The sequence below is a fragment of the Thermococcus sp. 4557 genome (genome assembly GCF_000221185.1).
In the GTDB taxonomy this organism is placed as follows: Archaea; Methanobacteriota_B; Thermococci; order Thermococcales; family Thermococcaceae; genus Thermococcus.
Genome location: NC_015865.1, coordinates 778,166 through 1,226,693 on the forward strand (window position 1 = coordinate 778,166; position 448,528 = coordinate 1,226,693).

At 56.1% G+C, this 448,528-nt stretch carries 475 protein-coding genes, 14 tRNA genes, 1 rRNA gene, 1 other RNA gene and 1 pseudogene (2 of these 492 cut by a window edge); 221 read left to right on the plus strand and 271 right to left on the minus strand.

Going from position 1 to position 448,528, the window contains the following annotated elements:
• From GQS_RS04025 to GQS_RS04050, 6 genes are all read left to right on the plus strand, one after another.
• A protein-coding gene (locus GQS_RS04025; RefSeq protein ID WP_014012390.1) for a lysine exporter LysO family protein crosses the window boundary here: on the plus strand, nt 1-66 show its end. The gene continues 528 nt to the left of window position 1, outside the view; 66 of the gene's 594 nt are visible here — the last part of the coding sequence; the start codon falls outside the window, past its left edge; it ends in the stop codon at nt 64-66.
• Between the two features lie 123 nt (nt 67-189).
• Nucleotides 190-474 carry a 50S ribosomal protein L44e gene (locus GQS_RS04030; RefSeq protein WP_014012391.1) on the plus strand — a complete coding sequence of 95 codons (285 nt, stop codon included), beginning with the start codon at nt 190-192 and terminating at the stop codon, nt 472-474.
• A gap of 3 nt (nt 475-477) precedes the next feature.
• Complete coding sequence (locus GQS_RS04035) at nt 478-675, plus strand: 30S ribosomal protein S27e (protein WP_012571194.1); 198 nt, start codon at nt 478-480, stop codon at nt 673-675.
• A gap of 101 nt (nt 676-776) precedes the next feature.
• Nucleotides 777-1,604 carry a translation initiation factor IF-2 subunit alpha gene (locus tag GQS_RS04040; protein WP_014012392.1) on the plus strand — a complete coding sequence of 276 codons (828 nt, stop codon included), beginning with the start codon at nt 777-779 and terminating at the stop codon, nt 1,602-1,604.
• Nucleotides 1,604-1,783, plus strand: coding sequence for an RNA-protein complex protein Nop10 (locus GQS_RS04045; protein ID WP_014012393.1), 180 nt, complete (start codon nt 1,604-1,606; stop codon nt 1,781-1,783). The genes GQS_RS04040 and GQS_RS04045 overlap by 1 nt, the downstream gene beginning before the upstream one ends.
• A 1-nt stretch (nt 1,784) precedes the next feature.
• Nucleotides 1,785-2,585, plus strand: coding sequence for a proteasome assembly chaperone family protein (locus GQS_RS04050; protein WP_014012394.1), 801 nt, complete (start codon nt 1,785-1,787; stop codon nt 2,583-2,585).
• Nucleotides 2,586-2,594: 9 nt separating this feature from the next.
• Here the strand turns inward: GQS_RS04050 and GQS_RS04055 are convergent, their stop codons facing one another.
• The 12 genes from GQS_RS04055 to GQS_RS04105 all read right to left on the minus strand — a co-directional run bounded on the left by GQS_RS04055 (nt 2,595) and on the right by GQS_RS04105 (nt 11,810).
• Nucleotides 2,595-3,242: a permease gene (locus tag GQS_RS04055; RefSeq protein WP_014012395.1), complete on the minus strand. Its 648-nt coding sequence runs from the start codon at nt 3,240-3,242 to the stop codon at nt 2,595-2,597.
• Complete coding sequence (locus GQS_RS04060; protein ID WP_014012396.1) at nt 3,239-3,721, minus strand: permease; 483 nt, start codon at nt 3,719-3,721, stop codon at nt 3,239-3,241. The genes GQS_RS04055 and GQS_RS04060 overlap by 4 nt, the downstream gene beginning before the upstream one ends.
• A gap of 64 nt (nt 3,722-3,785) precedes the next feature.
• Nucleotides 3,786-5,153 (minus strand): phosphoglucosamine mutase, encoded by a 1,368-nt coding sequence (gene glmM, locus GQS_RS04065; RefSeq protein ID WP_014012397.1) that lies wholly within the window; start codon nt 5,151-5,153, stop codon nt 3,786-3,788.
• Nucleotides 5,154-5,163: 10 nt separating this feature from the next.
• Nucleotides 5,164-5,592 (minus strand): hypothetical protein, encoded by a 429-nt coding sequence (locus GQS_RS04070; protein ID WP_014012398.1) that lies wholly within the window; start codon nt 5,590-5,592, stop codon nt 5,164-5,166.
• Nucleotides 5,592-6,995 carry a mannose-1-phosphate guanylyltransferase/mannose-6-phosphate isomerase gene (locus GQS_RS04075; protein WP_014012399.1) on the minus strand — a complete coding sequence of 468 codons (1,404 nt, stop codon included), beginning with the start codon at nt 6,993-6,995 and terminating at the stop codon, nt 5,592-5,594. Before GQS_RS04075 ends, GQS_RS04070 begins: the two co-directional genes overlap by 1 nt.
• 69 nt (nt 6,996-7,064) lie before the next feature.
• Nucleotides 7,065-8,426 (minus strand): ADP-specific glucokinase, encoded by a 1,362-nt coding sequence (locus tag GQS_RS04080; RefSeq protein ID WP_014012400.1) that lies wholly within the window; start codon nt 8,424-8,426, stop codon nt 7,065-7,067.
• 71 nt (nt 8,427-8,497) lie between these two features.
• Nucleotides 8,498-9,067 carry a glucose-6-phosphate isomerase gene (pgiA, locus tag GQS_RS04085; RefSeq protein WP_014012401.1) on the minus strand — a complete coding sequence of 190 codons (570 nt, stop codon included), beginning with the start codon at nt 9,065-9,067 and terminating at the stop codon, nt 8,498-8,500.
• A 66-nt stretch (nt 9,068-9,133) separates the two neighbouring features.
• Complete coding sequence (locus tag GQS_RS04090; protein WP_014012402.1) at nt 9,134-9,742, minus strand: site-2 protease family protein; 609 nt, start codon at nt 9,740-9,742, stop codon at nt 9,134-9,136.
• A 20-nt stretch (nt 9,743-9,762) separates the two neighbouring features.
• Entirely contained in the window at nt 9,763-9,942 is a 180-nt protein-coding gene (locus GQS_RS04095; RefSeq protein ID WP_014012403.1) for a KH domain-containing protein, read from the minus strand.
• 49 nt (nt 9,943-9,991) lie between these two features.
• Nucleotides 9,992-10,168, minus strand: coding sequence for a Lar family restriction alleviation protein (locus GQS_RS11000; RefSeq protein ID WP_014012404.1), 177 nt, complete (start codon nt 10,166-10,168; stop codon nt 9,992-9,994).
• Nucleotides 10,168-10,869, minus strand: coding sequence for a TraB domain-containing protein (locus tag GQS_RS04100; protein ID WP_014012405.1), 702 nt, complete (start codon nt 10,867-10,869; stop codon nt 10,168-10,170). The genes GQS_RS11000 and GQS_RS04100 overlap by 1 nt, the downstream gene beginning before the upstream one ends.
• Nucleotides 10,866-11,810, minus strand: coding sequence for a ribonuclease Z (locus GQS_RS04105; protein WP_014012406.1), 945 nt, complete (start codon nt 11,808-11,810; stop codon nt 10,866-10,868). Before GQS_RS04105 ends, GQS_RS04100 begins: the two co-directional genes overlap by 4 nt.
• Before the next feature lie 201 nt (nt 11,811-12,011).
• Between GQS_RS04105 and GQS_RS04110 the strand changes: the two genes are divergently transcribed.
• Together GQS_RS04110 and GQS_RS04115 are read left to right on the plus strand one after the other, a co-directional pair.
• Nucleotides 12,012-15,011 (plus strand): PKD domain-containing protein, encoded by a 3,000-nt coding sequence (locus GQS_RS04110; protein WP_048056522.1) that lies wholly within the window; start codon nt 12,012-12,014, stop codon nt 15,009-15,011.
• Nucleotides 15,012-15,080: 69 nt separating this feature from the next.
• Nucleotides 15,081-16,040 (plus strand): lipopolysaccharide assembly protein LapB, encoded by a 960-nt coding sequence (locus tag GQS_RS04115; RefSeq protein WP_014012408.1) that lies wholly within the window; start codon nt 15,081-15,083, stop codon nt 16,038-16,040.
• A 103-nt stretch (nt 16,041-16,143) separates the two neighbouring features.
• Here GQS_RS04115 and GQS_RS04120 read toward each other — a convergent pair whose 3' ends face one another.
• The 6 genes from GQS_RS04120 to GQS_RS04145 all read right to left on the minus strand — a co-directional run bounded on the left by GQS_RS04120 (nt 16,144) and on the right by GQS_RS04145 (nt 20,727).
• Complete coding sequence (locus GQS_RS04120) at nt 16,144-16,683, minus strand: TATA-box-binding protein (RefSeq protein ID WP_014012409.1); 540 nt, start codon at nt 16,681-16,683, stop codon at nt 16,144-16,146.
• A gap of 115 nt (nt 16,684-16,798) precedes the next feature.
• Nucleotides 16,799-17,539, minus strand: a complete 741-nt coding sequence (locus GQS_RS04125; protein ID WP_014012410.1) for an ABC transporter permease — start codon at nt 17,537-17,539, stop codon at nt 16,799-16,801.
• A complete protein-coding gene (locus GQS_RS04130; RefSeq protein WP_014012411.1) occupies nt 17,532-18,458 on the minus strand; it encodes a daunorubicin resistance protein DrrA family ABC transporter ATP-binding protein in 927 nt (308 codons plus the stop codon). The genes GQS_RS04125 and GQS_RS04130 overlap by 8 nt, the downstream gene beginning before the upstream one ends.
• 27 nt (nt 18,459-18,485) lie before the next feature.
• Nucleotides 18,486-19,502, minus strand: coding sequence for an arsenic resistance protein (locus tag GQS_RS04135; RefSeq protein ID WP_014012412.1), 1,017 nt, complete (start codon nt 19,500-19,502; stop codon nt 18,486-18,488).
• Nucleotides 19,503-19,533: 31 nt separating this feature from the next.
• Nucleotides 19,534-19,848, minus strand: coding sequence for a hypothetical protein (locus tag GQS_RS04140; RefSeq protein ID WP_014012413.1), 315 nt, complete (start codon nt 19,846-19,848; stop codon nt 19,534-19,536).
• A gap of 39 nt (nt 19,849-19,887) precedes the next feature.
• Nucleotides 19,888-20,727, minus strand: a complete 840-nt coding sequence (locus GQS_RS04145; RefSeq protein WP_014012414.1) for a sulfite exporter TauE/SafE family protein — start codon at nt 20,725-20,727, stop codon at nt 19,888-19,890.
• Between the two features lie 126 nt (nt 20,728-20,853).
• Between GQS_RS04145 and GQS_RS04150 the strand changes: the two genes are divergently transcribed.
• Nucleotides 20,854-21,192 (plus strand): helix-turn-helix domain-containing protein, encoded by a 339-nt coding sequence (locus GQS_RS04150; protein WP_238515816.1) that lies wholly within the window; start codon nt 20,854-20,856, stop codon nt 21,190-21,192.
• 450 nt (nt 21,193-21,642) lie between these two features.
• Here the strand turns inward: GQS_RS04150 and GQS_RS04155 are convergent, their stop codons facing one another.
• Nucleotides 21,643-22,104 carry a flavodoxin gene (locus tag GQS_RS04155; RefSeq protein ID WP_014012416.1) on the minus strand — a complete coding sequence of 154 codons (462 nt, stop codon included), beginning with the start codon at nt 22,102-22,104 and terminating at the stop codon, nt 21,643-21,645.
• Between the two features lie 116 nt (nt 22,105-22,220).
• Nucleotides 22,221-22,421: a 4-oxalocrotonate tautomerase DmpI gene (gene dmpI, locus GQS_RS04160; RefSeq protein ID WP_238515818.1), complete on the minus strand. Its 201-nt coding sequence runs from the start codon at nt 22,419-22,421 to the stop codon at nt 22,221-22,223.
• 177 nt (nt 22,422-22,598) lie between these two features.
• Between dmpI and GQS_RS04165 the strand changes: the two genes are divergently transcribed.
• Complete coding sequence (locus GQS_RS04165) at nt 22,599-22,994, plus strand: NifB/NifX family molybdenum-iron cluster-binding protein (RefSeq protein WP_014012418.1); 396 nt, start codon at nt 22,599-22,601, stop codon at nt 22,992-22,994.
• A 69-nt stretch (nt 22,995-23,063) separates the two neighbouring features.
• Nucleotides 23,064-24,068: a tellurite-resistance/dicarboxylate transporter gene (gene tdt / locus GQS_RS04170; protein ID WP_014012419.1), complete on the plus strand. Its 1,005-nt coding sequence runs from the start codon at nt 23,064-23,066 to the stop codon at nt 24,066-24,068.
• A 10-nt stretch (nt 24,069-24,078) separates the two neighbouring features.
• On the opposite strand, the gene GQS_RS04175 is transcribed toward tdt, so the two are convergent.
• Together GQS_RS04175 and GQS_RS04180 are read right to left on the minus strand one after the other, a co-directional pair.
• On the minus strand, nt 24,079-25,032 hold the full coding sequence (locus GQS_RS04175) for a SufD family Fe-S cluster assembly protein (RefSeq protein WP_014012420.1): 954 nt from the start codon (nt 25,030-25,032) through the stop codon (nt 24,079-24,081).
• Entirely contained in the window at nt 25,016-25,741 is a 726-nt protein-coding gene (locus GQS_RS04180) for an ATP-binding cassette domain-containing protein (protein ID WP_014012421.1), read from the minus strand. Before GQS_RS04180 ends, GQS_RS04175 begins: the two co-directional genes overlap by 17 nt.
• A 134-nt stretch (nt 25,742-25,875) precedes the next feature.
• On the opposite strand from GQS_RS04180, the gene GQS_RS04185 reads away from it, so the two are divergent.
• Nucleotides 25,876-26,292, plus strand: a complete 417-nt coding sequence (locus tag GQS_RS04185; RefSeq protein WP_014012422.1) for a ferredoxin family protein — start codon at nt 25,876-25,878, stop codon at nt 26,290-26,292.
• 118 nt (nt 26,293-26,410) lie between these two features.
• Here GQS_RS04185 and GQS_RS04190 read toward each other — a convergent pair whose 3' ends face one another.
• Nucleotides 26,411-27,148 (minus strand): sulfite exporter TauE/SafE family protein, encoded by a 738-nt coding sequence (locus tag GQS_RS04190; protein ID WP_014012423.1) that lies wholly within the window; start codon nt 27,146-27,148, stop codon nt 26,411-26,413.
• A gap of 89 nt (nt 27,149-27,237) precedes the next feature.
• Here GQS_RS04190 and GQS_RS04195 point away from each other — a divergent pair, with 89 nt between their 5' ends.
• Nucleotides 27,238-28,176, plus strand: coding sequence for a hypothetical protein (locus GQS_RS04195; RefSeq protein WP_014012424.1), 939 nt, complete (start codon nt 27,238-27,240; stop codon nt 28,174-28,176).
• A 10-nt stretch (nt 28,177-28,186) separates the two neighbouring features.
• On the opposite strand, the gene GQS_RS04200 is transcribed toward GQS_RS04195, so the two are convergent.
• Nucleotides 28,187-29,332, minus strand: coding sequence for a tungsten cofactor oxidoreductase radical SAM maturase (locus GQS_RS04200; protein WP_014012425.1), 1,146 nt, complete (start codon nt 29,330-29,332; stop codon nt 28,187-28,189).
• Nucleotides 29,333-29,444: 112 nt separating this feature from the next.
• Entirely contained in the window at nt 29,445-31,265 is a 1,821-nt protein-coding gene (aor, locus tag GQS_RS04205; protein ID WP_014012426.1) for an aldehyde ferredoxin oxidoreductase, read from the minus strand.
• A gap of 301 nt (nt 31,266-31,566) precedes the next feature.
• Here aor and hypA point away from each other — a divergent pair, with 301 nt between their 5' ends.
• The 12 genes from hypA to GQS_RS04265 all read left to right on the plus strand — a co-directional run bounded on the left by hypA (nt 31,567) and on the right by GQS_RS04265 (nt 40,725).
• Nucleotides 31,567-31,986 (plus strand): hydrogenase nickel incorporation protein HypA, encoded by a 420-nt coding sequence (hypA, locus tag GQS_RS04210; protein ID WP_014012427.1) that lies wholly within the window; start codon nt 31,567-31,569, stop codon nt 31,984-31,986.
• Nucleotides 31,983-32,714: an Mrp/NBP35 family ATP-binding protein gene (locus GQS_RS04215; RefSeq protein WP_014012428.1), complete on the plus strand. Its 732-nt coding sequence runs from the start codon at nt 31,983-31,985 to the stop codon at nt 32,712-32,714. The genes hypA and GQS_RS04215 overlap by 4 nt, the downstream gene beginning before the upstream one ends.
• 48 nt (nt 32,715-32,762) lie before the next feature.
• Nucleotides 32,763-33,236 (plus strand): hydrogenase 3 maturation endopeptidase HyCI, encoded by a 474-nt coding sequence (locus GQS_RS04220; RefSeq protein WP_014012429.1) that lies wholly within the window; start codon nt 32,763-32,765, stop codon nt 33,234-33,236.
• Nucleotides 33,237-33,470 carry a hypothetical protein gene (locus GQS_RS04225; protein ID WP_014012430.1) on the plus strand — a complete coding sequence of 78 codons (234 nt, stop codon included), beginning with the start codon at nt 33,237-33,239 and terminating at the stop codon, nt 33,468-33,470.
• A gap of 142 nt (nt 33,471-33,612) precedes the next feature.
• On the plus strand, nt 33,613-33,837 hold the full coding sequence (locus GQS_RS04230) for a HypC/HybG/HupF family hydrogenase formation chaperone (protein WP_014012431.1): 225 nt from the start codon (nt 33,613-33,615) through the stop codon (nt 33,835-33,837).
• Complete coding sequence (gene hypD, locus GQS_RS04235; protein ID WP_014012432.1) at nt 33,834-34,952, plus strand: hydrogenase formation protein HypD; 1,119 nt, start codon at nt 33,834-33,836, stop codon at nt 34,950-34,952. The genes GQS_RS04230 and hypD overlap by 4 nt, the downstream gene beginning before the upstream one ends.
• A 92-nt stretch (nt 34,953-35,044) precedes the next feature.
• Nucleotides 35,045-37,363, plus strand: a complete 2,319-nt coding sequence (gene hypF / locus GQS_RS04240; protein WP_014012433.1) for a carbamoyltransferase HypF — start codon at nt 35,045-35,047, stop codon at nt 37,361-37,363.
• A gap of 47 nt (nt 37,364-37,410) precedes the next feature.
• Nucleotides 37,411-37,737, plus strand: coding sequence for a nucleotidyltransferase domain-containing protein (locus GQS_RS04245; RefSeq protein WP_014012434.1), 327 nt, complete (start codon nt 37,411-37,413; stop codon nt 37,735-37,737).
• On the plus strand, nt 37,734-38,126 hold the full coding sequence (locus GQS_RS04250; protein ID WP_014012435.1) for a HEPN domain-containing protein: 393 nt from the start codon (nt 37,734-37,736) through the stop codon (nt 38,124-38,126). Before GQS_RS04245 ends, GQS_RS04250 begins: the two co-directional genes overlap by 4 nt.
• Before the next feature lie 2 nt (nt 38,127-38,128).
• Nucleotides 38,129-39,145 (plus strand): hydrogenase expression/formation protein HypE, encoded by a 1,017-nt coding sequence (gene hypE, locus GQS_RS04255; RefSeq protein ID WP_014012436.1) that lies wholly within the window; start codon nt 38,129-38,131, stop codon nt 39,143-39,145.
• A 90-nt stretch (nt 39,146-39,235) separates the two neighbouring features.
• On the plus strand, nt 39,236-39,529 hold the full coding sequence (locus tag GQS_RS04260) for a hypothetical protein (protein ID WP_014012437.1): 294 nt from the start codon (nt 39,236-39,238) through the stop codon (nt 39,527-39,529).
• Nucleotides 39,526-40,725, plus strand: a complete 1,200-nt coding sequence (locus GQS_RS04265) for a cysteine desulfurase (protein WP_014012438.1) — start codon at nt 39,526-39,528, stop codon at nt 40,723-40,725. Before GQS_RS04260 ends, GQS_RS04265 begins: the two co-directional genes overlap by 4 nt.
• Here GQS_RS04265 and GQS_RS04270 read toward each other — a convergent pair.
• The 4 genes from GQS_RS04270 to GQS_RS04285 are packed head-to-tail and all read right to left on the minus strand — an operon-like array spanning nt 40,722 to nt 45,248.
• Nucleotides 40,722-41,621 carry a hypothetical protein gene (locus GQS_RS04270; protein ID WP_014012439.1) on the minus strand — a complete coding sequence of 300 codons (900 nt, stop codon included), beginning with the start codon at nt 41,619-41,621 and terminating at the stop codon, nt 40,722-40,724. The two genes, GQS_RS04265 and GQS_RS04270, sit on opposite strands and share 4 nt — an antisense overlap.
• Before the next feature lie 57 nt (nt 41,622-41,678).
• Complete coding sequence (locus GQS_RS04275; RefSeq protein WP_014012440.1) at nt 41,679-42,815, minus strand: ATP-NAD kinase family protein; 1,137 nt, start codon at nt 42,813-42,815, stop codon at nt 41,679-41,681.
• Between the two features lie 4 nt (nt 42,816-42,819).
• Nucleotides 42,820-44,265, minus strand: a complete 1,446-nt coding sequence (locus GQS_RS04280) for a potassium channel family protein (RefSeq protein WP_014012441.1) — start codon at nt 44,263-44,265, stop codon at nt 42,820-42,822.
• A 32-nt stretch (nt 44,266-44,297) separates the two neighbouring features.
• Nucleotides 44,298-45,248 carry a radical SAM protein gene (locus GQS_RS04285; RefSeq protein ID WP_014012442.1) on the minus strand — a complete coding sequence of 317 codons (951 nt, stop codon included), beginning with the start codon at nt 45,246-45,248 and terminating at the stop codon, nt 44,298-44,300.
• 116 nt (nt 45,249-45,364) lie between these two features.
• Between GQS_RS04285 and GQS_RS04290 the strand changes: the two genes are divergently transcribed.
• Both GQS_RS04290 and GQS_RS04295 read left to right on the plus strand, forming a co-directional pair.
• On the plus strand, nt 45,365-46,105 hold the full coding sequence (locus GQS_RS04290) for a Rossmann-like domain-containing protein (RefSeq protein WP_014012443.1): 741 nt from the start codon (nt 45,365-45,367) through the stop codon (nt 46,103-46,105).
• Nucleotides 46,106-46,228: 123 nt separating this feature from the next.
• Nucleotides 46,229-47,473 (plus strand): MFS transporter, encoded by a 1,245-nt coding sequence (locus tag GQS_RS04295; protein ID WP_014012444.1) that lies wholly within the window; start codon nt 46,229-46,231, stop codon nt 47,471-47,473.
• A gap of 11 nt (nt 47,474-47,484) precedes the next feature.
• Here GQS_RS04295 and cdr read toward each other — a convergent pair whose 3' ends face one another.
• The 4 genes from cdr to GQS_RS04315 form a co-directional block, all read right to left on the minus strand.
• Nucleotides 47,485-48,810, minus strand: coding sequence for a CoA-disulfide reductase (gene cdr, locus GQS_RS04300; RefSeq protein WP_014012445.1), 1,326 nt, complete (start codon nt 48,808-48,810; stop codon nt 47,485-47,487).
• A 60-nt stretch (nt 48,811-48,870) separates the two neighbouring features.
• Entirely contained in the window at nt 48,871-50,037 is a 1,167-nt protein-coding gene (locus tag GQS_RS04305; protein ID WP_014012446.1) for a 60S ribosomal export protein NMD3, read from the minus strand.
• 45 nt (nt 50,038-50,082) lie between these two features.
• Nucleotides 50,083-50,382 (minus strand): DUF424 domain-containing protein, encoded by a 300-nt coding sequence (locus GQS_RS04310; RefSeq protein WP_014012447.1) that lies wholly within the window; start codon nt 50,380-50,382, stop codon nt 50,083-50,085.
• Between the two features lie 86 nt (nt 50,383-50,468).
• Entirely contained in the window at nt 50,469-55,850 is a 5,382-nt protein-coding gene (locus tag GQS_RS04315) for a S8 family serine peptidase (RefSeq protein ID WP_014012448.1), read from the minus strand.
• 541 nt (nt 55,851-56,391) lie between these two features.
• Here GQS_RS04315 and GQS_RS04320 point away from each other — a divergent pair.
• From GQS_RS04320 to GQS_RS04365, 10 genes are all read left to right on the plus strand, one after another.
• A complete protein-coding gene (locus GQS_RS04320; protein WP_014012449.1) occupies nt 56,392-57,057 on the plus strand; it encodes a hypothetical protein in 666 nt (221 codons plus the stop codon).
• A complete protein-coding gene (locus GQS_RS04325) occupies nt 57,054-58,058 on the plus strand; it encodes a hypothetical protein (RefSeq protein WP_014012450.1) in 1,005 nt (334 codons plus the stop codon). Before GQS_RS04320 ends, GQS_RS04325 begins: the two co-directional genes overlap by 4 nt.
• Nucleotides 58,055-59,176, plus strand: a complete 1,122-nt coding sequence (locus GQS_RS04330; RefSeq protein WP_014012451.1) for a hypothetical protein — start codon at nt 58,055-58,057, stop codon at nt 59,174-59,176. Before GQS_RS04325 ends, GQS_RS04330 begins: the two co-directional genes overlap by 4 nt.
• The gene (locus GQS_RS04335; protein ID WP_014012452.1) at nt 59,158-60,567 is read left to right on the plus strand and encodes a glycosyltransferase family 39 protein; all 1,410 of its coding nucleotides are present in this window, start codon (nt 59,158-59,160) and stop codon (nt 60,565-60,567) included. Before GQS_RS04330 ends, GQS_RS04335 begins: the two co-directional genes overlap by 19 nt.
• A 134-nt stretch (nt 60,568-60,701) precedes the next feature.
• Nucleotides 60,702-63,053 (plus strand): phosphoenolpyruvate synthase, encoded by a 2,352-nt coding sequence (ppsA, locus tag GQS_RS04340; RefSeq protein WP_014012453.1) that lies wholly within the window; start codon nt 60,702-60,704, stop codon nt 63,051-63,053.
• A gap of 144 nt (nt 63,054-63,197) precedes the next feature.
• Nucleotides 63,198-64,601 carry an MATE family efflux transporter gene (locus GQS_RS04345; RefSeq protein ID WP_048056524.1) on the plus strand — a complete coding sequence of 468 codons (1,404 nt, stop codon included), beginning with the start codon at nt 63,198-63,200 and terminating at the stop codon, nt 64,599-64,601.
• Nucleotides 64,602-64,634: 33 nt separating this feature from the next.
• The gene (locus GQS_RS04350) at nt 64,635-65,480 is read left to right on the plus strand and encodes a DUF2334 domain-containing protein (protein ID WP_148236363.1); all 846 of its coding nucleotides are present in this window, start codon (nt 64,635-64,637) and stop codon (nt 65,478-65,480) included.
• Between the two features lie 39 nt (nt 65,481-65,519).
• Nucleotides 65,520-66,953, plus strand: coding sequence for an MATE family efflux transporter (locus tag GQS_RS04355; protein ID WP_014012456.1), 1,434 nt, complete (start codon nt 65,520-65,522; stop codon nt 66,951-66,953).
• 69 nt (nt 66,954-67,022) lie between these two features.
• Complete coding sequence (gene upp, locus GQS_RS04360; protein ID WP_014012457.1) at nt 67,023-67,691, plus strand: uracil phosphoribosyltransferase; 669 nt, start codon at nt 67,023-67,025, stop codon at nt 67,689-67,691.
• A 97-nt stretch (nt 67,692-67,788) separates the two neighbouring features.
• Nucleotides 67,789-67,876, plus strand: a tRNA-Leu gene (locus tag GQS_RS04365).
• Between the two features lie 172 nt (nt 67,877-68,048).
• On the opposite strand, the gene rpiA is transcribed toward GQS_RS04365, so the two are convergent.
• From rpiA to psmB, 5 genes are read right to left on the minus strand one after another with little or no spacing between them, the layout of a single operon-like run.
• A complete protein-coding gene (gene rpiA / locus GQS_RS04370) occupies nt 68,049-68,732 on the minus strand; it encodes a ribose-5-phosphate isomerase RpiA (protein ID WP_014012458.1) in 684 nt (227 codons plus the stop codon).
• A gap of 4 nt (nt 68,733-68,736) precedes the next feature.
• Complete coding sequence (locus GQS_RS04375; RefSeq protein WP_238515820.1) at nt 68,737-69,114, minus strand: hypothetical protein; 378 nt, start codon at nt 69,112-69,114, stop codon at nt 68,737-68,739.
• Nucleotides 69,115-69,150: 36 nt separating this feature from the next.
• Nucleotides 69,151-70,482, minus strand: a complete 1,332-nt coding sequence (locus GQS_RS04380) for a pyridoxal-phosphate dependent enzyme (protein WP_014012460.1) — start codon at nt 70,480-70,482, stop codon at nt 69,151-69,153.
• 25 nt (nt 70,483-70,507) lie between these two features.
• Nucleotides 70,508-72,454: a beta-CASP ribonuclease aCPSF1 gene (locus tag GQS_RS04385; RefSeq protein ID WP_048056525.1), complete on the minus strand. Its 1,947-nt coding sequence runs from the start codon at nt 72,452-72,454 to the stop codon at nt 70,508-70,510.
• A gap of 10 nt (nt 72,455-72,464) precedes the next feature.
• Nucleotides 72,465-73,076, minus strand: a complete 612-nt coding sequence (psmB, locus tag GQS_RS04390; protein ID WP_014012462.1) for an archaeal proteasome endopeptidase complex subunit beta — start codon at nt 73,074-73,076, stop codon at nt 72,465-72,467.
• Nucleotides 73,077-73,194: 118 nt separating this feature from the next.
• Between psmB and GQS_RS04395 the strand changes: the two genes are divergently transcribed.
• Together GQS_RS04395 and GQS_RS04400 are read left to right on the plus strand one after the other, a co-directional pair.
• Entirely contained in the window at nt 73,195-74,358 is a 1,164-nt protein-coding gene (locus tag GQS_RS04395; RefSeq protein ID WP_014012463.1) for a hypothetical protein, read from the plus strand.
• Between the two features lie 4 nt (nt 74,359-74,362).
• Entirely contained in the window at nt 74,363-74,725 is a 363-nt protein-coding gene (locus tag GQS_RS04400) for a potassium channel family protein (RefSeq protein ID WP_014012464.1), read from the plus strand.
• Between the two features lie 63 nt (nt 74,726-74,788).
• On the opposite strand, the gene gdhA is transcribed toward GQS_RS04400, so the two are convergent.
• Nucleotides 74,789-76,048 carry a glutamate dehydrogenase gene (gdhA, locus tag GQS_RS04405; RefSeq protein ID WP_014012465.1) on the minus strand — a complete coding sequence of 420 codons (1,260 nt, stop codon included), beginning with the start codon at nt 76,046-76,048 and terminating at the stop codon, nt 74,789-74,791.
• Between the two features lie 625 nt (nt 76,049-76,673).
• Between gdhA and GQS_RS04410 the strand changes: the two genes are divergently transcribed.
• Nucleotides 76,674-78,233 carry a sodium-dependent transporter gene (locus tag GQS_RS04410; protein ID WP_083818277.1) on the plus strand — a complete coding sequence of 520 codons (1,560 nt, stop codon included), beginning with the start codon at nt 76,674-76,676 and terminating at the stop codon, nt 78,231-78,233.
• Between the two features lie 151 nt (nt 78,234-78,384).
• Nucleotides 78,385-79,119 (plus strand): hypothetical protein, encoded by a 735-nt coding sequence (locus GQS_RS04415; protein WP_014012468.1) that lies wholly within the window; start codon nt 78,385-78,387, stop codon nt 79,117-79,119.
• Nucleotides 79,120-79,132: 13 nt separating this feature from the next.
• Here GQS_RS04415 and GQS_RS04420 read toward each other — a convergent pair whose 3' ends face one another.
• Together GQS_RS04420 and GQS_RS04425 are read right to left on the minus strand one after the other, a co-directional pair.
• Nucleotides 79,133-79,450 (minus strand): P-II family nitrogen regulator, encoded by a 318-nt coding sequence (locus GQS_RS04420; RefSeq protein WP_014012469.1) that lies wholly within the window; start codon nt 79,448-79,450, stop codon nt 79,133-79,135.
• A gap of 65 nt (nt 79,451-79,515) precedes the next feature.
• Nucleotides 79,516-81,507, minus strand: coding sequence for a 1,4-alpha-glucan branching protein (locus GQS_RS04425; protein ID WP_014012470.1), 1,992 nt, complete (start codon nt 81,505-81,507; stop codon nt 79,516-79,518).
• A 129-nt stretch (nt 81,508-81,636) separates the two neighbouring features.
• On the opposite strand from GQS_RS04425, the gene rqcH reads away from it, so the two are divergent.
• Nucleotides 81,637-83,589, plus strand: a complete 1,953-nt coding sequence (rqcH, locus tag GQS_RS04430; RefSeq protein ID WP_014012471.1) for a ribosome rescue protein RqcH — start codon at nt 81,637-81,639, stop codon at nt 83,587-83,589.
• Here rqcH and GQS_RS04435 read toward each other — a convergent pair.
• Nucleotides 83,586-83,996, minus strand: coding sequence for a hypothetical protein (locus GQS_RS04435; RefSeq protein WP_014012472.1), 411 nt, complete (start codon nt 83,994-83,996; stop codon nt 83,586-83,588). The two genes, rqcH and GQS_RS04435, sit on opposite strands and share 4 nt — an antisense overlap.
• Before the next feature lie 22 nt (nt 83,997-84,018).
• Nucleotides 84,019-84,435 (minus strand): nickel-responsive transcriptional regulator NikR, encoded by a 417-nt coding sequence (gene nikR, locus GQS_RS04440; protein WP_014012473.1) that lies wholly within the window; start codon nt 84,433-84,435, stop codon nt 84,019-84,021.
• An 81-nt stretch (nt 84,436-84,516) separates the two neighbouring features.
• Here nikR and GQS_RS04445 point away from each other — a divergent pair, with 81 nt between their 5' ends.
• Nucleotides 84,517-84,963, plus strand: a complete 447-nt coding sequence (locus GQS_RS04445; protein WP_014012474.1) for a hypothetical protein — start codon at nt 84,517-84,519, stop codon at nt 84,961-84,963.
• Here the strand turns inward: GQS_RS04445 and GQS_RS04450 are convergent.
• Nucleotides 84,960-85,961, minus strand: a complete 1,002-nt coding sequence (locus tag GQS_RS04450) for a TIGR00341 family protein (protein ID WP_014012475.1) — start codon at nt 85,959-85,961, stop codon at nt 84,960-84,962. The genes GQS_RS04445 and GQS_RS04450 overlap by 4 nt on opposite strands.
• Nucleotides 85,962-86,077: 116 nt before the next feature.
• Between GQS_RS04450 and GQS_RS04455 the strand changes: the two genes are divergently transcribed.
• Complete coding sequence (locus GQS_RS04455; protein ID WP_014012476.1) at nt 86,078-87,427, plus strand: hypothetical protein; 1,350 nt, start codon at nt 86,078-86,080, stop codon at nt 87,425-87,427.
• Between the two features lie 152 nt (nt 87,428-87,579).
• Here GQS_RS04455 and GQS_RS04460 read toward each other — a convergent pair whose 3' ends face one another.
• Both GQS_RS04460 and GQS_RS04465 read right to left on the minus strand, forming a co-directional pair.
• Complete coding sequence (locus GQS_RS04460) at nt 87,580-88,263, minus strand: Ribonuclease P protein component 3 (protein ID WP_014012477.1); 684 nt, start codon at nt 88,261-88,263, stop codon at nt 87,580-87,582.
• Nucleotides 88,260-88,715, minus strand: coding sequence for an RNA-binding protein (locus GQS_RS04465; RefSeq protein ID WP_014012478.1), 456 nt, complete (start codon nt 88,713-88,715; stop codon nt 88,260-88,262). The genes GQS_RS04460 and GQS_RS04465 overlap by 4 nt, the downstream gene beginning before the upstream one ends.
• A gap of 104 nt (nt 88,716-88,819) precedes the next feature.
• On the opposite strand from GQS_RS04465, the gene GQS_RS04470 reads away from it, so the two are divergent.
• A complete protein-coding gene (locus GQS_RS04470; protein ID WP_014012479.1) occupies nt 88,820-89,050 on the plus strand; it encodes an AbrB/MazE/SpoVT family DNA-binding domain-containing protein in 231 nt (76 codons plus the stop codon).
• Nucleotide 89,051: 1 nt separating this feature from the next.
• Nucleotides 89,052-89,420, plus strand: coding sequence for a PIN domain-containing protein (locus GQS_RS04475; RefSeq protein WP_014012480.1), 369 nt, complete (start codon nt 89,052-89,054; stop codon nt 89,418-89,420).
• Between the two features lie 6 nt (nt 89,421-89,426).
• Here GQS_RS04475 and GQS_RS04480 read toward each other — a convergent pair whose 3' ends face one another.
• The 3 genes from GQS_RS04480 to GQS_RS04490 all read right to left on the minus strand — a co-directional run bounded on the left by GQS_RS04480 (nt 89,427) and on the right by GQS_RS04490 (nt 91,705).
• Complete coding sequence (locus GQS_RS04480; protein WP_014012481.1) at nt 89,427-90,287, minus strand: hypothetical protein; 861 nt, start codon at nt 90,285-90,287, stop codon at nt 89,427-89,429.
• A gap of 6 nt (nt 90,288-90,293) precedes the next feature.
• The gene (locus GQS_RS04485; protein WP_014012482.1) at nt 90,294-90,860 is read right to left on the minus strand and encodes a hypothetical protein; all 567 of its coding nucleotides are present in this window, start codon (nt 90,858-90,860) and stop codon (nt 90,294-90,296) included.
• A gap of 260 nt (nt 90,861-91,120) precedes the next feature.
• Nucleotides 91,121-91,705, minus strand: coding sequence for a 50S ribosomal protein L15e (locus tag GQS_RS04490; RefSeq protein WP_014012483.1), 585 nt, complete (start codon nt 91,703-91,705; stop codon nt 91,121-91,123).
• Between the two features lie 127 nt (nt 91,706-91,832).
• On the opposite strand from GQS_RS04490, the gene GQS_RS04495 reads away from it, so the two are divergent.
• On the plus strand, nt 91,833-92,903 hold the full coding sequence (locus tag GQS_RS04495) for a Xaa-Pro peptidase family protein (protein ID WP_014012484.1): 1,071 nt from the start codon (nt 91,833-91,835) through the stop codon (nt 92,901-92,903).
• A gap of 13 nt (nt 92,904-92,916) precedes the next feature.
• Here GQS_RS04495 and GQS_RS04500 read toward each other — a convergent pair whose 3' ends face one another.
• Nucleotides 92,917-93,933 (minus strand): DUF835 domain-containing protein, encoded by a 1,017-nt coding sequence (locus tag GQS_RS04500; protein ID WP_014012485.1) that lies wholly within the window; start codon nt 93,931-93,933, stop codon nt 92,917-92,919.
• Between the two features lie 232 nt (nt 93,934-94,165).
• Between GQS_RS04500 and leuS the strand changes: the two genes are divergently transcribed.
• Entirely contained in the window at nt 94,166-97,066 is a 2,901-nt protein-coding gene (gene leuS, locus GQS_RS04505; RefSeq protein ID WP_014012486.1) for a leucine--tRNA ligase, read from the plus strand.
• Between the two features lie 247 nt (nt 97,067-97,313).
• On the opposite strand, the gene GQS_RS04510 is transcribed toward leuS, so the two are convergent.
• The 4 genes from GQS_RS04510 to fni all read right to left on the minus strand — a co-directional run bounded on the left by GQS_RS04510 (nt 97,314) and on the right by fni (nt 102,637).
• The gene (locus tag GQS_RS04510) at nt 97,314-98,876 is read right to left on the minus strand and encodes an MFS transporter (protein ID WP_014012488.1); all 1,563 of its coding nucleotides are present in this window, start codon (nt 98,874-98,876) and stop codon (nt 97,314-97,316) included.
• A gap of 91 nt (nt 98,877-98,967) precedes the next feature.
• Nucleotides 98,968-99,999: a polyprenyl synthetase family protein gene (locus GQS_RS04515; protein ID WP_014012489.1), complete on the minus strand. Its 1,032-nt coding sequence runs from the start codon at nt 99,997-99,999 to the stop codon at nt 98,968-98,970.
• Nucleotides 100,000-100,066: 67 nt separating this feature from the next.
• Entirely contained in the window at nt 100,067-101,401 is a 1,335-nt protein-coding gene (locus tag GQS_RS04520) for an RNase J family beta-CASP ribonuclease (RefSeq protein WP_014012490.1), read from the minus strand.
• A 117-nt stretch (nt 101,402-101,518) separates the two neighbouring features.
• Nucleotides 101,519-102,637, minus strand: a complete 1,119-nt coding sequence (gene fni / locus GQS_RS04525) for a type 2 isopentenyl-diphosphate Delta-isomerase (RefSeq protein ID WP_014012491.1) — start codon at nt 102,635-102,637, stop codon at nt 101,519-101,521.
• 141 nt (nt 102,638-102,778) lie between these two features.
• Here fni and GQS_RS04530 point away from each other — a divergent pair, with 141 nt between their 5' ends.
• Genes GQS_RS04530 through GQS_RS04545 form a run of 4 tightly spaced genes read left to right on the plus strand, consistent with a single transcriptional unit; the run spans nt 102,779 to nt 106,909 of the window.
• Complete coding sequence (locus GQS_RS04530) at nt 102,779-104,713, plus strand: aldehyde ferredoxin oxidoreductase family protein (protein WP_014012492.1); 1,935 nt, start codon at nt 102,779-102,781, stop codon at nt 104,711-104,713.
• Nucleotides 104,714-105,271 (plus strand): 4Fe-4S dicluster domain-containing protein, encoded by a 558-nt coding sequence (locus GQS_RS04535; RefSeq protein ID WP_014012493.1) that lies wholly within the window; start codon nt 104,714-104,716, stop codon nt 105,269-105,271.
• Complete coding sequence (locus GQS_RS04540) at nt 105,271-105,720, plus strand: 4Fe-4S dicluster domain-containing protein (RefSeq protein WP_014012494.1); 450 nt, start codon at nt 105,271-105,273, stop codon at nt 105,718-105,720. The genes GQS_RS04535 and GQS_RS04540 overlap by 1 nt, the downstream gene beginning before the upstream one ends.
• 4 nt (nt 105,721-105,724) lie before the next feature.
• On the plus strand, nt 105,725-106,909 hold the full coding sequence (locus tag GQS_RS04545; protein ID WP_014012495.1) for an NAD(P)/FAD-dependent oxidoreductase: 1,185 nt from the start codon (nt 105,725-105,727) through the stop codon (nt 106,907-106,909).
• Here the strand turns inward: GQS_RS04545 and GQS_RS04550 are convergent, their stop codons facing one another.
• The 6 genes from GQS_RS04550 to GQS_RS04575 are packed head-to-tail and all read right to left on the minus strand — an operon-like array spanning nt 106,910 to nt 111,843.
• Nucleotides 106,910-107,644, minus strand: coding sequence for a hypothetical protein (locus GQS_RS04550; RefSeq protein WP_014012496.1), 735 nt, complete (start codon nt 107,642-107,644; stop codon nt 106,910-106,912). It abuts the gene before it with no gap.
• A gap of 57 nt (nt 107,645-107,701) precedes the next feature.
• Nucleotides 107,702-108,493, minus strand: coding sequence for an isopentenyl phosphate kinase (locus GQS_RS04555; protein ID WP_014012497.1), 792 nt, complete (start codon nt 108,491-108,493; stop codon nt 107,702-107,704).
• Entirely contained in the window at nt 108,490-109,494 is a 1,005-nt protein-coding gene (locus tag GQS_RS04560; protein ID WP_014012498.1) for a mevalonate kinase, read from the minus strand. The genes GQS_RS04555 and GQS_RS04560 overlap by 4 nt, the downstream gene beginning before the upstream one ends.
• A 22-nt stretch (nt 109,495-109,516) precedes the next feature.
• A complete protein-coding gene (locus GQS_RS04565) occupies nt 109,517-109,825 on the minus strand; it encodes a nucleotidyltransferase family protein (protein WP_014012499.1) in 309 nt (102 codons plus the stop codon).
• Nucleotides 109,826-109,862: 37 nt separating this feature from the next.
• Nucleotides 109,863-110,744, minus strand: a complete 882-nt coding sequence (locus tag GQS_RS04570) for an MEMO1 family protein (RefSeq protein WP_014012500.1) — start codon at nt 110,742-110,744, stop codon at nt 109,863-109,865.
• 34 nt (nt 110,745-110,778) lie between these two features.
• Nucleotides 110,779-111,843, minus strand: coding sequence for a pyridoxal-phosphate dependent enzyme (locus tag GQS_RS04575; protein ID WP_014012501.1), 1,065 nt, complete (start codon nt 111,841-111,843; stop codon nt 110,779-110,781).
• 69 nt (nt 111,844-111,912) lie between these two features.
• On the opposite strand from GQS_RS04575, the gene udp reads away from it, so the two are divergent.
• Nucleotides 111,913-112,749 carry a uridine phosphorylase gene (gene udp / locus GQS_RS04580; RefSeq protein ID WP_014012502.1) on the plus strand — a complete coding sequence of 279 codons (837 nt, stop codon included), beginning with the start codon at nt 111,913-111,915 and terminating at the stop codon, nt 112,747-112,749.
• 529 nt (nt 112,750-113,278) lie between these two features.
• Here the strand turns inward: udp and GQS_RS04585 are convergent.
• Nucleotides 113,279-113,356, minus strand: a tRNA-Arg gene (locus tag GQS_RS04585).
• Nucleotides 113,357-113,462: 106 nt separating this feature from the next.
• Here GQS_RS04585 and GQS_RS04590 point away from each other — a divergent pair.
• Nucleotides 113,463-113,540: transfer RNA gene (locus tag GQS_RS04590), tRNA-Gly, on the plus strand.
• A gap of 593 nt (nt 113,541-114,133) precedes the next feature.
• Here the strand turns inward: GQS_RS04590 and GQS_RS04595 are convergent.
• From GQS_RS04595 to GQS_RS04615, 5 genes are all read right to left on the minus strand, one after another.
• Nucleotides 114,134-115,471, minus strand: a complete 1,338-nt coding sequence (locus tag GQS_RS04595; protein ID WP_014012503.1) for an NAD(P)/FAD-dependent oxidoreductase — start codon at nt 115,469-115,471, stop codon at nt 114,134-114,136.
• A 123-nt stretch (nt 115,472-115,594) separates the two neighbouring features.
• A complete protein-coding gene (gene mtnP, locus GQS_RS04600) occupies nt 115,595-116,398 on the minus strand; it encodes an S-methyl-5'-thioadenosine phosphorylase (RefSeq protein ID WP_014012504.1) in 804 nt (267 codons plus the stop codon).
• A gap of 40 nt (nt 116,399-116,438) precedes the next feature.
• The gene (locus GQS_RS04605; RefSeq protein ID WP_014012505.1) at nt 116,439-117,740 is read right to left on the minus strand and encodes a hypothetical protein; all 1,302 of its coding nucleotides are present in this window, start codon (nt 117,738-117,740) and stop codon (nt 116,439-116,441) included.
• Nucleotides 117,741-117,830: 90 nt separating this feature from the next.
• Nucleotides 117,831-118,040 carry a hypothetical protein gene (locus GQS_RS04610; RefSeq protein WP_014012506.1) on the minus strand — a complete coding sequence of 70 codons (210 nt, stop codon included), beginning with the start codon at nt 118,038-118,040 and terminating at the stop codon, nt 117,831-117,833.
• A gap of 74 nt (nt 118,041-118,114) precedes the next feature.
• A complete protein-coding gene (locus GQS_RS04615) occupies nt 118,115-118,978 on the minus strand; it encodes a damage-control phosphatase (RefSeq protein ID WP_014012507.1) in 864 nt (287 codons plus the stop codon).
• Nucleotides 118,979-119,426: 448 nt separating this feature from the next.
• Here GQS_RS04615 and GQS_RS04620 point away from each other — a divergent pair, with 448 nt between their 5' ends.
• Genes GQS_RS04620 through GQS_RS04640 form a run of 5 tightly spaced genes read left to right on the plus strand, consistent with a single transcriptional unit; the run spans nt 119,427 to nt 122,617 of the window.
• Nucleotides 119,427-120,773 (plus strand): signal recognition particle protein Srp54, encoded by a 1,347-nt coding sequence (locus GQS_RS04620; protein ID WP_014012509.1) that lies wholly within the window; start codon nt 119,427-119,429, stop codon nt 120,771-120,773.
• Nucleotides 120,770-121,009 (plus strand): Lrp/AsnC family transcriptional regulator, encoded by a 240-nt coding sequence (locus GQS_RS04625; protein ID WP_014012510.1) that lies wholly within the window; start codon nt 120,770-120,772, stop codon nt 121,007-121,009. Before GQS_RS04620 ends, GQS_RS04625 begins: the two co-directional genes overlap by 4 nt.
• Nucleotides 121,010-121,013: 4 nt before the next feature.
• A complete protein-coding gene (locus tag GQS_RS04630; RefSeq protein ID WP_014012511.1) occupies nt 121,014-121,514 on the plus strand; it encodes a YkgJ family cysteine cluster protein in 501 nt (166 codons plus the stop codon).
• Nucleotides 121,515-121,568: 54 nt separating this feature from the next.
• A complete protein-coding gene (locus tag GQS_RS04635) occupies nt 121,569-122,285 on the plus strand; it encodes a phosphoribosyltransferase family protein (RefSeq protein WP_014012512.1) in 717 nt (238 codons plus the stop codon).
• 5 nt (nt 122,286-122,290) lie between these two features.
• A complete protein-coding gene (locus GQS_RS04640) occupies nt 122,291-122,617 on the plus strand; it encodes a hypothetical protein (RefSeq protein WP_014012513.1) in 327 nt (108 codons plus the stop codon).
• On the opposite strand, the gene GQS_RS04645 is transcribed toward GQS_RS04640, so the two are convergent.
• On the minus strand, nt 122,603-123,052 hold the full coding sequence (locus tag GQS_RS04645; RefSeq protein WP_014012514.1) for an Lrp/AsnC family transcriptional regulator: 450 nt from the start codon (nt 123,050-123,052) through the stop codon (nt 122,603-122,605). The two genes, GQS_RS04640 and GQS_RS04645, sit on opposite strands and share 15 nt — an antisense overlap.
• A 70-nt stretch (nt 123,053-123,122) precedes the next feature.
• On the opposite strand from GQS_RS04645, the gene GQS_RS04650 reads away from it, so the two are divergent.
• Nucleotides 123,123-123,200 (plus strand) — tRNA-Arg (locus GQS_RS04650).
• Between the two features lie 161 nt (nt 123,201-123,361).
• On the opposite strand, the gene GQS_RS04655 is transcribed toward GQS_RS04650, so the two are convergent.
• Complete coding sequence (locus GQS_RS04655; protein WP_014012515.1) at nt 123,362-123,661, minus strand: FUN14 domain-containing protein; 300 nt, start codon at nt 123,659-123,661, stop codon at nt 123,362-123,364.
• Between the two features lie 107 nt (nt 123,662-123,768).
• Here GQS_RS04655 and GQS_RS04660 point away from each other — a divergent pair, with 107 nt between their 5' ends.
• Nucleotides 123,769-124,098: a PadR family transcriptional regulator gene (locus GQS_RS04660; RefSeq protein ID WP_014012516.1), complete on the plus strand. Its 330-nt coding sequence runs from the start codon at nt 123,769-123,771 to the stop codon at nt 124,096-124,098.
• Between the two features lie 105 nt (nt 124,099-124,203).
• Here GQS_RS04660 and GQS_RS04665 read toward each other — a convergent pair whose 3' ends face one another.
• From GQS_RS04665 to GQS_RS04930, 56 genes are all read right to left on the minus strand, one after another.
• Complete coding sequence (locus GQS_RS04665; protein ID WP_014012517.1) at nt 124,204-124,362, minus strand: 50S ribosomal protein L40e; 159 nt, start codon at nt 124,360-124,362, stop codon at nt 124,204-124,206.
• A gap of 58 nt (nt 124,363-124,420) precedes the next feature.
• Nucleotides 124,421-124,508, minus strand: a tRNA-Leu gene (locus tag GQS_RS04670).
• A 40-nt stretch (nt 124,509-124,548) separates the two neighbouring features.
• Nucleotides 124,549-125,154 carry a 30S ribosomal protein S2 gene (gene rpsB / locus GQS_RS04675; RefSeq protein ID WP_014012518.1) on the minus strand — a complete coding sequence of 202 codons (606 nt, stop codon included), beginning with the start codon at nt 125,152-125,154 and terminating at the stop codon, nt 124,549-124,551.
• Nucleotides 125,155-125,167: 13 nt separating this feature from the next.
• Nucleotides 125,168-126,193, minus strand: coding sequence for a hypothetical protein (locus GQS_RS04680; RefSeq protein ID WP_014012519.1), 1,026 nt, complete (start codon nt 126,191-126,193; stop codon nt 125,168-125,170).
• 6 nt (nt 126,194-126,199) lie between these two features.
• Entirely contained in the window at nt 126,200-126,373 is a 174-nt protein-coding gene (locus GQS_RS04685) for a DNA-directed RNA polymerase subunit K (protein ID WP_014012520.1), read from the minus strand.
• 52 nt (nt 126,374-126,425) lie between these two features.
• A tRNA-Pro gene (locus GQS_RS04690) sits at nt 126,426-126,503 on the minus strand.
• A gap of 16 nt (nt 126,504-126,519) precedes the next feature.
• Nucleotides 126,520-126,717, minus strand: coding sequence for a DNA-directed RNA polymerase subunit N (locus GQS_RS04695; RefSeq protein ID WP_014012521.1), 198 nt, complete (start codon nt 126,715-126,717; stop codon nt 126,520-126,522).
• A gap of 38 nt (nt 126,718-126,755) precedes the next feature.
• Nucleotides 126,756-127,163 (minus strand): 30S ribosomal protein S9, encoded by a 408-nt coding sequence (locus GQS_RS04700; RefSeq protein WP_014012522.1) that lies wholly within the window; start codon nt 127,161-127,163, stop codon nt 126,756-126,758.
• An 11-nt stretch (nt 127,164-127,174) separates the two neighbouring features.
• Complete coding sequence (gene rplM, locus GQS_RS04705) at nt 127,175-127,603, minus strand: 50S ribosomal protein L13 (RefSeq protein WP_014012523.1); 429 nt, start codon at nt 127,601-127,603, stop codon at nt 127,175-127,177.
• A gap of 6 nt (nt 127,604-127,609) precedes the next feature.
• The gene (locus tag GQS_RS04710; protein WP_014012524.1) at nt 127,610-127,975 is read right to left on the minus strand and encodes a 50S ribosomal protein L18e; all 366 of its coding nucleotides are present in this window, start codon (nt 127,973-127,975) and stop codon (nt 127,610-127,612) included.
• 68 nt (nt 127,976-128,043) lie between these two features.
• A tRNA-Leu gene (locus tag GQS_RS04715) sits at nt 128,044-128,131 on the minus strand.
• A 1-nt stretch (nt 128,132) separates the two neighbouring features.
• Nucleotides 128,133-128,915: a DNA-directed RNA polymerase subunit D gene (locus GQS_RS04720; protein WP_014012525.1), complete on the minus strand. Its 783-nt coding sequence runs from the start codon at nt 128,913-128,915 to the stop codon at nt 128,133-128,135.
• A 30-nt stretch (nt 128,916-128,945) separates the two neighbouring features.
• On the minus strand, nt 128,946-129,368 hold the full coding sequence (locus GQS_RS04725; RefSeq protein WP_014012526.1) for a 30S ribosomal protein S11: 423 nt from the start codon (nt 129,366-129,368) through the stop codon (nt 128,946-128,948).
• Nucleotides 129,365-129,907, minus strand: a complete 543-nt coding sequence (locus tag GQS_RS04730; protein WP_014012527.1) for a 30S ribosomal protein S4 — start codon at nt 129,905-129,907, stop codon at nt 129,365-129,367. The genes GQS_RS04725 and GQS_RS04730 overlap by 4 nt, the downstream gene beginning before the upstream one ends.
• Before the next feature lie 10 nt (nt 129,908-129,917).
• Entirely contained in the window at nt 129,918-130,367 is a 450-nt protein-coding gene (locus GQS_RS04735; protein WP_014012528.1) for a 30S ribosomal protein S13, read from the minus strand.
• Nucleotides 130,368-130,406: 39 nt separating this feature from the next.
• A tRNA-Ser gene (locus GQS_RS04740) sits at nt 130,407-130,493 on the minus strand.
• Nucleotides 130,479-131,066 (minus strand): class I SAM-dependent methyltransferase, encoded by a 588-nt coding sequence (locus GQS_RS10820; RefSeq protein ID WP_014012529.1) that lies wholly within the window; start codon nt 131,064-131,066, stop codon nt 130,479-130,481. The genes GQS_RS04740 and GQS_RS10820 overlap by 15 nt, the downstream gene beginning before the upstream one ends.
• 22 nt (nt 131,067-131,088) lie before the next feature.
• A complete protein-coding gene (locus tag GQS_RS04745; protein WP_238515823.1) occupies nt 131,089-131,715 on the minus strand; it encodes a hypothetical protein in 627 nt (208 codons plus the stop codon).
• A gap of 74 nt (nt 131,716-131,789) precedes the next feature.
• On the minus strand, nt 131,790-132,794 hold the full coding sequence (locus tag GQS_RS04750) for an RNA-guided pseudouridylation complex pseudouridine synthase subunit Cbf5 (protein WP_014012531.1): 1,005 nt from the start codon (nt 132,792-132,794) through the stop codon (nt 131,790-131,792).
• A gap of 5 nt (nt 132,795-132,799) precedes the next feature.
• Entirely contained in the window at nt 132,800-132,979 is a 180-nt protein-coding gene (locus GQS_RS04755) for a hypothetical protein (protein ID WP_048056526.1), read from the minus strand.
• A gap of 75 nt (nt 132,980-133,054) precedes the next feature.
• On the minus strand, nt 133,055-133,306 hold the full coding sequence (locus GQS_RS04760) for a 50S ribosomal protein L14e (protein WP_014012532.1): 252 nt from the start codon (nt 133,304-133,306) through the stop codon (nt 133,055-133,057).
• Nucleotides 133,307-133,319: 13 nt separating this feature from the next.
• Complete coding sequence (gene cmk, locus GQS_RS04765; RefSeq protein WP_014012533.1) at nt 133,320-133,901, minus strand: (d)CMP kinase; 582 nt, start codon at nt 133,899-133,901, stop codon at nt 133,320-133,322.
• Nucleotides 133,902-133,920: 19 nt separating this feature from the next.
• Nucleotides 133,921-134,193, minus strand: a complete 273-nt coding sequence (locus tag GQS_RS04770) for a 50S ribosomal protein L34e (protein ID WP_014012534.1) — start codon at nt 134,191-134,193, stop codon at nt 133,921-133,923.
• Nucleotides 134,194-134,235: 42 nt separating this feature from the next.
• On the minus strand, nt 134,236-134,763 hold the full coding sequence (locus tag GQS_RS04775) for a DUF106 domain-containing protein (RefSeq protein WP_014012535.1): 528 nt from the start codon (nt 134,761-134,763) through the stop codon (nt 134,236-134,238).
• Nucleotides 134,756-135,346 (minus strand): adenylate kinase, encoded by a 591-nt coding sequence (locus GQS_RS04780; protein ID WP_014012536.1) that lies wholly within the window; start codon nt 135,344-135,346, stop codon nt 134,756-134,758. Before GQS_RS04780 ends, GQS_RS04775 begins: the two co-directional genes overlap by 8 nt.
• Before the next feature lie 76 nt (nt 135,347-135,422).
• A complete protein-coding gene (gene secY, locus GQS_RS04785) occupies nt 135,423-136,868 on the minus strand; it encodes a preprotein translocase subunit SecY (RefSeq protein ID WP_014012537.1) in 1,446 nt (481 codons plus the stop codon).
• 35 nt (nt 136,869-136,903) lie between these two features.
• On the minus strand, nt 136,904-137,350 hold the full coding sequence (locus GQS_RS04790) for an uL15 family ribosomal protein (RefSeq protein WP_014012538.1): 447 nt from the start codon (nt 137,348-137,350) through the stop codon (nt 136,904-136,906).
• An 11-nt stretch (nt 137,351-137,361) separates the two neighbouring features.
• A complete protein-coding gene (locus GQS_RS04795) occupies nt 137,362-137,829 on the minus strand; it encodes a 50S ribosomal protein L30 (RefSeq protein WP_014012539.1) in 468 nt (155 codons plus the stop codon).
• 11 nt (nt 137,830-137,840) lie between these two features.
• The gene (gene rpsE, locus GQS_RS04800; protein ID WP_014012540.1) at nt 137,841-138,548 is read right to left on the minus strand and encodes a 30S ribosomal protein S5; all 708 of its coding nucleotides are present in this window, start codon (nt 138,546-138,548) and stop codon (nt 137,841-137,843) included.
• The gene (locus GQS_RS04805; RefSeq protein ID WP_014012541.1) at nt 138,545-139,150 is read right to left on the minus strand and encodes a 50S ribosomal protein L18; all 606 of its coding nucleotides are present in this window, start codon (nt 139,148-139,150) and stop codon (nt 138,545-138,547) included. The genes rpsE and GQS_RS04805 overlap by 4 nt, the downstream gene beginning before the upstream one ends.
• A gap of 10 nt (nt 139,151-139,160) precedes the next feature.
• Complete coding sequence (locus GQS_RS04810) at nt 139,161-139,607, minus strand: 50S ribosomal protein L19e (protein ID WP_014012542.1); 447 nt, start codon at nt 139,605-139,607, stop codon at nt 139,161-139,163.
• Between the two features lie 10 nt (nt 139,608-139,617).
• On the minus strand, nt 139,618-139,998 hold the full coding sequence (locus tag GQS_RS04815) for a 50S ribosomal protein L32e (protein WP_014012543.1): 381 nt from the start codon (nt 139,996-139,998) through the stop codon (nt 139,618-139,620).
• A 10-nt stretch (nt 139,999-140,008) separates the two neighbouring features.
• The gene (locus GQS_RS04820; protein WP_014012544.1) at nt 140,009-140,563 is read right to left on the minus strand and encodes a 50S ribosomal protein L6; all 555 of its coding nucleotides are present in this window, start codon (nt 140,561-140,563) and stop codon (nt 140,009-140,011) included.
• A 10-nt stretch (nt 140,564-140,573) separates the two neighbouring features.
• A complete protein-coding gene (locus tag GQS_RS04825) occupies nt 140,574-140,966 on the minus strand; it encodes a 30S ribosomal protein S8 (RefSeq protein WP_014012545.1) in 393 nt (130 codons plus the stop codon).
• 11 nt (nt 140,967-140,977) lie between these two features.
• Nucleotides 140,978-141,148 carry a 30S ribosomal protein S14 gene (locus GQS_RS04830; RefSeq protein ID WP_014012546.1) on the minus strand — a complete coding sequence of 57 codons (171 nt, stop codon included), beginning with the start codon at nt 141,146-141,148 and terminating at the stop codon, nt 140,978-140,980.
• Nucleotide 141,149: 1 nt separating this feature from the next.
• Nucleotides 141,150-141,701 carry a 50S ribosomal protein L5 gene (locus tag GQS_RS04835; protein ID WP_014012547.1) on the minus strand — a complete coding sequence of 184 codons (552 nt, stop codon included), beginning with the start codon at nt 141,699-141,701 and terminating at the stop codon, nt 141,150-141,152.
• 11 nt (nt 141,702-141,712) lie between these two features.
• On the minus strand, nt 141,713-142,444 hold the full coding sequence (locus tag GQS_RS04840) for a 30S ribosomal protein S4e (protein ID WP_014012548.1): 732 nt from the start codon (nt 142,442-142,444) through the stop codon (nt 141,713-141,715).
• Entirely contained in the window at nt 142,444-142,809 is a 366-nt protein-coding gene (gene rplX, locus GQS_RS04845; protein WP_014012549.1) for a 50S ribosomal protein L24, read from the minus strand. The genes GQS_RS04840 and rplX overlap by 1 nt, the downstream gene beginning before the upstream one ends.
• Nucleotides 142,810-142,819: 10 nt before the next feature.
• The gene (locus tag GQS_RS04850) at nt 142,820-143,245 is read right to left on the minus strand and encodes a 50S ribosomal protein L14 (RefSeq protein WP_014012550.1); all 426 of its coding nucleotides are present in this window, start codon (nt 143,243-143,245) and stop codon (nt 142,820-142,822) included.
• A 5-nt stretch (nt 143,246-143,250) separates the two neighbouring features.
• Nucleotides 143,251-143,586: a 30S ribosomal protein S17 gene (locus GQS_RS04855; protein WP_014012551.1), complete on the minus strand. Its 336-nt coding sequence runs from the start codon at nt 143,584-143,586 to the stop codon at nt 143,251-143,253.
• Nucleotides 143,583-143,960: a ribonuclease P protein component 1 gene (locus GQS_RS04860; protein ID WP_014012552.1), complete on the minus strand. Its 378-nt coding sequence runs from the start codon at nt 143,958-143,960 to the stop codon at nt 143,583-143,585. The genes GQS_RS04855 and GQS_RS04860 overlap by 4 nt, the downstream gene beginning before the upstream one ends.
• A complete protein-coding gene (gene yciH, locus GQS_RS04865; protein ID WP_206204241.1) occupies nt 143,846-144,112 on the minus strand; it encodes a stress response translation initiation inhibitor YciH in 267 nt (88 codons plus the stop codon). The genes GQS_RS04860 and yciH overlap by 115 nt, the downstream gene beginning before the upstream one ends.
• 36 nt (nt 144,113-144,148) lie before the next feature.
• Nucleotides 144,149-144,349: a 50S ribosomal protein L29 gene (rpmC, locus tag GQS_RS04870; RefSeq protein WP_014012554.1), complete on the minus strand. Its 201-nt coding sequence runs from the start codon at nt 144,347-144,349 to the stop codon at nt 144,149-144,151.
• Complete coding sequence (locus GQS_RS04875) at nt 144,336-144,968, minus strand: 30S ribosomal protein S3 (RefSeq protein ID WP_014012555.1); 633 nt, start codon at nt 144,966-144,968, stop codon at nt 144,336-144,338. Before GQS_RS04875 ends, rpmC begins: the two co-directional genes overlap by 14 nt.
• A gap of 5 nt (nt 144,969-144,973) precedes the next feature.
• Nucleotides 144,974-145,444 (minus strand): 50S ribosomal protein L22, encoded by a 471-nt coding sequence (rplV, locus tag GQS_RS04880; RefSeq protein WP_014012556.1) that lies wholly within the window; start codon nt 145,442-145,444, stop codon nt 144,974-144,976.
• Between the two features lie 10 nt (nt 145,445-145,454).
• On the minus strand, nt 145,455-145,856 hold the full coding sequence (locus GQS_RS04885; protein WP_014012557.1) for a 30S ribosomal protein S19: 402 nt from the start codon (nt 145,854-145,856) through the stop codon (nt 145,455-145,457).
• Nucleotides 145,857-145,861: 5 nt separating this feature from the next.
• The gene (locus GQS_RS04890; RefSeq protein WP_014012558.1) at nt 145,862-146,581 is read right to left on the minus strand and encodes a 50S ribosomal protein L2; all 720 of its coding nucleotides are present in this window, start codon (nt 146,579-146,581) and stop codon (nt 145,862-145,864) included.
• A gap of 13 nt (nt 146,582-146,594) precedes the next feature.
• The gene (locus GQS_RS04895; RefSeq protein ID WP_014012559.1) at nt 146,595-146,855 is read right to left on the minus strand and encodes a 50S ribosomal protein L23; all 261 of its coding nucleotides are present in this window, start codon (nt 146,853-146,855) and stop codon (nt 146,595-146,597) included.
• Between the two features lie 6 nt (nt 146,856-146,861).
• Entirely contained in the window at nt 146,862-147,629 is a 768-nt protein-coding gene (gene rpl4p, locus GQS_RS04900) for a 50S ribosomal protein L4 (protein ID WP_014012560.1), read from the minus strand.
• Between the two features lie 10 nt (nt 147,630-147,639).
• The gene (locus tag GQS_RS04905) at nt 147,640-148,683 is read right to left on the minus strand and encodes a 50S ribosomal protein L3 (protein WP_014012561.1); all 1,044 of its coding nucleotides are present in this window, start codon (nt 148,681-148,683) and stop codon (nt 147,640-147,642) included.
• A 1-nt stretch (nt 148,684) separates the two neighbouring features.
• Nucleotides 148,685-149,455 carry a putative RNA uridine N3 methyltransferase gene (locus GQS_RS04910; protein ID WP_014012562.1) on the minus strand — a complete coding sequence of 257 codons (771 nt, stop codon included), beginning with the start codon at nt 149,453-149,455 and terminating at the stop codon, nt 148,685-148,687.
• A gap of 486 nt (nt 149,456-149,941) precedes the next feature.
• Complete coding sequence (locus GQS_RS11115; protein WP_014012563.1) at nt 149,942-150,067, minus strand: hypothetical protein; 126 nt, start codon at nt 150,065-150,067, stop codon at nt 149,942-149,944.
• A gap of 6 nt (nt 150,068-150,073) precedes the next feature.
• Complete coding sequence (locus tag GQS_RS04915) at nt 150,074-151,216, minus strand: RNA ligase (protein ID WP_014012564.1); 1,143 nt, start codon at nt 151,214-151,216, stop codon at nt 150,074-150,076.
• Between the two features lie 60 nt (nt 151,217-151,276).
• Nucleotides 151,277-151,729, minus strand: coding sequence for a hypothetical protein (locus tag GQS_RS04920; RefSeq protein WP_014012565.1), 453 nt, complete (start codon nt 151,727-151,729; stop codon nt 151,277-151,279).
• 121 nt (nt 151,730-151,850) lie between these two features.
• Nucleotides 151,851-152,399, minus strand: coding sequence for a 50S ribosomal protein L16 (locus GQS_RS04925; RefSeq protein WP_014012566.1), 549 nt, complete (start codon nt 152,397-152,399; stop codon nt 151,851-151,853).
• Nucleotides 152,400-152,488: 89 nt separating this feature from the next.
• Nucleotides 152,489-153,655, minus strand: coding sequence for an MFS transporter (locus tag GQS_RS04930; RefSeq protein WP_014012567.1), 1,167 nt, complete (start codon nt 153,653-153,655; stop codon nt 152,489-152,491).
• Between the two features lie 164 nt (nt 153,656-153,819).
• On the opposite strand from GQS_RS04930, the gene GQS_RS04935 reads away from it, so the two are divergent.
• Complete coding sequence (locus tag GQS_RS04935; RefSeq protein ID WP_014012568.1) at nt 153,820-154,974, plus strand: alanine--glyoxylate aminotransferase family protein; 1,155 nt, start codon at nt 153,820-153,822, stop codon at nt 154,972-154,974.
• Nucleotides 154,975-155,003: 29 nt separating this feature from the next.
• Entirely contained in the window at nt 155,004-155,777 is a 774-nt protein-coding gene (locus GQS_RS04940) for a hypothetical protein (RefSeq protein WP_014012569.1), read from the plus strand.
• On the opposite strand, the gene GQS_RS04945 is transcribed toward GQS_RS04940, so the two are convergent.
• On the minus strand, nt 155,778-156,359 hold the full coding sequence (locus GQS_RS04945; RefSeq protein WP_014012570.1) for a Flp pilus assembly complex ATPase component TadA: 582 nt from the start codon (nt 156,357-156,359) through the stop codon (nt 155,778-155,780).
• 199 nt (nt 156,360-156,558) lie between these two features.
• Between GQS_RS04945 and GQS_RS04950 the strand changes: the two genes are divergently transcribed.
• The 4 genes from GQS_RS04950 to GQS_RS04965 all read left to right on the plus strand — a co-directional run bounded on the left by GQS_RS04950 (nt 156,559) and on the right by GQS_RS04965 (nt 159,235).
• Nucleotides 156,559-157,461 (plus strand): asparagine synthetase A, encoded by a 903-nt coding sequence (locus tag GQS_RS04950; RefSeq protein ID WP_014012571.1) that lies wholly within the window; start codon nt 156,559-156,561, stop codon nt 157,459-157,461.
• 69 nt (nt 157,462-157,530) lie between these two features.
• Nucleotides 157,531-158,706, plus strand: coding sequence for an aminotransferase class V-fold PLP-dependent enzyme (locus tag GQS_RS04955; protein ID WP_014012572.1), 1,176 nt, complete (start codon nt 157,531-157,533; stop codon nt 158,704-158,706).
• Nucleotides 158,707-158,752: 46 nt separating this feature from the next.
• A complete protein-coding gene (locus GQS_RS04960; protein ID WP_014012573.1) occupies nt 158,753-158,959 on the plus strand; it encodes a DUF5646 family protein in 207 nt (68 codons plus the stop codon).
• 3 nt (nt 158,960-158,962) lie between these two features.
• On the plus strand, nt 158,963-159,235 hold the full coding sequence (locus GQS_RS04965) for a type II toxin-antitoxin system RelE/ParE family toxin (protein ID WP_014012574.1): 273 nt from the start codon (nt 158,963-158,965) through the stop codon (nt 159,233-159,235).
• A gap of 3 nt (nt 159,236-159,238) precedes the next feature.
• Here the strand turns inward: GQS_RS04965 and GQS_RS10945 are convergent, their stop codons facing one another.
• The 4 genes from GQS_RS10945 to nuoE all read right to left on the minus strand — a co-directional run bounded on the left by GQS_RS10945 (nt 159,239) and on the right by nuoE (nt 164,582).
• The gene (locus GQS_RS10945) at nt 159,239-159,397 is read right to left on the minus strand and encodes a hypothetical protein (RefSeq protein WP_158306489.1); all 159 of its coding nucleotides are present in this window, start codon (nt 159,395-159,397) and stop codon (nt 159,239-159,241) included.
• Nucleotides 159,398-159,468: 71 nt separating this feature from the next.
• Entirely contained in the window at nt 159,469-162,321 is a 2,853-nt protein-coding gene (locus tag GQS_RS04975; RefSeq protein WP_014012576.1) for an NAD(P)-binding protein, read from the minus strand.
• Between the two features lies 1 nt (nt 162,322).
• Nucleotides 162,323-164,125, minus strand: coding sequence for an NADH-quinone oxidoreductase subunit NuoF (gene nuoF / locus GQS_RS04980; protein WP_014012577.1), 1,803 nt, complete (start codon nt 164,123-164,125; stop codon nt 162,323-162,325).
• Entirely contained in the window at nt 164,118-164,582 is a 465-nt protein-coding gene (gene nuoE / locus GQS_RS04985) for an NADH-quinone oxidoreductase subunit NuoE (protein WP_014012578.1), read from the minus strand. The genes nuoF and nuoE overlap by 8 nt, the downstream gene beginning before the upstream one ends.
• A gap of 166 nt (nt 164,583-164,748) precedes the next feature.
• On the opposite strand from nuoE, the gene shyB reads away from it, so the two are divergent.
• From shyB to GQS_RS05025, 8 genes are all read left to right on the plus strand, one after another.
• Nucleotides 164,749-165,753, plus strand: a complete 1,005-nt coding sequence (gene shyB, locus GQS_RS04990; protein ID WP_014012579.1) for an NAD(P)-dependent hydrogenase/sulfhydrogenase 2 subunit beta — start codon at nt 164,749-164,751, stop codon at nt 165,751-165,753.
• Complete coding sequence (shyC, locus tag GQS_RS04995) at nt 165,750-166,625, plus strand: NAD(P)-dependent hydrogenase/sulfhydrogenase 2 subunit gamma (RefSeq protein WP_014012580.1); 876 nt, start codon at nt 165,750-165,752, stop codon at nt 166,623-166,625. Before shyB ends, shyC begins: the two co-directional genes overlap by 4 nt.
• Nucleotides 166,622-167,362, plus strand: a complete 741-nt coding sequence (shyD, locus tag GQS_RS05000; protein WP_014012581.1) for an NAD(P)-dependent hydrogenase/sulfhydrogenase 2 subunit delta — start codon at nt 166,622-166,624, stop codon at nt 167,360-167,362. The genes shyC and shyD overlap by 4 nt, the downstream gene beginning before the upstream one ends.
• Complete coding sequence (gene shyA, locus GQS_RS05005; RefSeq protein WP_014012582.1) at nt 167,359-168,606, plus strand: NAD(P)-dependent hydrogenase/sulfhydrogenase 2 subunit alpha; 1,248 nt, start codon at nt 167,359-167,361, stop codon at nt 168,604-168,606. Before shyD ends, shyA begins: the two co-directional genes overlap by 4 nt.
• Nucleotides 168,607-168,717: 111 nt before the next feature.
• Nucleotides 168,718-169,407, plus strand: a complete 690-nt coding sequence (locus tag GQS_RS05010; RefSeq protein WP_014012583.1) for a DUF257 family protein — start codon at nt 168,718-168,720, stop codon at nt 169,405-169,407.
• Nucleotides 169,382-170,047, plus strand: coding sequence for a DUF257 family protein (locus tag GQS_RS10760; protein WP_014012584.1), 666 nt, complete (start codon nt 169,382-169,384; stop codon nt 170,045-170,047). Before GQS_RS05010 ends, GQS_RS10760 begins: the two co-directional genes overlap by 26 nt.
• Before the next feature lie 4 nt (nt 170,048-170,051).
• On the plus strand, nt 170,052-170,369 hold the full coding sequence (gene pbp11, locus GQS_RS05020) for a tRNA-binding protein Pbp11 (RefSeq protein WP_014012585.1): 318 nt from the start codon (nt 170,052-170,054) through the stop codon (nt 170,367-170,369).
• Nucleotides 170,370-170,378: 9 nt separating this feature from the next.
• On the plus strand, nt 170,379-171,227 hold the full coding sequence (locus tag GQS_RS05025; protein ID WP_014012586.1) for a TatD family hydrolase: 849 nt from the start codon (nt 170,379-170,381) through the stop codon (nt 171,225-171,227).
• Here GQS_RS05025 and rtcA read toward each other — a convergent pair.
• Nucleotides 171,224-172,252 carry an RNA 3'-terminal phosphate cyclase gene (rtcA, locus tag GQS_RS05030; protein WP_014012587.1) on the minus strand — a complete coding sequence of 343 codons (1,029 nt, stop codon included), beginning with the start codon at nt 172,250-172,252 and terminating at the stop codon, nt 171,224-171,226. The genes GQS_RS05025 and rtcA overlap by 4 nt on opposite strands.
• Nucleotides 172,253-172,343: 91 nt before the next feature.
• Between rtcA and GQS_RS05035 the strand changes: the two genes are divergently transcribed.
• Nucleotides 172,344-172,934: a hypothetical protein gene (locus GQS_RS05035; RefSeq protein ID WP_014012588.1), complete on the plus strand. Its 591-nt coding sequence runs from the start codon at nt 172,344-172,346 to the stop codon at nt 172,932-172,934.
• Here GQS_RS05035 and GQS_RS05040 read toward each other — a convergent pair.
• Together GQS_RS05040 and GQS_RS05045 are read right to left on the minus strand one after the other, a co-directional pair.
• On the minus strand, nt 172,915-173,760 hold the full coding sequence (locus tag GQS_RS05040; RefSeq protein WP_014012589.1) for a hypothetical protein: 846 nt from the start codon (nt 173,758-173,760) through the stop codon (nt 172,915-172,917). The two genes, GQS_RS05035 and GQS_RS05040, sit on opposite strands and share 20 nt — an antisense overlap.
• Before the next feature lie 104 nt (nt 173,761-173,864).
• Nucleotides 173,865-174,377 (minus strand): metallophosphoesterase, encoded by a 513-nt coding sequence (locus tag GQS_RS05045; RefSeq protein ID WP_014012590.1) that lies wholly within the window; start codon nt 174,375-174,377, stop codon nt 173,865-173,867.
• A gap of 106 nt (nt 174,378-174,483) precedes the next feature.
• Between GQS_RS05045 and GQS_RS05050 the strand changes: the two genes are divergently transcribed.
• The 9 genes from GQS_RS05050 (at nt 174,484) to GQS_RS05090 (ending at nt 185,166) form a co-directional block, all read left to right on the plus strand.
• A complete protein-coding gene (locus GQS_RS05050) occupies nt 174,484-174,978 on the plus strand; it encodes a hypothetical protein (protein WP_014012591.1) in 495 nt (164 codons plus the stop codon).
• Nucleotides 174,978-178,928, plus strand: a complete 3,951-nt coding sequence (locus GQS_RS10825; protein ID WP_014012592.1) for an LAGLIDADG family homing endonuclease — start codon at nt 174,978-174,980, stop codon at nt 178,926-178,928. Before GQS_RS05050 ends, GQS_RS10825 begins: the two co-directional genes overlap by 1 nt.
• A 62-nt stretch (nt 178,929-178,990) precedes the next feature.
• Nucleotides 178,991-179,422: a translation initiation factor IF-2 subunit beta gene (locus GQS_RS05060; RefSeq protein ID WP_014012593.1), complete on the plus strand. Its 432-nt coding sequence runs from the start codon at nt 178,991-178,993 to the stop codon at nt 179,420-179,422.
• 128 nt (nt 179,423-179,550) lie between these two features.
• Nucleotides 179,551-181,119, plus strand: a complete 1,569-nt coding sequence (locus tag GQS_RS05065) for a carboxyl transferase domain-containing protein (protein ID WP_014012594.1) — start codon at nt 179,551-179,553, stop codon at nt 181,117-181,119.
• Nucleotides 181,120-181,137: 18 nt separating this feature from the next.
• Nucleotides 181,138-181,509 carry an OadG family protein gene (locus tag GQS_RS05070; protein ID WP_014012595.1) on the plus strand — a complete coding sequence of 124 codons (372 nt, stop codon included), beginning with the start codon at nt 181,138-181,140 and terminating at the stop codon, nt 181,507-181,509.
• Nucleotides 181,510-181,511: 2 nt separating this feature from the next.
• Entirely contained in the window at nt 181,512-181,979 is a 468-nt protein-coding gene (locus GQS_RS05075) for an acetyl-CoA carboxylase biotin carboxyl carrier protein subunit (RefSeq protein WP_014012596.1), read from the plus strand.
• Nucleotides 181,980-181,984: 5 nt separating this feature from the next.
• Complete coding sequence (locus GQS_RS05080) at nt 181,985-183,193, plus strand: sodium ion-translocating decarboxylase subunit beta (protein ID WP_014012597.1); 1,209 nt, start codon at nt 181,985-181,987, stop codon at nt 183,191-183,193.
• 82 nt (nt 183,194-183,275) lie between these two features.
• A complete protein-coding gene (locus GQS_RS05085) occupies nt 183,276-184,121 on the plus strand; it encodes a CBS domain-containing protein (protein WP_014012598.1) in 846 nt (281 codons plus the stop codon).
• Nucleotides 184,122-184,164: 43 nt separating this feature from the next.
• The gene (locus tag GQS_RS05090) at nt 184,165-185,166 is read left to right on the plus strand and encodes a homoserine dehydrogenase (protein ID WP_014012599.1); all 1,002 of its coding nucleotides are present in this window, start codon (nt 184,165-184,167) and stop codon (nt 185,164-185,166) included.
• Here the strand turns inward: GQS_RS05090 and GQS_RS05095 are convergent.
• Complete coding sequence (locus tag GQS_RS05095) at nt 185,163-185,537, minus strand: hypothetical protein (RefSeq protein WP_148236366.1); 375 nt, start codon at nt 185,535-185,537, stop codon at nt 185,163-185,165. The two genes, GQS_RS05090 and GQS_RS05095, sit on opposite strands and share 4 nt — an antisense overlap.
• Before the next feature lie 60 nt (nt 185,538-185,597).
• On the opposite strand from GQS_RS05095, the gene GQS_RS05100 reads away from it, so the two are divergent.
• Nucleotides 185,598-186,122 (plus strand): ASCH domain-containing protein, encoded by a 525-nt coding sequence (locus GQS_RS05100; RefSeq protein WP_014012601.1) that lies wholly within the window; start codon nt 185,598-185,600, stop codon nt 186,120-186,122.
• On the opposite strand, the gene GQS_RS05105 is transcribed toward GQS_RS05100, so the two are convergent.
• The 9 genes from GQS_RS05105 to GQS_RS05145 form a co-directional block, all read right to left on the minus strand.
• A complete protein-coding gene (locus tag GQS_RS05105) occupies nt 186,119-186,793 on the minus strand; it encodes a ZPR1 zinc finger domain-containing protein (protein ID WP_014012602.1) in 675 nt (224 codons plus the stop codon). The two genes, GQS_RS05100 and GQS_RS05105, sit on opposite strands and share 4 nt — an antisense overlap.
• Nucleotides 186,794-186,872: 79 nt before the next feature.
• On the minus strand, nt 186,873-187,277 hold the full coding sequence (locus GQS_RS05110) for a cell division protein SepF (protein ID WP_014012603.1): 405 nt from the start codon (nt 187,275-187,277) through the stop codon (nt 186,873-186,875).
• Nucleotides 187,278-187,328: 51 nt separating this feature from the next.
• The gene (locus tag GQS_RS05115) at nt 187,329-187,616 is read right to left on the minus strand and encodes a hypothetical protein (RefSeq protein ID WP_014012604.1); all 288 of its coding nucleotides are present in this window, start codon (nt 187,614-187,616) and stop codon (nt 187,329-187,331) included.
• A gap of 23 nt (nt 187,617-187,639) precedes the next feature.
• Complete coding sequence (gene rrp42 / locus GQS_RS05120) at nt 187,640-188,449, minus strand: exosome complex protein Rrp42 (RefSeq protein WP_014012605.1); 810 nt, start codon at nt 188,447-188,449, stop codon at nt 187,640-187,642.
• 1 nt (nt 188,450) lies between these two features.
• The gene (rrp41, locus tag GQS_RS05125; RefSeq protein WP_014012606.1) at nt 188,451-189,200 is read right to left on the minus strand and encodes an exosome complex exonuclease Rrp41; all 750 of its coding nucleotides are present in this window, start codon (nt 189,198-189,200) and stop codon (nt 188,451-188,453) included.
• Nucleotides 189,197-189,967, minus strand: a complete 771-nt coding sequence (gene rrp4, locus GQS_RS05130) for an exosome complex RNA-binding protein Rrp4 (protein ID WP_014012607.1) — start codon at nt 189,965-189,967, stop codon at nt 189,197-189,199. The genes rrp41 and rrp4 overlap by 4 nt, the downstream gene beginning before the upstream one ends.
• Nucleotides 189,964-190,674, minus strand: coding sequence for a ribosome assembly factor SBDS (locus tag GQS_RS05135; protein ID WP_014012608.1), 711 nt, complete (start codon nt 190,672-190,674; stop codon nt 189,964-189,966). Before GQS_RS05135 ends, rrp4 begins: the two co-directional genes overlap by 4 nt.
• 11 nt (nt 190,675-190,685) lie before the next feature.
• On the minus strand, nt 190,686-191,468 hold the full coding sequence (gene psmA, locus GQS_RS05140) for an archaeal proteasome endopeptidase complex subunit alpha (protein WP_014012609.1): 783 nt from the start codon (nt 191,466-191,468) through the stop codon (nt 190,686-190,688).
• A 77-nt stretch (nt 191,469-191,545) separates the two neighbouring features.
• On the minus strand, nt 191,546-191,776 hold the full coding sequence (locus GQS_RS05145; RefSeq protein WP_238515825.1) for a hypothetical protein: 231 nt from the start codon (nt 191,774-191,776) through the stop codon (nt 191,546-191,548).
• Nucleotides 191,777-191,822: 46 nt separating this feature from the next.
• Here GQS_RS05145 and GQS_RS05150 point away from each other — a divergent pair, with 46 nt between their 5' ends.
• Complete coding sequence (locus tag GQS_RS05150) at nt 191,823-192,272, plus strand: HIT family protein (protein WP_014012611.1); 450 nt, start codon at nt 191,823-191,825, stop codon at nt 192,270-192,272.
• Here GQS_RS05150 and GQS_RS05155 read toward each other — a convergent pair.
• Both GQS_RS05155 and GQS_RS05160 read right to left on the minus strand, forming a co-directional pair.
• Nucleotides 192,262-192,579: a nucleotide pyrophosphohydrolase gene (locus GQS_RS05155; RefSeq protein ID WP_014012612.1), complete on the minus strand. Its 318-nt coding sequence runs from the start codon at nt 192,577-192,579 to the stop codon at nt 192,262-192,264. The genes GQS_RS05150 and GQS_RS05155 overlap by 11 nt on opposite strands.
• Nucleotides 192,580-192,588: 9 nt before the next feature.
• Nucleotides 192,589-192,876: a hypothetical protein gene (locus tag GQS_RS05160; RefSeq protein ID WP_014012613.1), complete on the minus strand. Its 288-nt coding sequence runs from the start codon at nt 192,874-192,876 to the stop codon at nt 192,589-192,591.
• An 81-nt stretch (nt 192,877-192,957) separates the two neighbouring features.
• Here GQS_RS05160 and GQS_RS05165 point away from each other — a divergent pair, with 81 nt between their 5' ends.
• The 3 genes from GQS_RS05165 to iorA all read left to right on the plus strand — a co-directional run bounded on the left by GQS_RS05165 (nt 192,958) and on the right by iorA (nt 195,482).
• Entirely contained in the window at nt 192,958-193,215 is a 258-nt protein-coding gene (locus GQS_RS05165; RefSeq protein WP_238515827.1) for a hypothetical protein, read from the plus strand.
• Between the two features lie 5 nt (nt 193,216-193,220).
• Complete coding sequence (locus GQS_RS05170; protein WP_014012615.1) at nt 193,221-193,499, plus strand: hypothetical protein; 279 nt, start codon at nt 193,221-193,223, stop codon at nt 193,497-193,499.
• An 84-nt stretch (nt 193,500-193,583) separates the two neighbouring features.
• The gene (iorA, locus tag GQS_RS05175) at nt 193,584-195,482 is read left to right on the plus strand and encodes an indolepyruvate ferredoxin oxidoreductase subunit alpha (protein WP_014012616.1); all 1,899 of its coding nucleotides are present in this window, start codon (nt 193,584-193,586) and stop codon (nt 195,480-195,482) included.
• On the opposite strand, the gene GQS_RS05180 is transcribed toward iorA, so the two are convergent.
• Complete coding sequence (locus GQS_RS05180; RefSeq protein WP_148236367.1) at nt 195,479-195,841, minus strand: hypothetical protein; 363 nt, start codon at nt 195,839-195,841, stop codon at nt 195,479-195,481. The genes iorA and GQS_RS05180 overlap by 4 nt on opposite strands.
• Before the next feature lie 39 nt (nt 195,842-195,880).
• The gene (locus GQS_RS05185; protein ID WP_014012618.1) at nt 195,881-196,564 is read right to left on the minus strand and encodes a DUF4152 family protein; all 684 of its coding nucleotides are present in this window, start codon (nt 196,562-196,564) and stop codon (nt 195,881-195,883) included.
• 54 nt (nt 196,565-196,618) lie between these two features.
• On the opposite strand from GQS_RS05185, the gene GQS_RS05190 reads away from it, so the two are divergent.
• Nucleotides 196,619-197,110 (plus strand): hypothetical protein, encoded by a 492-nt coding sequence (locus GQS_RS05190; protein WP_193386149.1) that lies wholly within the window; start codon nt 196,619-196,621, stop codon nt 197,108-197,110.
• On the opposite strand, the gene GQS_RS05195 is transcribed toward GQS_RS05190, so the two are convergent.
• Entirely contained in the window at nt 197,073-197,396 is a 324-nt protein-coding gene (locus GQS_RS05195) for a hypothetical protein (protein ID WP_014012620.1), read from the minus strand. The genes GQS_RS05190 and GQS_RS05195 overlap by 38 nt on opposite strands.
• Before the next feature lie 55 nt (nt 197,397-197,451).
• Between GQS_RS05195 and GQS_RS05200 the strand changes: the two genes are divergently transcribed.
• Complete coding sequence (locus GQS_RS05200) at nt 197,452-198,498, plus strand: AI-2E family transporter (RefSeq protein ID WP_014012621.1); 1,047 nt, start codon at nt 197,452-197,454, stop codon at nt 198,496-198,498.
• Here GQS_RS05200 and GQS_RS05205 read toward each other — a convergent pair.
• Nucleotides 198,425-198,970 (minus strand): nicotinamidase, encoded by a 546-nt coding sequence (locus tag GQS_RS05205; protein WP_014012622.1) that lies wholly within the window; start codon nt 198,968-198,970, stop codon nt 198,425-198,427. The genes GQS_RS05200 and GQS_RS05205 overlap by 74 nt on opposite strands.
• Nucleotides 198,971-199,037: 67 nt before the next feature.
• Nucleotides 199,038-199,436: a DUF2240 family protein gene (locus tag GQS_RS05210; RefSeq protein ID WP_014012623.1), complete on the minus strand. Its 399-nt coding sequence runs from the start codon at nt 199,434-199,436 to the stop codon at nt 199,038-199,040.
• Between the two features lie 98 nt (nt 199,437-199,534).
• Here GQS_RS05210 and GQS_RS05215 point away from each other — a divergent pair, with 98 nt between their 5' ends.
• Nucleotides 199,535-199,951: a PaaI family thioesterase gene (locus tag GQS_RS05215; RefSeq protein WP_014012624.1), complete on the plus strand. Its 417-nt coding sequence runs from the start codon at nt 199,535-199,537 to the stop codon at nt 199,949-199,951.
• Between the two features lie 17 nt (nt 199,952-199,968).
• On the opposite strand, the gene GQS_RS11135 is transcribed toward GQS_RS05215, so the two are convergent.
• A complete protein-coding gene (locus GQS_RS11135) occupies nt 199,969-200,148 on the minus strand; it encodes a C2H2-type zinc finger protein (RefSeq protein WP_014012625.1) in 180 nt (59 codons plus the stop codon).
• A gap of 137 nt (nt 200,149-200,285) precedes the next feature.
• Here GQS_RS11135 and GQS_RS05225 point away from each other — a divergent pair, with 137 nt between their 5' ends.
• Together GQS_RS05225 and GQS_RS05230 are read left to right on the plus strand one after the other, a co-directional pair.
• On the plus strand, nt 200,286-200,576 hold the full coding sequence (locus tag GQS_RS05225) for a PadR family transcriptional regulator (protein WP_014012626.1): 291 nt from the start codon (nt 200,286-200,288) through the stop codon (nt 200,574-200,576).
• Between the two features lie 3 nt (nt 200,577-200,579).
• Complete coding sequence (locus tag GQS_RS05230; protein ID WP_014012627.1) at nt 200,580-201,761, plus strand: MFS transporter; 1,182 nt, start codon at nt 200,580-200,582, stop codon at nt 201,759-201,761.
• A gap of 64 nt (nt 201,762-201,825) precedes the next feature.
• Here GQS_RS05230 and GQS_RS05235 read toward each other — a convergent pair whose 3' ends face one another.
• From GQS_RS05235 to GQS_RS05255, 5 genes are all read right to left on the minus strand, one after another.
• Nucleotides 201,826-202,041, minus strand: coding sequence for a hypothetical protein (locus GQS_RS05235; protein ID WP_014012628.1), 216 nt, complete (start codon nt 202,039-202,041; stop codon nt 201,826-201,828).
• Nucleotides 202,042-202,080: 39 nt separating this feature from the next.
• A complete protein-coding gene (locus GQS_RS05240; RefSeq protein ID WP_014012629.1) occupies nt 202,081-202,335 on the minus strand; it encodes a hypothetical protein in 255 nt (84 codons plus the stop codon).
• An 82-nt stretch (nt 202,336-202,417) separates the two neighbouring features.
• Entirely contained in the window at nt 202,418-204,643 is a 2,226-nt protein-coding gene (locus GQS_RS05245; RefSeq protein ID WP_014012630.1) for a DHH family phosphoesterase, read from the minus strand.
• Nucleotides 204,644-204,677: 34 nt separating this feature from the next.
• Nucleotides 204,678-205,856, minus strand: a complete 1,179-nt coding sequence (locus GQS_RS05250; protein ID WP_014012631.1) for an MFS transporter — start codon at nt 205,854-205,856, stop codon at nt 204,678-204,680.
• 154 nt (nt 205,857-206,010) lie between these two features.
• Nucleotides 206,011-207,480 carry an S-layer protein gene (locus GQS_RS05255; protein WP_014012632.1) on the minus strand — a complete coding sequence of 490 codons (1,470 nt, stop codon included), beginning with the start codon at nt 207,478-207,480 and terminating at the stop codon, nt 206,011-206,013.
• A 142-nt stretch (nt 207,481-207,622) separates the two neighbouring features.
• Here GQS_RS05255 and GQS_RS05260 point away from each other — a divergent pair, with 142 nt between their 5' ends.
• The 3 genes from GQS_RS05260 to GQS_RS05270 are packed head-to-tail and all read left to right on the plus strand — an operon-like array spanning nt 207,623 to nt 209,857.
• Nucleotides 207,623-208,084 (plus strand): DUF2391 family protein, encoded by a 462-nt coding sequence (locus tag GQS_RS05260; RefSeq protein WP_014012633.1) that lies wholly within the window; start codon nt 207,623-207,625, stop codon nt 208,082-208,084.
• On the plus strand, nt 208,085-209,116 hold the full coding sequence (locus GQS_RS05265) for a DUF3226 domain-containing protein (protein WP_014012634.1): 1,032 nt from the start codon (nt 208,085-208,087) through the stop codon (nt 209,114-209,116). It begins immediately after the preceding gene.
• 39 nt (nt 209,117-209,155) lie between these two features.
• Nucleotides 209,156-209,857: an HAD family hydrolase gene (locus tag GQS_RS05270; protein WP_014012635.1), complete on the plus strand. Its 702-nt coding sequence runs from the start codon at nt 209,156-209,158 to the stop codon at nt 209,855-209,857.
• Here GQS_RS05270 and GQS_RS05275 read toward each other — a convergent pair.
• The 4 genes from GQS_RS05275 to GQS_RS05290 form a co-directional block, all read right to left on the minus strand.
• A complete protein-coding gene (locus GQS_RS05275; RefSeq protein WP_014012636.1) occupies nt 209,854-210,246 on the minus strand; it encodes a type II toxin-antitoxin system VapC family toxin in 393 nt (130 codons plus the stop codon). The genes GQS_RS05270 and GQS_RS05275 overlap by 4 nt on opposite strands.
• The gene (locus GQS_RS05280) at nt 210,233-210,457 is read right to left on the minus strand and encodes a hypothetical protein (RefSeq protein ID WP_014012637.1); all 225 of its coding nucleotides are present in this window, start codon (nt 210,455-210,457) and stop codon (nt 210,233-210,235) included. Before GQS_RS05280 ends, GQS_RS05275 begins: the two co-directional genes overlap by 14 nt.
• Nucleotides 210,458-210,514: 57 nt before the next feature.
• Nucleotides 210,515-212,842: a DNA polymerase gene (locus GQS_RS05285; RefSeq protein ID WP_014012638.1), complete on the minus strand. Its 2,328-nt coding sequence runs from the start codon at nt 212,840-212,842 to the stop codon at nt 210,515-210,517.
• An 82-nt stretch (nt 212,843-212,924) separates the two neighbouring features.
• Nucleotides 212,925-213,479 (minus strand): hypothetical protein, encoded by a 555-nt coding sequence (locus tag GQS_RS05290; protein ID WP_014012639.1) that lies wholly within the window; start codon nt 213,477-213,479, stop codon nt 212,925-212,927.
• Nucleotides 213,480-213,582: 103 nt separating this feature from the next.
• Here GQS_RS05290 and GQS_RS05295 point away from each other — a divergent pair, with 103 nt between their 5' ends.
• Nucleotides 213,583-214,938 (plus strand): RsmB/NOP family class I SAM-dependent RNA methyltransferase, encoded by a 1,356-nt coding sequence (locus tag GQS_RS05295; RefSeq protein ID WP_014012640.1) that lies wholly within the window; start codon nt 213,583-213,585, stop codon nt 214,936-214,938.
• On the opposite strand, the gene GQS_RS05300 is transcribed toward GQS_RS05295, so the two are convergent.
• On the minus strand, nt 214,935-215,552 hold the full coding sequence (locus GQS_RS05300) for a TIGR00296 family protein (RefSeq protein WP_014012641.1): 618 nt from the start codon (nt 215,550-215,552) through the stop codon (nt 214,935-214,937). The two genes, GQS_RS05295 and GQS_RS05300, sit on opposite strands and share 4 nt — an antisense overlap.
• A 94-nt stretch (nt 215,553-215,646) precedes the next feature.
• Here GQS_RS05300 and GQS_RS05305 point away from each other — a divergent pair, with 94 nt between their 5' ends.
• From GQS_RS05305 to GQS_RS05320, 4 genes are read left to right on the plus strand one after another with little or no spacing between them, the layout of a single operon-like run.
• Complete coding sequence (locus GQS_RS05305) at nt 215,647-215,949, plus strand: MTH1187 family thiamine-binding protein (protein ID WP_014012642.1); 303 nt, start codon at nt 215,647-215,649, stop codon at nt 215,947-215,949.
• Nucleotides 215,942-217,075 (plus strand): DUF373 family protein, encoded by a 1,134-nt coding sequence (locus GQS_RS05310; protein WP_014012643.1) that lies wholly within the window; start codon nt 215,942-215,944, stop codon nt 217,073-217,075. Before GQS_RS05305 ends, GQS_RS05310 begins: the two co-directional genes overlap by 8 nt.
• A complete protein-coding gene (locus GQS_RS05315; RefSeq protein WP_014012644.1) occupies nt 217,053-218,114 on the plus strand; it encodes a hypothetical protein in 1,062 nt (353 codons plus the stop codon). The genes GQS_RS05310 and GQS_RS05315 overlap by 23 nt, the downstream gene beginning before the upstream one ends.
• Before the next feature lie 41 nt (nt 218,115-218,155).
• Nucleotides 218,156-219,001, plus strand: coding sequence for a deoxyribonuclease IV (locus tag GQS_RS05320; RefSeq protein WP_014012645.1), 846 nt, complete (start codon nt 218,156-218,158; stop codon nt 218,999-219,001).
• On the opposite strand, the gene GQS_RS05325 is transcribed toward GQS_RS05320, so the two are convergent.
• Nucleotides 218,998-220,041, minus strand: coding sequence for a P1 family peptidase (locus tag GQS_RS05325; RefSeq protein WP_014012646.1), 1,044 nt, complete (start codon nt 220,039-220,041; stop codon nt 218,998-219,000). The two genes, GQS_RS05320 and GQS_RS05325, sit on opposite strands and share 4 nt — an antisense overlap.
• A gap of 84 nt (nt 220,042-220,125) precedes the next feature.
• On the opposite strand from GQS_RS05325, the gene GQS_RS05330 reads away from it, so the two are divergent.
• From GQS_RS05330 to GQS_RS05355, 6 genes are all read left to right on the plus strand, one after another.
• The gene (locus GQS_RS05330; RefSeq protein WP_014012647.1) at nt 220,126-221,751 is read left to right on the plus strand and encodes an iron ABC transporter permease; all 1,626 of its coding nucleotides are present in this window, start codon (nt 220,126-220,128) and stop codon (nt 221,749-221,751) included.
• The gene (locus GQS_RS05335) at nt 221,745-222,749 is read left to right on the plus strand and encodes an ABC transporter ATP-binding protein (RefSeq protein ID WP_014012648.1); all 1,005 of its coding nucleotides are present in this window, start codon (nt 221,745-221,747) and stop codon (nt 222,747-222,749) included. Before GQS_RS05330 ends, GQS_RS05335 begins: the two co-directional genes overlap by 7 nt.
• A 222-nt stretch (nt 222,750-222,971) precedes the next feature.
• Complete coding sequence (locus tag GQS_RS05340; protein ID WP_148236368.1) at nt 222,972-224,192, plus strand: hypothetical protein; 1,221 nt, start codon at nt 222,972-222,974, stop codon at nt 224,190-224,192.
• Nucleotides 224,189-225,148: a hypothetical protein gene (locus GQS_RS05345; protein WP_014012650.1), complete on the plus strand. Its 960-nt coding sequence runs from the start codon at nt 224,189-224,191 to the stop codon at nt 225,146-225,148. Before GQS_RS05340 ends, GQS_RS05345 begins: the two co-directional genes overlap by 4 nt.
• A gap of 269 nt (nt 225,149-225,417) precedes the next feature.
• Nucleotides 225,418-226,113, plus strand: a complete 696-nt coding sequence (locus GQS_RS05350; RefSeq protein ID WP_014012651.1) for a hypothetical protein — start codon at nt 225,418-225,420, stop codon at nt 226,111-226,113.
• A 122-nt stretch (nt 226,114-226,235) separates the two neighbouring features.
• Nucleotides 226,236-227,573 carry an NCS2 family permease gene (locus tag GQS_RS05355; protein ID WP_014012652.1) on the plus strand — a complete coding sequence of 446 codons (1,338 nt, stop codon included), beginning with the start codon at nt 226,236-226,238 and terminating at the stop codon, nt 227,571-227,573.
• Nucleotides 227,574-227,620: 47 nt separating this feature from the next.
• On the opposite strand, the gene GQS_RS05360 is transcribed toward GQS_RS05355, so the two are convergent.
• From GQS_RS05360 to rrf, 4 genes are all read right to left on the minus strand, one after another.
• Nucleotides 227,621-228,058, minus strand: coding sequence for a metal-dependent transcriptional regulator (locus GQS_RS05360; RefSeq protein WP_014012653.1), 438 nt, complete (start codon nt 228,056-228,058; stop codon nt 227,621-227,623).
• A 361-nt stretch (nt 228,059-228,419) separates the two neighbouring features.
• A tRNA-Lys gene (locus tag GQS_RS05365) sits at nt 228,420-228,497 on the minus strand.
• 528 nt (nt 228,498-229,025) lie between these two features.
• A tRNA-Asp gene (locus GQS_RS05370) sits at nt 229,026-229,103 on the minus strand.
• Nucleotides 229,104-229,111: 8 nt separating this feature from the next.
• Nucleotides 229,112-229,233 (minus strand): 5S ribosomal RNA (rrf, locus tag GQS_RS05375).
• Between the two features lie 98 nt (nt 229,234-229,331).
• Here rrf and scpB point away from each other — a divergent pair.
• From scpB to GQS_RS05395, 4 genes are all read left to right on the plus strand, one after another.
• On the plus strand, nt 229,332-229,988 hold the full coding sequence (scpB, locus tag GQS_RS05380) for an SMC-Scp complex subunit ScpB (protein WP_014012654.1): 657 nt from the start codon (nt 229,332-229,334) through the stop codon (nt 229,986-229,988).
• Nucleotides 229,989-230,124: 136 nt separating this feature from the next.
• Complete coding sequence (locus GQS_RS05385; protein WP_014012655.1) at nt 230,125-231,198, plus strand: OB-fold nucleic acid binding domain-containing protein; 1,074 nt, start codon at nt 230,125-230,127, stop codon at nt 231,196-231,198.
• Nucleotide 231,199: 1 nt separating this feature from the next.
• Nucleotides 231,200-231,577 (plus strand): replication factor A complex, RPA14 subunit, encoded by a 378-nt coding sequence (locus GQS_RS05390; protein WP_014012656.1) that lies wholly within the window; start codon nt 231,200-231,202, stop codon nt 231,575-231,577.
• The gene (locus GQS_RS05395) at nt 231,574-232,383 is read left to right on the plus strand and encodes an OB-fold nucleic acid binding domain-containing protein (protein WP_014012657.1); all 810 of its coding nucleotides are present in this window, start codon (nt 231,574-231,576) and stop codon (nt 232,381-232,383) included. The genes GQS_RS05390 and GQS_RS05395 overlap by 4 nt, the downstream gene beginning before the upstream one ends.
• A 47-nt stretch (nt 232,384-232,430) precedes the next feature.
• Here GQS_RS05395 and GQS_RS05400 read toward each other — a convergent pair whose 3' ends face one another.
• Genes GQS_RS05400 through GQS_RS05410 form a run of 3 tightly spaced genes read right to left on the minus strand, consistent with a single transcriptional unit; the run spans nt 232,431 to nt 234,785 of the window.
• Nucleotides 232,431-232,811, minus strand: a complete 381-nt coding sequence (locus GQS_RS05400; protein ID WP_014012658.1) for a hypothetical protein — start codon at nt 232,809-232,811, stop codon at nt 232,431-232,433.
• 31 nt (nt 232,812-232,842) lie between these two features.
• Complete coding sequence (locus GQS_RS05405; protein ID WP_014012659.1) at nt 232,843-233,673, minus strand: geranylgeranylglycerol-phosphate geranylgeranyltransferase; 831 nt, start codon at nt 233,671-233,673, stop codon at nt 232,843-232,845.
• Nucleotides 233,674-233,717: 44 nt separating this feature from the next.
• A complete protein-coding gene (locus GQS_RS05410; protein WP_048056529.1) occupies nt 233,718-234,785 on the minus strand; it encodes a Clp1/GlmU family protein in 1,068 nt (355 codons plus the stop codon).
• Between the two features lie 254 nt (nt 234,786-235,039).
• Between GQS_RS05410 and GQS_RS05415 the strand changes: the two genes are divergently transcribed.
• Nucleotides 235,040-235,504 (plus strand): Lrp/AsnC family transcriptional regulator, encoded by a 465-nt coding sequence (locus GQS_RS05415; RefSeq protein ID WP_014012661.1) that lies wholly within the window; start codon nt 235,040-235,042, stop codon nt 235,502-235,504.
• Here GQS_RS05415 and engB read toward each other — a convergent pair.
• Nucleotides 235,451-236,080 (minus strand): GTP-binding protein EngB, encoded by a 630-nt coding sequence (engB, locus tag GQS_RS05420; RefSeq protein WP_014012662.1) that lies wholly within the window; start codon nt 236,078-236,080, stop codon nt 235,451-235,453. The two genes, GQS_RS05415 and engB, sit on opposite strands and share 54 nt — an antisense overlap.
• A gap of 93 nt (nt 236,081-236,173) precedes the next feature.
• Here engB and GQS_RS05425 point away from each other — a divergent pair, with 93 nt between their 5' ends.
• Nucleotides 236,174-236,830 carry a hypothetical protein gene (locus tag GQS_RS05425; protein ID WP_014012663.1) on the plus strand — a complete coding sequence of 219 codons (657 nt, stop codon included), beginning with the start codon at nt 236,174-236,176 and terminating at the stop codon, nt 236,828-236,830.
• Here the strand turns inward: GQS_RS05425 and GQS_RS05430 are convergent.
• Nucleotides 236,827-236,997: a preprotein translocase subunit Sec61beta gene (locus GQS_RS05430; RefSeq protein WP_014012664.1), complete on the minus strand. Its 171-nt coding sequence runs from the start codon at nt 236,995-236,997 to the stop codon at nt 236,827-236,829. The two genes, GQS_RS05425 and GQS_RS05430, sit on opposite strands and share 4 nt — an antisense overlap.
• A gap of 275 nt (nt 236,998-237,272) precedes the next feature.
• Here GQS_RS05430 and GQS_RS05435 point away from each other — a divergent pair, with 275 nt between their 5' ends.
• From GQS_RS05435 to GQS_RS05480, 10 genes are all read left to right on the plus strand, one after another.
• Nucleotides 237,273-237,587 carry a hypothetical protein gene (locus GQS_RS05435; RefSeq protein WP_014012665.1) on the plus strand — a complete coding sequence of 105 codons (315 nt, stop codon included), beginning with the start codon at nt 237,273-237,275 and terminating at the stop codon, nt 237,585-237,587.
• A 108-nt stretch (nt 237,588-237,695) separates the two neighbouring features.
• Nucleotides 237,696-238,073 carry a 30S ribosomal protein S6e gene (locus GQS_RS05440; RefSeq protein ID WP_014012666.1) on the plus strand — a complete coding sequence of 126 codons (378 nt, stop codon included), beginning with the start codon at nt 237,696-237,698 and terminating at the stop codon, nt 238,071-238,073.
• Nucleotides 238,074-238,180: 107 nt separating this feature from the next.
• Complete coding sequence (gene eif2g / locus GQS_RS05445) at nt 238,181-239,413, plus strand: translation initiation factor IF-2 subunit gamma (protein WP_014012667.1); 1,233 nt, start codon at nt 238,181-238,183, stop codon at nt 239,411-239,413.
• A gap of 35 nt (nt 239,414-239,448) precedes the next feature.
• Nucleotides 239,449-239,865: a PIN domain-containing protein gene (locus GQS_RS05450; RefSeq protein ID WP_014012668.1), complete on the plus strand. Its 417-nt coding sequence runs from the start codon at nt 239,449-239,451 to the stop codon at nt 239,863-239,865.
• A gap of 43 nt (nt 239,866-239,908) precedes the next feature.
• Nucleotides 239,909-240,679, plus strand: coding sequence for a metal-dependent phosphohydrolase (locus GQS_RS05455; RefSeq protein WP_014012669.1), 771 nt, complete (start codon nt 239,909-239,911; stop codon nt 240,677-240,679).
• 21 nt (nt 240,680-240,700) lie between these two features.
• Entirely contained in the window at nt 240,701-241,348 is a 648-nt protein-coding gene (locus GQS_RS05460) for a DUF434 domain-containing protein (RefSeq protein ID WP_014012670.1), read from the plus strand.
• Nucleotides 241,349-241,496: 148 nt separating this feature from the next.
• On the plus strand, nt 241,497-242,618 hold the full coding sequence (locus GQS_RS05465) for a hypothetical protein (RefSeq protein WP_014012671.1): 1,122 nt from the start codon (nt 241,497-241,499) through the stop codon (nt 242,616-242,618).
• Between the two features lie 62 nt (nt 242,619-242,680).
• Entirely contained in the window at nt 242,681-243,787 is a 1,107-nt protein-coding gene (locus tag GQS_RS05470) for a hypothetical protein (protein ID WP_014012672.1), read from the plus strand.
• A 61-nt stretch (nt 243,788-243,848) separates the two neighbouring features.
• Nucleotides 243,849-244,490: a DUF432 domain-containing protein gene (locus GQS_RS05475; RefSeq protein ID WP_014012673.1), complete on the plus strand. Its 642-nt coding sequence runs from the start codon at nt 243,849-243,851 to the stop codon at nt 244,488-244,490.
• Nucleotides 244,490-245,593 carry a mechanosensitive ion channel family protein gene (locus tag GQS_RS05480; RefSeq protein WP_014012674.1) on the plus strand — a complete coding sequence of 368 codons (1,104 nt, stop codon included), beginning with the start codon at nt 244,490-244,492 and terminating at the stop codon, nt 245,591-245,593. Before GQS_RS05475 ends, GQS_RS05480 begins: the two co-directional genes overlap by 1 nt.
• Here GQS_RS05480 and GQS_RS05485 read toward each other — a convergent pair.
• The 4 genes from GQS_RS05485 to dph2 form a co-directional block, all read right to left on the minus strand.
• Nucleotides 245,590-246,918 (minus strand): RsmB/NOP family class I SAM-dependent RNA methyltransferase, encoded by a 1,329-nt coding sequence (locus tag GQS_RS05485; RefSeq protein WP_048056634.1) that lies wholly within the window; start codon nt 246,916-246,918, stop codon nt 245,590-245,592. The two genes, GQS_RS05480 and GQS_RS05485, sit on opposite strands and share 4 nt — an antisense overlap.
• A 66-nt stretch (nt 246,919-246,984) precedes the next feature.
• Nucleotides 246,985-247,935, minus strand: coding sequence for a hypothetical protein (locus GQS_RS05490; protein ID WP_014012676.1), 951 nt, complete (start codon nt 247,933-247,935; stop codon nt 246,985-246,987).
• A gap of 60 nt (nt 247,936-247,995) precedes the next feature.
• Nucleotides 247,996-248,607, minus strand: a complete 612-nt coding sequence (locus GQS_RS05495; protein ID WP_014012677.1) for an METTL5 family protein — start codon at nt 248,605-248,607, stop codon at nt 247,996-247,998.
• A 2-nt stretch (nt 248,608-248,609) separates the two neighbouring features.
• Nucleotides 248,610-249,638, minus strand: coding sequence for a diphthamide biosynthesis enzyme Dph2 (gene dph2 / locus GQS_RS05500; protein ID WP_014012678.1), 1,029 nt, complete (start codon nt 249,636-249,638; stop codon nt 248,610-248,612).
• A gap of 170 nt (nt 249,639-249,808) precedes the next feature.
• On the opposite strand from dph2, the gene GQS_RS05505 reads away from it, so the two are divergent.
• The 7 genes from GQS_RS05505 (at nt 249,809) to GQS_RS05535 (ending at nt 253,890) form a co-directional block, all read left to right on the plus strand.
• Nucleotides 249,809-250,390 carry a YiiX/YebB-like N1pC/P60 family cysteine hydrolase gene (locus GQS_RS05505; protein WP_014012679.1) on the plus strand — a complete coding sequence of 194 codons (582 nt, stop codon included), beginning with the start codon at nt 249,809-249,811 and terminating at the stop codon, nt 250,388-250,390.
• A 167-nt stretch (nt 250,391-250,557) separates the two neighbouring features.
• Nucleotides 250,558-251,172 (plus strand): YiiX/YebB-like N1pC/P60 family cysteine hydrolase, encoded by a 615-nt coding sequence (locus GQS_RS05510; RefSeq protein WP_014012680.1) that lies wholly within the window; start codon nt 250,558-250,560, stop codon nt 251,170-251,172.
• A gap of 99 nt (nt 251,173-251,271) precedes the next feature.
• Complete coding sequence (locus tag GQS_RS05515; protein ID WP_014012681.1) at nt 251,272-251,610, plus strand: heavy metal-binding domain-containing protein; 339 nt, start codon at nt 251,272-251,274, stop codon at nt 251,608-251,610.
• Nucleotides 251,611-251,612: 2 nt separating this feature from the next.
• The gene (locus GQS_RS05520) at nt 251,613-252,317 is read left to right on the plus strand and encodes a YhfC family glutamic-type intramembrane protease (RefSeq protein ID WP_014012682.1); all 705 of its coding nucleotides are present in this window, start codon (nt 251,613-251,615) and stop codon (nt 252,315-252,317) included.
• Nucleotides 252,318-252,322: 5 nt separating this feature from the next.
• The gene (locus tag GQS_RS05525; RefSeq protein ID WP_014012683.1) at nt 252,323-252,685 is read left to right on the plus strand and encodes a PadR family transcriptional regulator; all 363 of its coding nucleotides are present in this window, start codon (nt 252,323-252,325) and stop codon (nt 252,683-252,685) included.
• Nucleotides 252,678-253,172 (plus strand): DUF1648 domain-containing protein, encoded by a 495-nt coding sequence (locus tag GQS_RS05530; protein WP_158306490.1) that lies wholly within the window; start codon nt 252,678-252,680, stop codon nt 253,170-253,172. The genes GQS_RS05525 and GQS_RS05530 overlap by 8 nt, the downstream gene beginning before the upstream one ends.
• Nucleotides 253,150-253,890, plus strand: a complete 741-nt coding sequence (locus tag GQS_RS05535) for a hypothetical protein (protein WP_014012685.1) — start codon at nt 253,150-253,152, stop codon at nt 253,888-253,890. Before GQS_RS05530 ends, GQS_RS05535 begins: the two co-directional genes overlap by 23 nt.
• On the opposite strand, the gene GQS_RS05540 is transcribed toward GQS_RS05535, so the two are convergent.
• Nucleotides 253,887-254,279, minus strand: coding sequence for a sigma factor-like helix-turn-helix DNA-binding protein (locus GQS_RS05540; RefSeq protein WP_014012686.1), 393 nt, complete (start codon nt 254,277-254,279; stop codon nt 253,887-253,889). The two genes, GQS_RS05535 and GQS_RS05540, sit on opposite strands and share 4 nt — an antisense overlap.
• On the minus strand, nt 254,263-254,973 hold the full coding sequence (locus tag GQS_RS05545) for a hypothetical protein (RefSeq protein WP_148236369.1): 711 nt from the start codon (nt 254,971-254,973) through the stop codon (nt 254,263-254,265). The genes GQS_RS05540 and GQS_RS05545 overlap by 17 nt, the downstream gene beginning before the upstream one ends.
• 85 nt (nt 254,974-255,058) lie before the next feature.
• Here GQS_RS05545 and GQS_RS05550 point away from each other — a divergent pair, with 85 nt between their 5' ends.
• Entirely contained in the window at nt 255,059-255,853 is a 795-nt protein-coding gene (locus tag GQS_RS05550) for a methyltransferase domain-containing protein (RefSeq protein WP_014012688.1), read from the plus strand.
• Here GQS_RS05550 and GQS_RS05555 read toward each other — a convergent pair.
• Nucleotides 255,837-256,226, minus strand: coding sequence for a hypothetical protein (locus GQS_RS05555; RefSeq protein WP_048056531.1), 390 nt, complete (start codon nt 256,224-256,226; stop codon nt 255,837-255,839). The genes GQS_RS05550 and GQS_RS05555 overlap by 17 nt on opposite strands.
• Before the next feature lie 230 nt (nt 256,227-256,456).
• Complete coding sequence (locus tag GQS_RS05560) at nt 256,457-257,251, minus strand: nitrilase (RefSeq protein ID WP_014012690.1); 795 nt, start codon at nt 257,249-257,251, stop codon at nt 256,457-256,459.
• A gap of 504 nt (nt 257,252-257,755) precedes the next feature.
• Between GQS_RS05560 and GQS_RS05570 the strand changes: the two genes are divergently transcribed.
• Together GQS_RS05570 and GQS_RS05575 are read left to right on the plus strand one after the other, a co-directional pair.
• Entirely contained in the window at nt 257,756-258,406 is a 651-nt protein-coding gene (locus tag GQS_RS05570) for a metallophosphoesterase (RefSeq protein WP_014012692.1), read from the plus strand.
• A gap of 84 nt (nt 258,407-258,490) precedes the next feature.
• The gene (locus GQS_RS05575; RefSeq protein ID WP_014012693.1) at nt 258,491-258,835 is read left to right on the plus strand and encodes a transcriptional regulator; all 345 of its coding nucleotides are present in this window, start codon (nt 258,491-258,493) and stop codon (nt 258,833-258,835) included.
• Here the strand turns inward: GQS_RS05575 and GQS_RS05580 are convergent.
• The 4 genes from GQS_RS05580 to GQS_RS05595 all read right to left on the minus strand — a co-directional run bounded on the left by GQS_RS05580 (nt 258,832) and on the right by GQS_RS05595 (nt 262,873).
• Complete coding sequence (locus tag GQS_RS05580) at nt 258,832-260,520, minus strand: DUF4910 domain-containing protein (RefSeq protein WP_014012694.1); 1,689 nt, start codon at nt 260,518-260,520, stop codon at nt 258,832-258,834. The genes GQS_RS05575 and GQS_RS05580 overlap by 4 nt on opposite strands.
• Nucleotides 260,517-260,933 carry a hypothetical protein gene (locus GQS_RS05585; protein WP_014012695.1) on the minus strand — a complete coding sequence of 139 codons (417 nt, stop codon included), beginning with the start codon at nt 260,931-260,933 and terminating at the stop codon, nt 260,517-260,519. The genes GQS_RS05580 and GQS_RS05585 overlap by 4 nt, the downstream gene beginning before the upstream one ends.
• 10 nt (nt 260,934-260,943) lie before the next feature.
• Nucleotides 260,944-261,657, minus strand: a complete 714-nt coding sequence (locus GQS_RS05590) for an ATPase domain-containing protein (protein ID WP_014012696.1) — start codon at nt 261,655-261,657, stop codon at nt 260,944-260,946.
• Nucleotides 261,658-261,814: 157 nt separating this feature from the next.
• Complete coding sequence (locus GQS_RS05595; protein ID WP_014012697.1) at nt 261,815-262,873, minus strand: glycosyltransferase family 2 protein; 1,059 nt, start codon at nt 262,871-262,873, stop codon at nt 261,815-261,817.
• A 75-nt stretch (nt 262,874-262,948) separates the two neighbouring features.
• Here GQS_RS05595 and GQS_RS05600 point away from each other — a divergent pair.
• Nucleotides 262,949-263,026: transfer RNA gene (locus tag GQS_RS05600), tRNA-Pro, on the plus strand.
• A gap of 324 nt (nt 263,027-263,350) precedes the next feature.
• Here GQS_RS05600 and GQS_RS05605 read toward each other — a convergent pair.
• The gene (locus GQS_RS05605) at nt 263,351-263,608 is read right to left on the minus strand and encodes a hypothetical protein (protein WP_014012698.1); all 258 of its coding nucleotides are present in this window, start codon (nt 263,606-263,608) and stop codon (nt 263,351-263,353) included.
• A 107-nt stretch (nt 263,609-263,715) separates the two neighbouring features.
• Here GQS_RS05605 and GQS_RS05610 point away from each other — a divergent pair.
• The 16 genes from GQS_RS05610 to GQS_RS05685 all read left to right on the plus strand — a co-directional run bounded on the left by GQS_RS05610 (nt 263,716) and on the right by GQS_RS05685 (nt 273,343).
• Nucleotides 263,716-263,791: transfer RNA gene (locus GQS_RS05610), tRNA-Gln, on the plus strand.
• Nucleotides 263,792-264,196: 405 nt separating this feature from the next.
• On the plus strand, nt 264,197-264,412 hold the full coding sequence (locus GQS_RS05615; RefSeq protein ID WP_014012699.1) for a hypothetical protein: 216 nt from the start codon (nt 264,197-264,199) through the stop codon (nt 264,410-264,412).
• Between the two features lie 4 nt (nt 264,413-264,416).
• Complete coding sequence (locus tag GQS_RS05620) at nt 264,417-264,851, plus strand: hypothetical protein (protein WP_014012700.1); 435 nt, start codon at nt 264,417-264,419, stop codon at nt 264,849-264,851.
• Nucleotides 264,852-265,043: 192 nt separating this feature from the next.
• Nucleotides 265,044-265,676, plus strand: a complete 633-nt coding sequence (locus tag GQS_RS05625) for a DUF1102 domain-containing protein (RefSeq protein ID WP_014012701.1) — start codon at nt 265,044-265,046, stop codon at nt 265,674-265,676.
• A gap of 5 nt (nt 265,677-265,681) precedes the next feature.
• On the plus strand, nt 265,682-266,218 hold the full coding sequence (locus GQS_RS05630) for a DUF1102 domain-containing protein (protein ID WP_014012702.1): 537 nt from the start codon (nt 265,682-265,684) through the stop codon (nt 266,216-266,218).
• A gap of 68 nt (nt 266,219-266,286) precedes the next feature.
• Nucleotides 266,287-266,796, plus strand: a complete 510-nt coding sequence (locus tag GQS_RS05635; protein WP_014012703.1) for a DUF1102 domain-containing protein — start codon at nt 266,287-266,289, stop codon at nt 266,794-266,796.
• Nucleotides 266,793-267,857, plus strand: a complete 1,065-nt coding sequence (locus GQS_RS05640; RefSeq protein ID WP_014012704.1) for a signal peptidase I — start codon at nt 266,793-266,795, stop codon at nt 267,855-267,857. Before GQS_RS05635 ends, GQS_RS05640 begins: the two co-directional genes overlap by 4 nt.
• A complete protein-coding gene (locus GQS_RS05645; protein WP_014012705.1) occupies nt 267,854-269,230 on the plus strand; it encodes a DUF11 domain-containing protein in 1,377 nt (458 codons plus the stop codon). Before GQS_RS05640 ends, GQS_RS05645 begins: the two co-directional genes overlap by 4 nt.
• A 95-nt stretch (nt 269,231-269,325) precedes the next feature.
• On the plus strand, nt 269,326-270,249 hold the full coding sequence (locus GQS_RS05650; protein WP_238515853.1) for a DUF5305 family protein: 924 nt from the start codon (nt 269,326-269,328) through the stop codon (nt 270,247-270,249).
• 109 nt (nt 270,250-270,358) lie between these two features.
• A complete protein-coding gene (locus GQS_RS05655) occupies nt 270,359-270,895 on the plus strand; it encodes an inorganic diphosphatase (protein ID WP_014012707.1) in 537 nt (178 codons plus the stop codon).
• Nucleotides 270,896-270,932: 37 nt separating this feature from the next.
• Nucleotides 270,933-271,493, plus strand: a complete 561-nt coding sequence (locus GQS_RS05660; protein WP_014012708.1) for a DNA-directed RNA polymerase — start codon at nt 270,933-270,935, stop codon at nt 271,491-271,493.
• A complete protein-coding gene (gene spt4, locus GQS_RS05665; RefSeq protein ID WP_014012709.1) occupies nt 271,493-271,681 on the plus strand; it encodes a transcription elongation factor subunit Spt4 in 189 nt (62 codons plus the stop codon). The genes GQS_RS05660 and spt4 overlap by 1 nt, the downstream gene beginning before the upstream one ends.
• On the plus strand, nt 271,681-272,211 hold the full coding sequence (locus GQS_RS05670; RefSeq protein WP_014012710.1) for a GTP-dependent dephospho-CoA kinase: 531 nt from the start codon (nt 271,681-271,683) through the stop codon (nt 272,209-272,211). Before spt4 ends, GQS_RS05670 begins: the two co-directional genes overlap by 1 nt.
• Nucleotides 272,201-272,497, plus strand: coding sequence for a 30S ribosomal protein S24e (locus GQS_RS05675; RefSeq protein WP_014012711.1), 297 nt, complete (start codon nt 272,201-272,203; stop codon nt 272,495-272,497). The genes GQS_RS05670 and GQS_RS05675 overlap by 11 nt, the downstream gene beginning before the upstream one ends.
• Before the next feature lie 10 nt (nt 272,498-272,507).
• A complete protein-coding gene (locus GQS_RS05680; RefSeq protein WP_014012712.1) occupies nt 272,508-272,681 on the plus strand; it encodes a 30S ribosomal protein S27ae in 174 nt (57 codons plus the stop codon).
• Nucleotides 272,682-272,752: 71 nt separating this feature from the next.
• Complete coding sequence (locus GQS_RS05685) at nt 272,753-273,343, plus strand: HemK2/MTQ2 family protein methyltransferase (RefSeq protein ID WP_014012713.1); 591 nt, start codon at nt 272,753-272,755, stop codon at nt 273,341-273,343.
• Here the strand turns inward: GQS_RS05685 and GQS_RS11005 are convergent.
• The gene (locus GQS_RS11005; protein WP_014012714.1) at nt 273,321-273,458 is read right to left on the minus strand and encodes a hypothetical protein; all 138 of its coding nucleotides are present in this window, start codon (nt 273,456-273,458) and stop codon (nt 273,321-273,323) included. The two genes, GQS_RS05685 and GQS_RS11005, sit on opposite strands and share 23 nt — an antisense overlap.
• Nucleotides 273,459-273,601: 143 nt before the next feature.
• On the opposite strand from GQS_RS11005, the gene twy1 reads away from it, so the two are divergent.
• The 11 genes from twy1 (at nt 273,602) to GQS_RS05740 (ending at nt 287,162) form a co-directional block, all read left to right on the plus strand.
• The gene (gene twy1 / locus GQS_RS05690; RefSeq protein ID WP_014012715.1) at nt 273,602-274,603 is read left to right on the plus strand and encodes a 4-demethylwyosine synthase TYW1; all 1,002 of its coding nucleotides are present in this window, start codon (nt 273,602-273,604) and stop codon (nt 274,601-274,603) included.
• A gap of 84 nt (nt 274,604-274,687) precedes the next feature.
• Nucleotides 274,688-276,913, plus strand: a complete 2,226-nt coding sequence (locus tag GQS_RS05695; RefSeq protein ID WP_014012716.1) for a prenyltransferase/squalene oxidase repeat-containing protein — start codon at nt 274,688-274,690, stop codon at nt 276,911-276,913.
• A 7-nt stretch (nt 276,914-276,920) separates the two neighbouring features.
• Complete coding sequence (locus GQS_RS05700) at nt 276,921-278,075, plus strand: cell division protein FtsZ (RefSeq protein WP_014012717.1); 1,155 nt, start codon at nt 276,921-276,923, stop codon at nt 278,073-278,075.
• The gene (locus tag GQS_RS05705; protein WP_014012718.1) at nt 278,068-278,697 is read left to right on the plus strand and encodes a hypothetical protein; all 630 of its coding nucleotides are present in this window, start codon (nt 278,068-278,070) and stop codon (nt 278,695-278,697) included. Before GQS_RS05700 ends, GQS_RS05705 begins: the two co-directional genes overlap by 8 nt.
• Before the next feature lie 40 nt (nt 278,698-278,737).
• The gene (locus tag GQS_RS05710) at nt 278,738-279,289 is read left to right on the plus strand and encodes a class III signal peptide-containing protein (RefSeq protein ID WP_014012719.1); all 552 of its coding nucleotides are present in this window, start codon (nt 278,738-278,740) and stop codon (nt 279,287-279,289) included.
• A 2-nt stretch (nt 279,290-279,291) separates the two neighbouring features.
• A complete protein-coding gene (locus GQS_RS05715; RefSeq protein WP_014012720.1) occupies nt 279,292-279,735 on the plus strand; it encodes a hypothetical protein in 444 nt (147 codons plus the stop codon).
• Nucleotides 279,710-280,192, plus strand: a complete 483-nt coding sequence (locus GQS_RS05720; RefSeq protein ID WP_014012721.1) for a hypothetical protein — start codon at nt 279,710-279,712, stop codon at nt 280,190-280,192. Before GQS_RS05715 ends, GQS_RS05720 begins: the two co-directional genes overlap by 26 nt.
• Nucleotides 280,189-281,676 carry a hypothetical protein gene (locus GQS_RS05725; RefSeq protein ID WP_238515709.1) on the plus strand — a complete coding sequence of 496 codons (1,488 nt, stop codon included), beginning with the start codon at nt 280,189-280,191 and terminating at the stop codon, nt 281,674-281,676. The genes GQS_RS05720 and GQS_RS05725 overlap by 4 nt, the downstream gene beginning before the upstream one ends.
• The gene (locus tag GQS_RS05730; RefSeq protein WP_014012723.1) at nt 281,673-283,817 is read left to right on the plus strand and encodes a hypothetical protein; all 2,145 of its coding nucleotides are present in this window, start codon (nt 281,673-281,675) and stop codon (nt 283,815-283,817) included. Before GQS_RS05725 ends, GQS_RS05730 begins: the two co-directional genes overlap by 4 nt.
• Nucleotides 283,814-286,402 (plus strand): DUF2341 domain-containing protein, encoded by a 2,589-nt coding sequence (locus tag GQS_RS05735; protein WP_014012724.1) that lies wholly within the window; start codon nt 283,814-283,816, stop codon nt 286,400-286,402. The genes GQS_RS05730 and GQS_RS05735 overlap by 4 nt, the downstream gene beginning before the upstream one ends.
• A gap of 4 nt (nt 286,403-286,406) precedes the next feature.
• Nucleotides 286,407-287,162, plus strand: a complete 756-nt coding sequence (locus tag GQS_RS05740) for a DUF2101 family protein (protein ID WP_048056533.1) — start codon at nt 286,407-286,409, stop codon at nt 287,160-287,162.
• Here GQS_RS05740 and GQS_RS05745 read toward each other — a convergent pair.
• The 12 genes from GQS_RS05745 to purD all read right to left on the minus strand — a co-directional run bounded on the left by GQS_RS05745 (nt 287,117) and on the right by purD (nt 297,868).
• Nucleotides 287,117-287,392 carry a hypothetical protein gene (locus GQS_RS05745; protein WP_048056534.1) on the minus strand — a complete coding sequence of 92 codons (276 nt, stop codon included), beginning with the start codon at nt 287,390-287,392 and terminating at the stop codon, nt 287,117-287,119. The genes GQS_RS05740 and GQS_RS05745 overlap by 46 nt on opposite strands.
• A gap of 157 nt (nt 287,393-287,549) precedes the next feature.
• Nucleotides 287,550-288,119, minus strand: coding sequence for a GMP synthase subunit A (locus GQS_RS05750; RefSeq protein ID WP_014012727.1), 570 nt, complete (start codon nt 288,117-288,119; stop codon nt 287,550-287,552).
• The gene (locus GQS_RS05755) at nt 288,116-288,562 is read right to left on the minus strand and encodes a type II toxin-antitoxin system VapC family toxin (protein WP_014012728.1); all 447 of its coding nucleotides are present in this window, start codon (nt 288,560-288,562) and stop codon (nt 288,116-288,118) included. Before GQS_RS05755 ends, GQS_RS05750 begins: the two co-directional genes overlap by 4 nt.
• Nucleotides 288,559-288,768 carry an antitoxin family protein gene (locus tag GQS_RS05760; protein WP_014012729.1) on the minus strand — a complete coding sequence of 70 codons (210 nt, stop codon included), beginning with the start codon at nt 288,766-288,768 and terminating at the stop codon, nt 288,559-288,561. The genes GQS_RS05755 and GQS_RS05760 overlap by 4 nt, the downstream gene beginning before the upstream one ends.
• A 41-nt stretch (nt 288,769-288,809) precedes the next feature.
• On the minus strand, nt 288,810-289,733 hold the full coding sequence (gene guaA, locus GQS_RS05765) for a glutamine-hydrolyzing GMP synthase (RefSeq protein ID WP_014012730.1): 924 nt from the start codon (nt 289,731-289,733) through the stop codon (nt 288,810-288,812).
• Nucleotides 289,734-289,802: 69 nt separating this feature from the next.
• The gene (locus GQS_RS05770) at nt 289,803-290,798 is read right to left on the minus strand and encodes a formate--phosphoribosylaminoimidazolecarboxamide ligase (RefSeq protein WP_014012731.1); all 996 of its coding nucleotides are present in this window, start codon (nt 290,796-290,798) and stop codon (nt 289,803-289,805) included.
• Nucleotides 290,795-292,936: a phosphoribosylformylglycinamidine synthase subunit PurL gene (gene purL, locus GQS_RS05775; RefSeq protein WP_014012732.1), complete on the minus strand. Its 2,142-nt coding sequence runs from the start codon at nt 292,934-292,936 to the stop codon at nt 290,795-290,797. The genes GQS_RS05770 and purL overlap by 4 nt, the downstream gene beginning before the upstream one ends.
• 113 nt (nt 292,937-293,049) lie before the next feature.
• The gene (locus tag GQS_RS05780; RefSeq protein ID WP_014012733.1) at nt 293,050-294,258 is read right to left on the minus strand and encodes a hypothetical protein; all 1,209 of its coding nucleotides are present in this window, start codon (nt 294,256-294,258) and stop codon (nt 293,050-293,052) included.
• A gap of 214 nt (nt 294,259-294,472) precedes the next feature.
• On the minus strand, nt 294,473-295,144 hold the full coding sequence (purQ, locus tag GQS_RS05785; protein WP_014012734.1) for a phosphoribosylformylglycinamidine synthase I: 672 nt from the start codon (nt 295,142-295,144) through the stop codon (nt 294,473-294,475).
• A gap of 1 nt (nt 295,145) precedes the next feature.
• Nucleotides 295,146-295,388 (minus strand): phosphoribosylformylglycinamidine synthase subunit PurS, encoded by a 243-nt coding sequence (gene purS, locus GQS_RS05790; RefSeq protein WP_014012735.1) that lies wholly within the window; start codon nt 295,386-295,388, stop codon nt 295,146-295,148.
• A 10-nt stretch (nt 295,389-295,398) separates the two neighbouring features.
• A complete protein-coding gene (locus tag GQS_RS05795) occupies nt 295,399-296,541 on the minus strand; it encodes a formate--phosphoribosylaminoimidazolecarboxamide ligase family protein (RefSeq protein ID WP_014012736.1) in 1,143 nt (380 codons plus the stop codon).
• A 10-nt stretch (nt 296,542-296,551) separates the two neighbouring features.
• Entirely contained in the window at nt 296,552-297,868 is a 1,317-nt protein-coding gene (gene purD, locus GQS_RS05800; protein WP_014012737.1) for a phosphoribosylamine--glycine ligase, read from the minus strand.
• A 105-nt stretch (nt 297,869-297,973) separates the two neighbouring features.
• Here purD and purE point away from each other — a divergent pair, with 105 nt between their 5' ends.
• Complete coding sequence (gene purE, locus GQS_RS05805) at nt 297,974-298,405, plus strand: 5-(carboxyamino)imidazole ribonucleotide mutase (protein ID WP_014012738.1); 432 nt, start codon at nt 297,974-297,976, stop codon at nt 298,403-298,405.
• Between the two features lie 130 nt (nt 298,406-298,535).
• Here the strand turns inward: purE and purT are convergent, their stop codons facing one another.
• Entirely contained in the window at nt 298,536-299,825 is a 1,290-nt protein-coding gene (gene purT, locus GQS_RS05810) for a phosphoribosylglycinamide formyltransferase 2 (protein WP_014012739.1), read from the minus strand.
• A 117-nt stretch (nt 299,826-299,942) separates the two neighbouring features.
• Between purT and purM the strand changes: the two genes are divergently transcribed.
• Together purM and GQS_RS11010 are read left to right on the plus strand one after the other, a co-directional pair.
• Nucleotides 299,943-300,944: a phosphoribosylformylglycinamidine cyclo-ligase gene (gene purM / locus GQS_RS05815; protein ID WP_014012740.1), complete on the plus strand. Its 1,002-nt coding sequence runs from the start codon at nt 299,943-299,945 to the stop codon at nt 300,942-300,944.
• A gap of 30 nt (nt 300,945-300,974) precedes the next feature.
• Nucleotides 300,975-301,145, plus strand: a complete 171-nt coding sequence (locus GQS_RS11010; protein ID WP_014012741.1) for a hypothetical protein — start codon at nt 300,975-300,977, stop codon at nt 301,143-301,145.
• On the opposite strand, the gene purC is transcribed toward GQS_RS11010, so the two are convergent.
• A complete protein-coding gene (gene purC, locus GQS_RS05820; protein ID WP_014012742.1) occupies nt 301,129-301,824 on the minus strand; it encodes a phosphoribosylaminoimidazolesuccinocarboxamide synthase in 696 nt (231 codons plus the stop codon). The genes GQS_RS11010 and purC overlap by 17 nt on opposite strands.
• Nucleotides 301,825-301,985: 161 nt before the next feature.
• On the opposite strand from purC, the gene purF reads away from it, so the two are divergent.
• Nucleotides 301,986-303,320: an amidophosphoribosyltransferase gene (purF, locus tag GQS_RS05825; protein ID WP_014012743.1), complete on the plus strand. Its 1,335-nt coding sequence runs from the start codon at nt 301,986-301,988 to the stop codon at nt 303,318-303,320.
• Here purF and GQS_RS05830 read toward each other — a convergent pair.
• The 10 genes from GQS_RS05830 to guaB all read right to left on the minus strand — a co-directional run bounded on the left by GQS_RS05830 (nt 303,317) and on the right by guaB (nt 313,863).
• Nucleotides 303,317-303,631 (minus strand): type II toxin-antitoxin system PemK/MazF family toxin, encoded by a 315-nt coding sequence (locus GQS_RS05830; RefSeq protein WP_014012744.1) that lies wholly within the window; start codon nt 303,629-303,631, stop codon nt 303,317-303,319. The two genes, purF and GQS_RS05830, sit on opposite strands and share 4 nt — an antisense overlap.
• An 18-nt stretch (nt 303,632-303,649) precedes the next feature.
• Complete coding sequence (locus GQS_RS05835; RefSeq protein ID WP_048056536.1) at nt 303,650-303,838, minus strand: antitoxin family protein; 189 nt, start codon at nt 303,836-303,838, stop codon at nt 303,650-303,652.
• Between the two features lie 31 nt (nt 303,839-303,869).
• Complete coding sequence (gene fdhF, locus GQS_RS05840; protein WP_048056537.1) at nt 303,870-305,885, minus strand: formate dehydrogenase subunit alpha; 2,016 nt, start codon at nt 305,883-305,885, stop codon at nt 303,870-303,872.
• A 56-nt stretch (nt 305,886-305,941) separates the two neighbouring features.
• A complete protein-coding gene (pdxT, locus tag GQS_RS05845; protein ID WP_014012747.1) occupies nt 305,942-306,535 on the minus strand; it encodes a pyridoxal 5'-phosphate synthase glutaminase subunit PdxT in 594 nt (197 codons plus the stop codon).
• Nucleotides 306,536-306,565: 30 nt separating this feature from the next.
• Nucleotides 306,566-307,573 (minus strand): pyridoxal 5'-phosphate synthase lyase subunit PdxS, encoded by a 1,008-nt coding sequence (gene pdxS, locus GQS_RS05850; RefSeq protein WP_014012748.1) that lies wholly within the window; start codon nt 307,571-307,573, stop codon nt 306,566-306,568.
• 132 nt (nt 307,574-307,705) lie between these two features.
• Nucleotides 307,706-308,539, minus strand: coding sequence for a carboxylating nicotinate-nucleotide diphosphorylase (nadC, locus tag GQS_RS05855; protein WP_014012749.1), 834 nt, complete (start codon nt 308,537-308,539; stop codon nt 307,706-307,708).
• Between the two features lie 49 nt (nt 308,540-308,588).
• On the minus strand, nt 308,589-309,497 hold the full coding sequence (nadA, locus tag GQS_RS05860) for a quinolinate synthase NadA (protein ID WP_014012750.1): 909 nt from the start codon (nt 309,495-309,497) through the stop codon (nt 308,589-308,591).
• Between the two features lie 62 nt (nt 309,498-309,559).
• Entirely contained in the window at nt 309,560-310,960 is a 1,401-nt protein-coding gene (locus GQS_RS05865) for an L-aspartate oxidase (protein WP_014012751.1), read from the minus strand.
• 54 nt (nt 310,961-311,014) lie between these two features.
• Entirely contained in the window at nt 311,015-312,349 is a 1,335-nt protein-coding gene (locus GQS_RS05870; RefSeq protein ID WP_148236371.1) for a hypothetical protein, read from the minus strand.
• A 53-nt stretch (nt 312,350-312,402) separates the two neighbouring features.
• Entirely contained in the window at nt 312,403-313,863 is a 1,461-nt protein-coding gene (guaB, locus tag GQS_RS05875) for an IMP dehydrogenase (protein ID WP_014012753.1), read from the minus strand.
• 272 nt (nt 313,864-314,135) lie between these two features.
• On the opposite strand from guaB, the gene GQS_RS05880 reads away from it, so the two are divergent.
• From GQS_RS05880 to GQS_RS05890, 3 genes are all read left to right on the plus strand, one after another.
• Nucleotides 314,136-314,465, plus strand: a complete 330-nt coding sequence (locus GQS_RS05880) for a hypothetical protein (protein WP_014012754.1) — start codon at nt 314,136-314,138, stop codon at nt 314,463-314,465.
• A 131-nt stretch (nt 314,466-314,596) separates the two neighbouring features.
• Entirely contained in the window at nt 314,597-316,729 is a 2,133-nt protein-coding gene (locus GQS_RS05885) for an IGHMBP2 family helicase (protein ID WP_014012755.1), read from the plus strand.
• Between the two features lie 63 nt (nt 316,730-316,792).
• The gene (locus GQS_RS05890; protein WP_014012756.1) at nt 316,793-317,401 is read left to right on the plus strand and encodes a hypothetical protein; all 609 of its coding nucleotides are present in this window, start codon (nt 316,793-316,795) and stop codon (nt 317,399-317,401) included.
• Here the strand turns inward: GQS_RS05890 and GQS_RS05895 are convergent.
• The 9 genes from GQS_RS05895 to GQS_RS11055 all read right to left on the minus strand — a co-directional run bounded on the left by GQS_RS05895 (nt 317,398) and on the right by GQS_RS11055 (nt 333,895).
• A complete protein-coding gene (locus tag GQS_RS05895; protein WP_014012757.1) occupies nt 317,398-318,465 on the minus strand; it encodes a DUF1464 family protein in 1,068 nt (355 codons plus the stop codon). The genes GQS_RS05890 and GQS_RS05895 overlap by 4 nt on opposite strands.
• 134 nt (nt 318,466-318,599) lie before the next feature.
• A complete protein-coding gene (thsB, locus tag GQS_RS05900) occupies nt 318,600-320,237 on the minus strand; it encodes a thermosome subunit beta (RefSeq protein ID WP_014012758.1) in 1,638 nt (545 codons plus the stop codon).
• Nucleotides 320,238-320,474: 237 nt separating this feature from the next.
• The gene (locus tag GQS_RS05905; RefSeq protein WP_014012759.1) at nt 320,475-322,388 is read right to left on the minus strand and encodes a VWA domain-containing protein; all 1,914 of its coding nucleotides are present in this window, start codon (nt 322,386-322,388) and stop codon (nt 320,475-320,477) included.
• Nucleotides 322,364-326,122 (minus strand): cobaltochelatase subunit CobN, encoded by a 3,759-nt coding sequence (locus tag GQS_RS05910; RefSeq protein ID WP_014012760.1) that lies wholly within the window; start codon nt 326,120-326,122, stop codon nt 322,364-322,366. The genes GQS_RS05905 and GQS_RS05910 overlap by 25 nt, the downstream gene beginning before the upstream one ends.
• Entirely contained in the window at nt 326,119-326,892 is a 774-nt protein-coding gene (locus tag GQS_RS05915; protein ID WP_014012761.1) for an ABC transporter ATP-binding protein, read from the minus strand. The genes GQS_RS05910 and GQS_RS05915 overlap by 4 nt, the downstream gene beginning before the upstream one ends.
• Nucleotides 326,885-327,931: an iron ABC transporter permease gene (locus GQS_RS05920; RefSeq protein ID WP_014012762.1), complete on the minus strand. Its 1,047-nt coding sequence runs from the start codon at nt 327,929-327,931 to the stop codon at nt 326,885-326,887. Before GQS_RS05920 ends, GQS_RS05915 begins: the two co-directional genes overlap by 8 nt.
• Nucleotides 327,932-327,933: 2 nt before the next feature.
• Nucleotides 327,934-329,061, minus strand: a complete 1,128-nt coding sequence (locus GQS_RS05925; RefSeq protein ID WP_014012763.1) for an ABC transporter substrate-binding protein — start codon at nt 329,059-329,061, stop codon at nt 327,934-327,936.
• Between the two features lie 130 nt (nt 329,062-329,191).
• Nucleotides 329,192-329,902, minus strand: coding sequence for an anaerobic ribonucleoside-triphosphate reductase activating protein (locus GQS_RS05930; protein WP_014012764.1), 711 nt, complete (start codon nt 329,900-329,902; stop codon nt 329,192-329,194).
• A 21-nt stretch (nt 329,903-329,923) separates the two neighbouring features.
• The gene (locus tag GQS_RS11055) at nt 329,924-333,895 is read right to left on the minus strand and encodes an anaerobic ribonucleoside triphosphate reductase (protein ID WP_014012765.1); all 3,972 of its coding nucleotides are present in this window, start codon (nt 333,893-333,895) and stop codon (nt 329,924-329,926) included.
• A gap of 302 nt (nt 333,896-334,197) precedes the next feature.
• Between GQS_RS11055 and GQS_RS05940 the strand changes: the two genes are divergently transcribed.
• On the plus strand, nt 334,198-335,223 hold the full coding sequence (locus tag GQS_RS05940; RefSeq protein WP_014012766.1) for a tetratricopeptide repeat protein: 1,026 nt from the start codon (nt 334,198-334,200) through the stop codon (nt 335,221-335,223).
• Between the two features lie 56 nt (nt 335,224-335,279).
• Complete coding sequence (locus GQS_RS05945) at nt 335,280-336,509, plus strand: lipopolysaccharide biosynthesis protein (protein ID WP_238515711.1); 1,230 nt, start codon at nt 335,280-335,282, stop codon at nt 336,507-336,509.
• A gap of 35 nt (nt 336,510-336,544) precedes the next feature.
• Here GQS_RS05945 and GQS_RS05950 read toward each other — a convergent pair whose 3' ends face one another.
• The 4 genes from GQS_RS05950 to GQS_RS05965 all read right to left on the minus strand — a co-directional run bounded on the left by GQS_RS05950 (nt 336,545) and on the right by GQS_RS05965 (nt 337,986).
• Nucleotides 336,545-336,820, minus strand: a complete 276-nt coding sequence (locus GQS_RS05950; RefSeq protein ID WP_014012768.1) for an elongation factor 1-beta — start codon at nt 336,818-336,820, stop codon at nt 336,545-336,547.
• Between the two features lie 18 nt (nt 336,821-336,838).
• Nucleotides 336,839-337,018, minus strand: coding sequence for a zinc finger domain-containing protein (locus GQS_RS05955; RefSeq protein ID WP_012572828.1), 180 nt, complete (start codon nt 337,016-337,018; stop codon nt 336,839-336,841).
• A 799-nt stretch (nt 337,019-337,817) separates the two neighbouring features.
• Nucleotides 337,818-337,895 (minus strand) — tRNA-Ile (locus tag GQS_RS05960).
• Nucleotides 337,896-337,908: 13 nt separating this feature from the next.
• Nucleotides 337,909-337,986: transfer RNA gene (locus GQS_RS05965), tRNA-Glu, on the minus strand.
• A 343-nt stretch (nt 337,987-338,329) separates the two neighbouring features.
• On the opposite strand from GQS_RS05965, the gene GQS_RS10950 reads away from it, so the two are divergent.
• The 8 genes from GQS_RS10950 to GQS_RS05995 are packed head-to-tail and all read left to right on the plus strand — an operon-like array spanning nt 338,330 to nt 345,897.
• Complete coding sequence (locus GQS_RS10950; RefSeq protein WP_158306491.1) at nt 338,330-338,491, plus strand: hypothetical protein; 162 nt, start codon at nt 338,330-338,332, stop codon at nt 338,489-338,491.
• 4 nt (nt 338,492-338,495) lie between these two features.
• Nucleotides 338,496-338,954: a glycosyltransferase gene (locus GQS_RS11060; protein ID WP_238515713.1), complete on the plus strand. Its 459-nt coding sequence runs from the start codon at nt 338,496-338,498 to the stop codon at nt 338,952-338,954.
• Nucleotides 338,924-339,424, plus strand: a complete 501-nt coding sequence (locus GQS_RS11065; RefSeq protein WP_238515715.1) for a hypothetical protein — start codon at nt 338,924-338,926, stop codon at nt 339,422-339,424. The genes GQS_RS11060 and GQS_RS11065 overlap by 31 nt, the downstream gene beginning before the upstream one ends.
• 21 nt (nt 339,425-339,445) lie before the next feature.
• Nucleotides 339,446-340,702, plus strand: coding sequence for a nucleotide sugar dehydrogenase (locus GQS_RS05975; RefSeq protein WP_014012770.1), 1,257 nt, complete (start codon nt 339,446-339,448; stop codon nt 340,700-340,702).
• Nucleotides 340,683-341,720, plus strand: coding sequence for a DUF354 domain-containing protein (locus tag GQS_RS05980; RefSeq protein ID WP_014012771.1), 1,038 nt, complete (start codon nt 340,683-340,685; stop codon nt 341,718-341,720). Before GQS_RS05975 ends, GQS_RS05980 begins: the two co-directional genes overlap by 20 nt.
• A gap of 5 nt (nt 341,721-341,725) precedes the next feature.
• Nucleotides 341,726-342,892, plus strand: coding sequence for a glycosyltransferase (locus tag GQS_RS05985; RefSeq protein ID WP_014012772.1), 1,167 nt, complete (start codon nt 341,726-341,728; stop codon nt 342,890-342,892).
• Nucleotides 342,893-342,898: 6 nt separating this feature from the next.
• Complete coding sequence (locus tag GQS_RS05990) at nt 342,899-344,458, plus strand: hypothetical protein (RefSeq protein WP_014012773.1); 1,560 nt, start codon at nt 342,899-342,901, stop codon at nt 344,456-344,458.
• Between the two features lie 11 nt (nt 344,459-344,469).
• Complete coding sequence (locus tag GQS_RS05995) at nt 344,470-345,897, plus strand: alkaline phosphatase family protein (RefSeq protein ID WP_014012774.1); 1,428 nt, start codon at nt 344,470-344,472, stop codon at nt 345,895-345,897.
• A gap of 152 nt (nt 345,898-346,049) precedes the next feature.
• Here the strand turns inward: GQS_RS05995 and GQS_RS06000 are convergent.
• The 5 genes and pseudogenes from GQS_RS06000 to GQS_RS06025 all read right to left on the minus strand — a co-directional run.
• Nucleotides 346,050-346,285: pseudogene (locus tag GQS_RS06000) on the minus strand (oligosaccharide flippase family protein); the annotation flags it as partial.
• 49 nt (nt 346,286-346,334) lie between these two features.
• On the minus strand, nt 346,335-347,744 hold the full coding sequence (locus GQS_RS06005) for an ATP-binding protein (RefSeq protein ID WP_048056640.1): 1,410 nt from the start codon (nt 347,742-347,744) through the stop codon (nt 346,335-346,337).
• A 93-nt stretch (nt 347,745-347,837) separates the two neighbouring features.
• Nucleotides 347,838-348,773, minus strand: coding sequence for a helix-turn-helix domain-containing protein (locus GQS_RS06010; protein WP_048056538.1), 936 nt, complete (start codon nt 348,771-348,773; stop codon nt 347,838-347,840).
• Between the two features lie 310 nt (nt 348,774-349,083).
• Nucleotides 349,084-351,450, minus strand: coding sequence for an STT3 domain-containing protein (locus tag GQS_RS06020; RefSeq protein WP_014012779.1), 2,367 nt, complete (start codon nt 351,448-351,450; stop codon nt 349,084-349,086).
• 576 nt (nt 351,451-352,026) lie between these two features.
• The gene (locus tag GQS_RS06025) at nt 352,027-353,022 is read right to left on the minus strand and encodes a sugar phosphate nucleotidyltransferase (RefSeq protein ID WP_014012780.1); all 996 of its coding nucleotides are present in this window, start codon (nt 353,020-353,022) and stop codon (nt 352,027-352,029) included.
• 91 nt (nt 353,023-353,113) lie between these two features.
• Between GQS_RS06025 and GQS_RS06030 the strand changes: the two genes are divergently transcribed.
• Nucleotides 353,114-354,067, plus strand: coding sequence for an NAD-dependent epimerase/dehydratase family protein (locus tag GQS_RS06030; RefSeq protein ID WP_014012781.1), 954 nt, complete (start codon nt 353,114-353,116; stop codon nt 354,065-354,067).
• Nucleotides 354,068-354,082: 15 nt separating this feature from the next.
• Here GQS_RS06030 and GQS_RS06035 read toward each other — a convergent pair whose 3' ends face one another.
• Together GQS_RS06035 and GQS_RS06040 are read right to left on the minus strand one after the other, a co-directional pair.
• Nucleotides 354,083-354,322: a hypothetical protein gene (locus GQS_RS06035; protein ID WP_014012782.1), complete on the minus strand. Its 240-nt coding sequence runs from the start codon at nt 354,320-354,322 to the stop codon at nt 354,083-354,085.
• A complete protein-coding gene (locus tag GQS_RS06040) occupies nt 354,313-355,032 on the minus strand; it encodes a hypothetical protein (RefSeq protein ID WP_014012783.1) in 720 nt (239 codons plus the stop codon). The genes GQS_RS06035 and GQS_RS06040 overlap by 10 nt, the downstream gene beginning before the upstream one ends.
• 57 nt (nt 355,033-355,089) lie before the next feature.
• Between GQS_RS06040 and GQS_RS06045 the strand changes: the two genes are divergently transcribed.
• From GQS_RS06045 to GQS_RS06070, 6 genes are read left to right on the plus strand one after another with little or no spacing between them, the layout of a single operon-like run.
• Complete coding sequence (locus GQS_RS06045) at nt 355,090-356,829, plus strand: Ig-like domain-containing protein (protein ID WP_048056642.1); 1,740 nt, start codon at nt 355,090-355,092, stop codon at nt 356,827-356,829.
• Nucleotides 356,826-357,824, plus strand: a complete 999-nt coding sequence (locus GQS_RS06050; protein ID WP_014012785.1) for a DUF4350 domain-containing protein — start codon at nt 356,826-356,828, stop codon at nt 357,822-357,824. The genes GQS_RS06045 and GQS_RS06050 overlap by 4 nt, the downstream gene beginning before the upstream one ends.
• Nucleotide 357,825: 1 nt before the next feature.
• Nucleotides 357,826-358,746 carry a MoxR family ATPase gene (locus GQS_RS06055; RefSeq protein WP_014012786.1) on the plus strand — a complete coding sequence of 307 codons (921 nt, stop codon included), beginning with the start codon at nt 357,826-357,828 and terminating at the stop codon, nt 358,744-358,746.
• Complete coding sequence (locus GQS_RS06060) at nt 358,743-360,026, plus strand: DUF58 domain-containing protein (protein ID WP_014012787.1); 1,284 nt, start codon at nt 358,743-358,745, stop codon at nt 360,024-360,026. Before GQS_RS06055 ends, GQS_RS06060 begins: the two co-directional genes overlap by 4 nt.
• Nucleotides 360,023-360,577, plus strand: a complete 555-nt coding sequence (locus GQS_RS06065) for a hypothetical protein (protein WP_014012788.1) — start codon at nt 360,023-360,025, stop codon at nt 360,575-360,577. Before GQS_RS06060 ends, GQS_RS06065 begins: the two co-directional genes overlap by 4 nt.
• The gene (locus GQS_RS06070) at nt 360,564-361,373 is read left to right on the plus strand and encodes an archaeosortase/exosortase family protein (protein ID WP_014012789.1); all 810 of its coding nucleotides are present in this window, start codon (nt 360,564-360,566) and stop codon (nt 361,371-361,373) included. Before GQS_RS06065 ends, GQS_RS06070 begins: the two co-directional genes overlap by 14 nt.
• Nucleotides 361,374-361,387: 14 nt before the next feature.
• Here GQS_RS06070 and GQS_RS06075 read toward each other — a convergent pair whose 3' ends face one another.
• Complete coding sequence (locus tag GQS_RS06075) at nt 361,388-362,293, minus strand: hypothetical protein (RefSeq protein ID WP_048056539.1); 906 nt, start codon at nt 362,291-362,293, stop codon at nt 361,388-361,390.
• Nucleotides 362,294-362,512: 219 nt separating this feature from the next.
• Between GQS_RS06075 and GQS_RS06080 the strand changes: the two genes are divergently transcribed.
• Entirely contained in the window at nt 362,513-363,502 is a 990-nt protein-coding gene (locus tag GQS_RS06080) for a DUF1616 domain-containing protein (RefSeq protein ID WP_014012791.1), read from the plus strand.
• A 10-nt stretch (nt 363,503-363,512) separates the two neighbouring features.
• Here GQS_RS06080 and GQS_RS06085 read toward each other — a convergent pair whose 3' ends face one another.
• From GQS_RS06085 to GQS_RS06110, 6 genes are all read right to left on the minus strand, one after another.
• Nucleotides 363,513-365,768, minus strand: a complete 2,256-nt coding sequence (locus GQS_RS06085; protein WP_148236372.1) for a hypothetical protein — start codon at nt 365,766-365,768, stop codon at nt 363,513-363,515.
• Nucleotides 365,769-365,780: 12 nt separating this feature from the next.
• Nucleotides 365,781-366,512, minus strand: coding sequence for a hypothetical protein (locus tag GQS_RS06090; protein WP_048056541.1), 732 nt, complete (start codon nt 366,510-366,512; stop codon nt 365,781-365,783).
• A gap of 113 nt (nt 366,513-366,625) precedes the next feature.
• The gene (locus tag GQS_RS06095; protein WP_048056542.1) at nt 366,626-369,163 is read right to left on the minus strand and encodes a hypothetical protein; all 2,538 of its coding nucleotides are present in this window, start codon (nt 369,161-369,163) and stop codon (nt 366,626-366,628) included.
• 322 nt (nt 369,164-369,485) lie between these two features.
• Complete coding sequence (locus tag GQS_RS06100) at nt 369,486-370,559, minus strand: glycosyltransferase family 4 protein (RefSeq protein ID WP_014012795.1); 1,074 nt, start codon at nt 370,557-370,559, stop codon at nt 369,486-369,488.
• Nucleotides 370,559-371,677, minus strand: coding sequence for a glycosyltransferase family 2 protein (locus GQS_RS06105; protein ID WP_014012796.1), 1,119 nt, complete (start codon nt 371,675-371,677; stop codon nt 370,559-370,561). The genes GQS_RS06100 and GQS_RS06105 overlap by 1 nt, the downstream gene beginning before the upstream one ends.
• Nucleotides 371,667-372,791, minus strand: a complete 1,125-nt coding sequence (locus tag GQS_RS06110; RefSeq protein WP_014012797.1) for a glycosyltransferase family 4 protein — start codon at nt 372,789-372,791, stop codon at nt 371,667-371,669. The genes GQS_RS06105 and GQS_RS06110 overlap by 11 nt, the downstream gene beginning before the upstream one ends.
• A 103-nt stretch (nt 372,792-372,894) precedes the next feature.
• Here GQS_RS06110 and GQS_RS06115 point away from each other — a divergent pair, with 103 nt between their 5' ends.
• From GQS_RS06115 to cca, 8 genes are all read left to right on the plus strand, one after another.
• Nucleotides 372,895-375,261 carry an oligosaccharyl transferase, STT3 subunit gene (locus GQS_RS06115; RefSeq protein ID WP_238515717.1) on the plus strand — a complete coding sequence of 789 codons (2,367 nt, stop codon included), beginning with the start codon at nt 372,895-372,897 and terminating at the stop codon, nt 375,259-375,261.
• A gap of 31 nt (nt 375,262-375,292) precedes the next feature.
• The gene (locus tag GQS_RS06120; RefSeq protein WP_014012799.1) at nt 375,293-376,120 is read left to right on the plus strand and encodes an HAD-IIA family hydrolase; all 828 of its coding nucleotides are present in this window, start codon (nt 375,293-375,295) and stop codon (nt 376,118-376,120) included.
• A complete protein-coding gene (locus GQS_RS06125; RefSeq protein ID WP_014012800.1) occupies nt 376,117-376,551 on the plus strand; it encodes a ferritin family protein in 435 nt (144 codons plus the stop codon). The genes GQS_RS06120 and GQS_RS06125 overlap by 4 nt, the downstream gene beginning before the upstream one ends.
• A gap of 189 nt (nt 376,552-376,740) precedes the next feature.
• Nucleotides 376,741-379,473 carry an adenosylcobalamin-dependent ribonucleoside-diphosphate reductase gene (locus GQS_RS06130; protein ID WP_014012801.1) on the plus strand — a complete coding sequence of 911 codons (2,733 nt, stop codon included), beginning with the start codon at nt 376,741-376,743 and terminating at the stop codon, nt 379,471-379,473.
• A gap of 136 nt (nt 379,474-379,609) precedes the next feature.
• Entirely contained in the window at nt 379,610-380,071 is a 462-nt protein-coding gene (locus GQS_RS06135; RefSeq protein ID WP_014012802.1) for a phosphoribosyltransferase, read from the plus strand.
• Nucleotides 380,072-380,380: 309 nt separating this feature from the next.
• Nucleotides 380,381-380,704, plus strand: coding sequence for a hypothetical protein (locus tag GQS_RS06140; RefSeq protein ID WP_014012803.1), 324 nt, complete (start codon nt 380,381-380,383; stop codon nt 380,702-380,704).
• Nucleotides 380,705-380,734: 30 nt separating this feature from the next.
• Complete coding sequence (thpR, locus tag GQS_RS06145; protein ID WP_014012804.1) at nt 380,735-381,289, plus strand: RNA 2',3'-cyclic phosphodiesterase; 555 nt, start codon at nt 380,735-380,737, stop codon at nt 381,287-381,289.
• A 9-nt stretch (nt 381,290-381,298) separates the two neighbouring features.
• Nucleotides 381,299-382,669 (plus strand): CCA tRNA nucleotidyltransferase, encoded by a 1,371-nt coding sequence (cca, locus tag GQS_RS06150; protein ID WP_014012805.1) that lies wholly within the window; start codon nt 381,299-381,301, stop codon nt 382,667-382,669.
• Between the two features lie 255 nt (nt 382,670-382,924).
• Here cca and GQS_RS06155 read toward each other — a convergent pair whose 3' ends face one another.
• Nucleotides 382,925-384,652 (minus strand): hypothetical protein, encoded by a 1,728-nt coding sequence (locus GQS_RS06155; RefSeq protein WP_014012806.1) that lies wholly within the window; start codon nt 384,650-384,652, stop codon nt 382,925-382,927.
• 125 nt (nt 384,653-384,777) lie between these two features.
• Here GQS_RS06155 and GQS_RS06160 point away from each other — a divergent pair, with 125 nt between their 5' ends.
• On the plus strand, nt 384,778-385,086 hold the full coding sequence (locus GQS_RS06160; RefSeq protein ID WP_014012807.1) for a hypothetical protein: 309 nt from the start codon (nt 384,778-384,780) through the stop codon (nt 385,084-385,086).
• Nucleotides 385,087-385,116: 30 nt separating this feature from the next.
• Nucleotides 385,117-385,953, plus strand: coding sequence for a DMT family transporter (locus GQS_RS06165; RefSeq protein ID WP_014012808.1), 837 nt, complete (start codon nt 385,117-385,119; stop codon nt 385,951-385,953).
• On the opposite strand, the gene GQS_RS06170 is transcribed toward GQS_RS06165, so the two are convergent.
• Together GQS_RS06170 and GQS_RS06175 are read right to left on the minus strand one after the other, a co-directional pair.
• A complete protein-coding gene (locus GQS_RS06170; RefSeq protein ID WP_014012809.1) occupies nt 385,950-387,368 on the minus strand; it encodes a hypothetical protein in 1,419 nt (472 codons plus the stop codon). The genes GQS_RS06165 and GQS_RS06170 overlap by 4 nt on opposite strands.
• A 122-nt stretch (nt 387,369-387,490) precedes the next feature.
• Complete coding sequence (locus tag GQS_RS06175) at nt 387,491-388,570, minus strand: hypothetical protein (protein WP_014012810.1); 1,080 nt, start codon at nt 388,568-388,570, stop codon at nt 387,491-387,493.
• A 507-nt stretch (nt 388,571-389,077) separates the two neighbouring features.
• Here GQS_RS06175 and ileS point away from each other — a divergent pair.
• Nucleotides 389,078-392,281 carry an isoleucine--tRNA ligase gene (ileS, locus tag GQS_RS06180; RefSeq protein ID WP_014012811.1) on the plus strand — a complete coding sequence of 1,068 codons (3,204 nt, stop codon included), beginning with the start codon at nt 389,078-389,080 and terminating at the stop codon, nt 392,279-392,281.
• 48 nt (nt 392,282-392,329) lie between these two features.
• On the opposite strand, the gene GQS_RS06185 is transcribed toward ileS, so the two are convergent.
• From GQS_RS06185 to GQS_RS06205, 5 genes are all read right to left on the minus strand, one after another.
• Nucleotides 392,330-393,343, minus strand: a complete 1,014-nt coding sequence (locus GQS_RS06185; RefSeq protein ID WP_014012812.1) for a hypothetical protein — start codon at nt 393,341-393,343, stop codon at nt 392,330-392,332.
• Nucleotide 393,344: 1 nt separating this feature from the next.
• Nucleotides 393,345-393,848, minus strand: a complete 504-nt coding sequence (locus GQS_RS06190; protein ID WP_014012813.1) for a hypothetical protein — start codon at nt 393,846-393,848, stop codon at nt 393,345-393,347.
• A 230-nt stretch (nt 393,849-394,078) separates the two neighbouring features.
• Nucleotides 394,079-394,240, minus strand: a complete 162-nt coding sequence (locus GQS_RS06195; protein ID WP_014012814.1) for an antitoxin VapB family protein — start codon at nt 394,238-394,240, stop codon at nt 394,079-394,081.
• A gap of 38 nt (nt 394,241-394,278) precedes the next feature.
• Nucleotides 394,279-395,058, minus strand: a complete 780-nt coding sequence (locus GQS_RS06200) for a hypothetical protein (protein WP_014012815.1) — start codon at nt 395,056-395,058, stop codon at nt 394,279-394,281.
• A gap of 116 nt (nt 395,059-395,174) precedes the next feature.
• Nucleotides 395,175-396,260 carry a radical SAM protein gene (locus tag GQS_RS06205; protein WP_014012816.1) on the minus strand — a complete coding sequence of 362 codons (1,086 nt, stop codon included), beginning with the start codon at nt 396,258-396,260 and terminating at the stop codon, nt 395,175-395,177.
• A gap of 72 nt (nt 396,261-396,332) precedes the next feature.
• Between GQS_RS06205 and GQS_RS06210 the strand changes: the two genes are divergently transcribed.
• The gene (locus GQS_RS06210; protein WP_014012817.1) at nt 396,333-396,695 is read left to right on the plus strand and encodes a ribonuclease P protein component 2; all 363 of its coding nucleotides are present in this window, start codon (nt 396,333-396,335) and stop codon (nt 396,693-396,695) included.
• A gap of 55 nt (nt 396,696-396,750) precedes the next feature.
• On the opposite strand, the gene GQS_RS06215 is transcribed toward GQS_RS06210, so the two are convergent.
• The 3 genes from GQS_RS06215 to trmBL1 all read right to left on the minus strand — a co-directional run bounded on the left by GQS_RS06215 (nt 396,751) and on the right by trmBL1 (nt 402,157).
• Complete coding sequence (locus GQS_RS06215; RefSeq protein ID WP_148236373.1) at nt 396,751-399,615, minus strand: ABC transporter substrate-binding protein; 2,865 nt, start codon at nt 399,613-399,615, stop codon at nt 396,751-396,753.
• Nucleotides 399,616-399,724: 109 nt separating this feature from the next.
• Entirely contained in the window at nt 399,725-401,077 is a 1,353-nt protein-coding gene (locus tag GQS_RS06220; protein WP_014012819.1) for a glycogen synthase, read from the minus strand.
• Between the two features lie 57 nt (nt 401,078-401,134).
• On the minus strand, nt 401,135-402,157 hold the full coding sequence (gene trmBL1 / locus GQS_RS06225) for an HTH-type sugar sensing transcriptional regulator TrmBL1 (RefSeq protein ID WP_014012820.1): 1,023 nt from the start codon (nt 402,155-402,157) through the stop codon (nt 401,135-401,137).
• A 73-nt stretch (nt 402,158-402,230) separates the two neighbouring features.
• On the opposite strand from trmBL1, the gene GQS_RS06230 reads away from it, so the two are divergent.
• The 8 genes from GQS_RS06230 (at nt 402,231) to glmM (GQS_RS06265) (ending at nt 414,908) form a co-directional block, all read left to right on the plus strand.
• Nucleotides 402,231-404,135, plus strand: coding sequence for an alpha amylase N-terminal ig-like domain-containing protein (locus tag GQS_RS06230; protein WP_048056644.1), 1,905 nt, complete (start codon nt 402,231-402,233; stop codon nt 404,133-404,135).
• Nucleotides 404,136-404,318: 183 nt separating this feature from the next.
• Nucleotides 404,319-405,662 carry an extracellular solute-binding protein gene (locus tag GQS_RS06235; RefSeq protein ID WP_014012822.1) on the plus strand — a complete coding sequence of 448 codons (1,344 nt, stop codon included), beginning with the start codon at nt 404,319-404,321 and terminating at the stop codon, nt 405,660-405,662.
• A 39-nt stretch (nt 405,663-405,701) separates the two neighbouring features.
• On the plus strand, nt 405,702-406,601 hold the full coding sequence (locus GQS_RS06240; protein ID WP_014012823.1) for a carbohydrate ABC transporter permease: 900 nt from the start codon (nt 405,702-405,704) through the stop codon (nt 406,599-406,601).
• A complete protein-coding gene (locus GQS_RS06245) occupies nt 406,598-407,848 on the plus strand; it encodes an ABC transporter permease subunit (protein ID WP_014012824.1) in 1,251 nt (416 codons plus the stop codon). Before GQS_RS06240 ends, GQS_RS06245 begins: the two co-directional genes overlap by 4 nt.
• 9 nt (nt 407,849-407,857) lie before the next feature.
• A complete protein-coding gene (locus GQS_RS06250; RefSeq protein ID WP_014012825.1) occupies nt 407,858-411,928 on the plus strand; it encodes a glucodextranase DOMON-like domain-containing protein in 4,071 nt (1,356 codons plus the stop codon).
• Between the two features lie 30 nt (nt 411,929-411,958).
• Nucleotides 411,959-413,077: an ABC transporter ATP-binding protein gene (locus GQS_RS06255; RefSeq protein WP_014012826.1), complete on the plus strand. Its 1,119-nt coding sequence runs from the start codon at nt 411,959-411,961 to the stop codon at nt 413,075-413,077.
• A gap of 32 nt (nt 413,078-413,109) precedes the next feature.
• Nucleotides 413,110-413,514: a UPF0146 family protein gene (locus tag GQS_RS06260; RefSeq protein WP_014012827.1), complete on the plus strand. Its 405-nt coding sequence runs from the start codon at nt 413,110-413,112 to the stop codon at nt 413,512-413,514.
• Nucleotides 413,515-413,543: 29 nt separating this feature from the next.
• Nucleotides 413,544-414,908, plus strand: a complete 1,365-nt coding sequence (gene glmM / locus GQS_RS06265) for a phosphoglucosamine mutase (RefSeq protein WP_014012828.1) — start codon at nt 413,544-413,546, stop codon at nt 414,906-414,908.
• Between the two features lie 16 nt (nt 414,909-414,924).
• On the opposite strand, the gene GQS_RS06270 is transcribed toward glmM (GQS_RS06265), so the two are convergent.
• Together GQS_RS06270 and GQS_RS06275 are read right to left on the minus strand one after the other, a co-directional pair.
• On the minus strand, nt 414,925-415,146 hold the full coding sequence (locus GQS_RS06270; protein ID WP_014012829.1) for a hypothetical protein: 222 nt from the start codon (nt 415,144-415,146) through the stop codon (nt 414,925-414,927).
• Nucleotides 415,147-415,156: 10 nt separating this feature from the next.
• A complete protein-coding gene (locus GQS_RS06275) occupies nt 415,157-415,972 on the minus strand; it encodes an MBL fold metallo-hydrolase (RefSeq protein ID WP_014012830.1) in 816 nt (271 codons plus the stop codon).
• Nucleotides 415,973-416,269: 297 nt separating this feature from the next.
• Here GQS_RS06275 and GQS_RS06280 point away from each other — a divergent pair, with 297 nt between their 5' ends.
• From GQS_RS06280 to GQS_RS06300, 5 genes are all read left to right on the plus strand, one after another.
• Nucleotides 416,270-418,144, plus strand: a complete 1,875-nt coding sequence (locus GQS_RS06280; protein ID WP_014012831.1) for an OPT family oligopeptide transporter — start codon at nt 416,270-416,272, stop codon at nt 418,142-418,144.
• 54 nt (nt 418,145-418,198) lie between these two features.
• Entirely contained in the window at nt 418,199-418,534 is a 336-nt protein-coding gene (locus GQS_RS06285; RefSeq protein WP_014012832.1) for a PqqD family protein, read from the plus strand.
• Nucleotides 418,535-418,547: 13 nt separating this feature from the next.
• On the plus strand, nt 418,548-419,816 hold the full coding sequence (locus tag GQS_RS06290) for a M20 family metallo-hydrolase (protein ID WP_014012833.1): 1,269 nt from the start codon (nt 418,548-418,550) through the stop codon (nt 419,814-419,816).
• Between the two features lie 87 nt (nt 419,817-419,903).
• Complete coding sequence (locus tag GQS_RS06295) at nt 419,904-421,181, plus strand: serpin family protein (RefSeq protein ID WP_014012834.1); 1,278 nt, start codon at nt 419,904-419,906, stop codon at nt 421,179-421,181.
• A gap of 30 nt (nt 421,182-421,211) precedes the next feature.
• Nucleotides 421,212-421,955, plus strand: coding sequence for an RlmF-related methyltransferase (locus tag GQS_RS06300; RefSeq protein ID WP_014012835.1), 744 nt, complete (start codon nt 421,212-421,214; stop codon nt 421,953-421,955).
• Between the two features lie 3 nt (nt 421,956-421,958).
• On the opposite strand, the gene GQS_RS06305 is transcribed toward GQS_RS06300, so the two are convergent.
• From GQS_RS06305 to GQS_RS06335, 7 genes are read right to left on the minus strand one after another with little or no spacing between them, the layout of a single operon-like run.
• Nucleotides 421,959-422,192 (minus strand): lipoyl domain-containing protein, encoded by a 234-nt coding sequence (locus tag GQS_RS06305; RefSeq protein ID WP_014012836.1) that lies wholly within the window; start codon nt 422,190-422,192, stop codon nt 421,959-421,961.
• An 8-nt stretch (nt 422,193-422,200) separates the two neighbouring features.
• Nucleotides 422,201-423,205, minus strand: a complete 1,005-nt coding sequence (locus GQS_RS06310) for an alpha-ketoacid dehydrogenase subunit beta (RefSeq protein ID WP_014012837.1) — start codon at nt 423,203-423,205, stop codon at nt 422,201-422,203.
• A 1-nt stretch (nt 423,206) separates the two neighbouring features.
• Nucleotides 423,207-424,211 carry a thiamine pyrophosphate-dependent dehydrogenase E1 component subunit alpha gene (locus GQS_RS06315; protein ID WP_014012838.1) on the minus strand — a complete coding sequence of 335 codons (1,005 nt, stop codon included), beginning with the start codon at nt 424,209-424,211 and terminating at the stop codon, nt 423,207-423,209.
• A gap of 53 nt (nt 424,212-424,264) precedes the next feature.
• On the minus strand, nt 424,265-424,708 hold the full coding sequence (locus GQS_RS06320; RefSeq protein ID WP_048056544.1) for an OsmC family protein: 444 nt from the start codon (nt 424,706-424,708) through the stop codon (nt 424,265-424,267).
• Nucleotides 424,708-425,010 (minus strand): DUF6506 family protein, encoded by a 303-nt coding sequence (locus GQS_RS06325; protein ID WP_014012840.1) that lies wholly within the window; start codon nt 425,008-425,010, stop codon nt 424,708-424,710. Before GQS_RS06325 ends, GQS_RS06320 begins: the two co-directional genes overlap by 1 nt.
• Nucleotides 425,011-425,035: 25 nt before the next feature.
• Nucleotides 425,036-426,019, minus strand: a complete 984-nt coding sequence (locus tag GQS_RS06330; RefSeq protein WP_014012841.1) for an alpha-ketoacid dehydrogenase subunit beta — start codon at nt 426,017-426,019, stop codon at nt 425,036-425,038.
• Nucleotides 426,007-427,011, minus strand: coding sequence for a thiamine pyrophosphate-dependent dehydrogenase E1 component subunit alpha (locus tag GQS_RS06335; protein ID WP_014012842.1), 1,005 nt, complete (start codon nt 427,009-427,011; stop codon nt 426,007-426,009). The genes GQS_RS06330 and GQS_RS06335 overlap by 13 nt, the downstream gene beginning before the upstream one ends.
• Before the next feature lie 161 nt (nt 427,012-427,172).
• Between GQS_RS06335 and GQS_RS06340 the strand changes: the two genes are divergently transcribed.
• Genes GQS_RS06340 through GQS_RS06350 form a run of 3 tightly spaced genes read left to right on the plus strand, consistent with a single transcriptional unit; the run spans nt 427,173 to nt 429,233 of the window.
• The gene (locus tag GQS_RS06340) at nt 427,173-427,418 is read left to right on the plus strand and encodes a biotin/lipoyl-containing protein (RefSeq protein WP_014012843.1); all 246 of its coding nucleotides are present in this window, start codon (nt 427,173-427,175) and stop codon (nt 427,416-427,418) included.
• Nucleotides 427,419-427,422: 4 nt separating this feature from the next.
• The gene (locus GQS_RS06345; protein WP_014012844.1) at nt 427,423-428,241 is read left to right on the plus strand and encodes a dihydrolipoamide acetyltransferase family protein; all 819 of its coding nucleotides are present in this window, start codon (nt 427,423-427,425) and stop codon (nt 428,239-428,241) included.
• Between the two features lie 11 nt (nt 428,242-428,252).
• Nucleotides 428,253-429,233 carry an NAD(+)/NADH kinase gene (locus GQS_RS06350; RefSeq protein WP_014012845.1) on the plus strand — a complete coding sequence of 327 codons (981 nt, stop codon included), beginning with the start codon at nt 428,253-428,255 and terminating at the stop codon, nt 429,231-429,233.
• On the opposite strand, the gene GQS_RS06355 is transcribed toward GQS_RS06350, so the two are convergent.
• Complete coding sequence (locus tag GQS_RS06355) at nt 429,230-430,033, minus strand: biotin/lipoate A/B protein ligase family protein (RefSeq protein WP_014012846.1); 804 nt, start codon at nt 430,031-430,033, stop codon at nt 429,230-429,232. The two genes, GQS_RS06350 and GQS_RS06355, sit on opposite strands and share 4 nt — an antisense overlap.
• A 143-nt stretch (nt 430,034-430,176) precedes the next feature.
• A complete protein-coding gene (locus tag GQS_RS06360) occupies nt 430,177-431,367 on the minus strand; it encodes a class I SAM-dependent rRNA methyltransferase (RefSeq protein WP_014012847.1) in 1,191 nt (396 codons plus the stop codon).
• 70 nt (nt 431,368-431,437) lie between these two features.
• Between GQS_RS06360 and GQS_RS06365 the strand changes: the two genes are divergently transcribed.
• Nucleotides 431,438-431,746 (plus strand): DUF5748 family protein, encoded by a 309-nt coding sequence (locus GQS_RS06365; RefSeq protein WP_014012848.1) that lies wholly within the window; start codon nt 431,438-431,440, stop codon nt 431,744-431,746.
• 15 nt (nt 431,747-431,761) lie between these two features.
• On the opposite strand, the gene GQS_RS06370 is transcribed toward GQS_RS06365, so the two are convergent.
• The 3 genes from GQS_RS06370 to GQS_RS06380 form a co-directional block, all read right to left on the minus strand.
• Entirely contained in the window at nt 431,762-432,892 is a 1,131-nt protein-coding gene (locus GQS_RS06370; protein ID WP_014012849.1) for a tripartite tricarboxylate transporter permease, read from the minus strand.
• Nucleotides 432,874-434,040 (minus strand): hypothetical protein, encoded by a 1,167-nt coding sequence (locus GQS_RS06375; RefSeq protein WP_014012850.1) that lies wholly within the window; start codon nt 434,038-434,040, stop codon nt 432,874-432,876. Before GQS_RS06375 ends, GQS_RS06370 begins: the two co-directional genes overlap by 19 nt.
• A gap of 66 nt (nt 434,041-434,106) precedes the next feature.
• On the minus strand, nt 434,107-434,856 hold the full coding sequence (locus GQS_RS06380; RefSeq protein WP_014012851.1) for an ATPase domain-containing protein: 750 nt from the start codon (nt 434,854-434,856) through the stop codon (nt 434,107-434,109).
• A 240-nt stretch (nt 434,857-435,096) separates the two neighbouring features.
• Here GQS_RS06380 and priL point away from each other — a divergent pair, with 240 nt between their 5' ends.
• The 3 genes from priL to GQS_RS06395 are packed head-to-tail and all read left to right on the plus strand — an operon-like array spanning nt 435,097 to nt 438,195.
• Nucleotides 435,097-436,317, plus strand: a complete 1,221-nt coding sequence (priL, locus tag GQS_RS06385; RefSeq protein ID WP_014012852.1) for a DNA primase large subunit PriL — start codon at nt 435,097-435,099, stop codon at nt 436,315-436,317.
• Nucleotides 436,310-437,350: a DNA primase catalytic subunit PriS gene (priS, locus tag GQS_RS06390; RefSeq protein ID WP_014012853.1), complete on the plus strand. Its 1,041-nt coding sequence runs from the start codon at nt 436,310-436,312 to the stop codon at nt 437,348-437,350. Before priL ends, priS begins: the two co-directional genes overlap by 8 nt.
• A complete protein-coding gene (locus GQS_RS06395; RefSeq protein WP_014012854.1) occupies nt 437,347-438,195 on the plus strand; it encodes a DMT family transporter in 849 nt (282 codons plus the stop codon). Before priS ends, GQS_RS06395 begins: the two co-directional genes overlap by 4 nt.
• Here the strand turns inward: GQS_RS06395 and rnpB are convergent.
• From rnpB to GQS_RS06410, 4 genes are all read right to left on the minus strand, one after another.
• Nucleotides 438,181-438,502: RNase P RNA component (gene rnpB / locus GQS_RS10790), an RNA gene on the minus strand. The genes GQS_RS06395 and rnpB overlap by 15 nt on opposite strands.
• Nucleotides 438,503-438,578: 76 nt before the next feature.
• Nucleotides 438,579-440,207, minus strand: a complete 1,629-nt coding sequence (locus GQS_RS06400) for a hypothetical protein (RefSeq protein WP_048056545.1) — start codon at nt 440,205-440,207, stop codon at nt 438,579-438,581.
• Between the two features lie 41 nt (nt 440,208-440,248).
• Nucleotides 440,249-440,524, minus strand: a complete 276-nt coding sequence (locus GQS_RS06405) for a hypothetical protein (RefSeq protein WP_014012855.1) — start codon at nt 440,522-440,524, stop codon at nt 440,249-440,251.
• A 6-nt stretch (nt 440,525-440,530) separates the two neighbouring features.
• Nucleotides 440,531-440,938, minus strand: a complete 408-nt coding sequence (locus tag GQS_RS06410) for a DUF61 family protein (RefSeq protein ID WP_048056647.1) — start codon at nt 440,936-440,938, stop codon at nt 440,531-440,533.
• Nucleotides 440,939-441,158: 220 nt separating this feature from the next.
• Here GQS_RS06410 and glnA point away from each other — a divergent pair, with 220 nt between their 5' ends.
• A complete protein-coding gene (gene glnA / locus GQS_RS06415; RefSeq protein WP_014012857.1) occupies nt 441,159-442,484 on the plus strand; it encodes a type I glutamate--ammonia ligase in 1,326 nt (441 codons plus the stop codon).
• Here the strand turns inward: glnA and GQS_RS06420 are convergent.
• The 7 genes in view from GQS_RS06420 to GQS_RS06450 are tightly spaced (at most 26 nt apart) and all read right to left on the minus strand, a layout consistent with a single transcriptional unit that may run on beyond the window.
• Nucleotides 442,481-443,338: an EamA family transporter gene (locus GQS_RS06420; protein WP_014012858.1), complete on the minus strand. Its 858-nt coding sequence runs from the start codon at nt 443,336-443,338 to the stop codon at nt 442,481-442,483. The two genes, glnA and GQS_RS06420, sit on opposite strands and share 4 nt — an antisense overlap.
• A 9-nt stretch (nt 443,339-443,347) precedes the next feature.
• Nucleotides 443,348-444,109, minus strand: coding sequence for an NAD+ synthase (locus tag GQS_RS06425; protein WP_014012859.1), 762 nt, complete (start codon nt 444,107-444,109; stop codon nt 443,348-443,350).
• Entirely contained in the window at nt 444,106-444,588 is a 483-nt protein-coding gene (locus GQS_RS06430) for a hypothetical protein (RefSeq protein WP_238515720.1), read from the minus strand. The genes GQS_RS06425 and GQS_RS06430 overlap by 4 nt, the downstream gene beginning before the upstream one ends.
• Nucleotides 444,589-444,614: 26 nt before the next feature.
• Nucleotides 444,615-445,622, minus strand: a complete 1,008-nt coding sequence (locus GQS_RS06435) for an ABC transporter ATP-binding protein (RefSeq protein ID WP_014012861.1) — start codon at nt 445,620-445,622, stop codon at nt 444,615-444,617.
• Between the two features lie 10 nt (nt 445,623-445,632).
• A complete protein-coding gene (locus GQS_RS06440) occupies nt 445,633-446,592 on the minus strand; it encodes an ABC transporter ATP-binding protein (protein ID WP_014012862.1) in 960 nt (319 codons plus the stop codon).
• Nucleotides 446,593-446,602: 10 nt separating this feature from the next.
• Nucleotides 446,603-448,072, minus strand: a complete 1,470-nt coding sequence (locus GQS_RS06445) for an ABC transporter permease (protein ID WP_014012863.1) — start codon at nt 448,070-448,072, stop codon at nt 446,603-446,605.
• Nucleotides 448,073-448,083: 11 nt separating this feature from the next.
• Nucleotides 448,084-448,528, minus strand: partial view of an ABC transporter permease gene (locus GQS_RS06450; protein WP_014012864.1) — the end only. It continues 611 nt past the right edge of the window; only the last 445 of its 1,056 coding nucleotides appear in the window; its start codon lies off the right edge, out of view; its stop codon occupies nt 448,084-448,086.

Consider the following 448,528-nt stretch of genomic DNA (forward strand, 5'->3'; position numbering starts at 1 on the left):
TTCGTCCTCACCGCACTGGTGCCCTTCGTCGTTCCCTTTATACTCCAGCTGTTAGCCGGCGGGTGAGAAAAACTTTTTTAAAGCCTCGCGGCTACCGGGGTTTGCAGGCACTATCATGCCTCACGGCTCGGGGGTGTCCGAGGCTGGGGCGAGTAGGAACCCACCGGGCCTCTGCGTGGAGGTGAGAGAATGAAGTATCCGAAGCAGATAAGGACTTACTGCCCCTACTGTAAGAAGCACACCATCCACAAGGTCGAGAAGGTCAAGAAGAGACCGAGGAGCGAGCTGAGCCAGGGTCAGAGGCGCTTCCGCAGGATCATGAAGGGTTACCGCGGTTTCCCGAGGCCGAACCCGGCCGGAAGGGAGAAGCCGGTCAAGAAGCTTGACCTCAGGTTCAGGTGCACCGTCTGCGGCAAGGCCCACACGAGGGGACAGGGCTTCCGCGTTAAGAAGTTTGAGCTGGTGGAGGTGTGATCCATGGCGCTCCCGAAGAACCTCATCCCGATGCCGAGGAGCAGGTTCCTCCGCGTCAAGTGCATTGACTGCGGCAACGAGCAGATAGTCTTCAGCAACCCGGCGACCACCGTCCGCTGCCTCGTCTGCGGCGCGACCCTCGTCGAGCCGACCGGCGGAAAGGGCGTCATAAAGGCCAAGATACTCGAGGTTCTCGAGTGAACCTTTCCCTTTCCTTTGCCTCCGTGCCCGGAGGCTTCTGCTAAACTTTAAATACCTCTTTTCGTAACTTACCCAGGCAGAGAAAATTAGAGGTGGTTGTAATGCCGAGGAAAGCCAAAGAGTACCCCGAAGAGGGAGAGTTCGTGGTTGCTACCGTCAAGAGCATTCACCCTTACGGTGCATTTCTCAAGCTCGACGAGTACCCCGGAAAGGAGGGATTCATGCACATAAGCGAGGTCGCCTCCACCTGGGTCAAGAACATCAGGGACCACGTTAAAGAGGGACAGAAGATAGTCGCCAAGGTTATACGCGTTGACCCGAGCAAGGGGCACATCGACCTGAGCCTCAAGAGGGTGAACCAGCAGCAGAGGAAGGCCAAGCTCCAGGAGTACAAGCGCGCCCAGAAGGCCGAGAACCTCCTCAAGATGGCGGCCGAGAAGATAGGGAAGGACTTCGAAACCGCTTGGAAAGAGGTCTGGGTTCCCCTCGAGGAGGAGTACGGAGAGGTCTACGCCGCCTTTGAGGACGCCGCCCAGAACGGCATGGACGTCCTCAAGGACCTCATCAGCGACGAGTGGGCGGAGGCCCTGAAGCCGATAATCGAGGCCTACGTCGAGATTCCGACCGTCACGATCGACGCGGAGTTTGAGATAACGGTTCCGAAGCCCGACGGCATCGAGATAATCAGGGAGGCCCTCATAAGGGCCCGCGACAGGGCCAACGAGGAGAAGGAAATAGACGTCAAGTTCTCCTACCAGGGAGCGCCGAGGTACAGGATAGACATCACCGCCCCGGACTACTACAAGGCGGAGGAGGTCCTTGAGAACATAGCCGAGGAGATACTCCGCGTTATAAAGGAAGCGGGCGGCGAAGCGACGCTCATAAGGAAGGAGAAGCGCATTAAGAAGGTCAAAAAGAGGGGTTCATGATGCACTTCCGGATCAGGAAGTGCCCCAGCTGCGGGCGCTACACGCTGAAGGAGATATGTCCCGTATGCGGTGAGAAGACCAAGGTAGCCCACCCGCCGCGCTTCTCGCCGGAGGACCCCTACGGCGAGTACAGGAGGAGGCTGAAGCGCGAGCAGCTGGGCATTGCCGGGAGGGATTGAGATGAAGGAGTCAGTCATCCACGTCTACGAGAGGCCGGAACTCAGGGACCCCGTCTTTATCGAGGGACTGCCTGGCATAGGCCTGGTTGGAAAGCTCGCCGCGGAGCACCTCATTCAGGAGCTCAACGCGGTCAAGTTCGCCGACCTCTACTCGCCGCACTTCATGCACCAGGTCCTCATCAAGAAGAACTCCGTCGTCGAGCTGATGAAGAACGAGTTCTACTACTGGAAGAACCCCGACGAAAACGGCAGGGACATCATAATCATCACCGGCGACCAGCAGGTTCCACCCACAGACAGCCCCGGCCACTTCGAGGTCGTCGGGAAGATGCTGGACTTCGTCAACGAGTTTGGCGTCCGTGAGATAATCACGATGGGCGGCTACCAGGTGCCGGAGCTTCAGGGGGAGCCGAGGGTTTTGGCCGCGGTGACCCACGAAGAGCTCGTTGAGCACTACCAGAAAAAGCTGGAAGGCTGCGGCATCGAGGTTATCTGGCGCGAGGACGAAGGGGGAGCGATAGTCGGCGCCGCCGGCCTCCTGCTCGGCATGGGCAAGCTCCGCTCGATGTACGGGATAAGCCTGCTCGGCGAGAGCCTTGGCTACATCGTTGATGCGAAGGCTGCAAAGTCCGTCCTTCTCGCTGTGACCAAAATCCTCGGCCTCGAACTCGACATGACCGCCCTCGAAGAGCGCGCCAAGGAGACCGAGGAGATACTCAGGAAGGTTCAGGAGATGCAGAGGGCCATGCTGGAGCAGCAGATGCCTCCCACCCCGGAGGAGGAAGACAGGGGCTACCTCTGATCTTCCGCTTTATCTCTTCGATTCTTTTTGACCGCTTGAAACTTCAGGCTTCCCAGGATTGGGAATCCCCGGTACATCCCGCAGTTCTCTGCCAACAATCCGCTCTATGAGTAAGCCCATAGCGAGCACAAAGACCACAGTGAGGGTGAGTCTCGCCAGCATGAAACCCGCGCCAAGGAACTGGAGTTCTACCAGCTCCTGGGGAATCTTTATGCACGCCCAGGCAGAGAGGAAGGCAATAACACTCGCAACACGGGCACCTTTTTTGAGCAGGGACGCCGCTATGGGGAAGGCCACGTAGAGCGGACCCGTTGGAAAGGCCCCGATGAATATCGCGAGCAGCATGCTTTTTACCCCAGAGTTCCCCCCAAGGTATCTCACGATTAGCTCATCGGGAACGAAGACCGAGAACAGGCCCATCAGCACCATAACGGCCGGCATTATGAGAAGCATCTCCACGAGGAAGTTCTCGGAGGCCGAGAAGACCGGGTCTTTCTTTTCCGGAAACATCAAGAGGAGCACCGCTGTTATCAGGGCCACAACTCCAAGGAACAAAAGGTCGCGCAGGAATGCTTTCCTCTGGTTCTTCATCGCCCCCTGGCTCATTCCCTGACGTCCAGGAGGCCTGACGTCCGGGCGGCGCGGGGTTTCCCTCAAAGTATCACCCCCATGATGAGGCCGATAATGATCGCGACGATGAAGCTGAGGGCGTTCCTGAGCAGGGCCAGCTTGTTCCCCAGAATTCTCATCTCAAGGGGCAACGTCACGAAGCCGATCATCGTCAGCGTCGTTATGAAGACGGCAACCGAGGTCACGGAGGCACCCTTTTCAAGCAGCGAGGCCGCGAGGGGGAAGGCTATCAGGGAGGGGATGTGCAGTATCGCGCCGAGGAATGCAACGGTTAGAATACCAACCAGCCCCGCCTCCTCCCCCACGATCTCAGAGATTGTTTTCTCCGGCACAAAACCGGACATCAGCCCTATGATCAGGATTATGGCGAGCATCGTTGGAAGAATTCTGACGAACGACTTCGCGGCAACCACTAGGGCCCGTCGCGCCCTGGCCTCGTCCTTCCAGAAACCGATGAGGAGACAGACGAGGGCTAGAACGTTTATAAACAGGGCAGTCGTGTTCATGGCTTTTCCACCATGAGAAGCATGAAAAAAGGTTTATAAAAAACTAACTGGCGGCATCAGGTAATCAGCCCAGTGCCGCTTCCAAAAGGTTCAATCCCAGCTCAAGGTACTCCTCGGCCTTCTCCTCGCTCTTGGCCTCGCTGAAGACCCTGATTATCGGCTCCGTCCCGCTGGCCCTGACGAGAACCCAGCCGTCCTCGAAGAGGATTTTAGTCCCGTCGGTGGTGTCAACAGTGCAGCCCCTCTTCTCAGCGAGCTCGGCGACCTTGGCAACTATGGCCTTTCTGTCCCCTTCAACGTGTTTCTTCGTCTTGAACTGGTAGTACTTCGGCAGCTCATCTATCAGCTCGCTGAACTTCTTGCCGGATTTCGCGAAGATCTCGACTATCTTTGCCGCCGTCATCGCCCCGTCCCTGCCGAGGACGAAGTCCGGGAAGATAACGCCGCCGTTCTCCTCGCCGCCGATGGTTCCGTTGTGCTCGAGGAGAGCCCTCGCAACGATGAGGTCGCCGACCTTCGTTCTCATGACTTCCGCGTTGTTCCTCCTCGCTATATCGTCGAGAAGGTTTGAAGTGGCTATCGTCGTGACGAGAAGCCCTCCGCCGTTCTCCCTCAGAACTGCATCGGCAACCAGAGCGAAGGTCTTGTCGCCCTGTATGAACCTGCCGTTCTCGTCTATGAAAACCGCCCTGTCGGCGTCGCCGTCCTGGGCAACCCCAAAGTCGGCACCGAGGGCCTTCACGATCTCCATGAAGCCCTTCAGGTTCTCCTCGTTCGGCTCCGGGTTTCTGGCCGGGAAGTGGCCGTCCGGATGGGCGTTGACGCTGACGACCTTGCAGCCGAGCTCGCGGAGGAGGTAGGGGAGCGTTAGACTGCCTGCACCGTTGGATGTGTCCACGACCACGAAGGGTCTCCGCTTTTTGATCGCCTCAACGTCAACCCTGCTCTTTATCGCCTCGATGTAGGGCCTGATGACGTCCTCCTTCCTGACGTCGCCTATCTCGTCCCATCTGGCCCTGTCGAAGTCCTCTTTGAAGAAAACCTCCTCCACGACGGCTTCGCGCTCCTTCTTCAGCCCCATGCCGTTTGGTTCGAGCAGCTTTATGCCGTTGTATTCGGGCGGGTTGTGGCTGGCAGTTATTACGGCCCCGCCGTCCGCTTTAAAGTGATCCGTTGCCCACTGGATCGCAGGGGTGGGCGCGATGCCAACGTCGATGACGTCGCAGCCGGTGCTGAGAAGGCCGCTTATAAGCGCGCCCTTGAGCATCTCCCCGCTGACGCGGGTGTCCATGCCGACCACTACCAGGGGTTTCTCCCTCCCCTCGCGCTTGAGCATCGTTCCGAAGGCCATGCCCATCTTGAGGGCAAACTCTGGGGTTATCATTTCGTTGGCTATCCCCCTGACGCCGAAGGTACCGAACAGCCTTCCCATTGCAATCACCTCACATTAGAGCACTGGCAAAGTTGATTATCATCATCACGAAGATGTAGAGTCCGTAGACGAACGCCCCAGCCTGAATCAGCGAGACGATTATCTTCAGCGGCTTCCACTTGCCGGAGAGCAGGGGCACGGGAATGCCGATCAGTATCGCGGCGAACAGGTATATAACCGCGTTCTTTATGGCGGAGTAGTCCACCGGTATGTCTATCTGCGGGTAGGTTATGGTGACCTCCTGTCCCTGAACGGTGAAGGTTATATCCGCGTTCTGAAGCCCCACGACGATTATGTAGGACATTATGAGCACGAAGAGCAGCGTGGGCAGAAGGCTGAGCGAAAGGGAAGATATGGAGCCGCTGAACCGCTCCCACTCATCCCCGCAGTTCTTGACCTTCTCCTTCTTTTCATTCTTTTCAGATTCTTCAGCCATCATCACTCCCTCCCGAAATCGTCCTCAAAACGAACTATATCGTCCTCACCCAGGTACTCCCCGATCTGGGTCTCAATGACCTCAAGAACGACCTTTCCGGGGTTCTCAAGCCTGTGAACGACACCCGCAGGTATGAACGTGCTCTCACCCGGCCGGAGGAGGATTTCCTTCTCCCCGACGCGAACCTTTGCCGTGCCCCTGACCACCACCCAGTGCTCAGAGCGGTGGTAGTGCATCTGAAGGGAGAGCTTCTTACCCGGCAGAACGGTGAGGCGCTTTATCTTGTAGCGCTCGTTCTCCTCGAGGACGGTGTAGCTTCCCCAGGGGCGGTATGCCGTCCTGTGGACAAAGACCCTCTGGTCGCCGCGCTCCTTGAGCAGTTTGTAAACCTCCTTGACGCGCTGGCTCTCCCCGCGGTGCGCGATGAGAAGGGCGTCGTCAGTGTCTATTATTATGAGGTCCTCAACACCGACCGTCGCGGTCAGGCGCTCCGTCATCACGAGGTTGTTCCGGGAGTTCAGGGGAATGTACTCCGACTTCCTGCCGCCAATCTTTACGGCGTTTCCGCTCTCGTCCTTCCCCATAACCTCGTAGATGGCGTCGAAGCTGCCCAGGTCGTTCCAGTAGACGTTGAGTGGCACCACCGCGGCCTTGTCCGTCTTCTCCATGATTCCGTAGTCTATGCTGATGTCAGGGGCGGCGCGGTAGGCTTCATCCACACTCCCAGCGTTCTCAAAGGCCTCGTACACGTCGGGGGCGTGTTGGCGGATCTCCCCGATGAAAACCTCGGTATCAAACATGAACATGCCGCTGTTCCAGTAGTAGCCGTTCTCAACGTAGCGCTTTGCAGTTTCGAAGTCCGGCTTCTCCTTGAACTCATCGACGCGGTAACCGATGAGCTCGTCGCCTTCTCTCAGAGCCTCGCCCGGCTTTATGTAACCGTAGCCGGTGTGGGGGCGGGTCGGCTTTACCCCGAAGGTAACCAGATAGTTCTTGGCGAGCCTCTCCGCGTTCCTGAAAGCCCTCTCGTAGGCTTCATCTGCCTCTATCAGGTGGTCGCTTGGGAGAACGGCGACGATTGAATCCCCAAAGGTTTCCTCAACCTGCTTTATGCCCCAGTAAATGGCAGGCAGGGTGTTCTTCCCCTCCGGTTCGAGCAGGATATTCTCCTTCGGAAGCTCCAGGCCGAGCTCCCTGATGTCGTCGAGAACCCTGAACTTGTACGCATTATTGGTCACGACGAATATTTCATCCGGCCTTGAGAACCCGAGATTGAGTACCCGTTCCACGGTTCTCTGGAAGAGGGAACGATCGTCCAGGAACCGAACGAACTGCTTCGGCATCAGCTCCCTGCTCAGCGGCCAGAGGCGCGTTCCCTTGCCCCCCGCAAGAATAAGCGTTTTCATGGTAACCACCCCTGATTTCTGCACAATACTTGGGCCCATTTGTTTTTAACTTTGGCGTAAAAATGAAACTTAGCGGAGGGCGAACTCACCAACGAAGGCCGAACTCGATATGGTGTCGCCGATTCCGACGGTGCTCTTGGGCTTGGCCACTATCTTCGTCGGGGCGAAGGAAAGCTGGTAACCGTCGATCTCAGCGATGCCGTTCTTCATGCCGTACTCCTCGGTAAGTCTCTCCTCCACCGCCCCAGCATTCTCGTTCACCGGGACGTCCATGGCCTTGACCACGTCGTCTATGGAACGAACGTCGCCGAGCTTCGCCTTGGCGGCGGCAGCCAGTGCCGCGAAGAGCAGCGCGTCGCGGACGAAGTCCCCCCTGTAGTCCGTCAGGGCGAGGTAGTAGCCGTAGGTGTGGAAGTGTATCCTCTTAACGCCTGTCCTCCCGGCGAGCTTGAGCATGGCCTCGGTGACCGCGATTGGGTCCACCGGGTCGTCAGCTAGGAGCTTCTCAGCCAGACCTTTCTCACCCATGACCTCCATTATCGAGGCGAGCTCGACCTCGTTGAGGCCGACGCTGTGGAAATGGCCCAGGACGTCAACCAGGGCCCTTCTCACGGTCTCATCCGCGGTGAAGGCAAACTCAAGGTGAACCGGAACGTCCCTCGCGTTCAGGATTTCGAGGTGGCGCACCATCTCTTCGAAAGGCTCGCGGTAGTTCCCTCCTGTTAGGGTCTGGAGACCGCTGATGATTCCCAGCTCTGCTTTTTTCGCTATCTCCTCAAAGTGTTCGGTGAATTCGGGCCTTATGTAGACGTTCGGGTTGTAGTCATCGGCGGCGCCAATGAAGCGGTTCTCGCGGGGCGCCTCGAAGCCGAGAACCCTGAACCCGCGCGGGAACTCGTAGATGTAGTGGATGCAGTTCTCCTCGTCGCCGCCGAAGTCCCTCGGGTGGACGAGGTTAAGCCTCCCGTTCTCGGCCTTGGGAACGTAGATCGGACCGTCCTTGAAGAGCTCGGCCTGGAGCCTCGAAATCTGGGGAACGTGGGCTATTACCGGGACGCCGTAAACGCCGCCGAGGAGGTTGGCCATTATCCCCACCTGGCCGCCCATCCTCAGCTCGTCCCAGCCCCACTGCTTCATGTAGAACCTGACGGTGCAGCTCTCGACGAAGAGTTCTGCCGCCTTTCCGCGCCTGATGCTCCAGAGAATCCCGCCGAGGAGCTGGGGGACGTTCTCTATCCTCCCCGGAAGCTCATCGGAGTACCTCAGAACCCCGTCCTTTCCGACCAGCTCTATCCGCCGCTCCAGGTCTCTGGAGTCAAGGTACCTTATGGCGTCGATGTTCGTGTTGTAGGCGAGAAGAACTCCTCCAACCTTTTCGATGTTCCCGCGAACTTTATCGAAGGCCGATGAGTAGAGAGCGTCCCAGGACATTGTATCACCGGGAGTGATGTAACTGCTGAAAGTTAATAAGGGTTGCGGTGAGAAAAAGGGAAATCAAAGGTTCACTCCTTCCATCTCGGGTTGTCCACAACCTTGACTTCGCCGTTCTCCTCGATGACCAGCTTGGAGAAGCCCTTCTCGGCTATGCTGCCATAGTCATGGCCGGCGTCGGCTGGATAGACCGCTAGGAATATGAAGGGCTCGTCGCCTGTGTTAACGGTCCTGTGGGCCCAGTAGGGCGGGACGTAGACAACCGTTCCGGGCCCCATTGGTATCCACTCAGCCCTTCCTTCCGGCGTCTGGAGGAGCATTCCGCCCTTCCCCTTGATACCGTAGTATATCTCCGCCCTGTCGGCCTTCGAGTGGTAGTGTCCCTTCGTGAAGAAGAACTCCTTCCCGACCTTACCCGGGTAGAGAACGGTGGTTGCGAAGTTGAGGTCGCCGTCCTTCTCCTCCTGTTCAATCGCGTAAACCTCGTAAACAACCGGGTTCTCCCTGAGAAGCTCTTCGTAGGCTGTTTCGTCGACGAAGTACCCCTTCAGGTCGCTGAGCCTCCTGACGAGCTTCTTGGCCCCGGGAATGACGCCGGTTTCGAGGTCAATATCAACACCCAGCGGATTCTTGTACTCCATTGGAACCACCGTGATAGAAGTGAGGGTGGGCCTATTTAACCTTTCCCTTCTGTATCACCGAAAGTGTTACAGCAGTCTGAAGAGGAGGTAGGCGACGCCGATGGAGACCGCCCAGTAGCCGGCGTTCCAGCGGACGACCTTGGAGCCGTCCAGGGGCGGGAAGGGGAGCAGGTTGAAGAACGCCAGCCACAGGTTGACCGTTGCAGTGGTCTTGATGACCCACCAGAGGGGCGTGAACGGAGCCACTGTCCTCATGGCCACCAGTGCGGCAGCGCCGACGGCTATGTTGGTAAGCGGGCCCGCGAGGGCTATCCTCCCGAAGGCCTCTCTGGAATCCACAGCGTAGGGAGCGTAGACCTGAACGGCACCGAGGGCGGCGAATATCCACGTCGTTCCTGTGAGAAGGCGCATCGCTATGCCCATGAGAAGCGCCAGGAGTATTCCTGTGTCCCAGCGTTTGTAGTACGCCCTGTAGCCGTAGTGCCGCGCCACCTGCCTGTGGGCGAGCTCGTGGAAGATGAAGGCCGTCAGAACGGCGATGGTGGAGTAGGGAATCGCATAGGGGTCAAAGTTGGAAAACAGCAGAGCGAGGACTAGAAAAGAAATCAGTAAATCCTCGATCTCCCTCCTTCCCATGCCGTCCCTGTGAATTCCCTTCCACGGTTCGTAACCCATCGGGACCCCCGCGGGGAGGCTCACCTGCCCTTCACTTCAATCTTCTTGCCGATTACAAGCTCTGCGGCTTTAACTGCGGCACCGCCGCTTCCCACCGCTATCCTCACCTGATCCTCCGGAACGTAAACGACTATCTTGTCCTCAATCTCCTCAATTTCAAGAATCTTGACGTTGAGCATCTTCTCGAGTCTGTCCTTCATGGCGAATCCCCAAGAATCCTGTGGCGGTTCTAAATATAAAAGTAACGAATCAGTCGAAGTCCCAGATGGTTCTTCCTTTGTGGAACATCATGACGTAGCCGCAGTTCTTGCAGATGACTATCTTAACCTTGTGCGCCGTAAAGCCCCATTTGCTGTCTATCTTCCCCTCTTCAACCTTAAAATCCGTTCCGCCGCAGAGCGGGCAGACCAGATGCTTTCTCTCCATCACATCACCCCCGCTGTCCAATAGGGTGAGAGGAACCTCCGCTCCTTTGCCCTGTCGAGGAGGTGCTCTATCCCAGGCTTGTGACCGAGACCAACAACGGCTATGACCTTCGGCCTCTTAACCCCCCGGAGCTTCAGGTTCTCGACTATGGAGACGAGGTTCCTCGCCATGACCTCGTTCCTCTCCTCGACCAGAACGCGGTAGAGGTAGGGGTAGCGGCGCTTGAACTCCACCATCATGACCCTGTACTCGGCCATTGGGTCGGAGGGCTCGCCGAGCCTGACGGGCAGGAATATCCCCAGAGCTTCCAGGGCCATCAGGAGCTTCTCCCTCCCAGGGGCGGCGGCTATCTTGGAGAGTATGACGTTGATGTCCTCGTCTATAAGGTAGAGGGGGATGCCAAGGGTTTGAGCGGCGCTTATGGCCGCCTTCATCTCCTCACCGGGCTTCATCCCAAACTCCTCTCCCAGTTTCTCCTCGACCTTGGCTAAAGCGTAGTTTATCAATCCCTTCCTGCCGAAGCGGAGGGCATCCTCGAGGGTCATCTCCCTGTTCTCGTTCATGGCAAGGAAGCGCGCCCTGTCGAGCTCTATCGCAACGGCGTTGGGCCTCTCATCGAGTATCGTTCTGATGACCTCCTCCCTGCTCTTCGGCGAAACGTGCATCGTGCCTATGAGCTTAACGTAGCGAAGATAGCTCATCCTCTCTCCTCCAGAAGGTTTCTCACGCTGAATTCGCCCGATTTAAACGTCAAAATGTCGAAATCCCTTGGAACCACGAAATCTACTCCAAAATCGCGGCATATCCTCGAGGCTTCGCTCAGGTATTCATCGTAGGTGTAGCGAAAGGCCCTGTGGAAGAGTGCCAAAAGCTTAACCTTGGCCTTTTTAGCAACCTCGCAGGCCTCTTCCACCGTTGAGTGATAGCTGTCGCCCCTATCCTCAGAATTCAGGTAGGTCGCCTCGTGGATGAGGAGGTCGGCATTTTCGGCGAAGAGCCTCACCCTTTCGGCGGGCTCTGTGTCGCCGGTGTAGACGACCTTGAGACCTTTTCTCCTCGGCCCGGTGACGTCCTCGAGGCGGATTATCCGCCCGTTCCACTCGATTTTACCTTCCCGCTCAAGCTTTCCGAGTATCGGCCCCTCGCTCAGCCCGTACTCGGCGAGCTTCTCGGGAAGAAACTTTCCGCGCCTGTCCTTCTCCCGGAAGACGTATCCCAGGGCGGGAACGCCGTGCTCGACCTTGAAGCTCCAGATTTCATAGTCCCCGAACTTCAGCCTCGTCTCACCGAGCTCGTGAACGTGTATATCGAAGCCCGGCCTGAAGAAGCCGCTCTGGAGAAAGTGCTGGACGAACTCGAAGGTGTACTTGGGACCGTAGATGTGGAGGGGCTTTTCCCTGTCCCAGAGGTTCATCGTCTGTATCAGGGCGGCCAGGCCGAGGTAGTGGTCGCCGTGGAAGTGGGTGATGAAAATCTTCTCCACCTTCATCGGGCTGAGCTTTGCAGTGTTCATCTGCCTCATCGTGCCCTCCCCGACGTCGAAGAGTATAATCTCACCCTTGTATCGGAGCGCTACCGCCGGGACGTTTCTCTCCTTAGTGGGCATTATGCCGCCGGTGCCAAGGAAAATCACTTCAAGCATGTTATCACCTCCGAGGAGAAGTTTAAAAAGCTCCCGGGGCCTTCACCGTCGGGAACTTTCTGAAAATTTTTCTAGTTATCCTCCATAAATGTAAGACATGTTTATGAAAATCGTTTTATATTTTGAAGTGTAATAAGTATTGGGTTTACGTAGGTTACCATTCTGGGAACCTTCGTGGGCTCAGCTTGAGGGGGCATTTGTATGAAACGAAAGACCGCTTTGGTTGTTATCCTGCTTCTGGCCTTTTCGGTATTCATCATGCCGGGTCACAGGGTCACCGCGGAGGAATCCGACCTCGTTGACGGTTATGGGGGTATGGTCATAGCCGATGAAGAAATCATCATCGGCGACCGCGGGGACTACTTCTGGGCCTATGAGAACGAGAGTGGGAACGTCATCGGGAAATTCCACACCGGATACGAAAAGTGGGATGAGATGGCTGCCTGTGACGTTAACGGAGATGGGAAGGCCGAGATAATCCAGGGCGACAGGAGCACGGACAAGATATACATCTACACGATGGAAGGAACCGAGCTGGGCAAGCACGACGTCAACTTCGAGGCCGGAGACGACATAGCCTGTGGAGACCTCACCGGCAACGGGAAGGCGGAGATAGTCCACGCCGACAGGAACAACTGGATAAGCGTATTTGACGAGGATTTCAACCGCCTGAACCGCTTCAAGGTTGACGACTTCGCGGATGGCGATTCAATAGCCGTGGGTGACCTCGACGGAGACGGAAAGGCCGAGATAGTCCATGCCGACGTGAGTGCAAACATCATAACCCTCTACGATACGAACGGCAACGTTATGGGGAGTCTCCCAACGGAGGACTACTTCGAGCTGACATCGAGGGACGAGATAGCGATTGGAGATGTCAACCTCGACGGACTGAACGAGCTGGTAATTGCCACTCAGGACTCGGACGACTACCAGGAGAGGGGCATACACGTCTTTGGCTTCTCAAAGAAGGGCGCCCAGCTGGAGGGGAGAGAGCTAGCGACCTTCGTGATGCCCTTCCAAAAGGGGGACAGGATGGCAGTTGGAGACGTCAACGCAGACGGCCTCGACGAGATAGTCTGGGCCTCCCAGGACGGCTACGTGAAGGTCTACAACCTCGGAGGCGACCTGCTGAACGGGCCGAAGGGCCTGAAGACGGAGTTCAGTTATGGGGCGGGCCTCGCAGTTGGCGACGTGAACGGCGACTCAATAGTCGTTGGACCGCCAAGGAAGGGAAGGATGCACGTTGAGAACCTCGTTATAGCCGTGATAAACGCTCCGCCGGTTGACTACGACGTCATCAACAAGACGGGGGTATTCTACTCGGAGTTCACGACCGAAAAAACCCAGGCAACAAAGTTCTCGGTGAAGTCCACCCACGACGTCAAGATGAGCCTCGGAATGAAGGCGGTCATGGGCAACAAGAAGGTCGCCTACGCTGAGGTCAACCTGAAAATGAACATGGGGTTCCAGCTCCAGAGGGAGAGGGGACGGAGCTACGAGGAGAGCATAACCTACGGACTCACCTCCGACATGGGTGACGGGGCGCTCTACGTAACCACGGACTACGACGTCTACGAGTTTCCCATAATAAGCCCACCGGAGCTGGCGGTGGTGAACGGCGAGCAGCAGTACATACTCGTGACGGTTCCCAAGGGGCCGCCCCACGTCCACTTCCAGAACTACAAGTCGGAGCTCCACGAGATTGGGGACATAAACACCTACCCCGAGAACCTGAACGAGCTGAAGAACTACGAGCCCGGAAACCTTCTCGACACCTTCACCATAGAGGTCGGCCAGGTGGGGAGCTCCTACGAGAGGGCAGTCAAGGAGTTGAGATGGACGAAGAGCAAGAACACCTTCAACGTCGGCGTTTCCCTCGGCATCGGAGGGGGCTACACCTCACCCACGTCAAGCCTCGACCTGAAGATGGAGGGCAGCTACGGATACGAGAAGGTAACGACCCACGAGGTGACCGTTTCCAACGAGACCAGCGTCAAGGTTGTCTACAAGGGAGGCATAAGCGACCCGAGCATGTGGTACAACGCAACCGGTGTTATCTACCTCGACAGCGAGGACGGACACCTGGTTCTCGACTTCCTCGTGCCGAGCAAGGGGGAGCACTACGAGGCGAGGAGCGGAAGCCCGATACTGATAAACTTCGGCTTCTTCACGATAGACTACTATGCCCTGCTGCTCATGAACAAACCTCCGGAGTGCTCGATTTCAGCCTCTCCAAGCTCCGGGAAGCTTCCGCTCGAAGTTGACTTCGCCCTGAACTTAAACGACCCTGAGAACGGCTCCATGAGGTGGGAGATTGACTTCGGAGACGGCTCTAGGGCCGAGGGCAACGGCACGGAAGTTGGACACGTTTACCGCGAGGAAGGGAAATACAAGGTCATCCTGATGGTCTACGACCCCTGGAACGCCAACGCCACCTGTACGGCAGGGATAAACGTCAAACCCAACGAGAAGCCAACGGCGCTCTTCAGCTACTCGCCCGCCGAGATCAAGGCCGGAGACGAGGTGCTCTTTACCGACAGCTCCACGGACCCGGACGGAAGCGTTGCCAGGTGGAGCTGGAACTTCGGCGACGGAAGCACTTCAACCGAGCGGAACCCGAGGCACACGTACACGAACCCCGGCTCATACACGGTTATGCTGACCGTTGAAGACGAGAACGGACTGAAGGGAACTTACTACAAGGAGATAAGGGTAGAACCACAGAACTATCCTCCGACGGCTGACTTTACGTTCCTGCCAAAGGAGCCGAAGGCCGGGGAGGAGATAAGCTTCGCGGACAAGTCCTACGACAGGGACGGAGACATAGTTGGCTGGAGCTGGGATTTTGGGGACGGGAGCACATCCAGCGAGGCTGAACCGATCCATGTGTATTCAAGCGCCGGCAACTACACGGTGACCCTGAAGGTGAGGGACGACGGTGGAGGAGAGGACGTCAGGAGAATCACCATCACGGTTGGAGCCGCGGAGAGCCCCTCGCCAACCGAGACGACATCAACCGAAGCCCCAACTACCACTACACCATCCGAAACGACGTCAAGCACGCCGAGTGGGACAACCAGCTCCCCAGAGAAGAGTCCCTCCAGCACCCAGCCATCCCCGACTGAGTCAGGGAGCACGTGCGGACCGGGAATAGTCGTCATTCTGGCCGCACTCCTGGCCCTTTGGAGGAGACGCTGACTCCTCCATTTAATTTTAACCAAAGCGTTAAATACTTCCGGACGGCTAATTATTCTGAGGTGTTCTGAGATGGATGAGATTCTGAAGGCAATCGAGGAAAAGGACTGCAAAAAGGTCGCAGACCTTCTGTACCACAGGGTTGACGAGCTGGGCGACGAGGAGCTTAAGGAGGTCCTCGAAAAGGCCGAAAAGCTCGCCCTGGAGTGTAGAGACTTCGAACTTTACAAGCTCACCGTTTACTACTTCAGCGAGCTCCTGGGGATTGACAAGCTGAGCGAGTTTGAGAAGCTGGTCGAAGAGGAGGACACGTTTGAGGTAAAGTTCGAGCTGGCCGACCTTTACTACCTCATCGGAGAGCTGGAGAAGAGCCTCGAGCTCTATCGGGCCCTCCTCGAGGAAGAGACCGAGAAGGGCAACAAGGGGAACATAGCGAAAATCTACTACGCCATGGCGCTCATCCACGAGGAACTTCAGGAGTACGAGAAGGCCATCGAACTCATGGAGAAAGCCGAGGAGATACACCGCGAACTCGGAAACGAGGACGAGGTTCTGAGGGTAGCCATCCACAAGGCCTACGTGCTCTTTGAGTCAGGGGAGACCTACGAGGCAAAGGCCATGCTCGCTGGCCTTCTCCCGAAGGTTCTGAACAAGAAAGACCTCCTCGTGGAGATACACCTGAGCTTCGAGGAGATATTCGAGGAGGACGAGAACTACGAGGCGGCTTTGCAGGAGTGTCTCTACGCCCTCATCCACGCCCGGGGCTCGGACTACGAGGACATAGCCTTCGGCTCGCTGATGGACGTCCTCTGGCAGCTGATGCTCGAAGACGATTTCGAGACGGTTTACCTCCACATGGACATGTTCGCCAGGGCGCTCCCGGAGTTGGCGGACTTCTTCGAGGCCGTAAAAGCGATAGCCCTCTACAAGGACGGCAAAATCGAGGGAGAGGAGGCGAGCAAGGCCCTGGAAAAGGTCAAGGACCCGCGTCTGCTCGACCTCCTAGAGCTGCTCGGTGAGGCAGAGCTCTAAAAAAGCGTCGCCGGGAAGTATTTCCCTCACGTTTTATTTCATTTTGAAAAACATGAACACAAAAACACAAAAAGAGAGAAAGCCACGACCCCGTTTCCACCCGCTATATCAGGCCGTATTTTTCAAAATCCCTGGTGAGCTCCTCCACGGCCCTCTTGATGTCCTCCTCCGTCCTGGCCCCTGAGACAACCACTCTCCCGCTGTTGAAGATGAGAACTGTCATCCTGGAGTTTTTGACCCTGTAGACCACACCTGGAAAGATTTCAGGCTCGTACTCCACGTTGGGAAGGGTTAGTGCAACGATGTCAAGGTCGAGCGTCCCAAGGCCCAGGTCGCCCGCGGCCACGATGTTCTGAACCTGTATCTCAGGCTCCCCCCTGAACTTCATGCCCATAGCTTCAAGCGTTCGTTTGAGCTTCTCAGTGGCTTTCCTAATCGTTTCAACGCTCTTTGCCCCCGTGCAGACGAGCTTTCCGGAGTAAAATATCAAAAACGTCACCCCAAAGGACTCCATCTTGTAAACAGCTCCCGGGAATACAGAAGGGTTATAATGCACGGAGTCCAGTTTACTTGCCACCTTCTCAACGTCTATTCCACCGTGTAAGTCGATGGAAGCTACCACGTTCTCAACCTTTAGGGACATTTTACCCACCGCGTTAAAGTTCGCGACGGAACCTTAACTTTAACGGAAGCTCACATGACATTTCATTGCTCTATCAGATTGAAAGAATTGAAATATGGGAGAAAACTTTCCTATATCATGTGAACCTCCTCTCCAGAACTTTTCTGTGGATTGCACTGCCCGTGAAGAAGAACACAGAGCCAAACAGGGCCAGCATTAAAAGGTCAAGCCACACAGGTAGATATCCATTGCCAAGTGAATGCCTCAGGGCATCGACGTAGTATGTCAGCGGTGAGACGAGGGAAATCCACCTGCCGTAGGCGGGCAGGTTTTCGATGGGGACGAAGATGCCGCTGATGAAGAGGAGCGAGAATTTAACGAGCGACGACAGCATCATGACGTCGGCGGGAACGTCCGTGGGAGGATAAGAGGACATGAGCACCGTCATTGCAGAGAAGCAGCCAACAGCCAGGATGGTGGCGAGGACGAAGAGCCAGATAGAGGGGTGGATTGAGAGGTAGAGCATTGCGGGAACCGCTATCGCGAACGTTATCGCAAGCCCGAAGTAGAGGGAAGCCTGGAAGTCGCCGAGGAGAACCGTCGTCAGCGAAACAGGGGCTGTTATGAGCCTCTCGAAGGTTCTTCCCCTGCACTCCCACGGGATTATCGTGGGGCCAACGGCGGTGGATGTGAAGAAGGCGGTCATGGCCGTTAGGCCAACGAGGAGATGACCACCCGAGAGGTTACGCCCTATCATGAAGGCTAGGAACAGGAAGAAGGGGAAGATAAGGCCCATTATCACCACCGGCCCCTTGAGGTAGAAGATGCGCATGTCCTTCTTCGCTATGGCGAAGGAACGTTTGAGTGCCTCAATCATTTCCCTCACCAACCAGCTTGATGAAGACGTCCTCCAGTGAGGGCGACAGCGTTTTGAGGCTCACTATCTTCAACCCCTTTTTTTCGGCATAGTGGACGAGCTCCTTAACCGTTGCGTCGGGGTCGTTCGTGAAAACCCTCGCCTTGTCCCCCATCAGCTCGACCTTCGTCGCGGAGGCTATCTCCGAGGGGTCGAGTTTCATCGGCTCAAAGCTGACCTCAACCGAGATACTGCCTTTGACCAGCTGCTTCAGCTTCTCGGGCGTGTCAATCGCTATTAGCTTTCCTTTCCTAATGATTCCAATCCTCTCGCACAGCTCGTTTGCGTCAACCATGTTGTGGGTCGTCATGAATATCGTCTTCCCCCTCCGCTTCTCCTCGCGGATGACGTCCTTTATCAGGCGTGCGCTCAGGACGTCGAGCCCGCTCGTCGGTTCGTCGAGGATTAGAAGCTCTGGGTCGCTTATCATCGCCATCGCGAGGATGAGGCGCTGTCTCATGCCCTTAGAGAAGGCCCTCACCTTCACGTTCCTCTTCTCGTATAGGTCGAAGAGCTTGAGGAGCTCAACCGAGCGCCCCTCTATCTCCCCCCTTCCCATCCCGTAGAGCTCGCCCATGAGCCTGAGGTTCTGCATCGCCGTCAGGTCAACGTAGGGGTTGGCCATCTCGGGGACGATGCCCGTTCTCTCCCTCGCCTTTATCTTTTCCCTCTCGTCGAGCATGTCGTAGCCGAGAACCCTTATCTCTCCTGAATTCGGCCTCAGAACGCCTGTAATCGTTCTGACGGTGGTTGTTTTTCCCGCCCCATTCGGGCCGAGGAACCCAAAAATCTCACCCCTCTTAACCTCAAAGCTCACGTTATCAACGGCGAGAAAGGAACCGTAGTACTTGGTGAGCCCGACGACTTCTATGGCCTTCATGTCTTCAGCACCTGAATGAACTAAGGTTCATAGGTTAAAACTCTTTATGGCTTCAGACACGCTCTTTGCCCTCAGGCTGGCGAAGAGTCTTACGAAGAGTATCATGAGTATCATGTCGCTGAAGGGGCCTCCCAAGGCCGTTCCAACGGCCGCAAGAGAACCAAACGTCCCTATGGCCATCGCAGTCGCGAGGGTCATGTTGGAGCCGGTCGAATACACGAGAGATATGATGTGCTCCAGGGGAAAGCCAAGCGCTTTTCCTGTGAAGTAAGCCACGGCCGCACGCGCTAGGAAGTAGGCGTTCATCATGAGCGCTCCAACGACTATAATCTCTGGCTTCTCGGCTATCATCTTCCCGTTTATGCCGAAGACCACGGTTATCATCCAGTACATGCCGAGGAGCGAGAGACCCACGAGGGGCTCCTTGAGCTTCATGAGGGCATCTTTTCCCTTCCACCTCAGAACCGCGTACTTCGTCAGCTGGCCCGCCACGAGGGGCACTATGATGTAGAGGACGAGCGACTTGAGGAGCAGCCACGTGGGGACTTTTATGAGCGTGTGGAGGAGCAGCTTGGCGTAAACCGGCATGACGAAGAGCGAGAGGACGAACGTCCACACGACGCCGACGAGCGTCAGCTGGAACTTCCCTCCCGCGAGGTTCGTGAATGCCGGCGCCGAGCTTGGGAGCGGAGCGAGGCTTATCAGCACGACCCCAGCGAGCAGCCTCGGGTCAGTGTTCGGCATTACCGCAAGCCAGAACTTGATGAGAAGCCACGTCAAGGCTGGGAAGAGGAGGACGTAGAAGGCACTCAATGCCACGAGATACTTCGTCTTTATCTCGGTTCTCGTCGTGAACGCCTTTCTTATGTCCATGAACACCATCGGCTGGAAGAGCATCATAAAGAGGGCAATCGGCAGCGTCCATTTAAGGGACAGGAAGGCATCCCTGTGGTGAACACCGGCGTAGCTCGATAGGATGATGAGAGTGAAGACGATGTATGTTATCTTCTCCTTCAGGAACTTTACAATTTTCATCTCAACCATCTCCTAATTCGCCGTTTGGAAAAATAAAAGCTCAGGCGAGCCATAGGAGGCCCACCACCCTTCCGTCCTTCACGAGCTGGACTTTCGTCCCCCACTTCCCGTGCCAGTAGGCGCCGACTTCGAGTTCTCTCGGCTCAACGTTCTCCCAGAGCTCTCCGACTATCTCCCCGTCAACGAGCAGGGGGATGTGGAAGGTTCCGCAGCGGCAGTGCCACGCGGGCCCCTTCGTGGCCTTCTCGAGCAGTGCCTTCGCCTTTGCCTTAATTTCCTCGTAGCTCGGCTCATTTTCCATCACGTAGCCAAACCTTCCAACCTTCCACTTCCATCCGGGAACACCGAACGGCATCTCAACCACCTCCTACTTTTTGCTCAAACAACGAAAGGGTCACGGGGCGGGGGAGGGCCTTCTCGCCATGCGCCTTCCCATCCCGTACAGAAAGGCCAGGAAGGCACCCACCACGGCCCCCACGCTGAGCATGTGGAGCGTCTCGGGCACGTTCGCCGTGAGTATCTTCATCACGATCTCAATGAGGGCCAGCGAGAGTATTGCCAGCATCGTGTAGCGGACGTAGAGTGGCTTTATCCTGTGCATCAGGAGCGAGCCCGTTATCCCGCCGAGAAAGCCAGCAGTTCCCACCGCCACCAGGGTTTCCATCGCTATGGGTATCCTCGGGAGTATGATAGTGTACGTCAGCAGGGTAACGCCCGAAACTCCGAGTGCAGTGGCTGCCGTGTTCGCCGAGACCTTCTTCGGGTTTCTGAAGAGGTACGAGAAAGCTATGAGTGCTATTGGCGCCGCGTCCATGCCTATGAGGCCCGCGGTGAAGCCCTCGACGGCCCCGAGCGCGTAGATTTTCCAGCCGTCGCCGCCTTCCGCCATCCCGCTGGAGAGCATGCGGTAGAGGGCGAAGAGCAGGAACAGAGCAAAGGCCACCAGCACGAGAACCCTCGGAATGTGAACGTTCACGTACGCCCCCAAAGGAACGAAGAGCGCCGCGGGGACGAAGACCCTCGCAACCTTCCTCCATTCTATGAGGCCCTTCTTCCAGTTCATGGCGGTTGCCACGGTCAGCTCCGCCGTGTTCTGCGTCAGCCCGAGCAGCATGGCCGCGTGAACGCCCAGTCCCATGGCTATGTAGTTGGGTATGAGCACCCCCGCCGCTCCCATTCCAGCTATCGCGAACACGCTCGCGAGGATGTAGGTGAGTATCACCATCCCAAACATCCTCCATCACCTCCGTCTTCTCTGTTTTGTAATATCACAAAAGTCTTTATAAAGCTTTCTATAACATTCGAGCTAAACTCGCTCGAAAGCGGTAATTTTATAAAGATGGGGGAGTAATAATCAACGGTGGTGAAGGTGCCGAAGTGGATGATGGGTGACATGGCAGTTTTGAAGAACCTCATGATGATGCTCAAATCCCTGATGGCCGAACCGAGGCGGAGCATCATAAGAATCCTGAGCGATGGCATAAAGGGGACGAACGAGATATACCAGGCCCTTCAGGAGAGGGGCCTCAACATGCCCCGCTCAACGCTCTACTACCACCTCTCTGCCCTTGAGGACATGGGAATAATCGAGATGGCGGGTTACAGAGAGGTTGGAGGTGGAGCGCCCGAGAAGCTCTGGAAGCTCAGGGTCAGGAAGATAGGAATAGACCTCGTCACGGGGGAGATATTCAGGGAATGATGCTAAAAAGAAAAACCTCATAGCACGCCCACTCTAAACATCGCTGCCTTGAGAGAGTTATCGTAGTTATTGCCCGCTACGTTTCAGCTTCTAGTTGCGTTTGTTGCAACTGGTGTGGTTGGCTTCTTGTTCCTGTTCACATCAAACCACCTCAAGCGAGAGGTCATCAGCTCCAGGCTGAACGGAAACATCCTAAAAAACAAAACCACAAAATTTACGATTGCAATTTTCATGGGGGATTATCAAGGCTCCCAATTTCCTCATAGCGTCTTACCAGTCTATTCTTGCATTAAAAACATAAAGGGATCCTAAAAGCTTCAAATCAGTTTGAAGCTATATCTATGTCTTCCCAAGCGTGGGTTGGCCATTCCAAACCACTTGTTGGGGGTACTAGCTCCAAGATCTTAACGGTTTCCCTACAACTCTATTCATCTAACTCTTGGACACAGCTCAAGAACCACTTAGGGTCTTCAGCCCCTCAACAAATTCCTTTATCCCTTCCTTCAGCCTTTTTTTCATCAGGACCTTCCTGAGGACGGGCCTCTTGCCAAGGATTTCCTCCATCTGCTCAAGACACTTTCCGGGCCTCCCAGCGCACGTGCAGAAAAAGGCTGCGTTTCTAATCTTCTCTCTGTTCTGGAGTAGATAAGTCCTTATGGCAGGAGTCACGCGACCGTTCCAGACGGGGGTTCCAATGACCACGAGGTCGTAGCTGGAAGGATCTTTCTCAAACTCTATCTCTGTGGTTTTACCTCTCGTCGCGTCATAGCCGGCTATGAGGAAGCCAAGAATCCCCTTACGGGGCTTTTTGTCTATGACTTCGTCAATATCCGCGTTGAAGGCTCTGGCAACTTCTTGAGCAACCCTCTTAGTCGTCTCGCTCCGCGAGTAGAAGACAACGAGCGTTTTCATAGGCACTACCCACATTAAATTGCTATGATGGTTAATAGCATTTTTGGACTTCATCATGTCGTGAAGTACAAAAATCGGGGAGAAGTCTTCACCTCCAAGTGCTATAAAGTCTCAGATTAACCCTTTCTCCTTGCTATTATATCCGCTAGAAGCTCCCCATCAACGCCCACGTTCTCGGGCTCGTTCTCATGAATTACCACGCTCACGTGGTGCACCTTGTAGATCTCCCTGACTACGTTGGTTATTCTCCTCACGAGCTCCCTCTTAGTTTCAACATCGACTTTGGGCCCTTCAATTATTATCGTCGGCATTGCCATCACAAATCTGTTTTTGTTTCATGTGTTAAAATCCTTGTGGGTATGTGAGCCATTTTCACGGAGTTAATTGCTAATCCCTGCTACCATGCGAATTCTCCCCCACTCTCGGTAACGTCTTTTGTGCTTATGCACAAAGTTTATATGAGAAGAAATTTTCAATTAAACGGGTGATGTGGTATGAGAATAGCTGTTCCAGCGATGGATGACAGGGGCCTGGAAAGCGAAGTTAGCGGGCATTTTGGAAGGGCGAAGTACTTCGTCTTCGTGGAGGTGGAGGATGGCAAAATAAAGGATTCCAAGGTCGTTGAGGTTCCCTTCGAGGAGCACGGGCCCGGCGACCTTCCGAGGTTCGTCAAGGAGCACGGCGGAGATGTTGTCCTTGCCTACGGAATGGGCCCCAAAGCGGTCTCCTTCTTCAACGAGCTTGGTATAGAGGTAGTTACTGGTGCCTACGGAAGAATCAGGGACGTCGTCGAGGCGTTCATTCACCAGGTCCTTGAGGTTGACCCCTACTGGAAGGAGAAGATAGAGCGCGAAAAGGAAAGGGAAGGATGGGAGAAGCACGGGCATTGAGAGGGTTTTCAACGATGGGTTCAGGAAACGTTTAAATTTTTCATATGATTTTTATTTCAGGTGAAGCAGATGAAGGTAAGCGTAAAGGACTTCGCACCGAGCTGGTTCGCGAGCGTCATGGGAACTGGGGCCTTAGCCCTGGCCAGCAAAGCGTACTCATCGAGGATTTCGGCCCTGGGTGGATTGGCAGAGTTCCTAGTCTACTTCAACACGCTCCTCTTCTTCGTCCTCCTAATCCCCTGGCTCCTCAGGTGGGTGAAGCACACGGAAAACGCACTAAAAGATCTCAAGCATCCTGTTGTGTGTCACTTCTACGGAACGATAGCCGTGGCCATGCTCGTCCTCTCAGCGGATTATCTCTTTATACTCAAGAAAACCGCCATCGCAAAGGCGTTCTGGATTCCGGGAGCGGTTCTAACGATATTCTTCGCCCTCCTCATTCCCTACCTGATGTTCGTGGAGAGGGAGATAGACCTCAAGTCCGTTACCCCAGCGTGGTTCATTCCTCCCGTAGGACTGATTGTGATTCCAATGAGCGGTGCGGCTTTGATATCGAGCTTCTCGGGAACTGCCAGGGAGGTTGCCTACGCGGTTAACTACTTCGCATGGGGAGCGGGCTTCTTCCTCTACCTCGGCCTGTTCGCGATAGTGTTTTTCCGATTCATAAGGCACGAGCCGATGCCCTGCGGTATGGCCCCAGCGGTGTGGATAAACCTCGGTCCCATTGGAGCGGGAACCTCAACGCTCTACGCGCTCGTTAAGGCCAGCGACTTCCTGACGGTCAAAGAACCGTTCTTCGCCTTCGGTTTAATCCTCTGGGGCTTCGGCGTCTGGTGGCTGGCGATGGCCATCATAATGACCCTATACTACATTAGGAGGCTCACCCTGCCCTACAGCCTCGCCTGGTGGGCCTTCATCTTCCCCCTCGGGGCCTACGTGGGGGCAACGCACAACGTTGGCACGGCCTTTGGGATAGGGGTAATAGACGGCTTCGGCTTCGCCCTCTACTGGCTCCTCCTCACCATATGGCTGGTAACGGGTTTGAAAACAGCGAAGCACGTGCTCCTCGAATGATTTTTCTTTATCACCATTCCCCCAGGAGGCCCTTTATTATGAGCTCCGCCGCTTCTTCCTCTGTTAGACCCTTGGCCATGAGCTGAATGAGCTGGGCCTCGTTTATCCTGCCTATCGAGGCCTCGTGCGTGAGCTCGGCCTTATCGTTCTTCACCCTCAGCAGGGGAACGGTCTGGACGTCGGCGTCGCCCTTAACGATTTCGTGACACTCAACGTGCCCCTTCGCGTAGTCCCCAAAACCGTAGGCCTCGTTTATGACGTTGACCTTCGCCCTGTCAAAGGCTATGGCCGTGCTCCTCAGGTTTGCCCTTGAGCGGGCCCCTTCCAGGTAGGCGACTTCCTTTATTTCAACCGAGTCGTCCTTAACCGCCTTCACCTTAGACTCAAGCTCAAGGACGGCCCTCTCACCGAGCCTCGCGACCATCTCAAGCTTCAGCTCCTTCGCTCTATGTTTTGTCAGGGTGAACTTCCCCGTGTAGCGGGCGCCTCTGCCAACGCTCACTTCGGTCCTGCCAACCATCCTCACGCCCTCGCCGTGGACGTGCTCGTCGTCGTAGAGCACGTTCGAACCTTCCCCGATTTTTATTCTCGTTATTGCCTCGTGGGTGAAGTCCTTGGCGTAGGGAAAGATGCAGTGGGACGTGAACCTGACCTTCGAGTTTTTGCCAACGTTTATGTCAAAGATGACCCTCTGGTAGCCCTCGCTCTTCAGGTAGCCCGTGCAGAGGTGTATGGGGAAGGGAAGCTCAACGTTGTCCGTGATTTTAACTTCAGCCCTAACCCCGTTCTCAATCTCCTCGCCCCTTATCTCAACCCCGGGAACGTTGTTGAGGCCGATGACCCTGTCCCCGCTGATGATTATCGCCGCTATCCTGTCCCCGAAAAGAGATGTATCGAGACCTTCCCGCTGGTAGGCCTCAACCAGCGCCTCGTATTCCCTAGTGAGGTCAATTTTTATCGTCATTCTCCACCATCCCCGTTAGAAGGCACCTCCCGCAGGTTCTCCGGTAGTAGTCAACAACCTCCCGCGAGAAGCCCTTCTTCAGAAGTCTGCCCGCGCAGATGAAGTATGAGAAGTCGGTCCTGGCCGCTATCTCCTCGTGGTGGGTGATGAGTATCACGGTGGTACCGCACCTCTGGAAGTAGTCGAGAACCCGCTCTATCAGCTCTCCGGCCGTTATGTCGAGGCCCGAGTCGGGCTCGTCGAGGATGACGTACCTCGGTTTCAGGAGGAGAAGTGATGCGAGCTCCACCCTCTTCCTTTCACCGCCGCTCAAACTCCTGTCCACAAAACGGCGGACGTAGAGCTCGTAGGGCAGGCCAACGAGCTCAAGGGCTTCCCTTATCTCGTCCTCCTCGAGTTTAAGCTTCCCGCCGAGGGTGAGGTAGTTCCTCACGGTTATGCCCTCGTACCGAGCCGGCTCCTGCCAGGCCATGCTTATCCCCAGCTTTGCCCTCCCCGTAACGCTCAGCCGGGTTATATCCTCGCCATCTAGGAGAATCTGGCCGGACGTTGGCTTTAGCTCCCCCATCAAAATACGAGCTATCGTCGATTTTCCAGCGCCGTTGGGGCCAAGTATCGCGTAGCTCATTCCATCCCTGAAGGTCATGTTTATTGAGCGGAGGATTCTTCTGCCGTTTTGCGAGTGCTCAACGTTCCTCAGGCAGAGCATTCTTACCAATAACATTTCATATGAAAATAATTTAAATCTTTCTGGGCAACTTCGTCCAGAACTTTTAGTTGAAAATAATAACATATGAAAATTATTTTAAACTAATCTGAGCAACTCCCTATGGAGGTGATAAAATGTCCGGAGGAGAAGCTCCCGTCATAGGGAAAGATGCCCTTGGAAGGCCAGTCAAAGACCTGAGCGTCATCCCCTGGTGGGGCGTTGACAGGAAGGATATAGAGTGGTACCCGAGGATAAACTACGACAAATGTGCGGGATGCGGTCTTTGCTTTGTAACGTGCGGAAGAAGGGTGTTCGAATGGGACACAGACAATGCAAAACCCATCGTTGCGAGGCCCTACAACTGTATGGTGGGATGCAACACCTGCGCCATGCTCTGTCCCTGTGATGCCATAGAATTCCCCGACAAGAGCTATCTAAGGAAATGGGTGGCAAAAGCGAGGGTGGTGAAAAAAGCCTTTGAAATCGTTGATTCCATAATGCCCAAGAACCATCTGAGCGAAGAGGAGCTCAAGAGCACCCCGGAAGGGTGAGGGGACGCTGTATTCCGGGTCAATGAGGAATGAAGGGAGAAGCCGTTTCACGGCCCCCCACCAGATCACCGGCTCTCTAAGACAGGAAAATAACGAAAAACTTGTCTCAAGAGCGTTTTCAACCCATAGCCACGAGGAGCGTCTTTAGGGCTATAAGGTACATTATAACCCCTATCATCCTTTTTACCTGCGAGGAGCTCATCTTAAAGTGCATCAGGTGCGTTCCAAGCCAGCCTCCCGCTATGGCGGGAATCGAAACCCACAGAAGCAGTTCCCAGTCTAACGTTCCCATGCCCCAGTAGGTCAGGAAACCGCTGAGGGAGGAAAAGAAGACAATTAAAGCCGTTGTCGAGGCAACTTTCTTTGGCTCGTAGCCAAGAAGTATCAACGCGGGACTGATTATTCCGCCTCCCCCAACGCCGAGGAGTCCACCCAGAAAACCCGCTATTCCACCGATGAGCGAGCCCTCAATGATGTGGTTTCCCCCTTCCCTCCGTTTCCTGGGCCGGAAAAAGAGCATCATCGTGCCAGAGTAGAGGAGGAAGAGTACGAAAACGGCGAGAACGATGCGATGGGGTATGAACTTCCCGGAGTAAGCCCCAAGGGGAGAGGCAACCGTCGCAGTAACGAGAATCGGGAGACCGAAGCGAACGTCAAGTTTGCCGTGTTTCAGGTTTTTAGCAGTCGCGGAGAGCATTGAGAGTGTGTTTATGAAAAGACCCGTCGGCTTGGCGCTCATCAATGGGACACCGAGCCAGCCCATCACCGGGACGATGGCCACCGCTGAGCCGACGCCGCCTATTGAGAAGACGATACTGAGGATGAACGCGATCAGCGCAAGTTCGGGATAGTTCATTTTAGGTCACCCGAAAAGCGTGGGCAGTTTCATTTAAAAGGTCTTCCCTCATGAAATAACGTTAGACCGGGATAAGAGGTAGTCCACGTATGAACCCCAAAACCAAGGTGGCTTTAATCCTCTCGCTGGTCTCGCCCATCTTCGCCGAAGTGCTGAGCGGTTCAACTCCACCGGTTGAGGTCCTCACGAATCCCTTCTCCTTTCCGCTCCTGTGGGCCTACTACGGTGCGGGCGTTCTCCTCGTTCGCGAGGCCTGGGTTCGGTGGGGGAGGAACTACATTAGGCTCATGCTACTGGGCTTCGTCTACGGCATCGTTGAGGAAGGGCTCGTTATAAAGTCCTGGTTCAACCCGGAGTGGCCCGACCTTGGAATCCTGGGTGTTTATGGAAGAGCCTGGGGAGTCAACACCGTCTGGGCGGTGTGGCTGACGATATTCCACTCCCTGATGAGCATAACCATTCCGATAATGGTTGTGGATGCCCTCTATCCAGAGTTCCAAAACGAGAGGTTGCTTGGAAAGAGGGGAATCCTGCTTACATCCGCGTCATTTCTGCTGTCGGGCACGGCCTTTTTCGTCTCTCTCGGCTCCTACCACCCGCCGGCGCTCCAGTACCTCCTCACGGTAATCCTCACGATTTCCCTGCTCCTGCTGGCGAGGAGAATAAAACGGGGAACCCTATTTAAGGGTGTGTTCCTCAGGGGGCATCCGTTCCTCTACGGCCTCTCGGCCTCTTTTATCCTGTTTTTGATATTCACCGCCCTCCCCCGCTCCCCTGTGCCCCCGGCCATAACGTCCCTCCTGGGACTCTTCGTGACGCTACACTTCTACTCCATGCCAGCCCATCTGGACGAGAGGGGAAAGTATGCCCTCGCCATTGGCTTCCTGGCCTTCTGGTTCGTGCCCTACGGCATAATCCTTGAGCTCAACGGCGTGAGGGGTGAGGCTCTCCTCGGCGTGGCCACCTTCACGGTCCTCGCCTGGAAGCTTAGGGGAGTGTCTGCCACAGGGTATTTCCAGGGAACGTGAACCTCAACGCTCAGAAGAACTTCCCGAACATGTACTGGGGGATAGGGCACTGAACGATCCGTCTGGCCCAAAGACAGTCGGCACAGCTCGGCTCGTTGCCCCAGCAGTCGATGTCGCTCGTTTTCACGAAGTCACAGGAGTCCTGAAGGGGACAGTCAGTACACGAGGGGTACATGTAGTTCTTCATTGTAAAGCGGAACCATGTGTATCTTTCGCTGGTCCATATCTCGGCGAGGCTCTTCTCACGGACGTTTCCAAACGAGTACGCGTTCACCTTCTTCTTTCTGCCGAAGATGTACTCGTAGTATGTGTGAAGGAAGCGGTAGCAGGGGGCAACCTCTCCGTCCCACCGGATAACGGCCACGTTGTTCTCGTCGAAATCACACTGCCTCTCGGTCTTCAGCTCGAAGTATGGTATCTTCACATAGAGGCCCTCGTGGGCGACCTTGTAGAGTTCGTCCACTATGGGTTCCACATCAACGCTCCCGTCATATATGATGTCATCGACCTGCTCCTCGGTCATTGGAAGGAGGTTCGAAACAAGCAGGGCATCGACGCCAAGTTCTTTAAGGTACCTCGCAAGATCCGGCAGTTCCCTGTAGTTCTCCTTCGTCAGGACGACCTCGACGCCTATGCTGGGCCTGTGGGTTCCAGCCTCCTCCCGGTATTTCACGAGCTTTTTTATCTTGTCCGCGGTAACCGCAGCCGCGATATGCCCCAGGGTTATTGCGTTCTGAACCGTTGGGACGGTGTCCATGGAGAAGTATATCAGCTCAACGCCGAGTTCGGCGAATTCCCGAAGCATGCTGTCTGTAAGGAGTGTTCCGTTGCTGCTCATGCCGAGGGCAAAGCCGCGCCTCTTGACCTCACGCACCATGTCCATGAAACGCGGATGAACCGAGGGCTCACCTATTCCGCCAAAATATATCAGCTTAAGGTCTGGGAACTCCTCGGCATCATCGAGAATCTTGAGAAAAAGCTCCCAATCCATGTCACCCTCGCTGTCCTCCCAGTACTGCTTAAAGCACATCTCGCACTTCAAGTTGCATCGGCTTGTGGTCTCTATGTAGAGATACTTCATATCGAGCTTCGGCCTGACTATGACCTTTCCGTCCCACAGGGTGAAAGTGTACTCCTTATCGAGTTTTATTCCCATCTCAACCGCCTCCGGCGAGGCTGCCGGACATCACGTTACCATATTAAAGCATCATCTCAGTAGAAGGCGCTAAAAACCTTACTGGATAAAAGTGTGTAAAAGATAAAAGAATTCAAAGGAATTCCTCGATGCCAAGCTCCTTCGCTTTCTCCGGTGGAACCTTTCCGTCCGGGGTCCAGCCGCGGAGAGCGTAGTAGCGCGGCAGCATCTCCTTGAGCCTGACGACGTGGCCCTTGTTCGGGCCCTCAGGCATGGGCTCCTCAAGGAAGCGCTTCGGCAGGCTGTCGTCCCTCTCCGGATCGAGACCGGCTTTGAGGTTGAATATCCTCTCGGCGTTCCAGATGCGCTCGCCTATCTTGAGGTACTCCTCCGTCGAGAAGTCCCAGCCAAGGGCCGCGTTGAGGAGGTCTCTGAAGTCATCCGCACCGAGGCCAAAGGTCGTGAAGAGACACAGGCCGGCGGCATCGATGACCGCGCTGAGGTTCTGGAAGACTATCAGCATGTTGACCTTATCGTCACCTATATCGTGCGGATCCATCTTGTACGGGTAGCCGAGTATCTCGGGGCTTATCATGTAGTTCTTTATGTGACAGCCGCCGCGGTTGTTGGTGGCATAGCCGAGACCGTGCCCCTCTGCACCTCTCGGGTCATAAGCAGGGAGCTCGAGCTTCTTAACGCCCATGAAGTAATCAACACCGCCAAACCTCTCGGCCAGGCGGTAACCGCCCTCCGCCAGAGTGTCTCCAAAGCCCTTTCTATAGGCGATCTTCTCGATGTAGTAGTGAAGAACCTCCGTGTTGCCCCATCTGAAGGGCGGCGCGTCCTCCCCAACGTCCTCGGGCTTGAGGAGACCCTTCTCCCAGAGCTCCATGGCCGTGGCAAGCGTTCCACCCGTCGAGATCGTGTCGAGACCGTACTCATCGCAGAAGTGGTTGGCCTCGATTATGCTGGCCAGGTCATTTATGCCCAGGTTAGCTCCCAGGGCCCAGATGCTCTCGTACTCCGGCCCCTCGGTAACACCAACGCTCGGGAGCTTGTTGACCCTGCCACATCCAATGGGACAGGCATAGCACGGCTGGTTTCTGATCAGATACTTGGCGGTCATGCCCTCGCCACTCTGCTCTTCCGCGTACTCAAAGATACCGGTCTGGAAGTTGCGGACGGGGTAAAGGCCGTTGGAGTTTATGATGTTAACGAGAACCGCGGTTCCGTACTTTGGAAGACCTCCGCCGGCAACGGGGTCGTTCCTCAGCTTGTTAACCTTCTCCTTAACGACCAGCATGAACTTCTGCTTGTCCGCAATGGGAACCCTCTTGCTTCCCTCCACCGCTATGGCCTTGAGGTTCTTGCTTCCCATAACGGCTCCAACACCTGCCCTTCCCGCGGCACGGTGACCGTCATTGACAATGGCCGCGAACTTGACGAGATTCTCTCCCGCGGGCCCTATGCTGGTGATGCGGAGCCTCTTACTTCCGATTTCCTTTCTAAGCGCTTCCTCCGTCTCGCTGACAATCTTGCCCCAGAGATGGCTCGCATCACGGATCTCAACGTTCTCATCTTTGATATAGATGTAGACGGGCTTCTCAGCCTTGCCCTCAATGACTATGGCATCCCAGCCGGCGAACTTCAGCTCGGCGCCGAAGTAGCCACCCGAGTTTGACATCGTTATGAACCCGGTCTGGGGGCTCTTGGTAACAACGTTGTACCTTCCACCCGTTGGGGCACTGGTTCCGCTCAGCGGTCCGGGTGTAATTATCAGCTTGTTCTCGGGGCTCAGGGGGTCCACCTTCGGATCCATCTCTTTCAGAAGGAGGTATATTGCCAGCCCTCTGCTGCCAAGCCACTTCTTGGCTAATTCCTCGTCGTACTCTTCAACCTTAACCTCCCCCGTGGAGAGGTTTACACGTAGAAACTTACCCCAGTTGCCATACATGGACATCGCCAAAGAATAAATGGACATTAATGCATATAAATCTTGGCGAAAATAAAGGATGTTGCGAAAACAAATGTGTTAAACAGGTATGTTGACATCGACGTGGACTAAGGGGTAAAGGACTTCTATAAGCCCACAACTCTTCCCTGCGTTTAAATTCCCGCAGGATTCACAGAATGCGGCGGAGATATCGAGACCACGGCACAGCTTCCAGGAGGAGCCGGATCAACCTCGATGTTCACCTATGGTTTATAACGCAGCCACTTATAAATGACGGGGAGAACATTCTAGCGGTGGTATCATGCACGAGTGGGCCCTGGCTGATGGGATAGTTAGAACAGCCTTAGATTACGCAGAGAAGGAAGGTGCATCAAAGCTCCTCGCCGTTCAGGTCGTTCTCGGCGAACTCCAGGATGTCAACGCCGAGATAGTCGAGTTCGCGATGAAGGAGCTCCTCAAAGGAACCATTGGAGAGGGCGCGGAGATAGAGTTCATCGAAGAAGAGGCTGTTTTTAAGTGCCGCGACTGCGGCCACGAGTGGAAGCTTAAAGATGTTAAAGGAAACTTCGACGAGCGCATAAAGGAGGACATACACTTCATCCCCGAGGTTGTTCACGCGTTTCTAGCCTGTCCGAAGTGCGGCAGCAGGGACTTCGAAGTCGTTCAGGGCAGGGGAGTTTACATAAGCGGCATAAAGATCGAGAAGGAGGGGGAGGCATGATAAGCATAGACCCGCGCGTCAAGGGCATAGAAGGCAGGCTTGAGAAGGTGAAGCGCATAATCCCCGTCGTCAGCGGAAAGGGCGGGGTTGGAAAGTCACTCGTCTCCACCACGCTGGCCCTGGCTTTGGCGGAGAAGGGCTACAAAGTTGGCCTCCTTGACCTCGACTTCCACGGTGCGAGCGACCACGTCATCCTTGGCTTCGAGCCAAAGGAGTTCCCGGAGGAGGAGTACGGCGTAATCCCGCCGACGGTTCACGGGATAAAGTTCATGAGCATCGTCTACTACTCCGAGGACAAGCCGACGCCCATGAGGGGTATGGAGGTCAGCGACGCCCTCATAGAACTCCTCACAATAACCCGCTGGGACGAGCTGGACTACCTCATCATAGACATGCCGCCCGGCCTTGGAGACCAGTTCCTCGACGTCATGCGCTTCCTCAAGAAAGGTGAATTCATCGTGGTGGCAACACCGTCAAAGCTGGCCATTAACGTCGTCAGAAAGCTCATCGAGGTTCTGAGGGAGAGGGAATACAAAATCCTCGGAATCGTCGAGAACCTTAAGCTGGACGAGGAGAAGGACATCAAGCGTCTCGCGGAAGAGTTCGGCACCACCTATCTGACCGGTATCCCCCTCTACCGGGACCTGGAAGCAAAGATTGGAAACCCCAAAGAACTTCTAAAGACGGATTTCGCGGAGAAGATAAGGGAAGTCGCGGAGAAGATTTAGCGAAGGGTTTTTCTTTTCTTCATCCTAAAACCCGTTAAAGGTGAAACTATGGAGCTCCTCGAACTCCTCAAGAAGGCCAAACGGGTCGTCGTCTGCGGAATAGGGAACGAGGTTAGGGGGGACGATGCATTCGGCGTCCTCGTTGCCGAGAGGCTGAAGGAAATGGTGAACAACCCAAACGTTCTCATCCTCAACTGCGGAGAGGTTCCGGAGAGCTACACTGGAAAGATAACAAAATTCGAGCCCGATCTGGTGGTCTTCGTTGATGCGGTTGACTTCGGCGGGGAGCACGGAGAGATAGTTCTGGCCAATCCGGAGGGAACCCTCGGTGAGGCAGTCTCGACCCACAGCCTGCCGCTCAAGGTTCTGGTGGGCTACCTGAAGACGCGCCTCAACGCGGAGTTCGTCCTCCTCGGCTGCCAGCCGGCCGTTCTGGGCCTCTTCCAGGAGCCAAGCGAGATTATAACCGAACGGGCGAAAACACTCGCGGAATCGCTGGCCGGGGCCCTTGGAGGTGGTTGAGTGGACTGGAGGGCTCTGTACCTCATCGCGGGAGCGCTGTTTATCCTCGCATTCCTCCTCGACATCAGAGCCGAAGAGAATCGAAGCGAGACCCTGAAGGACCTGTTTCTCGGGCTGGCGTTTCTAGCGTGGTACGCTGAGATGACCCTTCCGGCGCTGGTATTCATCGCTGCCTCCATCATAGTGTACTATCCGGAGATGCGGAAGTGGTGGATCAGACGGAGGTATGGCTAACCTCCCACCGGTGACATCCCACTGAGAAGCTTCCCCTTTGAAAACTTTTCTCGGTGCAGCACGCTTTAGATCCGCGGTTGAAAACCAGAGGTTTAAAAAATCCCTAAAAAGGCCTGTGAGAACTAATCACAGGTGAGAGAAAATGTGCCTAGCGATTCCGGGAAGGATAATCGAAATCACAGGAAAAACCGCGGTTGTAGACTTTGGAGGCGTGAGAAGGGAAGTTCGCCTCGATCTGCTCCCAGAGGTCGGAGTCGGGGACTACGTCATAGTCCACACGGGCTTCGCAATAGAGAGGCTCGACGAGGAGAGAGCGCTGGAGATACTCGAGGCGTGGGCAGAGGTCGAGCGGGCGCTGGAGGGATGAACGTGACCGACGTCCTGAACGCCTTCAAGGACAGAGAACTGGCCCAGAAGGTCGTGAGGAAGATACGCGAGGAGGCGAGGGGCCTCGATGAGCTCCGCTTCATGCACGTCTGCGGAACGCACGAGGATACCGTAACCCGCTCCGGAATACGCTCTCTTTTGCCCGAGAACGTCAAGATAGTCAGCGGTCCGGGCTGTCCGGTCTGTATAACCCCCGTTGAGGACATCGTCAAGATGCGCGAGATTATGAGGGAGGCCTACGCTGAGGGAGACAGGATAATCCTGACCACCTTCGGCGACATGTACAAAATCCCCACTCCCCTCGGGAGCTTCGCGGATTTGAGGGGCGAGGGCTACGACGTGAGGGTGGTTTACTCCATATTTGACACCTACAAGATAGCCAAGGAGAACCCGGAGAGAACCGTCGTTCACTTCAGTCCCGGCTTCGAGACCACCACCGCCCCCGCGGCCGGAATGCTCAACGCCGTCGTTGAAGAGGGCCTTGAAAACTTCAAGATATACTCAGTCCATCGCCTGACGCCTCCGGCCGTTGAGGCCCTCGTGAAGGCCGGAACGCGCTTCCACGGGCTCATAGACCCAGGTCACGTCTCAACTATAATAGGCGTCAAAGGATGGGAGTACATAACGACCGACTACGGCATACCGCAGGTCATAGCGGGCTTCGAGCCGGTGGACATGCTGATGGCAATTCTGCTCCTCGTACGGATGGTCAAGAACGGCGAGGTGGAGATACTCAACGAGTACACCCGCGCCGTCAGGTACGAGGGCAACGTCGTTGCCCAGAAGCTCATCGAGAAGTTCTTCGACGTCACCGACGCCAAGTGGCGCGCCCTCGGAACCATACCCGAAAGCGGGCTTGAGCTGAAGAAGGAGTGGAGGGAGCTAGAGATAAGGACGTACTATGATCCAGAGGTTCCCGAACTCCCGGACCTCGAGAAGGGCTGCATCTGCGGCGCAATCCTTCGCGGTCTGGCGCTGCCCCCGCAGTGCCCGCACTTCGGCAAGACCTGCACGCCGCGGAGTCCAATAGGGCCGTGCATGGTCTCCTACGAAGGAACCTGCAGCATCTTTTACAAATACGGAGCTTTGTTCTAACACCAAAGGTTGAAAACTCCTCTCCGGTTTTTAACTTTTGGTTTTAGAAACCTATAAAGGCTCAGATTACGAAGAAGAAACCGGTGAGAGGAATGAAGGCCTACCGACTTCACGTTCAAGGCATCGTTCAGGCCGTTGGATTTCGGCCCTTCGTCTACAGAATCGCCCACGAAAACAACCTGCGGGGCTACGTCAAGAACCTCGGCGATGCGGGAGTTGAGATAGTAGTCGAGGGCAGAGAGGAGGATATAGCGGCTTTTCTGCGAGACCTCAGGGAGAAGCTTCCCCCGCTCGCGCGGATAGAGATGATAAGGAAGAAGGAGCTCCCTCCCCAGGGCTTCGACCGCTTCTACATCGAAAAGAGCTCCCAGGGCGGGGAAGGCGGGGACTCGATAATCCCGCCGGACATAGCCATATGCGAGGACTGCCTGAGGGAGCTCTTTGATCCGACGGACAAGCGCTACATGTACCCCTTCATCGTCTGCACCAACTGCGGGCCCAGGTTTACAATCATCGAGGACTTGCCCTACGACCGCAAGAACACGACGATGCGCGAGTTTCCGATGTGCGACTACTGCGAGAGCGAGTACAGGGACCCACTAAACAGGCGCTACCATGCTGAACCCGTCTGCTGTCCGGTCTGCGGGCCGAGCTACCGGCTTTACACGAACGATGGAGAGGAAATCACGGGCGACCCGCTGAAGAGGACGGCCGAACTCATAGACAAGGGCTACATCGTCGCAATCAAGGGAATAGGGGGAATACACCTCGCCTGCGACGCAACCAACGAAGAGGCAGTCGCGGAGCTGAGGCGGAGAACCCACAGGCCCCAGAAGCCCTTCGCGATAATGGCTAAGGACGTCGAGACTGTCGAGGAGTTCGCCTTTTTAAGCAGAGAAGAACTCGAGGAGCTGACTTCTTACAGGAGGCCGATAATAACCCTCCGCAAGAAGGAGCCGTTCCCCCTCCCGGAGAACCTCGCACCGGGACTGCACACCATAGGCGTCATGCTGCCCTACGCGGGTACCCACTACATACTCTTCCACTGGAGCAGGAGCAGGGTTTACGTCATGACATCCGCGAACTACCCTGGAATGCCCATGGTCAAGGACAACGACCGGGCCTTCGAGGAGTTAAAGGATGTCGCCGACTACTTCCTCCTCCACAACAGGAAGATACTCAACAGGGCCGACGACAGTGTCATCAGGTTCGTCAACGGGAGAAGGGCGGTGATAAGGCGCTCCCGCGGCTTCGTTCCCCTGCCAATAGAGATACCCTTCAACTACCGCGGTTTAGCAGTCGGGGCGGAGCTTCTCAACGCCTTTGGAGTAGCTAAAAACGGGAAAGTCTACCCGAGCCAGTACATAGGGAACACCTCGAAGGTCGAAGTCCTCGAGTTCATGGAGGGGGCAATAAAGCACTTCCAGAGGATTCTCCGCGTTAGGGACTTCGACTTAATAATCGCAGACCTCCACCCGAGCTACAACACGACGAAGCTGGCAATGGAGCTCGCGAACGAGATGAACGTTGAGCTCCTCCAGGTGCAGCACCACTACGCCCACATAGCGAGCGTCATGGCCGAGCGGAAGCTGGACGAGATGATAGGCATAGCCGTTGACGGAGTCGGCTACGGGACGGACGGCCACACCTGGGGCGGAGAGGTGATATACCTGAGCTATGAGGACGTGGAGAGACTGGCCCACATAGACTACTACCCGCTCCCGGGCGGAGATTTGGCCAGCTATTACCCACTGAGGGCCCTGATGGGCATCCTGAGCAAGGTCTACGGCGTCGAGGAGCTCGAGGGAATAATAGAGAGGTGCTGTCCGAAGGCCATCGAGAGCCTCCGCTACGGGAGGGTGGAGTTCAACGTCGTACTGACCCAGCTGGCGAAGGAGGTCAACACGAGCTACGCCTCATCAACGGGAAGGGTTCTCGATGCCTTCTCGGTCCTTCTCAACGTGGCATACAGGAGGCACTATGAGGGCGAACCGGCCATGAAGCTGGAGAGCTTCGCGATGCGCGGGAAGAACGACCTTAAGTTCGAGGTTCCAGTTGACGGAGAGCTGATAAGGGTCGAGGAGCTCTTCGCACAGGCACTCGACGTCATCGACACCGCCAGTCCGGCGGACATAGCCTACTCGGCCCACCTCGCCCTCGGAAGGGCCTTCGCTGAAACGGCCGTGGAGAGGGCGAAGGAGTTCGGGGTTAAGAACGTTGGGATAAGCGGCGGCGTCGCCTTCAACGAGCTCATAGTCAAGACCGCCAGGAAGATCGTCGAGGCCGCGGGACTGAGATTCCACACGACCCACGAGGTCCCGCGCGGGGACAACGGAATAAACGTCGGTCAGGCCTTCCTCGGCGGGCTGTACCTCGAGGGGTACCTAACAAGGGAGGACCTGATGCTGTGAGGAAAGAATTTAACCAAAAAACACAACTATGTAAACGGGTGTAGTGAATGCCGGTGCTCCAGAGGGAGGAACTCGAAAAAATCCTCAACGAGGTAAAGTCTAGGCTCCAGGAGATTCTGGGCGATGACTTGGCCGAGGTCATCCTCTTCGGCTCCTACGCGAGGGGGGAGGCGAGGGAAGACAGCGATGTGGATGTGCTGGTCGTGGTTAGGAGAAGGCTGACAATCGATGAACACGACAGGCTTAACGAGGTCACGGAGAAGTACATCATGGAGAGGGGACTCGTTATTTCGCTCATCGTTTATCCAGTCAGTCCGGGAATGGAGCACGACCCGCTGATTCAGAACGTCCACGTGGAGGGTATTAAGGTATGAACAAATACGAAGAGATGCTAAAAAAAGCTCGGGAGAGCATTGAAGCGGCTAAAACCCTGCTGGAACGGGGTTTCTATGGGTTTGCCCTCTCAAGAGCATACTACACAATGTTCTACTGTGCGGAGGCCATTCTGCTGACAAAAGACATCAGTGTTTCAAAGCATTCCGCCCTCATAGCCCTCTTCGGAAGGGAGTTCGTCAAGACGGGAAAAGTTCCTCACAGGTTTTTCACCCATCTGCGGACGGCATTTAACCTTAGGCAGACGGCCGATTACTCCTTCGTGGTTGATATAACCGAGGAAGAGGCGCGCGAGAACATAAGGCGCGCCGAAGAATTCCTCGAATTTACGAGGCACTACCTCTCATCCAAGGGATTTTTGGAGGAATGAGTATGATTGAGAAGATAAAGCTCGAACACGGGGCAGGCGGAGAGATAATGGAGGAGCTCCTAAGGGACGTCGTACTGAAGAGCCTGAGCCTGAAATCTGCCGGTGGAATCGGACTGGATGCCCTCGACGACGGGGCGGCGATACCATTCGGCGATAAGCACCTCGTCTTCACGATAGACGGCCACACGGTCAAGCCACTCTTCTTCCCGGGTGGAGACATAGGACGCTTGGCGGTAAGCGGGACTGTCAACGACCTGGCGGTGATGGGGGCCAAGCCCTTAGCTTTGGCCAACTCCATGATAATTGGAGAAGGCTTCGACGGTGAGGACCTGAAGAGAATCCTCCGCTCGATGGACGAGACTGCCAAAGAGGTGCCGGTTCCCATCGTCACCGGCGACACCAAGGTTGTTGAGGACGGTATAGGCATCTTCGTCATAACCGCTGGAATAGGAATCGCGGAGAGGCCTGTAAGCGACGCCGGAGCGAAGGTAGGCGACGTTGTTCTGGTCAGCGGAACGATAGGCGACCACGGGATAGCGCTGATGAGCCACCGCGAGGGAATAGCCTTCGAGACCGAGCTGAAGAGCGACGTTGCCCCGATATGGGAGGTCGTCGAGGCGGTGGCTAAAGCGATAGGCTGGGAGAACATACATGCCATGAAGGACCCAACCAGGGGCGGCCTAAGCAACGCCCTTAACGAGATGGCGAGGAAGGCCAACGTTGGAATACTCATATGGGAGGCCGACGTGCCCGTGAGGCCGGAGGTCAGGGCGGCGAGCGACATGCTGGGCATAAGCCCCTTCGACGTCGCCAACGAGGGCAAGGTTATTATGGTCGTTCCAAGGGAGCACGCGGAGGAGGCGCTGGAAGCCATGAGGAGCACTGAGAAGGGAAAGAACGCGGCGATAATCGGCGACGTCATAGAGGACTACAGGGGCAAGGTTCTCGTGGAGACGGGCATAGGCGGAAAGCGCTTCCTTGAGCCTCCAGCCGGAGACCCGGTTCCGAGGGTCTGCTGAGCCCCTTTTCACGATTCCCACTTTTGTCCTTAACCTTCGGTTTGGGAAAGCCGTATAAGGCTCTTTTTCCAATTTTGACCGGTGGGGGAGATGATAATCGCAAAGCCCTGCGTAACGATGAAGGGGATTGTCATAAGCGGCTACTCGTGGGACAGGAAGGTGAAAGTTGACCTCACGAGAACCGCCCAGTGCCTGAAGGAGAAGGGTTACACCGTGAAGAAGCTCCTGCCGGGGATGATGCTCATTCTCGAGATGGAGGGCTACGAAACGAGCGTCTATCCGAGCGGCAAGATAATAATCAAGCTCCTTGAGGACTCAAAGAAGGGTGAGGAGCTCGCTCGAATAATCTACGACTGCGCTGGAGTTCTGGAGGTGGTTTCATGAGGATTCCGGAGGACGTTAGAAAGGACATTCCGCTGACCGAGGAGGTCATATACTTCGACAACACGGCCACTTCGCTCACGCCAAGGCCGGTTATAGAGGCGATGGACGAGTACTACCTCAAGTACCGCGCCAACGTTCACAGGGGAATACACAGGCTCTCTCAAATGGCCACTCACAAGTACGAGGAGAGCAGGAAAGTAGTTGCCGACTTCCTCAACGCGGAGTTCGAGGAGATAGTCTTCACCAAGAACACGAGCGAGAGCCTCAATTTAGTTGCTCTCGGCCTCGAACATCTCTTCAAACCCGGCGACAAGATAGTGACGACTCCCTACGAGCACCACTCGGATTTGCTCCCATGGCAGAGGCTGGCCAAAAAGCTCGGCCTCAAGTTAGAGTTCATAGAGGGCGACGACGAGGGCAACCTCGACCTGAGCGACGCTGAGAAGAAGATTAAAGACGCGAAGCTCGTCGCTGTTCAGCACGTCTCCAACGCCCTCGGCGTTATCCACGAGGTCGAGGAGCTTGGCAAGATGGCGAAGGAAGCAGGGGCGATATTCGTCGTTGATGCCGCCCAGAGCGCCGGCCACATGGAAGTGGACGTGAAGAAACTCCACGCGGACTTCCTGGGACTTTCCGGCCACAAGGGGCCGATGGGGCCGACTGGAATAGGCGTCCTCTACATCAACGAGGAGTTTTTTGAAACCTTTGAGCCTCCGCTGATAGGCGGGGGGACGATAGAGGACGTCAGTCTGGATGGTTACAAGCTGACCGAGCCGCCCGAGCGCTTTGAGGCTGGAACGCCGAACATAGGCGGTGCCATAGGCCTCGCCGCTGGAATAAAGTACATCGAGAAAATCGGGATAGACAGAATCGAGAGACAGGAGCACAAGCTGGTCAAGAGAATAACGGAGGGACTCGACGAGCTCGAAGTGCCCTGGTACGGGCCGAGGAACCTGAAGAAGCACGCCGGTGTCGTCAGCTTCAACGTTCCACCGCTCCACCCCCACGACGTCGCGGCGATACTTGACGAGCACGGCATCATGGTGAGGAGCGGTCACCACTGTGCTTTACCGGTGATGAAGAAGCTCGGGATAAACGGCACGGTTAGAGCCTCGTTCCACGTCTACAACAGCGTGAAAGAGGTCGAGACTTTCCTCGGGGTCATGGAGGAGCTGGTAAAAAGTTTGAGGGGCTAGAGGGGCATCTCGCCCCATTCCACGTCTATAGTCTCCGGCGTGCGGTAGATGAAGGCCGCCTGCCCCTTGTGGACGTGCTTCCTCATCGGACCCGGTGGAACGCCGTTCGTTTCATAGATAACGCTCTGAGTATCCGGGTCGTGGTAGAGGAGCAAACTCGGGCCCACGAGGTTCATTATCGACTCCACAGCGTACTGCGTAGCCAGAACCGTGACCCTGCTCCGTAGGGGCCTCGTTATGAGGGGAATCGCGGCGCTCCCCGCGGTGGTGTAGGCCAGGACCGCGGCATCGCTGACCCCTATCATCGTATTCCTCCTCTTTCTAACGACGGCCGCCACGATGAGAAAGGTCATCCCCGCGAGGGTTATGCTGTAGGTCTCCCCGAGGTTTACCAGGACGTTCCCCCCAAACCCGGGGGCTTTGCCAGAGTAGAACGCCTCATCGAGGGGTGTGTAGCTCTCCCCGATGACCTCGGCGTACTTGGTCCTTGACTTCGCCGCCTCCGGGACGCTCTTCACCTTGCCTGCGAGGAAGTCCGCGTAGAGCCTCTCGGTCAGCGTCCTGTCGAGGCCGTAGACGGTCTGCACTATGGTGGCCGCTGTGTAGCCATCGAGGAGCCCCGCCGAGGCAAGGGCTATCGGGTCAAGGCCCGTGCCCTTTCCATCCTCCACCTTGATGACCGTGTCAAAGCCCTCCTCCGGGAAAGTCCCGGCGGTGTCGAAGATCACCGTTTCGTAGCCCATCTCCCGATATTTCCCTGCAAAATACTCGAGGGCCTTTCCGGGCCATTCGTCCATGCCGAAGACCTTCAGAGTTCTGCCGTGATAGACGGGGTCGTAGAAGACGTCCTCACCTTCTCTCTCAAAAAGTCTGACCGCTATGCGGCTGTACTTCATGCATCTCACCGGTTAAGGATAGGAAAAGGTTCTATAAACGGCTTCTGGTTCGTCCACCTAAACGACCTTCACCATCCTCTCCATCCAGGGGCTCAGCCTCACCCGTATGTAGCCCCTCAGCCTTTCATCGACCTCGCTGTCCCCGGTGTAGACCCTGACAACGCCGCCGGCTATCTTTGAGGGAGTCGCGACCACGAGGATGTTCTCCTTCGGAACCCCCCTCAGGACCTCCGCCGAGAACTGCTGGTTTCCCCTGCCAAAGAGGAAGTTGAGGCCCCCGATGACCGTAACGACGATTTTGGGGTTCCTGTCAACAAACCTGAGGAGGTCTTTCTCTGTTGCGTCCTTCACTAGGAGTCTGGCCCCCCCATCTTTAACCTCGACCACGTCAACGCCGAGGAGAGTCCCATCTATTCCAAGCAAGTCCTTTATTCTCTTTATCGTCGAGCCGGAGCCGAGGAAGTAAACGCCGTCGTTCTCAAGTATCTCCTCTGCAACGGTTTCAGCTATCGCCTCAAGCTCCGCCTCTTCATCGAGGGGGATTCCCTCCTTACTCCCCTGGACGAGGGTCTCAACGACCGGAACGAGGGCCTTTCCGTAGGTTCTGGCCTTAACCTCGTCGTGCCTGTAGGCTTCCTCGTCTATGTCCCTGACTTCCCTCTCCTCAAGCCCCGCCCTTCCCCTGAGGAACTCTACGAGGAGCTTCGCCGCGTCCTCGGGTGATGTTGCAAAAACCCCGGAGTACATCTTGACGCCGGTGGGGATACCGAGGATTGGGAGCCTCTCATCAACGGCCTCAACAACGTCCCTGGCGGTTCCATCGCCGCCGGCAAAGAGGAGTAGCTCGACCTTTCCGATCATTCTCCTCGCGAGCTCCTTCGTGTCCTCGGGGGTGGTGTCGGGAAGCTCAATCCCCTCAACTTCCCGAAAGCCTATCTCCCTGTGCCTGATAACCTCGTAGGGAAAATTGAACTCCCTGAGGACGTTCTCCCCGAGCGGCCCCGGGCCGGTGAGGAACTTTACTTTCTCCACCTCTTCGTATTGGCTCAGCTCGCTGAGGAAGAGCCTCACGAGGTCTTGAGCTATCGGCCTCGCCCCCCGCTTCACGGCCTCCTCAACGACACCATCGGTCCCCTTTAGGGCCACCTTACCTCCCATTCCAGCTATGGGGTTGATTATCAGTCCAACGCGCATGCTATCACCTCATGTATTTCCTCGCGAACACCGTCAGGAAGACCGCCCACATGAACATGCCAAACAGGGCCTCGACCGAGGCTATGATCCTCCCCACTCCAATGGGATGATAATCCCCGTATCCCAAGGTCGTTGCGGTAACAACGCTGAAGTACTCGTAGTCGAGAAAGCCCATAGCTCCGGAGATGCCCTCGACGCTCCGCGTCAGAAAGAACAGGATTGGGAAGAAAACGTTGACCGCGCCGAGCCATATGAGTATGGGCCTCTTCCAGTCGGTGCCGTACTTGCAGGTCAAATCCGCGAAGAGCCACTCGAAGAGTGCTTCCATCCTCATGAAGAGCCTCTTAATCCCCTTCCTCCTGCCGCTCAGCCGGGAGTTCCTCTTGGCCACCATCTCCAGGTAGTAGTAGCGGTCGGCCCTCTCGAAGTCCCCGTTCCGCTCCCAGCTTATCCTGGCGAGGCGGTAGAGCACCTCTGCCGCGCGGTGGCTCTTGAACTTGCAGTCCTCGACCTCAACGAAGCCCTCGACGTTGAGTTCCACCGGGATATTGGGCAGAACCGTGGAGTTCCAGGCAAAGTCGCCGTGGAAAGACACCTTCCGGAATATCAGGTTGCCCATGACCCTCATGTGCACGAACTCGGGATTCCTGAGCCAGCTTCCCAGAATTTCGGCGTGACCGAAGACGTTGAGGTTCTCGAGCACGAGGTTGCCGTGGAACCGCCTTATGCTGAGCCTGACCTCCCTCTTGAAGCGCGCCGACTGGTCGAAGCCTATGTCCCGGAGGACGAGGGCGGTGACCTTAACGGCCCTCTCGTGCGATTCGGATGGCTTTATTCCATGCTCCTCGAGGATTTTTCGCAGGAGGGGGTAGCGGACGTTTATTCCGATCCTCCTAACATCACTCAGGTCGCTCAGCTCTATCCTCCCGGTGGCAGTTCTGCGCTCCCCGTACTCCTTCTCGCCCTCCTCCCCCCTGCCGGTGTACTCGGTTGAGTTTATCATGACGTAGCGAACGCTCGAATTCCTGATGTAGACCGAATTGGAGAACCCCACGCGGAGCAGGTTCAGGCCGAAAACGTGAGAGCCGTGAACGGTGAACGTTCCCAGCTCACTCTCAAAGACGACCAGCCTGCCCACCGTGGAGTTGTAGAATGTTACACCCGGCACGTTAACCCCATCGAAGAGTATTGTCCTGACCTGGGAGTTTTTAAAGACTATCGGCTTCTCGGCTTTGAAATCGCTTATTTTGACGTCGTAGAGGTAAACACCCTCAAAATAGGTCTGGCCCGCCCTAAGCCTCTTGAGAAAAGCCTCCTCCTTCAACCTCTTTATCTCATCCCCCAAAAGCTTCTCGCCCTCGTCGTAGGGGATATGGAGGGGGCAGTAGGCGGAGCCCTCGACGGGCTTCAGCCTGCACTTCCTTCCGTTTTCATAGACGTACTCGCACATGCTCTCCCCACTCGGAGTCTTCCGCAGGATAATTAAGGTTTTCTCCTGCTCGGAAGGGCGCGCATGTAGAAGCGCCTTCCCCCGTACTCGAGTTCGATTAGCTTTCCGTCCCGGATAAGCCCTTCCACCACGTCCCAGTCGGCCCCTGCTTTTCTCAGGAGCTCCCTCACGGCTTCTTCCCTCATCGGGTGCACGGCGGTTATGCTCAGCAGGTCTTCCTCGACGTTCCCGGTTGAGGCGAAGGCGTTCCCCTCGTAGCCTATGAGGTATTCGACCCGGTCCCCGCCGAGCCTCTCCGAGAACAGCTGGTAGGCGAGGTGTATCGTCTCCTCGCTCGCAGGTTCGACCCACGGTTCGGCGGGAGGCCTCGTGGGGATTCCTATGTACGCCTTGTCCGGCCCGAGCTCCGCCAGAAAGTCAGCAATTTTTTCAAGTTCTCCACCGTAGTCAACGTTTATCAGCATGGTCTCGGTAACGAGCTTCCCTCCGAAGCCGTCCGCGAAGGTCAGCATGCCGTCGAGGATTTTCTCAAGCGAGAGGCTCCTGTGAGGTCTGTCCACCCTGCGCCAGAAAGAGTCGCTCACAGCATCGAGCTTTAGGGAGACGAAGTCGAACTCAAAAAGCTCCTCCCTGACGTCCTCGCGCCATATCAGCGAGGAGTTCGTGAGTATCGCAAGGGGCAACCCGAGGGTTTTCAGCATCTCCACCTCCCTGGACAGGTTAACGTCGAGCGTCGGCTCCCCGTCGGGAACGAAGGTGATGTAGTCTATCCTTTCCCCGGCCGCTTCTGCCTCCTCGACCTTCCGCGAAACCTCCTCGAAGATCAGTTCCGGCTCGTAGAAAGCCCTCCTCTCAACCTCCATCCTCAGGGTTCTGCCTATCTGGCAGTAGACGCATGCATAGCTACAGACCTTGTCGGGTATGTTGTTTATCCCAAGGCTCTTACCGAGTCTCCTCGATGGAACCGGACCGAAGGCTATCATGTCACCACCGGGATTAGGTTGCCCTAAAAGCGTATAAGTTTTGCCCAAACGGAAGGTTCAAAATGGGAAGGAAGAATGATAACAGGATAATCACCGCTGGGGAGTGAGGTGTTCGCATGCTGCTGACCGAATTCAAGAAAAAGGCCCTGAAGCTCATCGATGAGGAGCTCAAAGTTCTGGACTTCTCCTTTGGCCTGCCCTACACCTACGTGCTGATTGAGGGGAAGAGGAGAAAAGCCCTCGGCGTTGCCATGACCCTCCCCGAGGAGATAGGGAGATTTGACAACTCCATCGAGGAACCCGTCCTGGAGGCGTTCATTGAAAGGGCCGACAGCCTCAACATCATCGAGAGGTCCCTGGGCATGGCGACGATAAACGCGGTTTCTCAGTACTACATCGACTTGAGTGATGCAAAGTGGGTTGACGCCGTGGAACTGCTCGACGGTGACATCGAGAAGGTAGCCGTCATTGGGAACATGCCGCCGATAGTCAGGGCCCTGCGGGAGAGGGGCTTCAAGCTCTACGTCTTCGAGAGAAACCCGAAGCTCTGGGACAGGGAAACGCTGAGCGATTCCCTGGAGTACTGGCTCCTGCCGGAGGTGGACGCCGTGATGGCGAGCGCCTCCTGCATGATCAACGGAACCCTCGACATGCTCCTCGACAGGGCAAAGAACGCCAGGATTTTCCTCCTGACCGGCCCCACGGGACAGGTCCTCCCGGAGTTCCTCAGGGGCACCGGGGTAACCCACGTGGCCTCGATGAAGGTCGTGAAGGTTGAAAGGGCGATACTCCAGCTGAAGCTCGGCTGCTTCAGGGGCTTCTCCGACGAGAGCAGGAAATACGTCCTCGAAATATGAGGGTTTCTTCTTCCTTCTTTATTCCGGCCCCACTGAATGAACCATTCTGGACATTACAGTATCCTCCGCGTCACGAATCTTTTTAAACTAAACCGGCCTCCCGGAGGCCTCAAGGTGAGAAAAATGAGTCAGAGAGTTGCCATCGCGGTGAGGAACGCATCGGTCGCAAACCGCTACCGCTACATCCCCAAGATGCCCAGGTGGTTCTACTCCTTCGTGCCGTTCAAGGTGGCCACCGGCGGAAGCTCCGCCCTGGTGAGCCTCTACCTCCTGGAACTCGGGGGGAACGCCTCAACCGTTGGATTGACCTTCGCCCTCGCGAGCTTAGCCTCGATGCTCGGCGCGCTGTTCTGGGGCAGGGTGAGCGACAGGACACTGCGGAGGAAGCCGTTCATACTTCTCGGCTTTGCCAGCGTTCCGCTCTTCCTCACGGCGATGGCCTTCGTGAAGACCCCGGCTCAGCTCATCGCGGTAAACACGGTGTATGCATTTTTCCTCGCCTCAACCCTATCGGTTCCCATAGCCCTCGTGCTGAGGAGCGTGAGGAAGCACAGCTGGGACCACGCTATCGGCAAGTTCAACGAGATAAGCGGCTGGGGGTGGGTCCTCGGACTGGTTCTCGGTTTCGGCCTGTCGAGGTTCCTGACCATGCCCCAGCTGTTCATAGCATTTGCCATCCTGGGCCTGCCCTCTGTCTTCATGGGGGAGCGGATGATACGGGAGGCTCCGATATACATCAACAGGCGGGCCATCAAAGCCTTCGGCAACTACGTCGTCGAAAAGGCCCGCTACTTCCCCAGCTTCATACTGCACACCAACTTCAGCCTCCCGGAGGGCCTCGGGAGGTTCTACATAGCCTTCCTGCTCTTCTGGATAGCGGCGGGCCTCTACTTCCCCCAGATGCCGGTGCTCCTCACGAGTGAGGGCTACACGAGGGAGGTCGTGTACCTGGCACTCATAGCCAACTCCGCGGTCTCGGCGATGAACTACACCCGCGTCGGGGCCGCGATGGGGGGAGGGAAGGAAGGGGTCCTGAGAAAGGGGCTGCTCCTCCGCGCCGGGGCCTTTGCTGTGATGGTGCTCGGAATCCTGCTCTCCCCGGTGCTGCTTCCACTGGCCGTTGCCTCCTACATCCTGGCGGGCTACTCCTGGGCCTTCATCGGAATCTCCTCGACTGCCATAGTGAGCGAGAGGGCGGGAGAAAAGGAGAAGGGCAGCGCGATGGGGACTTACAACGTCGTGGGCTCGGCGGGGTACATCGCGGGCAGCGCCATAAGCGGGGCACTCATATCATCGGCGGGATTTGGTGCGGCGTTTGGCCTCGGGCTTGCCCTGGTTGGGGGGAGCATCGCCCTGCTGAAAAAGTGAGAAGAGAGGGTTCAGAACTTGAGAACCCTGGCAAGGACTATGAGGGGGTCCCAGACCGGGGCGAAGGGCGGTGCGTAGGCCAGATCCGTGAAGAAGGCATCCTTCGTGGTGAAGCCCGCGGTGAGCATCGTTGCGGCCGTGTCTATCCTGGGCAGTATCTCGGCGCCGACGACCTGAACGCCGAGGAGTTTATTGGTCTCGTTGTCAACGACCCCCTTGAGCCATATCGGCTTTGAACCCGGATAATAATGCGGCCTCGTGCCGGCTTTTATGAATGCCGTCCTGACGTCGTAGCCCTCCCTGATGGCCTCCGCCTCGGTTAAACCGGTTTTTCCTATTTCCAGGTCAAGGAACTTGGTTACACTCGTTCCGAGAACGCCCGGGAAGATCACGTCCCTTCCGGCGATGTTGCTTCCGGCAACGTATCCCATCTTGTTTCCGGGCGGGGCAAGCGGTATCCAGACGCGCCTGCCTGTTATCAGGTGCCTCGTCTCGGCGACGTCACCGGCGGCGTAGACGTTCTCGACGCTGGTTTCCATCCTCTCGTTGGTCCAGATGGCCCCGGTCTCTCCAATCCTGACCCCCAGCTCCCTCGCGAGCTCGGTGTTGGGCTTTATGCCCGTCGCCACGATCACCATATCTGCGGGGTACTCACCGGCGTCCGTGATAACCCTCTCGACTTTTCCATCGCCCTCAAAGCGCATCGTCAGTTCCTGAAGGCGGAGGTTGAGGTGGGCTTTGAGCTTCTCCTCAACGATGTCGGTGATCTCCTTGTCGAAGGTTTTCCTGAGGATGCGCTCGCTTCTGCCGATGAGGGTGACGTTCTTGCCCTGGGCAACGAAGGCCTCGGCCATCTCGAGGGCTATGTAGCCCGTTCCAATGACGGCGACGTTCCTGACATCGTGCTTTTCCATGTACTCCCTTATCGCGACTGCGTCGGGCGGAAGGTCTGCGGTGAAAACCCCCTCAAGGCCGCAGCCATCTATGGCCGGAACCTGGGGGGAGGCACCGTTGGCGAAGACGAGGTAGTCCCACTCGTAGGTGTGCTCCCCATCGGGTTCCCTGACCCTGACCGCCCCCTGGTCAACCTCAATGACCTCAGCCCTCATGTGGAGGTCTATGCCCCTCTTCTTGATGAAGACCTCGGGCGGGTAGTGCATGAGCTTCTCCTCCGGCGAGATGCCCTCAACGACGTAGGGCACGCCGCAGGGAGCGTGGCTGACCCACTCCGTTGCCTCGAAGACCTTGACGTCCCACTCGGGTTTGAGCTTCTTAACGCGCGAAGCCGCGCTCATTCCAGCCGCTCCACCGCCTATGATAACCACCGTCTTCTCCATGAGCATCACCAGAAAGGGGTTCAAAACCTAAGGTTAAAAAGATTGGTGGGAGGAAATCGGTCATTCCTTCCGGTCCAGGAAGTATTTTCTGCCCTTAACCTCCACCATGCGATAGACTTCGCCTTCTCTGAGCTCCATGCGCGGCTTCTCCAGCTCATAGGTTTCATACGTCTCCATGTCCATTAGCTGGACCTCGGTCGGAGTTATACTGGTCACCATGGCTTCCTTTCTTTCGCCCTCCACCGCATCTATGCCCTCCCGCTTCACGGTCTTCCAGTCGCGGCGCTCCGTCTCACGGGTGACCAGGTTGGTGAGCGTCATACCCTTTCCGTCCACGCCCTCCACGGTGTAAACGTTGCCGCGCCTGTCCATCACCAGGTCACCCCTCTGAAACTTCGGAATCCTGATGCTCACGCTCGCGCGGTGAACCTCCTTACTGGTCTGTCTGTCAACGCCGACCAGCTCGTAGGCCTCGCTTATCGTGCCCCCGAAGCGCTCCTTTATCGCCTGGGCGAGCTTTCTGGCACTTGAAGTAGAGCCCATGTAGAAGTCCATGCCCTCCTCCTTCTCTATGGTGTCCTGGATGAAGCCCATCCTGTCCCTGCGCATTATCTCGTCCACCTTCTCCTCGACGAGCTTTCCTATGGCCTTTCTTTCCTCCTCAGTCAGCGGCCTGCCCTCGGCACGGACCTGGAGTATGGCCTCGAAGTAGCCGCCGAGGAACTTGGAACAGCGCGGACAGACGGTCTGGCGGACATAGACGGTAACGTGTTTGGTCTCGTCGTGGAGCTCGCGCTGGAGCTCGTGAATCCTGGCTTTTACACGGACCGCATAGGCCACTATCGCCGGAAAGTGTTCAAGGTGAAAATCAGCGGGTTCAAAGGCCACCGCGGCCCGTCCAACAGGAAGCTCGTCAATTTCGTCAAGTTCCTCCGGGGAGACCATCTCGTACTCCACGATTTTCTCGCTGAAGGAATCCTCGAGGGCCTCCATGAGGGCGTTTTCGGCCACTTCGAATATAAGCTCCTCAAGGTCATAGCTCGCCGGATCAACCCAGACGCCCCTCTTTCTGTAGCTCCCGCAGTTCTGGCAGAGCTCCGTGTTGACCTCATTCTCAATCAGCAAAACCGGGTTCTCCTTTCTGAAGCAGACCTGGCAGAGCCCGTCTATCAGCGGCCCCCCTTCGCTCTCGCTTATCCCGCACCTGTAGCAGAATCTCTCGCTCATCTCTCTCACCGGTGAGTGGTGCGGGGAGAGGTTTAAAAAGGTAGCTCAGAGGAAGAGCCGGGCCATCTGAGCGTGTGGAACGCCCTGGATTCTGAGAACCCTGTCCTCATCAACGTAGCCGAGCTCTATTGCCTTGGAGACGCAGCGTTCACCGGTGAGGTTGGCGATTGTGGCTTCTTGAAGCAGGGAGCCAAGGGCATCTTCCTCAACAAGTTCTCCCCGATAAAACCGCTCCTTGACCTCGAGCTTGAGGTCGCCCTCCCTGAAGGTCTTCCCGAGGAGCTCCTCATCACATGCCGCGAGGAGAACCTCCCCCTGAACCCGGTATATTTTAACGTATATCATGAGCGCCACCGGAGTGAGAAACGCGGGCGGGTTTAAAAGAGTTGGTGCAACTGACAAAAATCGAGAAAGGAAGAAGATTGAGGGCATCAGCCCTCGGAGTTTTCAATATCCTCCACGGCCTGTTCAAGGATCTTGTATGCCTTGAGGATGTTGACGTAGGCCTTGCGCATGTACGGCAGCGCCGCTATCGCCAGGCTGTCCCTGCCAGGAGTGATGTACTTCTCTGCCTCCTCGTAGTACTGGTCCGCGAGCTCCTTGTAGTGCATGGCCTCCTGGAGGGTCTCGTTGTCAACACCGAGCTCGACGGCCTTCTGGTAGAGCGGGTCGAACTTCTGGTCGTACCTCCAGTAAAGCATGTACCAGACGTAGTTCATGGTGGAGAGCCTAGTGTAGTCGGACTGTGTTCTGTAGTCAACCCTGATCGTTCCCGGGGAGTTAAGGCGCATCGTCACGTAGAGCAGCAGACCATCGGAGACTTTTCTCGCGCTCACATTCAGGATGTCGGCGTCCTCGCTGTTGACGTGGTAGTAGGTCGTATCTGTAGGCAGCTTGAGGAGCACAGTAACCTTGGTGCCGTGTTCTCCGTTCACGGTGATGTAGTATATCCTGCCGGCGTCGATGACCTTGGTGATGGAGGCTTCTCCGATGCTCTCGCCTATCGAGTAGACCCAAGGCACATTGTTCTCATCAACGGCCCTGGCGTACACGGTCATCTCGTTGTTGTCCGGGTTGACGTCCTGTGGAGCGGAGAGCACGATGTTGTATGAGTGCATGGTGATGTCAGCCACAGGTACGCTAAACGTCACCGCGTAAACGTCTCCCGGCTGCACAAGTGGGATCGTTACCTGGACGTCGGTCGGCAGGCCGTCTCTGAAGAGCGTTACCTGAACGTTTGTGGCGTTGTAGGGTCCATCGTTGGTGACGTAGGTTGTGATCTCGTAGTTACCGTTGATGTCCGGAACGCTACTGGTCTCGATGCCGGTGAGTCTGACATCGTACGGCACCGGGGTTATGGTGACCGGAATCTGGAACAGTATTGGGTTCTTGCTGGTTCCCATTAATATTATTCCGTTCAGAGGTGTGCTGGCGCTGAGGTGCTCATCCGTGAGGTTGTACATCATGTCGACAGTGTATCCAGTGTCGGTCTTGGTGACGTTCTTGACGATGAGCTCGTTGCCCTCTATTGTGGTTATCATGAGGTCGTAAGTGGCGTTTCCTGGAGAGGGGTTGCTGTAGGAGTAAACCTTAATCACATACTGGCCTGGGTACGGGAAGCTCAGTGAGACGTGCTCGTCAGCGGTTGCGGTCAGCGAGCTTCCAACCTCGATCAGGGTGCCGCTGGCGTTGTAATAGACGTACAGGTCAAGGTCAACTCCCGCGAGGTCGTCCCAGATGCTGGTGAGCTGTACATCGAGGACCGGCGAAGTGGTGACGTTCACCGTGTAGTAGTCAGAGTCTCCAGTCGGCGGGGCCACTATGTTCTGGTAGACTGATGGTGTGCTGAAGCCGGTAGCCATCACAGAGAGGTCTCCGGCCCACTCCGGCAGCTCCACGTTAAAGGTCTTCTCACCAACCCTCGAGTCGAGAACCTCAACCCAGTTCTCCGGATAAAGCCTTGCCATGCCCACACGGCCGTAGAACGTCCTGTAGCTAGCGTTGCCGTCGAAGAGAACGTTGTGGAGCCAGAGTGCGTGGAGTCCCTCTGAGGCCTTACCAGCTATAAGCTCCTCGTTGGTGCCGCTGGAGGTCTGGTAGATGAATAGTCCCGCTCCCACGTATCCGTCATCGCTCCTACCGACTTCCTTCAAGGAGTACGGTCCCATGACATCCGGGTATTTCATGCTCCACACATCAACGCTCGGACCGAGGAGGTGCAGGTTGATATCGGTTATCGTGCCGTCCCATGCGACGTCGGCGAGCACATAGCTGCCCTCCTTGACCTCCGGCACGTTGAAGTAGAACAACCTCCAGTCACCGCTCTCGTACCTCCAGCCCCAGTCAAAGTATCCGTAGACGTTGCCGTTATCGTAGAGGCCGTTTGATTCGTTGTTGCCTCCGAATTCGAACTCGGAGGTGGGTGACGCCACAACAACGCTGACCGGTATGGTCGTCTCCTTACCATCGTGCTTGAGATATATGGCACCCTCGTAGATGCCGTACGGGGTGTCCTGTGGGACTGTTATCATGGCAGTGAACGTACCGGTTCCATCCGGCTTTATAGTGATGCTGTCCCTGTCAATGGTGACCCAGTCCCAAGGAACCCTCTTGTAGAACTCCAGCTTAACCTTGGCCGGGTACATGCTGGTCTTGCCGTAGAGGAGCATTATGTCCCTTATCTGGATGAACATCATGTCGTGGTACTTCTGGAGCGGGTTGCCGAGCATTGCAGAGGCCACGTCACCCTCCTTCGAAGCCTGCTGGAGCAGGTTGAGGGTGGCGTTGCCGTCCACAAAGGTCAGATCCCAGATCCTGAACCACGGATAGGCATCCGCGACGTAGTCGCTGTTGTTGTCGAAGTTATCATAGGAAGTGTACAGGGTCACCTTCATGAGATCGGTGTCGTTCGGAATGAACTGGTCTATTCTGTAGTAGCCCCAGGAGTTTCCGACAACGTCGAACTCAACCTCACCTATCTTCTGGAAGACCTCCGCGGAAACGTTGACCTCCTTTGAGCTGTTGGGGTTCATGTTCTTGACGGTAAACGTCTGGGAGTCGCTCTGTCCTGGATACAGAACGTTGGCAAACCCATCATAGTCCGTCTTTCCTGCGGCCCACTCGGACGGTGAAACCACTATACCGTCCATGTTCTTTGCGGCCTCAACGGCGCTGTAAGCGTCGAGGAATCCAGCACCCTGGGTGAAGACGTCGTGGTTGACGTTCTTGGCGGTGCTCATGAGTATCTCCTTGACCTCCTTAGCAGTTGGCCAGGTGCCGTGGGTCTCGTAGTAGGCCTGGTACACGAGTGCAGCTATTCCCGATGCCATCGGGGTGGCGAGACTGGTTCCACTCCAGAGGTCACTGGCCCAGAATCCATCTCCAACCGAGTTAAGGGCCAAGCTGCCCAGTGCGAACTCACCTACGGCAAGGACATCAGGGTCTGGCTGTCCCAGGGCGTTCGGTCCCTTGTTGGAGAAGTCCGCTGCGTCACCGTAGTTCGCGCCGAACTGCTGCCACGGGCCATCGTCATATCCAAAGAAGCCCCTGTATCCCCATTCAACAGACGCACCCACCGTTATCACGAACGGGGAAGCGCCCTCACTCGTGACGGTTCCATAGCCGGGTCCACCGTTACCCGCCGCGAAGAAGAAGGTCGTCGTTGGGGCGTAGATGTTCGTTATGTAATAAAGGAACCTGTCCTCCCAGGTGTATCCTTTGCTTATGGTCGCAGACGCGCCGTAGCTGTTGCTGACTATCTGGGCCTCGTCGCCGGTTCCGGGTTTTCCATCGTATCCCTCAACGGCGAAGTACACGTAGTCAATCCAGCTTCCACCCTGGTACATCGATCCCTCAGCAATTATCTTGGAGTCTATGGCGTTACCAAAGGTCCGCCCGTAGAAAGTTCTACCCCTAGCCCCAACGGCAGCGGCACAGAGGGTTCCGTGGTCACCTCCGCCGGTGTATACGTTGCCGATCATGAACGCGACGAGCTCACCGTTGGCGGGTATAGTGAGGGGCATGCCCCATCTCTCAGCAACCACGTCAGAGTACGGTATCGGAGTCTTTCCATCGGCTATGTAGTAGATCATGCCTCCTGAAAGGTCTGCGTAGCTGTCCTGACCGAACTCTCCATTCATGGAATCCCAGAAGTCGAGCTGTATCACAGGGTTATCCTTGGTGTGGCCGACGTCCTTGTTGAAGTCAGTGACAGTAGCCGGAGCTATGTCCGCATAAACCGTGTCGTAGGTCTGGTTAGAGTTCGGGTCGGTGACAAGTATGTATCCTCCAAACCAGTCGGTCCAGAGCGCTATGTCCGGGTGGAGGCCGAGCTTCATTATTCCGCTGGTGGTGGGAACGCTGAGGTCGTCGTTTAGAGGTAGTTTAATGTCAGCATAAAATCCTCCGAGGAGAGTATCATACGCATAGGCGGTGTATCCGACAAGGAGCGGTGTGGCACTATCGTCGGGGAAGATGTAGTCGGCGAACATGTCGGTTGGGCTCTGGTAAATTCCCCAGTAAACCTCACCGCCGTGATACGGGCCGCCGGCGTAGTCGTAGAGAATCGTGGGGACGGGGAAGTCCTGAATGGCGTCGGCAACGTGCAGGTAGTTCATGGTGAAGTTGTACTTGATGGTTGTGTTGTCGAAACCGCCGTCATAGAGGTAGTCCTCGCTTATGAGCCAGAGCTTCCCACCGCCGTTGAGATAGGCGGTGAGGTTGCCAACGTCGGAGTCAGTAAGGGTGCTGTACCAAGCGGCACCCGTGAACCATATGACAAGGCTGTAGTTGCTGAGGACCGTCAAGTTGGGACCGTTGGCGGTCTCGTTTGGAACCTCGTAGTAGGTGTAGTTGACTCCTATCGCATTCAGCGCGGTCTCGTAGAAGACTTCAAGGGAGTCTCCACCGTCATCGTCAACGAGGAGGACGTTGCTAACGTTTCCAACCCACTGGAGGGTGTTGTACACAACCTGGGTCCTCTCACTGTCGTCCGGTATGTTTGCGAGACTCATCGAGGTAAACACCGTGGTGAAGTTGCCCTTATAGCCTATGCCAAAGTATCCCGGAATGATGTAAGGTGTAACATTGACTATGGTCGGGGAGTACCAGGAGTACAGGTACCCCGTGTAGGTGTACGCATCAGGGAAGGTCGCTCCAAGGATCAGGTAGTACAGCAGCGAGTTGTCATCAAAGGCTATTGGCCAGCCGTAGTACGGGGAGGACGGGTTCGTGTCCACGGCGTAGGCATCCTGGAGGTCCGGGTTACCAAAGTCAACGCCGCTGTCGATGACAGCAACCTTTACACCCTCTCCGGTGACGTTGAGGTTGAGCCACGTGTTGTATGAGCCGTGGTGGTAGACGGCAAAGATGTCCTCCGGCTCGGGCTCAGCGGCCGCCGGATTAACCTCGGGAACCGCTATGGTTGCCATGCCGTTAACCGCGGGGCTGTTCCTCTGAAGTTCCTTCAGCTTTCCTTCAACGAGTCCGTGGAAAGTCGCAACTTTCTTCCCATCCAGCATCTCGCTTCCCGGCTTCCAGTTCCTGACCCTGTCCGCGAACTTTGAGTGCGGGATGGGCACTGACTTGGCAGATACCTCGTCGTTTTTCTCCATATCAATCGGATCGAATGGCGAGCTCCGGGTTATCCCATCAACCTCGGGAATCGAGGCTATTTTCATGAGCGCGTTAATGCTGTCCTCCTTGACCGGGATTAGAGCAAGATAGACGAAGTTGCCCATGAACTCGGTCTTGCCAACGACGTCAACGCCCCTGAGAGAAGCCCCAATGTCCTTAGTGGCAGAAATGTGAATCATGACCCACTTCTGACCGTGGATCTCAACGATACCCTGAGAGTCTTTCCCTTTTAGGATATCTAGCAATTTTGGTTCAATCTTTTCAATAGGGGACACCTGGGACTCACTGCTAACTTCTGTCGTTGTCCCAACTTTCTGGACAGTTGCAGTTATGCCAGCAACAGAGGTATTTCCAGCTGCCACCCCATGGAAAGCCACTGGCACTACTGAAAGCAGCATCACTACCGCGATCAAAAGGCTTAAAGCCTTTTTATTCATCCTGACACCTCCTACTCGTAATGTTCATCTATACTGTAAAGGTCGCATGGATATAAAGATTTCGTTCTTCAGAGTGACCTCACAGCCCTAGTCACCCATGTAACACCGCTGGTGGCTATTTGTGAACATCAAAGACCGTGTCATACCTCGCCAATCGCCGCGAGAGAACACTATACCCTGTGATTTGAAGAATACCGCACCAATGAGGGATGCGAAATCCACCAAAACATATAAAACCGAGCAGAGCAGCACATGAATTTAGCGGGTAGCGTGGTGAGAACGTATGAACAGAGAGAAGGTTTTGGCCGCTGTTGTGGTCGTGGCGATCCTCGGGTTGGCTTTTAATTACTACACGCAGCACTATCAGGGCGGCGAAATATACGAGGCCGCCAACCATGCCTTCGGGCTCCTGACAAAGGGGTTCAACGTAACTATAACCGTGGAGACCGTTGATGGGGAGACCGTTACCGGGACACTTCTGAGCGTTCAGGGATCGACGATAAACATCATATCCGACGGAAAAGTGCTGAGCGTGGGAGGCCCGAGTGCCACGAAGGAAGACCTCAGGGCCAGGCTCATAAAGGTTGACTATCGCGGAAAGGTCTACGTCTACGAGCTTCCCCCTCGGCTGGGAGAAATGAGTGGAATAATCGATAACATAACCGTTGACGCCTACTCCGAGAGGTTCAGCGGCATAATCTACATCGAGGGAGAGATAAGCCCGATACAGCTCGGGATGCTCAAGTACCGGGCCGACTACCTCTCATACGGCTCCGTCACGATAAACCAAGTGAGCGGCAACGGGGCGGTTATAAGCACCAACATGGTGCCGATAGAGTTCCTTAAGGAATATCTCGGCGACTACAGGGTGTACCTCTACGGAACACTCAGCGTGAACTCGGAGGAGAGAAACCTGCCCCTGAAGATCCTTGAGGTGAGGACTGGATGAAGGGACTGCCCTTCCTCATTCCCCTGCTGTTCATCGGATTCATATCCCTCGGCCTGGCAGAGCCGAAGACGATGGCGATGGGCGTGGCGTTTGCAGTTTCAATAATCCTGGGAATCTACAAGGGGGCCGAAATAGAATGGGACGATCGGGGGCTGAATATCGATGAGAGGTACATAGTATGGGCGTTCTGGATCGCAATAGCGATAATAGGACTGCAGATTCTGATGCTTCGCAGCGTCCCGCTGCTCAACCCTTCCGTGAGGACCAGCCTCAACCCCAGGCTCACCGCGCTGACTTATTTCCTCGGCGTGCCCTCCAGCGTATACCTGTTCCTGAGGGGAAGGAGGTACGCCCTGGCGTATCCCGTTGCGGTTGCGCTCTACGCCTACAGAACCCCCGTCCTCGTCAGCGTTATAGCCCTCGGCGCCGCGTACTACGAGGGGACGAGGAAAGAAGGAAAGGTCAAACCATACCACATTGCCGCGGCCGTAGCGGCCCTCGTCATCCTTGGACTCGGGATAACTTTCCTCAGGGGCGAGACACTGGAGAGCCTGTGGATCAGGGTTCAGAGTTCCACCTCAGTCCTGGATATAATAGTGTGGAGGGCAGGGTGGAAGGGCCTCTACCACGGCTACCTTCAGTGGTCAGGAATAAAATCGTACCTCACAGGCGGATATTCGCCCAGGGGACTTGTGGCTAAGTTCCTTTACGTACACACGGGCGTCACCATAACCCCCACCCTTCTCGGCGGAATGTACCTGGACTTTGGAGTGTTCGCGGTCATCGAGGGATTTCTGCTCGGCGTTTACTACGGGATGATCGGGAGGGCGGTTCATCCTGTTACGATGACCCTCTACTACTCAACCCTGGCCTACGGTATCGTCGGCGTCGAGACCGGAATACTCGACCTCCCTGTGTACCTTCTCTTCGGCCTCGGGGCGTACATAATCATCACAGGGTGGAGAAGCGCCAAGGGGAAGCCCGGTGGGATTGGGTCATGAGGCTCAGCACAGTCTTCTGGGCGTCGGCAATCCTTTACCTCATCACTGCCCTGATTTCAAAAACCGTGTACTCAGACCTCCTGCCCGGGCCGGAGGCGGCGCCCCTGGCATACGCGCTGGCGTTTCTCGGGGTCATCGCGGTTTCGTATCGCCTGAGCGGAAAGCTGGATGATAGTTACAAGACCAAGCTCTACCTGGCGGTGCTGGTTGTCGTTCTGTCCCTCCTCGGGTGGTGGGGCCTTATCCTTGCGCTGGCCATAATCGGAGCCACGGAGGCTATTATACACTACGAAGCGCGCAGCGTTGAGAGCAACCCCGAGAACGCCCGCAGGGAGCTCCGGATCATCCTGACCCTCGTCGTGCTCGTGCTCTTCGCAATACCCGTGGCCGCGGGGGCCGTGCCCCTTCTCAGGCCTGAGGCAAGGTACTCCACTTTCAGGCTGTTCTACCTGGCGGCTGGTTACTTCACGGTTGTTGTGCTGTCTCTAAAGCCCGACTTCAGGATTTTCCTCCTTGGGGAGGCGATAGCCGCGGTCTCGACCTTCCGGACGATAGGGCTGGCGGTGGCATTGGCATACTTCCTTAGGATGATACAGCAGAGAAGTCCAAAGGCCGACATCCTGGGAGGGAGGCGCTACTTCATAATCGGGGCCGTGCTTCTGACCCTCCTCGCGGTGTTTGGGATAAGGTACTACACCACCGTTCAGACGTATCCTACGTGGAGCCTGGGGTTCTTCGAGACCCTCCTCTACAGACCCGGCGTGACGTACACAGTTTATGAAAGGCTCTTTCACCTCGGGATGCCCTGGGGGGAGAGGGGGATACTGTTCTCAACCGATCCCAAGGGCTACGTCGGCTCCCTCTTCGGGCGGGACGTCGGGTACACGTACACCATTTTCGGCCAGCCCGCCTACGATTTCGGGCTCCTCGGACTGGTTGAGGGGGCCTTCCTGGGGATGGCACTCGCGGACGCTGAGAGGAGAAGACCCACCGCGGTCCTCTCGGTGACCCTCATGACCCTGATGGTTCCCATAGGCGTGGACGCGTTCTTCCTTTCGGCCATGGCTTTCCTGGCGTACCTGTCTGTGGAGGTGGACGTATGGAAAAGAAGTCACTGATATTCCTGATTCCATTACTTTTGGCCCTGTGCGTCAGCCTGCTGACGATGCCCCCGTCAAACACTATAACATACGACGGCGCGCTCTACATAGACATAGCGAGGAACCTCGCGGAGGACATCACGGACTTCACTTATCAGGGAATCTACATGATGTACCGGCCGCCGCTCTATCCCTACACCCTCTCGATTCCATACCGCTCCATCCATGAGCCGTACTCACAGCTCACCGTCGCCCGGACAGTCTCGATGCTGTTCTTCGCATTAACCGCGGTGCTGACCTACCTGCTCACGGTGGAGATGTTCGGGGACCCACTCAAAGGCGTCGCCGCGAGTCTGTTCTACATCTTCAACCCCCTGGCGTTCACCATGGCGACCAGGGAGCTCGTGCACAGCGAGTTTACATTCTTCTACACCCTGGCGGTCTATCTGTTCTACACGGGCAGAAAGCGGGGCGCCCCATACAGGATATACCTATCCTTCGTATCCGCGGGCCTCGCCATCCTGACCCGCTACACCGGACTCTCCATACTCGGGGTATTCATAGCGTATCTGTGGCTCACCGACCACTGGGAATGGGTTAAGAAGAGGGAGTACTGGGTTGGCTTCGTCATCCTCGGCCTCACCCTCGCCCCCTGGCTTTACATGGGGCACCTGCACTATGGAGGCCCCTTCAGGCCGTTCAGCGTGGCATCGAGGGTGGTGACGCTTGACAGACCCGTTTCGGTGTCGGACTACCTGCACCTGCTCCGCGAGGACGTTGGCCTTCTGCTTCCGGCACTCGCAGCCCTGGGCTTCATCCGACTCAAAAAGGATGACAAGGGCTGGCTGCTCGTAAGCTGGCTCTTCGTGGGGCTCATGGGGATACTGACGGTAACCCACAAGGAGACGCGCTTCATAACGTTCCTCTCACCGGCGATTGGAATACTCGCAGCGGAGGGGGTGTGGCTGACAGGGGACATCATCAAGGCAGTCTCCGGGAGGACAGGAAGGAGAATCGGGACAGGCCGCACGGCTCTTGTCGTTCTCATCCTGGCGCTGATACTAACGGTGCCAATAGCCGCCCGGGCGACAGGACTGAAGGAGACGTGGAACAGATTTGGAAGATACGAATCCGAGGTCGTAGGCTACGCCGCGACAACATACGGTGGCGAAAAGATCCTAGTCTCACCGGGTATGTACACGGTGGCGGGCTTCTACTACCCCCACGCCGCCGTGGATATGCTGCTCGACAGGAAGACCGTCCTCGACAAAATCTCGCAGGGGTACTACGACACCATCATACTGAAGGAGCCGACGGACCACCTAAACATCGAGGAGAGCGGGAACTATGACCTCGCCGTGGAGTTCTACGATGGAAAGTTCAAGATATACATCAAAAAGGAGAATTAGGGTACCTTAAAGCGCCGATGGACACATTAGCTTTCCCTTTCATTCCTGTACGCTGGGGAACACCTCTGGATAGTTAATTTTAAATATGAGCCTTCGATATATCACCCGCAGTAAACAATTGTGGAGGGATTCGCATGAGCGAATACAAGTTTATAAAGTGGTTTGAGGACCTCAGGAAGACCGACGTTCCCCTCGTCGGTGGAAAGGGTGCCAACCTCGGAGAAATGACCAACGCGGGAATACCCGTCCCGCCCGGATTCTGTGTTACCGCCGAGGCCTACAAGTACTTCGTCGAGAACGTTAAGCTTGAGGACGGTACCGTTCTCCAGGACTGGATTATGGGCGTCATCGCCGAGACCAACGTTGATGACAGCAAGCAGCTCCAGGAGAACACCGCCAAGATCAGGCAGAAGATTATCGAGCTCCCGATGCTCCCCGAGATAGCCAAGGAGATTGAGGACGCTTACAAGAAGCTCAGCGCCAGGTACAACAAGGACGCCGTTTACGTCGCCGTTAGGAGCTCCGCTACCGCCGAGGACCTTCCCGAGGCCAGCTTCGCCGGCCAGCAGGAGACCTACCTCGACGTCTACGGCGTTGACGACGTCATAGACAAGGTCAAGAAGTGCTGGGCCAGCCTCTGGACCGCGAGAGCTACCTTCTACAGGGCCAAGCAGGGCTTCGACCACAGCAAGGTTTACCTCAGCGCCGTCGTCCAGAAGATGGTCAACAGCGAGACCAGCGGTGTCATGTTCACCGCCAACCCGGTCACCAACGACAGGAGCGAGATAATGATCAACGCCGCCTGGGGCCTCGGTGAGGCCGTCGTCAGCGGCAGCGTTTCCCCGGACGAGTACATCGTCGAGAAGGGCACCTGGAAGATAAAGGAGAAGTACATCGCCAAGAAGGAGGTCATGGTCGTCCGCAACCCGGAGACCGGCAAGGGCACCGTTTACGTCAAGGTCGCCGACCACCTCGGCCCAGAGTGGGTTGAGAAGCAGGTTCTCACCGAGGAGCAGATCATCGAGGTCGCCAAGATCGGTGCCAAGATTGAGGAGCACTACGGCTGGCCGCAGGACATTGAGTGGGCCTACGACAAGGACGACGGCAAGCTCTACATCGTCCAGTCCAGGCCGATCACCACCCTTAAGGATGAGGTTAAGGCGGAGGAGACTGAGATGACCGAGGAGATGAACGTCCTTCTCAAGGGTCTTGGAGCTTCACCCGGCGTTGGTGCCGGTAAGGTTGTCGTCATCTTCGACGCCAGCGAGATAGACAAGGTCAAGGAGGGCGACGTCCTCGTCACCACCATGACCAACCCGGACATGGTTCCGGCCATGAAGAGGGCCAGCGCCATCGTCACCGACGAGGGCGGAAGGACCTGCCACGCCGCCATCGTCAGCCGTGAGCTCGGCATCCCGGCCGTCGTCGGTACCAAGGAGGCCACCAAGAAGCTCAAGGACGGCATGCTCGTCACCGTCGACGGTACCAGGGGTGTCGTCTACGAGGGCATAGTCAAGAGCCTCGTCAAGAAGGAAGAGGAAGAGAAGGCCGCCGGCCAGGTCGTCGTTGCCGGTGCCCCGCTCGTCACCGCCACCGAAGTCAAGGTCAACGTGTCCATGCCGGAGGTCGCCGAGCGCGCCGCCGCCACCGGCGCCGACGGTGTCGGTCTCCTCAGGGCCGAGCACATGATCCTCGGCATCGGTGCCCACCCGATCAAGTTCATCAGGGAGGGCAAGGAGGAGGAGCTTGTCGAGAAGCTCGTCGAGGGCATCAGGACCGTCGTCGAGGCCTTCTACCCGAGGCGCGTCTGGTACAGGACCCTCGACGCCCCGACCAACGAGTTCCGCGAGCTTCCGGGTGGAGAGGAGGAGCCGGACGAGAGGAACCCGATGCTCGGCTGGAGAGGAATCAGGCGCGGTCTCGACCAGCCGGAGCTCCTCAGGGCCGAGTTCAAGGCCATCAAGAGGCTCGTCGACGAGGGCTACGACAACATCGGTGTTATGCTCCCGCTCGTCAGCCACCCCGAGCAGATCAGGAAGGCCAAGGAGATCGCCATGGAGGTCGGCCTCATTCCGCACAAGGACGTCGAGTGGGGTGTCATGATCGAGACTCCCGCTTCAGCTCTCATCATCGAGGACCTCATCAAGGAGGGCATTGACTTCATCAGCTTCGGTACCAACGACCTCACCCAGTACACCCTCGCCATCGACAGGGACAACGAGCGTGTCTTCAAGCTCTACGACGAGAAGCACCCGGCAGTGCTCAAGCTCATCGAGAACGTCATCAAGACCTGCAAGAAGTACGGCGTTGAGACCAGCATCTGCGGCCAGGCCGGCAGCGACCCGAGGATGGTCAAGCTCCTCGTCAGGCTCGGCATTGACAGCGTCAGCGCCAACCCGGACGCCGTCGAGCTCGTCAGGAAGACCGTCGCCAGGGAAGAGGCCAGGCTCAGGCTTGAGGCCGCCAGGAAGGCCCTCCGCGAGTGAAGCCTTCCATCTCTCTTTTCTATCTATCTGGTATCTGTTCTTGATAGACGTTCCTAGACCAACATCACCGTTCATTAGCCCTTCAATGGATGGCTCTTTTATCCACAGTAAACTTTTTATACCAACGTTTCGATAGCCATCTCAATGACGCGCGAAATGGAGGCAATGAGGGAGCGGATCATCAGCGGGCCGATAGTTAAAACACTCATTCTGTTAGCCTACCCTTTAATCATAAACCAGCTCGTGCAGGTTCTCTACAACCTCACCGACACGTTCTGGCTCGGAAAGCTAGGAAGGGAGGAGTTAGCGGCACCTGGGACTGCGTGGCCCCTCGTCTGGTTCTTCATGTCCCTTGGGATGGGGTTCGCGACGGCAGGCTTCGCCTTCGTCAGCCAGTACGTCGGGGCGAGGGAGTATAAAAAAGCCAATCGTGCGGCTGGGGCGCTCTACTCCCTAATGATGCTCTTTGCAATTGTGGTTGGAGTGTTCGGCGTCATTTCGGCCCCATACCTCCTCCGTTTTATGAACGTGAGCGATAGTGTCTACCCCTACGCCCTGTCATACACGCGCATAATCTTCGCGGGGATACCCTTTTCATTCACGCTCTTCGCCTTCAACTTCCTCCTGAGGGCTATAGGCGACACCAGAACGCCGGTCAAAATAAACATAGCCACCGTACTCCTCAATCTGGTCCTGGACCCGTTCTTCATCTTTGGCTGGGGCCCCTTCCCGGAGCTGGGAGTCGTCGGTGCGGCGGTAGCCACGATGCTCTCCAACAGCCTCGGATCCGTTGTCGGTGGATACCTCCTCTTCAAGGGGAAGGTCGGGATACACCTCACGGCTCACAACCTCAAACCAGACTGGCCATTCTACACGCGCATCTTCCGCGTTGGCATACCCTCAAGCGTTGGTTCCTCGACAACGGCCCTTGGCTTCGTCATACTAACAAGGATAATCTTCACCCTCGGCGGTCAGTTCGGTGAGGCGGATGTAGCTTTTGCCACATACTCCATAACCAACAGGCTAACCAACTTCATGTTCGCCTTTTCCGATGGAATAAGCATGGCGATGGGGACGATGATCGGCCAGACGGTCGGTGCGAAGCTCTACGAGAGGGCCAAGACCATAGCCGAGAAAACGATGGTGATAAACTTCACGATCCTCAGTGCGGGAACGCTCCTGTTCGCGCTTTTCCGCGTCGAGATATTCAGGTTCTTCATCAACGACCCGGCGATAATAGCCGAGAGCGCCAAGGTGGTGAAGTACTTCTCCGCCTCACTCCCGTTTTTCGGAATATTTTCCGCTGTAGAGAACGTCTTCAGGAGTGCGGGACACACAAAGAAGAGCATGGTAATTGACATGTTCCGCCTCTGGGTGCTCAGGCTTCCGCTGAGCTACGGCCTCGGAATCCTTATGAAGGACACCGCAGGAATGTGGCTGGGGATGGGTCTGAGCAACGTTCTCGGTGCGGTTGTTGCGCTCGCCTGGTTCCTGACAGGAAGCTGGATGAGCCGCATCATAGAGGAGGACCACTCCCCAGGACAGTAAACTTTTTATCATTTGGATGCAGAGTATCACCCGGTGAACCCCTTGGGGACCAGGCACCTCGCACTCATGCTCATCATCCTGGCCGTTCTGGCGGTCGTGGCAGGGAGCGTCACCCACAACGCCCCGTACACTCCACCCCCGGACGGGGGATTTTCTCGCCACACAGACCAAAACGAGGGCGTCCTGGGAATCACGGTCAGAAAAGAGGAACGAAAAACCAACAACGAGCCGCCATTAATCCTCGTCCACGACGTCACCCCGTACTACTTCGAGGACATCAGGCAGATTATAGCGGTTCTCGATGAGTACAACTGCTCAAACTCCACTATCCTCTTTGTCATTCCCGTCTTCGACACAACCCACTACGGGGACGAGTGGAGCCTCCGGAATCACCCGGATTTTGTGAACTATCTCCATGAACTCCAGCGGAGGGGCTACCGGGTGGAGCTCCACGGCTACGGGCACACCTACCACGAGTTCAACTGCTCCTACGAGACGGCGAACGAGAAGCTCGACAACGCCACCGCCCTGATGAGCTCCCTCGGGTTCAGCAACCTCACCCTTTTCCTCCCGCCCGCTTGGGCGCTCAACAACGAATCCCTCCGGGCCATTCTGGAGCACAACCTCACCGTTGTCATGCCCAACTGGCTCATACTCCCCAACGGAACCCGGCAGAGGATATGGAACCGTGAGTACACGTGGTACATAGGCGAGAGCCAGGTGGACGACAGACTGTCCGTCGCCCTCCATGACTACAGGAAAACCTCCGAGGAGGGGATTCCCTTCTACCTCTCGGTTCATCCCGGGGTGGTCAACTACGGGGGCGGACTTGACTTCCTGAGGGCGTTTTTGAGGACAACCTGCGACCAAAAATCATAAACCTTTTATAGCAGCGTTTCGATTGCGGTCTGAGTGAAGATGAAGGGCGAGAAAATCCAGAGAATGAGGGACCAGATACTGAACGGCCCGATAGAGAGAACCCTCCTCATCCTCGCGGGCCCGCTCATAGTAAACAACCTGGTTCAGGTGGTGTACAACATAACGGACACCTTCTGGCTGGGCAAGCTCGGGAGGGAGGCGCTCTCAGCCCCGGGAACGGTCTGGCCGATAATAGGAACGCTGATGGCCCTCGGGATGGGCTTCACAACGGCGGGCTTCGCCTTCGTGGGACAGTACATAGGTGCCGAGGAGTACGAGAAGGCAAACCGCTCCGCGGGGGCGCTCTACTCACTCATGACGCTCTTCTCGGTCGCCACAGCCATAGTGGCCCTTCTGATTCTCCCCTATGCCCTCCGCTTTATGCGCGTGAGCGAGAACGTCTACCCCTACTCCCTGACCTACGCCACCATAGTTTTCCTTGGACTGCCGTTCTCCTTCGCGTTCATGGCCTTTGGTGCCCTCATGAGGGCCGCGGGCGACACAAAGACGCCCGTCAAGATAACGCTCCTCACAGTGCTGATAAACATAATCCTGGACCCCCTCTTCATCTTCGGCTGGCTGGGCTTTCCTGAGCTCGGCGTGGCCGGGGCGGCGCTGGCGACGGTTATAGCCAACGTCGTCGGAGCGGCCATTGGACTCTACCTCCTCTTCACGGACCGCGTTGGGATAAGCCTGAGCATTGAGAGCCTCAAGCCCGACTTCGAATTTTACGGAAAGCTCTTCAGGGTCGGCCTCCCATCGAGTATAGGCCAGTCCGCAAACAGCTTTGGATTCGTGATACTCACAAGGATTATCTTCGGCTTCGGCGACGTTACCTACGCCGCCTACACCATAACCACCCGCCTCGTGAACTTCCTGACCGGCATATCGAGGGGTATAAGCATGGCGATGGGAACCATGATAGCCCAGAACGTCGGGGCGGAGAACTACGGGAGGGCAAAGAAGATAGCGGAGAGGACGATGGCCATAAACTTCGCGATAGCCAGTCTTGCCGTGGCCGTCATTGGACTCTTCCGCGTCGAGATATTCCGCTTCTTCCTGAACGATCCTGAGGTCATCAGGGAGAGCGCGGTGGTTCTCAAGTACTTCCTGATCTCCGTGCCCTTCTTCAACGGCATCTTCATAGTCGTGAACAGAACCTTCAGCTCCGCAGGTCATACCAAGAAGAGTATGGCCCTGGGAATATTCCGCCTCTGGGGCCTGAGGATTCCGCTCAGCTACGCCTTCGGCTACGTAGGGGCCATCACAGTCCTGGGAATCACGATACCCCTCGCGGAGCTCTTCGACTTCACGAGTAAGGGTGTGTTCTTCGGCATGGGGATGAGCAACTTCATAGCGGCGATAGTGGCCCTTGCCTGGTTCCTGCGCGGCACCTGGATGAAGCGCATTATCGGGGAAGAGTCAAAAAAGTGATACACTGACGGCGGAAATTGGCAGGCGGAAGTCTAATAAACCCCTCGCCGAAGGGGTTTCGGTGAGAGCATGAAGAGGGACGAACGCTGGGAAGGTGTTTACTCCTTTGAGGACAGCCCCTTCATCATGGAAATACTGACGGAGCTCAGGGACGAGAGAACAGGGCCGATAGCCTTCAGAAAGGGCCTCGTTAAGCTCGGCCGCTACATGGCCTACGAGCTGACGAAGACCATGGAGGTCGAGAAGGTCCCCATAAAGACCCCGCTCGAAGAAACCGAGGGGACGCTCATAAAGGACAGGCGCAACGTTATCATAATCACGGTTCTCCGCGCGGCGATACCACTCATGGAAGGTCTCATTAAGGTTCTCGACCACTCCAGGGTCGGCATCGTATCCGCCTCCCGCGGCAAGGCCCCCAAGTTCGAGATAGAGATGAAGTACGTTAAGGTGCCCCAGGTAAAGCCCGAGGACACGGTTATCATAGCGGACCCCATGATAGCGACCGGCTCAACCCTCATCAAGGTTCTCGACGAGGTCAGGAAGTACGGGGATGCCAAGCGCTACGTCATAGTTGGGGTCCTGGCAGCGCCGGAGGGAATAAGCAGGATAAAGGAAGCCCACCCGGACGTTGAGATATTCGTGGCCGCGATAGACAGGGAGCTGAACGAGAAGGGCTATATCCTCCCAGGCCTCGGCGATGCCGGCGACAGGGCCTTTGGTGCGCCGATAAAACTCTAACGCCCTTTACATATTCTTTTTCACTCAAAGCCCTAACGGGACAGAGTTTAGTTAAGTTTATAAATCAGAGGTTGGTTATTTTCCTTGGCCCTCGTGAGCGGGGGTTGCCGAGCCTGGTCAAAGGCGGTGGACTCAAGATCCACTCCCGCAGGGGTTCAGGGGTTCAAATCCCCTCCCCCGCACCATTGAAACTTTGCCTTCGCAAAGCTTCAGCGTTGACGGAAAGAGTGCGTGCAATTCTAAAAACGCGTGTCTTCTAAGTGGGTTACGCTCCAATTGTCAATCTAATAGCGTTTCAGTGCTGACGATGGTATGCCCGAACAAGAGCCAAAATGAGACCTGCAAAAAAGAAAAACCTCAGCGCTCGAGCCTCTTGACGCCTTCCCTCGTGCCGACGAGGACTATGTCGGCTATGTCCGCGAAGATGCCGTTCTCAACGACGCCCGGAATGTTGTTGAGCTCTATCTCAAGGTCGAGCGGGTCGTCTATGCGGTGGAACCTGGCGTCGAGTATGAAGTTGCCGTTGTCAGTAACAACCGGCCCATCCTTCCTGCTCGCCATCCTCAGCTCTGCCGTCGCGTTGAAGACCTCTATCTCCTCGGCTATGGCGCGCCATGCGGCCGGAATGACCTCGATGGGAACCGGCATCCTCTGGCCGAGCCTCTCGACGAGCTTGCTCTCGTCAACGAGGACGAGGAAAGTTCCTGCCCGGTACTCGATTATCTTCTCCATGGTGAGCGCCGCACCGCGGCCCTTGATGAGGTTGAGGTTGGGATCAACCTCGTCAGCGCCATCGACGGCTATGTCTATCGCATCGACCTCGTCCAGGCCGACAACGGGTACGCCGTTCTCGAGGGCGAGGAGCCTCGCCTGATACGAAGTCGGGACGCCGTAGACGTCCTCAAGCTCCTCCTCCATGATGAGCTTGCCGAGGTACTCGATGAAGTAGGCCGTGGTCGAGCCGGTGCCGAGGCCAACTATCATGTCGTCCTCAATGAACTTCAGGGCCTCTTTGGCGACGGACCTTTTGAGTTCCTCCATAGGATCACCCCACGGAAGTCAGGTTGCAGGTCACGGTGGCGTTTCCGTTCACCACCATCTTGTACAGCAGGCTCTGATTGGAGTAGCACTGCGGGGTAAAGCTGGTCATGAGTGAATAGCTGAGCATCGTGAAGTAGAGCCAGAACAGCGCCCAGCCCCAGAAGGCCTTCTTGAGCACTGCCCGCTCCTCTGGTATCTCGGGCGGCAGTCCCTTGATGACCGCGAGCACGAACCTGTCGATGATGAAGTACAGGGCCAGGCCTATGAGCCACCCATACTGTATCTTAGCCGCAGCCACTCCGCTGATTATCCCTGTTATGACCCCCCATAGATAAACCGTGAGTGAAAATTTATGCTCGATAGCCAGTTCCACATTCTTCACCTACGACTAGCTTTTAAAAGGGGCTTTAAAACCTTTCTACCCTATGGTCTCAAGGAACCTCCTGCCCCTCTCCGTCAGCCCGTAATAGACCCGTCTCCCCTTTCTGTGGGTCTCCTCGATAAGCCCCATGCTCTCGAGCTCGCGAAGGTGCTGGTAAACGGCCTGGTACTTGAGCGGCTTCTCCAGTGCCTCCCATATCTCATAGCCGTACATGCTCCTCCCGCTCAGCAGCTTCAGTATCTCGAGCTTGGTTCCGCCGACGGTGAACTTCTCCCTGCTCTCGGAGTAGTGTCCCTTGAGGCCCGAACTTGTAACTATAAGGGCTATCCTGTCGTCGCGTTCGAAATAATTCTCCTCCGCCAGTTTGAGGAGTGCAGGGACGATAACCGAAGAGGCGTACTCCGCGAATATCCCCTCCCCGGCAAGGAGCCGCTGCCCCAGGTCAAGCTCGTCCTCGCCGACGAGAACAGCGGTTCCCCCGCTGGCGTGTATAGCCTCCAGGGCGAGCTCTTTCATGACTGGGCTCTTCACGTACAGGGCCAGCGCCTTGGTCGGCTCGGCCCGCGGCTCAACTCCAAGCACCTCGCTCGCTATGGGGGAGCACTTCTCGGCCTGAACGGCGATCAGTTTCGGCATCTCATCAACCACACCCACCTCGATGAGCTCCTTGAAACCCTTGTAGATGCTGTAGAGGTTGCTGCCGCTTCCAGTCGGGACTATCACGTGCGTCGGGTTCAAATCCTCCCAGAGCTCGAAGGCCAGCGTTTTCTGCCCCTCCAGACCGATGAGATTGCTCTCGGGGGTGACGTTGTAGAGCCCCCTGCCCTCAGCCAGCCCCTCCGCGTAGTTTATGCCCTCGTCCACGCTCTCCCCGTACCGTATGAGCTTTGCCCCGAGGGCCACTATCTGATTGAGCTTGCCCTGCTCCACGAGCTTCGGCACGACGGTGTAGGCTGGTCTGCCGGCTCTGGCGGCGTAAGCGGCAAGGGAAGCTGCCGCGTTCCCATTGCTCGCCACCACAAAGCCGTTTTCTGCGTGGGGAAGGCCATAGGAAACGGCAACGGTCGTGAGACGGTCCCTGAAGGAGCCGGTGGGGTTCCTGGTCTCGTCCTTGATGAAGACGTTGAGCCCAAGCTCGCGGCCGAGTTTGGCCCTTATGAGGGGCGTACCCCCCTCCCGAAGGCTCACGACCTCAGGGACGTCCGGCAGAAGCTCCCGGTATCTCCAGACACCGGGTTCACGGTTCCGCCACCTGGACGGGTCGACTTTCTCGTAATCGTAGGGTATCTCCAGACGCTCCCCGCAGGAGCACCCAGGGGGAATAAGGGAAGAATAGAGACGCCCGCAGCTGGGACAGCGGACCTTCATTTTCACCACTTCTCGATCCCGGCCGTCACTTGAGCCTTATGGCGTCGAGGTTGTTCGGAGCGCGAGTTGAGAGGCCGAACTTCTTGTGTATGCTCGTGCTGAGGTCGAGGCACTTGTGGGCCTCGCCGTGGACGGTTATGACGCGCTCCGGCCTGGGCCTCAGGCGGGCTATGTAGCTTATGAGCTCCCTCCTGTCGGCGTGACCGGAGAAGCCGTCTATGGTGTGAACCTCCATGTTGACGTTGACTACCTCCGTCTTTCCGCCCTCTCCGACGAGCGGTATCTCGCGTAAACCTCTCTGCACCTGCCTTCCGAGGGTTCCCTCCGCCTGGTAGCTCACGAAGACCATGCTGTTCTTCGGGTCTGAGGCGAGCTGCTTGAAGTACTCAACGCTCGGTCCGCCGACGAGCATGCCCGAGGTGGCTATGATTATGGCCGGCTCGCCGGAGTCTATGATGTCCTGCCTCTCGCGTGAGTTAGCGACGGGCTTGAATATCGGGTTGAGGAACGGGTTGTAGCCCTCGTGGAATATCTGCTCGCGCAGGTGCCTGCTGAGGTACTCCGGATAGGCCGTGTGGATCGCGGTAGCCTCCCATATCATTCCGTCGAGGTAAATCGGAACCTCGAGTCCGCCTATCCTTGCATACTCCTCGAGCACCATCATTATCTCCTGTGCCCTACCGACGGCCATGGCCGGGATGAGCACCTTTCCACCGCGCCTGATGGTCTGGTGGATGACCTCTATGAGCCTCTTCTCCGCCTCCTCCCTGGGCATCTGGTAGTCGTTGCTTCCACCGTAGGTGGACTCCATCACGAGGGTCTCGAGGCGCGGGAACCTGCTGACGGCCGGCTCGAAGAGCCTGGTCGGGATGAACTTGAAGTCGCCGGTTATGGCTATGTTGTGGAGCCCGTTGCCTATGTGGAGGTGCACTATGGACGATCCAAGGATGTGGCCGGCGTTGTGAAGGGTGAGCCTCATGTCAGGGGCTATGTCGCGGACCTCGCCGTAGTCGAGGGTTATGGTGTGCTTTATGACCTCTTTGATGTCCCTCGGCCTGTAGAGCGGCTCGACGCCGTTCATCTTCTGAATCTCGATGAAGTCCTGCTGGAGAAGAACCATCAGGTCCCTCGTCGGGGGAGTCGTGTATATCGGCCCGTCGAAGAGCTTGTAGCGGAAGAGGTACGGCAGCATTCCACTGTGGTCGAGGTGGGCGTGGGTTATGATGATGGCATCCAGGAGACCCGCGTCGAGGACGTAGCGGAACTCCGGGGCCTCGAAGTGCGGGAAGGCCTTCTTGGGATCGCGGAGGGCGGCTATGTTGACACCAAAGTCGACCAGAACGTAGCTCTCGTTGGTCTGGACAAGGAGGGCGCTCCTTCCGACCTCACGGAAGCCCCCCAGGCCGGTTATGCGTATCCAATCGCTCTTGACCTCAGGCTTGCGGTAGATGTTCCTGCCCGCCTGGCGGAGGAACTTCCTCCTGTCCTTGGCCTCGGCCTGGAGTATCTGCCTTATCGAGTAGATGGTCTGGCTCTGGAGCGGAGGGGTTCTGACGACCCTCGGCGCCCAGTGAACCTTCTGGGTTATGAGCCTCAGGGTTTCGCCGTTCTTGCCGATGACGAGGCCCGGCTTCTTGGCCTCTATGAGGACCTCACCGACGGACGGGTCGAAGCTTATGTTGGTTATCTCCGCCTCCGCCGGAACCAGGGCCTTTATCATGTCCTCCGCCTTTTCTGGCGGGAGGAGGACATCCGGGTCGGGGCGGACGCTTATGCGCTTTTTAAGAACCTTGGCGAGGTTCTTTATCAGCTCCCCGTCCCGCATTATGGCCTCAGGGTTCCTAACGTATATGACCAGCTCGGGACCCTCGAACTCAACGTCGGTTATCCTCGCCTCGGGCGGAACCATCTGGCTTATTACAGCTTTTATATCGCGTAGTATATCTTCGACGAAGGTCTCTCTTCTTATCACCGGTATCACCTCATTCCAGAAGACCCTTTATTTCCTCCTCGCTCCATTCCTTGTATCCTTCATCCGTGACGGTAACGAGGGTAACGCCACCGCCCGTAAAAACGTCCCTTCTGGTGGCGGCTTTTATTGCCCTGAGCGCGAGCTTAACGCCCTCTTCCAGTGTCATATTCTCCTTAAACTCCGCCTCAAGTATCGAGAAGGCGAACTCCATACCCGAACCGGCGGCCGTGAACCTGTCCTCGGTAACGCCACCGGCCATGTCCACGGAATAAAGCCCGGGCTCTCCGGTGTGGCCCGCTATGAGAAACCACCCAAAGTACGGCATGAACCTGCTCCCGTGAAGCACGTTAGAAGTCAGGGTCGCGAGGGCCTTAACGCTCATCTCCTTACCCACCTTGGCCCGGTAGAGTTTGGCCTCGGCCCTCAGAAGCCTGACGAGGCTGAGAATGTCGCCGACGCTGCCGGCACCGGCCAGGGCCAGGTGGTCGTCTATCCAGAAGACCTTGGTAACGTTCTCTGAGAGCACCATGTTGCCCAGAGATGCCCTTCTGTCCGCTGCCAGGACTACGCCGTCCTTACATACAATGCCGACCGTAGTCGTTCCCTTTAGCTTTTCAGTCAATTACAACACCCCTGCTGGTATGTTTTTAGAACAGAAGAACCTCTACAACGCCACTTTAGGGGAATAGTATTTAAAGGTTTCGTCCAAAATGGCCTTTTAGATGCAGCGGGGTGGTGAAATGAAAGAGATAATACTCCTCACCGGGCCGCCCCTCAACGGGCGTGACGAGTACATAACCGAGGCGCTGAAGCTCGCCGAAGGGGAGAGCTACGCCTACTACCACGTCTTCGACTACATCAGGGAGGTCGGAAAGGAGCTGGGCGTTAAGATAACCAGGAAAAACGTTCTCGACTTCGCCATAAGCCACCAGGATTTGATGAACGAGATACGGGACGAGGCTTTCAATAGAATAAGAAAGGAGATAGACGAAAGCGGGGAAAAATTCCATCTCGTTTCAACGCCGAGCCTCTTCCGCTGGGGAAGCGGAAGCGTCATCGGATTCACCACAAGCAATCTAAAGCTTCTGAGGCCGAACCGCGTGATAATAGTCCTCGACGACGTCCTATCAGTCAGAAGGCGCATCATCAACGACCCGGAGTGGTTCGAGCGCTTCGGCGAGAATCCTGAGAACATAAAGCTCACCACCCTAGTCATGTGGCGCGAGGATGCCATAAACCACGTCAAGACCCTGATACACGAGCTGAAGAAGGAAGGCATCGAGGTTCGCTACATCCTCCAGTTCGGCATAAGGCACCCCTACGAGGTCTTCCTCGACCTGATATTCCACGAGGCCGAGAAGCCGCTCGTCTACCTCAGCTATCCAATGACCGGCCACGAGGAGGAGTACTACCACCGCGTTAGGGACTTCTACGACAAACTGAGCGGGCACTTCACGGTTCTCGACCCAGGGGCTCTGGACGACTGGTGGGTCGTTGCCGAGTACGACGCCCAGGTCAACAGGGACCCCTCGATAACGCACATCAAAATCAAACATCTCCTGGACGGCGAACAGGTGGAGGAGCTTGACAGGGAGGACATAGAGCAGGCCACTGACATACTGAGGCGCCAGCTCGTCGAGAGGGACTTCAACCTCGTCGACGTTAGCAAGGCCATAGCGGTTTACCACTACGCGGAAGGCGTTTCTGCCGGCGTTATCAGTGAGATGGCCGAGGCGTACAGGACGTTGGCGGCGATATACCTTTACTACCCGTTCAAGAGGCGCCCGAGCCCGTTCATGGAGTTCTACGGCATGCAGAACCCGTCGAGGAGGACGATGTTCAAGGATGAGGACGAGATGATAAGGGCGATGGTCGAGGAGAAGGAATACTGGGCCAAGGTGTGAAGGGATGGAGAAGAAGACAGAGGAAGGGCTCGAAATCGAGCTCATAGGCTTTCGCACCTTTTTTCATGAATTTTTGAGGGTCCTCTACTACGTGAAGAGCATCCTCCTCGGCCTCTTTGCCCTGATAGTGGTTTTCGGAGTGGTTCTATCATTCCAGGAGTCCATAAGCATCGGCAACGGAATCTACTTCGCCTTCGTTTCGGCCTTCACCGTCGGCTACGGTGACATAACCCCCACAACACCCGTATCCAAGTTCCTCTGCGCCCTCGTGCTCCCCCTGCTCGGCATGACATTCAGCGGAATAATGGTCGCGGCCGCGATGCAGGCGATATCGAGGCTCTACCAGGCAAAGGGCAGAAAGTCCTAGAATCTGAATCTTTTCACATTAATTCTCGGACGAACAGAAACGAATAGAAAAGGGGAGAAGAAATCACTTCTTCACCCATCCGCGCCACTTCATGGCGTCGTAGACCCTCTGGACGGCGACGACGTAGGCGGCATCCCTCATCGGGATGTTCTTGTCCTTGTGGGTGTTGTAGACGTCCCAGAAGGCCTTGGTCATCTTCTTGTCGAGCTTGGCCCTGGTGGTCTCGGTGTCCCAGTAGTCGCCGGTTATGTTCTGGACCCACTCGAAGTAGCTGACGGTAACACCGCCGGCGTTACAGAGGAAGTCCGGTATGATGAGGACGCCCTTCTCGTGGAGAATCTCGTCGGCCTCCGGGGTGGTCGGACCGTTGGCGAGCTCGGCGACGATCTTGGCCTTGATCTTGTCGGCGTTGTCCTTGGTGATGACACCCTCGATGGCGCTCGGGGCGAGGACGTCGACCTCGAGCTCGAGGAGCTCCTCGTTGGTGATGTTGGTGGCTCCCGGGAAGTCCTTAACTGAGCCGTTCTCCCTCTTCCACTTGAGGACCTCGTCGGCGTTGAGGCCGTCCGGGTTGTAGATGCCGCCCTTGCTGTCGCTGACGGCGACGACCTTCATGCCGTGCTCCTCGCTCATGATCTTGGCCATGTAGTAGCCGGCGTTACCGTAACCCTGGATGGCGATGGTCTTGCCCTTGAGGTCCATGCCGAGGGCCTTCGCGGCCTCACGGACGGTGTAGCTGGCACCGCGGGCGGTGGCGTCCATCCTGGCGACGATACCGCCAACTCCGGGCGGCTTGCCGGTGATGATACCGAAGCTCGGGACCTTCCTCCTGCTGATGGCCTCGTACTCGTCCATCATCCAGGCCATGATCTGCGGGTTGGTGTAAACGTCAGGGGCCGGAATGTCGGTGTACGGGCTGATGACGTCGTAGATGGCCCTTATATAGTTCCTCGCGAGCCTCTCCTTCTCCCTCTCGCTGAGCTCCTTCGGGTTAACGATAATACCACCCTTACCTCCACCGTAGGGGAGGTCAACGACGGCGACCTTCCAGGTCATCCAGGTGGCGAGGGCCTTGACGGTGCTGAGGGTCTCGGCCGGGTGCCACCTGATACCACCCTTGGTCGGACCGCGGGCCCAGTTGTGCTGAACACGGAAACCGGTGAAAACCTTAACAGAACCGTCGTCCATCTCGAGCGGAACGCTGACCTCAACGATCCTCATGGGCTTCTTGAGCCACTCGAGGGCCTCTTCGCTTATGTCCATGAACTGGGCAGCCCTCTCGAGCTGCTTAACGGCCATCTCAAACGGGTCAATCTCGACCATCTATACCACCTCAGGTTTCGGTAATTTGCGAGGTACTCTTAGGCATTTGCATATATAAACCTTTCGATAAAGGAGGCAGGAGAACGGTTAATTTTAAACAAAAAGTTATGTACGGAAATTTTCGACGAAAAGAAAAATCCTCCCGAAATCTTAGGGCGAAAAGAGGGATGTACATCCAAGATTTTTTATACATCAAGGGACACAAAATTGCATCGATGAACCCAAGACAGACCCTATCATGTCCCGGAGCGATCCGGATGCGGCGCCCTCAGCGAGAAGTCGGTCATCACCCATCAGCTCACTCTTGTTCCAATCATCGGGCACCATCCATGGAATGGCATCGCGGGGTTAAATACTTGATGGAAATGCGCCGACAATGATTCGTCATTCTGTGGTACCCGGGCACTATAATTGCCATAATGCCAAAGCTCAAATTAATGTTTTTTCAACACATTAAAGAAATGACGAGAAAGGAAATGCCACAGTTTAACGCTTGAGTAAATCGTCTTTTGTCGAAAAAAACTATTAGAAAGCTTTTTATAGAATGCCTTGTCTTATACATAATGCCCCAAAGCCATACACAGGGGTTTCATGATCCGAACATTTAAGAACGGGGGTGAATATTGTGGAACAACAGAGGGATCAATGGGCAACTAAGATTGGTTTGATTTTAGCAATGGCTGGAAACGCCGTCGGTCTGGGTAACTTCGTGAGGTTCCCAACGCAGGTTGCCCAGAACGGTGGCGGAGCCTTTATGGTGCCGTACTTTATAGCTCTGTTCTTCCTAGGAATACCAGTGATGTGGATTGAGTGGGTCGCCGGTCGCTACGGTGGAAAGTATGGTCACGGTACCCTCGGTCCGACGTACTACCTCATGGCCAGGGAGCGCGTCAAGCCGAGAGGCGCACTGTGGTGGGGAGTTATCAGCGGTATGCTGGCCTTTTCACTGACTGTTCTCCTGAACAGCTACTACCTCCACCTCATCGGCTGGTCCGCGGCTTACTCCTACTTCAGCGCCACGGGCGCCTACTTCGGCCAGAACACCGGAGAGTTCTTCGGCAACTACCTCGGCAACCACGCCCAGGTTATGCTGTTCTGGGGCATAACCGTTATCCTCCTCGCCATAGCCGTTGGACAGGGCGTCAGCAAGGGTATCGAGCGCTGGGTTAAGGTCATGATGCCGCTCCTCTACGTCTTCGCCATCATAATGGTCGGCTACGTGTTCGTCCTCGGCTCACCAATAGACCCCAACTGGAGCACCATCGACGGATTCAGGTTCATTTGGAGCCCCAACTGGGCGTACCTCAAGGACCACTTCGCGACGGTCATGCTCGCCGCAACCGGACAGATATTCTTCACCCTCTCGCTCGGTATGGGTATCATCCAGAACTACGCCAGCTACCTCGGCCCGGATGACGACGTTGCCCTCAGCGGTCTCGCAACGGTCTCCCTGAACGAGTTCGCGGAGGTCGTCCTTGGTGGTTCACTCGCCGTCCCGCTGGCGACCGCCTACGCCCCCAAGATCGTGCCGCCCGAGATCCTCGAGCAGGGCAAGAACGAGGCCCTCGCTTGGATAGGCCAGAAGTTCGGCCTTGGATTCTCCTACACCAGCCTGCCCAACGTCTTCGTCAGCATGGGTGACATAGGAAAGCTCTTCGGAGCAATGTGGTTCCTCCTCCTCTGGTTCGCGGGCTTCACCTCAGCCATAGCCATGTACAACTACCTCACCGCCCTCCTCGAGGAGGACCTCAACATCAAGAGGAAGGTCGGAACCTGGGTAGTGCTCGTGCTCTACTTCATCGCGGGCCTTCCAGTTGTGTACATCAGCGGCTACCTCGACCAGGTTGACGCATGGGTCAGCTTCCAGCTCACGCTGCTGGCGCTCTTCGACATCATAGTGGCAGTGTACCTCTTCAAGCCCGACAACTTCTGGAAGGAGCTGCACCAGGGAGCATACATGAACGTCCCCGGATGGTACAAGCCGATACTGCTCTACATAGCCCCAATACTCCTGCTGATACCGCTGATAGGATCCGCCCAGAGCCTCGTTGGAGCAACCCTTGAGTGGCCGGCCAGACTGGCAATAATCTTCATGTGGATCATCGGTGCAGTGGAGAGCTACTACTCCATCAAGCGCAAGTACGGCGAGGAGCTCGAGAAGAACGAGGTCATCATAAGGGTCTGAGGTGATCGCAATGGAAAGCTGGATAATCTACATGCTGATAGCGTGGCTGGCAATATTCGCCATGATGGGCTGGAGCATCAACAAGCTGCTCAAGGCGGAAAGAGGGGAAGTGTCTTAAACCCTTTTTCTTTCTCATTTTGGGGGGGTATAGGTGAAAAGCGAAAAAATACTTCTTGAAACTGCCGAAGTTCTCGAATCAACCCTTGAAAAGATCGAGAGGCTCGGCATCCTAAGTGAAAAGGAGAAGACGAAAGTCAAGAAATCCCTGGAGGAAGCCGCGAGGAACTTCCGTGAGGTCGCCTCCAAGGTCGAGAAGGACAACGAGGAGCTGGCAGAGTTCTTCTTCAAAAAAGCCAAGGAGCTCAAATTGATGAGCACCGACAAGGGCATAGAAAAGGAGGGCAAAAAGAACTACCTGAAAGCTGTGAACAAGGTCCTCCTGTATTCCAGGTCGGCCGAGTACGACTTCATCCCTAAGAAGCTCGTCGAGCTTAAGAGGGTATACCGGAAATACATCTTCGGAATGACGTCGTTCTTCATCCTGACCGGTGCGTTCCTCAACCAGTTCTTCGCCATAACGGCGCTCATCCTGGCCATCCCGATAATCCTGTCGATGCTGTCCCTTCAGAGGAGGGGCTACACCGGACTCCTGCTGGCCTATGCCTCGGCCCCGATTCCCCTGGTCGTGGGTTTCAACGCGATAGTCTATTCCCTAGGTGCCCTACGCGACCCCAACCAGGTGAGCACCATAGCGGAGCACCTGGGGAAGAGCGTGTCCTTCGCGCAGGGATACCTGGTGTTCCTCACCATCCTGGCCGCGGTAGAAGTGTACCTGATAGCCAGCTCCCTCATCGAGCTCTACAGGAACAGGTACGCGTTCCTGTGAAAAAAGAAAGCCCTCAGTAGAGGGCTTCGTTTCCCCTCTCCCCCGTTCTTATCCTAATCGCATCTTCCACGGGGCTTATGAATATCTTCCCATCCCCTGGTGTTCCGCTCCTCGCGTTCCTGATGATGACGTCAACCACCTTCTCAAGGTCTTTGTCCTTCACGACGACCTCGATCTTCATCTTCGGGAGAAGGTCGTAGGGCGGAACGCCCCCCTGAACGCCCCTCCCCTGTACCGGATAGACCGTCAGGGGCACGATGCCTATCTGCTTGAGGGCGTTCTTCACCCGGTCGAAATCGTTTCCCCTAATAATCGCCTCAACTTTCTTCATGGCAACCACATAGATAGTTTGTCAAAACTTCAGAAAAGGCTTTCGAAACAAAAACAAAGGAAAATTCAGAAAACCTGGGCCAGGAACTTTCTCAGCCTCTTGGGCGAAATGCGCGTTCTTCTGGCCAGCTCCTCAACGTCCGCCATCTTGAGGTCCTCGATGCTATGAACCCCGGCTCGCTGGAGCTTTGCCAGCGTTTTCGGCCCGATGCCCTTTATCCTCAGGAGGTCGCTCTCGACCCTGCCAGGTTTTCCCTTCTTCCGCGTCCGGGGCTTTCTGGATTCCTCCGGGCTGGGCATCTTCACCTTTCGGGGGGACTTAACGACAATCTCCTTGACGACCTCGGTGGCGTACGCCCTCTCCGGAAGCTCCTCCCTCGGCCGTTCAACTGGCTCTTCACTCCTTTCGGGTGGAACCTCGGGCGGTTCGACGTACTCCTGGACCTCTGGGGGACTTTCGCTCACGTAGCTAGCGACAACCACTGGTTTGAATGGATTGTCCCTTTCCTCGAGCTCCTCAAGGAGCTTAACGTCGAAGTCTCCGGTTTTGACGTACCTCACCAGCTCGTTGGCCAGCCTGTGGAAGTCCCTGCTGTGCACCAGAATCCTCCTCTTTCCGTAATCCCTCGCCTGGCCGGTCGTTATGAGGAACTGCCAGTCGCTGGCCTCGAGTATCAGCAACTCCCTCGCAAGCTGTTCGAGGATTCTATCGGCGGTTCTGTCCCTTCCGTAGTACGCACTCGCCAGCGCCACCATCCGGTCCTCGGCTCTGTAGACGTGCCCCCACGTCCATTCGGTCTCCTCGTTCCACCACGTCGAGTGATCCGCGTTGGCCCCCCACGAGCCCTCGGGGAGCTCAATCTCATACCTCTCGCCGGTGTAGTTGTCAAGATAGGAGGAGAGCGTTGTGGTGACGATTCCCCTTTCCGCCATCAGCTCAAGAACCCTTCCGAGCCACTTGACGCCCTCGAACCACCAGTGGCCGAAGAGCTCCGTGTCGTAGGGCGAGACGATTATTCCCTTCTCCCCGAACCTCTCCTCGAACTCACCCAGCAGCCTCTCCGCCAACGAGACGAAGTGCCTGGCGTGCTCCTCAACCCGCTCCATGGCCTTCCCTGGGTCGTAGAACTCCTTCTCGCCGAGGTCAACGTTTTTCCCCGTTACGCGCCAGTACTGGCCGCCGCTCTTTTCGGCCTTCCTGTGGAACTCCCTGTACCAGAAGTCGCCGGGATAGCCGTAGTGCGCGCTCCAGACCTGGTGGCCCGTTTCCCTGTTGCGGGCAAAGACTGCCACCCGAGAACCCTTGATCCAGTAGGGCCTCAGCGTGCTCTTCTCTCCCTTGTAGAGCGGAATCTCGCCGTAGCCCTTCGTCACCGGACCCTCGTCGATCAGGTTGCTCTCCACGAAGAAGTACTCGATGCCGAACTCCTCCAGGAATTTCTCCATGCCCTTCCTCTCAACCTTCCTCCCGTCCGGCAGTTCCCACTCCCCCGCCGGCCGGTAGGCGCATTCGGGCAGCCATATCCCCCTCGGCCGCCTGCCGAAGTGCTTCTCGTAAGTGGCGACTCCATTGGCGAGCTGAGCCCTTATCGCCTCGTCCCTGCCGAGGAGTGGCAGGTAGCCGTGCGTTGCAGCCGAGGTTATCACCTCGATGTATCCCGCATCCTGGAACTCGCGGAACTTTCCTACGATGTCGCCGTTTATGGCCCTCCAGTAGTCGTAGACCTTCCTGAAGTGGTTCAGGGAGGCCCTAACTGCCCTCTCGTCGTACTTGTCCGATTTCAGGTCTTCCTCGGTGGTTTCAATCTTCCGTGTCAGGTACCTCTCGAACTCGACCTTGATGTAGTCGTCGGCCAGCTGCTCGGCCAAGACGGGGGTTATGTTAATCACGAGCTGGAACCTCACCCCCGAGGAGCGGAGGCGCTCGAACTCCATGAGGAGGGGCAGGTACGTTTCACTCATGGCCTCGTAGAGCCATTCCTCCCCGAAGGGCCATTTTCCGTGCTTTCGAACGTATGGAATGTGGGTGTGGAGGACGAATGTAAAGTAACCTTTCACTCTATATCACCGGGAGTGTTATCGCACTCGGAGTATTTAACATTATCCGGAACAGAGTTGGCCCCGTGAACACTTGCGAACACCGGTTAGGTTTAAAGGGGAGAGGAACAATCCGTGAGGGGTGAGAGAATGAAGGAAGAGATGAGCAGCGTGGATATCCGCTACATCGTGAGGGAACTGCAGTCCCTGGTTGGCTCTCGCGTTGATAAGATTTACCACGACGGCGATGAGATTAGGATAAAGCTCAGGACGAAGGAGGGGAGGCAGGATTTAATCCTTCAGGCCGGGAAGCGCTTCCATGTGACGACGTACGTGAAGGAGGCGCCGAAGCAGCCGTCGAGCTTCACCATGCTCCTCAGGAAGCACCTCAGCGGCGGGTTCATAGACGCGATAGAGCAGCACGGCTTCGACAGGATAGTGAAGATTCGCGTTGGGGACTACACCCTCGTCGGCGAGCTATTCAGGAGGGGAAACGTGATACTCGTGGACGGGGAGAACAGAATCGTTGCGGCGTTGCGCTACGAGGAGTACAAGGACAGGAGGATAATGCCGAAGGCGGAATACCAGTATCCCCCCGCCAGGGAGAACCCGCTCGAGGTAACGCGGGATAGGTTCATCGAGCTGATGCGGGAGAATGAAGAGCTCGAGCTCGTGCGCGCTCTGGCAAGGAAGCTCAACATGGGCGGAATGTACGCGGAGGAGATTTCCATCAGGGCCGGCTTCGACAAGACGACACCGGTTAAGGAGCTGAGCGATGAAGACCTGCTGAGGGTCTATGAGGCGATGATGGACACGTTCAATGATGAAGCGAGGCCCAACATAGTCCTCAAGGACGGAAACATGCACGACGTCGTTCCGATAGAGCTGAGAATCTACGAGGGGTTCGAGAAGCGCTATTTTACCACATTCAGCGAGGCCCTCGACGAGTACTTTGGAAAGATAACCATGGAGAAGGCGAGGGTCGAGCAGACGAAGAGGCTCGAGGCCAAGAAGAGGCAGCTCCTCATGACACTCAGGAAGCAGGAGGAGATGCTCAAGGGCTTTGAGGAGGGGGCAAAGGCCAACCAAGAAATAGGGGACCTGATCTACGCGAACTACGCCCTCATAGAGAGGCTTTTAGAGGAGTTCAGGAAAGCCACGGAGACACTCGGCTGGGACGAGTTCAAGAAGCGTATAGAGGAGGGCAAGAGGGCCGGCAACAGGGTCGCGCTCATGGTGAAGGGAACCGACCCGAAGGAAAAGGCCGTGACGATAGAGCTTGAGGGGAAGAAGGTCCGGCTGTACCTCAACAGGAGCATAGGCGAGAACGCCGAGCTCTACTACGAGAAGGCCAAGAAGTTCAGGCACAAGCACGAGGGGGCGCTTAAGGCCTACGAGGATACGAAGAGGAAGCTGGACGAGATAGAGAGGCTCATCGAGGAGGAGCTCAAGAAGGAGCTCAGCGTTAAGAGGATAGAGAGGAGAAAGAAGAAGTGGTTCGAGAAGTTCCGCTGGTTCGTCTCGAGCGAGGGCTTCCTTGTTCTGGCGGGCAAAGACGCCGGTACCAACGAGATTCTCATAAAGAGGCACATGGACGATAACGACCTCTACTGTCACGCGGACGTTTACGGCGCCCCGCACGTCGTCATCAAGGACGGCCAGAAGGCTGGAGAAAAGACCATCTTCGAGGCCTGCCAGTTCGCGGTTTCGATGAGCAAGGCATGGAGCAGGGGCGTTTACAGCGAGGACGCCTACTGGGCGCATCCGAACCAGGTCACCAAGCAGACGCCCAGCGGCGAGTATCTGGGCAAGGGGGCCTTCATGGTCTACGGCAAGAGGAACTGGCTCCACGGACTTCCGCTCAAGCTCGCCGTCGGCGTAATCAACTACGAGGGCGAAGACTTCGTCGTCTGCGCCCCGGTCGATGCAATAAAGGCCCACACGAACAGATACATCGTAATCCGCCCCGGTTCACTCAAGAAGAGCGAGCTGGTAAAGAGGATAAAGCGCATCCTCGAAAAGTGGGGCTACAAGGTAAGGGAAGAGGACATCATGTCAGCCCTGCCGCCCGGGAATGGCGAGATAGCCGAGGTCGTTGGCTAGAGCTTTTCGCCGCCCGCGACCACGAAGCCTATTACAAAGCTGAGCAGGGCTATAACGTAGCCCTCCGCCAGGATTCCAAAGTAACCGGAGCCGTAGACGTACCATGAGACCACGGTGAAGACGAACATCCCGACGGTGCCGATTCCGGGCCCGAGCCTGCCGCCCAGGACCCCGAAGAGCACCGCCACGAGGATCATGAATATCCCAGCAAAGAACGCTATGAAGGTGAACATGCCCGCGGTGCTGTTGGGGTTGAGCCACCAGAAGGCCCCCTCGAACCCGCTCGGGATGGTCAGGACTTCGCGGAGGATGCCGATGAAGGTTATCTCTCCGCCGTCAAAGCGGAACCACGGCAGGGCGAAGGAGAGCACGACCAGCAGGGATGAGAGGAAGGAAAAGAGCCTCACCTTCGCCACCCCTCAAATTTTATCAAACCAGTTCCCTCCCGGTGGTCGTCATCACGAGCTTCCCGTGCTTTACCCCCTTCAGGCTTATCAGCCTCTCGGCTATCTCCTTTATCCTCGTGGCCTTGCCCTTGACCACGACGACCTCGAGGCAGTTGTGTTCGTCCATGTGGACGTGGAGGCTTGAGATTATCTCGTCAACGTAGTCGTGCTGGAGATCGAGGAGTTCCTTCACGACGTCGGCCTCGTCGTGGTTGTAAACTATCGTGATTGTACCGGCAACGTCCCGGTCTCCCTCCTCCCACTCGTGTCGGACTATAAAGTCCCGCATCATGTCCCTTATTGCCTCGCTCCTGTTGACGTAGCCCTTCTCCTCAATTATACGGTCGAATCTTTCGAGCAGCTCATCCGGAACCGATACACCGAAGCGAGTGATCTTCATAACACCACCGTAATCTCTTTGGACGTCATCGTTAAAAACGTGACGCGAAAGCCTTTTATTCCCCCGGGGAAAGATAGGCCCATGCCAATCGAGGAGCTGTACGCCATAGCGACCAGGGAGCTCGCCAAGGACCTTGTGTTCGAGATAGACGAGGAGCCGGTGACCCTCTCCATAAGGGGGGTTCTGCTGGCGAGAACCGACTCCAAGAGCTACAACTTCTCCTTCTTCGAGCTGAGCGAGGACGAATTCGTTCTCGCGGTTCAGATGAAGGGCTTCGTCGTCTACCTCGGCATCGAATCGGACGAGGAGCTGGAGGAAGAGGTCTACCCCGAACTCGTCAGAGCACTCTTGGAGCACCTCACGCCCCAGATAGCCCTCCTCATCACGAAGGCTGAGAAGGAGTACCCCGGAAGGGCCGACCTGCTCCTCGACGACGAGATGGGTCCTGACATGAAGGAGTTCTTCTACGGTCTCCTGGTCAAGCACAGGAAGGGCAGACCCGTCTACGAGCAGACGGAAGTGGCCTAGCTGAGGAGCTCCACAAGTACCAGAGTGACGAGCATAATTGCCAGCACCAGCATCGTTCTCTTCGTGTAGAGCTTTGCGGCCCTTCTCTCGTAGTAACTCCTGGGGGAGACGTTCAGGACGTAGAGTCCAAGTAGAGAACCGCTGAGAAGGCCGAGGACGTTCTCAACGGTGAGGACGAGCGAGCCCCTAAAAATTCCCCACCAGCCCATAGCGAGGGATATCCCTATGACCGTTGTCGGCGGGACGAGGGCGGCGGCGATCGAGACGCCGGCCAGAATCTCCGGGATTCTGCTAACTATGGCAACTATTCCGGCGTAGCCGAGGATTATAGCCAGGAGTATGTAAACCAGCCCGGAATCGCCGCGGACGAGTATCTCGTGGGTTGGTTCGAGGGGCATTGAGCCCGCAAACCTCAGGGCCAGGGACACGAGGAGGGCCGACAGGAATATGACGCCGAGGAGCTTTAGGATTGAGGAAACGGCATCGAGGGCATCCCTTCCCTTGCCCATGACGATGTTGAGGGAGAAGCCGTAGAGCGGACCGAGGATCGGCGAGAGGAGCATGGCGGATATTATCATGACTATGCTGTCGTTGATGAGGCCGAAGAGGGCTATAATCGAGGCAACGGCGCCGAGGGTGAGCTGAATCGGGTCGACCTGAGCCTGGTTGTTGGCGTTCTCGATGAGCCCCTCTATGGCCGCCAGGGTCCAGCGGCGCTTGAACTTCTTAAGGGACTTTACCGAGTTTGCGTACTTCACGGACTTCCCGCTGACGGGGGCCCAGGTTATCGAGGAGTGACCCTTCCGCAGGTCAACGGCTTTCATCAGCTCGTCGACGACGTCGTTAATTACAAAATCCGGCACGAGGACGGTGAATTTGAGCGCCCTGTGCTCGTTGCTCTGCACTTCCTCGGCGTAGAACTGGAGGCTCCACTTGGTCAGAACATCCCTGACCTTCTCACCCTCGCCCTCGTCGCAGTAGATTTCCAGCCGGAGCATGGCCCATCGGAGGGACTACGGGCCCAGCACTAATAACCCTTGTGGAAACACTTCGGAATAATTTGAAGCGATTGTAAACCTTATAACCCTCTACGACGTAGAGGTTATGGAGGAACATGGCGGGCAAACTGGCTGTCTCCATCGCCATCTCGGCGTTGCTCTCTTTCCTCGCGTGGATACTTCTCCAGCTCAACCACTTCCTCGGAGTCCTCCTCTTTATCTCCGCGGTTATCATACCCCCGGCGGTTTTCAGGGACTACTACAGCAAAAGGCCCCTCCTGCTGGCACCGTTTTTGGTCATCTCACTCGTCTCAATGGTACTCCTGACGCCCCCTCCTGTGATGGGGCCAAACCTTGAGTTCGGCCTTCACCAAGCAACCGGTTGCTGGGAAGGGGAGGGCGATACCTGGCCAATTGATGGGACGGCCGACGTTATGTATTCATGCAACCAAGTACTCGGTAACTCCACGGTACGGGTTACTGGGAGCGCATGGAAATCGAGGAGGATTGAACTTCCCATTGTCGGCCACTTCGTGGCCATCTACGAGCCTCGCGGAAAGGTGAACAAGGCCTACGACGATGCTACAAAACGCATCGAATCGAAGGGATACACCAAGCTCGTGGAGAATTATGGAACCTACTCCGGCATTATAGACGATTTCCTGTTCATCAAAGGCAACGGGTGCATTTATCTCGCAAAGATGAGGGTTCCGGGCGGAGGTCTAACTGTGGTCTCGGCCAGGGGGCACTGTCCGGGCGTCAAGGCTTTCGCACTCCGGTGGAGAGACCCGGGCATCTGGAACGCCAGCGAACCGCCGATTTTTAGAGAATACCGCTTCAACTGGAGCTCAAGCGGGAGCGTCAGAGTTGGCAGGCTCAACCTATCTGACTGGCCCGGCGAGTGGGTTAAGAACACCTACGAAGCCATGGAAATCGAGCTCAAAGAAACTGGATACGTCAAGCGGATGGAGGGAAAAAGCGGGGACTGCAGGTGGTCGCTGTGGACGCGGGGCGGGGAATCAATCTACGTTTCCCTTCGGGAAAAAGAAATCATTGTGCTGAGAGGGAAAATGGAAGACGTTGAAAGAACCGCGAAGGGCCTTTCATGCGGGCTGAAGAACGGCCGGGAAGTTAGGGGGCCGACTCCTGAAGAAGTGCTCAACGCCGTAATTGGGGAGCTCAACGGGAGCTTTGTCCTGAAACCCGTCGGAGAACCCGCGCTCTGGGCCCTCGCTAGAAAAGAGTTTTTGACATCTGTGGGTGAGAAGAACGTCAGTGTGGCCCTTCTCGTGTACGGGATTCGCGGACAGTGCGACTACGCCCGCTACCTGCTCGACACTTCCGACGGAAGAACGACCTCCGTCTGCCTTGAACGCGGAGAGTACTTCGTCGCCGTTGCCGTTAAAGGGGACGTTGAGGGAGTGAATGCCGTCCTGTCGTCAATGAAACGACTAAAGAAAACTTAAGACAGTCCGAGTTCCCTACTCAGGAAGAGAAAGTAATCCTGTCCAATCTCAGCGGCCTCCGTTTGTTTGACTTGCAGGGCTACGAGAGCTACCTCAATGGAAGCTCGAAGACTACGAACCGGAGCACTTTCCGGCGCTTGGGGGTTAACCCCTCAAACTTTTTTCAAAAGCCTCCGGGGATAGAAGTTCAGGCTCGCTCTCGCCCTTGGGGCGTCCATGCCTATGTTTCTCCCGAGACTCATCAGATCCCCGGGCCCGCGAACCTCCCACCTCGTCTCCGCGGAGCTCGTGATGAACCTCGGCACGCCGTATTTGTCCACCAGCTGCCAGGTCTTCGTCATGAAGCGAAGTATCTGAACCCTCTCGTAGGGGCCCGCGGAGAGCAGGGGCGCCAGGGAGAATCCTATGGCAACTCCCCTCCTGGCGGCCATTCCCGCGAGGGTGTGGTCGAATCCCGGATCCTTCCTCCCGAGCCAGGGGCTTATGAGGGCATCAACACCGTTCTCAATGGCGAGACGGTTCACCCTCATATCGCCGCCCTGAACGTAGAGGAGGGCACGGAGGTTCCTCTTCTTCACCTCCTTTATCAGACCCGGCCTGTTTGTAACGAGCAGGAGGGCGACCTTTTCGTACCGCTCGCGGAGGAACCTGAGCTCATCCTTGAGCTCGCCCCAGTCGGGGGGACCATCGAGAACGAGCTTCTTCGTGAAGACGACCTCATCAAACCACTCACTGGCCAGCTCGTAGGCCTCCTCGCTTCTGACGTCCATCTCAACAAAATAGTCGCGGGAGAAGGATACCTCCTCCCCGTCCCCAAGGGGCGTCCCGACGCTCATTCCTCCAGCCACTCCCTCACGGCTTTCACAACGGCTTCCTTCTTCATCGGGAAGGCCTTGACCTTTATCCTGACCTGCACCACGTCCGGCCCCTCGTCTATCTCCGGCTCGCCGAGGTAGGCCTTCTGCTTGTTGAAGCGGATGTAGAAGGTTCCCTCCTCGTCGACCTTCTCATCAAGGTGGTCCAGGAGGTAGCGCCTGTCCTCCTCGCTCAGGAGCTCCTTGAAGTAGTCAATGAACTTCCTGACGGCCTTGCTCCGCTTTATCTCCACGTTGACGACCTTGATGGGGTTGCCGAAGAAGCCCGTGGTCTCGTCTATGTCGAAGATGACATCCTCATCGTCTATCTCCTCGGGGATGAACGTCCCTATCGCCTCGAGAACCTTGTCCTCGTCCTCGGTGGCGTGGATGAACGTGGTAATCCTGATGTGATGCGCCCTTATCTTTGCCATCGCTCTCACCGGGGTTGATTCGACGCCGTGCTTTAAAAGGTAACCCACAAAACTGTTAGGCAACAATTATAAACTTGTCCCACTAAAATGATATTGGTGGGAAAATGCTGGCGAAAGTGGATTCGAAGGGAAGGTTGTACCTCCCCAAGGAGCTGAGAAAGGACCTCCCACGAGAGGTTTACCTCGTGAGGGTCGAGGACGGTATCCTCATAATCCCCAAGCCGGAGGATCCCCTAAAGGAGCTCGAAGAACTGGGGAAGAAGCTCCCCGCCTTAACGCTCGAAGAGCTAAAGAGGGAGATAATAAAGGAAGCCGAAAAGCTCGCAGGTGAGTGAGATGGTCTACGCCGATACCGATTTCTTCCTCGCCCTCCTGAAGCCCAACGACTGGCTTAAGGACAACGCCAAGAGAATCTACGAGAGGTATAAGGGAGACATAACTACATCAGAAACAACCTTCATAGAGCTCCTTCTCCTCGCCAAGAGGTTCAATCTTGACCCGGTAAGGATCACCGCCGCGGTGATGGCCATAACAGGAATAGAAGACGACCTCTACCTGAGGGCGGCGTACTACATGAAGGAGCACAACCTCAACCCCTTCGATGCCTTTCAGGCCGCCCACTGTGGGGGAACGATAATCAGCTCGGACAAGGCCTTCGACAGGGTGGGGATCAAGAGGATAAAGCTCGAAAGTCCAGAAAAATAGAGAGAATTAGCCCTCGGGGGCACACGCTTCTCCAATCTGGACGTAAAAATACTCTGGACCGGGAAGGGAAATGGTCCTGCTGCCGACCTTAAACGTGAACTTCGGCTTCAGGTAAAACCCATCAACATCCCCACTGACGCCCATGTAGACCGCCACGACCGCCGAGGAACCCGGTGAGATGACGCCCGTCCTGACCTGACTCCAGGGGACTTCATCTGGCACGTCCGTAATGCTGTCAGTATAGAAAACCCAAAAACCAATGGGCGACACTCCAGGAATCCTATAAGAGACGTTAAGAAGCTCAATCGGTACGTCTAAGCCGTTCCTTACCATGACAGTATATACCACCGTGCTCGGCTCGCCCTCGTGGAAGTAAACCGTGCCCCTACTCCTGTCGCCGAAGGTTATTTCCGTGATGTTCACTGCAGGAGCGGTTTCAACGGTGAATTTGCTCAGTTTTAGTTTACCAGTAAATGTCTCCCCCCGACGCGTAAATAGCGTGAGCCTTATTTCTCCCCCCTCCCTGGAGGGGCCGCCGACCTTCAGAGGGATTCTCAATGGAAAACGTCCCCTAACTACATCGACAAGGGAATCAGGAGAGCTGGTATCATACTCCACCCGTCCCCTTTCAAGAGAGAGGTGCTCAAGATAGGAAGCCTCAACGGTCACGTTCCCCGAAGCGTTTCCGCAGATGTACACCGGCAACTCAAACGTGGAGCCTGAAACGGTGTAAACGTAGCCCCTGTATTCTTCTGGCCTGAGGTTCAGCGGCCTGGAAGGTGAACTTGTATTGAGCGACGCTTTTCCCACACCCACTAAGAGGACAAGGAAAAGGAGAAGGATAAAAGCCACATACGGTTTCTTCAAGGTTAATCACCCCTCAAGAGGTGTTGTTGTAGGCCTGCATTCCAGGGATAGCTGATACTTAGTGTACGCTACCGCCGTGTTGCCGGTCCACACATAGTAGGTACCGCCCTTAGGATTCCAGTATACCTCGTACTCCTTCTGGATAACCTTCTTGACGGGAATTGATTTCCTAACGTAAAAATACAGAGTCTTCCCCTGCTCCACGTTGGCGGTACAGGTGGTATGTCTGCACACTTCACTTCCAATGGACTCGCCTATCTCAGCCTCGAGTACAACGGCATCAACTTTTAATGAGCCAGAGACTGAGACACTTATACACCTGGTAGCCGTGTGAGATATGGAACACGAAGACAGCCCCGGATCATCACATCGCATTACTGCGTCCAGTTCATAAGGAGTCACCTGCAGGTAGTAGAATGTTATTGAGTCTATTTTCCAGACCCTTTCCCCAGTGGGGACAGATTGGGGAAGAGGCCCCCCATATTCCCACGAGGAGATAGCGCTAACGCTTCCTACTGTCACTCCAACCATCAGCAGTCCAAGCAGGACTGCCATCAACGGCTTCCACTTCAAGCAGTTCACCTCCACAGGTTGCTTTCGCTATGTGAAGTGCAACTAACCCTTATAAATTTTTCCTAGCACTATAAGTAAATATTATTATTTTTTCTTTCCAAGTATAATTTTTTCCAGAGCCGGGTCATACTCATAGAATGGTTGAAAAGAAGCCCGAGTAAAAGAGTTGCATGACGATGCAACGGGTTAGAATGAGAACCCGGGAGAGGCTTCAACCGGACTTTAAACTACCGAGGTAGAATTAAAAGAACAGAAGGGCATCACTTGCCCTTGCCCTTGTTGGCCCTTATGCTGGGCCTGACCTTCTCGGCGCCCTTGCCCTTGTTCCTCAGGCCGCGGCTCTTCCTGCCGGCGCTGGTGAGTCCGCGGAAGACCCTACCCTTGTGGGCCTTTCCGGCTATCCAGTTGATCTTGGGGTCAGCCTTGATGACCGGGTGGTGCGGGTCGACCATTATGACCTCAAACCACCTGTACATTCCGTCCTCGCCGACCCAGTAGCTGTTGAGGACCTCGAGGTTCGGGAACTTGCGAGCGGCCTTCTCCTCGGCTATCCACTGGAGGCTCTTCTTCGGGCTGTACTTGACCATACCCATCTTGCTCGGCTTCCTTCCGCCCTTCCACCTGGGCCTCTTCCTTCCGCCCTTCCTGACGCGAACGCGGACGATAACGTAGCCCTGCTTGGCCTGGTAGCCGAGGCTCCTGGCCCTGTCGAGCCTGGTCGGCCTCTCGGCGCGGACGACGACCGGCTCACGGCGCCACTTTATCATCCTGACCTTGAGAAGGTCGCCAACGTAGCTCTTCTTCGGGCTCTTCCAGGCTTCCCTAATGTACTTGTACATGCTCATCTCGTTCACCTCTTCCATGTTTGTGGTTCTCCCTTACGGGAACATCCCGCGGGTTTGCCCCGCCTAGTCGGTCGAGGTTCGAGGTTGAGTTTTTAAGGGTTGCGGAATAATGGATAGAGGTGATGAAATGCGGCTCAGCAACCTGGTTTCCCTCATGAAAGAAAGGAACTTCGACGGTGCCCTGATCAGTCCCGGGACCAATCTCTACTATCTCACGGGCCTCCACATCCACGAGGCTGGTGAGAGGCTCACCGTTCTGGTTGTGAGCGCCGACGGTGACTACCGGCTCCTGGCCCCGAGCCTCTACGAGAACGTGGTCAGGAACTTCCCGGTGACGTTCTGGCGCGACGGGGAGAACCCCTACGACAAGCTCGCCTGGATCCTGGCGGAGTTCCACCTGTCGGGCGGGAGGCTTCTCATAGAGGACACGATGCGCGCCGACTGGCTCATGAAAGTCATCCGCCTCGGCAGCTTCGAGTTCCACCCCCTGAGCTCGCTCATGAGGGAGCTCCGCATGAGAAAGGACAAGCACGAGATAGAGATGATGGGACACGCCGCCAAGGCAGCGGACAGGGTCTTTAACGAGATTCTGAGCTGGGATTTGCTCGGCATGCGCGAGCGGGAGCTGGCTCTGAGGATAGAGCTGGCAATAAGGGAGTTCAGCGATGGGATTTCATTCGAGCCGATAGTGGCGGGCGGTGAGAACGCCGCCAACCCCCACCACGCGCCCGGAGACAGGAGGCTCAGGAAGGGCGACATGGTGATACTCGACTACGGGGCGAAGTGGAAGGGCTACTGCTCGGACATCACGAGGACAATCGCCATTGGGCGGCCGGACGAGAGGCTGGTGGAGATTTACGAAGTCGTCAAAGAGGCACAGGAGAGGGCATACCGGGCCGTCCGTGAAGGTGTTCTCGCGAGGGAGGTTGACAAGGCCGCGAGGGAGACGATAGCGAAAGCAGGCTACGGTGAATACTTCACCCACAGGACGGGACACGGCCTTGGCTTGGACGTCCACGAAGAGCCCTACATCGGTCCGGACGGAAACGTGGCCCTGGAGAACGGCATGACCTTCACCATAGAACCCGGAATCTACGTTCCGGGTCTGGGCGGTGTTCGCATAGAGGACGACGTCGTCGTTCACGATGGAAGAGGAAAGAGGCTGACGAGGGCGGAGAGGGAGCTAATAACTCTCTAATGCCTTCGTTCCTTTAAATCTTTTCATCGCTCAGCTTTTCAATGAGCCGTCTCGTCTGTTCATCTACTGACTCACCAACTACCACGAAGACAACGCCCCCATTAACTATGGCGTGGTCCCTAATGTCGCCAAGGAACTTTAAAACGGCGAGTCTGTCGTTGTAGAGGAACAGAAAGTCAAGGCAGTCCAGCACCACGAGTCCCCGGGACCCACTCTTTCTGGCCTCGACCAGATACTGGACTATGATATGCCTAAGCCGTTCAAGGGCAGTTGGCGGTATCGAGTTCTCAAAGGGAACCGAGGATAATCTAAAAACTGACCAACTCTCGGGGAACTCCCCTTCCCCACGGGTGAGGAGCAGGATTGGAGAATTATGATATTTATTGAGGAGAGGCTTAAGCTTTCTCTCCTCAACGAGCACGAGCCCCGTCGTTTCGACTTCGGGAACGCTCCCGCCCTTGAAGAGCCTTAGCCCCATAACCCTAATCGTTGCGAGGGCAAACACAGTGATTCCAAAGGCCATCAAGGAGAAACTAAAAGGGGTTCCCTGAATAACCTTGTATAACATCAGGACGACTCCTATTGGAATGATGGAGAGCGGTAGAATCGCCCTTTTGAAGGCAACATAGGCGATGTAAGCAGTTATGAGAAGCATCACCCCGGAGTCTCCTGCAATTCCCCCCACACAGACCGGAGGATTAACCCCAGCGTAGTTGATAACGCGGTAGAGAATGTGGGAGGTTGGTATGAGCATATACATCCACAGGAGCCTCGTGATTTGGGGGTTGAACTCAACGGCATTCAGAACAATATACAGAGAAATTGAGAGGGCGAAGGGATACGTCAGCACTTCACGCAAGGAAACAGGAACACCAGCAACCCTAAGAACCGCGTGAAGGGCCAGAAAAATCCAGCCCGCAGCTGCGAAGGGGTAGAACCTCCCCGAATCGCGACATTTCAGGATGAAAAGGGCTGAGATTGTGAGGCTCAGTGAGGCCATGACAATACCGAGCACTTCGCTTATGTTCATTGAATGCGCCCCCCATGTAGCGTCTTTCAAGGGGTACAAAACGTTTGCGATTCTACCCAATTCCTTCTATCAAAAACCTTAAATACCCAAAGCCGTTACTCGCTCTGATGCCAATGAGGGGGGAGTGTCTTCTCCATCGCTGGAATCGCAACCGTGCCTGATTTCCCGAATAGCCCCCCTATTCTGGAGTATCGCTCACGCTCTTTTGAAAAAATTCTGAGGAGGTATAGCCATGGCTGAGCTTAACTTCAAGGCCATTGAGGAGAAGTGGCAGAAGCGCTGGCTGGAAGAGAAGGCCTTCGAACCAAAGGCAAATGAGAAACCAAAGGAGAAGAAGTTCTACATCACGGTCGCCTTCCCGTACCTCTCGGGACACCTCCACGTCGGCCACGCAAGAACCTACACGATTCCCGACGTCATAGCGCGCTTCAAGCGCATGCAGGGCTACAACGTCCTCTTTCCGATGGCGTGGCACATCACCGGTGCGCCGATAGTCGGAATCGCCGAGAGGATAAAGCACCGCGACCCCAAGACGATACACATCTACCGCGACGTCTACAAGGTTCCGGAGGATATTCTCTGGAAGTTCGAGGATCCCAAGGAGATAGTCAACTACTTCATGAAGGCCGCGAAGGAAACCTTCATCAGGGCTGGCTTCTCCGTCGACTGGACGCGCGAATTCCACACGACGAGCCTCTTCCCGCCCTTCAGCAAGTTCATAGAGTGGCAGTTCTGGACGCTCAAGGACAAGGGACTGGTCGTTAAGGGTGCCCACAGGGTCAGGTGGGACCCGGTCGTCGGAACGCCCCTCGGTGACCATGACATAATGGAAGGAGAGGACGTTCAAATACTGGACTACGTCATCATCAAGTTCATCCTCGAGGAGGACGGCGAGGAAATCTACCTTCCAGCGGCGACGCTGAGGCCGGAGACGGTTTACGGCGTCACCAACATGTGGCTGAACCCCGAGGCAACCTACGTCAAGGCGAAGGTCAAGCGGGGCGATAAAGTTGAGACGTGGATAATCAGCAAGGAGGCCGCCTACAAGCTCTCCTTCCAGGACAGGGAGATTGAGGTTCTGGAGGAGTTCAAGGGCGAGAGGCTGATAGGCAAATACGTGAAGAACCCGGTCACCGGCGATGCGGTCATCATCCTGCCTGCGGAGTTCGTTGACCCGGACAACGCGACCGGAGTCGTCATGAGCGTCCCGGCCCACGCTCCCTTCGACCACGTTGCCCTCGAAGACCTCAAGAAGGAAACCGAAATTCTGCTCAAATACGACATAGACCCGAGAATCGTTGAGGAGATAAGCTACATCTCACTGATCAAGCTCGAGGGTTACGGCGACTTCCCGGCGGTTGAAGAGGCTGAGAAACTCGGCGTGCAGAGCCAGAAGGACGTTGAGACTCTCGAAGAGGCGACGAAGAACATCTACAAGGCCGAGTACCACAAGGGAGTCTTCAAGATAGAGCCCTACGCCGGCAAGTCCGTCCAGGAGGCCAAAGACCTCATAGCCAAGGAGCTCCAGGAGACGGGCATAGCCGAGATAATGTACGAGTTCGCCGAGAAGCCGGTGATAAGCCGCTTCGGCAACCAGGCGGTCATCAAGATAATCCACGACCAGTGGTTCATAGACTACGGAAACCCCGAGTGGAAGGAGAAGGCGAGGGAAGCGCTGGCGGAGATGACGATCTACCCCGAGAGCAGAAGGGCCCAGTTCGAGGCGGTGATAGACTGGCTTGACAAGAAGGCCTGCGCGAGGAAAGTCGGCCTTGGAACGCCGCTCCCGTGGGACCCCGACTGGGTCATCGAGAGCCTGAGCGACTCGACCATCTACATGGCCTACTACACGATAAGCAGGCACATGAACAGGCTCCGCGAAGAGGGCAGGCTCGACCCGGAGAAGCTCACGAGGGAGTTCTTCGACTACCTGTTCCTGGAGGAGTTCAGCGAGGAGCGCGAGAAGGAACTCGAAGAGAAGACCGGAATCCCGGCCGAGATGATCCGCGAGATGAAGGAGGAGTTCGAGTACTGGTATCCGCTCGACTGGCGCTGTTCCGCCAAAGACCTCATCCCGAACCACCTGACGTTCTTCATCTTCAACCACACGGCGATTTTCAGGAAGGAGCACTGGCCGAAGGGCATAGCCGTCAACGGCTTCGGAACGCTCGAGGGCACCAAGATGAGCAAGAGCAAGGGCAACGTGCTGAACTTCATAGATGCAATCGAGGAGAACGGTGCCGATGTGGTGAGGCTCTACATAATGGGATTAGCGGAACACGACAGCGACTTCGACTGGCGCAGGAAGGAAGTCGGAAAGCTCCGCAGGCAGGTTGAGAGGTTCTACGAGCTGATAAGCGAGTTCGCAGGCTATGAAGCGGAGGAGACCGAGCTTAAGGACATTGATAAGTGGATGCTGCACCGTCTGAATAAAGCCATCGAGGGGGCAACCCAGGCTCTCGAGGAGTTCAGGACGAGAACTGCCGTGCAGTGGGCGTTCTACAGCGTACTCAACGACCTGCGCTGGTACATGAGGAGAACCGAGGGAAGAGATGATGCCGCCAAGCGCTTCGTCCTTAGAAAGCTCGCCGAGGTCTGGGTCAGGCTGATGGCGCCATTTACACCGCACATCAGCGAGGAGCTCTGGGAGAAGCTGGGCGGAGAGGGCTTCGTGAGCCTGGCGAAGTGGCCGGAGCCGGTCGAAGAGTGGTGGAACGAGACCATCGAGGCCGAGGAGGAGTTCGTCAAGTCCCTCATCGAGGACATCAAGGAGATCATCCGCGTGGCAAAGATAGAGGACGCCAAGAGGGCCTACGTCTACACCGCCCCGGAGTGGAAGTGGCGCGTTGTCGAGGTCGTCGCGGAGAAGAGGGACTTCAAGGCAGCTATGTCAGAGCTCATGAAGGATCCGGAGATGAGGAAGCGCGGCAAGGAGATAAGCAAGCTGATACAGAGGCTCATCAAGGAGAGGGCCTTCGACGTCAAGCGCATAGACGAGGAGAAAGCCCTGAGGGAAGCCAAGGACTTCATGGAGAAAGAGCTCGGTATCGAGATAATCATCAACCCGGAAGAGGACAGGGGTGGAAAGAAGAAGGCCGCGATGCCGCTGAAGCCGGCGGTGTTTGTGGAGTGAGCTCCTCACTTCTCTTTTTATTCTGTTCAAAGGATACAAAAGGAGTTAAGGCCGCCAATATTTGACCCAGAGACCAAAGAGGATCGCCCCAAAGAAGAGCGCTAAACTTGTCCACATCTGTTTTTTGGCGTCATCACTTCGCAAACCATTTATCCCGACTATCACAGAATAAAGAAGAAAGGCGAGACCAACGAGGGCACCCGTTACGTCTGCCCCCATACCACATCACCCGTTAATGTTAGCTACTCTACTCCTTTCCCTCCGGTTCTTTCACCGCTTCTGGTTCCGGAACGGCCCCGGCCTTCTCCCCCCTCGGCAGGAGGAACGACAGCAACGCGCTGATGACCAGCACGCCCATCATGAAAATTATCGCGACCTTCATCGTGTCTATGAAGGAGTTGTTCACGATTTGGAGCACCGCGTCGTGGTACTCGGGCGGAATGTTGAGTTCCCCTTGCTGCATCTTGATTATCCACTGAATCACGGCCTCCTTTATCTGCTCCTTGCTTCCCTCGAAGAGGCCGGACTCGTAAATCTGCCGGGTTATGCTGTGGATAACACCGAGAACCAGGACCGCACCGATGAATGCCGTCCCAAGGGACAGGCCAAACTGCTTCTGGGCGTTGAATATTCCCGAGGCGTCCGCCTGCTGCTCCGGCTTTGCCCCCATCATAGCGAGGTTGGTTATCTGGGAGAATATCAGGCCAAAGCCAGTGCCGTAGAGGGCGAGGCCGATGGCGAAGTCAGAACCTTCCACGCCGGGCTTCAGGACGCGCAGGACGAGGTAAAGACCGAGGAAGGTTAGAACTATGCCAAGCTGGATTATCTGCTTCGGAGTGAGGTACTTCGCGAACCTCTGCCCGCTCAGGGAGAAGATGAACATCATTATCGAGAGAGGGACTATAACGAAGCCCGTCTCGATGGCGTTGTAGTGGAGATACTGCTGGACGAAGACCGGAACGGTGAACATTATGCCCGCGAGGGTTATCTGGAAGAAGATGCTGACAAGATTTGCAACGGTGAAGACCTTCGACTTGAAGATGTCCACGTCGATGAGGACGTCCTCTCCCCGCTCCTTGCGCTTCTTCTCGTACTTCCAGAAGGCCGCCAGAACGACCAAGCCGGCGACCATGAGGAGAAGAACCGGCGGGTTCGACAGCGGGTCCATTATGAGGACCGAGAGAGTCAGCAGGAACAGACCAACGCCAACGAGTGCCGCTCCGATAACGTCAAGCGTTATCCGCTTCTCAGGTTTATAGTCGGAGAGTATCTTCATGTAGGCGAATATCCCCGCGGCGATGAAGGCTTCCATGAAGAAGCCGAGACGCCAGGTGATGTAGGTCGTGAAGAAACCGCCAATAATCGGGCCGAAGGCTGCCGCCGCTCCGCCGACGCCTCCCCAGACGCCGAAGGCGAAGGCCCTGTCCTTGCCGGTGTAAGCCTTGGTGATGTACGTAACCGTTGCGGGCATCATCATCGAGGCGCCGATGCCCTCGAGGATGGACCATCCGAGAAGAAGAACGGCAAGGTTTGGAGCGAAGGCGGCCATCAGCGTTCCAACGGTGTATATGACCAGCCCTCTGAAGAAAACCTTCTTTGTTCCCCAAATGTCCGCGAGCTTCGCACCGGTTATCATGAACGCCGCCATCACGAGGGCGTAGAGCGTTATCGCACCCTGGACGCCGGAGACGGTCGTGTTCAAATCCGCGACGAGGGCGCTTATAGAAACGTTCATCATCGTCGTGTCGATGAACATTATGAAGAGCGCCGCGCTCATTATGATGAGAACTCCCCACTTAGACTGTCCCATACTGTTCACCAGAGAATAATTAGGGGGAGCGATGTTAAAAGATTTTGTATGAGAACCCATTGGTGAGGGAATCAAAGGAGAGGGGTCAGGATCAGAACTCCCTCTCCACTAAGAACTCGGCGAGCAGCTCCAGGTCCTTCCTGGCCTCGCTCTCCGGAAGAACCTTTAGGGCCTCGTTTGCCTCCTTCACGAGATCCTTGGCGTACTGAGCGGCGTAGTCTATGCTCCCGTACTTCCTGAGGAGCTCGATGGCCCTCTCAACCTCCTCCTTGACCTTCTCATCGTGAATGAGCGCGTCGCCCTTTGCATCGCCCGCGTACTTGCCGAAGACCTTCAGGAACTCGGCCTTGTCCTCCTCGCTCGCGTGGTCGAAGAAGTGGCTGACTATCAGCGTCTTCTTGCCCTTCCTTATGTCGCTGCCGACGGGCTTTCCGAGCTTCTCCTCGTCGGCGATGAGGTCGAGCACGTCGTCCCATATCTGGAAGGCTATGCCCACGTTCATTCCCCACTTGGCGAGAGCTTTGATGTACTCCTCGTTGTCCGTCCCGACTATCGCGCCTATCTCCGCAGAGCCCTCGAAGAGCGCCCCGGTCTTGCCGCTTATCATCTTGAGGTACTCCTCGACGGTTACCTCATCCCTCGTTTCGAACTCTATGTCGAGGGCCTGTCCCTCGCAGAGCATGTTGGAGGTTCTAACGAGGACGTCGAGGATTCTCGCCTTCTTCTCGGGGCTGACCTCCGCTTTGGCTATCGCCTCGAAGGCCTTGCTGAAGAGCAGGTCACCTGCCAGAATTGCCATGTTGACGCCCCAGAGCTTGTGGACGGTCGGCCTTCCACGCCTGAGCTCGTCCATGTCCATTATGTCATCGTGAACCAGCGAGTAGTTGTGGATGAACTCGACGGCGGCTGCCGGATAGAGGGCCTTTCTCGGATCGCCTCCCACCGCCTCGGCGGCACGGAGAACTACGAACGGCCTGACGCGCTTTCCACCGGCGAGCGGATAGTGTCTGGATGCGTCGTAGAGGTTCTTCGGCTCCTTCTCAGGGATGAGCTCGAATATAGCCGCGTCAACGTCCTTCGCCATCTCTTTAACCCTTGCGAACAGCTCATCGTACTTCCCCATTATATCACCCCGTGAGCGATGAAAGCAATCTAAAGGAAAAATAGGGCAACTCTTTATCAGTTTTACCCTACCTTATCTCGACCAGGTAGCCGTTCCGCGACACGAAGACGTCCCTGCCTATCAGGTAGCCCTCCTCCTCGGCCAGCTCCGCGTAGTGGGTGAGCATCCTGAACTCACCGTGGGCGGGAACGATGTTCTCAGGGTTCAGCATTCTGATGAGGTAGCGGTGGTCCTCCCTGCTGGCGTGGCCAGAAACGTGGAGGTCCTTTATCATCCTGACGTTCTTCATCTTGAGCTTCGTCTCAAGGACGTAGCGCTGGGCCTTGTTGAGTGGATTCGGTATCGTTCCAGCGGAGAAAACCACGGTGTCGCGCTTGCCGATGTCGTAGAGCTCGCCGTTTGCCATTCTGGTCAGGACCGCCCCGGGCTCGCCCTGATGGCCGGTGACCACGAGGAGGTAGTTCTCCCTCGCGCCCGAGACCTCCGCGAGAACCTTCCTTATGGCGTTGGGGCTCCTGACGGCGCGGGCGCCCTTCATTCGTATCAGCCCGAGCTGCTTGGCGATGCCGGTGTATTTGGCCAGAGAGCGGCCCACAAAGACAGCCTGCCTGCCCATCTTGTTGGCTATCCATATGAGTTCCTGGAGCCTTGGAATGTGGCTGGCGAAGGTAGTCGCTATCAGCCCGTCCGCCTCCATGCCCTCGTAGAGGAAGAAGTCCTCCAGGAGCATCTGGGCAACGGCCTCGCTCGGGGTTTTGGTCGGCTCGGAGACGCGCGTGGATTCAGGAATGAGAACCTTGACGCCCTCCTTACCGAGCTCCTTGAGGCGTTTGTAGTCCGGCCTCTCGCCGAGGGGATTGTTGTTGTCGAACTTGAAGTCGCCGGTGTGGACGACCGCGCCCTCGGGCGTGTGGACGACCACCATTGCCGCCTGCGGTATCGAATGGGTTATCTGGACGAACTCGATGGCCAGGTTCTCGCTGACCTGGACTATCTCGCCAAACCCGGTCTCGTACATGGGGTTCTTGACCTCGAAATACTGCTCGCTCTTGACCTCGCTCTTGGCGAGCTTTATTGTGTACGGCGTTCCGTATATGGGCACGTCGGGATAGTGGGGCGCGAGCTTGCCGATGGCGCCTATGTGGTCGAGGTGCCCGTGGGTGAAGGTTATCGCAACGACCTTCTTGTTCCTGAGAATGGAATCGTCCGGGATGGCGCCGAGCTTCTGGAGCTCCTTGGCCGGAAACTGCTGGATGTTGACGTCCTCGTGGATGAGAACGCGGTCGAGCCTTATTCCCATGTCGATTATGACGACCTCTTCCCTGCCGCCGTTGGAGTAGCCGACGGCGGTCATGTTCTTGCCGACTTCCTCGTAACCGCTAATGGTGTAGATTTTTATCATATCTATTCCTCCTTACGCCCCCAGGCCTCTCCTGAGGCGTGGGGCTGCGTTGGTCTTAGTTGTGGGCAGGGGTTTAAAAAGGTGTGCATTCCCGAGAACCGAAGAAGGGGATAAAAATCACCGGCTCCTCAGGTAAGCCGGCAGGTCGATCCTCTGCTCAAGCCACTCCCTCGTGAAGCCCGTAACCACGAGCGGAACCTTCCTGAGCTCCTCGACGTTCCTCGCCCCGACGAGGAACATGGCGTTCCTTATCTCCTCGATGTAGCGCTGGAGGACTTTGATTACTCCATCGACGTCGCCCTTCACGGCCGGCTTGAGGAGGGGCAGCGCAACGCCGGCGAACGTAGCACCCATCGCCAGAGCCTTCGCCATCGTTATCCCGTCGCGCATTCCGCCGGTGGCTATAATCGGCAGGTCGGTGGCGTAGCTAACCTCTGCGACGCTTATTGCAGTCTTAATTCCCCAGTCCCAGAACCTGAGGGCCATGTTTCTTCCTATCTCGTCTTTTGCTCTGTAGTACTCAACGCCGCTCCAGCTCGTCCCGCCAAGGCCGCCGACATCAATCGCGTCTATCCCGATGCTCTCAAGCCTCACCGCAACCTCCATAGAAACGCCGGCACCGGTTTCCTTCGCTATTATCGGGTAGGGGAACTCGGCCTTGAGCCCAGCTAAAGCATTAAGAACGCCCCTGTACTGGGTATCGCCCTCCGGCTGGACGCTCTCCTGGAGCGGGTTCATGTGTATCGCCAGAGCGTCTGCCTGAATGGTCTCGACGGCCTTCAAAGCCTCCTCAATACCGTACCTGCCGGGCATCGTCTCGGCGAACTGCGGTGCTCCAAGGTTGCCGACGAGGAAAACATCGGGCGCGACATCGCGGACGTAGTAGCTCTCCCAGGTTTCGGGCTTTCTAATCATGGCGCGCTGACTGCCGACACCCATTAGGATGTTCAGCTCCTGGGCGGCCTTCGCCAGGGTCTTGTTTATCTTGCCCGCCAGCTGGGAGCCCCTTGTCCCGCCGGTCATCCCGGCTATGAAAATGGGATAATCAAACTTCCTCCCGAGAAACTCGACGCTCAGGTCTATTTCCTCCTTGTCTATCTCGGGCAGGCTCATGTGGACGAAGTGGACGTCCTCAAAGCCGTTGGAAACGTGGGCCTGGACGTTTCTCTTCAAGCAGTGCTCGATGTGCTCAAACTTCCTGATGATCGTGAGTTCCTCCTTATCAAAAGCCTCCATTTCAACCACCGAAGAGAGAATGGAGCAGAAGGTTAAGAGGTTTTTGGAGCACGGCAGAATTTCTCAACCACCCAGGCAATGCTTATATACATCAACGTAGGACTTGGTATATTACGAGCCATTTAACGGAGGAATGAAAAAATGTCAACACCATCCGGGCCGAATGCGGGCAGTGTTCTAATCATCGACCTAACGAGGGAGAAGGTCGTCAAACGGGAAGTTTCGGCCGAGACCGTGAAGCGGTATCTCGGGGGAAGGGGGTTCAACTCAAAGGCCCTCTTCGACATGGTACCCGGGGGAATAGACCCGCTGAGCCCGGAGAACGTTCTCGCACTGGGCAACGGGACCTTCGCGGGAACGGCACTTCCGATGACGAGCAGGCTTCATATAAGCACCCTTTCGCCCCTCTCTGGCATCCTCGGAGACGGTAACGCCGGCGGCGAATTCTCGGCGATGCTGAAGTTCGCCGGCTACGAGCAGATAATCGTGACCGGGAGGGCCCAAAAACCGAAGTACGTGTTCATCGAGGACGACGAGGTGGAGATAAAGGACGCAGAGGAGCTCTGGGGCATGACCACCGGCGAGACCGTTGAGTGGCTGAGGGACAAGCACGGCGATGAGGTGAGCGTTGCGGGGATAGGGCCTGCCGGAGAGAACCTCGTGCGCTTCGCCACGACGATGGTGGACAAGTACCACTCCGGGGCGAGGGGAAGCGGCGCCGTGTGGGGCTCGAAGAACCTCAAGGCGATAGCGGTCATCGGGACGAAGGAGGTTGAGCCTGCTGACCCCGAGCGGTTCTACGAGATGGCCAAAGAAGATATCGACTACTTCAACCGCAACGAGTTCGTCAAGAGGATTTATTCAGTAATTGGAACCCACTACGGGCTGATACAGTGGTACCCGAGCTGGAAGTACTTCCAGGTTCCTCTCAGCGCGGAGGAGCTGCCGATCGGGTTAAGGCCGCAGGATCTGGCCGAGTACGAGGTCGGGAGAACCCAGTGCTTCTCCTGTCCTCTCGCCTGCAAGGACGTTTACTACCTGCCGAGCACGGGCGAATACGGCACCTCAAGCGAGTTCGAGTCGATATACGCCCTCGGGAGCAACAACTGCGTAACCGATACTGAGGCGATCCTGCGGATGGAGCACATGGCGGACGAGTACGGTATGGACGTGATGACGCTCGGAGACACGATAGCCCTCGCGAGGCTCCTCCACGAGAAGGGAATCCTGAGAGGGGAGGATGTGAAGGGCCTTTCGCTTGAGTGGGGAGATGCCGAGGGACAGATCCAGCTCATCGAGATGACCGCCTATAGGAAGGGCTTCGGGGACAAACTCGCCGAGGGCTACCGCAATTTTGCAAAGCTCTACGGAGAGGAGGCTTTAGCCTACTGCTACGACGTGAAGGGCGTGAACAGGGGCTGGTACGAGGTTGACTTCATCAACGGAATCTTCACCCTCTCCCACGCGACCTCGACGAGGGGGGCCGACCACCTGAGGGGACGCTCGTGGGCCTACTGGGAGAACGACAAGCTAATGGACATCGAGGCAGTTAAGGGGATGCTCAAAGCCGGCCTGCCCGACTACAGGAAGGACCCCGTCGGGGCGCTCATCTACGGCGAGAGGGCCTGTACCTTAGCCGATTCCCTCGGGAGATGCAAGGGCTCGATAAACAGCTGGCTCCAGGCGGTTCCGCTCGTCTGGAAGTATCCGGTCTTCAAGGGGACGGCGATGCTTCTGACGGCATTCACGGGTATAGAGTTCACAGAGAAGGACGTCATAGACGCGACCGACAGGATATACCTAACGGAGATGGCCTTCAACGTCAAGCAGGGGATCAAGAAGAAGCACTACGACGTCAAGTTCCCGCCCGAGTTCGCCGCGACGGAGAGGGCAAAGGCGCAGGTAAGGCGGCACTGGGGGCTCGTTGATGAGTACCTTGAAAGACGCGGGTGCGACGTGGAGACCGCCTATCCGAGGAGGGAAACGTTGGAAAGGCTCGGCATCGGCTACGTCGCAGATGAGATAGAGGGGAAGGAGTTTCCCGAGTGGGACGGCCCGGTAAGGGAGGTGGCCTGAATGTTCGTGCTGGCGGTTATCTACGAGAACTGCACCGGCTGCCACCTCTGCGAATTAGCATGCTCCTTCAAGCACCACAGCGTCTTCGACCTCTCGCTGTCGAGGATAACCATCCTCACCAAGCCCGAGGTACAGACATCGGTTCAGGTCTACTGCCTCCAGTGCCAGGATGCGGCCTGCGAGAGGGTCTGTCCAGTGGATGCGATAAGCAGGGACAAAAACGGGGCCTACATCATAAACTACGACCGCTGCATAGGCTGCAGGGAATGCGCCTACGCCTGTCCCTTCGGGGCGATAAGCTTTGAGATGGAGGCGAGGCCGATAAAGTGCGACCTCTGCGAGGGTGAGCCCGAGTGCGTGGCGGTTTGTCCACACGATGCCATAGTCTACATGGAGGAAAAGAAGGCCGTGAGGGAGCTGAAGAAGGCCAAAGCTGCCGGAGTTGCCTACGGACTCTACGGCGGGAAGGAGACGTCAGAACATCCAAGGAAAAAGGCGGAAGAGGCCGTTGAATACCTGCTGGAGCTCGTGGAGAAGAGCGGGGAGCTGGACGTCTGATGGAGTACCTTCTCCACGTTCTGACGGAGAAGTGCACCGGCTGCATGGACTGCGTCGAGGCGTGCCCGGTCGAGGACGGGATCAGGGTGATTCCCCTTCCCACCCTTCCGGGGCGATGGGACATCATAGTCTGCCGTCACTGCAACCCAGCACCCTGCGTCGAGGTCTGCGAGTTCGGGGCGCTCAGCGTTTCGGAGAACGGAGCTGTGACCCTGAACCAGTCCCTCTGCACCTCCTGCAAGGCCTGCACTGCGGTGTGTCCATTCGGCGCGGTCTTCCTAAGGCCCGACGGGACGATGGCGAAGTGCGACCTCTGCTCCGGAAGCCCAAGGTGCGTCGAGGCCTGTGAAGAGGGCGCCCTCCTCTACGAGAGGGTCGAGAGGAAGAGTGCCCTGATGAGGGAGAAACCTTCGGTGGTGGAGCTTCTCGAATTCAAGGGTCTGCGGTGAGAGCATGGAAGGGAAAATCGTGATAATCGGCGGCGGAATCGGGGGGCTCTACACGGCCTTCAACCTCATTGAAAACGGAATTGATGCGGGGGGAATAACCATCGTGGCCAAGGAATGGCCGCACTACACGAGGAACCGCCTTGGGGAGATAGTCTCCAGGGGACTCTCCCCAAACGAGGCCGCACTCGGCCTTGCGGAGAACCTTCAAAGGGCAGGCATTGATGTTGTGGAGGGTGAGGCCGTCGAGCTCAGGGAGAAGGAAAAGCTCGTTGTAGTTAGAACCGGAAACGGAAAACGCCGGCTGAGATATGGCAAGTTGGTGGTGGCAACGGGAGGAAAGCCCTTCGTGCCCCCGATAAAAGGGATTGAGAGGAGGGGCGTTATCGGATTCCACGGCCGGAAAGACGTTGAGTTTCTCACCTCCCTACCCTCCGGAAGCAGGGTAGCGGTAATCGGGGCCGGGCTCGTCGGGCTGACGGCGGCGGTGGCGCTGAAGGAGAGGGGACACGCCGTCACGGTGATCGAGGCGAGGGAGAGCATACTTCCCAGCATTTTAGCGGGAGAACTCTCGGAGTTCCTTGAGGAACATCTGAAATCTCTGGGGATACATGTTCTTACGGGTTCCCTCATGAAAGAGGTTGAGGGAAATGGAAGGGTAGAGGAGATAAAACTGGCGAACGGGAGGAGACTCGATGTAGATGCGATTGTTCTAGCCACGGGTGTGAGGCCCAACTCCTCGCTTTTGAGGGACGATGGGAGGCCGATAGAGATTGACAGGATTGGGAGAACCGCGATTCCCGACGTGTACGCCCTTGGGGACTGCGCGATGAGCTGGGACTTCATCACCGGAAAGGCCGTTTACCGTCCCTTAGGCTTCGTCGCCGGACATTACGCGCGGTTGATAGCGGAGGAGGTCGCGGGGAAGGGTGCTCTCGACAGGGGAGTGATCCCTGCGGTCTACGAGAGGATTGGAAGGGCCGAAGTCTACTCCATTGGACTGACGCCCGGGGAAGCAGAGCGGCTCGGCTTTGAGGTGAAGGTGAAAATTTTGGATGGGCGGAACTGGAGGGAAGCCATCCTAACGGACGAGCGAGGGCGCGTGCTCGGATGGCAGAGGGTTCATCTCGGTCATTTCCATTCGATAGGCTCCGCGGAGGTGTACATAAAGATAAAGGAAGCCTGGGGATAATCAGCCGCTTTCGCAGGGAAGTGTGACGTTGAAGACCCTAACCTCCATCCAGCCGCCGCGCTTCCCCCTATACAATTCGACCCAATGGGTCGTGTTGAAGTCAAAGAGCACCTCAAGCGTGCCGTTGCCAAAAACTGGGTAGTTCGGGCCGAGACCGATCCTCGGCCGGAGGTCGATGTGATCCGGATTTACCTGCTTTCCGCCGGTGTCGTGGAAGTAAGCGAAGATTACGGGGACAGACGAACAGATGGACCAGTTTGTTGCCGCAAAGGGAACTTCTATCCTACCACCGCTCACGTTTGGGGGAACGGGATAGACCGCCCTCACCATCTCAACCTTCGGAACGGCCCAGCCGGGGGTGTCGTAATACCAGACGATATAATCAATCTCGCTCCGGGTTACCTGCCTTCCCGTGGGGTAAACCGTGAGGTTCACCCAGGGAAAGCCTGCTATGAGCGAGTAGACATCTCCGGATACGTGAACACCCGAGGGATAGAACAGGAACACCGAGTCACGGCCGTTCAGGAGCCGCTCCAGGGGCTTCCTCTGGAGATGCCACTCGATGACGAGTACAGACCCGTTCGACGTCTCCGCAACGGAGCCAGTGACCCTGAGGTCCTCAGGGCCGGCCATGAAGTCGTTCAGGGCACCCATTCTGGCGGCCGTTTCAATGCCGAGGAACGCCCATCCAAAGACCACAATGATAAGCACAACGGCGAGGGCCTTTCTAGCCATCCTGAATCCCCGTGGTGAATAACCAGATGAAAATAAAAAGCTTACGATTTGCGGGCGTTACTTTTTGATTCTCGTTCCAAAGCCGTCGCCCCGTATCGCCCCGCTCAGCCTTCCAGAGACCTTTCCATTGACGAACCAGACCTCCGAGTGTTCGGCTATCTTCTTCGCCTCCTCCAGCTTGTTGCAGATTCCGCCGGTGACGTCGGTGCCAGCCGCCGTGCAGTGAAGCCTTTCGAGGAGGGAATCTATCTGCTCCCTGCTGAGGTTCTGAATCAGTCTCCCCTCGCCGGGCCTGCCGTCGTAGATTCCGTCAACGTCCATGAGGAAGATGACCTTCTCCGGCTCAAGCATCTTGGCGAGGTATGTGATGATCTGGTCGCCGGAGAGTATGTCGATGCCCTTCGCGAGGTCTATCGAGACGTCTCCGAAGAGAACGGGAATGAACCTGAGTTCCAGCAGCCTTTCCACGACTTCCATGTCCCCGTAGGCGACCTCACCGTTCTCGGTTATGAAGACGGACGAGGTCGAGACGGAGAAGGCCGGCAGCCCCTCACGGACGAACGCTTTGATGAAGTTCGCGTTTGCCCGGAGCATGGCCTGATGGGTCTCTGTGAAGCCTATCCTCCTGAAGTTGGCGGTATCCCAGTCCTCTGGAAGGCCTTCCCGTATACCGTACTTTTTCGCCTCGGGGTGGCCGAAGCTCCCGCCACCGTGGACGATGATGAAGTCCTCGCGGGGATAGAACTTGGCTATTTCCTTCGCTATGTTTCTGACGGTTTCATGGTCGAAGTTCTCGGGCTCACCCTTCTTATCGCTGAAGACGCTGCCGCCGATTTTTACGATTATCATAGCAGAACCTCCTCTATCCTCAGCCCTTCGCGGCTTATCCTCGTTATCATCGGCGTTCCACCGGCTATCGTTATGGCGGTTGCAACCTCGCTCTGGTTCTCCGGGGCCAGGGCGTACATACAGCCACCACCGCCGGCGCCGGTTATCTTCGCCCCTATCGCCCCCGCAACCCTAGCAGCATATACCAGCTCGCTTAGTTTTTTCGTTGAAACCCCGAGGGCATCTAGGAGGCCGTGGTTGATGTTCATGAGACGTCCGAGCTGGGCGAAGCGGAGCTCCCCGTCGAGGTCGGAGGTTATAACGTCGCGGGCCTTCTCGACTATCTTGCCCATCGCAACGAGCACCGGTTCTATGACCTCGGGCATTTCCTCGTAGGTTCTCCTCACCATGGCCACAAGTTCCTTCGTTGACCCGCTCGAACCCGTGTAGCCGACGACTATGGGCAACTCCATGAAGGGCAGGTGCTCAAAGTCCCCCTTCTCGTAGTGGATGAAGCCGCCTATGGCCGAAACCGTTGGGTCTATACCGCTCGATGCCCCCTGGACGAGGAGCTCGACCTTATGGCCCAGCTTTCCTATCTCCTCGTTGGTCAGTTCAAGGCCGAGGAGCTTTGAGACAGCCCCGATGGTCGCCACAGCCACGGCGGCTGAGGAACCCAAACCGGCCCCAACGGGAATCTGGGATGTTATCGAGACCGTGATTCCCTTTCCGTTTGCATCGGCTTCCTCTCTCACCAGCTCTATTGCCTGACGGACGTAGCTGAGAACCTCGGCAGCTTTACCGTAGTCGCTCTCGAAGTAAATCTCGTCCTCGGAGAAGGACACGGTGAGTCCCGGAACGCGTATGTCCTTGGCCTCTATCTTTATCGCACCCCTATCGTTGAACTCCGCCCACACGTAGGTTCTGAGGTCTATGGCAGCAGCTATCGCGGGCTTGCCGTAAACGACGCTGTGCTCGCCGAAGAGTATAATTTTAGCCGGGGCAGATGCCAGAACCCTCATCTTTGACCCTCCAGAAGGTTTCTCATACGTATTTCACCTCTTTAAGGATACGTTCTTTGAGGCGCTTCTTTAGGGCGCCCTTGGTTACAAGGTCAACCTTAACCCCAAGGAGTTCCTCCAGGTATTCCTGAAGACGAACGAACGTCATTAACCCAACGGGCCGCTCGAACTCCACGAGAATGTCAACATCGCCCTCCATTCTCTGCTCGTTTCGTGAATAGGAACCAAATATACCAATGCGCCTAACACCGTATTTTTCACTCAGTTCCCTCCGGTGAGCACGCAGGATTTTTTGAACATCCTCAAGTGTCCTAACTCGTGTGGTCTGCATGGTAGAAAATAAGAAAAGCCCCTTATGGCCTTTTCGTTCACCGCCTGAAGACTATGCTCGCGTAGCCGACGATGGCATCCGTAGAGCGGCTGACCTCGAAGCTCGTCGTGTAGTGGAGCAGCTCGGCTTCAAGCGCTCCGGCGGAGCGGGAGTAAACCATCGCCGTTCCGACGGCGCCAGGCCCGCACATGGTGTGGTTCATCTCACGGAGCTCCCTGAACATGCCCTTAACGTCGAAGTCGAGGATTCTCCTTATCACGCGGAAGTCCCACTCCTTTATCCTGTGCGGAAGCTCGCTCGCCCTCGCCCTGAAGGGCACATAGCCGTACATCGGGCCGTAGTGCATGAAGTCGGTGCTTGCAATAACGACGACGTCCCTGCCGAGCTCCTGCGAGGCTTCAAATACTGCCCTTCCAAGGTCTTCGGAAACCTCCTCGTCCTGAATGCCGAGGGCTATCGGTACTATTCTAACTTCCTTTCCGGCGAGTTCACTAAGGTACTGGATGAAGGGGAGCTGGACCTCTATCGAGTGCTCGTATTTGTGGGCCAGCTCGTCGAGGTCGGCTATTCCCGAGAGCTTTGCTATGGCCTTGGTCATCCCGGAATCAACATCAACGTCACCGAGGGGTGTGCGCCACTTTCCGGAAGGATAGATCGCTATCGGAGAGCCGAGGCCGGTATGATTTGGCCCGAGGATTACGAAGGTCTCGGGGAGACCGTCTTCAAAGATGGCCTTGTACGTTCTCGAAGCCGTGTAGCCCGAGAAGACGTAGCCGGCATGGGGCGCAACGCCGGCAGTAATCCTCCTCTCGCTTCCCTCCTCGCCGAGGTCGCCCAAGAACTCCTCCAGCATCTCGATGAGCGCTTCGCCCGAGGGGTAGAAGCTGCCTGCAACGGCGGGGTATCTCATCTCAGCCATTCTCCCACCTCCAGCGGTTCTTATGATTCAAACCTTAAATACCTTCGACCATCTTCAGCCCGGAGCCGGTGAGCGGAAGGAGAACCCCTGAGCCAGATGGGATGAAGCCGCTCTCCTGGAGCTTCCACAAGGCCGCGAGAACCGTTGCAGAGGTCGGCTCCACTATGAAACCCCTCCCCCAGAGCCATTCCAAAGCCCGCTCTATTTCAGAATCCTCGACGCTTACGCAGGTCCCTCCGGTTTCATCAAGAACTGCCTTCATCTCCTCCAGTCGTGGGGGTTCGGGTATCGCTATTCCCTCCGCAAGGCGGCTTTTAACCGACGAACGCTCGCAGAGGCTCTCGTAGCCCGAGGCCTGGACGGCGACAAAGGTAGGGAGCTCCTCTATCTCTCCCATACCTTTGAGTTCTGAGAATCCCTTCCAGAGACCGAGGAAGAGCGTTCCGCTTCCGGCCGGAGCGATAACGTAGTCGGGGACGCCGAGCTGCTCGTAAACCTCAAAGGCGGCCGTCTTTGTTCCCTCAAGGAAGTACGGGTTGAGCCAGTGGGAGACGTAGGTAATCCCGCTCTTCTCCGCGAACTCCACCGCCCTCCCGTGAACGGTCATCCTGTCGCCGTCAACGAAATGAATCACCGCCCCAAGGCGCTGGAGGAGCGAGAGCTTTCCGGGGAGCGTGTCGTATGAGACAAATGTGTGAACCCTGATTCCCGAAGCGAGGCCGTAGAGGGCAAAGCTCAGGGCAGCGTTTCCGGAGCTGTCAAGGACTACCTCGGTGATGCCTTCCTCCCTCAGCTTCGCCACAGTCACCCAGGTGCCCCTGTCCTTGAAGGAACCGCTCGGCTGGAGGTACTCAAGCTTGAAGAACCCGCTGACTTGGCCGATTGGGAGGGTGCTCACGGGGGTTATGGCGGGCGTTGCTGGAGGGATGTAATCCTCATTCACCGGAAGGAGATTGAGGTAGCGCCGCATATCAATGTGGGGCCGAAGGCTGCCGAAGAAATCAGTGTGGTTCCTCTTCACGAGCAGGGTTCCGCCGCAGTCGCAGGTCAGGCGAAACGTTTCGGGGTACCCCTTTCCGCAGTGTGAACAGACGAGCATGGTACCACCCAAGGGTTTTTAGGTTCAGGTGGCAATACATAACGCGCAGGGAATAAAAAGGTGGTTGCCATGGTTGAGAAGTTCGTTTCGGCAGAGAGACCTCAGACGGAAGAGGGTTACCAGTACCATATCGCGTGCAAACCGGGGGACGTTTCGAGGTACGTCCTGCTCCCCGGCGATCCCGAGAGGGTTCCGAAGATAAGCTCCCTCTGGGACGAGGCTAGGGAGATAGCCTTCCACAGGGAATACAGAACGCACACCGGCAGGTATAAGGGGGTTCCCATAAGCGTCACCTCAACCGGAATAGGCGGCCCCTCGACGGCTATAGCGGTAGAGGAGCTCGCCGCGATAGGCGCGGACACCTTCATAAGGGTCGGCTCGACCGGTGCAATCCAGCCGGGAATGGAGATAGGGGACCTGATCATAGCGAAGGCCGCTGTGAGGCTTGAGGGGACTTCAAAGCAGTACGTCCGCGTCGAATACCCCGCCGTTGCGGACCTTGAGGTTACCCTCGCGCTGATAGAGGCGGCTGAAACCCTCGGAGTCCGCTACCACATCGGCATCACCGCCTCGACCGACAGCTTCTACCTCGGCCAGGGGAGACCGGGACTCAGGGGCTACTTCCCGAGCTTCGCAAAGCACATAATGGACGACCTGAGGCAGGCCAACGTCACCAACTTCGAGATGGAGGCGGCGACGCTCTACACGCTTTCCAGCATCTACGGGCTGAGGGCCGGCTGCGTCTGCTCCGTCTTCGCCAACAGGGTGACCAACGAGTTCGGCAAGGCCGGGGAGAAGGAGGCCGCCCTCGTTGCCAGCGAAGCCGTGAAGATACTCGCCGAGTGGGATGAGGAAAAGGAGAAGGCAGGGAAGAAAGTCTGGTTCCCGGGGCTGAGAAGGGTTTGACACCCAAGTTTTTGTTTTGTTGTTTCCTGAAACGCTCGCAAAGATTTCTTTTCTCTTATTGGCCCCCTCAAGGGGCCTTTAGATAACGAAACAATCCAACAGGCGACAACAACTTGAAATCAAAACCTGCCTGAGAACATTATAGAAAAGGCATTTGATCTTCCGCCAGCGCTCCTTGGGAAGCGAAGCTTCTCGAGGTGTTGAGGCAAAGCCTCAACATGCGAAGGAAGCTTTTGGAAAAGCTTCACCAAAAGTTGGTAGCTCTTCATCCAAGGGTTCGAATAGGAGAGATTTTACTCACAAGCCCCCACAGACTTTCAGAAGAGAACACATCAGATAAAGGCATCAACAGGGGTTTATTCCCTCTTGACGCCCTTTGGGCGTCGATTTAAAGTTAAACCCGTACTCAAAGAGCAAATCGAAAAGTTCTCATACCCAAAACTGCCAGTAGGTAGGAAAATCATTAGAATTCAGCTTTCCAAAAAGAGCTACCAACTTTGATGAAACTTTTGCTTGGCAAAAGTTTCTGTGGCGCCCCGGCGGGGATTCGAACCCCGGACCTCGAGGTCCGCAGCCTCGCGCCCTATCCAGACTAGGCCACCGGGGCACTTGCCAGCTAAACCTTCCAGAGAACGCTTTATAAATTTAACCGTCCGGCGGGACCGAAAGATTTATAAATCAACCACAGGTGAGTATGTAACGGGCCGCAAAGTGCGGTGGTAGTCTAGCCTGGTCTAGGACAGCGGCCTGCCACGCCGCTGGCCCGGGTTCAAATCCCGGCCACCGCACCATTCTAACAAACTTCGCGCAGGCGAAGTTTGATCAAGGTTTGTAGTTCCTCGCAAAGTGTAAGTTCTTAGGTGGTTTCTATGTCAAATGGGTATTTAAAAGACGAGAACATATAAGGTTGCGTCTCTTTTTGAGTGGGTTTAACTTCAAATAGACGCCCAGAGGGCGTCAGAAGGGGGTAAACCCTTCTAAGGGTTTTTCAAAGTATTCTCGCTCAAAAAGAATTAATGACTGGAATTGAAAACCAGCTCACCCCGATATCCCCAGTGAAGAACTACTAACTTTTGGTGAAGCTTTTTCCAAAAGCTTCAGCTCCGTTCTCACTATCGTTCGAACGTCCTGGCAGATGGCGGAAGAAGAGTGCCATTCTAAGAATTGGCAAGTTCTGGAGTGAGTTTATCCTCAAGTTGCCCTTGTGATGCCAGAACATAGATGAAACCTATTGAAAAAAGTTTATTTCGAGGTTAAATCAAGTTTAAGTTGCAGTTAAACAGTGCCCGACTTATTTTTGCTTTTCGGAGAGAAAAATATTTTTGGCCAACCTTTTCCAAAAGGCCAAGATAAAAAAAGAAGCGGTGAAATCGCACGAAACCCTTCAGGCCCTCAGCTTCGCGAGGGCATCCTCGGCGGCCTTGACGACGTGATAGCCTATTGGCGAAGCAGTCAAGAGCGGGTGGGTCGCTATCTGGAGGGTGTAGAGCTCGCTCGCGGTGAGTCTCTTCTGTATCGCGAGGGCGAGAATGTTTATCATCTCGCCGACGCTCTTTCCACCAGCTATCTGTGCCCCGAGTATCGCTCCCCTGTCGCGGGAGAAGATGAGCTTAACCGTCACCATCGAGGTGTCCGGGAACTTCGCCGGGTGCCTGTCGGGGCCTTTGGCGGTGCCAACTATGACTTCAAAGCCTTCCTTCCTGGCGGCCTCCTCGGTGAGGCCCGCGGCCGCAAGGGTGAGACCTGCAACGTTGGTGGAGTAAACGCCTATCGTCCTCCTGTTCTCACGGACTATCTGGAGCTTGAAGAGGTTCGCACCGGCTATTCTCGCCTCGAAGGTTGCCGTTGAAGCGAGCATAAGGCCGTAGGGCTTGCCCGTGAAGAAGTCCCTGTGCTCCACGCAGTCGCCGACGGCAAAGATGTCCGGGTGAGAGGTTCTCATGTACTCGTCGGTCCAGATGCCGTAGCGCGTAACCCTGAGGCCAGCCTTAACGGCCAGCTCGACGTTCGGCCTGTAGCCGATGGAGAATATAACGAGGTCCGCGGGAAGCTCGCTTCCGTCGATGAGCCTCACACGCTCGACCCTTTCCTCACCAAGGATCCGCTCAACCTGTCCATAGACGACCTTTATGCCCCTCTCCTCAAGCCGTTCCGCGACCATCTCGCTGAACTCCCTATCGAAGGAGCTCCTCAGGAGCCTGCTCCTCACGAGAATCGTCACGTCCTTTCCGAGCTTTCTTATCTCATCGCCGACCTCGAGTGCTATGAAGCCGCCGCCGACGATGACGACCTTCTCCGCCTCCCCGAGCCTCTCACGGAACTCCTTCAGGTAGTGGTAGTCTTTCGGGACGGTGTAAACTCCCTCCAGCTCAGAGCCAGGGAACTCCGGCTTGACGGGTTTTGAACCGGTCGCAAGGACGAGCTTCTCCCAGGCGATCTCCTTCCCGGAGGCAGTCCTCACGAGCTTTGCCCTCGGGTCGATCTCCGTAACCTCATCAGTCAATATGTCCACTCCAAGCGGCTCCAGGAACTTCTCGACTGGAAGAATGTCATCGTCAACACTTTCCAGTGTGCCAAAGATGTACGGGATGCCACAGGGGACCATGGCAACATCTTCCCTCTTGATGACCAGAACGCTTTTGTTGGGGTAGAACTTCCGGGCCGAAATCGCCGCGGTCAGGCCACCGGCGCTCGCGCCTATGATAACAACATCGTACTTCATGTTAGACCCCCCTAAAGGTTTTCGGTTATAGTTACACACCAAAGGATTTTAACTTTTCGTTAACCTCTGGTTCAAAACGCGGGTACTGAATGTTTCAACAATGAAGAAAAAATAGCAGGGGAGTCATTCCCCGGTCGCGCCCTTCAGGGCGTCCTTACATCCACAGTGCCTCTCCTTCGGAATGTACTGGATGGACTTCATGAGGAGGTACTTTATCTCCTCGCTCTTCTGGGCCATCAGCTCGACAACCTCGGTGTGGGTGAGCTTCTCCCTGCTTATGCCGGCGGCGAAGTTCGTGACGATGGCGACGCTGGCATAGCACATCTCCAGCTCCCTCGCCAAGGCGGCCTCGGGGCACTGGGTCATTCCGACGACGTCGGCGCCGAGTATCTTGAGCGCCCGTATCTCCGCCCTAGTCTCAAACCTCGGACCCTCCATGCAGGCGTAGGTGCCCGTTGGGTGGTAGTCGAAGCCAAGCTCCTTGGCGGCAGTTATCAGGGCCTTCCTGAGCTCGGGACAGTATGGGTCCGTGAAATCGACGTGGGCAACGAACTTCCTGTCGTGCGGGCTCTCGTCGCCGTCGTAGAATGTGTAGTGCCTCGTCTTGGTGAAGTCCAGAAGCTGGTCGAGAACGACGAAGTCGCCCGGCTTCATGGCCTCGTTGAGGGAGCCGACGGCCGACGTGGAAAGAATCCTCTCCACACCGAGCTCATAGAGCGCCCAGATGTTGGCGCGGTAGTTTATCTTGTGCGGCGGAACGCTGTGCCCCTCGCCGTGCCTCGCTAGGAAGGCTACCTCCTCCCCGTCGTACTCTCCAATCTTCACCCGGACCTTTCCATAGGGAGTGCTCACGAACTCCTCCCTGACGTTCTGAAGCAGCTTGGGGTCGTATACTCCGGAACCTCCAATAATTGCTATCCTCGGCATGGCATCACCTGGAAGATGAAAGGGCGGCGGTCTTAAAACGTTAGCCCTTTTCCCAGAGCCCCCTCTGGTACTCCGCCCGCTCCTCGATGTCCTCCCTGACCTCCCCCTCTGTCTGGAGTTCCAGTATCTTCGTCAGTATCTCGCTGAGGAGCCAGGAGCCCCACTTGGCGTCCTTCACCTCAAGGGCGGCGTCAATGGCCCCGTCTATATCCCCGGCATTGAGCTTCGCCACGGCTATGCTGCCAAATGCCAGCGAACGGAGGTAGTGGCCGCGAACACGGGAGGCGAATTCCCACGCACCGTCAAAGTCCCCGAGCTTGGAGAGGTACGTGGCGACTTTGACGAGGACCGCATCCTCCCGAGTTCTCTCACCTATCGACTTAACGAGACCGGAGTATCTCTCGCTGATGGGCCTGGAGAGCAGCTGATCCACCACAAAACCAGCTATGTGTTCAAACTCCTCCCCCTCCAGGAGCTCCAGCAGCCTGGAGAGTATCTCCTCCCTGTCCGCAGATACCTTGACGATTCCCTCGAGCACAGCGGTTCTCTGCTCGGGAGGCAACCGTTTCAGTATCCCCATGACGAACTCGAGCTCACCCTGGTTCCCAAGGCCGATTAGAAGGGAGTTGAGAACATCCGAACCAGTCTCACCGGAGAGGGACAGCGCTATATCCACAAACTTCTCGTAGGTTGCCTTGGGGACGTCGGATGTTTTCAGATATACCGCGACCTCCCTCATGGCCTCGCCGAGCCAGTAGTCGCTCCTGAGTTCTGACAGGGCACGTATTGCACTGCCGAACTCCTCCCGTTTAAGGTGCTCCTTCACCGCTTCGATGGCCGCTATTGAGTGCCAGGGCTCCTCGTCAATCTGTTCGATGATCCTCGCAGCCCTGCGCATGTTGCCTATGTTCAGATACGCACGGAGTATCTTCAAAAGGAGGTCGTTGCGCTTTACTGTATCCTCGATGTCTGCAACGTAGAAGAGGGCATCATCGACCAGGTCAAGCTCCAGAAGCCGCACTACAAACTCACTGAGGAGGTCGTCGCGGAGAGGCTGGGGAAAGTCGAGCACTGCCTCATGGGCCTGTCCGAAGACTTTTCTGGACGTCTTCTTCCCCGCCAGCTGAAGGTAGGTGCCTATCTCCATGAGGGCCCTGACTGCCAGAACCGGGTTCTCGATGGAGGCTACCGCGTTGAAGGCGTACTTAAACGCAGTTCCGTACTCGGGATTCTTGGCTTTGTGCATGTAATAGCCAATTTTAGCGTAGGTGACTGCTCGCAGGTACTTGTCCCGTATATCAGAGGCCAGCCGAAGGGCCTCGCGGTAAACATCGGCGGCCATTATTTCCACCGGAAAATTTACGATATGGAAGTATTTAATGGTTTCCAACGGCCAAAACAGAATAGACACAATTAGTCAAAAAGCGAAAGTTCAGCCAAGATCGTCGTAAACGACGCCGACAACTTCACCATCGTCAAGGGAAACGAAGCTTACTTTTGTCTTTTTGCCGCTCTTGGGGTCCACCACAACGAAATCTGGCTTGGACAGGTAGCTACTGCGCGGCATCCTCCAGGCATCGCCGTAATGAGCCTTTAACTCCCTCAAAAACCTTTCGGCATCTTTCCGAATTACCGTTGTCACAGATATCACCATTATTATATACCACTTGAAAATATAAAAAGGTTTCTAATAGACATTCGTCAAAGATAATATCGTCAATCGTCTATTTTTCCGCCCCTCACACAGAGCAGCGAGCCCCTCTCGACGCCAAGCTCGCGAGCGATTGGAGCGCACTTGGCCTTGAGAAGGAAGAACACCCTGCTGTCCCCCAGGTCGCTCAGGGTCTCAAAGTTGGCCTGTCCCTTGGCGATTATGACGTCGGCGGCGTTGAAGATTCTCCTGAACCCCTCGGAGGCGTATTCCAGGGGAGTGCCCGGAAGCCTGGAGCCCGTGGAGATGACCTCAGCAAACTCGTCGAACCCCGCCTCCAGCAGATCCCTGACCGTGGCGTCATTGATTATCGGGCCGTCCTTCGCGGCCACGTATATCCCAAGGTCGGGAAATCTCCCGCGTATGAACTCGAGCAGCAGCCTGTCAAAGTACACCTCCCCGCAGTTATCGGTGAGGTAGAGCAGCACCCCGGCGTTCTCGAGCGCCCTGAGAAGCTCATCGCTGTGGTCTATCCTAAGCTCCTCCCGGGTCACCCCAACGATGTCCTCCTCTATCTTCGATGGGTCGTAGCCAACGGCGAAGTCTATGATGTTGCCCGCTATCGCCAGCTTGAGGGCGGTTTTGAAGTCCCCCGGAACCCCGAGATCCTCGGCAGCCCTCCTAGCCAGCCTCGTGGAGGTCTCCTTGTAGCCGCTGAACGGGTCATCGTCCCCAAGGAAGCGGTACAGTTCAAGGAAGAGCATGCCCCCGCTCACCGCGGGAATGGAATCCTCCCTGAAGAGCTCGCCAAGCTTCCCGGCCACGAAAAGCATGGCCTTCCTGCGCTTTTCAAGGTCCCCGGCACTCATCTCGGTTATCTTCTGGGCCTGGTTAACGGCACAAGCGATGCACTCATAGTGGATCCTCATAACACCACCGGGTAAAAATAGAACCGCACCTTATTAAAGTGAGGGATGATTCAACCATCAAGCCCTCAGCATCTCAACGTAAGCAAGCTCCTCGGGGATGGACTTGCGCTTCCTCCTCTCCATCTCCCTCTCGAGCATGTATCCGTACAGGTGGGCCATCCACATCATCCGTGTCACCTCCGTTCCGCCGTTTTCAATAGTATCTGGTTCTGCAGAGGTTTAAAAGCTTTGTCAGCCCCCAAATTTCCATAAATGCTACTTGGAGTTCTTTATTCCTTCAAAAAAGCAATGTCGTCCGCCTTTGTAGTTGAATGAACATATATGTTCGATGAAATCTGCTCAAACATTTCCGATTATGAAAAAAGCGCACATTAGAACATTACATTGTTCCGGGAGCCAACCCAACTGTTTATAAACTTTGGAGACGCCATCACTACGGTGAGAGAAAATGGCCCTAGAGAAGCTTGGGAAGGCACTGAACAGCGCCCTGAAAAAGCTCGCCCGCTCGAAGACCGTGGACGAGGCGACGATAAAGGAGGTAGTGCGAGATATCCAGAGGGCACTCATCCAGGCAGACGTTAACGTAAGGCTCGTTCTTCAGCTGACCAAAACCATAGAAAAGAGGGCCCTTGAGGAGGAGCCCCCAGCAGGGGCTTCAAAGAAGGAGCACATAATTCAGATAGTCTACGAGGAGCTGACCAAATTTCTCGGAAAGGAGTCCAAACCCCTCGAGATAAAAGAGAAACCCACCGTGCTGCTCACCGTCGGCATTCAGGGTTCAGGTAAAACAACCAGCGTGGCGAAACTCGCTAGGCACCTTCAGAAGAGGGGCTACAAGGTGGGCGTCGTCTGCTCGGACACCTGGCGTCCGGGAGCCTACTACCAGCTTAAGCAGCTCCTCGAACCGTACGGAATAGAGGTCTCCGGCGATCCCGAGGAGAAGGACGCGGTCAAGCTCGCATACGAGGGCGTCGAGTACTTCAAGGGGAAGGACGTGGATGTCATAATCGTGGACTCCGCAGGAAGGCACAAGGAGGAGTCCGGCCTTATAGAGGAGATGAAGCAGATAAGCCAGGCCATAAAGCCCCACGAGGTCATACTCGTCATAGACGGAACCATCGGTCAGCAGGCGTATAACCAGGCCCTGGCGTTCAAGGAAGCAACGCCGATAGGCTCGATAATAGTCACCAAGCTCGACGGTTCGGCCAAGGGTGGTGGTGCACTCTCGGCCGTCGCCGCAACCGGCGCCCCGATAAAGTTCATCGGTGTTGGCGAGAGGATAGACGACCTCGAGGCCTTCGATCCGAAGCGCTTTGTTTCACGGCTCCTGGGAATGGGAGACATCGAGGGGCTCCTGGAGAAGCTCGAGGAGCTCCAGAAACAGCAGGCCGTCAGCGAGGAAGACCTCGAGAAGTTCCTCAAGGGCAAGTTCAACCTGAAGGACATGTACGCCCAGCTCGAGGCGATGCAGAAGATGGGGCCGCTGAAGCAGGTCCTCCAGATGATCCCGGGACTGGGCTACTCCCTGCCGGATGACGCCGTGAGGGTGGGCGAGGAGAAGCTCCGGAGGTACAGGGTAATAATGGACTCCATGACCGAGGAGGAGCTCGAGCACCCGGAGATAATCAACTACTCGAGGATCAAACGCATAGCCCGCGGCTCGGGAACCAGCACCGCCGAAGTAAGGGAGCTCCTCAACCAGTACAATCAGATGAAGAAGATGTTCAAGAGTATGGACAAGAGGAAGCTGGCCAAGATGGCTAAGAGGTTTAACTTCGGGGGGTTCGGCCTATGATGGAAGCGTTTGTCCTGGTTGTTGTTAAGCCCGGAACCGAGGAGAAGGTCTACGAGACCCTGCAGGGCAACGAGAAGATAAACGAGATATACCGGGTCTACGGTGAGTACGACCTGATCCTACGCGTGGAGGTCGGCAGCATAGAGGAGCTGGACAGGTTCCACGACGAGGTTCTGAGGAGGATAAAGAACATCGAAATGACGGAGACGCTGATAGCCAGCTCCTACAGGGGGTGAGGGGTTGGAGAGGCGGTGGGTTGCCACCATCGACCTCGAGACCCTAGAGGTCGAGCACGACCCCACCTTTAAATTTAAGTGCCTCGAAAACTGCGGGAAGTGCTGCTACGAGCTGGAGATACCCATCCGAGATGAGGATATAGCCAGGATAGAGGAACTGGGCTACAGTGCCTGGGAATTCGTGGACTACGATAAGATGTTCTACCGCGGGGACAAGTTCCTCAGCTACGCCCTCAAAAAGCGTCCCTTCGACGGGGGCTGCGTTTTCCTTGATCCCGAGACCATGCGCTGCAAAATCTACGACCACCGGCCCCTCGCGTGCAGGCTCTACCCCTTCATCTTCGTGAAACACGGAAAAAAGATTGAGATATACGCCAAAAAGGACTCCTTCTGCCCCGGCATCGACCACCCCGAGGGGGAGCCCGTGACAAAGGAGTTCCTCCTCAGGGAGTACGGCGACGTCATAGAGGAGTACCGCAGGAAAGTTGTGAAGAGCCGGGAGTGACCGAAACCTATTTATACATTTTCTTGTTAATTCAGGGGCACCGGAGGTGAGAGCGTGAGTCAGCTGAAGTCCGTGCAGGAGAAGCTGAGACTGGTCAGGGTGCTCAGACTGCTCAAGAAGACCTACACCTACGAGGAGCTCTCCAAGATAACGGGCCTCCCCATCACAGTGCTGAACAGGTACGTGAGGGGAAAGGTCCTGCCGAGCGCCGAGAGAACGAAGGAGCTCCTCAACCTGCTCCTCCCGTACATCAACATAGAGGAGGAGGTCAGGAAGAGGATAAAATTCGACGAGTATGGGTTCTTTGACAACATGCCCGTTCTCAGCGACACGGCCCTGATGAGCCTCATAGCGGAAGACGTGGCGGGCAGGTACATGGACAAGAACGTCGATAGGGTCCTCACGGCCGCGACGGACGGAATAGCCCTCGGCGTCCACGTGGCGAGGGAGCTGAACGTCGATGTTGTCTACGCCAAGAAGAAGAAGGAAGTCGGCGTTGAGAAGTTCTACGAGGTCAGCTATGTTCCGAGCGCCTCGGGAAGCGTCACGACGCTGTACCTCCCGCAGTGGGCCCTCAAGAAGGGCGAAAACGTCCTCATAGTTGACGACGTCATAAGGAGCGGCGAGACCCAGAGGGCGCTCCTGGAGATGTGCCGGCAGGCTGGTGCGAAGCCCGTCGGGATGTTCTTCCTCATAAGCGTCGGGGACGTTATAGAGCGGCTGCGTGAGGAGTACAGCATCCCCGTGGAGAGCCTCATAAGGCTGGAGTGATTCCCATGAAGGTGTTCATATACAACGCCGACGGCCTGACGATTCCGGTGGAGGTCGAACCCGGCCTCCCTTTTAAATTCATATGCACCGAGGAGGAGTGCGGGAAAGAGGTGGTCATAGAGGGCGTGGTGCGGCACGCGGAGGAGGCAGAGTTCACGAGGGTTCTCAGGGACACCATCGCGGAAAACCCCGACTTCAAAAAGATACTTGAGATAACGGCGAGAAACCTGATTTTTGAGGGCAGAGTCAACGGAAAGGAAGTCATCCTTCCGGTTGAGAGCTTCGACGACTTTGCGAAGCGGTTCCTGGACGAGGTTCTAGTCCTCCGTTAGCCTCAACCTTGTGTCCTCTTTAACCACCTGCATCGCAACGCTCGTGTTCGTTTTTTCCACTCCCTCAAGGGAGAGCAGCCACTTAACGAAGCGGTTCATGTCTGCCCTGTCCCTGAACTTCGCCACCAGGACTATATCGAACTCACCGGTTATGTCGTAGACCAGCATTACCCTCTCGTTTTTGGCTATCTCGCGCTCTATATCCAAGATGCGTCTCCCCTTGGCCTTGACGCCTATGACCGCGGTCAGTCCAAAGCCAAGCTTCTCGTAGTCAAGGATCGGGGCAAACCCCCTGATTACACCCTCCTCTTCCATCCTTTTGATGCGGTTGTACACGGTTCCAACGGCCACTTTGAGCTCCCGCGCTATCTCACGGTACGACAGGCGGGCGTTTTCCTGAAGCAGCGAGAGTATCCTCAGGTCGAGTTCGTCCACAGTATCCCACCCCCATCCGAGTAGACCGTAAACTTTAAATACCCTTCCCTTGGAGGGAATAGCGGGCAGTGGACCGGTAGCCTAGCTAGGATAGGGCGGCGGCCTCCTAAGCCGCAGGTCCGGGGTTCAAATCCCCGCCGGTCCGCCATCACACAATCTTCTGATGACGTCTGTTCTCCCAGGTTTGATCCGATGATGTTTTGTCCTGGCGTATTGTGCAATGATTCATTTCATTCAGGATATGCCCTAAGAAACCGACTGATGGCCCAAAAGAGGATTTCAAGAGAAACCTGGAAGAAAAAAGCAGAATCACCCTTTGTGGAATCCCAGCGCAAACCCTCCAACGAAAGCGGCGGTGCCGGGCAGGAGGGCCATGAACTTCTGGCCCGCGGTCATGATTTCGTGCGTCCAGTCGCCAACGAGATTGAAGAGCCTGTCCTTATCGATTATGAGAACACCCTTCTGTTCAAGCCACAGCAAACTGGCAACGTAGGCACCGATGAGGGCAAGCGCCAGCTTCATCATCTTCTTGACGGCATAGCCGGTTACAAACCCAACCACGGCTCCAACTCCCATATCGCCCATCATGGCGTTCAGGTCGAACTCCATTCTACCACCCTAAAATCCTTGCACTTCATCGGATAAAAACCTGTTGCCAAAACGTTTAAATTAAACGAAGCCAAAATATTTACAGACCATAAAAGTCGGGTGAGAGCATGACAACCCCCATGGAAAGGCTCAAGAACAAGATAACCAAGGAGGTTCTCTGGCTGTACATACTCCGGCTACTTCGGGAGAGGCCCATGTACGCCTACGAACTGAAAGAGAGGATACGGGAGGCGTTCAACTTCGAGCCCGCGACCGTCAGCTCCTACGTTGTCCTCTACAAGCTCGAGAAGGAGGGGTACGTTACCGCGGAGTGGCAGGAGAGCCAGACGGGGAAGCCCTCAAGGAAGTACTACAAACTCACTCCCGAGGGAGAGAAGCTTCTGGAGGACGGAATAGCCTTTCTTGAGGACATGGTCGCGAAGCTGAAGGGCGCCTGAAGGGCGACTGCCCGCAAATAATTTTTGGGCTTCTGAAGGTTCCCAGGGTTTCCCAGAAAAGCATAGAATTGAGAAACGTAGAAATAGGAAGCAAAGATAGGGACTTCAGCGTCCCATTCCACCACGCGGCTCTCTCGCCTTCGGGCGGAGACCCTTGTAGCCGCACTTCCTGCACTTCTTGGCCTTCCACGGGTTAGTGGCACCGCAGCGCATGCACACGTACTTCCTAAAGATTCTGGCCTCAGCCTCGGGGAATCTCGCCATCGTGATCACCTCATGATCTTAAACCGTCTTCACCTACACGACTCGGCTTTTAAAGCTTTGGTGCGGGGGACGGGATTCGAACCCGCGTAGCCCTTCGGCAGCGGATCTTAAGTCCGCCCCCTTTGGCCAGGCTCGGGCACCCCCGCGCGAGGGAGTGTAAAGCGAGGGGCGTTAAAAATCTTCCCCTCAGGTCCTGATAATCCTCATCTCGAAGTCCTCGACCGGAACCTTGAAGTCCTCCCTGCTCTCGATCTCCTTCCTGTTGTAGAGTATCTCCCTCGCGAGGATCCAGTAGATGAGAGCAAGGGCCTTCCTACCCTTGTTGTTGGTCGGGATCGCAACGTCGACGTAGCTGAGGAAGTTCTCGGTGTCGACGAGGGCCACTATCGGTATGCCGATCTCGATGGCCTCCTTCATGGCCTGGTGGTCGGCCCTCGGGTCGGTGACGATGAGGACGTCCGGCTCCATGAAGTTCTTGACCTGCGGGTTGGTCATGGTTCCCGGGAGGAAACGGCCGGGTATCGAGCGGACGCCGGTGACGTCGCCGAACTTCTTGACCGGCTTCTGTCCGTAGAGCCTGACGCTGACGGCGAGAATGTTCTCGGGGTCGAACTTGGCAAGGAACTTGCCGGCGACCCTGAGCCTCTCGTCGGTCTTCCTGACGTCAAGCACGTAGAGGCCGTCCTGCCTGACGCGGTAAATAAACTTCTTCATGTCCTGGGTCTTCTGCTGGGTTCCGATGTGGACACCGGCAGCAAGGTACTGGTCGAGTGGAACGAGGTATTCCTCCATTCTTCACACCTCCTCATCCTTCAAAGGTTATTATCCTACCCCTTTCACCCAAATCTTCGGCTATGCGAATCAGCTCGTTCAGCTTGGCGATGGAATCCTTGCGGAGCACCATCGCCGGACAGCGAAGGCCCACTGCAACGTGGGCCAGGGCCTCGTCGGAGGACTCGTAGCGAGCCTCCGCGAGGATGGGGGTTATCCTCTCCGACTTCGCGTCGTTCACGAGGTTGTATAAGTCGGTGAGCGTGCCTAGGTTTATCGGCTTTATCGACAGGGCGTTGTAGTAGCGCCTGTCCAGTATGTCCTTCTCGCGGAAGAGGTGCTCGCCGTCAACGAACACCTCGTGGGTGCCGGCTATCAGCTCGAGGAACAGCTCCTCGTCACCGAGAGGCTTTATGTAGGCCACGTTGTTGTCCTCGACTATGGAGAGCACTTCCTCCATATCCATTGGAACCCTCTGCACGAGGCCGAGGGCAACCTCGAGGCCGAGTTCGTCGGTTGCTTTTTCGGTGGCCTTAGAGAAGGCCTCCACCGTACCGGCCTCGGCATGCTCAAGGACCTTGTTAACCGCATCGACGACGTCGGTTATCTCCATGAGGTCCCTGACCATGACGTAGTAGTCGAAGGCCTCACCGCTCGCAATCTCAAGGATCGGAACCGGAAGCTCGGTGGTGAAGGTTCCGCCGATGTAGTTGTAGAGGGGCATCCTCTTGACGCTTGCGGCAGCTTTGGCGACCGCTATTGAGACCGCCAGCGCGGTGTTGGCCCCTATGTGGCTGAAGTTCTCGGTGCCGTCTATCTCCCAGAGGTAGCTGTCTATGAGCTCCTGCTCGCTGGCATCGAAGCCTATCAGCTCGGGCCCAATTATCTCGTCGACCTCGCTGACCGCCCTGTGGGCCTCGGCTATGTAGAGGCTCGGGTTCTCGTCCACGGGCGCGGCAAAGCGGCCGAAGCCGGAGCTCGTCACGACGTCTACTTCAACGGAGTATCTGCCACCCTTGAGCACCGCAACCCTGCCGATCACGTTCTCTATCACGGTCATCTCTCATCAGCTCGGCCTTATTACGGTGAGCGGGATTATCCCTTTCTCAAACTCGAGCATCGCGGCGTCGAGCGGCGTGATTCCTTCCGGGACGTCGATGAGTATGGGCGCACCCATCGCTATCTGGAGGGCCCTTGCTCCGATGATACGGGCCTTCTCAAAGCGGGTATACTTAAACATGACTACCACCCCTGCCTTCCACATTCCGCATCAAACATCCATTGCAAACATTTGGTGGGGCCGCCGGGATTTGAACCCGGGTCTCCGGCACCCCAAGCCGGGAGGATAGACCAAGCTACCCCACGGCCCCCCAAGAAGTGCGGTTTTTAATACACCCTGTACTTCATGGCGCTGTCCACGAGCTCGACGTGGCTGAGGAGGGTCCTCCTGCAGCAGTACCTTTCGATCCCGAGGTCGTCGAGCACCCTCTCGGGATCCTCGCCCTTCTCAACGCGGGCCTTAAACTCGTAGTATTTGTCTCCTATGACCTTTCCACACGTGAAGCACCTGACGGGGACTATCACCCGTATCACCTTCTCGAATGAATATTAAAGGAAAGCCATCAGCGGTAGGACTTCTGCCTCTTGGCGCGCGGACCCTTGGTCGAGCGGTTGGGCTTGTGCATCTCGGTTCTCCTGCTGTCGCCGACGAGCATGGTCCTGTCGTACTTCATGAACTTGTCCTTGAGGTTCATGTCGTTGGTCCACTCAACGAGGGCCCTGGCTATGGCAACGCGGGCAGCCTCGGCCTGACCCATGAAGCCTCCGCCCTCGACCTTGACGTCGATGTCGACCTTGCCAACGATCTCCTCGCCGGCAATGACGAGCGGCTCCATGATGGTGAAGCGTGCTATCTCCGGCTCGATTATCTCAACCGGCTTGTGGTTGATCCTGACGCGACCCTTTCCTTCCCTGATGGTGGCCCTCGCGATGGCCGTCTTCCTCTTACCAGCAGTCTGGATGACCTTCATTTTCTCTCACCTCAGAACTTTCCACCGAGGAACTTGGCAACCTCTCCAACGGTAACGTACTTCGGGGTTGCGATCCTCGAGCTGTGGGCCTCGCTTATGGTCTCAAGCTCCCTGCCCTCGAACTCCTTCGGAACACCGACGTAAACCTTGAGCCTCTTGAAGGCCTTCCTTCCGCGGTCGGTCTTCCAGGGGAGCATTCCCCTGACGGTTCTCCTGACTATCTCGTCGCTCCTCTTCGGGTAGAACGGACCCTTCCTCGGGTTGGTCCTGGTCCTCAGTCCGGTCCTCTGCTTGTACTTGGCGAAGATGTCCTCGCGGTTTCCGGTGATGATGGCCTTCTCGGCGTTGACAATGACGACCTCCTCGCCCTCGAGGAGCATCTTGGCGACCTTCGAGGCGAGCCTTCCGAGTATGAGTCCTTCAGCGTTAATTATCCTCATGGCCCATCACTCCATTATGATTACTCCACTACCCTTCGGGTTTCTCTCGATGAGCTCCTCAATGGTGAGGACCTCTCCACCGGCCTCGACTATCTTCTTCTTGGCCGTCTCGCTGAACTTCCAGGCGGCAACGGTGACCTTGTGCTCGAGCTTTCCTGCACCGAGGACGCTTCCGGGAACGATGACGGTGTCGCCGTCCTTGGTGTAGCGGTTGATCCTGCTGACGTTCACTTCAGCCCTCTGCCTCCTGGGCCCCTCAAGGCGCCAGGCTATGTCCTTCCATATCTTAACCCCTTCCTCGTTAGACTTCTTTCTGAGGTAGCGGATGAGCCTCCTCAGGTTGATGTCAGTGGGTCCGGTTCTCTTGACCATGAACATACCTCCTTAACACTCTCTCGCAGGTGGGAAACCGACAGGTCCAACGGGGTGAGCGTAAATACTGGTGCGGGGGCGGGGATTTGAACCCCGGAACCCCTACGGGACGGGACCCTGAATCCCGCGCCTTTGGCCAGGCTCGGCTACCCCCGCGTCAGTCCGCTAATTTATGGAGTTCGCTTATAAATCTATCGCTCTTCCTCATGAGGATTTTGAGGGCTATGGTCACGATTTCCTCAACCGGAAGTTCCCCATTGGTCTCGACGGTGAAGACAAAGGCGTTGGGTACGGTCTCCTCCCAGATTTTCTCCCCCACGTAGGCGTCAAACTTCCGTGGAAGGTAGAACGCCTTGATCGTGGTTATAACGAGCTCCCCGTCGGTCTCCTCCGCCGGAAGACCGCGCCTCTCGGCGAGCTCCTTGAGCTCCTTCCAGTCGGGAACTTCCTTGCTAACGTGAATCCTGGTGAGGTACTTGTAGTAGACGAAGCCGGGCTGCCACTTGGCGTGGTCCTTTCCGCGGCCGAGTTTTGCGTAGGCGTTAAACGTAAGCCTCTGACCCTCGGCGAGCTTGACTATCGGGATGTTGGGGTTGGCGGGCTTCACGCCCTCATCGCTGCTCTTAAGGTCGCCGGAGTAAACCATTCCGGGGCCCTCTGCCTCGAGGGAGAGCGTAACCGTGTACTCGTCAAGCTCAAGTGAATCGAGGGAGAACCTCTCGTGGGGAGTGGTGAGCGGTATCATACCCACCCTGTGGGCGATTATCTCATCGAAGAGGGCGGAATCGTTCTCGAAGAACTCAACCTCATCCACCGCAAAGGTCGGGACGTCCGCGAGGATGGTCCTCCTCAGGGCGTTGGCGAAGGGCACATCAACTCCCTCAACGATGAACTTAATCGAGTCCTCCCTTTTCTCAAGAATCTGAAACTTTGGCTCCATCGGCATCACCAAAAAAGAAGTTGTTGGGGGTCAGACGCGCCTGCCCCTTCTTCCGCCCTTCGGCCTAGTGCCGTCGTGCGGAATCGGGGTGGCGTCCTCAACCCTTCCGATCCTGAGGCCGGCCCTGGAGAGGGCACGGATGGCGGCCTGGGCACCCGGTCCCGGGCTCTTGCTCCTGCTTCCACCGGGGGCGCGGACCTTGATGTGGACTCCGGTGAAGCCCTTCTCCATGGCCTCCTCGGCGGCCCTCCTGGCGGCTATCATAGCCGCGTACGGGGAGGGCTCGTCCCTGTCGGCCTTGACGACCATACCACCGCTCCACCTGCTGACGGTCTCGGCCCCGGTGAGGTCGGTGATGTGGATGATGGTGTTGTTGTAGGAGGAGTAGATGTGGGCAACTCCCCACTTCTCCTTCTTCTTAAGGTTAACCTGCTGCTGAACTTCCTCGCTCATGAGGCCTCACCCTGCTTAGCCTGTTCAATAACCATCCTCTCGGGGTGGCTCTCCTTAGCGAAAGGAGAGGCCTTCGAGTAGGTTATGGTGTCTTCCTCCTCCCTGAGGACGAGGTAGCCAGGAGAGCGTATTATCTGGCCGTTTATCTCGATGTGGCCGTGAACTATGAGCTGCCTGGCCTGTCCGATGGTCCTGGCGAGGCCCTTCTTGTAGACGAGAGTCTGAAGGCGCCTGTCGAGGACGTCCTCAACCGTCAGGGAGAGAACGTCATCGAGAGCGGCATCGGCCGGAAGGAGACCGAGCCTGTTGAGCCTCTGGAGGAGCTGGGCCCTCTCAACCTCGGCCTGCCTGCCGCGGGCGGCAAGGAGGCGCCTGGCCCTACGCCTGAACTCCTTGAGCTGGGTCTCGTGCCTCCAGAGCTCCTTCTTGTTCTTGAGGGCGTACTTCTTCATGAGGACTCTCTCACGGTCGAGCCTCTCCTTAATCCAGGGGTGAGAGGGAGTCTCGTACCTCTTCCTCTGCCTCTTAGGGTCTCCCATCTACATCACCTCACTTCTTCCTTCTGCTCACACCGAGGGTGCTGCCGTGCCTGAAGTTCGACCTGGTCCTCTGGCCGCGGAGCGGGAGGCCGAGCTCGTGCCTTATGCCGCGGTAAGCGCGTATTCTCCTGAGCCTGTTAACGTCCTCACGCCAGGCCATGACGAGCTTGGCGGTGATGAGGTGCATGTCCTTGCCGGTCTCGTAGTCCTTCTGCCTGTTAACGGCCCAGGCGGGTATACCGTGGGCGATCGGGTCCTCGAGCACCTTCTCAATCTTCTTGACCTGCTCGTCGGTCAGGTAACCGGTCTTCATGTACGGGTCGATTCCTGCAACCCTGAGCACCATCGTAGCGAAGTTTATGCCTATACCCCTGATGCCCGTGAGGGCCCATCTCAGCTGCTTATTTCCGTCCAAATCAACTCCCGCTACACGGACGATGTGTCTGAAGTTGTCCGTCATTACGAATACACCTCCATCTCAATCCTTCAGAGAGGATTTTGGCGCCGGGACGGGGATTTGAACCCCGGTGTCCAAGCGGACACGGGCTCTCAAGGCCCGCGCCATCCCAGGCTAGGCGATCCCGGCATACACGCGGTAGCCGCTCCCCTTAGCCAGCTCTCTCACTTCGGTGAAGTGGTCATCCATTAGAGCCTTAATATACTTTGCCCCCTGCTTCGTCTTAATCACCAGCTGCAGGAGGCCTCCATCGTTGAGATGCCGGGGAGCGTTTATAACTATTTCCCTCAGCACTTCCTTCCCCGCGTGTACCGGGGGATTAGTGATGATCGCGTTGAACCTTTCGCCCCTGACGGGCTCGTAGAGGCTTCCCCACCTCACCTCGGCGTTTCTAACGCCGTTGATTTTTAAGTTTTTCCTCGCTATGCTAACCGCGCGCCTGTTCACGTCGGTCATGACGACATGGCTCACGAAGCGCGATGCAGCAATTCCTATCGCCCCGTAGCCGCAGCCCAGGTCGAGGACGCGCCAGCCCTCATCGAGTATCATGCTCTCTATGAGCAACTCCGTTCCCCTGTCGAGCTTCCCGAATGAAAAGACCCCACTGGCGGTTATGAACTTGAAACACTGCCCCCTGAGGCAGACCTCTATGGTCTTCGTCTTCAGTGGAACGTTCGGCTCTTCTGAGTAGTAGTGGCTCATGTGGGGTGCTTCGTTGAGGGGTTTATAAAGGTGAACCTCCAGCCAAACGCCAGAGGGTGTCCCCAACCACAGCTCCAACGAGCATGAAGGCCGTTCCGAGGGACATAACGATTAGGACCTTCTTAACCCCCAGCGGTGCCGGCCTTTCAACCACCGGCGTGCGGGCGGATAGTATCATGCCGTAGAGCCCCATGGCACCCCCGCCGAGCAGCACCAAGCCGCTCCAGGCACCGTTCAGGACCATTTCGATGAAGAATCCAAAGATTGCTCCAAAGAGGAAGAACTCACCGCGCGACATCGGCACTATACGATGAGCCAGGTAAAGCCCCGTCCCAATCCCCACGAAGACCGGAACGGATATCGTCAGATCGTGCGCCAAGCTTGTCGCCCTGCCCCCGAGTCCACCCCCGTTCAGGGTTACCAGCGTTTCCTCAAACAGCGCCATCAGAAAAACGGCAAGAAGATACGCGAAACCTGGATGGTTCCCAGACCACTCCGATTTTCCAAAAACCCTGGGTAAAGCTACCGCCGTGAGCCACACGAGGAGGAGTATCACCGAACTGAGGACGTTTCTGGGGGAGCACTCAAGAAGGCCGAGGAGCAGAAAGAGCAGAACATCGAGCCAGAACCAGAGGAGGATGAACCTCACAAGGAGCCCTACCCCTCGGGTCTCAACCGGGGAAGAAAAGGTATCGAGAAAGTGAAAAAGCTGGGACAAGTCCCTCACCAGAGTTTGGGATACCAGTCCCTTGGCATAAAGACCTTGTCCACGTCAACCGCTATACCCTTGCTCCGCTGGAGCATCTCACCGCTTGTCATGGTGGCCTTGCCGAGTGCAACGAGTTCATCCTTGAGGGTCATGACCGCAACGAGGTCGCCCCTCTTGATGCCCTTGTTGAGCTTCACTATTCCCGGAACGGCCAGGTCGGCACCGTAGGTTACAGCGGCAACGGCAGAGTCCCTAATCCACACCTTGGGGAGATGCTCAACGGCTTTCTCCATCGGCTGGATGGCCTTCCTGAAGTACTCCTCGATGCCGTCGTCCTTCCAGAAGTGATAGTAGTCTATGAGGTCGTGGAGCGTCACGAGGGTTTCGTCCTCCTTGAAGGGACCACTTCTCGTCCTCCTCAGCTCGGCCATGTGCGCTCCAACTCCCAAGGCAAGGCCTATGTGGTGGATGAGCGACCTGATGTAGGTTCCTGCTTCGACTCCAACGCGGAAGAGGACGTCCTTACCATCGATCTCGAGTATCTCAATGTAGTAGACCTTCCTCGTCCTCAGCCTTCTCTTGACCGCGCTCCTCAGGGGCGGCCTCTGGATTATCTCGCCCTCGAATTCCTTCATAACCGCGCGGATTTTATTCTCAGGAACGTCACCGTGGAGGTGCATCAACGCGACATACTCCTTTCCAGCAGGCAGGAGGGCCTGGACGACCCTTGTGGCCCTCTCAAGCGCCACAGGCAGAACGCCGCTGACCTTCGGGTCGAGGGTTCCGCCGTGGCCGGCCTTGTTCAGGTCGAAGAGCCTCTTGATCCAGGCAACGACCTCATGGCTCGTCGGTCCGGGGGGCTTGTCGAGGTTTATTATCCCGAACTGCATGTGCATCTCCATGGGCCTCTTCTCCGGCGGAAAGCCCCACTTCGGATTCGTCTCGGCCTTCTCGTCCTTAACCAGAACCTCTCGCTTTATGTCAGCGGGAAGGATCCTCCTCACTTCGTCCCTCGCCATGAGCATCACCCGATGAGCGTTATCGCCCTAAGTTCGGAATAGCGCCTTATAAACCTGAGCTTAGTATTTGAACCTGCAGGTGAATGCCGAGCAATCCCCATAACGTGGTATCCGTTCCCTACGAGTCCCTCGACGAGAAGTCTCTCAATATTGCCGGTGGCACAGGTAACGAGTGCCGTTCTCATGCAACCACCGGAAGAACTTCGAAAAGCGACTTAAAAGCGTTGAGAAGTAAGAAGAGGCCAGAAGGCCTCAACAATTCACTCGAGGCTGATTCCAGCCTGCTCAAGGGCGGCCTTGACGGCCTCGTCGTCGGCGCCGCGCTCGATGCTGACCTTCTCCGGAAGGGGCTCGAGGTGCTTGACGTTCATCCTCCTGCGCTTGACCTTGTTGAGGCCAGCGCCGGTAACGAGGACGAAGTTCCTGTCGATGACGTCAACGACGACGACCTTCTCTCCGGCCCTCCTTCCGGCGATTATAACGGCAAGCCTTCCGACTTCCATAGCTGGCATTCATCCCACCTCCTCATCTTTTGTTGCCCGGGTTTGCACCCGACCCCGCGTCACCGTCGGGGTATAGGTGGTCGATGGCGGCCTTCACAATCGCGAAGACGCCATCGGGATTCCAATGGGCGGTATTTATGATCAAGTCATAAATCGACTTGTCGTCGATGTCAATTCCATAGAGGTTTAAATACCTTTTCCTGTTGCCCTTCTCACGCTCGGCAATTCCCACAAAGGCCTCCTCAACGGAGACTCCCTCACGGCGGGCAACGCGCCTTGCACGCTCCATCATGGGGGCGTCGAGCCATATCTTAAGGTCTGCCTCCTTGACCATCCAGCCTGCGAGGCGGCCCTCAATAACGACGTTGCACTCCTTGGCTGCCTCCACCTGCCTCCTGTCAACCTCGCGGTCGATCTCGGGGTGAAGCTCGGCGTACTCCTGGAACTCCTTCAGGGTCATGCCCATCTCCTTCGCCATCTGCCGGAAGATGAGCCCGGCGTAGATGTGTTTGAACCCGTAGTGCCTGGCGAGATTGCGGCAGAGAGTGGTCGTTCCCGAGCCTGCCAGGCCGCTGACGGTTATCACGAGGCAGCCCTTGGGCATATTAGCACCTCATCCGAAATCAGAGGGCAACGCCCGCCCTGACCTGGGCCTTCATGACCTTCCTCATGCAGCTCGGGCAGAGGTTAGCGTAGGGCCTCTCCGGCCTCTTGGCGGTCTTCGGGAGCTTTCTGAGTTCGCTGGGCCTGCCGCGCGGGAAACCGTTGAGCGGCCTGCCGCACATGGCGCAGTGGGCGACCTTGGGCTTCTTCCTCTCGAAGTGGACGACGGTCCTTCCGCCAGGGGTCCTGACGTACTTCCTTCTCCATGACCTTGACCTGTACATCGGCTTCATTCTTCTCACCTCGCCTTTCCTTTCAGGAAATCGTTTTTAAATTTAACCCATATCGAGGAGCTTCCTGAGAACGTAGCCGGTTATCATGGACGTCATGATGTACCATCCAACGTAACCGAGCTCGCTGGCTGGAAGCCCCGAGTGATAGAGGCCGTGGAACCAGTCGAAGAGGAAAAAGTCGAAGGGTGACTTCACGATACCAACCTCGACGTACCACCTCCTGAGCCAGCCGAAGAATATCCAGAATATCGGCAGCGTCAGGAGGGTAACCTTGAACATCTGATCCTTCATGACCTCACTCTGAAGCTTCATGAGCTCCATCTGCTCCTGCTGGAGCTTCTTGAGCTTCTTCTCATCCTTCGCAGCCTGGGCTTCCTTGTACTTCTTCTGGAACTCCTTGCTCTTCTTCTGGAGCATTTTCATCTTGTTCTGGTCCACAAGGACGTAGTTCAGTATCGTGAAGAACCCACCGAGGATTATTCCCGATACCGTGACCACCACTATTGGGTGGTATGACTGTATCATAGGTCCGAATATATTATCAAGGAACGCGTATATCCCCTCAATCATATTCTCCCACCGCCAGATCAAGTACTTCAACAAGCTCGTGAACGGCCTCTTGGAGGCCCTTATCCTCATGATTCTCGATTATCTTTATGAGCGCGTTGGAGTGCATCGCGTAGCTGACCGCGGCGGCGCGGTTCAGGTCTTGGTGCCTCTGTATCTGCTCCTCGGTCTCCACGTCACGGTCGCGCTTCAGGTCGCGCAGACGCCTTCCTAGTATCTCGCTCGGTGCCGCCTCGATTATGACGATGAAGTTGGGGTTTATGACCTCGATAACCTCCCTGGGGAAACCGAGGAGGTAGCCCACTGGCGTCCTTATCGTCGCATGGGTGTCGATCAGGACGGGCTCGCGCTGGGACATCTCGACTATCCTTCTCGCGGCCTTCATCTGAAGCTCTTTCTGGACGTTTGGGTCCAGCTTCCTCATCTCATCCCTGTGCCTCACCAGTCCCGCCCCGACGGCCTCGTCGAACATCAGGTCTCCGAAGTTGACGAGCCTGAACTTGGCCCGGGACTTCTTGAGTGCGAGCTTGGTTATGGTGCTCTTCCCCACCCCTGGAATTCCTGTTATCATGACCACAAACGGCATCACGCTCACCCAGGAAGGTTTCTGGAGAAAGTAACAGGACCGAGTTTAAAAGGTTTTGTGAAAGAAAAGAAAGGGCTCACTTCGTAAAGAACTTCCTGAGTGCGGGGAACATCTCAGTGGCCTGCTCCCTCGCAATCTCCTCGTAGAGCCTGTAGAGGATACCGACCGTAAGGAGGATTCCCGTTCCGGTACCGAGGGCACCCAGGAAGTCCGCCAGCACTGCGACTATCGCCAGCGTGAACGAACCCCAGAAGGTAACGTAGGGAATGTACCTGTTGAGCACCCTCTCGAGTATCCTCGGGTCGCGCCTGAACCCTGGTATCTGCAGCCCTGCCCTCTGAAGCTGTCTGGCGATGCTCTTGGCGTCAAGGCCCGTCAGCTCGACCCACAGGAATCCGAAGAGTATTGCCCAGAATATCGTCATCAGCGCGTAGACGAGGGCCCTTCCGGGGTCGGCTATGACGTGGTAGATGTCCCTCGGCGGGTAGAGGTAGGTGACGAATCCCGTAAGCGGGTATCCGTTCTCATCAAACGTTCCGAGGAAGGTGTAGCCGTAGTTGTTGAGGAGCCTGGCCCAGAGCTGGATGTTTGAGTAGAGGGCGAAGGTGAGGATGATCGGTATGTTGCTGACGTACATGAACCTTATCGGGTACCTTCCGCGGACGGTGACGCGGCCGTAGCTGAGCGGTATCTCAACGCGCATGCTCTCGAGGTAAACGACCACGAGGAACACCACTATGGTGGCAAGGACGTCCATCATGTCCGGCAGGGTGCCCCTGTAGAGGGCTCCGGTTAAGTCACCGTGGAGCAGGTGCTGTATGAACGCTGGAATGGCACCGATTATGGCGGGGCCTCCGGTGACCGGGTCCATGTACTGGCTGGTGGTGAACGGGTTGAGCGCCTTGGTGACGACGGTCTGGGAAACACCCGCGGCGATGAAGAGACTGATACCGCTTCCTATTCCCCACTTGCTAACAAGCTCGTCCAGGAGTATGAGCATGACAGATGCAAAGCCGAGCTGGAGTATTATGAGTATTCCAAGACCCAGGCCTATGTAAACCTGTCCGGCGGGTGTCGTTACTGTCTGGAACGCTCCGAGTCCCATGTCAACCTTACCAAACGCACCTGCGAACACGTAGATGGCCGCCTCGAAGAAGCTCATAAACACTGCGAAGAGCTTCTGGCTGGCCTGGTAGAATCTCCTATCCTCATGATTCGAGAGATCGAGGTGAACTATCTCGGAACCGACGAGAAGCTGCATGATAATGCTCGCGGTGACGATCGGACCGATACCAAGGGTCAGGAGGGAACCGCTCCTTCCCGCAAGCACGAATCTGAGCGTGGCAAAGTAGTCCTGGATCTGGGCGGGAATTCCGTAGAGCGGAATCTCCGCGAGAATGAAGTACAGCAGCAGAACGATCCCTGTCCACATGAACTTTTCCTTAAGCGGCACGTGCCTCTTGGGCCGCTCAACCTCTGGGAAGTACCTTTCAATCGCGAACACTACGTTTCTGAACCCCATGATTAACACCCGCCAAAAGTTAAATTAAAGGGGAATCAGGCGAGGAGAACCTCGCCGCCAGCGGCCTTGATCTTCTCCTCGGCCTTTGGGGTAACGTAGTAGGCCTTAACAACGAGGGGCCTGCTGAGCCTGCCGGTTCCGAGAACCTTGTCGACGCCGAGCTGGGTGGTGTCAACTACGACCTTTCCCTCCTCCTCGTAGGCGACGCCCATGTCAAGGAAGAGGGTGAGGTTCTCGTCTATGTCGCTGAGGTTTATGGTATTCGGGGTGTACTGGACGGCCTTGGGCCTGTGGAAGCCGCGCTTGCCGAGGTGGTCCGGGGCGTACTTGATGACCCAGGTCCACTTGGTGTTCTTCCTCTTTCCGGTTCCGGCCATTCCCTTACCGCCCTTGCTACCGCCGCCGCGGTGCTTCTTCTTGCAGCCCCATCCGTGAGTGTGACTTCCGCGGAGCTTCCTAACCTTCTTCTTCCTCCTTATCATCTCTCGCCACCTCAGAGCATTCTCTCAATGAGCTCGTTTATCTTCTCGCCGCGGTAGCCGAGCGCTCCGCCCTCTTTGAAGGTGCGCTTCTTGCCGCCCTTGAGGCCGCCCCTCGGCGGGTGGAGCCTGAAGACCGGCTTGATGCTCGGGAGGTCCGTGAGCTTCATCTCGCCATCGACAACCTTCTTGGCGAACTCCTCGATGGTCATGCCGAGCTTCTCCTGAACGTACTCGTCGGTAACCGGCTTGTTGCCGATGAGCCTGCCCCTCTTCCTGAGGAGGGCGGCGAGGGTCTCGGCGTCGATCTCTCCCCAGGTGATGTAGTCCTTGACCTTCTGAACCATTCCCTTGTAGCTCGGGTTGTCGTCGACGAGGACGAGGTGGTTTATCCTGTGGAGGCGGAGCATGGCGAGGGTGTCCCTGACCTCACCCTTCGCCCTTATCCCGCTCCTAAGCCTGATGAGTGCGAGCTTTGCCATCTTTTCTCACCTCACTCAACCTGGAAGCTGGTGGACATCTCCCTTCCAACGATTATGCCGTAGCGCTCGATGTCCTCCGGCTTGACGGCGACGCTGTTGGTGTTGTAGAGCGCGTTGAAGACCGCCTTAGCGAAGTTAACGGTGGTCCTCGTCTCACCGAGGGTCTGGGACCAGACGTCCTGGACGCCGGCGAGGCTGAGTATCTTCTTGCCGACGTCACCGATAACGAGACCAAGTCCACGCGGTCCCGGCATGAGCTTGACGCGAACGCTTCCCTCCTTGCCCTCGACGGCGAACGGGATTGAGTGCGGCCTCCTGCACCTGCACTCCCATGAACCACAGCCGCGCTTGATCTCGATGATGTTCATCTTGGCGTAGTTGATGGCCTTCCTGATGGCTATTCCAACCTCCTTCCCGTGGCCGATTCCGAGGCCGACGTAGCCGTCCCTGTTGCCCACAGCGGCGAGAACCCTGAAGCGGATCCTCCTGCCGCTGTCGGTCATCCTGACGGTGAGGGCTATGTCGAGGACCTCCTGGTTCTCCCTCATGTTGACCTCCGGGAGGAGGACGTCAACTATCTCCGGCTCCTTGATCTGGTAGCCCTTGCGGAATATCTCGTGAATGTCAGTTATCTGACCCTCCTTGACGAGCCTGCCGAGCTTGGTCCTCGGCTCCCACTCCTCAAGGACGCGCTGAGTAATCTCTCTCGGGTCGCTCATTCTCTCGCCCCCTCAAACTTCTCGATTATCTTAGCCTTAACATCCTCAAAGTGCTCGGGGAGCTTCTCGGGCTCGAGGCCCTTGACGAGGTAGCCGCTGAACTGCTTCCTGTAGAGGGCCTCGTCCTCCTCCTTGAGGGCCTTGGCGTAGTTCGCTATGTGCTCGCCGGTTATCCTGTAGTCCTCAGGGTAAATCTCCTCGCTGTGCGGAACGTCCAGGCCCGCATCAACGGCTCCCTTGAGGACGGCGAAGATGCTTGAACCCCTGGTCGGTGGGTGGAGACCTATGTCAAGGATGGCCTCCTCGATGCCGGCCTTCTTGGCCTTGTAGCCTATCAGGAGACCGAGCAGGTAGGCGCTCGGGGTGTTGCCGCCGTGGCCCTTCCAGCCGAAGTCCCTCATGAGCTCCCTGGTGTGAGCCGAAACGACAGTCCTGTCGCCCTTCGGGTCGTAGACGACGATCTGGGCGACGTGGTGGTTGAGGGTCTTCCTCACGACAAGCCTGGGCTTTCCAGACTTGAGGAGGGCGAGCCTCTTGTGATAGTTAGTCTTACCCTCTCTCCTTCTCCTGAACGGAACCCTATACCTCGGTCCGTGTGCCATCTCTCTCACCTCACTCCTTCAGTATGTCGTGCTCCTGCATGAACATGTAGAGCTGCCTCTTGTTCTTGAACTGACCGCCCTTGGCGCGGATGTAGAGCCTCCTGTAGGTGTGCTCGTCGAGCTTGCCCTCGGCCTTGAGCTTCCTGAGCTCCTTCCTGAGGGCCCTTATGGTCATCATCCAGCGCTCCTTCTTGCCCATCCTGGCGGTCTTCTTACCCTTCTTGCTTCCGGGGCCCCTGTGGCGGCCCTTCTTCCTGGCCTCCTGGTAGACCCTGGCACGGGCCCTGCTCTGGCCCTTAACGGGCTTCTTCTTGATGACGCCGTCGTTGATGAGCCTCCTCACGTCCTCCCTGGTTATGGCGGCGGCGACGTCGTCAATCCTCTCCGGGTCAATCCAGACCCTGTTCTCACCGCACTTCAACAAATCAGCGGCAATCCTTCTCTGCATCTTGAGCATGAGCCTCACCTCACGGGTTGAGTACCTTCACGCCGAGCTCCCTGGCCCTGGCGAGTATGGCCTCTCTCTTCCTGGCACCAACGGTTCTCGCTATCCTTGCGGCCTGCCTGGTCGGGTCGATGGCCTCTATCTCCTTGACGTTGTGGACGAGGACTTCCTCGTACCCGCTCGGGTGGAGACCGCGAACGGCCTTCGGGGAGCTCCAGCCGATGCTGGGTGAGCGGGGCTTGCCCTTCTTCTTGAGCCTCATCTTGCTGTCGATTCCCTTGGGCCTGCGCCACTTCGGGTCGTTCTTGAACTTGGGGAACCTCCACCACTCCTGGCGGAGGAAGCGGGGCTTCTTCCTCTTGATCCTGGCCCTTATCCTAAGGAGTCTCGCCTTCTCGTTCATTTCTCACACCTCAGAACTTTATCGGCTTACCAGCCTTCTCAACGATGTAGATACCATCCTGGAAGACACGCCTGTCCCACTTGGTTATCTTGGTGGCCTGCTCGATGTTGGCCGCGGTCTGGCCAACCGCTTCCCTGTCTATGCCCTCAACGATGACCTCCTGGCCGGAGACCCTGACGGTGACTCCCGGAAGGATCTTCGCCCTCCTCGGGTTCTTCTCACCGAGGAAGTTCTCGATGACGACCTCGTTGCCCTGGACCTTGACGGTCATCGGGAAGTGGCTGTAAACGACCTTGAGCTTGTAGGTGAAGCCCTCGGTGACTCCCCTGAGCATGTTCGCTATGTGGGCCTTGAAGGTCCTGGCTATGGCTATGTCCCTCTTCCTCGGGAACTCCTTGAAGACGACGACCTTGCCGTCCTCGGTGAATATCTGAACGCCCGGATACTTGAGCTCCCTCTTGAGCTCGCCCTTGGGACCCTTGACCTTGACGGTGTTCCCCTCAACGGTGACCTCGACTCCCTCTGGAATCTCAACCTCTTCCCTTACCCACGCGTCTATCGGCATCTCTCTCACCTCAGTAGACGTAGGCTATCAGCCTTCCGCCGATTCCCTTCTCGATGGCCTCTTTGTGGGTCATGACGCCCTGGGAGGTCGAGACGATGAGGATACCGAACTCGAAGGCCGGAAGGAACCTCTTCTCCCAGGCCTCGTACTCCCTGGCCTTGACCGGGAACCTCGGCTTTATCGCTCCAGCCTTGTTGATCTTACCTATGAGCTGCACCCTGTAGATGCCGGCCCTTCCGTCGTCTATGAACTCAAACTCGCCGATGTAGCCGTTCTCCTGCATAACCCTGAGGACCTCTCCCATGAGTTTGGAAGCCGGCTTGAGGTAAACCTCCTCCTTACCGACCCTCTCGCTGTTGGTTATGTGGGAGAGAGCGTTCGCCAGCGGATCAAGCAACGTCATCTCCTCTCACCTCACTCGTACTTCTTAAAGCCCAGCTTGGGGGCTATCTCTCTAAAGCAGTGCCTGCAGAGCATAAGGCCGTGTATCCTGATTATCGGGCCGTACTGGCCGCAGCGCATGCACCTTCTCGCGCCCTTTCCAAACTTCCTGGGCTTCCTCTTGTTGTAGTCAGCCTTCGCCATCTCACAATCCCTCCACGGTAACCTTAAACTCCTCAATAGCGAAGACGATACCCTCCTCCTTGGTCAGCTTGTGCTTGGTCGGGAGCTTCTTCCTCTGCCTCTTCCTCTTGGCGACCCTGTATCCTGGCCTGTCGAGGGTAACGCAGACGTCCATACCGAAGATGCCTATCTCCGGGTCGTACTCAACGCCCGGTATGTTGATGTGCTCCTGAATTCCGAAGCAGAAGTTGCCGTGCTCGTCGAAGTTGCTCGCCTTGAGCTTCCTATCAACGGCCTCGAGGAGCCTGTTCAGCATCTCCTCGGCCTTCTTGCCGCGGAGGGTGACCTTAACCGCTATCGGCTCTCCGCGCCTGATTCCGAAGTCCTTGTTGGTCTGCTTGGCCCTTCTCCTTATGGGCTTCTGGCCGACGAGCTGCTCCAGCATCGTCTCGGCCTTGGTGAGCCTCTCACCGCTCTCGCCAACTCCAATGTTGATGGTAAGCTTAGCGATCCTGGGCTTCCTCATCGGGTGAGCTTCCCAGTCCGCTAGGATAGCCTCTCTGTTGATCTGCATCTTATCTCACCTCACGGAAGGGAAATCTCCGGCTTCTCCTTACCAACGACGAAGGCGTACTCCTTCAGGGTGTCGAAGAGCTCTCCGTTCTCGTCCTCGATGGTGACGACGTCCGGCCATCCCATCGGGAACTGCCTGACCTCGACGACCTTACCCTTCCTGGCGACGTTCTTACCCTGGGTAACGAAGACGTAGGCACCGACCTCGAACGGGAGAACCTCGATGACCTCCCTCTCGGGAACCTTCATGAGGACGGTGCTGGCGGTCATGTACCTGTCCTTCTCGTCCATGGTGACGAGGTGGTTGCTTCCGTCGTGGAGGTTGAGCTGAACCTTCGCTCCCTTGACCATGCGCTTGTTGCTTATCCTGAGCGGCTTGATGTTGGCCTCCTTCTCGCTTATCGGGTGGAGTATGAGCTTGCCGATCCTGTTCGGAAGAACCCTGTAGTGCTCGCCGGTCTCGGGGATGGAAACGACGTCCATGATTCCGACCGGGAACTTGTAGTCCTTCCTAACGCGGCCGTCAACGAGGATCTTGCCCTCGTTGAGTATCTTCCTCGCCTCGCGGGCGGTCTTGGCGTAGCCGAGGTAGTCCCTGACTATGTAGAGCAGCGGGATCGAGGTCCTCATGCTGTGCGGACCCGGCCTCGGCCTGACCGCCCACTTGTAGGTCTTCCTTGAGATGTACCACTGATTGGGAGCGGCAAGCCTCTTAAGGTGCCTCTTAGCGCCTTTCCTCGCCATCAACCAGCCCTCCTCTTAATTATCTTCTCTCTCCTCTCATCGTCGAGGTTGAGTTCGATTATCATAACGTTCGACGGGTGGAGCGGGTAGTAAACCTCGGTTCCGTCGGTCTTCTTGTGGGTAACGCCCTCAACGTGCACCCTGTACCTCTTGAGGTCAACCTCAACGACCTTGCCTTCCTTGCCCTTGAAGTCTCCGCGCATCACGCGGACCTTGTCGCCCTCCCTGATCGGAAGGCTCCTCACGCCGTACTTGTTCCTGAGATCCTCGCTCAGGGTGGCGGCCATTACCTTGCTCCTAAGGTGAAGGGGAGCGTTGTAGAGGAACTTCCTCTGCTTCCTCGGCTGCCTGGTCTTCAACTTCATCTTTCTCACCTCACAACACTATGCTCGCTATGCTGCCGAGCCTTACCCAGCGCTCGGCGGCCTCCCTGGCTATGGCACCCCTGATCTCGGTTCCCCTCGGGACACCCTCGGGGGTAACTATAGCTGCAGCGTTGTCCTCGAACTTGACGCGCATTCCGTCAAGGCGCCTGTACTCCTTCCTCTGCCTGACGACGACGGCCCTGACAACCTGGTGCCTGATGTCAGGCCTTCCCTTCTTGACGGTGGCAACGACCATGTCGCCGACGCCGGCAGAGGCGAGCCTCCTCCTGGTGCCCTTGTAGCCAACGACGCCTATGATCTGGACGACCTTGGCGCCGCTGTTGTCGGCGACCTTGAGGTAAGCGCCTATCGTAAGAGCGCGAGTCGGCCTGACCGGGCTAATTCCTCTCGTAGCACCTGCCCCCTTCTTCGCCATTCATATCACCTCTCGCCAGCTCTCTTGGTGACGGCAACGACAACCCAGCTCTTGGTCTTGCTTATCGGCCTGGTCTCGGCGATGAGAACCCTGTCACCGACCTTGGCGTCTATGCACTCCGGGTTGTGAGCGTGAACCTTGCTCCTCCTGAGCTCATACCTCTCGTACTTCTTGAGGTAGTGGTAGTGCTGCCTCTCGACGACGACGGTCTTCTTGCCCTTGTCGCTGACGACGACACCCTCGAAGTACCTGCCGTGTATCCTGAGGTGTCCGTGCCAGGGGCAGTGGGGATCGTCACACTTCTCAGCGGGAGGCTGAACCTTCAATCCAATCTCTCTCATTTTCGCCACCTCTTCTTCAATCTCATCTCGGGTCTTCCAATCAGTTCCTTTCCGTTGATCCGGATTCTTTTATCGCCAACTTCAAACTCGAGCTCCGCCACGTCCTTCGGGATAACCCAGACCCTCTCACCGCCGATGGTGAGGGTGTTCCTCGTCTCGTCAAGGACGTAGCCCTCGATGCCAACCAGCTCTGGATGAGATGCCCTTATAATTTTTGCTTTCAGCCCTATGAGCTCGCCCCAGATGATGTTTTTCTGATTCACTCGATTTCTATCAAGTCCTCGGAAAATCCAAGGTCTCCGAGCAACTTCTTGACCCTTTCTCTGTGGTCTCCCTGGAGCTCTATCCTTCCCTTCTTGACAGTTCCGCCGCATGCCAGCTTCGCCTTCAGCTTCTTTGCTATATCATCCAGGTCGAACTCCTTCTCGTCTATGCCCTCGATTATGGTTTTAAGCTTTCCGTAGCGGGCCTTCTCTATGTACACTCTAATTCTCTGCTGCTCCTTCAGGACCTCCTTAAAGAGCATCTCATCCAGAGGGTTAACAATCCTTGGCACCGAACCTCACCTTTTCTCCCTAAGCTTCTCCTTCTTTATGGTAAGCAGGCGCGCTATGTCGCGCCTGAGGTTGCGGATGACCATGGGGTTCTCTATGGAGGCCCCCATGGTGAGCACACCCCTCTCCTTGGCGAGCTCGAGGCGGAGCTCCCTGAGCTTCTTGTCGATCTCCTCGATGCTCATCTCCCTAATCTCACTCGGCTTCATTGGTGCTCACCTCTTCCTCAACGAGCTTCTCTATGACCTCAATCTCGTCCGGGAGCTTGGCGTCGGGCGGCATGATGGAAACCTTAACACCGATGACACCGAGCTTGAGCCTGGCCTGGGCGTAGCCCTTGCTGACAAGGGTCTCGGCCGGGTTTCCAACCTTGGCGAGGTAGCCCTGGTAGAACCTGACGCTCTTGGCCCTCTCGCCGGTGAGCTTTCCGCTGAGGCGGATCTCGACACCCCTCGCCCCGTTCCTCATTATGGCCCTGATGGCCGAGTAGGCGGCCCTCCTGAAGTGGACGCCCCTCTCAAGGGCCTGGGCGAGCCTTACTGCCTGGACCTTGGCGTTGAGGTAGGGGTTCTTGATCTCCTCGACCTCGATCTGCGGGTTCTCGAGGTTGAACTTCCTCTCGAGTATCCTGGTGAGCTCCCTTATGCGCCTGCCGCCCCTGCCTATGACGTAGCCGGGGTTGGCGGCGAAGATGGTGACCTTGGTTCCGAGCGGGGTCTTCTTGATGTCGATTCCACCGTAGCCCGCTCTGCGGAGCTCCTTCTCGAGGTACTCGTCGATGAGCATATCCCTAACGTTCTCCTTGATGAAGTATCTCTCGATCGCCAAAAGTCTCACCTCCTAATCTCCTCAACGACTATCTCGATGTGGGTGGTCTGCTCGTTGAACGGTGTGGCCCTTCCGAAGGCCCTCGGGATGTAACCCCTGAGGACCGGGCCCCTGTGCGCTGCCGCGTGGATTATCTTGAGCCTGTCGGGGTCGAGGCCCTTCTGCTCGGCGTTGTTCTTGGCGTTGAGGAGGACCTTCTTGACGGCCTTGGCGACCTTGACCGGGTACCTACCCGGACCGAAGCCCCTGCCCGGCTTGTGGCCCTGGCTGTCGTTGTGGCGCTTCATCGGAACCGGCCTCTTGAGAGCTATGACGTCGTCGAGGTACCTGAGTGCGTCGTTGACCATCATTCCCCTGATCTCCCTGAGGAGCTCGACGCTGTGCTTCGGGGATATCCTGAGGTCCCTTCCGCTGGCACGAGCCATCTTCTCGGGGTCAAAATTTTGGAATGAGTAGGAAAACCTGCCCCTGCTCATCTATACCACCTCACTTGACCGCCACGAACATCGATGACCTGGTCGCACCGACACCAGGTGAACCGTGCTGGACGACCTTCCTGGAGAGGGCGAACTCGCCGAGGTAGTGGCCGATCATCTCCTCCTTGATCTCTATCGGGATGAACTCCTTTCCGTTGTAGACGTGGATGGTCATGCCGACCATCTCGGGGAGTATAACCATGTCCCTGCTGTGGGTCCTTATCGGCTTGTTGTACTTGCCCTTCTTGGCAAGCCTTATCTTCCTGAGGAGCTTCTTCTGCTCCGGGCTGAGGCCCCTCTTGAGGCTCCTCCTCTGCCTGGCCGGGAGGAGCTTGGCAAAGTCCTCGAGTGACATGTTGAGCAGTTCCTCGAAGCTGTAACCCCTGTACTTAAACTCCTTCTTTCTCGCCATCTTCATCACTTCCTCCTACCAGTTCTTCTCGCGGCTATGTGACCGACCTTCCTTCCGGGCGGGGCACGCCTCGAAACGGTGCTCGGCCTGCCGATGTGGTGCTCCTTACCACCGTGCGGGTGGTTGACGGCGTTCATCTTGACACCCCTCGGCTTCGGCCAGAACCTGTTGCGAGCCTTGGCTATGTAGTAGGCCTTACCGGCCTTGACGATTGGCTTCTCGAGCCTACCGCCACCGGCAACGACACCGATGGTGGCCCTGCAGGTCGGCTTGAACTGCTTGAGCTCACCGCTCGGAAGCTGGACTATGACCTTATCTTTCTCCCTGCTGACGACGAGCGCGTAGGCACCGCCGGCCCTGACGTACTTGCCGCCGTCGCCCGGAACTCCCTCGATGTCGTAGACGTAGCTTCCCTCCGGTATCATGGCAAGCGGGAGGGTGTTGCCGATCTTGATTGGAGCGTTCGGCCCGATGGCTATCTCTTCGCCGACGAGGACTCCTTCCGGAGCTATGATGAGCTTCTCCATGCCGTTCTCGAACTTGACCCTGGCGACCGGGGCGGTCCTTCCCGGGTCGTGGAGTATCTCGACGACCTTGCCGACGAGGGTCTTCTCCTTGGTAAGGTTGAGCGGAACGTACCTGACGGCACCCCTGTACCTGTGGGAGGGGGCCCTAAAGGTCGTGGTTCCCTTACCTCTCCTCTGCTGAATCAGACTCTTTCCCATCTCACTCACCCCGTCAGAACAATCCTATCCTGGCAGCAACCTCACTTGCGCTGTACTCAGGCTTGAGCTTCACATAGGCCTTCTTCTCGCCCTTCATGGTCACGAGGGTGGTGACCTTCTCGACCTTGACATCGAACATCGCTTCCACGGCCTTCTTGATGTCCTGCTTGGTGGCGCGCTTGTCGACTATGAAGGTGAGCTTGTTCTCGTTCTCGATCATGGCCACGGCCTTCTCCGTGACGACCGGCTTGACGATAACCTTGTACGGATCCATCTCTCATCACCCGTAAATCTCCCTAAGCCTCTCTATGGCGCCCTTGGTCCAGACCGTGAGCCTTCCCGGGTGGGTACCCGGAGCGAGAAGCTCAACGCCGAGGTTCTCAACGGTGACGACGTCAACGCCCGGGTGGTTCCTGGCACCCTGGACGATTCCCTCGTTCTTGGCAACGACGACGAGCGGACCCTTGGCCTTCTTGTAGCGCCTTCCGCGCATCTTACCCTTACCGGCCCTTATCTTGGTGTTCTTCTTGGCCCTCTCGATGTCGTCCCAGACGCCGAGCTTCTTGAATATCTCCCTGGTCTGGGCGGTCTTGAAGACCTTCTCGAGGTCGTCGGTGACGACTATCGGAACCTGCGGAACGTTGTCAACGATGTGGCCCCTGGCCCTGACGAGGTCGTAGTTGGCGGTTGCGGCGATGGCGCTCATTATGGCCAGCCTGCGCTCCTTCTTGTTGATGTCCTCCCAGATGACCTTCTCGACCTTGGGCGGGTGGGTTCTCCTTCCACCCCTCGCGAAGGGGACGAAGGCGGCAAACCTCGGGGAGGTCTTTATCCTCTCAACCCTGGCCATTCCGTGGCCCTTTCCGATGTTCTCGGTGACCCTTCTCTTGCCGGCCTGCGGGTCCCTGCCCTGCGGCTGTATCCTGTGGGTCCATGAGGCGATGACAGCCCTCCTGATGAGGTCGGGCCTGAACGGAGTGGCAAAGACCTTCGGAAGCTCTATCTCCTCCACAGGCTCGCCTTCGAGATTGAAAACCTTAACCTTCATTTATCTCACCTCACTGCTTGGATTCCCTACTGACGTAGGTTATCTGCGGCCTCTCAACCGGCGGCCTCTTCTTCGGCGCCCTTATAGCCGGCCTGACCCTGATGATCCTCTTGAAGGCTCCCGGAACGGTGCCCTGTATCATGAGGAAGTCGCTCCTTATGACACCGTAGTGCGGGAAGCCGCCCTTCGGGGTGATCTCTATTTCCTTCTTGTCACCGAGCTTGAGAACGCCGTTCTCACCTATGGCGATGAGCCTCTTGTTGAACTCGGTCCTGTGGTGGAAGCCCATCTGACCCGCGAGGGGGACGGTCCACATGACCCTGGTCGGGTGCCACGGACCGAGGTTACCGATGTGCCTGGCCTTGCCAGCCCTCTGGGCCTTGTGGAACTGTATCTTGACACCCCAGCGCTTGACCGGGCCCTGGGTTCCCTTACCCTTGGTGACGGCTATGATGTCGAGGAGCTCACCCTCGTGGAGAACCTCGCTCGCGCGGAGCTCCTTGCCTATCTTCTCCTTGGCGTAGTCGAACTTGGCCTTGACGTCGTCGCCACCGATGGCGTACTCCATGACCTCGGGCTTCTTCTTGAGCTTGATGAGCCACGGCTGGGTGTGGACGAGAAGCCTGACATCAACTATCTCGCCGCTCTCGATAAGCTCCTCAAGCTGGGCAAGCTTGGCCTTGAAGGCTTCCTCGTCGTAGTTCTTCGGCAGGGTCTTTATGCGCCTCTTGACGTGGTCGTTGAGCTCGTGGAACCAGACCTCAGTGGCGGTCTCGAGACCGAGGTAGCCCTGCCTGTAGGCCCTGATGCCGTAGACGAAGAGCGGCGGGACCTCGACTATCGTGACCGGCATGAAGATCTCCTTGCCCTTGGTGAGCCCTGGCCTGTCGTCGATCATGAGGACGTGGGTCATGCCAGCCTTGTAGCCGGCGAAACCGAGCATCCTGACCTCACTGTCCTTCGGCCACTTCTTGATTCTCGGGACTATGCTCCTAGCCCTCTTTCTCGGGGAGTAAGCCAGTGAACCTCTCCTTGGCCTGTGTATTTTTCCCATCTCAATCCCTCCTTATGAGATTAAACACAGCGAGTGTGGCCAACACGGCCTCCTCGGTGCGGACGGTGGCCGTCCGCTGATTTGGGATGGTGTTGAGGATTAGATCAAAGTCATATTCCTCCTCGCCGAGGAGCTCCATCACGCCTTTCCTCGGTGAGCCAAACACGAATCCGACCTCCCCCTCAAGCGGGGGAAGCTTCACCTCTCGAATGTCACGCCCCTTCCTGGAGGTGGCAATCGCCAAATCCAGCCTGGCCTTTTTAAGTGTTTTTGCCAGTGACTTCCTAGTTAGATGCACCCTGTACCCCCAGTATTCCTCCGGCTTCGCTGGTATCACTCTGAGCGGCCTTACCGAGACGATTCTGAACGTTGCGCGTCCCTCAACGTCCCCCTCCACCGCGGCGAGGTCGTCGAGGCCGATGTCCGCGTAGGTTCTCCTTCCCTTCCGGAAGGCAAAGCCCTCGCGGATCTCTCCGACCCTCGGTTTCCCCTTGAGCTTGTGGTGGGGAGTCCTCAGCGGCGGGATGACGCCGACGTACCTGAGCTCAGGCATGAGGGGGAACAGCCTCTTTCTGAGGTACTGGGGCGTTTCCGCGTACTCAAGGATCGTTTTGATGAACCTTCCGTCCCTGCCGCCGGCCCTGTAAACCCACACGTGCTCAACGCCGAAGATTGCAGCGGCCCTGGCTATCTGCCCAACCTTGTACGTCCTGATTTTGGGGTCGTCGGTCTCTTCAAGGAGCGAATCTGGAATGAAGATGTGCCAGGCCATTTTTCCGTCATCCTTTGCTGTGGGTACTTTAACGCTGAAGTGGGGTCTATGGAGACTATTTAAAAGGCTTTCGAACCGTTCCACCCTTTTTTGGGTTGGGAGGTATACAAATTTTTTGCAAAGCAAACTTCGCCTTCGCGAAGTTTGATCAAAGCTGGCATGCCTTTTAAATGAGCCAGTTTTTACGCAGGTTTATTCTTACTTTCGCCGGGTTTTTACTAGTGTTCTCCATTTTTAGCGCCCTTCGGGCGCCGATATTGAGGCTGAAACAGTTTTATTGAATTTTATTTGATGCCAAACCCATCATGAGCTTTCACTTCAGTGATGCACTACTAATTTTTTGCCCCTTAAAGAGAAGGACTCTTTCGCCAGCCTTTCCTAAAGGCGGGGTGCAAAGTTTCACCAAAATGTTCTAAAACCGACATCACAGAACAAAAACGTGTAAAATCAACTTGCACCCCCGCAAGTTACTTGTAGGGGTGCAAGTTAAAGCCCCTCTATCTCCCTCAGCCTCTCGAAGTCTCCGCGCTTTATCATCTCGATTGCAAAGGCGTAGAGGCCGAGACGCTGGAGGTTCTCCAGCGTTAGCCACTTCTCCGAAAGAGCCCACAACCAATCTCAGTCCACGAAAGCCCTGCCGTTCCAAAGCTCCCTCATCTCGCGCGTGGCGTCCGGATAGACCCGCTTGAAGGTTATCCTCCAGTAGCCGTTCCTGAGGTCCTCTATGTCCTCGATGTGAATCTTCACGCCGAGCCTCTCGAAGTGGGTCACCATCCTGTGGGCGGTGCTTATGTTCTTCACCCTCACCGTGAAGACCTCCTCGACCTCGCCGCCGTTGGCAACTTCGTGGATGCTCTCAACGAACGGCCGGAGGAGGGCCTTGCCGAGGGCTTTCGCGTACTCGTCGAACTCTTCCCCTTTAACGTGCTTTTCGGCCAGGTAGAACGCGAGGCGTTTAATCCTCCCCATGAAGTAGCCGTGCGGCAGGTCGAAGAATATGTGCGAGCCTATCCGGATGTCGTTGACGTTGGCGTACGGCGTTACGTATTTCGCGATTCTCTTCATGTCTGGCGTTTTCATGACGATGCCCTCTCTCCTCTCCCGGCTGAGCCTTTCGATCAGCTCATGCAGCTCTTCAATCTTTGAACGGTCATAGAGGCCGAAAGTTTCAACGTGACGAATGCCGTACTCATCCGCCAGCCGGTACCTCTCCTCCACGGGAAGGCTCCTCCCCGTTCCCTTCTCTTGGATGTCAAAGAGGAAGAACTGGATGTCCTCCTTCACGTAGGGCGGTCCCTCAACGATGTACGGGCTTTCGGGCCCGGCCATCTCTCCCGCCAGAACTAGGTTGGGGTAGTCCCTGAAGAACTCCTCGTTTATGAAGTCCAGTATCCTCTCCGTCGTGAAGGGACATATGAAGCCACCCCTCGTGAGGGCCAAGACCCTGCCCCTCACCTTCACGACACGGACGTTGTAGCCGTCCACCTTCTCCTCGACGTAGAACGGTTTGTTCTTGAATACCCTCTTTATCCCCGTCTCCAGCTGGACGACGCGCTTTATGTGGGGGAACCCCAGAACAACGTCTCCGTTATCAAAGACAACCGTTCCGCGCCGAAAGCCCTTGGCGGAATCCCGGAAGCGGACGTATCTGATGCCTTCGAATTCGCCCTCCACAACTCCACCTTTGCCCTCAAGAACCGCCAGCCTGTCCTCGGGAACGCCGAGTTTGAGAAGCATAGCATTGAAGCCTGAGCTTACCATCATCCCACCAGTCTAAGTTGGACGGCATCGTTAATAATCATTATGAATATATGGGAAAGGCTACCATACCAGACGCGAGAGCAGGTAATGTCCCAAAGCCCCGAGCAGATAGGGAAGCACGAAGAGCAGGTAAGCGGCAAAGAACCCGAACTCGTATTCGCAACCGCCACCAAAAACAACGCCAACACTAAGTGCAGTCAGAATAACAAGGAGTGGAACGACCAAGCTCGATATCATAAAAGAATCCTCCGGAAGCCCCGTCTTTTTCAGAAAGATCGTGGTGAGCAGTGCCACGACGATGACTGGATAAAACAACCTTCCCCATGATTCAATGAATATGTATCCACCAGACGTAGGGTCAAACCCCAAAGTGATGCCCGGGAGCGTATCGATGAGCCCAGGATAACGCTGGGCCAGATAGTCAAAACCGCCAACCATGAGAACCAACAGAGGCATCGTGGCAAGGATGAAAACGGGAACGAGAACATACCTCCGTCCAGGTTCCTTAAACATCCCACTCCCCAGATGTAACTTCCAACAATAGTATTTAAAAGTTTTCTCCGTGCGGTAACATACGGAAGCACTAACGCGTGAAAATAGAACAAAGAAGGGATGGTGCGCTTCAGCGCGCGCTTCAGCGCTTCATGGTCGAGAGAACCTTGCTGGTGATGTCGTTGCCTTCCTTGTCGTAGATCCTGTAGTAGGCGCTGTAGGGCAGCTTCATCTTGGCCCTGTGCATGGCGCCGAGGGCAAACTTGAGGTGGTTCTCGTTCACCCAGACGGTGATGATCTTCTGGTCCTTCTTGACGCGAGCGGCGAGGCCTATCGGCTTTCCGAAGGGCCTGCGCATACCGTTTCCGTAACGGTCGGCCTTCCTTCCGGTAGCCATCGGGTTCTCACGGAGCACCTGGAAGGGGTAGACCCTTATCTTGAAGTGGAAGTTGCTCCTACCGACGTTCTTCTGGAGGTACCTGTTCACCTGGATACGGATGGCCTCGAGGGCGTTCTGCCTTATCTGCATGGCCTGCTCCGCGTGAAGGCTGACCTCGTACTCGAACTCGGCTGAGAGGTTGCCCATATCGAAGATCGTTATTCTCGGACCGGGCGCACCGCGGATGTACTTCCTCCTCGTGTAAGCGGGCTTATCAACGTCCCTATCAATCTTGGCTGGTCTCAGTCCCATACTCTCACCTCCAAATGAGCGTAAGCTAAGCCTAAACTTAGGCGAGTGCTCTCTTTTATAAAAGTTTTGGAGCCTTTGTCAAAGGGAACTTACTCCCCACCGCCTTTAAGCTTAACGCCTTGCCAGAGCAGGGCTATCGAAACGGGTGTGAAGGCCAGCAGGGCGAGGTTGAGCGTTACAACCCCGTGAAACTCTCCCAGAGAGTACGCAAAGCCGAACAGCATTCCGCCCAGGAAAGTGGAGAGGTTCTGGACGCCGTTGACGCCCCCGATGGCAAGGGAAGAGCGGTGGTAGCTCGCCAGAACCTTTCTGGAAATCGGTCTGAAGCTCTGGAAGGCGAAGAGGGCAAGGAATATCCCCAGGAAAACCGTCGGGGCGGTCTTCACCGCCGCAAGGAGCGGCGAAAGTGCCGCCATTATGGACGTGAACAGAACCATCCGCCTCTCGCTCCTCACGTCGGCGAGCCAGGAGACGCCGTAGCTGAGCATCGCCGCCAGAAAGCCGGCCCAGCCGATGAGCGTTGCGGTCGTTGCCTTCTCCATCCCCAGGGCCTCGGAGACGTAGACGTAGGTTATCTCGCCGGACGTGAAGGCCACTATCACCGCCATCAGCGAGGCGATTATTAGAACCCTCTTGGGTTCGAGGCTCGGCCTTTCACCGTCGGGGGTTTTCTTCCTCTTGGGCGTTATTCTCTCGTAGAGGAGAACGTAGCTGGCCACCATTATCAGGCCAGTCAGGATAAAGAACGCGGAGGAAATCCACATCTGCCCGCCCAGCCCGAGGTCTATCGTGTATGCGTAGACGTAGTTGCCAAGGAGGGATGCTATACTGCCGAAGAAGAAGTATATCGCCGTAACCCTCGCCCTTATCTCCTTCGGGGTGGCCACTGCTATGACGAACTGGGCCATCGGCCAGCTCAGACCGTTGAGAAAACCGTTGAGGAGCTTTATTCCCGCAACCTGAACCCAAGTTGAGGTCAGGGGGTAGAGCTGAACCGCCAGGGCGTTTCCCATCATCGCCAGGGCACCGATGTAGACGAGCTTTTTACCTCTCTCGAGCATCAGGCCACCCAGAACCGAGGAAAAGGCTCTCGCGAGGACAAAAGACATGGAGACGATTGAAACGGACAGCATCGAGGCCCGAAGTATATCACGGGTGTAGAACGCTATGGCTGGAGTGGCGAGGCGGAAGGCTATCGTTCCGGTGAAGGCGGATAGTATGAGGAGGAGTATTCCAGCGAGGCGTCTTCGTTCCATCAGACCACCTTCTAAGCGTTAGTGTGAAGCTTTTAAAAGTATTGGCGGTGTCGAAGATTTTTCAGTTATCTGTGGAATAAATGAGTGAAGCTTCAACTAATCGGTGCACAATGCCAGCGAACCCTTTTTATATTTCCCCTCCAACTCCCGCCGAGGTGATGCTGATGGAGCTTAGGTTCGACATGGAGTATGAGGAAGCTTACAGGGAGGTTTACGAGCTTGTCAAGCCGAAGTATAAGCTCTTTACCGCCGGCCCAGTCGCATGCTTCCCGGAGGTTCTCGCGATAATGGCCGTCCAGATGTTCAGCCACCGCTCGGCCGAGGCCAAGGAGGTTCACGTTGACACCCTCAACAGACTCAAGGCTTTTCTCGAAGCCGAGAAAGGCGAGATAATAATGTTCCCCAGCTCCGGAACCGGATTCATGGAAGCCGCCGTTAGAAACACCGTGCCGAGGGGAGGAAAGGTACTGGTCACAACGATAGGCGCCTTTGGGGACAGGTTCGCCGATGTCGTCAACGCCAACGGCAGGGAAGCGGTTATCCTGAGGAAGGAGCCGGGGTACGCGATCAAGCCGGAGGAGCTTGACGAAGCCCTCAAAAAGAACCCCGATGTCGTTGCCGTGACGATAACCTACAACGAGACCTCGACCGGCGTGCTGAACCCGCTCCCCGAGCTGGCGAAGGTCGTTCACGAGCACGACAAGCTCCTCTTCGTCGACGCCGTTTCCGCCATGGGCGGCGCGGACATAAAGTTTGACAAATGGGGCCTCGACATGATATTCGCCAGCTCACAGAAGGCCTTCGGCGTCCCGCCCGGCCTGGCCGTCGCCGCCGTCAGCGAGAGGGTCTTTGAAATCGCCGAGAAGATGCCGGAGCGCGGCTGGTACTTCGACCTGCCGCTCTACAGGAAGTTCAACGGCAAGAAGAAGGGAACCCCCTCAACTCCCCCGCTCCCGCAGATATTCGGCCTCAACGTCGTGCTCAGGATAGTTGAGAAGATGGGCGGTAAGGATGCCTGGCTCGGAATGTACAAGAAGAGGAGCGAGACCATCCGCGAGGGCGTCAAGGAGATGGGCCTCGGCGTTCTAGCTGAGCCAGGCTACGAGAGCCCGACCATTACCGCCGTTGTCGTCCCAGAGGGAATGAAGGGTGTCGACGTCTACAACGCCATGCGCGAGCGCGGCTTCGAGCTGGCCAAGGGCTACGGAAGCGTGGCGGAGAAGACCTTCAGGATTGGAAACATGGGCTACATGACCTTCGAGGACATCGAGGAGATGCTCGCCAACCTCCGCGAGGTCATAGAAAAGCTTAAGGGCTGAGCCCTCTCCTTTTTATTCTAGTGAAGGTCATGGTCTCAAAGAAGTGGATAACCGCCTGGCTCGTCCTGAACTTCCTCATCTTCTGGACTGCTGGCCTCTACACGAGCGGGTATTCCCTCGAAGGTTATCTACCTTGGGAGAGCAAAGACGCGCCAACATACAGCCCCATAGTGTATGCGCTACCCGATGACACGCCTGACGGGATGCTCTACATGGTGGACAAGGATGGCAACGTCTACTACTACATAGTCTGGGAAGATGAGTATTTCAGCAACTGGATGATAGACAAGCTCTATCGCTTCTTCAGGGCCTTGGTATACGGTGGGGCTACCCAAGACATAGAGGTAGTCAAAGTTTTCCCAGAAAACAGGACCATCTACTTCCAGACCTATGAACACACAGACGTATGGGTCACGGTAAACTCCGATGGAACGTGCCTGTGGCCTGGGGGGAACGTAGAAGTCCCGAACTGTGCCAAAAACGGCACCCACGTTAAGGTGTACTCGGTAACATGGAACCACATGCTCTCGATTATTCCCCAAAACGGAACGGTGCGGACGACACTGCCGCTAAAGCGCATGAGCCCCACGGACTACGTCATCCTCGGAATGTTCAGAAGGACCCAGATGACAATAGCGGGGGTAGCGGTGGATTCGATAGTCATCGGCCTTCTCGTGACCCTGGCGTTCAACGTATTCCTCTACGTCGCCTGGCGTCTCGGCTACCTAACCAAAGAAAGCCAGACCAGGATACTGCGGGAGCTTAAGAACATAATAAAACCAAGGAGAGGCGGAAAAGAGTGATCAGAGGATCCTCTCCAGCTCCCCGTCCCTAACGCGGTATATCCTGTTTATGCTCTTCCTGCCCGTTCTGAAGTCCCTCTTGAGCTCGACGACCACGTCGAACTTGTCGAAGGTTTCGCCGCTTATCCTGAGCCAGTGCCTGACCTCATCCTTTATATCGTCGGTGAGGGCAAGGGACGTCACTATGAACGCGTAATCGTCTATAAGCTCGCGGAATATCCTCGCAACGTCAACGGTGTGAACCGTGTCGATGACGACATAGTCGGGATTCAAGGCCCTGATTTTTGAGATAACGTCCGATGTGCGCCTCTCAAGTGGCTGGCTGTCGAACTGAGTATCTATGACGACGATGTTCGGCTTGAAGGGCTTGAACTCGCCGTAGGCGGTTATAACAGCTACCTTCCAGTCGTCGGGTATGAAGTGCATCAGCGCCTCAACGAGCTTGGTCTTTCCGGAGCGGCTGGAACCAACCACGAGGATGTCCTTCTTGGAGAGAACCGCGTTCTTCAGAACCCCCAACTGCTCCTCGGTTGCGGCGCCGTAGCGTATCAGGTCCTCAGGCGTGAATATGTACACTCCCATGCTTTACCACCATACAAGGTTCTCGACTGGCGTTATAACGCTATCGCCGGAGGGCTTTGATAAACGTCAAATAAAGCACAATATATCGTCGTATGTCCAAAAATTATCGCGTTTAAATGTCATATCTTGCTCAAAATCCAAAAGTTTTTGCACAAAGGCCATAAAGGGGGAAGTCAGTGACAAAAACTAGGTGATAGATATGAACGCTCTCCAAATTGTGACCAGAAAAATTGAACCGGTTATGGAAGTACAGACGAGAGTGATTGACTATATGACAAGATACATGGTGGGCGAGGGCTTCAAGTGGATGCTCCCGGTGATGCTCAGCTCCATAACGGATCCCCTCTGGCCCGATCCGGCCGCAGAGGAGGCTCTCAGACCGCCCGAGGTCGAGGTCTACGGCTCGAGGCTGAGACTGACCCACAGCATGATACTCCACAAGCAGATGGCGGTGGCGATGGGGATAGATAAGCTCTTCATCCTCTCGCCGAACGTGAGACTTGAGGGGCGCTCGGCTGACGACGGAAGGCACGCCTACGAGTTCACCCAGCTCGACTTCGAGATAGCCCATGCGAGCATGGACGACGTGATGAGCCTCATCGAGGGACTCATCAGCGGCCTCTTTAAGGAGGCAAGAAGATGGGAGCTGGAGAGGGAAGTTCCCAGAGTCAAGCCGCCCTTCAAGCGCTTCACCCTTGAGGAGATAAAGGAGGAGTTCGGGGACGAGGACGAGGCCAGCAAAGCCATGAAGGAACCATTCTGGGTGACCGACATTGAGAGGGAGTTCTACGACAGGGAAGACCCCGAGAGACCGGGGCACTTCAGGAACTACGACCTCTACCTACCGGAGGGCTACGGCGAGGTCTCGAGCGGCGGCGAGAGGGAGTGGGAGTACGAGGTCATCGTCCGGAAGATGAAGAGAGCGGGAATAAGCCTCGAGGCATTCAGACCGTATATTGAAGTGGCCAAGGCGGGTCTCCTGAAGCCCAGCGCCGGGGCCGGAATCGGCGTCGAGAGACTGGTTCGCTACATGGTGGGGGCAAAGCACATAGCAGAGGTGCAACCGTTCCCGAGGATTCCGGGCGTTCCTGCTGTCATCTGAGGCCTTTTTGCATCTTCCCCTCTCAAAACCCATTTAAACGATTCCTTCCCTATTTCTTCGGGGATTTCTATGAGGAGGACTCTGTTTCCGGCACTGGAGAAGTTCAAGGCTTATCTAAACACCGCGAGCCTCGGTCTGATGCCTTCAACCGTGGTTCTCGAGGCAACAAAGCTTCTCAACGACGTTATCGAGTTCAAAGGGGAGGTTAACTCGGTCGACTACATGGACGAGGTAGTTCTGAAGCCGCTGTTGGACGAGGCGGCGAAACTTATGAGGGTTAGTCCTGAAAACACCGGCCTCTCAATACAGACCACGGAGGGTCTGAGGAGAATCCTGCTGGCACTGGAACCCAAGAAGGGAGGGAACATCGTCTCTCTGGACACCGAGTTTCCGACGCTCCCGGCGCTCCTCAGGAGCTACGCAAGGCGTTTTAACCTCGAGCTGCGCGTTGTGAAGAACAGGAACGGGGTTCACAGCCTTGAGGAGGTCGAGAAGGCCATAGACGACGACACCTTTGCGGTGGTCTTAAGCTCCATCAACTGGGTCACAGGGCAGCGGCTCAACCTGAGAGAGCTTTCAGGGGTTGCCCACGAACACGGCGCCTGGCTGATAGTTGATGCAGTCCAGCACCTTGGAGCCCTGAGACTGTTCCCTGAGAAGGAGGGCGTTGATGCGCTTTCAGCGGGCTCTGAGAAGTGGCTCCTCAGCCCGGACACGGGGGCCGGCCTGATATACGTCTCCGACGAGCTCTTAGAGGAGGCCAGGCCGATAAGGGGACTGCTCAACAATGAGCCGCCAACGGGTGAATGGGGACCGTGGTGGGGCCTACCGGAGAAGGACCCCTGGGGGGAGCTGAAGCCTGCTAGGGGCGTCAAAAAGCTCGACTTCGGCGGTGGGCCGCCCTACCTCGTTGCGGCTGCCTTCACCGCCTCGCTGAGGCTGATAAACGAGCTGGGCATCGAGGAGATAGAGCGCCACAACCTCAGGTTAGCTGGCAGGATAAGGGACGAGGTTTTAAGTGCGGGCCTTGAGGTCTTCGCGGAGGGTTCATCGATAGTCACGATAAAGACGGGCCTAAGCTACGAGGAAGAGGGGAGACTGCACGAGAAGCTCACCGCGGAGGGAATCTCGGTCAGCCACCGCGGCGTTCTCGGTCACTACGGGATACGGGCCTCACCGCACCTGTACAACACGCCCGAGGACATCGAGACCTTCCTCGAATCGCTGTTCGGGGCTATGGGCTGACCCCAAGGTTTTTATACGATAGCGGAGAATTACAAGCGGGGATAGTATGGAAGGGGTCGAGACAAAGACCGTTGAATACGTCGCAAAGGAACTGGAGAGGCTGAAAAAAGAGTTGCAGTACCTTGAGGCCATGCTTCTCCCGGAAGAGAACGACGAACTGAGCGAGGAGGAGCTTAAGGAGCTGCTCAGAGAAGCCAGGGACGATTCCATCGAGTGGAAGAGGCTTGAAGACCTACCGGAACCGAGGGAGTGAGGTATGGGCTTCAGGGTTGAGGTTCACCCCAGGGTTGTAAAGGCCATGAAGTCCCTTCCTCCGGCCCATTACGAGAGGATTCACACCCTTCTAAAAGTCCTGAGGGAAGAACCGGTTCCCGCCGGAATCTACGACGTGAAGAAGCTGAAGGGGACTGGAGACCTCGCCCTTTACAGGGTCAGGGCTGGGGAGTACCGGCTGATTTACGCCGTGGACTGGAAGCGCGACCTCGTCAGGGTTCTGAGGCTGGAGTCCCGTGGAAGGGCTTATAAGTGAAGGCTAAAGCCCCCGCAAAAATTCCTCAGCTTTTTCGATTTCCCCCTTCTCGGCGAGCTTCAGGACGGTGATATAGAGGCCTATGAGTTCGAGGTTTTCATTGGGGTTCTCGATCAGCCTGTCAATGAGTCCTTCTCTTTCCCTAAGTTTTCGAATCCCCATAATATAATCGCCGGTAGAAAAACAGAATAGGAGGCTGTTTGATTCCCACTGGCCAACATCTAAAAAGAAAATCACGAGAAAAGCTCCAGCGGCGAGTAGCCTTCCCTCGCCCTCTCCATTTTCAGCTCCATTCCGAAGGCGTTGGTGACGGTTCCGCTCTTTTCGGCCCACACCCCGGCGGGAACCACGAGGACGTCGCCCCTCAGGTTCTCCACAGGCCTTCCGATAACGATGTAGGCCTCGCTCTCCGGAATTCCCGTTATTCCGGCCTTCAGCAGTCCAGCGGCATTGACCCCCTCATGGAGGATCAGCGTTGGAACGTCGAGCGGCTCTCCCCCATCAAGTATCGCAACGTCGTAGCCCTCCTCGACGATTTCCTTGCCCTTCAGGAGTATCTTGAGGAGTGGGAACTTCTCCGGGTCTGCCCTGAGGAGGACGCGCTTGGCGTTCCTTACCTCGTCCAGCGTGGCCGTGGAGATACCTCCGCTCACGGTGGAGCCTACTGGGATGCCCTTCTCCTCAGCGAAGGCCTTGAGCCGGGCGATTTCTTCATTCGTCAGCTCCGGCGTTAAAATCAGGGCGTAGCTCCTCTCAGCTATAAAGCGCTTGGCCTCCTCCCAGCTCACTGGTTCGCCATTGAGAAGCGGGCCGGTAAGGTCTTCGGCCCATGGTCTGGAAAACCTGCAGTAGTCGCAGAGGTGGCTGTTCCAAGAACCTTCCACCCTCGAAGCCCTCACGAGCATGCCGTCGTAGACCTCCACGTTCATCTCGCAGGCGAAGGAACAGCCGTTGCAAACGGTTTTGACGGGCTTCGTCTTCCAGGGCCCGGGCTTGACGAAGGGAAGCTTCTCGGTTATTGCCCCAACCGGACATAGGTCTATCATCTCCCCGATGAACCTGCCCTCCATGTCCCCGAGGCTCTCCCCAAGTGGCGGCGAGATCCTCGTCTTGAATCCACGGAACAGGTAGTCCAGCACTCCCTCTCCGGCTATCTCATGGGTGAAGTTGACGCACTGGCCACAGAGGACGCACTTGTTGTTGTCGAGCGTCACCCAAGGGTGGCTCTCGTCTATCTCGAACTTGTTCTGCTCGCCCTCGAAGGCGTACTGCTCAGCACCGTAGAGCGTGGCGTACTCCCTCAGCTTACACCGGAAGACTTCCATACAGCCGCAGCTCATACAGCGCTTCGCTTCTTCAAGAACCTGCTCCTCGGTTAGGGCCGGCTCGACCTCCTCGAAGGTTCTCTTCCTCTTTTCCGGATCGAGGAGCTTCACCTTCGCCCTCGGCTTTCTTTCGACATGCTCATAGTCCTTCTCGGTTACTTTCTTCCAGTGGTTGTAGGGTCTGAGGTCGAAAAGAACTCTATACAGGTCGTCGTCGCTTAATACTTCCTCGATGTGCTTCTCGGGTTCGGTGAGAACGGCTTTGGCCTTCTCCAGCTTGCCCTTGAGGTAGAGGTCTATCATTATCGCGGCCCTTCTTCCGGTGGCTATGCTCTCGATAACCGTTGATGGCCCGAGGACGAGGTCGCCGCCGGCGAAGACACCGGGAACACTCGTCTGGAGCGTCACCTCATCAACGAGGGCCTTTCCACGCCTCGCCTCGATGCCAAGGCTCTTCAGGAACTCCTCGTCGCAGTACTGGCCTATGGCGAGGATAACATTGTCCGCTTTGACTTTGAACTCCGAGCCCTCAATCGGTATCGGCCTTCTCCTTCCGCTTGAATCTGGCTCGCCGAGGCGCATCTTGATGAGCTCTACCTCCTCGACCCTCCCGTCTCCGATAATCTTCACCGGGTTGGTGAGGAACATGAACTCAACGCCTTCCTCCATGGCCTCTTCCACTTCGCGTTCGTTGGCGGGCATCTCAGCCTTCGACCGGCGGTAAACGACGGTAACCTTTGCACCAAGCCTCAGAGCCGTCCTTGCAACGTCCATGGCCGTGTTTCCGCCGCCGACGACTATGACGCGCTCCCCGAGCTCGACCCTCTCGCCCATGTTGACCTTCCTGAGGAACTCTATGCCGTGCATGACGCCTTCAAGCTCCTCGCCCGGAATCCCCATTTTCCTGCTTCTCCAGGCACCGACGCCGAGGAAGACGGCATCATACTTCTCGCGGAGCTCCTCAAGGGTCACGTCCCTTCCGAGGGCGGTGTTGGTTTTCACCTCTATTCCCGTGTTGATTACGGTCGCTATGTCTCTGTCCAAAACGTCCCTCGGCAGCCTGTAGGGCGGAATGCCGTAACGGGTCATTCCACCGAGCTCCGGCATCGCCTCGATTATGGTAACCTCGTGTCCCATCGTCCTGAGGTAGTAGGCGCAGGCAAGGCCGGCCGGCCCTCCTCCGACGACGGCTATCCTCTTTCCGGTTGAGGGCGGAATCTCAGGCATCCACGGGCCGTGTTCGAGGTCGTAGTCGGCCGCGTATCTCTTCAGCTGCCTTATCGCGAGGGGCTCCTCCACGAGGTTCCTCCGGCAGGCGTCCTCACAGAAGGCCGGGCAGACCCTTCCGAGGACAGCCGGGAGGATGTACTTCTCCTTCATCAGCTTGACCGCCTCGTGGTACTTGCCCATCGCTATGAGTGCGAGGTATCCCTGAACGTCGCTGTGGGCCGGACAGGCATCCTGACAGGGGCCGATACAGTCGCCGTAGTGGTCCGAGAGTATGAGCTCAAGTGCCGTCTTCCTCATCGAAACGACTTCGTCGGTGAGGGTCTCTAACTCAAGCCCCTCCATCGGCCTGAGGGTGCACGAGGTGGTGACTCCCCTCTTGGTGGAGACGAGGCATAAGCGGCAGGAGCCGTAGGGGTCAATTTCGCCACTGTAGCAGAAGCCGGGGATGTGGGTTATTTCACGGAGGAAGTCTATGAGCGGCTTCCCCTCAGGGGCATCGAGTTCCTTTCCGTTGACAATGATTTTGACCATCTCACTCACCCCCCGCATCAACTATCTCTATGGCGTTGAACCGGCACACCTCGTAGCAGGTCCCGCACTTGATGCAGGCAGACTGGTCAATGACGTGGGGTTTGAGCTTCTCGCCTTCGATAGCTTTCACCGGGCAGAATATGGCGCATGCCGTACAGCCGGTGCACCTGTCTGCGATAATGACGTACTTGATGAGCGGCTTGCAGACCTTAGCGGGGCATTTTCCTTGGATATGGGCAAGGTATTCGTCCCTGAAGTAGCGGATGGTCGTTAGAACGGGATTCGGGGCGGTCTGCCCGAGGCCGCAGAGCGAACCGGCTTTGACCTGATAGGCGAGCCGTTCGAGCTTTTCGAGGTCTTCCTCCGTTGCCTCACCCCTGGTGAACTTGTCGAGTATCTCCCACATCCTTTTAGTGCCTAAACGGCAGAAGGTGCACTTTCCGCAGGATTCCTTCACGGTGAAGTCGAGGAAGAACTTGGCGACGTCAACCATACAGGTGTCCTCGTCCATGACGACCATCCCACCGCTCCCCATTATCGCACCGGTCGCGTTCACGCTCTCGTAGTCAACGGGCGTGTCGAAGAGATATTCGGGAATGCAGCCTCCGGAGGGGCCGCCGAGCTGGACGGCCTTAATCTTCTTACCCGTCTTCGTCCCACCGCCTATCTCGTAGAGTATCTCCCTCAGCGTCATTCCCATCGGAACCTCAACGTTTCCGCCGTGCTTTATCTTGCCCGAGAGGGCAAAGACCTTCGTTCCCTTGCTCTTCTCGGTTCCTATCGAGGCGTAGGCCTCCGGGCCGTGTTTGATTATCCACGGCACGTTCGCCCACGTTTCCACGTTGTTGATGTTGGTGGGCTTGCCCCAGAGGCCCTTCTGGGCCGGATAGGGCGGCCTCGGCCTTGGCATTCCGCGCTTGCCCTCTATGGAAGCTATGAGGGCAGTCTCCTCACCGCAGACGAACGCTCCGGCACCTTCCTTGATGGCGATGTCGAAGGAGAAGCCAGAACCAAGGATGTTCTCACCGAGGAAGCCCCTCTCGCGCGCCTGCTTCAGCGCTATCTTCAGCCTCCTTATGGCCAGCGGGTACTCGGCACGGACGTAGATAAAGCCCTTCGTCGCTCCAATCGCGTATGCACCGATTATCATGCCCTCAATGACGCGGTGCGGGTCGCCCTCCAGGACGTTCCTGTCCATGAAGGCTCCGGGGTCTCCTTCGTCGGCATTGCAGACTATATACTTCACGTCTCCCTTGGCTTCCCTCGCGAACTTCCACTTCAGACCGGTGGGGAATCCCGCACCGCCCCTTCCGCGAAGCCCGGACTTGGTGATGACGTCTATTATCTCCTCGGGCTTCATTTTGAGGGCCTTTTTCAGCGCCTCGTAGCCTCCAGCGGCGATGTACTCCTCGATGTTCTCGGGGTCTATGTAGCCGGAGTTTTCAAGCACTATCTTCCTCTGCTTGGAGAAGTAGCCGTCAACGTCCCACGTCTTCCTCTCACCGTTCTCCCACCAGTCCCTCTTAACGACCCACTCTTCTATGGGCTTTCCGTTAACCACGTGCTCCTCTATGATCCTGGGGACCTTCTTGGGGTCAACGTGGCCGTAGGTGATTATCTCATCATCGGTGATGATGTCCACGAGGGGCTCGCGGTAGCACATGCCGACGCAGCCGACTATCTTGAGCTCCACGTCGAGGTTTCTCTTCTCAAGCTCGGCCTTTATGGCCTCGTAGGTTTCCCTCGCGCCCGCCGCTATTCCACAGGAGTTCATGCCGACCGCTATAGCTTTGATTTCAGACATCGAGCTTCCCCTCCCTGAGCTTTCTCATAAGTTTCCTGACTTTATCGGGCGTGAGCTTGCCGAAGACCTTGTCGTTTATCATTATGACCGGTGCCAGGCTGCAGCATCCGAGACAGGCGACGCGTTCCAGCGTTACGAGGCCGTCCTCCGTTGTCTGTCCCTCTTCAATTCCAAGCTCCTCGGTTATGGCCTGGGATATGTTTACGGCGCCGTTTACGTGGCAGGCCGTTCCGTGGCAGATTTTGACGACGTACTTCCCGAGGGGCTCGAAGCGGAACTGGGCGTAGAAGGTGGCGACACCGTAAACCCTGCTGAGAGGGACACCAAGGTAGTTCGCTATCTCCTCAAGGGCTTCTCTTGGAAGGTAACCGAAGCGCTCCTGGGTTCTCTGAAGAAGAGGGATTAGGGAACTCGGTTCCGGCGGATAAGAGCGTATGTAATCGAACGAGGCTTCCATCTCGCATCACCACGCGATTTCTTAGAAGAGTCTCGACTCTAATGTTTATAAGCGTGCACTAAAGTACAAGTTTGTAACATCTGGTTGGCAACCATTCGTTTGAAAAATTCTTAAATCGATTCTTTACAAACTTAAAATTATAATCCCATTTAAGGCGGTGATGCCCTTGAGATATATAAAATTACCCTCCGAAAACTTTGGGAAGTTCTTCAAGTCCCTTGGGGAATGGGGTACCCTGTATGCCCCGGTAAAAAAGGGTGACATCTATTCTTTCCAGGAAGTCCACGACCCGGCGGAGATAGCGCTGGACTACACCAGGACCATGCTTCCGCCGAAGAAGTTCTTCTTCAGGCCAAAGGAGGCTATTCTCAGGCTGAAGAACGGCCGCTGGGAAGAAGAAATCGAAGCAGAACCGACGGTTCTCTTTGGACTCCATTCCTGTGATATCCACGGTCTTAAGATACTCGACAAGGTGTACCTCAACGAGCCGGCCGACCCGTACTACAAGAGCCGGCGCGAGAAGACCCTGATAATAGGGATAAGCTGCATGCCCGACGAGTACTGCTTCTGCAAGAGCCTCGGCACGCACTTCGCCATGGAGGGCTTCGACCTGTTCCTGCACGAATTGCCCGACGGCTGGCTGGTCAGAATCGGGAGCGTCCGCGGCCACGAGATGGCCTGGGAAAACAGCGAGCTGTTCGAAGAGGTGACCGACGAGGACCTCGCCAACTTCAAGGAGTTCGAGGAGAAGCGCGCGAAAGCCTTCCAGAAGGAGCTCCCACAGGAAGGCCTCGCCGATATGCTCGATTTAGCGTACAACAGCCCGGTGTGGAAGAAGTACGCCGAGGTATGCCTCGCCTGCGGCAACTGCAACATGGTCTGTCCGACGTGCCGCTGCTACGAGGTCTGCGACAGCTGGATGGACGCATACAGCTCGGTGCGCGAGAGGCGCTACGACTCGTGCTTCATGGAGAACCATGGACTCGTCGCTGGAGGCCATAACTTCAGGCCTACCCGTTTAGACCGCTTCAGGCACCGCTATTACTGCAAGAGCTACTTTGACCCCACTGCCGGCTACAACTGCGTCGGCTGTGGAAGATGCGACGAGTTCTGCCCGGCGAAGATAGAGCATGTTAAGGTTCTTGAGGAGGTAAGGGGGTCCCTGCAATGAGCGAGAACCCGTACCAGACGTATGACGCAAGGATTCTCGAAGTGAAGGACTTAACGTCGAGGGAGAAGCTCTTCACACTGCGCTTCCTCGACCCCGAGGTTGAGGCCAAGTTCGACTTCAAGCCGGGACAGTTCGTCATCGTCGACATCCGCGGCTTCGGAGAGTTCCCGATAAGCATCTGCTCCTCACCCACGAGGAAGGGCTACTTCCAGCTCTGCATCAGAAAGGTTGGCAGGATGACCAAGTTCGTCCACAAGATGAATGAAGGGGACGTCGTGGGAATCCGCGGGCCCTACGGAAACGGATTCCCCATGGAGAAGATGGAGGGCTCAAACCTAATCCTTGTCGCGGGCGGTCTCGGAATGGCACCCCTCCGCTCGGTGCTCTGGTACGCCATCGACACCGGCAAGTACGAGAACGTCTGGCTGCTCTACGGAACCAAGGCCTACGAGGACATACTCTTCCGGGACGAGATAATACACCTCCTCAAGCACGGCGAGGCCATGAACTGCTCGGTAAAGCTTGCCTATGAAGTTGAGAGCCCCTCGTGCATCTACCTCGAACAGGGCTTCTCGGACAGGGTATGCAAGGGTGTCGTCACCGACCTCTTCAGGGGCGAGGAGTTCGACGTAAACAACACCTACGCCCTAATCTGCGGCCCGCCGGTCATGTACAAGTTTGTCATAAGGGAGCTTTTGGATAGAAAGCTCTCACCGGGCAGGATTTACATGACCCTGGAGAGGCGCATGCGCTGCGGTGTCGGCAAGTGCGGCCACTGCGTCGTCGGAACCAGCGTCTCCATGAAGTACATCTGCCAGGACGGCCCGGTCTTCACCTACTGGGACGCTCTCTCCACAAGGGGGTTGATATGATGGACAAGCTCAGGCTGGGGGTTTTCGAGCTTACCGACTGCGGCGGCTGTGCCCTCAACATACTCTTCCTATACGAGAAGCTCTTCGACCTCCTCGAATTCTACGAGATAACCGAGTTCCACATGGCGACGAGTCTCAGCGAGGAGAACCACTACGACGTCGCCCTCGTAACCGGAACCGTCTCGACCCAGCGCGACCTGAACCTGCTAAAAGAGGCAAGAAATCACTCCGAATACCTCATAGCCCTCGGAACCTGCGCAACCCATGGCTCGGTTCAGGGGAGCGTCGAACTCCCCATCAGGGAGAAGCTGAAGGCTGTCTACGGGGACGATGGCAACCCAATGCGCGCCCTCGACTCCAAGCCGGTCGTCGAATACGTAGCCGTTGATTTCGCCCTGCCCGGCTGCCCGTACGACAAAAACGAGGTCTACCAGGTGCTCATGGACATAGCCAAGGGCATCGAGCCCGTCAGGAAGGACTACCCTGTCTGTGTGGAATGCAAGCTCAACGAGTACGAGTGCGTGCTGGTAAAGAAAGGCCTTCCCTGCCTCGGCCCGATAACCTACGGCGGCTGCAACGCGGCCTGCATCCGCTCCGGCCTTGGCTGTATAGGCTGCCGCGGACCGCTACCCGGGGAAGTGAATCCAGCCAGCGAGTACGAGATACTCAAGGACCTCGGCTACGATGACGAGTACATCATAAGGAAGTTCAAGACCTTCGCGAGGTGGGAGCCATGATAATTGAGCTCCGCGAGTTCACACGCGTTGAAGGCAACGGAAAGGCCGAGATAGTCATCGAGAACGGCGAGGTAAAGGACGTCAGGCTTAAGATCATCGAGGGGCCCAGATTCTTTGAGCTCCTGACCCTTGGAAGGCACTACTACGACGTTCCTGACCTTGAGGCCAGGATATGCGCCATCTGCTACCTCTCCCACAGCGTCGCCTCAGTCCTCGGGATAGAGCGGGCCTTCGGCGTTGAGGTTCCGGAGGAGATAGCACTGATCAGAGAGCTCGGACTCATAGGGGAACTGCTTGAGAGCCACGCACTGCACCTGTACCTCCTCGTTGCGCCGGACGTGTTCGGCTACCCCGACGCAATAAGGATGGCCACAAAGCACGGGGAGCTGGTGAAGGAGGGCCTCGCCCTGAAGGCCTTCGGCAACAGGATAAGGGTGATGGTAGGCGGCAGGGAGATACACGGAATAAACGTCAAGCCCGGCGGCTTCGGCAGGTATCCAACGGTGGAGGAGCTTGAGAGGGTGGAGAAGGAAAGCGAAGCCCTCCTCAGGCTGGCGAGGAGAGCTGTAAGACTCTTCGCCCAACTGGATCCATACGGCGCCCAGGCGAGGCACTTCGTCGCCACCGACGGCTACCTGTGGGGTGAAAAGCTGGTCTCTGACGAGGAAGGCGCCTTCCACTACACCGAGAGGATAGAGGAGCGCTCCCTCGTTTACAGCTTCGCCAAGCAGAGCCGCTACAAGGGCGAGACCTTCTTTGTCGGAGCGCTGCCGAGGTTGCTCCTCAAGTCAGAGATGCTCACACCTGCCGCCAAGAGGCTCTTCGAGGAGCACAGGGAAAAACTGGAGACCGGCTACGTCAGCTACAACAACCTGGCCCAGGCGATAGAGCTGGTCTATTCCCTCGAGAGGGCAAACGAGATAGCGAAGACGCTCCTCGATAGGGGCATCGAAGGGGAGAACATCCCGGTTGAGCCCAGGGAGGGCGAGGGGATAGGCTACGTCGAGGCCCCGAGGGGTGTTCTGATACACCACTACAGGATAGACGCCAGCGGCAAGATAACTTACTCCAACATAATAACCCCAACAGCGCTGAACCACGCGATGATGGAGGCCAGCCTGCTGGAGGAGGCAAGGAAACTGTACGGCGAGGCCGAGGAACAGGCAATGATAGGAAGGCTTGAGGAGACCGTCAGGGCGTTCGACCCATGCATCTCCTGCTCCGTGCACCTGGTGAAGCTCTGAAGCGTTGTTTTTTATTTAATTTAGTCCAGAACTCCAAATCAAGTGCACAAAACTCAGATTCTCCCAAAATGTTTATATCACTCCATGGTAAAAATCTCAACGGTGAGAACCATGGAGCAGCTCGAGGAGCTTTTCAGGGTAATCGACACGGTGCAGCCGGGGGAGAGCGTTCTCGTGAAGTACCATCCCTCCTACGCACCCGAGTTCCTCGTCCTTATGCTGATGGAGTACGGGAGGAAGAGGAACGTCCCGGTAATCATAGACGATAATTTTGATTCCCTTCACGTTCTTCAGGAGCACCTCAGGTTCTGGGGAATCGAGGAGGACTTCAGCAATGCACTCGTCGTGAAATCGGGCGGAAGGATAAACGTTGGAAACGTCATAGCCAACGTGGAGTTCAGCTCGGAGCCGCTTGTTTACATAAAAAAGTACAAAGAAACCATGAAAAAAGCACTCGCGGAAATTAACGACTCCATAAACATTGCCCTCGGCCTAGAAAGGCTCTTTGCCTTTATCCACAGCCCCAGGGAGTACTATCTGTTCATAACGGAGCTGCAGAACATGCTCGGGAACACGAAGAGAAAGGCGGCGTACCTGATGAACACGGAGGTGGCCTCAACCCTGGAGTTCAACCCCCTGCCTGAGCTGGAGTACATCGCGAGTACCGTTGTGGAGATAACCCCCACCCCGATCAGCGCAAAGGTAACCTTCCTAAAAACACCGGTAAGGGAACTCCTGGGGAGGGAGTACGAGGTGAGCCTGGAGGTGATGCTCGATGCTTTCCACGGAAAGGGTCTATGAGTACCTGGACAGCGTTTTTTTCGGCGACGTAATCCTGGTGGAGAACGAATCCCCCTACGGAACCGCCCTGATGACCCATCTGATAGCGGAGTACGGGAGAAAGAGGGGGGTACCCGTTTACGTGGACGATATCCTGGACTCACTTCACGTAGTCAGGGAACATCTCCGTTTCCTCGGAATAGACGAGGATTTTTCAGGCGTCAGCGTCATAAAAACGGGCGGGGTCAAGAGCATCGGAAACGTCGTGGCGAGGATAGGCATAGAGAGCGACGCCGCCAGGTATCTGAACCAGCACAGGGAGGCCCTCAAAGAAGCGGCCCCCGGCGAGAGGTACATACACATAACCCTCGGCATAGAGAGACTGTTCGCATTCTTTGAGAGCAAACGCGAGTTCTACATGATGACCGGGGCCATAAAGGAGCGGCTTGGGGACGAGAGCCACGTCTCGTTCTACATACTGAATAAAAGCGTGGTTTCCGCCCTCAGAACCAACCCGATACCGGAGCTGGAGGAGATAGCCACAACCGTCGTAAGAATTCGGCTGCGGAACAAGCGGCACGCCCTCGTCTTCGCCAAGGGGCCCACCCTTCGGATAGTCGACGGCGACATGATAGCGTACCTGGATGGGAGTGCAAGGTGAGAGCATGGGAATACTGGACCGGCTGTTCGGCAGGGGCAGAAACGGGGGAGACGTTCAAATAGTATCCCGAAAGCCCGCGGGCAGGTTCCAGGTGGTTGGGGTAACCTACGTCCTCGGAAAACAGGTTCTGGGCGGTGTTGTGCTTGAGGGAGTCATATACCCAGGCTACAAGCTCAAGGGTGGGGGAATAGCGCTCGTGAGGGAGATACACATCCGGAACAGGAAGGTGGATTTCGTTGTGGAGCACGATGAAGCGGCCCTGATCCTCGAGGGAACGCTAAAGGTCAAAGAGGGCGAGGTCATAGAAGTTTACCAATCGTGAGGTGATGGTATGATAATCTGGGACGACCACTTCCACGTTGACCCCTACAAGGGACTCTTTCTTGAGGCCGTGAGGCAGTTCCACCGCGCTGGAGGGACACACCTGGTTGTTGTCTACAAAACCGCCCACGACTACGGCTTCCCGGGACTGAATGCGGAGGACTTCATGAAGGCGATGGACTTCCACATCGAACTGGTTGAGAAAATAAACAAGGAGACGCCCGTTAGGGCCTACGCCGTCGTCGGTGTGCATCCGGCGGAGTTCGTTTACCTCGCGGAGCAGAAGGGCCTTGAATACGCCAGAAACGAAGTCATGAAAGCCCTCGAATACGCCCAGAGGCTCTGCCTTGAGGGAAAGGCCATAGCCATAGGCGAGATAGGCAGACCGCACTACGAAGTTCCGCCGGAAAACTGGGATGCGAGCATCGAGCTGATGAAGTACGGGATGAGCTTAGCGAAGGAAGCCGACTGCGCGGTTCAGCTCCACACCGAGAGCTTCGACGAGGCCAAGTTCAGGGAGCTTGGGAGATACGTGAGGGAAGTCGGGATAAAGCCGTACAAGGTCGTCAAACACTTCTCGCCGCCGCTCGTTAATGTGGCGGAGGAGGTTGGGGTCTTCCCGAGCATCATCGCGAGCAAGAAGAACATCAAGGCGGCGATAGAGCAGGGAAACAGGTTCATGATGGAGACGGACTACATAGACGACAAGCGCCGTCCGGGGGCAGTCCTTGGACCAAAGACAGTACCGAAGAGGACGAAGGCCTTTCTCCAGAACGGCCTCTTCACTGAGGAGGACGTCTACAAGATTCACGTCGAGAACCCGGAGAAGGTCTATGAGGTAGAGGTGGAGGGGGATTAAACCCCCGCCCTCTTCACCACCCTCACAGTCCCGGGCCCTCCGATTTCTCCCTCCACCTCAAAGACCCTGCCGAGGAACTGCTCCACAACCCAGACGTTTGTGATGAGGTGGCTGGTTATCTCCGTTACCCCTATCTCTCCACCAGCGAAAGCCAGGAACGGTATCAGCTGGTCGCCGAGGAACCTGTCAACCGCTTTTCCGCCCGTCAGCTGGTCAAGGAGCTCATCGGCGGCTTCCCTGCCGACAACTTCGGCAGGCTTTCCGCGCTTTCCGAGGGCGTCTCCGCCGAGTCTCAGCGAATCGGTTTCCGCCCAGAGGACGATACCGCTTCCCGGCCCGAGGGAGCGCGATACCTCGGTCTCTATCTCCACGGGGGCGCTGTAAAGCTCCTCAAGCCTCTCCTCGGCAGCCCCCGCCTGTCTCTCGGCGACGTGGGGGGGTAGATTGGTGGCATGGCTTATCCCGGCGAAGCGTTCTATTCTGCGCCACTCGGCGGCCTCCAGGGGTTTCCTCTCCTCCCAGGGCTCGACCCTTCCGGTGACCAGCCCGCCGCCCTTCGGGTAGTGGCCGCGCCTCTTGAGGTCCATCTCAGCCTCAATCCCCATCTTCCCGAGGGCGTAGAGCGTTACGTTCTTCAGATAATCGACCGGAGGGCTCCAGGGGACGTCGGTTCCTCCGGTTATCTCAAAGCTCCCGCCGGTGAAGGCCATCGCTGGCAGCAGAGCCTGAAGCACGAGGGTTACACTGCCAGCCGTCTTTATGGGAACGTGGACGTGCCTTGCCTCGGCCTTTCCGGGTATGAACTCAAGGACGGTAGAACCAACCTGCGCACCCTTAACCCTCGCGTTGCTCAGCTCCTTTAAAGCCAAAATCCCGTGGAGGTGCTGCGGTCTGAGCCCTGGGTTTGGTCTGTTCGCACGAATCTTGACGATTTTAACGGGCTTTCCAGTAATGACGGAAAGGGCAACGCTCGTTCTCAGTATCTGACCCCCACCCTCACCGTAGGAACCGTTTATCACTATCATCTCTCCCACCGTTATGGGTTTCGACGGGAACGCTAAAAACCTTGCCGAAAGGCTTTTACTCAACTGGGACTAACTTTAGGCCGGTGTGAGTATGGACGAACTTGAGTTCTGCATCAAGAGCCTGAGCTATCCCCTGGGAATGCTCCTGGAGGGGTCCGAAAGAAGACACGGAGAATTCGTCAGGGTAACGCGGAACCGCATCACCCTCCCAAAGGTTCCCTTCGCCGCCCTCTGCTACCTCACCGGGATAGCCCTCTACGACTCCCTCGACCTCGTGGACAAAAAGCGCCTTCAAAACGATTACAGGGCCCTGGAACTGTTCCGGAGAAAGATGCTGGGCTCGAAGCTCGGGGACGCTCTGGGACCATATATGGAAAGTCCCGGACGCCACATATCCCCCGGGGAGAGGCTGGCGATAGACTGGCTGGAGTTTGAGGAGAGGAGAAAGAAAGTTGAACCGTACCTCGAAAGGATAGTGGAGCTTGAAAAAACCACCGAGAGCAGAGATGCTCTGCTGAAAGAAACGGGGTTTCTCAGCGAACTTAGCCCGGACCGGGGGCTTCTGCTTGTGTACATCGCGGAGGACGAAAAGCTCAGGGGACTGATAAACGCGGCCCTCGGGAAAAACAACCCCCGGTTCAGGGAAGCGGTGATTCGATACTTCAAGGCTCTCCGAGGTTGAGCCGAACCGCGAGGGCCAGAGCCTCCCTCTCCCCCAGACCCATCTTCTCCACGAGCACCCGGACGAGGCGCGCGATGGCCTTCACGTTCCTCAGGCCGAGCTTCTCCGGAGGGTAGTCAAGGAAGTATCCCGCGCCGACCTCGAAGCCGAGCATCGCAGACAGCTCGGCGGCGAACTCATCCGGCGAGAGCGGGGGGAGCCTGAGTACGACGGGAAAATCGAGGAACCAGTATTTCCCGGCGTCCTTCGTCTCGACCACAACCGGGTAATCCCTCGCATCCGCCAGAATCTCGGCGACCCTGTCGACTGGAGGTTCCCGCAGAAGAAGCGCGCCCTCCGGCAGGAGTTCACCCAGCTCGATCCCACGCAGGTTCTCCACGAGCGTATCCAGGCCGAGGGAGAGGACGTCCTCCGGCAGTATCGCCGGCGGTTCAAATTCCGGGCTCTGTTCTCTCGCTTTCTCGGAGGTTATCCTGCGGTAGAGGTCCTCGCTCACCAGGGTGAACTGGTAAACCCTATCGACGCCCTCAAGGTACAGCACACCATTCGAGAGAAGGCGAAGGCCGAGCCTCGAGAGGGACGCGCCCAGGGAGGACTCACTCCTCGTTGTTATCGCCGCCTTCCCCCCGGTTTCTTCAGCGCCCCTGCTCACGAGGCGGTAGTCGCTGGGGAACAGACCCTTCGCGCTGAAGAACTCCTCAAGCGTTTCCTTTGCCCTCTCCTCGCTGACCGCGTAGACCTTGATGAATTCAACGCTCCCCGACCGATCCACCCCTATCAACACGACCGCGTCGCGCCTTTCCTTAGGAATCAGTATATCATCCATACCCATCGCCGGTTAGTTTCTGCTGATTCAAGGGCAAAAATCGAGAGACAGGAAGCCCGGCAGTCCCTCAGCGGTGTTAGTTAGAGACGCTCTTCAGACACTTGCTAGAGGCTCATTGCCCCAAGGAGCTCCCCGGTGTCGAGGTTGACTATCTGCACCTCCCTCTTCCGGGTGTCGAGCAGGGCGACGCTCTTCACCCCGGTGACGTAGCCGCAGACCTCGCCGGGGTTGACGAGTATGGTTCGTCCTTCCTCGCGTATCTCGTAGCGGTGGGTGTGGCCGACTATGACAACGTCGTATAGCCTGCTCCTGGCAAGCGCGCGGACGACGCGCTCGTCGGTGCCGTGTGTCACGGCTATCTTCATTCCGTCTGCCTCGATTTCCAGTATCTCATCGTAGATGCCCAGCGCCTCATAGAGGCCTTTCCTTTCGCCGTCGTTGTTGCCAAAAACACCCCTGAGCGGCGCCCTGAGCTTCTTGAGCTCCCTGGCAACGAACGGGGCGACGTAGTCCCCTGCGTGGATAACCAGCTCAACGTTCCTTCCGTTGAACAGCTCGACCGCCTTCGCGATTGCCGGGAGGTTGTCATGGGTATCGCTCATTATACCTATCAGCATGCTCTCACCTGCGCTGGAATAGGGCGGCGGGGCTTATAGGCTTATCCATATCTCGGCAAACTTTAAGAGCATTTGGGGGTAGGGGTATATTCGAGAGGGTGATGTCATGTTCACGGGGAGGGCAGTGATACCCGTTAAAATCCTCCGCCCCTTCGGGGACTGGAGCGCCGGAGACGTCGTGCTCGTTGAGGATTGGAAGGCAAAGGAGCTCTGGGAGGCGAAGGTGGTTGAGGTTATAGACGAGACCGATAAGGTAATCGGAGAGATAGACAGGGCCATAGCCGAGGAGAGGGAGAGCGAGCCCCTCACGTCCCTCCCGGCCGGGCTGTATGAGAGGGCGGAGTTCTACATGTACTATCTCGAGAACTACGTGAGGCTGAACGCGGGCGAGAGCATAGAGACCATAAACATCAAGCTGACCAAACTGGCCAACCTGAAGAAGAAGCTTGAGCACCTCAAGCAGATACGATTCAGAAAGATACTCGAGGCGGTGCGGCTGAGGCCCAACAGCCTGGAACTCCTCTCCCGCCTGTCGCCGGAGGAGAGGAGGATATACCTGCAGCTGTCGAAGATACGGAACGAATGGCTCGGTGAGGAGTGATGGACAGGGAGGACATGATAGAGAGGTACGCGCGCTTTCTGAGGGAGTACGTAGATGACGAGGGTAAGGAGGTCTACCTCAACAAGCTGAAGGACCTGCTCACGGTGAGCCCCAAGCGATCTCTGGAGATAGACTGGACCCACCTTAACTCGTTCGACCCGGAACTGGCGGCGGAGCTGATAGAAAACCCCGAGGAAAGTATTCTGGCCGCAGAGGATGCCATTCAGATAGTCCTGAGGGAACCCCCCATCGAGAAGAAGGAGGAGTTTGCCGCCCATGCGAGGTTCTACAACCTCCCCAAGACGCTCCTCGTCAAGGAGCTTGGAAGCGAGCACATAAACAGGCTCATTCAGGTTGACGGAATCATCACACGTGTGAGCGAGGTCAAACCATTCGTCGAGAAGGCTGTATTTGTCTGTAAGGACTGCGGCAACGAGATGGTCAGGCTTCAGAGGCCCTACGACAACATCGTCAAGCCCGCCAAGTGCGACGCCTGCGGCTCAAGGAACGTTGACCTCGACGTCGAGAAGAGCCGCTTCATAAACTTCCAGAGCTTCCGCCTTCAGGACAGGCCCGAGAGCCTCAAGGGCGGCCAGATGCCCAGGTTCGTTGATGCAATACTCCTCGACGACCTGGTGGATACCGCCCTGCCGGGCGACCGCGTTTTAGTCACCGGAATCCTCCGTGTCATCCTGGAGCAGAAGGACAAGAGACCGATATTTAAGAAAGTCCTGGAAGTCAATCACATCGAGCAGCTCAGCAAGGAGATAGAGGAGCTCGAGATTTCCCCGGAGGACGAGCAGAAGATACGCGAGCTGGCCAGGAGAAAGGACATCGTTGACGCGATAGTGGACTCAATCGCCCCGGCCATCTGGGGCCACAGAACGGTTAAGAAGGGCATAGCGCTCGCTCTCTTCGGCGGCGTGCAGAGAACGCTCCCGGATGGGACGAAGCTCAGGGGGGAGAGCCACGTTCTGCTCGTTGGAGATCCGGGAGTAGCGAAGAGTCAACTTCTCCGCTACGTTGCCAATTTAGCGCCGAGGGCGATTTATACGAGCGGTAAGAGTAGTTCAGCCGCAGGACTCTGCGTTGCCCCAGACTCGCTTGTGGTTTCCAATGGTGGGGTCCACGAAATCGGTACGTTCACTGAGAATTGGGTAAAAGACATTGGTTCAATCCAGTACTCTCAGGGTATCGAATATTCTCCATATCTCGGTGAAAGCCTATCCGCTGAAGATGGAAAAATAAAGAATGCACCATTGAGCAGGGTTTGGAGACTCAAAGCCCCCAAAGAGCTTGTAAAGGTTAGAACAATAACGGGCAAGGAGCTAACGTTAACCCCTGAAACGAAGCTCTTAACGATTCAGAACGGAGAACCGATATGGAAAGAAGCCAAGAGCCTTAGCGAAGGGGACTATGTTGCAACCCTCAGAAAATTAACCGTCGAGGAAAGGGGGGTTCCAATTCTAGAACTTCTCAAAGACCTCGATGACCTCATTGTATATGAAATCAAAGATCAAGTCAAGGGACTCATCGAAGAGGCCCTCAAAGAGCTCCACATTAGCAAAAGGGAACTCGCAAAGAGACTCGGCATTAGCGAGGGCATGCTTTATTACAACTGGACAAACCCAAAAGCCAGGGGCAACATAAGAATGAAGCATCTTCGCACGCTCGTTGAACTAACCGGACATGGCTTAGGCGAAATAAACGTTGAGACTGTCTCGCTTCAAGCGGGAACGAAGCTGAAACTTCCGAAATACCTCGACGAGAGGCTGGCATACTTCGTTGGGCTCGTTGCAGGCGATGGCAGCGTTTCTAAAGCCGGCTGGGGGGTGGCCATAAGGTTCTCCAACAAGAATCCCGAGATGAGGCGAAAGTTTGCAGAGCTTGCAAAGGAACTCTTTGGTGTAGAGGTTACTGAGCGGATGAAAGACAGAGTTCCATCGCTTCGCTTCCACTCAAAGGTTGTTGCACACCTGTTGGAGAAACTAGGAGTTCCCCTATCCCCCAAGTCAGATAAGCTCGACCTTCCAAATGAACTCTTCATGTCTCCAGAGAGAGTGCTGGCTTCATACATAAGGGGCCTGTTTGACTGCGATGGCACTGTTGTTATACGGGAGAGAGGCTCTTCATATGTTGAGTTCGACACGACCAGCGAGAAACTCGCCAGAAAGCTTCAGCTTACCTTGCTCCGGTTCGGAATAATCTCGCACCTGAGGCGGCGGAAGAGGGCGGGTTATACCTCAACGTTTAGAGACAGGGAGATAACGTCGAGGCACGACAGGTGGGAGCTCAAAATCTACGGTGAGAACGTTCTAAAGTTTGCAGCGAAGATCGGCTTTGAACATCCAGAGAAGGCGAGAAAGCTCGACGCCCTTGTGGAGAAGATGAGGGGCCAGAAGCACGACACCAACGTGGACGTAATACCGGGTGTTGGAATGCTGATACGGGAGATTAGAGCATTCTACGGCCTGAGCATTGAGCAGGTCTATGGGTCAAACTTTGGGGCACTCGTGGAGAAAGGAAAGCCAATATCAAGGAAAGCCCTCCTCAGTGTTGTGGGGAATCTTTCAAAGGCCAAGCTGGAAGAATCGCCCGTTGCCGTCCCAGAGGATATGAGAACCAAGATAGGAAAAGCGTTGAAGCCCGAGGAACTAGGGATGGAGTACAAGGAGTTCTACGAACTGTTCCTCAGAAAGAGACCACACAAGCTCAAGTTTAGATTGTTGGTTAGGGTGGCAAAGCTACTAGAGGGCAGGAATAAGTCGCTGTACTCCCAACTCTCGTGGCTCCTCAGCGAGCACTGCGCTAGGGAAGAGGAGATTAAAACTAAACTTGGAGTCCTGAAAACACTTGCCACATCAGATATTCTCTGGGAGAGAGTTCGGAAAGTTAAAAGAATAGAGTCACCCTACGACCACGTCTACGACCTTACGGTGGAGGGTTCCCACAGCTTCATAGCCAACGGCTTCGTCGTTCACAACACTGCCGCAGCAGTCCGGGACGAATTCACCGGCTCGTGGGTTCTGGAAGCTGGTGTCCTTGTGTTAGCCGATGGTGGAATAGCGTTAATTGATGAGTTTGATAAGATGAGTGATCGTGACAGAAGTGCCATTCACGAGGCACTCGAGCAACAAAGTGTAAGTATCTCCAAGGCAGGCATCACCGCGACCCTGAACTCCAGAACGACGGTTATCGCCGCCGCGAACCCCAAGTACGGCAGGTTCAACCGCCACAAGAGCCTCCCCGAGCAGCTCGACCTTCCGCCCACACTTCTGAGCCGTTTCGATCTAATCTTCCTGCTCCTCGATGAGCCCGACGAGAAGGTCGACGCGAGCATAGCCGAGCACATCCTCAAGGTCCGCAGGGGAGAGGCCGAGGTAGTGACGCCGAAGATACCCTACGACCTGCTCAAGAAGTACATAGCCTACGCGAGGAAGAACGTCCACCCCGTTCTCAGCAGGGAGGCGATGGATGAGATAAAGCGCTACTATGTCAGGATGAGAAAGGGCTTCAAGCGCTCTGGCGAGGAGGAGGGCGTTCAGCCGATTCCGGTTACGGCGAGGCAGCTGGAGGCCCTCATACGTCTCAGCGAGGCCCACGCGAGGATGAGGCTGAGCGAGACCGTGACGAGGGAGGACGCCAAGGCCGCGATAAAGATAATCGAGGAAATGATACGAAAGATAGCCACCGACGAGGAGGGAACGCTCGATATCTCGATACTCGAGGTTGGCAAGAGCTCCAAGAAGATAAACAAGATCGACAGGCTCATGGACATCATAAAGAACCTTGAGAGCGAGGGAGAGTTCGGGGCGCCGGAGGACAAGGTGCTCGAGGCGGCGAAGCAGGCCGGCATAGGTTCGGAGAACGACGTGAGGAAGCTCCTGAACGACCTCAAGCGCGATGCCAGGATATACGAGCCGCGGGCAGGGTTCTACCGCGTCCTCTGATTCTTATCCATTTTTCCAAAAGGTTATAAACGCCTTCGGATAGTTAAGATGGAGGTGAGAGCATGAGCGAAAAGAAGGTTGACTTTTACGATTTCGAAGGTTTACTCGATAAGGCTTACGAGGAGCTCCCCGAGAACGTCAAACATCACACTTCCCGTTTCGAGGTTCCGCCAGCACAGGTCACCATAGCCGGAAACAGGACTATAATCGAGAACTTCGTCGACATAGCCGAGGCCATGAACCGCGACCCGAACCACCTGCTCAAGTTCATCCTGCGCGAGGTGGCCACCGCTGGAACGCTCGAAGGAAGACGCGTAATCCTCCAGGGACGCTTCACACCGTACCTCATAGCGAACAAGATGAAGAAGTACCTCAGGGACTACGTCATCTGTCCCGTCTGCGGTTCGCCGGACACCAAGATCATCAAGAAGGGCCGCTTCCACTTCCTCAAGTGTGAAGCGTGCGGTGCCGAGACGCCGATACAGCACCTCTGAACCTTTTTTCACCCAATTTTTGTACGATTGTACACATTTCTTCTTTGGAAGGCCTAACGGTTTTGAAAACCCTTTTAAACTTTACAAACTACAAGTGCCAGGCATCAAGCCACCCAGGGGGAGTTCTCATGAGTATGGAAGAGAAGGTCAACGAGCTGTATGAGAGGAAGAGGAAGGTTCTTGAGATGGGCGGTGAAAAAGGCGTTGAAAAGCAGCACGCCAAGGGCAAGCTGACCGCCCGTGAGAGGATTGAGAAGCTCCTGGACCCGGGAAGCTTCGTCGAGATAGGGGCCTTCGTCAGGCACCGTGGAACCGAGTTTGGCCTCGATAAGAAGGAGCTGCCCGCCGATGGTGTCATAACCGGCTACGGAACCATCGACGGAAGGCTCGTTTTCGTGTTCGCCCAGGATTTCACCGTCATGGGCGGCTCGCTCGGTGAGATGCACGCGGCCAAGATAAAGCGCGTCATGGAGCTGGCCCTTGAAGCCGGTGCGCCGGTTATAGGCCTCAACGACTCCGGCGGTGCCAGAATCCAGGAGGGCGTTGATTCGCTCAAGGGCTACGGTGATATCTTCAAGATGAACACGATTCTCAGCGGTGTTGTTCCGCAGATCACAGCCATCATGGGACCCTGCGCCGGTGGAGCCGTTTACAGCCCGGCGATAGGAGACTTTATCCTCATGGTTGACAACCCCGCGAGCTTCATGTTCATCACCGGCCCGCAGGTCGTTAAAGCCGTTACCGGCGTCGAGGTAACCCCGATACAGCTCGGCGGTGCCATGGTCCACGCCCAGCGCGCCGGACAGGCCCACCTCGTGGGCAAGAGCGACGAGGAGGTTCTGGCTTTAATAAGGCGCCTCGTGGGTTATCTGCCCTCCAACAACATGGAGAAGCCGCCGCGCGTCAAGACGAACGACCTGCCCTTCAGGAAGACCGAGAACCTCTACTCCATAGTCCCGGACGACCCGAACAAGGGCTACGACGTGAGGCAGGTAATCTACGAGATAGTTGACAGGGACGAGAACGGCAACCCAGACTTCCTGGAGATACTGCCCTACTTCGCACCGAACGCGGTCGTCGGCTTCGGAAGGATGAACGGCCAGACCGTCGGTATAGTCGCCAACAACCCGATACACTTCGCCGGCGTTCTCGACATAGACAGCTCCGACAAGATTGCCAGATTTGTTAGAACCTGCGACGCCTTCAACATCCCGATAGTCACCCTCGTTGACGTTCCGGGCTACCTCCCGGGAACCCAGCAGGAGTACGGTGGAATCATCAGGCACGGTGCAAAGGTCCTCTACGCCTACTCCGAGGCAACGGTTCCGATGGTCACGGTCATCCTGAGGAAGGCCTACGGCGGTGCCTACCTCGCCATGGGGAGCAAGCACCTTGGAGCCGACTTCGTCTTCGCCTGGCCCACCGCAGAGATAGCGGTCATGGGTCCAGAGGGAGCGGCCAACATCATCTTCAGGAAGGAGATTGCCGCAGCAGAGAACCCGGAGGAAGTGAGGCAGCAGAAGATAGCCGAGTACAGGGAGCGCTTCGCCAACCCGTACGTCGCCGCCGCGAGGGGCTACATAGACGACGTTATCGATCCAGCCGAGACGAGGGCAAAGATAATCCTCGCACTCGAGGCCCTCGAGAGCAAGCGCGTCAAGCTGCCGCCGAAGAAGCACGGCAACATACCGCTGTGAGGTGTTAGCATGGTAGTAATGAGCGAGTTCATGGAGGGCCTGAACCTGACGGTGCTGGGCGTTACAATAGTCTTCATGGTGCTCAGCATACTGGCGGTCGTCCTCTACTTCGTGGGCTGGAGCGAGAGAAAGCTCGTCGAGAAAGAGACATCCGCAGGGGCACCCGCCGCCCCCGCACCGACCCCCGCGGCCGAGGAGGAGAAGCCCGCCATACCGCCGAGGGACCTCGCGGTTATAACCGCCGCGGTTCTCGCGTACACCGCCGAGAAGGCCGCCCAGCTCAGACCCCTGCCATTCAGGAGGAAGGTTTCAGACGCCTGGCGCCTGTACGGCGTTCAGTCGAGCATGGAGGAAGTTGAGGACTTCAACTATGAAATTGGGAAGTGGTGAAGATGGCGAAGGTTAAGGTCATCGTCGATGGTGTTGAGTACGAGGTCGAGGTTGAGGAACTCGGAGGCGGCCGCTTTAAGGTCGCCTTTGAGGACAAGGAGTACACCGTTGAGGCGAAGGGACTCGGAATCGACGTGGGTGCTCTGAGCACGGTTCCCACCTCGAGCGCCCCGAGTGCCCCGAGCACTCCAGCCCCCGCGGCCGCCCCTGCTCTGGCTCCGGTTGCGCCGGCGGCGCCGGCTCCCGCTCCGGCTGGGGAGGGTGTTGTGACGGCCCCAATGCCGGGCAAGATCCTCAGGATACTCGTGAAGGAGGGTGAGCAGGTTAAGACGGGTCAAGGACTCCTCGTGCTCGAAGCAATGAAAATGGAGAACGAAATTCCAGCGCCGAAGGATGGCGTGGTCAAGAAAATCCTCATCAAAGAAGGCGACACCGTAGACACCGGACAAGCACTCATAGAACTCGGGTGAGGGCCATGACAGGGATCGTAGAGCAGATAATAGCGTTCTTCCAGGGAATGGGCCTGCTAAACCTGACGTGGGGCAACATCGTCATGATAATGGTCGGGCTGGCCCTCGTCTACCTGGCCATCAGGTACGAGATGGAGCCCCTCCTGCTCCTCCCGATAGGCATAAGCGCCGTGCTGGTGAACATCCCGCTCGGCCACCTGGCCAACTGGCCCATAGCCCCGAACCTGCCAGAGCACATAGCCGACAACATCTTCGCAACGCTGAGCTACCTCAACCAGCAGTACGGCCCTCCGGGTATCTTTGACATAATCTACTACACGCTCATCAGGACGGAGATAGTGCCGCTCCTGATATTCTTCGGCCTCGGAGCCATGACCGACTTCGGGCCGATGATAGCCGACCCCAAGACGGCTCTCATGGGGGCGGCGGCGCAGATAGGTGTGTTCATAGCGATGCTCACAGCCCTGGCCCTCGGCTTCAACCTCCACCAGGCGGCCAGCATCGGTATCATTGGTGGCGCCGATGGGCCGACGACGATATACCTCACCACGAAGCTCGCGCCCGAGATACTTGGAGCGACGGCGGTCGCCGCTTACAGCTACATGAGCCTCGTTCCGCTGATTCAGCCGCCGATCATCAGGGCCCTCACTAGCAAGGAGGAAAGAAGAATCAGAATGGAGCAGCTCAGGCCCGTGTCCAAGAGGGAGAAGATAATCTTCCCGATAATCAGCATGATCGTCATCGGCCTCCTTGTCCCCAGCGCTGCCCCGCTCGTTGGAATGCTCATGATAGGCAACCTCTTCCGCGAGAGCGGCGTTGTCGAGAGGCTCAGCAAAGCTGCCCAGGAGGAGCTCATGAACATCGTCACCATCTTCCTCGGCCTTGGCGTCGGTTCGACTATGAGAGCCGGCAGCTTCCTCACGGCCCAGACACTGATGATCCTCGGACTCGGAGTGGTCGCCTTCGCCAGCGCCACCGCCGGCGGTGTGCTCTTCGGAAAGCTCATGATGAAGATTTCAGGCGGAAGGATAAACCCGATGATAGGAGCGGCCGGTGTTTCGGCGGTCCCGATGAGTGCCCGCGTCGTCCAGAGGATAGCCAGCGAGGAGGACCCGGGCAACTTCATCCTCATGCACGCCATGGGGCCGAACGTTGCCGGCGTTATCGGAACCGCCGTTGCCGCGGGTGTTTTCCTCGCAGTTCTGGCGGGCTGATGCCCTCCACTTTTTGTCAATTTTTGAATGAAAAGCTTAAAATAGGAGGAGGGCGCTTTAACTTAAAGCGGTGGTGAAGGAAATGCGTGTGAAGACTTTGATGACTTCGGAGCCGGTGGTTGTGGAGCTTCCAGCCACGAGGGAATACGCCCTCGATCTCTTCAGGAAGCATAAGGTAAGGTCATTCCCTGTAATCAACAAGAACACCAAGGCCCTCGTCGGGATCATAAGTATAAAACGGGTTCTGCTTCACCCTGATGAGGAGCAGCTCGCAATGCTGGTTAAGAGGGACGTGCCGACAGTCAAGCCCAACGACGACCTCAAAAAGGCCGTCAGGGCCATGCTGGAGATGGACTACAGGCGTGTCGTCGTCGTTGATGAGGAGAACAGGGTCATAGGCGTTCTAACGGTCGGCGACATAGTGCGCAGGTACCTCGCCAAGAACGAGAAGCTGAAGAACGTGACGATAGAGGACTACTACCAGAAGAACGTGGGCGTCGTCTGGAGGGGAACGCCGCTCAAGGCCGCCCTCAAGGCCCTCCTCCTGTGCAACGCCATGGCCATCCCGGTCATCGACGACGAAGGCAACCTGATCGGAATGGTGGACGAGACGGACATCCTCAAAGACAGCGAGGTTATCCGCGTCATGAAGAGCACCGCCCTCTCCGCCTCGAGCGAGGAGGACTGGATACTCGAGAGCAACCCGACGCTCCTCTTCGAGAAGGCCGAGCTCCAGCTGCCGAAGAAGCCCGTTGAGGACATAATGAACCGCGAGCTGGTCGTTGCGACACCTCACATGAGCGTCTACGACGTAGCCCAGAAGATGGTCAAGTACGAGATAGAGCAGCTGCCCGTCATCCGGGGCGAGGGCGAGCTCGTCGGCATCGTCAGGGACATGGACATCATAAAGGTAATCCTCAACAAGTGAAAGGGATTTAAGCCCCTTTTCTCCCCTTCTTACGGTGATGTTTGTGAGAGAGGTTAAGCTAGCGCTCTTCGGTTTTGGGAACGTTGGACGGGCAGTCGCGCGCGTTCTCCTCAGCAAGGGGGCGTTCTTCCGCGAGAAGTACCGGCTGAAGTTCAGGGTCGTGAGCGTGGCGGACACGAGTGGGGTGGTGTGGCTTCCCGAGGGTATAGACCTCGAGGAGGCGCTCATGGTAAAGGAGAACTTCGGGAGGCTCTCCTCCTGGACCAATGACTACGAGGTTTACAGCCTCACACCAAAGGAGGCCGTGAGGGAAATAGACGCCGAGGTAATCGTGGACGTGACCAACGATAAAAACGCCCACGAGTGGCATCTGGCGACGTTGAAGGACGGGAAAGCCGTCGTCACCAGCAACAAACCGCCCCTGGCCTTTCACTACGCAGACCTCACAGAGGAAGCCAAGAAAAGGGACCTTCCGTACCTCTTCGAGGCCACCGTGATGGCGGGCACGCCAATCATCACCCTCCTGCACGAGGGCATCCTGGCGGACTCAATTGAGGGCATGGAGGCGGTTCTAAACGCCACCACGACCTTCATTCTGAGCCAGATGGAGATGGGGCAGGACTTCGAGAGGGCCCTAAAAACCGCCCAAAGGCTCGGAATAGCCGAAAGAGACCCAAGCGGTGATGTCCTGGGAATCGACGCGGGCTACAAGGCAACGATACTCCACTGCCTCGCATTCCACCCGATAACATTTGACGATATAACCGCTAAGGGAATAGCGGAGGTCACATCGGGGGAGGTGAGGAGGGCCCGGGAGCGCGGAAGGACGATAAGGCTCGTTGCCGCCGTGGAGAATGGAAAGGTCGTCGTCGAGCCGCGGGAGGTACCGCTCGGAAGCCCCCTCGCAGTTGAGAGCCACGAGAACGCCGCAGTAATAAGGACCGACCTGCTCGGCGAGCTGGTTATCAAGGGGGCCGGGGCTGGATTGAAGGAGACGGCGAGCGGCGTGGTAAGTGACATCGTGAAGGCGGCACTGAAGGTTTAGGGGAGCTTCCCCACCTCTTTCTCCCTGAAGACCACCGTCACCCCGTCACTTCTTGCATCCAGGGCCAGCTCGCCAACCTCGACGTAATCGAGAACCTTTCCGCTCCACAGAGGTGAACCGTCCCTCAGCACCCTCACCTCATAGACGGAGCCCCTCTTTCTAGCCGAGAGCCTGTATTCACCGCCATCCAGTATAACAAGGGATCTCTCCACCGAAAGGGAGAACAGCACAAAGCCCAGCGTCAGCAAGAAGGTTCCGAGAAAGTCCATTCCCCTTAGATAAGCCGCGATTGAGGAGCAGAACAGAATAACGACAAAGGGAGCATAATCCTTCCGAAGGCCCATCCGTCGCATGACCTCCATTAACTTCACCAAAGAGTAATCCCTGCCCAAACCTTTTAAGCTTTCTTCCCAAGAACGGGCGGTGAGACCATGGAGCACGTGATAGCGCTCCACCAGGTCTACGCGGAGCTGATATTCCGGGGACTGAAAACGGTAGAGCTTAGAAAGTCGAAGGCCTTCGGTGAGGGTGACCTCGTTTTCCTCTACGTGGCGAGGGGAAACCCCTACGAGCTCAGGGATACGCTGAGAAGGCTCGGCCTCCACGAGGAGCAGACCCTGACAAAAAGGGGCACCATAGCGGGGGGCTTCGAGGTCGGGGAGGTTATAAGGGCAGACCTGGACACGCTGTGGGAGATGACGAAGGATACCAGCGGTTTAACCCTGGTTCACGGGGAAAACGGAAAGCGCTGGCTTGGAGAGTACATCAAAGGGTACGGCTACGCCTTCACGATAGAGAGGCCGTTCCTCTTCAGGGAGCCCATGAGCAGGGAGGAGATGCGGGAGCGCTACGGGGTCCAGGTTGAGGGCATAATCCACCTCTCAAGAAAAAGCCGAAAGGAGTGGGTAAAGGATCTTATCGAGGACCTCCTGTCGAGGGAGGCGGTCTATCTCTAAGAGCCGCCTTCGGGGCTCTCCTCTGGGGCGTCCTCCCCAGCCCCGGGCTCGACCGTGACGTAAGGGCCAAGGCTGAGGCCCTCGATTTCCTCCTGCGTCAGGAGGCGGCTCTTCACCTTCTCACCGACGAGGGCGCTGTTGCCGAGGGGGTCCATAATCTTCACGGTGAGCGGTTTTTTGCCCTCCTTGACGGCGTTGATGTACTCGAGGATTTCGTCCGCCCTGCGCACCGCTTCCTCGTCGCCCTCCTGCTTCCGGAACTCCCTCGCCATGAGGAGGGTCTCGCGAACGCGCTCAAGAACGCCCTCGACGTTGCTGACGAAGCCCTCCGCCGCGGGACCGGGCTCTATCTTGACACCAATCTCGTCCAGCTCGATTGTACCGCTCTTGCTCCTGACGACGCGGGTGAAGAGGTCCTTCTCCTCCTCAACGCGAACAGTGTAGAGCTTCGGGGGCCTGTCCTCCAGCATCACAACGTCAGCGTTCCTGTAGCCACACTTCTCACAGAATATCGTGCTCTCCATGACTTTGCCGAAGTAGGGTATCTCGTGGATGTACTGCATGGCCTTGAGCGTGCCCTTGCCGCCGCAGATCGGACAGTCCCCAAGAGAGATGACCTGAATATCATCCGCCTCTCCCACATCGACCCTGGGTTTCTCACCTTCCGTCATCTCGCACCACCGGAGAATAGAGGGGCCGACCCCTTTATAAATCCATGGTAGGCAGAAGTAGAAAGGGCCAAAAAGGAAATCACTTGGCTATCTTGATGTCCGACGGGACGAGAATGAGCTTTATCTCGTGCTTGCATATTTTAGCGGCCTGACCGCCGAGGGCCCCGACCATTCCCTTGAGCTGCTCCGCGACCTTCTCAAGAACCTCCGGTTTGACCTCGAGCGGGGTGAGGTCAACGAGAACTATGTTGCCGTTCTGGAGCTCCTCCGAGATTCTCTCAAGGTCGGCGTAGCTGGTGACGACGATCTTCTTGAGGTACCTGATCTGGGGCTTGACTATCTCCTTAGCAATAACATCCTCCTCAAGAGGAACGACATCGATGTCATGCCTGGGAGCGGCAACACTCTTCTTAACCGCCGCCGGCGGCCTCTTCTTGGGCTTGGGCTTTTCGTCCTTCTTCTTAAGGCTGTCAAACAATCCCATAACCGTTCCCCCCAATTAATCATAAGGCTGGATTATTTTGGGCATTTGTGTTTATATCTCTTTCTGAAATTCGCCCAGTCCTTCCTCCTCGCGTAGCCGATAGAGTCCAAAAACGCTCAGGAGAAAGGTGGCAACCGCGAAGGCAAGGGGTACGTAGGTGTAGAAGTCCCATCCCCATGTGAAGGAGGCGTTGTAGATGAGCCAGACGCCGAGAGTAATCGAAAAGAGCGCGAGGGTCAGGAAGAGCTCCTTTTTTGAGCCGCCCCTAACCGCCAGTGCAAGAAACTGGAGCGTGAAGAGAACCATCACGACCACTGCGATGGCGTCCACAAGGCCCATAAAAATCACCAAAGGGGAAAAGGTCACTCGGCCTTAACGGCCTCAAGAACCTTCTCCCTTATCTCGGCGGCCTTCTTTATCGCGGTGTCAACCGCGTACATGACCTCCTCGAGCTTGAACGAACCGCCCTCACTCTTCTGGACGGAGGATATCATGGCGTTTTCGTCGGTGGTTATGATTATCCTGCCGTCCATGACGCGCTCCTCATCGAGGTTCGGGTCAACGAGGATGTTCGGACCGATCTTGGCCATGGTAACCGGTATCGGTATCCTCCTGACCGGGAGGGGCTCGTACTCGTCGAGAACCTCGACCTCGTCGGTCTCCTCGTTGTAGACCACCTTAGGCATCCTGGTGCTGAGCAGGGCCGCTATCGCGCCGATGCCGCTCGCGTCGAGGAGGTTGCCGTCGTGGTCGAGGACGTGGACGTCTATGAAAACGACGCGGACGAGCTTGCCCGGAACAATGACGAGCTTCTCAAGCTCAACCGCCTGGCTCTCCCTTATGCCCCTGTCAACCACACGGGCGAGTTCTATGGCGTTCTCGTCCGGCGGACCGGGCTCAAAGCTCGGGGAGGCAAGGGGAACGAGCTCCACGTTGGTCGTTATGACGCCCCTGTCAGGGAGGTCGGGGAAGGGCTCTCCCATGTCCACTTTAACGCCCACGAGAACCTGGGTGTTGCCGAGCCTGACCCATGCGGAGCCCTCGGCCTTCTCGATGACGTTGACCTTGATTTCGAGGTCCCTGTAGTCCTCAAGGCCGCGGCCGTCCACGCGCTTGCCTTCCTTGAGGAGCGCGAGGATGTGGTCGCGCATTATGCCCGCCATTATCTCCATTTCACTCACCTCCACCGACCTCCTCGGCTATTTTGAGATACTTGACCTTCAGCGCCTCGCGCTGCTTCTGGTAGACCGCCTTGGCACCCTTGATGGCGAGCCTCACGGCCTCGACGAACTCATCCTTCGTGAGGTACCCGTCCATCTGGAGGAGGGTGATGTCGTTCTTGAGCGGCATTATCGCCACCGGAACGTCGGCCTCACCGTAGTTGTCCTCGTCCTTGTTGAGGTCGAGCACTATCTCGCCCTCTATCTTGCCCGCGGCGCAGGCGGCGACGAGGTCCCTCATCGGCACACCGGCGTCGGCGAGGGCGAGCGAGGCCGCGGTTATTCCAGCGACGCGCGTTCCCGCATCGGCCTGGAGAACCTCAATGAACAGGTCTATGGAGGTCCTGGGGAACATCTCGAGTATGAGCGCCGGCTCAAGGGCGCCCCTTATGACCTTGCTTATCTCAACGCTTCTCCTGTCCGGGCCGGGCTTCTTCCTCTCCTCGACGCTGAATGGGGCCATGTTGTAGCGGACGCGCAGGATGGCCCTGTCCGGCCTCTGGAGGTGCTTGGGGTGTATCTCCCTCGGCCCGTAAACCGCGGCCAGGATTTTGTTCTTACCCCACTCAACGTAGGCGGAGCCATCAGCGTTCTTTAGAACACCAACTTCCATCTTAATGGGTCTCAATTCATACTTCTTTCTCCCATCTACTCTCTTTCCGTTCTCATCTATGAGCTTTAAATCCTCGGGCTTGCCCATCATTCTCCCTCACCCTTTCCAGCGGTTGGTTCCTCAATCTGCGGTATCTCCTCAATAATTCCCCGCTCCTTGAGCTCCCGGAGCCTGGTCATGAGAAGCTCCTTGACCCTGTCGGTCAGCCCCTGAGTGTGGCTCTCCCTGTTCACCTTGAGGATGGCATCGATGGCCAGCTTTTCGAGCTCCTCGTTCTTTCCGCTGACCCACACCCAGCCGTTCTGGCCGACGATTATCCTCGTGCCGGTCAGCTTCTTGATGAGGTTTATCATCGAACCGCCCTTACCTATGAGCCTGGGCACCTTGGAGGGGGTTATCTCCACTATCTGCCCCCCGCGCAGGGGACCGCCCCTGAAGGGCATGCCCTTTGTGGTGAGGTCTATCTGGTTTATCTCGTTGTACGCCTTTATCCTGGCGTAGATTATGTCCCCTATGTCGAATATCCTGCGCAGGTCTGTCTTTGCGAGGTCGATGCGCTCCTCCGTGGCATCCTGAACGCGGAGGCCCGCCTGATACGGGGCGCCTATGTCAACCGTCCAGTTGGAGAACCTGACGTCCACTATCTTACCTATGACGTTGTCGCCAACCTCGGGTATGTACGGCCCCTCGAGCGGAATAACACGTATGGTGTCGCCCCTTATCTCAACGAGCCCCACGACGGTGGAGTATATCCTGTTGCCTTCCCTGAAGGTCCCTCTTCCGTTCTTAAACGGCCCCTGGGCGAGTAAAGTGCCCGGGACCACAAGTTCCCTACTCTTTACAAAAATCCGCCTCATAGTCCCTTCCTCTCTATCAGTTTAGTTACCGCCTCGCCCCTCGTGAGGGCGTTAAGTTTCTCATAAAACTCCTCCTCAATTCCTCCCGGAATCTCTATGAGGAACATCCACGAGCCGTCGCTTCCCCACTCCTCGCGCTTTATCTTTCCGAACTTCCTGACCTCTCCGTAGGCCTTTCCGACGTAATCACCGGGCACCTTCACGGCGATGACCTTCATCTCCATCTTTATCGGGAGGAGCGGCCGTATGGCCTTGATGACCCCTGGAATCTGCGCCTCGGCGTCCTTGAACAGGTCAACGTGGACGCCGGCCTCGTCCATCGCCCGGAGAATCCTGTCAACGGGGTGGGGAAAACCCGTCCTGGGGTCAACCGCGTGCCTGTGTATTACCGTCGCTATGTAGCGCCTCTTGTCCTCTATCATCTGCCGCCTCTGCTCGGCCGTCAGTTGAACGTCTCCCTTGCGGAGGATTACCTTGGCCACCTCGTAGGGGTCGCTGGTTCCGAATATCTTCTCCATCTCGTGCTCGCTGGCCTTGTCGCCCTTGTGGGCGTCCTTGAAAACGTAGGGGGTGGCGAGGACATCCTCTATCGGGACGTCCCTGCCCTCCTTGAAGTCCCTCGCGAGGTACGGGTCAACGAGTATCTCGAACGTCTCGCCGTGCGTCTTCAGACGGGCGATAACGGCTTTATCCACGCTTATGGGCATCGCCCGTCACCTCAGTAGTTCTGGTCGAGTTCGGAGTAGTCCTCTTCCCTCTCCTCGACTTCCTCTTCCCTGACCTCTTCCAGTATCTCAGAGAGGTACTTCTCGACCTCCTCCCTGGAGAGCTTCTTCCAGCGCTTCTCGTCCGTGGTTATGTAGGCGACCTCTATTCCATCCGCACTCGGCTCTTCGAGGGTCTTCGCCAGGGCCATTATCGCGAGCTTCACGGCCCCGCCCATGTCTATGTCGTCGGTGTAGTGCTCCTCGAAGATCGCCATCGCGGTGTTCCTGCCGCTGCCTATTGCCACTGCCTTCCACTCGAAGTAGGCCCCGCTCGGATCGGTCTCGTAGAGCTCAGGCTTGTCGTTCACGCCCGCCATGAGCAGGGCGGCACCGAAGGGCCTCACACCGCCGTACTGGGTGTGGGCCTGCTTGAGGTCGCAGATTTTCTTCACCAGAACGGTGAGCGGAACGGGTTCGCCGTAGGTAAGCCTGTAAACCTGGGCCTCCAGCCTGGCCCTGTCCACCAGAACGCGGGCGTCGGCTATGATGCCGCTCGGAGCGGCCGCGATGTGGTCGTCGATCTGGAAAATCTTCTCGTAGCTGCTCGGCTCGATGAGCTTGCTGGTTATCCTCTTCTCCACCGCGAGGACGACACCGTTCTTCCACTTGACGCCGACGGCGGTGGCGCCCCTCTTCACTGCCTCCCGGGCATAGTTCACCTGGAAGAGCCTTCCGTCAGGGCTGAAAACTGTAATCGCCCTGTCGTAGCCTGCCTGTGGTGGTACAAACGCCATTTTACATCACCTCTAACGGATTATCGTCACTCCTCTACACTCTTCCCGTAATTCTCGGGCGGTCTAATTAAGCTTTTCTATTCACCCTTCAGAGCCACGAGGGCCATCTTTCTCGCTATCCTGCGTGCGAACTCCAGCGGCAGAAACGCCACCAGGAAGACTATCACCGCCAGTATCAGCGAGTTCCCTCTGCCCAGCGGCTGCCATATCATCAGGAGGAACGCGATCAGCATGAGGCCGAGGCCAACGGCCAGGAACCTCTGGTAGCTTTTCTTCATAACCTCCAAGGTATCGTCCACCGCACTCACCGAGGGCTTTTTATTCCGAACCGGTTTTAAGCCTTTGGTGTTTCCGATGGAGTGCCCGTTCTGCAGCGCAAGGCCCGAGGTAATCCTCTACGAGGACGAGCTGATCAGAATTTTAATCGACTCCTACCCCGCGAACAGGGGGCACCTCCTGGTGGTTCCGAGGAGGCACGTCGAGAGCTGGTGGGAGCTGAGTGGGGAAGAAAAGGTCGCCCTGATAAGGGGCATGGAGCTGGCGATGGAGAAGCTGAGGGAGACCCTGAAGCCGGACGCCTTCAACGTGGGGATGAACCTCGGAAAGGCCGCTGGGCAGACGGTGCCCCACATCCACCTCCACGTGATTCCACGCTGGGAAGGCGACTGCGCCCACCCCCGGGGAGGGGTCAGGAAGGCGGTTCTGGACCTGGAGGACGAGAACCTGAGCCTGAAGGAGCGCTGGGTAAGGAACAGGCTGAAGAGGGAAGAAGTTGAGAAGCTCAGAGAGGCCTTCAGTCCCTGATTGGATACTTCTCCCCATTCTTCTCCAGCTTCCTCTCAACCGCCTCGTCGAGGTCTATGCCAAGCTCGTGGGCGAGGAGCGTTAGGTATATCATCACGTCAGCTATCTCGTCTGCTATGGCCTCCTTTTTGGCCCGGTCCTTCACGGCCTCGCGTATCTCCTCATCGCCCTCCCATTGGAAGTGCTCGAGCAGTTCGCCCAGCTCTACAGCGGCGGATATCGCAAGATTCTTTGGCGTGTGGTACTTAGCCCAGCCCCTCTCGTCTCGGAAGGCGACGACCCTCTTTTCAAGCTCCTGGAAGTTCATGGTACCACCTCAATAGGCGTGCGCATCGGCTTTCCTGAGAAGTTCCAGGAGCCTCAAAAACTCCTCGAGCTCCTCCCGGGAGTAGTGGTTCTCCACATCGTCTTCCGGGTCAAGCTTTGCCAGGGCATCCCTGGCTTTCAGGAGATCGTCGAGGTCCTCCTGGAGCTCAATCGCCCTCTGCGTGAACTCGTAGCTGGTGTGGGGACTTTCAAAGGCCCTCTGCTGGTTGGAAACGATGGCTATCCTCACCGTCGCTATCGTCTCGTCCAGGGTCTCCAAAAGTTCACGAACCTTCATCTTCACCACGTACCTAGTTACAGGGGGAAGTATTTAAGCCTCCCGAAAGGCTTTTACGTTGAACGAGATAAAACCCATACGGTGGTCCCGGTGGATTTCGACCTCTTCATGGAGAGGTACGGGTACAAAATCCTGCTCGGGATTTTTGGCATGATCATCCTGGGCATGTTCGCAATCATCGTCATCTGGGCATACGTGGCGTTGAAATACCTCGGCCTCTTCTTTGGGGGTCTGATAGTGGCCCTTGTCGCCGTCCGCAGCCTCGTGAACAAGAGAATACTCGACGCCCAGGCCAGGGTGTTCAGCAAGTACTTCTACGACGATAGGAAACGGAGGTAATCGGGATGGATATGGGATTGTTCATAGAACGGTACGGATACAAAATTCTCACCGTGCTCTTCGCATCCATAGTGGTCGGTATCATCAGCGTTCCGTTTCTCATCATGTTCTGGGGCTTCTCCGATTACGCACCAGTGGCCGGCGCCATCACGGTGGTCGCGTTCATCATAGGAACCCTCTTCCTCATGGTTCCCAAAGAATGGCGCTCCGAGACCATGACGAGGACCTTCTTCAGGACGCACAACGAGGTTCACTACAGCAGAAACGAGAAAAAACGCCCGTGATTTTCCGAAAATTTTTCAGCTTTTCCCGGGGTTTTTCTGGAGGTAGAGTTTTAACCCTTCGATACAAGTTTGAGCGGTGGTGATATGGAAGCGGTTAAGGCTTACCCTTCTGACTCGGCCGAACCCAAGACCAAAAAGAGGGAAAGGAAACTTCTTATGGGGAACGAGGCGATAGCCTACGGTGCCCTGGAGAGCGGCGTCGCCTTCGCCACCGGCTACCCCGGAACGCCCTCAACCGAGGTCATTGAAACGATAGCCCATCTGAAGCCGGATGTATTCGCCGAGTGGGCCCCCAACGAGAAGGTGGCATTAGAGGAAGCCGCGGGAGTTGCTTACACCGGCCTGAGAACCCTCGTCACGATGAAGTGCGTTGGCCTCAACGTTGCCGCCGACCCGCTGATGAGCCTCGCCTATTCCGGCGTTGAAGGTGGCCTCGTAATCCTCGTTGCTGACGATCCAGGGCCACACACCAGCCAGACCGAGCAGGATGACAGGTACTACGGAAAAATCTCCCTTCTGCCGGTTCTTGAGCCGGCCGATCCTCAGGAGGCCCACGATTTAATCATCTACGCCTACGAGCTGAGCGAGCGCTACAAGGTTCCGGTCATCTTCCGGACGACCACAAGGGTGAACCACACGACGAGCGACGTTGAGGTCGGCGAGTTCGTCGAGCTGGAGCGCGAGCCGAAGTTCAAGAAGGACATCGAGAGGTATGTGCGCGCGAGCATGGAGGGCAACAGGAAGAGGCACAGATGGCTCAACGAGACCCTGGCGAAGATAGAGGAGGAGTTCAACTCGATGCCCTTCAACTGGGTCGAGGGGAGCGGTAGAATCGGAATCATCGTTGAGGGAGCGCCCTACAACTACGTGCGCGAGGTTCTCCCGAAGATAGAGGGTGATTTCAAGGTTCTCAAGCTCTCAACGCCGCATCCTCTTCCGAGGAAGCTCGTCGTTGAGTTCCTCAAGGACGTGGACTTCGCAATAGTGGTTGAGGACGGCGCGCCGTTCCTCGAGGAAGAGGTCAAGATTGCCGCCTACGAGGCCGGCCTCAACGTCCCAATCTACGGCAAGAGAACCGGCCACTTCCCGCTCGAGGGCGAGCTCACTCCGAGCCTTGTGAGAAACGCACTACTGAGGCTCATCGGCGAGGAGGGGGAGACCTACGAGAAGCCGGAGGAGGTCAAATACGCCGAAAGCCTCGCCCCGAAGAGACCCCCGGTGATGTGCCCAGGCTGTCCGCACAGGGGCTCCTACAGGGCCGCGCTGGACGCTTTAAGGGACCTCAAGCTGGGCAGGTTCAGCGTCCCGATACACGGGGACATAGGCTGCTACGCCCTCTCACTACTCCCGCCGCTCGAAGCCATCTGGACCGAGTACGTGATGGGCGCCAGCATAAGCCTCGCCAACGGCCAGAGCGTGGCGCTGAACAAGAAGGTGATAGCCACCATCGGCGATTCGACGTTCTTCCACAACGGAATCCAGCCGCTGGTTGATGCGGTCTACAAGAACCTGAACGTTCTCGTTATGATACTTGACAACAGGACGACGGCGATGACCGGCCACCAGCCCCACCCCGGAACCGGCGGAAGCGAAACCGGCAGGAAGTTCAACGAGATCGACATCGAGGCCCTCGTCAAGGCTCTGGGCGTCAAGTACGTCAAGACAGTTGACCCCTACGACCTCAAAGCAACGAGGGAAGCGATAAAGGAGGCCATGCAGATTGAAGGGCCGGCGGTGATAATAGCAAAGCAGGAATGCGTCATTCCGGTCATAAGGCGCGGCGAGATAGGCGAGAAGCCGATAGTCGTCGAGGAGAAGTGCACCGGCTGCAAGGCCTGCATACTCCTGACCGGCTGTCCGGCGCTCGTTTACGAGCCGGAGACCAACAAGGTCAGGATAGACGAGCTGCTCTGCACCGGCTGCGGCGTCTGCAACCAGACGTGCCCGTTCGACGCAATAAAGTTCCCGAGCGAGCTGGACTAATACCAGCCGTAGCGCCAGCCGTCTTTCCGCTCCCTCCTTGATTTTTCTATTTCGTCGGAGACCAATGCACCCAGAAGAATCTGATAAAGAACCACTACTCCAAACCCACCTACGATTCCAATTACCTCATCCACGAAATTGAGCAGCCAGATAACGAGAACCGCAGGGACCGCGAGAATTAAAGCGCCCCTGAGAATGGCCCTCCAGTTTCCCGAATCCATGTAATCCGGCCCACCGAGATTCTCAGTAGCAAACCAGTCATGAAAGTAGTAGAAGAACTCCGTGGTTCTAATCCAGACTAAGATAACATCAAGAAGTATAACAAACGTATACAACGCTGAAGCTTCCAGCTCAACCATCAAAAGAAGTAATGAATAATAGGTTTAAAAAACTTTGTATCACTCTCTCCAAACCTCCAGCACCATGAAGCGCCTCACGAGCGGGTTCGGGTAGAGTTCCCAGCCGATTCCCTCCGTTTCCGCCTCGATTTCCCCGAAGAGACCGCCCTCGCGCGGGTCGAGGCTCTCGCCGTAGATTTCTCCGGGACGGATTTCAACTTTCATATACCTCGGCAGGCCGACGATGGCCCTGCCGTGCTCCCTCGCGTAGTCAATCGCCCATTTGGCTGTGTAGAGACCCGAGTAAATCTCCGCTATTCTAACCGGGACGCTGGACTTGCCGATGGCGACTATCTCTATCCCCGTTTCCTCCCAGAACTTCTTCGCCAGGGGCTGAAGGTCTTTAGCGAGGTCCTTCCACACTTCCTTTCCGCGGTCGGTTATCGTCAGCGCATCTATCGTCGGCTCGTCGAGCTTCCGCACCTCGATTCCACCTATCGTCGAGTCGAGGTGTATCACGTCGGGCTTGACCTCCCTCGCGAGTTCAACGGCCAGAAAAGCCTCGTCCCTTACCGCCTGCCTGCCGCTCATATCGTAGTTGAACGGATCCGCGTAGCGAACCACGCTCAGCGCCGCGGTCCTGTAGGGCTTCTCAACGAGCACCGCCGCCGTCGCTATCAGGCCAACGGGCGCATAGTCCCCCGTGAGCAGTGCGCCACCAGTGTCAGCTGCAACGATCTTCATGGAAACCACCGTTAACGGGTAATTACCAATATACTCCCCACGACAAAGTATATCATGGTGATAGCATTGAGTGACTCGGTTAATGTAGTTTATGAAACTTTGGGTCGTTACATTGATGACCTCTGCGGTTCTATCTACCTGGGAACGGCACGGGGAAAGGCTGTTTTCTACGGCGAGGTGGCCCATCCCCTGACGCCAACGGAAGACCCGCTTCCGTTCATGAACATCTTCTACTCCCACGGATTCATCGAGATAACGGCGGTATGGGGTCGAATGGATAAGGGCGCATTTATGGTGAGGATGGTGCCCTCGAGAATCGACGTCGACCGAATCACGGGCGTCATAGAGATAACGTTCCACCCTGCGGACGGCGGCACGGTGGTGGTCACTCTCCACGGAAACCCCGGACTGGCGGAGACACTCAGGGATGCCGCGAGGGCGTGCCTGAAGGAGGAAGGAAATGGGGAAGGCAAGCTCCTGTCGTCGATGGGTCAGCCGCTGAACCTCATCACCCCTCAGGACTCGGCAAAGTCATCATTCCCCTGAGCCTCTCAACGTCCTCCCTTAAAGCGGTTATCGTTGCTTCATCAACGTGGGTTGCCCCAGCGTAGCGCGCTATGATATCATAAACCTCGGGGTACCTGCTCCTCAGCACCCCCACGAGCTGATCCGCAGGGAGGAGTATCCCCATATCGCGGTATATCAGGTATGCCCCAATCGCGTACAGGGCGTCCATATAGGCCCCATGCGCCATTTGAAAGCGTTTTTCTCCGGCATAATGCTCAGCACGGGTTATATAGGCTGAAACCTTCTCTGCAAGCTCCTTTTCCATTCGCTTCACCACACAGGGTTTATAAGGGGGAGGCTAATAAACCTGTCGAGGGACTATGCGGGCCGAAATAATCGCCTGGACGGCGGCGGTTCTCATAATAACGTATCTCGCGTGGGAAACGGTTAGCCCCCTGATCACCCCGATATTCTTTGGTATCGTCCTCGCCTACGCCGCATACCCAATCCACCGCCGGCTGAGTGGCAGGATAGGAAGGAAGAAATCCGCCGCGGCCCTCACCGTTGGAACCGTCGGCCTGGGAGGCGCGGTGACCTTCGAGCTGCTGCTGATATCCGTCAAGGTAGCGTCCTCCTTCTACGAGGGCATCGTCGAGTTCTTTGACTGGCTGATGAGCCAGCCCCTTCCACCGGAGGTTCTGGCCTTCCTCGAGCGCTTCTCGGACCAGCTCATACCCAGGGTCTCGGAGTACATATCCCACGAGACCCTCTCACTCCCCCTCTACATCCTCCAGCTCCTGGTCTTCCTGCTCACGTTCTACTATTCCCTCGCATACGCCGAGGAGATTTCAAAGCAGATTCACCTGTCCCTCCCGAGAAAGAACCGCGAACTGGGCGAGAGAATCCTCGAAAGCCTAAACAAGACCCTCGGAGCGCTGGTGAGGGCCTGGCTGGTTTTGAACGTCATAAAAGGTGTTCTGATGACGTTTGGTTTTCTCCTGTTCGGTGTTTCGGACCTCTACACAGCGATAGTGGCGGGCTTCCTGACGTTCCTGTTCAGCTTCATACCCCTCTTCGAGGGCTGGATGATATGGCTCATCGCAGCCGCGTACTTCGCCATGAACGGGGCGTACTTCCACGCGGCGGGGATAGCACTCTACGGCTTCTTCCTTGTTTCCCCGATGCCGGACTACACGATAAGGCCGATGATGGTGGCCAAGGACACGGATCTCGACGAGACCCTTGTCTTCATAGGAATGATAGGCGGAACGTGGGCCATGGGGGTGAAGGGCCTCATAATAGGTCCTATCGTGCTCAACCTTCTCCTGGTTCTCCTGAAAGAATGGAAGAGGGTTATATCAGGTAGAGAACCTTCACGCCGGCCCTCTCCATCTCCCCCAAAGCCCGCTCCTCATCCTCAGGCTTAATGCCCTTCACTGCGTCGCGGAGGAGGTAGGTCTCGAAGCCGTTCTTAACCGCATCGAGGGCCGTTGCCTTAACGCAGTACTCCGTAGCGACGCCGCAGACGTAAACCCTCCTTACCCCGTTTCTCTTCAGTATCTCCGCCAGGTTCGTCCCCTCGAATCCCGAATAGGCCTCCTTATCGGGCTCCGTGGCCTTTGAGATTATCACAGCATCGGCGGGGAGTTCAACGACGAACTCCGCCCCGGGAGTGTTTTGAACGCAGTGCCTCGGCCACGGGCCGCCCTGCTCCCTAAAGCTGACGTGGTTCTCGGGATGCCAGTCGCGCGTGGCAACTATCAAAGCCCCCCTCTTCCTGAACTCCTCGATGTAGCGGTTGCACCGGGGTATTATCCTGTCTCCCTCTGGAACCGGCAGGGCTCCCCCTGGCATGAAATCCCTCTGCATGTCAACAACGATGAGCGCCTCCTCGGGCATGACATCACCCCAAAATAGAATTCGGCGGGATCGTTAAAACGGTTTGCGGAATAGAAGGAAAAAGCCCTCACAGCTCGAGCCGGTCTTTAAAGCGCGACATGTCAACGCCCTTGTCCATGCCGAAGAGATACGCCAGAACCCTCTCGTCGAGGTCGCCGTAGCGCTCGCGCATGGATTTGATGCCCTCAAGAACCTCCTCCCCCTCCCAGCCGAGGGACTCTGCTATGTAAGATACCATCTCGTTAAAGAGATCCTCCTCGGCCTCTTCCTCCGCGAGCAGGGCTTTGTTGACCACCAGAACCCCTTCCCGTTCCTCAAGGAGTCCCTCCTCCAGAGACTTCGCTATGAGCTCCTTCGCGGCCTTCACGTCCATCAGGCGGAGGCTGAAGGCCAGTATCCCCACGAGCTCGCTCCGGGTGAACTCAGCAGAGCCCTTATATTCAACCGCGCGTTTTATCGGGTGCACGCAACCACCTAACTTTTTTAGGGCTAGGAAATAAATAAACCTTTGCATAACTCCGTTAGATGTTTAAGCACCCGCGAGAACTCTAAACGGTGATGCCGATGGAGCGGAGGACTCACAGGCTGACCTCTGAAAAATTGGTTGGAAAACCCGTGAAAATTGAGAAGGATTACGCGGAAGTCATCTTGGAGACCACCAAAGAGATGGCAGTTGATGAATACGGCCTCGTTCACGGCGGCTTCACCTTTGGCCTAGCTGACTACGCGGCAATGCTCGCGGTAAACGAGCCGACGGTCGTCCTCGGAAAGGCCGAGGCCAAGTTCCTGAAGCCAGTTAAGGTTGGTGAAAAGCTAACGGCCAAGGCAGAGGTAATCGAAGGGTCTGGAGGGGGTGTGGGGGACGGAACGTCCCCCCGGAGGAAGAAGATAGTAAAGGCCGAGGTCTTCAACGAAAAGAACGAGAAAGTCTTTGAAGGGACTTTTCACTGCTACATATTGGATAGACACGTTCTTTTATAATGGAAATTTTAAGTCAGCTATTTCTTCCTACGCTTTTTCTCCCTCAAAGTCCTATGTGCTTTTATGGCCTCCTTGTCCTTCTTAGGCCCCAGTCCCAAGATACGGCGTATTAAACTAGGCTTATGCGCTTTTGCTATATGCGTCTCCAGACCCCTCCGAGTTTTAAACCACCTACCACAGTATGGACACTCTGGCATTTCTAATCACCTTAAACAAATTCTCACCAGCAATTTTTTAAATTTTTGGATTACATTATTATTCAACAAAATAATAATTTAGAATATTTGAGAAAACTTTAAATCCATGATATCGTATTCCGATATCGGTGTTCGATATGAGGTACCGGGACTTCCTAACGCTACACGTCCTCCATCACGCGAGTGAAGAACCCGTCACAGGTTCATTCCTGATGGAAGAGCTCAGGAGACACGGTTACAGCATCAGCCCCGGGACGATGTATCCCCTTCTCCACTCCCTCGAAAGGGAAGGCCTCCTGAGGAGCCACTGGGAGGTCCGAGGCGGGAGACGGGTTAGGGTCTACGAGATAACGGAAATCGGCCAAAGAACCCTCGACGAGGGCAAGGAAAGGCTGAGGGAACTCTGTCTCGAACTGCTGGGGGAATGAGGAATGGAGGAAAGGGAAAAGAAGATATTCGGAATAAGCTGGAACGTCTTCCTGCTCGGGATAGTCAGCTTCCTGAACGACATGAGCAGCGAGATGATAGCGCCGATAATGCCGAGCTACCTCATGGAGGTTCTCGACGCCGGAAAGCTGCTCAGCGGCTCCGTCATGGGCGCGATAGAGAGCATGAGCTCGCTGTTCAAGGTGGCCTTCGGCTACGTGAGCGATAAGTTCCGGAAGCGGAAGGCCTTCGTCTTCGCCGGTTACGCCCTCTCAACCATCGCCAAAGGTGCCCTGGGGTTCACCCGCTACTGGTGGGACTTCCTCCTCCTGCGCGCGGTGGACAGGATAGGGAAGGGTGTAAGAACCGCCCCCAGGGATGCGCTGATAGCGGAATCGAGCGAGAAGGGAAAAACGGGAAAGTCCTTCGGCTTCCACAGGATGATGGACACCCTCGGAGCCGTCGCCGGTCCGCTCGTTGCAATAGGCCTCATAGAGCTCCTCAAGAACCTTCCCTCCGAGACGATGTACCGCTACATCTTCCTGCTCTCCGCGGTTCCCGGGGCGATATCGCTCTTCGTGATAATCCTCTTCGTGAAGGACAGGGGCAGTGAGGTCAAGAGGAAGATCAAGGGCATCTCAACACTGAAGAACAGGAATCTGCAGCTCTTCCTAGCGGTGGTGGCTATAGGTGCCCTCGGAAGGTACAGCTACGCCTTCACGATGTGGAAGGCACAGGAGCTCGGCTACACGGTGGTCCAGAGCATAGCCTTCTACGCGCTCTTCAACCTGATCTACGCCCTCTCCGCTTATCCCCTCGGAGTTTACTCCGATACCTTCGGCAAGAAGAGGATGATAACCCTGGGCTTTGGCGTTGCAGCTTTAGCGGCTTTGGCTTTCGCCTACGCGAGGAACTTCTACACGCTCATAGCGGCCTTCGTGCTCTACGGGATTTACATCGCCATCGAGGACACCATCCCACGGGCCTACATGGCTGACCTGGCGAGGGAATACGAGAAGGGCACGATAATAGGGGCTTACCACACGGTCTTTGGCGTCTTCGTCTTTCCGGCGTCGGCAATAGCCGGCTGGCTCTGGGGTAGCTACTCCCTAGCCTACGCCTTCACCTTCGCGGCGGCTATGAACCTCGTTGCCATGGTCCTAATGACCTTCGTGAGGGAGCAGTGACCCTCTTCTTCGCTTTTCTTTCCAAACCCAGAGGAGTCAGAGGGAGTCAACAAAAGGGATAAAATCAAGCGCCGAGCTTCTCAAGCTCCTCGTCGCCTATAATGAGGGGCCTTTCAGCCTCGATAACGTAACTGAACTCCCATTTAACCTCTCCACGGTTCATGGCCTCGGCGTAGCGTTTGGCCTTCTCCTCGGCCTCCTCAACGCTCGAGGCTTCAACGAGCCTCCTGACGTACCACTTCCTGTCACCAAAGCGAAGCTTGAACTCCGCCATGTACATGGGCATCACCGTAGAGAATTGGGAGGGAGGTATAAAAATCTAAGGCTCCATCGCCCGGTAAACACCGCCCTCATTGACGGCCTCAAATATCTTCCCGCCTTCCTTCGTTTTCAGCTCGACGATCACGGCAGAGGGCTCGCGCTCGACCTCTTCCTCCACATTCCTGGTGCTGAGAACCTGGATAAAGGCATCTCCAAGCCTCTCGAACTCAAAAACCAGGGCATCGCCCTCCCAGCGGTGGCCCCGGTAAGAAACGCCGCCCATTCTGAAGGTAACCTCAAGAACGATTTTCATCAACATTCCTCCAAACATTGCTCATTAATCCCTCGGTAGGCGATGTTAAAAAGGTTGGCATTGAAAGAAAAGGAAAGCGCTTTCAACCAGTCTTCTTCAGCTTGACGACCTGCTTGGCGAACTCTTCAAGAACCTCCTTGCGCATGCCCTCGAAGAACTTTATCGAGCCGGCGTAGCTGTGGCCGCCGCCCTCTATCCCCGCGCTCGGCAGGGCCTCCTGGAGCTTTGGAATTATCTCGTTCAGGTCGAAGCTGTACGCCGCCATTCCGTCCGCAGCCCTGACCACCGCGAAGTCCGGACCGTAGGCGAGAGTTAGAATCGGTGCATCCTCGCCGTACTTCTCCTTGAAGTGGTCGTGTATAAGGCCGGAGAGCTTGCCGGGGCTTGGATAGGAGAACTTCGGGGCGAAGAGCTCGATGTCTATCGTGTTGAACCTTATCCCGTTCGGCAGGACGACGCTCTTGACGTGCGGCAGCGAGGCCCTCAAAGCCTTCTCCTGCTTCTCCTTGACCTCAGGGTAGATAGCGTTGATGAGCTCGCGGTGTCTCTGGAGGTTGCCCGTGAGGAGGAGTATCTCGTCTATTATCCCGTGCCCGTCCATGAACTTCCAGAAGTAGGCCTCGTGGTCTATCACCTCTGCTATCTTCTTGAGGTCCTCCTCGTCGAGGCCTTTAGCTTTCTTCGCTATCTCGAGGTACTGGTAGAACTCCGGAGCCTTGCTCCTGTCACCGGTTCCCGCTATGGCGGGCAGGTGCTTTATCTTGTCCTCAACGTCCGGATTGATGAAGCGCGCCACTTCCGTTGCCAGCATTCCCGCCGTCAGCTCATAGTAGCCGCGCTTTATGTGGTGGGGATTGACATGCACATCGACGTAATCATCAACCTTCGCCCTGTCCTCGCTCACCCACTCGCGCGGGTCGTGGTGGTCTATGACCACTATCGGAACGCCGAAGGCCCTTATGCGCTTGTAGGCAGGAATGTCCTCGCTCGTTCCGCCGTTGTCCACTATTACGAGGAGCGGGAGAGGATCGCCGAACTTCTCGTGGTCCTCTACCATGAAGATGATGTCCTTCAGCACGTCCTCCAGCTCGTAGAAGGGGGCCCTGCTCGGCCTGCGCTTGAAGAGCTTCCACCTCGCGCCGGAATCAGGCGAAACCTGCTCGATAAGGGGCACTATTGCGTATTCCAAAGCCAGGCCTGAAGTGTAGCCGTCGGCATCGGAGTGGTGCCTCAGGAGTATCGGCCTGCCCTCCAGGATGGCCCTGCGTATCATGAAGGCGGCCTTCATTATCCTCGGCTTGAGCTTCTCGAGAACCTCGCTCTGGACGAGGAAGCCAACATCCTGGGGCTGGGCGCGCCTGTCGAGCTCCTCCTCTATGCGCCTCTTGACCTCGGCCGCCTCCGGCCCCCAGAGCCTCGCCATGTCGCTGGTCTCGATCTGAATCTCGCCGGAGTGGAAGGCTATCTTTCCGATTATCTCCACGATGTCCCCGACGTTTATGTTGGGGTATGCCCTAACCCCAGGGGCCTCAAAAGCCGCGGCCCAGGTTATACCCGTCCCGTCGGTTATCGTGAAGACAGTCGGCCCGCCGGTAACCTGTATCTGGGTGACCTTGCCGCGAAGCCTGACCGTCTGGCCCGCCATGTCCTTGCGGAGGTCGCCGATGAGCGTTATCGGGAGCTCCTTCCTGACGACTACCTCCTTGTAGTGCTTGAGGGCGGACTCTATGAAGTCCACTTCACCCCTGTCGGGCTTTACATCGAGAACCTGAACCAGTATCTCGTCCCCCGGCTTGTACTCCCTGCCGCCGAGGAGGTCCTTCCTCCGTATAAGGCCCCTGACGTGTGGATTGAGTTTGACGAAGACGCCAAAGCGCTCAACACGGTCGATTGTACCCTTGTAAACGCTCCCAATCTCAATATCCTCAAGGTCGCAGGTCTTGTCGAGAACGTAGACGACCTTGTACTTGCGCATGCAGTCCGGGCAGACCCAGGTTGTTTCCATACCCGGCTCCCAGGGTCCCTTCACCTTGCCGCAGATGTCGCAGGCCAGGACTCGGCCGGTCCCACCGCAGGTCGGGCAGGTGTCGTAAACCGGCACTACCCCCTTCCCGTGGCACTCTGGACAGGGTATCTCGTCAACCTCATCCTCAACGCCTATGTAGTCGAGGTTGCGATAGCCCTTCAGCTTCTCCCCAACCTTGAAATCGGCAGGAACGTAACCCCAGCCCTCACAAACGGGGCACTCCTTCTCGCCAGCCTTAATCTTCCCGGTTCCGTGGCACTCGGGACAGTCCTTAACCACCATGAGCATCACCCTAGAAATCTCTCGTCTGAGAGACCTAGGCCGACGGTGGCTTATAACCTTTTGTCTCCGCCCCGCCGAAGAAGCCCCAGAACACCACCATCGAGAGGCTGTACAGGAAGGCGGTTATCAGGAACGGCCAGACCAACGACATGTCGAAGAGAACGCCGCCCACGTACTGGCCCACCCCGAAGGTAGCCGTCCAGGCCAGGCTGTTAAGCGCCATCGCGGTGGAGCGCTCCTCTTCCTCGAAGAACCCCATCATGAAGGAGTTCCATATCGGGTTGACTATGTTCATCAGTATCGTCCTGAGGATGTATATGACCGCAGCAACAGGGAAGGCCGGCGAGAAAGGAAGGGCGCCTATGAGGAGGCTCGCCGTCCCGTTGAAGGAGACGATGGTCTTAACGCTGCCGAACCTGTCGGCTATCATGGGCAGCAGGAACATCCCGATCCCCATTATGAACTGCTGGAAGGCGAAGAGCCAGCCGATGCTCTCCAGGCTCGTCCCAAAGCGCTGGTTGAACCAGAGCCCCATGTAGGGAATCGCTATCCCTGCACCCAGACCTATCAGCGCCCCGGGAAGGGCGAAGCGGCCTATCCTGACGAGGAGACTCCTGTCGAGGTTCAGCCCGCGGGAGTGCCTCTCAAGCACGGGCCTGACGAAGAGAACTATCGCGAACCGAATGGGTATGACCACGAGAACCAGGGAGAACACCCCTCCATAGCTCAGCCAGCGCGAGAGAAAGCCAGCGACGAGTATTCCGAGGGCGGAGGCTATCGTGCCGATTCCTGAGGAGAGGCTGAACAGGTAGTGCCTCTTCCCGTCCTCCACCTCCCCGCTGAGCAGCGCCATGAATGATGGAGACTCCAGCGCCATGCCTATCCCTATCAGGACGCCACCCAAGGCGAGCATCCAGAGGGTCGGGTGGAGAACCTGAACGAGCCTCCCGAGGAACATCATGCTCACTCCAAGGAGGACGGTTCTCTTGTAGCCCACCCTCGCACCGAATGGGCCCGAGAACAGCAGAACCGCCGCCTGGGCCAGCGTTGAGAGCGAGAAGACCACACCTATGTTGGTGTAGTCGAAGCCGAGCGATTTGAGGTAGAACGGGAAGATAAACCAGGCTATGTTGCCCCCAAAGGCGGAGGCGAATGAGTAGGCAACGAGCAGCCATGCGTCCCTTCCGAACCCGCGGTAGTTCTGCAGTGACATGAACGTTTAGATGTACATTTTAGTATATAAACCTAACCAACCGAAAAGTTTATTAGTAAAACCGGGGATTACTCACCGTTTAAATTGGAAAATACGGCGATCTCTAAGCTTGAATAAAAAGTGTAAAATCTGGAAATAAGGATAAAATAAGGTTTCACATTTCTTCCATAAACTCGTTCACGGCCTTTCTGGTTTCCGCGTACGTCCTGCCCGCGAGTATTATGACCTTGTAGCTGGGATTGCTCGGGTTGTCAAGCACCTTCACAACGTAGCCCTTCTCCATGACTTCATCCTTGATAGCCCGGATTGTGGCCTCTCCGTAGGCCTTCTCCAGCAGCGCCCATGCCCTGTTGCTAACCCAACCGCCAACTATGATGACGTTTCTATCCGAGGGCAGGCTCAGAAGCCCGGTATCGTTAACGATGAACGAGTAAACGTTCTCAGTGGCCTGAACAGTGGGGGCAGTTATGGAGACCTGTCTGGACACCGAAACGGAGCGCACGAAGCGGTAGCCTTCCACACCAGTAACGGTGCCCTTATCGTTCCTCGTGAAGACGGGGGCCAGCTCAAGGCCCCAGCCGGTCGGAAGTTTAAGGGCCTCCCCAGGCCCAACAAAAACCCTCGGAAACGCCTGGAGACTTGCGTTCACGTGGAGATAAACCGTATAGAGGCCGGTATCCGGATCGATGTCCCAGACCCACTGGCCCGTGTAAACGTCACCATCCTGATACTGCTTGACTTTTTCGTAGTATTCATAATCACACGTAACCATCTGGGCGTTGTTTATACCCACGAAAAAGTCCGTCGGGGTAAACAGGAAAACCTTCCTGGCGCCGCCTTTCAGGAGCTCATTGAGCCTGGAGGTGGGATATGCATCATACTCCTCGAAGTCCTCCGCCCCGCTGGAGTCGACGTACATCACATAGTACTTATCCTTGGTCATGGTCTTCTGCTTGACGACGCCGCTGGGATAGGTGAGGTCAACGAGCATCTTGGAAACCTGCAGGTTTATGTCTACGAACTTTATGCTCCACCCGCCAGCAGAGACGGACTCACCGAGGGACTTGGATTCAGAATCAACCCTACTGTAGGCGTAGAAGTACATCGTGTCCTTCCCGTCAACGGTCGTGGAAACGATCTCGTAATCGCCGCCGATATCGAGGGGGGTTGTGTTCTCGTTGAAGATTATCTTCACGCTGCCATCGTGGAACTCAACCGTACCTCTCGTCGAGTTGAAGTTAACACGAGAGAAATCCACCTGAACGACCACAGCATGTCCCACGGGTTCATCGCTGACGTTAACGCCGACGTCCGGCATATCTCTGGAACTGAGCTTGTATGTCTGGTTTTCATCCGGGATAAGTACACTGTGGTACTCAACGGGAACAGAAACTGTCTTTGTGTAAGTCCCTGGAGAAATCCCTTGAAGAACGAGAAAAGCACCGAGTCTTGAACCTGTTATAGCGTCCTCACCTATATGGAGGGGGGTTCCATTGACTATCTTGGTGGTCGGGAGGACTATAACAGTGTTCGAAGAGTTGATCCCTGTAATCGCTGCGTTAATCGGTGTAAGGAGCAAGCCCAGAACCATCAGGCCCATAAACAGAACCAAAGCCCTTTTCATCGCTTATCACCGATTTAAAGTGCATCTCAACCTTTATAACCTTTCCCCGGAAGTTACTTCTGCGATGATGAGTGAATCCAATGCTGACCGGATGATGAACCCCGAACCTGAGCACGAGATTGATAACGAAGGGCGAACTGGAATGGAGAGACGTCTTGAAGAACTGTACTTCACCATTGAAGAGTTGAAAAGAGAGAACGAGATGAGAAAAGCCCCGGACAAGCTCGGCTGGGACGACATAGCCCAGGAGATAGTGGGAGCAGTTACCTTCGCCCTCCCGTTCCTCTTCACTGCGGAGCTGTGGGACATAGCTAAGGACATCTCCGTTGAACGCTCAATCGCGGTACTCTTCATGACCCTCGGCGTTGCGTACCTCTTCATAGCCAAATCCCGGATAGGGAACCTGAAGAGGGAGGAACTCTTCCACATCCCCAAGCGGCTCCTGACTGTCACTGGAATAGCCTACCTAATCTCGGCCGTTCTGATATACGTGTACGGAATCAACAGCCTGGCCGACTTCACCCCCGGCCAGTACATCAACGCGACCATACTTATAAGCACCTTCGCGGTGATAGGTGCCATAACCGTTGACATGGTGAAGTAAATGAGGGTAATAACAGGAGACAGGTTCGAGGCCTTCGCAGATGAGAAAGCCATTCTATTCCCAGAATACAGGAAAAACCGCGATGAATTAATCGACTTCGTTGATTCCCTGGCAGGGGAGGAGACAGTCGTTACGGCGAGTCTTGAGCTCATCGATTTAATCGCCTGGAAGTTCAGGCGGGGCGAGGAGAACGTCCTCATATACTCCGACACGGGGAAGAGCCTCACAATGAAGGAGGTCTACGAGCTGAGGAAATACCTCGATTTCGACGTCCGCGGCGGTTTTTCTGGGGAGAAGGCGAGGTCAAGCGTCCTCTTCGTCGAGGGGAAGACCGACTCCAAGTTCTTCAAGGCGGTCTTCAAGAAGCTCTTCGAGTTCAAGGAGAGCAGGGAGGCCCCATACAGCCTGCGGTTCATCGAAAGGGTCTTTGAGCGCGACAACTTCGACCTGCTGAAGCGCGAGGAGGACGAGTACTATCTCGCGGTGCTGCCGAGTGAGGGCAACTCCGGGGTGATAAGGAACCTCGGCAACTTCCTCAGGGCGATGGACGTCTTCAACTTCACCGTAGAGAGGCTTGGAGTCGCCATCGACATCGATGAGGACAGAGACGCCGCCCTGGCCTCGATAACCGGAAAACTCTCCGGCTTCAGGCACAGGAAAACACCCCTCGGCTACCTCGTCGGGAAAACCGAGGTGGTTCCGCTGATAATCGGCCTGCCCTTTGAGGACGAGCTGATAGAGTGGAAGAAGCCGACCGTCGAGGATTTGATGCTCCACCTCATAGAGAGAGAAGGGCTCCTTGAGAGGATAAAGCCGGGCCTCAGAGCTCTCAACGAGAGCCTCGGGAGGAAGCTCAAGCCCAAGGAAGTCATGTACCTGGCGTTGTCGGCTTACGGCCACTGGGGCAACCTGGAGGGCTTCTACGAGCTCTTCGTCATGCGCTCACGCTTCAGAAACCTCAAGGCGGTTCTAAGGGATGCCGGGCTTATGGAGAGCTTAGCCTACCTGGCCGGGAGGGAGAGGGGGCGTTGAGTTTTTATCCTCCGAGGGGAATCCAGACCGGTGGTGGATATGAAGCTCGTTTCATTCGACGTCTGGAACACACTCCTGGACATCAACGTCATGCTCGATGCGATGGCCGTCGAGCTCTCCAAGCTGATGGGGGCATGCATAATAGACGTCGTCGAGGGGATGATGCTCTCCCGCGAGAGGATAAAGCGCATGAGGGCCCAGACGGCTGGAGACCCATCTCGGGCCCTCGAAGAGAGCCAGGAGATGCTCGCGGAGCTTTTGGGCACGGACGTCGAACTCGTCAAGAGGGCCGCTGCCAGGGCAACTCTCAACGTTGGCGATGAAATACTCCTCCCCGGGGCAAAGGAAGCCCTTGAGGGTGTTAATAGAAAGGGCCTGAAAGTTACCGTGACGGGCAACGTGATGTTCTGGCCGGGTTCATACACCAGACTTCTGCTGGAGCGCTTCGGGCTCATGAACTTCATAGACAAGGCCTTCTTCGCCGACGAGATTCTGGCTTACAAGCCGATGCCTGAGATGTTCAGAAAACCGCTGGAGGTCTTTGGAGTCGAGCCAGACGAGGCGATTCACATAGGCGACACCTACGCGGAGGACTTTGAGGGGGCGCTGAGAACCGGCATGTGGGCGGTCTGGATAAATCCCGAGGCAGAGGAGGTCAGGAAAATCCACGAGAGGGGCTTTGAGGTTCCCGACGTTGAGGGGATTCTGGAGGTGCTGGGGAGGATAGAAAAGGAGGGCTAGCGAAGGAGTCTGGCATTTACATAATTTTTGGCGGCCAGATACTGTTTCTCATCCGCAGTCAGAAAATCCGCCTTCAGTGCCTCGGCCAGGGCTATGTAAAGGGCATCGTAGATGGTAATGTTCTCACCCAATGCTATTTCCAGCCCCCTCTCGAAGAAGTTTTGCGCCTCAAACGTAAGCATGCCCTCCCCGATGAGCTTGAGGACGGTTATAAGGTTCCTGCCGGCCTCTTCGGTGGCTCTACCCCTCCTAATGGCCTTCCATATAGCGTTCGTTCCTTCAACGAAGGCATAGTCCAGCGTCGCCGTGCTGGAATCGATTTCAATCTCCTCCCAGCCCGGTTCCTTGAGGAGAACCCTGACGAGAACCGAGGCATCAACGACTATCACGGTCCTCCCTCACGGACTTCGCTGCAAACCCCTTCTCAACAGAAACCGGCGTGCGTTTGAGTATCTCCATGGCCTCTTTTAGCTTCTTTCTCCGTTCTTCCTCGTCTATGCGCCTTCTTATGAACTCTCTGATTTCCTCGCTCCAGTTTATGTCAAGCTCCTTCATCTTGAGCTTCAACTCATCGGGAACGCGGACAGTAACGATGGCCATGTAATACACCTCGAAATACAGTTTGAAATACAGAGATAAAAAGGTTTTCGAAGGGGATCACTTCTTCCCCTTCGGCTTAAGCCATGCGCCGAGGCCGACCTGCCTCGTTTTCTGATAGCGTAGATCCTCCTTCTTGTAGCCGAAGGCCTTCAGAATCCTCTCCACGGCCGGCAGGACCTGGTTTTCGATGTAGTATTCTGCGTCATAGCGGTGCTTCGTCGGGTCGAACTCGTCGAACGGAATCGCCCTGTCGCCTATCCTTCCGGAGCCCTTGAGGACGATGTAGCTTATCACCGTGCCGGGGCGTATCTTTATTCCCCTCGCCGCGAGGCGCTTCGCTATGGCCACGTGCGGACCGGTGGCCTTGTAATCCTTCAGCTCCCTGGTAATCTGCTCGTGAATGACCAGCTTCTCCGGCGGAACCTCGTACCTGCTCAGCTTCTCGGTAACGTCCTTGACTATCCTGACGGCCTCCTCGACGTCACCGTGCCTCAGTATGGCCTCCAAAACCCTCGCCTGGGTCTCCTTGGCTATCTCGCTCCAGTCGCGCCGGACGATCTCAAGCCCGCGCGTGGTTATCTTGCCCTCCTCGTCTATGACAGCGTACTTCTTCTTCGTCACGAAGAATCCCCTGACGTAGAAGCCCTCGTATTCGAGTTCAAGCAGACCTGGTAGTTTGGCGTTTATGTATTTTAAAAACACCATTGCCTTTTTCCTGACTGTTTCTGCGTCCATTCCAGGAATAGTGGCATGGAGACCGTCCGTATCGGCATAGAGGACTTTAAAGCCGAATTTTTCCTCAAGTTCCCTGATGACCATCTCGATGTAGTCCCTGCCCCATGCCGTAACGCTCTCGGCGCACTCCTTGCAGTACCAGCGGGCACGTGCGTAGGCGTAGTAGCCGTAATAGCTGTTGGCAAGAATCTTGATAGCTCGTTGCCTGTAATCGAGGAGCTTCTTCTCCAGCGGGTCTATCGTTGTCTTCATTTTCTTCTTTATCTTCTGCCTCTCGTCGAGAAGGGAACCCAAAAGGCTCGGTATGAAGCCCGGGAAGTCCTTACAGAACCTGTGGCCGACCTGTGGGGCGGTGTCGTACTCCTTACAGCCCTCGCGGTTTAGAGTGTCCGGCGAGACGTTGTGGGTGATGATGATCGAGGGATACAGGCTGCGGAAGTCTAAGTAGACTATGTTGTCCCACAGTCCACGCTCCGGCTCCTTAACGTAGCCGCCGGCGTAGCCCCCGCGCCGTCTCGCAAGTTCCCGCTCGTCGGGCTTGTTTGGGGCGAGCTCGTTCCTCTCGTAGGCCTTCCTCAGGAGGAACCACTCCACGAGGTTGCCGGTGCTTGATCGGGAGACGTCCCAGAGGCTCTGGCCGATTAAACGGGAGAGCTGGGCCTCCATCGGGAAGAACTCTCTCCCCAGCTCATAGGTCACCTTCGCGTCCTCCATGGAGTAGCGCGCGACCCTCTCAAGCCCCTCGCCGGTCTCCCAGGCCCTGGTTATCTCCTCCGGGTAGACCTTCTCCTTCGGCTTTCCAAAGACTGCCTCGTAAACCGCCTCAAGGGTGTAGGTTGGAAGGTTTATCGTCCTCCTTATGACTGGGTAGAGGTCAAAGTGAATCCTCCCCTTCACCTCGACCGCAAACCTGTCCCCCATGCGCTGGATTTTGGGCTCGCTCCCATCTCTCCCGAGAGTGAACTTTATCCCAAGCTTCTCACACCGCTTCTTGAGGTAGGCGAAGTCAAAGTTGTCGCCGTTGTAGGTTATGAGCACGTCGGGGTCCTTCTCCTTAACAACCTTGAGGAAGCGCTTTATCATCTCCTTCTCGGTGGAGACGACGTCAACGTAGGGGAGGTCTATCTTTTTCCACGTTATGACCCTCGCCTCGCCCTCGTCGGCGTAGCTTATCATGAGGATCGGCCCTGTTCCGAACTCCTCGCCCTCGTGATAGAGAGTCTCGATGTCGAAGGAGAGCAGCTTGAGCTCCTCGTCGCCCTCCATCGGAATCAGGCCCTTGTCTATGAGGTAGCGCTTGGCGAAGGGTATGTCGTACTCGTAGATGTCAACGACGGCAGGATGCCTTCGTATCTCGTCCCTTATCGCCGGGACGTCCTGGGGGTGGGTAAAGTAGAGAACCCAGACCTCCACAGGCCTGCCGAGGAACTTCTTCTTAACCTTCTCGGCGCGCTTCACCTTAACGACCCTGCCGTGGCGCCCGGCGGTTATCTTCTTAACGTCCTCTATGGCAGAATCGTCCTTCAGAAGGGCATAGATGTAAGGCTCAAAGTTCCTGTCATATTCTATCTTGAACTCGCCGTTCTCCTTCTTGAATATCCTTATGACGGGCTTCCCATCCTCTGTGATGTAGTCGGTATCGAGGATCATAACCAACACCTGTGGGATTATCGAACTGGAGACTAATAAACTTCGCCATGCTTAAAAGAGAGGGGAAACGGAAAAGGGGCAATCACGGTGTCTCAACCTTTTGAATAAGGTCGCCACATTTCTGCTGAAGCTCGGCGTTAGCTTTCAAGAGCTCTTCACTGGGATAGTTGCCGTTCTCTCGCCACTCCGTTGCAAAGTCGTGGATCAGGTTTAATCCTTCGCGGACGGCAGAGACGTTGGCGGTTCCATTGAGAAAAGCTGTTCTTGATGCGTTCAGAAACTCTATGCACTGTCCCGTGTCAGCCATCTCAAGAACCGAATCGTTGAACGTATCCATTCGAAGGTAACTCTCTGTCTCAAGAAGGTGGTTGAGGAGCCTTAGAAAGTCCCATTCGAGCTCAACTGTGGAAAGGTTGAAGGCGGCAGTGGAATTCGAGTCGAGTGCCCCAAGCGCGGTCTTGGAATGGAACTGGATATCAACCATCGTGGAAAAAGTCACGGTATGAATCCAAACCCTTTCACAGCCCCTCTGCCCCTCAATCAGGGCATTCAGACGTTCTTTCTGGACGTAGAGATGGAAGACCGAAACTGCGATCACCAACAGTACGGCGACAGCAATCAGGTTTTTCCACTTCATGGATCCACCCTACCAAATCCCACTTTCAAAGGTAATAAGTGTTTCGGTGGCCAGAGTAGAAACGCACCACCACCTTTTTAAACTCCCCCGCAAAGCCCCGTCCATGGAGCTGTTTTACCGCGTGAGCTTTCAGGAAGTGGTGGCGGACGCGTTAAGCTTAGTTGAGGAGCGTGAACTCTCATCGAAGCACGCCCTTGAGAGGGTCTTCAAGAAGGTGTCTGGTAGAGACCGGGACAAGGCGCGCGGATTAGCCCATGCCTACGTCTTCGAGATAGAGAAGTGGCGCGCCAAGATAGACTTCATAATCAACTCCGTCCTCAAGGGTTCAAGCGTGGAAGACCTGGACCCATACATAGCCAACCTTCTGAGGATAGGCACCTTCGAAATCCACTTCAGGAAAGTGCCGCCGGCGGTGGCAACAGACTCTATAATCCGCGTCGTTAAGGAGCGCTTTGATTTCTCCCGCGCCAAGTTCGTCAACGCGCTCATGCACTCGATAGAGAAGTTCGACGTCGAAAGTGCCCTAAAGAGGCTCAAAGAGAGGGACAGGATAGAATGGCTCTCCGTCCGCTTCTCGCATCCAAGGTGGTACGTCGAGTACGCGGTGGAGCTTTTGGGCTACGATGAGGCGGTGAGGCTTCTCCTCAGCAACAACAGGCCCCAGCGCTACTACGTTCGCGCGAACACGCTCAAGGTCGATGTTGATTCCCTCCGTGATTACCTCGAGGAGAACGGTGTGAGAACTGCCTTAACTCCAGTTCCGGACGTTCTGAAGATACTCGAATACAAAACTCCGGTAACGAGGCTCGACTGGTACAGGGAAGGGAAGTTCGTTATCCAGGATTTGGCTTCAGCTTACGTCGCCCACGTTCTGGCCCCGGAACCGGGCGAGAGGGTTCTGGACTTAGCCGCCGCTCCCGGGTCGAAGACGTTCCACGCGGCGGCGTTGATGGAAAATAAAGGCGAGATAATCGCGGTTGACTACTCCTACGACAGGCTCATGCGCATGAAGGAGAAGATGAAGCTCCTCGGAATCAAGAACGTCAAACTGGTCCACGCGGACGGCCAGAGCTTTAAGGACAAAGCCAAGTTCGACAAAATAATTCTCGATGCGCCGTGCTCAAGCTCGGGAACCTACAGGCAGTTCCCGGAGGTCAAGTGGCGCTTCGATGAGAACAAGATCAAGCGCATCGTAAACGTCCAGAGGAACATGCTCCGCAACGCCTACGAGAACCTCCGGAAAGGCGGGGAGATGACCTACTCGACGTGCTCGATTAGGATCGATGAAGACGAGGAGAACGTCCTCTTCGCAATTGAAAAAGTCGGGCTTGAACTTCTGGACTATCCCTTCGACTGGGGCGATAGGGGCTTCCTTGAAATCGGCGATAGGGTTTTCAGGGCGTGGACGCACAAACACGACTGCAACGGATTCTTCATTGCAAAGATGAGAAAGGGCTAAACCAGCGGCTTCCTCCTCACCGGCCCGCCCGGTTTCTCCTCCTCAAAAATCTCCGCCGTGAACCGGTAAACCTTAGTGTCCTCATCCAGCCAGCAGTCGGGTGGTAGGCCGGCCTTCCAGCAGGTCTGGGCCAAGAACTCCTCCTCGTCCCAGCCCCACTCTATCGGCACCTGCGGGAGGAGCAGGCCGGAGTAAATGCCCTTCTCGATGATCAACCCATCGCGGCCGACCTTTATCTTCCTCGGCCTCTCCTCCGGCGGCCCCTCGATTAGCTCGGGGGGCGTTAGAACGCTCACCTCGACAACCAGGTCGTCCAGCTCGCCCTCCCTCACCGGCGGAAAGCGCGGGTCGTCAACGGCGGCGTAGATGGCCGCCTTTATCGTGGCCTCAACCAGAGGATATACAGGAAGGGGAAAGCCTATGCATCCGCGGAGGGCCATCTGGGACGGTGCATGGCGATTGTTGAGGGTCACGAAGACCCCCATCTTCTCCCACAGCTCCGGAGGTGTGTCCTCTGGAGGCTTTATCGTCCTGCCGTTTCTAACGTACTCCTCTATCGCCCTCCTCGCGAGCCTGACGAGGAACTCCCCCCATTCATCCTTAATTTTGTACATAGCCCTCACCCTTCGCTCCTACGGTGGGAAGGGTTATTTATCTTTCCCGCAAAGCTTAAAAAATTGCCGAAGGAAGTTAAGTCGGGTGTCGAAAGTGGTGATAGTCGAGTTCGTCATCGTTCCCCTCGGCGAGAAGAGCCTGAGCAGGTACGTCGCGGAAGTGGTAAAGCTTTTAGAGAGGAAGGAAGTTAAATATCAACTGACGCCGATGGCGACGATCATAGAGGTTCCAACGGTGCGGGAAGCGTTCGCAATAATCGAGGAGGCCCACGAACTGATGTTCAACCTGGGAGCCGAGAGAGTTTCAACGACCGTAAGAATAGACGATCGGCGCGACAAGCACAGGGGCATGGAGGACAAGGTAAAATCGGTGATGGAGAAAGTGAGGGGTGGTTGATATTAAAGCACTGATTCTCGCTATAGACCGCGATGACGACTTTGGAGAGAAGGCGGGTGTTGAGGGGCCGGTCATCGGGCGAGACGCCTGTATCGACGCCGCCCTAAAGCTCAGCCTTGCCGATCCCGAGGACAGCGATGCCAACGTTGTTTACGCCGCCGTCAAGCTCTACGATGAGCTGAGGGAGAGCGGCGAGTTCGACGATGTGGAGGTTGCCCTCATAACAGGCCACCCGAAGGTGGGCGTTAAGAGCGACATGGAACTGGCCAGACAGCTCGAGCTGGTTCTTGAGAGGTTCCCCACCGATGGAGTCATAACCGTCACCGACGGCGCCGAGGACGAGCAGATATTCCCGATAATAACCTCAAAGGTGCCGATAATAAGCTCCCACAGGGTAGTCGTTAAACAGAGCGAGGGCATAGAGACGACGTACTACATCATCTACCGGTATCTGAAGGAGATACTGAGCGACCCCGAGGTTGCCAAGGTAGTCCTTGGGATTCCGGGTATGATACTCCTGCTGTACGGGATAGCGCGCCTCATCGGCGTCTGGTATCCGGAGAGCGTTAAGATAATCTCCGCCACAATAACCGGCACGATACTGCTCTTCATCGGCGGCTACTTCTTCACCAAGGGCTTCCGATTCAACGTCCGTGAGACCATAGCCAAGCAGTTCGTCTTCGTCATCTCGGTCATAGCCGGAGTACTGATCATCATAGGCGGTGCGATAAACGCCTACTTCCGGCTTGAGGAGTACGCAAAGGAGATAATAGGCGGCTACCCTGGAACGCCGCTCCTCGCGATGCTGATCTACATCAACGCCCTCGGTCCCTCCCTGATAATAGGGGTTGGGGTCATGATAACAGGTAAGGTGATACAGTCCTACCTCAGGAAGGACTACCACATCTGGTACTACACATCAACGCTGCTCATGATGCCGGCCCTGTGGGTGACGATAGACCTCACCACCCGCTACGCGATGGCCATACTAACGCTCTCCGACATAGAGGTCTTCACGAAGCTCCTGTTTGCGCTGGGGGACGTCGCGGTGGCGGTTCTGGTTGGAATCTACATGAGGGGAAAAGTTAGGGGATGGGAGAGAGTTGAGGCTGGAGCAAGCGCTTGATGAGTACGATAAGAGGAGAAAGAAGGCCGCAAAAGAGGCCGAGAAAATAAGAAAAAAATACAACAAACTCCTGGAGAAAAAGCTGCGGGAGGTCCTGAAGAGGATAGACTCCCTTGAGAGGAAGGAGATCCCGAAAAACGTTGACGACAACATCAGGAAAATCGTGACCGCGGAGAGGAGGAACTACGTCACTTCCCTCAGGAACGCCCTGGAGAGCATCGGCGATATGGACGACCTGGGAAAGCGCCTTCCCGATTTAGCCAAGCTCCACGTTGGACACGGGAGGTACCTCATAATCCTCTTCGAGAAGGACGTTTACGCAATAAACCGCCTGTTGAAGGAGCTGAACGAGGACTACGTGAGGTACTACAACGAGCTGGCGGAGAAGGGGCTGGAGGACCTCAGAATACGGGAGATTATATCGGAGGAAAAAGCCCTACGGAGGAGCATTGAAGACATCACGGCCGAGCTCAGTGCGCTCCGGGAGAGGGCCGAAAAGAAGCGAGTGGAGATCGAGGAATCGCGCCGCCTGCACGGGCTGGAAGAGCTGGAGGCGGAGATAAAGAACCTCTCGGCCAGAATACGGAGCGAGGAAACGGAAGTACGCTCAAAGGCATCGAAGCTCCAAAAGCCCGTTAAGAGGCTGCGCCTTCACGAAACCATCGCCCAGGAATTCGTTGGGGACAGCTCCGTCGCGCTCAGAAAGCCAGAGGAGTTCATATCCCTCGTGAGGAAGATACAGCCCGGCCTGGAGGGGAAGTACCGAAAGACCGCGGAGTGGCTCATCAACAACCTCGAGGAGAAGGCCAGGAGAATAGAGGAGGAAAGGAAAAAGCTGGTGGAGCTCGAGGAGAGGCGCGACGAAGTTCTAACAGGCGCCAGGGACATGGAGAAGGAGCTGTGGGAGCTCCAGAGGCTCATCGAGGAAAGGGAGGCGGAGCTCAAAAAGCTCAGGAGCAAGCTGGAACACCTCGAGAGGGAGCTGGATGAGGCCATTTCCAGACTCGAGGCGGCCCTGGGCGAATCGATAGAGCGATAGGTTTATGAATTAGGCTTCCCTAATTCTTTTGGGTGGTGAGCATGTTTAAAGTTGACAGGCTGCGCTTCGGAACGGCCGGGATACCAATCTCAACCCCAAAGCGCTCAACTATTGACGGAATAACCCACGTGAGGAACCTCGGCCTCGATGCCATGGAGCTTGAGTTCGTCCGGGGTGTCAACATCAAACCGGAGCTGGCGAAGAAGATAAAATACGTCGCCAGAAAGCACGACGTTCTCCTAACCGCCCACGCGCCGTACTACATCAACCTAAACGCGGCCGAGAAGGCCAAGGTCGAGGCCAGCAAGAAGAGGATAATCCAGAGCGCCGAGCGCCTGTACGACGCGGGCGGATGGAGCGTCGTTTTCCACGCCGGTTACTACCTCAAGCAGGACCCGGAGAAGGTCTACGAAAGGATAAAGGGCGAGATCAAGGATATAGTGAGCAGTCTCCAGGACAGGGGCATAGAGGTGTGGATAAGGCCCGAGTTGACCGGCAAGCCGACCCAGTTCGGAGACCTGAGGGAGCTGGTGAGGCTGAGCGAAGAGGTTGAGATGGTCCTGCCGACGATAGACTTCGCCCACGCCCATGCAAGGCACGCTGGGAAATGCAATACCGCCGAGGAGTGGCGCGAGATGCTCTCCCTGATGGAGGACAGGCTCGGCAGGGAAGCCCTGGACAACATGCACATCCACATAAGCGGCATAAACTACACCTCGAAGGGCGAGAGGAACCACCTGAACCTCCAGGAGAGCGACATGAACTGGGAAGACCTGCTGAGGGTTCTCAAGGAGTTCAGGGTCAAGGGCGTCGTCATAAGCGAGAGCCCGAACATCGAGGGCGATGCAATTCTGATGAAGAAGAAATACGATGAGATACGGGTTTAAGTCCTCTCAATCCTCCCGTATCTTTCCATGATTTCGAGGAGCCTATCAACCGGAAGGGCGTATCTCACGTGCCCGTTTCCCTCGACGGTTCTGGCCTGCAGGAGCGCGTTGATTACAGCCTCCTCAGTGGCTTCGGCGGCTGCCCTAAAGAGCGGGCTCAGAGCGTTGTCGGGAAGGAAGCTGAGCAGATGGGCCTCCTTATCCAGCGGAACGGTCTGGGCGGTGGAGAATGCCAGAACCACGTCGCCGCTCCCGTGGTAGGCGTAGCCGCCGGTTCTCGAGAGCCCGACCACGGCCCTCTTCCCCAGCCTTCTCAGCTGCCTCGCTGTCAGGGGCGCGTTCGTGGCAACCACCATTGAGATGCTCCCCCTTCCGGAGGTTCCCCTGCCAGGGTAGTCCTTCAGCTCAAGGCCGACGGGGACGCCGGCTATTGTGAGGTCTTCCCTCCTGCCGAAGTTCGCCAGGACGAGCGACGCGACCGTGTACTCCTCGCCGCCGATTTCAACGACCCTTGAGGAGGAGCCTATCCCGCCCTTGAACTCGAAGGCGCTCATTCCGGTTCCAGCGCCGACGGCACCTTCCTCAAAGTCAAGGCTCGCGTTTTTTACGGCCTCGAAGTAGTGTTCCTCCTGAACGGCCATCTTTCTGATGTCGTTCAAGTAGGAGTCGTTGCATTCCATGACGACCGGCGAAACGCTCTTCAAATCGGGGTTCAGCTCAATCATGTGCCCTACCATCGCGCTCGCAACCGTATAGACGCTCAGCGTGTTGGTCAACGCTACCGGCGTCTCGATGTAGCCCAGCTCATCGACCTGAACGAAGCCTATCGGCTTGGAGAAGCCGTTCATGACGAAGGTGGCTGAGAAAAGCCTCTCCCTGTAGGGGTTCTTGACGGGAGGAAGCAGAACGGTAACCCCTGTTCTGATGTCGTCTCCATCGATTATCGTTGAGTGACCGACTTTAACGCCCAAATCCGCTATTGAGTTCCTTTTTCCGTGAGGGTGAAGCCCGATCCTTATTCCCAGCTCGGGAGCCTTCATGGTATCACCGGTGATAAATATCATGCTGGACTTAACAACCTTGCCCAATCAACTCTTATAAACCTCTAAAACCGAGTTGTCACCATGGGGTCAAGGCTCTCAAAGCTCTTCCTGCTCATCCCTCTGGCCTTCCTCGTGGTCTTCTTCTACGTCCCGTTAGTCAGTATTCTAAAAACCGGCCTCTGGGAGAACGGCCTCACCCTCAAACACCTCTCCTCCGTTCTGACCAACGACTACCACAGGAGGGTCATCCTCTTCACGATAGGGCAGGCGATAGCCTCAACCCTCCTTACCCTGGCACTCGGCCTTCCAGGGGCGTACATATTCGCCAAGTACGACTTTCCGGGGAAGGGTACCATAAAGGCGGTTTTAACAGTCCCGTTTGTCATGCCCAGCGTGATGGTCGCGTTGGGATACATACTCCTCTTCGGAAAGAGCGGCTTCATAACCGGCCTCATCGGCCGCGATCTGGGCATAATCTACTCCTGGAAGGGCATTCTCCTCGCACACGCCTTCTACAACTTTCCGATAGTTATACGCATGGTCTCGTCGCTGTGGCAGCGCGTGAACCCCCACTACGAGGAGGCCGCGATGGCACTCGGGGCCAAAGGATGGACGCTCTTCAGGAAGGTTACCCTGTCGATGATCTCCCCGGCGATTTTTGCCTCGGCGATGCTCACCTTCGTGTTCTGCTTCCTGAGCTTCTCGATTCCCATCATAATCGGCGGCTACCAGTACGCCACGATAGAGGTGGACATCTTCACCTCGATAATGGTGCTCCTCGACTTCAAGACCGGCTCGGCTCTGGCCATAATCCAGATAATCCTCAGCATGGGCTTCATGTACCTCTACCTGAGGGCGCTCGATGCCTACGCCAAGCGCGAGGAGCAGCGCGTGTTTAGAAAGCCTCGCCCCTTCACGAGGCGCGACTGGCTGAGCCTCAAGGGACTGCTCGTTGGAATATACTCCCTAATCGTCTTTCTCTTCATAGTCTCCCCGCTCCTGGCTGTCCTCTACGACTCACTGCGCTTCAACGATGCCTGGAGCCTCGAATGGTACCGGAGAATATTCTCAACGGAGTACAATCCGATGTTCGGGGCGACAACGCTTGACGCGGTAAGGAACTCACTCACCTTCGGTCTTGCGACGATATTCCTGTCTGTTCTCGTCGCCCTCCCGATAGCCTACGCCCTCCACCGCTGGAACTTCAGGGGAAAGAGGCTCTTCGACGTCCTGGTGATGCTCCCGCTGGCTAGCTCCGCCATAACCCTCGGTCTGGGATACATAAGGGTCTTCCACTCGACCCCGCTCTACTTCACCGTCTGGATAATCATAGCCGCCCACACCGTCATAGCCTATCCCTTCGTGCTCCGCGCAGTTTCAACGTCCCTGAAGAAGATACGGCCGAACCTCTGGGAGGCGGCGCTGAGCCTGGGCGCCAAGGAGTGGAAGGCCTTCCTGAGGGTGGAGCTTCCGCTGGCTTTGGGCGGAGTCATCGTCGGCGCGATATTCGCCTTCGCAATAAGCATAGCCGAGCTGGGAGCGACCTACATGCTGGCCAAACCCGAGTACACCACGATGACCGTGGCCATATACAAGTTCCTCGGGGCGAGGCAGTTCGGCTCGGCCTCGGCCCTGGCCGTTCTTCTTATGGCGGTCTCAACTCTCAGCTTCCTGATAATCGAGAGGGTAGGTGAGGAGGTATGGTGAGGGTAGAATTCAAGGGAGTTCTCAAGGAGTGGGAGGATTTTCGGCTTGAGATAAGCGAGCTCGACGTCAAGGACGGCGAGTTTCTCACGCTCCTCGGGCCGAGCGGCTGTGGAAAGACCACAACGCTCAGAATGATAGCGGGCTTTGAAAAGCCGGAGAGGGGAGAGATACTCTTCGACGGAAGGCGGGTGAACGATTTACCTCCCTACGAGCGCGGGATAGGCATAGTCTTCCAGGACTACGCGCTGTTTCCCCACATGACGGTCTTCAAGAACATCGCCTTCGGCCTTGAGATGAAGGGGCTTCCAAGGGGGGAGATAGAGAGGAAGGTAAAGTGGGCGCTTGAGCTGGTCGGTCTGGAGGGCCTCGAAAACCGCTATCCGGAGCAGCTGAGCGGCGGTCAGCAGCAGCGCGTTGCCCTCGCGAGGGCCTTGGTCGTTGAGCCAGAGGTTCTGCTCCTGGACGAGCCCCTCAGCAACCTCGACGCCAAGATAAGGGAGCGCCTCAGGGGAGAGATAAAGAGAATCCAGCGCGAGCTCGGAATAACGACGATATACGTCACCCACGACCAGGAGGAGGCGATGGCGGTAAGCGACAGGATAGCCGTCATGAATGTCGGCCACGTTGAGCAGGTTGGAAAACCGCTGGAGCTCTACTACCGCCCAAAGACCGAGTTCGTGGCGCGCTTTTTAGGTTTGAGCAACATACTGGAGCTTAAAGCCGAGAACGGGAGGGCCTGCCTCGGAGGGCTGTGCTTCGAAGTCGGAAGGGATGGGAAAGTGAGGGTATTCTTCCGGCCAGAGAGCGTCTACGTAAAACCCGGCGATACCGCTGAAATCATCGACTACGAACTCCTGCCCGGCAGGATAAGGCTGAGGCTCGGGATTGAAGGGGAGGTAATCCTCGCGGAGCGCTTCCTCGACGAGCTGCCCTTCGGAGTTGAGGCTATGCCGGAGAGGGTAGATGTCGAGGTGAGGAGCTTCTCGGTGCTGGGGTGAAAGACGCCGTGGTTTTTTCAAGGTGCCAAGGTACATTGACAACACTATGAGAAGTCCAATTGCGTATAACTTGGTTTTGGCTGGAGTTTCACTTCGGGTGATAGAAAGGGTTAAATAATCCAACGGCATATTTTGTAATGCAATCTCCCATCGGAGGTGCAAGTCGTGAAATGGAAACCCCCATTAGCGTTACTCTTGGGAATCCTCCTATTGGGGGGAATCGTGACGGCGGCCCCGGTTGACAAGCCGGGGGCAGTGCCCTTAGCCACAGTCAAGGCACTCGCAATTAGGGAACTGCACAAGTTCCCGGAATTCAACGGGGCATTCCCAACCAACCCAACACCCCTCTACTTCCCTGACGGTAGATTGGCAGCTTACGAATTCAGAATGGTCAAGAACGGTAAGACTATAGGCTACATAATAGTGTCAGCCAACAGGAACCTACCCCCGGCAATCCTAGAGGCAGGCTTTGGCGAGAAGACCCCAAGCGACCTAATGAAAGAACTCGCCACGAGAAAAGGAGTAAAAACCTACCGCCTCGCATACTTCAGCGGACTGAACTACGGCATCTTAGCTGGAGACAAGGTTATGGACATGAAGGGCAAGGAATACAGAAAACCAAGCAGATACACTTTGGCTTTGGAAAACAAAGCAGAGGACAATCAGAAGCAGTGGGTAACTGTTGAAACGTTAACCTCAACTGACAAAATCGACTACATTGCACCACTGGCAACAATAACTTCTCAAAAGATAATCTACGGCGTCCCAGCATGGACATCAACTGATCTGGGGACAAAGTCCAACATTCCCCAACCTCGCGATGCTGACCCGTGGGAGTACATAGGACCCGCCGAAGATCCATGGAAGAATTGGGACGGTTGTGCACCGATAGCAGCATCAATGATAGTTGGATACTATGAGATCCAATACCGAAGTGATTGGTATAGAGAAGCAATAATAGATATTCTCCACCTTACAATGAAAACAAGTGATGACATCGAGGCAAGAACTGCTACCTCAAATATAGGACCAGGAATTGAGAACTTCTATTGGGAGGCCAAAGAAGTATTACCAGATCCTCCTAAGTATCTCTACACTACTACAACGTACAACGACCTGAATGAAAACAGTGTATTTTCAATAATAAAAAACGAAGTTGATATGGGAAGACCAGGGATTCTGAGTGCATATCACTTTAATTTCGTGAATGAGCTGCCAGTTAACGACTTTCATTCAGTAACTTTCGTTGGATATCGTGAGTACAGTGATGACACCCGTTATATTTACGTTCATACTACATGGGCACCGTGGCTTAATGGCAGACCAACTTCCGACTGGGTGATCGTTGACAGCCTACCGGGAGCAACAATAGTTACTGTCAAACCAAATTCCTGTCCATCAGGAATATGCCCAACTTCACTGGAGGAGGTACCCCGAAAATGAATAAGACTCTTTATATTATTTCAGTGCTTTTTGTTATTTTTATTCTGACTATTACTTACACAGATCACGAAGCGAGTAACAATAACGTCTCCAGTCATGGTAGTCTGCCAAGCCAAATTAATGTTTCCCAAAGTCAAGTCCATCAGAGTGAGGAGCACTACCTGATGGAAAATCAATGCAAAAATGATGTGAGTACTATCCCAAGATTAAACTCTTTTGGGAGCATTGTTATATCAGAGAGACTTCCCAATAATTCAGCTGTAAGATTTAATGAAAACATAATAATAATTCCAAAGACAGACCTAAATAAATCCATAACAACAGGAAAGATGTACCTTCAAAACTGGACTCATGAAATTGGGATAACCGTTCCATGTTACATTCAAGGAGGAGAAGCTACCCTAGATAACAACTCTACAAGTAAGGGTTTTCACGATTTGGGCCTATGCATATCAACCTCTTCCCAGATCGACCTTACAAACGAGAGATGCATATTTCTAAAAACTGTAAACTATGAATCAGAACTGCCACCAGGAAGGGTGCATATGGCAACATATGCCATTCCACTGGCTAATACTAGTTGGGACAAATGGGATCATGTTTATTGCAGTAAAGTAATCGACTATCTAAGTGTCTGTGGCCATCCAGAGCTGTGGGTGAAGAACTTTACGAGCCCCTGTTACTGCAACAGCCACACAATTATCAAAAAGGTTTTGGACGAAATAGACGAGGCAGGTTTTAGCACGATGATATCTAGTGAAAAGAGTACCTCCAACGAAATATTTTCACAAATAGAGATATACATATATCGCAAAGGCGACGAATACCTCTACGTGGAATTCGCCAAAGTCAAGGGCATGGATTTGGTTAGAGTTCTTATGATAATGGGCGACGAAGAAATCGTGAAAGCCTATGCGGAAGCCTTCAGCGCTAGAACGCCAACCTCCCAGAATTGAGCTGGCCATAGTCAACCCATCTACAGAGGGTGAAGGCCACTATGGAAGGTTCCAAAAAACCCAAGCTTCATTTTTTCATTTTTCTGCTGATAGCTCTAGTGGTGGTCGCGGCACTAAGTATTCCTCACTTCAGGGAAAAAGGAACACCCATATACAACAACCAAACGCTAAATCCCCAGGAATGTAGCCAGGAATGCAGGCTTACTATCCATTCAAAGCAGCCAAAAAATGCCCTAATCGGCGGGTGGATAGACAACAGAATTACTGAGGTGACCAACGGTTCTGAGATCACACTGAAGGACTGGTTCGTCGTTTACCCCCACATGAACCTCACCTCCCCACCGGAGGGCTGGAACGCCTACCTCATCTACTGGCCGGAGAAGTTCAACCTGACAGTGCCCTGCTCCATGGGCGGCTTTACAATGGCCCTGGTAGGAAGGGAGAGCGGGCAATCCTTCTACCAGGCGGTTTTAAGGAACGAAACACCCCCGAAACACGCGAGGGACTGTTGGGGAGAGGGAAACGGGCGGTGGCTGGAACTGCCGCCGGGAAAGGCCTACTTTGCGGTTCAGTACATTCCAACGGCCAACGCAACTTGGAAATTTACCGTCCTGACGCCGACCAAGACCTGGACGGACTTCAGGGACTACCACATCTTCTTCGAGACTCCGGTGGAGCTTAAAGCCACCTGCACTTGCCCTATAGAAACGCTGGCCGAGAGGTTTGAGGCTTCCATTAAAGCCCAGGGCTTCGAGGAGAGCGAGCTCTGGACCACACCCAGGGAAAACGACTGCTTCAAGCCGCTCAGCGTCAAGCTATACCGCAGGGGCGACGAATACCTCTACGTGGAGTTCGCCCAGGTGAAGGGTCTGGACCTAATCAGGGTTCTCATGGTACTCGCTGAGGAAAAGGAAGTCGTGAAGGCCTACGCGGAAGGCTTCACCGCGGTGGGCGGTGGGGGTTGAGGCTCCGCCCACCCAACATACATCTCCCCATCCCCGCCACGTTTTTTAACATTTCTACGTCAAAAAATCTTTAAAAAACCAAGTTATTAGGCAGAAATAAGTCAAACCAAGGGGTGAAGCTCATGGGATGGTTCGAGAACTACTTCGAGTTTGATAGGCACGGCACGGATATGAAGACCGAGATCCTGGCGGGCGTTACCACCTTCATGACGATGGCGTACATCCTCTTCGTAAACCCATCCATACTCAGCGATGCCATGGGTAAAGAGGCCTTCAACTCCCTCGTGGCGGTTACCGCTCTGGCCGCTGGCTTCGCGACCATTCTGATGGGCCTCTACGCCAAGAAGCCCTTCGCCCTCGCGCCGGGAATGGGGCTGAACGCCTACTTCGCATACAGCGTCGTTCTGGGAATGGGCTACGACTGGCGCGTTGCCCTCGCTGCGGTCTTCATTGAAGGTCTCATCTTCATAGTCCTCAGCGTCACCAAGGTCAGGAGCGCGATAATCCACGCGATACCGCTCAGTCAGAAGTACGCGGTCGGTGCCGGAATAGGCCTCTTCCTGACGTTCATCGGCCTCAACGACGTCGGCCTCCTCACGGCGGTCGTGAACGACTCGGGAGTGCTTCAGCTCACCGGACTCAACGCCTCCGCCCTGACCAGCGGCGAAATACTGCTGTTCTTCTTCGGGCTCTTCCTCGCGATGGTTCTCATCGCGCTCCGCGTTAAGGGCTCGCTCCTGATATCCATCATAACCACCAGCGTCATCGGCTGGATTACCGGCGTCGCCCCCTGGCCCGAGCACCTGTTCTCAACCCCGGACCTCAGCTACACGTTCATGCAGATGGACCTCCAGGGACTCCTCAACGTGGGGGCGCTGGGGGTTGTCTTCGCGTTCTTCATGGTGGACTTCTTCGACACGCTGGGAACGGTTACGGGCCTGAGTGCCAAGGCGGGCTTCCTCACGGAGGACGGAAAGGTTCCAGACGCCGAGAAGGTTCTTCTCACCGATGCGATAGGTACGACCGTCGGAGCCGTCCTCGGAACCTCAACGGTCACGACCTACATCGAGAGCGCGGCCGGAATAGAGGAGGGCGGAAGGACTGGAATGACGGCACTCGTCACCGGGCTGCTCTTCCTCGGAATAGGTCTCTTCATAGCGCCGCTGGCGGGGGCCATACCTGCCTTCGCAACGGCACCGGCCCTTGTCATCGTCGGTTACTACATGCTCAGCGCCATCAGGGAGGTGAACTTCGCGGACCACACAGAGGCCATCCCGGCCTTCCTCGTTCTCATAACCATACCCTACACCTACTCGATAGCCGACGGAATAGGCATCGGCTTCATCAGCTACACGATACTCAAGCTCTTCAGCGGCAGAAGGGAAGAAATACACCCGCTGATGTACGCCCTCTCGATAATCTTCCTGGCCTACTTCGCCTACCTGGGCGGGGCCTTCTGATTCACTTTTCTCTTTCTTTCCCGGAGAATAGCAAAAGTTTGAGAGAATCACTTGGATTCGGTGTTCTCGGCCAGCTTCTCCTTGAGGAACTGCTTGAGAACGTAGGGGCACTGCTCCTGAATGAACTGGGCGAACTCCCTTATCCTCTGCACGGTTACCTCGCTGACGTAGTGCTCGAACTGGCAGGCGTCGTGCTCGGCTATCTCAGGCGGGATGCCCAGGATGTCAATGAAGAACTGCGTGAGGAGCAGGTGCTTTGAGTAGGTTGCCTCGGCTATCTCCCTGCCGGCGTCGGTCAGCAGAATCCTGTCGTACTTCTCGTACTCCACCAGTCCCTTCTCCGAGAGCTTCTTCAGGGCATCGACGACGCTGGGCGGCTTGACGCGCATCATCTTGGCTATGTCCTTGACGCGGATGATGCCCTTGTTCTTGTAAAGTATGTACATGGTCTCGAGGTATTCCTCTTCCCTCTTGCTTACCTCCAACGACCTCACCTGATTAGGCTACCCAAAAATGTTTAAGTAGTTTTCGCACCACGGGAAACTTTGCCTGCGCAAAGTTTCATCAAAGTTCGTGATTCTTTTGTGGATTGATATTTAGAAGGGGTCTTCACTTAAATTGGCAGTTGATTTGGATTCATTCCACAAAGGCAACCTTCAATAGGTTCGGCTTTTTTAGCGCTCCGGAGGAGCGCGGGTTGAAGTTGAACCCGCTAAAAAGGCCCTTTTGATTGTTGAATCCAACGTACAATCCAACCACTAAAACAAAAACCCACTAAAAATCTGACTACTCAAAAGGAATTACAACCTTTTGATCAAACTTTTGCCCTGCAAAAGTTTGTATTACTGGCGGGCCGGACGGGATTCGAACCCGCGGCCACGGGGTTAAAAGCCCCGCGCTCTAACCAGGCTGAGCTACCGGCCCATGTCCGATGGGATAACTGTGGAGAGATTTTATAAGCTTTGCCCTGAAACTTTGCCTGCGCAAAGTTTCATCAAAGCTCGTGATAAGTGAATGAGAACCCCCACCTAAAAAGAACACTTTTAGAAAAGCACCATCTTCCGTCCCAACATGCGAAGGAAGCTTTTGGAAAAAGCTTCACCAAAAATCTTTGCTCTGCAAAGTTTGACCGAAAGTTCGTGGTTCCCCTTAAATCGCCAGTTTGGAGGGGCTTCCGTTGAAAACGCTGGGCTAAATCTTGAATTCCATCTTTGTTAGTTTGCGTTTTAACAAGAGTTCAATTTTAACCGACGCCCAAAGGGCGTCAAAGGGGAGGAACTCCTTGAGAGAGGGCAATAATGAGGGAATTCAAATCCAAAACCGCTCGTAAAAAGGAATCCCCCTGTATTTTGGCATCTCAACGAAGAACCACCAACCTTGATCAAACTCTGCGGGACTATCGTCCCTTGCGTCGAGCAAAGCTCGACGTCGCGCAGGCGAAGTTTGTTAGAATGGCGCCCGGGTCGGGATTTGAACCCGAGTCACGGGAGTGACAGTCCCGTATGATGGGCCTGGCTACACCACCCGGGCGTTTGAGTGGCCGGCGGCGTCCCCGGTTTCCCGCCCCCTCTCGGAGGGCAGTACACCCGGGATCGCTGGCGGGCTTAACTTCCGGGGTCGAAACGAGACCGGGTGTGACCCCGCCGCTATGACCGCCGTACCGGTACAGACCTCCCGTGATGAGTTTATAAACTTTACGGTCAATTGGGGAAAAGGTTATAGTCCTCGCGGGCGAGGTTTTAGGGAGAGGTGATAATAATGGGACTGCTCGAAGACAAGGCACTCGTGGAAGCGGCCCTCTTCGTTTCTGGAAGGCCCCTTAGCGTCAAGGAGCTCTCAAGGGCGCTCGGCATAAGGTCACTCGACTACCTGGAGAAGCTCATCGAACTTATAGCCGCGGAGTACACCGAGAGAAAGAGCGCCATAGAGGTCGTCAGGGTTCTGGGGGACAAGTACGTCATGCAGGTGAAGCAGGAGTACAGCCAGCGCGTCGTCCATCTGATGCCCAGGCCGGACCTCCGGACTGGAGAGCTCAAAACCCTCGCGCTCATAGCCTACCTCCAGCCGATAGAGCAGAGCAAGGTGGTGAAGCTCAGGGGAAGTCAGGCCTACGAGCACATAAGGAAGCTCCTCGAGATGGGCCTCATCTACGCCGAGCCTTACGAGAGGACGAAGCTCCTCGGAACAACGCCGAAGTTCGCCGAGCTCTACGGCTTCCCGGAGAACGACCCCAACATAATCAAGGAGGCCTTTGGAAAGGTTGTTCACGCAGAGTACAGCGACCTCATAGCGAAGCTCGATGGACGGAGCAATGAAGAGCCAGATGAACCCGGAGAGTCCGAAGAGAAACCCGGTGAAACCACAGGGGCCGAAGAATCCGGCGGCATCGAAACGATTCCTGAGGCCGAGGAGTGATTCTTTGGCCCCCAATCCCACCCCATTTCTGTCCTCGAAAGGGAAGCAGGGCCTGTTTCTTGAAAAATCGCCATAGGAAGAGGTTTGGAGAAAGGTTTAAATACCCGAACCCACAATTACCATTAAGGTGAGTGTTATGGGAGTACTGACCAAGGAGCAGATTATCGAGATGATCGAAGGGCAAAAGGGCCTTTCGAGGGATGAAATCGAGGAAAAAATAGCCCAGATCGCGGTCCGCGAGGGCATCTCGGAGCACGCCGCCGCTGTCATGCTGGCCGAGGAACTCGGGGTCAACCTTGAGGGAAGGGAGGAGCTCCTCCACATAGCCGACCTCGTGCCCGGAATGACCGGCGTTAACGTCGTTGCGAGGGTAATGAGGAAGTACCCGCCGAGGGAGTACAAGAAGAGGGACGGCTCAACCGGCCACGTGGCCAACCTCATAATCTACGACTCAACAGGTAAGACGCGGCTCGTTCTCTGGGACGGCCTCGTCGCCAAGTACTACAACGAGCTCAACCCCGGTGATGTCATCAAAATCATCGACCCCAGCGTGAGAGAGGGCAGGAACGGTATAGAGCTCCACGCCAACTTCAGGACGAGGATAATTCCGAACCCGGAGGATCCGAGGGCCGGGGAGATACCCCCGCTCGAGGAGGTCAGGAGCTACAACTACCAGAGGAGGAAGATAGGGGACCTCATGGGAGGGGAGAAGTTCGTCGAGGTTCGCGGAACCGTGGCGAGGCTCTACCGCGTGACGGTCTACGACGCCTGCCCGCAGTGCAGGAGGAAGGTGGACTACGACCCGACCACCGAGTCGTGGATATGCCCCGAGCACGGCGAGGTGAAGCCCACGAAGATAACCATAGTGGACTTCGGCCTCGACGACTCGACCGGCTACATAAGGACGACCCTATTCGGAGACGATGCCGCGGAGCTTATCGGCAGGGACCCCGAAGAGATAGCCGAGAAGCTCAGGGAGCTCGTTGAGAGCGGTTTGACCCTCAGGGAGGCCGGAAGGAAGCTCGCGGAGGATGAGTATTACTACCTGCTGGGCAGGGAGATAGTCGTCAGGGGCAACGTCGTGGACGACAAGTTCCTGGGACTCATACTGAAGGCCTTCGGCTGGGACGAGGTCGATCCGAGGCGCGAGATAGCCAGGGTGAGGGCCGAGCTGAAGAAGGCCATAATGGAGCTTGAGGGTGGTGAGTGAAATGGAGGAAGTCAGGTTCAGGCGCAGAAAGCCCGCCGTCGAGAGGCGAATAAGCGAGATACGCGACGACGATACGAGGATTTCACTCATCGGCAAGGCATTCAAGGTCGATAAGATGGACTACACCTTCTGGCTCGACGACGGAACCGGCGTCATACTCATAGAGAGCGAGGAGAACGTCCTCCCATCTGAGGGGCAGGTGGTCAGGGTCATAGGACGCGTGATAAGGAACGAGGAGGAGACCCACATCTACGGCGAGGTCGTGCAGGACTTCAGCGGCGCAGACCTGGACGCCCTTGAGGAGATAAGGGAGCTCGAAAGGAAGGTTCTGCCCAGGGTGGAGGGCATCGTGGAGTTCTTCGGGGGTGAGGAGATATGAAGAAGCGCCTGCCAGCGAGCAGGGTCTACATCAGGGACATCATCGACGGCTACTACGTCAGGAGTGAGGGTGACTTCGAGCCGAACTATCTGATAACCAAGGACGCCAGAAAGGTTTACCGCGTCAAGGTCGTCGCCACGGTCGTCCGCGAGCCTGTGATAAGCGAGGACGAGACCTACGGCAAGCTCCAGATCGACGACGGGACCGGAACGATATGGGTTCTCGGCTTCCGCGACGACACACGCTTTGTGAGGCTCGTGAAGAAGGGCGACCTCGTGCAGATAATCGGAAAGGTCGGGGAGTGGCGCGAGGACAAGCAGATACTCGTCGAGGGGATAACCAAGGTCGAGCCCAACATGTGGATACTCCACCGCTTCGAGACCCTCAAAGAGAAGGTCGAGCACGCAAAGAAGGCCAGGATTGCCTTTGAGATATACGACAAGTACGGCATCACCGCGAAGGCAAAGGTCATCGCCAAGAACAGGGGCGTGAGCGAGGAGATGCTGATAACGATAGACGAGCTCTACACCATGATGCTCGAGCAGAGGAGCACGGAGGAAGCCCTGCTTGAAGAGGAGGAAATCATCGAAGCCGAGGAGGCCAAAGAGGAGAACCCCGAGCTCGAGAAAGCCAAGAAGGCAGTCCTCGACCTGCTCCAGGAGAAGGGCAAGGCGCTCTCCCACAAGTTCATCGTCAAGAAGCTCTCCTCCGACTTCGATGAGGAGCTCATCGAGGACGCAATCACCCAGCTCCTCGCGGATGGGGAGATATACGAGCCGGAGATAGGCTACTACGAACCCCTCTGACCTTCCTTTTTTTTAATCGGGCACTGGAAACAGAAAAGCAGGGGAGCTCAGTACTGCTCCCTCATCGTTCTTATGACCGGGTCGTGGATGAGCGTCGAGGTTATGCTGTCCACCATCCGGAAGAACTCGTCGCGGCCCTTCTCGAGGGGCATGTTCTCCAGCCGTATCAGCTCGCAGCCGCTTCCGAGGATCCACTTGCCGAGGAGTATCTTTTCCCTGTCCCCCTTTCTGAGGTCAAGCCTGGCGAGGCCGTAGGGTATGTCCGCGGTCCACCAGTTGGCCCTGAACGTAACGCTCCAGCCGGCGTTCTCCACGGCCTCAACGAGTTTTTCAAGGGTTACACCGGGCCCATAGGGTGTTTTGAAAGTAACGACGGTCCAGAGCCCGTCCCCATCAAGCGCACGCGCAAGTTCATCCTTAAACTCCATGAACCTCACCTCCGGTTCTCGTTTCTCAGCTTCAAACCAGCGCCGCGATCATGAAAGCCATCACGGCCAGGAATATGCTCACCTTAAGCAGCTTCTGGGAGCTGTGAGCCGCTTCTCTCTCCTGGGAGCGGAGTATGCGGTACGCCGCGTAGAGGATTATAACGTCAACCGGCACCATCGCGTAGTAGCCGAGACCGACCCCCGCCGTTATCGGGAGGAAGGACGCCACCACCGTCAGCACCGCGAAGGTAGCAGCGAGGTAGGCCGCGTTCCTCTTCCCCCACACGATGGGCAGGGTCCTGGCGCCCTTCGCAAGGTCACCTTCAACGTCCTCTATATCCTTTATAACTTCACGCGCCACGTTGACCAGGAAGGCACACACCGCCAGGTAGCCTGCCAGGCCGAGGTGCTCGACGGAGACCGCACCGTAGAGCGGAGTCGCACCGGTCAGGCCAGCGACGACGAGGTTGCCGACGAAGGGCAGAGGCTTGAGCTTCCAGGCGTAGAGGAACATGGTAGCGTACGCTATAATGGCCAGCAGGAAGGCGTAAACGTTTATCATGTACGCCAGCACCAGCCCCACCGCGAAGAGCAGCAGGGAGTAGTAGAGCGCCGTTCTCCTGTCCATGGCACCCCTGGGGAGCGGTCTGTCAGGACGGTTTATTTTATCTATCTCGTAGTCGAAGTAGTCGTTTATCGTGTTGCCCCCGGCGCACCCCAGGGTGACCACCAGGAAGACGAGGGCCGTCGTCAGGGCGTCGGGGAGGTGGCCCACCGCCACGATCGACCCGAGGACACCCACCACCCCGGCCAGGGCGCAGTTGTGGGGCCGGGTTATCTCGATGAAGGCCTTGAATTCCATTAGGCTCACCTAATTCGATTAGGTTGTTGACTTAAAAATCTTTGCTACAGCTCCTCCCGCCTGAGGAGACCGAGTTCCTCACCATTTTCAAGCACCTGTATACGGCCAAAGCGCAGTTCCGCAGCATTCTCAACCTCTTCCTCGGAGAGGGGGGTGAGGACCTGAGCCTTCATTCCGCTGAAGTTTATCCACTTCAGTATGCCAACGCCCATGCACAGACCTTGCCCGTCTATGAAACCCACAAGGAGGTTGCTCAGCCTCTCAAAATCAACGGCGTGGAGGGCCGGACGGCCGTACTGCCTCGAAAAGCCCTCTGCATCGACCTTGACGACGGTGTAGTGCTCCCCCTTCCACCCAGCCACCACGAGCCACTTGAAGAGCGTGGAGAGCAGTTCGCGCTCCTCCTCCGTCAGGGGCCTGCCGCGGAAGAGCTCCGTGCCCCCCGGAATCACCTTCGTCAAATCCACTTCAACAGTCCGGGAGTTCGAAAAGTACGCCCTCCACTTCTCCCGCCTGACTTCCCTGCGTTCCCGGCGCGAGTGTTCCCTAGCGGCGGGGCTGACCTGGAGCGTGACGACCTCACCGTACGGGGCGAGGACCTTTCGCAGGTATTCCATCTCCCCCTCCCGCTCGAGCAGAACGATGAGGTCCGGCCTAACGAGTTCGGCTTTGAGGCGCTTCAGCTCAACCCCCGTCCCCGTGACGAAGCCGGTGGTGTCTATAAGAACGATGTCAGCCTTTTCGGCGGCGATGTCCGTGAGCCTCTTAACCCCCACCGCCATCTCACCGACGTACTGGCCAGGGGTGGTCGTCCCTATGAAGTAGTGGGCGTGTCCCCTGAGTTCGCTTGGGCTGGAGAAAGGCCCGTCCACGAAGGCGAGGCTGACCGTCGCGGGCGGGAGGATTCCCTTCTGGCCAACGTCGCTGTCCACAATCGCGACCCGAAGACCCCTCTCAGCCAGGCCGTTGGCCAGGAACGTGAGGAGCGTCGTCTTGCCGCTGTCGGTCCCCCCGACGAGCATAACCCGAAGGGGCCGGTCTCTGGAGGACAGTTCATCTAAAAGGACGAAACGATCCTCAGGGACATCCGTGGTGTATCCCGCCTTGTTCATGGGAGCAGGTTGGAAAGAGAAATTAAAAAGATAACTGCGGCACATCCAGAAACGACCCGGAATCCCGAAGGGAGCCAGCAACCCGGCGGGGATAGGAAGCCCAAGAGAGGAAGGTCGGAACATGTACAATGAAAAGACTTATAAGACTATGTTATATGCCACAGAATATAGGCCAACAAAAATTTGACATTGGCCCGGAAAATCGTTGATTTAATAAACATGTAAATAAGAATCATGCAAAAGGAGGTTTAAAAATGGAGGAGAAGGCAACCCTTACCCCGAGGCAGATCAAACTGCTCAGGAAGTTCTACGAGGAGGGCAAGACCATAGAGGTTCACACCGTTGAGAAGACCCAGGACGAGCTTGCGGACGAGCTCGGGATAACCAGGCAGGCTCTCAGCAACCACCTCAAGGTTCTCAAGGAGCTGGGTTACATAAGAACCGGAAGGGGCTTCATAGACCTGACCGACAGGGCCCTCGACCTTCTCGGCGAGAAGAAGGGCGATGTGTTTGTGTTCGTGAGAATAGAGCCCACGAAGAGAAGGCAGGTTTACGAGGCAATAAAGAGACTCAAAATAAAGAAGATATACCGCGTCACCGGCGACATAGACCTCATCGTTGAGGCGGACAAGACCCGCCTCGACGAGATACTCGAGGAGATATCCTCACTCGACGGCGTCAAGGAGACCATCACCCACATCGTTCTCGAAGTCCTCTGACTCCGTTTCCGCGGAGGGCTTTTTCCTGCCCTCCCCAAGCTTCTTCTCCATGAGCTTCCTCAGCTCCAGCAGGTTCTTTCCGAATTTGGCGGATATCGGTATGAACGTCTCTGGCACCTCGCTGTAGGGAACGCCGAACTTCTCCGCCAGGAAGTTTATGGTTTTCTGAAGGTTCTTTATCTTGTCCATCTTGTTGACTGCGACTATCACAGGGATTCCCAGCTCCCTGAGGAAGGCGTAGAACTCCACGTCGATAGGTATCTCACCCCGTTTCTCCCAGCGCTCTATTATCTCCGGGGCGGCTTTGCCATCAACCACCAGAACCGCCAGCTCGATGTCGTCGGCGTTGTCCTCGATGAAGTGAACTATCTCGTCCTTGATCCTCTCCTGCTTCGCCTTTGGAACACCGCTCATGAAGCCGAAGCCCGGCATGTCCACAACCAGCTTCCCGCGCCAGTTTATCTCCACTGGCTTCCTCGTAACCCCTGGCCTCTTACCCCTCTTGACCCACTTGCCGGTCAGGCGGAAGATGAGCGTGCTCTTGCCAACGTTCGAACGTCCCACGAATATTATCATCCCTCTCACCGTAAGCGATGAAGCTTTTTCGCCTTATAAGCCTTGGCGGAAAAGTTAAGTAGGCGAAGGGATAAGTCCCAACGGTGGTGTTTTATGGTAGAGGGCGGCGAAACCAAGGCCAACCAGCTCATCAACAAATTCGTCATATCCCTGACGGATGGGAAGATACTGGGCTTTGTGACCGATATAAACGTCGAGGTTGAGGGCGACCAGTTCTACTTCATCCTCAAGATGAAGGAAGTGGAGAACCTCGGAAAGGGCCAGAGCATGTTCTCCAGCGAGAGGAAGCTCAAGATAAGGCCGGACGATATAGTCAACGTTGGTCCCGACGTCATAATCCTTGGAAACGGTAAAGTCCCGCCCCTCAGGGAGATAGAGAGGCTCAACCAGATAGCCGAGGAGTACAACACCCTGGTGAGGGAGCTTGAAGCCAAGGAGAAACTCATAGAGAAGCTCAAGGGGGAGAACTACGACCAGACCAAGCAGCTGGACGAGCTCCAGCGCGAGCTCAGGAAGCTGCAGATAATGAAGGAGGACTTCGAGCACCTCAAGGAGCAGCTGGTAAGGCAGGAGGGGCAGCTCGAGATGGCCAAGGAATACATACGGCTCCTGGAGGGCCTCAGGCACGACATAGACAAGATAAAAGAGGACGTTGACAGGCTCCTTCAGACCCAGCTGGAGGAAGTCGTTAGGGGAATAATCAACGAAGAACTGAACGCAAGGGGATTAAAGAAGACGAGCTTTATTTAACCGAAGAGCTGCGGGCCAAAGGCGTGCAGGAGTATCTCCAGGGCCACGAGTATGAGCGTCACCGCAATGACGCCCCTCGGGCTTATCTTTATCGCCCTGGTGTCCTCGTCGAAGAACCTCATGAGACCGGCACCGGTCGGGGGAAGTGTGGTCTTCTCCTTTGCCATTTTCTCTCACCTCTTAAAGGAGGTAGGGTTCGCCAATATATAAAAAAGTTGTGATCGGTAGCATCAGGAGTCCCGCCCGAAGCCTGAGCGTAATTTACAAACATCAAGATTTTTGATGACAATGTTTATATAACATAAGAACGAGCATCCAAACAGCAGGTTCTGTCTGGGTGAATCCCAACCGGAGCGCCCGGAAGCCAGCGACCCTTTTCACCCGGCGGTGCTCCCTCTGACACTAACGCATGAAACTTTATTGGTATATAGGAGGTGTTCGCATGCCGATGTACCTCGTCACCCACCGCTATTCGGATGAAGAGAGCATCAAAGCAACCAGGGAAGCTGCCGATTTCTTCAAACGGCTACCCCTCACGGGCGATGTCGAGTTCCTCGCATCGTATAATTTCGCCGGCGGAAGCTACACGATGTGGCGGGCCAAGGACAGAAAAACCCTCGAAGAGTACATGAAAACAATAGATGCCCCAACATTCCATAAGAACATGGAGATCACCGAAATAGTCCAGAGCTATCCCCCAACGGTCGAGTACACCATCAGGCTCTGGGAGATGCTGTACCACATGAGCGGCGGCTGACCTCCCATTTTATTTTTAGAGGAAACTTTTTAAACACCAAACCACAGCGCTCACTGGATAAGGGGTTTACCCAATGAATCCCGCTAATGACATAGGAGGTGGGAGGAAATGGCGACCTTTAAGCTCGTTATATCCAACCCAAAGAATGGCATAGCCAGGCAGGTTGAGATAAGCGGCGAAGAGGCCGAGAGGCTCATAGGAAAGAAGATTGGAGAGGAGATTCCGGCGAGCGAGCTCGGACTCAACCTCACCGAGATATTCGGCGAGGAGATTCCGGGCGATGCCAAGCTCAGGATAACCGGCGGAACCGACAAGGACGGCTTCGCCATGAGGCCCGACGTCCACGGCCCGAGGAGGGTCAAGATCCTCGTCTCCAGGGGCCCCGGCTTCAGGCCCAAGGAGAGGGGCGAGAGGAGGAAGAAGACCGTCAGGGGCAACACCATCAGCCCCGAGATCGTCCAGATCAACATGAAGCTCGTCTTCTGAGCTTCCTCCTTTTCCCCAAATTACCGCTTTTCTATTCGGCTCAACTTCTCCCCATGGAGGTAACCTTAATAAATGTCCCCGCGGTCTAATCTTAGGGGTGTGAGAAGATGGCAAAGAAGAAGGAGTTTAGACAGGCTGAAGTTAACATCGGAATGGTTGGTCACGTTGATCACGGTAAAACGACCCTCACCAGGGCCCTGACCGGTATCTGGACCGACACCCACAGCGAGGAGCTGAGAAGGGGAATCACCATCAAGATAGGTTTCGCAGACGCGGAGATAAGGAAGTGCCCGAACTGCGGGAGGTATTCGAGCTCACCGGTGTGCCCGTACTGCGGCCACGAGACCGAGTTCGAGAGGAGGGTTTCTTTCATAGACGCCCCCGGCCACGAGGCCCTGATGACCACCATGCTCGCCGGTGCTTCCCTTATGGACGGCGCGGTTCTCGTCATAGCGGCCAACGAGGGGATAATGCCCCAGACCAGGGAGCACCTCATGGCCCTCCAGATAGTCGGGAACCAGAACATAGTGATAGCGCTCAACAAGATCGAGCTGGTCGACAGAGAGAAGGTCATTGAAAGGTACCACGAGATAAAGGAGTTCGTCAAAGGTACCGTCGCCGAGAACGCCCCGATAATCCCGATTTCGGCCCTCCACGGCGCGAATGTTGACGTTCTCCTCGCGGCGATAGAGGAGTTCATACCAACCCCGAAGCACGACCTCGAGAAGCCGCCCAAGATGCTTGTCCTCAGGAGCTTCGACGTCAACAAGCCTGGAACCAAGCCAGAGAAGCTCGTCGGCGGCGTCATCGGCGGTTCGATAATCCAGGGCAAGCTCAAGGTCGGCGACGAGATAGAGATTCGCCCCGGCGTCCCCTACGAGGACCACGGCAGGATAAAGTACGAGCCGATAACCACCGAGATAACCTCCCTCCAGGCGGGCGGAAAGTTCGTGGACGAGGCATATCCGGGAGGACTCGTCGGCGTTGGAACCAAGCTCGACCCGTACCTCACCAAGGGCGACCTGATGGCCGGAAACGTCGTCGGAAAGCCAGGCCAGCTGCCGCCGGTCTGGGACGACCTAAGGCTCGAGGTTCACCTCCTTGAGCGCGTCGTGGGAACCGAGGAGGAGCTCAGGGTCGAGCCGATAAAGAGGCGCGAGGTTCTCCTCCTCAACGTCGGAACGGCCAGAACGATGGGTCTCGTTACAGGCCTCGGAAAGAACGAGGTCGAGCTCAAGCTCCAGATACCCATCTGCGCCGAGGTCGGCGATAGGGTCGCCATCAGCAGACAGGTTGGCTCAAGGTGGCGCCTCATAGGCTACGGCTTCATAAGGGAGTGAGCTCTCTTCTTTTCCATTAACTTTCGGTGAGGCAGATGCCTGAAAGACGGGAATGGCTGGTGATTCCGGACACGAATTTTCTCCTGGTTCCGGGACAGTTCGGCGTGGACATAATCGGCGAGCTGAACAGGGTTCTCGACGTGAGGTTCAAAATAGCCGTCCCCAACGTCGTCCTCCAGGAGCTGGAGGTCATAGAGAGGAAGTCCAGAGGGAAGGATTTGCTCGCCATCAGGATGGCCAAAAAGCTCGCGGAGAGGTTTGAGGTCGTTGAGATGGGCCGCTTCGGTGAGAGGCCCATAGACGACCAGATCTTCGACTTCGCCGTGAAGAACGAGAGGGTGATAGTCGGCACCAACGACAAGGGGCTGAAGAGACGCCTCCGCGAGAGGGGAATCCCGGTCGTCTACCTCCGCTCGAAGAAGATACTCGAGCTCGAGGGAATGCTGGAGTGAAAACCTTAAAACACCCTCTTCTCCACGTCCTTGGGTGGAAAAGATGTACACGGAGGAAGAACTGCTGGGCGAGATTAGGGAACTCCTCGGCGACGAGGAGCTCTACGAACTCTACGAGAGGGCGTTCAGGGAGTACCACTACTACTTCGAGACGACCAACTACATCGTTCTGAACGTCTACGGCTTCAACGACCACGGGCCAATTCACGTTCTGCTCACGACCAGGCGCGCGCTGGAGCTTCTGAACATCATCGGGAAGTTCGGAATCCAGACGACGGCCGAGAAGCTCGGCAAGCCCTTCCGCTGGAGCAAGTTCATAGTGGCATTTGGAGCGCTGTTCCACGATACCGGGAACATGATACACAGGATAAACCACTACCAGTTCAGCGTTCTCCTGGCGGAGCCGATAATAGAGAAGCTCGTGAGGGAGTTCGGAACCGACGACCCGCTCCTCCTCAAGGCGCTCACCTTGAACGCCATCTACACCCACGATGAAGCCGTTCCGTGCACCACCATAGAGGGCTCGCTCGTTACGATAGCGGACGGCTGCGACATGGAGGCCGGAAGGAGCAGGCTCGTCCACAAGAGGGACAAGGTCGATATTCACGCAGTTTCAGCCCTGGCCATAGAGAGGGTGGAGATAAGGGAAGGGGACGAGGAGCAGCCGATACTCATCGAGATATGGATGAAGCACCCCGCCGGAATCTTCCAGGTGGACGAGATACTGACGAAGAAGGTCAAAAGCTCCCTCCTGAGCGGAAAGGTCAGGCTCAGGATACACACCGGCACCGAGGTAATGGAGAAGGTTATTTAACCCTCCACCGTTTCTTTATCCATGCTCATCGATGCGTACCGCGACCTGAAGTACCTCCTCAACAGGGGCTACCGGAAGAAGTACGCCCTCGAGTTCGTGGCCAACCACTACAGGCTGACAAAGGGTGAGCGCTACCTCCTGGCCAGGTGCGCCTTCTCGGACGAATGGATAGACGAGGTAAGGAGAAAGCTCCTAAGACCGGAAGAGCTCGGGGGCAGGGTTCTCGGGATAGACGGCTTCAACGTCCTGATAACACTCGAATCGCTCCTCGAAGGGCGAGCCATACTCTGCGAGGATGGGCTCGTGAGGGATTTGAAGTACCAGGGTAGATACAGGCTCAACGAAGGCACGGAGCGGCTCATTGGCGACCTCGCCCGCGCCCTCGCGGGGCTCGGCGTTGAAAAGGCCGTGTTCTTCTACGGCTCGGCGGTTCCAAAGAGCGGGGAGGTGAAGGGGCTGACGGAGAAGGCCCTCCTTCGGGAGGGGGTCAACTCCGAGGTGAGGCTCGTCAAAAGCCCCGACTTCGAGCTCAAGGCCTTCGAAACCGTCGCAACCGCCGACATCGGAATCATATCAAAGGTCCCCCACGTCTTCGACCTGGCCGCGTACGTGGGAAGGCTCGCCGGGTGGGAGGCGGGCGATCTCTTTGAACTCCTGGAAAAAACGTAACCAGGGAGATATTGACATTCAGACGGCCCTTTTAGAGCTACAAAGCCGTTTGAAGCCTTGGAAAATTTTTAATACATTCGTATACAAGGTAGGTGTATATTTCGCAGTACCCGCTTTTCTTTCTTGGCGGGTGATGGAGGAGGTTTGCATGAGGAAAACCAAAGCGATCCTGCTGGCGCTTCTGATAGCAGGCATGGTCCTCGCCAGCGGCTGTACCGGCGGAGGGACCGCCACGGGCTCCCCTTCCCCCACGACGTCAAGCCAGCCGTCGACGAGTGAGCCCGAAATCACTACAACACAGGAACCATCAACCTGGGACATGAAAATAGTCTGGAGCGCTGACACCACGGGAATACCCTTCATGGACATGAGCCCGGACGGAAGCCTCTCGGCGGCCATAGACTGGAACCGCGGTCTTCTGTACCTGGTCAGGCCGGACGGGAGCAACACGACCCTGAACCTCAGGAGGGATGAGGGGGAAATACAACCGGTGGTTTCGAGCGTCGCCGTGGTTGGAGACCAGGCCTGGGTCCTGGCGTCGTACGAAGGGTTCGCGGGGATAAGAATCTTTTCCTGGAACGGTCTTGCCGGCGAGGAGAGACACGGCGGACCGGGAGCCGTTGCCGACTACATGCTCCGCTCACCGAGCGGAAACCACGTTTGCTACCTGGTGACGGTGTCCCCCACGGAGCAGGAGCTCCACTGCGACGGGGCAAAAATCACGCTCACCCCCGACGATTACGACCTCAAGTCCGTCTCGGACTCCGGGCTCGTCGTTCTGTCGGAAAAGGACCGTGCGTTCGTCTTCAAGGACGGGGGAAGAATCCTGACGTTCAACACGAGCAGGATACTCGCCTACCGCGATAAACTGCTGGTGAGCGAGAACGGAAAGCTGAAGGTTTTCTCCGAGGACGGAAAGTTACTGGCCGAGGGGAGCTACCCATTCGACCAGACGATACTGCTCAAGTGGACTCTGATTCCCACTGGAAGATACCTGCTCTGGCACGAGCCCTTTGGGGACACCCACGTCCTCACGTGGAACCTCACGGAGATTGGAACCCTGCCGGGCTTTCCCTACTTCGCAAACGAGAACTTCGCCGTTACCTCGAAGGACGACGTAATCCACTGCTACTCTCTGAAGGACCTCCAAGAGGTCTTCAGCGTGGATGTCCCCGGCGATTCGCTCGGGTACATAAAGCTGAGCGACGACGGAAAAGTCATGCTTGTCTCGGGGGAGACGGGAGGTTTTTGGCTCTATGCCAAAAGTTAACACCCAAAATTTAAATAGTCCAAACTTGTATTTATTATAAGAAAGGAAGGAGTTGAGTAGATATGAAGAAATTTAGGACTGTTCTTGCAGTTTTCCTGGCACTTTTGGTTTTTGTCAGCGTTAGTGGATGCCTCGGAGGCGGCGGGGAGGAGAGCCCCACGACGTCAGAGTCCCCCACCGACACGGGAGGCCACACCACCAGCGCGGGAACCGGCGGGGGAGGATACAGCACGACGGAGAGCCCGGGAGAAAGCACCGCACCGGGAACCACAACCGAAACCGGCACATCGGAGTACGCATCATGGATGAACCCGTGGGACGCGTACAGCCCGATCCAGATAGATGGCGAGCAGTACCTCATAACCTCCATAAAGTACAAGCTCAGGATAAGGACCGAGGAGGGCGGCCCGATTTACGAGTACGAGATTGAGAAGAGCAGGGGACCGACGAAGATACACGTTTACGGCAACAAGATAGACATGGAGACCGGAGAGCAGGAGAAGGCGGACCTGGGAGAGTTCGAGGTTTACGAGTACTACGGAAAGATCACCCCGATAAACGCCGAGGACATGAACAGCACCTTTGAGTACCGCCTCTGGGTGACCGAAAGGACTTCCGACACGGACACATTCTTCCTGTTCCCGTCACTGGACTTCCTGACACTCTACGCATCACTCTACTCCGGCTCGGGCAACACCGTCGGGGTATGGATGAAGTACGGGGACCAGGTTTTTGAGTTCTACAACCCCGCGGGTGTCGGTGAGATGAGCGTGGCCCCCTATCAGGAGGGGGACATAGACATGCTCTCGAACATCGCCGACATAGAGTCCATCTACATGAGCTGGTACGGGTTCTACAACTTCGGCTTCTGGACCGCCCTCGAGGACGAGAACATCTACCAGGAAACAACGGGCAGCTGGGGAGTGATGGGCTACCAGTACAACTACGAGGTGAAGCCTGACGGAACGATGACCCTTGGAGGCAAAGATTTCAAGGTGTCGCGGGTATCGTGGACATACACCCTCGGGAGCATTACGGGCCAGGGCGAGGCTGTTCTCGCGGCCAACCTTCCGGTGCCGATAGAGGCCAAGGGAGTCTTCATCGAGCAGGGCGGAGCCAACGTCTTCACCCACGTCAAGATCGAGGACATCGGATTCGAGAAGGTCTGAGCCCTCTGACCCTTTCACTTTTCAGGCAAACTTTAAATCTTTCAAGGGGTATTTTTCTATCATGTTTGGTGAGCACGAGCTCAAGACCCAGTTCATCAAAATCATGGACAAAAAAATCCATCTCGTTGAGGCGTCGGAGGACAAGGTCCTCTACCGGCGGGATGAAACGAGGGTTCTGATAAAGAGGGGAAAGGGAAAGTTCCTCATCCTCCCGGCCCCCGCGGAAGGCTACGGTGTGAAGTTTCTGTTCATAAGGCTCTCCGAGAGGATCGCCATTCCCCCCAAGGAACGACTGGCGGGATACCTCTCCGCCCCGATTGATATCTCTGTGAGGAGCGGCGACCTCGAGATAGACCGCTTCACCGTGGGGCGGGAAAAATACACCCTCTACGGCGAGAAGACGGTGGGGGTCATAGCGAGATACCACGAGAGCGATTTCTATGAAAAGCCCCCCGATTCCCCAGGGGTAGTGAAGCTCGTCATCAGCAACCCAACAGAAAGCTGGAAGATGGTGGAGAGGATAGTGTTCCCCATAAGGAACAGCGTGATGTTCTACAAGGAGAACAGGGCGTACTACCCCCTCATAATCCTGCTGACGAAGGAGATATACGAGGTCAACAACACGGGGAATCCGCCGGACGGGACGCTGAAGCCAACCCACAAAGCCGAACCGCTCCCCAACTTCAGAATGAGGTGGTCGTGATGGCAGCTAACAACACCACAACGGCTCCATCGACCTCACCGGCACCGATTCAGATAGACCTCAGCCTGCTGACCCTCGTGGAGGCGGCCCTGATAATATTCGGCATGATAGTCCTCGGAAGGGTTGCCAGGAAGGTAATCATCAGAAAATCAAAGGAAACGAGCCTGACATGGATAATCAACGAGGACACCGCGGATATAGTCTTCAGGATGTTCGTGCTTGGGGGCATCATCTGGGCCCTGTACCTGCTCGGCATAATGAGCTATGGGCTGGGACCGACCACCGTGGGCAACATAGCCTTCGCGATGGGCTTCTTTTACTTCTCGTACCTGATAGCAAAGAAGTCCAAGGACTACATGATAATGAGCTCGGGGAAGAAGGCCAGACCCGAGACTATAGTCAAGGCGAAGGTCTTCTACTACGTCTTCATAACCATCGCCTTTTTCATGGCCCTGAGCTTCGCGGGAGTGAGTACGGAGCTTAGCGCCCTGCTGGCTGCGGCCGGAATAACTGGTATCGTCCTCGGTTTTTCGGCCCAGACCGTCGTCTCGAACTTCATCTCAGGCGTTTTCATGTACTTCGACAAGCCCCTGCTGATAGGCGACCAGGTCAAGATAGGCGAGCTGGAGGGCGTCGTGGAGGACATAAGAATCCTCTCCACCAGGATACGTGCGTGGGACGGTACTCTCATAAGGATACCGAACGAGAAGCTCTTCAACAGCAACATAGTGAACTTCATGCGCTACCCCGTCAGGCGCGTGGATGTTAACATCAGCATCGCGTACGCCGCCGACGCTGAGAGGGCCGTCGAGATAATAAAAAAAGTCCTCGACGACATCCCCCTCGTCCTCGTCGAGCCGGAACCGCTCGTGTACGTCACCGATCTCGGCGAAAGCTCGGTGAACATAGCCATAAAGGCCTGGGCACCCAGCGAGAGGTGGTTCGACGTCAGGACGAGGATAATCCATGACGTCAAGAGGGCCCTCGACGAGGCGGGAATAGAGATACCGTTCCCGCAGAGGGTGAACTGGTTCGCCAACGAACTGAAGGTCAGAATCGAGGAGCCGCCCAGGAAATCCGAGGAGAACGTGGAAGGGGCCTAATCCCCCTTCTTTTCTATCAGGGCGTAGAAGAAGCCTATCGTCCCGTGCCTGTGGGGCCACGCCCTCATGGTTCCTGGCAGAAAGCCTTCGTCATAGGGGCCGTCCAGGGGCACCAGCTGGGCATCCTCGTGCCTTCCCAGGAACCACTCGACCACGCCCTCGTTCTCTTCGGGAAGCATGGAGCAGGTGGAGTAAAGCATCCTCCCCTCGGGCTTCAGAAGTCTCCATGCACTTTCTATGAGCTCCCTCTGAAGGGCCACAACCTTCGGGATGTTCTTCTCGCGAAGACGCCATCGGAGCTCGGGGTTCTTCGCTATCGTCCCGTCGCTGGTGCAGGGGGCATCGAGCATCACCCTGTCGGCGATTCCCTCCCCCAGCATGTCAGGGGCCTTTCTGCCGTCCGCCCTGAGGGTCTCCGCAATCTCAACGCCCGTACGCTTGAGGACCTCGCGCATGCGTTTTATCCTAGCGCCATCCACATCGAAGGCGTAGATTTTGCCCTCGTTTTTCATCAGTTCCGCCATGTGGGCGGTTTTGCCTCCGGGGGCGGCGGCGAGATCCACGACCGTTTCCCCCGGCTCCGGGGCCAAAACCAGGGCGGCAACCGCTGCCGCCTCCTCCTGGGCAATCGCCCAGCCCTTGTTGAAGAGCCATTCGGGGTTGAACGGGTCGAGGATACGGATGACGGTAGGCACTCTCTCGCTTCTCTCGAACCTAACGTTCTTTCTCGCAAGGTAGCCCTCAACGTCCCCGACGGTGGCCTTCAGCAGGTTGACGCGGATGCTCGTCGGCAGGGTCTCGTTGAGTGCCTTAAGGAGAGTCTCCGCCTCGTCACCGAGGAGCCCCCCCATGCGCCGTATGAACCACTCGGGAAAGAGGTAGTCCCACTTCAGACGCTTCTCCTCACTGTCGATGACGGGCATGTACTCGAGGATCCTCGGCAGGATGTCGTAGTAGTAATAGCCGGTGTAGGGATGGGTTCTCTTCGACAGAAACTGGGCGAGGCCCTTCAGATGTTGCCGCGTCCTTTCACCGGGGTCCCTGAAGACCGCCACCTCAACGGCCACCCTCATGGTTGCCCTCAGCCAGGGATCGAGGATAAGGGGCGAAACGCCGACGAGCTCCTCGATTATCTCGTCTATCAGACCGAGCCTGCGCTGGATGGAGTAGAATATGCCCGTCAGCTTCGAATTCTCCCAGCCGTCGATCCTGTACTTTGCGAAGGCCTTTCTCTTGGCGCTCTGGCTCGGCTTGATCTCCTCCCCGAGCTTCACGGCCTCTATGAGTGCATACAGCTGCCTGTCGCTTAGTTTTAATTTGGCCACCTTCATCCTCCACCGTCATCTAGGGAGACCGGCATATATCGCTTTCGCCCAAAAAGTGGGAGAGAATTACACGGACCTGCTGGGCCTGAGGACCTCTATGAGCTCGGGTTCGATGCCGCCGTTCTCCTCCCACATACGAAGAAGGAGGTCGGTTTTCCCGATAATGAACAGGAGAAAAAGGGCCTCCTCGCCGCGTCCATCGCTCAGGAGCGACCTGACCGCATCCAGGGCCTCCTCATGTCTGGAACTGTAGTACGAGAACAGCGCGTTTTCCAGGTTCTTCCTGACCTCCCCTGCCCTCGTGCGCAGGAAGAGGTTTTCTTCCCCGGTCTCAACTGCCCGGAGCAGGGAAGTGAAGCGGACGAGCCGTCTCATCATCTCAGGTGTCGCGTGGAACTCCAGAACCTCCTCGAGGAGGTCAATTCCAAGCTCAATCATCAGGGCGTTACCGCTTGAGATCAGCGACGCCATACTGGCCGCCAGGAACTCCCAGTAGCCCGCAACCATGCCCATGTTGAGGAGAACGCGGAGGCCCAGGAGCCGGGTCCACAGGGAGTCCGAGAACACGAGGGAGCGAACCTTTGAGAGCCCGTCTTTTCCGAGGGGCGGCACCTGCACCCTCTCAAAAAGGTCGAGTATTGAAAGACATGTTAGGGTGTCTCCCCCCTCCATCACCTGAGCCGCGGCGTCCAGAAGCACAAGGAACCGCTCCTCGTCGAGGGGAGTGTTCTCAAGGAGGGGCGTGAGAACCTCCAGCGCCCTGTAAACGACCCTGGGATCCTCGTCGGTAAGCCTGCCGGCAAGGGACATGAAACCCTGGCTCAGTACGAGCGTCCTAACCCCCATATCAGAGTCCCCGAGGAGCTTTCCAATGGCCACAAGGGCTCGAAGGCGGACGGTGCTGTCCTCGTCCTCCAGCAATTCGAGAAGGGACATGAGTACATGATCGTCATCGTTTGCGATATTGATTACATCCATCGCCTGCCAGGATGTGAGTATCTCCTTAATTTGATCCATACACCCACCCCCTATTCTACCCACAATAAATTGAACGTCATCCAATATATCGTTTTCGCTTTATGTTCTCTCAAGTCTATAAATGTCCACCAGGACCCTTTCCAGTCTCTTCCTGTGGAAGAAGAACTGGGCAGGAATTTCAAAGGGGAGCGTTACTCTGTGCGTTATCGAAAAACCGGAGTCACTCACAAAGGCTTCGATGAAACGCCTCACCTCAGGTTTGGCCAGGTGTATGGAATAAACGACATCGCTCACTTCAAAAGCCTTGAGCAGAAAAGGCCTGTCCGCGTGGGGGTTCTGGCTGCCGAAGGGGGGGTTCATCACAACCGTGTCCACCTTCCTCCCAAAACGGGAGACCTCCGAGTGAATGAACTCGATGCACTCCTCCATACCGAGGGAGCGGGCGTTTTCTCTCGCAATCTCAAGCGCGGTTTCATCCACCTCAACGGCGTAAACCCCCGCGGCACCGAGGAGGCAGGCACCGATGGAGAGAACACCGGTTCCCGCACCCAGGTCCCCCACGACCCTTCCCTCAATGTCCCCCAGCGAGTGGGCTAACCAGAGGAGCTCTGCGGCGACGTTCCCCGGAGTCCTGTATTGCTCGAGCTCGGGTTTGGGATTTCTGAAACCCTCAAGGCGGGAGAGGGCGATGGCGAGGTGCTTCTTCTTCACTTTCAACCACCGTGGAGCGCGATGCCGATCGGCTCATCTTCCTTTCTCTCCACCCCGAGTATCTCGTCGAAGGCGTAGTCCTCGCGCAGGCCCAGGAGTATCTCGACCTCCGGCGGCGTCAGCACCGGCTTCCTCCAGTTCTCGTAGTCGTCTATCGGGACGCGCGGGCAGGCGACCACGACGTACGCATCGAAGTCGAAGCCTTCCAAAGCCGGGTAGTTGATGTGGTTCATGGCCATGAGCCTCGCGTATTTCCCGTGCTCGCGGAGGAGCTTTACCACGCGCTTCGCCTCGGCCAGGCGGAGCTGTCCCTTCTTGGTGCTCGTTATCACGCCAAAACGCTCCGCATCCATGGCCTTTGCTATCTGTGCCCAGCGTCTCCTGATGAGCCTTTCGGCCTCGTTATCCATCCAGATGGCATCACCGGAGTATGGGTTTACCGCGAGGGTTGGCTTCCTCGTCGCCAGCGCGGCCCCCAGGGGGTGGAAGTAGCCGGCCCCTATGAAGAGAACCCCCTCGGCATCCGCCTTCGCCGCGGCAAAGTTGCAGCCGAGAATCTGGCCCGGCCAGCTGACGCGGGAGTCCCCTTTTCCAACAATAACCTCAAAGCCATGATTTTCCAGAAACGCCCTCGCCCGCTCAAGCTGGTGAATGTGCTGGGCGGTCGTGACGAGGGCTATCCTCTTCCCCAGCTTCCGTACCTCGTCAAGGTTCTTCTCGAGTGAGGGAACCACATCAACGTTCGCGAAGGCAGGAACGAATATCGTGGGAACCTCCAGGTGGAGGCGCATGTAGCTGTGACCGAGGTGTATCAGCGCGTCGCAGCCGAGAAGCTTTGCCTCTCTGTCGGCGGGGTCGCAGGCGCCGTAGTTGATGTCGCCGCTTATTATGGCCTCCATCCCGTTCTCCTCAAGAAAATCCGCCAGCGCCTGGGCCTCGCGCTTCAGGCCCTCCGGCGTCTGAATGAGCACCCTTTCCGCGCCGAGCTCTCGCAGCCTCTCCAGTATCTCTCGCATCGAAACCTCATGCATCTTACCCACCGACGACGGTTGGGGGGAACCCTTTAAATCACCATCGATTCGCAGAAGTGTACAGCACCTTAGTGAACTTAAAAATACATTATCAACCATAAACGTGCAACCGAAACCCTTATTAAACATTGCTGCACTAGATTTTCTGCAATGCATTGGAGGTGTTCCAGATGAAGAAAGTTGCTGCAATCCTGGGACTTCTCTTCCTGACCGCAATGCTGAACCCCGTTGCCGCCTCCGGCAGCAAGGGCGACGCCAACTACTGGCACCCCTATCCGTGGAACGTCGCCCCCGGCGACATCGTCATCGGACACAACCCCAACAGCGATAAGTTCATACCGGGCTATTGGACACACACGGGAATGATAGCCTACTACGACAGCTATTACGGGGAATGGGTCGTTATAGAGGCCTGGGAATCTGGGATAAGGATGGTTCTTCTCTCCGACTTCCTCCGCAGGTACGACACTGTGGCTGTTCTGCGTGTTGCCACGAGCGATTACGTCAGGCAGAACGCCGTGTACTTCGCATACTACCAGCTCGGGAAGCCCTACGACTGGGGCTGGTGGACGAAGCAGGTTTACGGTGATTCCTACTACTGCTCGGAGCTCGTGTGGGCGGCATACATCGCCGCGGGCGGCCCGGACATCGACGCCAACCCCGGCTGGAGCTGGACCTACGCCAACGGGGTCGCCCCGCAGGAAGTTTACGACGACGGAGACACCTACGTAATCTACTACCACTCGGCCTGACCACCCCATTTTCTTTTTGCTGACCAGAAAGGAATATTTCATCAACGTATTCTGCCAGAAGGTAGCACAAAACTATGGACATCAAGTCCAATGTAAACAACGAAGGAGAATAAAACTTATTAACCTGCCGGCCTATTTTTGTTCCGCCCAACACTGGGGGTGATGAAATGAGGAAGCTTGGAATAATAGCAGTGGTCTTCCTCCTTCTCGGCGCCACCGTTCCGGGTGCCAGCGCCGGCGACCTCCTGAACTACATCTGGGACACAAGCACCTACCAGCACCCGTACCCGACCGACGTCCAGCCGGGTGACCTCGTCTACGGCCACAGCCCGGACCTTTTCAACGCCATAATCCCCGGCTACTGGATACACGTTGCCATCGTCGCCTGGTACAACGAGAGCATCAACGACTGGATGGTTATAGAGGCCAAGATAGGCAAGGGCATCATCATCAGCCCGCTCAGCGAGTTCCTCAGCAGGTACGACGTGGTTGCCCTCCAGAGGGTCAGGGTCGACGACGCCACCAAGCAGAGGGCCATTCAGTTCGCCTACCAGCAGCTCGGAAAGCCCTACAACTACAACTACATCGGCAAGCCGAAGGTCTACGACGACGAGTACTACTGCTCCCAGCTCATCTGGGCGGCCTACCTCGTCGCCAGCAACTTCCAGGTGAACCTTGACGCGAACGACGGTGCCTGGAGCTGGACCTACTTCTACTCAGTCGCCCCGCAGGAAGTTTACGACGACCCAATGACCTACACCATCTACAAGCACGAGGCCTGAGTCCTATTCTCCTTTCTTTCCATTCCCCCATCCAACAAAAGCCTTTTATACTTCCTAACCCAATAATACCTCGAAGTTCGATGCATCGGGGTGATAAGTATGGACGACATCATCATAACGACCACTGAAAGCCTGCCCGGCTACCGCGTGGTCGAGGTGAAGGGCCTCGCGAGGGGCGGCATAGTCAGGGCCACCCACGTTGGCAGGGACATAATGGCCTTCTTCAAGAACCTCAAGGGCGGAGAGGTTCAGGAGTACACACAGATGCTTGCGGAGGCCAGAGAGGAGGCCCTGAGGAGGATGAAGCTCCACGCCGAGGACATGGGTGCCAACGCGGTCGTGGGTGTTCGCTTTATGACCTCCGCGGTGGCCTCAGGTATGGCCGAGATATACGCCTACGGCACGGCGGTGGTCGTTGAGAAGATTGAGGAGGAGTGAGCATGTATCTCCTCCCGTTCCCCATACTCGGCGGGCTGCTGGCGTGGGCGACGGTTTATTTTCTGGGCTTCGAGAAGCAGAGGTGGGGAGAGTTCGTCCTCGGTTTAGCGGCGTTTTTCATTGCGATAGTTATCCAGAACCCCGTCCAGCAGCTCCCTCTCCTTGGAATCGGGATAAAGTCCAACGCCGACGTTATAGCAAGGGGAACCGCATTCACCATAGGTGTTTCTATATGGCTCGGTCTCATCGCTGGAGTCGTCCAAGAAGGGGCAAAGTACCTCCTGGTGAAGGGGAAGAGTCTGAACACCGGCCTGTTCATGGGTCTGGGCTTTGGAATAACAGAGGTCTTCATTATAGCAGGGGCCGCTCTGGCGGGGGCCCTGGCCACGGGGGAGCCCCTAGACGTTCCCACGGGCGCGGCGCTGCTCTCAATGGTGGAGCGCTACTTCGTCGTCCTCTTCCACGTGGGGACCGGAATATACCTCGCGTACGCATACAGGGAGGGCTACGGGAAAACGGGCCTTCTGGCGATGATAGGAATCCACACGGTCATCGATTCCCTGGCGGCGTATTATCAGCTCACGAAAAGCGAACCTATCATGTACGCGGTGGAGGTTATAAGCGCCCTCACCGCACTGGGACTGCTGTACTACACGATTCCAAAGGCGAAGCTCGAGCTACCCAAGGAAGAGGAAGCCCTGTGGTGAGCGACGTGCTGATGGACAGGAAGGAGAATGCCCTCAAGAAGCTGAGAAAGGACCTTCGCTCAGGACTCTACTCCTACCTAGTTCTCCTGCTCCTGGAGAGGGAAGGGGAGCTCCACGGCTACGCGATACGGAAAAGGCTTGAGGAGCTGAGCGACGGCAGAATCGTGCCGAGCGAAGGGGCACTCTACGACATCCTCAAGAGCCTGAAAAAGAGCGGCCTGGTTCAGGACACCTGGGCGGAAGTCGGCGGGAGACCGAGGAAGTACTACTCCCTCACGAAGCTGGGCAGGGATGTTTTAGGCGAGCTGAAGAGGGAGATAGGGGCGATAACGGAGACCCTGGAGAGGATTGAAGATGGTGATGGCTGAAAAGGAGTCCTCTTTCGATTCCTACCGGATGAAAGATGGGCTGAGATTTTACTTACTCCTGCAGCTCGCCTTTCTCGGAGCATACCTATTGCTGGCCGCAATCTTGTGGAACAAACTTCCAGAGACCATCGCCGTGCACTTCAAATCCTCCGGAACGCCGGACATTTTCTCGGACAAGCTGTGGGGTGTGGTGGAGCTTCCTGCTCTTGTGTGGCTTCTGTTCTTCGTCCTGACGCTGCTGGCCAAAAACTCTGAATTCTCCATTCGGATGCGCATCTACCCCGGAAAAATAAAAGCCTGGGCCGGGCTTATGACCCTGATGAGTGCAGGGATCATCATTGTCGTGTCCACCTCGGTGCTCTATAATGCAGGATTTACTTCCGGAGAGGCAGTCGGCTACGCTGGGCTTCTCCTTATAACTATGGTTCTCGTAGGGATTTACCGCCTGATTATGGGTGGCACGGATGGAGGGCTACGGGCTCCTTAGAATCATCTGGGCGGCATTCATCGGCCTCGGCATGATCACCGCGGGGATTCTCACGTTCACCTCAAAGGGTGAGCCCGGAATAGGGTTCAGGATAGGCCACACCTACCTCTCGGAGCGGGCGAGGAGAAAAGCGAACCGCGTTTCAGGAATCGGGACGATTTTGACCGGGGTTTTCCTTATAATCCTCTCCCCGTTTCTGAGCTTCGCATGGCTGGCTGTCTTCCTGCTCCTCGGCCTCGGAACAACAATGCTCTTCGCCTATTTAACTGCGAAGCGCGAGTACGAGCTTGAGGAGCTCTCAACGGAGGCGCCGGAGAAACCCGGAAGAATAATAGAACCGCCGAATCTGAAGGTATACATTGGTCTCCAGGCGGCATTTCTGGGGGTTTTTGTACTTTTCTCTGCAAGGGGAAGTGTTTCAAAGGAAACCACGCTGGTCATCGGCGGGGCGCTTCTCCTGTTCCTCGCGCTCACCGTTCTGTTTTCCCGACCCCTCGTCTTTCAGCTTGCTCCCGGCTTCTCCGGAATCATGGCTAGGAAGTTCGCAAGGGCGCTGACCCTCGTCTCAGGTCTGATAACGGCAGAGATCACCCTAGCGGCACTTGGATACGAGCCCGGCCCCCTTGGCGTCGTCTTGCTTCTTACAACCTCACTCGGAGTTATCTTCTACGCCGCCTTCATCGCCCTTACGGGGGCCTATGAGGAAGGTTACTATTAGCTTTCAAGGGCCTTTATCAGCTCTTCTCGATCAGGTTCCCTGGTTATTCCCATCTCAACGGCGTGCTCAAGCACGTACTCCGGCAGATCCTCCCCGAAGAATGCCCTTATCCCCTTCCCCGGGAAGTAGAACGCATAAACCCTGACGTTTTTATCGAGGCACCTTCCCCTCGCGACCATGAAGCCCTTCTCGGCGTTAACCCTGACGATATCCCACGAAAAAACTTCAGCGAGGCCAAAGAAAGCCTCGAAGAGCTTCACCCTGGCATCTTTCAGAGCCTTGTTTACCGCCTGGCGGGAGATTCCGAGGGCCTCGGCTATCTCAACTTCACGCATTCCCTTGGCCCTCATCAGCCATACCTTTTCCATGCCATCAGGAAGCCTGAACACCGGAACTACTCCCCCCAAGCGCTTTCAGGAAAACTTCCATGGTGGTCTGATCATCGAAGGCTATCAGACACTTTCCTCGCGAGGTTCCCAAAACGACATAATCCTTCACATAGTGGTTGAGATACGTGAAAACCAGTGCAATCTCAACTGCAACAACCATGGCAAAGTCAACGGCAGCGGGCACTGCCAACCACAGGAGAAAGCCAAGAATCATAGGCAGAACCAAAAGCGCCATACCAATGGATTCGTTCTCAAAGGGCAGAAGAAGGAGTAGGAGATACACAAAAGAAACCAAAAATAGGACAGTATAACCTGTGTAATCTCTGCTTGGATGGGTCAGCACAACAAGGATGGAAAAGCATGCCGTCGAGAACACAAGTAGGAAAAACATGGGGAACTCCCCGGCAAGCGAAGTGGCCCTCAGCCTGCGGATTACCTTGACCTCATCTATCTCATCCAAGTGGATTTCTCGGCTCATTCGTCCGAAGAGATACCTAAGCCTGAGAACTCCATCTTCAATCTCAGCAGACGTCCCCCAGGACATTGCGAGGAACAACCAACCTGCAATGACAACCCAAGGAGTTTCAAAAACTAAGGGTGCGACTACAAAGAACACGAATCCCAAGGCCAGCAAAAGCAACTGTGGCCCCGACGTGTTCATCGGGGTTGCTCCTCTCAACCTCACACTTACCACCTTGTCAACCTATGTAAGTTGACAAAATATTTAAGCCTTTCGATGCATTTAAATAATTTCACACATTCTTTACCGTGGTGATGCCATGTCCCTTGAAGGGCTCTACCGTTACGCCAGGGCATATATGGAGCCGGGCAATGAGGGGGCGAGAAAAAGGTTCGGGGAACTGGTGGAGTTCTTTGAAAAGCTGGAGCTTCCCCGAGGGGGAAGGGTTCTCGACCTGTGCGCCGGCACCGGCATAGCAGGGGCGGCCGCCGCCAAGGCCACCGGAGCAAGCAGGTTAACCGTCCTGGATGTCCGGGCCGAGGACCTCGAAAGGGTTCACGAGTGGCTCGAGTTGGCGGGTGCGAGCACAGCACCCACCAAGGTCCGGGGAGATGTGAGGAACGTGCCCGACCTCGTGGAGGAGCACGATGTGGCAGTGCTCTTTGGCAACACCATGATACACTTCGATCCCTTCGACGCGGTGAGGATATTCGCCGGCGTCGCCCTAACACTGAGCGGGGACGGGGTCTTCATGGTCGAGGACACCGACAGGGTTTACAGGATACTGTACAGCATCGGCTACAAGGAATTCTTCGTCGAGAGCAAGGGAGAAAACCACACCCTCGCCTCCGTCCACGAGGGATATGACGTCAGAAGGGGGACGTTCAAAAGGGCCTACTACCTCCTGCCGGGGTTTGAGAAAGTGGGGGAGTTCGACTTCCATCACTGGGACCTGGCGACCCAGCTGGCGATCGGGCGGATATTCTTCGGAGAGGCCAGACTGATACGGCCGGGGGAGCACGGATTCACGCGCGTGGGAGACGTCCTCTACTTCAAACGCCCAAGAAAGGACATCGCTGCGCTCGTCCTCGACGACTTCAGCGGTCCGCTCTGAAAGCTATCTCTATTTCCTGTCCCGTGTTTCCATTCTTTACGACGAGGTACTGGGGCCCCTCCGACGTTATGAGGTCCAGGTTAACCTCCGTCACGTTTTCCCAGCGGAGGATGACGCTGCCAGCGGTGACGTTCTCAAAGTAGCCCGATTCGGAGGTGACGATGTAGACGGAGAACGGGTGCTCCGCCCTCACGTGCCCCGTCACGTGGGAGCCAGCCGGGAGCAGCTCTGCCTGAAGGGCACCCGCTTCGAAGTATCCCCTTTGATAAGAGGAGTCAGGCAGGAACACCGCGGCATTGGCGGCCAGTCCAACCCCCAGTGCCACCAGGAGGAGAACCCCCACAAGGATGTATCCCCTGATTTTCGTCACCATACACATTATACGCTTTTATTCTTAAAACCCTTTCGAAACCGGCCCCCAAATGGAAAGCAGAGCCCCCACTGAGCCCCGTTGATGTAAAATCTCCAACATACACCGCTCCACCACTGGAAAATCCGGAACCCGATAACGGGGATATTGGCCACTTTCCAAAAAATGGGTTTTTGTGATCAGAACAGTACTGTGATGCAGCATATAAACACAAAGAGAAAGGGGAGACCCAATCACAGGGCGTAGTGCTCGGGGCGCCTGTCCCTGAAGACGTCGTTCATCTCGTTGAGCCTCTTGTTCCTCGCCATCCCGAGGTCTATCTCGACAACGGCCACCTCCTCCTCATCCTCGCTCCCCATCGCCAGCACTTCAGCCTTCGGCGATGCTATCGTGCTCTTACCGATGAACCTCAGTCCAAACTCTTCGCCGACCCTGTTGGCGGTTATCGTGTAGACACGGTTCTCCAAGGCCCGTATGGGCATCGCCCTGGGGGCGTAGGGCATCACCAGGTTGCTGGGGTGGGCTATGATGTCGGCCCCTTTGAGGGCGAGCGTTCTCGCGGACTCCGGGAAGAACCAGTCGAAGCATATCATGACGCCGACCTTTGCTATCCCGATGTTGAAAACATGAAAGCCCAAGTCCCCAGGTTCGAAGAAGAGCTTCTCGCGGTAGAAGAGGTGAACCTTGCGGTATTTGCCTATGTATCCGCTGCCTATCGGACCTGTAACGACCGCGGAATTGTACAGCTTTCCGTTCTCGTCCTTCTCCGCGGTCCCCGCGACTATGAAGACACCGAGCTCTCTGGAGAGCTCCATGAGAAACTGGGTCGTGGGTCCGTCGGGTATCTGACCCGCGACTTCAAGGACTTCCGCCTTGCTTCTGAAGTTGTAGCCGGTGTCAAAGAGCTCCGGAAGGACGATGAGTTCCGCGCCTTCATCGGCGGCGGCACGTATCAGCTCCCCGGCTTTGGAGTAGTTCGCCTCAGGTTCAAGAAAAACGGGTTCCATCTGAACGTAAGCCACCTTCATGCCATCACCGTTCGGTGTTGGGCTGAAGAGTTGATAAGGTTAGCGGACGGATTTCCCGGAAGCATACCACATTGATAGGGTATCAAACGCTCCAAACAGCGTTAAAATAGGATTGCGATACCAGGGACAACGCATACACAGCAACATCCGGTTTAAACTTCCCAATTACCACAACAAGGACATGAACATGCGAAAAATTTAAGAACCTGGAACCCGCTCTCCCGTGCCGTTTTCCCCGCTTGCGGGTGTCCATGAAGCTTTTTAGCCGTACGAAAAGTACCGGCCCTTCCCCACGGAAAAGCTTAAAAAGGAACCTCCGGAGCTAACCCCTGAGAGAAACTCAGGGGTGATGATCATGAAGAGGCGCCCAAGGAAGTGGAAGAAGAAGGGAAGAATGAGGTGGAAGTGGATCAAGAAGAGGGTCAGGAGACTCAAGAGGCAGCGCAGGAAGGAGCGCGGACTCATCTGATGCTCCTCCTTTTCTCCACCGTTTTCGGTGGTCCCATGAATTCTTTTAAGGACTTTGAGAGCCTCTCACTGGAGATTGAGACCTCCCGCGGGAGGACGCTTCTTATTGCGGACCCACATATAGGTTTCGAGCTGTCTCGCGGGCTGAGGGTAAGGACGCGCTTTGAGGAGCACCTGGCGGAGTTCATCGCCGGAACGGACCCGGACCTTCTCATCATCCTCGGCGACCTGAAGGAGCCGATAGGCCTTAGTTTCACAATGAAACGCCTCCTTATGGGCTTTTTCTCGAGCCTCGGGGGAATTCCAACGGTCGTAACGAAGGGAAACCATGACGGGAGGATAGAGGAGGTCGCCGGGAAGTTCCCCCACGTCGAGGTGACCGACCACCTGCTGGTGGACGACAGACTCTTCCTCCACGGCCACACAGGACTGCCCGGGGTGGAGTTCGAGGAGGCGTACCTCGGCCACATTCATCCCGCGTACACCTTCAAAAGGGGCGGCGTTTCAAGGAAGGTGAAGGTCTTCGTCCGCTCCGGAAGGTTCCTCATACTGCCAACGATAAACCCCTTCATAGAGGGCTTCAACGTGGCGGACGGAATAAGGATGGTGCCGTTTCTGAAAGGGGCTGACTCGGTGGAGCTGTTCCTCCCGGAGGGAATTTACCTGGGCAGGGTAAACCTCCGATGATGCTCCAACACCGCGGGCAAAGTTTATAACCCGTATGAAAATAATCCTTCATAGGTGGGAAAATGGACGTATCAGGTGAGCGGGATGAGTGATGTCTACGAAAAGCTTGAGGCGCTGCTTCGTTCCCTTGGGGTCAAGAAGACTGAGCTGAGGATTTACAGGCTTCTGCTCGACAAAAAGGAGCCGATGAGGATAACCGAGATACAGAGGGAGCTCGGGATAAGCGAACGCTCGGTCAGGGAGCACGTGCTCAGCCTCTACAGGAAGGGCATTCTGCGGAGAACCCTCATCGAGCAGGGCTGGCTCGGCTACACGTACAGCGCCGTTTCCCCGAGCGAAGTTCTCGAAAACATCAAGCAGAGCCTCATAAAGAGAATAAACGAACTGGAGCAGGAGCTGAAAAGCGGCTCCAAATCCAGCAGGAACTAAGCCAGCTCCACGATCCCCGCTGCCTCCAGGATTCCCACGAGCTTCTCCAGCTTTTCTTCATCGATTTCCCCGTACTCTTCCCTGAGCGCCTCAAAGGCCCGCTCTCTGGGAAGGAGTTCCGCGAGCATAAGCAGCTCATGGAGATGCACCAGAACCCGCCGGTCCCGGGTCAGCGACCTGAACTCCTCGGCGAGCCTTTCGTCTGCCTCCCTTATGAGGTGCTCCGACAGTAAGCCCCGGACCTTCCACGTCAGCCAGGGCTCCGGCTCAAACCGGTGGCCGCTCTCAATGCCCAGGAACCGCGAGTCCCTGGCGAGGCCCGTCATCACAAGGCGCTCAACCTCGTCCGTTTTCCTCTCCCTCGACAGCTCACCCAGGTATTTCATCGCGTATCCCCGGGCAAAGCGCTGGAGCTCCTCCCCATCGCCCTTCGCAAGGGCCAGGGCGGTCGCGAGGACGGCCCTTCCAATGACCTCAACGCTCTCCCCGCTGACCTTGTCGATGGTGTCGCCGCTGGAGTGGTAGAAGCGGTCGGGCCATGTTATGGGCATCGTCCCAGGGATTCCGAAGAAGTTGAAGATATCGTGGTCGCTGCCCATTTCGTACGGGAAGCTCTTCACCCGGAGCCTGGGCAGTGGGCTCCCGGAGAAGCTTTTTCCGGCCTCGTTCGCCAGGTCGAGGTAGTACTCGAGGATTCCCGAGACCACCGAGAAGCGGGAGATGGGGGTTCTAACCAGCATTATCGTCGAGCCGGCCCGGTCAGGACTGCCAGCCACCATGTCGAGGTTTATGGCCGCGTAGTACTTCCCCAAGTCTGCGTGGCGCTCGATGAAGGCCTGCGTCCCATAGTATTCGGGAACCCAGAGAAACGCGAAGCCAAAGCGGAACGAATCGTCGTGGAGGCGGGACAGAACGCGCGCCAGTTCCATCAGCATCGCGCTGCCGCTCGCGTTGTCGTTAGCTCCAGGCTTCGGGTGGCAGATGTGGGCGGTGAACAGAAGGAACGGCGGCCTCCCGATCTCAGCGTAGAGGATCGGAAGAACCTGGCGCTCGTTTATCACCGTCTCAACCTCAATCCTCGCACTCACGCTCTCCCCGGAGTTCAGCTTTCCAATGATTTTCCTGGCCAGTGTCTCTGGGACGGCCACCGCGGGAATCCTGGCCCATTCAAGGTCGTCCTTTGTGAGGAAGAGCCCTATGTAGGGCACCTCCTCCCCGGTACCCTCGCGGTAGGCCATGAAGCCGACCGCCCCCATCTCGTTGGCCCTGCGGTATGCCTCCCTCCACTCGCGTCCCACCAGGACTATCCTGCCCCGTGCTTTTTCCCAGTCATCCTCCCGGACAACGTGGACGACCTCCCCCTCGGCACTGCCGCTTGGGGAATGTGCCATGACCACAAGGGGAGTGCCCGCCGTGGTCAGGGTCGTTCCGAGAACCTCAACGGCACCCCTAACGACGTCCCAGGCTATCGGCGACTTGAGCGTCAGGTACCTGCTCTCGCCGTCGTAGGTCTCCTCGTAGAGGTCAGCACCGATCCCCCAGATGCGGAGCTCCTCCAGTATGAAGCGGACCGCCTCGGGAAGCTCCCTCGAGCCCTGTATGCGGTGGAACTGGCTTATCTCAGCGATGTAGTGCAGCACGTTGTTAGGATCAAAAACCTCGGCTTCCTTCAGGAAACGTCTCATTCCCCATCACCCAGATGGAGCATCCTGGGAGGCCTCATGAGCCTCAGGCTGTCAAGGAGGTCGGGGGGCATGAGAAGTCCAAAGGTTTCAACGAACCTTGCGAATTCAACCTCCACGGTGGACCCCTCCTCCATAATTTCCCCTGGCGATACCTCCCCCTGTGCGAAGCTATCCCGATCATCTGTCACAAGAAGGCCCCGTCTAATGTCCTCCTCGCGCTTCTTGGCGCCGGCAGTTCTCCCCCGGAGGTAGGCATCCCTAACGGCCTCGTAGGCACCGAGATCACCGGCTGCCTTATAGAGCTCGTCCCGCCGCTTCCTCACCCATTCGGCCCATTCGCTGTGCCCTTTGTAGCCGACGAAGTAGCCGAACTCATAGGCCCTCTTGACGAGCCGCCGGATCTCATCTTCCATCGCAGACACCTCAGAACGGGGCCTCCGGGTAAACCACAAGCCCCTCCTCCGTGAACCGTATCTTCTTGAGGTTGCTGTCGTGGGGAACGCCGTGCATCTTGAGAACCTGGATCGCGCGAACCATCTGATAGTTCCTCATGAAGTGGTGCATTACAATGACGCCATCGGCCAGGTAGTACTCGTCAGTGTAAGCCTCCGAACTGAGCATCTCGGAGATTATCACACAGGTGACCCCCATGTCGTGGAGCTTTCTGATGAACCTTCCAACGGCCATCCTTTTATTCTCCGGATCGACCACTGCGTACTCCAGGGAGGTAAATGAATCGATAACAACGCGGCTGGCGTTCTCCGCTTTGATTATGTGGAGGAGCATCTCAAGGATCTCGTTCCAGGAAAATCTCCTGCCCGCCCCGAATATCGCCTCGCCCATGTCGTGGAGCACTATCCTCTTTGCCTGCACGTGGGCCAGAAGACCGAAGTTGTAGCGGAGCATGTCCTGCGTGACTATTCTGGGGTGCTGGACTATTGAGATGTACACCCCCTTCTCATCGTTTCTTGCACCCTCGACCAGAAACTGAACCCCAAGGGTCGTCTTACCGCTTCCAGGGGGGCCAACGACGAGATAAACCCTGCCCGGAACAAAGCCTCCACCGATAAGATTGTCAAGCCCCGCGACACCGGTGGATGTCCTGTCGAGGCTCTTGAGGAACTCCCCAACGTACATAGCTTTCCCTCCCGTATTCCACCACCATTGTATTTAAAGTTAAGCGGACTGATGGGGCAGATGTGCCCCGGATACATATAACAGCATGTCAATAAATTACTTTCGCATCATCCAGAAATTCAAATAAACAGAAGGGGATGCTCCAAATCCCACCGGCTCATCCCCACGTGACGTGCCTGTTAACGAGGAAGCGGACGATGAAGGAAACCATTATACCGATGAGGTTCGCGACGAGGTAGTTCATGCCCAGATAGACAAGACCCGCGTAGATGACCCACTGGACGAGCGCGCCCGTGATGGCGGCGACGTGGAAGGTGGCGAGCCTCCTCCAGAGGGGCTTTCTCTTGAGGTCCCTGAAAGTCCAGAGGTCGTTCCAGGTGAAGTTGTTGAGTATCGCCAGCTCGGTCGCCGGGATGTTGGCGAGTATCTTGTCCCAGCCGAGGAAGTTCACAAAGGCCCACAGAAAGCCCTCGTTCACCACGACACCCGAGAGGCCGACGAGGGTGAACTTGATGAGCCTGTCAAGCTCGCCCTCCCAGCGCATGAGCCTGTAAACGTGCTTCAGGTAGTTCACCATTGTTTTAGTTCCCAGTTTGCTCTCGCCGGCGTGCCTCAGGCCGAAGGTGAAGGGAACTTCCCGGACTTCCCCGTATCTGCCCTTTATGAGAATCTCCATGAGTATTTTGAAACCTATCGGGTTGAGCTCGACTCCCTCAAGAACCTCCTTCCGGAGGGCAAAAAAGCCGCTCACCGGGTCCTTGACGTTCCTTATCTTTGGAAGCGCCAGGCGGCCTATCATTATCGCGCCCTTTGATATGAGCTTCCTGTACCAGTACCAGTTCTTAACGCCGCCGCCGGGAACGTACCTGCTCGCTATGGCAACGTCGGCACCCTGCTCAATGGCGTTCAAGAGTTCCGGAATAACCTCCGGTGGATGCTGCAGGTCCGCATCCATAACGACGAAGACGTCGCCGGCGGCTTCTTTGAAACCCCTAATGACCGCAGAGGAGAGTCCCTTTTCCTCCGTCCTGCGGATAACTTTCACAGGGTACTTTGCCGCCAGGCTCCTGGCGAACTCCCAGGTCCCATCGGGGGAATCGTCGTCAACGACGATGATCTCGTAGTCATAACCCTCTAGAGCCCCGTCTATCCGCTCAAAGAGCTCCTCCAGGTTGTCCCTCTCATTGTACGTCGGGATGATTACAGAGACCTTCACTGTCCTTCCCTCCAGTGCACCTGAATAAATCCGTAAACTTTATAAGTCTTTCAAAGTCCCTTAACAGCGGGCAGTGGGGCCGTGGGGTAGCTTGGCCTATCCTTCCGGCTTCGGGAGCCGGGGACCCGAGTTCGAATCTCGGCGGCCCCACCAGAAAACAAACTTTTGCCAAGCAAAAGTTTATCAAAGCTCGTAGCTCCTTCTTGAAATGCGAGTTTTGGTGGGTTTTCTGCTTGAAATCAATTATTTTAAGTGAGAACCCTTTAGGAACTCATTGTAAAGGGATTAACTCTAAAAAGACGCCCTTCGGGCGTCGGAGGAAAGTAAACCCCCTAATAATCTCGGATTTTGTTCATTGTTCTCATTAAAAACAGGGTTCCCAAGAAGAAAACCAAGACTTTTCCAAACGCGACAATGCAGAGAGCTACAAACTTTTGGTCAAGCTTTTCCCAAAAGCTTGCTTCGCGAAGTTTGGCGCTACTTTTCATCGTTCCAGTCCTCAATGACATGGGTCCCTCTTGTCTTATCGGCGAAATTCCAGAACTTCGGAACGACCATCAACGCAACGCCCACAGCCAGCACCAGCACCGCTACAACCGCCGCCGCGACGCCGTCACTGCTGAAGGCCCAGAAGGTCATCACGAAGGGGGCGAGCATTATTCCAAGTATTGCGGCGCCAAAAACCAGCCCCAGAATCCTGTAGCCGTATATCTCCATGAAGAGGGTGAAGTCCATCGGTTTCACCCGTTACCATCTAGGCGGATGAAAATTATAAGCCCTGCGAACGGGACCGGTGGAAGGATAAAATTTATAAATCCATCCCGGAACCTATCAACGGGTACAGCCCCGTGGTGTAGCGGCCAAGCATAGGGGACTCTGGATCCCTTGACCGGGGTTCGAATCCCCGCGGGGCTACCATTCAACTGGGCTCCAGACATTCGAACCCCACCTTCCTTCCACTTCTGAGTTCTATTCTCGAACTTCAAATTACACCACAGATCGTACCATGTGCCGTTGCCGAGCACCATGTTCCATCTTGTGACCGGTGCGGTTCTGTGGAAATACGATTGAAAGCACCTATGCATCATTGGAAATATCCCTGAACATTGGATAATATCCAAGATGTTTTGAAGAAACGACAGCTAAAAACAAAAGGAAAGAATACCTGCGGGGGTTTCAACAAATTATATAGCTCATTTCAGCTGAATACGGCACCAAACTGCCGAAAATTCAAAAATCGGACTTTTTAGGAACCCTTAAATAGTATGCCGCGGACTTTTAAAGTGATGTTACACACGGATTGCCTAACATGGAGGTGAGGGCATGAGCAGCACCATCAGCTTGGAAAGTGAAATCACGAACCTTCTCAGGGTACACGGCTCGTTGAGCGTGGCATTTCTGACGAGGTTCCTCAACGAGAAGGGGCTCGACTGCACGAGACAGAAGGTGGAGAGAACCCTGAGGAAGATGATCCAGCAGAAGAAGGTTGAGGCGTTCTACACCAACGGGAATAAGCGCAAACATTATCGCTTGCGGTGATAGTATGGGTGCAACGACTGCAATACTTGGCAACGATAGAAGGATGCTCATGATAGAGTTCCTCCAGAAGAGCGATGGAAGAGCGGAGCTCAGGGACCTCGTCGAGTACATCGCGGAGAAGGAGGGTGACACCGACCGGAAACACAGGAAAAGCGTGTACGTCAGCCTGATGCAGACGCACATTCCCAAGCTTGAGAGGGAGGGCGTCGTAACCTTCAATCACGGCGTCGTCACGCTCCTGAAAATTCCGGAAGATGTTACCGTGTACATGGAAGTAGTGAAGAAACACGACATCAGCTGGAGCGCCTTCTACATGGGCACCTCGCTGATATTCATAGCGGCCGGTTGGTATCTAGGGAACCTGCCCCTGTTTCTCGCGGCCATCGTGTATCTGGCCATCAGCATAGTGCATCACAGAAAGATAAGCAGGTTGATCTAGCCCACTGAGGCCCTAATTGGGCTTTTCTAATCAGATTAGGTGGTTCTGCTTCGGGTAATGGGGCATTACCATGCAGTAACCCGGAATTTACTATATAGCAGAAGCGTCCTAATAAGGTACAAGTGTCTCGGTGACGTGCCGCCAAGTGACGGTGCCGAGGGATGCCAATTTGATATTTGGGAGGAAAACACCATGAAGAAAATTTTGGCCCTCGGTATGCTGGGGCTGATGATCGCGGCGGCCTTTGCTTTGGGCACGAGCGCGACCTTCAGGGACTACCGCGTCACGAGGAGCTCGCACATTGCCGTCGTTCCCGACGACGATGAGCTCATCGATCTGACGCCGGTCCAGCCCTACGCGTACATAAACGATGGGGGACAACTTGTTATTGACTTCTCAGCGAACAACCCGAACTGGCCCGGACACGACAACCCGGACTGGGGGGAGTACCAGGGTGAGCTCGAGGGTTACACAGGCAAGGGAATTGGCCTGAGCCCGCAGAGCAGGTACAACTTCGACCACGTTTTCAACGTGAGCAACCACCTCTGGGAGAACAAGGTTATAGTAGTCGAGGTCATATCCTCGGATCCCGGCAAGGTATCATTCTACGACCCTACTGAGAACATGTACGTAACCAACGGCAACGCTATTCCGTACAACTCGGACACAGCAGCTGGAGACGTCTGCTTCTACCTTGAGCCCGGAGAGGCCCTTGGTGTGGGTATGGAACTGGCGGCTGACAACAGCCTGGGCGGCTACGACGTGACCATAACAGTGAAGGCCTGGCCCGCTGACAACGCACCCATTAACTGCGGAGGGAGCTGATCAAAATGAAAAAGATAATCGGACTATTCGTCCTTATAGCAGGACTACTGATAGCGGTCACCGCCAGCAGCGCAAACTTCGCTTACTTTGAGGCCGACAGGAACATTCACATTCAGGTCGTCCCCGACGACAATGAGCTCATTGACCTCAGGCCAATCCAGCCCTACGCGTACATCAACGACAACGGAATGCTCGTCATAGACCTCAGCCACAACAACGGAAACTGGGAAGAGGGATTCGGCGAGGGCGTCAGCCCGAACAGCACCTACGTGTTCGAGGAAGTCTTCGGCGTGAGCAACGACCTCTGGGAGCAGACCCCGATATGTATGGAGATCACCTACACCGGTGGCGACGAGGTCACTTTCTTTGAGGGCGACTACGTGCCCGGCCAGACCGTTGGCAGCAACCACCTGTTTGTTACCATAATGCCCGGCGACGTTGTTAAGATCGGTATGATCATCAACACCACCGGAATCAGCGCACCCAACTCACTGGACGGCCAGATCCACTTCGATGCCACAGCCGGTGAGTGCCAGAGCTGATTAGGCTGGTAGAACTTTCATTGTGGAGCGTTTGCTCCTCTTTTTAGATTCTTCGAGGGGGAAGAGAGATGGGGACAAAGACAGAAGTCATTGCAGGCATTGGAATCATGATAATTCTGCTCATAGGAGTTGGAGGACTCCATTCCTCCGGCCCGATCACGGTAGTTTATGCGACCCCCGATGGGGAAGAGTTCTCTTTGGATTCCCCCTCCCCCCCGTATTCATACCTGGATAACGGTGTTCTTGTAATCGATATATCACCGGACAGCCCGTTCTATCCTGGAGAAGGGGACGGACTGAGCGTTAACAGTACTTACGTTTTTGATGGGGTTTTCATGATAGAGAACAACCAGAGCGAGACAGGTTACGATACAATATGCGTGAGGATAAGCTCGGACTCCCCGAACCTGGGGTTCTTTGAGGGAGCCTTTGGCGGAAGCTGGGCGGACGTCATCGAGGTCACCCTCGGGGCGGACGAGAGTGCGGAGATAGGTATGAGGGTGAACACCACCGGGCTTGGGCTCGGGGATTACATGAGTGAAATAACCATAGAGGCCTGGGGAGGAAGCTGCGGATGAATACCCTCGTGGAGTACGCGGTCCTCGCGGTTCTCGGAGTGCTGGTCATAGGTTCTCTCGCAGGAGCCCTTCTTGACAGGCCAGTTTTCATGTCCTACGCTTACTCGGGGAGCATGACGCCCACCATAGACAAGGGCGACCTGTTCTTCATCAACCCCCTGGCGAGAAACCCCGACGTCGGTGACGTCATAGTGTTCAAGGTGGGAAGCACGTGGACCGTCCACAGGGTGGTCGCGATAACCGAAGAAGGGTATATAACGAGGGGCGATAACAACGTGGCCAGCGACCAGCAGAGCCACAACATACCCCCGATAAAGAAAGATCAGATCGGGGGGACTGTAATAGCTCCAGGCGGTCACGTGATAACCGTGCCGAAGGTCGGCAACTACCTCGAGAGCGGCCTCTCGGACAGGGGCAAGATACTCGTGGGAGCCCTTCTGATAGTCGTCGGGATACTTGCCTTCGGGGGCGGTGAGGCGGCAAGAACGGGAAGGAGAAAGAGGTTCTTTACCGTGAAGTTCAGGACGCTCTTCATGCTCGCCTCAGTGTTCCTGCTGCTGATGGTTGCCATATCCATCTTCGTCTCATGGGAGGTCATACCGATAGAGTACTCGGTAACGTCCGCAGGAGGGGCAAGGGAGGGCTGGTATCAGCCAGGGGAAGAGTTCCAGACCGAGGTTACGGTGAAGAACAACAACCTGTACCCGATGAGGTACTACGTCTCCGCCCCGGAGCCCGTCACCAAAATCTCGAGTGAGGAGTTCGGCCTGCCGCGGGGAGGCGAGGAGGACTTCACGGTCACCATAGTGGCACCAAAGAAAACGACCGTGTACTCCACCAAGGTCAGGGTGAACGCGTATCCACCCCTGCTCCCGGGCTCCGTGATGGACGCCCTCTACGAGGTGCACCCGATGGTACCCCTGCTGGCGATCCTTGCAGTCATTTCGGCTTTCCTCGGAGCGATGTACGTACTCTCGGGGATAGGGAACGAAGACATTGTTAGAATCAGAAAAAGGAGGCATTCCAAACACAGGGGAATACCGGAGGTGTTTAAGGTATGAGAGGGATCATTGCAGTACTAATAACAATCGCACTAGCGTCACTGGTTATCGTCAGCTCAAGCGGGACTTTCGTAAGCTTCGGCGCCACCAGGGAGGTAAAAGTCCAGGTGGTACCGCACGAACAGGAGTACCTCGGCTTCGACTGCGAAGACGGGTACGCTGCGGTCATTGAGGTCAATACCAATTCAGAGCTTGACTTCGACGCACTGACCGTTAGAAACTACCTCAACGACATGAAGGACGTCACTATCACGCTCCATCCCGACTACTCGGGACTTCCAGCGGAGGTCACGATGTTCATAGAGACGGAGGACGGTGCGGCGAGAACCCTTGCGTCCGAGGAGGAATACACTTTCTTCGGAAACGTAACCGTGGGGAACGCGGAACCGGGGGAGTATATAATCCCGGTCGATATGTACGCAACATGGAACGGCGGGGACGCATCGATATCCACCTGCCCCATAAAGCTGATCATCAAGGGCGGACCCACCATAGAGAAGGAGCTCCTGAGCGGACCGCTTGAGCTTCCAACGCACACGTACGCGGAGTGGACGTTCAGAATCACCGTGACGAACCCCGGAGAGGAGCAGACGCTTACGATAAAGGACGTGATCCCGGGAGAGTTCGAGATAGAGTCCATAGACCCGAGCGCCGGAACCTACACTGTAACACAGACCGGGGCGGCGCACCACATCACCTGGGAGGTTCACCTCGGGGCCGGTGAGAGCGCCCACATGAACGTGACGGTATACACCAAACTCAACCCTGCCGGCAAGCAGGAGTTCACTTCCTGCGGGGACTACATCCTGAACGAGGGAGCCGAGCTGGTGGAATACGGCATCACCAGCGAGAGCATAACCGTCCACGCGACCTGCGAAGGGGGCGGAGACTGCGACCTGTGCATAATGAACCGCTGGATCAGCGGGGTTAGACACCTCCCCAGAAACACCCCGGCCGACTACCACACCAGGATCATAGTAAAGAACCGGGGAGACGAGAGAGACCTGGTCGTGACCCAGTATGTCGGCTCCCAATTCACCTTGGTAAACAACATCCCGACGAAGGGTACAGTTTCGACGGAGGTTCTGCCTAACGGGAAAACGCGCGTTACCTGGACACTCCACCTGGCCCACAACGAGGTCGCCAGACTCAACCTCTATGAACACACGGACGGAATCTACACCCACTCACACAGGTACGTTATGCTGGTCAGCACCCCATGCGTTGCAGGATGTGAATGTCATGGCTGCGCCAAGTACGTTTACGTCTACGCGTGCGGCTGCCACGCCGGCAGAGACGCTCCGGAGGCACCGGACGTCTACGAAGACACTGAAATCGAATCTGACTGTTGCACGGAGGCATGTGAAGGATGAATAAAGAAGGCATTACAAAATTTATCAGAAGGAAGGAAGTGCTGGGGATATTCCTGGTGCTCTTCATAGTTTTCGGGTTTTATTCCGTGAAGCTCATGAGCGCAAGCCCGTACATGGTCACCACGCATAAGATAGGAACGTATCGGGAAGAGGGAACGCTGAAACACGAGGCATACCTCGAACCCAATGATCTCTACGGGTACAGATTGACAATGGACAACTACCCGATACCGCTGGTCGATCGGTTCCTGCTGACGTACAACTACAGGTCACAGCCGCCCCTGAGCGAGGGGTCGTACCACATCGTCGTGAAGGCCGAGTACTACGTGAACAAAGGCAACGAGGAGATAATCCTCTGGGAGGAACCGCTCTTTGACGAGAGGGGAAACCTGACGGACGGCGGATTCAGCGCGGAGTACGTTCTGGACATGAAGGGCTTCGAGAACACGAGCAAAAGGATCTCCAACGAACTGGGTGTGAAGAGGCTGAAGAACAGGATAACCATTGAGACCACAGTGACGGGCACCGGAAGCGTCGGCGGCAGGGAGATAAGGGAGAACTTCGACCACACCGTCGAACTCGTTAGGGACTCAACGGCAGAGCTTTACTACTTCACGGACACCAGCAAGGCGGAGAAGAGAGCGCTCACCGAGACGGTAAGGACGGAGAAGGATGCAAGCGTTCTTGGCATAACAAGCGACCTTGGAACGGCCCAAACCGTCACCACGGTGCTGGCACTGCTGATGCTGATACCCCTGCTCGGCTACGTTTACACATCAAGGGCCCCCAAGGACGAGCTGTCGAAGATAAGGCCCTACGTGGTCAAAGGAGCTCCGGGCCCAGTTGAGAAGGTCGTTGAGCTCAAGACCCCCAAAGACCTGGAGACGACCTTTGAGCTCATAGACAAGCCAATCCTGCACTACATAGAGGGAGACGAGGAAGTCTACGCAATAATCGACGATGGGGTATCATACGAGTACAGGAAGCCCCTGCCAGGGGAAGGGAAGGAGGCCAACTGAGGCCTTTCCCTTTCTCCCGCTTTTTTCCGATTTCCTTTAACCAAAACTTTAAAAGCCCTATTCGAAAGCCTAAGCTAGAGGTTCTTAAAGAGGTAAGAGGTGGTTAGAGATGAACCCGTTCCACGAGCTTGAGCCCGGACCGGAGGTTCCAGAGGTCGTTTACGCTCTCATAGAGATTCCGAAGGGAAGCAGGAACAAGTACGAGCTCGACAAGAAGACCGGCCTTATAAAGCTCGACAGAGTGCTCTACAGCCCGTTCTTCTACCCGGTGGACTACGGAATAATCCCGCAGACCTGGTACGACGACGGCGACCCCTTCGACATCATGGTCATCATGCGCGAGCCGGTTTACCCGCTCACCCTCATAGAGGCGAGACCGATAGGCATCATGAAGATGGAGGACAGCGGCGACAAGGACTGGAAGGTCCTCGCCGTCCCCGTTGAGGACCCGTACTTCGACGACTGGAAGGACATAGACGACGTCCCTAAGGCCTTCCTCGACGAGGTTGCCCACTTCTTCCAGCGCTACAAGGAGCTCCAGGGCAAGGTCACCCAGATAGAGGGCTGGGGCAACGCCGAGGAGGCCAAGAAAGAAATCCTCCGCGCCATCGAGCTCTACAAGGAGAAGTTCGGCAAGAAGGAGTGATTTCTTTTCCCTCTTATTCCCGCAAGGAGGTTAAGGCATGTACAAGCTCCTCAAGATTAAGGACGTCGTTAGGATTCCGCCCAGGATGTTCACGATGGAGCCCAAGGAGGCCGCAAAGCTCGTCCTCCGCGAGACCTACGAGGGCATCTACGACCGCGACGAGGGAGTCGTCCTCGCGATCCTCGACGTCGATGAGATAGGACAGGGCGTCATCGTTCCGGGAGACGGGGCCACTTACCACGAGGTCGTCTTCAACGTCCTCGTCTGGAAGCCGGAGATGCACGAGGTCGTTGAGGGCGAGGTCATAGACGTCGCCCCGTACGGTGCCTTCATCAGGATAGGCCCGATGGACGGTCTCGTTCACATCAGTCAGCTCATGGACGACTACGTCGTCTTCGACGAGAAGAACAAGCAGTTCATCGGCAAGGAGACCAACAGGATCCTCAAGCTCGGCGACGAGGCGAGGGCGAGGATAATAGCGGTAAGCGTCAAGAGCCGCGTCATCAGGGAGAACAAGATAGGCCTCACCATGCGCCAGCCGGGCCTCGGAAAGAGGGACTGGGTTGAGAAGGAAAAGCGCAGGGAGGCTGAGGAGTAATGGCGAAGGAGCGCGCCTGCAGGCACTGCCACTACATAACGACCGAGGACCGCTGCCCGGTCTGCGGCAGCAGGGACCTCAGCGATGAGTGGTTCGACCTCGTCATAATCACCGAGCCCGAGAAGTCGAGGATAGCGCAGAAGCTGGGAGTCGAGGTCCCAGGAAAGTACGCCATAAGGGTTAGATGATGAGGTTCGTACTCACCCCAGAGCTCAGAAGGGAACTCAAAGACCCCCTCGGGGAGCTCATCCGGGGGGAGCTTCCCGAGCCGTACATCAGGCTCAAGGGTGAGCTTGAGCGGGCCGGGCACGTCGTCACTGTAGGCGACGTCGTCACGGAGAACGTCCTCAAGCTCGGGATAAGGCCGAGCATAGCCATATACGACCACAGAACCAAAAGACACGAGTACAATCCGGATATCGAGACGGGTTCGGTCGTGATGACCGTCCAGAACCCCCCCGGAACCATAACGAAAGCTTTATTAAACGCAATCAGAAAGGGCTTTGGACTGGCCGCGAGGGGCAGGCGTGTTTACATAAAGGTGTACGGAGAGGAGGACCTGGCGGCGATTCCCGCCGTGCTCTACGCCCCCGAGGGCACTCTCGTGCTCTACGGCCAGCCGGACGAGGGAGTAGTGCTTATAAAGGTAACACCCGAATGCAAGCTCAAGTGTGGAAAGCTCATGTCGAAGATGGAGGTGATTCACGATGGAGATTAAGGTTACCGAGATAAGGGAGAACAAGCTCCTCGGAAGGAAGGAGATATACTTCGATGTCATCCACGAGGGAGAGGCCACCCCGAGCAGGGCCGACGTCAAGGGCAAGCTCGTTGCCATGCTCGACCTCAACCCGGAGACCGTGGTTCTCCAGTACATAAGGAGCTACTTCGGTAGCCGCGTCAGCAGGGGCTACGCCAAGGCCTACGAGAGCAGGGAGAGGATGCTCTACATCGAGCCGGAATACATCCTCGTTAGGGACGGCCTGATTCAGAAGGAGGAGGAGTGAGGTGGTTTAGATGGCTAAGGGCAAGAAGACCAGCCAGAAGTGGAAGCTCTACGAGGTTCAGGGCGGAAAGGTCAAGAGGAAGGGCAAGTTCTGCCCGCGCTGCGGTCCGGGCGTCTTCATGGCCGAGCACAAGGACCGCTGGAGCTGCGGCCGCTGCGGCTACACCGAGTGGAAGAGGAAGTGATTCCTCTCCTTTCTCAGGCTTTTCTACATCCCTTAAGGTTAACCTCAAAAGGACGTTGCGGTAGATGTACCATGCCAACATACTACGGCATCGAGCTCAAGCTCCACCCCCAGGTCTACGAGCCGGCCGAGGACACGTTCCTTCTGGCGGAGAACCTCGCGGTTAGGAAAGGAGATACCGCCCTCGACGTTGGAACGGGCACGGGACTTATAGCCCTCCTGATGGCAAGAAAAGCCCGCTCCGTCCTGGGAGTTGACATCAATCCGCTGGCCGTTGAGCTGGCGGGGGAGAACGCCCTTTTGAACGGCATCAAAAACGTCGAGTTTCGCGTGAGCGACCTGTTTGAGAGAGTCGAGGGGAAGTTCGACGTGATAACCTTCAACGCCCCCTACCTGCCCGGCGAGCCGGAGGAGCCGATAGACCTGGCGCTGGTTGGCGGCGAGAGGGGGAGGGAGGTTCTCGACAGGTTCATCCAGGAAGTTCCGAGATACCTCAAACCCGGCGGAACCGTCCAGATAGTCCAGAGCTCGATAACAGGGGTGGAAGAAACGCTGAGAAGGCTGGAAAAAGCCGGACTGAGGGGAAAAATAGCCGCTAGGGTGCACGTCTTTTTTGAGGACATAGTGCTGATAAACGCCACTACGCAAGGCGGTGACGTTTGATCTCAAAGAGGAGCTTCACCTTTGGCCTCTCAGGGAAGCCCACGTCCTCCTCGAAGAAGTCTATTTCAATCTCCCTTGCCTTAATCTCCTGGCGCGGTTTTATGTTTCCGAACATGGAGGTAGAATCAACGGGCAGCTTTTAAAGTTTTCGCACATTGCCGAAGTATTTTTCGACAATAAAATATCCCGCACCCGACCCATCACCTTTTTAAAAGGCTCGTTCAAAGCCAACCCAGAGAGAGGAATTAGGTGAGGCTAATGGCATTAACGTTCAAGTCCAACCCGAACATGCCGGAGGAGATTGCGAGTCTCTTCAGGAAGCAGCACTACGCGCTCGTGGGCAGGCACAGCTCGGTCAAGCTCTGCCACTGGCTCAAGGAGAGCATAAAGCACGACCGCTTCTGCTACAAGCAGAAGTTCTACAACATACACTCCCACCGCTGCCTGCAGATGACGCCTGTTACGGCGTGGTGCACCCACAACTGCATATTCTGCTGGCGCCCGATGGAGGGCTTCCTCGGCACGGAGCTCCCGGAGCCGTGGGACGACCCGGCCTTCATCGTCGAGGAGAGCATAAAGGCCCAGCGCAAGCTCCTCGTCGGCTACAAGGGCATGCCCGGCATAAACATGAAGAAGTTCGAGGAGGCGTGGAACCCGAAGCACGCGGCGATAAGCCTCTCCGGCGAGCCGATGCTGTACCCCTACATGGGCGACCTCGTCGAGGAGTTCCACAAGCGCGGTTTCACGACCTTCATCGTCACCAACGGAACCGTTCCGGAGAGGCTCGAGGAGATGATAAAGGAGGACAAGCTGCCGAGCCAGCTCTACGTCTCGCTGACGGCTCCCGACGTCGAGACCTACAACAGGGTTAACGTCCCCATGATCCCCGACGGCTGGGACAGGATAAAGCAGACGCTCGAGCTTATGAAGGACGCCGAGACGAGGACGGTGATAAGGCTGACCCTCGTCAAGGGCGAGAACATGCACAACCCAGAGGGCTACGCGAAGCTGATAAAGCTCGCCAACCCGATGTTCGTCGAGGCGAAAGCGTACATGTTCGTCGGCTATTCGCGCAACAGGCTCACCATCAACAACATGCCGCGGCACGAGGAGATAAGGGCCTTCGCCGAGGAGCTGGTGAAGCACCTGCCCGGCTATCACATCGAGGACGAGTACGAGCCGAGCAGGGTCGTGCTAATAATGCGCGACGACGTCGATTCCCACGGAACCGGAATCGGCGGCAGATTCATAAAGCACTGACCGTCCTTTCCTTTTTATTCCGCCAGGATATGGAAAAAGTTTATTTATTCTCGGCGCTTAGAATCTGCTTAGGGGTGTAAGGTGATGAAGAAAGTTCTGGCCGCGATAATGATTGTTCTCATGCTGATTCCAGCCGTTGGCGCCGGAAAGATAGACGGCTCCGTGACGTTTCTCAGCGGGGCTTCCCAGAGCACGAAAGAAACGAGGGAAGTGAGCCTGGCACTGATGGCCCTCGTAAGCGCCCGTGACGACGTCAACTGGGACATAACCCCGGACATCGACGCACTCGTCGACGAGCTTCTCGACAACCAGAACCAGGACGGTGGCTGGGGCCACTACTTCAACGAACCCAGCAACGTTCTCGACACCGCCTATGCCGTGATAGCACTCACCAGGGCATACCCCCTGATGGACGTCTGGAAGGCACGGGACGTCGAGAGGGCAATTGATTCCGGAATCGACTACCTCCTCTCCGCCAAAGAAGAGAACGGCTGGGGATACATACCCGGAACCCCGGTCTCGTGCTATCCAACTGTCGTGGCCCTCTGGGCCCTCGGCGAAAACGGCTACACCTACAACAGCAGAACCGTCAGGGACGCCGTGAGGTACCTTGAGAGCATCAACGCCTCCTCCTGCGAGATTTCAAATTACGAATTCCTGGCCCTCAGGGTCGTGGCCTACCACAGCACCGGCTACCCCCTCGGAAGCGATGTGGCGGACCAACTCAAGGACATCCTCCTCAAGGAGAGAATGGAAGTCAAGGAGCGCGCCATGCTCACCTACGCCCTCGTTCTGGTCTCGCCCCTTGACCTCGATGTCGCAAGGGCGCTCAAAATGCTCGAAAAAGAGGGCAGGTCCTCGGACGATATATTCTACTGGATGAACACCCCGAGCCTCATGTCCCAGACGGAGATCATAGCCTCAACCGCTTTCGCCCTGATGGCGCTGTCTCACCCCCTGAAGGTCACAATCCCCGGCGAGGTCACCAACCCGTACACCATGCCCTGCAGGGAGCTCAAGTACATGCAGAACCTCGACGGGGGCTGGGGGCTCGTTCTCAATGAACCGAGCAACGAGAAGGCCACCTACTACGCCCTCCTCGGACTGGAGAAGTGCTATCCCACCAACGAGAGCATCAGTAAAGCCCTCGAGTGGGCCAGAAACGCCTTCGAGAGGGACGCCCTCTGGGTTCAGAAGAACGGGAGAATGTCTGTCGGCTATTACTACGCACTCGAGACCCTGCTCCGCTACAACCTGCTGAGCGAGGAGGAAAAGGCCAGTGCCGTTGAACTGATAAGAAACGCCCAGCTTGACTACGGCCTCTGGGGCAACACCGTCCTCGGTCCGCAGCCCTACGAAACGGCCCTCGCGGTCAAGGCCCTCCTCGACCTCGGCGTCCCCGCGAACGACCCCCTCATCCAGGCCGCCAAGGAGTGGCTTCTCAGCATAAGCAACGGCGGCTGGGGAACCCACGTCACGACCCCGCACTTCTCGTACATGCTCAAACCGGACGTGCTGACCACCATAACGGTCCTCGAAGCCCTAGAGAACGTGGCCACCCCCGAAGAGCTTGAACCCCACCTCCAGTGGCTCATGGACCAGAGAATAAACGGCGGCTGGGCCTATTGGAAGGCCTACTACGTCTGGCAGGAGAACAGGGAGTACCCAGGAACCCCGAGCGTTGAGCTTACCGTGCGCGCCACCGACATGCTCCTCAGATACGGCCACAACTACACCTCCAAGACCCTTGACTTCGTTATGAACGCCAGGGACAGCGGGCTGATAAGGAACAAGCCCATCGAGACCGCGAACGCTGTGCTCTATCTCTGCCGCTTCCAGTACATACCCCCAGTCAGCCTCAACGATGTGAGGGCAGAGCTCGACAGTGACATCTTTGAGGTCATCGCGCCCGGCATGGACAACGAGAGCGTGGCGGAGATAGTGAACCGCCTGAGCGACACGTTCAGCGGCGGCTTCATCGCGGCTAACGGCACCGGAATCGGCGAGGGAAGCTACATCGTTCTCTCGAACTTCAGTGGCTACAGTATAAGGGTCTACAACCCCTACCTGCCCTTCCACATAGACGGCGATAACGTTACCGTCGGCAACGTCACCGTTCCGCTGAACAAGTCAGTTGTCCTCATACCCGGCAAGACACCGGAAGGGGTGGTGCTCTTCGTATTCTACGAGCCGGAGAACGAGGGGATAGCGAAGGACGTCTTCACCACGGGCTTCATCAAGTACATCGGCGGAAGCGCAATGGTGCTCGTCGTCGAGAACGGAAGGATAAAAGTAATAGCGGTGGGGTGATAGAGAAGTGAGGGCTCTAATCATCGGGGTCGGTCAGTGCGGAACTAAAATCGCCGACCTCTTTTCTCTTGTTGATTTTGAAACCCTTGCGATAAACACTTCCCGTGGGGACCTTGAATACCTCAAGCACGTTCCCCACGAGCGCAGGATACTCATCGGTGAGGGCATAACCGGGGGAAAGGGCGTCAACGCCAACCCCATACTCGGCAGAGAAGCCATGAAGCGCGACCTGCCCGTTGTGATGCGCAAGATAGGGTCAATAATAGGCTACGAGGACGTGGACATATTCTTCCTCACCTTCGGATTCGGCGGCGGAACCGGGGCCGGGGGGACGCCCATCCTCGCGGAGGCCCTGAAGGAGGAGTATCCCGACTCCCTCGTCGTCGCAATAGGGGCCCTTCCCCTCAGGGAGGAGGGCATCAGGCCAACAATCAACGCCGCCATAACCATAGACAAGCTCTCGAAGATAGCCGACTCCATAATCGCCATAGACAACAACAAGCTCCGCGGGAGCGGCGACGACATAACCCACGCCTACGAGCGGATAAACTATACAATAGTCGAGCGCATAGCTTCCCTCCTGGCGCTCGTCGATGTTCCCGGCGAGCAGACCCTCGACGCGAGCGACCTGAAGTTCGTCCTCAAGGCGTTCGGCAGCTTCGCCACAGTGGGGTACGCAAAGGCCGAAGCGGGCAGGGTCAAGAGCCTCTCGCGCCTCATTATAAAATCGTTCGAAAACGAGGGACTGTACCTCGACGCCAACATAGAGTCCGCGCTCTACGGCCTCGTGGCGGTCCACGGGCCCCCGGAGGTCCTGAAGGCAGGGGATATCTTTGAAGCGCTCGACTATCTCACCAACAAAATAAAGGGAAAGCAGATATTCCGCGGCTTCTACCCCGACCCGCGCGAGAGGGAGGTCGAGGTTGTAACCCTCCTCAGCGGCATCTACGACAGCAAGAGCATAGAGGACATCATAATCACCGCCAGAAACTACGCCCAGTCGTTTATGAAGGCAAAAGAGGAAGCAGAAAGCCGGAAAAAAGAGCTTCTGAGCGGTCTGCCGGATTTCGACGACGTCTATCCCTCAGGTGACGTATACGAGGGGACGTTCCCCGACGTGAACGAGGTGGCAAAGAGGCTGAGGAGGGGAAAGGATGACTGACCCTGTGAAAGACTCCGTCGAAGTGGCCCTCGACCTTGACGAGAAGGAGGTCTACTCCCACATAGCCCACGAGAGCGCCGAGGACATCATCAGGATTATCTCCTCCCTCGATGCCGAGAGGGCGAAGCTCCACGGGGAGGTCATCTACTACAAGGACGACTGGGACGACCTCATCAGGGAGAGGATGGCAAAGGGAAAGCGCCACACCGCCTTTGACTTCTACAACCCTGCACTCCTCGACATCTGGGAGGCAAAGGTCAGGGAGCTGAAGGAGCTCAAAAAGAAGGAGAAACTCGGCTACGCCCTGCTCGCGGCGGTACTCGCCCTGACCGGGGCTGCATCGGTTATGACCGGCCAGGCCTACGTCCTCCTCGGCATGGCACTGCTGCCGCTGGCGGTTCTCATACGCGACCGCGGCAGGGACAGATCCGACCTGATATACTACGAACTCACGCAGTTTTTCATCGACGAGCTGGGCGAACTCGTCAGAAAGCACAACCTCCAGCCCGAGCGCTACAAGTTCAAAATATTCAGCGGTGATTACTTCGGTATCGAGGCCAGAAAACTCGGAACGGGCCTTTTCGCGGTAGTAACGGCCGAAAAATCCAAGGGCAACCATTAAATAGATGTTCAAAGATATACCAGTAGTGAGGGGAGAAAACATGAAGATTGCGAGACGCGGCCAGGTGTCACTTGAATTTATGCTCGTGTTCGGGATAATGCTCATACTTCTGATTTACTCAGTCAACAGCATCACATTCCAGCAGGGTTCGACTTCAACGGAGACCCTTAAAATGCAGGTGCTCCTCGAGGAGAAGAGCCTCGCCAACGCGATAGCCGGCACCGTGGCGCAGGTGTACTCTCAAGGGCCGGGTGCGAAGTCCACCACCTATGTAAAGGTCACCTACCTCGCCGAGCCAGACTACCTGCAGAAAGCCTTTGGCTCCGCGAAGGTGACGATAGGGGGAAACGAAGACTCCATGCTCGTATGGGTGGGGGACAGCTCTGTTACAAGCGGGGCAAATAAGAACACCGTATCCACCGAGGTTCCCTACAGCCTGGAAGACTTCGATGACCTCTCGTTTTCGGACGGCCTCCCTTCGAAGTCCATAAGGATAGTAGTTACGTGGGATCCAAGCGAGGATGAAGGATGGAGCAAAAATGTCGCCGGCGACTATCTCGAAATCACGATAAACATCAATCCCGGTGGGTGACGATGAGGCGGGGCCAGATAAGTCTTGACTTCCTGTTTGCGGTCACTTTGGTAATGATCACGATGCTCAATGTGGTTTACATAGCCAACAGCGAAAGGGGCAACGCGGAGACCTTCGATACCGTGTCAAGGCTCAAGGTGTTCTCAGTGGACGTGAGGGACACCGTGGCCAAGGTGTACGCCTCAGGGGATGGATTCAGCGTTAGAAAAACCGCCCCGTTTACCCTCAAAAGCGGAGAGAAGATAGTGGTGAGACTAAAAGCTGACGACAACACGATAACAGTGATCGGAATAATCGGGGGAAAACGGTACACGATAGTCCAGAAGAGCCCGGTCCCGATATACCAGGATGATTCAATACAGCTCAGCTCGAACAGGGCCGAGATATGGATAGTGGCCAGAGAGGAGGAGGGGAAGACGTATGTCGAGCTCCAGGCCTCGCCGTAGGGGTCAGACCGCGCTGGAGGTTCTCTTCATAATGGGGATAATCCTAACGGGGATAGTCATCATAACCCCCTCCTATCTTAACGAAAACAGAAGTGCATCCCTGGTAACGTACGTCAGAAACTCCGCCACGAGTGCATGCGCATACCTCAACTCGGGGGTCGCAACAAACGACAACCAGTACCGCGTTCTCAACAGGATCATCACGGCCTCAAACTACACCTCCAAATCGTTCCGCGTTGTTTCCATCACCTCAAGCGAAAGCGGGGACACCATAACGATAAACATACGGATAGAGTATTCTGGAAACATCGACCTGAAGAACGGCGGCATCGCGGGAAGGATAAAAACCTTCATAACCCGCGACTTAGTGGCTCACAGCGACGCTAGACTCAGCGGGGGAACCCTCTACTACGGGGACAAGAAGGTCGTCATCAAGGTAAAAGTGGTGAGATCATGAGGCGAAAGGGACAAATATTTTCGCTGGACGCAATGCTGTCCCTTATAATGGTGGTAATGATAATCGGAATGATCAGCACCACTTCAACCGCGTTAAAGAGCGAGATAACCACGATGGTGGGCTGGTACGAGAGGAGCAACGTTGGAGACGACATTCTGGACATCCTGGTAAAGACCCCCGGGGATCCGGAGGATTGGGAAACCGACCCCTCCACGCTCATCCACCTGGGTCTTGAGAACCCATCCTATCCAGATACAATCGATTTCAAGAAGGTGGAGGCGCTCAACAACGCCTACCTAGACAATGACGATGCCATCAGGAGGGCGCTGCTCAACCTCAGCATGGGGAGGGACTTCAGCCTCGGCCTTTTCCTCACGAAGATCGAGATCAGCGGTGACGTAACGGTCATTCCCCCCAATACCGAGGGCTCCGTGGACGTAGAAGAGGAAAGCCAGGTCTCAATATCCCAGACAAACGGCTTCGCCTTTGGTAGGCCTGTGATAGCGGAGTGGATGAACCCGGAGAGGTCAGATGCAGAGGGGACCGGAAATATAGACCACGTGATAAACATAACTGCCGGGGAGAGCTTTGTGTTCAAACTGACCGGCGACAACACCAACGTTAGGATTATTGTACATGAACCCGGATCAGGCCAGCCCAGCAGGTACGATATCCCTTCCGGGGTTGTCGTCCATATCGACGTGGATACTGGGTACCTCCTGATAGGGTGGACGAAGCTGAGCGACGGGACGTACAAGATCTGGATACCATACAAACCCGGAAACCCCGTCTGGACAACGTGGTCCGGCACAATCTGGTGGGGTCAGCAGGGAGGGGTATCATCCTCGGACCTCAACATAAGGTACGTGTACGCAACAGAGGTGACCCACGCCGACTACAACATCACACTGGTAAACGGGAAGTTCATGTACGACCCGACGGAGGTCGGAAAATCCATGGAAAAATCCCCCTGGATCACGTATTCCGAGAGGCGCGTTCCCATGAGCAAGATTGTGTACTCCAGCCAGTACACCGTAGCGCCTTCCGGCCTTCCAAAGGAGCTGTACGTTGGAACCATATACAATCCAATACCAGAATACATGAGCCTCAAGGTCCAGTTCGATGATCCCGGCTACATAGTAATGGTAGCCTGGCTGAGGGGCACAAACGTCTCGGGCTACTCCGTAATGGCGGCGTACCGGGGTGAATCGGACCCCACAATGAGGGCAATCATAAACCAGACCATAAATGGGAACACCATAGTGAAGTACTACTCATCGCAGAGTCCAGACTACATCGTCATACCCTGGAAGGACTTCCTGACCACGATCAAACCAGGTGAGAACCTCGACGTGTATGTGTGGGTGTACAAGATGAGCAACGTTGATTCCCTAACCGTAACCGACCTCAGTGGCATAAGCACCCTTATGAAACCCCAGACGAGTCTGGCGGTGTTAAGACTTCGCGTGTGGGATGAACCATGAGGAGAAGGGGTTTCATGTTCACACTTGACGCGGTTCTCGCCATACTGCTGGTTACCATGTTCGTGGTCAGCATGGTGCAGGTGACCAGCACATCAAGTCAGGTGTACTCGACATATATGCGCTCCCAGGACAAATACCTGGCGGAAGACACGCTGACGATGCTTAGAACCCTCCCGCTGAGGGAGCTCGTCCCACCTGACAAGCTGGAGTCCTGGATGAGCGGTCCTGATCCCATTCTCAACACCACCCTGGTAACGCCGGACATGTCTCCGATAGACATAGTTTCAACGTACTGGGCCACGGATCCCATCTATCCGGGGGTTGACTTCAAACACAAGGCAGAGATGATAATGGGCTACGTCCTCAACAACACCCTGAAGGGCTACAACTACGAGATGATGATAAACAACTACACCAGCCCGTACCTTAAGAAGACCGGTTCCGACTCCTCAGTCGCCCCGGATGTCATTCCCGCAACGCTCCTGATAAGCGGCTACGCCTACAACCAGACCCCCAGGGGCTACATGGCGAGGGCGTTCCTTACGAAAGCTGAGTACACGAGGCAGGACATCTTTGGTATACAGAGGGTTCTGGCGAGGTGCCATTACGCTGATGAATACGGATGGGCTCAGGCTAACACGCTGACGGTCCAGAGCCACTTCAGACTTCCAAACGATGCGGACATAGAAAACGCCGACATTAGGCTTGTGGCAAGAACGGGATACCAGACATCATCCTTTGACCTGAACGGACATTCCCTGGGTACTGGCTACTACAGCAACATCAAAGGATACCTGCAGGGTGGGGATAACGTTCTAACGGCCACATTTTCAACCCAGTACAGTACCAGGTACTGCTACGAGCTAGGATACGGTAGTGGTTCCTTGATGTACGTCAAGTACTCCACCAACACCACAAGTTTTCAGCTCTTTGACCCGGTGAGGCGTTACGGAGAGCTCTACGACGTTACGAGCTACACGGGGATATACTACCTCAATGCCCTCTTCGCACCGGGAAACATCACGGGAATATCACTACACCTCGTCACAGAGGGAGTCCACAATATCAACATCTACTACTCATACTGTTCAAACAACTATTGGATTGCACACAGAGAGGTACCAACTACTGGAGTACAGACAGTCGATATAAGCGCACAGGAAATTGAGCAGAACCTGACCGCGTGGGGGTTCAGCCTCAACGACCTGTCCAAGACGTACTTCAAGATCGTAATCGCCCTTGACGCCGAATGGGATGAGCAGCACAGGTATTTCGTGTATGATACCACAGGCAGGGAAAGGCACCTCTACGGAAACGGGCAGTCGTGGATACGGATAGATTACGTTCCAAGGACTGTAGTCAGCAGGTACGCGATACCCCTTTCTATATTCAAGAACTACAACCAGATAAGCTACGGCGGTACCTGCTACGGGATAAGATGCCAAAGGATGAGCTTCTCCTACACCCTGCCCCCCAAGTCCATCCCCTGGTACGTTGACGTATGGACGGCCATCCAGTTCACAACCTTTACCCCCACCGCAACGACGACGCTGTCCGAAAACGGCCAGGTATTCTACGATGACTATTCCGATATCTACATGATAAGGGTCGGATACTCCCAGCTGAACGATAACATGATGGTACCGGGCCAGTCGAACACCTACGTGGCTGAAAGCTCGGACTCATACCAGTACGGATTCAGAAAAGGTGAGAGCAGGGCAATAATCAACTACTTCATAGAGGGCTACGCGGGTTACGGAGACGTCTTTCCAAAGCCCCTCCAGGGATATCCCGGCTACAATGGGTACCGGCTCACGTACTACTACTCAAAGGGAGGCGGCACGTACGAGCGCACGATACTGATAGGAGACTCCCCATACCTTGACATAACGGTGGATGATCTCGACCCAACCAAATACGCGGTCGATGATGCTATACTCCGGCTGTTCAACAACCTCAACTTCCTGGCAGACACGGATCCCAACGGGTGGAAGAGCCAGCCTTTCGATGGGTCCCAGAATAACCCGATAGACGTTGACCTGCCGGAGAGCGTTAGGATAGACTTCGTCTCCATGGGCAACATTCCAGGACTGTTCGAACCAATATCGATAACCCTTCGCGTCTGGAGGGAAGAGAGATGAGAAAGAGACGGGCGTACATCATAAACTCCACCGTCATACTCCTAATCATACCACTCATACTCCTCCTCGCCACTTACGAGGACGTATCCTCCCAGATAGTCTTCTATCAGAGCGAGAGGATGCAGGTCGAGAGGACGTACAGAGTGGTGTCGTACATAGAGATGGACTTCCAGAGAACCCTGGAGATATCCGGGAAGAGGGCGGTGGTAACCGTAGTCGATTACATAGCAAGCACCGGAAACTTCCTGAGCGCCTCCAGCAGCCCTGCCAACATCACCATAAGGGACCTGATGCTGGTCGAAGAAGCCCAGGGTGTGAGCCAGCAGTACGCGGACAAGCTGATGAAGGATCAGACCGTTTTCAGGTGGCTGCTCAATATCTCCTCCGAGCTTGACAAGCAGGGGTACACACTGGAGGTGGACGACACCGCCATTTCAGACGTGGCAAGCATGAGCCGCGATAAGAGAAAAGAGTTCCTCCGGAAGAACGTTGATATAACCGTCGCCCCCCTCGACTCGTTCAGGATAGTTGTGAGGGCCAGAATAGACAACGTCAAGATATACGATTCGGCGAATAACGTCGTTTACCAGGGCACGATTCCAAGGGACGGCTACGTGTACTCCATCGTGTCGATAGAGGAACTGGAGGACCCGATGTTCTCAGCCCTAACCGGTGGAAGGTACTTCAGATCCATAAGGCCGTGCAACTACACGTACCCCGAGCTAATAGACAGGCCGATAAAGGTTCTCTACGGCGACGGAGCCAGCACCGTGTACCATTACCCTGGTGTCTATTCCAAGACCACAGATATCGGGAACATCTTCTTCGGAAACGCGTACCCCGGCGATGGTGCCTCGGCGTACGTCATAAAGAGCGGAACGCCCACGGACCCATCCATTCCGATGATAGTGAACACAAGCCTGACTGAAGGGGGAGATCTGGCCGATCCTTCTAAAGTTTTCAAAACAGGGGATCTGGGAGTCCTGGCATTCGATGAGACGTCGGGTGGCGGCTCGAACAGCTGGTGCTCGGGCCTGGAGTACCGGCTGAACATAACCGTGACCAACAACGCAGGCGAGGACCTCAACGACTATCAAATACCCATACTGCTGAGCACCGCCAAGGATCTAACGACCCAGGTTCTCGGCTTCCTGTTCTCCCACACGGACTACTCAGAAAACCAAGACCCCTTCAAGAACGGCGCCGCGATCGAGATTTACGACGAAAACTGCCGTCCGGTCCCGTTCTGGATCGAATACTGGTCTCCCAGAAAATCAAAGGCGCTGATATGGATACGCGACAGTCTCGAGGACAGGGAGAGTAAAACCTACAGCATATACTTCGGTGAGGGGACTCCAACAAAGGGATACCACCCTGAACAGGTCTTCCTGTTCTTCGATGATTTCACGGATCCCTGGACCGAAAAATGGCAAGAAGTGGACGACACCCCCACACAGTCCGGGGGCGAACTGACGATCCCCGGCGGTAACTCATACTACGTGGTGCGGACAAAGGAGACCCTGGACTACAGCGACTCGTTCGCCATTAGATTCAGGATGAAGGGAACTGCAAACAGCGACTGGGACAGCGGCGTTGGAATAGACGATGTTCTGCGACACACGGTGCTCTTCACCGATGATTACTCTGGCAGTGGGGACGGAATGGCGATTCATCTTGCCGGCTGGTGGCCAGCAACAGCAGTCGGTGACGGGGGACGTGCTGACATAAGAACGTTTAACACGTACGAGGCACAGGTGGTACCCCTGACCAATATACTACGGATTACGGAGTTCACATTCAGGGACATCCTGGACCAAGACGCCAACGCAATATCAAGGCAGGAGAGGGCAGATACCAGGTCGTTGGGGTGGACGTTTGGTACTCCCCAATATGTATATCTCGTGACAGACACGGACGGAAGTACGATCCCAGATACCATCTTTGACTACGTCTTGGTGAGAAAACATCCCAGCTCAGGAGACCTCCTCGACGACCCCAATTTCAACGGTATAAAGGTATCATCACCCCAGAAACTCCGGAGGGACATAGAAGAAAAACCAGAGGGAAGTAGTTCAATAACAATCACACCGGCAAGGGCCTACGACCTCCAGCCTTTCGTGGAGTGTCTCATGGATCAGAGATACTTTGGAACGTACTCCGGCTGGTCATTCTTTGAGAGGCTGGAGAACAGCAACCGCAACCACGAAGGCTACGTACGGCTCGCGAAGAGGATGCAGGATGAGCTGGGGATAAAGTATGGCAACGAGTACTACCCGATAGGCCTCGTCAGCTTCATGATACCCCACAGGGTCTACGACGAGAAGCTGTTCAATATATTCGTCAGCCTTCAAATCGCCCCGGAGGAAGGGGTGTCCAGTGCGGACTACAATTTCCTGAACCACTACTTCAAGTCGAGGGACGTTATCTCCAGTACCGGCTATCGTGTGTGGGGAATCTCCTACGAAGACCCGAACAATCCGAACCCCAATCTTCACAACCCGAGAGAGGTCCCGTTCTTCATTGACTACGAAACGGCTACCGCGATCTTCGGTACCGAAGGGGCAAACGACCTGCTGAAGAGGTGAAATCATGTCCATGGAGGATCTGCTGTACCGCATAGGCGAATCAGTGTATTCGGTAGGTGGCAAGGTTAGGGGTTTTCTGTTTCCCACCCCTACCGAAAGACCCCCCAAGTTCAGCCTCCTCAAGAGGTTCATCAGGAAGCCCCTAACCGTTCACGAGTTTCTCAGCCTCAGACTCCAGATAGCGTTTCTTATCTACCTCCTGGCCAACCTGGCGATGCTGCTCATTCGGCTGAGCCCAATATGGATAGCGGCCGTTGGAGCGGCCTACCTCATGTACCTCCGGTACACCCTCCTGAAAAACAGGGACTTCTTCATAGCCCCCCAGCCGTACAGAACATTCTACTACGGAATCTCAGGAATAACCCTCGCCGCGTTCCTCGGATACACTGCAGTAAGAAGGATCGCGACCTCCGTGTACTACTACTATGGCTACCTGGTGGTCGTCTTCGCGGCCGTCATGGCATTCAGGTGGTACTTCAAGCAGAAATACGGAAGGGACTACACCTACGGCGTTGTTGAGGAGATTAAAGGCGATGTCGTCAGGGTCTTTGTGCACGACGACATAGCGGCGAACGTCAAGCCCGGCCACTACTGGGTCGATGCCGTGGAAGACCTGGAAGTTGGCAGGGTCGTGAAGCTCATCGTGGAGGACAGAAAGCTCAAGGGGGCAGTTCCGGTAAGGATAATAGAAGTTTACCTCGAGGAACCCCCCGCTCAATCTTCCCAGAGCTCGACGGAGCCAAAGGAAGAAACCGAATGAAGAACGAGCAAATATATCGAGTGACAGGGCTCAATGAGGTTCGTCTTGACGAACCCCTCACCCCTCCTCTTTATCTCCAGGGGTTCGACGCCGGGGCATTCCGGAAAAATTATGACTGCATCTTCGCTCTCAAGGAAACGGAAGCCGAGCCCGTCGCAGACCTTCTCCAAGAACCCCCTGAACTCCTCCCATCTATCGATCCCGGTGCGGTAGTAGACCGTATGGCCCACACTATCACCACAAGAAGTAAGAATTAAAACCTTAAAAAGTTTTCTAATTTGCAATCCCAAATTGTAACCAGCAAGACTTTTCAGAGGTGACCTCAAGGGGATGGAGGAGCGATGATGAGAGAACCCGTTGCCGATAAAAAGATGGGGAGAGGACCGACTAGCTGAGCTCCCCGCAGAGCTCCGCAAAGTTGCGGTAAATGTCTGCCCCACGCTCCGTGTGGAAGACCTCAGGGTGGAACTGCACGCCGTATATCGGCAGGCTCTCGTGCTTCATGGCCTCAACCGGGCAGGTCTCACTCCTGGCCAAGAGCCTGAAGCCCTCGGGAAGCTCCTTCACCTCGTCCATGTGGCTCTCCCAGACCTTGAGCCTCTTCGGAAGTCCCTGGAAGATGTCGTTCTCCTCCAGTATCTCCACCTCAACGAGGCTGTATTCGGCCTTCTCACCCTTCCCAACCTTTCCGCCGAAGTGCTTCGCTATCAGCTGGTGGCCAAGGCAGATGCCAAGGATTGGAACGTTGAACTCGTCGTAGTGCTCCAAGATGGCGGAGCAGTTGCCGGTCTTCTCGATGTCCGGGCCGCCCGAGAAGATTATGCCCTTTGGCTTCATGGCCTTTATCTCCTCAAGCGGCGTCGTGTTGGGGATTATCCTGGCCTCGACGCCGAGATAGCGCAGGGTTCTCCAAATCCTGTGGACGTACTGCCCGCCGTTGTCCATTATAACTATCATGAACTCACCTCCAAGAGTTTGAAGAAGGCGTCGGATTCTTCAACGAGATAAAAAGCCCTCAAACCGAGGGATTTTGCTAGTTCGGCCATCTTTCTGTCGTTCGTAACCAGAACCGCGTCAAGATAACGGGCGGTTGCGATGAAATAGATGTCAGAGGCCCGGTGGTGTGTCTGAAAAGCCACCTCTCGAAGCTCCTCGATGAGCAGTTCCTCCGGAACCCACGCAATTATTTCACTGTAATAAGTCAGCGCCTTTTCAACCTGCTCCCGCTCAAAATACCTCGAGAGAACAGCAACGAACTCAACTTCGCCCAGACGGGGGGCGTAAAGTTCTATTGAGCCAAGGTGTGCGTATTCTATGATTTTCTCGGCGACTTCTGCTCTTTCAGGATAGAAGCTGGAAAACAGATGAAAAACAACGGAGGTGTCAACCACGACCCTCATGTTTCCTCCTCCCTTAAGCGAAGGAGATAGTCCGTCGGGTCTTCCTTGAACTTCTCGGGGGTTACCTTCTTCCGCATTTCCCTTGCCAGCTCAAGAAAGTCCTCGTGGTAAATCCTCACCCTGAGCCTCTGCCCTTCCTTCAGCTTGAGGGGCTTGAGGGGCCTCAGCACGCCGTTCTCGTAAACCACTTCAATAATCTCGCCCATACTCTCACCGTTTAAAATTGGAAGCGAAGGTAAATAAGCTTTCACTCGAACTCAATCGTTGCCGGAGGCTTGTTGGTGATGTCGTAGAGCACCCTTCCAACCTCGGGAATCTCGCTGGTTATCCTGAAGGCTATCCTCTGCAGGACCTCGAAGGGAACGTTCATGGCGTTGGCCGTCATACCATCGAGGCTCTCAACAACGCGGACGGCGATTGTTTCCTTGTAGGCCCTTATGTCGCCCTGAACGCCGACGGTCTTCACCCCCAGCAGAACAGCGAATGCCTGCCAGGGCTTTAGACCGGCCTTCTCGATCTCCTCCTCGACTATGGCGTTTGCCTCTCTAACGATGGCAACCTTCTCCGGCGTGACCTCTCCAAGGACGCGGACGGCCAATCCCGGCCCCGGAAAGGGCATGCGGTTGTATATCTTCTCAGGTAATCCAAGCTCCTTACCCAGCTCCCTGACCTCGTCCTTGTAGAGGTCGCGGAGCGGCTCTATCAGCTTGAGGTTGAGCCTCTCGGGCAGTCCTCCAACGTTGTGGTGGCTCTTGATTTTCCCCTTGCTCTCGATCCAGTCCGGGGCTATCGTTCCCTGGATTAGGAACTGGGCGTCGATCTCCCTCGCGACCTCTTCAAACACCTCAATGAAGACCCTGCCGATTATCTTCCTCTTCTCCTCGGGGTCGGTGACCCCTTTAAGCTCGCTGAAGAACCTCTCGCCGGCATCGACGTAGTGCAGGTTGAGACCGAACTCGTCCCTGAAGGTCCTGACGACGAATTCAGGTTCACCCTTCCTCATAAAGCCGGTGTTGACGAAGACCGCGTGGAGTTTATCGCCTATGGCCTTGTGAGCAAGCACCGCAGCGACCGAGCTGTCAACGCCGCCGGAGAGTGCTATTATTGCCTTACCATCACCGACCGTTCCCCTAATCTCCTCAACCTTCTCCTCGATGAACCTCTCCCACATGAGCACCACCTTTTTGCCAACCATTCGGACGTCAATTTATAAACCTATCCGAGCGGAAATTAAACAGGTTCACGTCAAAATTTCGTTGAGCCTTCCCTCGTTCTCGGCCTGCCTCAGCTCCATCGCTATCCTCCTTCCGGTGCTGACCGGGTAGTCGTAGCGGAGCCAGCTGTAGGGAGAGCCGTGGACGAAGGGGTTCGTCCCGGCGACTATCCTCGCTGAGATTTCGAAGACGACGAACTCAAGCTCCTCGGTGAAGACACCCTCAAGGCAGAAGGGGCCCCAGAGGCCACCCATGAGCTTCTCCGCGGCTTCCACAACCCGTTCTCCTGCCTCGATGACGTCCATCAGCAGGCTCTCCCTCAGGACGAGGGGGATGTTACCTACCACCGTGTAGTTGGTGCCGAGCCCGAGGTCAAGCTGTTCCTCCGCAGGAATCCTGCCTATCGCATCGACGGTGGACTCGTAACGCCTGTCTATGCTCATCAGCTCCAGCTCGCGGTTGAGCTTTGAGTAGAAGTAGTGAGGGTAAACCGGAACGCCGAGGACGTACTCCTGGATCTGGATTGCGCTCAGCTCTTCCTTGTCCCTAACGCCAAGCCTCTCCGCCTTTCTCCAGAAGTCCTCGGGGCTCTTAGCCAAAAAGTAGCCCTTCCCGCCCTTGGCACCGTGAGGCTTGACTATGACAGGCCCGTCTATGTCGTCTGGATCCTCGTAAACCCTTGGGAGGCGGAGTTTAGCCCTCTCAAGCCACCTTCGCTCAAGCGTTCTGTCGCTCTCCCACTTCAGGACTTCTTTGTTGCCGTAGTATGGAACGCGCATCTTCTCGACCAACTCGATTCCGAGATGGGCCACAAAGGAACCCGTGGGTATAACGACGGCGTTCAACTCAAGCAGCTGCTCCTCCGGATAAGTTCCCTCGATGAAACGGTCCGCCACCGGGAAGTACTTCGTGTAGAGGGGCTTAACGCGGGGGTTCCCAAAGGCTACCGTCTCAAAGCCTTCCTCCTTTGCCCCCTTCAAAATCTGAAGGGCCGAGTGGGAGGCGTAGGTCGCTATTCTCATTCCTCCTCACCCAAGAGCTTTGGCAGGGACTCGTGGGTTGCTCTAACCTCTTTGAGAGGTCTTCTCAGGAGTTCCTTTCCGCTCCAGTAGAAGACCGCATCACTTCCCCCCGCCTTTCCGATGACCGCGAAGTGTTTGAAGAGTGCTTTAAGCTCGTCAAGGTTCTCCTCGGGGAAGGTAACTATGTAGCGCCCGTGGCTCTCGCTGAAAGCTGTTTCCACCGGGTTCGATGTTTCGGAGGGGACCTTTGAAAGGTCAACCGCGAAGCCCGTCTTTCCAGTGATGGCCATCTCCCCCAGAGCTACCGCTATTCCACCCCTGCTAACGTCGTGAACCGCTCTGACAAGGCCTTTTCGTACAGCCCCCAGGATTCCCTCGGCGTTGGCCTTCTCCTCGTCGAGGTTCACGCGCGGAGCAAAGCCGCCTTCGACGCCGAGTCTCGCAAACAACTCCGAGCCGCCGAGTTCCGCCTTCGTTATCCCGACGACACCTATGAGCAGTCCGCCGCTCAGTCCCATCTCCGGGATTTCCTCGAGCTTTACCTTTCCGAGGCCGGCAACGACGGGGGTCGGCTTTATTGGCCTATCAACGACCTCGTTGTAGAAGCTGACGTTGCCGCTGACGTACGCTAAACCGAAGGCTTTGGCCGCATCGGCCAATCCCCTAACGGTCTCGGCGAAACTCCAGTAAACCTCCGGTCTCTCGGGCGATGCGAAGTTGAGGTTGTCCACCAGAGCCAATGGTTCAGCCCCAACGCTGACAAGGTTCCTGACGACCTCGGCGACGGCCCCCATCGCGCCGTGGTAGGGGTTGAGGTAGCTGTGGCTGGGGTTTCCGTCGGCCACGAAAACTAAGCCGTATTCCTCGCTGAGCTTGAGCACGGCAGAATCCGCTCCGGGCTTGAGGACCGTCCTCCCCTGAACCTCGTGGTCGTACTGCTGCCAAATCCAGCGCTTGCTTACGACGTTCGGACTGCTCCAGACGAGATCGAGAGCATCTCCAAAAGAAACGTCCGGTGTCTCAGCAGGTTTTTCGATGCTGTAAGGTTTCAGCTCCCATTCTATCGTGGGAACGTCCGCCAGGAGCTCCACCGGAAGGTCCGCGACCTTTTCGCCCCTCCAGTATATCACAAAGCGCGGCTCCTCGATGACCTCCCCGACAACCGTCCACTCGAGGCCGTACTTCTCGAAGATTGCCCCGAGGAAGTCAACATCGGTTTCGTCGACCGCGAAGAGCATCCTCTCCTGGCTCTCGGAAATCATGACCTCGGTTGGCGTCATTCCCGGCTCGCGGAGCGGAACCCTGTCGGCATGAATAACCGCGCCGAAGCCCTTCTTTCCGGCCATCTCAGATGCGGCGCAGGTCAAACCGCCGCCACCCAAGTCTTTGAGGGCCTTTACTTTGCCCGTGTAGACAGCCTCAAGTGTGGCCTCAATCAGCAGCTTCTCGGTGAAGGGGTCGGGGATCTGGACGGCGGAGCGGTCTTCCTCCTCCGCGTTCTCTCCGAGTTCCTCGCTCGCGAAGGTGACTCCGTGGATGCCGTCCCTGCCGGTCCTGTTGCCGACGAGTATGAGCTTGAGTCCTGCCTCGGTCACGTAGCTGTGGACGAGATGTTCCGGCCTCATTATCCCGACGCAGGCGACGTTAACGAGCGTGTAGCTGTCCAAGCTCTCATCGAACTCCGTCTCGCCTCCCACGGTAGGAACGCCTATCCTGTTGCCGTAGTCGGATATCCCCTTAACCACGTACTCGAAGAGGTATCGGTTTCTCTCCTTCTCCAGCGGGCCGAAGCGTATGGGGTCGAGCAGGGCAATCGGCCTCGCACCCATGCAGAGTATGTCCCTGACGATTCCACCGACTCCCGTGGCCGCTCCCCCATAGGGCTCAACCGCACTGGGGTGGTTGTGGCTCTCGATTCCAACGACTACCCACGTTTCGTCGTCGAACTTCACTATCCCGGCGTCCTCGCCGGGGCCCAAAATCACGTGCTCGTTCTCAGTCGGCAGGAGCTTGAGCCACGGTCTGCTCGACTTGTAGGAAGCGTGCTCGCTCCACATGACCTCGAGCATCGCCCACTCAAGTTCATTCGGCTCCCTGCCGAGCCTTTCACGGATGAGCTTTTCCTCGTGCGGAAACATGATTGACCCTCCTTTATTGACGAATTAATGTAAAAAAGTTTTGTTTTTAAGGTTTATTTTGACGGAAAAATGTTAAACAAAAATCATCCAGCCCCTCTTAGTGACAGCGAAGATTAGGGACTCCCCATCTCCAGGACAACGAGTTCGCTTCCCCTTACCCCCACTATATCCCCGTTATGGGACCCAACCACTCTAAATGAGCCGAGCTTGAGGGTTTTATTCGCGAGAGGCAGGTAAAGCAGGGTCTCATTCCCTTTATAGCTCACCAAAACGAAGTCCTCGCCCAGGGAATACGCCCCATCGTACCTTCCATTAATCCTCATCACTTCCCCGCCGCAGTTAAAAATCGATACGTGATCCCTGTAAAGGGCCAGGAAATGCCTTGAGGATCCCACAAAATCAAAAGCGGGCCCAGCTTTGAACGTGTAGTTCTCAATGTAATGCACGTTGCTCGCGTTGTAAAAGTACAGGCCACCCTCCAGACCCCGGTACAATACAAGGGCGGCAAAGCAACCATCAAAAACTTCCACCGCGCTTATCACCGTTACATTCTTCTCTTCACCGGAAAATTGCAGGCAGTATCTCTCGTTAATTCCCACGCTTCTAGGACCACTCTCATCAAAGTACACGAACGCTTTGCCCTCGCTTGAGAGGGCATAGCCGGCCCCATTTTCTTCGATGTGGAGCGAGAAAACAGGGTACTCCTCGTAACCGCACTCCACCGGAAGAGAGCCTTCCCAGAGGAGTTCGCCCTCTTTGAAGTAGTAGAGCCTCCAGGTGTAGGGTACACCGACAACAGCATACTCGCCGGCCGCCACCACCCTGGGAGCCGTACCCCTCCGATCGCTCTTGAATGAGTATTTTCTGGTCTCACCGTTCTCTGGGAAGTAAAAGAGGATATCAACTTTGAGATCCCTGTCATCATGCTCCGCAGTGACGACAAAATCATCCCCCACGGCCACAGAGCTGTCCGACTTCACCGATTTAGACCATTTATCGTTCAGGATGATGCCGTTGGAGCGCTTCAGATGGACTTTGTAGTTCAAATAGGTGACCAGGTAATCCCCAGCGTTCCCGAGTATTTTCTCGGACCCAACGCGATACCCCTTAACACCCCCGTTTCTTAGTAGGTATGCATTTCCGCCCGAGCGCACAATTATACCGCCGGGGGACACCTTCACGTCATCGATCTCTGAGAAAGGATAGACTATGAGAGTGTAGCCTTCATGATGCTCCGTGTTAGGGGTAAGTGTGCTAACGGGCCACAGGGCCAGCAAAAGGAGGGGAATTAAAAGCAACGTCAGGAGATACACCCTCTTCATGCAGATCACCCCGGATGAAAGTCAAAATCATCCATCAACTCCACAATCCAGTATCTTTTTATTGAATCTTGAGCTTTATAAGATTTTCATCTCATTTAGTAATTTGAGCAAGACTTCGATCACCAGCGAAAAATCCAGAGGTTTCATCAACGGGCCAATCCACGCCCCAAACAGCCAGAGGGCGAATGGAAACTAAAATAAGAACGAGAAAAGCCTATCTCCTCGCCCACTCCACCATGCTCCTGAAGAGCCTCAGGCCGTCTTCACTGCCCAAAAAGCGGTCGCTCGCACGCTCCGGATGGGGCATGGTTCCGAGGACGTTGCCCCCCTCGTTGGCTATCGCCGCTATGTTCAGAACCGAGCCGTTGGGGTTGGCTTCTCCGCTCACGTTTCCTTTTTCGTCGCTGTACTGGAAGACGATTCTGACCTTCGATGGGTCGTCAACGTAGTAGTTGCCCTCCGCATGGGCTATCGGCATCCTTATGACCTCCCCCAGCTCGTAGAGGAAAGTGAACGGCGTTTCAACGTCGTTAACGCGAAGGTGAACCCACCTGCAGAGGAAGCGCGGAATTCTGTTCGGCCTCAGTGCTCCCGGAAGGAGACCCGCCTCCGTCAGAACCTGAAAGCCATTGCATATCCCGAGGACGGGCCTTCCCTCGCGGGCGAACTCCTTGACCTCCTCCATTATCTCCTGACGGGCGGCTATCGCCCCGGCGCGAAGATAATCGGCGTAGCTGAAGCCACCAGGCAGGATAACCCCGTCGAAGTCCTTGAGGCTGGCTTTGTACCAGACGCGCTCCGCTTCTCCTCCGGCCTTCCGTATGGCCCTCTCCGTCTCGAAGTCGCAGTTCGTTCCGGGGAATACGATCACGGCGAAGCGGACCATCTCAGTTCACCGGCTCTATGCTGTACTCGTAGTCGTGGATGAGCGGGTTAGCGAGGAGTTTCCTGCACATCTCCTCGACCTCTTCCTCAGGTTTCTCGCTCTCCAGCTCAAACTCAAAGTACTTGGGAACGCGCAGGTTCTCCACCGCGTAGCCGAGGTTCCTGAGGGCGTTTCCTATGACCCTTCCCTCGGGGTCGTTCAGTCCTTCCCTAAGGCGAACGATGACGGTAACTCTCCACCTCATTCCAACCACCTCACGTGACTACCTTCTCAAGCTCGTCGAGCTCAAGGGCGCGCTTTATCTCAAGGGCAACCCTCCTTCCCGTACTCATCGGCTTCCTCCAGAGGGCGTTTCCGTAGGGGTGCCCCATCGCCATGTGGATGTTGGTTCCGCCGCCTGTCCTCGGGGCGACGTCGTAGATGTAGAAGTTGAGGTCCTTGTCCACCGCAGTTTGCAGGGTGAAGGGGCCGATGATTCCAGGGGAATAATAGTCCTGGGTGGCCTTCACATAGCGTTCGGCCATGTCGAAGACCTTCTCAAGGAGGGACTCGCGGAGCGTTGAGGATGCATGACCGGTGACGGTGTATTCCGGCTCGAACTGGTGCTCCGGTAAGGTGAGTTGCTGGGAAGCTGGAAGACGAACGTGGCCGTCCAGGCTGGTCTCAAAGCGCCAGTCTATCCCCAAAAGCTCTATCTCCTCGTCTATCGGCGAGTAGAAGAAGTCGAAGTTGAACACCGGGCCGATGATGTAGCGCTCAATTCTGGCCCTGGCGAGGTCTTCCTCGGTGATCACGCCGAGCTTGATGAGCTTCTCAGCCTTCTCGCGGAACTCCTTGTAGCTTGCAGCGGTGAAGAAGCCGCGCTCAAGCCTCTTCTTCGCGTGCGGGAGCTTGACGATGACGAGGCCGACTTCATCAATCTCCTCTGGCTTAACGGGCTCCGGATAGGGAAGCCCCGCCTTCTCAAGGAGCCAGTAGTAGCTCTTCTCCTCGCTCCTCTCCTCGCTTCTGAGTAAGTTCCTGCTGCCGAAGAGCGGGACGCGGAAATCGTTCTCAACCCCCTCAATGCCGGTGTAGACCACGAAGGAGCGGTTCGGCACGAAGATAACGTTCCTCTTTACCAGCTCCTCCTGGACATCAATGATCTGAGCAAACTTCTCAAGGACCATAACCTCGTCAATGAAGCCCTTGCTCAGACCGTCCCTCGTCTTCCGAAGCTCGAAGTACTCGGCGTAGGTCCTGTGTCTGCCCCTCTGGGCGACGACGAGAACCGGAAGGCCTTCCTCCTTCGCACCGTCGGCTATGTCCAGAGCGGAGTGGCTTCCAATAACTCCAACGGTGATTTTCTCCGGATCGTAGCTTTCAAGAACGCTCAAAATCTCCTCACGGCTTATCATTCCAACCACCTCAGCATGAATTCGGATCGAACTCCTTTCCAAATTCCCTCATGGTTCGTATTCTCCTCTCAACGCTCTCCCTCGTGCCAACGTCTCTGCGATAGAACAGCTCCCCTTTCACGTGGCCGATGGCATTCTGGGCTATCTTCTCCGCCTCTCCGAGCGTACCGGCGACTCCAACGACTGCTATGGCACGGGAGCCGAGGAGCGTGAAGTTCTCGTCAATGGAGGCGTAGTAAAGCTTCGCCCCGGTTTTGGCGATGGCCTTCTCGTCCACCTGAACTTTAACTCCTTTAATCGGGTTCAGGGGATAGCCCTTTGGAGCGAGGTACTTGACGACCGTTGCCTTTCTCTCGAACTCCGCCTTTCCGAGGCTGCCGTCAGCGATTCCCTCGGCGATATCAAGCAGGCTCGTCTTAAGGAGAGGGAGAACGTTCATTGCCTCAGGGTCGCCGAAGCGGGCATTGTACTCGATTATGACGGGACCCTCTTTGGAGAGCATGAACTGGCCGTAGAGGATTCCCCTGTACGGCGTTCCGTTCTTCCTCATGGCTTCAACGGTAGCTTTAAGCGTCTCAAGGGCCTTTTCATAGTCTTTCCGCGGAACGAAGGGGAGAAGACCGCTGGAGCAGGAGTAGCTCCCCATGCCGCCTGTGATAGGGCCTCCATCACCCTCGTAGGCGTGAGGATAGTCCTGGGCAAGGGGCATCGAAAGGACACGCTTTCCGTCAGTGAAGACCTGGAAGGTGAACTCAACGCCGTCGGTTCTTTCCTCTATGAGAACCTTTCCATCTTTTCTGATGAGTTCCTCGGCATAGGCCTTGGCTTCCTCGTTATCCTGCAGCTGATAGCCGACCACTTTAACACCCTTCCCGCCGGTGAGTCCAAGGGGCTTCACGACGACCGGCCTTCCGAAGTCGTCTATCCAGGAACGCATCTCGGAGACGTCCTCAAAGACGCGGAAGAGCTTCCTGCCTGGAATCTCATACTTCTCCATGAGGGCGCGGGCGAAGGCCTTGTTGGTCTCTAACTGGGCGGCCTCTTTAGTCGGCCCAACCGCCGGGATGCCCTCACGCTCAAAGGAATCGACTATACCCTTCTCAAGCGGTGCCTCCGGACCTATGAAGGCAAGCTCTATCCCCCACCCCTTGGCGAATTCGATAACTTTCTCGATATCTGTTTCCCTAACCAGGCCGTAGTCATTTGCGAGCCTGGCCAGCCCAGGATTTCTGTGCTTCGAAACGACGTACAGCTCGGCGCCGCTTCTCACGAGCGCCTCACCGATGGCGTTCTCCCTACCGCCGCCTCCAACGAGCAGAACCTTCATGAGCTTCACCATTTACTTGTCAAAAACTTCAGCTTTTAAGCTTTGTTTTTACATCAAAATGGCAAAATTTATAAAGACCGAAGTAAACTCCCTCCGGTGAAGTCCATGAGGGTGCTCGTGGTGATGGGAAGCAAGAGCGACTCCCATATAGCCGAGAAGGTTACTGCTGTTCTCGACGAGTTCGGCGTTGAGTACGACGTTGAAGTCGCCTCGGCTCACAGGAACCCAAAAAAGGTTGAGGAACTGGCCAAAAAGGATTACGACGTTTTCATAGCCATCGCCGGGCTGAGCGCCGCCCTTCCAGGGGTTATCGCAGCCCACACAGTTAGGCCAGTCATAGGAGTTCCGGTTTCGGCGAAGCTCAACGGCCTCGACGCCCTCCTTAGCATAGCCCAAATGCCCCCTGGAGTCCCGGTTGCAGCCATGGGAATAGACAACGGGAAGAACGCGGCATTACTGGCGATTGAAATTCTCGCGGTAAAGAACGAGGAGCTGAGGGAAAAGCTCGAAGAGTACAGGAAAAAGATGCGGGCATGAGCCCGCATCGAGACAATCTCTTATTCGACCCTCACTTTATTTTAGAAACGTCTGATTTAAGCACACATTTTGGAACATTTTAGCCTTTTTAAGCCTTTCCTTCTTTCGTCGAACTGTAACAAGATGTTAATCAAATTATGTGTTTTCTCCTCTCGTAATCCTGGGAGTGCCACTCTGAACACCTAGTCCTAAGCTCGACCATGTGCGCCACCATCTCGGCACGCCTCTTTGCCGCTCCAACCTCCTTATCCCAAGCAAGCGCAACACCCAGCCTTCTGCCTGGGTACGCCTCCGGCTTTCCAAAGAGGCGAATCGTCGAGTTGGGGACGCTCATGGCCTTAGCCAGGCCGCGGAACCGCGGGGAGTAACCGGAAACGTTGGTCTTTATGACGTGGGTGGCAGCTGGCGTTAGGATTGGGAACAGGCGGTAGTCTTCAACCCACTCGCCGGGAATCGGAAGGCCGAGAACCGCCCTAAGGTGCAGTCCGAACTCGGAGAAGCCCGTTGGATGCGATGCCAGCGTCACCATGCCGGTGTCGTGGGGCCTCGGCGAGACCTCGTTGGCCCAGACCCTATCGCCCTTCACGAACATCTCTACACCGAACAGTCCGAGGCCGCCGAGGACGTCGGTGATGCGCTTGGCAATCCTGTAAACCTCGCGCTCGGCCTTTTCGCTTATCTCCGCCGGCTGCCAGCTCGCGTGGTAGTCGCCGTCAATCTGGTAGTGACCGACCGGTCTCGGGAAGGTCGTGACGATTTCACCGTTCTCATCGTAGTGCCGCACAGCAAGCTCGGTAATCTCGACGTCGAAGTCAATATGTTCTTCCACGATTATCTTGTCGGCGCTGCCGCGAGCCTTCTTTTTAGCGACTTCCCACGCCTTCGGAACATCCTCCGGCCCCTTAACGAAGTAGGAACCCTTACCTGAGGAGCTCATTATGGCCTTGGTGTGGCAGGGGTAGCCTATGCTCTCACAGGCCTCGTAGAGCTCATCCAGAGTGGTCGCGTAGGCGTAGCGTGAAGTCGGAACCTTGGCTTCCTTCGCGAGGGTTTCCCTCGTCCTCTCCCTGTGCATGGCTATCCAGGTTGCTTTCGCGTTTGGAACCACGAAGTAGCCGTCCTTCTCCAGTTCGAAGAGGGCATCGAGGTTGATCGCCTCAATCTCGGGGATTATCGCATCGGGTTTTTCTCGCTCAATCACGGAAAACAGGAAGTCCGCATCCCTCATGTTTCCCACGTAGGAACGGTGAGAAACCTGCATCGCCGGAGCGTTGGCGTAGCGGTCGACCGCCACGACCTCAACTCCCAGCCTCTGAGCTTCAATAGCTATCTCCTTTCCCAGCTCGCCGCTTCCGAGGAGCACTATCTTCTGGGCAGAATCCGTTGTGGCCGTTCCGAGCTCATCCCGGGGCTTGATCATGACCATCACCTCAGGTTTTGACGTTAAAATGTTAAAAATTCATAATATTTAAGCCTTTTTAAGCATAAAAATGACAAACCTTTTAAGCCCTCGGTAGAACTCCCACCGGTGATGCTCATGCTGACCTACGCGCAGGCTGGAGTTGACGACGAGAAAACCGCGAGGGCCCTCAGGGGAATCATAGGGCTCGCGAAGAAGACCTTCGAGTTCAGGAGGGGCAAAACCGGTGAACCGAGTGGAATAGGCCACTACGCGGCGTTGATGGATTTTGGCGAATTCTACCTCACAATGACGACTGACGGAGTCGGAACCAAGGTGCTCGTGGCCGAAGCCGTCGGCAAGTTCGACACGATAGGGATAGACATGATAGCGATGAACGTGAACGACCTGCTCTGCGTTGGTGCCGAACCGGTGGCACTCGTTGACTATCTTGCCGTGAAGGAGCCGGACGAGATGGTGTTCAATGAGATAGCCAAGGGACTCTACGAGGGGGCGAGGCAGGCAGGGATAGCGATAGTCGGGGGAGAGACCGCGGTGATGCCGGACCTGATAAACGGCTTCGATCTGGCAGGAACGGCCATAGGTACGGTCAGGAAGGGAGAGGTAATAACCGGGCAGAAGATAAAGCCAGGGGATGTCGTCATCGGAATTGCCAGCTCGGGGATACACTCCAACGGTCTGACACTGGCGAGAAAGCTCCTCATCCCGAAGTACGACCTCGACTACGAATACGAGGGAAGAAAGCTCTGGGAGTGGCTTTTGGAGCCAACGAGGATTTATGTGAAGGCCCTTCTCGAACTGCTGAACAGCTTCGAGGTTCACGGACTGGCGCACATAACCGGTGGGGGCCTGACCAACCTGAAGCGCCTCACGAACTACGGCTTCTCAATCGAGATGCCCCCGATCGATGGAATATTCAGGCTGATTCACGAAAACGGCGTTCCTCTGGAGGAGATGTTCAGGGTCTTCAACATGGGCGTTGGCATGGTCGCGGTCGTTCCGCAGGAAGAGAAGGAAACGGCTTTGGAAATCCTCAACAAACACTTCGAGAGCTTCGAGCTTGGAACGGTCACGGAAAAAGAAGGGATAGTCGTGAAGAACTATGGGGTAAGGCTTTAAGCCCCTTCCCAAACTTTTCTTGGTGGTCGCATGGAGCTCACGGTAAAGAAGAAGGCATTCCTTGAGAACCTGCCGGAGCTGGTGGAAAAGGCCGTAAGCGAATACGGAATCCGGCTGAGGAGAATAGTAATAGAAGAAGACGAAAAGGGCTGCTACACAGTTCTCGTAACCTACGAGTCCAGCTTCAAGCCTCCCCAGTGAGACGGTGGTAGAGCTCCTCGTAGGCGTTTATCAGGTCACCTTTATCAAACCTGAAGACGTCCTTGTCGAGGCTCTTCTTCGTCTTAGCGTCCCAGAAGCGGCAGGTGTCTGGGCTTATCTCGTCACCGAGGATAATCTCGCCCCTTTCGTTCTTTCCAAACTCCAGCTTGAAGTCGACTAGGATTATCCCGCGCTCGGCAAAGTACTCCTTGAGAATCTCGTTTACTTTAAGGGCTATGCGCTCCATCTCCTTTATCTCGCCCTCGCTTATCCCGAGAACCTTTGCGTGGTGGTGGTTTATCATAGGATCACCGAGGCTGTCGTCTTTATAATAGAGTTCGACTATTGGCTCCGGCAGTTCCCTTCCTTCCTCAATGGGAAGGCGCTTCTTCAGGCTACCGGCAACGACGTTCCTAACCACGACCTCAAGCGGATACATCCTGAGCCTCTCAACGATGAGCCTGTTGTCTCCGGCGACGCCGATGAAGTGCGTCTTAACACCTTTCTCCTCGAGAACCTTGAAGAGAACCGCGCTAATCTGAGCATTGAGCCAGCCTTTGCCCTTGAACTGGGCCTTCTTCTTGCCATCAAAGGCCGTTGCATCGTCCTTAAACTCCATGATGACCTTTCCATCGTCGAGAGGGATAACCTTCTTGGCCTTACCTTCGTAAACCTGCATGGACTTCACCATTTTTGTGTAAAATCTTACTATATTTAAGGCTTATTTTAGCATAAAAATGGCAATCAATGGGCAAAGCTTTTAAACATAAAGAGGCTAAAGTACGGCGTCAAGTCCATAATTATTAACATGCTTACGTCAATAAGTCGGCGGGATTCATTATGAGGGAGAAGTGCGGTGTCTTTGCAGCGGTTACCGAGAACGCGCCCAGAAAAGCCTACTACGCGCTGATAGCACTTCAGCACAGGGGACAGGAGAGCGCGGGAATAAGCGTCTGGAAACACAGGATAAAAACGGTAGCCGGCCGGGGGCTCGTTTCGGAGGTCTTCAGGAACGGTGAGATAGCAAAGCTGAAATCCAAGATGGCAATAGCCCACGTCAGGTATTCCACCTCCGGCTCCCTCACGGAAACCCAGCCGCTGGAGACGGGCTGCTGCGGAAAGAGCATCGCGATAGCCCACAACGGGACCCTCACGAATTTCCTTCCCCTCAGGCGGCACTACGAACGGCTGGGAGTTAAGTTCAGGCACTCGGTGGATTCCGAGCTGTTGGGGATTTCTTTTCTCTGGCACCTCCGCGAGACCGGGGACGAGTTTGAGGCCATGAAGGCAGTCTTTGAGGAGGTCAAAGGGGCCTATTCCGTGGCCCTTCTCTTCGACGGGAAGATACTCGTTGCAAGGGACCCGGTCGGCTTCAGACCGCTCAGCTACGGGAGTGGAGACGGCCACTACTTCGCCTCGGAGGATTCTGCGTTGAGGCTCTTTGTGGAGGAGGTAAGGGACGTCAAGCCGGGAGAGGTCTTCCTCCTCTCGGAGGATGGAATAGAGAGCCGAATAATAGAAACGGGGAAGCATCACGGCTGCGTCTTTGAGTACATATACTTCGCCCGCCCGGACAGCACGATAGACGGTGTAAACGTCTATACTGCGAGGGTCAAGATGGGGGAGGAGCTGGCAAAGGAGAGTCCAGCCGATGGAGACGTCGTCATAGCCGTGCCGGATTCGGGAAGGGCGGCGGCGCTTGGATTCTCCAGGATCAGCGGGATTCCCTACTCAGAGGGCCTCATAAAGAACCGCTACATAGGAAGGACGTTCATAACCCCCGGGCAGTTCTACCGCGAGCTGAAGGTCAAGCTAAAGCTCTCGCCGGTGAGGGAGGTAATAGAGGGCAAGAGCGTCGTGCTGGTCGATGACTCAATCGTCAGGGGAACGACTATGAAGCGCATCGTCGCCATGCTCAGAAGGTCCGGCGCGAGGGAGGTTCACGTCAGAATAGCCTCACCGCCGATAAGGTACCCGTGCTACATGGGGGTGGACATTCCGACGAGGCACGAACTCATAGCGGCCTTTGGAAGCGTTGAGAAGGTGAGAGAATCCATAGGGGCCGACAGCCTGGCTTACCTCAGCGTCGATGGGCTGAAAAAGGCCGTTGGGAGAAATGATCTCTGTCTGGCATGCCTCACCGGTGAGTATCCAGAGTGGGCTTTTAGGTTTTAATCCATCCCAAATGTCTTCTTCAGTGTCAGTTTAACCTCTTCAAGTTTCTCCGGCCGCACCCTGGCTATCGTTTTGATTACAAGAGACTTCTCCACGGTGAAAACAGAGGAACAATCAATGAAGCTTTTCTTATTTAACCTCCCGCTCAGAAGGTCGTTCTGAGTCAGCTCAACCTGGAACTCTTTAAAATGGGACTTACTCGTAATCTTCAGGACTATCACGTCACTACTCATTGAGTTCAGTTCGTCGGAACTAACGACCAAAACCGGCCGGAGTTTGCTTCCCAAGTAGTCTGTGAAAGGAAGCTCCAAAAGAACTATATCTCCCTGTCAAATTTCAAAGAGCTCCTCGGCATCCTCTCCCTCCTTGAGGAGCTTTAGGTACCCCAGCTCCTTGAGGGCATCTCTCTCTTCAATCTTCTCTATCCTTATCCGAAGCTTCGCACCTTGGGGAATGTTGAGCTTTTCAAGGGGAATTATAACGTCCCCCCTATACACGGCAACTATCACCTTGGACATGGTTAAAGATTGGGAAAGAAACTTTTAAACATTAGTGCCTTTCGAGTTTCTTTAGTCTCGCCGCGGAGAACTTGAACTCCGGTGTTCCAGCTTTGTTTAGAGCTGGGCTCGTTATTTTGTTCGCCTTGAAGTGGAAGGGAACCGCAACTACGCCAGAGGGAACACCGCCGAGCTTGGCCCTCATTCTAATCTTCCCGCGCCTCGTCTCAATCTCGACCCAGTCGCCATCGTGGATTCCAAGCCTCTCCGCGTCGCTCCTGTTTATCAGCACCCTGGGCTCTCCCATCAGCCTAACGAGCGAGGGACTCCTGAGAGTCATTTCACCGGTGTTGTAGTGGCTTATCAGCCTGATTGTGGTGAGGATGAAGGGGTACTCGTAGTCCGGCCTCTCCCATGGCTGCACCTGCTCCACCGCGATGAACCTGGCCTTTCCGTCTGGGGTTGCGAACTCCCAGGTGTGGAGCCTCTTCTTCGGAAGGAATACCCCATCCCCCGCCTTCAGCTCGTCAACGCTCATCTCCTCCAGCGAAGGGAAGAGGCGGAAATACTCGGCGGTGATCTCTTCAACGCTAGAGTAGTTGAATCCAGGCAAACCGAGGGCCCTGCCGAGCATGGTCAGTATCTCCCAGTCGGGCTTCGAATCACCCATCGGCTCGCAGACCTTGTGGCTCCACTGAATCCTCCTCTCGCTGTTCATGTACGAGCCTTCCTTCTCGCAGAAGGCCGAAGCCGGCAGAACGTAGTGGGCGTAGCGGGCAGTTCTCGTCATGAAGATATCCTGAACGACGAGGAGGTCGAGCTTTCTGAGGGCATTTCTCACCCGGACGAAGTCCGCCTCGCTGACGGCAGGGTTTTCCCCGACTATGTAGAGCGCCTTGATGTCGCTGCTCTCTATCGCCTCCCAGAGCTCTGTGAGGTAAAGTCCGCGCTCCGTTGGGAGGTCTTCCACGCCCCATATCTTCGCCACGCGCTTCCTGAACCTCTCGTCGGTCAGGGGGACGTAACCTGGCAGGAACTCACTCAGCGCTCCCATATATGCCGCTCCCTGAACGTTGTTCTGACCGCGCATCGGGTAGAGGCCGCCCCTTTCGCCGATGTAGCCGAGGAGCAGGGCGAGGTCTATAACGGCCATAACGTTCTCAACACCTGAAACGTGCTGTGTCAAACCCATGCCCCACATTATCGCGCCGCTTCCGGCGAGGGCAAAGGTCCTCGCAACTTCTCTGATCGTTTCAGCCGGAATTCCGGTTACCTTCTCCGCGTACTCCGGCGTATACTTCATCACAGCCATCCTTATCTCGGAGAAGCCAACGGTTCTGGTCTTTATGAACTCCTCATCGTAGAGCTCCTCCCGGATTATGATGTTCATCAGGGCGTTTGCGAGGGCTATGTCCGTCCCCGGGCGAATGACGAGACTGTAGTCCGCGAAGGCCATCGTCCTGGTTTCCCTGACGTCAACAACGATCACCTTCGCCCCCCTTTTCTTGGCCCTCAGGATGTAGTCCATGACAACGGGGTGGGTCTCGGCGGGATTGTAGCCCCAGATGAGTATGGCCCCGAATCCTCCTAAGTCTTCGTAGGGGTTGGTCTGTGCCCCGGCTCCAACGGTCATCTTGAGGGCGTGAACGCTCGCCTCGTGGCAGAGGCGGGCACAGTTGTCTATGTTGTTGGTGCCGAAAAGCCGCGCGATCTTCTGGAGGAGGTAGTTCTCCTCGTTGCTCACCTTCGATGAGGCTATGAACGCTACAGCATCGGCACCGTACAGCTCGCGGATTTCGAGGAGTTTACCCGCTATCTCCTCGATGGCCCTTCCCCAGCTTATCGGCCTCATCTTGGAGCCTTCACGCTTCAGGGGGCGCTTGAGCCTGTCCCCGGAAAGAACGAATTCCGTCGCGTGGAGGCCCTTGGGGCAGAACTTGCCCCTGTTGGGCTCGCCTCGGTGGGGTTTAACCCTCATAGTCTTGGGATCAACGAGAAGCCTGCAGCCGAAGCCGCAGTAGGGACACACGACCGTCTTGGGCTCGCTCACGCTACCACCTGTGAGCATCTAAACGGCAAAAATAAAAAGCTTTCTGGAATAAATTTGATGAAAAAGTGTTCAAATCAGAGGACCTTCCCCAGGAAGTACTCGTGAACCCTTGTGTCGTCGGTCAGCTCCGGATGGAACTCCAGCCCGATAACGTTGTCCTGCTCGACTCCCACGACCCTGTCTCCAAGCCACGCTATCGGCTTCACCTTATCGCTGAGTAGCCCCACTATCCTCGGGGCGCGGATAAAGACCCCTGGGAAGGGCTCGTCGCTGAAGGCGAGCCTTATTGGAGCCTCGAAGCTGTCCACCTGCCTGCCGTAGGCGTTTCTGTTTACCCTGACGTCGAGAAGCCCGAGGAACCTCTGCTCCGGGGTGGCGCCTATTACCTCCTTCGAGAGCATTATCAGGCCTGCGCAGGTGCCCATTATGGGAAGTCCTTCCTCGCCGAGCTTCCGGACCGGCTCGAGGAGGCCGTTCTTCAGCATAAGCCTCGAGATGGTCGTGCTCTCGCCACCGGGGATTATGATCGCGGAAATTCCCTCCAGCTGCCCCGGTTTCCTGAGCCAGAGAACCTCCCCGGCCACGCCGAGGTTTTCCAGGGCTTTCCTTGCCGCCTCGATGTGCTCGCTGACGTCGCCCTGGAGGCCTATAACGCCCACCTTGACCATTTCAATCCCCCCACAGAAAAGGGAGAAGAGTCAGACGCCCCTCTCCTCAAGGCGAACTTCGAGCTCCTCGATCTCCTGGCCGCGCATCGGCTCGCCGATCTCCTTGCTTATCTCAACGAGAACGTCCGGCTCGTCCCAGTGGTTAACGGCCTCGACTATGGCCCTGGCCATCTTCTCAGGCTGGGAGCTCTTGAAGATTCCCGAGCCGACGAAGACGCCGTCCATGCCCATCTGCATCATCAGCGCGGCGTCTGCAGGGGTGGCGACTCCTCCGGCGGCAAAGTTGACGACCGGAAGCCTTCCAAGCTTCCTTATTTCGAGGAGTATCTTGTAGAGGCCGTCAACTATCTCGCGGTAGGTGTAGGAACCATAGATTGGCTCGTTCTCGAGAACGTGCCTTGGCAGACCGCTGATTTCCCTGACCTCGAAGGCCAGCCTGAAATAAGGCTCCGCGAACTTTTCAGCCACTCCGTAGACCTGCTCATCCGTCATGCGCTGGAGGAGTGCTATGTTGTCCCTGAGAAGGCGGACGTGCCTTACCGCCTCGATGATGTTTCCAGTCCCAGCCTCGCCCTTCGTCCTCATCATTGCCGCGCCTTCCCATATCCTCCTGACGGCCTCACCGAGGTTCCTGTTGCCGCAGACGAAGGGGACGTTGAACTCGCGCTTGTCTATGTGGAAGTAGGGGTCAGAAGGCGTGAGAACCTCGCTCTCGTCAATCATGTCAACGCCCAGAGCTTCGAGTATTTTCGCCTCGGCGACGTGGCCGATCCTGACCTTCGCCATAACCGGAATGGTCACCGCGTCCATTATCTCCTGAATCTTCTCTATCGGGGCCATCCTCGCCACGCCGCCGGCCTTCCTGATGTCCGCCGGAACCCTGTGGAGGGCCATGACCGAAACCGCACCGGCTTCCTCCGCTATTCTGGCCTGCTCCGCGTTCGTGACGTCCATTATCACTCCGCCCTTAACCATCTTGGCAAAACCGCGCTTCAGCCTGTCCGTGCCCTTGGCCTCTATAACGTGGAGCTTTCCCATGGCCACCACCATTTCAAGTTATGACTTGCAATATTATTCAAGAAGAAACTTGAATATAAACCTTGCCGCGGAGAAGGTTCGGAGGGGCCGAAAAGGTATCGAGAGAATCGAAAAAAGATGAAAAACCTTTGCTCAAAGCTTTCCAATTATCTCAAGGCTGACGTCGAAGTTTCTGACCGAGTGTGTGAGGTAGCCGAGGCTTATGACGTCGATGTCGAGCACCGCGTACTCCTCGATGTTTTCAGGAGTTATCCCGCCGGAGACTTCGATTTTCACCCTCTCGTGAAGGCCCTCACGCCTTAGAGCCTCGACCGTCTCAGCTATCTCGGCCGGACTCATGTTGTCAAGCATCACCACGTCCGCCCCGGCCTTTGCCGCTTTGAGGGCATCCTCAAGGCTCTCGACCTCAACCTCGACGACCTTGTAAACGCTGAAAGACTTGGCGCGCCTTATGGCCTCCTCCAGCGGAACGAGAGCGAGGTGGTTGTCCTTTATGAGCACCGCGTCGCTCAGCGAGAAGCGGTGAGGCTCCCCGCCGCCGATAAGTATTGCCCGCTTGTCCAGCGGCTTGAGGAGGGTCTTCCTCGTCCCTGCAACGCGAACCTTAGGGTTTACGGCCTTAACCTTCTCGACGAGCCTTCTGACCTCGGTCGCAATCCCGCTCATCCTGCCCATAATGTTCAAAGCCGTCCTCTCGACGAGGAGTATCGAGCGGGCGTCGCCCTCAAGCTCGAGGATTACGTCTCCCCTCTTCACTTCCTCGCCGTCGCGTTTTCTGACCGAAACCGTGACCCCGAAGTGCTCGAAGAGGGCCTTGGCTTCTTCAACGCCCGCTATTATTCCTTTCTGCTTCGCAATTATTACTGCCTTGGCCCTGATTCCCTCCGGAACCACCGCCTCACTCGTGACGTCGCCGAAGGGAGCGTCCTCCTCAAGGAACCTGAGCAGATATGAAAGAGAGATCATAAGTTTCCCTCCATACTTAACAAAAACTACGAAATCTTTCCCTCTGAACTTAACTCATCTCCAGCATCCTCTCGATGGCCTTCCTAGCCTTCTCCGCTATATCCTCCGGCACTTCAACCCGGTACTTCATGTCCCTGAGCGACTCGTAGACGTGGTTTAGGGCTATCGCCTTCATGCCGATGCAGACCGCGTCTTCCCTGGCGGGGTGAAACTTGATATCGGGGTAGAGCTTCCCGAGCCTGTAAACCATCTCGTGCTCGGTGAAGACGACCCACTCGTCGTGCTCGGGGGCGCGCTTTATCATCCCGCCCGTGGAGACTATTATGTCGGCCCTTTCCTGCACTTCCGGCTCGCACTCGGGGTGGACCATCAGCTTGGCGTTGGGGTAGAGCTTCCTCGCGCGCTCCACGTCCTCGACGGTGAACTTCCTGTGAACGTAGCAGTGTCCGTACTCGGGGACGGGGATGACCTTCTTTCCTGTGACCTTGGCGACGTGGTGGGCCAGGTTCTTGTCCGGGCCGAAGATTACCACGTCGGAATCTAGCTTTTCGACTATTTTGACCGCGTTGGCTGAGGTTACCGTTACGTCAGCATAGGCCTTGGTCTTGGCGGTGGTGTTCACGTAGAGAACCACCGGAGCGTCCGGATACTGCTCTTTGGCCCTGAGGATGTGCTCGACCTTCAGCATGTTGGCCATCGCGCAGGTGGCCGTTTTAGCCGGCAGGAGAACTGTCTTTTCAGGGTTGAGGATTTTGGCGGTCTCGGCCATGAAGTCAACGCCCGCAAAAACGATGACGTCCGCATCAACATCAACGGCCTTCCTAGCCAGCTCAAGGCTGTCACCGAGGAAATCCGCCACATCCTGAACCTCAGGTAGCTGGTAGTTGTGGGCCATTATTATGGCGTTGCGCTCCTCCTTCAGGCGTTCAATCTCAGCTATGAGCGTCTCCTTCTCCATAATCTCACCTCGCTTGGATGGTGGTAGAGGGAGAAGATTAAAAGGTTGTTGGCCACCTATGGTTAGAGCCTGCACCTTCCGTCGAAGAAGCTCGGTCTCTCGAGGGATTTGCTCATAGCCGGAAAGTCCTCGCGGTAGTGGGCGCCCCGGCTTTCTTCCCTTGCGAGGGCACACTCAAGGACTCCCCTCGCGAGCAGCTTTAACCTAGGGTCTGCCTCGATTCCCTCCAGTTCCCTAAGGCCCTCCTTAAGGGTCTTCGCACTCCTAACGATTCCGGCGTGATTCCACAGGAGTTCCCTCAGCGAGTCAACGTCCCCGGCCCCGTAGCCGTGATATGCCGGCTCCTTCACGTCCCCCCGCCTCGGCTTATCCCTCGCTATGGTTCTTGCAACTTCAAGGCCAGAAACGAGGCACTCAAGGAGGGAATTGCTGGCGAGTCTGTTCGCCCCATGGAAGCCGTTGCAGGAAGCTTCACCCACCGCGTAGAGGTTCTTAACGGCAGTTCTATACCAGAGGTCAACCGCTATCCCGCCCATCGTGTAGTGGGCTATCGGAGAGACTGGAATGAGGTCTCTGGCCGGGTCGATTCCGTCCTTCCTCAGGAAAGCGTATATCTGAGGGAAGCGTTTCTTGAAGCCCTCTATGCCGGTTGCATCGAGGAAGACTCTCCTGCCGGCCTTCATCTGGTTATATATCGCCCTAGCGACGATGTCCCTCGTGGAGAGCTCGTTCACGAAGCGCTCGCCGTCTTCGGTTACCAGCTTTGCTCCCGCTCCCCTGACGGCCTCGCTGATGAGGAAAACGCCGTTCTTGCCGACGTAGCCGGTCGGGTGGAACTGGACGAACTCCAGATCCCTCGCTGGGGCACCCTTCATTATAGCGTCGCCTATGAGGGTGCCGAGGTTGAGGGGCGAACCGGCGGTGTACTTGAAGAGCGAGGCAAAGCCGCCCGTGGCTATAACGGTGGCATCGAACGTAAGAAGCTCTCCGTCGAGAAAGACCCCGTAGGCCTTGCCCTCCCTCACCGCCAGCTCCTCGACAATGCCCTCAACGAAGTGAACGCCCGCTTCCCTGGCGGCCAGATAGAGGACTTTCATGAGGTGCTTTCCGGTCTCGTTTCTTACGGTGAAGACGCGGTGGAATGAGTGCCCCCCCTCGGTCTCGTTGGTCTCGAACTCAAGGCCTATTGAGAGCAGAAAGTCGTAGGCCTCCCCCGCCTTCGAGATGACGCTCCATACGGTCTCCTCATCGTTGAGATACTTGCCGGCCGTGATCGTGTCGAGAACATGGGCTCTGGGAGAATCTCCGTCGAGAATGGGAAAGGCTATCCCGGCCTGGGCAAGGTAGGAGTTGCTCTCCTTTATTCCCCTTCCGATGACCGTCATGTCGAAGCCCCGTCTCGCAAGGGCTATTGCAGCGGTTAATCCCGCGGCACCGCTTCCGATGATTCCAACGCTGGTCATGACCCTCGCCAGAGCATAAAAAGAAGAGATAGTTAAAAGGGTTGCCTTTAAAGTTCAGCGGCGCCTGAAGAGCCAGAGACCTCCCAGGAGTACCAGAGCAGCAACTGCCATATTGCCAAAGAACGGAACCTCGTTCGTCGTGCTCACCTCGCTTAAATCATAGAAATACTCGGAGTTCTGAACTTTGTTGTCAGTATCGTCGATCCAGACTACAATATAAGTCTCTGGAGAATGGGCGGGCTTTGCTACAATCGCTGGGTTTCGTTTGCTGTTGGATTCCTTGATTAACGTCTCGGCACTGCCCAGCAGCGTCCCATCAGGCTTCAGCCGCTGGATGTTCAGGTAGAATGGGTCGTTGTTGTCATCGGGATTGTCCCTGAGCTCCCAGACAAACACAAGGTAGTTATTTGTGCCGTTCTCGACGAAGGTCAAATCGCCGTGGCCCGCGTTGTAGTCCGTGAAGAGCTGGGTGGTGCTTCCAAGGGAAACGGAGCCATCATCGGCAATGTAAACGGGACAGGTGTACCATACAAGCCTCTCAGAAGTTCCACCGGATCTAGAGTATGCCGCCAGGAAACCGCCGTTGGTGTAAGCCACGGAGGTATGGTATGCATCTTTTGAAGTTGCAGGGTCGATAGGGGTGTAATCAATCGAGCTGGTATCAACATGACCGTTGGACAGGAGTTTAAATTTCAGGAAGCCCACCTCGTAGTTCCCGGAATCGTCAGCCACTCTAAACACCGCACCAAAAACGCCGAGATCCGGGTTATAACCAAGGGAGAGATACTTTATTGCCCCCCCGTTTGTGTACCTGTCCTTTCCATCAAACAGCAAACCCGAGTCCACAATGTTGCCGTTCTCGTCTATAACAGCGTAGTAGAGCTCATTCCTGGCACTGTAGGATGCCCTGCCAAAGAGAACCACAACGTATCCACCACCATAGCTGACTCCAACGTAGTCTCCAACCGGATGCTCGTCGTATATCTGGAATACGTCAGTCAGGGGGTTTCCTTGATAGTCATAAAGCCTGCCGTACAGATGGCCATCAGAGTCCCTCTCCCACACCACGAGATACTTATTGTCCTCAGCCGAGCCGCCGGAGACGAGTTCACTCATCTTCGATGCCACTCCCACTTCCATGGCCTTGCCGGAGTCGTCGATTGTAATGTTCTTCGCCCCAGTATTGTTGCGCACCCAGTACAGTGCCCCAAAGGCTCCAGATTCGTTGCTCCAAACGATGAAATAGTAACCGTCGTCAAATCCGTCGGTAGCAACGTCAACCCAGTACCCTGAAGAGCTGCCACCGTTGTTGTGAACCGCTGCAACAGTGCCCGACAGGAGAACCAGAAGCATTGTGAAAACCACAATCCTTCGCATCAACACCACCATATAGAATACCACAGCAAAAAATAAAAAGCTTTGCCCGAGAAATGCCGGGAAAACTATTTCCCGACAGGATAGTTCGGCGCCTCGTTGGTTATGAAGATGTCGTGCGGGTGGCTCTCCTTGACGCCGGCCTGCGTTATGATCACGAACTCACCCTTGTCCTTGAGTTCGGCTATGCTTGAAGCCCCGACGTAGCCCATTCCAGAGCGGAGGCCTCCAACGAGCTGGTAGAGAACGTCGCTGACCGGTCCTTTGTATGGCACGACGCCCTCGACTCCCTCCGGAACGAACTTCTTGGTCTTCATGTGACCCTTCTGGTAGTAGCGCTCCGCCCCTCCCTTCATCATCGCACCGAGGGAGCCCATGCCGCGGTACTGTTTATAGCGCCGTCCGTTGATGACGACCTCCTTGCCCGGGGCCTCCTTCGTTCCAGCCAAGAGGGAGCCGAGCATGACAGCGTCAGCCCCAGCGGCGATGGCCTTGACGATGTCGCCGGAGTAGCGGATTCCGCCGTCGGCTATGACGTGGAGTCCGTATTCCTGGGCCCTGTCTGCCACGAGCGCTATTGCCGTAACCTGCGGGACGCCGACGCCAGCGACGACGCGCGTGGTGCATATGCTCCCCGGCCCAATTCCGACCTTGACGGCATCGGCAAAGGTGAGGTCGTCAACCGCTTTTGGATTGGCGATGTTTCCAACGATTAAATCGGCATCGACGGCTTTTCTTATCTCCTTCATGGCCCGAATTGCCTTGAGGTTGTGGGCGTGGGCTGTGTCAACGACGATTACATCAACGCCTGCCCTGTCGAGGGCCTTGGCGCGCTCGATGTCGAAGGGGCCCACCGCTGCGGCAACCAAGAGGTCACCGTTCTCGTCCCGAACGGCGTTCCTGTACTTCTTCCTCATCATGAGGTCGCTCATCGTGATTATTCCCACGAGGCGGCCGTTCCCATCGACCACTGGAAGCCGGGCTATTCTATTGGCCACCATCACATCAAGTGCCTCTTCCACGGAGACGTCCTCGCCGACGGTTATGACCTCGCCGGTCATGACCTCCCTGACGAGGCTGCCCTCTTTGGCGGCTATGTCCTTCTTGGTAACGATGCCGACTATCCTGCCGTCCTCACCAACGACCGGAAGGCCGTCGATGTCGTTTCTCTCCATGAGGAAGAGCGCGTAGTCGAGGGTTTCATCGGGGCCTATGGTGATGACGTCCTCGACTATGAAGCGCTCGGCGCGCTTGACTTTCCTCACCATCTCGGCCTGCTCCTCGATGCCCATGTTCCTGTGGATGACGCCGAGGCCGCCCTCCCTGGCCATTGCAACGGCCATTTCCCACTCGGTGACGGTGTCCATGGCAGCGCTCAGAATCGGTATGTTCAGCCGGACGTTTGGGGTTATCTTCGTCGAGACGTCAACGTCCTTGGGTTCGACTTCGGTCGCCTGGGGTATTAGAAGAACGTCGTCGAAGGTGTATCCCTTAATCGCATTAACAAGTTTGTGTTCAAATTTTCCCATTTTTCTCGCGCCTCCGCGTCCTTTTTAACATGAACCTGGCAGGGGTTTTTAAGGGTTTCCACGATGAGGGCGAATCCAGGCATCGAGGAGCCACGCACATCCCCAGCGTCGACGATATGACAAAAGAACCAGGAAAAGTTTACGTTCAATCCAAACTTTCCCCTTTTTTACCCATCGGTTCATCACAAATACAAAGAACAAGCCGAAAGACTAAAATAGACATCGATGTCCACATTTTTCGGTGATTACCATGGAGGCAGCCGTAAGAAACGTTGCAAGGGGGGAGGGCCAAACCCTCCGCTGGAAAGGTTGAGAGGAGCTTTGGTTTTGAGGAGCTGTTGGGTGAAATCCTGAAGGAAGGTCTCTTCTGGGCGGCCCTCGGTCGGCCGTCGGAGGTCATGCCGTTTCTGAGGGGCAAGCTCTTGAGCAACGGCATCGGTATGGACCGTGGACGCAGGGAATACCTGGAGTACCTGCTCGACGACCTGGAAAGGTTCTACAAGAGGGTGTCGTGGAGCGACGAGATTGACGAGCGGCACTGGAAGGCGCTGAGGTCCTTCCACAGGGACATAGTCTCGGTGATTTCTTCCGAGAGGGCTTAGCTTTTTAACCCCTCTTCCCTACTCCTTCTGGGATGATGAGGGAAGTTTCGTCCGAGCGGTGAGGAAACTCGCATGGGCTGACCACCCTCAACCTTTTAAACGGCTCTTCTCTTTGCCCATCGGGAGGAAAAATGGACGAAAAACTGGAGAAGTTCATCTCTCACCTCAAGGTGCTCGTCGAGATGGAGCGTAAGGCCGAGATAGAGGCCATGCGCCTGGAGATGAAAAGGCTCAGCGGGCGCGAGAGGGAAAAGGTCGGGAGGGCCGTTCTGGGACTCAACGGGAAGGTCGTCGGGGAGGAGCTGGGCTACTTTTTGGTGAAATACGGCCGCGATAGAGAGATAAAGACCGAGATAAGCGTTGGCGATCTGGTGGTTGTCAGCAGGAGGGACCCGCTGAAGAGCGACCTGGTTGGAACGGTCGTCGAGAAGGGGAAGCGGTTCATAACGGTCGCCCTTGAAACCGTCCCGGAGTGGGCCCTAAAGGGAGTCCGCATCGACCTCTACGCCAACGACATAACCTTCAAGCGCTGGCTTGAGAACCTTGAGGCCCTTCGCGAGAGCGGGAGGAAGGCGCTGGAGCTTCACCTCGGTCTGAGGGAGCCGGAAGAAAGTGAGGCCCTTGAGTTCACGCCCTTTGATAGGAGCCTGAACGCGAGCCAGAGGAGGGCGGTCGCCAAAGCCCTTGGAAGCCCGGACTTCTTCCTTATCCACGGGCCCTTTGGAACCGGAAAGACGAGAACTCTGGCCGAGCTGATAAGGCAGGAGGTGGAGAGGGGCAACAGGGTTCTGGCAACGGCGGAGAGCAACGTTGCCGTGGACAATCTCGTGGAGAGACTCGTTGACTCCGGTTTGAAGGTCGTCCGCGTCGGCCACCCGAGCAGGGTCTCAAGGAGCCTCCACGAGACGACCCTGGCTTACCTCATAACCCGGCATGAACTCTACGGCGAGCTGAGGGAGCTGAGGGTTATCGGCCAGAATCTGGCGGAAAAGCGCGACACGTTCACCAAACCATCGCCGAAGTACAGGCGCGGGCTGAGCGACAAGGAGATACTCAGGCTGGCCTCGAAGGGCATCGGGACGAGGGGCGTTCCGGCAAGGCTGATCAGGGAGATGGCGGAGTGGATTAAGATCAACCGGCAGGTCCAGAAGACCTTCGACGATGCCAGAAAGCTTGAGGAGAGAATAGCGAGGGAAATCATCCGAGAGGCGGACGTTGTTTTAACGACGAACTCCTCTGCGGGCCTCGACGTCGTTGACTACGGCTCCTACGACGTGGCGATAATAGACGAGGCTACCCAGGCAACCATCCCAAGCGTCCTCATACCCATAAACCGCGCGAAGCGGTTCGTTTTGGCCGGAGACCACAAGCAGCTGCCCCCGACGATACTCAGCGAGAAGGCCAAGGAGTTAGGCAATACGCTCTTCGAGGGACTGATTGAGCGCTATCCCGGGAAGAGCGAGATGCTCACAGTCCAGTACAGAATGAACGAAAGGCTCATGGAGTTCCCGAGCAGGGAGTTCTACGGCGGCCGGATAGAGGCGGACGAGAGCATCAGGGCGATAACCCTCGCCGACCTCGGGGTTAAAAGCCCCGCGTGCGATGGTTTGTGGAACGAAGTCCTCAGGCCGGAGAACGTCCTGGTCTTCGTGGACACCTCTGGAAGGGAAGACCGCTTCGAGAGACAGCGCTATGGGAGCGAGAGCAGGGAGAACCCGCTTGAGGCGAGGCTGGTTAAGGAGGTCGTTGAAAAACTCTTGGAGCTCGGTCTCAATCCGGAGTGGATTGGAGTGATTACCCCCTACGACGACCAGCGCGACCTGATACGCTCGCTCCTGCCGGAGGAGGTCGAGGTGAAGACTGTGGACGGCTACCAGGGAAGGGAAAAGGAGGTAATCGTCCTGTCCTTCGTCCGCTCCAACAGAAAGGGCGAGCTTGGTTTCTTAAAGGATCTGAGAAGGTTAAACGTCTCGCTGACGAGGGCCAAGAGGAAGCTGATTTTGATAGGCGATTCATCGACTTTGAGTGTCCATCCAACCTACAAACGGCTGGTGGAGTTTGTGAGTGAGAGGGAAACTGTGGTCGATGCAACAGGACTAACCAAACCGCCATCAAGTATGTCCATAGACAACGTGAGGGAAATTCTCGGGATTTCGAAGACGAAAGACTCAATAGACGTTCCAGAAGATGCCGAAAAAGTCAGGGAAAAGGACAGGGACAGAATGCGGTCAATATATGAGGGCACATCCTACAATCCTTTTTAATGGATACCCCCGGAACATGTTTCGGGAGTACACTCTGTCAAAATGGACGGGTAGGTGTGAGAAATGTTCCTCTACACCAAAAACTTCGATGAGCAGAAAGCTAGAGCGATGGAAGGCCTCAGGCATGCCTTAGCCGAGAATAAGGTTGATGAGGACATAATACCGCTCTTGGAAAAGATAAACTCGCTCGAGAACTACTTTACCACCTCATCCTGCTCGGGCAGGATTTCGGTCATGGAGATGCCGGACTTCGGGGACAAGGTTAATTCCGTCTGGCTCGGCAAGTGGCACAGAACCGTCAAAGTCGAGGAGGTGCTTGAGGCAATCGGGAGGCACGAGAAGGGACAGCTCTGGTTCCTGGTCAGGAGTCCGATTCTTCACGTCGGGGCGAGAACCATGGAGGACGCCGTTAAGTTGCTCAACCTCGCCATCGGGCTGGGCTTCAAGTACTCGAACATTAAAAGCGTGAGCCACAAAAAGCTCCTCGTTGAGATACGCTCCACCGAGAGAATGGACGTCCCGCTCGGCGCGGACGGGGAGTTGTGGGTGAACGAGGACTACATTGAGAGAATCGTTGCCATAGCGAACGACCAGCTGAGAAGGTTTAAGGGGAAGCTGAAGAGGCTGGAGGAAGAGGTTGGAAAGATAGAGAACACCCACCAGCTCATTTAAACATCAATCGGGAGCTTTACGTAGTCAAGGACGCTTCCACGGCTCTTCTTTATCTCCACGTGCTCCACGAGCTCCTTGAACTGACCTCCAGCGAGGCCGTCGCCGATTATGGCGCTCCCCTGGGCGGCCTCTTTGGCCTTACCCTCAAGGCCCCTCTGCCTGACGACGGGAAGGTCAAAGAGCTCCTCGAAGGTATCCTCCACGTCCTTCCTCAGCTCGTCCATGCGCATCAGCCTGCCTGAGAGGATTATCTCTCTGGCCCTTCCAACGACGGCAAGTTCTGAGGCAACGGCCTTAATGAAGCCGTCCTTCATAGCCTCCCAGGCCCTTGAGAAGGGCTCCTCGTCGAGCCGCTTGGCAAACTCCTCCGGTGGAAGTATCTCGTTGGCCGCTATTACCGTTGCCCCGCCCCAGAAGAGATGCCACTTCTTTATCCCTCCCATCAAATAGGCGACCTCGCCGTCGAGGGCGCCGCTGTTTACGTACGCAGGGCCGGGGAATATCGTCCCGCCGATGCCATCAACGATTTTTCCTCCCTTCACAGCTCCAGCGTAGTTGTAGCCGAAGCCCACCTCGAGGAGGACGAAGGAAACCTCGCTGTACTCAATTCCAAGCCTCTTCGCCTGGTCGTAGATGCCGAGCACGGTTATCGCCATCTTGTCCGCCGTCCCCATGTCCACCTTGTTGTACTTCCTCCACTCAGGGACGGTCGGAAGGTGAATAACGCCCGGAATGAACCAGACGTTCATGCCCTTCTCGGCCATCTGGCCGACCATCTCCTGGAGGCCGAGGAGAACGGGGATTTCCTTCATTTCCTCCTCTCTGACGAGGGTCATCTCGAAGCGGTCCCTCTCGGTCAGCTCGCTTATGTGCTTCAGCGGAACCCCGTAGCCAGAGGGGCCGATTATGAGCTCGGCGTTGAAGTCCTCGATGGCCTTAACGATCCTCCCCGGGTCTTCGGCAACGACCTCGCTCGGAAACGTTAAATCGAGCTTTATCCTTCCGTCCTCAAGGCCTATGACATCGAAGCTCTTGGTTCCAGGGTCAACACCTATGACCCTCACGAGAACTCCCTCCAGTTCAACCGGTCATCCAGAAAAGAAAGTCGCCGTTTATAAAACTGTCCCCGTTTAACCCGTTAAAGCCTAAAAGCGGGGAATAAGAACGAGAAAAATTAAGGGAGTCGAATTAAGGGCCTTCAGTCGAGGTCGCTACCGAAGTCGCTGCCTCCGCCCTCGCCGCCCTTGTCCTTCTCGAGCTTGCTGGCGGCGATGACGTCGTCGATCCTGAGGATCATTATTGCCGCCTCGCTGGCGCTCTTGATGGCCTGCTTGGTGACCCTGACCGGGGCGATGACGCCCTTCTCCATCATGTCGGCCGGCTCGCCCTCGAAGACGTCGACACCGATGGTCGGGCCCTTCTCCTTGTGGGCGGCGATGACCTTCACGAGGATCTCGATCGGGTCGAGACCGGCGTTCTCGGCGAGGGTCCTCGGGATGACCTTGAGGGCCTCGGCGAAGTTCTCGATGGCGAGCTGCTCCTTGCCGCCGACCTCCTTGGCGAACTCGTCGAGCCTTATGCTGAGCTCGATCTCCGGAGCACCGCCGGCGGCGAGTATCTTGCCGTCCTCGACGATGTCCTTGACGACCTTGACGGCGTCCTCAAGGGCGCGCTCAACCTCGTCGACGACGTGCTCGGTGCCGCCGCGGATGAGTATAGTGACGGCCTTCGGGTTCTTGCAGCCCTCGACGAAAATCATGTTCTCGCCGGCGACCTTCCTCTGCTCGACGAGCTCGGCCTCACCGAGGTCCTCGGCAGTGAGGTCGCGGACGTTGGTGACGATCTTGGCGCCGGTGGCCTTGGCGAGCTTCTCCATGTCGCTCTTCTTAACCCTCCTCACGGCGAGGATGCCGTACTTGGCCAGGTAGTGCTGGGCGAGGTCATCGATGCCCTTCTGGACGAAGACGACGTTGGCGCCGACCTCCTTGATCTTGTCGACCATCTCGCGGAGCATCTTCTCCTCCTGCTCGAGGAAGGCCTGGAGCTGCTCCGGGCTGGTGATCCTGATCTCGGCGTCGGTCTCGGTCTCCTTGACCTCGAGGGCCTCGTTGATGAGGGCAATCTTCGCGTTCTCAACCCTCTTCGGCATTCCCGGGTGGACAACTTCCTTGTCGATGACGACGCCGCGAACGAGCCTGGTGTCCCTGACACTGCCGCCCTCCTTCTTCTCGAACTTGATGTTGTCGAGGTCGACCTTGTAGGTGCCGTCGACCTTCTCGGCGACCTGCCTGACGGCGTCAACAGCTATCTCGGCGAGGTACTCGCGCTCCTCCTCGGCGGCCTTACCGGTGATGGAGGTGACAGCGGCCTTCTTGAGGATCTCGGCGTCCTCAACGTCGATCTCCCTGGCCATGTTGTCAAGTATCTCCTGGGCCTTCTCGGCGGCCAGGGCGTAACCCTTTATGATTATGCTCGGATGGATGTTCTGGTCAAGGAGCTCCTCAGCCTTCCTGAGAAGCTCACCGGCGATGACGACGGCGGTAGTGGTTCCATCGCCAGCCTCCTTGTCCTGAGTCTTAGCAACCTCAACCATCATCTTCGCGGCCGGGTGCTGGATGTCCATCTCGTCGAGGATGGTTGCACCGTCGTTGGTGATGACGATGTCTCCGAGGCTGTCAACGAGCATCTTGTCCATACCCTTCGGGCCGAGGGTGGTCCTGACGGTCTCCGCGATTATCCTCGCGGCAAGAATGTTGAGCCTCTGGGCATCCCTTCCAACGTACCTCTGGGTTCCCTCAGGCAGAATAACAACCGGCTGTCCAGCGAGCTGGGCCATCTCCCCTCACCTCCGCCCGCTTTTGTTTTCCACCAATGAGAGCTTTTAGTTACAATTAGTGTTTCCGGTCTATGGTTCCTTTGGCTTATTTATAAATTTTTCGGTTTCTTGGCCGCACTAGTGCGGCAGCCCGGTACACCCGAAGGGGAAAGTTTTAGGAAATCAGAGCCACCAGCTGTTCAGTCTTCTCTCCCACCCCGGCACAGCCGTTCTTCCAGCTACAGAACGCTTCGGGGGCTAAACTTTATGCACCTTTGCCCCGGCAACCCGCTCCAGGATGGGGACATAGGACAGGCCCGGGCTTATCCCCCTTCCTCTCGTGTCATAAACCGTGAGCTCAATCTCCCTCTTTTTCAGCGCCCTGGCAAGCTCCGTTATTTCCTCCTTAATCCTCCTTCCAAAGAGCGGCACGTTTGCCTTTCCGTCGGTTATTAGAAAAGCCCTCACCTTGACCGACCGGTCCTTCATCCTCTCCCTGTTCGCCAAAAGCAAAAGATTGTAGAGGGCAGAGCTTAAAGGTGTCCTCCCTCCAGTCGGAACGCTCTCTATTTTCTCAAGCACTTCCCAGTAGTTCTTAGTGGGTGGAACAAATATCTCCGCCTGGTTACCTTTCGCAACGATCATGGCCATCTTTGACTTTTTGATGTAGCCGTTCTCAACCAATTTCTCCGCTATTCCCTTCGCAATGCTTATCCTCTTCTGCACGGCCATGCTTCCGCTCGAATCCAGGAGCAAAACCCAGAGCGTTGGTGCCTTTGCCTTCCTGACCCTAACACGAACGTCCTTTAAATTAAGCTTTATTGGAGGCTTTTTTCCATTCAGAGCTGCCCAAACCAGAGAGTTGTAAAAATCAACGTCTTTAATTTTGCCGTTGGTTGGTGGGAGATACGAAACTGGAACGCCTTTGGGGAAGTTTATTACTGTAACGCTGACGTCCCTTGAGGACCGGTATCCCGTGAATTCGCCTCCATCAAAGTTTTTGCTTTCTATCCCCGGGATTTTAGCCTCGCTCGAGCGAAAATTCTGCTCTAAGTTTCCAGTTCCTCGACTTCGAGCGCTTCCACTTTTTTCTCCCTTCTTGTGCTCATGCTTGTGGTGGTGCTTATGATCTTGATTGTGCTCCCTATCATCTTTAGGCTTTGGGGGCCTCATCTGGGGCGGCTTTTGGAACGGCCTGTCCCTCAGGCGGTGCGGTAAAGCTAATTCCATAGCTTTTTCTAAGTCTTCCAGTGAGACCCTTCTCCTCCCGTTTAGGGCGGCTATCGCTTTGGCCGTCTTTATCGTGGCTATCTCGGCCCTGTTGGTTTTGATTCCCAGGTTAACGACCGTTTCAGCCAAAAGCTTCAGCAAATCGTCGCTTATCTCGACCTTCGGCAGAACCTCCCTCGCCTTAACGATCCTCTCCGTGAGCTTCTTCTCTTCGCTCTCATATTTTTTGTAGAAGTTTATGGGGTCTTCATGGAACTCCTCAACGCGCTTGACTATCTCTATCCTCTCCTCCGGGTTCATAGGTGCTGAAACTTCAACGCATAAACCGAACCTGTCGAGGATCTGCGGTCTGAGCTCGCCTTCCTCTGGGTTCATGCTTCCAACCAGGATGAACCTCGCCGGATGCCTGAAGGAGATTCCCTCCCTCTCTATAGTGTTCCATCCCATTGCTGCAGCATCTAAGAGTGAATCGGCTATGTAGTCGTCCAGGAGGTTGACCTCATCAATGTAGAGCACGTTTCTGTTTGCTTCCGCTAGTATTCCCGGCTGCAGAGCTTTTTTGCCCTCCTTTAAAAAGCGCTCCACATCAACGGTTCCAACGAGCCTGTCTATGGTAACACTGAGGGGCAGGTCCACAACGCGCATCTTCCTCTTTGCCACTGGCAGTCCTTCTCCCCGCTCATACCTCTCATAACAGCTGTCGCACATCTCCAGCGGGTTCCCCGGATTGCAGTTGAAGGGACAGTCCGCCACAACTTCAATCTCGGGCAAGACGTTGGCCAGAGCCCTAACTAAGGTCGATTTTCCCGTTCCCTTATCTCCTTTAAGCAGGACACCACCAATCAGTGGATTAACGGCCACGGCCAGCAGTGCCAGCTTGGCCTTTTCCTGCCCGACTATTGCGGAGAACGGGAAGACTAATCGTTTTTCACGAGGCTCCATATTCCCTCCACCTCCCTCATGTTTTCACTCCAGTGTTCGTCGTCTTCAGCCGTGTAGATTTCAATCGTCCCGCCCTGGACTTCCCCTTCACCAAGGCTTTCTTCCAGAATTCCTTCGATTTCCGAATAAACCTCCATGAGCCTTTCAATGAGCTCCTCACTCGTCTCCCACAGGCCGCGCTCATAGGCTTCAATCAGCCTTCTCGCGATCTCCTCGATGGCGTAGGGGTTGTGTTCCTCGAACCATTTTCTCATCTCTTCATCCAGAACGTATTTCCCTGCTATCTCGTCAAAAACCCAGTCTTCAACGAGCTTTGTTGTCGCCTCCCAGCCGTATATGTGGTTGATCTTCTTGGAGAACTCGCTCGCCCCCCGGTAGCCGTGCTTCTTCATCTCCTCAATCCACCGCTCGTTGAGGAGCTTTGCTCTGACGACCCTCTCGAGCTCAACTTTCATGTCAACGATTTTGGTATCGCTTATGTCCCTCGTGTCCGTCTGAACCACTTCAGCGTTCTTGCCGGTTAGGGCATCAACTGCGGCCTTGAACCCTCCGTGATGGGCAAAATAGCAGCAGCAGTTCGTCGGGTCGTGCTCGTCGCTTATGTGGTTTCTGTTGATTACGTCCACCTCTTTTAGGCTCAGAACCAGCGAGTCATATGCTTCAACGCCAAAGGTATCCTTTCCGTAGGCATAGCCGCTCCACTGAATCCACACCTTAGCTAAGTCCTCGTCACTCCCCCAGCCCGATGATTCAACCGCTAAATTCACTCCAGCCCCGTAGGCACCCGGTGGGGCCGAGAAAACCCTAAACCTTGCGAACCTCCGTGCTTCCTCAAAGCTCTTTCCGAGCTCAATGAGCTTTTTGATGTGCCCAACGTAGTGCTTTCTAGTGTAGTTCATCTCCAAGGGCTCATCCAGCGTAACGACCTTCTCTATGGCCTCGTCAATCAGGTAGATATAGTTCGGCAGCGTGTCCCTCACGATTCCGCTTATCCTCACCAGAACGTCAATCCTCGGCCTTCCGAGCTCCTCCAGAGGTATGACTTCAAGCCCGGCAACCACGTCCCCCTTCCAAACCGGTCTGACTCCAATCAGGTACAGAATCTGGGCCATCTGCTCTCCATCCGCCTTATAACCGTCTATGCTCCAGAGAACCTGTCCGACGCTTTCCGGGTATTTTCCGTGCTTTTTCCTGTATTCCTCCAGGAGCTTCTCCGCGGTTTCAATCCCTACCTGCCACGCCGCTTTAGTCGGCAGAGTCCTTGGATCAACTGCATAGAAGTTCCTTCCCGTTGGCAGAATTTCGAACTTCCCCCTCGTTATCGCGCCTGAGGGGCCGGGTTCAACGTATTCTCCACTCAGTCCCTTCAAGAATCCTTCGTGCTCCTTTTTACACTCAATTATTTTCTCCCCAACTTCCAGGGCTTTTCTAAACGTTTCTTCAAGCTTTTCTTTCTTCTTGACTTTAAATCCAAACTTCTCAATTTCTTCCCCAATGACTTCAAAGCCTTCTCCCTTAAGCAAACGCTCCAGGCTCTTGACTGCTATCTTGTGGAAGATTTCCAACAGTTCTCTGTTCGTGAACCCGTTTGTAGTTCCCAGGGGGTTCTTTTTCATCTCATCGTAGTCCAGGTCTACTGCCTCGGCTATGACTCTCCTAATCGAAGGGGAAGCGTAGGAATCATAGGCCATTGCAGTGGCAACGTATTCTGCCAGCCTCTCGGGCTCCTCTGGCGGATAGCCGAAGATGTGCAGGCCGAGGTTTATCTGGGAGCCCCTCATCAGCTCAACGTAGCGGTGGATTTCCTCTATCGTCTGCTCTTCACTTTCCGGGTCCGCTATTCTCAGCCTGTTTTCTTTGGCCTTCTCAAGAATCTGCTCGTAAATCTTCTTTCTCCTTGCCTCGTCTCCCAAGTTCTTAGCCTTTGCATACTGGGTCAGGAGGGAGTCCAAATCGTCCAGAACCTCCGCCATTCCCATCGGGGGGTAGATGTGGTCTACAAGCGCTGCGTAGCTTCTCCTCTTGGCAATGACTCCCTCCATCGGGTTGGAGACAGCATAAACGTAGAGGTGAGGAACGTCGTCCAGGCTCGCCTCAGGAACACACGAGGGGGAGAGCCCAACGCCTTTTCCGGGCCTGAATTCAAGGTAGCCGTGGGTTCCGAAGTGAACTATTACATCAGCCTTGAATTTCCGCGTTATCCACCTGTAAACGGCCCACCACTGGTGCGGTGGGACTATCCTTGGGTCATGCAAAATTCTACAAACTTTTCCGTCGCACCTGGCCCCGGCGCAGCCGAACTTGGGCTGGGGGGTTATGAAGACGTTTCCAAACCTTATCCCCGGGACGACGAACTTTCCGTCGTGGACCATACCAACCAGCGCTTTGTCAACTTTTCCAGCCAGGACATCCTCAGGTCTTCCCCAGTCCCTGACGATTCTTTCCCTCAAGTCCTCCGGCAGCTCGTTGAACCACTCCAGATACTCCTCCAGGCCCACGAAGTCAATTGCTCCTCCGCTTTTGACGATCTCCTCAACGCTCGTCCACCTGAACTCGCTTATAGCCTTCCTCTCCAGGATAAGCTTTATCAGCTCTTCACCGTTCTCCGGCAGGTCTTCGCCAACGTAGTAGCCTTCTTCTTTGAGCCCCTGCAGAAGTCTGACGATGCTCTCGGGAACATCCAGGCCGAAGCCAACGGCGACGTTTGCCTCAAGGCCTTTGCACGGCGGGTTTATCAAAACGATTGCTATCCTAACTTCATCCTTGGGCTTCTTCCTGAGCTCAATCCACTTCTTCACCCTTCTGGCCAGGTACCTCATGTGCTCTTCATAGGGCTCGCCCCTCTTGTAGCCCTCAATGTTTCTGGTTCCGGCTATGAAAATCGGCTCAATTGCACCCGCAACTTCCGGAATTATTACCCCATAGACCTGAGTCATGTAGTCAACGCCCTTCTCGCTTTTCTTCCAATCCTCAAGGGACTGGTAGTAGGACCTTATCGGGGCGAAGACCGGGACGTTGAGCCTCCCCAGGTTCTTCAGCTCGACCGTGCCGAAGGAGATTAAGCTCACCAGAGCTTCTACAACCGGCTTTCCATCCTTCATGAAGAACTCCTCAACGGCCTCGCTCTTCTCCCTCCCAAGCCCCGTCCTTGAGTCTTTTCCGTAGGTGAAGACCGGGACTACCCCAAAGCCTTCCCCCTCAAGGGCCTTGATGAGCTCTCCAATTGGTCTGAACTCCTTGTAAAGCCAGGCACTCCTCCAGAAGAGAACTCCAATGAGGGGCCTCTTCCCGTAGGCTTTCAGGTATTCGTCCAGGCTTTCAAAAAGGCCCAGTTCAGGGTGATAGATGCCGTGCATCGGCACCTCCTGGGGAGCTTCGTAATCAATCTCCGCTCCAGCGAGGCTCGCAAGGAACCTGACCAGGTTCCTCAGGTTCTTTTCACCCCCAAGGACGTAGTAGGTCTTGGCCTTTATCAGAAACTCCTCCGGGACGTTTGCCAGGCCCTCCAGGCCGGCGCAGGCGATGACTTTAGCTCTGCTTTCTTTAATCCTCTCCTCCACTATTTCAGGAAGCCCGTGGGCGTAGATGAAGATTACATCCGATTTCTCTATCCTCTCCAGCTCCCTCTCGCAGTTCTGGTCGGTGAGCACGAGCCCATCTATTCTCTCCTCCTCAAGTATCTCCCTCAGCAGGGGTAGGGGCCTCGCGCCGTATCCTAAGATGAAGCATATCATTGAATCACCTCCGTTCTGGGGAGTATGAGCCTGAAGCCGTCGAACTCAAGGACGCACACGGGGACGCCGTAGACATCGCGGAGTATCTCCTCCCGCAGGACTTCATGCGGCCTCCCGACGGCCCGAATCCTGCCCTCCTTGACGAGGGCTATCCTGTCGGAGTAGAGGGAGGCCAAGTTGGGGTCGTGGAGCGTCATGATGGCCGAGATGCCCTCCTTCCGTGCGAGCCTCTTGACTATCCCGAGGACTTTGACCTGATTCTTGAAGTCAAGGTGAGCCGTTGGCTCGTCGAGGAGCAGAACCCTCGGCTCCTGGACGAGGGCCCTCGCTATCAGAACCAGCTGCATCTGACCGCCGCTCAGCTGGGTGTAAGGTTTATCCTTAAAGCGCTCGAGTCCAAGAAGTCTGAGCTTTTCGAGGGCCTTCTCGTAGTGCTCATTTCCAGGGCTCTCAAAGGGGCCGAGCTGGGAAGCCAAACCCGTGACGACCACGTCCAGAACCGTGTAGGGGAAGGGCGGCGTGTGGGACTGGGGGACGTAGCCGGCCAGCTTGGCCCTCTCCCTGATGGGCAGTTCATGGAAGTCCCGCCCCTCAATGAAGACGCACCTCTCCTTTGGCTTCAGCAGGCCGTAGATGGCCTTCAGTATGGTGGTCTTCCCGCTTCCGTTAGGGCCGAGGAGCGTCACAACTTCCCCTTCCTTCACCTCGAGGGTGACCCCTTCGATGCTGAAATCACCGTAGCTGAACGACAGGCCTCTGACCTCAAGCATCCCATCCACCGCCCGTCTTCCTAAGCAGGTAAGCGAAGAAGGGAATTCCAAGGAGGGTCGTTATTATACCAATCGGTATCTCGTAGGTCGCCACAGACCTCGCGAGCGTATCTGCTAGGGCCATAAACGAAGCCCCGAGGGTTATCGTCAGGGGTATCAAGGTCTTGTGGTCCGGGCCAAAGGCCATCCTCACTATGTGTGGTATCATCAGCCCGACCCACCCGATTATACCGCAGAAGGCTATGGAAACGGCCGTTATCATGGAGACGACGACTATGAAGACAAACTTCAGCTTCTCGGTCTCGACACCCACGATTTTAGCCTCTTCACCGAAGGAGAGCACGTTCAGCTGCCAGCGCATTGAGTATATCAAGAAACAGCCGACGAGGATCACCGGGAAGGCCACCCTAACCGAGCCCCAGTCCGAGTTGGCGAAGCTCCCCATGAGCCAGTAGACGATGCTCGCCAGCTTGTCGTGCTCCATGAGGAACTTGAGGAGGGACGTTAAAGCTGAGAAGAAGGCGTTGACTATGATTCCAGCGAGTACGAGCGAGACTGGGGTTATCCTTCCGCCGACCCTCGCCAGCGAGGTCGTTATGAAGACCGCGAGGAGCGCGAAGGCGAACGCTGAAGGAGTCACCCCTACGCCAACGGAGAGGCCTATAGCCAAAGCCGCACCGAATGCGGCTCCGGAAGAGATGCCGAGGATGTAGCTGTTGACGAGGGGGTTCCTGAATATGGCCTGCAGGACGGCGCCCGAAATGGCAAGGGCAGAACCAACGAGCATGGCCATCAAGACGCGGGGGAGGCGTATCTCAAAGAGTATGGTCTGGTAAACGCTCGGGTAGGGGATTGTGACGGAGAGGGATACCTTCCCGAGGGTTAAGGTTTTCAAAACTTCGGAGATGATCTGAGCCCCTTTAAGGAGCACCATGCTCACTACGGCGGAGGGGGGAATTGGATAGGTTCCTATACACAGACTTACGATGAGGGCAAGAACCGGGGAGAGCAAAAAGGAGAGGTAGAGTGCCTTCCTCATGCTCATCCACCCTGGTAGAACGGGCTGTAGAACTTCTCAATCAGCTCGTCTCTGACCGACTCCCAGCTCTGGTAGCGGTCGGGGTAGACTATGTTGGCCATCTGGTAGAGGCCGACTATTATCCTCGGGCCCCAGTCGAGGTAGCCCTTTGAACCTGCGAGGATGCCGCAGACGTGTCCTTCTTTCGCAGCCTTGATTTCCTGCCACCTTGAGTCATTTTTAATGCCGTTTACGGCGTCCTCAAGCCTGTCCTGGCTGAATGACGTCACGATTAAAACGTCCGTGTCTTTGCCCCAGTAGGCAATTATCTTCTCGATGTCGAGCTTGGGCCACTGGGTGTCGAAGGTCATGTCGAAAGCTAAGTTGTGGGCACCGACGAGCTCCACCATGCTCGCCCACGCGCTTCCGTTGGCGTAGACAGTGACGGGGCCCGCGATGTCCTTGGGGGCGCTTATGAGGAGGGCGTTCTTCCTCTCGCTCTCTGGAATCTGGGCGGCGGTTTCCTTCACGGCGCTGAGCTTCTCCTCCATCCATCCGGCCAGTTCACCGGCCTTCTCTTCTTTATCAAAGACCTTTCCAAGGAGTTCAACGACCTCCACGTTATCCTCGATGGTCTCAGCAGTGAGCGCTATGACGGGTATGCCGAGCTCTTCCGCCTTCTGTATCGTCTCGGCGTCGGCGTACTTGCCGCCGTACCAGTCGATTATTATAAGGTCGGGATTCAAACCGACGACGGTCTCCCAGTTGAGGCCCTTGAAGTTGCTGCCAACGACGGTTCTGTTCTTCACATCATCCGGGAGGTAGGGGTCGTAGGGGACGTACTTGCCTATGCCGACTATCCTGTCCTGGACGCCGATGACACAGAGTATCTCCGCCCAGTAGCTGGAGAGCACTATCACCCTCCCGGGCGGCTTATCTATGGTGACGGCCCTTCCCGCGGAGTCCGTGACGGTTATCGGGTACTTGGGGGCGTTGGTTATTGTCGGGGATGAAGCCGTCTCCGTTGGGCTGGAGGAGGACGCGGGAGTAGTCGTGGCGGTCTTGCCGCTTATACAGCCACTCGCCACGACGGTGAGGAGCAAGACGCCGACCAAAAGCACTGAAAACACCTTTCTGCGGAAGGTTATCATGCTCACCACCGCTGTGCTACTAATTTCCAATTTAGTAATACAAAATCCGAGAGATATAGCTAACTTTTAACACTTTTTAAAACAACAGGTTCCCAACTTATGGTTTTTGATAACACCAAAACAAAAATAATTATGTCCACATGTTTACGTAAAATTTAATACCAAGCTCCTCCAGCCTCTCCTTCAGTCCCTCGACCTCCCCCTCCGGCCAGCAGTGTTCCGAGCACCAACCCTCGTCCCTGGGGTTCGTCAGGGGTTTTCCAACGAGCGGGTTCAGGACGACGTAGAAGTCCGTCGCAATCCGCTTCAGACCCTCCTCGATGTAGGGCCACGCGTCAAAGTCCCTCGCCACGGGGATTCTGAGTTCGAGCGGGATTCCGTAGTCCGAAACGACCCCAAGGCCCCTCAGGAAGAGCTCCCAGAGCTTTTTTGCGGGCTTTTCGGGGAGGCCGTAGAGCTCGGGTGGTGCCTTGAGGTCAGTGGCTACGTGGTCAACGAGGCCGGCTTTTAAAAGCCTCTCCAGCGGGCCAATGAGGGTGAGGTTCGTGTTGAGGCTTATGGGAACGTCGAGGAGCTTAACCCCGGCGAAGAGCGAGCTAAGTTCTCTCCACTGCATCAGTGGCTCCCCTCCGGTGACGTGGAAGTAATCAATGAGAAACGCGCTCGCCTCAAGCTCGTCGAGGAGGGCTTTTTCATCGAGGGGGAAGCAGTCAAGGCCCTTCGCTATGCGCCAGTTGTGGCAGAACGGACATTTAAGGTTGCACCCGCAGAGCCAGAGCGTGAAGGTTCCCCTGCCGTGGACGTCCACCATCCTGACTCTCTTCCACCCGCTCGTGAGCATCTAACCACCTCCAAAAAGAAATCAAGAGGAGTAGTGCCTCCTCGTCCAGAACTCCTTCTTCCTGAAGGGGTTCCAGTTCTTGAGAGGTCTGTAGTAGCCGATTATCCTGCTCCATACCTCGACGTTCTCGCTTCCACAGCGCGGGCAGTGGGTGTGCAGACCAGTTGTTGAGTAGCCGCAGGCGTTGCAGACGGTAACCGCTGGAGTGTAGCTCCAGTAGACGAGCTGGGTTCTCATGAGCCTTTTCGTGAGTTTTGCAAGGGCCTCAGGGTCCGGCTCCTCCCCGAGGAATATGTGCATCATAACCCCACCGGTGAAGCTCCTCTGGACTTTCTCCTCCACCCGTATCCTGTCGGCCAGTTCAAGGGAACCGTAGTAGGGCGCCACGCTGGTCGAGTAAATAGGGTTCTCCGGGTCGCTGAGGTACTCCCTAAGCTCCGGAAACTCGTGCAGGTCTTTTATAGCGAGCTTCGCCGCAGCACTCTCACCGGGAACCTCCTCGACGTTCCAGGGCGTCCCGCTCTCGCGCATCCACTCCCTCGCCTTTGCCGTCGCGAACTCCACCATCTCCTTCATCAGCTCCGCCGCTTTCATCCAGTCCTTTCTCGTTCCCTCCTCCCAGAGCTCCGGCTCGTTGAGGTAAATCGCGGCCGCCTCAGGAAGGCCGAGGATTCCGACGGTGTTGAAGTGACTGCTCGGAAACTCCTGAAGGTAGAGGTGAATCATGCTGTACATGTGCCGGTAAGCTGTGATAAGCCTCACGTAGCGCTCCCTGAACCAGTCCGTTGTCCTCCTCACGACTTCAAGAATCCTCTCGTACTCCTCCCAGAACCTATTGTCGTCGCCGTTCGCCTTGAGGGCGAGCCTTGGCAGGTTCACGGTTGTAACGTTAACCGAGCCGGTGACGTCAGGCATCGCCCAGAGTCCGCCGAAACGTCCCCTCTCAAGCCTTTCCAGCGCTTCCTCCTCGGCGCTTTTCCCGGAGACGCCGAAGGCGAACGCCATCTCAGTCTTGTCGATGGCAATTCTGCAGCAGTTGTGAGTAACAACTCCGGAGCTGTGGGTGAAGTAGTGGATACCCTCAACCTCCACATCGTAAAAGGTTCCGTTAACTTCTATCTCCTCCACCTCTACAACCGTGACCCACGCGAGGTTTCCGTCCACACGATGCTTTACTGCGTCACTTGGGCGTCCTATCTCTTCTCCCCAGCTTCCTGGGAAGTAAACAACAACTGAACCATCACGGTTCTCCCTGAAGTAGGCAGAGCCCCTGGTTATTGCTGCAAGTGTCAGAACGTCCTCAGCAAGCTCCCTGTTTTTTATGTGGAGCTCCCAAGCGCCCTTTCTCCAGTAACCGTCGCTGTGCAAGAGGCCCTTCAGGAAGGCCCTTCTCACCCCTGCCGGAGCATGCCAGATTACTCCAGGAATCCTCTTCTCGTGACTTAACCCGCTTACACCTTCGTCATAGAGCGCCCTAGCAAGGTAGGCATCGTATATTATCACGTACGTGAGACTCTCCCAGCGGGGGTCTCTTTTTACTTTGGGTTCCTTCCCAAGGACATTTATCGAGAACTGCACGAGAAATTCCTTCACGTCCTTTTCCTCACTGTTTATAGAGAACTGGATTCCGCTGAGGTAATATCCTCCTCTGTGCTTCTCTTCGCGAGTTCTTCTGGCCATGTTGGAGCTTCTTATAAACGTTCCGTCGCCGTAGAACAGGCCGAGGAAGTACCCAAAGTCATCATCGACATCAATTTCACGTCCATCTTCAAGCTGAAGTTTTGCCTTTTCCCCTTCAATCTCGGTCAAGACTACTGGTATGCGATATGCATAGCCGCTGAGAGAACGCTTAGCTAACTCTTCAGCCCTCATGAGTCTGACACTGTTATCATACTTAACCAATACGGGAATTGGATGGTCTGGGGATACCACAAAGCTTCTCCCATCAGAAAGACGCACTCTGATGGCTTTTCCATACTCTTTTTTCAGGAACCGTTTAACAGGTTTCCATTTAACTTTCCCACCATCCAGGTCAACGGCGAGAACCTCCACGGCATCCCTCACTCCGTACCATTCTGCTCCATCGTCTTCTCTGGACTCCAACTCACCGGCAAAGCGCTCGAAAAGCTCCTTTATGGGTGCAACTCCAACACCGCCGTCAGCACGGTAGAGAACCTTCTCGTTCTCATACAGACACATCGCGTAGCTCGCGTCCGGGTCTACAACGTTCGTGTTCAGCCAGTAGAAGCTCCCGCGCTTCGACGCCGTCCCAAAGACCGCCTCAAAGACTTCCGGGTCATCCCAGAGCATCTTGGCTGTGACCATCAGCGTCGGAATCGGGAATGTGAAGGGCTGGCCGAGCGCGTCCCCCTCGCGGAGGACCTCCGTTAGGGCTACGAAGAACTCCTTGGCTTCCTTCTCGTACTCACCGAGCGGTTCGACCTTCTCGCCCGCGTAAACCGCGTGGTCGCCATCGAGCATCTTCTTGGGAGCGTCGAGCGTTACGGTGAAGTTGGTGAAGGGCGTATTCCCAGTTATGAACACAGAGCCATTTCTCATTGCTATAACTGTCTCATTTTCCGTATTAACAGACCAAATTACTCCTGAATAATCGACTTCTCTTATTTCTTGGATGTACTCGTGCCCTGTTTTTGTTAGGGTTATTATGTACTGGGCTTTCTTAGAGGGAAGATTTGGTATTCTAACTGAAATCGAAACATTGTATCCTGCAAGAATGGCAACTGCAACTATTGCATCTTTTATTTCCTTATCTGTCGTTGTTATTCTGACTCTGTTCTCTCTCTTTTCAGTGTATCCATCTCCCTTAACGTATGTCTCAATGAAAACCTTGGCCTGCTCCCTGCTCAGCTGATAGAGCCATAGAGGAGGCTTTTTCTCGGTTATTCCCAGCTTCTCCATGACTATCCTCGAGGATTTAGAATTCAAGCGAATTGCCTTTGCGCTTCCCCAGCCAGGATCATCTCTTATAGTATACTCAAGCCCCAGCCTTGACAAAATATCTAGTATTTCTTGGTATTCCTTTGGGTGAGACTCAGGAGATTGCACTATAGTTATTCGGGCTGTTCCCTTGGATTTCTTTTCGATAGAACCTTCAGAAAGTATCCATGCAAGGAGTTTTATCCATGTCTCATCTATCTCAACCCCATCACTCTCTAGCTCGGTAACGGCAGGTGTGGGAATAGGAACTGGAGATTTGAATTGTACGACCTCCTCAATTGGAGTAAGCGTATACCTGTCCGAGTTAAAGACTTTTCTTACAACTCTATGCCTTGGGGAAATTAACTGGTCCTGTGTTCTGTTCCGTAGGTTGTACATCTTACCCGAATAGTGGGATATGTGAACATGCCTGACAACCTTTGGTTCTATTTTTCTGGTCTCAACGTTGAATGTGTATATGACATCACCAACATTTATTTCATTATACCGTTTCCATCCATAAGGGGTTAGTATGACAGTATCCTCAGACAAACATTGCATCCCCACCCTGCTCGGGTAGTTGAGGTTGTAAACCAAGCGCTGAATCTGCTGTCTGATTTTGCGCCTGTTCAGGCTTTCTTTCCTGATGAAGGACCCGGCGTACCACTCGACCGAGCTCAAAGCCTGGGCGCCGCTGAAGTAGTGCTGCATCGTTATGAGGTAGTTCGCTATGTGGTCGACGTAGGTGTCGAAGTGCCTAGCCGGTCTTGAGACTATCGTGGGCGTCTTAAGGCCCTTTTCAAGGAGCCTCGCAGTGCTGTGGCCGGTGCAGTAGGGGATGTAGAGGCTGTATGGTAGCTTGTGGATGTAGATGTCCCCTGAGAAGTGCGCCTCTCGGCCTTCCTTCGGGACGAGCGAGATGCCCGCCGTTAAAGCCTCCTCCATCACGTAGGCGAAGAATCCGGTCGGTCCGGGGTAGCGGTTTGCGTTCTCCAGAACGTCCAGACTGCTCCAGCCCGCGTACTCCTGAATGATGTCACGCTTTACGGTCTCCATAGCCCTCACCTTGGATAATTTATCCAACAACTGAGACGGCGGCGGGGGATATAATGCTTCCCCTTGAACCACCGGTCGTTTGTGCAACATCAAGGCGAACAATTGGGCCTCTGGACGAGATAGACAAATTATTCATGAACACATGACCACCACACTGACGACAAACACCACACCCATGATAAATAGTGACAAATATCTGTCATTTAGACAGCATTTATAACAAAAATCTGACGTTCAGACACACGACCTTGAGACTATATCTTTTTAACCCGTTCGGCGAACCGAAACCCGGTGATGTGAAAATGGGCGATATCAAGGCCGAATGGGAAAATGCCCTCACCGCGAAGGACTGTGAGAGGCTCCTGGAGCTCTTTGACGATTACATAGACTCCATAGAGGACGAGGAGACCCTCAGAAAGGAGCTCGAGAGGCTCAAGGGGGTCGCCGAGGAGTGCGAGGATCCCTACGACCTGGCCCACGAGATAGGCCACGTCTACGCGCACCTCGACGACGCCGAGGCAGGAATCGAGCTCTACAGGAGGGTGGCCGAGAGGAAGAAGGATGACCCCGAGGAGTACGCCACCGCGCTCTACTATCTGGCGGACGCCTACGAGCACTTCGGCATGCCGGATAAGGCGATAGAGACCTACAAGGAGCTCCTCAAACTCGAGGAGGAGGTTCTGAAGAACGAGCGGGAGATAGCGCTCACGCTGGCGAACCTGGCGGTGAACTACGACGAGCTCGGCGAGACCGAGAAGGCCATCGAGCTAATGGAGCGCGCGAGGGGAATCTTCGAGGGAATACGGGACGAGAAGAACCACATGATAAGCCTCCTCGACCTTGCGCACTTCAGGTACGAGCTCGGGGACTATGACGCGGCGGAGGCGCTGATAAACGAGGTTCTCAGGAACCCGAGGGAGGACGAGATCGAGATAAACGCCAGGCTGGTCGAGGCCGAGATACTGGCCGGAAGGGAGGAGTACGACAGGGCTTTCAGGGCCATACGGGACGCCCTTGTAAAGGCCATAAACGTAAGCGACGATATTTTTGGCCTGGTCTTCGACACGCTGGTTGATTTCATCGAGGGGCTCTTCAACGAGGGTTCCTACGGCGTTGTCGCGGAGAACATGGAGTCCTTTGCGGAGCTCTTCGAGGACGACACCGCTTACTTCTTCAGGGCCATCGCCGAGCTTGCCCGCTGGAAGGGCGGGGAGGACGGTGCGAAGGAGCGCTTTGACGAGCTCTACTCCAGGGTGGAGAACGAGGAACTCCGCTCGGTTCTGGACGAGTGGAAGAGGCCGAAGCTGAGTTTAAGTTTGGGGCTTTGATGCCCCTGCCCGATATGTTTTTATCGTCCACCCAGTGATTCCAACGGGGCGGGAAGATGGGGATGATCGGCCGGCTGTTCAGTTCAGTTCTGGGGCACGTAAAAAACCCCCTGTACAGGAACTCCCTCTACATATCCCTGTCGATGATGGTCACCGCGGCCGCGGGATTTGTGTTCTGGAACGTTGCCGCGAGGCTCTATTCCCCGTCCGACGTTGGGACTGCCTCCGCCGTGATATCAGCGATAAGCCTGGTCTTCACAATATCGATGCTCGGCCTGAACTTCTCGATGATAAGGTTCTACCCCCGCTACGGGGAGAGGGTCATAGGCAGCGCGCTGGCCGCGACCCTCGCCGCATCCCTCGCAGTTTCCACTACCTACGCGCTGCTCGCGGGGAGGATGGGGTCGTTTGAGGGCGTTTTCTCGGCGGAGTTCTTCGCCCTCTTCGTGCTGTTCTCCCTGGCCGCCACAGCCTACAACGTGCTCGCGATTTACGCGATAGCCCGGAGGAAAGCGGAGCACAGCTTTGTCCAGAGCGTACTGTTCTCAGCCAGGTTCGCCTTCCTGTTCGCCCTCGTCTCCCTGGGCACCCTGGGCATAGTGTCCTCCTTCGGCCTGGGCCTGCTTCTGGGGACGGTTTACGGGCTGGCCTCCGCCGGGTGGATGCGGCCAAGGCTGGATACCGAGTTTTTAAGGGAGTCCCTCACGTTCTCCATCGGCAACTACGTGGCCGACCTCGCCAACGTGGCGCCGAACTACGTGATGCCCACGGTTGTTCTGACGGTCCTCGGGAGCGAGGAGGCGGCGTACTTCTACATAGCATTCTCCGTCGCGAACCTGCTCATGTTCGTCCCCAACGCGGTGAACACCTCTTTCTTCGTCGAGGGGAGCCACGGGCTTGAGAACGTATGGGGAACCCTCAAAAGGGCCACGCTTGTCAGCTACGCTTACCTTGCCGCCGCGACCGGCTTCGTGTGGTTTTTTGGTGGGCTTCTGCTCGGGCTGTTCGGGGAGGAGTACGTGGCAGGTTTTGGGCTTCTGAAGCTCATGATGCTGGGTTCCTTCCTGGTGGTCCCGGTGAACTTCTCGGTGACCATCCTCAACATCCAGAAGCGGGTGAGGGAGGTTGCCCTCCTCAACGTCCTCAAGGCTGGGCTCTTCCTGGGGCTCAGCTACGCCCTCATGGGGCCGATGGGGATCGATGGGATAGGCGCGGCGTGGATCGGTGCGTACGGGACGGTACTGGCGGTGATTGCGCTCACCGGGACCATAAGAAGGGCAGCTTGAGGGTGGAGGGAAGATATAGAAATGGAACCGAGGATTCAGATCCTCGAGACGGTCTCAACTTCCGCGCTCTCGACGTTCTCGACCTCGCGGAAGAGGTCGGCGACGGCGTCGTAGGAGTAGCCCTCCTCGTCCCTTCCGAGGACGTAGAACTTGAGGGCGACGAGACCGAAGGCAATCGGCTCGCGCTCGACCTTGGCGAGGCCGAACTTCTCGGGGATGACGGCCTTCAGCTTCTCCTCGAGCTCGTCGAGGTTGACATCCGGGTCGGTCGGCATGACCTTAATAACACCAACGAGGTTGAAGTCGCTCATCTTTTTCACCTCCAGACTTCACGGCCCCTCCCAGCCGCACTTCGGGCACTTGTAGGGGACTGAGAGGACCCTGCAGCTTTCGCAGCGCCAGATGATCTCCTCGCCGCAGTTCGGGCAGACGAAGTGAGTGGCGTGCTCCCTAGGGGTTATCTCCTTTCCGCATGATGTGCACACGGGTATCTCGAACTTGGCTTCCACTGCGAACACCTCCAAGAAAGGTGGTTTTAATCACTGGTGGGCATTGAGGGAGTTGGCTTATAAGCTTTTCCCCGAGGGAGATGCCTTTAAGCAGGATAAATTCGCTGACTCATGGCTGTAGACCAAATCATCAAGTATCCTGGAAGGATCTTCGACAACTGCAGCCCATCTTGAAACCGTGTGAAGATGCGGGGTTCCACCCCTGCACCCCGTTCTATTCGAATTACTGGGGGGCTCCGCCCCCACACCCCCGGAGGTTTACCCTATGGGGGCAGGTTCTCAGAGAAATGAGAGGGCCCCCATTATGGGGGATGTTCAAAGATGTACATAAGAGAGTTGCAGAGGTTATTTCTAAATGCTTTTAGCGAGAAATGCACCCCAATTGGAGCTTAACAGTCTTAGAATCACGAATCTGGATCAAACTCAACGGGACTGTCGTCCCTTGCGTCGAGCTTTGCTCGACGTCGCGCAGAAGCTTTTGGAAAAAGCTTGACCAAGAAACTTTTCTGGCGAAAAGTTTGATCAAAGTTCGTGATTCCTTCCAAAAATGCAACTTGGGGAACGTTGGCACTCTCAACAGGAATTTTCAAGCAGGAATTTACTCTCAAAGCTCCTGAAACACGGGTTTGACTCTAAAAGCGCTCCAACGGAGCGCGGGAGAAGTAAACCCACACAAACAAAGCAACTTCAAAAGGAATTCCCCACTAAAACACATGTTCAAAAAGGCAAACACTCCCAAAAGAGCACTCAAACAGGAATCACCGACCTTGATCAAACTTCGCGAAGGCGAAGTTTGTATTGGTGGGCCCGCGGGGCTTCGAACCCCGGACCTCCCGCTTATCAGGCGGGCGCTCTGACCAGGCTGAGCCACGGGCCCAGGAGAAGGATTCTGGTGCCCCGGCCGGGATTTGAACCCGGGTCGCGGGATCGAGAGTCCCGCATGATTGACCGGGCTACACCACCGGGGCGTGTCCGAGATTAGGGAGGAGGGAGGGTTTAAAAAGTTTTCGGTCGGGCCCGGCGGGAGGGGGCGATGGGGCCCTAGATAGAGGGGAATGGAACAGGTCGTGGGATTTGAGCAATCTAAGGGTACATAAAAGGGCATCAGACGCGGCTGCTGTTACAATCTACACCAACACCGGCCGATTTAACAACGACTAACGTTCCGTGTACAAACCGGAGTACCCCAGATGGTTAGAAAGCTTTAAGAGCGTGGAGCCAATAAGCCGCAATGGAATCTCCAAGGTGATGCAATAATCCAGCGGGGGATTTAAATCACGAACCATGGATGAGGTGTAACAAGGGGAGCCGGTGGAAATCATGGGGCAGAGGGTTCTGGTCGTGATCCCAGCGTACAACGAGGGGCCGGAGGCAGGGTCGGTTAGGGCAGTTTCTTTTGATGGTAAACACGCAAACAGAGCAACCCTCCGATCTCCCGAGGGAATGGCAGCACATTATGTCGCGGGGGTTTAATAGGATGGAGAGAAAGGTCAGCCCCGAGGACGTCACAATCCTCATCCCAACCAGGAACGAGGAGGATGGAATAGGGGAAGTCATTGATGGGTTCAAAAAACTGGGATACACCAACATTCTAGTCATAGATGGCCACAGCACCGACAGGACGAGGGAGATAGCAAAGGAGAAGGGTGCAACCGTTGTAGTGCAAAGCGGAAAGGGCAAGGGACAGGCCGTTGCAGAGGCGTTCAACCTCATCGACACTGATGTAATCGTCATGATCGACGGGGACGGGACGTACGACCCCAAGGACATCGGGAAGATGCTTCAGCCGATTGAGAGGGGCATAGCGGAGCATGTGATCGGTAACAGACTGGAGAACTTTGAAGATGGGCTTTTACCCGGCTTAATCTGGTTGGGAACAAGATATTCAACGCGCTCTTCCGGTTCATGTACGGGGTCAAGGTTCACGATCTCTTAACAGGATACCGGGCCCTGACGAAGGAGCTCTACAAGAGCGTGGAGCTTGAGAAGCACGGATTTGAGATCGAGACGGAGCTCACAGTTGAGACGATAGCCAAGGGGTTCCGCATCGCGGAGGTTCCGATAAGCTACCGTAAGAGGAAAGGTGAGGCAAACCTCCACCCGATAAAGGACGGCTGGAGGATAGGGAAGACGATAATAGAGCTTATGGTCAGGTATAATCCGGGGAGGTACCTGTACCTCCTGGGATTCCTTGCCCTGCTGGTGGGCTTCATAACCGGGGTCTACGTGATACAGGAGTGGCAGAGGGGGGTAACTCACTACCTGCTGGCACCGCTCACATCGATTTTCGTGATCACGGGGATTAACCTCGTGATATTCGGGTTCGTCACGGGGTACATATTCAAGAGCATGGCGGGTTTGAAGAGGGAGATAAGGGAAGTGGGGCTGAAGATAAAACAGAAGTAAGATATTGTGGAGGCGAAACCCATGAAAATCTCAGTCCTCGGTCTCGGATACATAGGCCTTCCAACCGCGCTCCTGTTTGCAGCAAGCGGTCACGAGGTCATCGGGGTTGATGTGGACAAAAGAAAGGTGGAGCTCCTGAATTCGGGGGAGCTTCCTTTTCAGGAGCCGGGACTCGATGAGCTCTTTGAAAAGGCCCGGGGCAACTTCAGGGCCAGCACCCAGGTTGAAGAATCTGACGTCTTTCTAATCGCAGTCCCAACACCGCTTGATGAACACACTAAAGCGGCCGACCTCAAATACGTCAAATCCGCCGCGGAGATGATATGGCCCCACCTCAGGGAAGGGAATCTGGTCATACTGGAGTCCACGGTCCCGCCTAACACCACGGAAAGACTGCTTATCCCGATACTCGAAAAGAGCGGACTAAAGGCGGGAACTGATTTCCACGTCGTCCACTGCCCAGAGCGCGCCATTCCGGGGAAGACCATCCACGAGATGATCCACAACGATAGGATAATCGGTGGAATAACCCCCGAGTCGGCGGAACTTGCCAAAGAGCTGTACTCCTCTTTCGTTAAGGGCAACATATACCTGACCGACGCCACCACAGCGGAGTTCGTGAAGCTTATCGAGAACACCTACCGCGACGTGAACATTGCCCTCGTCAATGAGCTCGCCCAGATCGCCGAGGAATATGGTATCAACATCTGGGAGGCCATAGAGCTGGCGAACAAGCACCCAAGGGTGAACCTCCACAAACCGGGGCCGGGTGTTGGTGGTCACTGCATAGCCATCGACCCATGGTTCGTTATCCAGGACTCCTCGAACGGGAAGATGATAGCGCTTGCCAGGCACGTGAACGATACGATGCCCAACTACACCCTCCGCAGGGTCAGGAAAATGCTGAGGGGGATTGAATATCCCACGATCACGGTCTTCGGCGTCGCTTACAAGGGGAACGTTGATGACGCCCGTGAGACCCCGGCGCTGAGGTTCATACGGCTGGCCGAGAACGACGGATTACGGGTTAAGGTCTACGATCCGTTCGTGCAGGAGTTCGAATACCCTCTGCTGAGCCTTGAGGAGGCCGTTAAGGACAGCGACTGCATTGTTGTGATAACCGATCATGAGGTGTTTAAATTCCTCGACCCAGAAGAGATCGGGAAGCTCATGAGGCACAGGTGCGCCTTCGATGCCCGCAACATCCTTGATCACGAGAAATGGAAGAGGGCAGGGTTTGAGATCAGGGTGCTTGGAAATGGGAAGGAAGACCTATGACATCTGGGCGGATGTGGCCAACACCCCGCAGGTCCACGTCATCGCCGCACTGATCAGGGAGCTCAGGGAATACTCCATATACGTGACGGGATTCAATCGGGGCGAAACCGCACAACTGATACGGATGTACGGCCTCGATGGGGAGGTTTTCGGTTCAGATAGATACAACCCCCTCATGAAGTCCCTGTCATTCGCGGGAAGAACCTTCCGCCTGCTCTATAAGGCACCCAGAGCAAAGCTCCTCCTGAGCTTTGAAAACGCCATGCCAATCCCCGCGGGGAAGCTGAGGGGGACGAAAGTTGTCCTGATGCTGGACAACGACCTGAAGTTCATCGGGGAGAAACCCCTGTTTCAGAGGATCGAGTCCAGGATAAAGAAGATGGCCGACGTCGTTCTCGTTCCAGAGGTTGCGGAGGAGCCGTTTAGGGAATACTTTGGGAACAGGGTAAGGACCTATCCAGGTTACAAGGAGCACATATACCTGGCCGACTTCGAGCCGGATCCCCGGTTCCCTGAGGAGAGCGGGATTCCATTCGATGAGTACGTCGTGCTCAGGCCGGAGTCATTGACGTCCCTCTACGTCCTCCACGGGGAATCGCTGGTACCTGAACTCCTGAGGCTCTTTGAAAGGGAGGGTATAAACGTCGTGTACCTTCCCAGAAATGAGGAGGAGAGGGCGCTGGCAAACGGTTTCGGCAACGTTTACATTCCTCCAAAAGCACTCGATGGGCTGAACCTAATCTACCATTCAAAGGCAACCCTTACAGGCTCGGGAACGATGGCCAGGGAGGCAGCGGTTATGGGTGTGCCCGCGGTGTCGTTCTTCCCGGGCGAGAGGCTGCTCGCCGTGGACAGGGATTTGGTTGAGAGGGGAGAGATGCTGCACTCAAGGGAACCGGGAGAGATTGTGGAGTATGTTTTGAATGGCAAGAGAAAGAACAGCGCACAGGAGCTTGAAAAGGCGAAGAAAGTTAAAAGGAAGGTAACCCAGCTGATAATGGAAGTGGTCGGGGGTTAATCCCAATGAGAATCCTGACAATTGCACCGTTTTATAAATTCTTCATCAAAGATTTTTCAGGAGCACTTTCTAAGGAAGTGGAGAGTATAGATGTTTTAGTCCACCACAACCGCCTTTCCGAGCTCGCTCCATATATGCCCCTTTCCTATTTTAGACATGTCGAGAAGTTCTCCAAGAAAAACCTTGTTGACTTAACAGGGATTCCCTCCAACGTCAGAGTCCACGTTGTTTCTACCGTTTACTTCACGCCCGATGGGAGGAACACCAAACTTGGCGACAAGCTTGCTAAGCTCTTTGACCGTTACATCAAAAGGCACAAAATTGAGTTCGACTTGATTCATGCCCACTTCACGTGGCCGAGTGGATACGCTGGCGTAAAGTTGGCAAAAAAGTATGGTGTTCCCTCCGTAATCACCGTCCATGAGAACCGCGATTGGTTCCTAGAAGAGTACAACTCAAAGAACGAAAGAATATATTGGACGTGGAAGAATGCTGATGCTCTAATCCGAGTCAACAGGGCTGATGTCCAGCTCCTTAAAGAGTTTAATTCCAACGTGTTCTACGTTCCAAATGGCTTTGACCCAAAAAGGTTGCCATTTATGGACAGGAAAGAGGCAAGATCAATCTTAGGACTACCTTATGGCAATAAAGTGGTGTTCAGTCTTGGCAATCTAATCGAGAGGAAAGGCTTCCAGTACCTCATTGATGCGATGTCAATAGTTGTGAGAGAGAGGGATGACGTTGTGTGTTACATAGGAGGTAACGGTCCTCTCAAGGACAGATTACAGAAACAAATCAACGAGCTTGGTCTCCAAAAGCACGTCCAGCTACTTGGCTTTGTCTCGGATGACGAGTTGAAATACTGGATGAACGCCGCGGACATATTTGTGCTACCGAGTCTGAGCGAGGGGAACCCAACGGTTATGTTTGAGGCCCTTGGAGTGGGACTTCCCTTTGTGGGAACAGCAGTTGGGGGGGTTCCAGAAATAATAACCTCCAAAGACTACGGTTTACTATGCCCCCCCAAAGACCCAAAGTGCCTAGCTGAGAAAATTTTAACAGCCATCGAAAAATATCAGAGTCGGAAGAACATAAAAAAGTATGCAGAACAGTTCATATGGGACAATATTGCAAGACGGATTATAGAAGTATACTTAGAATTGACAAGGTGAAATACTATGAACCACATACCAATTATTCGAAGAATTCACATGTATTTGCTTGGAATTCTCCTCTTGATAATTAATATTGGGGTTTTTTTGCCCAATTCTCCTGGATATGCGTATAATCCGCACCATATTGCAAATTTGTTTCTGCCAAATTTTGGATTAGACTTCGAGTATTCAACATTCCCCTATTATGCCAGATCCGTTCTCACCCAATATGTACTTAATAAGGCAATACTCATCCTAGTTGCCAATGAAGACCCATTGATATTAGATAGAACAATATTTTTAGTATCAACCCTTTTTAGGATACCTGCGTACATAATATTACTAACACTATTACAATTTGAAGACAAGAAATTAAACAAAAGCATGATCATTGGTCTTTCGATTTTATTTACAATCACCATTTCGTGGTCAGGAATTCCTTTGATGTTAATCTCCACAATCTTATGGTCACTTATTAGAACTTCGAGCCCCTTAAAAATATTGATACTCGGAATTCTATCTTATTTAGCATTGTCTTTATACTGGCATAGTGCTGGTATGATAGGATTCTCGTTGATAGTAGCATATATAATTGTTCATCTAACCTTTTCAAACAAGAAGCATACCATACAAAAATGGGGAATTTACACATACATTTTGATAACTGTTATATCATGGATTTTTATTAGGGGGTTGACCTATGGGGGTGCATTTCGCGATGTTATTATTCTTGCTAGAAACGTCTCAATCAACTATATACTTAGAGGAGTATTCTCTAAAGGCAATTTTGTACCAAGGGACTACATATTCAGCTCCAAATTTTTTATTCCAAGCGAAATCATCAATTTCGGACTATATATTTCATACGCAATAATAACATTAATATCTGTTCTGATTTTATATCACAATCTCTGGCAGATAGATAAAGCATCTACTGAGAAAACAACAAGCCTTTTGATGGTAATACTACTTGGGAATATTTTATTTATGGGTGCATATTTTTCAGCAACCTTCATATTCCCCCCGGTAGTATTTCAAACATTGCTATATCCATTTGTTGTTACATACATACTTTCAGGACTACATCCACTAAAGAACACACTCAAAATCAAACTGATATCGCTATTTTTAGTAGGAACTCTAGTCGCTTCTTTTGGATTAGGGACGCTCCAAATTATGTACACCAGTACATTTGAAGATACTAGAGGTGAGACTTCATTTGATATGTATTTTCCTAGCATAGAGTGGATTTCTCATCACATACAGGACATATCTATAATCTCCGATGGTAACACTGGAGGATATTACCAGATAATTCTCTCCAAATATCATCTATATGAGACATCGAGAGTCAAAATATTTAAGTGGGGAATAACTCTCAGAATTTATGAAAATCTTGTTCAGGGAAAGTACAGAAATGAGAAGTCATTACTAGTTGTGAATACGTTGCTCTTTAAAAAGCATCTACGGCTAGTATCCCTACAAGCATGGAATAGGTTTAAACCGCTCCCTTCAGGATCTTATATTGTACAGAATAATCTTTTAATGATATACAATGATAACAACATAGTTATCCTGTACTGAGGTGATTGACCATGTCTTCCCAAAAAAAGATTGTAATAATCGGAATCGACGGAGCTAACAAAACAACAGCTAAACTTGTTGGGATAAAAGACCAACTCCACGATTTTATATCAACCATACCTCCATATACCCCGCCTTCATGGACATCAATTATTACAGGAGTTAACCCGGCCAAACACGGAATTATAGGCTGGCAGAAAGTCAATATGAAGGACAATAGAATTGGCTTGTTCAATTCAAAAGACGTTAAATATCCCCGTCTTTCAGAAATCCTGAATAAAGCAAATTTAAGAAGTGTTCTAATAAATCTCCCAATGACGTATCCTTTCACAGGGATCAAACAAAAAGACAATACTATTATCGTTTCAGACTGGGCTGCTCCCGAACAAGCAATATACCCTCAGAAACTGGAGGAGAGATATAAGGAATACCTAATTGACCCTCCTCACGAGTGGGCAAAATACGGAAAAAAAGAGTATCCACGGAGAGTTGAGGAATACACAGAAACAAGATTGAACCTCTATTATGACCTGCTTGAAAGGACCGACTGGAGTCTCTATTTCATAGTTTTCAGCGAAACCGATTGGTTTTCCCATATATTCCCCCAGATACTATACGAAAAAGACGTCCATCTTGTATCCCCAACTTTCAAGCACATACTAAAATTCATTGAAACTGCCAAGTCAGTAGCCGACTTCCTCTTTATAGTTAGTGACCATGGATTTGAGGTAAAGAACAAAATATTCTATGTAAACAGCGCTCTTGCAGAAAATGGGTTTATAAGATATAGCAAAAGCAAAGCAATATTCTTTAACCATATCAAAAATAGAATACCAAAGAAAATACTGAATAATATCGTCAGGAGAACCAAAGTCTCTGCAAGTTCCCTCAGCTACATTACTCAGAGTGCAGATGCATTTATGGTAGAACCTGCTAACTGGGGCATCTATGTGAAAGATAAAAGCAAAATTAACGAGATAAAAAAGGTATTAAGTAAATACGACGAGATCTTAGACGTTATTGAAGTTTCAAGGATCTACCACGGGAATTACCTAAACAGAATGCCTAATCTATTTGTAATTCCAAAAAAAGGCGTCGAGTTTTCACATGAACTTAATGGAAAATTGACAGAAAACATCTACAAGGGAGACCACGAAATCCATGGCATCTTCTCAGTCACTGGGAGGACAATTTCAGAGGACATTAACTTCAGTAGGGTACCTACTGTTTATGATATCACCCCAACAATCTTGCATATCTTTGGATTACCGATTCCAAATGACATGGACGGAAGAGTTTTAATGGAGATTTTTGAAGAGGGCTCAGAATTTGCTAAGAGAAAACCAAAATATCTTAATTTGAGTTATCAGGGTAAAGAACGAGAAAACGAAAGACTAAAGAAAGCCATACATGGTTTAAAACTCAAAGGCAGGATCTAACTAATTAGCTGAAACTAGCCTAACTTTAAAGATTTATTCCACATTCCTATTTCAATACACAAAAACACAATATATTCCATTGCACTTTGTTGCAAACAACACAGAGCTCTAGAATCAACATAATACTAAATCAAACCCCCAAATTACCACCCTTTCCTGTAAAATGCCACCTCCCTTGGCAGGGAATTTGAGAATCCGAGCATAACAGCAACGAGGGCCACGTTCAGGATGGTCAAAGCCAGATTGAAAACACCGTACTCTTCAGTGGAAAAGTACCTCGCTATAATCGCCCTGCTCAGAAACCCGAAGAACATCGAGATAACCGTTCCCGCAAAGACAATCCCCGCCCTCCCGCAATCCTCTGCAGAGCCTGGCTTGCCTCGCTCATGGGAGCCACCTTTTTGACTCATTTGACGCATGGATGACTTATATTTGACTCACGATGAGTCTTTAGCCTTCGAAATGGGCCCGTTCAGAGTTTCCCTCTTGGAATTCGAATTCTCAAAGTCCCCCAGGTCCCACAGGAGCCAGCCCTCACCCCGGAGGGTTTCCTTACTTTCAATGCCCTTCGCTATCAAACCGTAATACTTCTGCCAGTTTTCCAGCCCCACAAGCCCGCTTTTGCGCTCTAAATCTTTTAAAATTCCCCTCGCCTCTTTCTCCCTCAACTCCTTCCACTTTACCTCCACCAGCAGGGCCTTATTCTCCCTTTTGTCCAGTGCAACGAGGTCAATTTCCTCATTTTTATGCCACCACTTTCCGATCTTCGTGAACTTAAACGGCAGCTCCCCATGCTTGTTAAGTTCCATTAGAAACTCTTTGGCTGCTTTTTCGAAGGTCTTTCCAAGGTAGGTGTTAAAGTTCCTCAGGAAATCCTGAACTGCCGGCTCGGGGTTGAGGGAGTCTATATCCTCATAGTGCGGACTGACGAAGCGGTGGTAAAAACGGAAGTATTCATCTTCTATAACATAAATCCCCCTCTTGGCTTTCCTTTCTGTTATTGGAACTTCCCGCTTCACAATTCCAAGATTTGAGAGCACCCTGAGATATGCAGATAGGTCTTTGGCCTCCATCCCAGCGTACTGAGCGATCTCATTAAGCCGGGTTTTTCCCATGGCTATGGCCTCGATGATCTGCATGTATCTCGTTGGATTCCTCAGTTCCTCCATGAGGAGAAGCCTCGCCTCGTTGAAAAGAAATGCACTCGGGTCAAAGAAGTTGTTGATGATTTCCTCATCGCTCCCAGTTTTGAAGAACTCCATGTACTTGGGAATCCCCCACGTAACCCCATAGAGTCTCAAAAGCCTCTCAAAGTCCTTTCCAAACCATTCGGCCATATCGAAGAAGCGGAATGGTTTGACCTTCAGAACCCCACTTGCCCGCCCGTAGAGGGGACTCTTGTAGCTGAGAACCTCACGCTCCATCATTCCAACGCTCGAACCGCAGAGGATAATGGTAATCTCTGAACCCTCAAGCACTATATCCACTACCTCCTGAAACTCGGATGTAACACCCTTGTCCGCCTCTATTAAGTAGGGGAACTCATCAAGAACCACCAAAAGCTTTCCATGCCCGCTTAGGAACTTAAATGCATCACTAAAGCTTTCGAATCTCACCGGAGTACCGATAAAAGAGCTTATCTCATGAGAAAATCTCTCAAGGTCTTTCTCATATCCCCTCTGGGAGCAGAGAAAATATATGCCCCTTTTGTTCTCCAGGAATTTTCTCAAAAGGGCTGTTTTTCCCACCCTTCTTCTCCCGTAAACCACAAAAAGTCGAGAGCCTCCCCTCCACGCTCCCTCCAGGACTTCGAGCTCTCTCTTCCGGTTTACAAATTTTCGAATCATGATTATAATAAACATGATTCGAATATTTAAATATTTTGGTTTTAGTAACCTGACCCCCTCTCCGTCCTTCAGGATGGGAGGAGGTCAGTGCACTCACTTCCCTTCACCGAAGTACATTTTGAGGATTTCTTTCACTTCTTTCATAGAGGGGTAGGGGTATCTTTTAACCTCTTTACCCTCAAGATACCCCAACAATTCTCTCACGCTGATGTCGTATTTTCTACCAAATTTTAAAAGCTTCTTTTGATTTATTTTACCCTTATGCCCCAACAAGAGGACGATTGAATACAGAATTGTTCTTGGGCTGAAATCAATTAGCAATGCATGCACAATAACCTCTTCCAGAGAAAGCTCCTCCGCTTTCTCAGAATAATAATAGTGATACTGTCCGGTTCCAATAAGCTCCACCCCAAAATCGCTGAATCTTTCAAGCCCGGTTAGATGGAAGTTTCCAACATCTTTCCCCTTATACCCCCTCGTCAACATAATAAATTCTCCAACTCCACTCCACACTAGGATGGAGTCCTCGGAGAATTCTCTCGTTTTGATGGAATTTTGCAACTCATAAAATTCCTCTGCAAACTCGTGAAACAGGCTATATCTCTCCACTAGAAAATACTTTTCATCTTTCTTCCCGATAAGACCGTAATTGGACAGCCCGTCAATCACGTAATAGAGGGTGCTCCGGGGAAGGTTGCTCTTTATGAGGAGCTCATGGGCACTTAACGGAGCGTCTCTGAGAACTGCGAAAATGGGGAGACTCTTCCCGCTCAGAATCTCATCAAGGGGCATATGGCCAAACTTGAAAACAAGTCTTTTAAAAAGCTCCGCGGCTTTTGCATCACTTAGCGAGACCACCCTGTGTTTTCCTCTTTTTTCGGTCCTTATCAAACCCGTTCTTTCAAGGGATGCAACAAGAGTTGAGGTTCGGGAGAGTGATAAGTCTAGTTCATCAGCCAGCCCGCTTACGCTTCTCTGTCCTCTAAGTTTCAAAAGTACTCTAACCTCCATTTTTGAAAGGATTCTCATGTCCAAAAATTAGAAAGTATTATATATAACACTTTTGGTTTTCTGGACGTCCAAACAGCCGGCTTTTATCTTTCCTGGGTCTCTGGTCGAAAAATGATACGCCCCCCGATACACTCCGAACTGGTTCGGGGGGTATTGTTCATAAGTCCTTCGTTTGGGCAACCGGAAAACATCGAAATTACCGTCCCGGCAAAAACAATCCCCGTCCCCCTGGCGATCTTCTGCAGAGTCTGACTTGCCTCGCTCATGGGAGCCACCTGTAATTATGATGGCTCTGCGATGGCATTATGAGGCTTTTGAGCCCTTAATATCAGCCGTTCGCCAGGATGTCGTCTATCCTGAAAACCCCCCTATCCAGCACCGTCTTCTTCCGGACGTAGGTGTACCTCACGACGACGCTTCCGTTGATGTCGTCGGGGAGAACAAAGGAATCCCTCCCACCGACGCCGTACCACTTCTTGAAGACGAGCGTGCCGTTGTCGAGGTAGCCGTAGACCCCAAGGCCGGTTCCGGTGGCGTTGGTGAACCTGAGAACGACGGAGCCGTTTTCCGCGGCAACGACGACGTTCGGATGCCTGAACCGGAAGATCTTCACGTAGCCGCCGTCGGAGTACACGAGGGTGTAATTCCTGGGACAGTCATCGGTAAACATCAGCCGCGCCAGGGGGGTGTCGAAGGCCCTGCCGTTCATGAGAACCGCGTAGCCGTAGTTCAGGTTTATGTAAACGTAGACGTCGGCGGTGGGGCGGCCGGAGAGGGCCACCTCGTCCAGCCTTTCACCGGCCTCAACGAAAACCCTCTCGGGCAGCAGGAAGCGCCCGCCGATGTTCACCTTGACGTCCCACCTATCCTTCCCCGGAACGGCCATCACAGAGTAGGGGCCGCTGGAGAACACGAGGATCGATCCGCGGGAGGGCACCCTGTGAAGCACCACGAGGCCGTACTCGTCCGGGGAGACCCTCGCCGTCTCCATAACGGCCCCGAACTTCATCAGGGTGTCGTAGGAGACGATGACGTAATCAACGCCGAGCTTCATCAGGTCGTTTTCCCCCTTGAGACCGAGGTAGTACTTGGCCACCCATTCTCGCGGCCCTCCCTGCGCAACGGGGGCCCTCATCGAGTAGTACGTCACCCAGTGGCCCTGATCCCACCAGGTGAGGACGACGTCGTTGGGGTTGGAGACGTTCCCGAGGTAGGTGAGGGCGGACTCCCAGTTGCCGGTCATGAAGGGGTGGACGCTCAGCGTTGTGCCGGTTCCCTGGTATGCAGATATCAGGGGGACGCCAATCAGGAGCAGGGAGAGGGCAGCGGAGAGCCATTTCCGTTTGTTCTCAGTGATACCCTCAATCCAAGCATCCGCCGTATCATAGAGGGCCACCAGCCCAATGCCGGTCATAGCGGCCACTGCGAGGGAGGATATGAAGAGGAACCTGGTCCAGATGACAGCCATGGGTATCATGACGATGGCGGTGCCCAGGAGGAGGAAATCGGCGGGCCTGGGGCGCCTGAGGAAGCGGATGAGGAAGAGCGGCACGAGAAGTCCCGCGATGCCGTAGGCCTCCCACCAGTCATCGAAGGCCGTCCTCTGGGTTTCGGCTATCGGGCTCTCCGGGAAAATGCGAAGGATGGCCCCGTTTATGACGCCGTAGTACCTGACGGCCAGCCAGAGCGCCGCGGCCGTCCCGATGAGGACTATCAGCGCCCTCTGTTTTCTATCACGGACGAACCTGGAGAGAATCGCCAGGGCGATGACGGATGCCATGGCGAGGGGAAGTGCGTATTTGAGGTACAGAAGGATGAACAGGTCCCTGATGAACCCGAACTGGACCCCGAGCTCCTCGGCCAGCTTTCTCCCTAGCCAGTGGGTGGCGCCCACCATGCCGTACCCGAGGTGGGGGCCTATCGAGTTTGCTAGAAGGGCGCCGACGGCCAGGGATGCGAGGAGGGCCAGGGAATCCCGGAGGTACCTGTCCCTCCCGAGGAGGAACGCACCCACGGCGAGGAGGAGGGCGTTGGCGGCAACGAGTGCGAATATGGGGTAGTACGCCTGCCAGAATGCCGCGGAAAGGCCGGCGAAGATCCCGGGCAGGAGATAGAGTGCCAGCCGGACGTTCCTCCACCGGGGGCCCCTGAGGGAAAGGGGAACGGCGGTTCCAAGGAGGGCCGCGCTGTATAGGAAGAGCATGTAGTTGTCGCCGCGGTAGTAACCGGCCATCGAGCGGAAGACGTGGCCGAAGCTCACGGCCAGGAGAAACGCCGAGAGGAAGGCCTCTCTCTTGCCGTAGAGCCTCAGCACGGCGAGGTACGTGAACAGCACGGTGAGGACGCCGAATACAACCGGCGTTATTCTGAAGGCGTTGTAGAGCGAAACGCCGAAGGGGGAGAGGAGTTTATAGAAGTAGGCGGGTGTCATCCACAGACCGAGGGGGTGGAATCCGCCAATCTGGTACCCGTAGGGGCCCAGGGCGTGCGTGAAGAAGTTCACCCACTCTCCCTTCTCCAGAGCATACCGGATGTAAGCGAGGTGGAAGTATGGATCGTAGCCGAGGAGGTACTCAAAGCGCAGGGGGATGAGCCTGAAGGCGAGGGCGATAGCGGTTACGATAGGGGCCGCGAACTTGGGCTCGATGATGGTGTGCAGAAAGGATGCTATTTCAGACCTCCTCCACCGTTCCATTAAAGTCCCCTCTTACCTCCGGTTATCCCACAGTTCACTACCATCGCAGAGTAATAAAAGCGTTGCGCAGCCGCCACGGTTTTGCACGTCCGCGTCGAGGGTGCGGGAGCCCCCGGGTAAAAATTATTTCGAACCGTTTCAAAAAAATTTTGCTATAAATAAAAGCAAAGGTTTATATAGTTAAAGACCCTATAGGTATTTGAGGAGTGTCTCGCGGGGGAGACTGAAGCGAAAGCTTCACCCGGCTGCGGACCTGAACTGATAACGCGTCCATGATTCGTGAGGGGTCGTGGATTGCATTTAATGGCGAAGGTCTGTAAAGAGTGGAACTTAACTCCAGCCTTTCCGACGGGGCACTCCTCACTTCTTCTAACGTCCCTAAAAAAGCCAATTGCCGAAAACATCACGTCTGGAAGAGTCTTCTGATCACGGGGTCCGGGATGATGTATTCCCTTCCCAAAGGTCAAAAAGCATTAGACCCCACCTGTTTCAGGTAGGGTCTCATTGTTAATAAGGATTGCGATTTGATGCACCGCAAGGCCAGAGAAGTAGACCCCACCCGAAACAGGTAGGGTCTCACTCACCCCTCTGTATCTTCGCGTGCCCGCCGACGAGGCTCTTCCTGAGCTCGAGGTTTCTTATCTCGCACTTCTCGTCGATGATGGAGCGCCAGATGGTGGAGTTTTTGATAACGGTGTTCCTGAAGATTATGGAGTCGCTGACGTCGGAGTTCTCGATGACGCAGTTCTCGCCGATGTAGGCGTAGGGGCCTATTATTGACCTCCCGAGTATCTTGGCGCCCCTCTTTATGACTACCGGGGGAATGATTTTCGCGTAGGGGCTTATCTGAATCTCCTCGACGTGGCTCTCGCGCAGGAGGGTCTTGAGGGCCTCGAGGTAGCTGTCGGCCGAGCCTATGTCGTACCAGTACTCGGAGAAGCGGTAGGCCTTAATCGGCTCGCCCCTCTCGAGGAGCCACTGGAGGAAGTAGCCGGGGGAGTCGCGGTTGCCGTTGGAGAGGTACTCTTCGATGCGCTCCATGACGGTCCTAGGGAAGACGTAGACGCCGGTGCTTATGAGCGTCGAGCGCGGCTGGGCCGGCTTCTCCTCGAAGGATATAACCCTGTCTCCTTCCAGGACCACCACACCGTAGCGCTTCGCCAGTTCGAGGTCGCCGACGTCGTAGACCGCTATCAGCGTCCTGCCGTCGTAGGCCCTCAGAAAGTCCCTCAGGCCGAAGGAGAAGAGGTTGTCGCCGGCGATGACGAGGTAGTCGTCGGGGCCGAGCTCCTCCACGGCCTTCTTCATGGCCCCTATCGTGCCGAGCTTCTCCTCCTCGTGAAGGGTGTCCTCCACTATAAGGCCCACGCCGTGCTTCTCGGCGTAGGGGCGGAAGTGGGCCTCGAAGAAGCGGTTGGTTGAGATGTAGGTCTCGAGCTCCAGCTCCATAACGCTCTCCAGGATGTAGTCGAGGATCACCCTGTTCCCGACTGGAAGCAGGGCCTTCGGGTTGTCCTTGGTTATGGGCCAGAGTCTGGTGGCGTAGCCGCCGGCCATTATGAGGACTCTCATTGATTATCACCATCCAGGGGTTATCAAGACCGTCATAGGATGGGTCCAAACGTATTTAAATAATTTTGTCTCATCATCGGTGGTGGTACGAATGAAAGTCCTCGTTACGGGAGGTGCCGGGTTCATAGGCTCACACCTGGTGGATAAGTTGATGGAGCTCGGATGGGAGGTCAGGGTTCTCGACGACCTCAGCGCGGGCAGTCTGGAGAACATAAGGCGGTGGCTGAACCACGAGCGCTTTGAGTTTATCGAAGGGGACATGAGGGACCCGGGAATCGTTGGGGAAGCCGTTGAGGGCGTCGATGCCGTCTTTCACCTCGCGGCGAACCCGGAGGTTAGAATAGGCTCCCAGAGCCCGGAGCTGCTCTACGAGACAAACGTGCTGATAACCTACAACCTGCTCAACGCGATGAGGGGTTCAAGCGCCAGGTACCTCGTTTTCACCTCCTCCTCAACCGTCTACGGCGACGCGTCCGTGATTCCGACGCCGGAGGACTACGCCCCGCTCGAACCGATAAGCGTCTACGGCGGTGCGAAGCTCGCGGCCGAGGCTTTAATCAGCGGCTACGCCCACACCTTCGGGTTCAGGGCCCTGATCTTCCGCCTCGCCAACATCATAGGCGAGCGCTCGAACCACGGGGTCATCTACGACTTCATAAACAAGCTCAGGAAGAACCCGGGGGAGCTCGAGATACTCGGCGACGGCACCCAGAGGAAGAGCTACCTCCACGTGAGCGATACGGTTGAGGGCATGCTCCACATCTTCGAGCGCTTCAAGGGGAGCGACAGAACCGTCGACTTCTACAACCTCGGCAACGACGACTGGATAACCGTTCGGGAGATAGCGGAGATAGTCAGCGAGGGGATGGGGTTAAAGCCAGCCTTCAGGCTCACCGGCGGCGTCGATGGGGGCCGCGGCTGGAAGGGGGACGTCAAGTTCATGCGCCTGAGCATAGAGAAGGCGAAGGAAACCGGCTGGAGTCCGAGGCTCAACAGCTACGAGGCTGTCCGGAGAACGGTCGGGGAGCTCCTCAGAACGGTTTAATTTCAGTTCTGTTCCTCATTTTATTACCTCGTACACCTTTCTCGCCACGATGAAGGCGAAGGCGAGGAGGAGAAGGTAGGCGGAGAACTTCAGCGAGTCCTTGACGTCCCTCGGGAGGTAGAACTCGCCCACCTCCAGGGTTATCAGGATTCCTATGAGGGCCACCGTCAGGAATATCTCTGTTGATGGGCTGAGGAGGGCGGTGGCGACCAGCCAGAGGGCCAGGAACAGCACGACGTTCTCCCTCATAGCCATTTCTCGATCCCACCGAGACGCTCTAGGACGATTTTCACGTGCTCACTGCCCCGCTCGACGGAAGACACCTTCAGCAGCTCCCCTGTCCCCATGGCGACCGCCAGGAGAACCGCCGACGAGACGGGGTCCGCATAGACCGGACCATCGCACATGGGTCTCACGAAGACCTCGATTCTGCCGTCTTCCTTTTCAAAGACCTCCGCGGAACCAATGCCCAGGGCGCTCAGAACTGAAGAAACGGCGGACGATGCGTATCCAAGCCCCGTCCCTGCCAGCTCCCCGACGTTCTCAATCGTGTACTCAACGATTCCCCATCCCGCGGGGGGGCTTATCAGGACGCCGCTCTCGCGCTCGGAACCCGCAACGAATACCGTACCCTCCCCAAACCTGCCGAGGTGGGGGGAAAAATCGGAGGACTTTGGCAGGAAGACCGCACCCTTCGGGAGGTTCTCGTAGGGGGGAACTATTACGGGGTTCCCCTCGAGCTCAAGGTCGCGCCGCAGGGTTTCGAAGAAGTCGCAGGAGGGGCCGCATGTGAGGGGAAGCACCTCCCTGCCAACCTGGCCACCCAAGGGCAGGACGGCCGCGACGAGGCCGAGGATTATCGTCCCTATCCCCAGGTTGACGAGAGCTGTAGTTCCGCTGGTGCCCCCGTAGTACCAGAGGAGTACTCCAGCCACAGTGAGAACGCCACCGAGTAGCCTGCCCATTTTAACACCGGGACAAATAAACTTAAAAGGTTTTTATGCCTTATGGGCATGATGCCGATGCGGAGAGCCGCACTTTTAATAATCGCGTTCATAATCATCGGATCGCTCCCCCCCACAGCGGGGAAAGCCGTCGAAGCCCCCACCCAGAGGGACGTTTTTCTGTACGACTACTTCTCACAGGTCCTCACCAGGTTCGAGTACTCCCTGAGGTACGCCCTGGCCAACGAGAGCTACTCCCTCACCCTGGCCAACACCACGTTCCAGGAACTGGAGCTCCTACACGAAGAGAGCCTGTACTACGGGGAGAAGGGCGTCAATCTAACCGTGATGCACGTTCTCCCCCCTTTCTACGAGTTCTCGAAGCAGCTGATGATCCTTGACGAGCTCACGCTCCAGTTCCAGACCGGCGGCGACCCGGAGCTGGCGGCAGGGATTCTGGGAACCGCGGGGAAGATGGAGGCGTTGCTGGACGCCATAGAGGGCATGAAGCTGAGGAACGGAACCGAGGTTCTGGTTTTCGACACGTCAGGGGTTCGAAAACGGCTTGAGGAGATAAAGGCCCTCGCATCGAAGGTGCCGCAGACCGGGGAGTTCACCCTGGGGGTCTCTGACAGGAACCCGATGCTCAACGGGACCGTCACGATATTCGGAACCTGCCCCCTCAACGGAACGGTCACCATAGTAATCACGGACGGGAGCTCCACGGCCCTCCTGGCCGTCATGCCCTCGAACGGCTTCTTCTCGAAAGAATACCGCTTTGAGGAGCTCGGGACGTACGAGATATACGCCACCCAGGGCGGCGAGAGATCAAACACGGTCAGCGTCACGGTGGGGAAGATATCCACAGCCTTCGTGGTCGATGGGACGTACTCCACGTTCATCAACGGGACGATAGAGCTCCGCGGAAAGCTCGTGGACTACTACGGGAGGCCCCTCGGGGAGAGGAACGTCTCCATAGGAAATTCCACGGTGGTAACGGGGCCCGACGGGGATTTTTCCAGGAGGTATCGTTTGAACAGGGCAGGAACGATTAAGGTTACGCTCACCTTCGGGGGAGACGAGGTTCACGAGGGCACTTCGAGGGTGGTAACCCTCGTCTTCAGGAAGTACCCGGTCTCGATAGGCCTGGACGGCCCCACAGAAACCGCCCCCGGGAAGGAGGTCGCCTTTGAGGGAACCATAGACCCCGCACTGGAAGTCCCGCTCACCGTTTACATAAACGGCTCCCCGGCATTCAACGTCACGCCCTCGAACGGCACGTTTTCGTTCACTATCACCCCGGAAAAGCCGGGGACCCTGGAAATACATGTGGAGTTTCCCGGCAGCGACGTCTACGCCGGGGCATCATCAAACGTCATCGTGCTGGCGGTGATCCCGCCCGAGAGCATGGCCGCGCGCTACCTGGTCATCGGAGTCCTTACGGTTGCCCTTGTGGCTGCGGTCATCGTGATGAGGAAGAGAGAGGAAACCGGCGGGGGAGGACGCGGAACGTCCCATCAAACCCCATCCCGGGACGAAGGGCCCGCCCCCATGGGGGAGCCGGTTTACGTGCCGGATGACGTTGGTGAGGCCTACAGACTCCTGAGGAGGAGGCTGAGGGACGCCTTCGGAGTTGGTGAGAACCTGACGCCAAGGGAGGCCCTGAGGGCCCTTGAGGGATGGAAGCTGTACCCCGTCCTCGAGAGGGTCACCCTGCTCCACGAGAAGGCGGTCTACGGGGAGGTGGAGCTGGGAGAGGATGAAATCAGGGAGTTCCGGGAGGGCGTTGAGAAACTCCTCGGGGGTGACGGGCGGTGAACAAGACCGTCAAATACATGATACTGCTGCTCCTCATATTCACGTTCATCACAATGCCGCTGACGGTCCCGCTCTTCAAGAGCTCCACGGAGTACAGCATGTTCAACACGGACTGGGACGGCACCTCGAAGTTCGCCCGGCTGGCATACCGGGGGGGCAGGACCGTCGTGCCGATCCTGGGACCCTTCGACACGGTCAACGTCAGCGAACTGAACGGCGTCCTGCTCATAATCGGGCCCAACATGACGTTCACGGGGGAGGAGATAAACCAGATAAAGCTCTTCCTGGAGCGCGGCAACACCCTCCTCATAGCGGACGACTTCGGGACGGGGAACGAGATACTCCGGGGGCTGAACCTCCCTGCAGGTATCTCCAGGTACCCCCTCAGGGACTTCTTCTACGAGGGCGACGACAGGCTTATCGTGTCCGTTAGGATAGAGGACCCCCTCCTCGCAAGGAACGTGACGAAGGTTGTCACCAACGACCCCTCCGCAATAATAGTCGCCCGCAGTGGAGAGACCTACGCGAGTAAGGTGGCCATGGTGAACTTCCACAGGCGGATGTTCCCCCTGCTGACGGAGATGAGGTACGGAAAGGGAAGGGTCATCATACTCTCGGACCCGGACATACTCATAAACCAGTTATACGGGGAGAACGAGCCCTTCCTGAGAAACCTGATCGAGTACCTGGGTGGGGGCACGTTCTACTTCGACGAGGCCCATCACCCCGATTTCAACATGTACACCGCCGGCACCGTCACGGTGACCCGGCTGCTTCCAAGGGCCCAGGCCATCAAGCTCATGCTTATCGTTGCCGCCCTCATCCTCCTGAGGGAAACGGGGGTCTTCGGCATCCTCGGGGGGTTCGTGTGGCGGCACGTATCGCGCTTCCTCAGACGGAACGAGAGCGTTGAGGAGCTCGCCCTGACCCTCGCCAGGGAGAGGGGCTGGGACGAGAGAGAGGTAATGGAAATGCTGGAACGGATGGGTGGTTGAGATGATACTGGAAAAGATCCGGGCAGAGGTAGGAAAGGCGATAGTAGGAATGGACGACGTTATAGAGCTGATGACGATAGCTCTGATAGCCAACGGGCACGTACTCCTGGAGGGAATCCCGGGAATAGCCAAGACCACGCTGAGCAGGAACTTCGCCCAGACGCTGGGCCTCAAGTTCACAAGGATCCAGATGACCCCGGACCTGCTGCCCGCCGACATAATAGGCCACACCTTCTACGACATGCGCAAGGGCGAGTTCAAGATAAGGAAGGGCCCGATATTCGCCAACGTGGTTCTGGTGGACGAGATAAACCGCGCCTCACCCAAGACCCAGAGCGCCCTCCTGGAGGCGATGGAGGAGAGACAGGTTACCATAGAGGGTCTGCCCCTGAAGCTGCCCGAACCGTTCATAGTGCTGGCCACGATGAATCCCGTGGAGATGGAGGGCGTCTACGAGCTGCCGACGGCCCAGGTTGACCGCTTCATGATGAAGATAGACCTCAACTATATCTCGGAGGAAAGCGAGAAGACAATGCTGAGGAGAAAGAGTCTCGGGGAGTTCTCAGAGGCGAGCCAGGCGGTTCTCAGCAGCGAGCTGGCCAGGGCATTCAGGGAGGTTCGGAGGGTCCACGTGAGCGACGCGATAATCGACTACATCTACGGAATACTCAAAGAGACGAGGCTCGACGAGAGGGTGATCCTTGGAGCTTCCCCGAGGGCGGGCGAACACCTCCTCTACGCCGCTAGGGCCAAGGCATACCTCGAGGGCCGGGAGTACGTCATCCCCGACGACGTCAAAGAGCTCGCCGTACCGATACTCTCCCACAGGATAGTCGTTAAACCCGAATACGAGGTTGAGGGCATGAACGGAAAAGACATTGTCGGGGACGCTCTGGAAAGGGTTGAGGTGCCAACGGAATGAAGAGGGCAGAAGTGGTACTCTCGCTGGCGGCAGTGGCAGGGGCGACCGCATACCTAACGGGCAGCCCGGCCGGGGCCCTTGTCGCGGCCATGATGATGGCCCACTACGCCCTGGCAAGGCTGGGCTTCACACCGGACGTCAGGATAGTCCGGGAGCTGCCGGCAAGGGGGATGGAAAAGGAGCCGGTGAAAGCCAAGATAGAGGTCACCAACGAATCGAACATGGGAGGTACGCTGCACATAGCCGAAACCTCCGAGAAGCTCTTCGCCAGAGGGCTGAAAATCCCCCTGAGGCCGGGAGAACGGAAGTACCTGGAACAGACCATCGTCCCACAGTCAAAGGGCAGGGTGCGCCCAAAGGCAAGGGCGGTGTTTGAAGACCCGCTCGGGCTCTTCAGGAAGGAGTTCCCCGTCGAGGAGCACGGGGAGATGACCGTTCTCCCCTCGCTCAGGAGCATACGCGAGGCCATGCGTGAGAGGCATCAGGTTGAAGCCCTCGCAGAGGCGGAGAAGGCCCTGGGGGTTGGAGCGGAGGTCCTGGACTTCGAGGAGCTGAGGGAGTTCCTGCCCGGCGACGACATATCCAAGATAGACTGGAAGGCAACGTCGAGGCTGCAGACCATCATAGTGAGGGTTTTCAAACGCGAGACCCTGAGCGACATCTACATCCTCGTCAACGTCGACGGGAAGTTCCGACGCGAGATAAAGAGGGGCAAGATAGACTACCTCGTCCTCATAATCACCCAGCTCACCGCGTACTTCAGAAAGTTCGGTCACACGGTCAGGGTCGTCGCCTACGATGACGCCGGGGTGGTGGGGGTCATCGAACACGCGGCGGATCCCCTCATCGTCACATCAAAGCTCGATCTCAGGGAGGAGAAGGGTCTGCCGCCCCTGAGGCCGGCGAGTCCATCCCCCGCGTCCTCAATCGGCAAACTGGCCCTCAAGCTCAGGAGGGGCTCCACGGCCACCGGGATCGTGAAGGCGGCGATGGGCATCGAACCCGGGGCCTACGTGGTTATGGTGGACGACCTCGGCCTGCATCCCGGCGAGATCATCAAGGCGGCCAGAATCCTCAGGAGAAAAGGGAACAAGGCAGTACTGATTTACCCCAACCCAATCCTCTTCGCAGACAGAAAAGGCCTGGGTGAGAGGGAGCTGGAATCCCTGTACACAGCGTACCGCGAGAGGAAACGGGTCATGAGGAAGGTCATGGGATGGATCAACGTTATCGAAGTGGGGCCGGGAGACGTCCTTCCGAAGGTGGTGAGAAGGCTATGATCGGGCTGGTGTCGTCAATCCTCGCCGCAGTGGTGCTCGGAAACCCCGCGTTCCTCCTGGTCATCCCGGTCTACCTCATACGAATAAAGAGCCGGAACGGAGCGCTGGTGGCGTTCTACGCCTACGCGATCATACTCACCACCACCCTCCCAAGCGCGTCTGTTTACGAAGCGGCGGGCCTGAAGGCGGCAGTCGTGGCCGGCATCTCCGTTTTCCTCTCCCTCGACGAGACTCTGAGGGGAATCCGCTTTGACAGGGACACTATGATTGTTTCCGGTATCCTCGTGGCAGCGGCGCTGAACGACTACACTTTCATGACCGCACTGGCCGCGGCGGCATTCTACACCGCCCACCAGAACTTCGGGAGGGTTTCAGCTTACCTCGCGGGCTGGGCTGGGGGCTCCGCACTCCTCCTGTACCTGGCCAGGGAGAGGCTCGCCGACCCCGCGGCCCAGGCGCTGGTGGTGATCGGACTCGGCCTGATATTCCTGCTCTTCGCCGAGAGGCGGGACGTGGAGTTCCTGGAGGCGGGTCTGCGTGAGGAGGAGTGAGGGTTTTCTGATATTCACCCTGATAACCTCCGCGGCGATCTTCGGGGCAACACAGACCCTCCCCACACTATACTTCGGGCTGATCTACGGCATGGTTCTCTTCACATTCCGGGGCAACATCCGGGAAAAGCCCCTCCGGCTGGACGCGTATACTATCGCAGGTATCCTCCTAATCGGCGTCTCGCCCATGTTCCTGATTTACAGATGGGGGGACAATCCAAGCCCATCAACATTCCAGGCAGTTTTGTTCCTCGGCGTCTCCCTCGTTCTGTTTGATGCAAAAACGATACTCGTGCCCTCTGCGGTGCCTGTACTCGAGGTGTTTCTAGCGGCGGTTCTCAGGCTCCGGGAAGGGGTCGAACTGCTGAACCTCCTGAGCGGCGCGTTCGTTGACATCACCTCCCACCTCGTACGGGGCCTGGTAGACGTCTTCAACGTCCCCATCATCGTTAGGGGCAACGTTGCTGTCGTGCGCAGCAGCATGGTGATAATAGGCTCCGGCTGCTCCGGGCTGGACGCGTTTATCCTGTACCTGCTCGCGGCAGGACTTCTGATCCTCCTCAGGAAATCGGACGGAAGAGAGGCTTCACTTCTGCTCCTCGGGGCCCTGGGGATAATCCCCCTTAACGCGGTCAGGATATTCACGCTCCTTGTCATCGGCTACCACAGCGGGATATCGTTCCTGGAGCTCTTTCACTCACACATAGGGGACATGATGTTCGTTGCATACGTCTTCGGATACTGGTGGTGGGTTCTGAAACGCCCAAAGAACGCTGAGAAAGCAAAAAACGGGTGAGAGAGGAAAGCCGCTCACCGCCTCCCGAAGAGCAGGATGGCACCAACAACCAACAGCACCACCAGCGCCGCCCTTGACAGGTCACCGCCGAAGAAGGGAACCTGGGAAACATCAACCGCGGGCGAATAGTCGATCTTCCCGTCGCCCACCTCATCATCAGTTGTGACATTGGACATCACATCCATGGCGAGATAATAATATTGCGTATACCATTCAGTACCGTATTTCGTCCTGTTGGCGATCAAAGCGTAGGGATAGAAACTGTTCACCCCCGAACCGGGCTGGAGGTACAGCTCGTCCCGTCTAACCCTGAGTTCAACAACCCCATTATCGTAGTTGACCGCGGCGAGGTCATTTGAGCTGTTGACGTTCCCCTCGCTAACCGAGTTGTAAACCCAGAACGCGGCGTTTGAGCCGCTGATGATTGAGTTTCCGGAAATTCTGCTGAGATTAACCACGATCTCCCTCTGCCAGACCTTTGAGGTCTGAACGTCGCTGCCTAGGGGATTCCACGGGGCCCCTGAACCGGTGTAGATGGTCGGGTCAAACCCATTTTTCCCTCCCTGGTACTGTTCATTGCCGAGGGCGATTATCACAAGGGGAGACTCAGGGCTGTCAAACACCGCGGGACTGTTGAGAACCATCAGGAAGAACGCGTACGTATCATCGAACGTTATCATGAAGTACTTGATATCATAGCCGGGGTTATCACCCCCGTACTGGTTCAGGTCGTCCGACAAATCATGAAAAACCCAGACCCCATTTACGTACCCGGATTCCCCTGGGGATATCCCGGAATTCTGAATATCCAGCTCGGAGGGCCAATCGGAGGGATCTCCATCAACTGTAATGGGGTATGCCCCAACGATACCTGCTTCCATCAGCAGTAGCATCAAAAACAACGCCCCGACCCTCATCATCAACCCCCCACGGGCCGATTCGTTGATATTCATCAACTTATATTTTGTTGTTAACCTATTTAAAACATGCTCTAACCACCGCAAATAAATAGATACGTTGAAAGAAAAGAAAAAACAGCCCCATAACTTGATGTTTTTAACCAAAATCCCGGCGGATCGAGGTGTCGGTCTAAGAAACCATTTTAAACCCAGTATTTTACTCCGGGTAAGGTGGATGGAATGGGCCTGAAGAGGTACTGGGATCTGCTCACAATCATCGCCCTCTCGATCATCCTCGACCTCCTCATATTCTATGCCTCGGACAGTTTAGCGAGAAAGGCCCTAGGCCTCGCCTTCGTCCTCTTCTTCCCGGGCTACGTTTTTATAACCGCCCTCTTCCCAAACAGGCCCGAGCTGGACAACCTTGAAAGGCTCGCCCTCAGCTTCGGCCTGAGCATAGCGGTAGTACCCCTCATCGGCCTCGGCCTGAACTACACCCCCTGGGGCATTCGGCTTATCCCCATCCTGGTGAGCCTCACCGCGTTCAACATCGTTTTCTCCCTCATCGCCATCCACCGCAGGACAGGGGCCTTCGAGCCCTGGATCCCCTGGATAACCCTCGAACAGGTCAAAAGAGAGCTCGAATGGGATGAGTCGAGCAAACTCGACAGGGCCTTGACGGTCATCCTGATAATCGCCATCATAACATCCATCGGAACCCTCGGCTACGTGGTAACCCACCCCAAACAGGGGGAGGCATTCACAGAGTTTTACATCCTCGGACCCGAGGGCATAGCCGACAACTACCCGACGGAGCTCAGGGTCGGTCAGAACGGGACGGTGATAATAGGGATAGTCAACCACGAGCACCGCAACGTAACATACCACGTCCAGATATGGCTGGTGAACCTGACGTGGGACAACACCACCAACACCACGATAATCCACGGGATGTACCCGATGCCCGGCTGGTTCAACGTGACGCTGCCCAGCGTCCCGGTCAACATCGAGGGCAACTGGACGCCGCAGTTCGAGACCAACTACACCTTCAGCATCGAGGAACCCGGCAAATGGCAGGTGTGGTTCCTCCTCTTCAAGGACGATGAACCCGAGCTCCCCCCAGCCCCCGCGGACGGGAACTACGCGGAAACCCCCGCGAAGGACCTCATACTGGAGGCAATAAACGGGACGGTCCAGAGCCTCAAGCTGAACGTGGAAGTTAAGCCATGACGCGGCGCGCTCAGCCGGTTTCCAGGACCGTTATCCTGTCGCCGGGACTGAAGCCGTTGCCGTCGGAGGGGTCGAACTTCAGACCGGGCCAGACGTCACCGTCCGCCTCCTCCCACAGGCCAACGATGTAGTGAACATCGGAGTAATCCCCCCTGATCCTCGGATAAACTTCATTCACGAAGTACCAGACCCCGGCTATTGTTGAGTCCACGTTCGTTCCTGCAATAACAAGGATGGGCGTGCCCCGAAGGTTCTCGACGGCCTGAATAACAAAGTATCCCTCCCCCACGTCCCACCAGTTCTCAGGGGCCTCCGGGAGGGGATAGAGGCGCATCGGGGTAGAAACCCCATCAGGGCCCAGAGAAACCAAAAGGGAGCCGGAACCCCCGAGAATGACCGTACAGTCGTTCGAACCCGCCCCAATAAGGATGAGAGATGTGTCTGAATCCAGGAGGCCACCGCACTCGGCATCATTCATCAGAGACAGGGAGTACACCCCGCTTAAAATCTGCACAGAGTACCTCGTTTCCGCTTCCCTGTCGGGCGAGCCGAAGCCGGAGGTCCGGAGGGAGAAAAATGAGCGGCCGGCCAGAGACCCCAGCGTGGACGTGGAGTACCACGACCGGTAAACCCTGAAATCGTCGGAGGAGAGAACAAGGTAAGGATAGCTGGAGTCCCACGCGGTGGTTTTGGTCCCGGGAGATACCGCCCGGAAGAAGTTTAGCAGCACGAAGCTCCTGAAATCCGAGGCGTCCCTCCACGCGACGATTCCATCGTTCTTCAGATGGTAGAGGGACACGTCCAGGGCCTCGTCAGTAATCACCGCATCGTAGGTATAGAACGCCGACGGCCTGGCCACGTTCATGCCGCTGATGAATATCAGGGAAGCCAGGAGAATCGTCAGTCCAATTCCCGAAAACTTCGCCGAAAAGGAGTTGAACTCATCGGGAAGATGCCGGAGATCCTCGTGGATTATCCTGGCCACGAGGGGGGCGCCAAAGACCGGAAAGTACTGGAGAACCCTGACGAGCCAGTTGCTGAAGCCCCAGCCCCCCGCGGTCCTCGGCATGAGGAACGAGATCGCAAGCATCGCGCCCCCGATCAGCATCCACGAAACCGCCAGGACCTCCAGGGTCTGGAGTTTTCCGCCGCGAATCCGATCGAGGAGGGAATACACAAGCATGAAGCCAAAAAAGATGTTTCCAAGCTGGAAGAACACGAAGGCCAGCAGAGACCCGCTGTAAACGGTGCTGTAAACGGCCGAGTTCAGCAGGAACTGGAGATACACCGCGACTCCCCACGCCAACGCGGCCAGGAGCAGGATAGGGACGAAGAACCTGTTCACCATACCCACGAGGAACCCCCAGGCTCTCACAAGCAGCCCTCTCCTCCGGCGAAGGAACGAAACCACCAGCCACACAAAGGCGACGGTTAGAAGATAACCCCCGACCGCAAGGAGCTTAAAAAGCCCCTGCGACAGGTGGAGGGCACTCACGAGCCTCATGTTCTCCACAATCCAGATGACCGCACCCACCATCCTGCCGTACGGGGGGAACCAGAGGACCGTGAGCAATCCGGCGAGCGAAGATAGGGCGACGAGCAGAAAATTCCTCCTCCATAGCCCGTTGGAGAGGTCCTCGGACAGCGACATGTAAACCGTGTAGAGCATCAACAGCACCGAGAAGAAAACAAAGGAGAGTATATGGATCAAAGCCATGAAGACGAACAGAAGCGGCAGCACGACGAAGTCAGCATCCCGAATTTCCCTGTGGCTGCTCAGATAGTAAACGGTGACAAGGAGTCCCCAGAGGAGCCCAAGCTGCTGGGGCCTCACCTCCAGTCCGGCCCAGATGTAGTAGCTCGAAAGGAAGAGCAAGAGGACCGACAGTATTGATACCTCCCGGGAGAGACCAACCCTGCGGTAGAACCAGTAAACGACGGGAACGTACATGACAAACACCGCAAGTGAAAACGCGATGACGAGCCGCAGGGGCTCCAAACGGAAGGTATGGAATATCCCCATCAGGAGGAAGGGGAGGACAAAGCCAGAGAACGGCCACTTCCTGTAGAAATACACATCCCCCATCAGGGACATGTAATAGCTCTCATCGAACGCCGTGAAGTACCTGCCGAAACCGCAGCGTATAGAGCACCCAAGAACAAACGCGAGAAACGCCAGGAGAAGAAGCCGCCCTCCCCAGCCCAGTTTACCCCACAGGATAACCGAGACAGCCCCCAGAATGAAGATAAAGGTAAGCACCGCCACTTCCAACTTGCTTTACCCCCCTGCCTCCAGAAGGGCCCTCAAGGAGTATTTCTCGCCGGAACTGGAGACGACAACGACCCGTATCTCCACGGGGTGGGGAACGTACTCCACCTTGAGTGTTCTCAGAGAGATCACGTACCCGTCACCATCGCGGGTTAGGTTGAATTCCCTGTGGACTTCTATGAGCCTGTCCCCGTCTTTCCTCCGGGAAACGTCCGAAATACTGGTTCCATCAGTGGTGTTGACGATAATTGAGGTCCCGTTGGCAACATACATAAGGGGAAAGTTCTCCAGAACGTGGATAAGATCGTCCCCGGTGAGGTTGAATCTCGTGAGGTCAATGCCGTACGCCCGCGGGGCACCAACAACGTCCGAAGAGCCGTTCACCCTCAGAACCCTCGTTTCATCCAGCAGTACGCGCTCGGAGTAGTTAACTGCATCGATGGAAAAGCTGAACTGAACCCTCTGGATATCACCCGGATTCAGGGTGACCTTACCGGTTTCTATCGAGGAGTTATCGAGATACACCGTATACACATAGGTACTGACGCCCTCCTCATGGGACTCAATAAGGAACGCAAGCTCGTACGTCCTGTTCGGCTCAACCCTGGGGAAGACGTCGCTTTCAAAATAGACCTTGGTGTAACCCTGAGAATGAGGCTGATTGAGCGTCACAACCAGCAGGGAAGCCCCCAACAGCACCACCGCAATTAGAGCCAGAGGATAAATCCACCGCCGCTTCATACAGACCCCCACGTGTCCCTCCGTTCAGGATAAACCCCCGAGAATTTAAAACTTTTGCCAGAAGTTAGAACAAAACCTGAAAAGGAAGAAAAAGGAAACCTTCAAGATTCACTTCAGTCCCAGTAGTAGCAGTAGCAGCTCGGGATGCTGTCGGTCCAGATGACATCTCCAGGCTCAAGGCCAAAGAGTCCTGGGTCGCTCATGTACATGATGTGCAGTATGTCGTCGCCGGTGCTGAAGCCGTTGACGTCGTCCGGAGCGCCTCTGATCCAGGCGGGAGCGAATATGGACTCCTCCCAGTATACGTAGTCGTCACTGCTCTCTCTCCACTCTCCCACTATGTATCCGCTCGGCGGAAGCGGCTGGTGGCCGTATCCCATGTAAATTATCCAGTCAACGAGCCAGGAAGCTGCGACAGTACCGTCAACGCCGGCACCTTCAATTGAAAACACTAGGACGCCGTCGTCGGTGGTGAACCACTGGATGACGAATATGTCCCTGCTGACATCGTACCACTGCTCGTCCGGCCCGACCCACTCGACAACGGTGCCGTTCGGTAGCACGAACGCATCGTACATTCCGTTCTGAGGCGGCCTTCTGACGACTGGCGCTATGCCCTCGGTGTACTCGTAGTATCCGAGCGGCAGGTTGACTCCACTGCCGCCGACGAGGATAACGATGTCTCCCGGCTGGAGGCCAGGCATCTCACCGGTGGTGAGGTCAACGTACTGCGGGTTGTCGTCGAAGATGACCCTGCTGGCGTTGGCACCGGCCTGGCTGAGGTAGAACAGCACACCGAGGTTGTCGGCGGCCAGGGTGCCGTGGCCGGTGGTTATGACCGGGTTCTGGTCGGCGTCGAAGCTCCATCCGAAGTACGGCTGCGGTGAACCGAGGGCCCAGCTTCCGCCGCCCTCGACTATGTACCTGGCGTTCTGGAGAACGTCACAGAGGCCAAGCTCAAGGCAGATGGCCCTGCGGACCGTGAAGTCCTGGGAAGCGACCTGTATCGGGTCGTACCTCTCAAGCTGCTCGCCGTGGAGCTCGTAGATGGCCTCGAGCTCGATGGTCTTCTCCATGCCCTGGAGGTACAGGTACTCGCGGAGTATCTGGCTGAGGTTGTAAACGTAGAGCGTGGTGATGTTGTTGTCGAGCTCGTTGACGGCGTAGAACGTGTCGCAGTCCTTCACGTACTCGTTGATGACATTGAAGCTGAAGAGGGCGAAACCGGGCTTGGTGAACTCGTCCACATGGGTGTACGTCACTATGAACCTGAACTTAATCATCGTGACGCCGCTGACGGAGAAGTTAACGGAGGTCGTGTTCCACGGGGTGTCGTCGGCCTCGGTGAAGCTCAGGAGGTCAATCCAGTTGGTGCTCCAGCCGTTCGTTGGGTCGTACACCTTGTACTGGAGGGTGACGGTGACGTTCGGGTCGAGGGCCAGGGCATAGGTGAAGGTGGCGTTAACGGTTCCGGTGTAGGTCTTAACGTCAGCGCTGGTGTTGTCGATGAGCCGCATGGGGTCTGTCATTATGTAGCTGTTGTTATCTATCTCGTAGCCGGTCGGGTAGGTAGTGAGGGCCCATCCATAGCCCATGTTGTAGTAGGCGACCATGTCGGCAGGCTCGGCGTGCACGAAGCCATGGTCCTCATCTAGATCCCATCCCTGGAGGTAGTCATTGGCACCCTCGGGAACCTTTCTGGTGAAGTTCTCGGTGATAACACCCCAGCTGACTTCACCATCGCTGATGAGGATGCACTCCTTGTAGGTCTGGAAGTACTCGGCCGGGAGCCAGTACCTGAGCTGGTTGTCCACGAATATCTTAATTCCCTTGAAGGTCAGGTTCTGGTAGCTGAGGTTCCAGGCGTAGACGTTGTAGTCGAACCTGCTGTCCCTACAGTCAAGCGTGTAGCTGAGCGGATAGCTTATCGTATACACAGGACCGTCCTCAAGGTACTTGACGAAGGTCTTCTTGAGATCGCCGTAGTTGATAATGTCATAGTGCTCATCTGGGCTGCAGCCACCGCACTCGGAGTCGTTGTAGTGCCATTTAATGAGGAACGGCTTCGGCAGGTTGAGCGGTGGCTTGGGACCCTTGATGACAACCGGTGCAGTGCCCGAAGACCTCGGGTTTCCACCGACGTAGGTACCAACGCTAACGGTATAGGTTCCCGGAATCTCCGGGTTCTTAAGGCCGCCGAGAACTATCTCAACCGTGTCAGTAGTAGCTATCGGTATGTTGACGTAAATGAACACCGACTGGACGTTTGGATCGGACGGATCCTGCTGGTAGCGTACAACGTTTACAACATTGCCGGTCTTGTCAGTTCCGTTGATCTTGAATGAGACCAATGAGACCTGAGTAACGTCGAACGGAGAAATCCCAGTAAAACCAACCTTGATGAGTCCCTGCCCTCCACCTGGAAGGTCCAGGAGCGAGTTGTTGAAGTACAGGGTCAGTTCAACATTGGTGGCGTTTGTAGTGTCGTTGGATAGCTGGGGTGGAGCTATGAAGTTGATGTCAGGCAATGAGTCATCCGCAAGCGGCTGGAACGTTATCGGTGTGGTTGGCACTGAGATGCTTACTGCCGCGGGCACTGCAGCTGCTAAAACAAACAAAGCCAACAATAAACTAAGGGTTTTCCTTCTCATACCATATTCACCTCTCTATCCCGGTACCGGGGGGTAACCCCACTCGACATATAGTGTTTTAGAATATATAAGCTTTTCTTTGATTAACAACACTCATATACTAGATTGTAATTCGTAACCCGACAATTGTGCGTAGATTACGTGTAAGATTTAAGAATAGAAAAACATTAAATTTAGTAGGTTCTTAACATTGATGATTTCTAGTCGTAATCATGATATGGAGTAATTGTTTACCATGTGCCACTTCTGATTCAATGGGATACAATAATACATAGTCCGGGACCAATTCCTAGCACCCTAGGTAACATTCAAAAACCAGTCATCAAATATCGGGTCGATATTCAAACCCCACGCGCGCCAGTATCGACATCTTCCTCAGGAGCTTTGGGTTGTCCATTACCCACCTCATGGCATCAACAAGGGCCGACACGCTCAGATCCTCCAGAACGAATCCGTTCCTGCCCGACTCAACGAGAAACTTTGCCCCCACGTTGGGCGACACGATGACGGGAACACCGAAGGCAAGGGCCTCGGCGACCACCATTCCAAAGGACTCGAAAGAAGAGGGAAGAACGAGAACCCCTGCTCGCGAGTATATTCCCGCCAGTTCCTCAGGGCTGTTGACCCTGCCAAAGAACCGGACCCTCGAACCGAGGCCGAGCTCAAGGGCCAGCCGCCGGTACTCATCAAGAAGATCCCCGTCCCCGACGACCCAGAGCTCCCACTCCGGAAACTCGGCTGAGAGCCTGGAGAACGCCCTGATCAGGAGATCGAGGTTCTTGAACCTGTGATACTTGCCAATCTGCCCAACGAAGAGAACCACTTTTTCCCCGGATCCACCCTTCTGAAAGGAGGAGCGCCCGGGAAGGTCGATTTTCGGGGGCGATATACCTGGATTGTAACCGAGTCCGCGCAGATGCTCCCAGACCGTTTTTGAAACGGCGATTATCTCTGCCCCGCGGAGGGTGAGCCTTTCCAGGGTCGCGGAGTATATTGAAGAAACGAGGTCAAGCAGCCTGGCGCCCTTCTTGAGTCCAACGGTGTGGTAAACTACAGTTACCGGAATTCCCCGGAGCTTCGCCAGGAAGGACGCCACATCGGCAGCGAAGGGAACCGGAGTGTGCGCAATAACCATGTCCGCATCCCGAATCATCGCGGCTGCCCTCAGGACGAACCGCAGGCTCAGGGGGGTGTTGGAGAGTATCACCCCTGGCCTAACGCGGTGAACCCGTATCCCCCCAACGTCCTCAACACCACCCTTCCCCCGGGTCATGCAGAGAACCTCGACCTCGTTCTCACCGGACAGCGCCCTGGCCATGTCGAGGGCGTATCTCTCCAGTCCGCCGCCCTCGGGATAGAAATAGGGAGAAACGATGAGGATCCTGCGCCGTCCCATCAATGCTCCCCCTTCAGCATGTAGATGCTGACGAAGAACGAGAAGAATATCACCGACAGCCCCAGGGTCGTTAGGGTGAGCACTAGGACGGCCTCCCTGAGCATGAAGAGGGCCCCGTAACCGGACGAGCTCCACTCCATGAAGATATAAATTCCCAGGAGCACGCCGACGATGAACATCAGGCCGCCAACGAGCAGCCCCTCCTCGAGTATGGAGTACCTCATGAAGAACCTCGTCAGACGGGTGGGCTCGTCGAGACCCTCTTTAACGGCGTAGACCCTGGCTGAGATTCCAAACCCAAGTATCTGGAAGCCAAGCAGGGTCAGTGCGCTACCGAGGATCAGGGTGTGAAGCCTCTCCGACCTGATGAAGTAAGCGTACCCCATCAGGACAACTCCAGCCAGCATGAAAACTACTGCTGGAAGGAGGAAGAGGTACGAGGGGGAATAGAGGAGCATGAGCCTCAGGTGCCTCCATCCATCCCTAAAGGAGCTGAGCTTGGATTCCCCAATTCTCGGGTGGTACTTTATCGGAACCTCCACCGTACGAAGGCCTCTCTTTGCAGCCTCGATCACCATCTCGCTGGCGAACTCCATCCCCTTGCACTGGAGGGGGAGTTTTTCAAGGGCGTCCCTTCGTATCGCCCTCATGCCGCAGTGGGCATCGCTTATGCCCGCCTTGAAGAGGAAGTTGAGTATCCACGTGAGGAGGGGGTTCCCAATGCGTCTGTGGAGCCACGGCATGGCCCCATCGTCCATCTCCCCCTTAAGGCGAGTCCCCATGACGAAGTCCGCTTCCCCTCTGAAGAGGGGTTCCAGGAGCTTCGGGATGTCCTCGGGGTCGTAACTACCGTCGGGATCCATCATCACGATGAACCTGCCCCGAGCGTTTCTGAAACCCGTCAGGTATGCATCGCCGTAGCCCTTCCCCTCCTGCCTTATCACGCGCGCCCCCATGGATTTCGCTATCTCCGGCGTCCTGTCTGTGCTCTTATCAACGACCACGATCTCATAGGGAACGCCCATCCTTTCGAGGACATCCTTTATACGGGGCAGCATTATGGATATTGCCTCTTCCTCGTTCATGGTGGGCAGTACTACCGTTATCTCAGGCTCCATTGGCAACACCTTTGTAATACCTTTCAAGCTGATTTGCAACGTTGTCCCAGTCATATCCGCGGGCGTATGAAACGGAAGGACGCCTCATGCGGTGAGAGTCCTCCCACACTAATAAGAGTTTCCTTGCAAAGTCCACGGGGGTAGGGTCACTGACGTGACCATTTCTTCCCGCGATGATGAGGTCGGCGGAGGCGTTCATTGGGGCACTGACAACGACCGCCGGAACGCCGGCAGCGTTGGCCTCCAGCACGGCTATCCCGAATCCCTCCCTGATGGAAGGGAACGCAAAGACCCGTGAGGATTTGACGACGGAAACTACCTCCTCAAAACTCGGAAGAAAGCCGAGGAAGTCCACGTTCTTCTCAACCCCCAGTTCGCGGGCCATCCGCTCAAGCTCTCCCCTCATGGGACCGTCCCCCACGATTCCAACCCGGAACAAGGGAACGTCACGCAGTATTATGCGCAGAGCCTCGAGGAGGAGCCCCACGTTCTTGTGCTCGATGAGGCGACCAACGAAGACCGCGTCGTACCGCAGTTCGGGATGGGGCTCAACCGAGCGTATGAGGCCGAAGTCTATGCCGTTGGGAACGAAGCCAAAGTTAAGCCTCGCCAGCTCCTTCAGCCTGTCCAGCGTGTGCATGGAAACGGCGAGGTGATTCTCAGTCAGCCGCAGGAGGTTCCTCTCAATGGCCCTCCCCACCGAAGACCCCACAGGAATGTATTCCCCCCAGTAGTCGCCCCAGTACTCGTGCCAGGTTACAACGAAGGCCGCCGAGTCCCCGAACCTCAGACGGGACGGGTATGCGTGAAGGTAAGGAAACTCCTGGCAGTCCACCACATCGTACGAGTCAACCTCCCCCATGAGCACCCTCAGGGAAAATTGCAAGGCCTCGAGGGGACTCCTTACACCGCCCCTGTACAGCTCAACGGGCTTCCCCAGGCCGTGGATCGTTATCCCATCCCGCTCAATAGTCCCCCTACCCCCCCACCATCCAAAGGTGTACCAGTGAACCTCGTGCTTCCTGGCCAGCCGCTTCCCAAGTTCGTAGAGCCTTCGCTCCACGCCTCCCTTGACCTCGGGGTAGAGGGCATCGTAGATGAACGCTATCCTCATTCCGGACTCTCCCCACTAGAGCTAGTAACCCACCCAATTTAAAAATATCCCCTCACACGATGAAAACACAATACTTTTTAATACTCCAGCCGAAGGTATCCCCGTGGGGATTCAGGTGGATGCGCCAAAAACCAAGGAGCCCCGGGTCGGCCCGGGGGACCTTATAAAAACAAGGTATCTTCTTCCCGGTATAATACTCCTAGCCCTCACGCTCCGTCTGATACCCCTGAGGTTCAGCTACTTTCTGGGCTACGACACATATTTCCATGCGGCATACGTCGAGTACTCCACCGCCCTCGGGAGCTGGGTAAACTTCTTTCCCTACGCCAACGCTCCCTGGGGAATGCTGATTGACCAGTTCCATCCGAAGGGGTTCTGGATGCCGCCCCTTTACCTGTACAAACTTCTCTCCCCCTTTGGGGTATCCCTCGATGAGACATTCCGCGTGACCCCCGCAGTAGTGGGCACCGTGACCATCATCCTCGTGTACCTCGCCATCAAAGACCTGTACAGCAACACAGAAGCCGCTCTCTCCGCCGTATTCATGGCGATCTCCTTCGGACACATCTTCCGCTCGATGGCGAACTACTACCGCGGCGACAACTACCTGCTGCTCTGGTACTCCCTGGCACTCCTGGGGATCGGGTTGGCGCTCTCCCCAAAGCTCAGGGAGAAGCTGGGACGCGGGGTGCTCATCCTCTACCTGATTCCCGGGCTCGCGGCAGGGCTGGCGGCCGGATTCTGGAGTGCTTACTATCTGATATTCGTGCTCCTGCTCGCCAACGCAGCATTCCTCGCCCTGGGGGGCCTGCTCCTCAGAAAGCCCAGGGCTTTCATTGATTCCCTCGCCCTGACACTCTCAGCTGCAGTGGGTGCCCTGGTGGCAAACTTCCTCGGCCCCCACCTCGGGTACGGCATGTTCGGCTGGAACCGTCCGGACGGAGTTGCGGCCGCAGAAAAGCTGGGCCTGGAGTTTGGATTGGTGAAGGACGCCTTCCTGCTCGCATACCTGAAATACGCCGTTCCCCTCGTGGTGCTGCTGATAGTCCTCCTCCTCGCGGCCTCACACGTTCTGAAAGATATCCGCCACAGGGCGGCCCTCGTAGCCGTCATAACGCTCGCTGGGGTGATCGTGGCGATCCACTACAGGGGCTTCGTGGAGGGCGTGTTTCTGACGTTCCTCCAGAGGTTTGGGGACGAGGCCATAGCCGAGACCCAGAGGACGTCCCTGAGGGACGCATGGATCTCCTACGGAACCCTCCTGCTCGCAGCCCCCTTCTTTGCCCTCCGCATGAGGCCCTCGCGGATTAAACTATCCGACTTCATCGTTCTGGGCTTCGCAATTCCAGGGGTCATTATGATGGCCCTCTGGACCAGATTCCTGTTCATCGGCTCGCTGGCGGTGGCGGTTCTGGCAGGAATCGGGACGGTCGAGCTGATGAATCTCCTGAGTGAGAAAGGTATCAAGAACAGGAAATACATCGCCGCAGCGGTGGTGGCACTCCTGATAATACCGCCGGGCGTCCTGGGGGTCCAGCACACACTGAACGCAAGGCCCTTCGTGAACGAGAAATGGGAGACCGCCCTCAAGGCGCTCGGGGAAACGTCCAACAAAAACGATGTCGTCCTCACCTGGTGGGATCAGGGGTACTGGGTGACGTACTTCTCCCACAGGGCAACTCCCTCCAGGGGCGTGCCTGACCAACTGACGGCAAGGTACTACCTCGGCCTCGTCGGCGAGGAGGAGCTGATGAACCTCGGCGTTGATTACGTCATAGTCTCCTACGACGCTGTTCTCAAGTTCCCGGCGGTGCTGAAGACTGCAGGAGTTCCGGTTAAGGACTACCCAATGGTACCGATCCCCCTGGTTGAGGAGAGCGGGAACACTCTGATCTTCGCGCAGGACGGGTACTCAATAACGGCCCGGCCTGAAAAGAACGGCTGGAACATCGTGGTCAGCGTGGGTGAAGGTGCGTTCTCACCGCTGGGGGCCCTCGTGGAGGGCGGACATGGGCCGAAGGCTGTAAACGTCACAGGGGGCCCAAAGGCGGAGGCCTTCGTGTACATAAACCTGAACTACGGCTACGCAGTTCTTATGAACTGGAAAGCTTTCAACACAACCCTCGCAAGGCTGATGTTCACGGAGAGCCTGCCGGGATACAGCATGGTGTACTCCGACGGAGGATACGTCAAGATTTTCAGATTCGAACACCCCAACGTGGCCGTTGTTTCCAGGGAGGGACGTGCCGTCCTGAAGTTCACGAACGCCACCGGAACGCGCCTGGTACTCGAGGGCTTTATGGACAACGGAACCAGGGTCTTCGAGGAGAGCTACGACGTGACGGGGTTGGATGAGTTCTCCCTTCCCCCGGAGCTGGAAGAGGGCGCCGTCGTAAGGTATACTTACGAGAGGAACGGAAAGGTGCTGGATAGGGGCACATTTAGGTTACACGACGCTTGGGGACAGTGAGCTTTTAAACCCCCCACCCCATTCTTTTTCCATGCTGAGAAAAATCGGCCTGATCTTCGACATGGACGGCGTTCTTTACAGGGGGAACAAACCGGTTGACGGTGCCAGGGAGCTGATAGGATTCCTGAAGGATAAGTGTGTTCCGTTCATCTTCCTCACCAACAACTCCACAAAGGACCCCTCCATGTACCGGGATAAGCTCATCTCGATGGGCATAGACGTCCCCGAGGAGGCGATAGTAACCTCCGGCATGGCAACGAGGCTCTACATGGAAAAGCACCTCGAACCGGGGAAAATCTTCGTCATCGGCGGGGAAGGGCTGCACAGGGAGATGGAGCGCCTCGGATGGGGGGTCGTTGGCGTAGATGAAGCCAGAAGGGGAGGATGGAAAGAGGTCAAATACGTCGTCGTCGGTCTCGACCCGGAGCTGACCTACGAGAAGCTCAAGTACGGAACGCTGGCGGTAAGGAACGGCGCGATGTTCATAGGCACCAACCCCGACACCACTTACCCCGCGGAGGACGGCATCCACCCGGGGGCCGGGGCGATAATAGCCGCGTTGAGGGCCTCAACGGGTGTGGAGCCGCTGGTGATAGGCAAGCCAAACGAGCCTGCCTTCGAGGTGGCCAGGGAGAGGCTGGGGCGATTCGGGGACGTTGATGAAATCTGGATGGTCGGCGACAGGCTCGACACCGACATCGTCTTCGCCAAACGCTTCGGCATGAAGGCGGTAATGGTCCTGACTGGCGTAAACGCGCCGGGGGATGTTGAAAAAACCGGCATAGTCCCAAACATCATCCTTCCGAGCGTGAGGGAGCTCCTCGACTACCTGAAGACCTTCGTGGAGGCATCGGAATGAAACTTGGGGAACTCCTTGAGAGGCTGGTCTGGCAGGAGAACGAGCTGTACAACCTTCACAAGCTCGGTGAGACCTTCGCCACATTTGAGAGGCCCGATCTGGTGGAGACGTTTCAGCTGATGGCGGAGGAAGAGCTTAGGCACAGGAGAACCCTCGAGACACTGCTCGCCGAGGGAAGTTTGGAGGGAACCGCGGTTATAGACTACCTCGATTCCCTGTCCCTCGAACCGATGCTGGGGGATGGGAGGGCAAAGCCCGAGAGCCTCGAGGAGCTGATTCTGGATGCCCTCGTAAGGGAGAAGCACGCCCACGAGCTCTACACAAAGCTCGCCCAGATACTGGACGGTTCCCTGGGACACATATTCAAAATGATGGCCGGGGAGGAGCTAAAACACGCCTACCGGCTTAAACTGGTCTACGAAACCCTTTGACGCATGGATAAATTATCCGACATCCCATTTTTCTATCCCTTCACCCTCCGGGCAAATTTTGAAGCCCAAATTCGTCACCGTGGCAACACTGGGTGGGGTAAGGTATATTTACCGGGCGCACCATAGGGCCATGCTGATGCTTCTCCTAACAGGGGCAACGATAGATAACTGTATGTCAGGGGTGTTTATATGCCAGTTGAAAAAGTGATGAAAAGGGATGGCAGAATCGTCCCGTTCGATAAAGAGCGTATAAAGTGGGCTATACAGAGGGCAATGCTTGAAGTCGGCGTTCGCGATGAGAAGCTCCTCAACAGAGTCGTCAGAAGGGTCGTCAGAAGGGTCAACGAGCTGTACGACGGCCAAACCCCGCACATAGAGAACATCCAGGATATAGTCGAGCTTGAACTCATGCGCGTCGGCCTCTTCGACGTGGCAAAGGCCTACATCCTCTACCGCAAGAGAAAGGCCGAGATACGCGAGGAGAAGAAAAAGATACTCAACAAGGACAGGCTGGACGAGATAGACAAGCGCTTCTCCATCAACGCCCTCCGCGTCCTTGCTTCACGCTACCTGATAAAGAACGAGAAGGGAGAGATAATTGAGAGCCCCAGGGAGCTCTTCGAGCGCGTCTCCGTTCTCGCCGTCATCCCTGACCTGCTCTACGATGAGAGGGTTTTTGATAAGGACGGAAACCACGAGCAGGACTTAAGCAGGGTAGAGCACTACATGGGACTCCTCGACGAGTACGACGGGAAGCTCTCCATCGGAAGGTTCAAGCTCAACAGGTACCACTTCGAGAGGCTCCTCAACCTCTACCGCGAGCTGGCCGAGAAGGGCCAGATGAAGGTTCCAATAGACGATGTAATAAAAATGCTCGAGAACGGCGCCTTCGACCGCTACGAGGACGAGGTTGAGGAGTACTTCAGGCTGATGACGAGCCAGGTGTTCATGCCCAACAGTCCGGCGCTCATCAACTCGGGCAGGCCGCTCGGGATGCTCTCGGCGTGCTTCGTTGTGCCGATAGAGGACGACATGGAGAGCATAATGAAGGCGGCCCACGACGTGGCCATGATACAGAAAATGGGTGGCGGAACCGGTTTGAACTTCTCGAAACTCCGTCCCGAAGGCGATTTGGTTGGAACTACGACCGGAGCTGCCTCAGGGCCAGTTTCGTTCATGCACCTCATCGACGCCGTCAGCGACGTCATCAAGCAGGGCGGCGTGAGGCGCGGGGCGAACATGGGTATCCTCGAGGTCTGGCACCCGGACATAGAGAAGTTCATCCACGCCAAGGAGAAGAACGTCGGAACCAACGTGCTCAGCAACTTCAACATCAGCGTGGGCATCTGGGCCGACTTCTGGGAGGCCCTTAGGGAGGGCAAGCGCTACCCGCTCATCAACCCGAGAACTGGAGAGAAGGTCAAGGAGATAGACCCCAAGAGCCTCTTCGAGGAGCTCGCCTACATGGCATGGGCGAAGGCAGACCCCGGTGTGGTGTTCTTCGACGTCATCAACAAGAGGAACGTTCTTGAGCCCGCAAAGGGCGAGAAAATCCGTGCGACCAACCCATGCGGAGAAGAGCCGCTCTACGACTACGAATCGTGCAATCTGGCCTCGATTAACCTTGCAAAGTTCGTGAAATACAACGAGGAAGGTCAGCCGTACTTCGACTGGGACGAGTATGCCTATGTCATCCAGAAGGTCGCCAAGTACCTCGACAACGCCATCGATGTCAACAAGTTCCCGCTGCCGGAGATAGACAGGAACACCAAACTTACTAGGAGAATAGGCGTTGGAATGATGGGTCTGGCGGACGCGCTCTTCAAGCTGGGCATAGCCTACAACAGCAAAGAGGGCTACGACTTCATGAGGAAGGCCACCGAGTACCTCACGTTCTACGCCTACAAATACTCAGTCGAGGCCGCCAAAAAGCGCGGACCCTTCCCGCTCTACGAAAAGAGCAAATACAGGGATGGTGAGCTCCCGGTCGAGGGCTTCTACCACCGCGAGATATGGAACCTGCAGTGGGACGAGCTGGCCGAGGAGATCAAGCACCACGGTGTGAGGAACGGAATGACCACCACCTGCCCGCCAACGGGTTCGGTTTCAATGATAGCTGACACCTCCAGCGGAATCGAGCCGATATTCGCCCTGGTCTACAAGAAGAGCGTCACCGTCGGCGAGTTCTACTACGTTGACCCCGTCTTCGAGAGTGAGCTCAAGAAGCGCGGCCTCTACAGCGACGAGATACTCAAGAAGATAAGCGACAACTACGGCTCGGTTCAGGGCCTTGAGGAGATTCCGGAGGACCTCCAGCGCGTCTTCGTAACCTCCATGGACATCCACTGGCTCGACCACCTCCTGGCGCAGGCCAACATCCAGCTCTGGCTCACCGACAGCGCGAGCAAGACCATAAACATGCCGAACGACGCAACGGTTGAGGACGTCAAAGCGGCCTACCTGCTCGCGTACAAACTTGGCTGTAAGGGAATAACCGTTTACCGCGACGGCTCGCTCTCGGTGCAGGTTTACAGCGTTGAGGGCGAGAAGAAGCAGCGCGTCAAGGCCAAGCCGAGCAAGTACGCCGTGGAGAAGCTCAAAGCAGTTGTTGAGGCCGAGCCCTGGCTCTCCAAGTTCATCAACGTTGAGGCTATACTCAACGGGACCAACGGAAAGGAGAAGGCCGAGAGCGTGGGGCTGACCTTTTCGGTCTCCCACGTCACGGCGCCCAAGCCGCAGGCCCACGAGCACCCGCACCACGCGGAACCGGCTGATGTCCCCGAGGAGAAGATACAGGAACTCCTGGGCATCGCGTACTGCCCGGTATGCTATGAGAAGGACGGGGAGCTGGTGGAGCTTAAGATGGAGAGCGGCTGCGCCACCTGCCCGAGGTGTGGATGGAGCAAGTGCGTGATAAGCTGACGCCGCTTCATCCCCTTTTCTGTTCAACATTTTTGTGTCAACACATCCTTTTTAAGCCAAAAGTTTTAACTTCTGCCACTCAGACGAAAGCCTTAATTAGGTTTCACCCGAACACTGGGTATTCGGAGGTGTTGTCATGGACAAAGTCTATCTCACGTGGTGGCAGATTGACAGGGCCATCTTCGCGCTCGCAGACAGGCTGAGGGAGTACAAACCCGACGTTATCGTCGGCGTCGCGAGGGGCGGACTCATCCCGGCCGTGAGGCTCAGCCACATCCTCGGCGATCTGGAGGTCAAGGTCATCGACGTCAAGTTCTACAAGGACATCGAGGAGAGGATGGAGAAGCCGAAGATAACCATCCCGCTCCACGGCTCGCTGGAGGGCAAGAAGGTTGTCATCGTCGACGACGTCAGCGACACGGGGAAGACCCTTGAAGTCGTCATCGAGGAGGTCAAGAAAGCCGGAGCGAAGGATGTCAGGGTGGCCTGCCTCAGCATGAAGCCCTGGACGAAGGTGGTTCCGGACTTCTACGTCTTCCGCACCGACAAGTGGATAGTCTTCCCCTGGGAGGAGTTCCCGGTCGTTGTGAGGGAGTGAGTTTCTTTTTCTTTGCTATTGCCCTCCAATTGTTACTTCACGTGGCTCTTCACCCCGCTTTTGGTTCCCCAAATAGCGGACACACCAGATACCCTTCAACTCAAAAAGAAGTTTACTAACTGAGAGAAAACGATTTATAACGTGAACGTTCAATGGGATAACATGAAAGGCCAAAGGGTACTGCTCATCCTGACCCTCTCTTTGATTATTTCTTCCTCAGTGATTGGCTGGTCAGTGGTATCAATATCCATGAATGAGATGAGAAAAGCGGGGACGTCAGATTTTGCTTCTATCTATCGGAGCCTGCACTTGGGCCTTCTGATTCCTGCGGCGCTCTTCTTCTGCTTCGGATACCTCCTCGGGAAGCTCCTCGGTAAGGACAGCTTTGTGAGCATTGGGATTCCGGTATGGGTACTCTCATTCTTCCTCACGCTTCCCCTTTCGACACCCCTTGATGCAATCCTAATACCCTGGGAGGTCTCGCCGGAAGGAGTGTGCCGCAGGGCGCCGTACCTTCCCGAGGAATACCTGCTGCCCATAGCGCTCACGGCCGGTGCCTCAATGCTGCTCATAATAGGCTGGGCAATGGCGGTAACAGGGAGCAACACCAGCAAGGACTCGAAATCTCTTTAACCCCCTCACCCAACTTTTCTCGGTGGTGATATGAGGGCGTTCATAGCCATTGAGGTTAGCGATGAGGTTCGCGACAACCTCGTAAAGGCCCAGGAGAGGATAGGGAGCAAATCCACCAAGATAAAGTTCGTCGAGAGGGAGAACTTCCACGTCACGCTCAAGTTCCTCGGGGAAATTGACGAGATAACTGCGGAAGAGGTAAAGAAGGCCCTGGAGGAGATAGCGAAGAAGCACAGGAAGCACCGCGTTAGGGTGAAGGGGATAGGCGTCTTCCCAAACCCTAACTACGTCCGCGTCATCTGGGCCGGCATAGAGAACGACGAGGGCATAAAGGCGATAGCGGCCGACGTCGAGAGGGAGATGAGAAGGCTGGGCTTCAAGAAGGAGAAAGACTTCGTGGCCCACATAACCATCGGCCGCGTCAAGTTCGTGAGGGACAAACTCGAGCTGGCGATGGCGCTCAAAGACCTTGCCAACGAGGACTTCGGCGAGTTCGATGTCGAGGCCATAGAGCTGAAGAAGAGCACGCTGACGCCGAAGGGGCCCATCTACGAGACAGTTGCGAGGTTCGAGCTGGCCGAGTGAGGTGTGGAGATGGACGTCGAGGCCGTGCTTCAAGAAGTTCTACCGAGAATACGCCCGACGGACGAGGAGAGGGCCTTCGTGGAGGGCCTGATGAGGGAACTGGAGGGCACAGCGGAGGAGACTGTAGAAAGCCTGGGCCTCGACGTTAGGCCCTACTTCGTCGGCTCGCTCGCGAAGAACACATACCTGGCCGGAGACCATGACATTGACCTATTCTTAGCCTTTCCCCTCGATACTCCCCGGGATGAGCTCCGGGAGGAGGGCTTGAGGCTCGGGAAGACGATTGCCGAGAGGCTCGACTCCTACGAAATTGCCTATGCCGAGCACCCCTACGTGAGGGCTAGATACAGGGGAGTGAGCGTTGATCTCGTGCCCTGCTACGACGTGGAGAGCTGGCGGGATGTGAAGACTGCCGTCGACCGCTCGATACTCCACAACCGCTGGGTCCTTAAGAACCTCGAGGGCAGGAACGACGAGGTCAGACTGCTCAAGCGCTTTTTGAAGGGCATAAACGCCTACGGGAGCGAGATTTACGTTAGGGGTTTCTCAGGCTATCTGGCCGAGATTCTGGTCATAAAGTACGGCTCGTTTCTGGATGTGCTAAAGAACGCCGACTTCATGCTGAGGCAGAAGATAATAGACCCTGGAAACTGGCTCAAACAGGAGTACGAGGTGGCCATGAGAACCGTCCGGCGCGAGGCCGAGGCGGATAGACCCCTGATAGTCATCGACCCCGTTGACCCTAGGAGAAACGTCGCGGCGAACCTGGGCTGGGAGCGCTACGGGGTTTTCTACTTCAAGGCACATCAGTTCCTGGAGAACCCATCCGAGGCGTTCTTCTTCCCACGGGGGCAGAAAAGCGGAAGCTACCTCTCCGAGCTGAGGAGGAAGGGAACCCACCTCGTGACGCTGGTCTTTGGGACCCCGGACCTTGTGGAGGACATCCTGCTCCCCCAGCTGGAGAGGAGCGCCCGGGGCTTTGAGAAGGTCCTCTCGAGGGAGGGTTTCAAGGTCCTCGGCTGGAACGTCGGGCACGAGGGCAGCAAAGCCTTCATAATGCTCGAGGTGGACAGGAGGGAAAGGGAGAGGGTTATGATAAAGCCCGGGCCCGAGTTCTTCACGGAGAGGGGCCGGGACTTCTACCTGAAGAACGAGAGGGTGTGGCTGAGGGGAAGGAGGCTCTACGCGGAGAAAAGGGTGAAAGAGAACATCGTCGATGTTATCCTCGAACTCCTGGAGAAGAATCAGGTTGCCATGGGGAAGAACCTGAGGGGGGCCATAAGAAACGCGGAGATTCTGCTAGACTACGTCCCGAATGAGCTGGAGAAGGAGGCCTACCTCTTCCTGAGCAGAGAGAAGTGGAATCTGAAGCAACAGTAAAAACGTTTTTCGCCCCTTCAGCTTCCTGTTTGCATTATCGAGTATTCCACGGATCCCCAGGTACTCTTTTCCCCCGAGTTTACCGAGCAGGTGGCCCAAGGGAAATGCTTCATCACCACAGGTATTTTTCTCCCTCTTTCTGTCCAATCCATCCACCTCCCACACTGGCGAGCGAGCATCATCAATATACCCCCAATGCTTTTAAGCGTTAGGCCAACAAAATTAGAAAACCTAAAGTAAAAGGTGATGCAAATTTCATAACCTGTGCTCACACCATTCGCGATTCTCCCAGTCACCGTGAACCTCGCCCGGGATGTGGCCGGTATCCGCAACGGCCCAGTCGAGGTTGTAGTTCCCCATGAGGGCCCTCAGCTCACCCCGCAGGTCGCGCTTTCCAACGTAGAGGGCCGCCCTGGTGACGACGTTGTAACCGCTGTTGGGAGCCTCAGGTTCCAACGCATCGAGCCACGCTTTTTCGCCCGCCTCCCAGCCCTGCAAGGAGGGGATCGCTCCAAGGTTCCAGAGGTGATAGAGGTTCTCGAAGTTTAGGAGTTTGAGGTATGCCTCCACGAAGAGGCTCTGGAGTTCACCGCCTTCGAAATAATCCATCAGCTCAACGAGTGCCTTCGCCATGACCGAGACGTTGCCGAAGGCAACGCGCGTGTCGAGGTTCTCCCAGAAGCGCGGGCAGGAGTGGTTGGCGAGGAGCATCAGGTAGTAGATCCTTCCGAGTTTTAGGGCGTTCCCCTCGCCGTTGGCCGGCTCGAGAATGTAATCGAGTGAAGTTTCCATGCCGAAGTAATCGTAGTAGTCCCTGAAGAAAATCCTCGCGTAGCGGACGAGGAACTCCTCAGCGTCGGCCCCAAGCCCTTCGAGGCCCTTCAGAACCCCCAGCCTGACGGTTCTGTTGAGCTCCTCAAAGAGCCTCGTGAAGGCGACCTTCCAGAGCTGAGAGATTTTCCTGCCGTTCACTTCTCTCGCGAAAACCTTTCCATCGACCCTCCTGTATCCCAGCCACCGGGAATCGCTCGTCTTGCCGTCCGTGCTCAGGTCGAAGTAGTCGCTCCAGGCGGAGTAGTCCTTAACCCCCATCTCAAAGGAGCACTCGCCGTCCAAGCGCTTGAACTCGCCCGAGAGCTTCCTCCTCACGAACTCCATCGCCGAGACCCGCTCGACGCCGCTCCTCTCAAGCCCCTCCATCCAGGCAGTGAAGCGGTCGAGCTGTGCAGGGTTTCCGAGGAGGCTCTCAAGGTCGCTGGCGGTGAAGATTAGATAGGGAACGCCGAGGTTCTCCTTGTGGTCATCGCGGTGGGAGAGGGTCGCCGAGACCAACCCCTGAACGTCGAGGGTGTTGAAGGCAAAGGCGTCGCTTATGCCCCACTCCCTTCCGAAGACGAAGGAGTTTGAATAGCGGTTGCAGGAGTGCTTCGCCTGGGGAAGGTCGTAGAGGAGCTGCCTCTCGTCGAGGAGGAAGACCAGCTTCCTGTCCGTTTGGGACTCGATTATCTGGGCCGTTCTTCTCGTTATCACTGCCTCAGGAAGCCAGTAGCCGATTACGGGCTTATCATCCATCAGCGGGGCGTAGAAGTCAAAGGAAACCCTCGCCAGGATTCTCTGCTCAAACTCATCAAGGTGGGGAACTATCGGGTGGAATGGCGTTGTAGGGACGGCGTCAAATCTCCTGAGAAGCTCGACGGCCTCTTCAAATGCACCCTTATGGTAACGGAGGAGCATCAGAAACGTGAAGGGCTCTATGTCTATGCTCACCCCCTTCATGCGCGAGAGGGTGTCGGCTATGTGCTCATAGGAGTAGAGCATTGCCCTCGTCCAGTTCTCGCCCCTGACCTCCTCTCCCCGGATTTTTATCGCGACGGGGCTCTTCCTCTCCTCGTACTCTATCGGCCTTGACCCGCCGCCGTCCTTAACGTAAACTATGTCGCCGGGCTGGTAGGCGTGGAAGTGGTGTGCGTACTTCATCTGCATTGTCTCACCGGGAGTGATACATCGCGGACACTTATTTGGGTTTCGGAGAAATTAGAGGGCATTTTTACCCAGATATGCCCGATAGATTAATAAACCTGTGCATTGAGATTCCAGCGGTGGGGAAGATGGAGCGCGAATTTAGGAAGATTCTAGGCGAAGACTTAGCCAACTACCTTGAACTCATGAGGGCAAAGCTGGCCTTCGCCGAGGAGCTGTACGGGATAAAAATGAACTACGTGCCCCTCATCACGGAAGGGGAGATAGTGATCCTCGATAAGAACGACGGGAAGATCAAATGGCTGAAGACCAAAAGACCACTCACCATTGAGGAGTTCAAGGCATTGGCGGATAAGATAAAGGACAACCTCGAGTCGGGGTACGTGGAAAGCCTTCTGGCGATGAACATGTCCTGCGTCAACGGGCCAGGTGAATAATCTTTTAAATCCTCCCCCTTAATCCATGCGATGAACCGCTCGGAGCTCGTGCTTCTCGGCATCACGGCGATATGGGGCTTCACGTTCCCGGCCATGAAGGTTAGCCTCGATTACCTTCCCCCGATTCTATTCCTGGCGTATCGCTTCGGGATAGCATCCCTCTTGATGCTCATCCTCTTCCGCTCGAAGGTCCTCAGGAGAGAGACGTTCAAGGAGGGCTTCGTTCTGGGAACGACACTCTTCTTCGGCCACGGCTTCCAGATAGTGGGGCTCAAATACACCACCGCCTCAAACTCCGCCTTCATAACGTCCCTCTACGTCGTCTTCACGCCGTTCATAGCGTATTTCATTCTCAGGGATAGACTCAAGCTCAGGGACGCCGCCTCACTCGCAATAGCGCTGACCGGTCTCTACTTAATTTCCGGAGCGAGCCTGAACTTCAACTACGGCGACCTGCTCACCGTCCTCTGCGCCATCAGCTTCGCCTTTCAGATAGTCCTGGTCCAGAAGTTCGGGGAGAAGGACTACCTGAGCTTAGCCTTCTGGCAGATAACCTGGAATTTCGTCTTTTCGCTGGTTTTCGCCCTCGTAGCCGAGCCGTTCACCTTCCCCACAGACCCGCTGCCGTGGGCTGGGGTGCTCTACACCTCCATCTTTGCCACGGTGATAGCGTTCACACTCCAGGTGAAGCACCAGAGGAACACGAGGGCGCACAAGGCGGCGCTGATTTACTCCGCGGAGCCAATATTCGGCCACATAGCGGCGTTCATAACGATAGGGGAAATCCTAAGCGCCAAGGGCTACCTGGGTGCGGCGCTGATAATGGCGGGAATATGGAACGAGATTAGAAAAGATGAAAGAGGCTAAACCTTGAACTTTGCCTCGCCGACGCCTATGTTGGTCTCAACCCTGACGATAACTCCGCCGCTCTCCATTGCCTCCCTGATGGAACCATCCTCGTCCGGAACTTCAATCGTTCCGGTGCCCTTCCCTTTCAGCTTCTTTGAGCCATCCACGAGTTTGGGCTTCTTGATGTCTGCCACCTCGACTTTGCTGGGCAGGGCGAGAACCCTGAGGCGCAGCAGCATCGCGTCATTCTTGGAGGTGTTCTCAATCCTCACCTTCAGCTTACCATCACCGGCCCGGGCATCGACGACCTTTATGGGGCCCTTCTTCCTCATCAGAAACAGCGCCACCAGAACCACCAACACCGCGGCCAGGCCGATGTAGATATAGCGGTTCTCCTCTCCCCCCGTCACGCCAGGGCCCGGGGCCGCGCTGACACCGGCCATCTCGGGGGTTACTTCAAGGCTCTTAACCTCCGTCCTGGCATAGAGCTGCCCGTTTGAGTAGAGGAGCATCCGGAAGGAGTACGTCCCAGGCTTCCAACCATCGGTGGGGACGTAGTTGTACTTGAACTCCGTGTCATTGAGGGGAAGGAGGGGTATCTTTGAGACGCTGACGTTCTCCAGCGGCTTCCCATTATAGGCAACGCTGAGGACTATCTCCGCGTTCTTAAGGGGCCGGAACAGGTTGCGGACGGTTGAAACGACGTAGGTGTAGCCTATCCTGCCCTCGGCGTTCGTGGCGGGAGCGGCGTCAAAGGCCAGGAAGTAAACCGTCCTGACAACCAGTTTAACCCCCTTCTCTTCGTTCGGGCCGACCTCGAACTCAGTGGAGTTCAGGAAATTGCCGGCGAGGTACGCCTCAACGCGGTACTTTCCGGGTGCCACCACCGCCTCCAGCCTGCCGGTGTCCGTGCGTTCTATCGGATACTTGGAGGGAAGGGAAAGAAGCACGGTATCAACCGGGACCACGTTTCCGGTAACGTCAACCACAACCACCCGAACGGTTGAACCCTCGCCCGTCACCACCACTGTGGCCTTTAGGGCGCCCGATGGCGTTGCTATGCTCTCGTTTCCAACCTGCTTTATCTCCTCACCGCCCACCACAACGGTGTAGTTCCCGGGGGGACAGTTTGGAGCAGCTTTTAGGGTGACGTAGACGACCTTCCTTTCTCCAGGCTCAAGTGTGAACTCGTTCTCCGAGAACTCCACCCTCAGAAGGTCAGTCTGGGGATCCACCTGATACACCATTCTAACGTGGATGGTTTCGTTGGAGGGGTTGCTGATGACGACCTTCGAGCCGCTGACAGTGCCCCCAATGGGAACCTGGTACGTGTGCGCGTAGAAATCGCCCGAGACACCGATGTACGCCGCGACCATTGAGGCAGTCAAAAGAACCAGGAGGAGCGGCAACAGACCCAGCACCACCCGCTTCATCGAACCACCCCCACCAATTTTAAACACTTAAAGTATTTAAACCCTGTGGTGAACCGCCGTGGCAGAAGACGGCTTGAGAACAGAAAACCTGCAAAAATCAAAAGGGGAAAGATTCAGAGGCTTCAGGCGTTGGTCACCTGGAAGTATACATGTCCAACGTAGGTATCCTGGGCGATGTTGCTGCCAACGTCGAGCCAGAGGTAGGCATAGTGGTGGGCACCGTTGCCGGCGCTGGCGTCACCGTCACCGGTCGGACCGTTCTGGTTGTCGAGCCAGACGGTGTAGGTAGTGGCTATTGCACTGGCGGAGCCGGCATCATTGTTGGCGTTTATCTTGAGGAGTATCTTCTTGTCTCCAGGTGTTGCAGTGGTAACATTAACATACCCGGTACTGTCAGTGACACCAATCCACTGCGTATCACTCTTGACGTTGACATCGTAGTTACCGTTGCTGACGACGTAGACGTCCAGGTATCCAGTGTTCGGCGAGGTCACCGGGTTGTTGTTGCTCTGCGGGCTGACGATTCCAAAGGCGAAGTTCGGGGTAACGTATATCTCACCGTACCAGTTGATGGTGTATCCATAGCCGGTGTATGGGTCGCTCTCACTGTTGCTGTCATCGATAACCTTGACCTGGAAGTCCCAGTCACCAGTAGCAACTCCATCGTTGGCCTCCTTCGCGGTCTTACCAACGATTATCTCGACGCTGAACGTTCCGGTGCTCTGCTCCCAGACGTCCGGGTCGCTCTGGTTCACTATCTGCCAGGTTCCAAACGTGGTGCCAATCTCGCTGCCGGTGGCGTCGTAGAACTTCCAGGTTCCTGGCTGGTCGCTGTACGGGGTTCTGACGTACTTTAGTATCACGTAGCTGCTGGAGCTTGTATCTCCGGCAGGAAGTCCTCCGGCCTGAGTATTGTCCGTGTCGTAGTAGAACCAGATGGTTATCTCCTTTATATCGTCCATTGTGTTGAGGTCGCTTACGGTTATGTTTATCCAGTACTTGTTCCCTGGAGTCGCCTGGGTAGTCTCGGTCTTACCGTCCTGCTCGTAGAACTTAACGTCCGTGACCTGCGGGGCCACTGCTCCAATGCTGAACTGTCCGCCGCTGTTGGCCTCGGTGTCCGCGCTGACAAAAGGCACCGCTACCAGAGCCATGCTAACAAACATCACGAAGAGGGCCTTCCACACCTTCGCCCCTGCCATGACCCCTCCCTCCTCGGAAGGAGCTGTTCAAATTCGATCATTGGGGGGTTCGATTTCAGCAGGGGCAAGTTCAAATTTTGGCACAATTTTTATCTCCGTGAATATATACTAAGGAAATGTTATTTAAAATTTTCGTTACTAAAAGTCCCGATAATAAAAAAGTTCGCATTATTTCAGCATATTTTCAAACAAACGTAATTGATATAATAAATTGAAAGATATCCAAAACCTTAATGCGCAACATGTGGTATCTTCAAAAAAGCAAAATCCTAATTGGGAGAGAATTGCAAATACTGCATACCAAATGTAAAGTAGCATGTGATGTCTCCATCACCCAGGGAGCTGACCCTTGGTCGGGGACACGAAAACCTTATAAGCTCGCTCCCCAATTTTGCCCCGATGCCCATGAGGGGGGAGTGTTTTATCCTTCGCTTCGCCCGTTTCGCGGCTTGAGTCCCCCTGTTCTAGGGTAGTCCATCCTAAAGATCATTTCTGGAGGGTTTTGACATGATAAAGGAACCGGAGTTTAGGGAGTACACCCCAGGGAAGCTTGAGGAAAAGGTCGAGCGATTTTGGGAGGAGAACAACACCTACGAGAAAGTGAAATCCCTGCGCCAGAACGGCCCGAAGTACTACTTCCTCGACGGGCCGCCCTACGTCAGCGGTGCAATACACCTCGGAACGGCCTGGAACAAGATAATCAAGGACATGATAATCCGCTTTAGGACGATGCAGGGCTACAACGTGCGCAGACAGCCAGGCTTCGACATGCACGGCCTCCCGATAGAGGTGAAAGTGGAGCAGGCCCTTGGCCTCAAGATAAAGAAGGACATAGAGACGGAGATAGGAGTGGACAACTTCATCAAGAAGTGCAAGGAGTTCGCCCTCAACAACCTCAAGGTCATGACGGAGCAGTTTAAGATGCTCGGCGTCTGGATGGACTGGGACAACCCCTACATGACCATAAAGAACGAGTACATCGAATCAGGCTGGTTCACGCTCAAGAGGGCCCACGAGAAGGGCCTGCTTGAGAAGGACAAGCGCGTCCTCCACTGGTGCCCGCGCTGTGAGACGGCCCTTGCCGAGCATGAGGTCCGCGGAGAGTACAAGATAAGGAAAGATCCGAGCATATACGTAAAGTTCCCGGTTGAGGGCAAGGAGAACGAGTACCTCCTCATCTGGACGACGACACCGTGGACCCTCCCGGCCAACCTTGCCGTCACCGTTCACGCGGACTACGACTACGCCAAGGTCAGAGTTGAAACTGAGAACGGAGAGGAATACTGGATAATAGCGAAGGCCCTCGTTGAGAGGGTCCTGGGCGAAGTCGGCGTCAAGGGCGAGATAGTTGAGGAGTTCAAGGGCGAGGAGCTTGAAGGCATACGCTACGTCCACGTCCTCATGGACGAGTATCCAGCCCAGAAGGAATTCCGCGAGAAGTACGAGTGGGCGCACCGCGTAATCCTCGGCGAGCACGTCACCCTCGGCGACGGTACGGGTCTGGTTCACACGGCACCGGGTCACGGTGAGGAGGACTACGAGGTCGGAAGGCAGTACGGCCTGCCGGTTTACAGCCCGGTTGACGACGAGGGACGCTACACCGAGGGCCACTGGAAGGGAACCTACGTCAAGGACGCAGACCCGGAGATAATAGAACACCTCAAAGAGAAAGGCTACCTCGTGAAGGCCGGAACGATAGAACACAAGTACCCGCACTGCTGGCGCTGTAAGACCCCGCTCATATTCCGCGCCACAGACCAGTGGTTCCTCAAGGTGAGCAAGGTCAAGGACCTCATAATCAAGGAGAACGACGAGAAGGTCACCTGGTACCCCGACTGGGTCAAGGTCAGGTACGACAACGGCGTCATGAACTCGGGTGACTGGGTCATAAGCAGGCAGCGCTACTGGGGAATACCTCTACCGATATGGCAGAGCGAGGACGGCGAGATACACGTCGTTGGAAGCTTCAAGGAGCTCGTGGAGCTCAGCGTTGCGATAGAGGTTAACGGCGAGAGGATAGAGCTTCCGGAAAGCTACGAGGAGAAGCTCAAGGTCATAGAGGAGAAGCTTGGCCCGGAGGACCTGCACAGGCCCTACGTCGATGCATTCATCATAAAGGTCAACGGCAAGGAGATGAGGCGCGTTAAAGACGTCGTTGACGTCTGGTTTGACAGCGGAATAGCGAGCTGGGCCTCCCTCGACTACCCGAGAACGGAGGAGAACTTCAGGAAGCTCTGGCCGGCAGACTTCATAGTCGAGGGTGAGGACCAGGTCACCAAGTGGTTCTACTCCCAGCAGGCGGCTTCAGTTATAGCCTTCGACACCGTCCCCTACAGGCACGTGGCGATGCACGGCTACGTCCTAGATGAAAAGGGCGACAAGATGAGCAAGAGCCTCGGCAACATAATAAGGCCGGAGGAGGTCGTCCAGAAGGAGGGAAGGGACCCCTTCAGGTTCTACATGCTCTGGGCCACCAACCCGTGGGAGAACCTGCGCTTCAGCTGGAAGGGCCTCGAGCAGGTCAAGAGGATGCTCAACATACTCTGGAACGTCTACGTGCTCAGCGCCACCTACATGAGCCTGGACAATTTCGACCCGACGAAGCTCAAGCCGGAGGAGCTTCCGTTCCGCGAGGAGGACAGGTGGATACTCAGCAGGGTCAACAGCCTCGTGGGAGACGTCACCGAGGGCATAGAGACCTTCAGGCTCACAAAGGCGACGAGAGCGATATACCACTTCGTCGTTGAGGACCTGAGCCGCTGGTATGTAAGGCTCATCAGAAAGCGCATGTGGGTCGAGGGCGACGACCCGGACAAGTTAGCAGCTTATTACACCGTCTGGAAGGTCTTCGACGTCCTGCTGAGACTCATGGCACCGTTTACCCCGTACATAGCGGAGGAGATATACCAGAACATGCTCAGGCCGTTCGTCGGAGTGGAGAGCGTCCACATGCTCGACTGGCCGGAGGTCGAGGAAGAGGCAAGAGACGAGGAGCTTGAGAGGGAGATGGAGTACGTCAGGAGGATAGTCGAGGCCGGCTCTTCAGCGAGGCAGAGGGCCAAGATAAAGCTCCGCTACCCGGTCAGGAGGATAATAGTAGAGACCGAGGACGAGACGGTTAAGAAGGCCGTCGAGAGGCTCAACAGAATACTCCGCGACCAGCTCAACGCCAAGGAGGTCGTCGTCGGCAAGGTCGAGCGCGAGCTCGTCATAAAGCCCAACTTCGCCAAGGTCGGGCCCGAGTTCAAGGGTGACGCCAAGCTCGTCTCCCAGTGGATAGCCGAACACGGCAGGGAACTCTACGAGGCCGGCGAGATGGACGTCGAGCTCGAAGGAAAGACCTTCCACCTCACGAGGGAGCACCTGACCATCGAGGAAAAGCTGCCTGACTTCTTTGTCGCCGAGGACTTCGAGGGCGGAAGGGTCTTCGTGGACAAGACCCTCACCAGGGAGCTCCTCGCTGAAGGCCTCGCCAGGGAGTTCGTCAGGAGGATACAGGAGATGAGGAAGCGCCTTGATTTGGACGTCAACGACAGGATAGTCGTCACCATAGAGACCACCGACGAGAACCGCGAACTGCTCGAGGAGAACCTCGACTACATAAAGAAGGAGACCAGGGCGACCGGGGTGGTCTTCGGCGAGGCCAAGGGCTACGTCGTCGAATGGCCCGAGGTTCAGGCGAAGATAGGGATTGAGAAGGTGGAAGGGTGATTAGACCTCACTCGCCTTTCTGATTTTTCGTTTTCCCATTTGGTGTAGTCACTTTTCTACCCCGTAATCACCTTTGTCTTGGCCATCAAGTTTTATTCCATGAAACTTCAATCTTGCCCAACCACCGAGTGTTCCGAGGGGGGCAAAGATTACCGTAAATATGTACAAAAGCCTAAACATCGTCAACAAAGATTCTTTGATAAACGACGCACTATAACTCTCCGAGATTAGCATTAAGCCCATCATCGCCCCAAGCCCATAAAGAACGCCGTAAAACAAGCCCCAGGCCCCGCTTTCGGCGTATTTTCTCTCCAGCAGTCCCTCTTCCACGAGCTTCTTCGTTACCTTGTAGTCTTTTTCAGACACAAGCGCGAAAAGCGCCCCAATTAGTGTGCTGAGGGCTATATTCTCGATTACGAACAGGTACAGCCCAGACGTGACCGCTACAAAACTTACAACGGCTCTGATTTTAAGCATCCTGTCCGATATCTCATACCTATGAGCCATCATGGAGTAGTACCAGCTTGCCAGAACGAAGACGTAAAGTCCCATTGAGACGCTCTTTTCCAGACTTACCCCCGAGGAGTAGGCAATGATGAACACGAGGAGAGACGTTGAAAGCTCTTTAAGGAAGTTTCGCCAGGAATAGACGACTTTCTCAAGTTTTTTCTCACTCTTCTCCTGCAGATTTGCCACAAGGAACAGCACAACTGAGCAGATTAGAAACAAAAAGCCAAGCATCTTAACGATTGGGATAAAAGACGTGCCCGGTTTTGCAAACGCTACATAGATAAGCCCAAATAAAAGCAGTGCGAACCCAAACGAAATCAGAATAACCAGCATGAGCCGCATGTAAGACGATTTTAAAGATTGAGACCATCTCTGTCCTTTATCGGACCTTTTCCGGAGGATATGTGCTAAGGTGTAGAGAAGCGACAGGAGGCCCGCAAATAGGAAGCTTTTCCATAATGAAAGCGAAAGTGCATAGTGAAATAAAGCAGTCAGGAAAACCACCCCAACGAGAAAGTTTAGAAGGAGGAAACGTTTCTCCCTCCCATCCATTTCATCTCACTTCCCCAAATCTTTTGGAGAACGGCTTGTAGCCAACGAGCTTTCCGATGAGGAGCGTTGTAAAGCCAAACCCCAACGTAAGGAGGAGAAATAATCCAATATTGCTCCTAACCTCGTCCCTGAAGACCGAAAGGGAAAGGATAAAGCCTACCGCAAGGCCGATCCAGAAGTACGTTATTTGGGGCCCATAATAAAGCAGTTTGTCAGTAAAAGCGTAGAATGTTGCAGCCACGCCCGCGCCGGCAAAGTAGGAATACGCGAGGTGCTCATTGTACGGGTAAATTAGGGAGCCTATCAAGAATATTGTTGCAAAATTCCACAGGAGGGTTACAACTCTGTTTTCAAACCGCTTTGGAAGCACTGCACGAAGGAAGAGGAGCGAAATGAGGATTACCAGCGTTAGATAGCCCATCTCTCTAAAAGGAACGAGAATGTTAAGTACCCCCACACCAATAGAGAGGAAAATGACTGAAATGAGCACATAAGGCGTTCCCACCGCCTGTCACCTCCACTCTATACTACAATGAGCAGCCAATCACTATAAGTATTTCGTTTAAAGTTGTATTAAACGACGCTTTTTCTGTAGTATTTTTCAGTTTTCAACGAAACAAGCATAAGTGTGCAAGCAAGGGCACAAAATTCATCTATCCAAAACCTTCACTTTCAGCCCGTACTCTTTGAAGCGCTCAAAATCGCTGTCACGGGTAAAGAGTTCTAGTGGACACCTCAACCCGAGCACGGAACCCACCCGTTCATCCATTCCTCAACTTCTTTCAGCGTTTTTCTAAGTTTCTCAACTTCTTCCTCGCTCATGCTCCCAAACGCAATCATCAGAACGTCAATGTTACCTTTCTTCTCCCGCCTTGAGAAACTCTCTCCGTCTGCCATGTTCAAAAGTAGGGCTTTCAATTACTTAACTTTTCCCGTTACCCAAAAACAATCCTCCACGCGACCCACAGCTGAAGGATCACGATGACCGTCAGCGCCAGCGCCGTCAGCTTTCTGCTCTTCCTCGGCCCGTAGAGGCCGGTTATACCGAACAGGAAGTTCAGCCCAGAAAGCTCAAGGAGCAAGCTTACCAATTCCGTTTTCCGCCCAAAGGCCATTAGTTCCCCAACGAAGTCATCACCAGATGGATAGCCGGAGTGGAGCGCTATGAGCCTGACCGCGACGAGGATTGCCGTGTAGATGAGGTTCTGCTTTATGGGAACCTCAATCAGGAAGTCCCTGCTAGGTTCCCTCCCGGTAAAGAGCCTGTAAAGGGAGTGGGGGAAGATAATAACCCAGATAAACATCGAGATGAGAAGAACGAAGAAGGCGAAGATTTCAGCGAACATCGCGACTCCGCTTAAAAGTCCCATTATCGGGTCTCCAGTCGCCAGAAGGACCCACGCAAAGAGTCCCCAAAAGATAAGGGCGTCGCCGACGATGTTGAACACCTCTTTCGGAAGGTAGAGCCTGCCGTGGGTTTTCTCGATTATCTCGGACAGTCTTTTGATGTCCTCCCGCGAATAGCCGTAGCGTTCGAGGGTCTTACCAACGAAGTGAAGCGCCACGAGGAGAAAAGGAATGAGAAGGAGGAAAATCGCGAAGATGTTCATGGCGTTTAGGTGTTCCCTTACTGGGGGAATGATAAACCAGAGGACGAGCCAAAATACGATGATGAAGACCCACGGGAGGAGGTAGTCCCTAACAAAGACCCGCATGGCCGTTAATATTCCCGGGGGTAAATAACCTTTTCGAAATCCTTGGAACTTATGCCCCCGTAAGTTGCTTACGCCCTCGGAACCAGCAACTAGGGGGATAAAATAATAGCGGGAACTCACGGCAACGGAACCCTCTCGACCTCAAGCCTATCGAAGGTCGGGTACTCCTCGACGATGAAGAACCTCACGTCGCCCTCTATTGCCTCAGCCAGCTCGACGGCGACCTCTTCCGGCATCTCAATCCTGCCCTTTTCCCTGTTGATGTACAGCCACTCCGGTGGAACCTCTGCATCCTCCACGAGAAGCGCGTAGAGCTCGTCGAGGTCGTCGTATTCGGCTATGCCAAACCGGAGCGTCCCGTCCTCGGTTATCTCCATGTAGGGTTTAGCGACCTTCCTCGCCATCCTCCTCAGCCTGTTCTTGAGCTGGACGGCGTCCTTCAGCTTGGCCGTGCACAGGTGGTAGCTCAGCGAGGTGTTCTCCTCGCCCCATTCAAGGAGCTTCAGGCCCAGCTCAAGGGAACCCTTTATGGCGGCGCTCTCGTCGCTCACCGGCTGGTAGCCCATATCCAAAAGCGTCTTGAGCGTCATCTCGCTGTACTCCAGTTCGTTCACGTTGAGGAACTTCGCGCCGAGCTCGTCGAGGAACTCAGCGTACCATCTCATCCTCTCGAACTGGCCCGGAATCGAGGGTATCTCGCCGCCGACGTCCCAGTCGAAGTCGAAGGCGTTCCTAATGTTCTCGATTTCAACTTTGAAGAGCTTTGAGTTCGGGTTGAAGAGATCAGGATGAAAGCGTATCTCATCTAAACCTGCATCGTAGAGCTTTTCGAGGTTCTTCTTCGTGGCCAAAGCTCCGGTGGTGTAGAGGTGAACGTGGAAGTCCTCGCCGAAGGCCTCCTTGAGAACCCGTATATACTCAGCCGTCCTGTCAAGCCTCGCGAGCGGGTCTCCGCCGGTAACGCCGGCCCCCCTGGCCTCCATCAGAAGGGCCTCTTCGATCACATCATCCAGGCTTTTGACGGGCCTCTCGTTGGCATAGACGACGTCTCCCCTTCTCACCTCGCTCAGCGGGCAGTAGAAGCAGTCCCTCGGGCAGACCCCGGTCGTGAAGAGGACGAGCTTCTCACCTCTAACGCAGAGCTGGCAGCCCCTGGGGAGCTCTCTCACAGCGTACGAAAAGTAAGGCGTCTCCCAGACCATCGACTCACCTCGCTAACCCTAAACGCGGGGGAGAGCTTAAAAAGGTTGGCGGGCAAAGTTGTGCAGATGCCTATGAGGGAGAAGCCGAAGTACCTGCCGCCCACCCTGAGGGACAAGCACCGCTACATAGCCTTTCAGGTCATCGGGGAGAGGCCGTTTAAGAAGGATGAGATAAAGAGGGCCATATGGGATGCGAGCATCTCAACGCTGGGAACCCTCGGCTCGGCGAGGGCAAAGCCCTGGTTCATCAAGTTCGACGAGAAGAGCCAGACCGGAATCGTAAGGGTTGACAGGAAGCACGTGGAGGAGCTGCGCTTCGCCCTGACGCTGGTCACCCACATAAACGGCTCAAGGGCTATTTTCAGAACCCTCGGCGTTTCTGGAACGATAAAAAGATTGAAAAGGAAGTTCCTGGCCGATTACGGATGGAAGTGAACTACCCCTCCCTTTCGGAAGGGTCTTCCCGCCCGAGAAGATAAAAGGGAAAGAATCACCCCATAGCGACTATTGTGATGTCGTCGCCCGCGCTGAAGCCGCTGGCGTCGCCCTGGCTTGAACCGGGAAGGGGTATATCCGAACCGAACTCTGTGTCGCTCCAAAGGCCCACGAGGTAGTTGAGATCCCCGTAGGCGTCGAGGTTCTGATAGACGTGGGTGAGGAAGTAGTACGTCCCCGCGGCGGTGCTGTCGGCATCGGTGCCGTAGATGGTCACGACCAGGGCCCCGGTGGTTCTGTCATTGAAGAACTGGATTATGAAGTATCCCCGGGTAACGTCCCACCACGGGTTGGGAACCAGCCATACAAAGTTCCCCTGCGGAGAAACTATGGTTATGTTGCCGTTACCTAGCTCCATGTGGACGAGGGCCAGGTTCTCGTACTCGGCCGTCACATCGTTGACCAGCGGGCCTCCAACGGATATAACCACGTCTCCCTTGACAGCCTCTCCCATGGAGAACTCCCCGGACAGTCTGGAAATTGTACGGACGTCCAGGGGGAGGGTACGGGACATGTACTGCGCCGTCGAAAAGGCATCGGGACTGCTCAGGTCGTTGAACACAAGGAAAACCCTGCTGGCGTTCTGAACGGCCAGGGAATATGAGCCGATACTGGCGTACTGCTCCCCAACGGCCCTCAGGACGTCGCCTACATTAACGTCTGGCTGGTGCCTGGGGTCGATGAAGTTCGGGTAGTAGCCGAGCGGTGAGTACCAGTAGTAAATCTGCCAGTCAGGGTACATGCTTCCAAGACCACCGGCACCCCAACCACCGGTGTAAAGGTTCCACTCGTAAGTGCTGGCAGGTTTCCTGAAAACAATCTCGCTCGCCTTCTGCCTGTTAAGAAGCATCCTATCAACCTTGAAACCCACGTAGTTCTCGATTAAATCCGAGATGTAAAGGCCCACATCCTTCCTCTCATCCTCGGTACGGATGACGAACTTGACCTCAACCGGCTGGCCGTCGAAGTACCAGTAACCGTCGTCCCTCTTCTCCAGGGTGTGACCATACCTGGTGACCTGCTCCACAGCCTTCGCCATTCCCTCGTCGATGAGCTTCATGGCATAGTTGAAGTCTCCGTTCTCCTTGAGCCCAAGGGCGCGGTAGACGGGGGTGAAGTATTTGGAGGCCGGATCGTTTGGGGTTATACCACTGAGGGCCGGGGCAGCCCCGCCATGGTAGATATTATCTACTATATACCTGCGGTTCACGAGGTAGTTGAATGCAAATCGTATCTCCCTGACCGCGAAGGGATTGAAGTAGGTCCCGGTATCAAGGGTCACGATCGGGGCGTCCTTGTCAGGGTCATGGTAGGGATTGAGGGTCAGCTCGATGGAGGACGAGGCCACATTATAAAGACGAAGGTTGTACAGGAGGTCCTCACTAAGACCCTGGTACTTGTTGGCACCAAAGGCGACGAGACCCAAGTCGATGTCCCCGTGCGCAACCTGTAGGAGAAGGGTATCCTCGTTCTGGAAACCATAGAACTCAATAACGTCGGCGTAACCGTCCTTCGGGAGCTTGGGGTCGTCATTGAAGGTGCTCCTCTGACCGTTGAACTTGACGAGCTTGAGGTAAAGGTTCTCCGGGGAGTACATATCAAGAATGTACGGACCGTTGCTGATCACGAAGTGGCCGTAGGTGGAGTAGAAGTCCAAGTCGGCGTTCATCCTCGATGCGGCCGAGTTCCAGTCAATGCCGGGGAAAGTGCTCATGGCCCCGCCGGAGGATATTGCCTGGATGACCTTGGAGAGGTCATCGACGTGCTCCTTTGTGAGCAGGTCGAGCTGTACAGTACTCTCATCACTACTGCTGAAGGAGTACCTGCGGTTAATTCCATAAGCGTTCCCGTTCGCCACCAGCTCTCCCATGGCCCAGTACATATCCCACGGCATGCTCGGGTAAAGGATGTAGTTGCCGGCGGTGATGTCGTCCGCGAATGGGTGGGCATAGCTACCGTAAACCACGTAACCGTTGTCAGTGAACTGGAAGCCGAGGAAGGTCTGGAAGGTGGCGGCCGTGTCACTCAGGGCGCTGTCGTAGTACGGATCACCAGGGACGTCCCTAAAAGCCCAGGTGTAATAGAAAGCGATGTAGTTCTTGATGTCGTCAACGGCCATCCTCACGCCGTTCTGCCACTCACCCATGTCACAGGTGACGGTGACCTTAGCCTTGGCGGTCTCGCCAGCTTGGGCCGCAATCCAGCCCTGGGTCTGGTTGTAGATGACCGCATCGTCCGGAACGGTGAACTCGCCCCTCTCGAGGGTCCACTTGCACCTGTACGGGACGTAGATTCCATCGAAGTTGATGGTTCCGCCGGTGTCGTGGATGAGGTCCCAGAGCCTGATGCTGTAAACATCAGTGATACCTCCAACCGGGTTTATGGCACTCATGAGGAGGGCATCCAAGGCAAGCTGCCCCACCCTCAAGCGCTTGTCCTGGGTCTTGGCGCTCATGAGGCTCCACCTGCTGGCAATACCAACGCTCGGGTCGCTGATGATGTCGGTAACCCTCTCCTTGTTAACCGGGTAGAACTCCCAGTTCTCAACGAGGAAAATCCTGACGCTGTCCATCAGCCCCATCGCCAGCCCAAGCCTCTGAAGGTCCCAGTACTGGTCGGTACTGTTGATGACGACGGTAGTGTTGGTGGCAGGGTCGGTGTACTGGGTCATGAGCAGGAGGTAGCCGATCTCCTTGGTGGTCCAGTTGAACATCGGTGCCAGGCTCTCCGGCGTGTAGTAGTTCAGGTCAAGGGCGTTGGCTCCGTAATAGACGTCCCTTGAGACTGCCTTTGCCTGCACCCCAGGCACGGCAGCAGCGGCCACCAGCAGAACCATCAACACCGCGGCGAACCGTTTCATTTATTCCCCCTCCTAGCAGTAACACAGAATAGGTTGAAAAGAGTATTTAAAAGAATTTTCTATTCAGATTTTGCTTACTCAGTATATAAGTTAGCAAAAAATGGAAACCTCAGCGGAGGAACGGAACGGCCCTGTCAGCCGCCCCCTCGTAAACCCTCATGTATCTCCCGCAGGCGTTCTCCCACATGAAGTCTTTCCTCGCCCTCTTTTTCCCGTTCTCACGGAGCTTTCTCAGGGTTGCATCGTCCAGCTCCTTGGCGAGAACCATCGCCCTGGCCAACGCGAAAGCGTCCCTCGGGGGGACGAGCAGTCCCGTGGCGTTCTCCGGGTCGGAGTTGAGGTCTATTACCGTGTCCTTTATTCCCCCGACGGAGCTGCCTATGGGGATTGCGCCGAGGCACATGGCTTCAAGCTGCACCAGACCAAAGGGCTCGAAGTACGATGGGATTATCACAAAGTCCACCGAACCGTAGAGCTCTCTTACGGTCTCCCTGCTGAGGAGCTCGGTAATCACCCTGACGTTCTCGGGGAAGCGGTTTTGCACTGCCTTGGCCCAGGCCTCCAGGCCGGGGTCGCCCTTGCCGATTATGAGGAACCTCATGTCCTTGAAGGCAGGGTCTGAAGAGAGTATCTCTATCGCCCGGAGGAGGGTGTCAACTCCTTTCTGGGCCCTGTCGAAGCGTCCTATGAACATGAAGGCCTTCCCATCGCTCAGACCGAAGCGCGCTAAGACGCGCCTCCTTCTCTCCTCCCTGGGGAGGTCCTTCGTCTCCATGAGCTCCTCGTTCCAGAAGGAGCAGTCTATGCCGTTGAAGACGTGCGTAACCTTGCCGTCGAAGTGCCTGAAGAAATCCCACTCCTCCCACAGGTAGCTCCTGCTCACCGTCGTGACCATGTCGGCGATGTAACAGGCTGTATGCTCGGGGTCTATCTCGGGGTAGGGGGCGAGTTCAGCGAGGTTGGCTTCGCCGAAGTATTGGGCCGAAATTTTCGCCTTGTTGAGCCGGTGAACCGTGAAAACGCTCCTTATACCGAAGTACTTCCTCATGAGACCGAGGGCAAATACTGTGTGCCAGTCGTGGGCGTGGATTACGTCAGGCTTGAAGGTTTCAATCAGCCCGTTCATCAGCCCAACGCTCGCCTTCCCAAAGAGAACCGCCTTCCTGAGCAGGCCCTCCCAGCTCGGGCCGTAAACATCCTTCTCACTGAGGAACCCCCCTCCGAGGGAGTAGACAGCAACACCGTTCTGCTCACGCTTTCTGACGGTTATATGGACCGGCTCCCCAAACGCCGAGACCCTGAATGAGCCGACGACTTCACCGAGGTTCTTTCCGTGGTCGGGAGTGAAAACGACGACCTCGCTTCCCAGTTCGGCAAGTCCCTCCGCTATGCTGGTTATCGCCTCGGCAAGGCCGCCCACCTTGACGGGCAGGTACTCAAACCCAAGGATAAGAATCCTCATTGACACCACCTACCTGATGAACCAGTGGATTGAAGATGAAGAAGGAAAAAGAGGCGCTCAATCGAGGAGGATGAACTTCTCGCCCTCGACGTCCTCGAAGTAGCTGCCGATGCCGCCGATCTTCCACTCCTTTCCATCGGCATTCACGGTTATGTTGGCGGTGAGCGGGGTGTACTCGTATTCGGTTATCTCCCCGTCCAGGGTCACCGGCTCCTTCGTGTCAACGAGCCTCCCGATGACCTCGATCTTCCTCGGCAGCTCGACGTACTTGAGGACGGTTATGAGCGTCCTGATGTTGACGAGGGAGAGGGGCTTCGGTGCCGCGGCGTAGTTGAGGGGCTTGATTATTTCGCTGTTGTCGAGGTAGATGGTGTAGAACCAGTGCATGTAGTTCTGGATTATCTTGGGGCTCTTGGCCCAGAAGGAGTAGAACTTCTCGCGGCGCTTGTCCTTCGGGAGGGCACCGAAGAACAGGGCGTAGTCGATGTCGCCGATTATCCAGCTGGCCATGAGCCAGGGGGCGCCCCCGCTCCTCGCGAGGATTATGTTGTTCCCCTTGAGCCAGTCGGGTATCTCATCGAAGTTGCTGATTATGACGAAGACTATGTCCTTCCTCGCGCGTATCTCGCTTTTGAGCAGCTTGAGGAACTCAAAGGGGGTGTTTATCAGAACCTCGTGCTTGGCGGTCCTTATCACGTACTCCGCGCGCTCAACGGTGTTCTCAAAGCCCTGGATGGTCCATATCTCGGGCAGATCCTCGCCGTGAACCTCACGGTAGAGTTCGAGAAACGCAACCTTGAGGTTCTCAACGTCCTCTATGAAGTCCTCCTTTATTTTCTCCAGAACAACCTCGGGGTTGACTGGCTTGTACAGGCGAGGGGAGCCCTGCATGACGTCAACAAACCCCTTCCTGTGGAGGGAACTGAGGACGTCATAAACCCTTGTGTGGGGAATACCGCTCTCCTTCGTTATGTCCGTAGCCTTGCTCGGGCCGAGTTTGAGGAGCGTTATGTAAGCGAGGCTCTCGTACTTCGTGAGACCGAGCTTCTGAAGCTTTTCAACTATTTCCTCTTCGTTCATACCGAGACCTCCAATCTTTTAAGTTTCACTCGCGATAGTTTATTCATCACTGGTGATATCTTGGGTGAGGAAAGTGTATAAAATTTTCGGGTTCGAACCGGACCAGAAATTCGGAAGGGTCGCGGTCGTCGAGTTCTCGATTCCAGCGGAACCAGGGAACAGGTACGCGTACCTGCTGGGGAGCTTCAACGCGTTCAACGAAGGCTCCTTCCGAATGAGGAGGAAAAAGGGCCGCTGGAGGACGGTTGTGAAGCTGCCGGAGGGAGTCTGGCACTACGCGTTCTCCATCGACGGCGAGTTTACCCCCGACCCCGAAAACCCCCGACGGGAGGTCTACAGGAGGCTCTCGTACAAATTCGAAAGGGAAACGAGCGTCGCGGTTATCGACGGCGGGGACGGGCCCTTTCACGCGCCGAGCGCGACCTATCTCTATACCGTTGCCGGGAGAACCCACGTTCTCCTGAGGGCGAAAGCGGGAACAGTCGCCAAGGCGGCCCTCGTCCGTCCGGAAAGCGAGGGCATGGTTGAGATGAGGAAAAAAGCGCGGGATGAACCCTTCGAGTATTTCGAGGCAGTCCTGCCCGGGGACGGTGAACTGGAGTACTCCTTCGAGGTTCGAACGCGGAAAGGCATGATAAAGGAATTGGGGCCATTCAGGGCCGTTCCATACCGCCCGGAAACTCCGCTATGGGTTTACGGGAGGGTTTTCTACCAGATAATGCCTGACAGGTTCGAGAGAGGCCTGCCTGGGACGCCCAGGGGAAGGGCATTCCGGGGCGAGGAGTTCCACGGCGGCAATTTGGCCGGAATAATAAAGAGGCTGGAACACCTCGAAGAACTCGGCGTAAACGCACTCTACCTCACCCCGATATTCGAGTCCATGACGTACCACCGCTACGACGTCACCGACTACTTCAGTATCGACAGAAAGCTCGGGGGAGGGGGAGTCTTCGGGGAGTTTGTGAAAGAACTCAAAAAGCGGGACATCAGGCTGATCCTCGACGGGGTTTTCCACCACACGAGCTTCTTCCACCCATACTTCCAGGACGTGGTGAGAAAGGGAGAAGGAAGTGAGTACCGGGGATTCTACCGCATAACCGGCTTTCCCGTTGTTCCCGAGCAGTTCCTGAGGGTTCTGCATTCGGAAGGGCCGTGGATTGAGAGATACCACCTGATAAAATCCCTGGACTGGAACTACGAGAGCTTCTACTCGGTGTGGCTGATGCCGAGGCTCAACCACGACAGCCCGGAGGTAAGGAAGTTCATCCGGGAGGTAATGGAGTACTGGCTCGAGAGGGGAGCGGACGGCTGGCGGCTGGACGTCGCCCACGGTGTTCCGCCCGAACTCTGGGGGGAGATGCGGAAGGCCATGCCGGAGGGGGCGTACCTCATGGGGGAGGTCATGGACGATCCCCGACTCTGGGTCTTCGATGCCTTCCACGGTACCATGAACTACCCCCTCTACGAGCTCATTCTCAGGTTCTTTGTGAAGGGTGAAATCGACGCGGGGGAGTTCCTCAACGGCCTGGAGTTGCTGAGCGCCCATCTGGGCCCCGCGGAGTACGCGATGTACAACTTCCTCGACAACCACGACACCGAACGCTTCCTCGACCTCGTGGGGGACAAGAGGAGATACCTCTGCGCCCTCGCTTTCCTGATGACCTACAAGGGGATTCCCTCGATATTCTACGGCGATGAAATCGGACTCAGGGGCCGGCTGGACGGCGGTCTGAGTGCCGGGAGGACATCCATGGTATGGGACCGGGGGAAGTGGGACACTGAGATTTTCGAAACCACGAAACGACTGATACGGCTCAGGAGAGGAAGCAGAGCGCTCCAGCTCGGCGAGTTCGTGCCCGTGAGGTTCCAGGGACGCACGATGATATACGAGAGGGTCCTCGGGGACGAAAGGGTAAGGGTAGAGATCAGATACTCGATGGAACCTGAGGACTGCACCTTCCATGTGACGGCATCATGACGTCTTCTCCAGGGGGATGAATGGAGGGGCAGACGGCCGGCCCCTTCCCGTCCCCTGTGGCCCACTCTTTTCATAGGGGAATAACTATGTGCACGGCCAACAACTCTGATCAAAGAAGCGCAAGATATATATATCACCGTCGATGATACTATATCACCCAAAATCAAGGCGGGTGATAAAGATATGAAGAAAGGACTGTTTGCCCTGCTTTTGGTGGGGGTTTTGGTTCTTAGCGTTGTGGCCAGCGGCTGTATAAGCGGAGGAGGGGAGAGCACGAGTTCAACGACCAGCTCCCCCAGCCCAACCGAGACCACCACGAGCTCACCGAGTTCAACCACCTCCAGCCCGAGCCCCACTGAGACCACCACTACCCCGCCCGAGACGGAGTGCGGAAGCGGGGAGGTCGTCATATGGCACGCCATGCAGCCCAACGAGCTCGAGGTCTTCCAGAGCCTCGCCGAGGAGTACATGGCCATGTGCCCCGGCGTCACCATAACCTTTGAGCAGAAGCCTGACCTTGAGAGCGCCCTCAAGGCCGCCATACCCACCGGCCAGGGGCCGGACCTCTTCATCTGGGCTCACGACTGGATTGGAAAGTTCGCCGAGGCAGGAATGCTCGAGCCGATTGATGACTACGTCACCGATGACGTCCTCAACGGATTCGCCCCGATGGCCCAGGAGGCCATGCAGTACAAGGGGCACTACTACGCGATGCCCTTCGCGGCCGAGACCGTTGCCCTCATATACAACAAGGACATGGTGAGCGAGCCGCCCAAGACCTTCGACGAGATGAAGGCGATAATGGAGCAGTACTATGACCCCGACAACGAGAAGTACGGAATAGCGTATCCGCTCAACGCCTACTTCCTCTCGGCCTGGGCCCAGGCCTTCGGTGGCTACTACTTCGACGACCAGAGCGAGATGCCCGGCCTCGACCAGCCCGAGACGATAGAGGGCTTCGAGTTCTTCTTCCAGAACATCTGGCCGTACATGGCTCCGACCGCGGACTACGGAACCCAGCAGAGCATATTCCTTGAGGGCCGTGCCCCGATGATGATAAACGGCCCGTGGAGCATAAGCGACGTCAAGAAGGCGGGCATAGACTTCGGCGTCGTCCCGCTCCCACCGATAACCAAGGACGGCAAGGAGTACTGGCCGAGGCCCTACGGTGGAGTTAAGGACATCTACTTCGCGGCGGGCATAAAGAACAAGGAGGCCGCCTGGAAGTTCGTCAAGTGGTTCACCACCAGTCCGGACGTCATCAAGGAGCTCTCACTCCAGCTCGGCTACATCCCGGTTCTCACACCGGTGCTCAACGACCCGGACATCAAGAACGACCCGGTCATCTACGGCTTTGGCCAGGCCGTTCAGCACGCGTACCTGATGCCCAAGAGCCCGAAGATGGGCGCCGTCTGGGGTGGCGCTGACGGAGCCATCAACGAGATACTCCAGGACCCGGAGAACGCCGACATAAAGGCCATACTCGAGAAGTACCAGCAGCAGATACTCGACAACATGAACGGCTGAAGCCTTTCTCCTTTTTCATACCTTTTTGGAGGGATTGGAATGAAAAAGACCACGACCATTGCTCTGTTCCTAATCCTGCCTGGGATGGCAGCGTTCCTGTTTTTCAACCTGTGGCCAATAATTTACTCGATATACCTGGCCTTCACCAACGCCCAGCTAGGCAACTTCCCGGTTCAGGCCCCTGATGCCCCGCAGCTTCAGTTCGTTGGTCTGGAGAACTTCCGCTGGATACTTGGCGACGAAACATTCAGGAGCGCCTTCCTGTGGACGTGGATATTCGTGGTGACCAGCGTCACCCTGAAGGTTCTCGCGGGAATCGTCCTCAGCCTGCTCTACAACAGCAGGTACGTCAAGGGAAAAATGATCTACCGCTCCCTTCTCATAATTCCCTGGGCGCTGCCGCTGCTCTTCTCCGTTACCGTCTGGAAGTTCATGTTCGACCCGATATTCGGGCCGATAAACCAGATGCTCAAATCCCTGGGGGTTCAAAACCTTCCCAACTGGATTAACGACCCGATGTGGGCCTTTCTCGCACTCAACGTAATCGAGGCCTGGCTCGCGTACCCGTTCATGATAACCGTCATCACGGCGGCGCTCCAGTCCGTGCCTGACACGCTCGTTGAGGCGGCGATAATAGACGGGGCCAACTACTGGCAGAGGATAAGGCACGTTGTCCTCCCGATAGTCGGCAAACCGATAGCATTCGCCACCATACTCACCAGCGCGGCGAGCTTCCAGTACTTCATGGTGCCCTACATCTACAATGCGGGCCTGTTCGAGGACAAGTTCATACTGCTCTACGGTTTCAGAAAGGCCTTCGGAGCCAGCCCCCACTACGGAAGGGCCGCGGCGATAATGATAATCGCCACGCTCGTGCTTGCCGTGTACATGTACGTTAACGTCAGGATAACCAAACTCCAGGAGGGTGCCAAGGGATGATGGGAAGGCGCAAAGGGGAGGTCGTCAGGAGCTTTGTCCTGACCCTGCTGGCCATCTTCGTCATGTTCATCATACTCTTCCCGGTCTACTACATCTTCGTCGTCTCAATAAGCCCGGGCTCAACGCTCGCAACCACGGAGTTCCACATCATCCCCAGAAACGTCAGCCTCGACTCGTACAGGGAGGTGCTCTTTGGATTCTCTGGAAGCAAACTCTCGGAGAACTTCACGGGAACCATCGAGGGAAGCGCCCACGTCCAGGACGGCAGGCTGTACCTGCTGGAAGGGACGATAAAGGGTGAGGTCAAATACGGGCCATTCACGGGACTGGTGTTTGAGATTCCAGTGAAAAACCTGGTTTTCGATATTTCAACGGACGTCAACGCCCAGGGACAGCTGAAGGGAGATGTCAAGGGACTCTTCATCCTCACGAGGATGAACGACGACGGCACTGTGGGCTTCGCGATAATAAGGAACATCGAGCTGAAGGACGGAACCATCGAGGGCACCCACGTCTCGGGCCCGATGGAGAAGTACGTCGTTGCCAGGAACAGCGGAACCGTCAGGTTCACGAGAATCGGGAAGTTCGTCAACTCGAAGTTCTTCGGCTACCTCAAGAACAGCCTCATCATAGCCACAATAACGGTGCTGCTGACGCTTGTGTTCGTCGTCCCGGCCGCCTACGCATTCTCGCGCATGAAGTTCTTCGGCAGGGAGCACGTGCTCTACTTCTACCTGATGTTCACGCAGGTGGCGGGCGGTCTCGGAATAGCGGGCCTTATAGCCCTCTACGGTATGATAGTCAAGCTGGGCCTCTACGACAAGCTGCCGGTGCTGTCCTTCATCTACGCCGCGGGAAGCGTTCCCTTCAACACCTGGCTGCTCAAGGGATACATAGACTCCATAAGCCCCGACTTCGACGAGGCCGCCCTGGTGGACGGCGCGAGCTACCTCCAGATAATCAGGCACGTGCTCCTCCCGATGGCGCTGCCGGGAATAGCGACCGTGTCGATATTCGCCTTCATAGGCGGCTGGACGGAGTTCATCCTAGCAAGCCTGCTGCTGACCGAGTCGCACCAGCCACTGTCGGTGTGGATATACCTTCTCCTGGGCGGCATAGGCAGGGGAATAGACTGGAGCTACTTCGCGGCTGCCGCGCTGCTGTTCGCCCTGCCGGTGTTCGTGATGTTCATGCTCGCCCAGAACTACATAAGGAGCGGTCTTACAGTTGGAGGTCTCAAGGAATGAGGTGATAACATGAAGCGGGTGGTTGCCCTACTCCTTGCCTTTTTGATGGTTGGGAGTCTGATTGGAGCAAACGTGAAAACGGTCGGAGCGGCCGAGCCGAAGCCGCTCAACGTCATAATAGTCTGGCACCAGCACCAGCCCTACTACTACGACCCGGTCCAGGACGTCTATACCAGGCCCTGGGTCAGGCTCCACGCGGCGAACAACTACTGGAAGATGGCCTATTACCTGAGCCAGTATCCGGACGTTCACGTCACGATTGACCTGTCGGGCTCGCTCATAGCCCAGCTCGCCGACTACATGAACGGGAAGAAGGACACCTACCAGATAATTACTGAGAAGATAGCCAGCGGCGAACCCCTCACCGTCGATGAGAAGTGGTTCATGCTCCAGGCGCCGGGAGGGTTCTTCGACCACACCATCCCCTGGAACGGTGAGCCGATAACCGACCCCAACGGCAACCCGATAAGGGACTTCTGGGACCGCTACACCGAGCTGAAGGACAAGATGATGGCCGCAAAGGCCAAGTACGCCAACCTGCCGCTCGAGGAGCAGAAGGCCGCTGTGACGAACGAGTTCACCGAGCAGGACTACATCGACCTCGCGGTTCTCTTCAACCTCGCCTGGACCGACTACAAGTACATAATGGACACGCCTGAACTCAAGGCTCTCTACGACAAGGTCGACGAGGGCGGCTACACCAGGGAGGACGTTAAAACCGTTCTCGACGCCCAGCTCTGGCTCCTCAACCACACCTTCGAGGAGCACGAGAAGATAAACCTCCTCCTCGGCAACGGCAACGTCGAGGTCACGGTCGTTCCCTACGCCCACCCGATAGGCCCGATACTCAACGACTTCGGCTGGGAGGGTGACTTCGACGACCAGGTGAAGAGGGCGGACGAGCTGTACAAGCAGTACCTTGGAAACGGAACCGCCGTCCCGGTTGGAGGCTGGGCCGCCGAGAGTGCCCTCAACGACAAAACTCTGGAAACCCTCGCCGAGAACGGCTGGACCTGGGTCATGACTGACCAGCTCGTCCTCGACAGGCTCGGCGTCGAGAAGACGGTCGAGAACTACCACAAGCCCTGGGTGGCCGAGTTCAACGGAAAGAAGATATACCTCTTCCCGCGCGACCACGCCCTCAGCGACCGTGTTGGTTTCACCTACGGTGGAATGAACCAGTACCAGGCCGTTGATGACTTCGTGAACGAGCTCCTCAAGCTCCAGAAGGAGAACTACGATGGCAGCCTCGTTTACGTGGTCACGCTCGACGGCGAGAACCCGTGGGAGAACTACCCCTACGACGGCAAGCTCTTCCTCACCGAGCTGTACAGGAAACTCACCGAGCTCCAGGAGCAGGGGCTCATAAGAACCCTCACACCGAGCGAGTACATCCAGCTCTACGGCGACCAGGCCAACAGGCTCACCCCCAGGATGATGGAGCGCCTCGACCTCACCGGGAACAACGTTAACGCCCTCCTCAAGGCCCAGAGCCTCGGCGACCTCTACGACACCGTGGGCGTTAAGGAGGAGATGCAGTGGCCGGAGAGCAGCTGGATAGACGGAACAATCTCCACGTGGATAGGCGAGCCCCAGGAGAACTACGGCTGGTACTGGCTCTACATGGCCAGGAAGGCCCTTATGGAGAACAAGGATAAAATGAGCCAGGCGAACTGGGAGAAGGCCCACGAGTACCTGCTCCGCGCCGAGGCGAGCGACTGGTTTTGGTGGTACGGAAGCGACCAGAACAGCGGTCAGGACTACACCTTTGACCGCTACCTGAAGACGTACCTCTACGAGATGTACAGGCTGGCCGGAGTCGAGCCGCCGAGCTACCTCTTCGGAAACTACTTCCCGGACGGCGAGCCCTACGTCACCAGGGCCCTCGACGGCCTCAAGGAGGGCGAGATGAAGAACTATTCGAGCATGTCCCCGCTGGCAAACGGCGTCAGCGTCTATTTCGACGGCGATGGGCTCCACTTCGTAGTGAGGGGGAACCTGGACAGGTTCGAGGTGAGCATCTGGGAGAAGGATGAGCGCGTCGGCAACACGTTCACACTCCTCCAGGAGAGGCCGACCGAGCTCAGGTACTCGATGTTCCCGTTCTCAGCGGACAGCGTTGGTCTCCTCATAACCAAGCACGTCGTGTACGAGAACGGAAAGGCCGAGATATACGGCACCACCGACTACGAGAAGAGCGAGAAGCTTGGAGACGCGACCGTTGAGCAGACGAGCGACGGAGTGGAAGTCATCGTGCCCTTCGATTACCTCAAGAACCCGAGCGATTTCTACTTCGCGGTCTCGACCGCCAAAGACGGAAACCTTGAGATAATAACCACCCCCATCGAGCTCAAGCTCCCCACCGAGGTTAAGGGAGTCACGATAGCGGACATCGCCGACCCGGAGGGAGACGACCACGGGCCGGGAAGCTACGTCTACCCAACGGACGGGGTCTTCGCCGAGGGAGCCTTTGACCTCCTCCGCTTCAGGATGCTCGAGCAGACGGAGAGCTACGTGATGGAGTTCTACTTCAGGGACCTCGGGGGCAACCCATGGAACGGACCGAACGGCTTCAGCCTCCAGATAATCGAGGTCTATCTGGACTTCAAGGACGGCGGCAACAGCAGCGCCATAAAGATGTTCCCAGATGGGCCGGGAACCAACGTCCAGCTCGACCCGAACCATCCCTGGGACGTCGCCTTCAGGATTGCCGGATGGGACTACGGTAATCTCATCATCCTTCCGAACGGAACCGCAATTCAGGGTGAGATGCAGATATCAGCCGACCCGGTCAAGAACGCGGTGATAGTGAAAGTCCCGAAGAAGTACATCGCCATAAACGAGGACTACGGCCTCTGGGGAGACGTCCTCGTCGGTTCGCAGGACGGCTACGGGCCGGACAAGTGGAGACCGGTGGCAGTGGATGCGGAGCAGTGGAAGCTCGGCGGCGCAGACCCGCAGGCAGTCATAAACGGCGTAGCTCCACGCGTCCTTGATGAGCTGGTTCCGCAGGGCTTTGAACCGACCCAGGAAGAGCAGCTGAGCAGCTACGACGCAAACGACATGAAGCTCGCCACCGTCAGGGCCATTCCGCTCCTCAAGCAGGGCATCGTTGTGACCGACCCCGAGGGTGACGACCACGGCCCAGGAAGCTACGTCTACCCAACGGACGCGGTCTTCAAGCCGGGAGTCTTCGATCTCCTCAAGTTCAAGATGACGGAGGGCAGCGATGACTGGACCCTCGAATTCTACTTCAGGGACCTCGGGGGCAACCCGTGGAACGGTCCAAACGGCTTCAGCCTCCAGATAATCGAAGCGTACTTCGACTTCAAGGACGGCGGAAACGTCTCGGCGATAAAGATGTTCCCGGACGGACCCGGAAGCAACGTCCAGCTCGACCCGCGCCACCCGTGGGACGTGGCCCTCAGAATCGCGGGATGGGACTACGGAAACCTCATCATCCTCCCGAACGGAACCGTTTACCAGGGCGAGATGCAGATTTCAGCCGACCCCGTCAAGAACGCCATAACAGTCAAGGTTCCGAAGAAGTACCTGCCGAACGTTGGAGATTACGGGCTCTATGCGGCAGTCATCACCGGCTCCCAAGACGGCTACGGCCCTGACAAGTGGAGGCCAGTGGCCGTTGAGGCGGAGCAGTGGAAGCTCGGAGGGGCGGAGGCAGACGCGGTTATCAACGGTGTAGCCCCGCGCGTCATGGACGAACTCGTCCCGGCGGACTTCAGTCCGACCCAGGAAGAGCAGCTGAGCAGCTACGACGCAAACGACATGAAGCTCGCCACCATCCTCATGATACCCCTCGTGGAGGGCAGCGGCGGGGAGGAGCCGACCCCGACCGAGACCACCACTACCAGCGAGACGAGCAGTTCAAGCACCTCCTCCACGACGAGCTCCCCAAGCCAGACCACAACGACCCCAACAACTACCACCGGCCCGAGCACGAGCCCCACTACCACATCAAGCCCCACCACAACCACCACCGGCGGTGGAGGCGGAATCTGCGGCCCCGCCGTCCTTGTGGGACTCGCCCTGCTGCCGCTCCTCATCAGGAGGCGGCGCTGACCTTTAATTTCAAATTTTTGAGGTGATAGCATGGCTGAAGTCAAGCTCATCAACGTCTGGAAGCAGTTTGGAGAGTTCACCGCCGTCAAAGACATGAACCTCGAGGTCAAGGATGGAGAGTTCATGATACTCCTCGGCCCGAGCGGCTGCGGAAAGACGACGACGCTGAGGATGATAGCGGGACTGGAGGAGCCAAGCAGGGGACAGGTGTACATAGGGGACACGCTCGTAGCGGACCCAGAGAAGGGTGTCTTCGTCCCGCCCAAGGATAGAGACATAGCCATGGTCTTCCAGAGCTACGCCCTCTATCCACACATGACGGTCTACGACAACATAGCGTTTCCCCTCAAGCTCAGGAAGGTGCCGAAGCAGGAGATTGACCAGCGCGTTAGAGAAGTCGCCGAGATGCTGGGCCTCACCGAATTCCTGAAGAGGAAGCCGAGAGAGCTCTCTGGAGGCCAGAGACAGCGTGTTGCTCTCGGAAGGGCCATAGTGAGAAAGCCGCACGTCTTCCTGATGGACGAGCCGCTGAGCAACCTCGACGCCAAGCTCCGTGTCAAGATGCGCGCCGAACTGAAGAGGCTCCAGAAGCAGCTCGGGGTCACCACCATCTACGTCACCCACGACCAGGTGGAGGCAATGACGATGGGCGACAGGATAGCGGTCATCAACCAGGGCGTGCTCCAACAGGTCGGAACCCCAGACGAGGTCTACAACAGGCCCGCCAACACCTTCGTCGCGGGCTTCATCGGGGCCCCTCCGATGAACTTCATCGATGCCACCGTAACCGAGGACGGTTTCGCTGACTTCGGCGAGTTCAGACTGAAGCTCCTCCCCGACCAGGTGGAGGTTCTGAGGGACAGGGGGCTCCTCGGAAAGGAGGTTATCTTTGGAATCCGCCCGGAGGACCTCTATGACGCCATGTTCGCCCAGGTGAAGATACCGGGCGAGAACATGGCGCGGGCAATGGTGGATATCATAGAGAACCTAGGAAACGAGAAGATAGTCCACCTGAGGATCGGCGACATAAACTTCCTCGGCGCCTTCCGCTCGGAGTCCAGGGTCGTGGAGGGCCAGGAGGTCGACGTGGTCTTCGACATGCGCAAGGTCCACGTCTTCGAGAAGGGAAGCGGAAAGGCCGTATTCTGAAGCTTTTTAAATCCCCCTTCCCATTTTCTTCCATGAGCATAGAGGACTTCGCCGATTTTCTGGCCAGGGAGGTGCCGAAGGGCAGGATAGCCGAGCTTGGGATAGGCTTCCAGTTCAAAGTGGCGCTCAGACTCAAGGAGCTGGGCTACGACGTTCTGGCCGTTGACTGGAATCCGGCGTCCGTCGAGAGGGCGGCGGAGCTCGGCCTGAACGCCGTCAGGGACGACCTCTTCAGCCCAAAGGTGGAGCTCTACGAGGGGGTCGCGGCGCTTTACTCCGTGAGGCCAACTCCGGAGATAGTGCGGCCGATCCTGAGGCTCGGGCGGAAACTCCACGTCTCCGTTTACATCCTCCCGCTCACGGGGGACACCATGCCGAGGACGATGAGGCTCACCAACTTCAGGGGACTGGCGATATACTCCACTAAAGGTATTTAAACCGCCTCCCAAGTAGTCATGGTGGTGATATGAAGCTCTTCGGTACCGCTGGAATTAGGGGCACCCTGTGGGAGAAGGTCACGCCGGAACTCGCGATGAACCTCGGAAAGGCAGTTGGCACGTACATCGACGGAAAAACTGTGGCGGTTGCGAGGGACGGCAGAACGTCGAGCGTAATGCTCCAGAGCGCCCTCATCTCGGGACTTCTCTCGACGGGAGCCGAGGTTCTTGATTTCGGTTTGATACCAACGCCCGCTTTAGCGTGGGGAACGCGGGAGCACGGCGATGGGGGAGTCATGATAACGGCGAGCCACAATCCACCGACGGACAACGGGATAAAGGTCTTCAACGGCGACGGAACGGAGTTCTACGTCGAGCAGGAGAGGGAACTGGAGGAACTCGTTTTCTCCGGAAACTTCAGAAAGGCAGCATGGAGTGAGATAAAGACAGTAAAAGCCCTCGATATCACCAAAGACTACATAGGGGCCGTCCTCGACTTCGTGAACCACGAGACCAACTTAAAAGTCCTCTACGACGGCGCCAACGGTGCCGGGAGCGTTCTGGCCCCCTATCTGCTCCGCGAGATGGGGGCGAGAGTTATAAGCGTGAACGCCCACGTTGACGGCCACTTCCCCGGAAGGAAGCCGGAGCCGAGGTACGAGAACATCGCCTATCTCGGCGAGCTGGCGAGAGAGCTCGGCGTTGACCTCGTCGTCGCCCAGGACGGCGACGCCGACAGGATAGCGGTCTTCGATGAGAAGTGCCAGTACGTGAATGAGGACACCGTTATAGCCCTCTTCGCAAAGCTCTACGTGGAGGAGCACGGAGGGGGAACGGTTGTCGTTTCCATAGACACGGGCTCGAGGATAGACCACGTCGTTGAGAACGCCGGCGGCAGGGTCGTAAGGATTCCCCTCGGTCAGCCCCACGATGGGATAAAGAAGTACGGGGCAATCTTCGCCGCCGAGCCATGGAAGCTGGTCCACCCGAAGTTCGGACCATGGATAGACAGCTTCGTGACCATGGGACTCCTCATAAAGCTCATAGACGAGCGCGGAAAACCGCTCTCCCAGATAATCCGGGAGGAGATACCGACATACTACCTCACCAAGAAGAACGTGAAGTGCCCGGACGAGTTCAAGAAGGCCACCCTTGAGAGGGCCTACCGGGCCCTCGAAGAGAAGCTGCGGGGAGAGGTGAAGGAGGTTCTCACGATTTCCGGCTACCGCTTCCAGCTGAAAGACGGCTCGTGGATTCTGGTCAGGCCAAGCGGAACGGAGCCGAAGATCCGCGTCGTCGTTGAGGCGCCGAGCGAGAAGAGGCGCGACGAGCTCTTTGGGCTGGCCTACGGCACCGTCAGGAGGGCCGCAGAGGAAGCCATGAGGAAGGACTGAGCTACATTTTCCATTTTTAGACCATAATCCCAAGCAACCAGCCGGCCGTTCCAGCGAGGAATATTAACCCCAAATCCCGGACGAGAACCCAAGGCCCGGGCCTCTTTCCGGTTCCCCTCAGGTAGAACCAGTATATGAACACCGGAACCAGGAGGTCCAGCGACAGATAGGACTCACCAAAGAACAGATTGAGCAGGAATGAAAAAATCGAAACCAGAATCAGGGCCTTTCCGCCCATCACAACCCCCTCAGACAAACCTCGCCGGCCTCAGGGTCCTCACGGCTATGCCGTCCCTCCCCACCATGACCTTGAAGCCCTCCTTGGCCACGTAAGTCTTGACGCCCGTGACGGTTTCGATGTATTTGGCCTCCTTGTATGGGTTCGCGAAGTGCATCTTCATGCCTATATGGCTCATCACAAGGACCTCGGGCTTCTCACGCATCCTCTTGAGCATCATGACGATGTCGTCGGTGCTCAGGTGGTACGGGATGCCCATGTCCCTCGGCCTGGTGACCGCCGCGATGAGCAGTCTCGAACCGTCGTGCCAGTCGGTGAGGCCGTCGAAGTAAGCCGTGTCGGGAATGTACGAGATGTCGCCCAGGGAGCTCTTCATGCGGAAGCCGATGGTGGTCGGGTCCGAGTGCTGGGTCGGGGTTATCACCATCTCCTCGTCGCCTATCGCTATCCTGCTTCCCGGCTCCGGGATGTGTATGCTCTCGAGCACATCCAGGTGGTACTTGCTGACGGCCGGCGTGTGGGTCTCGTCGCCGTAGACGACGCTCTTGGATGCTATGAGAACGCCCCTCTTCTTGAGTGCGCCGCCCGTCATGGCCTCTATCATGACCTCGACGTCGTTGCAGTGGTCCACGTGCCTGTGGGAGACGAAGATGACGTCGAGCTTTCTGGGGTCGAGCTTGTAGCGCCAGGAGCGCACGAGGGCGCCGGGCCCGGGGTCAACGTAGATGTTCCTGCTGGCGCGTATGTGGAAGCCGCCGGTGGAGCGGAACTGGGTTATGGTGATGAACCTGCCGCCGCCGCTACCGAGGAAGGTTATCTCTATCAAATCTCCACCCCCGTGTTCTTCTGCAGACATAGGGGTATCACGGAGGGAGTATATAAGACATTGCCCTTTCCCCGAACGGATGGAAACATATGAACACTCAGATAAATAACTTCAAATTCATATGAATGACATGTAACATAATGTCAAATGAATACATCCCTTCGCCGACAAATATATCACAAAGTGGAACAGTGTAGAGTCAAAAATTTTCCAGATAATTGTAAAATTGGAAGCCTAACAAAACATTTTTAACGATTCATGTATCCAACTACTACGTCACCGTTTGGAGGTGCGGATATGGAGCTGAAACCGTACATACCACCCGAGAAATCGCTGCCCGAATACACAATCAAGGCTTTTGTTTTGGGCATCGTCCTTTCGATCATAATGGGCGCGGCAAACGCCTACCTCGGAATGTACGCCGGTATGACCGTGAGCGCCAGTATTCCCGCGGCGGTCATATCGATGGCAATACTCCTTGCGTTCAAGGACAGGAACATCCTCGAAAACAACATGGTGCAGACCGCGGCTTCAGCGGGTGAGTCGCTGGCGGCGGGAGTCATCTTCACCTTCCCGGCCCTCGTCGTTCTCGGCTACTACACGACCTTCCCGTACTATATAGTCACCATAATCGCAGCCCTCGGTGGTTCCCTCGGTGCCCTCTTCACCATAGTCCTCAGGAGGGCCTTCATAGCCGAGGAGAAGCTCCCGTACCCCGAGGGTATGGCCTGCGCCGAGGTCCTCATAGCCGGTGACAAGGGTGGAAGCCACGCCAAGCCGATACTCTACGGTGGAATCTTCGGAGGCCTTTTCAAGCTCTTCGGAAGCTCGGGCCTCTGGTCGGGAACCGTCGAGGCCGCCAAGATGGTCGGCTCCCGCGTCTACTACTTCGGAAGCGACCTCTCCGCGGCGCTCATAGCGGTTGGCTACATCGTCGGCCTCAACATAGCCTTCCTCGTCTTCCTCGGAGGCGCCATAGCCTGGTTCATAGCCATCCCGCTCTACGCCGGCCAGATGGGCCACACCGACCTCAGCCCGATTGACCTCGCCTGGACCATCTGGAGCACCAAGATCCGCTACATGGGTGTCGGCGCGATGGTCGTCGGTGGTCTCTGGAGCCTCATCAAGCTCAGGAACCCGATCAAGAGGGGTATCAAGGCCGGCCTTGAGGTTGCAAAGAGGAAGCAGTCGGGAGAAACCATACTCAGGACCGAAGAGGACCTTCCGCTCAACTACGTCCTCATGCTCATAGCGGCCTTCGTCATCCCGCTGTTCCTGCTCTACTTCCACATCATCGGCTCCATCGGAATCGCGGCAATAATGGCGGTGATACTCCTCATAGTCGGCTTCCTCGGAAGCTCGATAGCCGGCTACCTCGCGGGTGTCGTCGGTTCATCCAACAACCCGGTCTCTGGAATCACCATCATGAGCCTGCTCTTCACAGCCTTCGCCCTCAAGGCCCTCGGCCTCAGCGGAATGGAGGGCATGGCGGCGACAATACTCGTCGCGGCGGTCATCTGTACCGCGGCCGCCATAGCCGGTGACACCATGCAGGACCTCGCCACCGGTTACATGGTCGGAGCTACGCCAAAGAGGCAGCAGGTCTTTGAGATGGTAGGAACCTTCTTCGCCGCCCTCGTCATGGCCCCGGTGCTCAACCTCCTCATCCAGGCCTACGGTATAGCGGGAACCCCGACGGCGAAGGAGAACGCCCTCGCCGCCCCGCAGGCCTTCCTCATGGCCAAGGTCACCGAGGGTGTCTTCACCGGCAACCTCGAGTGGAACATGATCTACATCGGCGCCGGAATAGCCATAGCCCTCATAATCCTCGACGAGATACTCGCCATGAAGGGCTCCAAGTTCAGGACCCCGGTCATGCCGGTCGCGGTCGGTATCTACCTGCCGCTCAGCCTCGGCGTTCCGATATTCATCGGCGGTCTCGTCAAGCACTTCGTCACCAAGTCCAGGAACGAGGAAGGGGAGAACCCGACCGACCCGGGAGTCCTCGGCGCCGCGGGACTCATCGCGGGCGAGGCCCTCATGGGTATATTCTTCGCCGCCCTCATCGTTGCGGGCGTCGCCCCGAGCTCGGGCTTCAGCAGCAACGTCCTTGGAGTCATCCTCCTCGCAGGAATAGCGCTCTGGCTCTACATGACGGGCAAGAGGAAGTGATTTTCCCCTCTTTTCTTTCCCAACCTTTAAATTTTGAACGCCGGAGGAATGGGCATGGAAGAGTACATGAACCTCGTGCCAGTGCGCAACGAGAAGGTCGAACTGAGGAAGATAGAGGGGAAATACTACCTCCTGATTCCCATGGACTCGAAGCTGGACTTTCTGGCCAGGAGGCTCCACGGGGACTACAGGAGGATAGAGCTGGACGATATAGGAGCCTACGCGTGGGAGCTGTGCGACGGCAGGAGAACCGTGAAGGAGATAGGAAAGGCTCTGAAGGCCCGCTTTGGGGAGGACGCAGAGCCCCTCTACGAGCGCCTGGTGACTTTTCTTTTCGAGCTGGCGAAGAGGTATTTGATTGAGTTTAAAAGAACGGATGAATTAGGATGAGGTGGTGATAACCATGAGCGAAGCCCTTGAGAAGGTCTCGCAGGAGATTGAGAAGCTCCAGGACGAGATGGTGAAGGCCCTCGTCGAACTGATCAAGATACCCGCCATAAGCCCGGACTACGGCTACGAGGGCGAGTACGACAAGGCCCAGAAGCTGCTCGAGATGATAAAGGACTGGCCCTTCGACAAGGTCGAGGTCTACAACGCGCCGGACGAGAGGGCCAAGAACGGCGTCAGGCCGAGCATTCTCGCCTACTACTACGGCCAGGACGGCGAGAAGAGCCCGAGGATATGGATCCTCACCCACATTGACGTGGTTCCGCCCGGGGACATGAGCAAGTGGACGGTCACCGAGCCCTTCAAGCCGGTCGTCAAGGACGGAAAGATCTACGGCAGGGGAAGCGAGGACAACGGGCAGAGCCTTGTGGCTTCCCTCTACGCGGTAAAGGCCATGATGAACCTCGGGATAAGGCCGAAGAGAACGGTCATCCTGGCATTTGTCAGCGACGAGGAGACCGGCAGCAAGTACGGCGTCGAGTGGCTCATGAGGGAGCACCCTGAGCTGTTCAGGAAGGACGACCTGGTTCTCGTCCCCGACGGCGGAAACGAGGACGGAACCTTCATCGAGGTGGCCGAGAAGAGCATCCTCTGGCTCAGGGTGAAGGTCAGGGGCAAGCAGGTTCACGCCAGCATGCCGGACAAGGGACTCAACGCCCACCGCGTGGCCCTCGACTTCGCCTACCACCTCGACAGATTCCTCCACGAGAAGTACGGCGAGAGGGACGAGCTCTTCGACCCGCCGGAGAGCACCTTTGAGCCGACGATGGTTCACGGCCCGGCAGACAGCCCGAACATAGCCCCCGGCGAGCACGAGGTGGTTTTCGACTGCAGGATTCTGCCGAGGTACAGCATAGACGACATCCTCGCCGACGCCAAGGCCCTTGCCGAGGAGGTCAAGGAGAAGTACAGAAAGGAGTTCGATGGAAAGGTTCTGCCCGAGATAGAGCTCGAGATTCTCCAGCGCATGGACGCCCCGGAGCCAACCGATCCGAACAGCGAGATAGTGAGGCTCCTCCAGGAGGCGCTCAGGAGGCTCCGCGGAAAGGAAGCCAAGGTAGGCGGAATAGGCGGCGGAACCTTCGCGGCATACTTCAGGAAGCTCGGAATTCCGGCCGTCGTCTGGGCGACGCTCGACGAGATGGCCCACCAGCCCAACGAGTACGCCTGGATAAAGAACCTGGTGGAAGACGCCAAGGTCATGGCGGCCCTGGCTCTTCTCTGACCCTTCTTCCCATTTTGTTTCAAACGCGATTGAAACCATCGCCAGCCATTTATATCATCCCGCTCAACATAACTTAGGGTGAACCGCATGAGGTACATACTGGCCGCCATCGTTATCTTCATGGTCGTCGCGTCCGGCTGCATAGCCAATAACGAAGGAACGTCAACGGTTTCTCCGGATTCCTCGAGCAAAACGTTCACTCCCCCGCTGACCAAGTACGACGTTCTGGAGGAGGGGCAGGAGAGACCGGTCGTTGAGGGCTTAAACGCCTTCACATTCGACCTGTACCGCGAGCTGAGCGCGGATGGGGGGAACGTATTCTTCTCGCCCTACAGCGTGGAGGTCGCCCTGGCGATGGCCTACGAGGGGGCGAACGGGAGCACGCGGGAGGGGATGGAAAGGGTCCTGCACCTGCCCGGGGACGACGAGGCCAGGTGGGCGGGCTTCAGATACCTGATACTCTCCCTTAATCCATCGAATGGGCCCTACGTCCTCAGCACCGCCAACGCGCTCTGGGTGCAGAAGGACTACCCCGTGAACGAGCGGTACCTCTGGATAATCAGGGAGTTCTACCTGGGAGACGTGAGGAACGTTGACTTCGTTAGGGACCCGGACGGGGCGGCGGAGGAGATAAACAGCTGGGCCGAGGAGCGGACGAGGGGCAGGATAAAGGACCTCGTTCCAAAGGGGGCATTGAACGAGTACACGAGGCTCGTGATAACCAACGCGATATACTTCAGGGCCAACTGGTCGAGCAGGTTCAACCCGGGGGATACTGCCAACGAGAGCTTCACCCTCGCCTCGGGCGAAAAGATAACGGTTCCCATGATGCACCAGAGGGGAACCTTCAACTACACCGAGAACGACGAGCTCCAGGCCCTCGAGATGCCCTACGAAGGGGGAAGGCTGAGCATGCTGATAATACTGCCCCGGGACAACTCCCCCACAGGCATCGAGGGGAAGCTCACGCCGGAGTTCATCCGGGAGCTCAGGGAGGGCATGAAGCCGGAGCTCGTCGATGTGACGGTTCCCAAGTTCAGGTTCGAGGCGAGCTACTCGTTAAAGATGCCGCTCATCGACATGGGTATGGGGGATGCCTTCAGCGACGGGGCGAACTTCTCGGGAATCACCGATGTCGAGAGGCTATTCATAAGCGACGTGATACACAAGACATTCATAAGCGTCGCAGAGAACGGCACCGAGGCGGCCGCGGCGACGGCGGTTATACTTGAAGCCGCCTCCGCACCCGGGGAAGAGCCGGAGTACAAGGTCTTCAGGGCAGACCACCCGTTCCTGTTCCTCATAGTGGACAGGGAAACGGGGGCGATACTCTTCATGGGCAGGCTGATGGATCCGAGGGGCTGAGCTTTTTAAGCCCCTCCCCCAACTCTTTTCATGCCAGCCTGGAAGGACGGAAAGCTGGGACTGCCTGTAAAGGAAGCCGTGAAGCTCTTTCCAGAGCTGAAGGACTACCTCGACGAGAGGGGAAGGCTCGACTTCTCGAACAGAAAAGCCAGAATACTCTACAATAGAGCCATAGCTAAGGCAATCTTTGGGCTGGAGATAGAGTACCACCCGCGTGGGCTCGTGACAACACCCGTCTCTCGATACCTCTTCCTGAAAACCTTTCTGCGCGGGGGAGAGAAGGTTCTTGAGATTGGAACCGGTCACACCGCCATGATGGCCCTCATGGCGGCGAAGCTTTTCAGCTGCGGCGTTACAGCGACGGAGCTCGACGAGGAGTTCTTTGAGTATGCCAGGAAGAACATTGAGCAGAACGGAGCCGGAGTTAAGCTCATCAAGAGCGACGGGGGGATAATCAGGGGAGTAATCCCCAAAGGCGAGCGCTTTGACGTGATTTTTTCAGCCCCGCCGTACTACGAGAGGCCCACGAAAGGCGTTCTGACGGAGAGGGAAGGGGTCGGTGGTGGGAAACACGGTGAGGCCTTCTCAGTGAGGCTCATCAAGGAGGCCCTGGAATATCTGAAGCCCCGGGGAAAGGTAGCACTCTTCCTTCCCGATAAAAAGCCCCTAATCGATGCTATAGCAGAAAAAGGAGAAGAGCTGGGCTACTCCGTAAGGGACGTTAGGTTCAAGGCCGGAACGCGGTGGAGGCACAGTTTGATCCTGAAAAAATGAAAGTCAGGCCACGATGAGGCCTATCACCTGGCCCTGCGCCACCTCCTCGTTCTCCTTCACCAGAATCTTAAGCCTCCCGCTCGCCGGGGCCTTAACGTGCACGGTGACTTTCTCTATCATGACCTCCGCTATTTCCTCTCCCGCCTCGACGGGGTCGCCGTCGTTCTTGTACCAGCTCAGCAGGACACCGGTCTTTTCCTCCTTCGTCGTCCGGGGTACCCTGACCTCTATCTCCATTCTGCCCCTCACCCGACCATGTCCTTCACTGTCTTCACTATCTTCTCCTTGTCAGGAAGAACGAACCTCTCTAGCACCCTGCTGTACGGAACCGGAATGTCCGGGTAGGCTATCCTCCTCGGCAGGGCTCTGAGCTCGTTGCCTATCCTCTCGACGACGGTGGCTATTATCTCGCCGCTCATCCCGTAGCTCATGTAGTCCTCGTCCACGACGAGAAGCCTTCCGGTCTTCCTGACGGAGTTTACGAGGGTCTCCTTATCAAGGGGAACGAGGGTTCTCAGGTCAATGACCTCGGCGCTTATCCCGTCCTTTTCGAGTTCTTCGGCCGCCCACAGTGCCTCGTAGACCATGCGAGATACCGTCGCTATGGTCACATCGTCGCCCTCCCTTACGACCTTGGCCTCACCGATGGGGACTGTGTAGGGCTCCTCGGGCACTTCAACCGCAGCTTCGTCCGGGGAGGGCATCCATCCGAGCCCCATGAGTCCCTTGTGGAAGAAGTACATGACCGGATTGTCGTCCCGTATGGAGGATATCATGAGTCCCTTGGCGTCGTAGGAGTTGGATGGAATTACTATCTTGAGTCCCGGAACGTGGGCAAACAGACCGTAGAGGCACTGGGAGTGCTGGGCCGCGTCGCTGTAGCCTCCCCCGATGGCTGTGGTTATGACTATGGGCATCCTAACCTGCCCGCCCGACATGTAGTGCGCCTTGGCGATGTGGTTGTATATCTGGTCCATCGCCACGCCGAAGAAGTCAACGAACATAAGCTCGACTATCGGCCTCATGCCCTTCGATGCGGCTCCAAGGGCGGCGCCTATGAAGGCAGACTCGCTTATGGGCGTGTCTCTAACCCGCTCGGGGCCGAATTTCTCAAGAAGCCCGTTCGTTGCACCGAAGATTCCACCGTAGGCACCGATGTCCTCGCCCATGACGAAGACGTTCTCATCGCGCTCCATTTCCTGCGCTATCGCCTCGGCTATCGCCTTGTACATGGGGAGCTTCCTCGCCATTTCACTCACCCCCTGCAAAAACGCCCTTCAGAGCTTCTTCCGGCTCAGGATACAGGCTGTTGAGGGCGAAGTCTATGGCCTCCCGAACTTCCCTCTCGTTCTCTTCCTCGATCCTTGCCAGCTCCTCCTCCGTGGCAATGCCCTTCTCAAGCAGCAGCTTCCTGAAGTTGGCCAGCGGGTCCTTCTCCTTCGCCAGTTCGAAGTCCTCCTTCGGTCTGTAGAGTTGCGGGTCACCTTCGAAGTGCCCTCTAAGCCTGTACGTTCTGACCTCTATGAGGCTCGGCCCCTCTCCGCGCCTCGCCCTTTCAACGGCCTCCTTGGCAACTTCGTAGACCGCTATAACATCGGCACCGTCAACGCTTACACCGGGAATTCCGTAGGCCTTAGCCCGCTCGCTGTTCTTGGCGACGGCCGTTGACTTGTCCTTCGGAACGGAGATCGCCCAGCCGTTGTCCTCTATCAGGAATATAACCGGCAGCTTCCAGAGGGCTGCAAGGTTAAGCGCCTCGTGGAAAGTTCCCTGGTTGGCCGCTCCATCGCCACCGACTGCAACCGCCACGTAGTCCTCGCCCTTTAGCTTGGCCGCGATGCCAACTCCAACGGCCTGTGGGAAGCTCGCACCGACTATACCGCTGCAGCTGAAGTTTTTGGCCGCGTCAAAGAGGTGCATGTGGCCGCCCTTGCCCCCCGATAGGCCGGTGGCCTTGCCGAATATCTCGGCCGTCATCTTCTTCAGGTCGACCCCCTTCGCTATCGCGAAGTGGTGGGCCCTGTGGGTTCCCATAACCGCATCTTCGTCCTTGAGGTGTACGCACACGCCAACGGCCGCCGACTCCTGACCTGAGGATAGATGCAGCTCTCCGGGAATCGGACCGGCCGAGATGTCAAAGCGCGGACTCTTTCCCTCGTAGTACCACTTCGCCAGCGTCTCTTCGTACGTCCTAATCTTGTGCATGGTCCTATATATCTCCAGCAGGGTTTCCTTAGGTATCTCCTCAACTCCCATTCTCCCACCTGCCTTTTCCGTTGATTTTAGCTGGACAAGGCAAAAAGAAAAGGTCACTCCTTCAGCACTATCCGAATCGGAGTTTCGTTTTTTAGGTTGTCAGTGACAGGACAGCGCTCCTCTACTTCCTTCAAAAGCTCCTCAATCTTTTCCTTGGGGGCATCGGTCTTCAGATAAACCGAGACCGTCACCTCGGTGAAGCCTGCACGTCCCTCTTCTGAGATACCCTGGAACTTTGCAGGGTTCAGCTTTCCAGTGATGGCTAGCCCGAGCGACTCCACGGATATCCCTCTCTCCCCCGCGATTCCCCTGATGGTAACGTTCAGGCAGCCAGCCAGCGCCACGAGGAGGTACTCAACGGGATTTGGCCCCCCATCCGTTCCCCCTATCTCGGCGGGTTCGTCAACGAGAACCTCAAAATCCCTGACCTTCGCGAGCAGTTTCGTGTCCGAGAGGGACTTTCCGGTTACGTAGAACGTCCATTCCTCCAAGACCATCACCCGAAGATACCATCCCCGCTTTTGCCCTCCAGACCGGGGTGAACGTCGAACCTCACGACCCCCACAGGAACCTTTCCTCCTACGGCCTCAACGACTCTGGCAACACCGATATGACCAAAACCTCCGCACAGCTCTATTGCCGCAATCCCATCCTCAACGAGCTTTTTTGCAACTTCACAGGCCTCGTCGTAGTTTTTGACGCCGACAACGTGGAGTTCCACCACTGGAGTCCTAATGATCGCTCTGTGCTCTCCAGGGTTTGCTTCAGGTGCGACGAACATGAAAGCGGCCTTCAGCATGCTCCCACCTCCAAAAAATGGAAGGTCAGAGAACCTCCCTGACCGCGTTCTCTATTCTCTCTGCGGAGGGTATCCACTCGTTTTCGAGGGCTGGACTGAATGGAACGGGGGTCGCCGGCGGTGTGATTATCTTGACCGGCGCCTTCAGGTGCTCAAAGGCCCTGCTGGCGGCGAGTGCCGCTATGTCGGTGGCGAAGCCCGCCCTCGGGTAGCCCTCGTCAACGACGACCAGCCTTCCGGTCTTCTTGATGGAGTTCAAAATAGTGTCGGCGTCTAGGGGTACGAGCGACCGTGGGTCAACGACCTCGACGCTCACACCTTCCTCCGCGAGCTTCTCCGCCGCTTCCAAGGACTTGTGGACCATTGCGGCCGTTGCCACTATCGTCACATCCTTTCCTTCCCTCTTCACGTCCGCCTCGCCGAGGGGTATCGAGTAAGGCTCCTCCGGAACCGGACCCTTAACCGCGTAGAGCCCCTTGTGCTCTATGAAGATTACCGGATCGTCGTCCTCTATCGCCGAGATCAGCAGTCCCTTCGCATCGTAGGGCGTGGACGGCATGACAACCTTGAGCCCGGGCACATGGATGAAGAGGGCATGGAGCGACTGAGAGTGCTGGGCAGCGGCTGAAAAGCCGGCACCGCACGTTGTTCTGAGAACCATGGGTATCCTAGCCTTCCCGCCGAACATGTACCTCATCTTCGCGGCCTGGTTGTATATCTGGTCGTAGGCGACTCCGAGGAAGTCTATGAACATCAGCTCCACGACCGGCCTCAGCAGACCCGTCGCCGCGGCGCCAACCGCGGTGCCCACGAAGCCGCTCTCCGCTATCGGCGTGTCCCTGACCCTCTCGGGCCCGTACTTCTCGTAGAGCCCAGCCGTCACCCCGTAGATTCCTCCGTAGAGTCCGACGTCCTCGCCCATCACGACGACCTTTTCATCCTTTCCCATCTCGTAGTCCAAGGCCTCGTTGAGCGCCTGAGCGAAGGTTATCTCCCTCACCACTGCCATACGAGCACCCCCTTGGTGGGCGTGGAGAAGACGTCTTCAAGGAGCTCCTCCTTCGACGGCCACGGGCTTTCTTCAGCGAACTTAACTGCCTCCTCGATTTCCTTCCGGGCATTCTCCCAGATTGCATCCAGCTCTTCCTTGGTGGCTACCCCCTTGGCGAGAAGCTTCTCCTCGAAGAGCTTTATCGGGTCCTTGTTCTTCTTCCACCACTCGATTTCCTCCTTTGACCTGTAGACCTGCGGGTCGCCCTCGAAATGGCCCCTGAACCTGTAGGTTTTGGCCTCTATCAGGGTGGGTCCCTCACCCCTTCTGGCGCGTTCGATGGCCTCCTTGGCGACCTCGTAGACCGCCAGAACGTCCTGTCCGTCAACGCTTACACCGGGGATTCCATAGGCCTTGGCCCTCTCGGCCACGCTCTTTATCGTCTGCTGTTTGTCGTAGGAGAGGGATATCTGGTACTGGTTGTTCTCACAGACGAATACAACGGGCAGCTTCCAGATGGCGGCGAGGTTTATTCCCTCGTGGAAGTTCTGCTGGTTCGAGGCACCGTCACCGAAGAAGGCAACGGCGACGTTATCGAGGCCGTTGAGCTTTATTCCCAGGCCTGCGCCTACCGCGTGGGGAATGCCGCCCCCAACTATGCCGTTGGCCCCCAGCTCGCCGACGTCAAGATCGGCTATGTGCATCGAACCGCCCTTTCCCTTTCCGCTTCCTGTCTTCTTCCCGAACAGCTCTGCCATTGAGGCCTTCACGTCTCCGCCCTTGGCTATGTAGTGGCCGTGCCCCCTGTGGGTGCTCGTTATGAAGTCCTCCCTCCGGAGGTTGGCCATCACACCGACGGCGACGGCCTCTTCCCCGACGTATAGGTGTACAAAGCCGGGTACCTTGCCCTGAGCGAAGAGTTCCGCAACCATTTCCTCGTGGACCCTTATCCTCACCATGGTCTCGTACATCCACAGCAGGGTTTCCCTAGGTATTTCCTCAACTGGCATGGCATCTCCTCCTCTAAAACGTAGATTTCTCACCAGGTTATTTTTAAGAAGAGATTTAAACACTATACTAATGAAAAAACCTCTATATACGTATTTCGCAAGTATTATATAGGTTAATCCAGCTATTGCCCTTATAAGTTGTGAATTTGGGGGGTAATATCATGAAAAGAGTAAACGTAATAATGCCGAAGCTCGGCATGACCATGAAGAAGGGAGAGATCGTGGAATGGAAAAAGAAAGCCGGAGAGCACGTCAAGAAAGGAGAAGTTATCGCGGTAGTTCAGTCCGAGAAGCTCACCGGTGAGATAGAGGCACCCGAAAACGGCCACCTGGTTGAGATACTCCACGACGTGGGTGCCGAAGTGCCCGTCGGGGAGGTTATAGCCATAATAGAGGCGGAAGAGTGATCGCATGACGGACGAAGAGGTCAGGATGATAGCGGAGCAGTACGAGATAGACCTCTCGAAGCTTGAGGGCTCAGGGCCGGGTGGTGAGGTAACCCTCGAAGACCTTGAGAGGTACATCAAAGAGCACTTCTACCCGAAGGTTCTGAGAGAGGTCAACCTCATCGGGATAAGGAAGGTGATAGCGGGAAGGCTCTCCGAGAGCTACCGAGAGGCAGTCCACGTCACAATCAACATGGAGGTGGAGATGGACGGGCTCGTTAAGATGAGGAAAAAACTTACCGAGAAGCTCGGGAGGAAGCCGTCCTACACCGTGCTCATGCTGAAGTGCATAGCAAAGGCAATCAGGGACTTCATAGACGTGAACGCAACGATGGACGGGGACAAGATAACGGTTTACGACGACATCAATATAAATGTGGCCGTCGACAGCCCGATAGGGCTGATAACTCCGGTAATCAGGAACGTTGACGAGAAAAGCCTTGAGGAACTTCTCGATGAGTACTCCAACCTCGTGGAGCGGACGAAGAAGGGCCTCCTGAAGGAAAAGGACTTCGTCGGGGGGACCTTCACGGTCACGAACCTGGGAATGCTGGAGGTTGACTCGTTCACCCCGATAATAAACCCACCCCAGGTGGCGATTCTGGGCCTCAATAGAATAGCCGAAAAACCGGTTGTGAGGAACGGAGAGATAAAAAAGGCCAGGGTCATGACCCTGTCCCTGAGCTTCGACCACAGGGCGATAGACGGTGCTCCAGCAGCGAGGTTCCTGGGACGGGTGAAGCACTACCTGGAAAACCCCGAAGAAGTCTTCGGAGACCTGTGAGGGGCTGAAGCATGAAGAAAGGAGTCGTCGGGATAATAGCCAATCCGGAATCCGGAAGGGACATAAGGCGGCTGGTCGCCCACGCCAGTGTCTTCGACAACATGGAGAAGGTCAGCATAGTCGAGAGGCTCCTCCTTATACTCCAGGAGCTGGGGGTGGAGAGGGTAATCGGCATGCCCGAGACCTTCGGGATAATCCCCGGCGCAAAGCGGGCCGTGGAGGAGCACCTGAGCATCGAGGTCGAGCTGATGGATATGAAGATATTTGGGGACTGGCGCGACACCTACAAAGCGGCCGAAAACCTCAGGGAGGAGGCGTCGGTCATAGTGGTGATAGGCGGCGACGGAACCAACAGGATAGTGGCGAAAGCCTGCGGGGACACGCCGATAATGCCCATCTCCACCGGAACCAACAACGTCTTTCCATACATGATAGAGGCCACGATAGCCGGAGAAGCCGTGGCGGCGATAGCGACCGGAGTCGTAACGCCGGAGGAAGGAACCTACAGGACGAAGAGGATAGAACTCTTCGAAAACGGCGAGCTGAGGGACATAGCACTCATAGACGCGGCCGCAACGACTCACTCCTTTGTCGGCTCAAAGGCCGTGTGGAAACCGGAGTATCTCAGGGAACTCGTGGTCAGCCGTTGCTCACCCTCAAACATTGGACTCAGCTCCATCGCCGGAATCCTGAGGGAGGTAAAGGAGGAGGACGATTTCGGGCTGTACCTGGAGATAGGAAAGGGCAGGCCGGTAAAGGCTCCGATAGCGCCGGGGGTCTTCAAACGGGTTCTCATTGGAGAGGTCAGGGAGGTACCCCTCGGGGAGGAGATTGAGATACACACCACTCCAACCCTCTTCGCCCTCGATGGCGAGAGGGAGGTCGAGATGGACGGCGAGATAACAGCCAGGCTCACAAGAACGGGACCGAGGGTGATAGACTACAGGAAAACCCTCAGGCTCGCGGCGGAGAGGGGCTTCTTCGAGGGTTAGAGGGCCAAGCCTTTTAGTTCATTTTCTATATTTTCCTCAATACTCGCCAGATGAGACGAGGGAAGTCTGAGGTTCCATTCTTCGTGAGAGTACTTGAAGCGGTAGAGAATCCTGGCAACGTCAAGCTCCTCCTTCGACGGCTCATCCACGTAAGCGTCCTCTGAAAGCACCTTGGAATACCCTCCAATCAGAGCGTCCATGACACTATCCACATCGAGCCCCCCAACGAACTCAAGGAGGTTCGCCACACGGTACTTCACTGGGTCAACGGAGGGCCCGAGTCTCTCCGGGACCCTAAGTAGGGCCCGAAGTGTCATTAAATCCGCATCAACCAGGATGGAGCCGTGCAGAAAGAGAACACCCCACCTGATGCTCGCGGCGGTTCCCGAAACCTTTCTTCCGTTCACGACAACGTCGTTCGTGTTCCTGAGGTAGGGGGAGAGACCCAGGGACTCGAGGGCGGTGAGCGTGCCCCGAAGGACGGTCCCGTAGAGGTACGATATGGGAAACTCAACCTCTCTCTTCATGACTATTGAGTAGTTTACACAGCCTCGGTCGAGGTACACGGTACCCCCACCGCTGAAGCGCTTGATGAGGGGGATTCCCTCATTACTGGCCACGTCAAGATTGACGTCCTCTTCGGCGCTTCTGAAGTACCCGAGAACGACAGAACGTGAGGTCCTCCAAAGGCGAAGGGTGTCGGGAATCTTATCCCTAGCCCGCAACCTGGCCAGGGCCTCCTCAAAGGCCAGGTCGAACTTTGGGTCGCCGCTATCGAAGACCAACACCCGAAGGGACATGGTTAAGAATTGTCGGTGAACACTATAAAGTTGGGGGTGGAAAAAGCATTAATTGTGAACCCCCAATCTTTAACGGCCGCGATGAAGAGAAAGCACCTCCTCTGAGACCGGCGTGAGTGCTGAGACGTCCACGGACGGAGCGGCTACTTCATGTCCTCCACGTAGAGGAAGAGCGCCTTGAGGTACTCCGTGTCCTTCGAGGCCATGAGTATCGGGTGGTCAGGGGCCTGCGTCCTGTAGGGCTCGAGGAGCCTGAGGAACTTGCCCGCCTTGGCCGCGGCCGCTATCACCATGTCCTTGAAGGCCTGCATATCAACGTGCTGGGAGCAGGATGCAGTGACGAGTACGCCGCCCTCCTTAACGAGCTGCATGCCCGCGTAGTTCACGTTGAAGTAAGCCCTGAGCCCCCTCTTAAGGTCCTTCTCGTGCTGGACAAAGGCCGGCGGATCGAGAATCACGACGTCGAACTTCTCGCCCCTCTTTATCATGTCCTCCATGACCTGGAACGCGCTCCCCACGACGTACTTCATCCTGTCATCCACGCCGTTGAGCTTGGCGTTCTCCTTCACCATGTTTATGGCCCAGGGGGACTTATCCACAGCGACGACCTCGTCGGCGCCTGCGACGGCGGCGTGTATCGCGAAGCCGCCGGTGTAGGTGAAGACATCGAGAACCCGCATTCCCGGCTTGACGTACTTCTCAAGGGCTATTCTGTTCTCCCTCTGGTCGAGGAAGAAGCCTGTCTTCTGGCCGCGCATGTCCACGATGAACTTGGCCCTGCCCTCCTCGATTATGGTGCGGTACTTCTCCTTGCCAAGCAAAACCCTCTCTATCTCGGGCAGGCCCTCCCTGCGCCTGCTCCTTCCGGTGTTCTTCTCGAAGACGGTCTCAATCTCAGGCTCGGCCTCCATTATGGCCTCGGCAACGTCGAGCTTGAACCTCTCCATTCCAACGCTCGAAATCTGGACCGAGGCAATCTCGTTGAAGCGGTCAACTATGAGGCCGGGCAGATAGTCCGCCTCGCCGTACACCATGCGGTAAGCCTTGTCGTAGCCGAGGACCTTCTTACGGTACTCGTTGGCCTTCTTTATCCTCTCGCGGAAGAGCTCCTTGTTAACCTCCGTGTGCTCGTCCTGGGTTATGAGCCTGACCATGATGTTGGAGTTCGGGTTAATGAAGCCCCTGCCCAGGAACTTGCCCCCGCGCGTGTAGACCTCGGCTATGTCACCAGGCCTTATCTCGCCCTCGGTTCTCACGACCCCCTTCTTGAAAACTATCATCGCACCCTTGCCTATCGCTCTCGCAGCCTGAGCGTCAACTATAACCTTCGCCATCTCTCACCACCGGTGGAAGTTCGGCGATAGGTATATAACCCTTAGCGTCCTATACTATGCTGGTGATTCTATGCACTTCGAGGTAGTGAAAGAGTTTCTTGAGGAAACCGGGGCGGATTGGATAGAGATTGACGGCGAAATCCACCTCGAGCCGGAGGTCTTCTACGAGGTCTGGAAATACGTCGGCCAGCCGGACCTCGAAACGTACGTCATCGAGGACGAGGTCGTCGAACCGGGTTCTTACGATCCGCCCGAGATGAAATACACCGACATGAAAAAGGTGAAGGTCAAAAAGGCCTACTTCACCACCCTCGACGGCAAGAAAATCGTAACCGACTACGTTGAGCTCCAGAAGATTCTGAAGGAGAAATCCGTCTGAACCTCCTTCCCATTCTTATCCGATTATTATTGGGAGCATCAGCACTCCCATGCAGTTCGTTCTCTTGACCCCGAGCACCGCCGCCAGCAGTCCGATCATCGCGCCTCCCAGGAGAACGACCAAACCGGTGACACCATCGAAGAGGTACGAGAGGGCCACGAGAACCCCGGCGACCGCGGAGTTTAGCGCCCGGTACGGAACCCGTCCGAGCAGGCGGAGTATGAGGGCCGCGAGCGGCTCGGCATAGAGGAGAACCGCCATCGAAACGAAAACGGCCGCCAGGAGGTAGAAGCTGATATCATTCCCCGGAACGGGCGCCATCAGGGCAACGATACCGTTTCTCCTCCTTCCGGTTGAGAGGAAGTTGGCGAAGGAGAACATGAAGTTGGCGGTGTTCACGGAGAACACGACGGTCAGGAAGGAGCGCTCGTCCTTCGAAAGGAGGGAACCGATGAGGGCCGCCTGGGACGCCGTGAAGGCCGGAACAAGGGAGGCGACCATTCCAAGGAGCGTCCCAAGGAGGGATAGGCCGGCGAAGCGGCGCCTGCCCAGGAGGATTCTACCGTCTTCCCCGCCGCCTATGCGAGCTGCCCCGCTTCTCAGGGCCAGCAGAACGACGGAGAGCCCAAAGAGGCCCGTGAACAGGTGGTAGAACGGCTGGGAGAGGCCCAGCCTGAAGGTCAGAATGCCCAGGAGGCCGGAGAGCAGGAAGACGAGGAGGGCAAAGGCCTTCCCCCTGCCCCTCTCCGTCCCGACCACAAGGGCCGCCAGGAGGAGAACGAAGAGGCGGCCGAGTTCCGGGCGGTATCTCCTGGCCAGCGGCATGTAGAACGGCATGAGGGGGATGGACAGGAGAACCGCCAGAAAACTCGCCCAGAGGGCGATCCTGACGACCTCCATCGCCCGCCCCCTGAGAACGAGCCTGTGAGCTGGAAGAACGCCGAGCGCCGTGCCCTCGTCGGGAACTCCCAGGAAGGCGGAGGGGATGACGTCAAGGAAAGTGTGGGTCAGCCCCATAGCGAACAGGAGGAGGTTGCTGCGGACTCCCATGCCAGATAGAAAGGCTCCCAGGGTGTTGACGTGTATTCCCGGCGCGATACCGCTCAAGGTTCCGCCCGCGATGCCCGTCAGCAGTTCCCGGAGCACACGTCATCCCCCGAGGCAACCTCGAAGGCGGGCATACCTCGATAGGTCGTGAAGAATCCGTAGGCGGTGACGGTTTCGTTTTCATCCAGCCCTACTCCCAGCGACTTCCTCAGCTTGAGGAGCACCCAGCAGTCCCCGGCAGTCACGTTGGCCAGGCCGAAGCCGTTTCTGTAAACCTTAACCCACGAGACGTTTCCGCTTATTCTGGCGAAGCTCCCGTCGGAGAAGTTGCAGATGGAGTTCGGAAGCAGTTCCCTCGGCCTCATCACCGTGCAGTTGAGGCAAAGGAGAGATGAAGGCCTCCTCAGGGCCTCGACGCGGAGCAAATCTCCAGCCCTGGCGGAGAAGCCGTAGAGCCTCAGGTCAGAGCAGTCGAGTCTGAGGGAGCGGCCGGTTCCGAGGACGGTGCAGTTGCCGACGGCGATATCCCCCATCCCCGCGTCCCTGAGGGGTCTCCTCTCCGCGGCCCCGAGCACCTGGATGTCGTCCCGGGAATCAACGAAGAGGGAGACCCTGGAGTAGAGCCTGACGATTCCAAGAACCCTGACCCTCAGGCCGGGCTCGAGTTCGACGCCGTAGGGAGGATAGACCGCTATCTCCTCGCTGCCGTTCCAGATGAGCGTCTGTCTGCCGGAGTAGAGAACGGTTCCCCCCCCCTCCCAGGGCATCCCATTGGCGGGGCCGTCGGGGAGGCCAAGCCGCCGATAGCGGAGGGGGTAGAACTTTCCACCGTGCCAGAGGCCCTTGACGCTGACCATCTCCCCCTTGGCCGCGTCTATCGGGAGCGCAAGCAGTATCTTTGCGGGTGTGAGGAGGTAATATCCACGTGAAGGCCAGTACGCCCCGGTCATCGAGTCGAGGGGGAACGTCGGTTCCGCGGGCTCCACCCTCTCGGGTCTCATCCTGGGGCCGGAGGTGGAGTTGCGAGGAACTCCAACAACCCTGTAAACCGTTCCAACGTCGAGCGAGGCGTAGACTCCGATGCTCTCAGTTCCGTTGGTCAGGATGGAGAAGCCGTCCTCGGAATACACGCAGAGGCCAACGAACGCGCTGGACTCGACCCGGCTCTCACCTACGACAGCCAGCGCAGTTAACACAACTATTGAGCCGACCATCAATACAACTGCAATTCTCCTGTTTATGACCATGATTAAAAGTAATCATCGAGCCTTAAAAACTTTACCCCACCCGGTGGTGCAAAGAGAAGGAGGGGGTCAGTAAACTTCGCCGCTCGGATAGACCACGATGCCCTTCTCGTTTATCTCGAAGGGATACTTCTTCATCGAGTGCTTGGTCTCGCGCATCTTCCTTATCAGGAGGTAGCGCTTCAGCTCGACCTCCTTCTCAACGAAGTCGAGAAGGATGACACCCCTGGCTATGTACTCCTCTATGCCGTAGCGGCTTATCTTGCCCCTGCTCGGTTCGGGGGCCTCGGTGGTGAGTATCGAGGTGACCCCCATCTCAAGGAGAATCGTGTTGAGCTGAAGAAGAACCTCCCTGATTTCATTCTCCTTCCTGAGCCTGAACGCGATGGAGGGGATAGAGTCTATCACGAGCCTCTTGGCATCGATGGCCTTGACAACGCGGTATATGTAGCGGAGGAAGTCCTCTGCGTTGAGGTTGCCCTCAAGAACGTACTGCTCCTCGGAGGGAAGGCCTACAACAGCGCTCACACCATCCACGATGGCTATCTTTCTCTCCCTCTCGTACTTCTCAAAGTCCCACCCAAAGGCGAGCATCTCCTTCCTGAGGTCCTGGGCCCTCTCCTCAAGGGTGACGATAACTCCAGGCTCGTTGTAGAGCTCGGCACCTTTATAGACGAACTGGACACCAAAAGTAGTCTTGCCGCTTCCGGTAGGGCCGGTAACCAGAACCGTGGTTCCGCTGGGAAAGCCGCCCTGGATTAAATCATCAAAGCCAGGAATGCCACTTTTCAATCTTTCAACTGTGTATTTCGTGACCATACAGACCACCCTCTGGAGTTCTTTACGAACCCGTCGTTCTCCCTGGTATAACATGTAGCACCAAGAAGATATAAAACTTTTGGGGAAATTCCGTGCTTTCGCACCGGAATCGAAAGGTATCCTGACGGTAGCACCGGAAGGGTTCCAAATAAGACCAAATTTCCCGATGCACCTCGGAGCCTCTCCAAGGGGAAAACTGTTTTATGCTCAAACCAACATCTATGTCTGAGAGGTGAAGCCATGCTGGATCCATTCGGGCCCGAGGCCAGGCGGCTCGTTAAAGACGAGTTCGGTGGAATAACCGAGCTGCTCATGATAATACCCTCGTACGTTGGGGTTGACGCCGCCCTCGAGAGGGTTAGCTGGATAAAGTCCGGCGAGATACCCGAGGGCATCCTTGAGCTTGAGGGAATACGGGACCTGCTCACCTTCTACGCACTCCTGGGGGCGCTGGCCTTCTCACCGTACGGCCTCGAGAGGGAGGTCGTCAGGGAGGCCAACCTGAGGATATACCACAGGAGGATACTGCAGAGAGGAACGCTCGTGGGGGTCTCCACACCCCTCGAGGCGGTTTCCGGCGGCGAAATCTCCGAGAGGGACAGAACCATACTCGAGAGAACCCACCACACGGAGCTGTCCCCCGACAAGAGGAGGAAGCTGCGGCTGGGGTACAGGATACACCTGTCAAAGTTCCTGGAGCTGTGGGAGGGCTCCCTCAAAGAGGTCTACGTGCGGAACGGATACGCGTACCTCACTGAGGAGGGGGCCATCGAGCTGTGGAAGCGCTCCTTCGAGAGGAACTTCGACAGGGCAGTGAACCTGCTCTACGAGATAAGGGACGAGCTGCCCGATTACTACCTCAGGCTCTACGAGAAGCTCGGCGAGATAGCGAGGGAGCACTACAAGGAGAGGCTGGAGAGGATGGGCTCCGCCAAGGCGGGGCCGCTGCGCTTCGACCTGTTCCCGCCGTGCGTCAAGATTGCCCTGAGCGGCGTTCCGTCCGGACTGAGGAACTACGCCATAACGGTTCTCCTGACGAGCTTTCTGAGCTACGCCAGGCTCTGCCCCAATCCCCCCAGGAGGGACGTGAGGATAAGGGACTGCGTGAGCGACCTGAGCGTTGTGGAGAAGGAAATACTGCCCGTGATCATCGAGGCCGGCAACCGCTGTTCGCCGCCCCTCTTCGAGGACCAGCCCCACGAGGTAAAGAACATCTGGTACCACCTCGGCTTCGGGCTCACCGACAAGCCAACCCTCGAGGACAGCGGGAACTCGACCTGGTACTTCCCGCCCAACTGCTCCAAGATAAAGGCCAACGCGCCGGATCTCTGCAAGCCGGACAGGGACTGCAGGAACATCAAGAACCCCCTGACGTACTACCTCAGGAAGCTCTACCTCGAAAACCGGAGGAAGGGAGAAGGCGAGGGCGGAGAAACGGACGGCGGTGAGGAAAATGGCTGAGCTCCTCAGGGAGATGACGAAGGAGGAGAGGGCGCTCTACTACAAAAGGGAATGGAGCGCAAAGAGACTTCCAGATTTCATCGTCAGAAACCTCGAGAACAGGGAGTTCGGGTTCGACCACACCGGTGAAGGGCCGAGCGACAGGAAGAACGTCTTCCTCGACGTCCGCGACCTGGAGGACTACGTGAAGACAACCGCCCCCTACGCGGTCTATTCCAGCGTCGCCCTCTACGAGGAGCCCAAGGAGATGGAGGGCTGGCTCGGGGCCGAGCTCGTTTTCGACATAGACGCGAAGGACCTGCCCCTGAGGAGGTGCTCCCACCTCCACGAGCACGGCCGGGTGTGCCCGATATGCCTCGAGGACGCGAAGGAGCTGGCGAGGGACACCCTCGTGATTCTCAAGGAGGACTTCGGCTTCGAGGATGTCCACGTGATCTATTCCGGCAGGGGCTACCACATCCGCGTTCTGGACGACTGGGCGCTGAAGCTCGAGGGCAAGGCCAGGGAAAAGGTTCTGGCCTACATCAGCGCCGCGGAGGAGATAACCTTCGATGATATCCAGAGCAGGAGGATAATGCTTTCCTCGGGCTATTACAGGGTCTTCCGGCTCAGATTCGGGTACTTCATACGGAGGGCCAACGAGAACCACCTGTTCAACATAGGCCTGAAAAAGGGCCAGGTTGAGAAGCTCCTGGAGGGAAGGGAGGAGATATACGAGGGCTTCGTGCGGAAGGGACTCCTAACCGCGTTCCCTCGGGGGATAGGATACAAAACCCTGACAAGGCTGTTCTCCCTTTCGAGTACGTTCTCAAAGGCCTACTTTGACGGTCGCGTCACTGTCGATGTTAAAAGAATCCTCCGCCTCCCGTCGAGCCTGCACTCAAAGGTCGGACTCGTGACGACCTACATCGGCCCTGATGAAAGAAAGCTCGAAAAGTTCAACCCCTTCGAGGATGCCGTTCCCAGGTTCAGGAAGGACGAGGTCAGGGAGGCATACAGCGAGTGGCTGGAAGAGCACGGGGATGCACTGTGAACGGAAGGATAAAAATCGCCACGGCGATGCTGATATGGGGCAGCGTGGGGATATTCGCACGCTTCTCAAACCTGTCCGGCCTAGGGGTCGCCTTCTTCAGGGTGTCCCTCGGCGCCCTCCTGCTCCTCGCCGTCCTGGCGGGCAGTAAAGGATGGACCTCATCGCTTCCATCCCTCGTGAGGGCCAGATGGAAGCCCCTCCTGGCACTGGGCGTCTCCCTTGCCCTGAACTGGGCCTTCCTCTTCACGGCGTTCAACTACACCACCATAGCAAACGCGGTTCTCGTCTACTACCTGGCCCCGATAATAGCGACGGTTATCTCGTGGCGCTTCCTCGGTGAGAGACTGAGCCTGAAGAGCTGGCTCCTCATAGGCACCGCATTTGCGGGGCTTATCCTGATTATGAGCGGTCAGAACATCGATTTAGATAACAGGGACTTCGTCGGAATCTTACTCTCTCTGACGGCGGCCTTCTTCTACGCCCTGATACCGAACCTCGGGAGGTTCCTGCGCGGAATCAACGGCAAAACGCTGACTTTCCTCCAGCTCGCGATAGCATCGCTCGTGCTCGCCCCGTTTATGGCGGTTTCAGACGTTGGGAAACCCGTCTGGTGGGCGGTTCTCGTCCTCGTCGGGGTTCACACCGTCCTGGCGCTGTTCCTCTACATGGAGGGACTCAAGGAAGTGGAGGTCAACGAGGCGGCCCTGCTGAGCTATCTGGACCCGATGAGCGCGGTGGTGTACGCGTTTCTGGTATTCGGAGAGGTTCCAGGGGTTAGAACAGCACTCGGAGGGGCCCTGATACTCCTCGCATCCCTGCTGGATATTAAGGCGAGGGGGTCGTAGCCCGCCTTCTGTCTCAAGGGGACATTCGACTGAGCGGCCTACCACGGGGCTCGCACCGGGACTTCATCGCCCCTCCCTCGGCCTTGCACCCCGCGGGACGGCCGTTTCACCGGTCCCCGACGGGTCGTCTGCGGGTTAGCTCGGGCACCGTCACCGGGCCCTTCGCCGCTTTCATTCCCATACCCGCCGGGACGTGTCGTTTCTGCGCCGTTGCCCTCCCTCTCGGGAGGTGCCTCGCGGCACCGCGGCCCCGGTGAGGTGGGCGGAACTTCCTCGGGAGCGCCCCGAGAGTCCCCGACCCCCTCGCCGTAGGGGAGTTTGAACAACCGGAATAAAAAGGTTGGCATCCGGACAATTGAACGGAACAAAAAAAGGAAGAAGGCTCACTTCTTCCTGGGAAGCTCCTTGTTCTCCTTAAACTCCGGCTTCTTGGGCCTCTTGAACCTGCCCAGGGGGGAGCGCCTCTTGGGCTTTGGCCTGACGCGTTTCTTTCCGGTCCCCTCCGCGCGGTTCAGGTAGTAGAAGGCACCCGCCGCCAGGAGGATGAAAGCCACCGCCACGAGGCCGACCCAGAGGCCCCTGGAGCCGCCGCCACCGCCGATGGTAGTGGTGTTCGATGGTGCGGTGGACGAGGTCGTGGGCGTGGGAGACGAAGTCGTGGTCGTCGGCGCAGGAGGCTCCAGGTAAAGCTCTCCCTTCGCGGTGCTCGTCTCCCCCGCCGCGGTGAGGGCGAACTCGTAATAGACGGTCTTCCCCACCGGAACCTGGAACTTCACCGTTATCTCGCTGGTTCCGGGGGGTATAGCTACCTCCATGGAGTCCTTGTACAGCACCCCATCGTCCGAGGATATCCTGTAGGCGAGAACGCCGTCCACACTCCCGTCCCCGGGGTTTTCGACGGCGAGCTTGAAGAGCACCTCATCGTTGGCAGTCCTCTCGTAGGAGACATTTGCGAGCACCGGGGGAGCCGAAACGGTGTAGGTAACGTTGCCTTCCCCGATCAGGCGTTCGCCGAAGGCCAGCTTTATGACGGCCGTGATGGAGCCCGACACGTTCGTTGGGAGGGGAACTTCGAGAACCGTCGTGCCCCCTCCAATCTCCGTCCGCTCCACGGCCTTCGATATCAGCTCTCCATCACGGTAGGCCTCGACCGTAAGGTTCATGCCGATGAACCTCTCGGAGAGAACCGTCACGTACGCCCTGTTGTCCTCGTTCACGTTCACCTCGTCGGATTTTAGGGAGACCCCGACCAGCGTGACCCCGAACTTTACGGGGAAGTCCTTGGAGTACCTGTAGGTGCCCCCATCGTACTGGAGGAGATAGTGGAGCCGGTACGTTCCGGAGGGAAGGTCGTATCCGACGGGAACCTCAAACCGGACGAGGTTGTCCCCGGGTACGAAGGTCAGAGTCCTGTTCTCAAGGAAGTAGGTCTTTCCATCCTTGATCAGGGAGACCTGCCCCACCGCGGAGACGTTCCCGTGACCGATGTTGGTGACGTGGGAGAAAACGACTATGGTCTCCCCGTTCAGAACGTAGGATGAGCCCGGCCGGTTCTGAACGTAGGCCTCGGCAACGCCGAAGTTGAGGGGCTCGGAGATCACGTGAAGGGGTATCCTTGCGTAGAGTATGTACATGGAGCCATCGGACGTGAAGGCCAGGAACCTCATGAAGAGCGTGTAGGTGCCGCCCGAGACGTTGGAGGGGCAGGTGATGTTGTACGAGAAGGAATACCTGCCCTTGGGGGTCCAGTCGCTGAAGACGTGGGGGGAGATGTTGAACGTGAAACCGTCGATCTTATTCCCCGAGGAATCCTCGACCCAGAAGCGCTGATAGCTGACGACCTTGTAAGTGAAGCCCCCTGCGTTCGTGAGCCAGACCGTTCCGGAACCGTAGTCCCCCCTGAGAACGGTTATTTCATCGCTTGTTTCGAGCTGATCAAACTGTGCGGAAGCGCCGGGAACTACTGAGACAAGCATCAGGAGCACGATAAACGCTGTCATCATGTTCCGCATCCTTTTCACCACCAGTAATTGTACTTTTTTCAATATAAACCCTACCCCCCGTAGAACAGTATGATGATGCCTACCCCAACCAGACCCACGAAAAAGGCCATCATAAGCCGGTAGAGGGCGCTGCCCGAGACGTGCGGGCGTATAATGAGGCCCAGTATCGTGAGCATGATTCCGTAAGCCACGGCAAAAAGCCCGAGGGCAACGTTAATCGGAAACCCCAGGATCATCATGACGCCCAGAATGGCCCCCGCCAGCACGGTGACGTGGGGCACCGTGAAGGTCAGGTAGTCCCTGAGAACCTTGGTGTCCTCGTCCATGGTTCATCACTCCGCTATGAACGCGTAGGTCGTGGTGGTCGGGAGGACCCGTCTGATCCTCGGGAGCAGGTAGCGGGGATAGAGCTCCTCGTCCTTCTCCTCCAGGATGCTGTAGGTGCCGAGGACTTTTTCTATGACCTTGACCTCCACGCGCCCCCTGACCCTGAAGTAGCCCCTGTGGAGGGTGCTTATCTCCAGAACTATGGGCACCTTGAGGCGCTCACACTCGTTACCGTCCACCAGGTCTCGCAGGTACTCAAGCTCGGAGCGCCGGAAGTAGTGATAGCTCCCGTCGCGGAGCCTAACGCTCGGCTCCTCCTCCGCCAGGAGCTGGGAAAGGGTGGGACGGAGAGCGGGGAGGTGAAGGTTCATCCTCGCGATCTCCCGGTTCAGTATGTCCTCCGCCTTTGTCATGTTTATGGCTACGGCCGGGGCACAAAAAGCTTTGTTTGACATTAAACTGTAAATCCCAAATGATTTCGACGATGAGATGGACATTTTGCTGTCGATGGAAGGAAGTCCCGCGTACCCAGTCGTCATAGTGACAAAAATCTAGTGAAAAGGCTTTTATCTGATTAATCGTTCAGTAATCTGGCATAAAAACTGAACGTTAGAACATTTAATGGTGATAAAAATGAACGAAATTTCCACGGTTGGAATTGGTCACGGGGCCGGGTCGCTGGGGTTCGTCCAGCTGGTCTTCGTCGACATCAACGGGGTTCCAAAGGGCATGGAGATACCCGCGGACAGATACGAAGACGCACTGACTGAGGGAATAGCCTTCGACGGCTCGTCCATATCAGGTTTCCAGGGGATAGAGGACAGCGACCTCGTTCTGAAGCCCGATCCGGCCACCTACGTTGAGGTTCCATGGGAGGGGATAGCGAGGGTCTACGGGTACATCTACAAAGACGGAAGCCCCTACGGAGCCGATCCGCGGGGGGTGCTCAGGGCGGCGATCGAGAGACTCGGAAAGGAGGGCTTCAGGGCGTACATCGGCCCGGAGCCTGAGTTCTACCTATTCAAAAAGAACGGAACGTGGGAGCTTAAGATACCCGACAGCGGGGGCTATTTCGACCTCGTCACCCTCGACAGGGCCCGCACCCTGCGGAGGGAGATAGCGCTCTACATGCGGTCCTTTGGCCTCGTCCCGGAGGTCCTCCACCACGAGGTCGGAAAGTCCCAGCACGAGATAAACTTTCGCTACGATGAGGCCCTTAAAACCGCCGACAACGTGGTCAGCTTCAAATACACCGTCAAGGCTGTAGCAGAGATGCACGGTCTCTACGCGACCTTCATGCCCAAGCCCATCCACGGATTTCCGGGGAACGGGATGCACCTCCACATAAGCCTCTGGAGAGATGGGGAGAACGCGTTCATCGGGGAGGACGGCCTCAGTGAGACCGCACTGCACTTCCTCGGCGGCCTGCTGAAGCACGCAAAGGCTTTAGCCGCAGTCACGAACCCGACGGTGAACAGCTACAAGCGCCTCGTCCCCGGCTATGAGGCCCCCGTTTACATCAGCTGGGGCTACCGCAACAGGAGCACGCTGATAAGGGTTCCCGCGTTCTGGGGCAACGGGGCCAGGATAGAGTACAGGTGCCCTGACCCCAGCGCAAACCCATACCTGGCGTTCGCGGCGGTTCTAATGGCCGGACTCGACGGGATAAAAAGAAAGCTGGAGCCCGAGGCGTACACAGAGGCAAACGTCTACGAGATGGGGGACTCCGAGAGGGCCAGACTCGGGATAGGTACCCTGCCCGGAAGCCTCGGGGAGGCCCTTGAGGAGCTGAAGAGGGACCGGGTCGTCAGGGAGGCCCTGGGCGGTGCCTACCGGAACTTCGTGGAGCACAAAGAACGCGAGTGGGAGGACTACCTCGAGTACCTGGCCTCGCGGGACATTCCCACGGAAACAAGGAAAGTGACGGAGTGGGAGCTCGAGAGGTACTTCCACATTTAGCGGACTTCCTCCGGCTCCCCTTTCTCCCCCATGTGCACTATCAGTGAGCCGCCTATGATCAGGGCGGCGCCGGCGAGCTGGGCCGCGCTCAGCCTCTCGCCGAAGAGAACGAACGCCAGGACTATGGCGACCACCGGTTCTATCGTGGCAACTATGCTGGCCCTGCTGACCTCAACCTCCTTCAGCGCATGGTTGTAGAGGATGTAGCCGAGGAACGTCGGGAAGAGCGCCAGCGCGAAGAGATACGGAACCGCCCCAGCGGGGACGCTGAAGTCAGTGAATGGAAGGAGGAACAGGAGCCCAAACAGGAGGGTGTAGAAGAGGGCCTTCTCGGGCTCCTCCTTCCTCACCGCGAGCTTGGCCAGAACACCGTAGAGAGCGTAGGTCAGTCCGGTCAGGAGGCCAAAGAGGAGCGCCCTGGTCGAGAACTCCGCCCCCGAACCGTTGACGAGAACCACTCCCGCCATGACCATGACGAGGGCGATGAGCTTCTCCCTCCTCAGGGGCTCTTTGAAGACAAGCCTGCCCAGGACTATCGAGTACACCGGGGCGGTGTAGAGGAGTAGAACAGCGAAGGAGACCGATGAGATGGTCACGGTGTAGAAGTAGAGGGTGTAGAACAGGAAGATGCTGAAGAATCCGTAGAGGGCGTAGAACTTCAGTCTCTCCCTTTCCAGAGACAGTCCAATTCCCCTGAGCTTGAGGTACGCACCGAGGAGCATCAGCGCGAAGAGAACGCGGTAGAAGACCATCGTGAAGGGGCTGAGGCCGAAGCCGTCGAGGTACTTGGCGAATATCCCAAGGGTACCCCAGCTCGACGCGGCGAGAAAAACTAAGAGGTATCCCCTCCTCATGGGCTCACCTCAGAGGGCGGGGCCAACAGGGAGGCGCCTCTTGTGCTCGCTGCCCCTCACAAGTCTCTCGACGTATTCGACCCTCTCGACGCTTATTCCAAGCTCCCTCGCTATTTCATCCTTCTCCATTCCAAGGTCAACCATGCGCCAGAGTATCTCGTCGAGGAGGCGGTAGCTTATACCGAGCTCGTCCTCGTCGGTCTGCCCCTCCCACAGGCCAGCCGACGGCTTCTTCTCGATTATCCTCTCCGGAACTCCAAGGAGCTTTGCTATCTCCCAGACCTCGGTCTTGTAGAGGTTTATGAGCGGGGCGTAGTCGCTGGCACCGTCGCCCCATTTCGTGAAGTACCCAGTGAGAACCTCGCTCCTGTTGCCCGTTCCGAGGACGAGGCGGTTCATGGCGTTGGCATGGGCATACAGCAGAACCATCCTCGTCCTGGACATGACGTTCCCCCTGCTCCTAGTGTCGAGTCCCCCAACTGCCCTCTCGAACTCATCGACGATGGGCTTTATGTTGACCACCTTGCAGTCAATCCCAAGGCTCTCGCAGACGAGCCTGGCGTCGTCGAGGTCGCGGTTCTCGTAGTAGGGCATAATCAGGCCGAGAACCTTCTCCTTTCCGAGGGCCTTCGCGGCGAGGTATGCAACGGTGGCGCTGTCTATGCCTCCACTTATACCAACGACGACGCCATCGGCGCCGGCCCCATCGACGCTCTTCCTTATGAACCCGGTTATCCTCTCAATGACGGCGCTGTAATCAAGCTCCCTCATCTCTTACCCTCCTTCACGTCCCTCAGCAGCTGGGAGTACCCCATGAAAGCCATAACGACTCCCACAAGCACCAGCACGAAGGCCACCACCGAGTAGATGGCGTAGGGGTAGTCAACGGCCGTCGCGCTGTAAGTATAGTCCACGCTCCCGTTAAAAACATATATCACCGGCCTCTCGCTCGGGTGGAGCGTTATCTCGCGGTTCACAAGCGTGTAGTTGGTCATCTCGGTACCCTGAATCAGGGAGAGGTTCGCGTTGGAGGAATAGAGAACGAGGGTTCTGTTGTGGTACAGGTACTCGGTCTCGAACTTATCATCACCCAGGTAGTGCATGCCCTCCTTCAGGGTTCCGCTCGCGGAGTAGGACTTATCAACGCGATAGAAACCAGCGGCGGATATAACGAGGGCGAGGACGAGCATTATCAGGCCGGCCTTGAGAAGAGGGTATTCCATGGCATCCCTGAAAGTTCCCATAGGCATCACCCGGAGTAAAGAAAAGAAGGGGGTCAGTACTTGCCGACGAGGTGGCACTCGGCGAAGTGGTTGTGCTCGTACTCGACGAGCTGCGGGTGCTTGGTGTCGCAGAGTCCCTTCTGGGCGTAGATGCACCTCGGGTGGAAGCGGCACCCGGGCGGTATGTCAACGGCGTTGGGAACCTCACCCTTGATGGGCAGCTCCTTGATGACGTTCCTGCGCTCCGGTTTGGGCTCCGGAACGGCCGCGAGCAGTGCCCTGGTATACGGGTGGAGCGGGTTGTCGATGACCTTCTCGACCGGTCCCATCTCGACTATCCTGCCCAAGTACATGACCGCCATCCAGTCGGCGAAGTACCTGGCGGTGGACATGTCGTGGGTGATGTAGAGGTAGGTGACGCCCATCTTCTCCTTGAGCTCCTTCATCAGCTCGAGAACCTCTGCACGGATGGACACGTCAAGCATCGAGACCGGCTCGTCGGCGACGACGAAGGTCGGGTTGAGGATGAGGGCCCTAGCTATAGCCACACGCTGCCTCTGACCACCGGAGAGCATGTGCGGGAACCTGCCGACGTAGTCCTCCGGCGGGGTTATCTTGACCATCTCGAGGGCCTTGTAGATGAGCTCCTCACGCTCGGCCTTGGTTTCACCGATGCCGTGTATGAGCAGCGGCTCCTCGAGGATGTCGAATATCCTGAAGCGCGGGTTCATCGAACTGAACGGGTCCTGGAATATCATCTGCACGTGCCTGCGGTAGTTGAGCACATCCTCCCTTGTCTTGATGTGGGTGACGTCGTTGCCCTCGAGGTATATCCTTCCATCCGTCGGCTCGAGGAGCTTGACGATGAGCTTTCCGGTGGTCGATTTACCACAGCCGCTCTCACCAACCAGGGCGAAGACCTGCTGCTTGTATATCTCGAAGCTTATGCCGTCAACGGCGTGAACCTTCTTCTGCGGGGCACCCTTGATGGTGTCCACGAAGCCTCTCTTGATGGGGAAGTACTTCTTGAGGTTTTCAACTTTAAGTACCGGCTCGGCCATTTCTCACACCTCACAGCAGCCAGCATGCGGCGTAGTGGTCCTTATCAACTTCCTTCAGCTCGGGCTCCTGCTCCTTGCAGACCTGCATAACGTAGGGGCACCTCGGGTTGAAGCGGCATCCCTTCGGCGGGTTGATGAGGTTGGGCGGCTGTCCCGGGATGAACTCAAGCCTCTCAATGTCCTCGTGGAGCCTCGGTATGGCCGAGAGAAGCTTCTGGGTGTACGGGTGGGCCGGCTCGTAGTAGATCTTCTCGCTGTCTCCGATCTCGACGATCTTGCCCGCGTACATGATGGCAACGCGGTCGCTGATCTCGGCGAGGATGCTGAGGTCGTGGGTGATGAATATCATGGAGAGACCGAGCTCCTTCTTGAGCTTCTTCAGGAGGTTGATGATCTGGGCCTGGACAACGACATCGAGGGCCGTCGTCGGCTCATCGGCTATGACCACCTCGGGCTCAAGCAGGAGGGCCGAGGCTATGATGACACGCTGCTTCATACCTCCCGAGAGTTCGTGGGGATAGCGGTAGACGATCTCGGGGTCGAGACCCACGAGCTCGAGATACTTCTGAGCCCTGTCAATGGCATCGTCCTTGCTCATGCCCTTGTGAAGGAGGAGCGGCTCGATCATCTGGTGACCGACGGTGTAAACCGGGTTGAGGGCGTTCATGGCACCCTGGAATATCATTGCTATCTTCTGCCAGCGAACCTCTTTCCTGAGGACGTCCTCGGGGAGACCGACTATCTCCCTGCCATCGATCTTGATGCTGCCTCCAACTATCTTACCCGGTGCGGTGGGCATTCCCATAAGGGTAAAACCGAGGGAGGACTTGCCGCATCCGCTCTCACCGGCAAGTCCCAGCACCTCGCCCTTCTTGAGGTTAAAGGTGAGGTCATCGACGGCCTTGACGACGCCCTTGTTGGTGAAGTAATACATCTTGAGGTTCTTAACTTCGAGTACGTTCTTGGTCATTTATACCACCTCACAGCCTCCTGAGCTTCGGGTTGAGTATCTTATCGAGGGCCGTACCTATGAGGACGAAGGTCAGGCCGACGACAGCTATGCCGAGCCCGGGCGGGAGAACCCACCACCAGTAGCCCTTGGTCGTCGCCGCCTGCGCCTGAGCCGCGTTGAGTATCTGTCCCCACGTAACGGCGGTCGGGTCTCCGATACCAAGGAAGCTCAGGGAAGCCTCGGCGATAACCGCACCCGGAACGCTGAGGGCTATGACGGCAAAGGCGTAGGGCAGGAGCTGTGGCAGTATATGCTTGAGGATTATCCTTCCGTTGCCGGCACCAAGGGCCTTGGCGGCCTCGATGTATGTCTGCTCCTTGATCTGGAGGGCCATACTTCTCGCAATCCTCGCTATTCCCATCCATCCGAAGATGACCAACAGCAGGACTATGAACATTAGGGTCACGTGTCCCACCGTGGCACCGATGAGGATGAGTATCGGCAGGCTCGGTATTGAGGCGAATATCTCGTTGATACGCATCATGAACTCGTCGGCGTTTCCACCGAGGTACGCGCTGGTGACTCCGTAGACGAGACCTATGAGGGTGCTGAGGACGGAGACGAGGATACCGATGACGAGGGAGACCCTGCTACCCCAGATGATGCCTGCCCAGAGGTCCCTTCCGAGGTAGTCGGTACCCATGGTTCCGTAGCTCCTTCCGAGGAAGGTGATCTTTATGTCGTCGAGGATGACCTTGTTATAGCCGGGGGCAGGGTTGTCGATCTTGAGGACGAGCCTGTAGTCACCCCAGAGCGGCTCGGGGTTGTTTATAACATCCTCAGCCTTCATCCCGGGCTCGACCTTGGCGAAGGCGGTGGACACGAGGGTGTTGATGTTCATGATGACTATCGGGTCCATCTGCGCCTGGAGCGGGTCGAGTTCCTCACCCTCGGTAACGTTGACGAGCCACACGTAGATGTTGGCCGAAATCGCCGCATCCCTACCGACGGATATGGTGGTGGAACTGGTGAGCGGCTTGCTGTCTACGAGGGGAACGGTCTTTCCATCGGGCCTCTCAAGGTAAAGGCTGTACGTCGGGGCCTTGGACGGCAGGGCCAGGGTCACGTTTATGTTCCTTATGATGATTCCCTGCGGACCCAGGTAGTAGCCCTCGGGGAAGTTGTAATCCGCCTCAATTATCGTCTCGGTGTCGCTCGGGTGGGTTATGGAGAGCTCATCGCTGTAGTAGGCCACCTGGGGAACGAGCTTCTGGGAGGTGAACATGTTGTACCAGGTCGGCGGAACGTTCTTGGGGTTGTCCTCCCAGTAGGCGGAGCTCCTCCACTTATCGGGGAGGTCCGGTATTGTTGTGTACGGGGCTGTAAGCGCGACGAGGACGAGGAGGATGAGGAGAAGGACGCCGGCTATACCGGTCTTCTCCCTCTTAAACTCTTCAAGGAATTCCTTAAATCCTTCTTTGACGTCGACCCATCTCATCGTGAATCACCTCACATATTGGCGGAAGCACCGACCTTGACACGCGGGTCGAGGAATCCATAGACCATGTCCGCGAGGACAACTCCCGCAAGGTAGAGCACCGTGAAGAAGTACGTCAGTCCTATGAGGAGGTTGGTCTCGTTCTGCTGGAGGGCGACCCAGTAGAGCCTTCCCATTCCCGGGTAGTTGAAGACGAGCTCACTGATGATGGCACCACCGAGAGATCCGAGGAGGGAGAAGATGATCATGGTGACTATCGGCGGCGCGGCGGCGCGGAGGGCGTGACCGTAGATGATCTTGTGCTCGGGGACACCCTTGGCCCTGGCCGCCATGATGAAGTCCTCCTGGAGGGTGCCTATCATGATGTTCCTGGTCGTCCATGCCCAGCCACCGAAGGCGACGAAGACGTAGGTGAAGACCGGAAGGGCGAGCTTGTAGATAACGTCCTTAACGTGC

Coding starts and splice junctions, on each gene's coding strand:
- GQS_RS06350 (WP_014012845.1), top strand. CDS start 428,253: ATGAAGAAAGGAGTCGTCGGGATAATAGCCAATCCGGAATCCGGAAGG.
- GQS_RS05335 (WP_014012648.1), top strand. CDS start 221,745: ATGGTGAGGGTAGAATTCAAGGGAGTTCTCAAGGAGTGGGAGGATTTT.
- GQS_RS05905 (WP_014012759.1), bottom strand. CDS start 322,388: ATGGAGCCTCGTGAAAAACGATTAGTCTTCCCGTTCTCCGCAATAGTC.
- GQS_RS06380 (WP_014012851.1), bottom strand. CDS start 434,856: ATGGTCACGAAATACACAGTTGAAAGATTGAAAAGTGGCATTCCTGGC.
- GQS_RS05195 (WP_014012620.1), bottom strand. CDS start 197,396: ATGGAAAAGGAGCTTGCAGAGAAGGTTTCAGCCTATATAACCCGTGCT.
- GQS_RS04925 (WP_014012566.1), bottom strand. CDS start 152,399: ATGGGACTGAGACCAGCCAAGATTGATAGGGACGTTGATAAGCCCGCT.
- GQS_RS04165 (WP_014012418.1), top strand. CDS start 22,599: ATGAGAATAGCTGTTCCAGCGATGGATGACAGGGGCCTGGAAAGCGAA.
- GQS_RS05060 (WP_014012593.1), top strand. CDS start 178,991: ATGAGCGAAAAGAAGGTTGACTTTTACGATTTCGAAGGTTTACTCGAT.
- GQS_RS04095 (WP_014012403.1), bottom strand. CDS start 9,942: ATGAAGGACAGACTCGAGAAGATGCTCAACGTCAAGATTCTTGAAATT.
- gdhA (WP_014012465.1), bottom strand. CDS start 76,048: ATGGTCGAGATTGACCCGTTTGAGATGGCCGTTAAGCAGCTCGAGAGG.
- GQS_RS05250 (WP_014012631.1), bottom strand. CDS start 205,856: ATGTCACTGCAGAACTACCGCGGGTTCGGAAGGGACGCATGGCTGCTC.
- hypF (WP_014012433.1), top strand. CDS start 35,045: ATGAAGGCCTACCGACTTCACGTTCAAGGCATCGTTCAGGCCGTTGGA.
- GQS_RS05265 (WP_014012634.1), top strand. CDS start 208,085: ATGAGGGTAATAACAGGAGACAGGTTCGAGGCCTTCGCAGATGAGAAA.
- GQS_RS04810 (WP_014012542.1), bottom strand. CDS start 139,607: ATGCTCAAGATGCAGAGAAGGATTGCCGCTGATTTGTTGAAGTGCGGT.
- GQS_RS06105 (WP_014012796.1), bottom strand. CDS start 371,677: ATGGAGCCTGAGATAACGGTAGTACTGCCCACCATGAACGAGGAAGAG.
- GQS_RS10820 (WP_014012529.1), bottom strand. CDS start 131,066: ATGAGCCACTACTACTCAGAAGAGCCGAACGTTCCACTGAAGACGAAG.
- GQS_RS04200 (WP_014012425.1), bottom strand. CDS start 29,332: ATGGGAATAAAACTCGATAAGGAGTACACTTTCACCCTGTGGGACGGA.
- GQS_RS04465 (WP_014012478.1), bottom strand. CDS start 88,715: ATGGCAAAGATAAGGGCGCATCACATCAGGATTACCACGTTCATCCAC.
- GQS_RS05555 (WP_048056531.1), bottom strand. CDS start 256,226: ATGGTGACGAAAATCAGGGGATACATCCTTGTGGGGGTTCTCCTCCTG.
- GQS_RS04930 (WP_014012567.1), bottom strand. CDS start 153,655: ATGGAACGAAGACGCCTCGCTGGAATACTCCTCCTCATACTATCCGCC.
- GQS_RS05045 (WP_014012590.1), bottom strand. CDS start 174,377: ATGCTGATAGGTATAATGAGCGATACCCATGACAACCTCCCGGCAATC.
- GQS_RS06400 (WP_048056545.1), bottom strand. CDS start 440,207: ATGCGGAACATGATGACAGCGTTTATCGTGCTCCTGATGCTTGTCTCA.
- ppsA (WP_014012453.1), top strand. CDS start 60,702: ATGAGCGAATACAAGTTTATAAAGTGGTTTGAGGACCTCAGGAAGACC.
- GQS_RS05770 (WP_014012731.1), bottom strand. CDS start 290,798: ATGAGAATAGCGACCTACGCCTCCCACTCGGCCCTTCAGATTTTGAAG.
- GQS_RS04355 (WP_014012456.1), top strand. CDS start 65,520: ATGAAGGGCGAGAAAATCCAGAGAATGAGGGACCAGATACTGAACGGC.
- GQS_RS04455 (WP_014012476.1), top strand. CDS start 86,078: ATGGCGGGCAAACTGGCTGTCTCCATCGCCATCTCGGCGTTGCTCTCT.
- GQS_RS04120 (WP_014012409.1), bottom strand. CDS start 16,683: ATGTCCCTAAAGGTTGAGAACGTGGTAGCTTCCATCGACTTACACGGT.
- GQS_RS04060 (WP_014012396.1), bottom strand. CDS start 3,721: ATGAACACGACTGCCCTGTTTATAAACGTTCTAGCCCTCGTCTGTCTC.
- secY (WP_014012537.1), bottom strand. CDS start 136,868: ATGGGGTTCAGAAACGTAGTGTTCGCGATTGAAAGGTACTTCCCAGAG.
- GQS_RS04305 (WP_014012446.1), bottom strand. CDS start 50,037: ATGAGCGAGAGATTCTGCTACAGGTGCGGGATAAGCGAGAGCGAAGGG.
- GQS_RS05505 (WP_014012679.1), top strand. CDS start 249,809: ATGAAGAAAGTTGCTGCAATCCTGGGACTTCTCTTCCTGACCGCAATG.
- GQS_RS05245 (WP_014012630.1), bottom strand. CDS start 204,643: ATGGTGGTTAAGGACTGTCCCGAGTGCCACGGAACCGGGAAGATTAAG.
- GQS_RS04250 (WP_014012435.1), top strand. CDS start 37,734: ATGAACAAATACGAAGAGATGCTAAAAAAAGCTCGGGAGAGCATTGAA.
- GQS_RS06160 (WP_014012807.1), top strand. CDS start 384,778: ATGGAGCGCGAATTTAGGAAGATTCTAGGCGAAGACTTAGCCAACTAC.
- GQS_RS04620 (WP_014012509.1), top strand. CDS start 119,427: ATGGCCCTAGAGAAGCTTGGGAAGGCACTGAACAGCGCCCTGAAAAAG.
- GQS_RS04335 (WP_014012452.1), top strand. CDS start 59,158: ATGGAAAAGAAGTCACTGATATTCCTGATTCCATTACTTTTGGCCCTG.
- GQS_RS06020 (WP_014012779.1), bottom strand. CDS start 351,450: ATGGAACGGTGGAGGAGGTCTGAAATAGCATCCTTTCTGCACACCATC.
- GQS_RS05735 (WP_014012724.1), top strand. CDS start 283,814: ATGAGAAAGAGACGGGCGTACATCATAAACTCCACCGTCATACTCCTA.
- GQS_RS05780 (WP_014012733.1), bottom strand. CDS start 294,258: ATGAAGAGGGTGTATCTCCTGACGTTGCTTTTAATTCCCCTCCTTTTG.
- GQS_RS04735 (WP_014012528.1), bottom strand. CDS start 130,367: ATGACGGACAACTTCAGACACATCGTCCGTGTAGCGGGAGTTGATTTG.
- GQS_RS06125 (WP_014012800.1), top strand. CDS start 376,117: ATGAAACTTGGGGAACTCCTTGAGAGGCTGGTCTGGCAGGAGAACGAG.
- GQS_RS04795 (WP_014012539.1), bottom strand. CDS start 137,829: ATGGCAAAGCTCGCACTCATCAGGCTTAGGAGCGGGATAAGGGCGAAG.
- rrp4 (WP_014012607.1), bottom strand. CDS start 189,967: ATGAGGCGGATTTTTGTAAAGAGTAGGGAACTTGTGGTCCCGGGCACT.
- GQS_RS05240 (WP_014012629.1), bottom strand. CDS start 202,335: ATGAAAATCGTTCTTGAGGTTACCTTCAGAATGGGCGGCGTTTCTTAC.
- GQS_RS04220 (WP_014012429.1), top strand. CDS start 32,763: ATGGAGCTCCTCGAACTCCTCAAGAAGGCCAAACGGGTCGTCGTCTGC.
- GQS_RS05325 (WP_014012646.1), bottom strand. CDS start 220,041: ATGAAGGCTCCCGAGCTGGGAATAAGGATCGGGCTTCACCCTCACGGA.
- GQS_RS04215 (WP_014012428.1), top strand. CDS start 31,983: ATGATAAGCATAGACCCGCGCGTCAAGGGCATAGAAGGCAGGCTTGAG.
- GQS_RS06430 (WP_238515720.1), bottom strand. CDS start 444,588: ATGCCTATGGGAACTTTCAGGGATGCCATGGAATACCCTCTTCTCAAG.
- GQS_RS06195 (WP_014012814.1), bottom strand. CDS start 394,240: ATGGCAGACGGAGAGAGTTTCTCAAGGCGGGAGAAGAAAGGTAACATT.
- GQS_RS04070 (WP_014012398.1), bottom strand. CDS start 5,592: ATGATGGCTGAAGAATCTGAAAAGAATGAAAAGAAGGAGAAGGTCAAG.
- GQS_RS05395 (WP_014012657.1), top strand. CDS start 231,574: ATGAAGAAGCGCCTGCCAGCGAGCAGGGTCTACATCAGGGACATCATC.
- GQS_RS04530 (WP_014012492.1), top strand. CDS start 102,779: ATGTCAACACCATCCGGGCCGAATGCGGGCAGTGTTCTAATCATCGAC.
- nuoE (WP_014012578.1), bottom strand. CDS start 164,582: ATGGAAGCCTCGTTCGATTACATACGCTCTTATCCGCCGGAACCGAGT.
- GQS_RS04180 (WP_014012421.1), bottom strand. CDS start 25,741: ATGCTCTGCCTGAGGAACGTTGAGCACTCGCAAAACGGCAGAAGAATC.
- GQS_RS05440 (WP_014012666.1), top strand. CDS start 237,696: ATGGCGACCTTTAAGCTCGTTATATCCAACCCAAAGAATGGCATAGCC.
- GQS_RS04115 (WP_014012408.1), top strand. CDS start 15,081: ATGGATGAGATTCTGAAGGCAATCGAGGAAAAGGACTGCAAAAAGGTC.
- priS (WP_014012853.1), top strand. CDS start 436,310: ATGGCTGAGCTCCTCAGGGAGATGACGAAGGAGGAGAGGGCGCTCTAC.
- purE (WP_014012738.1), top strand. CDS start 297,974: ATGAGGGTGCTCGTGGTGATGGGAAGCAAGAGCGACTCCCATATAGCC.
- GQS_RS05405 (WP_014012659.1), bottom strand. CDS start 233,673: ATGGAATTCAAGGCCTTCATCGAGATAACCCGGCCCCACAACTGCGCC.
- purS (WP_014012735.1), bottom strand. CDS start 295,388: ATGAGGTGGAGAGTTACCGTCATCGTTCGCCTTAGGGAAGGACTGAAC.
- shyC (WP_014012580.1), top strand. CDS start 165,750: ATGAGCGAGAACCCGTACCAGACGTATGACGCAAGGATTCTCGAAGTG.
- GQS_RS04125 (WP_014012410.1), bottom strand. CDS start 17,539: ATGATTGAGGCACTCAAACGTTCCTTCGCCATAGCGAAGAAGGACATG.
- GQS_RS04895 (WP_014012559.1), bottom strand. CDS start 146,855: ATGGATCCGTACAAGGTTATCGTCAAGCCGGTCGTCACGGAGAAGGCC.
- GQS_RS05070 (WP_014012595.1), top strand. CDS start 181,138: ATGAGCGAGTTCATGGAGGGCCTGAACCTGACGGTGCTGGGCGTTACA.
- GQS_RS06205 (WP_014012816.1), bottom strand. CDS start 396,260: ATGGTCTGGGAGACGCCTTACTTTTCGTACGCTGTGAGAGAGCTCCCC.
- pbp11 (WP_014012585.1), top strand. CDS start 170,052: ATGGGAATACTGGACCGGCTGTTCGGCAGGGGCAGAAACGGGGGAGAC.
- GQS_RS04190 (WP_014012423.1), bottom strand. CDS start 27,148: ATGAACTATCCCGAACTTGCGCTGATCGCGTTCATCCTCAGTATCGTC.
- GQS_RS05100 (WP_014012601.1), top strand. CDS start 185,598: ATGGAGCACGTGATAGCGCTCCACCAGGTCTACGCGGAGCTGATATTC.
- GQS_RS04860 (WP_014012552.1), bottom strand. CDS start 143,960: ATGCGGCGGAACTGTCAAGAAGGGAAGGATAGAGCTCCAGGGAGACCA.
- GQS_RS06260 (WP_014012827.1), top strand. CDS start 413,110: ATGAGCATAGAGGACTTCGCCGATTTTCTGGCCAGGGAGGTGCCGAAG.
- GQS_RS05040 (WP_014012589.1), bottom strand. CDS start 173,760: ATGGATGATATACTGATTCCTAAGGAAAGGCGCGACGCGGTCGTGTTG.
- GQS_RS04750 (WP_014012531.1), bottom strand. CDS start 132,794: ATGGCGAGGGACGAAGTGAGGAGGATCCTTCCCGCTGACATAAAGCGA.
- dph2 (WP_014012678.1), bottom strand. CDS start 249,638: ATGCATGAGGTTTCGATGCGAGAGATACTGGAGAGGCTGCGAGAGCTC.
- GQS_RS04815 (WP_014012543.1), bottom strand. CDS start 139,998: ATGAACGAGAAGGCGAGACTCCTTAGGATAAGGGCCAGGATCAAGAGG.
- GQS_RS05450 (WP_014012668.1), top strand. CDS start 239,449: ATGCCTGAAAGACGGGAATGGCTGGTGATTCCGGACACGAATTTTCTC.
- GQS_RS04030 (WP_014012391.1), top strand. CDS start 190: ATGAAGTATCCGAAGCAGATAAGGACTTACTGCCCCTACTGTAAGAAG.
- GQS_RS05110 (WP_014012603.1), bottom strand. CDS start 187,277: ATGGGATTGTTTGACAGCCTTAAGAAGAAGGACGAAAAGCCCAAGCCC.
- GQS_RS05560 (WP_014012690.1), bottom strand. CDS start 257,251: ATGAAGGTGGCTTACGTTCAGATGGAACCCGTTTTTCTTGAACCTGAG.
- pgiA (WP_014012401.1), bottom strand. CDS start 9,067: ATGGAGTACAAGAATCCGCTGGGTGTTGATATTGACCTCGAAACCGGC.
- rtcA (WP_014012587.1), bottom strand. CDS start 172,252: ATGATAGTGATAAACGGTTCCTACGGTGAGGGTGGGGGTCAGATACTG.
- pdxS (WP_014012748.1), bottom strand. CDS start 307,573: ATGGGAAAGCTCCACGTTATAGAGGCCAAGGGCACGGACAGGCTGAAG.
- GQS_RS05715 (WP_014012720.1), top strand. CDS start 279,292: ATGAGGCGGGGCCAGATAAGTCTTGACTTCCTGTTTGCGGTCACTTTG.
- GQS_RS05725 (WP_238515709.1), top strand. CDS start 280,189: ATGAGGCGAAAGGGACAAATATTTTCGCTGGACGCAATGCTGTCCCTT.
- psmA (WP_014012609.1), bottom strand. CDS start 191,468: ATGGCGTTTGTACCACCACAGGCAGGCTACGACAGGGCGATTACAGTT.
- GQS_RS10760 (WP_014012584.1), top strand. CDS start 169,382: ATGCTTTCCACGGAAAGGGTCTATGAGTACCTGGACAGCGTTTTTTTC.
- iorA (WP_014012616.1), top strand. CDS start 193,584: ATGGAAGCGGTTAAGGCTTACCCTTCTGACTCGGCCGAACCCAAGACC.
- fdhF (WP_048056537.1), bottom strand. CDS start 305,885: ATGCTCACAGGTGGTAGCGTGAGCGAGCCCAAGACGGTCGTGTGTCCC.
- GQS_RS05675 (WP_014012711.1), top strand. CDS start 272,201: ATGGAGATTAAGGTTACCGAGATAAGGGAGAACAAGCTCCTCGGAAGG.
- GQS_RS05205 (WP_014012622.1), bottom strand. CDS start 198,970: ATGCCCGAGGAGGCGCTCATCGTTGTTGACATGCAGAGGGATTTCATG.
- GQS_RS04195 (WP_014012424.1), top strand. CDS start 27,238: ATGAACCCCAAAACCAAGGTGGCTTTAATCCTCTCGCTGGTCTCGCCC.
- GQS_RS05435 (WP_014012665.1), top strand. CDS start 237,273: ATGCCGATGTACCTCGTCACCCACCGCTATTCGGATGAAGAGAGCATC.
- GQS_RS05635 (WP_014012703.1), top strand. CDS start 266,287: ATGGGGACAAAGACAGAAGTCATTGCAGGCATTGGAATCATGATAATT.
- GQS_RS06360 (WP_014012847.1), bottom strand. CDS start 431,367: ATGGCGAAGGTTATAGTTGACGCTCAGGCTGCGAGAGCGATAGGCAAG.
- hypA (WP_014012427.1), top strand. CDS start 31,567: ATGCACGAGTGGGCCCTGGCTGATGGGATAGTTAGAACAGCCTTAGAT.
- GQS_RS05345 (WP_014012650.1), top strand. CDS start 224,189: ATGAATAAGACTCTTTATATTATTTCAGTGCTTTTTGTTATTTTTATT.
- GQS_RS05355 (WP_014012652.1), top strand. CDS start 226,236: ATGGGATGGTTCGAGAACTACTTCGAGTTTGATAGGCACGGCACGGAT.
- GQS_RS05835 (WP_048056536.1), bottom strand. CDS start 303,838: ATGTCCAAGGTGATAGTTGCCGTGTATAGGGGGGACGTTATAATTCCC.
- GQS_RS05430 (WP_014012664.1), bottom strand. CDS start 236,997: ATGGCAAAGGAGAAGACCACACTTCCCCCGACCGGTGCCGGTCTCATG.
- GQS_RS05075 (WP_014012596.1), top strand. CDS start 181,512: ATGGCGAAGGTTAAGGTCATCGTCGATGGTGTTGAGTACGAGGTCGAG.
- GQS_RS06110 (WP_014012797.1), bottom strand. CDS start 372,791: ATGAGGATAGCGTTCATCTACGATGCCCTCTACCCCGAGGTCAAGGGA.
- GQS_RS05290 (WP_014012639.1), bottom strand. CDS start 213,479: ATGAAGTGGAAAAACCTGATTGCTGTCGCCGTACTGTTGGTGATCGCA.
- GQS_RS05510 (WP_014012680.1), top strand. CDS start 250,558: ATGAGGAAGCTTGGAATAATAGCAGTGGTCTTCCTCCTTCTCGGCGCC.
- GQS_RS06055 (WP_014012786.1), top strand. CDS start 357,826: ATGATACTGGAAAAGATCCGGGCAGAGGTAGGAAAGGCGATAGTAGGA.
- GQS_RS04185 (WP_014012422.1), top strand. CDS start 25,876: ATGTCCGGAGGAGAAGCTCCCGTCATAGGGAAAGATGCCCTTGGAAGG.
- GQS_RS06405 (WP_014012855.1), bottom strand. CDS start 440,524: ATGGACGAGGACACCAAGGTTCTCAGGGACTACCTGACCTTCACGGTG.
- spt4 (WP_014012709.1), top strand. CDS start 271,493: ATGGCGAAGGAGCGCGCCTGCAGGCACTGCCACTACATAACGACCGAG.
- GQS_RS04915 (WP_014012564.1), bottom strand. CDS start 151,216: ATGGTAAGCTCAGGCTTCAATGCTATGCTTCTCAAACTCGGCGTTCCC.
- GQS_RS04320 (WP_014012449.1), top strand. CDS start 56,392: ATGAACAGAGAGAAGGTTTTGGCCGCTGTTGTGGTCGTGGCGATCCTC.
- GQS_RS05390 (WP_014012656.1), top strand. CDS start 231,200: ATGGAGGAAGTCAGGTTCAGGCGCAGAAAGCCCGCCGTCGAGAGGCGA.
- GQS_RS06445 (WP_014012863.1), bottom strand. CDS start 448,072: ATGAGATGGGTCGACGTCAAAGAAGGATTTAAGGAATTCCTTGAAGAG.
- GQS_RS05660 (WP_014012708.1), top strand. CDS start 270,933: ATGTACAAGCTCCTCAAGATTAAGGACGTCGTTAGGATTCCGCCCAGG.
- GQS_RS05470 (WP_014012672.1), top strand. CDS start 242,681: ATGAAGAAATTTAGGACTGTTCTTGCAGTTTTCCTGGCACTTTTGGTT.
- twy1 (WP_014012715.1), top strand. CDS start 273,602: ATGGCATTAACGTTCAAGTCCAACCCGAACATGCCGGAGGAGATTGCG.
- GQS_RS05920 (WP_014012762.1), bottom strand. CDS start 327,931: ATGAGGAAGGCACTCTACCTCTCCTTTTTGCTCTCCCCGGTTCTTGCC.
- cca (WP_014012805.1), top strand. CDS start 381,299: ATGGACGTCGAGGCCGTGCTTCAAGAAGTTCTACCGAGAATACGCCCG.
- GQS_RS04515 (WP_014012489.1), bottom strand. CDS start 99,999: ATGGGGAAGTACGATGAGCTGTTCGCAAGGGTTAAAGAGATGGCGAAG.
- GQS_RS04540 (WP_014012494.1), top strand. CDS start 105,271: ATGGAGTACCTTCTCCACGTTCTGACGGAGAAGTGCACCGGCTGCATG.
- GQS_RS04820 (WP_014012544.1), bottom strand. CDS start 140,563: ATGCCGATAGACGCGTGGGTAAGGGAAGAGGTTGAGATTCCAGAGGGA.
- GQS_RS05155 (WP_014012612.1), bottom strand. CDS start 192,579: ATGAACTTCCAGGAGCTTGAAAAGAGGGTCGTCGCCTTCCGAGACGAG.
- glnA (WP_014012857.1), top strand. CDS start 441,159: ATGAACGAAATTTCCACGGTTGGAATTGGTCACGGGGCCGGGTCGCTG.
- GQS_RS05870 (WP_148236371.1), bottom strand. CDS start 312,349: ATGGTGGTGTTGATGCGAAGGATTGTGGTTTTCACAATGCTTCTGGTT.
- GQS_RS04380 (WP_014012460.1), bottom strand. CDS start 70,482: ATGAAGGTCCGCTGTCCCAGCTGCGGGCGTCTCTATTCTTCCCTTATT.
- trmBL1 (WP_014012820.1), bottom strand. CDS start 402,157: ATGAACGAAGAGGAAATAGTTGAAAAGCTTCAGAAGCTCGGTCTCACG.
- GQS_RS06005 (WP_048056640.1), bottom strand. CDS start 347,744: ATGATTCGAAAATTTGTAAACCGGAAGAGAGAGCTCGAAGTCCTGGAG.
- GQS_RS04830 (WP_014012546.1), bottom strand. CDS start 141,148: ATGGCGAAGGCTGACTACAACAAGAGGAAGCCCAGGAAGTTTGGAAAG.
- GQS_RS04265 (WP_014012438.1), top strand. CDS start 39,526: ATGAGGATTCCGGAGGACGTTAGAAAGGACATTCCGCTGACCGAGGAG.
- GQS_RS04960 (WP_014012573.1), top strand. CDS start 158,753: ATGGAAGGGGTCGAGACAAAGACCGTTGAATACGTCGCAAAGGAACTG.
- GQS_RS05755 (WP_014012728.1), bottom strand. CDS start 288,562: ATGAGGGTCGTGGTTGACACCTCCGTTGTTTTTCATCTGTTTTCCAGC.
- GQS_RS05475 (WP_014012673.1), top strand. CDS start 243,849: ATGTTTGGTGAGCACGAGCTCAAGACCCAGTTCATCAAAATCATGGAC.
- GQS_RS05615 (WP_014012699.1), top strand. CDS start 264,197: ATGAGCAGCACCATCAGCTTGGAAAGTGAAATCACGAACCTTCTCAGG.
- GQS_RS04280 (WP_014012441.1), bottom strand. CDS start 44,265: ATGTGCGAGTACGTCTATGAAAACGGAAGGAAGTGCAGGCTGAAGCCC.
- GQS_RS05710 (WP_014012719.1), top strand. CDS start 278,738: ATGAAGATTGCGAGACGCGGCCAGGTGTCACTTGAATTTATGCTCGTG.
- GQS_RS05605 (WP_014012698.1), bottom strand. CDS start 263,608: ATGGACTTCACCCTCTTCATGGAGATATACGGCTACAGGATTCTGGGG.
- GQS_RS05695 (WP_014012716.1), top strand. CDS start 274,688: ATGAAGAAAGTTCTGGCCGCGATAATGATTGTTCTCATGCTGATTCCA.
- GQS_RS04730 (WP_014012527.1), bottom strand. CDS start 129,907: ATGGGAGACCCTAAGAGGCAGAGGAAGAGGTACGAGACTCCCTCTCAC.
- GQS_RS04680 (WP_014012519.1), bottom strand. CDS start 126,193: ATGACCGTGATAGAGAACGTGATCGGCAGGGTTGCGGTGCTCAAGGGT.
- GQS_RS05190 (WP_193386149.1), top strand. CDS start 196,619: ATGGTGATAGCATTGAGTGACTCGGTTAATGTAGTTTATGAAACTTTG.
- GQS_RS10945 (WP_158306489.1), bottom strand. CDS start 159,397: ATGGGGATTCGAAAACTTAGGGAAAGAGAAGGACTCATTGACAGGCTG.
- rpmC (WP_014012554.1), bottom strand. CDS start 144,349: ATGAAGCCGAGTGAGATTAGGGAGATGAGCATCGAGGAGATCGACAAG.
- rpl4p (WP_014012560.1), bottom strand. CDS start 147,629: ATGAAGGTTAAGGTTTTCAATCTCGAAGGCGAGCCTGTGGAGGAGATA.
- GQS_RS05730 (WP_014012723.1), top strand. CDS start 281,673: ATGAGGAGAAGGGGTTTCATGTTCACACTTGACGCGGTTCTCGCCATA.
- GQS_RS06100 (WP_014012795.1), bottom strand. CDS start 370,559: ATGGGACGGCGCAGGATCCTCATCGTTTCTCCCTATTTCTATCCCGAG.
- GQS_RS04175 (WP_014012420.1), bottom strand. CDS start 25,032: ATGACGATAAAAATTGACCTCACTAGGGAATACGAGGCGCTGGTTGAG.
- GQS_RS06420 (WP_014012858.1), bottom strand. CDS start 443,338: ATGAGGAGGGGATACCTCTTAGTTTTTCTCGCCGCGTCGAGCTGGGGT.
- GQS_RS05680 (WP_014012712.1), top strand. CDS start 272,508: ATGGCTAAGGGCAAGAAGACCAGCCAGAAGTGGAAGCTCTACGAGGTT.
- GQS_RS05185 (WP_014012618.1), bottom strand. CDS start 196,564: ATGAAGATCGTTGCAGCTGACACTGGTGGCGCACTGCTCACGGGGGAC.
- GQS_RS05950 (WP_014012768.1), bottom strand. CDS start 336,820: ATGAGCGACTTCAACCTCGTTGGTGTTATTAAGGTCATGCCGACCGAC.
- GQS_RS05285 (WP_014012638.1), bottom strand. CDS start 212,842: ATGATCCTCGATACCGACTACATCACAGAGGATGGGAAGCCCGTCATA.
- GQS_RS05760 (WP_014012729.1), bottom strand. CDS start 288,768: ATGGGCGAGATTATTGAAGTGGTTTACGAGAACGGCGTGCTGAGGCCC.
- GQS_RS05215 (WP_014012624.1), top strand. CDS start 199,535: ATGGAGCGGAGGACTCACAGGCTGACCTCTGAAAAATTGGTTGGAAAA.
- GQS_RS05585 (WP_014012695.1), bottom strand. CDS start 260,933: ATGGAAGATGAGATCCGGCGGCTCGTCAAGAGGGCCTATGAGTTCGGC.
- aor (WP_014012426.1), bottom strand. CDS start 31,265: ATGTATGGCAACTGGGGTAAGTTTCTACGTGTAAACCTCTCCACGGGG.
- GQS_RS04245 (WP_014012434.1), top strand. CDS start 37,411: ATGCCGGTGCTCCAGAGGGAGGAACTCGAAAAAATCCTCAACGAGGTA.
- GQS_RS05650 (WP_238515853.1), top strand. CDS start 269,326: ATGAGCGCAAGCCCGTACATGGTCACCACGCATAAGATAGGAACGTAT.
- GQS_RS06155 (WP_014012806.1), bottom strand. CDS start 384,652: ATGCAGATGAAGTACGCACACCACTTCCACGCCTACCAGCCCGGCGAC.
- ileS (WP_014012811.1), top strand. CDS start 389,078: ATGATAAAGGAACCGGAGTTTAGGGAGTACACCCCAGGGAAGCTTGAG.
- tdt (WP_014012419.1), top strand. CDS start 23,064: ATGAAGGTAAGCGTAAAGGACTTCGCACCGAGCTGGTTCGCGAGCGTC.
- purL (WP_014012732.1), bottom strand. CDS start 292,936: ATGTTTCCGCACGAGGAAAAGCTCATCCGTGAAAGGCTCGGCAGGGAG.
- GQS_RS04520 (WP_014012490.1), bottom strand. CDS start 101,401: ATGATAAAAATCTACACCATTAGCGGTTACGAGGAAGTCGGCAAGAAC.
- GQS_RS04460 (WP_014012477.1), bottom strand. CDS start 88,263: ATGAGCGTCGGGACGCCCCTTGGGGACGGGGAGGAGGTATCCTTCTCC.
- GQS_RS04920 (WP_014012565.1), bottom strand. CDS start 151,729: ATGTTTAAGGAACCTGGACGGAGGTATGTTCTCGTTCCCGTTTTCATC.
- GQS_RS06170 (WP_014012809.1), bottom strand. CDS start 387,368: ATGAAGCGGGTGGTGCTGGGTCTGTTGCCGCTCCTCCTGGTTCTTTTG.
- pdxT (WP_014012747.1), bottom strand. CDS start 306,535: ATGGTCAAGGTGGGCGTTATAGGCCTCCAGGGCGACGTCAGCGAGCAC.
- GQS_RS04905 (WP_014012561.1), bottom strand. CDS start 148,683: ATGGGAAAAATACACAGGCCAAGGAGAGGTTCACTGGCTTACTCCCCG.
- GQS_RS06285 (WP_014012832.1), top strand. CDS start 418,199: ATGGAAGAGTACATGAACCTCGTGCCAGTGCGCAACGAGAAGGTCGAA.
- GQS_RS05330 (WP_014012647.1), top strand. CDS start 220,126: ATGGGGTCAAGGCTCTCAAAGCTCTTCCTGCTCATCCCTCTGGCCTTC.
- GQS_RS06210 (WP_014012817.1), top strand. CDS start 396,333: ATGAGGGAGAAGCCGAAGTACCTGCCGCCCACCCTGAGGGACAAGCAC.
- GQS_RS04080 (WP_014012400.1), bottom strand. CDS start 8,426: ATGTCCTGGGACGCTCTCTACTCATCGGCCTTCGATAAAGTTCGCGGG.
- GQS_RS04955 (WP_014012572.1), top strand. CDS start 157,531: ATGAGGAGGACTCTGTTTCCGGCACTGGAGAAGTTCAAGGCTTATCTA.
- GQS_RS04420 (WP_014012469.1), bottom strand. CDS start 79,450: ATGAAGAAAGTTGAGGCGATTATTAGGGGAAACGATTTCGACCGGGTG.
- GQS_RS05910 (WP_014012760.1), bottom strand. CDS start 326,122: ATGATATGCTTCATCTTAGGATACGGCGCGAGGCCCCTACCCCTGCTG.
- GQS_RS06255 (WP_014012826.1), top strand. CDS start 411,959: ATGGCTGAAGTCAAGCTCATCAACGTCTGGAAGCAGTTTGGAGAGTTC.
- nuoF (WP_014012577.1), bottom strand. CDS start 164,125: ATGTCTGAAATCAAAGCTATAGCGGTCGGCATGAACTCCTGTGGAATA.
- GQS_RS04965 (WP_014012574.1), top strand. CDS start 158,963: ATGGGCTTCAGGGTTGAGGTTCACCCCAGGGTTGTAAAGGCCATGAAG.
- GQS_RS06345 (WP_014012844.1), top strand. CDS start 427,423: ATGACGGACGAAGAGGTCAGGATGATAGCGGAGCAGTACGAGATAGAC.
- GQS_RS06065 (WP_014012788.1), top strand. CDS start 360,023: ATGATCGGGCTGGTGTCGTCAATCCTCGCCGCAGTGGTGCTCGGAAAC.
- GQS_RS10825 (WP_014012592.1), top strand. CDS start 174,978: ATGGACAGGGAGGACATGATAGAGAGGTACGCGCGCTTTCTGAGGGAG.
- GQS_RS04145 (WP_014012414.1), bottom strand. CDS start 20,727: ATGTTTGGGATGGTGATACTCACCTACATCCTCGCGAGCGTGTTCGCG.
- GQS_RS04545 (WP_014012495.1), top strand. CDS start 105,725: ATGGAAGGGAAAATCGTGATAATCGGCGGCGGAATCGGGGGGCTCTAC.
- GQS_RS04285 (WP_014012442.1), bottom strand. CDS start 45,248: ATGATAGCCTTCGGTCCGGTTCCATCGAGGAGACTCGGTAAGAGCCTT.
- GQS_RS05460 (WP_014012670.1), top strand. CDS start 240,701: ATGCTCATCGATGCGTACCGCGACCTGAAGTACCTCCTCAACAGGGGC.
- glmM (WP_014012828.1), top strand. CDS start 413,544: ATGAAGCTCTTCGGTACCGCTGGAATTAGGGGCACCCTGTGGGAGAAG.
- GQS_RS05105 (WP_014012602.1), bottom strand. CDS start 186,793: ATGACGGAAGGTGAGAAACCCAGGGTCGATGTGGGAGAGGCGGATGAT.
- GQS_RS04570 (WP_014012500.1), bottom strand. CDS start 110,744: ATGGCTGAGATGAGATACCCCGCCGTTGCAGGCAGCTTCTACCCCTCG.
- GQS_RS05795 (WP_014012736.1), bottom strand. CDS start 296,541: ATGATAAGCCGTGAGGAGATTTTGAGCGTTCTTGAAAGCTACGATCCG.
- GQS_RS05280 (WP_014012637.1), bottom strand. CDS start 210,457: ATGGCCATCGTTACTGTCCGCGTTCCCGATGAGTTGAAGCTCAAGATG.
- GQS_RS06325 (WP_014012840.1), bottom strand. CDS start 425,010: ATGCTGAAGGCCGCTTTCATGTTCGTCGCACCTGAAGCAAACCCTGGA.
- GQS_RS04100 (WP_014012405.1), bottom strand. CDS start 10,869: ATGAGCTATCTTCGCTACGTTAAGCTCATAGGCACGATGCACGTTTCG.
- GQS_RS05295 (WP_014012640.1), top strand. CDS start 213,583: ATGGAGCTGTTTTACCGCGTGAGCTTTCAGGAAGTGGTGGCGGACGCG.
- purT (WP_014012739.1), bottom strand. CDS start 299,825: ATGATCAAGCCCCGGGATGAGCTCGGAACGGCCACAACGGATTCTGCC.
- GQS_RS05590 (WP_014012696.1), bottom strand. CDS start 261,657: ATGTACGTTGGGGAGTTCCTCAAGAGCCTCGACAGGACATCCACCGGT.
- GQS_RS06330 (WP_014012841.1), bottom strand. CDS start 426,019: ATGGCAGTGGTGAGGGAGATAACCTTCGCTCAGGCGCTCAACGAGGCC.
- thsB (WP_014012758.1), bottom strand. CDS start 320,237: ATGGCCCAGCTCGCTGGACAGCCGGTTGTTATTCTGCCTGAGGGAACC.
- GQS_RS04135 (WP_014012412.1), bottom strand. CDS start 19,502: ATGGTTGAGATGAAAATTGTAAAGTTCCTGAAGGAGAAGATAACATAC.
- GQS_RS04040 (WP_014012392.1), top strand. CDS start 777: ATGCCGAGGAAAGCCAAAGAGTACCCCGAAGAGGGAGAGTTCGTGGTT.
- GQS_RS05065 (WP_014012594.1), top strand. CDS start 179,551: ATGAGTATGGAAGAGAAGGTCAACGAGCTGTATGAGAGGAAGAGGAAG.
- GQS_RS05915 (WP_014012761.1), bottom strand. CDS start 326,892: ATGCTTGAGGTCAGAGGCCTGTCGTTCAGCTACGGTGATTTCAGCATC.
- GQS_RS04655 (WP_014012515.1), bottom strand. CDS start 123,661: ATGGAGTTCGACCTGAACGCCATGATGGGCGATATGGGAGTTGGAGCC.
- GQS_RS06185 (WP_014012812.1), bottom strand. CDS start 393,343: ATGGATGGGAGGGAGAAACGTTTCCTCCTTCTAAACTTTCTCGTTGGG.
- purC (WP_014012742.1), bottom strand. CDS start 301,824: ATGCAGGTTTACGAAGGTAAGGCCAAGAAGGTTATCCCTCTCGACGAT.
- GQS_RS04790 (WP_014012538.1), bottom strand. CDS start 137,350: ATGATAAGGAGGAAGAAGAAGGTTAGGAAGCTCCGCGGAAGTCACACT.
- GQS_RS04825 (WP_014012545.1), bottom strand. CDS start 140,966: ATGACGTTGCTTGATCCGCTGGCGAACGCTCTCTCCCACATAACCAAC.
- GQS_RS04270 (WP_014012439.1), bottom strand. CDS start 41,621: ATGAAGTACAGCCGCATAGCGGTCAGACTTTTTGAGAGAGAAGGTGAG.
- GQS_RS06080 (WP_014012791.1), top strand. CDS start 362,513: ATGGGCCTGAAGAGGTACTGGGATCTGCTCACAATCATCGCCCTCTCG.
- priL (WP_014012852.1), top strand. CDS start 435,097: ATGCTGGATCCATTCGGGCCCGAGGCCAGGCGGCTCGTTAAAGACGAG.
- GQS_RS04940 (WP_014012569.1), top strand. CDS start 155,004: ATGGTCTCAAAGAAGTGGATAACCGCCTGGCTCGTCCTGAACTTCCTC.
- GQS_RS05520 (WP_014012682.1), top strand. CDS start 251,613: ATGTATCTCCTCCCGTTCCCCATACTCGGCGGGCTGCTGGCGTGGGCG.
- GQS_RS05455 (WP_014012669.1), top strand. CDS start 239,909: ATGTACACGGAGGAAGAACTGCTGGGCGAGATTAGGGAACTCCTCGGC.
- GQS_RS05580 (WP_014012694.1), bottom strand. CDS start 260,520: ATGAGACGTTTCCTGAAGGAAGCCGAGGTTTTTGATCCTAACAACGTG.
- GQS_RS05255 (WP_014012632.1), bottom strand. CDS start 207,480: ATGAAAAGGGCTTTGGTTCTGTTTATGGGCCTGATGGTTCTGGGCTTG.
- GQS_RS04840 (WP_014012548.1), bottom strand. CDS start 142,444: ATGGCGAGGAAAGGCGCTAAGAGGCACCTTAAGAGGCTTGCCGCTCCC.
- rplV (WP_014012556.1), bottom strand. CDS start 145,444: ATGAGCAGGGGCAGGTTTTCCTACTCATTCCAAAATTTTGACCCCGAG.
- GQS_RS05975 (WP_014012770.1), top strand. CDS start 339,446: ATGAAAATCTCAGTCCTCGGTCTCGGATACATAGGCCTTCCAACCGCG.
- purQ (WP_014012734.1), bottom strand. CDS start 295,144: ATGGTCCGCTTCGCCGTGATCGTATTCCCCGGAACGAACTGCGACTTC.
- GQS_RS05465 (WP_014012671.1), top strand. CDS start 241,497: ATGAGGAAAACCAAAGCGATCCTGCTGGCGCTTCTGATAGCAGGCATG.
- GQS_RS05620 (WP_014012700.1), top strand. CDS start 264,417: ATGGGTGCAACGACTGCAATACTTGGCAACGATAGAAGGATGCTCATG.
- GQS_RS04510 (WP_014012488.1), bottom strand. CDS start 98,876: ATGGGACAGTCTAAGTGGGGAGTTCTCATCATAATGAGCGCGGCGCTC.
- rqcH (WP_014012471.1), top strand. CDS start 81,637: ATGAAGGAAGAGATGAGCAGCGTGGATATCCGCTACATCGTGAGGGAA.
- GQS_RS04400 (WP_014012464.1), top strand. CDS start 74,363: ATGGAGAAGAAGACAGAGGAAGGGCTCGAAATCGAGCTCATAGGCTTT.
- GQS_RS05925 (WP_014012763.1), bottom strand. CDS start 329,061: ATGATAACCTTCCGCAGAAAGGTGTTTTCAGTGCTTTTGGTCGGCGTC.
- GQS_RS05890 (WP_014012756.1), top strand. CDS start 316,793: ATGTTCCTCTACACCAAAAACTTCGATGAGCAGAAAGCTAGAGCGATG.
- GQS_RS04890 (WP_014012558.1), bottom strand. CDS start 146,581: ATGGGAAAGAGTCTGATTCAGCAGAGGAGAGGTAAGGGAACCACGACC.
- GQS_RS04615 (WP_014012507.1), bottom strand. CDS start 118,978: ATGAGGATCCACTATGAGTGCATCGCTTGTGCCGTTAACCAGGCCCAG.
- GQS_RS06120 (WP_014012799.1), top strand. CDS start 375,293: ATGCTGAGAAAAATCGGCCTGATCTTCGACATGGACGGCGTTCTTTAC.
- guaA (WP_014012730.1), bottom strand. CDS start 289,733: ATGTGGGAGAGGTTCATCGAGGAGAAGGTTGAGGAGATTAGGGGAACG.
- GQS_RS06220 (WP_014012819.1), bottom strand. CDS start 401,077: ATGAGGATTCTTATCCTTGGGTTTGAGTACCTGCCCGTCAAGGTGGGC.
- GQS_RS04665 (WP_014012517.1), bottom strand. CDS start 124,362: ATGGCGAGATTCCCCGAGGCTGAGGCCAGAATCTTTAGGAAGTACGTG.
- rplM (WP_014012523.1), bottom strand. CDS start 127,603: ATGAGGATAATTAACGCTGAAGGACTCATACTCGGAAGGCTCGCCTCG.
- GQS_RS04500 (WP_014012485.1), bottom strand. CDS start 93,933: ATGAACATAAGCGAAGTGCTCGGTATTGTCATGGCCTCACTGAGCCTC.
- eif2g (WP_014012667.1), top strand. CDS start 238,181: ATGGCAAAGAAGAAGGAGTTTAGACAGGCTGAAGTTAACATCGGAATG.
- GQS_RS04260 (WP_014012437.1), top strand. CDS start 39,236: ATGATAATCGCAAAGCCCTGCGTAACGATGAAGGGGATTGTCATAAGC.
- GQS_RS06355 (WP_014012846.1), bottom strand. CDS start 430,033: ATGTCCCTTCGGGTGTTGGTCTTCGATAGCGGCGACCCAAAGTTCGAC.
- shyA (WP_014012582.1), top strand. CDS start 167,359: ATGATAATTGAGCTCCGCGAGTTCACACGCGTTGAAGGCAACGGAAAG.
- GQS_RS06010 (WP_048056538.1), bottom strand. CDS start 348,773: ATGAGAATCCTTTCAAAAATGGAGGTTAGAGTACTTTTGAAACTTAGA.
- glmM (WP_014012397.1), bottom strand. CDS start 5,153: ATGGGAAGGCTGTTCGGTACCTTCGGCGTCAGGGGGATAGCCAACGAA.
- GQS_RS04275 (WP_014012440.1), bottom strand. CDS start 42,815: ATGCGCGTTGGACTGATAATCAACCCCATAGCTGGAATGGGAGGTAAG.
- GQS_RS06095 (WP_048056542.1), bottom strand. CDS start 369,163: ATGAGAAGGAAAACCCTTAGTTTATTGTTGGCTTTGTTTGTTTTAGCA.
- GQS_RS06375 (WP_014012850.1), bottom strand. CDS start 434,040: ATGGTCATAAACAGGAGAATTGCAGTTGTATTGATGGTCGGCTCAATA.
- GQS_RS04640 (WP_014012513.1), top strand. CDS start 122,291: ATGAAGGTGTTCATATACAACGCCGACGGCCTGACGATTCCGGTGGAG.
- GQS_RS06240 (WP_014012823.1), top strand. CDS start 405,702: ATGAAAAAGACCACGACCATTGCTCTGTTCCTAATCCTGCCTGGGATG.
- GQS_RS04310 (WP_014012447.1), bottom strand. CDS start 50,382: ATGATATACGTTAAAATATACCGGGTTCAGGGGGAGGTTCTCCTCGCG.
- GQS_RS04315 (WP_014012448.1), bottom strand. CDS start 55,850: ATGATTCACATTTCTGCCACTAAGGACATTGGGGCTTCTCTCAGGGGC.
- GQS_RS05320 (WP_014012645.1), top strand. CDS start 218,156: ATGTTTAAAGTTGACAGGCTGCGCTTCGGAACGGCCGGGATACCAATC.
- GQS_RS05990 (WP_014012773.1), top strand. CDS start 342,899: ATGAACCACATACCAATTATTCGAAGAATTCACATGTATTTGCTTGGA.
- GQS_RS05025 (WP_014012586.1), top strand. CDS start 170,379: ATGATAATCTGGGACGACCACTTCCACGTTGACCCCTACAAGGGACTC.
- GQS_RS06315 (WP_014012838.1), bottom strand. CDS start 424,211: ATGGGAGTTGAGGAGATACCTAAGGAAACCCTGCTGGAGATATATAGG.
- GQS_RS06310 (WP_014012837.1), bottom strand. CDS start 423,205: ATGGCGAGGAAGCTCCCCATGTACAAGGCGATAGCCGAGGCGATAGCG.
- GQS_RS06135 (WP_014012802.1), top strand. CDS start 379,610: ATGGACAAAGTCTATCTCACGTGGTGGCAGATTGACAGGGCCATCTTC.
- GQS_RS04035 (WP_012571194.1), top strand. CDS start 478: ATGGCGCTCCCGAAGAACCTCATCCCGATGCCGAGGAGCAGGTTCCTC.
- GQS_RS05085 (WP_014012598.1), top strand. CDS start 183,276: ATGCGTGTGAAGACTTTGATGACTTCGGAGCCGGTGGTTGTGGAGCTT.
- GQS_RS04605 (WP_014012505.1), bottom strand. CDS start 117,740: ATGGCCGCCGATGTTTACCGCGAGGCCCTTCGGCTGGCCTCTGATATA.
- GQS_RS04755 (WP_048056526.1), bottom strand. CDS start 132,979: ATGAGAACGGCACTCGTTACCTGTGCCACCGGCAATATTGAGAGACTT.
- GQS_RS06060 (WP_014012787.1), top strand. CDS start 358,743: ATGAAGAGGGCAGAAGTGGTACTCTCGCTGGCGGCAGTGGCAGGGGCG.
- GQS_RS05480 (WP_014012674.1), top strand. CDS start 244,490: ATGGCAGCTAACAACACCACAACGGCTCCATCGACCTCACCGGCACCG.
- purF (WP_014012743.1), top strand. CDS start 301,986: ATGAGGGAGAAGTGCGGTGTCTTTGCAGCGGTTACCGAGAACGCGCCC.
- GQS_RS04295 (WP_014012444.1), top strand. CDS start 46,229: ATGAGTCAGAGAGTTGCCATCGCGGTGAGGAACGCATCGGTCGCAAAC.
- GQS_RS04495 (WP_014012484.1), top strand. CDS start 91,833: ATGCGGCTCAGCAACCTGGTTTCCCTCATGAAAGAAAGGAACTTCGAC.
- GQS_RS04130 (WP_014012411.1), bottom strand. CDS start 18,458: ATGAAGGCCATAGAAGTCGTCGGGCTCACCAAGTACTACGGTTCCTTT.
- GQS_RS04475 (WP_014012480.1), top strand. CDS start 89,052: ATGGTCTACGCCGATACCGATTTCTTCCTCGCCCTCCTGAAGCCCAAC.
- GQS_RS06290 (WP_014012833.1), top strand. CDS start 418,548: ATGAGCGAAGCCCTTGAGAAGGTCTCGCAGGAGATTGAGAAGCTCCAG.
- GQS_RS06075 (WP_048056539.1), bottom strand. CDS start 362,293: ATGATGAGGGTCGGGGCGTTGTTTTTGATGCTACTGCTGATGGAAGCA.
- GQS_RS06025 (WP_014012780.1), bottom strand. CDS start 353,022: ATGAGAGTCCTCATAATGGCCGGCGGCTACGCCACCAGACTCTGGCCC.
- GQS_RS06045 (WP_048056642.1), top strand. CDS start 355,090: ATGCGGAGAGCCGCACTTTTAATAATCGCGTTCATAATCATCGGATCG.
- GQS_RS04395 (WP_014012463.1), top strand. CDS start 73,195: ATGAAAGAGATAATACTCCTCACCGGGCCGCCCCTCAACGGGCGTGAC.
- cmk (WP_014012533.1), bottom strand. CDS start 133,901: ATGCCCAAGGGCTGCCTCGTGATAACCGTCAGCGGCCTGGCAGGCTCG.
- GQS_RS06235 (WP_014012822.1), top strand. CDS start 404,319: ATGAAGAAAGGACTGTTTGCCCTGCTTTTGGTGGGGGTTTTGGTTCTT.
- GQS_RS06130 (WP_014012801.1), top strand. CDS start 376,741: ATGCCAGTTGAAAAAGTGATGAAAAGGGATGGCAGAATCGTCCCGTTC.
- scpB (WP_014012654.1), top strand. CDS start 229,332: ATGGGACTGCTCGAAGACAAGGCACTCGTGGAAGCGGCCCTCTTCGTT.
- purM (WP_014012740.1), top strand. CDS start 299,943: ATGCTGACCTACGCGCAGGCTGGAGTTGACGACGAGAAAACCGCGAGG.
- GQS_RS05230 (WP_014012627.1), top strand. CDS start 200,580: ATGGAGGAAAGGGAAAAGAAGATATTCGGAATAAGCTGGAACGTCTTC.
- nadC (WP_014012749.1), bottom strand. CDS start 308,539: ATGATCTCTCTTTCATATCTGCTCAGGTTCCTTGAGGAGGACGCTCCC.
- GQS_RS05705 (WP_014012718.1), top strand. CDS start 278,068: ATGACTGACCCTGTGAAAGACTCCGTCGAAGTGGCCCTCGACCTTGAC.
- GQS_RS06040 (WP_014012783.1), bottom strand. CDS start 355,032: ATGGGCAGGCTACTCGGTGGCGTTCTCACTGTGGCTGGAGTACTCCTC.
- rplX (WP_014012549.1), bottom strand. CDS start 142,809: ATGAAGTTGAAGACCAGGCAGCCGAGGAAGCAGAGGAAGTTCCTCTAC.
- GQS_RS05035 (WP_014012588.1), top strand. CDS start 172,344: ATGGACGAACTTGAGTTCTGCATCAAGAGCCTGAGCTATCCCCTGGGA.
- GQS_RS04700 (WP_014012522.1), bottom strand. CDS start 127,163: ATGAAGGTCATCCAGACTGCTGGTAAGAGGAAGACGGCCATCGCGAGG.
- GQS_RS05995 (WP_014012774.1), top strand. CDS start 344,470: ATGTCTTCCCAAAAAAAGATTGTAATAATCGGAATCGACGGAGCTAAC.
- GQS_RS06090 (WP_048056541.1), bottom strand. CDS start 366,512: ATGAAGCGGCGGTGGATTTATCCTCTGGCTCTAATTGCGGTGGTGCTG.
- GQS_RS04885 (WP_014012557.1), bottom strand. CDS start 145,856: ATGGCGAGAAAGAAGGAGTTTAAGTACAGGGGTTACAGCTTCGAGGAA.
- fni (WP_014012491.1), bottom strand. CDS start 102,637: ATGGAGGCTTTTGATAAGGAGGAACTCACGATCATCAGGAAGTTTGAG.
- yciH (WP_206204241.1), bottom strand. CDS start 144,112: ATGCTCTTTAAGGAGGTCCTGAAGGAGCAGCAGAGAATTAGAGTGTAC.
- GQS_RS04555 (WP_014012497.1), bottom strand. CDS start 108,493: ATGATAATCGTAAAAATCGGCGGCAGCGTCTTCAGCGATAAGAAGGGT.
- GQS_RS11010 (WP_014012741.1), top strand. CDS start 300,975: ATGGAGCTCACGGTAAAGAAGAAGGCATTCCTTGAGAACCTGCCGGAG.
- GQS_RS06305 (WP_014012836.1), bottom strand. CDS start 422,192: ATGGAGATAGAGGTCAGGGTACCCCGGACGACGAAGGAGGAAAAGACC.
- GQS_RS04780 (WP_014012536.1), bottom strand. CDS start 135,346: ATGCCGTTTGTGGTCATGATAACAGGAATTCCAGGGGTGGGGAAGAGC.
- GQS_RS04560 (WP_014012498.1), bottom strand. CDS start 109,494: ATGAGGGTTCTGGCATCTGCCCCGGCTAAAATTATACTCTTCGGCGAG.
- GQS_RS05200 (WP_014012621.1), top strand. CDS start 197,452: ATGCGGGCCGAAATAATCGCCTGGACGGCGGCGGTTCTCATAATAACG.
- GQS_RS04720 (WP_014012525.1), bottom strand. CDS start 128,915: ATGGAGCCAAAGTTTCAGATTCTTGAGAAAAGGGAGGACTCGATTAAG.
- GQS_RS05530 (WP_158306490.1), top strand. CDS start 252,678: ATGGCTGAAAAGGAGTCCTCTTTCGATTCCTACCGGATGAAAGATGGG.
- GQS_RS04760 (WP_014012532.1), bottom strand. CDS start 133,306: ATGCCAGCTATGGAAGTCGGAAGGCTTGCCGTTATAATCGCCGGAAGG.
- GQS_RS04290 (WP_014012443.1), top strand. CDS start 45,365: ATGCTGCTGACCGAATTCAAGAAAAAGGCCCTGAAGCTCATCGATGAG.
- GQS_RS06365 (WP_014012848.1), top strand. CDS start 431,438: ATGCACTTCGAGGTAGTGAAAGAGTTTCTTGAGGAAACCGGGGCGGAT.
- GQS_RS05400 (WP_014012658.1), bottom strand. CDS start 232,811: ATGGAGTTTAAGGATGAACTTGCGCGTGCGCTTGATGGGGACGGGCTC.
- GQS_RS05425 (WP_014012663.1), top strand. CDS start 236,174: ATGGTAGAGGGCGGCGAAACCAAGGCCAACCAGCTCATCAACAAATTC.
- GQS_RS04470 (WP_014012479.1), top strand. CDS start 88,820: ATGCTGGCGAAAGTGGATTCGAAGGGAAGGTTGTACCTCCCCAAGGAG.
- GQS_RS04330 (WP_014012451.1), top strand. CDS start 58,055: ATGAGGCTCAGCACAGTCTTCTGGGCGTCGGCAATCCTTTACCTCATC.
- GQS_RS05490 (WP_014012676.1), bottom strand. CDS start 247,935: ATGGATCAAATTAAGGAGATACTCACATCCTGGCAGGCGATGGATGTA.
- GQS_RS11135 (WP_014012625.1), bottom strand. CDS start 200,148: ATGCCAGAGTGTCCATACTGTGGTAGGTGGTTTAAAACTCGGAGGGGT.
- GQS_RS05655 (WP_014012707.1), top strand. CDS start 270,359: ATGAACCCGTTCCACGAGCTTGAGCCCGGACCGGAGGTTCCAGAGGTC.
- GQS_RS05080 (WP_014012597.1), top strand. CDS start 181,985: ATGACAGGGATCGTAGAGCAGATAATAGCGTTCTTCCAGGGAATGGGC.
- GQS_RS05010 (WP_014012583.1), top strand. CDS start 168,718: ATGGAGCAGCTCGAGGAGCTTTTCAGGGTAATCGACACGGTGCAGCCG.
- GQS_RS11055 (WP_014012765.1), bottom strand. CDS start 333,895: ATGGAGACCGTAAAGCGTGACATCATTCAGGAGTACGCGGGCTGGAGC.
- GQS_RS05260 (WP_014012633.1), top strand. CDS start 207,623: ATGGAGAGACGTCTTGAAGAACTGTACTTCACCATTGAAGAGTTGAAA.
- GQS_RS04550 (WP_014012496.1), bottom strand. CDS start 107,644: ATGGCTAGAAAGGCCCTCGCCGTTGTGCTTATCATTGTGGTCTTTGGA.
- GQS_RS06340 (WP_014012843.1), top strand. CDS start 427,173: ATGAAAAGAGTAAACGTAATAATGCCGAAGCTCGGCATGACCATGAAG.
- GQS_RS05135 (WP_014012608.1), bottom strand. CDS start 190,674: ATGCCCATAAGCGTGGATAAAGCCGTTATCGCCCGTCTGAAGACGCAC.
- GQS_RS05885 (WP_014012755.1), top strand. CDS start 314,597: ATGGACGAAAAACTGGAGAAGTTCATCTCTCACCTCAAGGTGCTCGTC.
- cdr (WP_014012445.1), bottom strand. CDS start 48,810: ATGGAGAAGACGGTGGTTATCATAGGCGGTGGAGCGGCTGGAATGAGC.
- GQS_RS06435 (WP_014012861.1), bottom strand. CDS start 445,622: ATGGCCGAGCCGGTACTTAAAGTTGAAAACCTCAAGAAGTACTTCCCC.
- GQS_RS04565 (WP_014012499.1), bottom strand. CDS start 109,825: ATGCAGACCACACGAGTTAGGACACTTGAGGATGTTCAAAAAATCCTG.
- GQS_RS06175 (WP_014012810.1), bottom strand. CDS start 388,570: ATGGCAGGGGCGAAGGTGTGGAAGGCCCTCTTCGTGATGTTTGTTAGC.
- GQS_RS06200 (WP_014012815.1), bottom strand. CDS start 395,058: ATGCGGGTCTTTGTTAGGGACTACCTCCTCCCGTGGGTCTTCATCATC.
- GQS_RS05570 (WP_014012692.1), top strand. CDS start 257,756: ATGAATTCTTTTAAGGACTTTGAGAGCCTCTCACTGGAGATTGAGACC.
- dmpI (WP_238515818.1), bottom strand. CDS start 22,421: ATGGCAATGCCGACGATAATAATTGAAGGGCCCAAAGTCGATGTTGAA.
- GQS_RS06295 (WP_014012834.1), top strand. CDS start 419,904: ATGAGGTACATACTGGCCGCCATCGTTATCTTCATGGTCGTCGCGTCC.
- GQS_RS04595 (WP_014012503.1), bottom strand. CDS start 115,471: ATGAAGTACGATGTTGTTATCATAGGCGCGAGCGCCGGTGGCCTGACC.
- GQS_RS04935 (WP_014012568.1), top strand. CDS start 153,820: ATGGAGCTTAGGTTCGACATGGAGTATGAGGAAGCTTACAGGGAGGTT.
- GQS_RS04850 (WP_014012550.1), bottom strand. CDS start 143,245: ATGGCGAAGAAGGGGGCAGGTGCTACGAGAGGAATTAGCCCGGTCAGG.
- GQS_RS05740 (WP_048056533.1), top strand. CDS start 286,407: ATGTCCATGGAGGATCTGCTGTACCGCATAGGCGAATCAGTGTATTCG.
- GQS_RS04625 (WP_014012510.1), top strand. CDS start 120,770: ATGATGGAAGCGTTTGTCCTGGTTGTTGTTAAGCCCGGAACCGAGGAG.
- GQS_RS05415 (WP_014012661.1), top strand. CDS start 235,040: ATGGAGGAGAAGGCAACCCTTACCCCGAGGCAGATCAAACTGCTCAGG.
- GQS_RS06410 (WP_048056647.1), bottom strand. CDS start 440,938: ATGACAAAGGCGGAGGACATACTGAACCGGGAGATCGCGAGGATGAAC.
- GQS_RS04045 (WP_014012393.1), top strand. CDS start 1,604: ATGCACTTCCGGATCAGGAAGTGCCCCAGCTGCGGGCGCTACACGCTG.
- GQS_RS04855 (WP_014012551.1), bottom strand. CDS start 143,586: ATGAGAGAGATTGGATTGAAGGTTCAGCCTCCCGCTGAGAAGTGTGAC.
- GQS_RS05550 (WP_014012688.1), top strand. CDS start 255,059: ATGTCCCTTGAAGGGCTCTACCGTTACGCCAGGGCATATATGGAGCCG.
- GQS_RS05980 (WP_014012771.1), top strand. CDS start 340,683: ATGGGAAGGAAGACCTATGACATCTGGGCGGATGTGGCCAACACCCCG.
- GQS_RS06030 (WP_014012781.1), top strand. CDS start 353,114: ATGAAAGTCCTCGTTACGGGAGGTGCCGGGTTCATAGGCTCACACCTG.
- GQS_RS11065 (WP_238515715.1), top strand. CDS start 338,924: ATGTACGGGGTCAAGGTTCACGATCTCTTAACAGGATACCGGGCCCTG.
- rpiA (WP_014012458.1), bottom strand. CDS start 68,732: ATGGAGGAACTCAAAAGGTCCGTCGCCAAAGAGGCCCTGAAGTTCATT.
- GQS_RS05930 (WP_014012764.1), bottom strand. CDS start 329,902: ATGCTCACGAGCGGGTGGAAGAGAGTCAGGATGGTGGACGTCCACGGC.
- GQS_RS05945 (WP_238515711.1), top strand. CDS start 335,280: ATGGGGATGATCGGCCGGCTGTTCAGTTCAGTTCTGGGGCACGTAAAA.
- GQS_RS06335 (WP_014012842.1), bottom strand. CDS start 427,011: ATGCCAGTTGAGGAAATACCTAGGGAAACCCTGCTGTGGATGTACGAG.
- GQS_RS04445 (WP_014012474.1), top strand. CDS start 84,517: ATGCCAATCGAGGAGCTGTACGCCATAGCGACCAGGGAGCTCGCCAAG.
- GQS_RS05685 (WP_014012713.1), top strand. CDS start 272,753: ATGCCAACATACTACGGCATCGAGCTCAAGCTCCACCCCCAGGTCTAC.
- GQS_RS04950 (WP_014012571.1), top strand. CDS start 156,559: ATGAACGCTCTCCAAATTGTGACCAGAAAAATTGAACCGGTTATGGAA.
- GQS_RS04075 (WP_014012399.1), bottom strand. CDS start 6,995: ATGAAAACGCTTATTCTTGCGGGGGGCAAGGGAACGCGCCTCTGGCCG.
- GQS_RS04105 (WP_014012406.1), bottom strand. CDS start 11,810: ATGCTTGAAGTGATTTTCCTTGGCACCGGCGGCATAATGCCCACTAAG.
- rrp41 (WP_014012606.1), bottom strand. CDS start 189,200: ATGATGGGCAAGCCCGAGGATTTAAAGCTCATAGATGAGAACGGAAAG.
- GQS_RS05385 (WP_014012655.1), top strand. CDS start 230,125: ATGGGAGTACTGACCAAGGAGCAGATTATCGAGATGATCGAAGGGCAA.
- GQS_RS05625 (WP_014012701.1), top strand. CDS start 265,044: ATGAAGAAAATTTTGGCCCTCGGTATGCTGGGGCTGATGATCGCGGCG.
- GQS_RS05150 (WP_014012611.1), top strand. CDS start 191,823: ATGGAGTGCCCGTTCTGCAGCGCAAGGCCCGAGGTAATCCTCTACGAG.
- GQS_RS04535 (WP_014012493.1), top strand. CDS start 104,714: ATGTTCGTGCTGGCGGTTATCTACGAGAACTGCACCGGCTGCCACCTC.
- GQS_RS04110 (WP_048056522.1), top strand. CDS start 12,012: ATGAAACGAAAGACCGCTTTGGTTGTTATCCTGCTTCTGGCCTTTTCG.
- GQS_RS06300 (WP_014012835.1), top strand. CDS start 421,212: ATGCCAGCCTGGAAGGACGGAAAGCTGGGACTGCCTGTAAAGGAAGCC.
- GQS_RS05235 (WP_014012628.1), bottom strand. CDS start 202,041: ATGTACATGGCGGAGTTCAAGCTTCGCTTTGGTGACAGGAAGTGGTAC.
- GQS_RS04710 (WP_014012524.1), bottom strand. CDS start 127,975: ATGGTCAAGAGAACCGGACCCACTGACATCAACCTGAGGAGGCTCATC.
- GQS_RS04090 (WP_014012402.1), bottom strand. CDS start 9,742: ATGGGTTACGAACCGTGGAAGGGAATTCACAGGGACGGCATGGGAAGG.
- GQS_RS05985 (WP_014012772.1), top strand. CDS start 341,726: ATGAGAATCCTGACAATTGCACCGTTTTATAAATTCTTCATCAAAGAT.
- GQS_RS05300 (WP_014012641.1), bottom strand. CDS start 215,552: ATGTACAAAATTAAGGATGAATGGGGGGAGTTCCTCGTCAGGCTCGCG.
- guaB (WP_014012753.1), bottom strand. CDS start 313,863: ATGGGAAAATTTGAACACAAACTTGTTAATGCGATTAAGGGATACACC.
- GQS_RS04910 (WP_014012562.1), bottom strand. CDS start 149,455: ATGGCCTGGCACATCTTCATTCCAGATTCGCTCCTTGAAGAGACCGAC.
- rrp42 (WP_014012605.1), bottom strand. CDS start 188,449: ATGGAGATAATGGCGGGCATAATGCGCGACCACATCCTCGCGCTCCTC.
- upp (WP_014012457.1), top strand. CDS start 67,023: ATGAAGAGGGACGAACGCTGGGAAGGTGTTTACTCCTTTGAGGACAGC.
- GQS_RS04490 (WP_014012483.1), bottom strand. CDS start 91,705: ATGAGCATGTACAAGTACATTAGGGAAGCCTGGAAGAGCCCGAAGAAG.
- GQS_RS06320 (WP_048056544.1), bottom strand. CDS start 424,708: ATGGTCTTGGAGGAATGGACGTTCTACGTAACCGGAAAGTCCCTCTCG.
- GQS_RS06215 (WP_148236373.1), bottom strand. CDS start 399,615: ATGAAACGGTTCGCCGCGGTGTTGATGGTTCTGCTGGTGGCCGCTGCT.
- hypE (WP_014012436.1), top strand. CDS start 38,129: ATGATTGAGAAGATAAAGCTCGAACACGGGGCAGGCGGAGAGATAATG.
- GQS_RS05535 (WP_014012685.1), top strand. CDS start 253,150: ATGGAGGGCTACGGGCTCCTTAGAATCATCTGGGCGGCATTCATCGGC.
- GQS_RS04155 (WP_014012416.1), bottom strand. CDS start 22,104: ATGAAAACGCTCGTTGTCTTCTACTCGCGGAGCGAGACGACTAAGAGG.
- GQS_RS05865 (WP_014012751.1), bottom strand. CDS start 310,960: ATGACCAGCGTTGGAATCATCGGAAGCGGTGCCGCGGGATTAACCGCT.
- GQS_RS04975 (WP_014012576.1), bottom strand. CDS start 162,321: ATGGTCAAAATCATTGTCAACGGAAAGGAACTCGATGCCCCTGAGGGG.
- GQS_RS05225 (WP_014012626.1), top strand. CDS start 200,286: ATGAGGTACCGGGACTTCCTAACGCTACACGTCCTCCATCACGCGAGT.
- thpR (WP_014012804.1), top strand. CDS start 380,735: ATGAGGGCGTTCATAGCCATTGAGGTTAGCGATGAGGTTCGCGACAAC.
- shyD (WP_014012581.1), top strand. CDS start 166,622: ATGATGGACAAGCTCAGGCTGGGGGTTTTCGAGCTTACCGACTGCGGC.
- GQS_RS05160 (WP_014012613.1), bottom strand. CDS start 192,876: ATGAAGGTTCGTGAACTTTTGGAGACCCTGGACGAGACGATAGCGACG.
- GQS_RS04450 (WP_014012475.1), bottom strand. CDS start 85,961: ATGCTCCGGCTGGAAATCTACTGCGACGAGGGCGAGGGTGAGAAGGTC.
- engB (WP_014012662.1), bottom strand. CDS start 236,080: ATGATAATATTCGTGGGACGTTCGAACGTTGGCAAGAGCACGCTCATC.
- GQS_RS05670 (WP_014012710.1), top strand. CDS start 271,681: ATGAGGTTCGTACTCACCCCAGAGCTCAGAAGGGAACTCAAAGACCCC.
- GQS_RS05410 (WP_048056529.1), bottom strand. CDS start 234,785: ATGAACAAGGCGGGATACACCACGGATGTCCCTGAGGATCGTTTCGTC.
- GQS_RS05720 (WP_014012721.1), top strand. CDS start 279,710: ATGTCGAGCTCCAGGCCTCGCCGTAGGGGTCAGACCGCGCTGGAGGTT.
- rpsE (WP_014012540.1), bottom strand. CDS start 138,548: ATGAGCGACCCGAGAGAGATTACTCAGCGCGTCCTTGAGGAGTGGGAG.
- GQS_RS04230 (WP_014012431.1), top strand. CDS start 33,613: ATGTGCCTAGCGATTCCGGGAAGGATAATCGAAATCACAGGAAAAACC.
- purD (WP_014012737.1), bottom strand. CDS start 297,868: ATGAAGGTTCTGCTCGTTGGAGGCGGCGGTAGGGAGAACGCCATCGGT.
- GQS_RS06440 (WP_014012862.1), bottom strand. CDS start 446,592: ATGACCAAGAACGTACTCGAAGTTAAGAACCTCAAGATGTATTACTTC.
- GQS_RS11005 (WP_014012714.1), bottom strand. CDS start 273,458: ATGTTCGGAAACATAAAACCGCGCCAGGAGATTAAGGCAAGGGAGATT.
- GQS_RS04835 (WP_014012547.1), bottom strand. CDS start 141,701: ATGCAGATCAACAGAGAGGCTATCCTAGCGGACTGGGAAGCTCACCCG.
- GQS_RS06425 (WP_014012859.1), bottom strand. CDS start 444,109: ATGAGGGAGCTTGATTACAGCGCCGTCATTGAGAGGATAACCGGGTTC.
- GQS_RS05575 (WP_014012693.1), top strand. CDS start 258,491: ATGAGTGATGTCTACGAAAAGCTTGAGGCGCTGCTTCGTTCCCTTGGG.
- GQS_RS06165 (WP_014012808.1), top strand. CDS start 385,117: ATGAACCGCTCGGAGCTCGTGCTTCTCGGCATCACGGCGATATGGGGC.
- GQS_RS05640 (WP_014012704.1), top strand. CDS start 266,793: ATGAATACCCTCGTGGAGTACGCGGTCCTCGCGGTTCTCGGAGTGCTG.
- GQS_RS05180 (WP_148236367.1), bottom strand. CDS start 195,841: ATGGTTGAGCTGGAAGCTTCAGCGTTGTATACGTTTGTTATACTTCTT.
- GQS_RS05270 (WP_014012635.1), top strand. CDS start 209,156: ATGAAGCTCGTTTCATTCGACGTCTGGAACACACTCCTGGACATCAAC.
- GQS_RS04725 (WP_014012526.1), bottom strand. CDS start 129,368: ATGAGCGAGGAAGTTCAGCAGCAGGTTAACCTTAAGAAGAAGGAGAAG.
- GQS_RS05170 (WP_014012615.1), top strand. CDS start 193,221: ATGGATATGGGATTGTTCATAGAACGGTACGGATACAAAATTCTCACC.
- GQS_RS05115 (WP_014012604.1), bottom strand. CDS start 187,616: ATGGGCCTTGTGGACGCCATCGCAGTGGTCGTGATGGTTCTCTTCACG.
- rpsB (WP_014012518.1), bottom strand. CDS start 125,154: ATGGAGGAATACCTCGTTCCACTCGACCAGTACCTTGCTGCCGGTGTC.
- nadA (WP_014012750.1), bottom strand. CDS start 309,497: ATGGAGAAGGAGACGCTCATAGCTGAGATTGAACGCCTGAAGGAGGAG.
- udp (WP_014012502.1), top strand. CDS start 111,913: ATGGTTGAGAAGTTCGTTTCGGCAGAGAGACCTCAGACGGAAGAGGGT.
- GQS_RS06245 (WP_014012824.1), top strand. CDS start 406,598: ATGATGGGAAGGCGCAAAGGGGAGGTCGTCAGGAGCTTTGTCCTGACC.
- GQS_RS04345 (WP_048056524.1), top strand. CDS start 63,198: ATGACGCGCGAAATGGAGGCAATGAGGGAGCGGATCATCAGCGGGCCG.
- hypD (WP_014012432.1), top strand. CDS start 33,834: ATGAACGTGACCGACGTCCTGAACGCCTTCAAGGACAGAGAACTGGCC.
- GQS_RS04945 (WP_014012570.1), bottom strand. CDS start 156,359: ATGGGAGTGTACATATTCACGCCTGAGGACCTGATACGCTACGGCGCC.
- GQS_RS05050 (WP_014012591.1), top strand. CDS start 174,484: ATGTTCACGGGGAGGGCAGTGATACCCGTTAAAATCCTCCGCCCCTTC.
- GQS_RS05630 (WP_014012702.1), top strand. CDS start 265,682: ATGAAAAAGATAATCGGACTATTCGTCCTTATAGCAGGACTACTGATA.
- GQS_RS04050 (WP_014012394.1), top strand. CDS start 1,785: ATGAAGGAGTCAGTCATCCACGTCTACGAGAGGCCGGAACTCAGGGAC.
- GQS_RS05515 (WP_014012681.1), top strand. CDS start 251,272: ATGGACGACATCATCATAACGACCACTGAAAGCCTGCCCGGCTACCGC.
- GQS_RS06280 (WP_014012831.1), top strand. CDS start 416,270: ATGGAGCTGAAACCGTACATACCACCCGAGAAATCGCTGCCCGAATAC.
- GQS_RS06035 (WP_014012782.1), bottom strand. CDS start 354,322: ATGGCTATGAGGGAGAACGTCGTGCTGTTCCTGGCCCTCTGGCTGGTC.
- GQS_RS04660 (WP_014012516.1), top strand. CDS start 123,769: ATGACAACCCCCATGGAAAGGCTCAAGAACAAGATAACCAAGGAGGTT.
- GQS_RS04775 (WP_014012535.1), bottom strand. CDS start 134,763: ATGATTGAGGGGATATACGCGTTCCTTGATAATATATTCGGACCTATG.
- nikR (WP_014012473.1), bottom strand. CDS start 84,435: ATGAAGATCACTCGCTTCGGTGTATCGGTTCCGGATGAGCTGCTCGAA.
- mtnP (WP_014012504.1), bottom strand. CDS start 116,398: ATGCCGAGGATAGCAATTATTGGAGGTTCCGGAGTATACGACCCCAAG.
- GQS_RS11060 (WP_238515713.1), top strand. CDS start 338,496: ATGGAGAGAAAGGTCAGCCCCGAGGACGTCACAATCCTCATCCCAACC.
- GQS_RS04770 (WP_014012534.1), bottom strand. CDS start 134,193: ATGAAGCCGATGTACAGGTCAAGGTCATGGAGAAGGAAGTACGTCAGG.
- GQS_RS04140 (WP_014012413.1), bottom strand. CDS start 19,848: ATGCCGTTCGGTGTTCCCGGATGGAAGTGGAAGGTTGGAAGGTTTGGC.
- GQS_RS05750 (WP_014012727.1), bottom strand. CDS start 288,119: ATGATAGTTATAATGGACAACGGCGGGCAGTACGTCCACAGGATTTGG.
- GQS_RS06250 (WP_014012825.1), top strand. CDS start 407,858: ATGAAGCGGGTGGTTGCCCTACTCCTTGCCTTTTTGATGGTTGGGAGT.
- GQS_RS05645 (WP_014012705.1), top strand. CDS start 267,854: ATGAGAGGGATCATTGCAGTACTAATAACAATCGCACTAGCGTCACTG.
- GQS_RS06270 (WP_014012829.1), bottom strand. CDS start 415,146: ATGGGCGGAAAGGCCCTGATTCTGGTTTCGATTTTTTCATTCCTGCTC.
- GQS_RS04805 (WP_014012541.1), bottom strand. CDS start 139,150: ATGGCACACGGACCGAGGTATAGGGTTCCGTTCAGGAGAAGGAGAGAG.
- GQS_RS04325 (WP_014012450.1), top strand. CDS start 57,054: ATGAAGGGACTGCCCTTCCTCATTCCCCTGCTGTTCATCGGATTCATA.
- leuS (WP_014012486.1), top strand. CDS start 94,166: ATGGCTGAGCTTAACTTCAAGGCCATTGAGGAGAAGTGGCAGAAGCGC.
- GQS_RS11000 (WP_014012404.1), bottom strand. CDS start 10,168: ATGGAGAGAAAGCATCTGGTCTGCCCGCTCTGCGGCGGAACGGATTTT.
- GQS_RS04685 (WP_014012520.1), bottom strand. CDS start 126,373: ATGTTTAAGTATACCCGCTTTGAGAAGGCCCGTATCATCGGAGCAAGG.
- GQS_RS04575 (WP_014012501.1), bottom strand. CDS start 111,843: ATGCTCGTCTGTTCACACTGCGGAAAGGGGTACCCCGAAACGTTTCGC.
- GQS_RS05940 (WP_014012766.1), top strand. CDS start 334,198: ATGGGCGATATCAAGGCCGAATGGGAAAATGCCCTCACCGCGAAGGAC.